The sequence below is a fragment of the Paenibacillus sp. 01T443 genome, assembly GCF_056398325.1.
The window spans coordinates 692,056-1,044,864 of record NZ_JBFTPE010000008.1; the positions used below are offsets into that span (position 1 = coordinate 692,056).

Annotated in this window: 277 protein-coding genes and 8 pseudogenes (1 of these 285 only partly in view); 50 read left to right on the forward strand and 235 right to left on the reverse strand. The window is 47.2% G+C overall.

Features of this window, described 5'->3' with window-relative positions; translation table 11 throughout:
• The 9 genes in view from AC1DLI_RS16990 to AC1DLI_RS17030 are tightly spaced (at most 49 nt apart) and all read right to left on the reverse strand, a layout consistent with a single transcriptional unit that may run on beyond the window.
• Positions 1-125 carry the 5' portion of a class I SAM-dependent methyltransferase gene (locus AC1DLI_RS16990; RefSeq protein WP_477604524.1) on the reverse strand. The gene continues 760 nt to the left of window position 1, outside the view, so the window shows 125 of its 885 coding nt (coding positions 1-125); it begins with the start codon at positions 123-125; its stop codon lies beyond the left edge, outside the window.
• A gap of 49 nt (positions 126-174) precedes the next feature.
• Complete coding sequence (locus tag AC1DLI_RS16995) at positions 175-1,152, reverse strand: methyltransferase domain-containing protein (RefSeq protein ID WP_477604526.1); 978 nt, start codon at positions 1,150-1,152, stop codon at positions 175-177.
• 21 nt (positions 1,153-1,173) lie between these two features.
• Positions 1,174-1,986 (reverse strand): ABC transporter permease, encoded by an 813-nt coding sequence (locus AC1DLI_RS17000; RefSeq protein ID WP_477604528.1) that lies wholly within the window; start codon positions 1,984-1,986, stop codon positions 1,174-1,176.
• A 3-nt stretch (positions 1,987-1,989) separates the two neighbouring features.
• Positions 1,990-2,799, reverse strand: coding sequence for an ABC transporter permease (locus tag AC1DLI_RS17005; protein ID WP_477604530.1), 810 nt, complete (start codon positions 2,797-2,799; stop codon positions 1,990-1,992).
• Positions 2,796-3,779, reverse strand: coding sequence for an ABC transporter ATP-binding protein (locus AC1DLI_RS17010; protein WP_477604533.1), 984 nt, complete (start codon positions 3,777-3,779; stop codon positions 2,796-2,798). Before AC1DLI_RS17010 ends, AC1DLI_RS17005 begins: the two co-directional genes overlap by 4 nt.
• 33 nt (positions 3,780-3,812) lie before the next feature.
• Positions 3,813-4,982: a radical SAM protein gene (locus tag AC1DLI_RS17015; RefSeq protein WP_477604535.1), complete on the reverse strand. Its 1,170-nt coding sequence runs from the start codon at positions 4,980-4,982 to the stop codon at positions 3,813-3,815.
• A complete protein-coding gene (locus AC1DLI_RS17020; RefSeq protein ID WP_477604537.1) occupies positions 4,954-6,042 on the reverse strand; it encodes a hypothetical protein in 1,089 nt (362 codons plus the stop codon). Before AC1DLI_RS17020 ends, AC1DLI_RS17015 begins: the two co-directional genes overlap by 29 nt.
• Before the next feature lie 16 nt (positions 6,043-6,058).
• Positions 6,059-7,387 carry an ATP-grasp domain-containing protein gene (locus tag AC1DLI_RS17025; RefSeq protein ID WP_477604539.1) on the reverse strand — a complete coding sequence of 443 codons (1,329 nt, stop codon included), beginning with the start codon at positions 7,385-7,387 and terminating at the stop codon, positions 6,059-6,061.
• Entirely contained in the window at positions 7,380-7,628 is a 249-nt protein-coding gene (locus tag AC1DLI_RS17030; protein ID WP_364141768.1) for an acyl carrier protein, read from the reverse strand. Before AC1DLI_RS17030 ends, AC1DLI_RS17025 begins: the two co-directional genes overlap by 8 nt.
• A gap of 89 nt (positions 7,629-7,717) precedes the next feature.
• Here AC1DLI_RS17030 and AC1DLI_RS17035 point away from each other — a divergent pair, with 89 nt between their 5' ends.
• Positions 7,718-8,557 (forward strand): PIG-L deacetylase family protein, encoded by an 840-nt coding sequence (locus tag AC1DLI_RS17035; protein ID WP_477604542.1) that lies wholly within the window; start codon positions 7,718-7,720, stop codon positions 8,555-8,557.
• On the opposite strand, the gene AC1DLI_RS17040 is transcribed toward AC1DLI_RS17035, so the two are convergent.
• The 9 genes from AC1DLI_RS17040 to AC1DLI_RS17080 all read right to left on the reverse strand — a co-directional run bounded on the left by AC1DLI_RS17040 (position 8,520) and on the right by AC1DLI_RS17080 (position 26,322).
• Complete coding sequence (locus AC1DLI_RS17040) at positions 8,520-8,825, reverse strand: acyl carrier protein (protein ID WP_477604544.1); 306 nt, start codon at positions 8,823-8,825, stop codon at positions 8,520-8,522. The two genes, AC1DLI_RS17035 and AC1DLI_RS17040, sit on opposite strands and share 38 nt — an antisense overlap.
• Positions 8,826-8,858: 33 nt before the next feature.
• Positions 8,859-9,863 (reverse strand): hypothetical protein, encoded by a 1,005-nt coding sequence (locus AC1DLI_RS17045; protein WP_477604546.1) that lies wholly within the window; start codon positions 9,861-9,863, stop codon positions 8,859-8,861.
• A gap of 102 nt (positions 9,864-9,965) precedes the next feature.
• On the reverse strand, positions 9,966-17,057 hold the full coding sequence (locus AC1DLI_RS17050; protein ID WP_477604548.1) for a GH32 C-terminal domain-containing protein: 7,092 nt from the start codon (positions 17,055-17,057) through the stop codon (positions 9,966-9,968).
• A gap of 148 nt (positions 17,058-17,205) precedes the next feature.
• Positions 17,206-21,234, reverse strand: coding sequence for a GH32 C-terminal domain-containing protein (locus AC1DLI_RS17055; protein WP_477604550.1), 4,029 nt, complete (start codon positions 21,232-21,234; stop codon positions 17,206-17,208).
• Positions 21,235-21,477: 243 nt separating this feature from the next.
• Positions 21,478-22,482 (reverse strand): LacI family DNA-binding transcriptional regulator, encoded by a 1,005-nt coding sequence (locus tag AC1DLI_RS17060; protein ID WP_477604552.1) that lies wholly within the window; start codon positions 22,480-22,482, stop codon positions 21,478-21,480.
• A 295-nt stretch (positions 22,483-22,777) separates the two neighbouring features.
• Positions 22,778-23,581 carry a phosphosulfolactate synthase gene (gene comA, locus AC1DLI_RS17065; protein WP_477605050.1) on the reverse strand — a complete coding sequence of 268 codons (804 nt, stop codon included), beginning with the start codon at positions 23,579-23,581 and terminating at the stop codon, positions 22,778-22,780.
• A 157-nt stretch (positions 23,582-23,738) separates the two neighbouring features.
• Positions 23,739-25,049, reverse strand: a complete 1,311-nt coding sequence (locus tag AC1DLI_RS17070) for an MFS transporter (RefSeq protein WP_477604554.1) — start codon at positions 25,047-25,049, stop codon at positions 23,739-23,741.
• An 88-nt stretch (positions 25,050-25,137) separates the two neighbouring features.
• On the reverse strand, positions 25,138-25,509 hold the full coding sequence (locus AC1DLI_RS17075) for a hypothetical protein (protein ID WP_477604556.1): 372 nt from the start codon (positions 25,507-25,509) through the stop codon (positions 25,138-25,140).
• 153 nt (positions 25,510-25,662) lie between these two features.
• Positions 25,663-26,322 (reverse strand): YitT family protein, encoded by a 660-nt coding sequence (locus AC1DLI_RS17080; protein ID WP_477604558.1) that lies wholly within the window; start codon positions 26,320-26,322, stop codon positions 25,663-25,665.
• Between the two features lie 178 nt (positions 26,323-26,500).
• Between AC1DLI_RS17080 and AC1DLI_RS17085 the strand changes: the two genes are divergently transcribed.
• Positions 26,501-26,665, forward strand: a complete 165-nt coding sequence (locus AC1DLI_RS17085) for a hypothetical protein (RefSeq protein WP_308998336.1) — start codon at positions 26,501-26,503, stop codon at positions 26,663-26,665.
• A gap of 77 nt (positions 26,666-26,742) precedes the next feature.
• Here the strand turns inward: AC1DLI_RS17085 and AC1DLI_RS17090 are convergent, their stop codons facing one another.
• Positions 26,743-27,465, reverse strand: coding sequence for a ThuA domain-containing protein (locus tag AC1DLI_RS17090; RefSeq protein WP_477604560.1), 723 nt, complete (start codon positions 27,463-27,465; stop codon positions 26,743-26,745).
• 197 nt (positions 27,466-27,662) lie between these two features.
• Between AC1DLI_RS17090 and AC1DLI_RS17095 the strand changes: the two genes are divergently transcribed.
• Positions 27,663-28,625 (forward strand): helix-turn-helix domain-containing protein, encoded by a 963-nt coding sequence (locus tag AC1DLI_RS17095; RefSeq protein WP_477604562.1) that lies wholly within the window; start codon positions 27,663-27,665, stop codon positions 28,623-28,625.
• 89 nt (positions 28,626-28,714) lie between these two features.
• On the opposite strand, the gene AC1DLI_RS17100 is transcribed toward AC1DLI_RS17095, so the two are convergent.
• From AC1DLI_RS17100 to AC1DLI_RS17130, 7 genes are read right to left on the reverse strand one after another with little or no spacing between them, the layout of a single operon-like run.
• The gene (locus AC1DLI_RS17100) at positions 28,715-31,603 is read right to left on the reverse strand and encodes a GAP1-N2 domain-containing protein (RefSeq protein WP_477604564.1); all 2,889 of its coding nucleotides are present in this window, start codon (positions 31,601-31,603) and stop codon (positions 28,715-28,717) included.
• A complete protein-coding gene (locus AC1DLI_RS17105; RefSeq protein ID WP_477604566.1) occupies positions 31,603-32,862 on the reverse strand; it encodes a TRAFAC clade GTPase domain-containing protein in 1,260 nt (419 codons plus the stop codon). The genes AC1DLI_RS17100 and AC1DLI_RS17105 overlap by 1 nt, the downstream gene beginning before the upstream one ends.
• A gap of 14 nt (positions 32,863-32,876) precedes the next feature.
• The gene (locus AC1DLI_RS17110; protein ID WP_477605093.1) at positions 32,877-33,512 is read right to left on the reverse strand and encodes a beta-mannanase; all 636 of its coding nucleotides are present in this window, start codon (positions 33,510-33,512) and stop codon (positions 32,877-32,879) included.
• Positions 33,513-33,534: 22 nt separating this feature from the next.
• Positions 33,535-34,821, reverse strand: a complete 1,287-nt coding sequence (locus AC1DLI_RS17115) for a vWA domain-containing protein (RefSeq protein WP_477604568.1) — start codon at positions 34,819-34,821, stop codon at positions 33,535-33,537.
• A gap of 57 nt (positions 34,822-34,878) precedes the next feature.
• Positions 34,879-37,305 carry a transcription initiation factor TFIID gene (locus tag AC1DLI_RS17120; RefSeq protein ID WP_477604570.1) on the reverse strand — a complete coding sequence of 809 codons (2,427 nt, stop codon included), beginning with the start codon at positions 37,303-37,305 and terminating at the stop codon, positions 34,879-34,881.
• A gap of 2 nt (positions 37,306-37,307) precedes the next feature.
• Positions 37,308-40,697, reverse strand: coding sequence for a tubulin-like doman-containing protein (locus tag AC1DLI_RS17125; RefSeq protein ID WP_477604572.1), 3,390 nt, complete (start codon positions 40,695-40,697; stop codon positions 37,308-37,310).
• Between the two features lie 24 nt (positions 40,698-40,721).
• Positions 40,722-42,500 carry a vWA domain-containing protein gene (locus tag AC1DLI_RS17130; protein WP_477604574.1) on the reverse strand — a complete coding sequence of 593 codons (1,779 nt, stop codon included), beginning with the start codon at positions 42,498-42,500 and terminating at the stop codon, positions 40,722-40,724.
• Positions 42,501-42,803: 303 nt separating this feature from the next.
• Between AC1DLI_RS17130 and AC1DLI_RS17135 the strand changes: the two genes are divergently transcribed.
• On the forward strand, positions 42,804-43,757 hold the full coding sequence (locus tag AC1DLI_RS17135; RefSeq protein WP_477604576.1) for a hypothetical protein: 954 nt from the start codon (positions 42,804-42,806) through the stop codon (positions 43,755-43,757).
• Positions 43,758-44,092: 335 nt separating this feature from the next.
• Positions 44,093-44,464 (forward strand): hypothetical protein, encoded by a 372-nt coding sequence (locus tag AC1DLI_RS17140; RefSeq protein WP_477604578.1) that lies wholly within the window; start codon positions 44,093-44,095, stop codon positions 44,462-44,464.
• A gap of 127 nt (positions 44,465-44,591) precedes the next feature.
• Here the strand turns inward: AC1DLI_RS17140 and nasC are convergent, their stop codons facing one another.
• The 6 genes from nasC to AC1DLI_RS17170 form a co-directional block, all read right to left on the reverse strand.
• Positions 44,592-46,703, reverse strand: coding sequence for an assimilatory nitrate reductase catalytic subunit NasC (nasC, locus tag AC1DLI_RS17145; RefSeq protein ID WP_477605052.1), 2,112 nt, complete (start codon positions 46,701-46,703; stop codon positions 44,592-44,594).
• A 34-nt stretch (positions 46,704-46,737) separates the two neighbouring features.
• Positions 46,738-49,101, reverse strand: coding sequence for a nitrite reductase large subunit NirB (gene nirB, locus AC1DLI_RS17150; protein ID WP_477604580.1), 2,364 nt, complete (start codon positions 49,099-49,101; stop codon positions 46,738-46,740).
• A gap of 103 nt (positions 49,102-49,204) precedes the next feature.
• On the reverse strand, positions 49,205-50,383 hold the full coding sequence (locus AC1DLI_RS17155; protein WP_477605054.1) for an MFS transporter: 1,179 nt from the start codon (positions 50,381-50,383) through the stop codon (positions 49,205-49,207).
• Positions 50,384-50,415: 32 nt separating this feature from the next.
• A complete protein-coding gene (gene nirD / locus AC1DLI_RS17160) occupies positions 50,416-50,751 on the reverse strand; it encodes a nitrite reductase small subunit NirD (protein ID WP_308998321.1) in 336 nt (111 codons plus the stop codon).
• 16 nt (positions 50,752-50,767) lie between these two features.
• The gene (nirB, locus tag AC1DLI_RS17165; protein ID WP_477604582.1) at positions 50,768-53,185 is read right to left on the reverse strand and encodes a nitrite reductase large subunit NirB; all 2,418 of its coding nucleotides are present in this window, start codon (positions 53,183-53,185) and stop codon (positions 50,768-50,770) included.
• 317 nt (positions 53,186-53,502) lie between these two features.
• Positions 53,503-53,640, reverse strand: a complete 138-nt coding sequence (locus tag AC1DLI_RS17170; RefSeq protein ID WP_477604584.1) for a hypothetical protein — start codon at positions 53,638-53,640, stop codon at positions 53,503-53,505.
• Positions 53,641-53,988: 348 nt separating this feature from the next.
• Between AC1DLI_RS17170 and AC1DLI_RS17175 the strand changes: the two genes are divergently transcribed.
• Both AC1DLI_RS17175 and AC1DLI_RS17180 read left to right on the forward strand, forming a co-directional pair.
• Entirely contained in the window at positions 53,989-54,147 is a 159-nt protein-coding gene (locus AC1DLI_RS17175) for a hypothetical protein (RefSeq protein WP_308998318.1), read from the forward strand.
• 200 nt (positions 54,148-54,347) lie between these two features.
• On the forward strand, positions 54,348-55,145 hold the full coding sequence (locus AC1DLI_RS17180; protein ID WP_477604586.1) for a DUF2935 domain-containing protein: 798 nt from the start codon (positions 54,348-54,350) through the stop codon (positions 55,143-55,145).
• A gap of 121 nt (positions 55,146-55,266) precedes the next feature.
• Here AC1DLI_RS17180 and AC1DLI_RS17185 read toward each other — a convergent pair whose 3' ends face one another.
• The 7 genes from AC1DLI_RS17185 to AC1DLI_RS17215 all read right to left on the reverse strand — a co-directional run bounded on the left by AC1DLI_RS17185 (position 55,267) and on the right by AC1DLI_RS17215 (position 63,291).
• The gene (locus AC1DLI_RS17185) at positions 55,267-56,262 is read right to left on the reverse strand and encodes a cell wall hydrolase (protein WP_477604588.1); all 996 of its coding nucleotides are present in this window, start codon (positions 56,260-56,262) and stop codon (positions 55,267-55,269) included.
• 105 nt (positions 56,263-56,367) lie between these two features.
• Positions 56,368-57,387: a glycoside hydrolase family 43 protein gene (locus AC1DLI_RS17190; RefSeq protein WP_477604590.1), complete on the reverse strand. Its 1,020-nt coding sequence runs from the start codon at positions 57,385-57,387 to the stop codon at positions 56,368-56,370.
• Positions 57,388-57,438: 51 nt separating this feature from the next.
• Complete coding sequence (locus tag AC1DLI_RS17195) at positions 57,439-58,320, reverse strand: carbohydrate ABC transporter permease (RefSeq protein ID WP_477604592.1); 882 nt, start codon at positions 58,318-58,320, stop codon at positions 57,439-57,441.
• Between the two features lie 13 nt (positions 58,321-58,333).
• Positions 58,334-59,215 (reverse strand): carbohydrate ABC transporter permease, encoded by an 882-nt coding sequence (locus AC1DLI_RS17200; RefSeq protein ID WP_477604594.1) that lies wholly within the window; start codon positions 59,213-59,215, stop codon positions 58,334-58,336.
• 95 nt (positions 59,216-59,310) lie between these two features.
• Positions 59,311-60,636 carry an ABC transporter substrate-binding protein gene (locus tag AC1DLI_RS17205; RefSeq protein WP_477604596.1) on the reverse strand — a complete coding sequence of 442 codons (1,326 nt, stop codon included), beginning with the start codon at positions 60,634-60,636 and terminating at the stop codon, positions 59,311-59,313.
• 110 nt (positions 60,637-60,746) lie between these two features.
• On the reverse strand, positions 60,747-61,535 hold the full coding sequence (locus AC1DLI_RS17210; protein ID WP_477604598.1) for a response regulator transcription factor: 789 nt from the start codon (positions 61,533-61,535) through the stop codon (positions 60,747-60,749).
• On the reverse strand, positions 61,510-63,291 hold the full coding sequence (locus AC1DLI_RS17215; RefSeq protein ID WP_477604600.1) for a cache domain-containing sensor histidine kinase: 1,782 nt from the start codon (positions 63,289-63,291) through the stop codon (positions 61,510-61,512). The genes AC1DLI_RS17210 and AC1DLI_RS17215 overlap by 26 nt, the downstream gene beginning before the upstream one ends.
• Before the next feature lie 227 nt (positions 63,292-63,518).
• Between AC1DLI_RS17215 and AC1DLI_RS17220 the strand changes: the two genes are divergently transcribed.
• The 5 genes from AC1DLI_RS17220 (at position 63,519) to AC1DLI_RS17240 (ending at position 67,553) form a co-directional block, all read left to right on the forward strand.
• On the forward strand, positions 63,519-65,201 hold the full coding sequence (locus tag AC1DLI_RS17220) for a ribonuclease J (protein ID WP_477605056.1): 1,683 nt from the start codon (positions 63,519-63,521) through the stop codon (positions 65,199-65,201).
• Between the two features lie 149 nt (positions 65,202-65,350).
• A complete protein-coding gene (gene ku / locus AC1DLI_RS17225) occupies positions 65,351-66,193 on the forward strand; it encodes a non-homologous end joining protein Ku (protein WP_477604602.1) in 843 nt (280 codons plus the stop codon).
• Positions 66,190-67,074: an ATP-dependent DNA ligase gene (locus tag AC1DLI_RS17230; protein ID WP_477604604.1), complete on the forward strand. Its 885-nt coding sequence runs from the start codon at positions 66,190-66,192 to the stop codon at positions 67,072-67,074. Before ku ends, AC1DLI_RS17230 begins: the two co-directional genes overlap by 4 nt.
• A gap of 3 nt (positions 67,075-67,077) precedes the next feature.
• Positions 67,078-67,239 carry a hypothetical protein gene (locus tag AC1DLI_RS17235; protein WP_477604606.1) on the forward strand — a complete coding sequence of 54 codons (162 nt, stop codon included), beginning with the start codon at positions 67,078-67,080 and terminating at the stop codon, positions 67,237-67,239.
• A 2-nt stretch (positions 67,240-67,241) separates the two neighbouring features.
• Positions 67,242-67,553 (forward strand): hypothetical protein, encoded by a 312-nt coding sequence (locus AC1DLI_RS17240; protein WP_477604608.1) that lies wholly within the window; start codon positions 67,242-67,244, stop codon positions 67,551-67,553.
• A gap of 54 nt (positions 67,554-67,607) precedes the next feature.
• Here the strand turns inward: AC1DLI_RS17240 and AC1DLI_RS17245 are convergent, their stop codons facing one another.
• Positions 67,608-68,411: an SDR family NAD(P)-dependent oxidoreductase gene (locus AC1DLI_RS17245; protein WP_477604610.1), complete on the reverse strand. Its 804-nt coding sequence runs from the start codon at positions 68,409-68,411 to the stop codon at positions 67,608-67,610.
• A gap of 283 nt (positions 68,412-68,694) precedes the next feature.
• Here AC1DLI_RS17245 and AC1DLI_RS17250 point away from each other — a divergent pair, with 283 nt between their 5' ends.
• Positions 68,695-69,357: a TetR/AcrR family transcriptional regulator gene (locus AC1DLI_RS17250; RefSeq protein ID WP_477604612.1), complete on the forward strand. Its 663-nt coding sequence runs from the start codon at positions 68,695-68,697 to the stop codon at positions 69,355-69,357.
• 181 nt (positions 69,358-69,538) lie between these two features.
• Here AC1DLI_RS17250 and AC1DLI_RS17255 read toward each other — a convergent pair whose 3' ends face one another.
• Genes AC1DLI_RS17255 through AC1DLI_RS17290 form a run of 8 tightly spaced genes read right to left on the reverse strand, consistent with a single transcriptional unit; the run spans position 69,539 to position 77,838 of the window.
• Complete coding sequence (locus AC1DLI_RS17255; RefSeq protein WP_477604614.1) at positions 69,539-70,801, reverse strand: glucuronate isomerase; 1,263 nt, start codon at positions 70,799-70,801, stop codon at positions 69,539-69,541.
• A gap of 21 nt (positions 70,802-70,822) precedes the next feature.
• On the reverse strand, positions 70,823-71,353 hold the full coding sequence (locus AC1DLI_RS17260) for a hypothetical protein (RefSeq protein ID WP_477604616.1): 531 nt from the start codon (positions 71,351-71,353) through the stop codon (positions 70,823-70,825).
• Positions 71,354-71,367: 14 nt separating this feature from the next.
• Entirely contained in the window at positions 71,368-72,777 is a 1,410-nt protein-coding gene (larC, locus tag AC1DLI_RS17265) for a nickel pincer cofactor biosynthesis protein LarC (protein ID WP_477604618.1), read from the reverse strand.
• A 1-nt stretch (position 72,778) separates the two neighbouring features.
• A complete protein-coding gene (gene larB / locus AC1DLI_RS17270; protein ID WP_477604620.1) occupies positions 72,779-73,453 on the reverse strand; it encodes a nickel pincer cofactor biosynthesis protein LarB in 675 nt (224 codons plus the stop codon).
• Positions 73,450-74,265, reverse strand: a complete 816-nt coding sequence (gene larE / locus AC1DLI_RS17275) for an ATP-dependent sacrificial sulfur transferase LarE (RefSeq protein WP_477604622.1) — start codon at positions 74,263-74,265, stop codon at positions 73,450-73,452. The genes larB and larE overlap by 4 nt, the downstream gene beginning before the upstream one ends.
• 26 nt (positions 74,266-74,291) lie before the next feature.
• The gene (locus tag AC1DLI_RS17280) at positions 74,292-75,839 is read right to left on the reverse strand and encodes a gluconokinase (protein WP_477604624.1); all 1,548 of its coding nucleotides are present in this window, start codon (positions 75,837-75,839) and stop codon (positions 74,292-74,294) included.
• Positions 75,803-77,080 carry a nickel pincer cofactor-dependent isomerase, group 22 gene (locus AC1DLI_RS17285; protein WP_477604626.1) on the reverse strand — a complete coding sequence of 426 codons (1,278 nt, stop codon included), beginning with the start codon at positions 77,078-77,080 and terminating at the stop codon, positions 75,803-75,805. Before AC1DLI_RS17285 ends, AC1DLI_RS17280 begins: the two co-directional genes overlap by 37 nt.
• On the reverse strand, positions 77,077-77,838 hold the full coding sequence (locus AC1DLI_RS17290) for an SDR family oxidoreductase (protein WP_477604628.1): 762 nt from the start codon (positions 77,836-77,838) through the stop codon (positions 77,077-77,079). The genes AC1DLI_RS17285 and AC1DLI_RS17290 overlap by 4 nt, the downstream gene beginning before the upstream one ends.
• 172 nt (positions 77,839-78,010) lie before the next feature.
• Here AC1DLI_RS17290 and AC1DLI_RS17295 point away from each other — a divergent pair, with 172 nt between their 5' ends.
• Positions 78,011-78,994, forward strand: coding sequence for a LacI family DNA-binding transcriptional regulator (locus tag AC1DLI_RS17295; protein ID WP_477604630.1), 984 nt, complete (start codon positions 78,011-78,013; stop codon positions 78,992-78,994).
• A 298-nt stretch (positions 78,995-79,292) separates the two neighbouring features.
• Here AC1DLI_RS17295 and AC1DLI_RS17300 read toward each other — a convergent pair whose 3' ends face one another.
• The 3 genes from AC1DLI_RS17300 to AC1DLI_RS17310 form a co-directional block, all read right to left on the reverse strand.
• Positions 79,293-80,171 (reverse strand): AraC family transcriptional regulator, encoded by an 879-nt coding sequence (locus AC1DLI_RS17300; protein ID WP_104150379.1) that lies wholly within the window; start codon positions 80,169-80,171, stop codon positions 79,293-79,295.
• A 460-nt stretch (positions 80,172-80,631) separates the two neighbouring features.
• Positions 80,632-81,948 (reverse strand): multi antimicrobial extrusion protein MatE, encoded by a 1,317-nt coding sequence (locus tag AC1DLI_RS17305; RefSeq protein WP_477604633.1) that lies wholly within the window; start codon positions 81,946-81,948, stop codon positions 80,632-80,634.
• 196 nt (positions 81,949-82,144) lie between these two features.
• Positions 82,145-82,981, reverse strand: coding sequence for a phytanoyl-CoA dioxygenase family protein (locus AC1DLI_RS17310; RefSeq protein WP_477604635.1), 837 nt, complete (start codon positions 82,979-82,981; stop codon positions 82,145-82,147).
• 128 nt (positions 82,982-83,109) lie between these two features.
• On the opposite strand from AC1DLI_RS17310, the gene AC1DLI_RS17315 reads away from it, so the two are divergent.
• Complete coding sequence (locus AC1DLI_RS17315; protein ID WP_477604637.1) at positions 83,110-84,042, forward strand: helix-turn-helix domain-containing protein; 933 nt, start codon at positions 83,110-83,112, stop codon at positions 84,040-84,042.
• 242 nt (positions 84,043-84,284) lie between these two features.
• Here the strand turns inward: AC1DLI_RS17315 and fsa are convergent, their stop codons facing one another.
• Entirely contained in the window at positions 84,285-84,950 is a 666-nt protein-coding gene (fsa, locus tag AC1DLI_RS17320) for a fructose-6-phosphate aldolase (RefSeq protein ID WP_308998398.1), read from the reverse strand.
• 38 nt (positions 84,951-84,988) lie between these two features.
• Positions 84,989-86,977, reverse strand: coding sequence for a transketolase (tkt, locus tag AC1DLI_RS17325; protein WP_477605058.1), 1,989 nt, complete (start codon positions 86,975-86,977; stop codon positions 84,989-84,991).
• Positions 86,978-87,101: 124 nt separating this feature from the next.
• Between tkt and AC1DLI_RS17330 the strand changes: the two genes are divergently transcribed.
• A complete protein-coding gene (locus AC1DLI_RS17330) occupies positions 87,102-87,980 on the forward strand; it encodes a LysR family transcriptional regulator (protein ID WP_477604639.1) in 879 nt (292 codons plus the stop codon).
• 121 nt (positions 87,981-88,101) lie between these two features.
• Positions 88,102-88,479, forward strand: a complete 378-nt coding sequence (locus AC1DLI_RS17335; RefSeq protein ID WP_477604641.1) for a PH domain-containing protein — start codon at positions 88,102-88,104, stop codon at positions 88,477-88,479.
• 55 nt (positions 88,480-88,534) lie between these two features.
• On the opposite strand, the gene AC1DLI_RS17340 is transcribed toward AC1DLI_RS17335, so the two are convergent.
• The 11 genes from AC1DLI_RS17340 to AC1DLI_RS17390 all read right to left on the reverse strand — a co-directional run bounded on the left by AC1DLI_RS17340 (position 88,535) and on the right by AC1DLI_RS17390 (position 109,190).
• Positions 88,535-89,350 (reverse strand): ABC transporter permease, encoded by an 816-nt coding sequence (locus tag AC1DLI_RS17340; RefSeq protein ID WP_477604643.1) that lies wholly within the window; start codon positions 89,348-89,350, stop codon positions 88,535-88,537.
• Positions 89,347-90,378, reverse strand: a complete 1,032-nt coding sequence (locus tag AC1DLI_RS17345; RefSeq protein ID WP_477604645.1) for an ATP-binding cassette domain-containing protein — start codon at positions 90,376-90,378, stop codon at positions 89,347-89,349. The genes AC1DLI_RS17340 and AC1DLI_RS17345 overlap by 4 nt, the downstream gene beginning before the upstream one ends.
• Positions 90,379-90,553: 175 nt before the next feature.
• Positions 90,554-97,843 (reverse strand): pectinesterase family protein, encoded by a 7,290-nt coding sequence (locus AC1DLI_RS17350; RefSeq protein ID WP_477605060.1) that lies wholly within the window; start codon positions 97,841-97,843, stop codon positions 90,554-90,556.
• A gap of 235 nt (positions 97,844-98,078) precedes the next feature.
• A complete protein-coding gene (locus tag AC1DLI_RS17355) occupies positions 98,079-99,608 on the reverse strand; it encodes a glycoside hydrolase family 28 protein (protein WP_477604647.1) in 1,530 nt (509 codons plus the stop codon).
• Positions 99,605-101,185, reverse strand: coding sequence for a glycoside hydrolase family 43 protein (locus AC1DLI_RS17360; RefSeq protein WP_477604649.1), 1,581 nt, complete (start codon positions 101,183-101,185; stop codon positions 99,605-99,607). Before AC1DLI_RS17360 ends, AC1DLI_RS17355 begins: the two co-directional genes overlap by 4 nt.
• Positions 101,182-102,762, reverse strand: coding sequence for a glycoside hydrolase family 43 protein (locus tag AC1DLI_RS17365; RefSeq protein ID WP_477604651.1), 1,581 nt, complete (start codon positions 102,760-102,762; stop codon positions 101,182-101,184). The genes AC1DLI_RS17360 and AC1DLI_RS17365 overlap by 4 nt, the downstream gene beginning before the upstream one ends.
• Positions 102,759-103,892 (reverse strand): glycoside hydrolase family 88/105 protein, encoded by a 1,134-nt coding sequence (locus AC1DLI_RS17370; protein ID WP_477604653.1) that lies wholly within the window; start codon positions 103,890-103,892, stop codon positions 102,759-102,761. Before AC1DLI_RS17370 ends, AC1DLI_RS17365 begins: the two co-directional genes overlap by 4 nt.
• A 39-nt stretch (positions 103,893-103,931) precedes the next feature.
• Positions 103,932-104,810 (reverse strand): carbohydrate ABC transporter permease, encoded by an 879-nt coding sequence (locus AC1DLI_RS17375; protein WP_477604655.1) that lies wholly within the window; start codon positions 104,808-104,810, stop codon positions 103,932-103,934.
• A gap of 26 nt (positions 104,811-104,836) precedes the next feature.
• A complete protein-coding gene (locus AC1DLI_RS17380; RefSeq protein ID WP_308998425.1) occupies positions 104,837-105,751 on the reverse strand; it encodes an ABC transporter permease in 915 nt (304 codons plus the stop codon).
• Positions 105,752-105,885: 134 nt separating this feature from the next.
• Complete coding sequence (locus AC1DLI_RS17385; RefSeq protein WP_477604657.1) at positions 105,886-107,424, reverse strand: extracellular solute-binding protein; 1,539 nt, start codon at positions 107,422-107,424, stop codon at positions 105,886-105,888.
• Between the two features lie 263 nt (positions 107,425-107,687).
• Complete coding sequence (locus AC1DLI_RS17390; protein WP_477605063.1) at positions 107,688-109,190, reverse strand: extracellular solute-binding protein; 1,503 nt, start codon at positions 109,188-109,190, stop codon at positions 107,688-107,690.
• A 171-nt stretch (positions 109,191-109,361) separates the two neighbouring features.
• Here AC1DLI_RS17390 and AC1DLI_RS17395 point away from each other — a divergent pair, with 171 nt between their 5' ends.
• A complete protein-coding gene (locus AC1DLI_RS17395; RefSeq protein WP_477604659.1) occupies positions 109,362-111,668 on the forward strand; it encodes a helix-turn-helix domain-containing protein in 2,307 nt (768 codons plus the stop codon).
• A 132-nt stretch (positions 111,669-111,800) separates the two neighbouring features.
• Here AC1DLI_RS17395 and AC1DLI_RS17400 read toward each other — a convergent pair whose 3' ends face one another.
• The 6 genes from AC1DLI_RS17400 to AC1DLI_RS17425 all read right to left on the reverse strand — a co-directional run bounded on the left by AC1DLI_RS17400 (position 111,801) and on the right by AC1DLI_RS17425 (position 117,238).
• On the reverse strand, positions 111,801-112,697 hold the full coding sequence (locus tag AC1DLI_RS17400; RefSeq protein ID WP_477604661.1) for a response regulator: 897 nt from the start codon (positions 112,695-112,697) through the stop codon (positions 111,801-111,803).
• A 6-nt stretch (positions 112,698-112,703) separates the two neighbouring features.
• The gene (locus AC1DLI_RS17405; protein WP_477604663.1) at positions 112,704-113,990 is read right to left on the reverse strand and encodes a sensor histidine kinase; all 1,287 of its coding nucleotides are present in this window, start codon (positions 113,988-113,990) and stop codon (positions 112,704-112,706) included.
• Between the two features lie 162 nt (positions 113,991-114,152).
• Positions 114,153-114,803 (reverse strand): amino acid ABC transporter permease, encoded by a 651-nt coding sequence (locus tag AC1DLI_RS17410; RefSeq protein ID WP_477604665.1) that lies wholly within the window; start codon positions 114,801-114,803, stop codon positions 114,153-114,155.
• A gap of 15 nt (positions 114,804-114,818) precedes the next feature.
• On the reverse strand, positions 114,819-115,472 hold the full coding sequence (locus tag AC1DLI_RS17415) for an amino acid ABC transporter permease (RefSeq protein ID WP_477604667.1): 654 nt from the start codon (positions 115,470-115,472) through the stop codon (positions 114,819-114,821).
• Between the two features lie 172 nt (positions 115,473-115,644).
• Positions 115,645-116,490, reverse strand: coding sequence for an ABC transporter substrate-binding protein (locus AC1DLI_RS17420; protein WP_477604669.1), 846 nt, complete (start codon positions 116,488-116,490; stop codon positions 115,645-115,647).
• Positions 116,491-116,509: 19 nt separating this feature from the next.
• Positions 116,510-117,238: an amino acid ABC transporter ATP-binding protein gene (locus AC1DLI_RS17425; protein WP_477604671.1), complete on the reverse strand. Its 729-nt coding sequence runs from the start codon at positions 117,236-117,238 to the stop codon at positions 116,510-116,512.
• A 291-nt stretch (positions 117,239-117,529) separates the two neighbouring features.
• On the opposite strand from AC1DLI_RS17425, the gene pdxR reads away from it, so the two are divergent.
• Positions 117,530-118,969 carry a MocR-like pyridoxine biosynthesis transcription factor PdxR gene (gene pdxR, locus AC1DLI_RS17430; protein WP_477604673.1) on the forward strand — a complete coding sequence of 480 codons (1,440 nt, stop codon included), beginning with the start codon at positions 117,530-117,532 and terminating at the stop codon, positions 118,967-118,969.
• A 58-nt stretch (positions 118,970-119,027) separates the two neighbouring features.
• Here pdxR and AC1DLI_RS17435 read toward each other — a convergent pair whose 3' ends face one another.
• Together AC1DLI_RS17435 and AC1DLI_RS17440 are read right to left on the reverse strand one after the other, a co-directional pair.
• A complete protein-coding gene (locus AC1DLI_RS17435; protein ID WP_308998417.1) occupies positions 119,028-119,162 on the reverse strand; it encodes a hypothetical protein in 135 nt (44 codons plus the stop codon).
• 42 nt (positions 119,163-119,204) lie between these two features.
• The gene (locus AC1DLI_RS17440) at positions 119,205-120,155 is read right to left on the reverse strand and encodes a carbon-nitrogen hydrolase family protein (RefSeq protein WP_477604676.1); all 951 of its coding nucleotides are present in this window, start codon (positions 120,153-120,155) and stop codon (positions 119,205-119,207) included.
• 252 nt (positions 120,156-120,407) lie between these two features.
• On the opposite strand from AC1DLI_RS17440, the gene AC1DLI_RS17445 reads away from it, so the two are divergent.
• Positions 120,408-120,548, forward strand: coding sequence for a hypothetical protein (locus AC1DLI_RS17445; protein ID WP_477604678.1), 141 nt, complete (start codon positions 120,408-120,410; stop codon positions 120,546-120,548).
• Positions 120,549-120,641: 93 nt separating this feature from the next.
• On the opposite strand, the gene AC1DLI_RS17450 is transcribed toward AC1DLI_RS17445, so the two are convergent.
• Genes AC1DLI_RS17450 through AC1DLI_RS17480 form a run of 7 tightly spaced genes read right to left on the reverse strand, consistent with a single transcriptional unit; the run spans position 120,642 to position 126,983 of the window.
• On the reverse strand, positions 120,642-122,030 hold the full coding sequence (locus AC1DLI_RS17450) for an ADP-ribosylglycohydrolase family protein (protein WP_477604680.1): 1,389 nt from the start codon (positions 122,028-122,030) through the stop codon (positions 120,642-120,644).
• 43 nt (positions 122,031-122,073) lie between these two features.
• Positions 122,074-122,886, reverse strand: coding sequence for an MBL fold metallo-hydrolase (locus AC1DLI_RS17455; RefSeq protein ID WP_477604682.1), 813 nt, complete (start codon positions 122,884-122,886; stop codon positions 122,074-122,076).
• Positions 122,887-122,907: 21 nt separating this feature from the next.
• On the reverse strand, positions 122,908-123,750 hold the full coding sequence (locus AC1DLI_RS17460) for a sugar phosphate isomerase/epimerase family protein (RefSeq protein ID WP_477604684.1): 843 nt from the start codon (positions 123,748-123,750) through the stop codon (positions 122,908-122,910).
• A complete protein-coding gene (locus AC1DLI_RS17465; RefSeq protein WP_477604686.1) occupies positions 123,740-124,492 on the reverse strand; it encodes an N-acetylmannosamine-6-phosphate 2-epimerase in 753 nt (250 codons plus the stop codon). Before AC1DLI_RS17465 ends, AC1DLI_RS17460 begins: the two co-directional genes overlap by 11 nt.
• A gap of 37 nt (positions 124,493-124,529) precedes the next feature.
• Positions 124,530-125,138, reverse strand: a complete 609-nt coding sequence (locus AC1DLI_RS17470; RefSeq protein ID WP_477605065.1) for a Gfo/Idh/MocA family protein — start codon at positions 125,136-125,138, stop codon at positions 124,530-124,532.
• Entirely contained in the window at positions 125,045-125,626 is a 582-nt protein-coding gene (locus tag AC1DLI_RS17475) for a Gfo/Idh/MocA family protein (protein ID WP_477605067.1), read from the reverse strand. The genes AC1DLI_RS17470 and AC1DLI_RS17475 overlap by 94 nt, the downstream gene beginning before the upstream one ends.
• Positions 125,619-126,983: an N-acyl-D-glucosamine 2-epimerase gene (locus AC1DLI_RS17480; protein WP_477604688.1), complete on the reverse strand. Its 1,365-nt coding sequence runs from the start codon at positions 126,981-126,983 to the stop codon at positions 125,619-125,621. Before AC1DLI_RS17480 ends, AC1DLI_RS17475 begins: the two co-directional genes overlap by 8 nt.
• Before the next feature lie 312 nt (positions 126,984-127,295).
• Between AC1DLI_RS17480 and AC1DLI_RS17485 the strand changes: the two genes are divergently transcribed.
• Positions 127,296-128,834: a DUF4127 family protein gene (locus AC1DLI_RS17485; RefSeq protein ID WP_477604690.1), complete on the forward strand. Its 1,539-nt coding sequence runs from the start codon at positions 127,296-127,298 to the stop codon at positions 128,832-128,834.
• A gap of 94 nt (positions 128,835-128,928) precedes the next feature.
• Here the strand turns inward: AC1DLI_RS17485 and AC1DLI_RS17490 are convergent, their stop codons facing one another.
• The 11 genes from AC1DLI_RS17490 to AC1DLI_RS17540 all read right to left on the reverse strand — a co-directional run bounded on the left by AC1DLI_RS17490 (position 128,929) and on the right by AC1DLI_RS17540 (position 144,616).
• On the reverse strand, positions 128,929-129,990 hold the full coding sequence (locus AC1DLI_RS17490; RefSeq protein ID WP_477604692.1) for a Gfo/Idh/MocA family protein: 1,062 nt from the start codon (positions 129,988-129,990) through the stop codon (positions 128,929-128,931).
• Between the two features lie 114 nt (positions 129,991-130,104).
• Positions 130,105-130,809 (reverse strand): N-acetylmannosamine-6-phosphate 2-epimerase, encoded by a 705-nt coding sequence (locus tag AC1DLI_RS17495; RefSeq protein ID WP_477604694.1) that lies wholly within the window; start codon positions 130,807-130,809, stop codon positions 130,105-130,107.
• Complete coding sequence (locus AC1DLI_RS17500) at positions 130,806-131,765, reverse strand: ROK family protein (protein WP_477604696.1); 960 nt, start codon at positions 131,763-131,765, stop codon at positions 130,806-130,808. The genes AC1DLI_RS17495 and AC1DLI_RS17500 overlap by 4 nt, the downstream gene beginning before the upstream one ends.
• Before the next feature lie 42 nt (positions 131,766-131,807).
• Entirely contained in the window at positions 131,808-132,803 is a 996-nt protein-coding gene (locus AC1DLI_RS17505) for a carbohydrate ABC transporter permease (protein ID WP_477604698.1), read from the reverse strand.
• Between the two features lie 14 nt (positions 132,804-132,817).
• Positions 132,818-133,720, reverse strand: a complete 903-nt coding sequence (locus tag AC1DLI_RS17510) for a carbohydrate ABC transporter permease (protein WP_477604700.1) — start codon at positions 133,718-133,720, stop codon at positions 132,818-132,820.
• A 2-nt stretch (positions 133,721-133,722) separates the two neighbouring features.
• Positions 133,723-136,293, reverse strand: coding sequence for a DUF5696 domain-containing protein (locus AC1DLI_RS17515; protein ID WP_477604702.1), 2,571 nt, complete (start codon positions 136,291-136,293; stop codon positions 133,723-133,725).
• A 4-nt stretch (positions 136,294-136,297) separates the two neighbouring features.
• The gene (locus AC1DLI_RS17520) at positions 136,298-138,361 is read right to left on the reverse strand and encodes a YIP1 family protein (RefSeq protein ID WP_477604704.1); all 2,064 of its coding nucleotides are present in this window, start codon (positions 138,359-138,361) and stop codon (positions 136,298-136,300) included.
• Positions 138,362-138,381: 20 nt separating this feature from the next.
• On the reverse strand, positions 138,382-139,254 hold the full coding sequence (locus tag AC1DLI_RS17525; protein WP_477604706.1) for a carbohydrate ABC transporter permease: 873 nt from the start codon (positions 139,252-139,254) through the stop codon (positions 138,382-138,384).
• Positions 139,255-139,256: 2 nt separating this feature from the next.
• A complete protein-coding gene (locus AC1DLI_RS17530) occupies positions 139,257-140,129 on the reverse strand; it encodes a carbohydrate ABC transporter permease (RefSeq protein WP_477605069.1) in 873 nt (290 codons plus the stop codon).
• 96 nt (positions 140,130-140,225) lie between these two features.
• The gene (locus tag AC1DLI_RS17535) at positions 140,226-143,117 is read right to left on the reverse strand and encodes an extracellular solute-binding protein (RefSeq protein WP_477604707.1); all 2,892 of its coding nucleotides are present in this window, start codon (positions 143,115-143,117) and stop codon (positions 140,226-140,228) included.
• Between the two features lie 98 nt (positions 143,118-143,215).
• The gene (locus AC1DLI_RS17540) at positions 143,216-144,616 is read right to left on the reverse strand and encodes an ABC transporter substrate-binding protein (RefSeq protein WP_477604709.1); all 1,401 of its coding nucleotides are present in this window, start codon (positions 144,614-144,616) and stop codon (positions 143,216-143,218) included.
• 555 nt (positions 144,617-145,171) lie between these two features.
• Here AC1DLI_RS17540 and tlp point away from each other — a divergent pair.
• Positions 145,172-145,387, forward strand: a complete 216-nt coding sequence (gene tlp / locus AC1DLI_RS17545; RefSeq protein ID WP_364142055.1) for a small acid-soluble spore protein Tlp — start codon at positions 145,172-145,174, stop codon at positions 145,385-145,387.
• Positions 145,388-145,649: 262 nt separating this feature from the next.
• Here the strand turns inward: tlp and AC1DLI_RS17550 are convergent, their stop codons facing one another.
• Both AC1DLI_RS17550 and AC1DLI_RS17555 read right to left on the reverse strand, forming a co-directional pair.
• Entirely contained in the window at positions 145,650-146,516 is an 867-nt protein-coding gene (locus tag AC1DLI_RS17550; RefSeq protein ID WP_477605071.1) for a MurR/RpiR family transcriptional regulator, read from the reverse strand.
• Positions 146,517-146,624: 108 nt separating this feature from the next.
• Positions 146,625-147,638 (reverse strand): phosphotransferase, encoded by a 1,014-nt coding sequence (locus AC1DLI_RS17555; protein ID WP_477604711.1) that lies wholly within the window; start codon positions 147,636-147,638, stop codon positions 146,625-146,627.
• 197 nt (positions 147,639-147,835) lie between these two features.
• On the opposite strand from AC1DLI_RS17555, the gene AC1DLI_RS17560 reads away from it, so the two are divergent.
• The 3 genes from AC1DLI_RS17560 (at position 147,836) to AC1DLI_RS17570 (ending at position 153,148) form a co-directional block, all read left to right on the forward strand.
• Entirely contained in the window at positions 147,836-149,416 is a 1,581-nt protein-coding gene (locus AC1DLI_RS17560; protein WP_477604713.1) for an FAD-dependent oxidoreductase, read from the forward strand.
• Positions 149,417-149,601: 185 nt separating this feature from the next.
• Positions 149,602-152,301 (forward strand): family 10 glycosylhydrolase, encoded by a 2,700-nt coding sequence (locus AC1DLI_RS17565; RefSeq protein WP_477604715.1) that lies wholly within the window; start codon positions 149,602-149,604, stop codon positions 152,299-152,301.
• Between the two features lie 25 nt (positions 152,302-152,326).
• Entirely contained in the window at positions 152,327-153,148 is an 822-nt protein-coding gene (locus tag AC1DLI_RS17570) for a creatininase family protein (RefSeq protein ID WP_477604717.1), read from the forward strand.
• A gap of 108 nt (positions 153,149-153,256) precedes the next feature.
• On the opposite strand, the gene AC1DLI_RS17575 is transcribed toward AC1DLI_RS17570, so the two are convergent.
• The gene (locus AC1DLI_RS17575) at positions 153,257-153,805 is read right to left on the reverse strand and encodes an SGNH/GDSL hydrolase family protein (protein WP_477604719.1); all 549 of its coding nucleotides are present in this window, start codon (positions 153,803-153,805) and stop codon (positions 153,257-153,259) included.
• A 153-nt stretch (positions 153,806-153,958) separates the two neighbouring features.
• On the opposite strand from AC1DLI_RS17575, the gene AC1DLI_RS17580 reads away from it, so the two are divergent.
• Positions 153,959-154,117: a hypothetical protein gene (locus AC1DLI_RS17580; protein WP_477605095.1), complete on the forward strand. Its 159-nt coding sequence runs from the start codon at positions 153,959-153,961 to the stop codon at positions 154,115-154,117.
• A gap of 58 nt (positions 154,118-154,175) precedes the next feature.
• Positions 154,176-154,661, forward strand: a complete 486-nt coding sequence (locus tag AC1DLI_RS17585) for a hypothetical protein (RefSeq protein ID WP_477604721.1) — start codon at positions 154,176-154,178, stop codon at positions 154,659-154,661.
• 83 nt (positions 154,662-154,744) lie between these two features.
• Here AC1DLI_RS17585 and AC1DLI_RS17590 read toward each other — a convergent pair whose 3' ends face one another.
• On the reverse strand, positions 154,745-155,332 hold the full coding sequence (locus tag AC1DLI_RS17590; protein ID WP_477604723.1) for a TetR/AcrR family transcriptional regulator: 588 nt from the start codon (positions 155,330-155,332) through the stop codon (positions 154,745-154,747).
• Between the two features lie 246 nt (positions 155,333-155,578).
• Here AC1DLI_RS17590 and AC1DLI_RS17595 point away from each other — a divergent pair, with 246 nt between their 5' ends.
• Complete coding sequence (locus tag AC1DLI_RS17595) at positions 155,579-157,063, forward strand: DHA2 family efflux MFS transporter permease subunit (protein WP_477605073.1); 1,485 nt, start codon at positions 155,579-155,581, stop codon at positions 157,061-157,063.
• Between the two features lie 139 nt (positions 157,064-157,202).
• Here the strand turns inward: AC1DLI_RS17595 and AC1DLI_RS17600 are convergent, their stop codons facing one another.
• On the reverse strand, positions 157,203-157,961 hold the full coding sequence (locus AC1DLI_RS17600) for an SDR family oxidoreductase (protein ID WP_477604725.1): 759 nt from the start codon (positions 157,959-157,961) through the stop codon (positions 157,203-157,205).
• A gap of 174 nt (positions 157,962-158,135) precedes the next feature.
• Here AC1DLI_RS17600 and AC1DLI_RS17605 point away from each other — a divergent pair, with 174 nt between their 5' ends.
• A complete protein-coding gene (locus AC1DLI_RS17605) occupies positions 158,136-158,738 on the forward strand; it encodes a TetR/AcrR family transcriptional regulator (protein ID WP_477604727.1) in 603 nt (200 codons plus the stop codon).
• Positions 158,739-158,850: 112 nt separating this feature from the next.
• On the opposite strand, the gene AC1DLI_RS17610 is transcribed toward AC1DLI_RS17605, so the two are convergent.
• The 14 genes from AC1DLI_RS17610 to AC1DLI_RS17675 all read right to left on the reverse strand — a co-directional run bounded on the left by AC1DLI_RS17610 (position 158,851) and on the right by AC1DLI_RS17675 (position 185,065).
• Positions 158,851-159,696 carry a carbohydrate ABC transporter permease gene (locus AC1DLI_RS17610; RefSeq protein ID WP_477604729.1) on the reverse strand — a complete coding sequence of 282 codons (846 nt, stop codon included), beginning with the start codon at positions 159,694-159,696 and terminating at the stop codon, positions 158,851-158,853.
• Positions 159,697-159,723: 27 nt separating this feature from the next.
• Complete coding sequence (locus AC1DLI_RS17615; protein WP_477604731.1) at positions 159,724-160,692, reverse strand: carbohydrate ABC transporter permease; 969 nt, start codon at positions 160,690-160,692, stop codon at positions 159,724-159,726.
• A 150-nt stretch (positions 160,693-160,842) separates the two neighbouring features.
• Positions 160,843-162,192 carry an ABC transporter substrate-binding protein gene (locus tag AC1DLI_RS17620; protein WP_477604732.1) on the reverse strand — a complete coding sequence of 450 codons (1,350 nt, stop codon included), beginning with the start codon at positions 162,190-162,192 and terminating at the stop codon, positions 160,843-160,845.
• Between the two features lie 100 nt (positions 162,193-162,292).
• The gene (locus AC1DLI_RS17625) at positions 162,293-163,918 is read right to left on the reverse strand and encodes a response regulator (RefSeq protein ID WP_477604734.1); all 1,626 of its coding nucleotides are present in this window, start codon (positions 163,916-163,918) and stop codon (positions 162,293-162,295) included.
• Complete coding sequence (locus AC1DLI_RS17630; RefSeq protein ID WP_477604736.1) at positions 163,915-165,636, reverse strand: cache domain-containing sensor histidine kinase; 1,722 nt, start codon at positions 165,634-165,636, stop codon at positions 163,915-163,917. The genes AC1DLI_RS17625 and AC1DLI_RS17630 overlap by 4 nt, the downstream gene beginning before the upstream one ends.
• A 182-nt stretch (positions 165,637-165,818) precedes the next feature.
• Positions 165,819-172,502: a LamG-like jellyroll fold domain-containing protein gene (locus tag AC1DLI_RS17635; RefSeq protein ID WP_477604738.1), complete on the reverse strand. Its 6,684-nt coding sequence runs from the start codon at positions 172,500-172,502 to the stop codon at positions 165,819-165,821.
• Positions 172,503-172,759: 257 nt separating this feature from the next.
• Complete coding sequence (locus AC1DLI_RS17640) at positions 172,760-173,749, reverse strand: aldo/keto reductase (RefSeq protein WP_477604740.1); 990 nt, start codon at positions 173,747-173,749, stop codon at positions 172,760-172,762.
• A gap of 219 nt (positions 173,750-173,968) precedes the next feature.
• Positions 173,969-177,238, reverse strand: coding sequence for a carbohydrate-binding protein (locus AC1DLI_RS17645; RefSeq protein ID WP_477604742.1), 3,270 nt, complete (start codon positions 177,236-177,238; stop codon positions 173,969-173,971).
• 317 nt (positions 177,239-177,555) lie between these two features.
• Entirely contained in the window at positions 177,556-178,839 is a 1,284-nt protein-coding gene (locus AC1DLI_RS17650; RefSeq protein ID WP_477604744.1) for a glycoside hydrolase family 125 protein, read from the reverse strand.
• 103 nt (positions 178,840-178,942) lie between these two features.
• Positions 178,943-179,830, reverse strand: a complete 888-nt coding sequence (locus AC1DLI_RS17655; RefSeq protein ID WP_477604746.1) for a carbohydrate ABC transporter permease — start codon at positions 179,828-179,830, stop codon at positions 178,943-178,945.
• A 9-nt stretch (positions 179,831-179,839) separates the two neighbouring features.
• On the reverse strand, positions 179,840-180,790 hold the full coding sequence (locus tag AC1DLI_RS17660; protein WP_477604748.1) for an ABC transporter permease: 951 nt from the start codon (positions 180,788-180,790) through the stop codon (positions 179,840-179,842).
• Between the two features lie 96 nt (positions 180,791-180,886).
• Positions 180,887-182,521: an extracellular solute-binding protein gene (locus AC1DLI_RS17665; RefSeq protein ID WP_477604750.1), complete on the reverse strand. Its 1,635-nt coding sequence runs from the start codon at positions 182,519-182,521 to the stop codon at positions 180,887-180,889.
• A 176-nt stretch (positions 182,522-182,697) separates the two neighbouring features.
• Entirely contained in the window at positions 182,698-184,344 is a 1,647-nt protein-coding gene (locus AC1DLI_RS17670) for a sensor histidine kinase (RefSeq protein ID WP_477604752.1), read from the reverse strand.
• On the reverse strand, positions 184,313-185,065 hold the full coding sequence (locus AC1DLI_RS17675; protein ID WP_477604754.1) for a response regulator transcription factor: 753 nt from the start codon (positions 185,063-185,065) through the stop codon (positions 184,313-184,315). The genes AC1DLI_RS17670 and AC1DLI_RS17675 overlap by 32 nt, the downstream gene beginning before the upstream one ends.
• A 121-nt stretch (positions 185,066-185,186) precedes the next feature.
• Between AC1DLI_RS17675 and AC1DLI_RS17680 the strand changes: the two genes are divergently transcribed.
• Positions 185,187-185,321, forward strand: coding sequence for a hypothetical protein (locus tag AC1DLI_RS17680; RefSeq protein ID WP_477604756.1), 135 nt, complete (start codon positions 185,187-185,189; stop codon positions 185,319-185,321).
• 94 nt (positions 185,322-185,415) lie between these two features.
• On the opposite strand, the gene AC1DLI_RS17685 is transcribed toward AC1DLI_RS17680, so the two are convergent.
• From AC1DLI_RS17685 to AC1DLI_RS17695, 3 genes are read right to left on the reverse strand one after another with little or no spacing between them, the layout of a single operon-like run.
• The gene (locus AC1DLI_RS17685) at positions 185,416-187,815 is read right to left on the reverse strand and encodes an alpha-L-arabinofuranosidase C-terminal domain-containing protein (RefSeq protein ID WP_477604758.1); all 2,400 of its coding nucleotides are present in this window, start codon (positions 187,813-187,815) and stop codon (positions 185,416-185,418) included.
• Positions 187,812-188,720 (reverse strand): family 43 glycosylhydrolase, encoded by a 909-nt coding sequence (locus AC1DLI_RS17690; RefSeq protein ID WP_477604760.1) that lies wholly within the window; start codon positions 188,718-188,720, stop codon positions 187,812-187,814. The genes AC1DLI_RS17685 and AC1DLI_RS17690 overlap by 4 nt, the downstream gene beginning before the upstream one ends.
• Positions 188,721-188,724: 4 nt before the next feature.
• A complete protein-coding gene (locus AC1DLI_RS17695) occupies positions 188,725-189,648 on the reverse strand; it encodes a glycoside hydrolase family 43 protein (RefSeq protein WP_477604762.1) in 924 nt (307 codons plus the stop codon).
• Between the two features lie 144 nt (positions 189,649-189,792).
• On the opposite strand from AC1DLI_RS17695, the gene AC1DLI_RS17700 reads away from it, so the two are divergent.
• Positions 189,793-190,587: a helix-turn-helix domain-containing protein gene (locus AC1DLI_RS17700; protein ID WP_477604764.1), complete on the forward strand. Its 795-nt coding sequence runs from the start codon at positions 189,793-189,795 to the stop codon at positions 190,585-190,587.
• A 128-nt stretch (positions 190,588-190,715) separates the two neighbouring features.
• Here the strand turns inward: AC1DLI_RS17700 and AC1DLI_RS17705 are convergent, their stop codons facing one another.
• The 15 genes from AC1DLI_RS17705 to AC1DLI_RS17775 form a co-directional block, all read right to left on the reverse strand.
• A complete protein-coding gene (locus AC1DLI_RS17705) occupies positions 190,716-191,954 on the reverse strand; it encodes an immunoglobulin-like domain-containing protein (protein WP_477604766.1) in 1,239 nt (412 codons plus the stop codon).
• Entirely contained in the window at positions 191,941-193,653 is a 1,713-nt protein-coding gene (locus AC1DLI_RS17710; RefSeq protein ID WP_477604768.1) for a glycoside hydrolase, read from the reverse strand. Before AC1DLI_RS17710 ends, AC1DLI_RS17705 begins: the two co-directional genes overlap by 14 nt.
• Before the next feature lie 9 nt (positions 193,654-193,662).
• The gene (locus AC1DLI_RS17715) at positions 193,663-194,640 is read right to left on the reverse strand and encodes a carbohydrate ABC transporter permease (RefSeq protein ID WP_374992087.1); all 978 of its coding nucleotides are present in this window, start codon (positions 194,638-194,640) and stop codon (positions 193,663-193,665) included.
• A 148-nt stretch (positions 194,641-194,788) separates the two neighbouring features.
• Positions 194,789-195,688, reverse strand: a complete 900-nt coding sequence (locus tag AC1DLI_RS17720; RefSeq protein WP_308995725.1) for a carbohydrate ABC transporter permease — start codon at positions 195,686-195,688, stop codon at positions 194,789-194,791.
• On the reverse strand, positions 195,685-198,267 hold the full coding sequence (locus AC1DLI_RS17725; RefSeq protein ID WP_477604771.1) for a DUF5696 domain-containing protein: 2,583 nt from the start codon (positions 198,265-198,267) through the stop codon (positions 195,685-195,687). The genes AC1DLI_RS17720 and AC1DLI_RS17725 overlap by 4 nt, the downstream gene beginning before the upstream one ends.
• A 16-nt stretch (positions 198,268-198,283) precedes the next feature.
• Positions 198,284-198,907 carry a Yip1 family protein gene (locus AC1DLI_RS17730; protein ID WP_477604773.1) on the reverse strand — a complete coding sequence of 208 codons (624 nt, stop codon included), beginning with the start codon at positions 198,905-198,907 and terminating at the stop codon, positions 198,284-198,286.
• Positions 198,885-200,333, reverse strand: coding sequence for a gluconolactonase (locus AC1DLI_RS17735; RefSeq protein ID WP_477604775.1), 1,449 nt, complete (start codon positions 200,331-200,333; stop codon positions 198,885-198,887). The genes AC1DLI_RS17730 and AC1DLI_RS17735 overlap by 23 nt, the downstream gene beginning before the upstream one ends.
• A gap of 20 nt (positions 200,334-200,353) precedes the next feature.
• Positions 200,354-201,217: a carbohydrate ABC transporter permease gene (locus AC1DLI_RS17740; protein ID WP_308995721.1), complete on the reverse strand. Its 864-nt coding sequence runs from the start codon at positions 201,215-201,217 to the stop codon at positions 200,354-200,356.
• A gap of 5 nt (positions 201,218-201,222) precedes the next feature.
• Complete coding sequence (locus tag AC1DLI_RS17745; RefSeq protein ID WP_477605075.1) at positions 201,223-202,158, reverse strand: carbohydrate ABC transporter permease; 936 nt, start codon at positions 202,156-202,158, stop codon at positions 201,223-201,225.
• A gap of 42 nt (positions 202,159-202,200) precedes the next feature.
• The gene (locus AC1DLI_RS17750; RefSeq protein WP_477604777.1) at positions 202,201-205,125 is read right to left on the reverse strand and encodes an extracellular solute-binding protein; all 2,925 of its coding nucleotides are present in this window, start codon (positions 205,123-205,125) and stop codon (positions 202,201-202,203) included.
• Between the two features lie 112 nt (positions 205,126-205,237).
• The gene (locus AC1DLI_RS17755; protein WP_477604778.1) at positions 205,238-206,638 is read right to left on the reverse strand and encodes an ABC transporter substrate-binding protein; all 1,401 of its coding nucleotides are present in this window, start codon (positions 206,636-206,638) and stop codon (positions 205,238-205,240) included.
• A gap of 392 nt (positions 206,639-207,030) precedes the next feature.
• Complete coding sequence (locus tag AC1DLI_RS17760; protein WP_477604780.1) at positions 207,031-208,053, reverse strand: LacI family DNA-binding transcriptional regulator; 1,023 nt, start codon at positions 208,051-208,053, stop codon at positions 207,031-207,033.
• A gap of 265 nt (positions 208,054-208,318) precedes the next feature.
• Complete coding sequence (locus AC1DLI_RS17765) at positions 208,319-209,302, reverse strand: LacI family DNA-binding transcriptional regulator (RefSeq protein WP_477604782.1); 984 nt, start codon at positions 209,300-209,302, stop codon at positions 208,319-208,321.
• A 78-nt stretch (positions 209,303-209,380) separates the two neighbouring features.
• The gene (locus tag AC1DLI_RS17770; RefSeq protein ID WP_477604784.1) at positions 209,381-212,773 is read right to left on the reverse strand and encodes a GH36-type glycosyl hydrolase domain-containing protein; all 3,393 of its coding nucleotides are present in this window, start codon (positions 212,771-212,773) and stop codon (positions 209,381-209,383) included.
• Between the two features lie 16 nt (positions 212,774-212,789).
• Entirely contained in the window at positions 212,790-214,946 is a 2,157-nt protein-coding gene (locus AC1DLI_RS17775) for a glycoside hydrolase family 3 N-terminal domain-containing protein (protein ID WP_477604786.1), read from the reverse strand.
• A gap of 522 nt (positions 214,947-215,468) precedes the next feature.
• Between AC1DLI_RS17775 and AC1DLI_RS17780 the strand changes: the two genes are divergently transcribed.
• From AC1DLI_RS17780 to AC1DLI_RS17790, 3 genes are all read left to right on the forward strand, one after another.
• The gene (locus AC1DLI_RS17780) at positions 215,469-216,713 is read left to right on the forward strand and encodes a sugar ABC transporter substrate-binding protein (RefSeq protein WP_477604788.1); all 1,245 of its coding nucleotides are present in this window, start codon (positions 215,469-215,471) and stop codon (positions 216,711-216,713) included.
• A gap of 96 nt (positions 216,714-216,809) precedes the next feature.
• Positions 216,810-217,697 carry a carbohydrate ABC transporter permease gene (locus tag AC1DLI_RS17785; protein WP_477604790.1) on the forward strand — a complete coding sequence of 296 codons (888 nt, stop codon included), beginning with the start codon at positions 216,810-216,812 and terminating at the stop codon, positions 217,695-217,697.
• Between the two features lie 19 nt (positions 217,698-217,716).
• Positions 217,717-218,565, forward strand: coding sequence for a carbohydrate ABC transporter permease (locus AC1DLI_RS17790; protein WP_477604792.1), 849 nt, complete (start codon positions 217,717-217,719; stop codon positions 218,563-218,565).
• Positions 218,566-218,662: 97 nt separating this feature from the next.
• Here the strand turns inward: AC1DLI_RS17790 and AC1DLI_RS17795 are convergent, their stop codons facing one another.
• The 9 genes from AC1DLI_RS17795 to AC1DLI_RS17835 all read right to left on the reverse strand — a co-directional run bounded on the left by AC1DLI_RS17795 (position 218,663) and on the right by AC1DLI_RS17835 (position 228,356).
• Positions 218,663-219,427 (reverse strand): sugar phosphate isomerase/epimerase family protein, encoded by a 765-nt coding sequence (locus AC1DLI_RS17795; RefSeq protein ID WP_477604794.1) that lies wholly within the window; start codon positions 219,425-219,427, stop codon positions 218,663-218,665.
• Positions 219,428-219,444: 17 nt separating this feature from the next.
• Positions 219,445-220,491: a Gfo/Idh/MocA family protein gene (locus AC1DLI_RS17800; RefSeq protein WP_477604796.1), complete on the reverse strand. Its 1,047-nt coding sequence runs from the start codon at positions 220,489-220,491 to the stop codon at positions 219,445-219,447.
• Positions 220,492-220,539: 48 nt separating this feature from the next.
• Complete coding sequence (locus AC1DLI_RS17805) at positions 220,540-221,541, reverse strand: LacI family DNA-binding transcriptional regulator (RefSeq protein ID WP_477604798.1); 1,002 nt, start codon at positions 221,539-221,541, stop codon at positions 220,540-220,542.
• A 191-nt stretch (positions 221,542-221,732) separates the two neighbouring features.
• A complete protein-coding gene (locus tag AC1DLI_RS17810) occupies positions 221,733-223,295 on the reverse strand; it encodes a DUF3502 domain-containing protein (protein ID WP_477604800.1) in 1,563 nt (520 codons plus the stop codon).
• A 70-nt stretch (positions 223,296-223,365) separates the two neighbouring features.
• Positions 223,366-224,265 carry a carbohydrate ABC transporter permease gene (locus AC1DLI_RS17815; protein WP_477604802.1) on the reverse strand — a complete coding sequence of 300 codons (900 nt, stop codon included), beginning with the start codon at positions 224,263-224,265 and terminating at the stop codon, positions 223,366-223,368.
• 17 nt (positions 224,266-224,282) lie between these two features.
• Positions 224,283-225,227 (reverse strand): ABC transporter permease, encoded by a 945-nt coding sequence (locus tag AC1DLI_RS17820; protein WP_308995706.1) that lies wholly within the window; start codon positions 225,225-225,227, stop codon positions 224,283-224,285.
• Positions 225,228-225,808: 581 nt separating this feature from the next.
• Entirely contained in the window at positions 225,809-227,041 is a 1,233-nt protein-coding gene (locus AC1DLI_RS17825; RefSeq protein WP_477604805.1) for a multidrug effflux MFS transporter, read from the reverse strand.
• A gap of 254 nt (positions 227,042-227,295) precedes the next feature.
• Complete coding sequence (locus tag AC1DLI_RS17830; protein WP_477604807.1) at positions 227,296-227,739, reverse strand: hypothetical protein; 444 nt, start codon at positions 227,737-227,739, stop codon at positions 227,296-227,298.
• 137 nt (positions 227,740-227,876) lie between these two features.
• Positions 227,877-228,356 carry an RNA polymerase sigma factor gene (locus tag AC1DLI_RS17835; protein WP_477604809.1) on the reverse strand — a complete coding sequence of 160 codons (480 nt, stop codon included), beginning with the start codon at positions 228,354-228,356 and terminating at the stop codon, positions 227,877-227,879.
• Positions 228,357-229,166: 810 nt separating this feature from the next.
• Between AC1DLI_RS17835 and AC1DLI_RS17840 the strand changes: the two genes are divergently transcribed.
• On the forward strand, positions 229,167-230,123 hold the full coding sequence (locus AC1DLI_RS17840; RefSeq protein ID WP_477604811.1) for an aminoglycoside phosphotransferase family protein: 957 nt from the start codon (positions 229,167-229,169) through the stop codon (positions 230,121-230,123).
• A 756-nt stretch (positions 230,124-230,879) separates the two neighbouring features.
• On the opposite strand, the gene AC1DLI_RS17845 is transcribed toward AC1DLI_RS17840, so the two are convergent.
• Both AC1DLI_RS17845 and AC1DLI_RS17850 read right to left on the reverse strand, forming a co-directional pair.
• On the reverse strand, positions 230,880-231,242 hold the full coding sequence (locus AC1DLI_RS17845) for a hypothetical protein (RefSeq protein WP_477604813.1): 363 nt from the start codon (positions 231,240-231,242) through the stop codon (positions 230,880-230,882).
• Positions 231,243-231,450: 208 nt separating this feature from the next.
• Positions 231,451-232,323: an AraC family transcriptional regulator gene (locus tag AC1DLI_RS17850; protein WP_477604815.1), complete on the reverse strand. Its 873-nt coding sequence runs from the start codon at positions 232,321-232,323 to the stop codon at positions 231,451-231,453.
• Between the two features lie 142 nt (positions 232,324-232,465).
• Here AC1DLI_RS17850 and AC1DLI_RS17855 point away from each other — a divergent pair, with 142 nt between their 5' ends.
• On the forward strand, positions 232,466-234,043 hold the full coding sequence (locus AC1DLI_RS17855) for a HEAT repeat domain-containing protein (RefSeq protein WP_477604817.1): 1,578 nt from the start codon (positions 232,466-232,468) through the stop codon (positions 234,041-234,043).
• Positions 234,044-234,267: 224 nt separating this feature from the next.
• On the opposite strand, the gene AC1DLI_RS17860 is transcribed toward AC1DLI_RS17855, so the two are convergent.
• The 7 genes and pseudogenes from AC1DLI_RS17860 to AC1DLI_RS17890 form a co-directional block, all read right to left on the reverse strand.
• Positions 234,268-235,497, reverse strand: a complete 1,230-nt coding sequence (locus AC1DLI_RS17860) for an RNA polymerase sigma factor (protein WP_477604819.1) — start codon at positions 235,495-235,497, stop codon at positions 234,268-234,270.
• A 289-nt stretch (positions 235,498-235,786) separates the two neighbouring features.
• A complete protein-coding gene (locus tag AC1DLI_RS17865; protein ID WP_477604821.1) occupies positions 235,787-235,981 on the reverse strand; it encodes a hypothetical protein in 195 nt (64 codons plus the stop codon).
• 259 nt (positions 235,982-236,240) lie between these two features.
• Positions 236,241-236,312: pseudogene (locus tag AC1DLI_RS17870) on the reverse strand (helix-turn-helix domain-containing protein); the annotation flags it as partial.
• A gap of 1 nt (position 236,313) precedes the next feature.
• Positions 236,314-236,793 carry a DUF2975 domain-containing protein gene (locus tag AC1DLI_RS17875; RefSeq protein ID WP_477605077.1) on the reverse strand — a complete coding sequence of 160 codons (480 nt, stop codon included), beginning with the start codon at positions 236,791-236,793 and terminating at the stop codon, positions 236,314-236,316.
• Positions 236,794-237,106: 313 nt separating this feature from the next.
• A complete protein-coding gene (locus tag AC1DLI_RS17880; RefSeq protein WP_477604823.1) occupies positions 237,107-238,243 on the reverse strand; it encodes an NADH-dependent flavin oxidoreductase in 1,137 nt (378 codons plus the stop codon).
• A 258-nt stretch (positions 238,244-238,501) separates the two neighbouring features.
• Entirely contained in the window at positions 238,502-238,987 is a 486-nt protein-coding gene (locus AC1DLI_RS17885; RefSeq protein WP_477604825.1) for a TetR/AcrR family transcriptional regulator, read from the reverse strand.
• Positions 238,988-239,240: 253 nt separating this feature from the next.
• Complete coding sequence (locus AC1DLI_RS17890) at positions 239,241-239,600, reverse strand: MmcQ/YjbR family DNA-binding protein (RefSeq protein WP_477604827.1); 360 nt, start codon at positions 239,598-239,600, stop codon at positions 239,241-239,243.
• Between the two features lie 383 nt (positions 239,601-239,983).
• On the opposite strand from AC1DLI_RS17890, the gene AC1DLI_RS17895 reads away from it, so the two are divergent.
• The gene (locus tag AC1DLI_RS17895) at positions 239,984-241,207 is read left to right on the forward strand and encodes an epoxide hydrolase family protein (RefSeq protein WP_477604829.1); all 1,224 of its coding nucleotides are present in this window, start codon (positions 239,984-239,986) and stop codon (positions 241,205-241,207) included.
• 133 nt (positions 241,208-241,340) lie between these two features.
• Here the strand turns inward: AC1DLI_RS17895 and AC1DLI_RS17900 are convergent, their stop codons facing one another.
• From AC1DLI_RS17900 to AC1DLI_RS17970, 15 genes are all read right to left on the reverse strand, one after another.
• Positions 241,341-241,925: an SET domain-containing protein gene (locus AC1DLI_RS17900; protein WP_477604831.1), complete on the reverse strand. Its 585-nt coding sequence runs from the start codon at positions 241,923-241,925 to the stop codon at positions 241,341-241,343.
• A 318-nt stretch (positions 241,926-242,243) separates the two neighbouring features.
• Positions 242,244-243,368 carry an NAD(P)/FAD-dependent oxidoreductase gene (locus AC1DLI_RS17905; protein ID WP_477605079.1) on the reverse strand — a complete coding sequence of 375 codons (1,125 nt, stop codon included), beginning with the start codon at positions 243,366-243,368 and terminating at the stop codon, positions 242,244-242,246.
• 124 nt (positions 243,369-243,492) lie between these two features.
• The gene (locus AC1DLI_RS17910; protein WP_477604833.1) at positions 243,493-246,261 is read right to left on the reverse strand and encodes an alpha-mannosidase; all 2,769 of its coding nucleotides are present in this window, start codon (positions 246,259-246,261) and stop codon (positions 243,493-243,495) included.
• 26 nt (positions 246,262-246,287) lie between these two features.
• Positions 246,288-246,674, reverse strand: a complete 387-nt coding sequence (locus tag AC1DLI_RS17915; protein WP_477604835.1) for a hypothetical protein — start codon at positions 246,672-246,674, stop codon at positions 246,288-246,290.
• The gene (locus AC1DLI_RS17920; protein WP_477604837.1) at positions 246,622-246,888 is read right to left on the reverse strand and encodes a hypothetical protein; all 267 of its coding nucleotides are present in this window, start codon (positions 246,886-246,888) and stop codon (positions 246,622-246,624) included. Before AC1DLI_RS17920 ends, AC1DLI_RS17915 begins: the two co-directional genes overlap by 53 nt.
• A 25-nt stretch (positions 246,889-246,913) precedes the next feature.
• Positions 246,914-247,867 (reverse strand): carbohydrate ABC transporter permease, encoded by a 954-nt coding sequence (locus AC1DLI_RS17925; protein WP_477604839.1) that lies wholly within the window; start codon positions 247,865-247,867, stop codon positions 246,914-246,916.
• A 15-nt stretch (positions 247,868-247,882) separates the two neighbouring features.
• The gene (locus AC1DLI_RS17930) at positions 247,883-248,785 is read right to left on the reverse strand and encodes a carbohydrate ABC transporter permease (RefSeq protein WP_477604841.1); all 903 of its coding nucleotides are present in this window, start codon (positions 248,783-248,785) and stop codon (positions 247,883-247,885) included.
• Positions 248,766-251,357 (reverse strand): DUF5696 domain-containing protein, encoded by a 2,592-nt coding sequence (locus tag AC1DLI_RS17935; RefSeq protein WP_477604843.1) that lies wholly within the window; start codon positions 251,355-251,357, stop codon positions 248,766-248,768. Before AC1DLI_RS17935 ends, AC1DLI_RS17930 begins: the two co-directional genes overlap by 20 nt.
• A gap of 23 nt (positions 251,358-251,380) precedes the next feature.
• Positions 251,381-253,438, reverse strand: coding sequence for a YIP1 family protein (locus AC1DLI_RS17940; RefSeq protein WP_477604845.1), 2,058 nt, complete (start codon positions 253,436-253,438; stop codon positions 251,381-251,383).
• A 17-nt stretch (positions 253,439-253,455) separates the two neighbouring features.
• Entirely contained in the window at positions 253,456-254,328 is an 873-nt protein-coding gene (locus AC1DLI_RS17945) for a carbohydrate ABC transporter permease (RefSeq protein WP_477604847.1), read from the reverse strand.
• Positions 254,329-254,332: 4 nt separating this feature from the next.
• On the reverse strand, positions 254,333-255,217 hold the full coding sequence (locus AC1DLI_RS17950; protein WP_477605081.1) for a carbohydrate ABC transporter permease: 885 nt from the start codon (positions 255,215-255,217) through the stop codon (positions 254,333-254,335).
• A 111-nt stretch (positions 255,218-255,328) separates the two neighbouring features.
• Positions 255,329-258,277, reverse strand: coding sequence for an extracellular solute-binding protein (locus tag AC1DLI_RS17955; RefSeq protein WP_477604849.1), 2,949 nt, complete (start codon positions 258,275-258,277; stop codon positions 255,329-255,331).
• A gap of 98 nt (positions 258,278-258,375) precedes the next feature.
• A complete protein-coding gene (locus AC1DLI_RS17960; RefSeq protein ID WP_477604851.1) occupies positions 258,376-259,779 on the reverse strand; it encodes an ABC transporter substrate-binding protein in 1,404 nt (467 codons plus the stop codon).
• 382 nt (positions 259,780-260,161) lie between these two features.
• On the reverse strand, positions 260,162-261,313 hold the full coding sequence (locus AC1DLI_RS17965) for a GntR family transcriptional regulator (protein WP_477604853.1): 1,152 nt from the start codon (positions 261,311-261,313) through the stop codon (positions 260,162-260,164).
• A 221-nt stretch (positions 261,314-261,534) separates the two neighbouring features.
• On the reverse strand, positions 261,535-262,239 hold the full coding sequence (locus AC1DLI_RS17970; protein WP_477604855.1) for a MerR family transcriptional regulator: 705 nt from the start codon (positions 262,237-262,239) through the stop codon (positions 261,535-261,537).
• Between the two features lie 164 nt (positions 262,240-262,403).
• Here AC1DLI_RS17970 and AC1DLI_RS17975 point away from each other — a divergent pair, with 164 nt between their 5' ends.
• A complete protein-coding gene (locus AC1DLI_RS17975) occupies positions 262,404-262,844 on the forward strand; it encodes a VOC family protein (RefSeq protein ID WP_477604857.1) in 441 nt (146 codons plus the stop codon).
• A gap of 188 nt (positions 262,845-263,032) precedes the next feature.
• On the opposite strand, the gene AC1DLI_RS17980 is transcribed toward AC1DLI_RS17975, so the two are convergent.
• From AC1DLI_RS17980 to AC1DLI_RS18020, 9 genes and pseudogenes are all read right to left on the reverse strand, one after another.
• A complete protein-coding gene (locus AC1DLI_RS17980; RefSeq protein WP_477604859.1) occupies positions 263,033-263,560 on the reverse strand; it encodes an HAD family hydrolase in 528 nt (175 codons plus the stop codon).
• A 23-nt stretch (positions 263,561-263,583) separates the two neighbouring features.
• Positions 263,584-264,594, reverse strand: a complete 1,011-nt coding sequence (locus AC1DLI_RS17985; RefSeq protein WP_477604861.1) for a LacI family DNA-binding transcriptional regulator — start codon at positions 264,592-264,594, stop codon at positions 263,584-263,586.
• Positions 264,595-264,704: 110 nt separating this feature from the next.
• Positions 264,705-265,520 carry a 5-deoxy-glucuronate isomerase gene (iolB, locus tag AC1DLI_RS17990; RefSeq protein ID WP_477604863.1) on the reverse strand — a complete coding sequence of 272 codons (816 nt, stop codon included), beginning with the start codon at positions 265,518-265,520 and terminating at the stop codon, positions 264,705-264,707.
• A 4-nt stretch (positions 265,521-265,524) separates the two neighbouring features.
• Positions 265,525-266,556, reverse strand: a complete 1,032-nt coding sequence (gene iolG, locus AC1DLI_RS17995) for an inositol 2-dehydrogenase (RefSeq protein ID WP_477604865.1) — start codon at positions 266,554-266,556, stop codon at positions 265,525-265,527.
• Positions 266,557-266,657: 101 nt separating this feature from the next.
• Positions 266,658-268,103, reverse strand: coding sequence for a CoA-acylating methylmalonate-semialdehyde dehydrogenase (locus tag AC1DLI_RS18000; RefSeq protein WP_477604867.1), 1,446 nt, complete (start codon positions 268,101-268,103; stop codon positions 266,658-266,660).
• A gap of 53 nt (positions 268,104-268,156) precedes the next feature.
• A complete protein-coding gene (gene iolC, locus AC1DLI_RS18005; protein WP_477605083.1) occupies positions 268,157-269,167 on the reverse strand; it encodes a 5-dehydro-2-deoxygluconokinase in 1,011 nt (336 codons plus the stop codon).
• 1 nt (position 269,168) lies between these two features.
• On the reverse strand, positions 269,169-270,080 hold the full coding sequence (gene iolE / locus AC1DLI_RS18010; RefSeq protein WP_477604869.1) for a myo-inosose-2 dehydratase: 912 nt from the start codon (positions 270,078-270,080) through the stop codon (positions 269,169-269,171).
• A 12-nt stretch (positions 270,081-270,092) separates the two neighbouring features.
• Positions 270,093-271,958, reverse strand: a complete 1,866-nt coding sequence (gene iolD, locus AC1DLI_RS18015; protein ID WP_477604871.1) for a 3D-(3,5/4)-trihydroxycyclohexane-1,2-dione acylhydrolase (decyclizing) — start codon at positions 271,956-271,958, stop codon at positions 270,093-270,095.
• Between the two features lie 289 nt (positions 271,959-272,247).
• Positions 272,248-272,371, reverse strand: a pseudogene (locus tag AC1DLI_RS18020) (sigma factor-like helix-turn-helix DNA-binding protein); the annotation flags it as partial.
• Positions 272,372-272,480: 109 nt separating this feature from the next.
• Here AC1DLI_RS18020 and AC1DLI_RS18025 point away from each other — a divergent pair.
• Positions 272,481-272,963 (forward strand): DUF2975 domain-containing protein, encoded by a 483-nt coding sequence (locus AC1DLI_RS18025; RefSeq protein ID WP_477604873.1) that lies wholly within the window; start codon positions 272,481-272,483, stop codon positions 272,961-272,963.
• 10 nt (positions 272,964-272,973) lie between these two features.
• Positions 272,974-273,195, forward strand: a complete 222-nt coding sequence (locus AC1DLI_RS18030) for a helix-turn-helix domain-containing protein (RefSeq protein ID WP_308995655.1) — start codon at positions 272,974-272,976, stop codon at positions 273,193-273,195.
• Positions 273,196-273,703: 508 nt separating this feature from the next.
• Here AC1DLI_RS18030 and AC1DLI_RS18035 read toward each other — a convergent pair.
• Together AC1DLI_RS18035 and AC1DLI_RS18040 are read right to left on the reverse strand one after the other, a co-directional pair.
• Positions 273,704-275,389 (reverse strand): alpha-L-rhamnosidase-related protein, encoded by a 1,686-nt coding sequence (locus AC1DLI_RS18035; protein ID WP_477604875.1) that lies wholly within the window; start codon positions 275,387-275,389, stop codon positions 273,704-273,706.
• 139 nt (positions 275,390-275,528) lie between these two features.
• Positions 275,529-276,565: pseudogene (locus tag AC1DLI_RS18040) on the reverse strand (glycoside hydrolase family 88/105 protein).
• A 170-nt stretch (positions 276,566-276,735) separates the two neighbouring features.
• Here AC1DLI_RS18040 and AC1DLI_RS18045 point away from each other — a divergent pair.
• Positions 276,736-277,632 (forward strand): helix-turn-helix transcriptional regulator, encoded by an 897-nt coding sequence (locus tag AC1DLI_RS18045; protein ID WP_477604877.1) that lies wholly within the window; start codon positions 276,736-276,738, stop codon positions 277,630-277,632.
• A 147-nt stretch (positions 277,633-277,779) separates the two neighbouring features.
• On the opposite strand, the gene AC1DLI_RS18050 is transcribed toward AC1DLI_RS18045, so the two are convergent.
• The 15 genes and pseudogenes from AC1DLI_RS18050 to AC1DLI_RS18120 all read right to left on the reverse strand — a co-directional run bounded on the left by AC1DLI_RS18050 (position 277,780) and on the right by AC1DLI_RS18120 (position 292,711).
• Positions 277,780-278,943, reverse strand: a complete 1,164-nt coding sequence (locus tag AC1DLI_RS18050; protein WP_477604879.1) for a glucose-1-phosphate adenylyltransferase — start codon at positions 278,941-278,943, stop codon at positions 277,780-277,782.
• A 454-nt stretch (positions 278,944-279,397) separates the two neighbouring features.
• Entirely contained in the window at positions 279,398-280,180 is a 783-nt protein-coding gene (locus AC1DLI_RS18055; RefSeq protein ID WP_477604881.1) for a class I SAM-dependent methyltransferase, read from the reverse strand.
• A 1-nt stretch (position 280,181) separates the two neighbouring features.
• Positions 280,182-280,709: a DUF1572 family protein gene (locus tag AC1DLI_RS18060; RefSeq protein ID WP_477604883.1), complete on the reverse strand. Its 528-nt coding sequence runs from the start codon at positions 280,707-280,709 to the stop codon at positions 280,182-280,184.
• A gap of 222 nt (positions 280,710-280,931) precedes the next feature.
• Positions 280,932-282,197: pseudogene (gene ltrA, locus AC1DLI_RS18065) on the reverse strand (group II intron reverse transcriptase/maturase).
• A 605-nt stretch (positions 282,198-282,802) separates the two neighbouring features.
• Positions 282,803-283,309: an N-acetyltransferase family protein gene (locus AC1DLI_RS18070; RefSeq protein ID WP_477604885.1), complete on the reverse strand. Its 507-nt coding sequence runs from the start codon at positions 283,307-283,309 to the stop codon at positions 282,803-282,805.
• A 113-nt stretch (positions 283,310-283,422) separates the two neighbouring features.
• Positions 283,423-283,857, reverse strand: a complete 435-nt coding sequence (locus AC1DLI_RS18075; RefSeq protein ID WP_308995647.1) for a VOC family protein — start codon at positions 283,855-283,857, stop codon at positions 283,423-283,425.
• A 201-nt stretch (positions 283,858-284,058) separates the two neighbouring features.
• Positions 284,059-284,811: an amino acid ABC transporter ATP-binding protein gene (locus AC1DLI_RS18080; protein ID WP_308995646.1), complete on the reverse strand. Its 753-nt coding sequence runs from the start codon at positions 284,809-284,811 to the stop codon at positions 284,059-284,061.
• A gap of 14 nt (positions 284,812-284,825) precedes the next feature.
• Complete coding sequence (locus AC1DLI_RS18085) at positions 284,826-285,494, reverse strand: amino acid ABC transporter permease (RefSeq protein ID WP_477604888.1); 669 nt, start codon at positions 285,492-285,494, stop codon at positions 284,826-284,828.
• A 52-nt stretch (positions 285,495-285,546) separates the two neighbouring features.
• Positions 285,547-286,389: an amino acid ABC transporter substrate-binding protein gene (locus tag AC1DLI_RS18090; protein WP_477604890.1), complete on the reverse strand. Its 843-nt coding sequence runs from the start codon at positions 286,387-286,389 to the stop codon at positions 285,547-285,549.
• 448 nt (positions 286,390-286,837) lie between these two features.
• Positions 286,838-288,001: a trans-sulfuration enzyme family protein gene (locus tag AC1DLI_RS18095; protein WP_477604892.1), complete on the reverse strand. Its 1,164-nt coding sequence runs from the start codon at positions 287,999-288,001 to the stop codon at positions 286,838-286,840.
• Positions 287,998-288,825: a carbohydrate ABC transporter permease gene (locus AC1DLI_RS18100; RefSeq protein WP_477604894.1), complete on the reverse strand. Its 828-nt coding sequence runs from the start codon at positions 288,823-288,825 to the stop codon at positions 287,998-288,000. Before AC1DLI_RS18100 ends, AC1DLI_RS18095 begins: the two co-directional genes overlap by 4 nt.
• Positions 288,825-289,706 carry a carbohydrate ABC transporter permease gene (locus AC1DLI_RS18105; RefSeq protein WP_477604896.1) on the reverse strand — a complete coding sequence of 294 codons (882 nt, stop codon included), beginning with the start codon at positions 289,704-289,706 and terminating at the stop codon, positions 288,825-288,827. Before AC1DLI_RS18105 ends, AC1DLI_RS18100 begins: the two co-directional genes overlap by 1 nt.
• Before the next feature lie 75 nt (positions 289,707-289,781).
• Positions 289,782-291,095, reverse strand: a complete 1,314-nt coding sequence (locus AC1DLI_RS18110) for an ABC transporter substrate-binding protein (protein WP_477604898.1) — start codon at positions 291,093-291,095, stop codon at positions 289,782-289,784.
• Positions 291,096-291,203: 108 nt separating this feature from the next.
• Positions 291,204-291,881, reverse strand: coding sequence for a FadR/GntR family transcriptional regulator (locus tag AC1DLI_RS18115; protein WP_308995639.1), 678 nt, complete (start codon positions 291,879-291,881; stop codon positions 291,204-291,206).
• A 323-nt stretch (positions 291,882-292,204) separates the two neighbouring features.
• Positions 292,205-292,711 carry a GNAT family N-acetyltransferase gene (locus tag AC1DLI_RS18120; protein WP_477604900.1) on the reverse strand — a complete coding sequence of 169 codons (507 nt, stop codon included), beginning with the start codon at positions 292,709-292,711 and terminating at the stop codon, positions 292,205-292,207.
• Positions 292,712-292,915: 204 nt separating this feature from the next.
• On the opposite strand from AC1DLI_RS18120, the gene AC1DLI_RS18125 reads away from it, so the two are divergent.
• Positions 292,916-293,128 carry an alpha/beta-type small acid-soluble spore protein gene (locus AC1DLI_RS18125; protein ID WP_309000195.1) on the forward strand — a complete coding sequence of 71 codons (213 nt, stop codon included), beginning with the start codon at positions 292,916-292,918 and terminating at the stop codon, positions 293,126-293,128.
• A gap of 285 nt (positions 293,129-293,413) precedes the next feature.
• On the opposite strand, the gene AC1DLI_RS18130 is transcribed toward AC1DLI_RS18125, so the two are convergent.
• Together AC1DLI_RS18130 and AC1DLI_RS18135 are read right to left on the reverse strand one after the other, a co-directional pair.
• The gene (locus AC1DLI_RS18130; RefSeq protein WP_477604903.1) at positions 293,414-293,701 is read right to left on the reverse strand and encodes a hypothetical protein; all 288 of its coding nucleotides are present in this window, start codon (positions 293,699-293,701) and stop codon (positions 293,414-293,416) included.
• Between the two features lie 311 nt (positions 293,702-294,012).
• Positions 294,013-294,189: a hypothetical protein gene (locus AC1DLI_RS18135; RefSeq protein ID WP_477604905.1), complete on the reverse strand. Its 177-nt coding sequence runs from the start codon at positions 294,187-294,189 to the stop codon at positions 294,013-294,015.
• Positions 294,190-294,208: 19 nt separating this feature from the next.
• Here AC1DLI_RS18135 and AC1DLI_RS18140 point away from each other — a divergent pair, with 19 nt between their 5' ends.
• Both AC1DLI_RS18140 and AC1DLI_RS18145 read left to right on the forward strand, forming a co-directional pair.
• A complete protein-coding gene (locus AC1DLI_RS18140) occupies positions 294,209-294,565 on the forward strand; it encodes a CBS domain-containing protein (protein WP_477604907.1) in 357 nt (118 codons plus the stop codon).
• Between the two features lie 252 nt (positions 294,566-294,817).
• Complete coding sequence (locus tag AC1DLI_RS18145; RefSeq protein WP_477604909.1) at positions 294,818-295,486, forward strand: MBL fold metallo-hydrolase; 669 nt, start codon at positions 294,818-294,820, stop codon at positions 295,484-295,486.
• A gap of 174 nt (positions 295,487-295,660) precedes the next feature.
• Here AC1DLI_RS18145 and AC1DLI_RS18150 read toward each other — a convergent pair whose 3' ends face one another.
• The 13 genes from AC1DLI_RS18150 to AC1DLI_RS18210 all read right to left on the reverse strand — a co-directional run bounded on the left by AC1DLI_RS18150 (position 295,661) and on the right by AC1DLI_RS18210 (position 307,655).
• Positions 295,661-296,143, reverse strand: coding sequence for an NUDIX hydrolase (locus tag AC1DLI_RS18150; protein ID WP_477604911.1), 483 nt, complete (start codon positions 296,141-296,143; stop codon positions 295,661-295,663).
• A gap of 727 nt (positions 296,144-296,870) precedes the next feature.
• Positions 296,871-298,172, reverse strand: a complete 1,302-nt coding sequence (locus AC1DLI_RS18155; RefSeq protein ID WP_477604913.1) for an MATE family efflux transporter — start codon at positions 298,170-298,172, stop codon at positions 296,871-296,873.
• Between the two features lie 25 nt (positions 298,173-298,197).
• A complete protein-coding gene (locus AC1DLI_RS18160) occupies positions 298,198-298,962 on the reverse strand; it encodes an ABC transporter ATP-binding protein (RefSeq protein WP_477604915.1) in 765 nt (254 codons plus the stop codon).
• A complete protein-coding gene (locus tag AC1DLI_RS18165; RefSeq protein ID WP_477604917.1) occupies positions 298,959-299,759 on the reverse strand; it encodes an ABC transporter ATP-binding protein in 801 nt (266 codons plus the stop codon). The genes AC1DLI_RS18160 and AC1DLI_RS18165 overlap by 4 nt, the downstream gene beginning before the upstream one ends.
• Positions 299,756-300,544: a nickel transporter permease gene (nikC, locus tag AC1DLI_RS18170; RefSeq protein ID WP_477605085.1), complete on the reverse strand. Its 789-nt coding sequence runs from the start codon at positions 300,542-300,544 to the stop codon at positions 299,756-299,758. Before nikC ends, AC1DLI_RS18165 begins: the two co-directional genes overlap by 4 nt.
• Positions 300,545-300,594: 50 nt before the next feature.
• On the reverse strand, positions 300,595-301,548 hold the full coding sequence (nikB, locus tag AC1DLI_RS18175; RefSeq protein WP_477604919.1) for a nickel ABC transporter permease: 954 nt from the start codon (positions 301,546-301,548) through the stop codon (positions 300,595-300,597).
• On the reverse strand, positions 301,549-303,078 hold the full coding sequence (gene nikA, locus AC1DLI_RS18180; RefSeq protein WP_477604921.1) for a nickel ABC transporter substrate-binding protein: 1,530 nt from the start codon (positions 303,076-303,078) through the stop codon (positions 301,549-301,551).
• A 303-nt stretch (positions 303,079-303,381) separates the two neighbouring features.
• A complete protein-coding gene (locus tag AC1DLI_RS18185) occupies positions 303,382-304,275 on the reverse strand; it encodes a nicotianamine synthase family protein (protein ID WP_477604923.1) in 894 nt (297 codons plus the stop codon).
• A gap of 186 nt (positions 304,276-304,461) precedes the next feature.
• Positions 304,462-305,142: a serine/threonine protein kinase gene (locus tag AC1DLI_RS18190; protein WP_477604925.1), complete on the reverse strand. Its 681-nt coding sequence runs from the start codon at positions 305,140-305,142 to the stop codon at positions 304,462-304,464.
• A gap of 248 nt (positions 305,143-305,390) precedes the next feature.
• Positions 305,391-305,912, reverse strand: coding sequence for a cysteine hydrolase family protein (locus AC1DLI_RS18195; RefSeq protein WP_477604927.1), 522 nt, complete (start codon positions 305,910-305,912; stop codon positions 305,391-305,393).
• A 109-nt stretch (positions 305,913-306,021) separates the two neighbouring features.
• Positions 306,022-306,540, reverse strand: coding sequence for a GNAT family N-acetyltransferase (locus tag AC1DLI_RS18200; RefSeq protein ID WP_477604929.1), 519 nt, complete (start codon positions 306,538-306,540; stop codon positions 306,022-306,024).
• Positions 306,541-306,735: 195 nt separating this feature from the next.
• Positions 306,736-307,131, reverse strand: a complete 396-nt coding sequence (locus AC1DLI_RS18205) for a VOC family protein (protein ID WP_477604931.1) — start codon at positions 307,129-307,131, stop codon at positions 306,736-306,738.
• 23 nt (positions 307,132-307,154) lie between these two features.
• Positions 307,155-307,655, reverse strand: a complete 501-nt coding sequence (locus AC1DLI_RS18210) for a DinB family protein (RefSeq protein WP_477604933.1) — start codon at positions 307,653-307,655, stop codon at positions 307,155-307,157.
• Positions 307,656-308,224: 569 nt separating this feature from the next.
• On the opposite strand from AC1DLI_RS18210, the gene AC1DLI_RS18215 reads away from it, so the two are divergent.
• Positions 308,225-309,109 carry a helix-turn-helix domain-containing protein gene (locus AC1DLI_RS18215; protein WP_477604935.1) on the forward strand — a complete coding sequence of 295 codons (885 nt, stop codon included), beginning with the start codon at positions 308,225-308,227 and terminating at the stop codon, positions 309,107-309,109.
• On the opposite strand, the pseudogene AC1DLI_RS18220 reads toward AC1DLI_RS18215, so the two are convergent.
• From AC1DLI_RS18220 to AC1DLI_RS18270, 11 genes and pseudogenes are all read right to left on the reverse strand, one after another.
• A pseudogene (locus tag AC1DLI_RS18220) lies at positions 309,102-309,377 on the reverse strand (Gfo/Idh/MocA family protein); the annotation flags it as partial. The gene AC1DLI_RS18215 and the pseudogene AC1DLI_RS18220 overlap by 8 nt on opposite strands.
• Positions 309,377-310,531, reverse strand: coding sequence for a Gfo/Idh/MocA family protein (locus tag AC1DLI_RS18225; RefSeq protein WP_477604937.1), 1,155 nt, complete (start codon positions 310,529-310,531; stop codon positions 309,377-309,379). The gene AC1DLI_RS18225 and the pseudogene AC1DLI_RS18220, both read right to left, overlap by 1 nt.
• A 268-nt stretch (positions 310,532-310,799) precedes the next feature.
• On the reverse strand, positions 310,800-311,459 hold the full coding sequence (locus tag AC1DLI_RS18230) for an SGNH/GDSL hydrolase family protein (protein WP_477604939.1): 660 nt from the start codon (positions 311,457-311,459) through the stop codon (positions 310,800-310,802).
• A gap of 47 nt (positions 311,460-311,506) precedes the next feature.
• Positions 311,507-312,532 (reverse strand): glycoside hydrolase family 88/105 protein, encoded by a 1,026-nt coding sequence (locus AC1DLI_RS18235; RefSeq protein WP_477604941.1) that lies wholly within the window; start codon positions 312,530-312,532, stop codon positions 311,507-311,509.
• Between the two features lie 12 nt (positions 312,533-312,544).
• Positions 312,545-313,837: an ABC transporter substrate-binding protein gene (locus AC1DLI_RS18240; protein ID WP_477604943.1), complete on the reverse strand. Its 1,293-nt coding sequence runs from the start codon at positions 313,835-313,837 to the stop codon at positions 312,545-312,547.
• Positions 313,834-315,588: a sensor histidine kinase gene (locus AC1DLI_RS18245; protein WP_477604945.1), complete on the reverse strand. Its 1,755-nt coding sequence runs from the start codon at positions 315,586-315,588 to the stop codon at positions 313,834-313,836. The genes AC1DLI_RS18240 and AC1DLI_RS18245 overlap by 4 nt, the downstream gene beginning before the upstream one ends.
• A 156-nt stretch (positions 315,589-315,744) precedes the next feature.
• On the reverse strand, positions 315,745-317,418 hold the full coding sequence (locus AC1DLI_RS18250; protein WP_477604947.1) for a type 2 periplasmic-binding domain-containing protein: 1,674 nt from the start codon (positions 317,416-317,418) through the stop codon (positions 315,745-315,747).
• A gap of 31 nt (positions 317,419-317,449) precedes the next feature.
• A complete protein-coding gene (locus AC1DLI_RS18255; RefSeq protein WP_308995611.1) occupies positions 317,450-318,319 on the reverse strand; it encodes a carbohydrate ABC transporter permease in 870 nt (289 codons plus the stop codon).
• 13 nt (positions 318,320-318,332) lie between these two features.
• Complete coding sequence (locus AC1DLI_RS18260) at positions 318,333-319,295, reverse strand: ABC transporter permease (RefSeq protein ID WP_308995610.1); 963 nt, start codon at positions 319,293-319,295, stop codon at positions 318,333-318,335.
• Positions 319,296-319,512: 217 nt separating this feature from the next.
• Complete coding sequence (locus AC1DLI_RS18265) at positions 319,513-321,063, reverse strand: response regulator transcription factor (RefSeq protein ID WP_477604950.1); 1,551 nt, start codon at positions 321,061-321,063, stop codon at positions 319,513-319,515.
• A gap of 454 nt (positions 321,064-321,517) precedes the next feature.
• Positions 321,518-322,096 (reverse strand): TetR/AcrR family transcriptional regulator, encoded by a 579-nt coding sequence (locus AC1DLI_RS18270; RefSeq protein WP_477604952.1) that lies wholly within the window; start codon positions 322,094-322,096, stop codon positions 321,518-321,520.
• 168 nt (positions 322,097-322,264) lie between these two features.
• Between AC1DLI_RS18270 and AC1DLI_RS18275 the strand changes: the two genes are divergently transcribed.
• Positions 322,265-323,491: an MFS transporter gene (locus tag AC1DLI_RS18275; RefSeq protein ID WP_477604954.1), complete on the forward strand. Its 1,227-nt coding sequence runs from the start codon at positions 322,265-322,267 to the stop codon at positions 323,489-323,491.
• 516 nt (positions 323,492-324,007) lie between these two features.
• Here the strand turns inward: AC1DLI_RS18275 and AC1DLI_RS18280 are convergent.
• The 21 genes and pseudogenes from AC1DLI_RS18280 to AC1DLI_RS18380 form a co-directional block, all read right to left on the reverse strand.
• Positions 324,008-324,856 (reverse strand): formylglycine-generating enzyme family protein, encoded by an 849-nt coding sequence (locus AC1DLI_RS18280; RefSeq protein ID WP_477604956.1) that lies wholly within the window; start codon positions 324,854-324,856, stop codon positions 324,008-324,010.
• Between the two features lie 386 nt (positions 324,857-325,242).
• Positions 325,243-325,881 (reverse strand): glycoside hydrolase family 11 protein, encoded by a 639-nt coding sequence (locus AC1DLI_RS18285; protein WP_477604958.1) that lies wholly within the window; start codon positions 325,879-325,881, stop codon positions 325,243-325,245.
• A 619-nt stretch (positions 325,882-326,500) separates the two neighbouring features.
• A pseudogene (locus tag AC1DLI_RS18290) lies at positions 326,501-326,599 on the reverse strand (sigma factor-like helix-turn-helix DNA-binding protein); the annotation flags it as partial.
• Positions 326,577-327,923, reverse strand: coding sequence for an amidohydrolase family protein (locus AC1DLI_RS18295; RefSeq protein ID WP_477604960.1), 1,347 nt, complete (start codon positions 327,921-327,923; stop codon positions 326,577-326,579). The pseudogene AC1DLI_RS18290 and the gene AC1DLI_RS18295, both read right to left, overlap by 23 nt.
• A gap of 11 nt (positions 327,924-327,934) precedes the next feature.
• Entirely contained in the window at positions 327,935-329,191 is a 1,257-nt protein-coding gene (locus AC1DLI_RS18300; RefSeq protein ID WP_477604962.1) for an allantoate amidohydrolase, read from the reverse strand.
• Entirely contained in the window at positions 329,188-330,462 is a 1,275-nt protein-coding gene (gene hutI / locus AC1DLI_RS18305; RefSeq protein ID WP_477604964.1) for an imidazolonepropionase, read from the reverse strand. The genes AC1DLI_RS18300 and hutI overlap by 4 nt, the downstream gene beginning before the upstream one ends.
• Positions 330,463-330,472: 10 nt before the next feature.
• Positions 330,473-332,146 carry a urocanate hydratase gene (gene hutU / locus AC1DLI_RS18310; protein ID WP_477604966.1) on the reverse strand — a complete coding sequence of 558 codons (1,674 nt, stop codon included), beginning with the start codon at positions 332,144-332,146 and terminating at the stop codon, positions 330,473-330,475.
• A gap of 21 nt (positions 332,147-332,167) precedes the next feature.
• Positions 332,168-333,709: a histidine ammonia-lyase gene (gene hutH, locus AC1DLI_RS18315; RefSeq protein WP_477604968.1), complete on the reverse strand. Its 1,542-nt coding sequence runs from the start codon at positions 333,707-333,709 to the stop codon at positions 332,168-332,170.
• Between the two features lie 229 nt (positions 333,710-333,938).
• The gene (locus AC1DLI_RS18320) at positions 333,939-336,305 is read right to left on the reverse strand and encodes a glycoside hydrolase family 95 protein (protein WP_477604970.1); all 2,367 of its coding nucleotides are present in this window, start codon (positions 336,303-336,305) and stop codon (positions 333,939-333,941) included.
• Positions 336,306-336,325: 20 nt separating this feature from the next.
• Positions 336,326-337,042, reverse strand: a complete 717-nt coding sequence (locus AC1DLI_RS18325) for a response regulator transcription factor (RefSeq protein WP_477604972.1) — start codon at positions 337,040-337,042, stop codon at positions 336,326-336,328.
• Positions 337,039-337,251: a sensor histidine kinase gene (locus AC1DLI_RS18330; RefSeq protein WP_477604974.1), complete on the reverse strand. Its 213-nt coding sequence runs from the start codon at positions 337,249-337,251 to the stop codon at positions 337,039-337,041. The genes AC1DLI_RS18325 and AC1DLI_RS18330 overlap by 4 nt, the downstream gene beginning before the upstream one ends.
• Positions 337,194-338,777, reverse strand: coding sequence for a sensor histidine kinase (locus AC1DLI_RS18335; protein ID WP_477604976.1), 1,584 nt, complete (start codon positions 338,775-338,777; stop codon positions 337,194-337,196). Before AC1DLI_RS18335 ends, AC1DLI_RS18330 begins: the two co-directional genes overlap by 58 nt.
• Before the next feature lie 102 nt (positions 338,778-338,879).
• Positions 338,880-340,490, reverse strand: a complete 1,611-nt coding sequence (locus AC1DLI_RS18340; protein ID WP_477605087.1) for an extracellular solute-binding protein — start codon at positions 340,488-340,490, stop codon at positions 338,880-338,882.
• Between the two features lie 72 nt (positions 340,491-340,562).
• Complete coding sequence (locus tag AC1DLI_RS18345) at positions 340,563-341,441, reverse strand: carbohydrate ABC transporter permease (RefSeq protein WP_477604978.1); 879 nt, start codon at positions 341,439-341,441, stop codon at positions 340,563-340,565.
• Positions 341,442-341,460: 19 nt separating this feature from the next.
• Positions 341,461-342,441 (reverse strand): ABC transporter permease, encoded by a 981-nt coding sequence (locus tag AC1DLI_RS18350; RefSeq protein ID WP_477604980.1) that lies wholly within the window; start codon positions 342,439-342,441, stop codon positions 341,461-341,463.
• 182 nt (positions 342,442-342,623) lie between these two features.
• A pseudogene (locus tag AC1DLI_RS18355) lies at positions 342,624-342,740 on the reverse strand (DNA-binding response regulator); the annotation flags it as partial.
• A 78-nt stretch (positions 342,741-342,818) separates the two neighbouring features.
• Positions 342,819-343,667 (reverse strand): helix-turn-helix domain-containing protein, encoded by an 849-nt coding sequence (locus AC1DLI_RS18360; protein ID WP_477604982.1) that lies wholly within the window; start codon positions 343,665-343,667, stop codon positions 342,819-342,821.
• A 186-nt stretch (positions 343,668-343,853) separates the two neighbouring features.
• Positions 343,854-344,126: a hypothetical protein gene (locus tag AC1DLI_RS18365; RefSeq protein ID WP_477604984.1), complete on the reverse strand. Its 273-nt coding sequence runs from the start codon at positions 344,124-344,126 to the stop codon at positions 343,854-343,856.
• Between the two features lie 132 nt (positions 344,127-344,258).
• Positions 344,259-344,996, reverse strand: a complete 738-nt coding sequence (locus AC1DLI_RS18370; protein ID WP_477604986.1) for a phytanoyl-CoA dioxygenase family protein — start codon at positions 344,994-344,996, stop codon at positions 344,259-344,261.
• 127 nt (positions 344,997-345,123) lie between these two features.
• Positions 345,124-345,693 (reverse strand): DUF1572 domain-containing protein, encoded by a 570-nt coding sequence (locus AC1DLI_RS18375; RefSeq protein WP_477604988.1) that lies wholly within the window; start codon positions 345,691-345,693, stop codon positions 345,124-345,126.
• Between the two features lie 94 nt (positions 345,694-345,787).
• Positions 345,788-347,287: a leucine-rich repeat protein gene (locus AC1DLI_RS18380; RefSeq protein WP_477604990.1), complete on the reverse strand. Its 1,500-nt coding sequence runs from the start codon at positions 347,285-347,287 to the stop codon at positions 345,788-345,790.
• 389 nt (positions 347,288-347,676) lie between these two features.
• On the opposite strand from AC1DLI_RS18380, the gene AC1DLI_RS18385 reads away from it, so the two are divergent.
• Positions 347,677-348,015, forward strand: a complete 339-nt coding sequence (locus AC1DLI_RS18385) for a YrdB family protein (RefSeq protein WP_477604992.1) — start codon at positions 347,677-347,679, stop codon at positions 348,013-348,015.
• Between the two features lie 45 nt (positions 348,016-348,060).
• Positions 348,061-348,567 carry a metallophosphoesterase family protein gene (locus tag AC1DLI_RS18390; protein ID WP_477605089.1) on the forward strand — a complete coding sequence of 169 codons (507 nt, stop codon included), beginning with the start codon at positions 348,061-348,063 and terminating at the stop codon, positions 348,565-348,567.
• Positions 348,568-348,692: 125 nt separating this feature from the next.
• On the opposite strand, the gene AC1DLI_RS18395 is transcribed toward AC1DLI_RS18390, so the two are convergent.
• On the reverse strand, positions 348,693-350,075 hold the full coding sequence (locus AC1DLI_RS18395) for an aminotransferase-like domain-containing protein (RefSeq protein ID WP_477604994.1): 1,383 nt from the start codon (positions 350,073-350,075) through the stop codon (positions 348,693-348,695).
• A gap of 147 nt (positions 350,076-350,222) precedes the next feature.
• On the opposite strand from AC1DLI_RS18395, the gene blaOXA reads away from it, so the two are divergent.
• Together blaOXA and AC1DLI_RS18405 are read left to right on the forward strand one after the other, a co-directional pair.
• On the forward strand, positions 350,223-351,026 hold the full coding sequence (gene blaOXA, locus AC1DLI_RS18400) for a class D beta-lactamase (protein WP_477604996.1): 804 nt from the start codon (positions 350,223-350,225) through the stop codon (positions 351,024-351,026).
• Between the two features lie 303 nt (positions 351,027-351,329).
• Positions 351,330-352,361, forward strand: a complete 1,032-nt coding sequence (locus AC1DLI_RS18405; RefSeq protein WP_477604998.1) for a LysM peptidoglycan-binding domain-containing protein — start codon at positions 351,330-351,332, stop codon at positions 352,359-352,361.
• 231 nt (positions 352,362-352,592) lie between these two features.
• Here the strand turns inward: AC1DLI_RS18405 and AC1DLI_RS18410 are convergent.
• Positions 352,593-352,809 (reverse strand): annotated as a pseudogene (locus AC1DLI_RS18410) (hypothetical protein); the annotation flags it as partial.

Below are 352,809 nucleotides of genomic sequence, written 5' to 3' on the forward strand. Positions count from 1 at the left end.
TCCCAGCACTCATCCGATTCCCGGCCTGCTCCGTTTGAAAGCAAACAAGGTATCCCGCCTTCGGCTAACCTGTAGCCTTGCAAGCATACCCCGCAATACAAGGAGAACTCCCTTTTTTCAAGCATCAGTTTGCACCTGGGACATGCCCACGCGTTACAAGCCGGGTGTATCATTTCACTCATCAAGGACCGCTCCCTTTTTTAACGGCAGCCCATCTATGCTGCAGCGAATTTCTTTGACCAAATGTATGATTTTGAACAATCGCCTGCCTGCTTTCATATCCTCATGCTTCTGCGTTCCAGGCGCCTCCAGCCACTCCATCGTCCCGTCATCGCTCTCGAACGAGCCTCCGAGCGCTTGGATCCGGTTGCCAAGCGACGCTTCGCCGGACTGCAGGACGTTTGCGGTAATATCACGGTTCATGGTCATTCGTAAACCCAGTCTATTCCAGATCTCCTCATAACGCGGCACATCGGCGGCATTCATGATATCGGCATAGATGAACGTTCCTCCCGGCTTCAATACCCGGTATGCCTCCTCAAAGAAACGGTCGATATGCGGATAAAGATGGGAGGATTCCACGTTCAGCACGAAGTCGCAGCATTCTGACTGAATCGGCAGCCGTTCTGCATCACCTACGCAATAATAGGCCTGCTCATAACGGCTGTTCCCATGGCAGAAAACAATATTGGACGGCGTGAGATCGATGCCGACAGCGCTGCCCGCGCCGTAGCTTTTGCAAAGCTCGTTAATATTGCCTCCCCTGCCGCAGCCGATTTCCACGATATCCTTACCCGAAACATCCGCTCCTCCGATGATTTCATGCAGCAAACGGATAAAGCTGCCGTTTACGCCCTGGAACCCCGCCTGCTCCTCTTCCAGGGAAGCGTAACCCCAGTTGATAAACGTTGAAAAACGGGATAGACCCTTCGTCTCCAGCGAGCGGTTAATCGAGTCAAATACCTCCCGCACGGCTTCCTTATGTGCTGCTCCTTGCGCCTCATCCTCCGCCAGCATAATCGCGATTCCTTCTTCCTGCTTATAACGGAAGCCGCATGGCTTGCAAACCAGATCGCTGCCCTCCGCGCACAGCGACTGCTTGCAAATGACGCATCCAAGCCTAATTCCGGTTAACGGCCACGACGGTATCAAATGATCTGCTCCCTTCTTTTTTTAGCCGCTTGCGCTGCTGTAATTTTTAATCGCTTTATTCCAAACGAGACGAACCGCAGCCAGCAGCAGTATGGGAGCAGCCGCGCCCCAAAGCATTAACCCTTTATCCAATTGTCCCATCACAGTCATCGGAGCAAAATTTGTAATGACGAGAAAGGGAAGAACATAAACGCCAATCCGCTGGATCAGACGGGAATAAATCGGCATCGGCATATTGTTCGCATCCCAAATCGCATAAAAAATGCCGGCCAGCCCTCCCGTATTGACAAACCAAAAGGACAGCAGCGCCGGGATAATCATCAAGCCGTACGTAATCATCAGCGCCGCTACGAGATACAGCGCAAATACGCATAGATTGTAAAATGTTACGGGTATGCCGAGAGCGCTCCAGCCGATGGATACCATCGTAATGCCGGCAGCGAGATTCGGAATCGGCATTCCCAGATCGATATAGCGGAGGGATACCATAAATTGCAGGGAAATCGGCTTGACCAGCAGCAGATCAAGCTCCCCCGTCCTCACATAGTCGGGAATGCGGACAAAATTCGTAAAGAACAGCCCTGCATACAGACCCGTCATGATCGTATAAGTGCCAACGAACATCAAAATACCGTCAGGTGCAATATCGCCGATGTGCAGGTCCGTCTTATAGACGACGATAACGTACAAGAGTTTAGAGAACAGGTAGGCGATTTCTACCGCAATGCCAAGCACAAAGTTCGTTCGGTATTCCATTTGTGCAATGAAGCAATTTTTAATAAAACGCAAATAAATGATGAAATAGCTTTTGAGCGTGTTAAGCCATGCCTTCAACGTTTAGCCTCCCAAGCCAAGATACTTTTTCAAACCGATTCGCCAGACTGCCTTCGACACAATCAGCATCATGACAATCCAGAAACCCTGCATAAGCAATCCGTTCATGATTTCATGAAGCGCCAGCTTGCCATTGATGACATTGGCCGGAAAATAGATCGTGTATTTGAACGGTAAATAGCTCAGAACCGCATTCATCGCAGGGCCAAACACCTCGATTGGAAATACACCCCCGCTCAGGATAATGACAAACAAACCCGTCATTTCAAAAAAATAAGAAATTTCGGAAAGCCAGAAGGCAATAGCGGCAATCGTATACGAGATAAGGAAACCGAGAATGAGAGACAAGCCTATAGCCGCTACAAAGCAAATCAAGTTCGCAAGCGGAATCCTAACATCATACAAGCCGGAAAAATACAGCAGCGCCATAAACAAAATAACGAGCATCGTGCCTAGGAAAAACATCTTTTGCCCTAGCATGGAAAACAACTTAAGTCCGAAATAGTTGGCAGGCTGCACCAGATGTTTGTTCAGCGCGCCGTCCTTAATATCGGATGCGATCACATGATCCATATTCGTCGATACGATTTTGGTCACGATGGCCGCCACGATCGTATACAAAATCATTTCCCCGTAGGTGTAGCCAAAAAACTCCCCCGTCTCCGATTGCCCATAGACTGCTGTCCAAATATAGTATTGGATCAGAATGGGAAAAAAGGCACTGACTAAGGTTAAGGCAAAATCAAGCCGGTATTCCAGCGATGCTTGCACGCCCAGCTTGAACACGCGCGTATACTTCAAATAAGTGCTCATTCGGACTGCTTCCTGTCATAGAGCGATACAATCACTTCTTCGATCGGCCGTTCTTCGATGGTAATGTCCTCCACGGGCAAAATCGTGAGAAGCTCTTTAGAGACCGGGTTAATCTTTTCCTTGGCAATTTCGAGCGTCGCCTGATAACCGTCCGTTTGCCGGACTTCGCCAAATGGTTCGAGTCTCTCCGGTTCCACGAAGGAATGGAATTTCAGCTTTACGATCTTGGTACCGTCCGCCGCGTCCTGCACCTGCTTCAAATTGCCGTCGAAAGCAAGCCTGCCGTCGTTGATGATGATCGTTCTTTTGCATAAATCCTCGATGTCCTTCATATAGTGGCTCGTCAAAATAATCGTTGTTTGGTGATGCTCATTGTAATAGGCAAGAAACTCCCTTACCCTCTTCTGCGTCACGAGATCGAGCCCGATCGTAGGCTCGTCAAGGAAAAGGAGCTCCGGCTTGTGGATAAGCGCCGCGATCAGCTCCATCTTCATCCTCTCGCCGAGCGACAGCCGCCTGACCTGCACATTAAGCACATGCTTCACGTCAAGTAGCTCGACCAGCTCGTCAAGCGTACGCCGGTAGGCCTGCTCCTCCACCTGATAAATATAACGGTTCAGCAGAATCGATTCGGCGGCTGGCAGGTCGGCCCAAAGCTGGCTTTTCTGACCCATCACGATGGCAAAGCGTTTTTTAAAGTCTTTCTTCCTCTCGTAGGGTTTGTAGCCAAGTACGGAAAGGTTGCCGCCCGTTGGATGCAAAATGCCGGAGAGCATCTTTAGCGTCGTCGTTTTTCCCGCCCCGTTCGGCCCGAGAAAAGCCACGATCTCCCCCCTGGCGATAGAGAAGGAGATGTCTTTCACCGCGTGCTTTGTCAGAGATTTGCGATGAAAGAGGTTTTTGAGGGAGTGCATGACCCCAACCTCTTTCGTGTAGTAAGTAAAGCTTTTTGCTAATTGCTCGACCTTGATAGCTTCCAAAATTCCATCTCCCCCAATCCTCAGCAGTTAGAATTACCGACCGTAATGATACAGCAGCCCGCAGCGCGAACAGACCGGCATTAAACCGCAGGATAACAGCTCTCTGTGCTTGCCGTAGTTTTCCCCGTGCCAGATCTCTTTCACCGGCGCTTCGGTGATGTTTCCAACGGCGAGCTCCGGAAAGAACTTGCATGGCGTGACATTTCCGCTCGGCAGCACGTCCATCCTCGTAGATATAGCCAGACATTCCTTCTTCTTCATGCCCGTCCTCTGGATGCCCCGGACAAAATCACTGATTTCATCCTGCTCTAGGGCAGGCATAAACCGGATTCGGCTGCTCCAGATATGCTCCGAAATGCGCCGTACCTCATCCTTCAGCGACTCGATGTTCTCCGGTGAAATATGATAGGTGAAGGAGTGCCAGCTGCAATGCTGCGGCTCGACCGGTTGAAGCCAGCTGAACTCCCTCACGTATAATTCATCCATATCTGCCGCAGATTCAGGGGAGATGTACCATGGATAAACAAAGTAGACCGAATCGACCCCCATCTCCTCGAAATGCTTCATAAAGGCGAACAGCTTCGGAATCATTGCATCGTTCATGGTCAGACTTATGGACACTTTCCCCTTAAAAATGCCTTGTTTCTGCAGCTCCAGCAGTTTCTCGACCGCTTGAACAACCTTTCTATAGGTACCTTTGCCCCGGATCGCATCATTTTCCTCTTCAAAGCCCTCCAGACTGACAAGGACAACGAGGCCTTCTCCGATCTTAAGCAGCGAATCAAGCTGCTGCTCGAGCAAAATAGCGTTCGTGCATATCGTAACCGTCCGCTGGTCCTTCTCCAGCAGCTCCGCCAGCTGCGGAAATTTGCTGTAATAGAGTGGCTCTCCGCCCCATAAGTAAAGCTTGGACTTTTTCTCCCGGGTAAACTCGAGCAGTTTTTCGATGAGCGGGATATCAATCTCTTTCTTTTGGTCTTCCTTAGCCATCGCCCAGTGAAAACCGTCCTCGTTCCATTCGTAGCAATGCTTGCAGCGAAGGTTGCAGCCGTTGTTCAGCTTTATTCCGATATCCTCGGGGATCTCCATCGCATAGCGGCTGTTGCCTTCACGCAGACGGCTGGCACGGGACATGTTCATAATCGTTCGTTTCAGGTCATTAAAAACCCGCTCATCAAAGGTTTTGGTCGTTTTGGGCTGCATCGTATTCCCCTCCATAATCGATCAATTGGTTTCTTGCCCGCAAGAGATTCTCATGCAAACGAACGAGCGTATCCATCGCATAATATTCCGCTTTCCAGTCCTCGTACCTTATCCCAAAGCCCTGCTTTATCCAGTAGCTTGCGTTGCTCGCCTCATGCTTCGCAAACGGCTCCAAAAAAACGAAAGGCGTCGCGGCAGCCATGGATTCCATCAAGGAGTAGCCTCCCGGCTTGCTTATGATCGCGGCTGAACGGCGAATCACGTCAAACAACGGCGGATAATGCTCGTGATTGACGTATTGCGTTGCTTTCCCTGTCTCAATCCTCGCAAGCGGCGGAAATTGCATGCGGCCTAATTCATCCATTACCCATGGGCTCCATGCGGGATCGTTTCGGTAATATTGAATGAGCTCATGGGGCTTCATGTCTTCGTCGTAATATGCAAGGACATTCAGCCGTTTACCCGCCTGCAGCAGCTCCTGCGCGGCCGACTGATAAGTGCCGATTCCCCAACCGCCCCCATGAACGATATACCGCTCCTCCCGTTGATGGAGCACCGCGGGCGTGTCGTCCATCATTGCGATCCTTCTTGTCATTGGCTCGTCTTCCCGGCCGTAAAACCAAGTGTGCTTGAAGGATTCATCCCACTCCCGGTATACCGAATAGGAAGGCGTCTCGGCAGCATCCAAGTGCAGAAATTCAATGTGGAGCCGCAGCTCTTTCGACCTTTGCCGATACAGTTCGATAACCGGCAGCCAAAAACCGGTCGCCGCGATGAAATGGGTTCTCCCCTCTTGTTTCCATTTCGAGAGCAGCAAATCAACTTTCACGGAATCGAGACAATCGGAAATATCACGGGCTAACTCTGCTCCCTTTCTGGCTACGGCGAAGCTGTCATGGAAAGCTTTTTTGTAAGATGGCACCTTCAGTTTAATCCGGTCCAGATACAGATCCTCGAGCACGTTGACTTCGGAGGGAATGCCTCTGCTGGTCAACTGGCGGCTTAGCTGCATGACCGGCACATACACGCCAAGTGAGTTGCCTGCCCCGAGGAGGGTCACCGTCCGATAAGCTAAATTAGCTATGCCATTTCCCCCCTCTCCTCTCGAAAATAAGCCTTAAACGATCCAAATAACGTTCTCTCTCCAAGTCGTCATCGGAGACGATACTCATATAAAGCCTGCCTTTGTAATAGCTTCCGCTCTCCGGCGCTGCTTCATAATCCGGCGCTGGCGCATTAGCGAGCATGGCGGCCGAAGACAACGGCACAATTCCGTTGCCCTTCTGATTTGGATATAAAATATCCTGCCGCTTCAGCTCGTTCAGCCATCCTTCGTAATCAACCCGCTCGCGAAAGCCTACCGAACGGAAGGTTAACAAGCCCTTTTTTCCATTTCTGCCGAGCACTTGGTCCAAATGGTGATTAATAAAACCCATCGACTGCCTTGCATTAATTTCGACGATCGGCTCCAGCGTCCCGTCCCGCAATGACATGGAATCGATGCATACGGGCCCGAAGTAACCTTCTTGGAAGAGACTCCACGCCGCCTGTTCCATAATATTGAAATACCCGTTCTTCTCCAGCGTATTCTGCTCTTCTTTCTCCATCGACTCAGAGCCTAAATACGCAAACTGCCTATTCAATATTTTTTGCAGTCCGATAAGCCGAAACGCGCCGCCTTGCATGATTTCGAATTGGCAGGAGAAATCTCTCTCCACCTCCAGGTAAGGCTCCAGGACAAATGCGGTGTTTCGGCCACTCTCTTCCTGCTTGCGGATGTAGGCTGCCGTTCGTTCCAAGGCCGTCTTCGATTGAATCAGCATATTGCCTTTTCCCGAAACGCCATAAGGATCCTTAATAAGCGTTGGTCCATGCTTTTCTAGCAGCTCCAGCCCAAAAACCGACAGTTCTTCGGCTGAATAAACAGGCTTACCCCGGGTCTCGCCAAGCAGCTTCTCCGATAATTGCGTTGAATAGATTTTTGAATTGACGCTTTTCACTGCCTCCAAAGAAGGCAGCTCGGTCTTATATCCGTATTTGGCTGCAGCCGCATGGGTATAAGGCACGATCGAGAAAGGCGACAAATACCGGTAAGCCGCGTATTTCTCATCCCGATCTTCACTGTCCGCCAGCGTTTTAAATAGATTCGGTTCGGCATCCTTCCCATTCAAGTTGAAATGCGTGAAAGAGAAGCCGATTTTGCTTAAATAAGTTTTGTGGGACTCTTCCATGGCAAATCGGGTCAATAGTGCATCTCCGCTGCCGCATAACGGAAACAAGAGCTCATCCATCGCGAGGACGATTCGCTCGCTTTCCCTATCCCGAAGGGCGGGCAAACGCGCCAAAGACTCGTCTCTCCAATACGATTCCGCGTCGAAGGTACCGGCAACCAACCTGTTAGCCAACCTTTTTCTCCATGCCCTGCAGGAAAGACATAAAGCTATCAATGGAAAGCAGGCAGCTGTAATCCAAATCCTCGTATACGATTTCAACGTTAAACCGGTCCTCGACCTCGAGAATGAAATTGATCATCTGCAGGGAATCCAGCCCGACCTCATTAATCAAATCGCTGGCGGGAGTAAGCGTGCTGCCCAGCGTATTATCCTCTTTAATTCTTACAATAATTTCTTTAATATCATTGAACATATAAACAAATCCTTTCTAATTATAATTTAATTCACATATAAAGTTATTTTAGTATATAATTAGCATTAAAAAATTAAAGGAGTACTCTTATGAACAAACATTTTTTATTTATTTCTGCACATTTAGATGATGCTGTGATTTCCTGCGGCGACTATATCCATGAGCTTATTCAAAATCATAACCTTGTTACTATTGCGACTGTCTTCACGGGAATGGGTACGGAATTATCGATGATGGCCAGAATCCTGCACAAAAAATTCGGACTCGGAACGGAAACGATGGATATTCGTAAGCAGGAGGATATTCATGCTGCGGAAGCACTTGGCGCCAGCGTCCTTCATCTTGGCGTTCTGGAATGCATTTATCGGAAAAAGCAAGACGGCAGCCCGATTTACGGTAAGCTGCAGGATCTCTTCGAGACAGACTGGAGGAATGAAGCCGAGGTGATGGAAGAGATTGTAACTGTATTTTTAAAGCAGATTCAAATCGATAACTATGACGGCGTATATGTGCCGCTTGGAATCGGCAGGCATGTCGACCACTGCCTGGTACGGGCGTCCGCCGAGCAATTTCGGCTTAGGACTGCCGATAGCTCACAAATACCTTTCTTTTACTACGAAGATCTGCCTTATCTGTCCTTTCACAAGGACTTGAGCTGGGAAAGCGAACTTGCCGAAGGGCTGTATGCCAAATGGATAACACTGCGGCGCTGCAATCTAAAAGCCAAAATATACGCCTTTACGAAGTACCGCTCCCAATTGCGCCTGCTTTGGCGGTCGAAATACCGCATGCTCAAACAAATGGCAGGACACGCAAACGCTGCGTATGCGGATCATAAGGCTGCACGGTCTAAAAGCAGGGACTACCGGTTCAAGGTGTATGCCGCTAATGCTAAAGATTCCGTTCCTCTGGGCGAGGACTTGACGTAAGAGGCGCGAATGCTGCCTTTTCAATCGTTTCGGCCAGCTTCGCCACCGTTAATCCGTTATGGTCGATGTGGCCCAGAAGCTCATCCGGCAAGGAAATGCCATAATGCGTCTCCAGCTGTACGATAAATTCAACGATCTGAACCGATTCCAGCATTAGCCACACTTCGCGCAGCGGTGTATCGACATGGATTTCAGCCGATTCCGGCAACCCTTTCGCCTTTTGCCCGATCAACTCGATAATTTCCTTCATGATGGTTAGCTTACTCATGCTTCACTCTCCTTCTATTCATCCGTTCGTGAACTAGCGTAACACCAGCTTAGATAATAAGATTTCAATTATCTCAGTTTCATTCTTTATAATTTTTCTTACATTCGTAATCATTTTGTCGATAATTGACGAATCATTCGTTAACGTATATTTGATCAACAGGTTTCTGCAAAGCAGCGCATCATTTTCTACATCCCGATAGCGTTCATACAAGCCTGTTCCGCTCTCCAAATAGCCGTTCCGCTCCAAAAATAATAGTCGGCGCAGCATGAGCGCCTTATGATCGCAGATCACATGGAACGGCCTGTAATCTGCCTCCATCTCCTTGCGATTGATTTTGACTAAATCCTCGATCAGCTTGTCATATACCTCCAGTCCAAAAACGCAGGGCCGGGTACGGTAAGTCATTTCCCGCATCTTCTCAAAGCTGTTTGTCCCCGACAAAAAGCCCTCCAGCTGTTCAATCACATTCGCTAACCGAAATTCGTAGCCTAGCGAGTCATTATAGCTAATTAAAGACAATCCGCCCTTTCCGAGATACAGCCAATCATCTCCGCCTTGTATGGCATGGTATGCCTTCTCCATCTGATTGAAAGCAACCTCTGCGAACGAATATTTACCCGTGAACGTAAAATCGGCGACATGAAACAGTTGACGCTCCAGGTCGTAGCCGTAGATGAACAAGTCATGAGGCAAACGGTCATGCCCCTGCAAAAAATAAGCCTGATCGAATACGCCGTAAATATAGTTGTTCATATTAATGCTGTCTACGAAAAAAGAACAAATGTCAGCATTAAAATAGCTTACGGTTTCCCGCTTCAAGTGCTGGTGAAACAGCCATGGGCAAAACTCGAAAGTCGGCGTACGGTAGAAATCCACATAGGAGCTGCCAAAGTTCGAGGTAAGCTGGAGCTGGATGAAATGGCTCATGATCCACGGCTCCGTTTCCGGATAATTGTCTAATACCGCGAACGCATTCGCCTGCCATTGCCATGATGTGACGAGAGGATACTGCATCGGTAAAATTTTTGAATTCATGTTCAGCCTCCTTTATTCGTCCGTTGCCTGCGAAGAAACGGCAAGCCGCCCCTTCGCAGGCATAATGGACTCTATTAATGTAAACGTAATCGACGCGGCTTGCTAGTCTATAAATTGAACGGCCTTTAATAGGCGATGCAGCAGGCTGGCGATTTCCGCCCTGGTGGCCGCTCCCTTAGGATCGAGCAAGCCATTGCTCCTCCCTTGCAGCAGTTTCTTGTCCAGAAGATCCGATACGGCCTGGACTGCCCAAGGGCTAACCTTCTGACTATCCGCGAAGCTTCCAAGCGCCTTGCTGCCCTCGGTCTCGCCGTTTATTGTTCCTGCGAACGCGATTGCTCTAGCCAGCATAACGGCTATTTCTTCGCGGTTGACGTTTTCGCGAGGCTTGAATGATCCATCCCCGTACCCTTGGATAAGTCCGAACCGGGCTGCTGCAGCGACTTCGCCTGCAAACCAATCTCCTTCCTTGATGTCCGCAAACGAAGCTGCTGCTTTCCCATCGTCCGCAAGACCAAGCGAGCGGGTAAGCAGCGCGGCAAATTCTGCCCTCGTGACGGTATCCTGCGGCGCGAAGCTAGCCTCTGACTTGCCTTTTAAAATTTGCTTGGCGGATAGCAGCTCGATAACCTGTTCCGCCCAGTGCCCGGCAATATCACCGAACGATTTCGCTGCAGACGCAATAACGTATATGCTGTTGCCGTTTCGTTTCAGCACGGCCGACGTTTTCCCTTCTACTGCCCTGAATACCGCAGGAACAAAGGCAAACTCTCCTGATACGGGATCAAACCTAAGCGCCGTTGCATCCACCGCATTCCATGCGCCGTCTATCGTTATTGAGCGGGTTACGTACTGGGAACCAAAGTCCGAAAGCTCCGTAAATGCCCCTTCCGACTCCAGCATTAGCCTGAATTCGACTGGTGCCGAGAGAAGCGTGATGCCTGTTTGCTCAGCTGATGCTTTCAATTTGTCAGCTTCGTCTTTCGTCGTTTTTCCCATTAAAATATAAAGCATTCCGGTCTGTTCATTCGCTGCTGTTTGGAGCAGAAGCTTCAGCGGCACATCGTAAGTCAGCCTGCCATATACGACTGTAACAACGGTGCCCGGCTGCGCTTTGAGCGTTTCCATTAACGGCTTCATAGGCAAGGCTGCTGCCAGCATATTCTCTGAATTCGCAGGCACTTCAATAATAAGCTGCCTGTTTACCGAGGTGGCGGCGGTTTTTAGCCCGCCCGCAAGCTGTGCCTCCGAAAGCTCGACCTTGGCTGCGCTTCTCCCCTCTGCATCCGTTTCTATCCGAATGCTTGCCGCCTCTATCGTAATTTTCCCTGCTGCTTGGTTAAACGCATCCGTATCTCCGCCGGTTGAAGGATTTTCTCCTCCAGTTGACGGATCCGGATCGGCAGCAGCTGCCGGAACATTCACGTCATCCACGTTGAGATGCCCCCAGCCGCCGGTCCTTTGGTCAACGATTTGAATATAAAGTTTTTCGCCTTTATAGTCTGCAGCGTCCCACTTAACTCTTCGATACTGCTCGCCGTCATGTCCCGTTGCTTTCATAAGCACTTCATGATTTGAGGCTCTTACAAGCGCAACATACAGCTTGTCGATATCCCTGCCTCCGCCAATCAAGAAATCAATGGCGCCATTCCCGCCAAGCGTGAATGTCTCCGTTTTGATTTTGCCTAAGGCATCATCGCCATAGTCAGGATGGAAGCCCCATAAATGATGGCGGCCTGTATCTTTGCGGTCAAAGGCTTGGTTGAAAGGTCCTCCCCAGCCCCAGTCGTTCCGGCTCGTCACATGCACATCCGTAAAAGCATTGCCCTCCTCGATGATCCACCCGGACATATCGCCGTTTTCAAAATCATGATTTGCCAGCCCGCTCACGTTTTCCGCAGCCGGCTCTGCCGCCGGCCAATAGGATTCAACCGTTTCACCATAGGCGGATTCCATTTCCCATACCTGCAGCTTTACGATACGCGCTTCGCCGTCTTTGCTCCAAAGCTCTAGCCCGAGCGCATCAGAAAGACTCGGATACACACGCGTGGTGATGCTGTTTTTCCCGTTCGCGTAAGCTTCGATCATGGAACGGTCCAAGTAAATATGAAGCGACAGCCGCCCTTCATCCAAAGCCATTTCACCGCCGTGGATTCCTTTGGCAATATCCGGATCCAAGCTGGATTTGTTGCGATCCAGTTCAAGCCAGCCGTTTTCTTTGTTATAAGAAAGGAGTGTCTCCTCACGTCCGTCGGCAGACGCGCGCAGTTTGATGCCAAACTCTTTCGCGTCCGATAAATCCGCTTCGAGAACGACTTCGAGCATATCGCCCTTTACCTGTTTAAGCTGTGCGTTAGCCTCTTCAACCCCGGAATCAGCTATTTCAACCAGCCGCTCGCCGCGAAGCGAGTTAAGCTCTTCAATCGGCTCCACGCCAAGGGTTCCGTCTTCCAGAAGCGACAGCACGACCGGCAAGCCGGCATTATGAGCCCAGCCGGCATCATAATGCTGCTGCTCCGTGCGCCGGTCCTGCGCAATGCTGAACAGGATCGAGCGTCCTTGTCCGTCTACCATGCCGCTCGGACCGGTAAAATGCTCGCCGAAATCAAACAAACTCGGTTGTTCCTGATCGGGAATAAAACGGTTCGCTTCCTTATCCCAGGTACCGATCCAGTGGAATACGTTTTTCACGTTGTGCTCGCTGTAATGGTCGAACCACGGATTAATGAAGAATGCATATTTTTGCGTGCCGTTCCCGTCTTTGCCTACCGGCAGCAGCACGGGCAGCTCCCACACCTGTCCCGTATCCGGCCTGTTCTTATAATCCCCGACGAAGAATGGATTCTCATACGTCCAGTTCACCATATCGGGAGAAGAATAAAGCAGCGCCGTTCCTCCGACATCCTTAATGCCGGAGCCGACAAGCTGGTACCACATGTCCCCGTCCTTCCAAACGTAGGGATCCCGGAACTGGCCAAACCAAACTTCCCCCTCTTGTGCCGGAAGATTATTTTCCTGCTTGGTGACAACCTGGTCCTCCATGATCCATTTTTCAAGATTGGCGTCTCCGTCCTCCGCAAAGGTACTGCGGGCAAGTCCCGTGTTCTGATTAGGAACCGCTTGATCGTCTCCTGCCGTGAAGAACAAAGCGGGATTTCCGTTGTCATCCACCACTGCATTGCCCGACCATACGCCGTCCGGCGTGACAGAACCTCCATCCGGCGCAAGAGCAACCGGCATATCCTTCCAATGAACCATATCCTCGCTTACCGCATGCCCCCAATGGATTTGATGCCAGTAAGGACCCTGCGGGTTATGCTGATAAAAGAGATGGTATTTTCCTTCAAAAAACAACGGGCCATGCGGCTCGTTCATCCAATGCCCCGGCGATATAAAATGGTACTGCGGCCGGTAACGGTCTCCGTCATAAACGCTGCGGTCAAAATCAAGCTCAGGCTCAGGCGCCCCGGCATTTCCGAATTGATCCGCCGCAGCAGCATAGCGGAGAGCAATTTCTTCCGGTGCGAGCGCGGTGTTTCCAACCTTCACTTCATCCACCAAGCCGTTAAACATGTTTACCGTGAATACGCCGTTAATAACGGCTCCCGTGTTGTTTTTGCCGATTAGAAATCTGCTATCTGACGGCGCAATAGGCGTTTTCCTGGAAACGGCCTGCTCGCCTGCAAGCTCTCCATTCAAATACAGCTTCAGCTTGCCTTCGCTTTTGCTGTATGTCGCCGTTATATATGACCATTCAAACTTGTTAAGCGGCTTATCCGCTGCCGCCCATACCTCCGACCATTCGCCGTTGATGCCTGCTTGAAAGGACCACTTGCCATGGCGCCCCATTCCAAGGATATAACCGGTCTTGCGGGCTTTGTCATGCTGATTGACGATAGCGGACAGCTGGCCCATATCGCCCCATTCATAGGATCTGGGTGCTACCCACGCTTCGATCGTGATCTCATCGTCAGGCTTCGCGATTTGGTCGGCTGGCCGCTCGAGCCAGGTGGAATAGCCGTCAAACAGCAAGCCTTTTCCGGCAACTCCGTCTCTCCAAAGCGGTTCAGTGGACGGCTTGTAGCTCGCGTTATTAAATACATAATGAACGCTGTCATCCGTACCGCGCACCGCATCTTTTGCGGTCATTCCCTGACCTTCGTCAAAGCTCCAGCTTCCAAGAAGGCCCTTTCCTCTAACCTTGATATCGTCGATATTGATATGCCCTTCCTTGCTTTCATCAACGACTTTCACGTAGAGCTCTTCGCCTAAATAAGGCAAAGCATCCCACGCGACACTCGTATACTGCTCCGAATTCGTGCCTGTCGCTTTCATAAGAACGGCATGGTCAGAAGCTCTAACGAGTGCCGCGTACAGAAGCTCCGAATCCTCGCCGCCCCCGATCAAAAATTCAATGTTACCCGTCCCGGACAGGATAAAGGAATGGGAGGTCAACGACCCCGTCCGTTCATTCGCATTTGTTCCTTCTGCTCCTCCCGACAAGCCCCAAGCATGGAATTCTCCTTCATGCCCGAATGCCGCCGCGTCTTCGCCAAAGGCTGCTTGATTAGTGATCACACCGGAGAACGCGTCTCCGTCTGCCGTCCAGCCCGTCAAGTCACCAGACTCAAAACCCGGATTCTCCAGCTCCCGCGGGATGATCGGCTGGGTGTTGTATACGGAGAAATCGTCTGCGTTGATATGCCCGAAGCCGCCGGTATGATAGTCTACGACCTTGAGATACAGCTTTTGGCCCAAGTAATCCGAGGCATCCCATTCAACCTGGCGATAGCCCTCGCCTAATGTGGATGAACCGCCTGTCGCTTTAAACAAAATTTCATCATCCGCGTCATTAACGAGCGCCACATAAAGCTTATCCAAATCCTCGCCGCCGCCGACGCGGAAGCTTACTTTCCCGGTGCCTCCCAAGCGGAAGGTTGTCGATCTCATTTCCCCGGTCCTGCGGTCCGAAAAGTCAGGGTTTTCGGCACCCGCAAAGCCCCAAGCATGGTAAACGCCATGATGATTGAACGGCGTGCTTCCCCAGAAGACGGGCACATCGGATACCGGCGCTGCAAACGCCGTGCCGACTGTCGTCCAGCCCGTTAGGTTTCCGGTTTCAAAGTCGGGGTTTTCAATGGTTTCCGGGGCGTTCAGCACCTGAAAGTCATCGACGTTAATGTGTCCCCAGCCGCCGGTGTGGCTGTCGACAACCTTCATATATACCTGCTGTCCCACAAATTCCTCTGCATTCATATGAACGCGCCTAAGCGTTCCGTCATCCTTCCATTCCGTGTTCGTAACCTTCATCAGCTCTTGATCGTCTTCCTCCCTGACTAACGCCACGTACAGCTGATTAATATCGTTGCCGCCGCCAATCAGAAAGCTAATGTCGCCGGAGCCGCCCAGCTCAAACGGCGCTGAGCTTAATGTGCCGGTTAAAGCGTCACCCGTCTTGGCGCCCCATACATGATAGGTGCCCTGCTTATTAAAGCAGCAGCCCCAGCCCCAGTCCGTATCCGTGACCACATTCGCATTCGAAAAAGCATCGCCCTCGGCTGTCCAGCCGTTTAAATTTCCGTTCTCGAAATCGGGGTTCGGAATTTCGTTTGCTGACATCGGCTTTTCTTTGGTTTTGCCGATGTTTGCTGCCTTTAGCGGATAAACCGCAAGCGATTGAAGCTGCACGGTCCCGTTTTCCGCAAAGATCTCGATTTCATTCTCACCCGTCTCTGGGAATAGCAAGTCCGTAAAGACAACGGCACCGTCATCCGCAAACAACTCCACCGAGGTTTTATCGACAAGTAGATGAAGCTTTACCTTTTCACCTGCCGTATAATCCGCTTCATGCACGGCTTGTCCGAATTCCTTATTAAAGCTTGTAATGCCCGATTGCGTCCGATCCACGAACAGCTTGCCGCGCTGCGAATCGTAGCCGGCGGATGTTTTCTGGCTCTCTCCCGCATGAACATTGAAACCGAATCGGGTGTCGGCCTCTTTGTCTACCGCAAACTCCGCGATGATCTCATACGCATCCCCTGCGCCTTCGGGTAGCTTGATGCTTCCGTCGATGACGTCAAGTGGCTCAATCTCCAGCGGTGGAAGACGGAGCTCCTGCAGCTCTTCAACCGGCATTTGCTTCATTCGAATGCCTGCGCCGGCATCGCTCGTAAGCGTCAGCTCTCTTGGCACCGTCATGGCTCCCCGCCAGCCGGCGGATGGAATGGACTGCGCATAATGCCAATTATTCATCCAGCCCAGCCAAATGCGGCGGCCCTCCACGTCGCTGAAAGTCATCCCCGCATAAAAGTCACCGCCGTAATCTGTCCAAAGCACCTGCTCCGAGGGATTCAAATTCGTAAATGCCGTACCGTCAAAATCACCGACAAAATACTGCATGCCGGAACCGAAGGCAGGCGCTCCTTCCGAAAGACTAACGGAAAGAACCCACTTCATCTCATCCGGATTCCCGTCTACAGCCAGCGGGAACATATCTGGCGTTTCCCAAAAACCGTTATGGGAGCCTTCGGATGATCCGAAATCGTTCTCATGTTTCCATGTCTTTAAATCTGGCGAGGAATAGATACGGACATGGTCCCCCGCAGTTATGACCATTGCCCATTTTTGTGTTTGCTCATGCCAAATGACCTTAGGATCACGAAATACCGTAAGCTCGGACGGCTGCGGAATGACGGGATTCCCTTCATATTTCGTCCAATTCCTCCCGTTATCATTGCTGRATGCGAGACTTTGCACTTGTTTGTTCGAATATTCCTGAGTAAACATCGCCACCATCGGAGGCTTGCCGTTAGCTCCGAAGCCTGACGTGTTATTCCAGTCCACTACGACGCTGCCTGAGAACATATGGCCCAGCTCATCCGGGTATAAAGCGACCGGCAGCTCTTCCCAATTGATCAAGTCCTTGCTGACCGCATGCCCCCAAAACATCTCCCCCCATGTATTGCCCGAGGGCTTATATTGATAAAACATATGGTATTCCCCGTCATAATACACGAGCCCGTTCGGGTCGTTCAGCCAATTCTGCTCGGGTGTATAATGGATTAAAGGCCTGAGCTGCTCGGCGGTCAACGGATTCGATTCCGCCGCCGATACCGATGGCTGAGGCGCTGCCTGATAACACAATGAAAAGATAAGAATAAAAGCCATCACCAGATTCAATGCTTTTTTTCGCATGCGCGTGCTTACCCCCAGAAATATTATTCGTTCGCGTAAACGTTTACGTAAAAGTGCTGCTTCTTTTCCATCTTCTAATTTCTTTAATAGAGTAGGGGACGGCCGTCCCTAGGACGAACGGCCACCTCTCTCCAGTTTACGCCTTGCGCTATCCGTTCACCGCAACCGGAACATGAATATCGTCCGCGTTGAGATGGCCGAAGCCTCCGGTCGCCTGATCCACCAATTTGATATAACAGGTTGTGCCTACGTAATCCTCGGCGTTCCAGCTCATTCGGGCGTAAGCTTCATTGCTGGCGCCCGTCGCTTTCATAAGCACCGCTCCATCGGAAGCTCTGACCAAAGCAATGTACAGATTACTAATGTCATTGCCTCCCCCGATCAGAAAATCAATGGCTCCCGTGCCGCCCAGTTCAAAATCCGCCGATCTCAATACGCCAACCTGAGCGTCGCTTCCAGCTTTAAAGCCCCAAAGGTGATAAATGCCATTCTGATTAAAAGGCCCGCCCCAGCCCCAGCCCGTATCGGAAGTGACATCCGCGGCACTGAAGGCATCCCCGCTTGCGACCGTCCAGCCCGTTAGATCGCCGCTTTCAAAATCATGGTTCGCCAGCTCGCTTGTTTCCACCAGCGTAGGCACATTGACATCATCCACGTTAAGATGGCCAAACCCTCCCGCAGACTGATCCACGATTTTGATATAGCATTCCGAGCCGACATGAGCCGCTGCGTTCCAATTGATGCGCGTGTAGGCTTCATTATTGCTCCCGGTCGCTTTCATCAACTCCGCTCCGTCGGAGGCTCTCACCAAAGCAACATATAGATTGCTGATATCATTGCCGCCGCCAACTAAGAAGTCGATGGCCCCTGAACCGCCTAAAACGAAGTTATCCGATTTCAACACGCCCGTCTGCGCATCCCCACCGTCCTTATGCCCCCAAAGATGATAGCTTTTATTTTGATTGAACGGTCCGCCCCAACCCCAGCCAGTGTCGTTTGTTACGTCCGCGGCGCTGAAGGCATTGCCGCTGACAACGGTCCAGCCCGTTAAATMGCCGCTCTCGAAATCGTGATTCTCCAGAATGCCTGCGGCATTCCCTGCCGGCTTAACCGGAACGATAAAATCATCGACATTGAGATGCCCCCAGTTATCTGTCCGCTCATCCACGATTTTAATGTACATAGCTGTGCCGATATACGCCGTTGCATCCCAGCTCCTTCGCGTATAGGCTTCCGTCGTGCCCTTGCTGCTTTGCCAATCCCAGTAGCTGCCCGGCCCGCTCGTTCGGTACAGCTCCTTATTATCCGATGCCCGGTAAACAGCGACATAAAGCTTATCGATATCCGAGCCTCCTCCTGCCTGAAAGCTCACCTGGCCATTGCCGCCCAGCGTAAAGACTTCCGACTTCATAACCCCTGTCGACGCGTCCCCCCCGCTCAAATGTCCCCATAGATGATAGCTACCCGTTTGGTTAAAAGGCTGAGTCCCCCAAAAAGTCGTTTGGTTCGTTATCGCGCTGTTAGAGAATGCTGTCCCGCTCTCCACGATCCAGCCGCTCAAATCTCCTTCTTCGAAGCCGCCGTTAAACAAATTGACCGACGTTGGGGCGTTTACGATCGTAACGCTTCGCGTGGCAAGCTTTGAGCCATCTCTTGTTTTTGCCGTAATGACCGCCGTTCCGGCCATTTTGCCTGTTACGATGCCGTTTACGACCGTCGCAACGGAAGGCTGGCTGGACGTCCAAATGATGTTCTTATTCGTCGCATTGGCCGGTGCAACTACCGCTTGCAGCGTCTTTTTGCCGCCGACCAATACCTCCAGCGAAGACGGAGCAAGGCTTACACCCGTTACGGGAACCGGCTCATAGGCCGATTTCATCCGCCAAACCTTCAGGCTTTTGACCGTGATGGAGCTTGTATTCGCATTTCCCCAAAGCTGAAGCCCCTGCGCATCACTGCGCGTCGAATACGTCCGAGTCGTGATCGACTTCAAACCGTTTAAATAAGACTCCACCATCGATTTATCCAGGAAAACGCGAAGCTTGACGTTTTCAGTCCCGATATCGACAGTGCCCTTCTGCACGCCCTTGTTGCTGCCGGCAACCGTTTTCGTCCGATCGACGCCGTATTCGTCATTGCTGTTCTTGTAATAAAGCAAGGTTTCTTCTTCGCTGTTTGGAGATTTCCGCACCTTGAGACCTACGCTGTCCGCCGAACCTCGGGCAATTTCCAGCTCAATTTCAAGCGTATCCCCGGTTATCGATGAGAGAGCTGTATTTGCGGCCGCAAAGCTTGTATCCGTCGTAATGTTTAAGAGCTGCTGTCCGCGTAAGCTTTGTAATTCAGAAATCGGATTTATTCCTAATTTGCCGTCCGGGCGCAATTGCAGTTCCACCGGCAAACCCGCGTTATGCGCCCAGCCAAAATCGGAATCCTCCTGAGACGTTCTTTGGCCCTGGGCAACCGTGAACATAATATTCCGTCCCGTTACCGGATCCGTAAAGGCGCTCGGTCCCGTAAAATGAAAATCGCCAAAGTCCATAAGCTGGGGAGCCGGGCTGTCAGGCGTAAATTTCGCGGTCGTGCTGTTCCAGGTGCCAATCCAGTAATAAACCTCCACATCCGCGCCTGACCCTACGGGACTAATGGCAAACAAATGCTTACCGCCGCCTAGCGGTAAAATAATTGGAAGCTCCCATACAGGCCCCAAAAAAGGATAATTCGTCATATTAGCCTGGTACAAAGGGCCGCGATAAGTCCAGTTCATTAAATTCGGATCCGTCGTCGAATAGACCGCTGCGGTTCCGCCTTGTCCTGCAATACCCGTACCGTTCAGCAAAAACCAAGTCGAGCCGTCCTTGAATACATAGGGGTCGCGGAATTCTCCAGAGATGCCTTGGCCTGACTGCTGCGAAATTGCCAGCTTGGATTCTTTAACCCACCGCTTCAAGTCGTTGTCCCCATCGGTCTGGACGGTGCTTCTCGCCACACCCACGTTTTGGTTACTGCTCATATAGGGCTTGGAATCGTTGCCAGCCGTAAAAAATAAAGTAGGATTGCCGAAATCATCGATTACGGCGCTTCCCGTCCAATCTCCGTCAGGATCGACCTGGAACAGCTCAGGGGAGATAGCCGGCGGGAGATCACGCCAATGCACCATATCATCACTGACCCAATGCCCCCATTGCATATTGTGCCAATAAGGCCCTTGCGCGTTATTTTGATAGAACAAATGGTATTGTCCGTTATAATAGACCGGCGCATGGGGCTCGTTCATCCAATGGCCCGGCGCAATGGCATGGTAGGTCGGCCGATGCTTATCCCCGTCATATACGCTCCGGTCAAAGCTTAAATTCGGCGTCGGAAGATTGCCTCCAAGCGCCGATAATCGGCTGTCATATGCGGTTTGCGCCTCGGCAGCCGTAAAGGCGCCATTGTAAAGTTTCACCTCGTCGATAAGTCCGTTAAACATATTGAGCGGGAAAACGGCAAGCGGCGTACTTTGGTTATTTTTCCCGATCAGCAGATTGTTCGAGGAATGGGAAATCGTTGTGTTTGCTGGTATCGCGCTCGAAGCTACCTGTTTCCCGTTCAAGTACAGTTTCATCGTGCCGGCGGTGCCGTCGACCGTTGCCGCGATATGCGACCACTCATTTTTGGGCAGCGCCTCATAGGACCATACTTCATGCCAGGCGCCCCCGGACCCGAACTGGAATGACCATGTGCCGTGCCGGAATACACCTAAAATAAAACCTTGATTGGCCGATTTATCCTGCTGGTTTACCACTGCGGACAGTATGCCTCCGTCACCCCATTCATAAGCGCGCGGGGCTACCCAAGCTTCAACCGTCATCGCGTTTGCAGGAGTGGAAATAGCGCTGTGCGTAATCCAGTTTGAATACCCGTCGAAAAGCAGCGTTTTGCCCGAAATGCCGTCTTCGCGCCAAACCGGATCACTCGAGGGCTTGTAAACCGCATTGTTGAATACATAATTAATCGGGTCATTCGTTCCGCTGACTTCTTCCTTCGTCAGCTTGCCGCTCCCCTCGTCCAGCTTCCATTCGGCAATTTTCGTTGCAGCCGCCTCAGCTTTTGGCGGTGCGAATATTGCGGGTACGAATAATGATATAGCCAGCGTGCAAATAACAAGCTTCGTAATGCCTTTCCCAATCCTCATCCTTACGCCTCCTAGAATCGTATCGGTACTACAGCTGCGACCATCACTTTAAATAAGAAGCCCGTTATGTAAGCGTTGACATTTTATCGTAGATCAGGCTCCTGATTCAAAGCTTTCCATGCCTTTCTGGGTGCCATGTTATGAGAAACGGTTTCGCAAAAACCTGTTATGATAAGAATGCATCACCTCCTTATATTTTAAATCGTTTACGCAAACGTTTACGTAACAGGCAAAAAAGAATAGTCAGCTCGATTGCCTGACTATCAGCTTTGCCGTTAAGCGATGCTCCTGTTTGGGGGCCGTCGCATGTTCTATCCTCTCCAGCATAACCTCCGCCGCTTTTACGCCAAGCTCGAAGGCAGGCTGCTCAATGACGGTAAGCGGCGGCGAGGTAATTTGTGTCCATTGAAATTCATCATATGCAACAACTGCGATTTGTTCCGGTATGCTTATCTTCTTTTCTTGCAGATAAGCCATAACCCCCATAGCCATAACGTTATCCGATACGAAAATAGCTGTAGGATCCTGCTTTAGCAAGGAATCCGCAAGCTTATAACCGCTGCTTAGCGAAACCTCACCCATCTGAATCAAAGCCTGCTCTACCGGAATGCCGGCTTCTGACAATGCCTCGATATAGCCCAAATGCCGCTCTTCCGTCGTCGTAAGCGTGTACGGTCCTGATAAATAGGCAATCCGTTTATGGCCCTTGTCGATCAGCATTTGCACGGCTTCCTTGGATACGGTCTTGTTATCAACCACAACGGAGTCTCTATCGCTGTTATCTGGCACCCTATCCAAATAAACGACGGGATAATCGCCGAATAAGGGCTCATAATCAAGCTCTCTGCTCGAAGGCGCCATGATCAGTCCATCGATCATCTGGGAGCTAATCATCCGAATCTCTTCCGTTTCAAAATTTTCCTCCTCATGCGAATCGCTCAGCACGAGATGGTAGTTATTTTGCTTCAGCACGCTTTGAATGCCCGCGGCAACCGACATAAAGAAATAATTCGACGTTTCCGAGGCCAGGATAGGCGCCAGAAAGGCAATGACATGGGATTTACGGCTTCTTAAGGATCGTGCGACGGAATTAATCCGAAAGTTCAAATCATTCATCGCTTGATGAACTTTCCGTTTCGTATCCTCCGATACAAATCGCGTGCCGTTAATGACATGCGATACGGTAGCGGTAGATACGTTGGCATGCTTCGCTACGTCTTTAATGCTTATATTTTTATTTTCACTCATATATTCACACCTATGCTCGTCATTCTATTTTATAATCGTCTGCGTAAATCTTAACGTAAACGTTTACATAATTAACTTTATTTGATTCGCATAGGTTTGTCAAATGTATTTTATCCTCAGTAAGCCTTGTGCCCATGGGTGCTTGAATGCGTGGATAGGTTTATGTACTAAGCAGCCTCCATTTAATCTTTTGAACGGATGAGGATGAACCGTATGCAGCTTGTTTCTGACCTAAATCCGTTTCAAGGAAACCCCTTCTGATCGGAGTTTCCTTATTCAAAGCTCGTTCACTGCTTTAAATCATATAAAAAAATTCCTTAGCTTGCTGTTCCCTTACTCCAAATTCGAATGTATCCTGACGAAGCCCGCGCCTCATCGTCTCCAGAGAAAGTATATCGCTTGCCGGAATATTTCCTAAATGCACATCTGGACCAAACTTGTGTAATAGCAGCACCTGTTGATGCTTGAGCGGTGCCTCCCACAATAGCCGCTTCGTATCCGGAACAAACCGTAATATGGCATCTAGAATATCCATTCGGCACTCGCCATTCTCATCGAATAGTCCGACACCTACACCCGACTCGCGGGCTTCAACCGTTACGAGCTCGGCACCTGCTTCCAGATCAAGCTCAAACGTTTGTGCAAGATGCTTCGCATCAATAAGCGACCCCGACAGTTTTTTACCGTACTCCGTAAAAACCTTAAGTCCGTGTTTTTTGCCTTCGTGTATCAATTCGGTACGTTTTCGGCGCGTTAGCTCAATCGTACCGTCGGATACTTCAATTGCGTTAAAACCAAGATTGCACACGGCATGGAAGAATGCCGACACAACATCCTGCTGCACGGCCGTCTCTAGAAGCGTACCGCCCGGCATAACCGTAATTCCGTGTTGTTTTGCCAAATTAATCTTGTAAATTAACAACTCCGTATTATATAGAGGGGCCGTGCCAAAGCCGAATTTCACGCAGTCCATATAATTCGAGGCTGTTTCTATTAAATCAATAAATGCATTTCTACCGAGGCCTTTATCAATGACCATCGTTAGACCGCGGTCAGCTACCTGACACGTTTCGTGATTACCGGCTTCCATTTCGGACATGTCGCGAAGCCCGCTCGGGTCAGACAGCTCTTTTGGCCAAACGGCATACAAGGAACCTTTACCTTTCAAATGAGATCTCCTCAATTCTTTGTCATTGATTGATGAGGTATCCTATGCGCTTATCCCCCGGCTCGTGCCTATTGACAACGGCGTATCGTTACACGTCCTTTTCTTCCAATAATTGGGCGGGAGGTTTAATCAGAAAGAACACTAATCCCAGCGTAATAAAAGATAATGCAGAGACCGTGATAAATATCATGCGTTCCGACTTATCCATCATCCATCCGAATAAAGGAGGCCCCGCCGCTACACCTAAAAAACGCAGGCTATTGTATAAAGAAGTGATCATACCGCGTTCGCTTTTCTGTACGGCGCCGGTGATCATCGTATTTAAGCAGGGCAGGAGAAGCCCGGTTCCAATGCTGCTGACCGTTAACAGACCAATAAATACGTAAATGTTTTTGAAAAAGAATATAGCCGAACCAAGAGAAACGGTCATGGCAACCAGCCCGATATTCATGAGCCAGCGAATCAAAACGCCATTCTTCTTAATTAAGCTCCCTGTGGTATATGAAGTAATAGCCATACCGAGCAGTGGTATGGCTATTATTAAACCTTTTTTGATGCCGTTAATGTTGTAGGGTTTTTCTTCAAGCGTGTTGGACAAGTAAAAAAGTACGCCGAACAGAATAAAAAGCCCCAGAGACCCTGCCAAAAACGAAGTGGTCAACCATCGGCCCTTTTCGCCGAATAATCGTCCGATTTTGTGTATGTACGTCTTTAAATCTTGTTTATGATCATGTTTGGGCTCTTTTATCAAAAAAATGACAGCCAGCAGAGACAATGCGCAAAACACTGGAAAAGCAAAAAAGGATGCATACCACACGATTAAAACAAGCAAAGATCCGATGATGGGACTAAGAACCTTCCCTATCCCATTTGATGCCTCTATCAAGCCCAGCGCTTTGCTTTCCGTTCCACCATTATATAAATCGCCTACAAGCGCCATCGCAATAGGTGCCGTACCAGCGGCAGCAAGACCTTGCATCGCTCTGGCAGCAATAATGACCGGATAGGAGTCCCAGATGGCGCCAAACCCAGCCAAGATCCCGCAACCGCCGTATACGATCAATGCAGGGATAATGATGACCTTCCGGCCAAAACGATCCGATAAATAGCCAATGACCGGTATGAAAATTCCTGCGGCTAAGGAAAAAATCGATATAATCAAGCTGCTTTGAAATTTGCTGATTTCAAGCTCTCTTTGCATTACAGGGAGTACTGGCACCAGCATCGAATTGCCAAATACGAGCACGATCGGGATCGTGGCTAACGCAATAAATTCCCAAATGCGGCCTTTTGAACCGCTGTCAGGCTTCGTCTCCTTTTCTTTTACCTCCTTCGATTCTCTCGGTCTCATATCGCTCCTGAACGTAATGTTCAACTTCCTGGATTTCGTCTTTTCCATAATTGCTAGCTCTCCTCTAGATGGGGTTATGATGGGGCATTCAAATGAAAAAGAGACATTCCAGTGCATGGAACGTCTCTTTTTCATTTTAAACTAAGGCGCCTTCGTTCTGTACGATCGCCATCGCTTTGTCGAAGTCTTCTTCCTCGATGACGATGGTTAGCAGGATATCGCGTCCCGTTATTTCGTTGTCTTCGCCGCCTGAGCTCATTCCGCTTGCGCTGACGCTTACGGCAGCAAGGATGCCCGCATTTGGCAAGAAATCGCCGCCAAGCGTCAAGCTTCCGAGATTGGGAAAGTCGCTCGTTACGGGATTTTCGATGTGGTTAAGGCCATCTCCAGGATATCCGTCAAATCTATCGATAGAGCTGTCCGCGAGCTTTAAAGTTTTTATTTGCTCTAATGCTTTTTCCGCTTGTTCCGGGCTTTTGAAGTAGGCAAGGATGTTCTTCTCGGCCATGCGTATCGCCTCAATTCTTTGCAGTGATGACGTTGATTATTCCGTTAACATAAATTAGGATTCACGATTAAAAATCAAACTATGCATCAAATTATACACTGCGGAAGTTCGGCCTACAGTTGGCTAATTACGCAAAAAACCAAGGTCAAGCAATCAGCTTTTTTTTCGCCAGGCTATTGTATATAGAGGTGACTTTGGGTACGACGCATTAAGCAGCCAACTTACGATTCTCGTTGATATCCATTGGCACAGGACCGCTTGCACGATGATCGCCCAGTCAATCACATAAGAAGTAATAATAATGATGCTCCCATTCATTACAAACAAAACCTTTGCAGTTTCGATATTTTTATATTTTGAAATCGCCAATGCAGCAAACCCGATCCCTCCATTTGAAACTCCCTGTTTTAGAAGAATCGAAACACCGGAGCCAAGGATTACAGAACCGACCAGGAGATCGCTCCATAAATTCGTAAAAGGAGAAGCGGCATATACCTCAAAAACATTTACCGAAACGGAAGTTATCGTAATCGTTATTATCGTGCCGACGGCACTGACTTTTCCGAGATAATGGACCGAAGAAATCAGAAATAGAAAATTGGTAATCCATAAACCAATGCTCATCGGGGTCTGAAACCAGTAGTTTAACAGCACCGCAATACCCGCGCCGCCGCCGGATGGTATGGAATGAGGGAATAGAAATACGCCCATGGCAAACCCTTGGATGACCGATCCCGCGAAAATGAAAATGCCCCTTTTGAACAATCGGCGCAAAAATAATTCGTTCAGTAGATTTTGTCTATTTTTTTTCACAAGGGATCATCCTTATTTCATTTGGTATGGCAGCCCGTCCTGCTTTTCATTAAATGTATGCTTTCCATCACGGGTGAATGCCACGGAATAAAGTTACTTTCTACGTATAAGATCGAAGCGTGTTACGAATGATAAAAGTTAGCCTTTGGGCGAAGATTTATTGTGGAGGAGAATTGAAATGACGACAAGCAGACAACATCAGGCAAGTGGACAAATCGAAGAACAAATAGAGCAGCAAATTCAAGCCGCAACGAAGATACAGGGCGAAAGCAAGCTCGACCAAGAAATTAAAAGTGCCGCCAACGAACATTCGTCTGAAATGGATGAAATCATAGAAAAATAAGCGGAGAAGCGGCGTTACAGAAAAGAACCGGCCATCTATTAGGATGTCCGGTTCTTTTCTTGCTAAATTATGAATAATTACTTTGCCGCTATTTTTTCTAACGGCTGCGCATTCCCATAGACAGGGCGATTGCGCTCTACAGGCTGAGCCCATTTCACGGCATTCACAATGACGCGTTGAATGTCTTTGTTATGATAGGTCGGATAGGTTTCATGTCCGGGTCTGAAATAAAACACTTTGCCGTTTCCGCGCGTAAAGGTGCATCCGCTGCGGAACACTTCTCCGCCTTCAAACCAGCTTGTAAAAATAAGCTCGTCCGGCGCAGGGATATCAAAGTGTTCGCCGTACATTTCTTCTTTTTCCAGCTCGATAAATTCTCCAACGCCTGCTGCGATCGGATGGCTTGGCGCGACAACCCAAAGGCGCTCTTTCTCATCCGCTTCACGCCATTTCAAATCACAGCTTGTACCCATTAGCACTTTAAAGATTTTGGAGAAATGGCCGGAGTGAAGGACAATGAGGCCCATGCCGTCCAGCACGCGCTGCTGTACTTTTTGGACAACTTCATCCTGTACTTCTCCGTGCGCGAGATGTCCCCACCAAATCAACACATCCGTATGGTTTAATACCTCATCTGTCAAACCGTGCTCCGGCTCATCGAGCGTAGCCGTCCCGGCTTCATAGCCTGCTTCCGTCAAAAAACCTGCAATCGCGCCATGAATGCCATCCGGATATATTTCACCTACAAGCGGGTTTTTTTTCTCATGACGATTCTCGTTCCATACCGTTACTTTTATCATTATCCGAACACTCTCCTTCATGATTTCACTATTCATAGTATAGAAAAGCCAAGCGGCTAAGAAAATGCTTTATCATGCCCCTTTTATATTCAAAAATGTCCTCCTTTTCTATTCGATCCAAAAATACGCGGAGCAGTGTTGATTTTAATGAACCTACATTTCCAAAAGTGATATACTCCAATTAGGAGGCAATGCTTATGACCTTAATAGAAACGACCATCGATACGCATGCTGAAGCGATCAACGAAGAGGTTATTTATCAGAATCCGCTGCTTTTTCTAAAGATTTGGGAGATCAGCTTAGAACCGCATCAATGCAGCACTCTTGAGAAACACCCCTGGCACTATCATAAAGAAGTAGAATTTCTTGCAGTCATAGAAGGGCATTTAGGCGTACAGAGCAAGCACAATTACGTTGTCCTCGGACCGGGTGACGTTATGGTTTTGGGAGCTTCCCAGCCGCACCGCTCCCATAAGCCGCTTACGGATGCCCTGCATTACGTGGTGTTCCAGATCGATCTGGGCAAACATTTTGACCAGAGCACCATGCCTTATCTTTACTGCTTTTCGGAACAGACGGAGCCTCTGGAAAAGCTGAATTATATTTTCGACATCAACGAATCGGCCAAACAGGAAGCGTATGCTTTTATTATCGAAATTTTCAAAGAATCGCAAACACGGATGAGAGGCTACGAAATTGCCATCAGCGCTACGATCAAGAGACTGATGCTGCTGCTGTTAAGATGCGATAGCCGCAACATACTGAACTATACGGAGGAAACCGAATTAAATCGGTTACGACCGGTTCTTGATTATATCAACGCCCACTTGAAGGATAAGCTCTGCGTCGAAGATGCTTGTCATTTGCTCAATTTGAGCTACCACTACTTCATCAAATATTTCAAGAAAACCATGGGCGTCTCGTTCTTGGATTACATCAACTACAAACGAATCAAGCGATCGGAACTTTTGTTGCTGACGAGTGAGCTGAGTATTATGGATGTGGGCTACGAGGTGGGGATCTCAAACATGGCCCAGTTCTATAAACTGTTCAAGCGGCATAATCAGTGCTCACCCCGGGAATTCAAAGTGCGCATGCGAAACGAGTCCAGAGCTTCGATGAGTGCCGATCAGCTAAACTCCGATACCTTGGAGCGATAGCACGGACAAAAAAGAATGAACCTCGGAATAGGAGTATTCCAAGGTTCATTCTTTTTTAAATCCTTCAATGCTGCGCCCAAAAAATTTGGTTATTTGTCGATCACCTGCAGCACCGTTAGTTTATATTCGTTATCTCCGTTTCGAATGATGCTGTTAGCCGGAAGATCGACCAATTTGCCAAGGCTTACATCGACCCGACTTGTATAGCCTTCTCGCTCAGGAGCAATTAAGTTATCTGCAAGCGGTGTTTCTGCAGGCTGAATCGTAGCCGTTGCCTTAGACTCCGTCCCTTCCGTTGCTGAGGGATCCGGCGTTTGCGAAGCACCGATAACGTCCGAACTGCAAGCAGGCGTCAGCTTCAGCTCCGTGTATTCTACAGCTTCGACGCCAGGCGGCTCTATCGTTAATGAACTTGGTGCAAACAGTGCGCACGCGGCTGCACTCTTGAATAAAAACACCAAGGAGGTAGCAGCTTCCTGCCCCTCGGACGCTTCCGTTTCCTCAGCGTATACGAGTGATTCCGGCTGAGTCACGTCCGTTTCAGCCGTAGGCGTAGGCTGCGCCTCGTGTAAGGCTGCTCCCTCGCCATTCGAAGTCCCCTTATCAGAGAATGAAAGCATGATGCCCAGGACGAGCGAAATAATGCCTATTCCCGCAATGCTCGTAATTAACGTCGCTTTCCGATTCCGGCGAAAGAACTTTGCAAGCGGCGATGATAGCTCCCGCTCCGCCTGCTTGTACAGTGCTGTAAGGGAAGGACTTGCCTTATCGAAATACTGCTTCCAGTTAGCTCGTTTTTTGAACGCATCGCGGTCATGGTTTTTAAAATAACCGACTACAGCCGCAGCGTAGGCCGGAACGAAGCCTCTGGGTCTCATAAAGTCAGGATGCTTCTCTGACCACTGGAAGAAATGATACAGCATTTCCTTATTTGGGGCGTTTCGCTGCAAATAGTCGAGCAGCCCCTCATAATCTACCGCTTCGAGGTCTGAGCTCTGCAGAAAGAACAGCATGATTCGCGGAGCATCAGCAAGCTCCGGCTGTCCTGCCAAAAGCTGGCGTCCAGCCTGCTGCACACGGTCGATTTCGTTCGGCGACAGCCGGCCGAATATGGCCGCCGTAGGCTCCGGTAGCATCAAGCACTCATATAGAGCAAGCAGCTCAAGAGCAGCCGATTTGTGGCGATGGTCCCGCAGCTGTCCGTTCCAGCGCTGCAGCCGGTCCTTATAGCTAAGGAAATCAGCCTGCCCGAGTTGCTCTTTGGTTAGGCTGTCCATATTAAGCTCGGTCAGCATCCCCCGGTAAGCAGTTAGCTCTAGTTCCTCATAAAAATCATCGTAATCATAAGATGACGGCTGCTTCCTTAATTGTGATCCTGCATCTTTTCCTAACATGTGCAGTTGCCCTAAAGCCTTGCTTACCGCCGGCAGAGACCAACGCTCCAGTTCCAGCTTTGACATCAGCTGCTGGCTTGCCAGCTCGTGAAACGGTTCATAACCGAGCAGCCTGGGATGAACGCTTTCCCAATTGGCAATTAACTCAAGCATGCTTTTTACGCCCGCTGCAGCCTTTAGCTTCTTCTCCAGAAAGGGAATTAGCAAGCTGCTTGTTAGTCTCGAATCAGCCATCAGCTTAGCGAAGAATACCTTGTTTAAAGAAGGATTGCTTTCGATAGCCGCATTAATGGAATCGATCGTTTCTTGCTTGTTCAGCTTAACCGCATGGTTGAGAGCATGGATATAATAAGTGACCAGCTTACTTTCGATGTTGGAGTTTTCAATTCGGTAATAATCCTTAAAGACGTCCACAATGAATGGCTGCGGCACGATGCCCTGCCGTACGCGATCAAATTCATAATCAAATCGGGACAGGAACAAATCATTTAAGCGGATTTTGGAAAGAAGCGCGCCGGATGGCTGCAAATATTCCAGCAAGCCGCGCAGCACTGCCGTCTTATGCTCTTCATACAGCGACTCGTTGCCTTCCTCGATTTGGTACATCACGCACAGCTCGTGGTAGCTGGCCACCGCGTTATACCGCTCCCGCTCCATGCCCGCCAGCATCAGCTCCGCAAAGTGAAAGAAGCGGTCAGTACGCTCAGGCTGCTCCAGGTTGTCCCATGCAAAATCCAAAAACGGCTGGTCTGTTCCGTCTAAATCAACATTCATCATACGGCCGTTTGCGAAATCAAACGTATAATCCTTTTCGATGCTCCGATCTCCTGGGCGCAGACTACCCTGCTCCACGAACGTAAGATGCACCGATTTGCGGCTTTGGGGCTCCTTCGCATACGTGATAAACCCAAGCTGCCTGCGGTAAGCGTAAGGCAAGCTCGCATAAAGCACCGTTAGCAGCTGCTTTGCTTTATCCGGCAGCTGTGCAATCGGAACGTCAAGGGCGACGTAAATCTTCTTCTTGCCGCTAATTGCCGACATCACGGCGTACAATAGCTGTTTAAAAGGCTGCTCCCCAATGTTCAGCAGCGCTAATATGGAATGATTAGACGGTTTCACGGCAGAGGCTGCTTGGATCGGAAGGACAGCTAATTCCGGCAGCTCCGTACCGTTTTCGATATCATAACCGTCAGCGAAGGAAGCATGAAGCCAGCTTTTATACTCATTTGAGGACTCATTGCTGTAACCAGCCGGGATGATATAGTTATGCGTAAAAAACGCGCTGCGAAGGCCCGTGAAATCCGCTGCTTGATAGACGCTTCGTCCCAGCAAAACGTCGCCATTTTCCAGTCGGAGCAAATGCATCGTCTCGGGAAATAAAGCTCCGTCCTTCTCTCCACGCGCTGCCAGCTCGGTCGGCGTATCGTAAACGCAAAACGGGTGGAGTGTTTTTTTGATAAAAGCTGGATCTAAACCGCTTGATTTGGCTATCGTGTCATAACCTTCCGTGGATCTGAAAATACCGCGTCTCTCCCGTGCGTACATCTGCTGCTGGATCATCCTGCGGGGCGTGAAATCGCGCACTATTCTCTTCTCCCCTCAATGTAGTTCAGCTTATATAGCAGCCAGATGAAAGGCTCGTCCACACGGATTGGACTAACGACGGTTTGCAGCTTCTGATCCACGGGATTGCTGCCGAGAGCGGATACTGCGTAATAAGCCGTATCCTTGAAATAGACATCCATCGTACCCTTGAACGGCCGGTCGACCTTCTCGATAAAGCGGCGGATTTCTCCATCGATATTTTCAAATTCCGTTAGGTTAAAATAATTCCGATGCACCATATTGTTGAAAATATTGCTATTTGATTTAATGTATTCGCCATCCTCGTCCTTCAGCGAATGAAGCATATCGCTCTTCGTCAGCACGACGGCAGTCGGTATATCCGTTTTGTTGTTTTCCTGATAAGCGATGAAATCGCCGAACATCGTCAGCACGACGTCGCGCGGCTCATCGTATTGGGAGACCCATTCTCCAGGCTTGTCACCCAATTTTATTCTAATTTTCTCCCGGATCGAGCGGATTTGCAGTGGATCCACCATCAGCAGGATACCTGCCGAGTTTTTAATATGCTGGCCGTGCAGGCCAAGGTAATCCTGCTCCACCATACCCTCGCCCGCCACATCAAAAAACACGAGCGTGAGCGGCGGTTTGGAATCATCTTTAAACACGAATTGGAAAATAAACGGCTCCTGCATCTTCTCCTTCTGGGTAGATTCAAGCAGGTCGCCGCGCTCGAATAGCGGCTCCTCGTAATTGGTCCGGAACTTGCGGCTGATCTCCGCGTTGRGCGGCATGCAGGCTGCATTGAAATGGTCTGCCGTCGTATTCTGAAGCGTATGGATTAATGCGGTCATATACACCGATTTGCCTACCTGCGATGCGCCGATTATGGAAATAATATTGCTCGGCACCTTGCCTGCCGTTACCGGAAGCTCGTTATGGCATTTCGGACAAAGCCTTCTGCGGGTCAGCTCGCCGTAACGGTCATTGAGTCCGATCAGCACATGGTCGGAATATACCCGGTGCTCTTCCGGCACGTCCTGCGGACGGAGCACCGCTTCCATATCATGCACGGAATCGAGGCCAAAGCGTTCGCGGTATTTGTTCAGCGCCTCGTCTTCTCCCAGCGCATAATCCTCATCATCCTCACGGGAATGGGCAGCGCGAAAAACGACTTCTTCCGGCGTGAATTTACTAAAGCAGTAGGGACAGACAATATCGTAAAACAACGGACGCTGCTTCGCTTCCGGCTTTTTTTTGAAAAGATCGAAAATGCCCATGCGATCATCCTCCTTTATACTGAAATCAATTCGTACATTTGCCCGTAGGTTCGACCGTCGGTGAAAAACAATCGTATAAAATCCTGTTTGCCGATTTCTATGGCAGGTAAAACATTTTTTCCTGCCTCAAATGGAGCAACAAACGGATATAACATGCCGTCTTCTTTATTTGCGGGGTAGCTGCCCTGCTTTTTCACATAGCAAAGCACATCCTTCGCAATCGGAACCTCGCTCGTCACCTGAATTTGAACCTTTTTGAACTTGCTAAAAAAACCGCTTTTGTTTGAAATCGAGTATTGAATTTTTGCTCTGCCCGCACTGATTTCTATACTGTTCTCGCTACTCGGCTGAATGATGAGCTGCGGACCGGCAATGCTTTCCTGACAGGCATATACCGTGTAGACAAATATGCCGACGCCTTCGATTCGGCTGTGGTAGCCGTTATTCGCTTTATACTCTGCTTTCGTGTACAGCTTTAATTGGTCACTGTTTCTATTTCCATCAGCTGCCTTATCGGCAGCTGCTCTACTAATGTAAACCGCTTCTATGTCGCTTGGCCAAATCCAGCGCAGCGTGCAGCGRTCCTCCTCGATCATTCGAGTCAAGCMGCTGATGGCTGGAGAACCGTCCTCTGCATCGGTAAACCGCATTTATATCCGCCTCCCGCATTCATTAAAATCCATGGCTGCGGCTATCCTTCGTTCGTTCGCCCATACCAGCGGAGGATCGGCCATTGATGCCGCTTTTCCTTCCGCCTCCGCGCGCCTTTGGCGCGTTATTGTCCCGAATGGGAACAATCAGCGTGAATAATCCGATGATTGCCGCAAGCACGAGCACGGCAGCTAGTCGGGAGAACGCGTCTGTAAGAACTTGGCCAGACAAGCCGAAGTCCAGGATGAGACCCGCCAGCAAGCCGCCGACGATGCCGCCCGCCCCAAAGCTTACCGCCAAAAAACGATTATCGAACAGCAAACCGAGTGACACGCCGATTGCAGCACCGATTATGCCGAGCGATAAAATACGCAGAATAGTGTAAAACGTACTATCGGCCGCCTTACCCGTACGCTCCGTAAGGAGTGTCTGCTTATCAAGCTTATCGTAGATATTTTGGAATACGAGTGAAATCCCGTTCGCTTCCGTTACGTCATAGTAGCTCCCGCCCGTCGAATCGGCTATATCCTGCAGCAAGTCTGCTCCTCTAGCATCAACAACGCTTAGACCCACTGTATTCACGGCAATTTGCTGTGCTTGGTAATCCGCAATTTGCTGCTCGAGGCTGGATTCGCTAAAGCCGTCCGACAGCAGGATAACCATCGTGCCGCGTCGTCCGTTTTCCTTGCCCATGATCGTTTTCATCGATTCCGCCAAAGCAAGACTGAAGTTCGTTCCTCCGTTTGTCGGTTCGAGCGCATCGATCGCTGCATTTACCTGATCCTTCTCAGCCTGCGTGCCTACGCTGGCAAAAGGCTGAAGCAGTTCCGCCGTATCATGAAAGACGACCACAGCCACACGATTATCGCTCTCCATATTGCTGATTAGCTGCTTCGCTGCTGCGTACCGTTCGTTATCTGGATCGGTCTCGAGCATGCTTCCCGAATTATCGATAACAAGCACGATATCCTTTACCGGCTTCGAACCGCCAAATTGAAGGCCGTATATAAGCTGTACCAGTCCGCCTACTACGAAAAGCATTGCTAGCGTTGCCGGCACGAGCAGCTTCCAGGATAAATCTGTATAGCGCTGCCGCCAAGATGCCCCGTTCAAGCGAGGCGCTATTAATTCTGCAATCAGGCAGGACAGCCCTATGCACAAAGCAATGATTCCAAAATAGAGACCGACGATGACGAAGCGCGGCCAGCCCTCTGACAGCTTGCCCAGCACAAGCTCGCCGATCGCAAATCCCAATACGCCTCCTATTAAACTGAACAATAGAAGGATCACGTTTATTTTTCGTTGCATGTGGACAGCACCCTTTCTGCTTGCTATTGGACCGCTGCAATGATCAATGTTTGCCGGTCAGCGCAGCTCCGGCAGAAAGGCTGGATCAAGCGCATGAAATTCATACCCGTTCTGTAAATAGGTTTCATAGTATACCTTGCCGTTTCTGTAATACATCAAATCCTCTAAATGAAAGCCGCCCATCAAATTCAGCTTTTCAACTCCGCTGCTGCGCCTCTCGTGCACGCAGCCCAGCTTGTAGATTCGTGTCGTTTCGTCAACGCCCAGAGCAAAGCGGATAAACTCGCTCTCACGATCTCCAAACAAATACTTCTCCTCGTAGCGATGCTCATGGGTGTAGTCGAGGAGCCGGATATTAATGGCTGCATTATCTTCCAGCGTACGGTAAAGCTGCTGAAACAACTCATCCCTGGATAAAGCTTTTCGGTTGCTGTAGGCCACAGAAACGTTCGCCCGCAGCAGCAATTCCTCCTCGAAGCTCTGGTTGAACGGATCAGCCGTTAAGATGTGCTTGCGGCAAACATCGATCAATCGCTCTAAGAGGAGATGATCCCCTTGTTCCAGCAGCTCGGTCACATTACCAACGAAACGTTCTTCGAATAATACCTCTTCGCCGCGCTTTTCTGCTATTTCTTTCATAACGCCTTCGGTAACTCGCTCGTAATATTCAAAAACGTTTTGCCCGATATAATCATCGGCTGAACGAATACTTTGCAAGGCAGCCGCCTTAAGTTCTCCCTCCAGCGCATTCATTTGCCGCACTCTCGACCGGTATCCCTCATGAAGCTGTTCCAGCAAGGAAACGAGCTTTCGGTACATTGCAAGCTCTGTCTCCAGCCGCAGCAGCTGCCATTGCTGCCGATAGACCGTATCGAAAAAAGCGCGAATAAAGGAGCGTACATTTTGCTTATCCATAAACGGAAGCCTTTGAAATTTCAGGTCTTCGACACGCGCTTCTCGGGTACGTTCAAGCTCTTCGCCTGCAATTCCGATTTCTCTGGCCAACTCGCGTATGCGGGCGCGAACCGCGTTCAGAACGCTGCCGTCCACATTTTCGTCAGTCCACTCGGACACCTGATAGAAGCAGATCCTCGGTTGTTCTTTGCTATTTCGGGCAATGAAGCGCCGCAGCTCCTCCGCTGCTTTCAGCTCACTCAGCCGCATGCCGGCTGCCTCGATGAAATGCTTGCGGAAGAACAATGCGCAGCCATCGCCAAACAAAGCCTCCTCCGCCTCACGCAGGGACATGCGGCGAAGCTGTTCAAAACGGACGCCGCTCGTTAGGAGGCCCGTCATATCAGCAAGCTTGTCCTCGCCAGGAACGATTTGAGCTACCCGTGCCTCCATCGTAGCGTCATCAAGCCCAAAAAATGCCAATTTTTCCTTATTGTCCAGCGCAGGCGCGTTTTGAAGACGCGCAATGAGCAGCTCGAATAAATGGTACAGCACAGTTAATGCAATCGCGTAAGTAGGTCGTTTCACCTGGGCTAGCCCGGCTGAAACGAAACCTTGCCTTCCGGATTCAGCCATCAGGCTGTTTCTGAACGAGGCATTGTTATAGCTTCCGTCGTTGGATTGAACGAGGGCTTCCTTCCGCTTCCTGTTCTTCAACAGCAGAATACGGCAAATCATCTCATAATTATCCTGCATGCCGTTAAGAGTTGTCATCCCCCGCTCGTTACGGTCCGATAACAGATAGACGAGATCGAATAGCGGAGATTGCTTATGCTCGACGGGAATAGCAAGTCCGTCGCCCGTAACCTGAAGCTTCGCGGAGAACGTAAATTCCGGCCGCTGCATTCCTTCCAGTTCGCGCAGGAAGCCGATTCCCGCCGCACCCGCATAACCGAATGTCTCCGACTGCTCCCGTTCATTAATCAAGGCATACAAATCCATCTGAACGGATTTGAACAACTGCAGGAAAATAGATTGCGCAAGCAGCGAGATTTCAGGGATAAGGATATTCATTGGATCATCTACCCTCGTAATGACAGCAAGGTGAAGCCGGTCGAAGGAGGCATACAATCGGCCATAATCCGCAATCGTATCACTAACCTGCCTCAACGACCTGTTGAGCTCGATCAGATGTCGGCCCTCCTCACGGAAGGCTGCCCCGATATCTTTGCGTACCGTTCTCTTCTCGCTTTGGTCCGCAGAAAGCCCAGTCAATGCTGCACGGAAAACCTTTGGAGCTGAGCGGTTTTTGCCGGCCTCGGATGATGCTGACGCAGAGCCGATCTGCTCGCTTTTCTGGGTGCCGTCCTTTCCTTCACTCGTTGATACATGCAGATAGATAACACCAGCATTGTTATCCCATTTCAACTCGTTCGAGAGTATCATCGGCTCAATCGCATGTCCCGCTTCATCACCTACGAACAGAAAGACGGTTGGATAATGGATACTGCTCTGATCATCCTCTAGACCTCTTAGCTTATGTTCGGCGGCTGAATAGTCAGCCGCGAATCGATCCAACAATTCTCTCATCTCTATTTCAACTTTCTTCTGATTTCATTTAGTTTTGAAGTCATTTCTTTATAGAACCGGTGCAGCTCCTCGCCGTTTGCCAGCTCCACTTTCTCGTATTCGAGCCGCTCGCGCGCATCTAGGAATACGCCAAACAGTTCCTCCAGCTTGTTCAGTAAAAGGGTGGTGTCCTCCGTCGCTGTCAATTCCGTTACTCTGCGCGCCGCTTTGCGCATAAGCGTGCTGCGGCTCTTCTCATCAAGCCGGCGGAAGCTCTCAAACACCTCATGCTCGACATAGCTGCTGCTCTTCATTAAATTAGCGAAGGGAGACCATGCGTCCTCCTCGGGATCACGGTCATATACGTAAAGCGCACCCTTCTTGCAGATCGTATCCGTGTACAGAGCCTCGATAAATTGTTCAAGCCATTTCTCCTCGCCCTGATGGAGAAGCAGCAGCTGCTCAAGCTCGTAAGCCTTGGCCGAAATCGACTCGTATTTCGCTAATTCCTCGCGTACAAGCCTTAGCTGCTCCGGAGAGCGGATCAGGTTTTCCTGCGCCAGCTCCTCTGTAAAGCTTCCGAATATATCTTTTGTCGATTGAAGCTCCAATCCATCGGAAAGGAGGCGTTTAAGCTCGTTTAAGGCTCTTTTAACCTCGCCTAAATTCGGCTTGGCCGCATCCAGCTGCATATTGAAAGGCTTCAATAGATCAGCGAGCTGGAATGGCTTCGTGTAGCGAACCTCATAACGGCTGCTCGTATTATGATCGATGCTCTTTTCCGTAATAATACGGAAGCTCTCCGCTTTGGCAAATTCTGCGCGAACCCTTGCGTTATAGCTTTGAACGCGCGGATTGACGTACGTATCTCCCCATGACTTTTCAGGGATCGGAGACGGCAGGTACGTCCAGTTGTTGCGATCGGTTTGCACCAAATGGCGCCCGATGCCTTCCTTATCCAAAATCGTCCTTTCATAGCTTTCCTCATATACCTTGAGCGGCGTATAGACGAACAGAGGTACACCGTTTCTTGTATTCAGCCAGAAAATCCGGTTTTTGACTTCGCTTTCCTTGATCGTGAAATGGGATTTACCGATCGAGTTATTTTGGTAGTTACGAATGCCTCGCAAAATACTAGGAGCCTGCACAGGTACCGAAACGAATCCCCATGACGGCACATGCAAATTGCCGGAGCTGTTGCTGAGATGGAATACAGGCACTGCTTCTTCGTCCAGCTTGCTCGCAATATGGCGCTCGACAAACTTCTCAATCGACTCGTCATTCCCGTACTTCATAACGAGAAACTCTTCCATCGATTTCGTAATCAGGTCTCCGAATTTATCGGTCAGAAATTCCGAGATCGAGCTGACGATATCGATTTCTTGCTCCTTCACCCATAGGTTGGAATGGTCAAGCAGCTCCTGCGTAAAGTCCCTAATCAGATCGTCGCCGTCCTTCTTATCCATTAAACGGCTGATGACATCGGAAATATCAGGCACTCCGACGATATTCCAATAATACGTTTTGTTTCCTTTATGATCAGCCTGCTCTTCGCCGTTCGTGAGCAGATCCCCGTTTTTGGCAAAGATCGAATTCAGCACGTTTAATATTTCGGTGAACACATTGTAGATCCGGTTGTTCTCGTTGTTGAGCAGCTGATGCAAATCCTCGTAAAATTCGATTAATTGCTCCATGCGCTCCACGTCGGCATGCAGCCAGTACTCATTGATTTTCGCTTCAATATAGTTGTTTTTCTTCTTGTCCTTCGATACAAACGCGCTCTTCGCGTCGCCCATGCGTTCTTCGGCTTGCTCCCTTGCCGCTTCGATTTCTCTCGGAAGCCGCAGCAATCCCTCGCGAAGCGTCTCTATGTAAGAGAGCAGCATCTTCAGCAAGCAGAAGCCTTTTTCAGTATATAAGAGACGGGATACATAGAACGGTCCCTGCTCCGGATGCAGGAACGTACGGCGAATTTGATCGGTAAATTGGCCGACGATTTCACCCGGTAACTGTTTTTTCGCTTTAATATATTCCTCTCTCGCACGGGCCAGAAAGTTTTGCTCCAGTTCGGTATCCATGTTCACCGCTTGCAGCTTCACCACGTTATTGTAGCTTAGGCGCTCGCTGTTCTCAAAGCCCGGAAGCGGCTCCGGCACGCGTGAATCGAAAGTCTTCATCATCGTTTCGAGGTCGATGCCTAGCTTGCGCGCAAACTTCTCCACATCATCCTGGGATGGCGCCTTCTCGAACATTTTGTCCATCTTGTTAAAGAGCCGGTAAGCTAAATAAGTCGTCATTTCCTCGATGGGCAGCACGGCCGAAGAAGCCCCGATAATGTTATAGTCGTAGTTAGCCGGATACATCTTGTTCATTTGGGCGATATTCGTCCGAATGTTGCTGATATAGTCATGAATGGCGAATTCCTCGCCGGATTGTTTTTCCTCGCTTGAAATAAAGTTCGTAATGTTCTCAGCCGTTACGTTCATGCAGTAATCGTAAGCATTTTCGAGCAGCTTGCCCTCCGCATTGGTCGCAGAGATGAGATGGCATAGATTAAACGGCGGAAGCGGCGAATTAACGGACAGAATGCTGCCGTACTGCTGCTTGAACCGCTCTCCCCTGCCGTCCACGTTCATCCAATAGTCCAATTCCTTCAGTGCCGCATAGCCGTTCTTCTTAATGTACTCGCGCGTATGGTCGCTCAAGCTTTTGTTCGCGAGGTTAATATCCGGCGTGAAAAGGTAACCCAGCGTGTTCACCCGGTCGATGCCTGCAGCCCCGTGGTCGCGCTCGATAATGCCTCTGACGATATATGAAATATCAAGGAAGCAGCCGCTGCCCGTTCCGCCCGATAAGCCGGTGAGCAGAAATACCATCAGCTTCTTATTCGTGCCGACGGAAAGCGTCTTGATTTTTTTGTCGATGCTTTGAACGACTTGGTTGATCTTCGTAAACAGCAGCAGCCGCCCAGCTTGGCGTACGCCTGCCGCGCCGTTCATCCCGTCGGTGATGCTCAGCTCCGGGGACAGCCAATCCGTAATGTACGGCTCCAAAATACTGCGGTTTTGCAGCAGCCCACCGACCTCTGCATTGGACAGCAGTACGAATTCATTAATCGGGTCGAGACCGATGCCTTTATACTTTTTATTGCGATCCTGTTCATTCGTTTCGAAAGCAAGAAACTCTACGTTGTCGGGCTTGTCACGCTTTCTCTTCGAGACCGGATCCTCCGGCAGCTTAAAGCGGCGGTTAATCTGGTATTTGAGGCGCAGCAAAGCATCAATGCCGGTACCTCCAAGTCCAATAATCAAAATCGGGTTATCGATGGTATCTACCCGGATTTTCTCGCTGACAATGCCTCCGCCCAGCGAAACGTCGAGCTGCTGTATATGTTCTCTAACGATTGGTTTCATTGTTTGTTCCCTCCATGGCTCTATTTAAACGAGATATTCGATAAAGATCGTTTTATCCACTTGCTTTAGCGAAACCGTAATGCGGTCTCCGCTCTTCATTTCAAACTCACGAGTTGCATCGATCGCCCGACCCGATTTCTCGATTGTGCATGAGGAAGCGTTTTGCAGCGTGATGCGGTCGTTGCTGCCGGGTTTAAAAATAACTTTCTCCGTTTCCTTCAGCTCAGGCGCCAGCTGCAGCAGCTGATGAAGCATCAGCTTGCCCTTGAAGGCGGACAGCTTCTTGTACTGCGGCGATGTTTTGTCACCCGTATTCTCATCCCGGATTTCAATGACGAGCTGGCCGACAAAGCCGCGGTTCGCTTTTTTCAGAATGCGCATGATGAAATACGCCGCTGCAAGCAATGCCGCTAATCCTAATGCACCTATTATGACTGGCACAGTAGGGAATGGCTTCTTTGCTTCGTCTGCAGGCGGGGTCGGTGCTGTCTGACCCGTTCCACCTGCCTTAGCCGTAATCGTTACCGCATCGGTTTCACGGAAGAAGCTTTCCTCCTCCGCCTTTACTTTGATCTCATAGTCGTGCTCTTCTTCAATTTTGTACGATCCTTCAAAATGATCGCCCGCATTTTCCATCGGCACTTCCTTGGTTGTACCCGTGTCCAAATCTTTAACGAGCAAAGCCGCGCTCATGTTGCTGTACTGCGCTTCATCCTTCAGCTTCTGTCCGCCGCTGACTAAGTAAGAGCTGAATTTAACGGAATCGCCCTTCGAGTAGGCGGTTTTGGTAAGCGGGTCCAATGCCAAGCTCAAATCATAGTTAAAGATTAGATTGATGTCGATTTTATCGCGATTCACGCCTTTTACCTGCAGCGTCCAATCGCCCTCGGCCGGCTTTAGCAGCTTAATCAAGGAATAGCTCTTCGACTTTGACAGCAGGATCTCATCCGATGGAATGGCAACGGCGTTGCCGGATGGGTCAACCAGCTTAGCTTCGACAGGTTGCGAAGACATGATGGAAATGTTCGCTTCCAATACATTCGAGTTGGGAACGTTAATTTTCACGTTTTGAAAACTTCCGTCCGCGGTAATCGAATCAACAGGTACCACGTTCAAGTCGAGATGGCTGGCAAAAATCTCGCTCAGGATCTGCGGCAGATCATCCGCCGAGTTGGTCGAGAACGATTTGCCCCCGGTCAGATCCGAAAGCTCGGCCAACGCTTCCTTGTTTAATTTTCCGTCCGCATTCAGCCCGATCGTGTAGATCGGTACATCGTTGTCATTCGCTTCTTTAATGGCTTTCTCCATGTCGGCGTCGGACTGGGCCTTTGTGCGGCCTGAATCTTCATTAAAGTCGTTATTGCCGTCAGCCAGCAAAATAATCATTGGCTCGTGGTTAGGATCAGCTCCGTCATCCAATATTTGCACGGCTTCCTTTACTCCAACTGATACATCGGTGTAGGCGCCGCGGTTCAATTGGTCGATGAAGCCCTTTAAATTCTCTTTATCCGCTGAAGACTGGATTTCAAGCAGCGCCTTCTCACGCTGAATCTCATCGGTATAGGCTACGATTCCGACCCGATCGCCCTGTGTCGAGAGCATGTCGATGAACATCTTCATCGCTTCATTGCCGATTTTACCCGGGTCGCTTGCGCTCATAGAATTACTGACATCGAGCACCAGCACCGCATCGATTTGAGAAGCCCCCTGGGCAGCATTCGCTGTGGAATAGCTGCCGAATGGCAGCAGCAGAACGGCGGAAGCGAATATTAGTTGACGTGAAAAACGTTTAAATCGATTCATATTTGTACTCCTTTGTAATGGGACGAACTGATCTATCCTGATAGTCCAATAGTCACTGTTAGTCACTGCTTCCAGTAAAATGGTATACTATAAATTAAGTATACCTGATAGATTTTCAGAAATCACTTTTACTGTAAGAGAGGAACAGCACATGGTTACATACGTCTGTCTCGGGCTAGTGTTTCTTTTTGTCATGATCAGCATCATCAGCTACCGCTCTCGCCGGAGAAGGGCCCCGTCTCCAGAGCAGCTGAATAAGCTTGTCTTATCTATTTTAAAAAGCAGCGGGCAGCGTGATCGCGAATGATGAACAAGCTGCCGATACTACTTACCCCTTATATTAAAACACGCTATCCTTACGATAAGCTTAAAATTTGCCGGCGCTGCAGACATTTTACTGTACTCGGCGAAACGGAATGTCCTGTATGCGGTAAAGCCGCCCTGCAAAAAGCGGAAGAATTGGCTGCCTCCACGCTGCGGCGGTCGCTGTGGGGATCACGGCTCACCGTGCTGCTCATAACGGCCGTCGGTCTAGTGATGAGCGGTTCAACGATGCAGACTATAGTGCTCGCTATAGGAGGCGCGGCGCTACTCGCTCTATTATGGACGATGCAAAGACGGTCGACCCCTGCACTTTTGCGCTTAGAACTTGAAAAATTATTTCACAGGGAGGCTTATCCCCTTGTAGCCGGCCTTGCCAATGACCGGGAAACGGCCATAAAAGTGTTTCATAGCGGCGATAAACCGCTCGCTTATGAGATGCTGCGGGAAATCGGCGCTCTCGTTCATACCGACCAGCTTCGGATCGAGCAGATATTGCTGCTTCAATCGTTCGTGCTGCGCAAGGACATGGACCTTATGCTGGAACCTCTGCTTATGGACCATTTTAATCCCGATCTTGTCGAATATATCGGCGAACTCGCAAAGATCAGGCGTGACCTGCTGAAGGAAAATACTTTCCGTTATATTTTGCTTCATGAAGGCCATATTCTGAAAATGGAGCATGGCGAAAGCATACTAGTCGGCGTTACCGGCGCCGCGGTCCGGATGAAGCGTTACCTTACGCTCTATCCTTATTTAATTATGCGATATGCGCGCAAGCTTCCCAAAGATCGTTTTCTGCGGCTTTACCGAATCATTGAGAGCAGTCCGAAATCAAGCTTCGGACCTTTATACGAAGAGGTTATGAGCATTTACAACGAGAGATATAAATGGGATGAGGACTTTCTTCCTGCCCATAAAGAACGGGGCGTATAGGCGGATTCGAGCAAAATTAGCGATAACGGAAGATTTCGATAAACCGGAAGATGAACACTTTGATCAAAGTGTCCGCCTTCCGGTTTTTTTGGTATCCGGGATTGTTTTATTACCCTATCAAATAGACTTATGACACTGGAAGATTGTTACTGTAGCAAACACACAAACAAGCTGCTAAAACGAAACATATCTTAAAATATACTCTGACGTGAGCCTGTGTTCAGAATACGTATACCCTCCTCTTGATGGTCTGAAAATAGCTGTTTTGATTTTTTACGAGCCTTCTTTAGGAGACTAGCTTATGAATCGTCAGAATACTACTGGAGAAAAGGAATGTGGTAGAAGTGAAGAAAATGAAAAGAGTCCGTACAAGTGAATTTCTTCCTGCTGAAAGTGAGCCATTAAGTGGTCCCGACCTGACGGAACCAGCAGACCTTTCCTATTCGCAATCGATAGAACGAGAAAATACGGCGTCGTCACGACTCGGCGGGTTTGATGGAATCATGTCAATAATGGGAAAGGTCCAGCAATTTTGGGGCATCTTTCAACAGATCCAGCCGGCTTTCAAGATGGTAGGTTCATTAATGGGCACGAAAGCATTTGTATCTAGCATGCCTAGCAAGAAAACAAGAATGAAAAATAAATATTCCCGCAAAAAAGCACGAGTCGCAACAATTGGACGGCTTAAGACGAAGAGCAGAGTATAGAGAATTTAGTAGAGAAATTAGCATCGGACACATAAACCTATTCATTTTTTCGCAGTGCGCAAAAAGCCCCAAAGGACTGCGTCCCTTGGGGCTTCATCTGTTTAACACTCAAAGATGGCTGACTATTTTATACGGATTCTACAAGGGGCCTTGCGTTAACCGCACAAACTTTAAACCCAGGCATTCTGCATGTCGGATCAAGCGCTTGATTCGTAATTTTGTTAACATTTTGAATATCGCCCCAATGCATGGGCACGAAAACCGTATCCTCGCGGATCTCCCTCGTCAGCTTGCTGCGGACTACGATGCCTCCCCGCTTCGATTCCAGCCGTATTAAAGAGTTATCCTCAATCCGGTACTTTTGGGCCGTCGCCGGGTGGATTTCCATAAAGGATTCAAAGCTGCGCGCCGCCAGTGTATGGCTTCTCCGGGTTTGAACACCTGTCAAATAATGCGAGAGCACCCGACCGGTTGTCAAATACAAAGGAAACTCCCCGCTAACCTGCTCGGCGGGAAAATGATTTTCTACCGCAATCAGATCCGCCTTACCGCTTGGATGCGCAAACGACGTCTCGAATAATCGTTTTTCACCTGGGTGGTCCAGGCTTGGGCAAGGCCAATAAACGCCTTCTTCCTTCCGCAGCCGGTCATAGGTGATGCCATAATAATCAGCAATTCCCCCGCGGCTCGCAACACGGAGCTCCTCGAAGATTTGTTCCGCCGCTGTGTAGGAGAAATACGATTCTTTCCCCAGCGTTTGGGCAATGCCGCACAGGATCTCCCAATCATGCTTCACTTCATCCGAAACAACACGACTAGCCTCCCGCAATAGGACACGGCCTTCCAGGTTGGTTAACGTGCCTTCATTCTCCAAATACGAGGACGTAGGCAATATCAAATCCGCCAGCCTTGCCGTTTCCGAGAGGAACATGTCCGCTACCACAAGGAACTGCAGCTTACGCAGCCCCTCTTCCACAAAGTTGGCGTTCGGATTGGATACGATCGGATTAGAGCCCATGACGAACAGCGCACGTATCTCCTCTTCATGGACTTTTTCCATCATTTCATAAGCAGAGACGCCTTTTCCAGGCAAATCATCAGGCTGCACGCCCCATACTTCTGCGATATAGGCACGATCTGCCGGATTTTCAATCAATCGGTAGCCCGGAAGCTGATCCGCCTTTTGACCGTGCTCTCTGCCCCCTTGACCGTTTCCTTGGCCGGTAATCGCACCGTAACCGCAGCCTTCTTTCCCTATTTTCCCGGTAATCAACGCCATATTCAGGAAATTACGCACAGCCATGTACCCATCTGTCTGCTGCTCTACTCCCCTTGCGGTAAACACCATTCCGGTTGCTGCTTTGCCAAATGCTTCAGCAGCCCCGCGAATTAGATCCAGCGGAACACCTGTCATCTCTGCGATATCGTTTAAGTCAACGTTCCCTAGATGCTCCTTTAGCTCGTCAAAACCATTTGTCCGTTCCTTCGCAAAGCCTTCATCCACATAACCTTCGTCTACGATCACTTTTAACATGCCGTTGACTAAAGCGGCATCCATCCCCGGCTTCACCTTTAAATGCAAATCCGCTAGTTCGGTCGTACCCGTATTTCTAGGATCAATCGCTATGATGAAAGCCCCATTCTCCTTCGCCCTCGTAAAATAAGGCATGAGCGTGGGCTGGCATTCCGCAATATTCGTCCCAGCCAAAATGATGCACCGTGCGAGAGGAATATCGGACAACTGGTTGGTCAAGCCGCGGTCAATTCCAAAAGCCTTATTGCCTGCCGACGCCGCCGCAGACATACAAAACCGCCCATTATAATCGATATATTTGGTTCGCAGCGCGACCCGCGCGAACTTCCCGAGCAAATAAGCGGATTCATTAGTAAGAGATCCGCCGCCGTATACCCCAATCGCATCGCTTCCGTACTGCTGCTCCAATTGCGTGAAATTGGAATAAATCAGCCGGTAGGCCTCCTCCCAGCTGACCCTTACGAATTCCCCATCCACTTTGGCCATCGGATAAGCAAGACGTTCACTGCTTAAGGCATGCTGGTATGCATTCATCCCTTTGATGCACAACCGCCCTTCTGAAGCGGCGTTTGGCTTCGGAAGAACGGTATAGGTATTCCGCTTCTCGCCGATATGCTCCACGATCTGCATCTTGCACTGCACGCTGCAAAAAGGGCACTGCGTATCCATAACATGATCATGTCCGGCAGCAGCTTCGAATTCCATATTGTCGGTTATCACTTTTAATGGTTTCATCTGATCACCTTGTTACTGCAGCTGTCGGCTGCTGATTTGCTTGCTCTGGCGAAGCTGAAAGCTCCTCCTCCATGCGGCTTCCTAATAATTGCAAGAGAAACGGATCGAATAACGCTTCCCTGATTTGCAGCAGGCCTATTCGTTCAATCCATTGCGGCATCCGTTCCACGTAGTGTCCGGTTTCTCTGTAATATTGAAGGAAAGCAGCCGCAAGCGTCAGCAGCTCCTCGTCCGTCGCGGCTGTGCACAGCAGTTGACCCGGCTTTACCTGCCGTTCGCCGCTGCCGCCTACATACATCTCCCAGCCGCCCGGCACCCCAACGATTCCGATATCCTTCGTTAGCGAACCCGCGCGGTTATGGGGACTGGCCGATACGCCAATCCTTATTTCATGCGGCAATTGCGCGCTCTCCAGCTTCTTCTCCAAAGCGATGCCGAGAGAGATGGAATCCTGCATCGCATCTGCCGCATAGCTGATACCGCTGCATGATCCGACTGTACTCACGCTCTTCCCGTACACGGGTCCGCTAAGCAGTATTCCCAAATCCGACTTGACGTTAGAGACATCGGCTGCCGCTATACCCAGCAGTCCAAGCTGCGGCCCTTCCAGCAGCTTCACAAGAGGAATGCCGTATTTCTCTACAATGTCCGCGATTTGTCTCAGCTGCTCCGGTGTCGTTATGCCTCCATACATTTTCGGCGTAACCGCATAAGTCCCGTCTGCTTGGATGCCTATTGGCTCACATGCGACCGTAGTTGGAGCGGCTGTTCCATGAACACCTAAATAATAATCCAGCGCGGGACGGCAAACTTCACACCCTGCATCCGTTTGCCAATCAAAAGCGGTCATGATCTCAGCCGTATCAACAAAACGACGGTTCTGAATTTCAATCATAAGCTCATCATGGCTAAACGTTGTGCAGGCGCAGACCGTTTCTTTCTCCACGGTCTGGCCGAGGCCGTGACGGTGCACATAATCCAAAATGCTGCTGACCATCGTTTTGCAGCTGCCGCAGGAGCTGGATGCTTTCGTGCATTTTTTCACTTCATCGACCGTTTGCAAGCCTTGCTCCCCAATAGCCTGCATAATAGTCCCTTTGGAAACCCCATTACAGGAGCAGATCAGTTCCTTATCGGACATGGCCGCGATTGCGGCTTCCCCGGCTTCCTGTCCGCGAGCCCCATTCATTTCCTTCTCATAGACGGAGATATCCGTCTGCTGCTTGATCATCCCTAAGAGCTTCGTACCCTCGCTGATGTCGCCAAACAGAACCGCACCGACAATTTTATTATCGCGTATGACAATTTTTTTGTAGGTGCTTCGGATACCGTCGATCCACTTCAACGACTTCACTTCGTCGCTATCCATAAATTCACCGGCCGAGAATACATCGACGCCCGAAACCTTCAGCTGGGTCGCCAGCACCGAACCGTGGTAACCTTCATTCTCCAATCCGCATAAGGTTTTTGCGAGCACCTTCCCTTGCTCATAGAGCGGTGCCACTAAACCGTATACAATGCCGCGATGCTCCGCACATTCTCCTACCGCATATACATTCGGTACACTCGTCTGCATAAAATCGTTAACGACGATAGCGCGGTTCGTTTCGATCTTTCCATCCTTAGCCAGCTGTACGTTAGGTCTGACGCCGACAGCCATGACAAGCAGGTCGGCATCCGTTTTCGTACCGTCCTTGAACTTTAGTCCAACCACGCGGCTCCGTCCGATAATCTCTTCCGATTGCTTCTCAAGCAAAAAGCGCATTCCTTGCTTTTCAAGCTCCGTCTGAAGCATTTTGGCAGCCGTTCGGTCAAGCTGTCTTTCCATGATACTGTCAAAAATATGAACGACATCCACCTGCATGCCGAGGTTTAATAGCCCCCGTGCAGCTTCAAGGCCAAGCAAACCTCCGCCGATGACGACAGCCTTTCCATAGCTTTTCGAGGTTTCAACCATCGTTTCACAATCGCGGATATCCCGAAAGGCTGTAACGCCCTGTTTATTCGCGCCTGGCAAAGGCAGCATAAAAGGCAAGGAACCTGTAGCGAAGATAAGCTCGTCGTATTTGACGCTCTTCCCGGACTCGGTAAGGATCTTCTTGCGCTCAATATCGACATTCGTTACCGTTTCGTTCGTAAAAAGCTGAATATGATTGTCTTCATACCACTGCCAATCATTGATCGTAATATCTTGTATGGTGGTGTCGCCCTGAAGCACCTTCGACAACAAAATACGGTTATAGTTAGGATGGGGCTCTTTGCCGAAGATCGTAATTTCAAAAGCATCCCGATCGATATTTAATATTTCTTCGACACAACGAACGCCCGCCATCCCGTTTCCGATAACTACTAATTTTCTTTTCGCCATCATTAAACCTCCAATTAGAATGAAACGACTGCACTGTCCTTTTTAGAAGAACAGTCCCGTTCGCATCTCCGGTTTTCCGGCACGCACTGCAGGCACCGGGCAGCTACGCAGAATACTCCATGCCTTGCTGAATTCCCGTACGTTTCGGCCGCAGTGCAGAGTAATTAAGGATTAAGCATGCCAGGGCGAATATGACCATAAAAATAAAGCCTAAATTGTATTGGCCAGTCGCGTCTTTGACGATACCGAGTACAATCGGCGGAAAAAATCCGCCGATGCCTCCTGCAGCGCCAACTATACCAGTAACCGCTCCTGTATTTCCGGTAGATACTTCCGGCACCATTTTGAACACGGCGCCGTTTCCTAATCCAAGAAGCAAAGAAATCAACAAACATAAAAAACTGAAGGCGACGAAATGATCAAGCGATATGGACAATACAAGCGCGGCAGCCAATATTCCAGAAAAGACAACCGTTAATATCTTCTTGCTGCCGAACCGGTCTGCCAAATAGCCGCCCGCCGGCCGAATCAACGTAGCCGCCAAGACGAAACCGGCAGTTCTAAGACCAGCGTCAAAAGCGCTCAGCTGAAATAGATCTTTAAGGAGGGTAGGCAAGTAAACGCTGAAGGCAACGAAACCGCCAAAAGTCAGAAAATAAAAGAAGGACAAACGCCAAGTTGCTTTATCTTTCATAACGGACAAGGATTGTTTCAAGGTTTTGGGTTCGGCCGGCTTTGGCGCATCCTTGGTAAAGGAATAGAACACCAATGCCATAACCGCTATCCCGATTGCAAGGCCAAAAAACACCCAAGAAATGCCGTACGTTGTTGAGATGGAGGGAATCAGGAAATTCGCTCCTGCTCCCCCCAAATTGCCAAGGCCGGCAATGCCTAATATAAAACCTTGGCTTTGCGGCGGGTACCATCTTGAGACAAAAGTTAAAGAAATCGCAAACGTGGTGCCCGCCATACCGATAAACAGGGCGCAGATCAACAACCAAACATATGAATCAGCGAATCCAGCCGCAACCATTGGCAGAATTAAGAACAGCATCGTCAGCGTGAACACTTTTCTGCCGCCGTGGCGGTCAGTTAGAATACCCATAGGAATCCGCATGATCGATCCGAGCAAAACGGGGGTTGCAATCAAAATGCTCTTTTCCAGCGTACTCAGGTTAAAAAGTTCCTGAATCTGCCCTGCAATAGGCGGAAATACTGACCAAATCATGAATGATACGGTCATCGCGACCGTTGAATAGATGAGTGCTTTTGTTTGATTCATTGCCATAGGTCCAATCTCCCCGAATGATTTCCTTAGGATGCTTTATAAGCCGTCTCTTCCACATACAGAAATAGATCGCCGCTTTCAGGGTCTGCTTCCACCTTGAAGGAAACGACACAGCCCTCATCCGGATCTTGGACCTGTCCGTCCTTCAAATTGATTTTCCAATCATGCAGCGGGCAAAAAACATGATGGTCGCAAACGATACCTTCGGAAAGCTTGCCGCCTTTATGAGGACATTTATTTTCAATCGCTTTTATTTCACCGTTCGAAAGCTTGAACAAAGCAATTTCCAGATCTCCGATGGAGATTACTCTTGAGCGCATACTCTCAATTTCCGAAATATGACCGATTTTAACTTGTTTCATGCTGATGACACCCTTTCTAGTTCATTGTGGGAATAGGTAGATTTTCGAATGTTGTGCGCAATTTATCAGTTTCCACAATTTCTTTCCATGGATCTTGTGTCAGGCTGAGCGCAAGTTCAATCCGCTCGACGAGTGCCAATCGGTCTTCCTTCTTCTCCAAGGCAGCTTTAATCGTATCCAGGCCGACTCTTTCAAGCCATTCCGCCGTACGTTCGTTATATTTGCCGGTTTCACGGTAATACTGCATGTATGCTCCCGTCCATTCCAGAACCTCTTCCTCCGTCTTCACCTTAACGAGCAGGTCGGTGACTCTTACTTTCGTACCGCCGTTTCCGCCGACATGAATTTCCCATCCGCCGTCGATTGCAACGACGCCAAAATCCTTGATCGTCGCTTCTGCACAGTTACGAGGGCAGCCAGATACGGCCATCTTAAATTTCGCCGGTGTGCTCAAACGTTCGAAGCGCTTCTCCATTTCGATACCCATGGCCATCGAATCCTGCGTTCCGAATCTGCAGAACGTTGAACCTACGCATGTTTTAACCGTACGAAGCGTTTTACCGTATGCGTAACCCGATGGCATGTCAAGATCCGTCCACATCGAAGGCAAGTCTTCCTTCTTAACGCCCAGAAGGTCGATCCGCTGTCCGCCTGTAATTTTTACTAGCGGCACTTCATATTTCACCGCTACTTCGGCAATTTTCTTCAGATCCTGCGGTGTCGTTACCCCGCCGTAAATTCTCGGAACAACAGAGTACGTGCCGTCCTTCTGAATATTGGCATGATTTCTTTCGTTAACGAACCTCGATGCACGCTCGTCTTCGTGCTCCTCCGGCCACACCATGCCGAGGTAGTAGTTCAAGGCCGGACGGCATTTGGAGCAGCCTTCCGGATTGTTCCAATTGAGTACGTGCATAACTTCCTTCGAAGTCGTTAATCTCATTTCACGGATACCGTCAACCACTTCATCACGGCTAAGCGTTGTACAACCGCAAATGCCTTCCTTGACCGTTTTCACGCCGTCCGCGCCAAGTACATACGTCAGCACATCTGCAATTAGCGGTTTACAACCTCCACATGATGCGGAAGCTTTCGTGCACGCTTTAATATCATTAACGCTCGTGCATCCTTTTTCATTGATCGCATTTACAACTGCGCCTTTGGAAACACCGTTACATCCGCAAACAATTTCATCATCGCTCATCGAGGCAATCAAATCAGCGTTGGAAGGAGCCGATCCGCCCGAGCCGAGTAAAATTTCTTTTTCTTTCCCCGTAACATCCTCACCGCTGCGGATCATGGCGAACAGGCGCGCGCCATCGCTTATATCGCCGAATAACACAGAGCCGACAACCTTGCCGCCCCGAATGACGACTTTCTTGTATACGCCGCCGAACTCATCCTGCACACGAACAGCGCGTGTATCAACATCATCCAAGTATTGACCCGCCGAGAACACATCCACACCCGAAACCTTCAGCTTCGTAGAAACGACGGAACCGTGATAACCGTCCGTTTCTATGCCCGCCAATTTCTTTGCAAGTACCGCGGCTTGCTCATACAGTGGCGCGACTAGTCCGTACGAAATGCCGCGGTGCTCCACGCACTCGCCAACCGAGTAAACATTCGGAATATTCGTTTCCATGAAATCGTTGACGAGAATACCGCGGTTAACTTCAATGCCGCTCTTCTTGGCCATCGCCATGTTAGGTTTAATGCCGACTGCCATAACTAGAAGATCTGCAGGCTCTTCGGAGCCGTCCGTGAATCTTAGACCCGTTACCCGCTCTTTCCCTAAAATCTTCTCTGTATGTTTGCCGAGAAGGAATTTCATACCTTGCTCCTGAAGTTCCTTCTGCAGCATGATCCCAGCCGTTTCGTCCAGCTGTCTGTTCATCAGAATTTTGTTGCTGTGAATGACGGACACTTCCATATTCAGATTCAGCAGTCCTCGCGCTGCTTCTAGTCCCAGCAAGCCGCCGCCGATAACAACCGCTTTTTTGTACTTTTTCGCCGTCTCCATCATCGTTTCGCAATCTTTAATGTCACGGAATGCGATAACGCCTTTTTTGTCCGCACCTGGCAGCGGAAGCATGAAAGGCAGCGAGCCGGTTGCAATAATGACATCATCGTAAGGTACTTTAATGCCGCTTTCGGTGCTTACGATCTTACGTTTCGTGTCAATGCTGCTTACCGTATGCCCAGCGTGGAGAATAATGTTGTTTTCTCTGTACCAGTCCCAACTATTGATAACAATATCATTCATATCCGCATCACCTGCCAGAACAGATGACAGCATGATTCGATTATAGTTCGGATGAGGTTCACTTCCGAAGATGGTAATGTCATACCGGTTCGGGACCAGCTTCAAAATCTGCTCGATACAATTCACACCCGCCATACCGTTACCTATCAAAACCAGCTTCTTCTTCATCCCATTCACACTCCTAAATAGTTAAGCATTCATAAATCTGATCATTAATTGTTAAGATAAGCTATCAAATTCACGTCATGTATACTCACATAAAATTTCTTAACACTAATTTACCGCATTTTGCCGAATATCTCAATGGTTTTTTGTGCTCATTATCATTCCCGTGCAAAAATTCGCGGACCTTTTATTTGAACAAAAAAAAGGTGTTCCCTTGTGTAGGAAACACCTTTTTCTCATTCCCGAACCTTCGGCTTTGGACTTCCATTAAATTTTTGGTTATTGACTTATAACACTAGCAGCGTTCAGAAACAAATAGATTATACGGAAGGTTTAGTGGACTTCCAGTACTGTTCGTTTCCTAGAAATGCCTCGTTTAGCTTGCTTACACAATCATCTTCTACCTTATTATAATTAGCCACAGTCAGCATTCCTGCAATAATGAATAACAATCTCATCTAAACCACTCCTCATCAAATATTGTTTAAACTATACGCTGCGTCAAAATATATGACACTTAAATCTAGTTGTTTTCTAGCGGAATTGTTTATATGTCACATAATATAACACGATAGCTTTAGAGTCAATTCTTGGGAAGCGCAAATGCTATTCGGTTTTTTTATGGAGATGTTCATTTATTCTAATAAAGACAACAACCTAACATGTCTGCGGCAGACTCCATCGGGAAGCAAGTATGCTCATTAAAGGATGACTAGGCTGCTATCATTACGGAACAAACGTCCAAACACAAAGCACTGCCTTTACATAATCTACAGGGTACTCAGAACTTTGGGAGGTGAATGGTAATGAGTGGTTTTATTGGTGGGGCTAATAACAGTGTTGGCATGATCCTTGTATTGTTCATCTTGTTGGTAATTATAGCGTGCAGCTGCGGTATTTTTGGAGGCGGTTGCGGTTATGGTGTCGGCGGCGTTGGTGCAGGCGGATACGGCAAAGGCTATTAATCCATCACATCAATATCGCAGCGTATGCTCACAGCTCGGTACACGCATTAACCATTGTTAATCATAGCAGCAGGTTGTCGAGACATTCTCGGCAGCCTCTTACATACGAATAAAGCATCTTCCTTCCCTCAAAAAAGCATATGACAAAGTCTCCAATCATAAATTAGTTGAAGTATGATTACTCAAAGGAGATGTTGCTATTGTCAGATCCGTTTGTAGCACGATCTTTAGAAGAAGTAAGATTTTGGTCGCGGATTATGAAGGAGCATTCCTTATTTTTAAAGTTGGGATTCCGTTGTGAAGATACTCAGCTGATAAATGAAGCTAACCAGTTCTATGCGATTTTTGAAGCGATAGAGAATAAAGCCAATGCTTTTACAATGGGAACCGATCCCGTCGTAATAAGAAGATTTAATGAAGAAGTCCATACCGCTGTATCCTATATTTGGGCTTTCAAGAGAAAGGTGCTTGGTTTAATACTGACATGCCAGCTTCCAGGCGCAAATAACTTTCCGTTATTAGTTGATCATGTAAGCAGGGAAGCCAATTATTTCCGGAATCGGTTATCGGAATTAAATCAAGGAAGATTGGAGCCGTTGCCTGACGCAATCATTGACGAGAACGTATTTTTCCTACGAATCATGGCCGACCATGCCAAATTTATTAGTCACCTGCTTGACCCATCGGAACGGAAGCTGGTAGAGCAGGCCAATAACTTCAGCCAAGAATTTGACCAACTGCTGTTTCAAGCAAAAGATTTGGATTCCATGCGTCCTCAGTCACAAACCTTCCCTCTCCTTGACCAATTTCTTGATCAAAATAAGGTTTCCGTTAAATCGCTTCGTGACTTCAAGAAAACCGCGCGAGACTTAATTGAAGCCTGTCGAATTAAGAGCATCATTCATCCGTTACTGGCGGATCATGTGTTTAGGGAAGCCGAACATTTCCTGGTTATCATCGATATGTTCGAAGGGAGTCTTACGGGTAAAACCGGTTGATGATCCAGCGCTAGCCGGGCAGCTAAGTAAAAAAAGGCCACGTTCTGTGACGTGGCCCATTTTGTTTATCATTCTGGTCAAAAAAAAGTCCGTTATGGCCTTATGGCCATAACGGACTTACCTATCTCGCAAAACTATGATGGCCGATTGTCGCAATGACATCTAGGCTGGACCAAAACGATCCTTTGGAAACATTGGGATTGTAGAAATAAACCGCATTCCCGACGTTGTTTTTCCCATTCAAAGCATCCTTGGCGGCGCGCAGCACGCTTGCGTTAGGTTTGCTCTTATCCAACAGACCATTATGGGCTGGAGGGAACTGTTTCCCTGAATAAATGACGTCGCGTACCGTATCCGGAAAGTTTGCATCCTTCACTCTGTTTAATATCACATTGGCTAAGGCAAGCTGCCCCTCATAGGATTCATAGCCGGCTTCAACCATCGTAATCTTGGCAAGCAGCATAAGATCCGATTCCGTGAACGGTTTTGCCGCCTTATCAAAGATCGAAGGAATAACTACCTTAAGCTTCGTTCCCGATTTAATTGTTACCTTGCCATCCAAACCATTCCGCTTCAATAACTCAGGCTTGCTGCTGCCAAATTCCATGCTGATTTCATCCAATCCGTACTCTTCCGATATTACGGCTGGCTGTACCGCTGTTAGATCGATAACATCTGAATCTTTATTCCATTGCACATTTGCGTGCAGTAATTCCGACAACTGGCGCAGAGGAACGTAAAACCTACCGCCCTTCAAGATAGGAGCCGCATCCATCAGATATCGTCCATTGTTGAAATAAACGGTGGGTACTCCATTACCCAGCACGATAGTATCGCCCAATGCCGTATGTATCGTTACTTCATCATTCACACTATCCCAGCTTGAGTTTGCCCCAAATAATGCAGCAATTCGAGCCATTGGCAAATACAATCTTCCATCCTGGATAAAAGCAGGATCGCTCAACTTAACCATTTCACCGTTAAGTTTTATCTTCGTATCACTCGCAGCCGCAGCTTCCCCCGCGGAGACAATGGACATCGGTCCGTTACAAAGCAGAAGCAAAACCAATACCGCTGCGATAATAAACCTTCTAACCGGATTGCCTTTTCTGTTCATGCGTACCTCCCAGCTCATCATGTTGGCGTAAACTACCAACAATCATCTTCTGGGCAAAATTATAACACAGCTAAATGTGTCTTTAGGATTAACATTTTCACAGAATTAATCGCGAGCCTCTTTACTCTGAACACCAGCAAGGTTGAATTTTGGCGATTTAACGATGAAAGAATCGCCGGTATCCGTCATTTCAAACAGCTTGCATCTGGACTCGGGCATACGGAAAGGAGAGTGAAGAATAAGCATCCAATCTCCTTCGAACGTTTGAAACAGCATGCCATGCCCGCTATCGTCGAAAACGAGCGGCGCGAGCTGCTCCCAAGGTCCTTCCAATTTATCGGTTACGGATCGTGCAATCGTTTGTACGTAATTCCCCTTATCGTACGTAGACCAGAGCATGATCAGACGGTCACCGCTCGTCCGGTACAATTGGCATCCATCCGTCACAAATACCTTTTCGGCTCCGGCACTCGGTTGCTCCCCATTGTCCCACGGCGCGTCGGATCCGCTAAACAAATGAATCGGTACCGAGGCGCAGCCGGTGAGGTCATCCTTCAAACGTACCGCATCCACTGTACCGTCAGCCGTTTGAACCCATTCGTGGCAGTACACCATCCAAGGATTGCCTTCATCATCGATATGCAGCGTGCCGTCGAGCGTCATCAAATGCTCGGGTACAATCGGGGCTTCCGGTTTGACTAATTCGAACGGTCCATCAAGTGAGTCCGAGACCGCAATGACGGTTCCGCGCCAATGGAGAGGGTAGCCGCCATGCCCCTCTCCTTCCAATGGTCTTTCGTTATTATGGAGCGTTACAAACAAATAGTAGCGTCCGCCGTAAGCATGTACTTCCGGCGCCCAAGCGCCGTGCTGAGGATTCGCCCATACACCGTCTGGGACGGTGAATACGACGAAGGGCCCTTCCCATTCCGCCAAGTCCCGGCTTTTGTAAGTGAGTACGCCGTAGCGGTCCATACCGTGCAGCTTCGGGCTTCCGCCGGTATACAAATAATAGGTTTGCGTGGCTCCGTCGGCAACGACGAATGGATCATGGGCCGGAATGTCGGCCAGCTTATGGCCGACTTGCGGGTTAGCAGTATCAGCAGCAGCATTATATGCGTTCATATTGACCATCCCTCCAAATCAAATTTGGTTGCATAGTACCTAAACATCATATTAGCCCTTTACCGAACCTGCGGCAATCCCTTCAACAATCCGATTACTAAGGAAGAGAAACGTAATCAAGATCGGAAGAATACTGATCATGAGCGTTGCCCCGATTGCTCCCCAGTCCGTCGTATACTGTCCAATGAAATTTTGAACGCCCACTGTCAGCGTTTTATAAGCATCTGAGCTAATGAACGTATTAACAAAAATAAATTCATTCCAGTTATAAATCATGTTTATGATCGCCGTCGTTGCAAGAACGGAGCTCGTCATCGGAAACACGATCTGTACAAACATCCGGTTAACCGAACAACCGTCTATGATCGCCGCTTCCTCAACCTCCCGGGGCAGCGCATAATAAAAACCCAGCAGTATCATAATCGTTATCGGCATATTAAACGCGACGTACGACAAAATGAGAGACAAAGGATGATCCGTCAAGCCAACTTTATTAAAAAGACTAAACAGCGGTATGAGGGTCGAATGAACCGGAATCATCATCGCCACCATAAATAGACCAAGCACGAAAGAGCTGCCCTTCCATTTCATTCTCGTAACGGCATAGGTGACAAGACTGCCTAGAATGACGGTTAGCAGCGTAGCCGTAATCGTAATCCAAACGCTGTTAAAAAAATAAATATCGATGTTCCCTGCGCTCCAAACCTTCTCGTAGTTTTCCCAGTGAGGATTTAACGGAAGCGAAAGCGGTGGCAGATTGAACACTTCTTGATTGTTTTTAAGAGAGAAGAATAAAAGCCATACGAGCGGAAACAGCTGCATTGCGGCAACCGCAATCAATACGGCATATAGCACGGCATATCCGAGCTTAGAGCCGAATCCCGATCCTGACTCCGCTATTCCATGCCGGTTCCTTGCGTTTCCAGAAATCATGAAGCGTACCTCCTTACGAGTATTGGATCGTATCTTTGGTGACGGTTAATTTGCGAATGACCCAAGTAACGGCAAGGCAGATGACCAGAAGGAAGAAGCCGATTGCGCTTCCATATCCAAAGTCGTACGCCCGAAACGCCTCGTGATACATATAGGAGGCCATTACTTCGCTGGATCCGTTTGGACCGCCATCTGTCATAACAAATATCAGATCGAAATATTTCAAAGAACCGACCACCGCCAAAACGATGGTAACTTTTATTACTTCCATTACGAGCGGAAGCTTGATTTTCCAAGCAATTTGAAACGCATTCGCCCCGTCAATCTTAGCTGCTTCCTCTAGCGATGCCGGGATGTTCTTGAGAGCCGCATAATAGATTAAAATATAAAAACCCGCGTATTGCCAAAGAATCGGTATAAACAAGGCGAATAATACGATTGAGGACTCGGCGAGCCACGCGGGAGGGTTTGCGATACCAATCGATTCCAACACACTATTCAAAACGCCGTTTGTTGGATGATAGATTTTGAGCCATAGCTGCGCAATGGCGACGGATGAAAGCAGCATTGGAATGAGATAGATTTTGCGAAACAGGTTTGCTCCTTTGATACGGGCAGCCAATACCATCGCTACGATAAGATAGAGCAGAAGGCTGATTCCGGAGAACATGGCTAACAAAAGAGAATGCCATGCGCTGTTCCAGAATGTTTCATCCTTAAATAAGGTGAGATAGTTGTCGAGTCCGACGAATTTCATTGCGCCAATACCATTCCATTCGTTCAAACCGTAGTAAGCGGTCAGGACGATTGGAATATATACGATGGCAAGAATCAGTAAGAGAGACGGCAGCACGTATAGTGCGATTATTTTTTTGTTCGAAAGCACTTTGTCCAATTGGGCCGGCTCCTTTCCACCAAAATTGATTTATTGGAAAACCTATTCCGCAGGAAATGCCGAATAGGTTTTCCGCCTTGCAAATGCTCGGGCCCTTATTTTCCTGCGGAAATAGCCTTGTCGTGTTCCTCTGAGAACTTCTCCGGTGCTGCTGCCTTCCCGAACAATGCCTGAATCATATTAAGATGCGTCTCGGCAGCACTGGCCTGCATTTGTACATCCGCAAACAAAGTGATACTGCTCGCTTGATTCATTTCATTAAACAGGTCTTTGTATAACTGCGGCAGCTCGATGCTCGAAGTATCCACTTTGGTTGCCGGGATTACGCCTGCTCCCGTGACGGATTGCTCGCCCCATTTGGTAACGAAATATTCTACGAATGCTTTCGCTTCTGCTTTGACCTCCGAATTCTCAGCAACAAATAGTCCGACGCCTGGACCGCCTACCCAGCTATTGATGTCACCTTTCCCGCCCTCAACTGTAGGGAATTTGAAGAAGCCCACGCTGTCGCGGAAATCCTGCGGAATATCTTCATTTGTGGTGAAATTCGGAAGCTCCCAAGTTCCCATCATGTACATGGCGGCTTTACCGTTCAGAAACTCAGACTTCGCTTCTTCGTTCGACAATCCGTTAAATCCTTTAACGAATGCATTGCTGTCAACAAGCGTCTGCACCTCTGTCGCTGCTTTCACCAAGCCCTCATCCATGAATGATCCGGACCCATTAATTGCGTTCGATAATGTTTCTTGCCCTGCCATACGGTCCGCCAGGTACATGTACCAGAGAGAACCGGTCCAACGATCCTTGTTGCCAAGTGCGATCGGAGCTACGCCGTTCTCGGACAATGTTTTTATAGCATTCTTTAATTGCTCGTAGGTTTGTGGAACTTCCAGCTTATACTTCTCGAAGATAGCTTTGTTGTAGTAAACCGGCGCTATATTGAATTCTAGTGGAAGCGCATACGTTTTACCGTCAATCGCATAGGCTTCCGTTGTGCCTGATACGAATTTTCCATTAAGCTCACCGCTCAACAAATCATCTACCGGGGTGAACAGATTCCCTTCCACATACGGCTGCAAAAATCCGGCAGCCCAGGTAACGCCAACATCCGGTAATTTATTGGAAGCGGAAAGCACTTTCAGCTTGTTCTTGTACTGCTCGTTATCCAAAACTTCTTGCTTAATCGTGACTTCTGGATGCTCAGATTGGTATTCGTTAATAATTTGATTTACGATTTTGTTTTGTCCTGCGGAAACGCCTTCCGGCCATAAATGCATAAAGTTTACCGTTACCTTATCTTTGCCTTCAACAGCCTCGCCACTCGCAGAGCTGTTGCCCTCATTGCTGTTTTTACCGCAGCCTGCCGCAACCAGAACGAGACAAATGATTAATGAAGCCGCAATCCATTTTTTGTTGAACACGTTTACATCCCCTTTTTTCTAATCATTAGCGCCATGAAACCGCTTTAATTAGATTGTAGCTTGTTACCGCAAACGCCGTAAGGTCACAAGCATTGGGACTAATACCACTTTTATTGGATTCTCTCTTCGGGATCCGATAAGCTTTGGCGATACTGTCCCGGACTGACATTCTCAATCGAGCGAAATACCTTTACGAAATACTTTGCTGTTTGGTATCCAACCTGCTCCGCGATTTCCGCAATCGATAATCGGGTATTCGCCAGCAGCTCCTTTGCCCTTTGTATTCTTCTCCTGCTTAAATAGTCGCTAAACGTAAGACCAGTCTGTTCTTTAAACAGGACGCTGAAATAACTGGCATTTAGATGAAGATGCTCAGCTACGGCACGCATCGACAATTGTTCGCTCAGATGTTCGTCTAAATAACGATGTGCTTCACGTACCTGCACCCCATATTGCTTCTCCTCCTGCACAGTCTCCATCAGTTTCGGATCAAACAGCTTTTCCATCCTTTCAATCCGGTTCATTGCCTCTTCCCGTTTCAATGCCATCTCTACCGCTTGTACAAGCTTGTTCTTGTCGAGCGGCTTCAACAAATAGGAGACGACTCCCAGCTGAAGCGCTTTTTGGGCATAGTCGAATTCAGGATGCCCCGAAATAACGACTACAACCGGCGGATGCGGCATCCCGCTTAGCCTTTCGACTAATTCGAGTCCGCCTACCTCAGGCATTCGAATGTCGGTTACGAGTATATTGGCATCGTTCTGCTGCAGCCAGATTAGTGCTTCTACGCCGCTGGATGCCGTTTCTATCCGATAACGGCCGGATGACCAGGCTTCCAACGTTTTACGAATGCCTTGCCTTGTTCTTGGTTCATCATCCACGATTAGTATTGTCTTCACGCCTCATATGCCCTCCGAATCTGTTCGGTATTTCAAAAATAATAGAAGTGCCCTTTCCTACTTCGCTTTGGATATCCAATCCATCGCTTTCTGATTGGTAATAAAGCCTAAGCCTGCGCTCTACATTGGATATTCCAACACCAGTGCCCTTTGATCCGCTCACATATCCTTCTTTCATGGATGCTCTCAGAGCATGAATGGTATTCGCATCCATACCTGGGCCATCGTCGGTTACAACAACCCTTGTATACCCTGGACGGCTCGAAGACTCCGCGCGTAATAAGACAATGCCCGGACCAATTCGCTGCTCTATACCATGCAGGATTGCATTCTCGACAAGCGGTTGAATGAGCAGCTTGGGAAGAGGTACGCTTCGACAATCATCATCGGCTTCAATCTGCCACGTCAGCCTGTCAACCATTCGCATCTCCATAATTTTTAAGTATCTTTCCGCATGATCAAGCTCGTCGCCTATCGTCACCCATTCATCATCGTCATTCCGGTTTATCACATAACGGAACAGTCCTGACATCGCAACGACGATTTGCGCTAGCTCCTCTTCGCCCTTCTCATCAAGCTCCCAATAAAACGCTTCCAGCGTGTTGAAGAGAAAATGTGGATTAATCTGCGATTGCAGCGCTTTGAGCTCCGTACGGCTTTGAATGATTTCCTTTTGATAAACGACTTCAATTAATTCATTCAAAGAATCAACCATCTGGTTGTACGTATTGTTTAGCTCGTTTATTTCCATCGTTGAGGATGTATTCGGGTTGGCCTTCAGAATGCCGAATCTGGCGCCGCGCATAGCTTTTATTAGGTTTAGGATAGGCCTTGTAATCATCGTCGACAAAATAAAGGTTAAAACGAGGAACAGCAAGCCGCCAACCGCACCAGAAACGATTATTGCCGTTCGTAGCACGGATATGCCAGCCGTCGCATAATTCACGGGAGTCAGTATGGCCAGCTTCCACCCCGTCTCCTTTGACTGCTGTTGAATAGCGATATAAGACTCGCCGTCTACCGTAATGGTTTCTCCCCCGTGATCGAGCATCATACCCGCATCAACATCATCCGGAAAATCCGAAAAGATATTTTGTCCCGTCCCATCAAAAAGCCCCATAGTTTCCCGTGTATCATTATCATTGTCCACCGCGGTATCTTTAAGCTCAAAATAGCTTTTTTCGATATAAACCATTAAATAACCGGCATGGATAAAGGAGCGGTCGACCAAGCGTACATGACGAATGGCAATGACGACATCCGGGTCTTGAGGATCAAAACCAAACCATACAAGACGGCCCTTCCCGTTATCTACCCGCTTAATCCATTCCTTCGGCACCCGGTCTTCCAGGCTAACATCATCAAGCGGGAACAATCTCCTGAAATCCGTGGTGTACATTTCAAGCGATCTGATTCCCGTTGCGTACGCCTCATATTTACGTGCGTCCTGCTGGAGAAATTGACGCTCTGCGAAACTGATTGGCTTGCCATCGATTTCTTGCGCCAACAAGCGCTGGATTGACGCATTCGTAGCCACTTGCGCCGTAAGCGTGTCGATTTGACCGAGCAGTACGTCCAGCTTGCCCATCGCCTGAACAGCAGTCTGTTGAATATGCTTCTCCGCGCTGTTTCGCAAAAGGACAGAAACCTGATCGTACACGAAAAAGCCAACCGATGCCAGAACGATGACCATGACAAGCATAAATCCGATGAATATCTGATTCCGCAGCGTATTCAGCTGTCCTAGCTTTTTCAATATTTACATTCCCTTCTTGAGTGGTGAGCGGCTATATCGAAACAACTATACACAATCATTCCCCTCCTCGTCATTCGTTTTGCATTTAAATTTTTAAAATATTTTCACTAAGCTTTAATTAAAAATGAATATCAATCTGATAATAATGGCAAAATAATTCGAGTTTTAAGCTCGATTTTTTCTTGTAAGGCGTAATGATGCTTGCACCGGAGGGACAAACAGTGAATATGAATAGCATAGAAACGGATACGGCTACACTTTCGATCTTCGCCCTAGGCGGCGTATACGAAATCGGCAAAAATATGTATGTTATTCAGTATGCCGACGATATTGTCGTCATTGATTGCGGTTCGAAATTTCCTGATGAAAGCCTTCTAGGCATAGATCTTATTGTCCCCGATATCTCCTATCTGTTAGACAATAAAGATAAAGTACGCGCTTTAGTGGTTACCCATGGCCATGAGGATCACATCGGCGGTATACCCTATATTTTAAAGCAGCTGAACATCCCCCTATATGGTTCTCGTCTAACACTTGGTTTAATTAAAGGAAAACTGAAAGAGCATCGTCTCAAAGAAACAACCCTGCATGAAATTAAATCTGACTCCTCGATCGAGTTAGGAATCATGAAACTTTCTTTCTTCCGAACGAACCACAGCATACCTGATTGTCTTGGTATTGTAATAGATACGCCAGAGGGTACTGTCGTTCACACCGGCGATTTCAAATTTGATCTCTCACCTTCCAATAAACAATTTCCCGATATTCACAGGATGGCGAACATTGGCGAAAAAGGGGTTCTCGCTCTATTATCCGAGAGTACGAACGCCGAACGCCCTGGATTTACTCCCTCGGAGAAATTGGTCGGAGAACGTATCGAAGAGACCTTCCAGAAGGCTCAAAACAAAATTTTCTTGTCAACGTTCGCATCCAATGTTAATCGTCTGCAGCAGGTGGTTGATGCCGCAATCATCACAAACCGCAAGCTGTTGCTGCTCGGCAGAAGCATGGTCAATGTAGTGGCTATTGCGCTTGAATTAGGGTATATCCACATACCCGATGGTATGCTGATTGAGGCAAAGGAAGCCAATGCGCTTCCGAGAGAACAAGTCGCTGTTTTGTGTACGGGAAGCCAGGGAGAGCCATTGGCAGCACTTTCCCGCCTTGCCAGCTCCACTTATCCGCATACCGAAATCTCACCCGGAGATACGGTCATTTTGGCGTCATCGCCCATCCCGGGCAATGAAAGAAACGTTGCGAGCATGCTGGATCATCTCTACCAACTTGGCGCAAACGTCATTCATGGGTCAGGTTCCGCATCAGGCATGCATGTTTCCGGTCATGGCAGCCAGGAAGAACTTAAGCTTATGCTTACCCTAATGAAACCAAAATTCTTTGTCCCCATTCATGGGGAATACCGAATGCTGTATCAGCACCGGCTGCTCGCAGAGTCCGTAGGAGTCGAATACAACAATATCTACATTTTAAATAACGGTGAAGTCCTTGATATTAAAGGCGGAAGCGTTCAGCAGTTACGCAAGGTTACGGCTGGAAATACGCTTGTCGATGGACTCGGGATCGGTGACATCGGAAACATCGTTTTACGTGATCGCAAGCATCTCGCAGAGGATGGCATTCTTGTCGTCGTGATTACGCTTAGCCGAACGGAAGGAAGTATTTTATCGGGTCCCGATATCATTAGCCGCGGTTTTGTTTATGTTAGAGAATCTGAAGCCCTTTTGAGTGAAGTCGGCCAATTAGTCGTTAAGACGATCGGAGACCTTCAGGAAAATGGAAATGACGGGAAATGGTCTATCCTTAAGCATAGAGTCAAGGAATCAATCAGTAAGTACTTATATGCCAAAACAAAGAGAAGACCAATGATCCTGCCTATTATTATTGAAGTGTAGATGCCATCGCAGTTCCCCTCCCCTCTTTCATTAGAGCCGCAGGGGAACTTTTTCTTTTATCCGCGAAGCGCACCGTGATGAATTCATTGGATTGCCGTATACTTTTCCATGGCAGGAGCACCCTAAAAGAAAAAATGGATGTGATAGACATGCATACAGTCTGGAAAGGCGCGATCAGTTTTGGATTAGTTCATGTGCCGGTAAAAATGTATACCGCCACGGAAGACAAGGACATTCATTTTCGAAGCCTGCATAAGGAATGCGGTATGCCGATTAACTACGCAAAAACTTGCCGTCACTGCGAAAAGGAAATCGGTCCAGATGAAATCGTGAAAGGTTTTGAGTATGAGAAAGACAAGTTCGTCATCGTTAAAGAAGAAGAGCTGGAAAGCATTAAAGACGAATCCGCTAAAACGATTAAAATATTAGATTTCGTTGATTTACAGGATATTGATCCGCTGTACTTTCAAAAAGCCTATTACTTATCCCCTGATATGGCAGGAGCCGGCGCCTATAATCTGCTGCTTGAGGCAATTAAACAAACGGGTAAGATCGGTATTGCCAAAATATCCATCCGGAGCAAAAGCAGCTTAGCTGCCATCCGAGTGGTTGAAAATTGTCTTTGTTTAGAAACGATGTATTTTCCGGACGAAATCCGCTCGTTATCCCAGGTGCCTAATCTACCTCCCGTTACTGTAGTAAACGAGAAAGAATTATCGATGGCCAAAGCTCTCGTTGAGCAGCTCAGCGAAAAGTTTGATCCGGAAAAATATACAGATGACTACCGATTGGCATTAACTGAATTGATTGAGCAAAAGATGGCCGAGGAAAGTATCGATATCGTATCCTCACCTGCTGCAGAAGGACGTTCTAACATCATAGATCTCTTAGCTACCTTACAAGCAAGCTTGGATGCAACAAAAATGCCTTCACCGGCATCCGCTCCGAAAAGAAAACGCACGACTAAAAAAGCCAAGGATCATGTCTCATGAGCCTGCTGCTGCCTTCTGTTCCAATGGCTCCTGTTACCTCGCCTGACATTCCGATCGGACCGGAGTGGGGGTATCAAATTAAATGGGATGGTGTGCGAACGCCTGTACGGCTTGATGGAAGAAATGGTGTCGAACTCTTTTCGAAACGAATGGAGCCTCGAAATGGAACCTTTCCAGAAATCGTCGATCTATTAAAGCCTTTAAACATCGGGGCATCCGTTCTGGATGGAGAAATCGCGTATTTCGATGGTACCAGACCCAACTTCCAACGTGTTCGGCTAGGCGTTCGAAAAAGAAAATATGACGAATCCCTCATCTACGTCATGTTCGACTTATTATATGATGACGGAGAGGATATCCGGTCTCTCCCCTTCAAGGAGCGGTATGCGAGGCTTGCTGCCAAGTTCCCGAATAAGGAGCCCCGTCTGTTTGTGAGTGATCTGTTTTATGACGGACCTGCTCTTTGGAACTGGGTTAATGATCGTGAGTGGGAAGGAATCATCTCCAAGCATTTAGACAGTCCTTATGTCGAAGGCAAAAAACATAACCATTGGTTTAAAAAGCGGAAAGAAGTACGGATCGTCGCAGATGTTGTTGGCGTCAAGCTTAAAGATAAAAGAGTTTCCAGTCTTGTGCTGTGTTATGAGGATAGATACATTGGCCATGTTTCTGGTCTGGACAACGCATCGAAACAAGTTCTTGAACAATTCATGCGAACCCATCGCGGGATTTGTCCTTTCCCTGAGTTGTCGACAGGCATGAAGAAGTCAGACGTCGTTTGGCTCAGCGTCCCCTTCCCATGCCGTGTGACTGCTTTGGAGTTTACCGATACAGGACTGCTGCGGCAGCCAAAATTGATTGGATTCGGAGGCGAAGCATGAACCATGAAAGAGGGCGATAACGTTAGGCTGCGGGGATATCCAAAAGATTCAAAAATAGGCAAAGTCCGCAGGGTTTCCAATCGAAATGTAGAGGTTTCATGGATAATGGGCAGCGGTTGGAAGCATGTTGTAGAGCATGACATTCATGATTTGGAAGGAGTTTAGGCATGCTCAAAGAAAAGACGACGTTGGTCACTTGCATTGGCTGTAACGGGCAAAGCCAGATTCCGATCGAGGATTTACTAGACCATTTATGCTTACACTGCGGCAAATCAACATTGGAAGTAAAGGATAACAAGGAATTATTAGTCAGCGATATAGATAAGGCAGCCGAAGAACTAGACTCTGTTGTCGGGCGTGTCATGCAAGGCAATATGGGGCCTAATGAAGCGGTAGATTGGCTCGAACATGATGCAAGCCAAATTGGTAATACTTTGGATAAAGCTCGTGAATATATCGAAGATAGCGAAGGGCAATGATGGTTTACCATCGTTGCCGCTCTTCCACCGCATCCAAAATTAATTCCTTCTGCTCTACTGCCCTATACTACCGGATCCGCCGCGCGGACGAAGCATGCTGCCAACCAGCCGAAGCCCTTGCTTTCGTGTGATGAATCTTGATAACTGTGCCCCAATATAATTTTGCAACCCCGGGACGACAAACAGTTTCCCTTTCTTTAATGCGCGAATCGCAACCTCAACAACTCGTTCAGGAGTGTCTTTCTTTCCGACGGAGGCTTCTTCCGTCCCTACGACGCTAAAAAAACTGGTATCCGTCGAACCGGGGCAAAGGGTAAAAAACTTGATGCCGCGGTTGCGGTTTTCCCACCACAACGCTTGCGTAAACGACAAGACGAAAGCTTTCGTCGCCCCATATACGGCCATATAGGGTAGTGGTTGAAATCCGGCGGTTGAAGCAACATTGATCACTGCACCTGAGCCTTTGCGCAGCATGTTCGGCAAAAACAAGTGGGTCATATCGACAACAGCTGCGACGTTGAGCATGATTTCTTCATGCTGACGCTCACCAGAGACTTGTTCAAACAACCCATGTGTAGCAAAACCTGCATTGTTAATCAGCAGTTCGATATCCACATTCAAACGTTGACATTGCTGATATAACTCGCTTGGCGCTCCTTCTTTCGCCAGATCGATAGCGATAACCTCGGCTTTAATGCCATACGCCTTTCTGAGCTCGGCAGCCAAGCTTTCCAGCTTGATCTTCGTCCTTGCAACGAGTACCACATGGCTTCCTTGCTTTGCCAGCTGTCTCGCGAATTGCTCTCCGATTCCAGATGACGCTCCCGTGATAAGCGCCCATTTACCTTGAATGATCATAGCTCAATCTCCTTATTAGTTACATTGTTTTTAACGAGAAACACCGTTTCCGAATGAGCAGATGAAATCCTCAATTTATGAGAAATTGAAGATTCATCATCATAGTTGGTAACACTGTTTCTGGATGGTTTCATTGTAATCTCGCTATTTTAGAAAGTCAATATGAACTTCTTTGGACATCCGATCTCACATTGACAACGGCCCGGCATCGATATAATATTTTTGGTATGGGACTTGGAAACCTTGTTTCCAAACGAAAACATGATAACCAAAGGTGATGAGTATGAGCGAACAAGAAAATCCCGCCACCAACACGAGCAAACGACCTTTGAAAACCTACCAAGAAGTTCGTATGCAAAATAATGAGAATCTTCGCAAGCTCGTTGTTGATGCTGCGGCAGCGCTTTTACAAGAAGAGGGACCGGAAGCCGTTACGGTGCGCAGAGTTTCGCAAAAAATGGATTGCTCGACAAAAATCATATACAGCTTGTTTGTTAATAAAGAGGGCTTGGCTCAGCAGCTGTATCTTGAGGGCTGCAAAATTCTTGCCAACGAATTCGAGGGAACGCCGCCGGCTGCCAATCCGGCTCAGTATTTGCTGAATATAGGTGAAACCTATTGGCAATTCGGACAGCGTTACCCCAGCTACTATAAGCTGATGTTCGGAGGAGCCTTCGCTGATTTCAAACCGGACGAGGAAAGCATGCAGGGCACCATGACCGCCATGCGTCAATTATTGAATGTGATGAACCAAGCGCAAGAAAAAGGATTGATTTCCGGCCAGTATGACACAGAATCCGTTGTACGTATTTGCTGGGCTCCGCTCCATGGCGTTATTCATCTTTATTTTGGCGGACACTTGGGAGATGTACAATCTGCCTATGCAATTTACAAGCAAACATTAGCTTTGATTGCAGGCTCGTTGCTGCAGGATCCGATTAGCTAAAGAGAACGCAGGCGGGGTACGAAGTTCAAAAACAAGGCAATATTTTTTCTATTTTGAAAAAAATTTGCGCGATAAACGTCTTTTTGGTCGGTTATGATTATGTTTAACTCTGAACAGCTTTACATATAGAAGGCGCAGCCATCGGCTGCGCCCGTTCGAATATTAGTCCATCCTTTACCTGTCATTGCTCCTTGCCAAGAAAGCGCCAAAAATTCCGATTCAGCATATCATCCAAATCTCTTTGTATTTCATCTTCCGTAACGGTCCAGCCGCTGTGATGCAGCTTCTCGTATTTGTCCGCCAGCACGTTCCCGATAATTTTTCTGGAATGCTCCCATTTATAGATCAGCTGCTCGAAGACGCGGCAGTCAGAGTGCTGCGGAATCATCGATGTCCCAAGAAGCTCTAAGCGGAACCGCGTCATTTCTTCGACCATCGACTCGATGTGAAGAAACCACCAGCACCCGAAAATCATCAGATTACGGAACTTGCGGGCAAGCACCGTCAGTTCATGTTGGTTCTCTCTTGCCAGCATTGTAATAAGAAACTTCTGCTCCGGGTATTGGCGGCATAACGCTTCCACGGCCGACACGTCGGACTGCATACTCATATCGCCTGCMAATCCCAGCGACGGATTCACTTTTCTCCGAACGCCAATCATCAGAGCAAACGGAATGTTTTGCTCATGGCATATCGGAATCATAACCTCATCAATCATTTTGCTCCGATGATCATCGGCAGGATAGGTAAAATCGCCCGGCATGGACACGGCAAGGTAGAGCGCATCCATGCGAATGATCCATTCCGATAGAAATCGGCGAGTCTCCTCTTTCGTCCGTTCCGTCCACTCCGCCTGTACATCATAACCAAGGCTTTGAAGCTCGCTCACGGCATGAGGCCAATCATTAAGCAGTGTATCCACTCGAAGCGCTGCATAAAAACGTTGATCCGTCTTACCTTTGCCTGATTGCCAGACAGGACGTTCTACGGGATCGAACGGGTCGTTAGTCATCACGATCTTCTCGATACCCGCGATTTGCATGACCGTATCGACCTGTTCATGCACCGTGCGTTTCTCAAGCGCTAGGCGGTAATCGTCAAGGTTACGAGAGGATACGTCCAGTCCAAGCCGTTTAAGAATCGTTATAAATCCGGTAGCTGCCTCGCTTACCGGTGAATGGTCAAGGAAAAGCAATTTCCATATCCAATCCGCTTGCTCCCGCTTAGTCATAGACCAGAAGTGGTCGTACTCTTCCTCCGACCACCTGAAACTCTCCGAAATCAAATAATGATAGGTTAGTAATTCATCAATGCCCCATAAAAGCAAACTCCCGAATTCAGGCGCATATAAATGCGTATGCATATCGGTGACGGGCGTGCTAAGCGCCAAGCGCTCAACCGTCTGCCGAAGATCAACCAAACTCATATCCATTTGTGTACTCATTTTTATTTCCCCTTCTCTTAGCTATTCCATTGATAGTGATAACTGCCGTCTTGAGCTTATTCTTTCAATTGCGTATATAGAGAAGGATGACAGGCATCCTATCAATAACAACGTTGTTAAAAATGGCCGTACATACTCCAGCAAATAGCTTACCCCGAGAACAAAACTGAATAAACAAGCGGCATACATCGTAATCGGAAGCAGCGGCCGAGTTTTTTTGGCAAGATCATGAAACCAAAGGCTGACAATCGCTATAAGTGCGTGTGAGAGAAGCAATCCTATGCTAAAAGTGGCTACCGCAAGCATACCCGCCTTGCCCATCCAGTGCTCGGCCCAAATCGGCACGGTCCAAGCAAATAAAAGAATACTGCAGCCAAACACGAAAACGACCGCTTCATGCCCGCCCGCGTACCAGAGAGACAGCTTCATCCTCTCTTTCTTCGAGCCCGAGCTGCCTCCTGTTATATCAGCTAAAGCTGCGACATGGTCCAAATCTATGCCATGGCGCAGACCCAGCAATATAGACAATGCTAACAAACCTATTAACTCCACTAGTATCCCTACTCCTATTCGCTGAGCTGTTTATAGACTTCGCTGTAGACAGTTTCGAGAGGAATGCCGTACGTTCTTGCGGCTTGGGCCGCATCCTCATATTCCGGCGATTGGCGAATGATTCTTTCTCCATCTAGAGCCTGCTTCACTCTCACCGATCCGAAAGGAGTTTCCACTTGAATCCAACGGCGTGCAAGCGCCTTGCGCTGCCATTCGCTCCTGCGTACTCCGAAAGTCGATGTTTCTGCAAGCATCGTCTCCTCGCAACGCGCGCTGTTTGCCGGATGGCATAGAACGGTGACAAGGACGCCGGGCCGGTTTTTTTTCATATAAACCGGAGTATGATAAACATCGAGAGCTCCGGCTTCGAACAGCCTCTCCATGGCAAAACCAAGCGTCTCCCCCGTTGAATCATCTACCTGCGCTTCGAGGACGACAATCGTCTCGTTGAAACTTTTCTCTTGCTCTTGCTGGTATAAAACAGCTCTGACAACGTTCGGATGATCGAAATTTTTTGTACCTGCGCCATACCCGATTCGATCAATCGTTCCTGCGGGCAATGGACCAAAGCTTGAGGCCAGCGCTTTGACGATCCCGGCACCGGTTGGCGTTGTCAATTCCCCTTTCGCCGTGAACTCAGACAATGGCACTCCTCGCAGCAATTCTGCCGTCGCGGGAGCAGGAATCGGATATAAGCCGTGGGCCATACGCAGCCTGCCTGTTCCCGTTGGTACGGGAGAGGCAATGATTTTGCTGGCATCCAAGCTCTCCAGTGCAAGGCAAACGCCAATGACGTCCAAAATGGAGTCCATCGCTCCCACCTCATGAAAGTGGACATCGGCTGGGTCCATGCCATGGATCTTGCCTTCCGCTTCAGCGATTAAGCGAAAGATGGACAGACTTCGCTCTTTCACCCGATCCGGCAGCGTTGAAATCTCGATCATTCTCATGATGTCAGATGCTTTTCTGTGCTCATGATGATGGTCATCTGCGTGATCATACGAATGCTCATGATGATGGTCATGTGTGTGAGCATGTGAATGCTCATGATGGTGATCGTGTTTGTGAGCATGTGAATGCTCATGAAGATGGTCATGTGTGTGAGCATGCGAATGCTCATGATGATGGTCATGTGTGTGAGCATGTGAATGCTCATGATGATGGTCATGTGTGTGAGCATGTGAATGCTCATGATGGTGATCGTCGTGTCCACCGTTATGCCGGGTGGTGTCGAAGCTTAGCTTCAGCCATTTCGCGGTTATGCCTCTTCGATCGACCTTTACGAATTCCATCGTGAAAGGATCGATCGGTAATTTCGATAAATGACTGATAATATAATCCGTATTTGCACCCAGGTCCACGAGTGCGGATAGTGCCATATCTCCTGCGATGCCAGAAATACAATCCAAGTAAACCGTCCTCATCCTAAGTGCCCTCCGCTACCAATTGTAAAATCATTGCTGCTTGAAACCCTGCCCCGAAGCCGTTATCGATATTGACGACCGTCACGCCGGCGGCGCAGGAGGTCATCATGGCAAGAAGCGTTGTAATCCCTTGAAGATTAGCGCCATAACCGATAGAAGTAGGTACCGCTATAACCGGCCTTCGCACGAGTCCTCCGACAACGCTGACTAAGGCGCCCTCCATACCAGCTACCCCAATCACAACAGACGCTTCCCGGATGCGTTCCTTTTGGCTAAGAAGCCGGTCGATTCCTGCGACTCCGACATCAAAGATACGATCAACCTCGCAGCCCATCCATTCCGCTGTCCCTGCCGCTTCCTCCGCCACCGGTATATCCGAAGTACCTCCGGTCAGAACCGCCACTTTTCCTGGGAGCTTGCGTGCCGATTGACCCAGCGAGATAAGTCGAGATCCACTATCATAACGAGCCTCAGGGTACCTTGCAATCACTCGCTCCGCCATCTCGGCCGTTGCCCGGGTGACAAGCGCCCTACCATGATTCTCCATGAGCCTTGAGAAAATGGTTTCAACCTGATCCACAGTCTTTCCCTGTCCAAAAACGACTTCCGGATGTCCCGTCCGCTCGTTGCGCCCCACATCCAGCTTACAAAATCCAAGATCCTCAAACTCATTCATATCGCCGAGCCCCCAAGTTCAAGCACTTTATTCATACTGCCGCTGCGGTAACCGGAAAGATCCATCGCAACGTAGATAAATCCAAGCTCTTTCAATCGGTCCGAAATGATGGATGCGTGGCTAATGAGCTGCTCCATTGCTCTCGGCTCTACTTCGATTCGTGCGATATCGCTATGACTCCTGACCCTTACTTGCCCAAAACCTAGTGAACGAATATAGCGTTCAGCTTCTCCAACACGTCCAAGCTTTTCGATCGTAATCGTCTCGCCGTAGGCAATCCTGGAGGATAGACAAGCGAATGACGGCTTATCCCAAGTGGGTAGTCCGTGCTCACGAGAGAGATCACGAATTTCTTCCTTATAAAGGCCTGCTTCCTGCAAAGGCCCCCGTACGCCTCGTTCTTTCGCCGCTTGAACCCCAGGCCTATGCTCATTCATGTCATCCGCAATGAGCCCGTAGACGATATGGCGGTAAGCTCCGTCCTTGATGAACGGCTCGATGTGCTCGAATAGACTCTTTTTGCAAAAATAACAGCGGTTTGCATTATTCTCTTTGTAGCCAGGAATACTTAATTCAGACGTTTCGATCACCTTATGAGTCGCGCCAATGCTCTTCGCCAGCCGTATCGCATCCTCAAGCTCTTCTGTTGGATAGGTTTCCGAGTCGGCCGTAACCGCCAAGACCCGCTCGCTTCCCAATGTTTTTATTGCGGCATCCAGAAGAAAAGTACTGTCAACGCCTCCAGAGAACGCCACCACAACCGATTCCATTTCCGTTAGAATCGTCTGCAGCCTACTGTATTTATCATGCATAGTATTGACACCGCCTTCCATTAAATTCATCCAACCGACATATGCTGCAGTTTCGATATTTCCCTCATAGGCTCTTTCAATCGATCGTATAAGCTTAAATATAGCGGAAGTATTTTTTGATAAAGCTTATGATTGGTCATATCGGGTTCATAGAAGCTGCCTTTCTGCTCCATCCACCTCAGCAGCGGGCCGCGGCAGCCATCCATAGCGTATAATCCAAGCTGAGCAGCTCCGAGTCCTGAGCTTTCTACTGACTCGGGTACCCGTACGGGCACGCCCAGCATGTCGGCCATCATTTGGCACCATAAGGCAGAACGGGCAAAACCTCCGGATGCCCTTACCTCTTTAGGCTTTTCACCTGCCTGCTTCATTAAGAAAACGATTGCCGTAATCTGAAACAGAACGCCTTCCATTGCAGCGCGAAGCATATCCGTTTCCCTATGCGCAAGCGTCAATCCGAACATGACACCTTTAGCCTGGGCATCCCAGAAAGGAGCCCGTTCTCCCGATAAGAGAGGCAGAAAAAGCAGGCCGTTGGATCCCGGAGGCACAGCAGCGGCTAAAGGAAGCACCTCATCAATCGATTTCCCAGGGTAGAGGCGATCCGAAATCCACCTGGCTACGATAGCACCGTTGTTGGAAGGCCCGCCGACAAACCAATGATCTTTCGTCAAAGCGTAGCAGAACAGTTTCCCATCCGCATCGAAGGTAGGCCGTTTTACGGTCGTCCGTACAGCTCCGCTTGTGCCAATCGTCACTGCCAGCACACCCTCCTCCACCGCGCCAATTCCAAGATTGGCTAATACTCCGTCCTGCGCCCCGAGAATGAATGGCGTGTCCGTACCAAGTCCCATCCGTAGTGCCGCTTCCCTGTTCAGCCCATCGATTCGCTCCGTCGAAGGAACAAGCTTGGGCAATTGATCCTCACGAATGCCTGCCAGAATTAATGCTTCCTGATCCCACGTCAACGTCTCGAGATTAAATAAACCGGTAGCGCTTGCTATCGAATGGTCCATCATCATAATTCCAAATAACTTATTCAAAATATATTCCTTTATTCCGACGAAATGATGCGCGGAATGAAATAGATCCGGCCGTTCCTCCCTCATCCAGACCAGCTTGACGAGCGGTGACATCGGGTGGATCGGCGTGCCCGTCCGCGAATAGACCGATAATACCGTTCCGTCATTCATCAACCGCTCGGCCTGGTCCGCGCTGCGCAGATCCGCCCAGGTAATGCTGGGCGTGAGCGGAAGTCCGTTCGCATCAAGCAGAATCAAGCTGTGGTTGGCTGAGCTAAAGGCAGCACACCGTATTTCCCCTGCTTGAAAACCGCCTTTCTTCATAACATGACCAACACTATCAATGACAGCCTCGCAGATGACATCGGGATCCTGTTCGGCATACCCTTGCCTTGGAGTGTGCAGCGGATACTCAATCGAATGGCTTCCAAGGATCTGTCCTGTCAGGTCGACGGCCAATGTCTTCGTGCTCGTCGTTCCGATATCAATGGCTATGACTATTTTGGCATCCGCACTCATTTTGGCAAAAATCCTTCCTCGTCGAACTTCCACTCGTAAGGTCCTTCCAAAATCTCGATGCGCGGATTTCTTTTTGCTTCCTCAAGCAGTGATTCGGAAATTTCAATCGTTCCAAGATGCAGCGTATCCCGAATACGAACCAGCTTGCACTGTGTGTAATCCAAAATGTTGCAGGTTTTAATCGCTGCCTTAATGGCATCGCGGTCATTCTCAAGCGTTGTCGCTTGTTTCGTCGGCGCACAGACCGTTGAGGTTAGTCCATTGGCGTAAGTAGCTGGCCAATCCGTCTTGCTAACTAGTCTGCTTGTCGTGAAATCGGCTGTGCCCACTCCGTTTGCATTGCCCTGGGACTCTGGCGTCAGGTCGAGAACGACCATCTTGTTCACCTCAGGTCCCCCATGCGCATAAGGCGTCGGATACCTGCCCGTGATATTCGGATCCGCTCCGTCACCGCTAATGTTTTTACCGATGTAATCAATAACAAGAACGTCCAGATCATTGAAAAAGATTTGCGGGAGTCGGCTCTTCGCTTCGATTAACAGCTCCTTCTCTCGTTCCTCCATCGTATCCGTTCCGAGAACCTCAATCCGGCAGATTTGGTCATACGCGTTTTCCACGACCGCTACCCCAAACCGGATCGGAAGCTTCTCGATCATCACGCGTGCCATTGCCGGAACATTCTCAGCCATATACTTGAAGCCCAGCTGATGGCAAGCCTCCGCTCCTTTTTGCTTCCCAAGTCCGATCGAGATCATTTTAAACATGCCGCTTTCAATTGCCCCTCGAAAAGCCGTATGCGGTTTGATGCGGTTAATGACGATGATGGCATCCGACTCCGTGGCAGCGATTTTGTCACAGTAAATCGGCAAGCCGTTCGGCAGGCGATCAAGCTCTACGACTTCCATCGATGAACGGACCGGACAACCCATTCGCTCCTCGTCTACGCCTAGATGGGCAAGCACCTCGGTTTGCCCTTCTGCCGTGGCTCCCCCATGACTTCCCATACATGGCACAATGAAAGGCTCGGCGCCGATTCTCTTCAATTCGTCAATAACAGTTTTTGTGAGCTCATCGATTCGGGAAATTCCCCGGCTGCCTACGGCCACCGCAACCCTCTGTCCTGCAGTAATCCCGGTCATGGAATCGGCCGTACGCAGCCGCTCAATCAATTCTCCGATAGGATCCTCAAGTATAGTGTCATCAAACGACTGACGAATCTTCACCAGCTTCGGTATAGGCGTATTTTCAACTAAACTTCGAAGTAAATTACTCATATGGTCATCGCTCCAAACCCTCCGTCAACCCGGATCATCGCTCCGGTGACAAATGATGATGCTTTTGCTGAGGCCAAGTAAACAATGGTTCCTTTAAGTTCCTCCGGATCTCCGAAGCGATTCATTGGTGTGTGCTTCATAATCGATTCCACTCTGTCCGGCGATAAGATTTTTTTGTTTTGTTCTGCCGGGAAGAAGCCAGGAATGATGGCGTTAACCCTTACCTTGCTCGGAGCAAACTCCCTGGCCAAATATTGGGTTACGCTATTTACCCCGGCTTTCGATACCGAGTAAGTAAATACCCGGGACAGCGGAGGTGAAGAGGATACGGAAGAAATATTGATTATGGAGCCGCCATCCCCCTGCTCAATCATCCTTTTACCAAAAACCTGGCTGGCCAAAACTACGCTTTTGAGGTTAACATCCATAATTCGGTCCCATTCCTCCATTTCGAGATCAAAAAACGGTGTCGCGCTATTCGTCCCCGAGGCATTAACAAGCGTATCCACACGGCCGCCCCATTCAAGCACTTTATTCAAAACCGACTGCAGTTCCTCTTTTTTTGTCGCGTCCGCCTGCAAAGGAATCGCGATTCCGCCATTCCGCTCGATCTGCTCACAAACGAGCCGAGCTTTTTCCATGTCCCTGCCGACGACCGCCACTTTTGATCCTGCTTCCGCAAGCGCAGCAGACATGGCACTGCCTAACACGCCATTGCCACCGATAACGACTGATACGGTATTTTGTAATTCTAACATTTATAAAACCACCTTTAATCGCAAATTAACAACGTTGTTATTTTTATGATATCCGAATATCCCATTGCTGTCTATACGAAAAACATGCCGCTTTCATTTGCAAAAAATGTATTCTATGATAAAGTGAACGACATAAATTAGAACTCGGACTAGTGCCTTCCGGAGGGAATCCATGGTAACCATTAAAGACATCGCAGACCGAGCCGGCGTCAGTTTCTCCACTGTCTCCAAGGCAATGAGAGACAGCCCGCTCGTACAGAACAAAACAAAACAGCATATACTTTCTATCGCAAAGGAAATGGGTTACCAACCCAATATCGCAGCCCGAAGCCTCGTCTCCCGAAGAAGCGGAGCGATTGGCGTCGTATGGCCATCCATTGAACGCGCCGCCCTTTCATCCTTGATTACAAAGATTAATGAACAACTTGAAAAAAAGGGTTACGTTACTTTGCTTTCCATAAGCCATTTGGAATCGGCGATCGAAATCTTCCGCCGATACCAAGTAGATGCCATACTCGTCTTTGGAGACAAGGATAGCATTTCCAGCTTTAACAAGTTAAATCCGCTGCAGATCCCCATTCTAACGTACGGCGCCGCAGGCTACACACCGTATTCTGCCGTTGACGTAAACCGGGGCCAAGCCGTTCGTCTTGCCGTACTTCATTTGGTTGAACTCGGTCATAAAGATATCGCCTTTATCGGCGAACCTAACTCGCAAGATCCTTTGCAGACCGTAAAAATCGAAGCATTTCGCGACGAAATGACCCGTCTTGGCTTACAAGTCAGGAACGACGCAGTGCTTCACATGAACGGCTTAGAATTTCACGACGGATATTTGGCCGCACGTACGATGCTGGGGCAAACGTCATGCCCTACCGCTGTCATCAGCGGTGGCATCGATTTGACACGAGGCATCATTCGAGCAATAGGAGAGCATGGGCTTCGCGTTCCGCAGGATATTTCCGTTGTCAGTTATGACAACCTGCCTCAAATGGAACACCTTGAAACGCCGATGACCGTTGTCGGTGTAGCCATCGATACGATATCATCCGTCATTTCAGCAACCATTCTCGAGCTTATTGATAACCCGGAATCACTTAAAACCGTATATTTGGAGCCTGAGCTCGTGATCCGTGACTCCACCTCCCCAAGGTGATTGACGATGTAGGAAAGCGGTTATTCTTTTCTCAAAATACCCTTAACAAGGGTTGACGCCAATAATAAAAACGGCAGGGCTCAGCCAAACGTTAGATTAATTAAACAAATAAGCCCGAGGCTATGCCCCGGACAATGGAAACGCAATCAATATTCTCTATTACCGATTATTATTTTTGGCTCTGTTAGCGATAAGTGTAGATTTTTCATCAAATTCAAAAAGACCAGTCAATCTCTACTAACTGGGCTAATATGGTAAATGAAGATTTAACGGAATAACACTTCTGTAAATATGATAATCATCCAAGTTTATCGCTAACTTTTTTCTTTACTGGCATCCAAATTTCGCTATATACATTTTCCGATGTACCATTGTGCTTTGTAAAAGAAATTCCAGGTATATCTGCTACTTCATAATCTGAAGAAGGCAACCATTCAGAATAAATTTTTGCGGTAGTTTCTTGAAGCGTAGCAGGAAATGGTCCTTGATTAGGGAAAATTGCCCATAAACTTTCTTCAATAGAAATTTGCTCTAAATCATCGAATGGATTTTCTTTTGTAGTTGCAAAACCAATCATATGAGTTAAGTATCCTTTTTCTTCCAAGAAACCATCATCAAAATCATAAGATACATTCAAGACTTGATGAGGATATAAATCAGCTAATTGATGCATTTCATTTCTTTGTTGTTCGGTAATTGACTGGGCTAGTTCTAAGATAGCATTATTTTCACCTTCGAATTGAATTGGCACTCTTTTCGATACACCTACTATATTAAACTTCTCTTTTTTTTCAATTTTGAATTCCATGGATATTCCTCCTCTTATATCTATAAAGAATGAAAACTTGGGAAATGATTTTTGAATTTTGTTTTTAGTTACTTCTGAAGGTAAAAAACCACTCCATCCACGAAAGGCTCTTGAAAATCCTTCTATAGATTGATAGCCATATTTATAGGCAATATCTGTCACTTTTGCTCCGTTTATTAATTCAACATTCGCAACTGATAATCTCCTATTTTTGATATACTCATTCAATGACATTCCAGCCATATACGAAAACATTCTTTTAAAATGATAATCAGATAATCCTACAATTTTTGATATATCTTTTCCAGAGATTTCTTCCGTTAAATGTGTTTCGATGTAATCCATTAAATTATTGAATTCTTGTAGCATTCATTTCCCTCCTTTACAAATACATATTATCGTAAAAATTTATTACTCACTCGATATTTTTTATACGGAATTTATCGGAACTTTCCATTATTATTATAGTCACTTAAACAATCATTTCATAACATTCTTTATTAGTCATCTATGACGTTAAATAGCTATTAAACGTACTCAACTTGTCTTAAACGAATATCATTATTGGTATCAGAGACTTTATTCATTAGCACATCTACTGCAAGCTCTATGGACAGATCCTGATCCGACTACCGTACAAGAAGCACTCGATAGAATTGCTGCAGCAATTGGTCCTATCTAAGTAGAGCAAACGGGTCGCGTTAGTTTTGGAATGCAGCAACAAAATAGAAATCCCCGACAAGCGTCGGGGATTTTCTTATTTATCCAATGATGAATCTCGAATTTCTCGGCGTTCATTTATAGGTAGAAAGCTTAGCGCAATCTAGCGCTAAGCGGGAGCCAATGGTTTAATAAACCGCAGCGCCAGCGCAACAAATATAAGCTCTGCTGCCATACCGATCGATTGGGCCAAAGCCCCTATCGTTCCGTTCCATTCAGGTGATAATGCAATACACACAAGCAGCGTAGTAAAGGTAAAGCTCAAATTGGCAATTTGGGAGCCGATAATGAGCTTCGTTTGCCCGCGCACGAGCACCAGTCCGTTCAAGACATCAAGCCAAGGCATAACGAGGGCAAACAGCACAAAGCCCTGCAGCACCCGGATGCTCTCCGCTTGCAGCCGTCCATGCACGCCTATGACATGCTCCAGCAAAAAAACACCTACAGGCGTGTAAGCGATCAATCCCATCAATAGAGCGGGCACGAAGCCAAGCATCAGAACGAATTTTCGGACTGCAACCGGGTCGATCCGGTAGAAATTAATGACAATCTGATGGAAATAACTAAAAAAACTGCTAATCAGCATGACGAGACTAGCCGCGATAGCGAACGAAGCGATGGCCAGCTGAGCATCCCAAGTCTTCCCTAGCATCGCATTAATCGCCGGTCCGATCCAGACCGAAATAAACGAAGAAAACAGCAATGGCTTGTAAAAAATAAAAACATGCCGTTTTTTTTCTATCATATGGTTCTCCAGCTTTTCCGGCATCTTTCGAACCAGTAAACGTCCCTCCAAAAAGCTGACTGCAGCTTCGATGATCATCCCGAATAGGAAAATAAACGCTCCTACGGCCCCGCTGGTAACCCCTGTACGAATAAAATAGAGTGAGAGCGCATACATACCTGCCAGCCGAATCGCCATACCGATCGTTAACCATTTCGTCCGTAAATTATATATAATAACGCCTTGGTAAAAGCAGCGAATACCGGAAAACAAACTTACGAACATCAGTACTTTATACACATGAATAACATCCTGGACGTTGTCTTCACCGACTCCGAACACGCCCCTAAAAATAAGAGTACCAAGCGGAGTATAGCTGATGATCATACCTAACACCATAATGCTGGCAAACACAAGCTGCGCAACCGTGAGCGTTGAAATAAATGATCGTTTATCCCGGACAAGCGCAGAACTGGTTTGCCTCAGCAGCACGGCCGGCCGTTCAGTAATAGCAAGCAGACTCATCGCAACCGCATAGCTGGCTATAATGCGTTCAGGGTCAGCGGCCTTGCTTAACGTACTGTTAATGATAACATGTGAAATCGTGACTAAACTTGCCGAAATACCCAGCGGCAGAAAAAAAGACCATAATTTCTTCAAGCTTACGGTTTGTTGCTTTGATTGCGATAATGGCAGGTTCATTGCTTAAGCTCCTTCAAGTCTGACGGTCGGTTGAGTAATCATCTGTCTTTGACTTCTAGTTCAATTATAGCTCTAGTTCATCATTAATTCCTACACTTCTTTATCGATTCGTTTATTCATCCGTTCGACGGTACAGGAGCGATAAGGTTACAAAGACATAAAAATGGCTGCCGAAAAACTTCCGGCAGCCTCGTTGCTATCTTTTGAACAAAATTGGAAAGTAGTCGTTTGCGAAAGCTTGGCCATGAATAGGACGTGGGCCCAGCAAACGGATGTTGTCATGTCGTTGTATCCCTGCTCGATAGCTGGTGCCACCTTTCATGACATGAGCTACGACGGACAGCCGGGGATCATTCGTACGGTTTGGTCCTGAGCCATGGAAAGTAAGTCCGTGATGAAAGCTTGCTTGACCTGCCTTCAGAATACAAGGCTCTTCCACCCAATCACGGTCTCCCGAATGCTTCTGCTTCAGCTCATCCAGGTTTTGATTGAAGAACGAGTCGCTGTCTGGAATCAGTCCCCGCTTGTGGGATCCCAAGATCGTCATCATACCGCCGTTCGACAAGTCCGTGTCCTGAAGAGCGATCCAGACCGTAATCATATCGTGCGTATCCGAGCACTGCCAATAGCCGTAGTCCTGATGCCATCCCACATTGCCGTCACCGGAAATCTTATCTCCAATACCCGGTTTGTATATGATCTGGTCATGCCATAACCGGATTTCATTTGTCTCCAGCAAATCTGCCGACAGTTCGCCGATCAACGGATCCGTTACGACTTTACGTATTTCATCATTGATCCACCAGCCATTGTCCAGCTTACGCAGCGCGTCCGGATTGTCACTTAGCCGAAAATGGTTCATCGGCAGTCCGTCGCCGTCGTATTCTCCTGACCAAATCCGATTATGCGCTTCGCGCAACCGCTCAATTTGCTCATCGTCAATTAGTTTTGGGCTAATCCAATACCCGTCACTGTTAAATAATTCCTTATCCTTCTGCGTAATTTGGTAAGAACGTTCAGCTTGCAATGTCATAGATAATGCCTCCTTATTCGTGGTTGACATCATCTTAACCTCCACAGGTACCCTTTGACGTTCATGTTATTACGAAGTAGGATAAGAAACATAGAACGCATATAGAAACATAAGGGAGATAACTCCTCATGGCGAAACCTAATACAGAATCGGATAGACAAGCTTCATTGGAAAAAGAGCAGAACGCCTTAACACGAAGCGCCCGCTGGACATACAATACAGAGATGGATCCAAGCATCCGTCTCGTACCGGAATTTGTCATGCTTGGAAGCGATGAATTGCGTAAAGCATTGCCGCTTAACGAGCATGAACATCCAGGATGCTATGAATTCGTCCTGATTGAGCGGGGAAAAGCGCGCTGGGAGCTAGAAGGCGGACTTTATGAGACGCACGCAGGCGATTTGTTCCATTCACGTCCCGGCGAGAAACACCGGGGCGGCTTCAACGTGATAGAGCCCTGCAAATTTTGGTGGTTGATCATTAGCGCTCCTCACCAGGAGGGCTGGCTTCGATTGGCTCCGGAAGAAAGCATACATATGGACCAAGCGCTTTCACGATTGCCTCGTGTTATGCAAATTGGACTGCCTCCCGTTGAGTCATTCAAGAAATTAAAAAAAGCGCTAATTATTGAAGGGCCTCACCAAAGTACCGCTGTGCGAAGCGCCCTTCTTGATATTCTGCTAGCCTTAATTCAGCCTAGCTCTGACACCTATGCAATCGCACCAGATCTGCTGCACCAATTTAACGGGCTCGTTGCGAAAATGGGCAATGAACCGGAATGGCGTCCATCCGTAAAAGAACTTGCCGCAATCGCCGGCGTCAGCACCTCCCATTTCTATCGGACCTTTCAGGAATTTTCCGGGGAGCCACCCGTTACTTACGTCGAGCGGCTTCGCGTGAAAGCAGCTTGTCGTCAGCTTGCGGAATCACAAGATTCGGTAACGGATATTTCACATCGTTTAGGCTATCAATCAAGCCAGCATTTTGCGACCGTGTTTAAGCGCTTTGTAGGCGTAACGCCTACCCAGTGGCGCAATTCCCACAGTGATTCACCAAAATAGATAAACAGCTGGTTAAGCGGCAAATGCCGGGCTATAACACCCGGTTCGGTTCGCAATGGCAATCCTTCCTCTCGCCACAAGCGTAAACGGCTGTCGCCGTCCTCTGTGGCAAAAGCAGTCGTTTCGCGGAGATATATAAGCACGTTTATATGTGAAAACATATAAATTCTTATATATAAAGAAAAACGCATTCCATTGGAATGCGTTTCTGTGTATATGTGCTTTTTGACGCTCAAAAATTATTATGAAACTGTTTTTTTCCAATCGGCAGCAAATTTCTCCATCCCTTGATCCGTTAGAGGATGTTTGGAGATTTGTTCGATAACCGAGAACGGAATCGTTGCAATATGAGCACCAGCCATTGCTACGCGAGTCACGTGATCCGGATGACGGACAGATGCAGCGATAATTTGCGCGTCCAGGTTATGCGTGCGGAACAATTCAGCGATTTTTGACACTAATAGGACGCCGTCTTCCGAAATATCATCCAAGCGGCCCAAGAATGGAGAAACATAGGTAGCGCCTGCGCGAGCGGCCAAGAGAGCTTGGTTCACCGTAAAAATCAACGTTACATTCGTTTTCACGCCTTTTTTAGTCAAGTAACGGCAAGCTTCCAAACCAGCCAACGTCATCGGGAGCTTAATGGTGATGTTTTTGTCACTATTATTGATTTTGATCAGCTCATTCGCTTGCGCGATCATTTCTTCGGCTGTAATCGCATCAGGCGTTACTTCGGCAGAAACAGATTCTACTTCTGGCACTTCCCGCAAAATCTCAGCAATTCGGTCTTCGAACTTTACGCCTTCTTTGGCAACCAAAGATGGATTCGTCGTTACGCCGGACAAAACTCCGATTTTATACGCTTTTTTGATATCTACCAGATTTGCAGTATCGATAAAAAATTTCATAGTTAACTACCTCCGTTTTTTTAAATGTTAGTTTATATTTATTTTAGCAGATCTTTTGTCAAACGAACTACGTTTTCTAAGGAGAAACCAAAGTATTCCAAAACTTCGTTACCTGGGCCCGAAGCGCCGAAAGTATCAATCGATAACACTTTTCCTCCATGCCCCGTATAACGTTCCCAGCCTAACGAAATGCCGGCTTCAATCRCTAAACGTTTCGTAACGGATGCAGGAAGAATGCGCTCTTTGTAATCATCAGGTTGACGGTCGAACAATTCTCTGCTCGGCATGGCAACTACACGTACAGAGATATTATCCCGCTCCAGCTCCGTTTTAGCATTCACGGCAAGCGATACCTCGGATCCGGTTGCGATCAGAATAACATCCGGCTGATTGTTCGTTTCCGTTAGGATATAAGCACCTTTAGCTACGTCTTCCGTATTGGCCTTGGTTGATTCATATACCGGAAGATTTTGTCTGCTCAGCACCAGTGCTACCGGACCATCATTTTGCTGCAAGGCATACGCCCATGCGCTTGACGTCTCGTTCGCATCACTTGGTCTGATAACCGTAAGTCCAGGAATCGTGCGCAATGCAGCCAGATGCTCTACAGGTTCATGCGTAGGTCCATCTTCCCCGACGGCAATCGAATCGTGGGTGAATACGTAAGTTAAAGGCAGCTTCTGCAGCGCAGCCAAACGAATTGACGGACGCAAATAATCACTGAATACAAAGAAGGTGCTTACGAAAGGTTTTACGCCGCCATGCAGCGCCATTCCGTTACCAGCTGCCCCCATCGCGTGCTCGCGAACGCCAAAGTAAATGTTGCGGCCTGAATAAGAATCTACGGCGAATGATTGCTCTCCCGTGATGTCTGTCATCGTCGAATGYGATAAGTCCGCGCTGCCGCCAAAAATGGAAGGAACGGTTTTCACGTAATGATTGATGGCTGCGCCGCTCGCTACGCGGGTCGAGATGGTTTTGGACGCGTCAAACGTAAGAATGTCAGCGGCATCCAACAACACTGAACCGTTGATAGCTTGCTCAAGCTCCTTGCCTTGCAAAGGATACTGCGCTTTATAAGAAGCGAACAAATGGTTCCATTCTTCTTCCTTAGCCTCGCCTTTTTGTTTAAGCTGCTCATAATGAGCTTTGACTTCTTCCGGCACAGTGAACTCATTCTCATATTCCCAGCCGTAAGCTTCCTTAGTTGCCTTCGCTTCTTCTTTGCCCAGCGGATTGCCATGCGCTTTGTTCGTTCCCGCTACCTTGCTGCCATAACCGATAATCGTCCGAATTTCGATAAGCGTTGGCTGCGAATCATTTTTCTTCGCGGCTTCGATCGCTTCGGAAATACGCGTTACGTCATTCCCGTCCTCAACCCGTATATATTCCCAATTAGCCGATTCCGTTCTTTTTTGGATATTTTCGCCGAAAGAAAGATTAAGCGCGCCGTCCAATGAGATGTCGTTGGAATCATACAATACGACTAATTTGCCAAGCTTCATATGTCCAGCCATGGACATCGCCTCGTAAGAGATCCCTTCCATTAAACAACCGTCTCCGACAAGCGCATAGGTGTAATGATCGATAACCGGGAAATCGTTTTGATTGAATTTCGATGCCAGATGGGCTTCAGCCATCGCCATCCCGACAGCCATGGCAACGCCTTGTCCTAATGGACCTGTTGTTGCATCAACGCCATCAGTATGCCCAAATTCGGGATGTCCAGGAGTTTTGCTGTTCAGCTTGCGAAATTGCTTTAAATCCTCGAGCGATACCTGGTATCCGGATAAATGCAAAAGGCTGTACAACAAAGCCGAACCGTGACCCGCAGATAAAACAAAACGGTCGCGGTTAAACCATTTGGCATGGCCGGGATTGTGATTTAAAATTTTGGACCAAAGGGCGTAAGCCATCGGCGCTGCTCCCATTGGCAGCCCAGGATGACCGGAGTTGGCGCTGTTTATAGCATCGATGGACAAGGTTCGGATCGTATCGATTGCTAATTGATCAATTGTTTTTGTAATAGGCATAATATTCTCCTTCTTCCTCTCTCCGTTAGATCTGGTTTCTATTTCGTCTTTCCACTATAATACGATTATCGACCATACAAGTAATTAATATATTTCACAGGAGCTATAGACCATATCTATGAACAACAATTACGAATTGTACAAAGTTTTTTATTGGGCTGCGAAAACAGGAAGCTTAACAAAGGCAGCTAAAGCCTTGTACCTCACTCAGCCCAGCGTCAGCCACGCCATCAAACAGCTAGAGGACAGCTTTGGCATCACTTTGTTTTATCGGACATCAAAAGGCGTCACGCTTACGCAAGAGGGAACCATGCTGTATTCCTATATTGAGCAGTCTCAAATCTTAATATCGCTGGCCGAAGAGAAAATGGCAGCGCTCAAAAACCTCGACAGCGGTGAGCTTCGCATAGGCGGAAGCGATTCGCTGTTCAAGCATTATTTGCTGCCGTACTTGGAAGACTTTCACCGTCATCATTCTGGCGTCAAGCTTCACTTGAATCACGGAACTACTCCGGAAATCATTACTTTCCTAAAAGAGGGAAGAATTGATTTAGGCGTCGTACGTATGCCTATTGTTGATTCACAGCTTGAAGTGACGGAGAGTATAAAGCTGCAAGATTGCTTCGTAGCCGGGGCCCGTTACGACGAGCTTAAGGACGTGATTCTATCGCTTGAAACGCTGCTCCAGTATCCCGTCATCCTATTCTCACGTAATAGCCGGGCACGAATGGCCATTACGGAATTATTTCAAAAGTACGGCTATACGCTCAAACCTGAGATCGAGGTCGGAAGCGTGGATCTTCTTATCGAGTTTGCCCGGAAAGGACTTGGAATTTCTTACGTGACCAGAGAATTTGTTTCGAATGAGCTCGAAGAGGGATCTCTTTTCGAAATTCAATTAGATGTGCAGCTGCCTCCTACTCATGTGGGTATCATGATTATGCGAAACATGCCGCTTTCCAGTGCGGCCAGCAGATTCATTGAGCTGGTTCGATAAATTTTCATAGCTGCAGATAAAATTGATGGCCATTAACATAGTGTTCTATTTTATAAAAGGAATCTATACCTATTTATAGAATTAGTCTGGTGCACTACTAAATGTTGATGGGGGAATATAAATGGGATTTCTTGACGGGCTGATGGGCAATGCCTCTGAACTGAAGATGGACGAAGTACACAAGGAATTCAAGCATTTGCTGGGAAGCACGGAAAGGTTCGAGAAAGCTTACAAATTGATTAGAGATTTGTTTATATTTACGGATAAACGGCTTATCCTCGTAGACAAGCAAGGTATTACGGGAAAAAAAGTTGAAATCCACTCCTATCCTTATAAGAGTATCACGCATTTCAGCATTGAGACGGCAGGAACGTTCGATATGGATGCGGAACTGAAAATTTGGATTTCCGGGACGGCAGCTCCTGTTGAGAAAAAATTCAATAAAAGCCTCAATATTTATGAGCTTCAGAGCGTGCTTGCCGATTATGTAATGAGATAATACGATTAGAATAGCCATCCCTAAACGGGATGGCTATTCTTTTTTTATTTTTACATTATGTCCGGCGCATATAGGCGCGTACCGTGATCGGTGCAAAAATCGCCACAATGACGGCAGCTCCGACGAGTGAGATAACTAGATCCCAACCTATGGTTCCCGTGTTGGCAAGTTCACGTACGGCAGTAACGAGATGCGAGATCGGATTGATGTTAACAAACCATTGAAGCCAGCCCGGCATTGTATTGACCGGCACGAAGGCGTTGGAAAGAAACGTAAGCGGGAACAGCACAAGCATCGATATCCCTTGTACGCTTGAAGCCGTGCGTGCAATCACGCCAAAGAAGGCAAATATCCAGCTAATCGACCAGGCGCATACAATTACAAGAATCGCAGCAATGGCGACATGATCCAGGCCTCCATCGGGACGGTAGCCCATTATATATCCCATGGTAAAGGTGAGAACAGTCGCAATGGTATATCGGACGGTGTCTGCGAGCAACGCCCCTGCGAGCGGAGCGATGCGTGCGATAGGCAGAGACTTGAATCGGTCAAACACGCCTTTATCCATGTCCTCACGCAGTTGAACGCCGGTGACGATTGAAGTCGTGATCACGGTCTGCACGAGAATGCCGGGAATGATGACCGGTAAATAGTTCACTACGTCACCGGATATTGCCCCGCCAAAGATGTAGGTAAACATCAAAGTGAAGATGATGGGCTGGAGCGTTACGTCAAACAATTGCTCGGGCGTGCGCCGGATCTTCAGCAGCCCCCGATAGGCCATCGTCAACGAGTGTCGTACCGTCTGGCCGAAGCTCGTGTAGTTTTTCAACTCGCGATCGGCACCCGGTTGAATTGAAGTTGTTCTCATACTCTTGCCACCTCTGCTTCATTCGATTCATGGGACGCCGGTATCCCTTCCTCCTTAACACCATGGCCTGTTATGGTTAGAAATACCTCGTCGAGGGTCGGCTTCTGCACACTCATCTCGGCCAAGTGAACCCCTGCTTCGCGGAGGGCATTAAGAAGATCGGTGACCCGGTCGACGTTCGTTACCGGTGCAGTAATCTTTCCAGCCTCGTACGATACGTTTGACTGAATGCCGAGCACTTGATCAACGGTCTTACGGGCGGACTCGATATCTTGTGGATTCTGGACTTTCAAATGCAACGACGAGGTGCCCACTGATGCTTTCAGTTCATCCAATGTGCCCTCTGCGACCACTCGGCCATGATCGATAACCGCAATTCGGTCTGCCAGTTGATCTGCCTCTTCAAGATACTGCGTCGTTAGCAGGACGGTTGACCCCGTATTCACCAAGCGGCGGATCGTATCCCACATCTGCGCGCGCGTACGCGGGTCCAGTCCCGTAGTCGGTTCGTCAAGAAAGAGTAGCGGCGGCTGTGCAATAAGGCTCGCCGCCAAATCCAGTCGGCGACGCATGCCGCCGGAGAAATTTTTGAGCGGCCGCTTTGCGGCCTCCGTCAAACCGAATTCCTCAAGCAGCTCCCATGCCTTTTTCCGCGCCTCTGCACGGCCGAGCCCTAGCAGCCGCGAGAAAATGATCAGGTTCTCGGTAGCGCTAAGCGACTCGTCAACCGAAGCATACTGACCCGTCACCCCGATTAACTGACGGACAATCTGTGACTCCTTCACCACATCATGCCCGAATATTCGCGCTGAGCCCGCGTCCGGCCGAAGCAAGGTCGCCAGCATTCTAATCGTAGTAGTCTTGCCCGCCCCATTCGGGCCAAGCACACCGTATATCATACCGGTGCGCACGTTCAAATCTACGCCATCCACAGCGCGATCGTTGCCGAAAGCTTTAACGAGTCCGCGCGCTTCGACAGCCCAATCGCCGTTGTTGGGTTCTGCTTTCTTCTTGAACCTAAGATCCATTGCAATTCCTCCAATATCAGATGATGTAGTCATCCTAACTCACGTTTTTAAACGGAATGTAAACAGGATAGGTTTTCACCCTTTTTATCATTAAAAAAAGAGGCCAGCCTGAGTGGCTAACCCCTTATCCTATGACGGTGCCTAGTAAAACAACGATCGAATCCCCAAATCCTTCTTAATTGATAAAGCCCAAGCTTTGCAGCATTCGCTTAATTATAACAACTGCTTGCGCTCGAGTTGTCTCGTATCCTGGAGCAAAATTCCCATCTCCCAATCCATTTACGAGTCCTGCCTGCGCTGCCCAGCCTACCGAGTCCTTCGCCCAATCGCTAATTTCGCCGTAGTCGCTGAAGGTTTGGTTTACCGGGTCAACCGTTCCATTTTCTTGACCTGCGAACGCAGCAGCCCTTGCGATCATGACTACCATTTCCTCTCGGCTTATTCGATCCTCAGGCCGGAAAGTCCCGTTTCCGGAGCCTTTCATCAAGCCGGCATGCACTGCCGCTGCAACAGAGCCGGCATACCAGGCGTCTAGCGATACGTCCTTAAATGCTTCATTCGGCTGTTTCTCACTCAAGCCAAGCGATCTAACCAGCAGGGCAGCGAATTCCGCGCGGCGGATTTCCCGTTCCGGCTCAAATATCCCCGCTGCATTGCCTTGCACGAGAAGCTTGGAGGCCAACAGGCTAATATCCTGCTCTGCATAGTGGCTGCCCGTGTCCGGGAATGACTTCGATAATTCAATAACCGCGTAAACGCCGTTTCCTTCTGAATGAGGAAGCACTGCTTGTGTAATGCCATTCTCTGTGAAAAACTTTGTTGGCACGAAACGAAGTTCTCCGGTTTTGGAATCGACAATGACGCCGGTCGCTTTATTCGGATCCATGCCAAACGGCAATTTAATCGTAAGCCGCGTATAGACAGAAGCATTGGACACCGATTGCTGCTCCCCGTTCACCTCGGCAGACAGGCTGAAACGGATCGGAGCAGCAATAAACTTTGCGCCAAGCGCATTGGCTTGTGACTCCATTAGCTGCTGCAACTGCCCGTTAATCGGACTAATCGTCAAAATGGCCGCTGTGCCAGACACAGAGTGAAGCAGTTTTGCAGGCAAATCATAAGCACCATCTTCGGATTGAACCGTCACGATAACGCCTTTGGCGCCTGCCGAGAGCGGCAGCGGTATTTCTACCTTCACTGCAGCGTTTTGAATGAATGCAGCATTCAGCACGACTTTATTGGTCTTGCTGCTCACTGCCTCATCCCATGCCTGAGCAAACTTTTTTTCATCCACAACCAACCTAAACGCTTTGGCACCGTCAACGGAGGATTCCTCGAGCACCTGAAACGCATCTTTTCCTAGACTGACAAACGGTTCTGCGATCTCGTTTCCGTTTCCATTCCCGTTCCCATTTCCATTCCCAGAATGACCATTTCCGTTTCCGTTTCCGTTATCATGCTCGGTCGTCGCGGTCACTTTCAATGCTGAGCTGCCGTTCTGCTCGCCGTCATAGGCGACGACCTGGAACTCGTACGCAGTTCCTTTGCTCAATCCGTCAACCTTATACGTATGGATGCCGCCAGCCGCCTCAGCAATAACTTTTCCGTTTATTAGAATGGCGTATTTCGCAACGCCTACATAGTCAAACGCGGCCTGCCAGTTCAAGGTTACGCTGTTTTTGGTCACCTGGCTTACCGTTAATGGTCTGCCGTCCCATACTGGCGCCTTGCGGTCCTGTACAAGAACTTCGACGCCGGTACTATAAGTGGAATAGGTAACGCTGGTAACTGTCGCTCTTGCCGTTCCCGGCTTCAAGCCTGTAATAAGGCCCGTTTCGCTGACATGAATAATAGGATCGCTGCCTGACCAGCTGACCGATTGATCCGCTTCTTTCGGTTGAACTGTCGCCAGAATCTGAGCGGAATCGCCTGCCTCCAGTGTCAAAGTCGGGATGTCGACAGTAATTCCAACGGCCCCAGGCTCCTCCTCCGATGCCAACTCATAACGAACCGTATATAGACTGACACTGCCGTCCATCGCCGTTACTCTTGCAGATGCGGTGCCTTCAACTTCTTCCGCTTGTATGATTACGATTTCTGCCGCAGAGGAGAACGGCTTTGCTGACAAGGTCGGCACATCCGTCATGCCCTCTGGCAGCACAAGCCGGTAATTTTTCGTGCGAGAACTGAAACCTTCGACCGGAATGCCGTTCACATTCAAATCAGCCAATGTAGAGTTGCTGTCCGGAAGCATGCGTTCATCTTCGGGATTCCAGCCGTCCGTCCCTCCAAGCACCTCTTCTATTGTATATTGGGCCGCTTCCTCCGGAGTCAATTGAATGGACCAGTTGACGCGCTGAGCCGCATTCGCACCCGTTCCTTGACTGCCGTACTCGTGGAACCGAGCTGTCTTCTCGTTCTCACTGTTGCCCCAATTGTTCCAGCCAGTCGGTTTGATATGATCATCCATGACGGCGTTGATAAAGACGACATTAGCATCAGGCCTCCACGGTCTTCCTAAATCAACCTTACCCGTCAAGCCCGGCTCCGCAGTCAGCCTGCTGTTCAGAAATACATACCCAGGCTTGCCAGGCGCCGTTGARGCCGCTGTTACGTAACCTGGTCCTGCGCTGTGCAAAATCGAGTTATTGAATACGGCCGGAGCATTGCCAAAAATGAAATCAACACTCCCCGCGATATAGCTGTCGGCAAAATAGGATCTGCCTTTATCGGCAAGCAGCGTATCTTGGAAACCAAGCAGCTTCACATTCCGATAAATGCCGCGATCTCCCTCGGCATATAACGCCACAGCCTGCCCGTCATTGATGCCCGCGCTGTTCTTCACTGTCAGATTCGAAAGGCTGATGTCCGTGCCGGATACCTTCACGGTATAGCTGTTGCTCGTTCCGAGCTCCTTTCCATCAGGTCCTATTGTGTGAGCTGTGTCTCCGTTAGTGATCACCGTATTTTCACGGCTTTCGCCAATGATGCTTACTTGCTTTTTTGACGCCGGCACAAATACCTTTTCATGATAGATACCGTCCTTGATCCGGATAACGGCAGGCGTTTCACCATTGTCTGGTGCGGCGTCAATCGCTGCCTGCACGGTCGCATAATCACCGCTACCATCCTTAGCTACCGTCAATACTAACGCCGGCATGGCCTTAACCAGCTCGGTGGCAAAGCTCCGTCCAGCAGCATTGCGGGAAGCAACGGTATAATAGTAGACCTCCCCATTGATCAAACCGGAATCCGTATACGAGTTATTTGCGATATCTGACGCAATAACGGTGAATGGTCCATTTTTGCTTGTGCTTCGCAGTACTTCATAAGACTCAGCATGATCCGATGCGGTCCATGTAAGATGAAGTTTAGAGTCATCGCTCTCCGCGATCAGATTGCCCGGTATTTCAGGCCCACTTCCTGCATTGGATGAACGGCCGCTCACAACGGCTGATTGGACGCCCTGCACGCCTGCTCTTACTGCCAACACCTTATAATAATATGGCGTGCCTTCGGCTGCCTCGCTGTCCTTAAAGGAAGCCGCGGCAATATCATCTGCAATAATTTCGAACGGTCCGTCAGCCTTTGCTGCACGCTTCACGATGTAGGTATCTGCACCGACATCCGTCCAGCTTAAGTCGATATATCCCGTTCCTTCATGCAATACGGCTTTAGGAGTTCCCGGAGGCGCATACGCCTTCGCGGAAATCGGCTCCGAATTCGGGCCCTCGCCGCCTACGCTTTTGGCAGAGACGACATAATAAAAAGATTCATCATTCGGAACGCTGCCAAGTCGGTAAGACGTATCCGTTATTTTGGACATGATGGTTTCGAACGGACCGGAAGCGCTGCTTGAACGCTTCAATTCATAGGACACCGCATTCGGAACGGCATTCCATTCCAGCTCCAGCTGCGCGTTCCGGGCAGTTGCCCGGAGTCCGGCTGGCGCATCCGGTTTGGCAGCTGATTCGCTGGGCTTTGCTTGCGCTTGATTGGAATAGCCGGACTCACCGGTCGGACTATTCGCCGTAATGACATAATAATAAGTTTTATCATTGTCTACGGAGGCATCTACAAACCTGCTAGCCGGGATGAGAACCGGATTTGGCTGTTCCTCCGTGGCTGGTATAAGCGTATATGGACCTCCATCGGACTCGCTTCTGAACACATTGTAGGATAATGCGCCCGGCGTCTCCGACCATTCAAGCTGAACCGCTCCGTTTCCAGGCATAGCGTTCAATCCTTTAGGTGATGCGATCGGTTCCACGTATACTTTCAGATTGTCGATATAGTAAGTACCCGTGCCGCCTCCGGCCGTCGCAGAATAGATGCGGCCAACGCCCATCTTTTTGAAATTGTCCTTGTCCTTATAATCATCGAAGGTGCCGATCTCTTTCCCGTTCAAGTAAATCGTCACATTGCCTGCCGCCACATCGAGAACCAGTTTTATATTTTGCCATTTGTCTTTATATTGGGCAAATGTCTCATCCGACAAAGCGTAAAAGCTGGATGAGCCGTTGTCGTATACGATCGTTGTCGCTGACTTGTTCGCATTCTCAGGGGCCGTCGGCTTCCGAATCCCGATCGAGAAAGCCCGTTTGCTGTCATCATAGCTTTTGATTTGAAAAAGCACGGCATTGCCGCTTTCCTCTGTCAGCATAAAGTCGGCATCGATAATCACGGTTCCTTTCTGTGATTCGAATTGCCGGAAGAACGATACGCTTTGGGCATTTTCCGTTGCATTGCCTTGGTCGGTAATATACAACGCCTTAGCGGATGTATTGCCGCTGCTGCTATTCGGTACGGGAGCCACTTCAACCTTCTCTAGCCCGCCATTCCCCGGGAAGCTTGCTTTGTAAGCTGTCGGAACGGTTGCCAGTCCATCCTCCTCGAAGTGATCGTCTACATAATAAATATTTTCAGGATCGCCTGTAGGCACTGCTGATACCTCCTGCGATTCGTAGCTTTTTAATCCGGATGAATTAACAGCTACGATGGTATAGTAGTAGGATTTGTCCGGCACGACATTCTCGTCAGTATAGGTCGTTCCGCTGGCAACGTTCGCAATTTCCTTGTACGGCCCGCCGGATATATCGCCGCGCTTCACGATATAAGATTTGGCATTAGCATCAGCGGGGCTCCAATTCAACTGCACCTGCTTGTCGCCCGATTCAATGGAGGCGGTCACTGCTGTCGGAGCCGCTGGGAAATCTGCTGCTAACGCTTTAAGCTGGACGCCCGCGAAGCTGGACGTATTATATTTCCAAACGCTGTCCTCGGCCTTAGATGCATCAACAGCCAAGCCTACATAGAGCTGCGCATTGTCAGCAAAATCGACGGAGAAGGAGCCAATTCGAGTCCAGTTCGAGATGCCATCCGGCGAGACCAGGCCTGTCAATTGATCGCCCAGACGGACAAGCCTGAGCCAGTAAGGCGTATGGATGAACGCATCACTTTCGATCCGATCCGAAGCTCCTTTGTTCGTCTCGCGGCCGATCATCGCGGCTTGCTTGCCGTTCTTCACGTACGGAATGGCAATCAGCGCCATTCTTGCGCCTGGCTCCAATGATTCCCGAATCATAAGACCCGCTTCAGCATTGTCATCCGTAGGCGTCACATGATCGATTCTCGCTATGATTTCCCCGTTGCCTTCCAGCTTCTGGTATAGAAAATGGAATGCATCCGCTGTGCCGCCGATATCGCCGCCAGACTTTACAGTGATGGATTGATCGGCTTCTACTTGCGCATGACCCTCAATGCCAACATTGCCGATGTCTACCGATTGCCATGGGCCAAGATCAGTTGTTGTATTGGCGTGAACCGCAGCGTTCGAGGATTGCGCCGCCAAACCTTGCCGATCAATCGCACGCGCAATGATGTAATGCGTGCCGTCAGCGATATTGGCCCATTGGAAACGATACGGTGCCTCCATATCTTCACCGGCCTTCATGCCGTCGATATAAAACTCTACTTTGGCAATCCCGTCTTTGTCGCTTGCCTCCGCTTCTATCGTTAAATCGGAGCCCGCTTCAATTATGCTGTTATTGCTTGGGCTCGTCAGTCTGGCTGCCGGATTGTCGACATTGTCGCCTGGCACCGAAGGCACAAGAGCGTTTAAGTAGACTTCCAGATTGGTATAGCCTTCCGGCGATAACGTCACTGTGCTGCTGTCTTCCGGATCCGCAGCCGACAAACCGTTAGCCTGCTCCCATACATCATCCATCCCGTCCTTATCCTGATCTGCTACTGTGGACAAGGTCATAGGATGCTCCGGATAGCCGCCAACTTCCTTAGGCGAATTAATATGCTGACCGGTGCGGTTGCGAACATCATTGATCACGCGGGCATCAATCGCATCCCGTTTCGGCAGCGTTGCGCCGGCATCCGCGAGCACTCGTTCATATGCCGCCTGTGAGGATACAGCCTCGTAATACCCGTACTGCTCGTCGCTGATTTCTTCATAGCTCCCTCTCACATCGATCGGAGCATCCAGCTTTGCCTCTGAATCCAGAACCTTCTGCACGCCGAGCCAGTTATTGCTGGTTACCGAAGAATTGCCGTCCATAAAGTTGCCGCCGATGTATATTCTCGTATCGTAGGCGCTGCCAACTTCGCCAAAAAGCTGGCTCCGCACGCTTTGATAGGTATTCAGGCCGTATTTGTAATAATTGTTTCTTATATTATATGAGCCTTCTCCGCCGCCGTAGGAAGAAGCGAAGCCCCAGTTGTAAATGACGTTGTTAGTCATATCCGTCAAGTCCAGCTCCCGCTTGTCCGTCGGGAAGCGCGGATTACGGCTTGTGCTGTGCGCAATCAGGTTGTTAAGATAGGACGCATTGTTCCCGCCCCATATCCCGCCGTACCCGTGACGCCCCTTCTGATGCGACGTCATCAGCATGCTTTCCGAAGAGATCGACCATTGCACGGTCGTATTGACATTGTCGTACAGGCTGACCACCTCATCCACGGACCAGCTGAAGGAGCAGTGGTCAATGATGATATTTTTGTGGTAACGAACGCCAAAGGCATCGTCCTCGCTGGCATAACGGTCCCCCAGCCGGAAGCGGATATACCGTATGATAATATTGTCCGCTTCAAGAGAGGTCGTATAATCGCTGATCGTGATACCGTCCCCAGGGGCGGTTTGCCCTGCTATGGTCAGATTGCTGCCCATCACCTTAAGCGACTCTTTCAAATGAATGGTGCCTCCTACACGGAAGACGATTGTCCGATCCCCCGCGCTTACGGCATCGCGCAGCGAGCCGGGAATCGGAGCTTCGTTTTGCGCGTAATCCGCAAGCGTTGTGACCTCATAAACATCCTTGCCCCTGCCGCCAGTAACATATTTGCCTCCCCCCTCTGCGGTCGGAAAAGCGGGAAGCGGAAGAACGGCAGCTTCCCGCTCCGCCCCAAGCTCCGTTGATAATTTCACGCTTGAATCAGCAGATGCGTACATAGGCATACAAGTTAGAAGTAAACAAATAATTAAAATATAATAGAGCCATTTTTTCAATTCGATCCCTCCCGTAATGTAAACGCATTCAAAACCAAATGCGGCATCCCGCATAGTAAGAATGATCTCTCTAGTCCCTGGGCTCGCCATCCCCCCTTTCACTGTCCCTTCGATGAAATAAATAAGGATCACCGCTATGGCTGCCGAGCCAATAGAGTGATCCACTTCACTTATGCTGCTTCATTCAACTGCTCATGCTGTTAGGGAGAGGGACCAGCTTTATGTTGGCGGAACTGCTTCCTGTAACCTGAATCGGAGATTGAACGTTCGCATCCGTCGTTTCGCCTTGCCAATCTACCATTTCTACATCTTTGCATTCATGAAAAGAAGCCAGCGGTCCTTCCGTCACATGAAGGCGGATGTTGCGAAGCTTCAGCCCTGCGGCAAACCTGCATATCACGCCTCGCTCGCTTTGGACGACCGCATTTTCAAGCAAGCAGTCGCTGAGCGGCATCTCCGCAAGCCCGTTAACGAGCAAACCGACCGACGCTCCAGAGCAGTAAATATTCCGCATCGTAATTTTGCGGAAAACAGGCGTTCCTTCATCGACCGGGTGTTCTGTGTCGTCGAATCCTTCTGAGCCTTCCACGCCTTGATAAAATAAATGAAACGATATCGCTTCCAGCCCGATATCCTTCATGCGGATGTTCTCGATGCGGATATCCTCCACGATCCCGCCGCGTCCTCTCGCGCTTTTGAAGCGGAGACCGATATCCGTCCCCATAAACTCGCAATCGGATACATGGATATGATTGACCCCGCCAGACATTTCGCTGCCGATAACGAAGCCGCCATGACCGTGATAAACCTTGCAGTTCGTCACCGTGACATATTCACAAGTCATGGCTAGCTTGCGGCCCGCTTCATTCTTGCCGGATTTCATGCAAATCGCATCATCCCCGACATCGAACGAACAGCCGTCGACCGTGACGAACCGGCAGGAATCGATGTCGAGTCCGTCTCCATTTTGCGAATACCAAGGATTGCGCACCGTCGCATGGCGTACCGTTACATGCTCGGACCCCCAAGGATGAAGGCACCATCCCGGCGAATTCTGGAACGTCGGTCCATCAAGCAGCAAGCGCCGACAGCCTCGCAGACTAACCAAAGCCGGTCGAAGATAATCTCTTGCTGCGCTATATTCCGCCGGGTCAAGACTGCCTGCCTGCCGCAATCGGCTTATTTCCGCTTCGCCATGCATGGCCTGAGCGGTTGGCCACCATACTTCTCCCTCAGTATTCTCCGCAACCACTCCGCCAGATGTGATCCGTTGTTTCCACTGCAATTCCGTCATCTTCATTCGCTTGACCGGCCGCCATGCGTCGCCGCTGCCATCGAATACACCTTGTCCAGTAATCGCGATATCCTCAAGATTTTCCCCGTCAATCGGCGCGCGGCAGCGAACGGCAGGCTGACCCTCGAATTGCGATAACATTAACGGGTACTGCTCGAAATCACGGCTAAATGTGACGAGCGCTCCTGATTCCGCGTGGAGCTCAATTCGGCTTCGGAGGACGATGGGGCCGGTGAGCCATAATCCTGCCGGTATGACGACGCGCCCCCCGCCTGCTTCATCGCATGCCGCAATCGCGCTTGCGATCGCTTCTGTATTGTCCGTCCTCCCGTCTCCAACTGCACCGAATTGCGTAATCGAAAATTCGCGTTTCGGAATTCGCGGCAGTTCAACCTCAGGAAACGACTTCATTCCGCTCATTGGCCAAGCACCTCCTCCGGCGCGCTTACGCGGAACCAATCGGCATCGATGTATCCGCCCTGTCTCTGCTCCTCTCGATGAAGAGCGAAAATCCCCGCCTTTGCGCCGACCCAGCGGCTCTCGCGTGCGGTAAATGGCTGTGAATCAATAGAGTGATACAGCTTTCCATCCTCGCTGTAAGCAAATACACAGCTTGCTTCCAGGCGGACCGAAACCCGAAGCCAGACGGTGCTGGTGTTCAGTTTATGGCTCGAAATGCACCGCTCAGCTTCTTGATCCCCTTCCGTATAATGAAGCGAAAGCCCGCCTTCTTCCTCGCGGCAAACCGAGAGGTAGGCAAATGCAAAGCCGAACATGACAAGACCCGCAGCATCGCCCTTCTTCAATTCGGAGCAGGATAGCTTCACCGTCATATCGAATTGCTCCGCCGGGAGCTTCTGAAGCAGCAGCTGTGGCACATCGAACAACGTTCGACTGCCTGCAGGAATCGGCAGCGAATGCAATCGGATATGGCTCTCAAGCGCCCCCAGCTCATACCAACGGTGATCCGGATTGGCTTGCCACTGCCATTGTTTACCTAGCAGGCTTCCGTTGAATTCATCGGAAGCAGCGGGGACTGCAATCGGCGCACTCCCCCTAACCTTCGGCTTCGGATATTGAATAACCGGTTCACCGATCCCGTCTCCATTCGTATCAATCCCCATGAACGGCCAATCGTCCTGCCAAACAACCGGTTGAAGATGTACGATTCGTCCATAAGCGCCCTTATCCTGAAAATGCATAAACCAGGACTCGCCTGATTCAAGCTCTACTAAACCTCCTTGATGCGGTCCATTAACTACGCTGTCCCCTTGATGAAGCACGATCCGATCCTCATACGGACCGTAGACCGCTTCAGAGCGCAGCACCATCTGCCAGCCCGGCTTAACGCCTCCTGCCGGAGCAAAGATATAATAATAGCCGTTTCGCTTGTACATTTTCGGGCCTTCCATCGTCGGATGCCCTTCCGTTCCGTCAAAAATAATCTGTCCTTCGTCCAAGAGCCTGCTGCCGTCCGGCGCCATTGCGCACAGACGAAGCTTATGCTTAATGCCGCAGCGGCTGTTCGCGAACGCATGCACGAGATAGGCTTTCCCATCCTCATCCCAGAACGGGCAAGTATCGATGAGCCCTTTTCCTTCCTGCAGCAGATGGAGAGGTGTCCATTCGCCGGCCGGATCGTCAGCCGTGCTCATGAAGATGCCGACATCGGGATCGCCGTAGAACACCCAATACGTTCCGGCATGATACCGCAGACTCGGCGCCCATACGCCGTTACCGTGCTGCGGCTGGTCATAGCCCGGCAGCGGCATTTCCTTGATAACATGATTGATCAAAGTCCAGTTGACCAAATCCTTAGAATGAAGAATGGGCAGCCCCGGGAGATGCCCGAAGCTTGAAGCCGTCATATAGAAATCGTCCCCTACGCGGATAACGTCCGGGTCCGAATAATCGGCATGAAGCACCGGATTGCGATAGGTTCCGTCACCTTGATCGGAGATCCATGGCTCGCGGGATTTATTTGCAGTTTCTGTCATGTCTCTGTCCCTCCGTATTCAAACCAGTCAAAATCAGCGAAATTGTCGCTAGCCAATCCGCTCGATGTGGCATACAGCCCCAAATAAGCTCCTACAAAACCGCCGGCAACATCCGAGCTGAGCAGCCTGCCGTCAACGTCTTCCGCGAGAGTCTCCCATTGCCCGGACAATGCGGCATACTGGAAACGATAGTTTTGCTGTTCAGCCTCGATTTTGATGTACAACTTGTTGCCGCTCCATTCCCGTGCCGCCAGTATTTGTTCCGCCCCGCCCTTGCGCTCGACTAACCGCAATAAGCTCGAACCGCGAACCTTCGTATACTCGTAGCGCAGCATATATTCATGGTTTTGCAGCAGCACCACGCCCGCCGCCTCGCCATCCAGCCCCGGAGCGAACTCCATCACCGTACGAGCCGCAAAGCTCATATGCTGCTGCCGCCTTCCGACGAAGCTCGGGTTAACCGGCTGGGCGATCGACTCCGGCTTCAGCCGCAGCCGGAGAAAGCCCGGCCTGTCCGTTAGGCTCCAGAAATCGCCGCGAGGCGTGCGAATGAAATTCCAGCAGTCATCCAGCTTCCCGCTGTCGAAATGGTCGCAAGCGGGCTTAGCAGGGAAACGATGCTCCGGCAAATTCGGCCTGCGGGATTGCAGCTCCACCACCCCTTTGCCCGGATTGACGACCGGCCAGCCGTCTTCCCATTCGACCGGCACAAGAAACGTCTCCCGGCCAAGATTGCGGTAGGGCCCGCCATAAGGACGCGAGGCGAGGCATACCATCCACCATTCGCCGGCCGTCGACTCGACAAGATCGGCATGACCGACGTTCGTTATCGCGTATTCCCGTCCCAAATGACGATGCGTCAATATCGGGTTTGATTTGCAGCTCTCGTACGGGCCCGTCACGGAGATGCTTCTTGCGACGGTTACGGCATGCGTAAATCCGGTGCCGCCCTCGGCAATCAGCAGATAGTAATAGCCGTCTTTCTTGTAGATATGCGGCCCTTCTTGGGCATGGGCGTTTTTTAGCGCTCCATCCCATAAGCTGTATTTTTCGCCGATCAGCCTTTTGTCCTCGATATCAAACTGCTGCAGCCATATTTCCATATGCTTCGGATACTGCTGTCCGCTCGGAGGGACGCGATTCGCCATCACGTAAGCCTTGCCGTCGTCGTCGAAGAAAAAAGAAGTATCGATGCCCGGGGCATCCGGCAGCCAGATCGGATCGGACCAGTCTCCCGCCGGGTCCTCCGCTGTCACATAGAAATTACGGCGAGCTCCTGTCTGGCTGACGACGAATGTCGTGATCATATAGAATAAACCAGCATGGTGACGGATCGTAGCCGCGTATATCCCTTTGGAGCAGGGCGTGCCATCCAGATCCAGTTGAGACGGCCGATCAAGCACATGGCCCAGCTGCTGCCAATGGACGAGATCCTTGCTGTGAAACAAAGGGACGCCCGGGTAATATTCAAAACTTGAAGTGACCATATAATAATCCTCGCCAACCCGGCAAATCGACGGATCGGGATAAAAGCCCGGCAGGATCGGATTGTTGAACGTTTCTTTCGAATGGCTCATCCCTTGGACCCCTCCCTGCTCTCATACCATGATTCCATCTCGGTGCAAGCCAGTATAAAAGCGCCTACGCCATGCAGGTCGTTCTCACTGACGGGTCTGGAAACGTAGTAGTCATATTCTCCCGCAGAGGTGCCAATGCAAATATCCGGAACGATGATGCCGAGCTCATCCTGCTTAAGGCGGGCAATCAGACCTTCATACCCTTTCCATGCCGCATTCATCTGTTCCCCGTCGATGCATCCGTGCTTTGCGGCTTTGGCGATCGTATAGACAAACAAGCTGGTACAGGACGTTTCGAGCCAATTGTCAGCCCGGTCTCCTTGATCGACCACCTGATACCATAATCCGCTTTCCGCATCCTGAAACCGAATCAGTGTCGTCGCGAACATGCCCAGCTGTTCCTTCCATTCCATTGCAGCAGGATGCGACGCGGGCAAACGATCGAGAAAATCAGCCAATGCCATTCCGTACCAGCCTAATGACCGGCCCCACAGCTCGGGTGAGCATCCGGTTGCCGGATCGGCCCAAGGGAATTGCCGGCTTTCGTCATAGGCATGAAACAACAGGCCTGTATCTTCGTCGGTCATGCGCCTCCGCATGAGCCGCTCCCATTCCGTTACCATAGCAATCAAGCTTTCATCGTCATAGCGATTAGCATATTCAAGCGCGAACACGCCGCCCATATATAAACCATCCAGCCACATCTGACGCGGATATTTGTCTTTATGCCAAAACGCTCCCTCCGAAGTACGGTTCAACGTGCCGAACAGTCCTCGAAGCTTCTCGATCGCCGTGCGATAACGCGAATCACCAAGACCGCTATCATCAAGAGGGAACAGCAGCAAGCCCGGCATAATGGCATCCAATTCATCGCGTGCAAACAGAAAATTGCCATATTCATCGATTAAATGATCCACATATTGCTTGGGATAGTCCCGGTATGCTTCATTGCCGGTTCTTAACCATACCTGCTGCATCCCATGAAGGAAAATGCCTTGATGGTAATGCCATCTATTCTCAGGAGGAAGCTGCGGCGGGGTATAGCGGGCCATTAAGGAATCGCAAGCGGCTTGCGCCCACTGCAAAGGCGTGAACGCGGCTTGCGCTGACACAAGGTTAGTATGATTCATCGAGCCAAATGCTCCTTTCGTATTGAAACAGATTGCGGTTTACCCTTTTATCGAACCAATTAGCGCGCCTTTGGCGAAATGCTTTTGCAAGAACGGATAGACGATTAGAATCGGCACCGTGGCGACGACGATAACAGCCATCTTAATGGTCTGCTGCGGCGGCATCACATAACCATTGCCCATATCCGACGTATCGCCCGCAAGTCCGCTCGCCAGTACGACGATTTGCCGAAGAATAACCTGTACCGGCCACTTGTCTGCATCGTTCAAATAGAGAATGGCAGGCAAGTACGTATTCCAATAGTTTACGGCATAGAACAAGGAGATCGTCGCAACCGCCGGCATGGAGAGCGGAAGTACAATTCTTGTAAAGATCGCCCAATAGCCCGCTCCGTCCATCTTCGCCGACTCTTCCAAACCATCCGGCAAATTTTGAAAAAAGTTTCTCATTATGATGAGATTGAATGCATTAACAGCCGTCGGAACGAACAAGGAAGCATAGGAGTCAATTAGTCCCATTTCCTTAACGACCAGGAAGCTGGGAATCAGACCGCCGCTGAAAAGCATCGTGAATACGACGATAAAGTTGATCGTTTTTCTGCCTAATAGCTGCGGCTTGGATAAACCGTACGCCATAAACGATGTAAGCAGCATGCTGAACAGGGTTCCCGCAAACGTCACGCCAATCGAGACGCCAAGCGACTTAAAGATTGTATTCGTTGAAAAAATAAAACGGTAAGCATCCAGCGACCAAATCGTCGGGATAATAACGAATTGCTTGCGGGCAAGCTCACCCACAGTCGTAAAGGAGCCTGCTACAACGTTGATAAACGGTAAAATCATAACAAGAGCTATGATGGACAGCAGCGCATAGTTAACGGTGTCAAAAATCCGTCCGCCTAATGTTTGATCCTTCATTCGCGGTGTACCCTCCTTTTCATTTATTAATAAACGCCTTCTTCGCCTGCTTTCTTGGAAAGCCAATTCGCACCCATCACGAGGATGAGTCCAACGATTGATTTGAAAAAACCTACCGCCGTACTGTAGCTGTACTCACCTTGCTTCAAGCCAGCCGTATAGACATACGTATCGAAAATTTCCGCTACCTCTCGGTTCATCGAGTTCAATAGAAGATAAATATGTTCGAATCCAAGCTCCAGCACATCCCCGATTTTCAAGATAAGCAGGACAATAATAACGCTTCTAATCGACGGAAGGGTAATATGCCAGATTTGGCGCAATCGGCCGGCTCCATCCATTCGCGCCGCTTCATACAACTGCGGATCGATGGCTGCCATTGCCGCCAAATAAATAATCGTTCCCCATCCGGCTTCACGCCAAATGATTTGCAGCACATACATTGGACGAAACCATCCGTTGCTCATTAGAAAATTGATTTTCTCCAAACCCATCATCACAAGCAGCTCATTGATCAGCCCTCTATCCATGGAGAGCATGATGAACGAGATCGATACAATAATCACCCATGACATAAAATGCGGAATATAAACGATCGTCTGTACAAATCGCTTAAAGAAGGAGTGCCTTACTTCATTCAGCATAACCGCGATAATAATCGGAACCGGAAAGAAAAATACTAGATTCAAAGCGAATAGTATTAACGTATTGCCCAAAATCATAAAGAAATCAGGCTCTTGAAATAATCGGGAAAAATGCTCAAACCCTACCCATTCACTGCCGCCGATCCCTTTATACGGCTTGTAATCCTGGAAGGCAATCGCAATCCCTCCAATAGGCACGTATTTGAAAATAATAAAGAACAACAAACCCGGAATAATCATCAGGTAGAGCGCCCGGTCTTTCCACACTTGTCCCAGTCTGCCTCTCCTTCGTTTCATCCGCGAAGCCGGAGCCGCAGCTGTCCTGACCGTTGCTTCATTCATGCATAACCCATCCTTTCTCAGCAGGACTTAAAGGAGGCTGCTCCATCAACAGCCCCGTATGCTTACTGCTTTTATGTTATTTTTAATCGCTATTCGTTCGAGTTGTATTCTTCAATCATTTGTTGTCCGCCATCTTTCAACCACTTTTCGACCGCAGCCTGGAATCCGGCTTCGTCAATGTCGCCCAGGATGTATTTATAAGTCGCGTCTTTAATAATCTCGGAGAGGCGGACGCCTTTCTCAATCCTCGTCTTAGACTCCAGTGCAACCGTTGGGTCATTGATCAGAATACTTTCATTGTCTTTAATCAGCTCTTCGGACTTCGCTTTCACCGGCAGCGGGTACGTCGGATCTAGCAATTCAGCAATCGTGCCCTGCCCGCCAATTTGGAAGCTCAGATATGGTTTTGTTTCACGATTCGTCAGTTTCGTGTCTTCGGAAGGCACCACATGGTTGTCTTGCAAAGTGTAATGCTCTCCCTCGATGCCCCATTGCACGACATTGGACAGTTCAGGCGACATCAGCTCGTTGAAAAATGATAATACTTGCTTCAGTTCTTCTTCCGATTTGATCGCCGATTTAGGGAACAGGAATACAGAGCCGTAGCCGGCTGTCGACCAGATGCCTGTGCCTTTCGGGCCTTCGATGCGGTTCTGGATATCCAGCTCGCCGGCGGCATTGATTTCCTTCACTTTCGGATCCATGCTTTGCACATCGCCCAAAGCGCCGATGTATACCCCTGCTTTGCCAGTCGCGAACAGATTTTGTTGATCGTTTTTAGCCGTTACCGGAAAGTCCTGGTTGATCAACCCTTCTTTATGCAGCTTCTTGAAGAAGTTCATCGTATCCATATATTCAGCAAACATAAACTCAGGAGCCAGCTTGCCCTCTTTCTCTCCCCATCCGTTAGGCGTTCCGAAATAGGAACTGACTGTCTTGAACGCGCCGTAAACCAAATCGCTGCGATCCGTCAAACCAATCGTATCTTGCTTGCCGTTGCCATCCGGATCCTGCTCTTTAAACGCCTTCAGCATGTTATACAACTCATCGATGGTCTTTGGAGCGGCTAACCCCAGTTTTTCTGCCCAATCTTTGCGGAAAATAATGCCTTGGCGGGAGAGTGCGGATTCACGGTAAAGCGCATATATCTTGCCGCCTACCGAAGTATTATTCAGAACATCCTTGTTCAGCTTGGTCAAATTTGGAAATTCTTCAATGAACGGACCAATCTCCCAAAACTGTCCATCCTTGATAGCGTCGCGGAACAAACCGAGCGACTCTGCGTTTTTCAATTGAACGGCTTGCGGCAGAGATCCTGTCGCGAAGGCAGCATTTAGCTTGTCGTCATAGCTGCCGTCAGGTACCCATTGAATATCCAGCTGCGTATTCGTTTTCTCTTCGAGTAATTTTTCGATCTTGTCGGAAGGAACCTCTGGCTCATGCAAGTCCAGCATGACGGATAATTTGAGCGGCTCCGCAGGTTTATCCGTACTTTGCGCAGCACCCTCATTAGGTTTCTGCGTCGCTTCAATATTGTTCGTTTCACCTGCATTGTTGTTGCCGCATCCAGCTACAAGAACCATTGATACAGCAGCGGCAGCAAGTACGATTGCACTTTTTCTCTTCATTCGGCTGACCTCCGTTTTTTGTTGTTTCCGTTGCCTCATCAATATAAGCGTACAGCCGCCATTCCGAGAATAATCTCTGGATATGTAGCTGCAACCCCTTGCTGCTGCTGCATTTCGCCGTCTACCCAAGGTCAGATCAAATGCAAGGATTATGCTGATTATTGGGAAGAGCGCAGTCCGATCATGCAAAAAAACATATAAAAGGGCCTTGGCAGAAGCGATGGCATTCGCTCTGACAAGACCCTTAGGATACGTCTATTCGATTATTGATCTTGTTGCTTGCGATACGCCTCGGAAAACTCCTCGATCACCTTCTCGCCGCCTTGTTCCTTCCACTCCGCTATCGCAGAATCGAAACCGGCTTCGTCGATCTCTCCGATTATAAAGTTATATGTTGCGTCACTTATGATCGTCTGCAGCATGACACCTTTATTGTTATACGTAACAGACTCTAACGATTCCGTTGGATCATGGATCAATTGTTGGTCATTATCCTTCACCAATTGCTCTGCCTTCACTCTTGTCGGCCATGAATAGCCGACATCCAGCAGGCCTGGAATCGTGCTGTGCCCGCCGATCTGCAGAGCAAGGTATGGTCTGACCTCTTCACTGAGACGGGCATAGTCATCGGAAGGAATGACTTTTCCCTCCTCCACCGTATAATGCTCGTTCTCCAAACCCCAATAGATCATATTGGCAATTTCCGGTTCCATCAATTGATCGAAGAAGGCAAGCACTTCCCTGAGCCTGTCTTCTGTGGGAATTGCCGATTTCGGGAAAAGCACGATCGAGCCGTAACCCGGCGTTGACCATATGCCGTAGCCTTTCGGGCCCTTTACACGGTTCTCAACCTCAAGACTCGCTTCCGGATGCTGTTCCTTCAATTTGGCATAGAGGCTGACAACATCGCCTAATGCGCCAATATATACGCCGGCCTTGCCGTCAATGAAAAGTTGCTGCTGATCCACCTTCCCCATCACGGGAAAATCGACGTTCATTAATTGCTCTTGATGGAGCTTACGGAAAAACTTCATGGTCTCCATATATTCGGGAAACATAAATTCGGGCTGCAGCCGTCCATCATTTACTCCCCATTCATTCGGCGTGCCGAAATAAGAGCTTACTGTCTTGAACGCTCCGTAGATGAGATCGTTTCGATCCGTTAATCCTATTGTATCCGCCATGCCATTTCCATCCGGATCCTCCTGAGTGAACCGCTTGATCATCGTGTACAGCTCATCGACTGTGGCAGGCGACTGCAGCCCCAGCCGTTCTGCCCAATCCTGCCGGTAGATGACGCCTTGCCGGGACAAAGGCCGCTCCTGATACAGACCATACCATTTGCCGTCAACGGCTGTATTGCTCAATACCTCGCGATTAAGGCGTTTCAAGTTCGGATATTGGTCCAGCATGGTGCCGATCTCCCAAAACTGACCATCGCGAATGGCGCTGCGAAGCATAACAAGCGAAGCGCTATTTTTCAGAAATACCGCCTGCGGCAAACTTTCAGTCGCAAGCGCGGCATTCAATTTTTCCTCATAGCTGCCGTCAGGTACCCATTGTATGTCGAGCATCGTGCCCGTCTTCTCTTCAAGCATACGTTCCATTCGGTCCGGAGGAACCGTCGAAGTATGTAAATTGGCTAATATTGAAATGGCTGCCGATTGGCTGCCTTTCTTTTCATTCTTCAATGATTTAACGTTATTGTTGTCGTCCCCTGCACGAGCACATCCACCCGCCAGCAGCAAAATAGTGATAAGCAGCATCCAGCAACGCCACCGATTCCTTCTCACTCGCGCTTACCTCCTAATTTTTAACCTTGAGGTTCCAAATCAACTCTATTATCTATGGATGCCGTTTTTTTGTACAGCATTACTTGTGCCTATTCCTTCATTTGAGTAGAATGAAAACATCTTCTGTTTGAAAGGCTGATTGGAATGAGGAAGCACAACTTATATACCAAAATGCTGCTTTTCGGTTGTTTGACCAGCATTTTGCCTCTCTCAGCGCTCGGATTTTTCTCGTATATGAAATCTTCCAATTCCATACAACAGCATGTCAATGAAAGCAGCGTTCAAATTATGAACCAATTGAACGGCAATATCGAGCAGGTGCTGCGAACCGTCGACTACACGCTAAATTATGTCATTAATACGAATCAGCTGCAGGAGGCCTTGTACCGGCCTATTACGTTCAAGGATTTCCAGCTCTATAACCAGCTGAAGGAAGAGCTTAGTTTGCTGCAATCTCCCGATACCCGCGTCACGGATGTCATTCTCGCCAATTCGGCATCGAACTGGATCATTAACAATCGCGGTCTCTACAAATTTGATGAACACGCTTCCAAGGAGGAATTGCTCAAACTAATCGAGAGGCCAGGCAAAAGCACCGATTGGCTGCTGCTGAACTCCACCGACATCGGCTCAAGCGATACGTCAAGCTACGGCTGTCCCTATACGGTCGCTTTGGTCAAAAAAATGCCGCTGCATACCACGGACAAACGAGGCGTCGCGATTGCGACCATTCCGAGTTGCAGTCTTGCGAAAATAATGGATTCGCCGAATGAAACCCGCGAAGTCATGGTGCTGGATGAGGATTACCGCATCATTGTTCATCATGATCCTTCAAAGATCGGAACGCTTCTAACGGACAACGGAACGTTGAAGGAAAACGATCTTACGAAAATTTCCGGCAAGTCCGGCCAATTCCGGAATGATCTCATCTCGGTTACCTATGTCCGTTCCGATTTTAATGGCTGGATCTACGCCAGCTTCACCGACCTTGCCGAGGTGTCGAAGGAAGCGAGGTCGATCGGATGGTTCACTTTCTATGTGTGCCTGCTCATTATATTGCTCACGCTTGTGCTTGTCTGGCAAGGCAGCAGAAAAGTCTATTCTCCGATTCGGACGCTATTCCAGAGTATTGCCAACCGGCTGCCTGAGATTTCGGAGTCGAATAAGAACGAGCTGCAATTAATCGACGAGCATATTCGCGACCTATTCCACTCCAATGAGAATTTACACTATGAGGTGAACCAGAACAGCCGGCAAGCCCGCACTTATTTTCTCATGAAATTGTTCCAGGGACAGGTAAGCGCTGCGGAGATCAACGAGAAAATTCGATTATTCGGCTATGACAAGCAAGTATCCCACTGGGATAATCTAGCAGTTCTAACACTGCAGATCGATATTTTGAACGAAACCCGCTATGAGCAGAAAGATCTCGACCTGCTGCTCTTCGCGATTACAAATATTGTTGAGGATACCGTGCCTGCCTCTGACCGTCTCCCTCCGGTCATCGTCGATCAAACGCAAGTGACGTTATTCGGGAGCGGCAATCAATCACTTGATGAGTTCAACAACCATCTTTATAAACTGACGGAAACGATTCAGCTGAGCATGAAGCAATATCTTGATCTCGATGTCAGCATCGGCATCAGTTTGCCATTCCACAGCCTGAAGCAAACGACGCGCGCTTACCAGGAAGGTCTTGAGGCGCTGAAGCATCGTCTGAAGCTTGGGAAAGGTGTGATTATCCCTTATTCCAGCTTGAATGCGGGCAAGCATACGCGCGTCTACTTCTATCCCGTACAACTTCATAATGAGCTGATTGACGCGATTAAGCTATCTGATGAGACTCGGGCGTCAGAGCTGCTCAAGGAATGGCTGGGTCAGGTATTTCTCAAAGAGAGGGAGCCTCAGGATTACCAGATTTCACTCGTTCGCTTGCTCAATGATCTGATGATCGTGATGCAGGAAATCGGTATGCAAATCGATAAACGGAATATCCGGGGATCAACGCTATACGAGGAGCTGATGCAGCTGTATGTCGCCTCAGAAATCGAAGCCTGGTTCGAGAAACGAATCATACATCCTTTGATCGCCGTCTTCCGCGACCGTCAGGAAACGCAGTACCAGAATATATCGGAGCAGATTATAGAAATCATCCATCGCGAATACGGTACGGCAATTACGCTCGAGGAATGCGCCGCAAGGATGCATTACAATGTTTTCTATCTTAGCAACGTATTTAAGAAAGAAACGGATATGACCTTCAGCGAATACTTGTCCCAGTACCGGTTGAATCTCGCGACCAAATGGCTTGTCGAGACGGACATTTCTATCAAGGAAATCGGCGAGCGGCTTACCTTTACCAATTCACAGAACTTCATCCGAGCGTTCCGCAAGCAGGAAGGGATGACGCCGGGACAATACCGCAGCAAATATATGCAGCCGGAATCTTAAACGCTTGTAAGCTCGTTCTATTGCTGATTTGCAATCCTTGCTCTATAAAACAAGAAAGCCGCAATTTTGCGGCTTTTCTTGTTTTTCCCGTGGCATACGCCTTAAAGGTATTCTATTTTTGTTTATCGGAGTTTATTTATATTGCTGGTTTCTTCGGTTGTCGAGCACTTCTAAGTAAAACACCTGCAGAAACTTTTTGATATTAACCTTTCCTTTTCCCGGCTGCAGCTTTTCATCGATCTCTTTCATTTTTAAACGGATATCTTGAAAATCAAAATAGAGCGGAGCATAATGCTCAAATTTAGGATTGCTGTAGTCCGTAAGTCCAATGCTCGCGAGGTTTGAAACAGCGCTCATTACCGCACGGCGTATCCGCTGCTCTACGGCTTTAACCTCTCTTGCGGGGTCATGATGGGTACGGGCGGTAATCTCATATAACTCTTTTAGAGGAGGAAGCGACTCTACTTGATCATGATGAATAAGGTGTTCTATGATTTCAATCATGTCTTTGCTTCCGAGTTCACCGACTATTCCCATATCCTTCAAAATAGGCTGCATGATTTCTCGAACCGACTGTTTTCTCTGGAGGCTCCCTACATTCGTATTCAAATTGCTGAGCTTTGCCATAGAGTCCTTGATTTCATTCAAATAGCGCCCAATTTTCCATTGCTCATTCACTTTAGACAATACAGCTTGGACTTCTATCCGATTAATAGGTTTATGAATATAAAATTCGATTCCCGCCTGATATGCTTTGCCAATCATTTCTTTATTTTCGATTTGTGATATCATGACATATTTTCCGCAATAGCCTTTTTGCTTTAGTTGGTTTATAGTCTCAATTCCATCCTGTTCCGGCATTAATAAATCAATCAGCAGGACGTCGGGATTCGCACCAAGAACAGCTTTTTCCCCTTCGCACCCATTTTCCGCCGTAACGACTACCTCGCCCAGCCAGCCTTTCTCGATGATGCTCTGCAGCATTCGTATACATACCGCATCATCATCCACAATACCAAATGAAAGCATTGGTCATCACACCCCCAATTTCAATGTATTGGTCGAAAAAGCCACAACAAAGGTTGTTTCTCCTGACTGACTAGAGGTATGCAAACTCAGCTTTCCTCCTGATGAATGCACGATATCGCGAACATGCGACAAGCCGATGCCGGTAGCTGCACATCCCTCGTCATTAAATTTAGTCGTAAATCCTGGTTCAAAAATAACCTCCTTATTCTGCTCCTCAATTCCTGTTCCCGTATCGGAAACGACCAATACCGTTTCATCCTCCTGTTCATAAACCCTGATACGAACCATTCCCTCTGTATCAATGGCCTCCACTGCATTTGAAACCAAATTGTTAAGCACGGTTAACAGCGGAATAAAGTGGGCTGTAGAATAATCAATGTCTATCCTTTTTTCGTAATGAACCTCCTTCTTTAACATTTTACTATAGCCGGAATTGGATTGAATAACAAAAATAACGATTTCCGCAATCGTCATGTCGGAAGCCGTTTCCCGGTTGAATACCTTAAGCAGTCCAGCTAGAATACGCTGGGAGTCCTTCTTCACCTCATGAATTTGCTGTGTAATGTCCAGCATGGCTCGGCTAATGTCTTTTTCTCCGGTGCCACTCAGCTTACAATATAATTCATGGCTTTTGGCTGTAATTTGCTCCATCGTATCCATTGATTTTTTCAAGTAAAACACTTCTCCGTACAGGCCCGAACCGACATTAAGCATTTGCTCCATCCGTTTTTGCTGTTCGTTATGAACGACCCGCATCTGACTAATGATCATACTGCTGTAAATTCCAACCACAAAGATGCTCCGAACTACTGAGGTTACTCCGATCAACAACAACTGACCCTTATAAAGATATGCTACATCAAATAGAATACTGCGAGTCAAAAGCTCTATTTCATTCGAGATAAAATCGATAATTGCGATCATGCAAACGAGAAGGAGCGGCTGGCGTTCTGGTAAATTGCCTTGAATCTGCTTCATTCCGATTGCAAAAATGAGATAGTATAGCGCCGCCGATAAGTGGGTCTGCAGACTTCCGGAGAGAGAGAACGTATCATACGAAACGAATCCGTCTAAAACAGATCGAAAAACAAGCACCGTAACCCCCGTAACCATCCCCGTATACACATAGGGCAGATGCCGCATTAACAGCAGAAAAAGCAGAAAAGCGCTGCTTCCGAGACCAATGCGGAACATTTCTCCGCTAAAGGGCGTTATCTTGAATTCGCCTGCTATCGCTGTCACCGCAGCAACCAGTATCATTTGCATCCCGGCGTTAGTCAAATATCTTCGCAAATAATCCCCTCCTGTTACAATCATTGTAAACAACGGGATATTATTTTCATAGATATTTGTAAAGAACGGGTGATCCGTAATTAGACTGACCTCTCATGAAGTCAGCCATTCGATTCATCTATACGTTTATGAAATCGCACTTCTTGTGACGATCCCTTATTATTAAACGATTTTAGTCTCCAGTCGTTTTGCAATTAAGGATAAGGCGTAGTTAACAGTAAAGTATAGGACAGCGGCTAAGAGAAGAACCGGAATGACATAATGATTATTTTGCCCGATAACAATTTTCGATTGGTTCATAAGTTCCGGCAATGAAATAACTACGGCCAATGACGTATCTTTCAGTAACGAAATAAATTGGCTTACGAGCGGAGGCACCATACGACGAAGCCCCTGCGGCAGAACAATATGCCAGAGCGTGCGCATGTAGCCGAGACCCGATGAACGAGCTGCTTCGATTTGTCCTTTATCGATGGAATTCAATCCGCTGCGGACGATTTCGGAAATCATAGCCCCTTCAAATAATGTCAAAGCAACAATCGCGGCGTACACCGGACCAAGCTGAATGCCAATATCCGGTAAAGCGAATCGCGCGAAAAAAATAATGAGCAGCAGCGGCAAATTGCGCAGCAATTCTACGAGCAGGGCAAGAATCGGTGATAGAACAGGCACTTTCATATAACGAATGATTCCGACTATAGAGCCAAGTACAAAGCTKAAAATAATAGAAAAAAACGCCACTTTGAGCGTCATGTAAAAGCCATCCAAAATAAACATTAAATTCTCGATTGAAAAAGCATTGGCGAAATCCATCTGTTCTCCTCCTCTCTAACTATGTTTAGCCAGTCTGCTTTCCAAATAATGCGCCACGTAGCTTAAAGGCAGAGTCAGCACCAAATAAAATACAGCAACAAAAATATAAGTATCAAAGGTCGCATACGTTTTGCTGGCGATTCGATCGCCGAAATACATGAGATCCAATCCCGCGATAACACTGAGCACCGATGAATTTTTAACTAAATTGATAAACTGGTTGCTAAGCGGAGGAATGACAATTTTGATCGCTTGCGGAAGAACAACATGTCTCATCGTTTGCACATATGTTAATCCTGAGGACTGTGCCGCTTCCGTCTGCCCCTTTGGTACGGCCATGATTCCCGCTCGGATGGCTTCCGCTATAAAGGCTGCCGTATATACTGTCAGCCCGATTGTCCCGCATACGAATCCGCTTAGTGTAATACCGAGCGCGGGTAAGCCCCAGAAAAAAATATATACAACCAGCAGCAGCGGTATGTTGCGAATAAACTCAACATAGACGGTCCCTCCCCATCGCAATGGCTTGATGGACGAAATACGGAATATTGCTACAACTGTCCCTAGTACGAAACTGCCGAGCAGAGCAATGATGCTGGAATAGATCGTGTTGATAAAGCCTTCCATATAGAAGTCAAAGTACTCTGTTAAGATCGAGAAATCCGGCATGGTTTATCCCCCTTGCAAATCTGACCTACAAGCGTAGACGGCTGTCGCCGTCCGTTGGCGGCAACAGCTGTTTTGTGGTAATTATTAGCCTATTTATAGAGGTAAAACTTATAAAATCTTATATTTAAAAAAAGGGCGGCCGCGGCCACCCGTTGGTGTTGTCATTGGTCTGCTACTCAGACGGCGCTTCTCCAATCCAATTCTCATAGATCTTCTTGTATTCACCGCTCGAATTCATCGCTGCCAGCTCTTTATTGACGGCATCCACCAGCGCTGTCTCCCCTTTCTTGATCGCAATACCATACGGCTCGTCGGTGAACGGCTCGCCAACCACTTCATACCCGGCATCTTGTGCCATCATTCCGTACAGGATCGCATTATCCGTCGTCAATACATCTCCTTGACCCGCTTTAAGCGCAGCGAAGGCATCCTGGTAGTTATCAAATTCAAGCACGGTTGCATCCGGCGCTTTCTCTATAATATTGTCTACGGAAGTGGAGCCCTTTACGGCCAGTACTTTTGTACCTTTCGAAATGTCTTCGATGCTTTTAATCGCACTTCCCTTTTTCACGAGCAACGACTGTCCTGCTTTAAAATACACCTCTGAGAAATCGACTTGTTCTTTCCGCTCTTCCGTAATGGTCATTGTTGCAACGATTAAATCAATTTCATTGTTATCCAGCATCGGAATGCGGGTCTTCGAAGTAACTTCCTTCAGCTCCAGTTTAGTCTCGTCTCCTAGAATCGACTTCGCCAGCGCTTTCGCTATATCCACATCGAAGCCTTCGACTTCATTGTTCGCAGGATTTTTAAGGCCAAAAAGCTTCGTATCGTATTTCACGCCGACAACCAGCTTGCCTCTGCTCTTGATCTCATCAAGCAACGAGGCATCCGCTTCTGAGTTCCCGTCCGTTGATCCTGAACTATTGTTCGCCTTCTCGTTCCCGCACCCTGCTAATACACCTACCGACATAACGATCATCATTAAGGTAACGGATAACCATTTCTTTGCCATCATTTCGAATCTCCCCTTTATCCTAATGATTTAATACACGATTTAAAAATAAGCGAGCCCGCTCCTCGCGCGGATTGGAAAAGAACTCTTCGGGCGTTGCTTCCTCGATGATATGTCCCTTATCCATAAACACGACTCGGTCGGCTACTTCCCGCGCAAAACCCATCTCATGCGTGACAACAACCATCGTCATCCCCTCATTAGCTAGGGCCTTCATAACATCCAATACCTCACCAACCATTTCAGGATCGAGGGCGGAAGTCGGCTCATCAAAAAGCATGACCTGCGGCTTCATCGCCAGTCCCCTGGCAATGGCTACACGCTGCTGCTGTCCTCCTGACAGCTGAGAAGGATATTGACCCGCTTTGTCCATAATCCCAACCTTCTCTAAATAATACATCGCGGTTTTTTCAGCCTCCTGCTTCGTCAAACCAAGCACCTTCATAGGAGCTAATGTAATGTTATCGATTACTTTCTTATGAGGATACAAATTGAAATGCTGAAACACCATTCCAATATCCCGCCTTAGCTTGTTAATATTCGTCTTCTTATCATTGACGGTATGATTGTTGATGATCAGATCACCGCTTGTGATGGTTTCCAAACGGTTAATGCACCGAAGCAGCGTACTTTTGCCGGAACCGGACGGTCCTACTACGACTACGACTTCTCCTTGCTCAATCTCGAGATTAATATCCTTGAGCACATGGAAATCACCGTAATGCTTTTCAACCTGCCGAAATAAGATCATTGGTCCCCTCCCCTCCAATCTCATCAACTAACATTTGTCAGATGTAAGTTAGATAACCTCACACTAATACTACAGGCAGACTACGAGAACTTATAAAATCCTACATTTTACTTAAATATTTTTCTGTGCCACATTGAATCTGTACATATGTTTTTGGATAGGGTACGTTAAGATTAGGACGAAATTGACGATAATACCAAATGGCGATAATGCCTAATCAGGAAGCAACGACATCATTCTGGATTTGGCTCTATCTTGATAACTATTCTGATAAAAAGGCGTTGAAAGTTAATGTGGAGACCCGATCGTTCGAATAAAAAACCTTTATATCAGCAAATTGTCGAACATATTGAACGGAGAATTTCATACGCCGAGTTACCGCCCGGCAGTATCCTGCCCTCCGAGAGAAAACTAGCGGAACAACTAGGCGTGAATCGAAGTACTGTCATTCAAGCCTATGAAGAATTGCGCGCTTCTGGTTTGGTGGAAAGTACGGTTGGCAGCGGCACTTACGTGAGCCGCACAAAGTGGGGAATTTCACCGATGCAAACCCCTAACTGGCGTCAATACACGGAAGGCGGGACATTCCTGCCTAACCTTCCTCTAATGAGACGTATTAGAGAGGTCACTCTAAGTGATCCATCGGTTGTTAATATGGCTAGCGGTGAATTATCTTCTGAACTGTTTCCGAACGAAATGGTATCTGATTTGTTACAAAATCAGCGATTCCAAGAGCATCTTGGTTATGATGATCCTCAAGGCTACGATCTCTTAAGGAAATCGCTTGTTCATTCCTTAAAGGAGTACAACGGAATCAACACAATGGAGTCCTCTATCCTCATCACATCCGGATCCCAACAGTCATTATATTTAATTACCCAATGCCTTTTATCACCCGGGGATGCTGTTGCCATAGAAGATCCTTCTTATTGTTATTCTTTACCCATGTTCCAATCAGCAGGTTTGCGCATCTTCCGTTTGCCAGTCCGCGAAGACGGTATCGACCCTGATGATCTTATTCGTTTATATCGTCAACATAGAATCCGAATGGTATTTGTAAACCCAAATTATCAAAATCCAACCGGAACCATACTTAGTGAAGATAAACGCAGACGCTTACTCCAGGTTGCCACTGAATTACGAGTGCCTATCGTGGAAGATGATCCGTTTAGTTTAACTTCCTTTAGCGGAACAATACCGGCCTCTCTTAAGTCAATGGATACAGACGGTATTGTCCTTTATATCGGATCACTATCTAAAGTGGCCGCTTCGGGGCTCAGAATTGGTTGGATGATTGCCCCCCAATCCGTAATAGGCCGTTTAACCGACGCCCGGCAGCAAATGGACTTCGGACTAAGTATCGTACCGCAATGGGTCGCGGAACGGCTGTTAACATCAGAACATTTTGATCAGCATATTATTCATTTAAGGCAAGCATTAGATCAAAGACAAAAAATGATGGTGAGATCATTACAGAACACGCTTCAAGAAAAAGTAACCTTTACACCCCCACAAGGAGGATTAAATCTATGGTGTAAAATAAACCAGCCTATAGATGATACAAGGTTATTGGAGGAGTCGATTAAGAGGGGAGTCGTATTTGTACCTGGAAGTGTTTACGGTTCAGAGCCGGGTTACGTACGGTTTAGCTTTGCTAAACCGAAACTCGAAGAGATTCAATTAGGAATTAGCGCATTTTCTGCTGCGCTTGAAATGTTCCGCGAGTCATAAATATTGTTCAAATAAAAAAATACAGCCTTCCTCTTAAATAGAGAAAGACTGTATTACTTTATTGACCATCAATCCGGTCGTCATGGTCTTCCCATCTTTTCGAATATGCTTTATTCGTAATCCAAAACGTGATGCATGACAAAATAACAACGATGATAGCCGAAAAAATCCAAACGCTTACCGGTACTTGCATACCACTTCTCCTCCTTGTGGTATCGATTGCTCTTCAGGTCAGCTAGGACTTGAAGATAACGATATCTTTTTTCATTTCATTGACAACCAATTGGAAAATATCAGGTCTGTTATAGTGCCCCACCACATCAAAATCAAAGCGACTTTTTGCAATGAGTGACATGTCTAGATCCGCATAGATAATCCCTTCTTGATCATATAACGGCTGTTCAACATATTCGCCTAATGGTCCGACGATCGCACTGCCTCCCCTGCACAATATATCGGGATCCCCTTCGATATCCCGGTAGCCGGCAAGGTCAGTCGGATAGGTTGATTTCGTTACGAACTGGTTGCTGGACAAAACATAGCAGCGGCCTTCACAGGCAATATGCTGAAGTGTCGCCTGCCAAGTAGCACGGGCATCCGCAGTAGGTGTAATTAGGATATCGATTCCTTTAGCATACATCGCAGTTCTGGCAAGGGGCATATAGTTCTCCCAGCAGATGAGTCCGCCTATGCGTCCGAATGGAGTATCAATAACGGTCAGCGTACTCCCGTCTCCTTGTCCCCAGAGCAGACGTTCCGCCCCGGTAGGCATCAGCTTACGATGCTTCCCAAGCACTTCTCCGTCCGGTCCGACATAAACAATTGAATTATATAATGTGGATCCGCTGAATTCCCGCGCTCTCTCCACGACGCCAACAACGAGATACAAATCATTTTCCTTGGCGATTGCACAAAGCCGATCAGTATCCTCGCCAAGTATTTCAATCGAGCTTTCCCAATGTCTGCGCCAATCTTCGCGTCCTTCGCTCGTTCTGCTTCCTACTCGAGTACCAAGAGTCAGCCCTCTCGGGTAACCGGATATGAACACTTCTGGGAATACGAGCAGCTTTACTCCTTGCTGCCGCGCTTCATTTGAGTATTTCTCTATTTTTTGGAAAGCGGATTCCTTGTCAAAAAGAATCGGAGCAGCCTGTACAACAGCAACCCGAACGTTCTGTTTCCCCATAATGAACCCCTTCCAATCCTAAATATTGTTTCCCATTATGTCGTTTATAATAACCAAAAAACAAATATCATGTTAATAGAATAGATCCGATTATAGGAATTGTAACCGTCCAATTCAGCAAAGAATAACCCATCCATTTTGAACAATGGATGGTGAAATGCAGCATCAAATGGATGGTTACAGACTTTTCGAAACTAGATAATATGGTGGCAGGTGGCAGGTGGCAGGGGCTATCGGGAAGGGAGGGTCAACATGAATTACTTCATCATTTTAAGTGCATTGTTCTTTGGCGGCATCACCTATATTTTAATGGCCGGAGCATCTATCATTAAAGATGACGATCTTATTCAAGAAAACATAAAAAAAAGCTTCATTAATTTTCCATCAAAATAGTTCACAAACAATGGGCCACGTTCGCAGCATTGACATGGACATGAAAAAACCTCCAATTAGGAGGTTTTTTATCTGTATCGATTAAAGATAAGCCTAATCCATCCATTCGATATAGGGGTTATTTTCAATCAGCTTCATCGTTCTTCCCGCCAGCTCAGACAGAGGCACGATTCCAAAACCGTCGACTCCTGAACGGATTTTATCATTCAGCGGCTTTACCCATTTTTCCGGCAGTGAACGCGCGCCTTTTTGCATGCCGATGATCGAGCCTGCGGTGGCTGCATTGCAATCGGTGTCAAAGCCCGAAAGGATGGCCAGACCAATCGTCGTTTCCAGTTCTCCTTCGCCGTATAGCAATGAGGCAGCCACTATCATCGCATTGGAGATGGTATGGCACCAGTGATGGGGATTGCTCTCGTCGTATTTATGATGGATTCGCTCTACAACGGTATCATAAGGGACACGCTCTTCGTACCATTGTATTATCGAACGGATATCGGCGGCAAGCCGGCAATTTGATGGGATTTGACCGAGCCCGGCTTCAATAACATCCTGCCTGATGTCCGTTACGGCTGCCGCAGCCAGCATGGCGGCGACCCACATAGCCCCGAAAATGCCATTTTTCATATGTGAAATTGACGCATCTCTCCATGCCATCTCTGCTGCCTTCTCAGGGTTTCCTGGATTGATGTAGCCATACAAGTCAGCTCGGATTTGAGCCCCGATCCATTCCCGGTAGGCATTGCGATAAGCAGCGGAAAGCGGAGGATCCAACCGGTTAACCAGGTTGCGGTAGGCAATCCGCTCAGCCGTGCAGGTGCGAAGGAGCGGCAGCACGTTTAGCCAAGTCTCCGCCACGTCATCCGGCGAAAAGTCATAGCCGTACTTTTCCACGACGGCAAGTCCGATGATCGTATAGTTCATATCATCGTCCTCGACCATATGCTTCACATTATTAATCCAGCTTACGGAATCGTTGCCGTACGATCCCCCTTCATTCTTGACGCCATACTTCTTGGCGATTTCCGGATCTATGTCAGAAGAAATATAATAATGGACAGGGAAATTTCCTGTTTCCTTTAGTAAACCCGCAATCCGATCCTTGCGCCAGCCCTCGATCGGCTGACCCAGCAGGCAGCCTGCAGAACGGCCTAACCATGCACCGTAAACTTTGTCCGCCATCTCGCCATACGGAATTGGATGACTCGCCGGCTGGCCTGTGATTGGTCGCTCCCTCCGGATTTCGGTCAGGGTCGAAGGCTCAACAAACGGAAAATCAGCCCGCAAGGGCTGCCTCCCCATTTCATCCAAATAAGCGGCGGCCATTTCTTCCCGCTGAGGATCATCCGGCTGCATAGAAGCCAGCTTCGCATAACTGGCTTCCATAGCCGCGCCGATATTTTTGCCCTCGTCAATCGACTGCTGTCTCTCGATATCAAAATGATGACTATATGACAAGTAGTATTGTTCGGAGGCTTTCATAACCTGCAATCACTCCATTCAGACCCTGTATCCAGAGCCCGTATTATAACTGCAATATCATACCGTCAAACGCAACGATGATCTGCTCTTGATCAAAAAATTGCGTCAGATCGTCATGCAGCAATCCGATATTGTGGGAGAAGTGGGTAACGACAACCTTTCCGTCTTTACCGAGAATACCTTTACTTCTTAGCCGATTCCTTATAGCAAGAACTGCCTCGCTATTAAGATGGCCTCCAGTAAACGGCAAATGACCGTTCGTGCAGTCCAGTATGGCCAAATCCAAAGTCGTCTGCTCCAGCCAGCCCCAGGTCTCTTCGGGAAGAAGCCCGGTGTCATGCCCATAAAAGATACGTTTGCCGTCCTTCTCGATCACAAAAAGCAGGCAGGTTTCATCCGGGTCATGGTTAGCCGGCAGCGGAGTTACCTTTGCCGTCCCGGTATCAACGGTTTCGAACGGTACGATTCTGCGCAGGATCAAACGCTCCTCATCCGGTCTTCCAACAGCATCTCGGCACTTACGGATAACGGCATCATGGCCGTAGACCTTTAAGGGCGCATCGAGCCCGTGCGCGTACACGGGCAGTCTCATTTCCAAATCCTCTGCGCGGAGGTGATCCAGATGTGTGTGCGTAATGAACAAATCCTTCACCAGCCCCAGATCAATGCCGTCGCGCAGGACATGATGAAGCGTATCCGGCGGAAAATCGATCTTTAACACCCCGTCAATGAGAACGGAGCTCCTTGTTCGCACGTTTTTGCCGCCAAGCTTCCTTGCCTTTAGGCAATGTATGCAGCGGCAGAACATCGCAGGAAAACCCTCCGCCGCCGCGGTGCCAAGAAAATGTACGTTCAATTATGTATCTCCTCTCTATAACTAAAGAGTAGCGACGATGCGCGTAACATGGTTAACCGCTTCCATAGAACCATGCTGCGGTTCCTCATCGCCTTCGAATTCCACGGTAAGCCACCCGTCGAAATTTGATTTTTTAAGTTCGCCAAAAATGTATTTCAGGTCGACTGCTCCTTCTCCGGCAATTTTACCTAGAAACAGCTCTCCCGTTAATGCTCGTATGACCGCTCCTGTCGTGCCTTCCGGCACCGGAACAAAATCCTTCACATGCACATGCCCGACATAACCCTTCAGCTCATTGATCGCGTCGCTTGAGCTTTGACCGACGAGCAGAAAATTGCCGGTATCGAACGTGCTTCGAAGCGCATGAGAGTTAACCTCTCGAATGATAGACATGACCTGGTCGCTGCGTCCGGCGAATAAACCGTGGTTTTCCAAGCAAAGCGTCACACCCTTCTGCTCTGCATATTGGGCTGCCGCGCTTAGTCCTTCAATAACGTACTGCATGCCCTGCTCAAATGATATAGAATCGTTCGGCAGATCCCCCGAGAACACACGGACTACCTTCGCCCCGAAATGGACGGCGGCGTCGACGGCGTCTGTAACCTCCTTCAGCTGTGCTTGCCTTTGCGAATCGTCCGCCACGACGAAATTATTGCATGCGCTGAAGCAGGCAACCTTCAAGCCATGCTTTTGCAGCGCTTCATCGATTAAAGGGATATCCTTTTCTTTATCCCGCCAAAAACAGCTGAGCAGCTCCACTCCCGTTACGCCTGCCTCAGAGGCAAAGCCAAGAAAATCGACCGTATCCCATTTTCCCTCATACCAATATTTATGCACGCTCCACATGCTTAAGCTAATGTTCACAATAATCACGCTCCTTATGGAAAATGGGATCATAGAGTCCTTTTTTGGTGACAGCTTCACTTCGAATTCGCTGTACATACCGCTTCACGATTTCTTGCGGTCTCGTAATGGCTGTACCGACGACTACTGCATGCGCTCCAATGTCAAAGCTGCTTAAGCATTGCTCAATGCTCCACAACCTGCCTTCAGCGAGCACCGGCACCTTCCCTAGCCGGGATAGCTTCCCGACTAGCTCTAAATCGGGCCCATCCTGCTGCGGGCTGTGCGGCGTGTAGCCGGACATTGTTGTCGATACAATGTCCACGCCAAGCGAAATCGCATTGACCCCTTCTTCGTAGGTCGAAACATCTGCAACGATTAGAATTTGCGGGAAAGCGCAGCGAATTTCGCGGATAAGGTCATCCAGTCTCTGGTTTCCCGGCCTAGGCAATCTCGTGCAGTCAACAGCGACAAATTCGGCGCCGGCCTCAACGATTTCACGCACCTCAAGAATCGTCGGCGTAATGTAGACTTCCGAATCCTCATATTGCTTTTTATATAAACCAATGACGGGCAGCGAGCATTTTCGTTTAATTTCACGAATATCGTCCGGCGTGTTTGCCCGAATCGCCGAAGCCCCTCCTTCCTCGGCGGCTGCAGCCATAGCCGCCATGATGTGCGAACCGTGCATGGGCTCATTCGGGAGTGCCTGACAGGACAAAATAAAACCATCCTTCAGGTCTGAGATCAGTCTCTGCGTCATATATTCACCTGCTTCATCGTTATGAGAATAAACCCGATCACACTTGGTAATTTGCTGAACGGTAGATCTCTTCTGTCAATTGAATTACCTTTCTTGCATAATCTCCCGATACCAATACTTCATGTTTGCCTCTAATGGCATCTATAAAACTCTTATCCTGATTCTTTGTTTGATTAGGCAGTTGTACCGGCAGGACACCATCCTTGTACGTCAAAACCTCGATCCTGCCATTCTCCAGATAAATCACCCCAAGCTCACCGCAGAAGGAATAGAATTCCTTGTAGCCCGGTACATTACCAACAATGTTCAGCGCGGCAATAGTGCCTTCTTCAAAGCGAATGCTTGTAAAGGAATCAATTTCTACCGGTGCGCCATGCGTGCTGAGCGTCGCCTTCACTTCACCTGGCTTCAGTCCGGTCGTCCACAGAAGAACGTCAATAATATGACTGCCGGAATCCATAAGCATACCGCCACCGGAAAGAGCCGCATTTTGTCTCCAAGTACCTGCTTGGCTGCTCTTCCAATCCTGGTACAGCGCCGCGTTAACGGAGGTTAGCTTGCAATGACTCCGTCTGCAATCGCTTGGCGAATATATATGAACTCCGGTTGAAAATGGCGTTGATAAGAAACCTGAAGCAGCATCGATCGTTCTTCTGCAGCAGTAATCAGCTGTTCGGCTTCCCGGGAGGAGCAGGTCATCGGTTTTTCGATCAGCACGTGGCAGCCAGCGTTCAATACATCCAGCGCCTGGGCAAAATGCAGCGTATGCGGAGAGCATATGATTACGGCATCCAATCCGCTTTCTTCAAGCATATCCTCATGACTTGAATACCGACGGGTATTCACCAGACCGAAGGTCGTTAGAAAATGCAAAGCCGACTGGTCGTTCGGCTCGGCTATTGCCGTGATTTCCACGTCTTCCAAGGCCAGCATTTGGCTTGCATGAAGATGTGCGATGCCGCCTGCACCAATAAAACCGATACGAATCGTTTCCATCTTTTCCTCTTCACTCCCCATAGTTAATAATTGCTGTATGCTGCTCCCAACCGCTCCCGGCATCGTCCGAATGATCTGCGTCAGAGGCGAATGAACCACCCCGGAACGAAGGCTTCCCATTTCAGCTTCATCACTCACCCGGAATGGACAGCCTCGTCCCCTTCCGAATGGCATTCGCTGGTTTATCCTTGAATAACAGCCGTTCCGGTGTATCCTGAATATCATTCAGCTCTAGAACGAACGGGCGTGAAGGCAGCTTTCCCGAACAGAGAGTAACCCGGTTGCCGTCAATTGCAATGATGTCCCACGTCAAGGACAGAAGAGCTCCACCGTCCCAAACCTTGTAACAGGAAGGGATCATCCCCGAATGTTCATCGATCCGTTTATTAAACGAAATAACAATCTCACGACTGCTTTTTCGTTCGGCATGCATCGGAAAAGGTTTCTCTTCATACATATATCCGCCTGTATGATACTCGTATGCCGTCCATGAAGCATACCCAAGCGCAAAAGCCGTATGACTGAATGCTTTCAACCATTCTCCGCTCTTCACCATGTGCCGCGCTGAACCGATATCGGCCTGAACAGCTACTGGCAGCTCGGGAAACTGCTCCCTGATTTGATCAACAAAAGGCTGGTAGCCTCTTACATAATCCGCTGGCAGGTCTCCCCGCGTCCAATCCGGCCAATGCGTCTGCAAAAAGTGGATATCCGGCCGGACCTTCTCTATCATGGTCGGAGCGTGCAGGCCTTGGTATTCCCGGAGACGCTCAACGCTGTCCTCCCCCGCAAGGATGGCGAGCGACCATGTGGCGACAGCTATATCCGGTCTGGCCTCGCGGACGCCCCCTGCTCCATTGATCATTTCATCTATAAAACCATTAACAGCTTCTACGCGAAAATCGATCCAATTGCGGTAAGCTTCAACGTCTCGAAGGTAGTAGCTTGGAGCGGCAGCGTTTGTAAAATCAGGCATATCGATACCATAACGCGCCCGAAACGCGGCTTGCGCAAGTGGTCCGACATCTCCATAAACACCTCTTTGAATGCCTCCCCATTCCGGAAAATACGGCTCGGCGATTTCGATGCCGTCAAAGGGATATTCCGCCACCAGCTTTGCCATCGCCGACTTCTTCCAATTCACATATCCTTCGCTAAAAGGAGACAACCGCCAGAATCCGTCATTCGGTTCCTTGAGCAGCCTCATCTGCCAGGAGGGCCATTCCGCTGGAAAACGCTCGGTAGAGAACGTGCCGTTGCCGATCACCATCGCCCACACCGGAATCCCTCTTTGGCGGAACGCCCACAGCAGATCTTCCTGTATGACATTCTCATTTACGACAAAATAATGAACGCTTTGATACCCCGCAAGCTTGATTTCTTGGGCTATGCTCTCTGGTGACCGCTGCTGGTAATAGGCAAATGTAGGATCAATCTGGATGCTGGGACCAAAGAGGGCTTTCTGTGCAAATGATCCCTTGGATAAAGTGGACAAAAGAATATACCTCCTTCTTCCAATTTCAATAGTAGTGTACCACCAATTTGATAATAACGGAATATTTTTTTATTTAAAATTATTAACTAGGATATTTCCTCCAAACAATTTTGTTCCTCTGCCTCTCTCTAGAGCAAAGTTGTCTACAATGAGCCTATTTCACTTCAAGCCGAGTAACATATGATATACGATTTTATGAACATATTAAAGAAAATATCCATTTTAATATATGTTAATAAAAAAATATTCCTCTCAAACGGAATGTTGTATAATAGGCTTAATTCTACATCTATCCATTATGGAGGTCATTGTATGAGTAAAGTCGTCTACCTGCCGCTCGACGAACGTCCTTGCAATGCAAAATTCCCAAAAATGATTGCTGCCATCAGCGATCTATCGCTCGCAGCACCACCGGAAGAGCTGCTCGGAAGAAAAAAAATTCCAGCCCGCTTTGAAGATATCCGCGATTGGCTGCTGCAGGAAACCTCCACTGCCGAATACTTGATTCTTTCGGTGGATATGCTCGTTTACGGCGGAATCGTGCCCTCCCGTCTGCATCAATTATCACTTCAGGAATGTATGGAGCGAATCAGCCTTCTCCAGAAATTGAAGCTGCATAACCCTTCCCTTCGCATCTATGCCTTCAATTTAATCATGAGAGCCCCTGCATACAACAGCAGTGACGAGGAGCCTGACTACTACGAGCACTACGGTCATTCTATTTTTCGATACGGTTGGTTAAAAGACAAGCAGGCCTCGGAGACGCTTACCGATGAAGAACGCCGCGAATGGCTGCAGCTCCCAACTGATGTGCCGCACCCGATACTTGAAAATTTTCTTCAGCGCAGGGAGACCAACGCTCAAGTAAATGAGCATATCATTAGCCTGGTGAAGTCCGGCCTCATTGATCATCTTGTCATTCCGCTTGACGATAATTCTAAATACGGCTTCAGCCCAATGGAGCAGCGCAAGCTGCTTATAGAGGTGGAACAATTCAATCTTATGGATAATGTGCTGATTTATCCCGGAGCCGACGAGATCGGAAGCATCTTGTTCGCAAAGGTGTTCTGTACAATCAAAAATTATCAGCCTGAAGTTTTCGTCCGCTACTCCTCCACACTCGGACCGGCCATCATACCGAAATATGAAGACCGCAGCCTTAATGAAAGCGTAAAATCTCATTTAACCTCCGGGGGCGCTTATATGGGAGATTCCTCTCAGACGGCCGATTTCGTGCTCATGGTCCACTCCCCGCCTGTGTCATCGCAAGATGTGGCTGAATCGCCAAATTTGTATCGAGAACGACACCGTTCTTATTTCTCTGAGGTACATATCGCTGAGTTCGTCACGGCGATAGAGGCGCTTTCCCGCAAGGGACATATGGTTGCGCTGGCGGATGTCGCTTCTTGCAACGGTGCAGATCACACCCTCATGCAGCTGCTATCAAAAAAGAGCTTGATTTCCAGACTCTCTGCTTTCGCCGGCTGGAATACATCGGGCAACACGCTTGGAACGGTCATATCGCATGCCATCGTTTCTTCCTACTATCGCAAAGATGCTAACCGCCTTGACCACAGCGATCATATGAGCTCTCATTTTTTACTTTACCGCCTGATTGAAGACTGGGGCTATCAAACGATCGTACGGCAGGAAGCCGCCCGTCATTTGGCTGAGCTGGGTGGCACCTACTTTGATATAGGTCCGATCCGAGAGCAGGTTACTCAGCTCGTCACACAAAAGCTGCAGCGTTTCTGCAGCGATTATTTAGGTGAGCTGGCAAGAACGAACGTTGCCGGATTAAAAGCCGACCTTCCATGGAATCGGATGTTTGAGGTGGATTTGACTCTATAATAACCCACTCGTCATAAATGAACGGTGAATCGAAAATGCTGTYCCCCGGCGTGTATATCCGGCGGAACAGCATTTTTTCATAATAGGCAATTGCTCAGCTGAAATGGATTTCCTGTCCTTTCTCCGCTGATTCGTAAATGCCGCATAACATTTTCATCACTTCGAGCCCATCCTCAACCGGACTACGCGTCTCTTTTCTTCCGAGGCAGCTGTCGATGAAATGGTTAATTTCATTTTGGAAGCCGCTCGAAAAATCGAAGCCGAGCTGGTCAACCTGCGGCGTAATGTTCAGGATAGTATCATGCTTCTCTGCAACGATGAAGAGCCCCGGCTCGATTTCTGCCCCGCCCTTGTCACCGTATATTTTGACGCTAATCTCGTCCTGCTTCGCATGCAATGTAAAGCTTACGTCAACCAGCAGCGATGCTCCGTTCTCGAATCGGATAAGCGCGTTTGCCAGATCCTCTACCGTGTTCTTGCTGGAATCATAGTCCGATGCTTTATAGAAGGACAGATTTTGAATATTCGCCCGATTGCCGAGCTGCCGATAGGTATTTCCGCTAATCGATTTCACCTTCGGCTTGCCCATCAAATACCAGCATAAATCGATGATGTGTACGCCAAGATCGATCAGCGGCCCTCCGCCCGAGCGCTTCTTGTCGGCAAACCAACCGCCCGGGTTGCCCAGCCTGCGCAAACAGGTCGCTTTCGCGTAATAGATTTCGCCAAGCTCACCCGCGTCGATGAAACGCTGCAAAATGTCCGTATTCGAGCCGTAACGTCTCACGAAGCCAACCTGCAGCACCTTCCCGCTCTTCTTAACCGCTTGCTGGATGTGCTCCGCTTCCGCGACGGTTCTGCACAGCGGCTTCTCCACCAGTACATGCTTGCCGGCCTCTACAGCGGCAATGCTGATTTCCGCATGAGAGTTATTCCAGGTACAAATGCTTACCGCATCGATCTCCGAATCGGCAAGCAGCTCGCGGTAATCGGTGAACACCTTCTGCGCTCCGTGTGCAGCAGCCTTATTTTTTGCCCGATCTTCATTCAGATCGCAGATGGCATAGAGGTTGACTTCCGGATTACGCACATAGGAATTAAGATGAATCTCCGAGATGGATCCTGCGCCGATCACGCCGATATTCACTTTTTTCATCGTTTATAACGCCCCTTTATAAATTGATAAGTATAATCTTAAATCCCAATTCTCCGGCTCGTTCCCCTTGACGCAGGAATGTTCCGTTTTGCGATTGTTCCATCTTGCTTCCTCCTAATGCTGTCCCTGCATTTTTGTTTTGATGCGGGTCACAAAACGTCTTACGACCTCTTGCGGCCTTGTGATGGCGGTTCCGATCACGACGGCATGTGCGCCCGCTTCGTAGCAGCGCAGGCATTCCTCGATCGTCCATATCCTCCCCTCCGCAAAGACAGGCACGCGCCCGAGCGCGGACAGCTTCCCGATCAGCTCAAAATCAGGGGTTTGCAGCTTCGGACTATAGGGCGTATAACCCGACATCGTCGTTGATACGACGTCTACCCCCAGCTGCATGGCCATGGCTCCTTCCTCAAAGGTCGAGACATCCGCCATAATAAACGTGTCTGGGAAACTCTTGCGAATTTCGGCAATGAGCCGGTCCAGCTTCTCGTTGCCCGGCCTCGTCATTGACGTGCTGTCGATCGCCACGATATCCGCGCCTGCCCGAATGACCTCATCTACCTCTCGCAGTGTAGGGGTAATGTATACATCGCTATCGGGATAATGTTTTTTATACAGCCCGATAACCGGCAGCTTGCATCTGTTTTTGATAGAGGAGATATCCTGCGGCGTGTTGGCGCGAATGGCCGATGCTCCGCCCGCTTCCGCTGCGGCCGCCATTGCCGCCATGATATCGGAGCCGTATAAAGGCTCGTGCTCCTGCGCCTGACAGGAAACGATAAAACCATCCTTTAGGCTGGAAATTAACGGTTTGATCATCGCGACACCTGCTTTCCGGAGCGTTCCTCGGCATAATGCCACACTTGTGCAGCTGCGCCGATTACACCTGAATCCGCACCGACATATGAGGGAACAATCCGGCAATCCTTCCACATGCTAGGAGAGGTTCTCTCTGCGACTTCCTTCTCTAATTCAGCAAAAAACGCGCCGCCCGCTTCGGCCACCCCTCCGGCAATGATGACAGCCTGGGGATTAAAGGTATGAATGATTCCGCTTATGGCCGAAGCCAAAGCGCGTATAACCACCCCCATAGCCTTAACGGCATAGGGGGTTCCAGCCTCCCAATCCGCTAGAACCTCTTTGGCGCTTGGTCCGCTTGTGTAAAGGGCATCATTATCACCAAGCGCCTCGCGCGCAATCCTTGCAATGCCCGTGCCGGAAGCGTACATCTCAATGCAGCCATAATTGCCGCAGCTGCAGCGGGGACCGTCGAAATGAATCGACGAATGGCCAAGCTCCCCGGCCCCTCCAGACGTTCCGCGAATAAGCCGGCCGTCTGCCACGACCGCCCCTCCGATTCCCGTACCTAGCGCAAGGCATACGTAATGCTCGTACTGCCTGCCCGCGCCGAAACATTTCTCCGCAATCGCGATTACATTCACATCGTTATCGACATATGCGGTTAAGCCGAAGCGCCCCTCCACGGTTTGTTTGATGGGAGTCCCCGTCCAGCCCGGGAGCGTATCTACCGCGAACGATACGGAGCCGGTCGCAAAATCAATCTGACCCGCGCTGCCAATGCCGATTCCAGCGATTTGCTCCTCGCCTTGACCGATCAATCTGTCGATGCCGCCTAACACCGATTGCATGACATGCTCAGGCCCAAACTCAGAGAGGGTAGGTACGATTTCATGACGCACGATCCTTCCGGCTTTGTCGACAAGCGCAAAGTGAATTTTCGTTCCTCCGATATCTACTCCTATGGCATAGTTCATTGCAGCACTCCCTTATCGTTTGTCCAGTTGCCCGGATAATCGTTACCCAACCAATCCAGTACGCTCCACGCTTTCAACGAAGTACCGCTGCGCAAATAAATAAAGGATAAAAATCGGTAAAATCCCGAGCAGCGTTCCCGTGTTCAAATAAAGAGACGTATGGGAAATGCCCCCGACGTATTCGGGACGAACCGCGCCCGGCAGCAAATCAAGCATTCTTGCAAGGAGCGTGTAATTCGGCGCGAACAGGTTCACAAAGTAACTGTCATTCCACTGCCAAATGAACGAGAACAGCATGACCGTTGCAATCGCAGGCACCGCATTCGGCAGCATAACCCTTAGGAAGGTGCCCGGAATGCCCGCTCCGTCTACGTAAGCGGCTTCCTCCAAATCCTTCGGCAGCGAACGGAAAAACTGCCGGAATATAAAGATATACAAGCCGTTTTTCAAGCCCATGGCAAGGCTGGAGGAGATGAAGAACGGCCAAAAGCTTTCCAGCAGGTTAACGCCGTCCTTCCCCGTAAACAGATGATACAGGCCAAAAACATCGAAGAAGCGATAATGTAAATAGGTTGGGACCATAATCGTTTGAGGCGGGATGACGATCGTGAAGATGACGATTCCAAACAGAATCGCGCTTCCGCGAAACTTAAGTCTTGCAAAGCCATAACCTGCCAAGGCGCAGGAGGTTAATTGAAGCAGCGAGGTCCCAAGGCTAAGCAGCAGCGTATTGGTTACCGATTCCGGATACTTCAGATAGCCCATGACGGTTTTAATATTTTCCAGTGTAAAATGCCTTGGCAGCCAAACGACCGTCGCGTCGAACATATCCTGCTTATCGCGTAAAGCGATAGACAGCTTTGTAATGATGGGATACACAATGATAAAGCAGATCCCTAAGATGAGCACGGTACGAATAATAACCCACAGCCAATGCTTAGCTTTCTCGAGCGGACTATGACGTTCGTACCAGCTCGTAACGGCCCGCACCGCGGCAGAGGCCGAGAAGCGTTTGCTTTCTTTCGTTTCCGCTTCCATAGCTCTTCTCCCCCTTAGTCGTAGTAGAAAACCCGTTTCGAGATCAGGTACGTTGAAATGATCAGAATAATCGATATGACAAGAAAGTAAATCCATGACATTGCCGAGCTTACGCCAAAGTCCAATCTTCCAAATGCGGCGGACTGAATCATTTGCGTCATGTTATTGTCGTAAAAGGAGTCGATGATGGTATAAACCACATTCGTTAAAATAAGCGGAGAAATCATCGGAAACGTAATTTTCCAAAAGGACTCATAGCCCGTAGCGCCTTCCATCTTCGCCGCTTCATAGAGTGAAGGAGAAATCGACTGCAGTCCGGCGAGGAAAATTAGAATCTGCACGCCGGAGGAGCTGATAATTTGGTAGATACGATCCACTGCGCCTGTCAAATATTCGACGATATCCATGCTCAGACCCGCTTGGAACAGCAGCGGCCTCAGCTCGATGCTTCGCAGTCCTGAATAGTTGCCCTCTAGGTCAGTTGAAGCGGAGCCGATCATTTGGGCTAGAAAATTCCCGTTATCCAGCTTGGCAATCACCCCGGAAGCCAAAACGACGGGAAGGAAAATGATCGCCCTTGCAAGCATCCTTCCCCTAAACTTCTGCGCCAGAATAGTCGCGGTAAATAAGCTAAAAAAAATGATAAGCGGCACGTTCAATGCCATCGTCGTTACAGCCTCGGTCAATGTACGGACGTACCATGCGTCGACAAAAAAGATATTGCGATAATTTTCAATGCCCAAGTATTGAAGGGAGTAACCATCCGCATTAAGCGTCAGCTTATGGAAGCTGAATTGAAGCGACTGGAAAAACGGGATGACCATCAGCAGCAAGAACCCAAGCAGCCAGGGGGCTACGAACAACACACCGTAAATTTCCTTTTTGCGCTCCAAGCTGAGTGTTCGTTTCTTTGACATCCTTATCCCCCCTTAACGAAGTAATCATCTGCTTCGATCGTCACGCCCTCGACGGCGGCCGCAGCGTCGCCGTAGTTGACGAAAACCGTTAAACCGTTTTCGTAAACGGTTTTGTAGACGCGTTCCGCCAGCTTTTCGTGCTTCATTATGCTCTGCCCGCGGACCTGCTTTAACACTTCGTTTACCTCGGCATAGGCTTGAACAGCTTCCTCGAACCATTGTTCGTAATGGTTCGAATAGAGATAGTTGAATCTAGTTTCCTTCAAAACGGACGGATCCTCATAAAACCAGTTGAAATAGACATTGGAGCCCGTCTCAAGCGATCGCAGTACACTCGACTGGACCTGCTGGTCATCCGCCATGTTGTAAGCTCTTCCCGCATATTCGATATAGCCGTGCAGCACCATTTGGTTAAACGGTACGGACTCGCCGGCCAGCTGGTATTCATTGCTCGTTTGCGGCATGTTGAGAATATGCGATGCGTAGGGAAGCACATAGGCATTTCCTCCGTTGACCAACATGTCAGGTGACTGCGACGAAATGGCTTTAAGCTGATCTGTGATGATCCGCTTCGCGTCTTCTCTGGTCACCTCCGCATTTCTTCGGAAATCCGAATAAAGCTCGGAGCCCAAATCCCTTAAAGAAATCGAGCCAGGATTCAGCTTCTTGTAATCCGACATGAACCCATTGACCGTGGAAGCAAGCCTTCTAGGCGTTAGCAAATAATGCGACAACAGCTCGTTATGCTTAAAATAGGCCGCACGGTCGAACTCATATATTTTCGCGTACCGGCGGGAGATGTACTGGGCTGCGTCTTTGTTCGGGCTGAATTTTCCAGAATCCTCGTAAACCTGCAGGAACGCTGCATCCGGGTAAAAACCTCCCCCGCTCTTTTGGAGCTTCTCCGCTAAGCGGTTCCATTCGTCTTTGCTTCCTATGACGCGATCCATTTCGATTTCCGAAGCAATTGTATGGTTTAAGCCTTCATTAAACCAGCCCTTGTAACGAAGCCGAACATTCTGAATTTGATTGGCGTGGAGCTGATCGACGAGCTTCTCGGCTTCCTTCAAATCCGTTAGGGATACAAGCGCTTCGTAAGGAAAGCCGAGCAGGTTTTTCTTCTTCGGGATGCTTCCGACAAGCTCCAGATAAAACGGCGTATCTCCCTCTGTTTTCAGCTTGGTCAGTCCATACGCCTTCTCCAGATAAGTGCGGTAGCTCGCGGCCATTCCGGAATAATCAGCCTGCTCCCCGCTTAACAGGGAATAACGGATTTTCAGCTTGCCTTTATATGTTTGCTTCGGCGTTTTGTGCATGATCTCGTTATTGCTGAGACGAACCTCATCCTTAGGCAAAATAAGAAATTGGGCCGCAACCGTATTAAACTCATGCAATCGTCCGCTTATGTCCGCGGACAGCTTGGCGAGTGCATCCCCCACCTCGATGATGGCGAGAAAGGCAGCATCGTTCTTCTTCATCCCGAATACCGGCAATCGGTTTGGCTCAAGCGTGTTAAACTTCTCCCTTACGTAGATCGAGCTGTCTTCGCCGTATATCGGGATTAAGATCGGCTGTGCCTGAATGTTGCCGCTGTTGAATCGAATCAGCGTGCCCGACCCGTCGGGTACAAAAATATAGCCGTCATCCTTTCGCCCTGCCGCGCCAAAATTCTCCAGCAAACTGATCGAATGGATGCGATAAGGCGGTGTATCCTCCGTAATGGATGACGTATCGATTGAAGCGATCAAGTCACGCCCGTCCAGTGTATATTGAACCGTTGCCGAAAATTTCGGATTGGCCGCCTCCTGGGCAGCTTCGCCCCCGCCCCCCTCGCCGTTATCGATGGCAAGATCCTCTTCCGTATATTCGACTTTCTCGAATAGAGCCAGCAATTTCTTCATAACGGCTTTCGGAATTTCGCGGCGCTCGTATAGGTTTAGCTCCTCATTAAATTTATACCTGACCTTCAGCTGGTCTTGATCGGCCGGATCCTCCAAACGCTTCAGCAATCTCTCTTCGAACCGTTCCTTGCTCACCCGCTGCGGAATCGAATCAAGCCCCTTTTCGGGATCGCCGAATAGGTACGTGACCGCTAACTCGGTACCGGATTGCTTGATCTCGAATTGCTTGAATTTCACGCTATTGTTATAGCTGTCATAATCCTTGTTCTGTCCGTTTTGCGTCAGGTAGACGAACGAGATTTGCGAGGCTAATTTCCCCTTCAAGTAAGGAGAAGCGAGCTTATCCTCCGCGCTGTCCGGATTCGACCGCCAAATCTGTCCGCTTTGTTTATCAAGAACTGCAATCTCCGCCGTCGTCCGGCTGATATAGAGCCGGAGAGCATCGTTCTCAAGCGCCGGATCAAGGCCCTCGATTCGAGGCTCCGCTTGGTCCGACGCGTCCAGGGCGCGGAGTGAAGCATCCGGTATTCCGTTATCCTTATCGGAGGTCCCCGTTATTGCAGCAGGAATATCGGTGCTGTCAGACGAGCCTGCCATGCAGGCTGACAGCGAAAACATGCCTGCCAGCAGGGACAATGCCATCCATTTCCGCAAATTTTTGTGTATCGTCATGGCATTATCCCTCCCCTAATCTGAACATCGCTTCTTTATAGATCGTAGCCGCGAAGGAAAGCATCTGCTGTGCCAAGCTGAAGAAAAGCAGGCCTAAGAAAATGATGATGCCCATCACGATCATCGTCAGAATCATCGTCATGATTGTTTTTCCCACCGTGTATTGATGAACGGTAAGCATTCCGACAAACAGCAAGCCGAAAAACCAAAGGAATCCGAGTGATTCCAGCAATCGATAGAAAGAACCTTCCTGTACGGTGATTATGTTGGATAATAATATAAGCGGAATTTGCATCAATACGACCGGTATGAGCGCATAAGCCGTCGCCATTACGATCTCCTTGAACTTTCCTTCGCCGTCCATCAAGGTCGTCATGGACCAGTTGGCGATGCACCATAAAAAAAACGGGAGAACAATGAACTTGATCTCGTCAATCATATTTACGCTCTCCGCATTGACGCCCGGATTAAAGATAAATCCGGTAAACTGCCTCTTCATGACGTAAAGAAGAGAGAGAACGAGCAGCAGCAAGAGCGCGAACCAAATCTTCCCTTTCTTCTCGAACTTCAGCTCCCAGAAGCCGTTAAACGGATGGAAGATCGTATACCACCCCATTCCCACGATTCCCGGCTCTGTCTCCCTTCTCTTAATCAACACCTTCGCTGCTATGAGAAGCACGACGATTGCTATCGCGCTTGCTGCGATTTTGCCGAAATGCTCCCACATGAAATCCTTCCGGTAGCGTTCGAAGGCCCGGGAATAATATTCCCGGTGCATGCCGAGCTCGAAATGCTTCATTGCTTCGTAATTATGACCCTGCCTAAGCTCCGCTTTCCCGATTCCTAAATAAGCGATTTCCAGATTGTTGTTTAGAAGCAGCGCCTCGCGCCACTTCTCGACCGATTTCTCTTCCTCTCCTGTATCGTTATAAATAACGGCGTCCCGGATTACCTTCCCGTAGCGGGTCGGCTCGAACATGACAAGCTGATTCAAGCCTTTATCGAGCACAATCATCTTGTCATCAAGCATGTCGATATCGGATGGCGTCTTAAAGGTCCCCACCTGCTCGCCAAGCAGGCCGTAAATATACATGAGCTTGCCTTCCCTGTCGTACGTAAATATTCTTCCGCGCGTGTTGTCCAAAATGCTGTAAATGCCGTTTCGGTCAAGCGAGACACTTTGGATCGCGGACGTCCCGGACCTCGTGCCTCCAATACGGAACCGGACATCCCCTTTTGGCGGTTGGTAGCCCGTTCTCTTCAGCACGTCTGTTCCGGAGGGATTAAGACGCTTGACCGGCGCATCCGAAAACTCCTCGCTTGTCGTCGCATAAATGAAGCCCTCGTTATCGATATCGACGTTGTTGAATTCAACAGGGATAAACAGCACCATCTTCGAACGCTGCTCCTTCGTCATGACACGCTTCCAGAACAAATCCGCGGCGCTGTAACGCACTTTATTGACGCCCATGAATCCGGTGAATTTCCCTCCGGAATCAAACTGCATAATGCCGTTAAATACGCCCTTGCCTACAACGTAGAGCCGGCCTGCCGAATCACCAACTAATTTAATCGGCTCATATACGAAGCTGTCTCCAAGCACATCGCTCTCCGGCGCTCCGATCACACGGACCAGCTCGCCTTCCCTTGTTAATTCGACGATACGCTTGTTCCCCGTATCCGCAATAAGCAGATGCCCGTTTGAATGAACGAAGATGCCCTGAGGTGCGGAGAAGCCATCCGCCTTATCGCCGTTCTCAAACGTATCGATCGTTTGGATCACTTTTGCCTGTTCATTCAGCACGACGATCCGGTTGTTCCCTGTGTCGGCTACGTATATTTTTTTGTCAGGCGTAATATACAAATCCTCCGGAGATTTGAACGGTCCCGAGCTTAGCTGTTCCCCTCCGATTTGCTTGACCGGCAGGTAAGGCACGGGCGCAGGCTCGGGATCTCCCCACCAAGAATAGTTGTAGCCATCGAAAGGCGCAGCGTGTACCGGCACTGAAATGCCAACCAAAATCAGCACTAGAGGGAAGAGCAGCAGATATTTACTAAATCGATTCAACGTAAGCCTCCCCTTTCCCATCAATCTTTCATGCCGGAGGTTGACATCGTTTGAATAACACTGCTCTGCGATAGCACAAAGATGAGAATCGGAACCGTAAGCAGCAGCAGCGTCGCTGCCATGGAAGGACCGGTCCGAATGATGCCTCCTGCCAGAATCTGACTTAACGCATAATCAATCGTTTTGAGCTGCTCGCTGTAGATGTACATGGAGCCTGCTGCTCCGCCTGCTCCCCACAGACCTTGGAACGAGAAAATAACGAGCGTAAGCCATGCGGGCTTAACGACTGGCATGACGACGCTCCAGAAAATGCGGAATTCACTGCTGCCGTCGATTTGCGCAGCCTCCAGCAGCGCATCCGGAATTTGCTCCATGAATTGCTTCATGAGGTAGAGCCCCAGCGATGAGCCGATTGCCGGTATGATGATTGCCCAGTGGGTATCCAGAAAGCCTAGCCACGACATTGTCATGTAATTCGTTATTTGTGTGACCGTAGCTGAAAACATAAGCGACAAGACTACGATCGAGAAGAGAATGCCCTTGCCTGGAAATTTCCGTTTGGCCAGCGGATATGCCGCGAGGGAAGCGATCAGAACGTGACCGACCGTACCGACGATTGCAATAAAAAAGGTATTGAAGATATACCGGGTAAAGGGTACCCATGAGCCAGAAAGCAAATGATATAAGTCCGTAAAGTTCGCGAGAGTCGGGTTCTTGACGAAAAAGTCCGGTGGAAACTTCAATATTTCATTGATCGGCTTGAAGGCATTGCTGATGACGAAAACAAGCGGCATGGCCATAAAATATCCGACCGCCGCTAGGAGCAGAAACAAGAAGATATCCCCTGCCCATGAACGGCTGACTCTTTTTTTCCTAAAGCTAATAGGGATCATTCTTACTCACCGACCTTCGCCAGCAGCCTTCGCACGATGAGATTGGAACCGAGCATCATCGCGAACAGCACGGTCGCGATAGCCGAAGCATAGCCCATCTCAAATCGAATGGAGCCGTAGTCCATCAAATGCGTAACGATCGTGTGTCCCGCATACTTGACGCTGGGGAAGCCTGCCAATGCGGTTGCCACCTCCGCAACGCCGAAGGACGCCGTAATTTGAATGACTGCACCGAACATAAGCATCGGCCTCATCGAAGGCAGCGTTATGAACCAAAGCTCCTGCCAGCGGTTGCGTATGCCGTCGATCGCTCCAGCCTCGAACAGCGTCTTGTCGAGACTTTGCAATCCTGCAATAAATGCAAGAAAGCTCGTTCCGAGGCTGAGCCAAAGCTGTACGATGATAATGATCGGTAGGATGTATTTCGGTGTCTTCAACCACAGGATCGGCTCCAATATCAAATGCCATTTCAGTAGAAAGGCATTGATATAACCGTAGGAATCGCTGCTGAACAAGAGCGTCCAAACGATAAAGGCGCTGCCCGACAAGGCCGGCGCGTAGAAGACCAAAGTCGCGAAGGCTCTAATTTTGGGCGGAAACTCATTTATGATCCAAGCAAGCACAAAACATGCGATATAGCTGACTGGACCCGTGACCGCGGCAAAAATCAACGTGTTCTTCAATGCAATAAGGAAAACGTCGTCCCTTACGAATAATTGGGCGTAATTTCGCCAGCCTACCCATTGCGGAAACTCCAGCATATTAAAATTGGTGAAGCTGACTAGCAGCGATAAGCAAACGGGAAGGACGGTAAAAGTAAAGAAGATGAGGAAGAATGGCGCGAGCATGGCATAAATGACCTTGTTCTTCTTCATTTCCTTCCATGTGTGGCTCAACCGCGGACGCGGCTTTCCGTTCTCCAGCCTCAGCTTGGTTTTCTTGACGAGCTGAATCATTTGGAGCCCTCCCTTCTACTTCGTTGGCAAATCGAACTCTTCGCGCTTGATCGTGATTTCCTGATTGATCGTCCGGACATAGTTTTCCAGCGTTTCCCGCGGCTCGCTGCCCTCCGTGTACACCTCATAAAAGGCATTGTAGATATGGCGATCCAGCGAATAGCCACCTGGAACAGCCGGTCTTCCGACGACCCACCCGAGCTCGTCAACGAGCTGGTTCAATTCCTTCGCCGACCATGGAAGCTGCTGCAAAGCCTCCAGATTTGCAGCTGCATAGCGGGCAGACTCGCCCAGTATGGCCTCCATTTCGCGTCCGAACGTGACCTGCGCCTCCGTATCCGTCCACCATTTCATGAATGCCCAGCCGGCCTCTTTGTTTTTGGCGTTTTTAAACATGACCGATCCTGTCGCCGTACTCATCGTGTCATGCCGTACGGTTCCATCTTTGGCCCGGGTCCCCGGCACGGCGACAAAATTCCATTGGCCTCTAATTTCCGGGGCGAATATCGTCAAAAAGTTAAACGTCGTGTAATCTGCTATACCGATCGGCATTTCGCCGGTCCGAAAACGGTTGATAAAGTCAAATTCGATCGGCAGCTTATAGTTGGTATACAGCTCCGTCCACTTTTGGAACGTTTCAATGCCGATCGCTGAATCCAGATCGGTTGCGATACCGTCTTCCTGATAATACTGTCCTCCATTTTGGTAGAGCATGGATTCGAATACGATATTTTGCGGCAGAGCCAGATCCATGTTGTGCTTCTGGAGCTCGGGAATGATCCGGTACATATCCTCCCATGTTTGCGGAACGTCCAGGTTCAGCTCCTCCAGAATATCCTTGCGATAGAACAACATCGGGAACGACTGTGTCTCCGGAAGCGCATAAACCCCGTCCTGATAATTAAAGCTGGCAAAAGCACTGTCCTGGAACCGGTTCTTCACTTGATCGAACTCCGGGAAAGCAGATAAATCCTGGAGTGCGTTCCGCATTGCAAAGTTGATGACATCCGATTGCGTCAACGCAATGTCGGGTCCCTTCCCTGCCAGCGTCGCGGGCAGAACGACCGCCGGATTAACGAGCTGCAAATTAACCGATATGCCGGTCTGCGGAGTAAAGGAATTATCGATCATAGACCGAAGCAATTGCGCCTGATCCCGGCCTGCCGCAATCCATACGGTTACCGCCTTATCATCCTGCTTTTCATTGCTGATATGACTGTAGTCCTCGGAGAACGATCTCGCAAAGGACATGACTTCATGCACGGATTTGCCGATCATTCCGGTGCTTACCTTCGGAAGAGGAACATCCGGCGATTTGAAAAATAAATAATCGATTTCTAGCGGCTGCTGATTTACAGTAAGCAGCCATGTACCAAGAGCTGTGACATTGTCCTTAAAGCTCTTGAGCCGCGAGGTTAATGTCTCGGTGCGGCTTCCCAGATCCTCCAACTGATAAGAGGTCGTTCTCAGTAACGTGGTGCTGGCGCTCGTTCCTCCAACCATCTCATCCATCCGGTCCGCTGCTGCGGAAAGAAAATCGCTTTGCTCCTTGAACACCTTCTGCAGCTCGGGGATTTTCTTCTCCAGCTCATAATCACGAAGTGGGTCCGGCATTGCTGAAGTAATCATAATGATCTTGAGATATAAAGCGTTTAATTGCTGGATGCTCGAGCGCACCATGCGGATCGTTTCCGCCAAATCGCCCATCGTAAGCTCCAGCTTGATTTGATGCTTCCCTTTCGTTAAATAAAATAAATACGGTTTTCCGTCCTCACCCGGCGTTCCGATTTGCCATGCGCCGTTATAATGGAACGGTATGGCCTCGGCCTCCTTGAAGGGAATTTTCCCGTCAATTGAAAGCTCTCTCACCACGTTTACACCTCTGACCGTATTTTGCTTATACCTGAGACCGAATTCATAGAGTCCGTCCTTCGGAATATCCGCTTCCCACGAAATCCACTGGCCGGAAATTTTCCAGTTGACGCCTCCAATCGTATTCATTCTAATTTTTGACACATGATAGGGTTCCGTTCCTGGGCTGGAGCGATCGTTAAGCGGGTACAAGGATGGATTCGATTTGAACGAGGCGTTCTCGCCCTGAAACTTGATAAACAAGCCGTTCGTCGTATCATAGCCTAGCTCTTGGTAGGTTTGTGCTATGCTCTCATAGGCGGGGATTTCTTCTTGTTGATAAAGCTTCAAATAGTCTATAATCATCGGTTCTCTAAGAGAAACGAGTGAAATTCGATGTTGGCCTTTGGATAGATAAAAGGAAAAAGGCTCTCTGTAATAACCTTCCGCATCACGCAATATTCTCTCCTGCCACTGCGGGCTTTCGACCTGTCTTGGCCTCAAATCATTCTGTTTGGCATCCTGCTCCAGCTCGTTCAGCTCATTGCGCCATACCCGTGAAAATACGAGTCTCGAAGCTTCCTCAAAGGGTACCTTCCCATCAATGAGAAGCTCTCTTTCAATGGGGGACGTGTTTCCCTCCATCGGAAAATAACGCAAACCGATATGATATAACCCGTCTTCCGGCACATCGACATCCCAGTGGACGGCTCCCGAATCTTCCGTTGTGACGACAGGTGACGCTGCACCCTCGTAATCATCCATTTTGCTAACATTCATGCCATCGAAAGCGGCAAAGGACTCTGCTTCAATCATTTGAGTGCCGGAAGGATGAGGCTTGTTAGCATATTTTGCAACATATTCCTCATACCGATTGCCAGAGGAAGCGAGAGTTGCTATCTTCTCCACTTGATCAGGCGATGCCTGAACCGTCTCCAATACGTGATCGCTGCCTGACGATCGGTTCGCAGGAACGATGGAGACGATGATCACGATCATGACCAGGGCCAGCAGGGCGCCAACCAATCGCTTAGTCTTCCTGGTTACCTTCAGCATGCGAACCCCTCTTTCCTCTTCAAATGGTCGTCCATATAAAAGGACGGGAATCCCTCATCGGGATTCCCTGCCATGCTGCATTATAAAAGGTTCTTTTATTATTGCGCTGCCGGTGCAGCCGTTCCTTGCGTATTCAGTTCTTTATCAATCGCATCTTGGGCGATCTGTTTGTTTCTCTCCAGTACGGTCTCTGGCGACTCGCCACGATTCGCAATCGAATAGGAAATATCGCCTAAAGCGCCTCCAAGAGGGAGAAATATAGGCTGCGCGTATTTGAGTGAATCGAGCATGACTTCAATGTCGCTTTCATCCGCCAGCAATTGTTTCTCTGCTTCCTCGCGGTTAATAGGCTCCACTCGATCCCACATTTGAATCTGCTCCCAGATATAAGCTTTTTCTTTCGCTCTTTTTACGATTGCCGGGATGTAGAATTGCACGTAATTTTCGATGCTGCCTTGCCATTTCGTAGCTTTCGGCCCTTTCGGGAAATAAACAAAGCCTTGTTCGTCCGTCATCGTCGTTCTAGTTGCGCCTTCCCAAACCTCGCCTGTAACCATCGCCGCTTTACCGGAGTTAAACAGCGTTTGCGAATCATTATAGTCTTCGAAGTTCTCACTTTTGTTGGGAGCGACGACTTTATGCACATTAAACAGATCGCTATAGAAACGAAGCGCTTCTAATAGGTTCGGATCGTCATAGTTGAAAACATGCTTGCCTTCTTTTTGCTTGATAAATGCGGAGTCGTTGGAATGGATGATGATCCGGGACAGATTGCCCGCGATATTGGTAACGCCCCATTGGTCGATAACGCCGTCACCGTTAGTATCTTTTGTTGCTTTTTTGGCGATATCAAGGAAAGCGTCCCAAGTCCATTTGTCTTGCGCGATTAAATCATGAGGATCTGGCAGACCTTCGCGCTCAAATAATGTTTTGTTGTAGTAGATCCCGGAGGCGTTATTGATATTGGAGGTAAAGCCGTACATTTTTCCGTTTATTGCTCCGTGCTGCTTCAAGCCTACCGGCCATTTCGGATCGTCAAAATCGAAGAAATCATCTACGGGCATAAACAATCCCTGATTGATGGCCGGCACGGCGAAATAGTAATCCAATGGCACGATATCGGCTACCGATTCGCCGGAAAGCGCAGCGTTTGTAACCATTTTGATGTTTTCGCCCCAAGGCACCTTTTCCCATACGATTTTCACGTTATATTTTTCTTCGACAGCCCGCCACTTCTCAAGCGTCGCCGCGCCTTCCGGCGTTTCCTCGGACGGACCGTCGATCCAGTGGATAATTTTCAGCGTCTCGCCGTTCATGTCAATAACAGGCTCTTCGACGACGGGCGGCGCTTCCGTTGGTGCTGCCGTTTCGGCAGCCGTATCATTCGTTGGTTTGTTGGTTGCCGTTTCATTTCCGTTATTTGCGACTTTACTGCATGCCGATACAAAAACGAGCGTAACCGCCAATAGAATCACAGACAATAATTTCATTTTCCGCATAGCTTTTACCCCTCCAATGGATGAAATGCAAGAGCTCGTTCTTACCTAACATTTGCTGCGATCAGGCTTTGTTTTGGTCATCCCTCCCCGTTTTCGGTTCAAGTTCTAACCCCTCATCGATGCATGCTTGCCCCTATTGTCTTGGAAGGTCTACGGCTAACGACTTATGTGATTGTCTGGTTGGGTTACAGATTGAGCTGCAATATATACTGGTAGGAAGTGCGTTCCTTTCCTGATCAGAAGATATCATTTTCGGAGGAAATATTCAACAGTTTTATTTATTTTGAAAAAATGATCCTTTTACGAGATGCTGTTTGTTCGGTTAGACCTTAGAAATATTCGTTTCCCATGTGGTTCTTCCTCCTTCATAGGGATACTTTTTAAACAACCGTCGCGGAAATTTGCTCCACTATTATTTTATATATTAGAGAAAAATGCCTTTATTCTTGTTGTCAGAAAATTGAATCATTAACCGAGGTTCCTTTTTGTTGGCATAACCATCTTAGATTTGGGTCATCTTAACAAAGTATTATTGCGAGGAAAGGAGGGATTACTTTGGCAAAACCAGATAACCGTGCGGATAATGCCGTACATTTGCAGCAGCATATCGACAATACCGAAGCTAATTTGCAAGAGGCAGAGGAGTACTTAAACGAATTTGCGGATGAAATATCAGCTGATGAGAAAAATACGATCGAAGCCAAAAACGAACGCCGCAAAGAAAGCATTCAATCTTTCGCTGCAGAAAAGCAGGATGAGGCTGGTCAGTAAGAGCTTTGTTTCTTAAAACCAATGCATCCAGCGTAAACCGCTGCAGCCGTACTTTCGCGGCAAAAGCTCGTTTCACGTAGACAAGCGTAAACGGCTGTCGCCGTCTTTTGGCGGCAACAGCTCGTTTCGCGGTGAAATATAAGCATATTTATAAATGTGAAACTTATAAATTCTTATATTTTAATAAAAGAAGGAACTGCCAATTGGCTGCTAAGCCATCTGGACAGTTCCTTCTTTATTATTCATTCGAAATCGCTGTATATTAATAGAGTTTGTCTACAACGGAGCGCGCCGTTTTCTCCAAGGCCTCGGCGGCATTGTTCTTCTTCTGAGACAGCAGGGTGCACAAAATATCCAGCAAATGAGCCTGCGTTATTTTCGTAGACCAAGATCCGCCTTCGGTTGGCATTTCCCGGGAAGGCACCAATAAAATCGTATTGGCATGCGCCGTGATTGGAGAACGCATGTGACTGGTTAAGCAAATAACATCCGCCCCGTTCGCTTTCGCCTGGCGAATCGGATCGACTAGATCCCTTGTGCTTCCGGAGGTCGAAATGCCGAACACCACATCCCCTTTCTTCACGAGTGAAGCAGACATCGCAATGATATGAGAGTCTCTATGCGCCTCCACGTTCATACCAATCCGCATGAGGCGATAATGAAGATCGAGCGCCGTGATTCCTGATGATCCTACCCCGAAAATATAAATTTTATCAGCGCCAAGCATCCGTTTCGCCGCTCGCTCCAAATCCGCTGGATTAATGAGATCAAGTGTGTTTTTCAGCATCATTTCGTTGCGAAGCGTAATTTTTCTGGCTTTCGTCATCGTGTCGTCTGTCTCCTCGATCTCAACGTTCGAGTAGGAAGGCACATTGACTAGATCCTGCGCGATAGACAGCTTGAATTCTTGGTACCCGCGGAAGCCAAGCTTGCGGCAAAACCGGATAACGGACGTTTCCCCTACCCCTGCCTGCTCGGATAAATCCGTCACCGTCGCCATGACGGCTTCTTCGGGATTTGATTTGACATAGTCGGCCACCTTTTTCTCCGCTTTTGTCAAGGATGTATAAATACTCGAAATCAATAGGAGCGTATTCGATTGATTAATTTTTTGACCTGCCGTCTTCATCGTATCAACTCGCTTCATAGTAGACTCACCTTACAGAATAGATTAAGAAATGATACTTTACAACAAAAAAATACATTTTTCGCGAGGGTTCGACCGTTGGCCTCATCCCTAATTCCCCTCTTTCACCCATTCGGTCCATACCTCGATGTTAGCGGTCAGCTCCTTTAAGGATAAGAAGGTCAATTGCACCTGCTCGCTGCCTAAGCGCTGCTCCGATTCTCCGAAAATATCGCTTCTCAGCGAGCGTCTCATATTGTACTCCAGCCATTCGAGCATGCCTCCTATCCTGCCGCATAGCGCCTCCTCTACGTCAGTCAGCGCTTTCCCTCCCGCTTTGCGATATGAATCTATCATTGCCATAAAAAGCTCTTTCTTAACTTGGCCCGCATCGAGCCCGCTCCAGCTTAAAGCCGCATCCAGAAGCTCCATCGTCGGATTTGTCGGGCCTGCCGCCTCCCAATCGATAATATATGGAATGCACGGCTCCTTCCAAATGACGTTTTTCGGATTTAAATCACAATGGCCGGCGGCCAGCCTCTGATTCAACACGCTGCTCGCGCTTACAAAACGCTCGTTCCATTCAAGAAGCTCCGGTAGACCGCTCTCGATCTGCTGCGCCCAACTCTTCCCTGTGTGGATTCCATCCTCGGCTAGCGATTTCCAATGCTCAGCTCCAAAGGACTTCCAGACTCGTTTTGGATGTTCCTGGAAATTCATGTGGTGAATGTTATGCAGCAGCGTTCCGATCATGCTTGCATGCTCTGTTCGGCAGTCGCCGGGAGTTAAAACGGAACCATCGATCCAATCAAACAGCATAACGGTCGTACCCAATACCTGATTAAGAGGATGATCCTTAACCCTCCTCGCTAGGACGACGGGTATACCCGCCATAGCCGCTGCTGCCGCAATCCGCTCCGAGAGCATATAGTTGGCCATAACGCCTGCTCTGGACATAATTTCAGGATTCAACAGCTTGAGCGCAAAATGTCCGGTCGTCGTCCGCAATTCCCACATACGGTGCAGCAAGCCTCCGGTGACTGGCTTAAGCTCGCCTAGCGGTTCCCCTATTTCGTAATGAGCGCAAGCGGCCTTAATCCATTGCATGTTGATTTCCTGACTCACCGTGTTTCCTCCTCTGCCCCATTGTCCCACCGTCATACGATAGGATCATGTTCCGATATCGACTCTACATCGTTTTTTTCCGTCAATGAAAAGAAAAAGATATTTTTTTTAATTTTAACATAATAAGTGGATATAATCTCTATCCCATGATACGATATAGCAAATTTTCATTTCAATTCTAGAAAGGCGGGAAATGGATGGAAAAACAATCGAGCATAGCTGACGTTATTGTAATTGGCGGAGGGTTAGGCGGCTGCATGGCAGCGCTGTCTGCAGCGAAGCTTGGCATGAACGTGATCTTAACCGAAGAAACAGATTGGATAGGCGGACAGCTGACCAGTCAGGCCGTTCCTCCGGATGAGCACCCGTGGATTGAGAGCTTTGGCTGCACAAGCACCTACCGCGAGTTTCGTGACCGCATTCGGCGCTATTACAAGGAAAACTACCCCTTAACGGATGAGGCCAAAACTAACGAGCGTTTGAATCCGGGCAACGGCTGGGTCAGCCGCCTCTGCCATGAACCGAAAGCTGCGCTTCATGTGCTTGAAGCCATGCTGGCACCCTACATAAGCAGCAGACGACTCACCATTCTGCTCGGCTGGCAAATTGAATCCGCTGAAACGAAGGATGACCGTATTGATGTCATCAACATCAAGCATACGGCGGATGGAAGGGTCAAGAAGCTGCGCGGCTCCTACTTTTTGGATGCGACGGAATGCGGCGACCTTCTCCCGCTTGCCGAAGTTGAATACGTATCAGGCGCGGAAGCCAAAAGCGAAACGGGAGAGCCTCACGCACTCGACGTTGCCGATTCCCTCGATATGCAGTCTTTTACGTATGTATTTGCACTCGATCATATTGAGAACGGAAATTTTACGATTGAAAAGCCGGAGCAGTATGACTTTTGGCGGAGCTTCATTCCAGAGCATTCGCGGTTTCCGCTGTTCGGCTGGAAAATGGGAGACATACACGACCCGAGCATCGATAAAGAGATTGTCTTCATTCCGGATGGTAAGGAGCCGATGCCTTTCTGGACTTATCGGCGCATTCTGGATCGTTCATTATTTTCAGATGGATTTCTTGAAAGCGACATCACATTAATTAACTGGGCACAAAACGATTATTATTTGGGACCTATCTATGGGGTATCGGAAGAAGAAAGACAAATCCATTTGAAAGGCGCTCGCCAGCAAAGCCTATCGCTCGTTTATTGGCTGCAAACCGAGGCGCCCCGGCCGGATGGAGGCAAAGGCTACCCTGGCCTTAGACTTCGCGGGGATGTACTGGGAACCGAAGACGGCATCGCCAAGCATCCCTATATACGGGAATCGCGCAGAATCAAAGCGGTCTACACCATTACGGAGCATGATGTAAGCCTGGATCTCCGGGGAACGCAGGGCATAAGGAGATATGAGGACAGCGTAGGGGTCGGAAGCTATCATCTGGATCTCCATACCACCACGAAATCCAACCGCGGTTTCTATATTCCTAGCCTGCCCTATGAAATTCCTCTCGGAGCACTTCTCCCGATTCGGGTAAAAAATATGCTTCCCGCTTGTAAAAATATCGGAACAACCCAAATCACGAACGGCTGTTACCGGCTGCATCCGACGGAATGGAATATCGGGGAAGCCGCAGGATATTTGGCCGCTTACTCCATTATTCATCAGGTCACCCCGCATGAGGTCCGCGAGAATAAGGAGCATCTGAATGCTTTTCTAACCCTTATTGCCAATCAGGGGATCGAGACGCATTGGCCGGATTCATTGCGGCTGTAAAACCAAAAAAGAAAGTATGATCCACTTTTTATTATAATTGTGGAAAATTAATCCGCTGACTGTTACACTACTGCTAGAGAAGCAATCCATCCTGAACAGGAACAGCCTACTTCATCCGAGAGGCGGTKACCGGTTAACGTTCTGTTTTATGCGTACAAATTCGAAGATCCGAGGTGTATGCCATGATGAGAAAACGATTATTTCGTTTCGTTCTTTGTATTCCCCTTCTTCTGATCAGCATTTCGTCTACCGCTTTTTCCGAGTCCACTCCTTCTACCCCTCCTTCCATCACGCTTGGAGACGGATCCATTCATAGGGTTGACCTGATTGACCAAGAGCGAGAAGACGGCAAGCTCTCCATCTTCACCCGAAACTATGGCAGTACGACTAAGCCCCCTCTCCCTCAAACGATGGAAGCGATCATCACTAACGATATTGTCACCGCAAAATACGCAGGCAGCACAAAAGGCACCTATATCCCTTCTAACGGATACGTATTATCCGGGACWGGAAGCACGGCTGCATTGATCGATCATTTAACAATCGGCGATTCGATTACCGCGAACTTCCCTATCCCTATTTTTCCAAGCAAATATTTCATTCTAAACGGAGAAGTGGTACCGATCACGCAGGTCAATGCCGGACGAGGGGCAGCGGATATCGTACTCTATTTGCCGGCCTATGGTCCTGACACAAAAACGAATCCATGGGGAATGGATATAACCGTCGAAGGCGGCAAAGTGACGAAGATATCGGTCATGATGCAGGATGCGAGCGGCAATTGGGTCGATAATAACTCGGTGATTCCTGAGGGCGGATACGTCCTTTCCATTCAGGCTGAAAGCCCGTTCTACAATAAATTTAACGGTTCTGTGCAGATAGGAGATGCGGTTGAATTGAATACGAGCAATGAAGTGCTGATTCAAGCCTCAAAAACAGCATACGACGCCTTAAATCCGAAATCGAGAGAAGATAATCCGGGCGGCTGGGACGACGGAAGCAATGCGCCATTCCCTGGAAACCGCGGAGCTGATCAGCTCATCATCTACGACAGCAGCTATGGAGCATCAACCGGTACGAACCCTTGGGGATATGAGGTTATTGTGAATGCGGACGGCAAGGTTGCCCATGTCGGAGGAAATAATTCCAACATTCCTCCCGGCGGTTATGTCGTGTCGGGGCATGGTATCAAAGCGAGCTGGCTGAACGAGCAGGTATACGTCGGCAGTACCTTTATACTGCTGCCGGACAAGAAACAGGCGCTTTTTCTATTCACTCCCGAATCCTACCTGGATAAAGCGCAATTAGGCATTAAAGCTGCGGAGGAAAGGCTGCTTCTCACTAAGCAGCAGTTTCTTGACGTTAACTACAGCGGAATCGAGCAGCAAATCGCATCTGCGCAAGCAGGCATCGAGGAATTGAAGACCTCTATCGCACAGGGGGATTTCACTTCCTTTACGGAACGATTTGCCAAGCTGAACGAGCAGGTTGAAAAAGCAAGCTATATGAGCTATGAATCACGGGCTGTGGACCATCGGTCCATTTGGATTCGGCCAAAAGAAACGAATCTGGAGCAGGTTCAGCAGCATATCGCGAAGCTGCATGCCCTAAATATTAACTCCATTTATTTGGAAACGTGGTGGAACGGATTCACGATTTACCCGACGAGCCATCCGCTTGCCGCTCAAAATCCGATTTACGGCGGATTCGACGTGCTGGACGCTTATATGAAAGAAGCCGATAAAGCAGGCATCGAGGTGCATGCTTGGGTCGAGAACTTCTTGGTCGGCGTCGGAAGCGCAGTCGGTCCAGTCAAAGGTTTGAAGCCTGAATGGTCAATGATCAGCAGAAAAGGCCATGATTATCAGGACGTTCCGCTCTACAATACGCAGTACTATTTTCTCAATCCGGCAAGGCCCGAAGTAAGAGATTTCATTTCAGAAATTTACAAGGAATTGCTGCAAAAATACGAAATCGACGGCTTGCATTTGGACTATATCCGATATCCCGATGCCGGTGATTATACGAACGACTTCGGCTACGATTCCTATACGCGAGATCTGTTCAAGCAGCAGTACGGCGCCGATCCGATTGACCTGCAGCCTGGCGGTGAGCTGTGGCGTGAATGGGTTGATTTAAGAACGAATACGATTAACGAGTTCGTATACCGGATCTCCAGCGAAGCGAAAAAGCTTAAACCGGATATCCGGGTATCCGCCGCCGTATGGCCGAACTACGTGGATGGACCCGAATTTATGCATCAGGAGCCGAAGGACTGGATAGCCAAAAATTATATCGATCAACTCTTCCCAATGTCCTATCATCCGGATGCCACTTCGGTAGCCGCTGATTCCCTTAACTCCGTGGCGCTGGCAAATAACAAGTCTTTGATCGTTATCGGAGTCGGAACGAATATCGGCTTAACGAAGGAAATGCTGCTTAATCAAATTAACGACTCTATCGCTGTCGGCGCTTCCGGCTCCGCCTTGTTCGAATTCGAATCCTTGTTTGAGAACGGATATGACAAAGCGCTTTTGGCAGGCCTCTACAGCAAACCAGCCATTGTGCCCGATAAAAATCCTTTATTGTCCATGAAAATGATCGTTTCTGAAATGCAGCGCAAGATCAAAACGATCTATTTACCCTTCAATGGAATGTCCGACGGCAAAAAGTATGCGAAAGAGCTGGAGAAGCTCGAGGAAGCCTGGAAGGATAAAAAAGCGGTAAACAAAGAAGGCAAGGAAAGCTTGAAAAAGATTGGCAAGTTAATCGAGCGGATTGAATCCGATCGTTCTTTAAACGAGGAAGTGAAGAAGCGGATGACAGGAGATTTAAACTATCTTCAAACGATTATTTCCGTCTTTCTATCGAAGGCACCTAAATGAGCATAACGGGGAAAGGACGAAATCAATGTTATGGGAAAACTTAACCGTCAAACAGTTTGAGGCCGCTCTTGAATCGACCGGCCGTGTATGCGTGGTGCCGATTGGCTGTCTTGAGAAGCATGGCGATCACCTCCCCCTTGGCACCGATATGATGATCGCACGAGAAATCGCAGAAAAATCAGCCAAAATTGAACCCTTCGTCCTTTTTCCGTATTATTTTTTCGGCCAGGTATCCGAAGTCCGGCATTATCCGGGCACGGTAGCTCTCAGCAGCGAGCTCCAACTGCGCCTCTTGCAGGAAGTGTGCAAGGAAATCAGACGAAACGGCTTCAATAAAATCGTTTTGGCAAACGGGCACGGCGGCAACAATAATCTGCTAAACTATTTTGTGCAAACGATGCTGGATGAAAGGAAGGATTATGTCGTATATGCGTATAACCTATGGGAATTAAACGCCGATCAGCTGGAGCATCTCGATAACAGCTATGAAACACCCGAAGGTTATGGCCATGCCGATCATATGGAAACATCCCAAATCCTTCATATTAATCCTGATCTGGTCCATCTGGATCGTTTGAATCCGGGGGAATGGGATTCCAAGGAGCGCGGACGCTCGCTCACCGAACACAAGCTGTCCGCAGGTATTCACTGGTATATGGAATTCCCGAATCAGATCGCAGGCGACCCCTCCCTTTCAACGGCTGCATACGGCAAAGAGTACATTGCGTTCTGTGCAGCTAATTTTGCCAAAACGATTCGTGCCGTCAAAGATGATCATGACTCCTTAAAGCTGCAGACGGAGTTTTTTGACAGATGCGATGACGTAAGCAAAATCAGTCCAGCGTAACCGGCTGTCGCCGTTCTCTGCGGAAAAGCTGGCGTTTCTCGGTGATCTGTAGATAAAAGAAATGGCAGTCCTTAGCCTATTTTTCAGGCTTTGGACTGCCATTCACTTTTACAAATATTTGTGTATGTGTTCGATAACCTGCTCAGCGCATCTGTGGTTTCCCGCTTCGGATAAATGCAATTTGTCTTCGCATATGTTTTTGTCTATGTCTTGTTTTACGAGTCGATTTAAATCATTTACCTCAATGCCGATGCTGTCCATCAGCTTCATGGCCGCCGCGTTGTATAAATCGATCTCAGCGTTGCTCCGTCCCGTCGCGTCTGCCGGGACCGGCGTCGTGGTGGCGAATATGATTCGCGCACCTGTTCGCTGAAGCTCGTTCGCTATTCGTTTAAGCGTTTCCAAGTATTCATCGAGAGAGGTCAGCGCTTCGACCATCGGCGCTTCATGATGCAAATCCCATAATCCATTGTTCCAATGGACAATATCCGGTTCTCCCAGGTCCCTTATCCACAAATTKACGCCCCAAAGCGTATGTTTAGCAAATCTGCCGTTCTCATCTGGCGCGACAACCTCCGCCTTTTCTTTCAACGCCTCCCGCACAAGAGGCTCATAACCCATTCGGATGGAATCACCGAGTAGAAGCACCCTCTTCATCCTCTCACCTTCCCCCTCAAAAATTATCTATAGTATAGTACGATAAAGAAATATTAACTACTACTTATTATTTAATTGAAGTGAATAAGACTATGTTTATTTCCACATATATAAGTGTATCTAAACGTATAGAAGTTTTAGGAGGTGCTTGCATTGAAGATCATGATTTCCGCTTCGGAAGCAATGGAAAAAGGGGTATGGAAAGAGATCCTTCATCTCTTCGGCAGAGACGAAGATGAGGAATTTTGGCCCCAGGAGGAATTTATTTTAACGGAGGAGCAAGCGCATAACTTGAATCTAATAAAAAAATAAGCGTGAATAGGACAATTTATATCCTTCATATCATGTGGATAGGAGGAGGAGGATGCCTATGCGTTTTACAGTCCGGTATATCCCTTTGAGCAAGATCAAGCCGGATCTCTCCACCAAAATGACCGCTCGTATCCGTAGTCTTCGAAGAATGATGTGGGACTGTATGAATCTGCTGGTGGTGCGAAAAAACCGAAAGGATGGCAGCTATACCATCCTTATTGGCAATGACCGTTACGAATTTCTTCGCAAACATACCAAAAACCTAGTCGCGCCTTGTTTGGTCGACGAAAGTAAGCCCAAAGCGCGGCTACGAGCTTGGTACGATCAGGTACAGGCCAATCTTAGCTTGAGTCATGCTCCAGATCGAAAGCCTCTACGTATGAAACCGGTCGCTTTGTTAATTATAGAGGACTTTCTAAAGGAAGATCACCGTTTCAAACAGCTTACTCTAAGCGAGAAGCTTCAAGTATTGATGCTTGCAATTCGTTATAAAGATACTGTCAAGGCAACCATGAAAACGAAAATTGATAAGCTGACTTCATAACGAAAAATTGAAAGCTTACTCCGTACCCTAGAGTAAGCCTTTTTGCGTTTGCTGAAGCCTATTTGAGACTTAGCTCTGAATTCTTATCGTGTTAATGTCCGCAGCAAAGTAAATTGATTGGCGAGAAAAAGCGGCGTATACGGCATGTCATTTCGAAGCCATGCAACGATCGTACCGATCAATGCTGAAGAAGCGTACCATATGGCAATGTCCTTTTGAATATTTGCTGCTACAAGCTGGGACTCGCTCTCCGTTCTCTCCAGCCTTTCTTTAACCAATTTAGCAAGCAGCTTTAACAGATGATCCGAAAAGATCGTCGTTCGATTTATAGCGAGAATGACTTTATAAAACTTTGCATGCTTGGAAATATGCTCAAGCAGATTCACCAGCATCGGCCAATCCTCTTCTTCTGCCGAATTCGAATGCAGCTTCGTATCCTCCAAAACCTGATGAATGTCTTCAATCATATCATTCGCCATCTTTTCCAGCATATCCGGAATGTCCCGATAATGCAGATAAAAAGTAACGCGATTGATGGTGGCACGTTCTGCCAGGCGATTTACCGATATTTTTTCGATATCCATTTCCTGGAGCAGCTCAATAAAAGCGTCTCTAAGCAATTGACGTGTCCGAATTATGCGAGGATCTGTTCGCTGCGTTGAATTATCCATATCCTACTCCTTTCTCCTTTCTATAATTTTGTAAGCTACAATTTCAGGGCTTTCGTCGAACATCTTCAAGATAAACGACATAAATACTTTTATTGTAAACTACTTTACACTTCAATCAATTTCTGTCGCTTGTAAACCCATTAATTCTGCTTATAATCTAATTTATATACTGTCAATTATATAACACAGTGTAAATTAAGTCTATATAGAGAAGAATTGAAAGGATGGAGTAGGTTGAGTAAAAGTATGGCAATAAACAGCAGTTCGGTAAAAAAGGGACCGATCTTATTCATTATGATATTGGGTGCCTTTCTGGCGACACTGAATCAAACTGTCATGAGCGTTGCTGTTCCGGAATTAATGATTGATTTTAACATTTCGGCCGCAACGGCCCAGTGGCTGACAACAGGTTATATGTTGGTTAACGGGGTTCTGATCCCGATCACCGCCTATTTGATGCAACGATTTACCACGCGTGAGCTTTTTCAAACTTCGATGTTTATTTTTCTTGTAGGAACGATCGTATCGGCGGTCGCAACGAGCTTTCCCGTCCTGCTGACAGGACGTTTGATTCAGGCAGCCGGTGCCGGTATTATTATGCCTCTGCTCATGCATGTCATTCTAACGCTATTTCCCCCAAATAAAAGAGGAGCAGCCATGGGTATGGTTGGGTTCGCCATTATTTTCGCCCCGGCGATCGGGCCAACACTTGCCGGATACATCTTGGAAAATTATCCTTGGGAAACAATGTTTTACGGCATGATTCCGTTAGTCGTCATTGTTATCATCTGCGGGTTTATTTACCTGAAGAATGTGTCAGAGCGAATCCAAGCAAAAATTGACGTTCTGAGTGTGGCCCTTTCCACCGTCGGGTTCGGCGCTATGATGTATGGCTTCAGCCGAGCTGGCAGCGAAGGGTGGTCTAACGCGGAGGTGCTCGTGTCGCTTATTGCGGGGATCCTTTCTCTCGTCCTGTTTACTTGGCGGCAGCTGGTTTCCCAAAATCCGCTCCTTGATCTCCGCGCTTTCAAATACAGCATGTTTTCTTTAACCACCATCATAAATATCGCGGTTACCATCGTGATGTATGCGGATATGATGCTGCTTCCTCTTTATCTACAAAATTCTCGAGGCTTTACTGCCTTGGAGTCCGGCTTATTGATGTTCCCTGGCTCGCTTCTGATGGGCGTTATGATGCCGATCACTGGACGGCTGTTCGATAAGTTCGGAGCAAAATGGCTTTCCATCATTGGCATGGCTATTACGATCGTAACCACCTTCGGCTTTATTAACTTGACGGATACGACCAGCTATACCTATCTGGTTCTCATGTCTACGGGTCGACGCTTCGGCATGGCCATGCTCCTGATGCCGATTACCACAGCAGGTTTAAATCAATTACCTGCCAGACTTAATGCACATGGTACGGCTATCTCCAATACCATTAAACAAGTTGCCGGCGCCGTAGGCACCTCTCTCCTTGTGACTGTGATGACGAATCGCACCACAACACATCTTAAGGATATAATGGCGTCTGGCGTGACAGAGGGCGCAACACAAAAGCAAATGATTATGGAAGCTTCCATCCAAGGTATAAATGACGCCTATCTCGTTATCGTTGGGATTGGCATAGTCGGTTTGCTGCTTTCCTTCTTTATCAAACGGGTAGAACAAACCTCCCCGGAAGAATCCAAAGCAAAGTTGAAAATAGCCATTCCGAAAGAAGCCTGATGAACAATTCTTGATTATCTTCAGCTTTCAAAGCCAAAGCTATACAAAAAACAAGACTACTCACCTTATCCTAAAAGGTGAGTAGTCTTATTTTTGAATCCTCCCCTGTCGTGATAGGAGGCTGATTTGATTTCTTGAATTAGTAGGACGACCAGCCAGCATCTGCGACAATCGTAGTGCCGTTGACAAAGCTTGACTCATCGGAGGCCAAGAACAAAGCAACTTTCGCGACCTCTTCGGGCTCACCCAAACGCGGGTTAATCCCCATTCCGCTCGACGAACGTTCCGCGCCGAAAGGATTCGGCTCCGTTATGGATGCGGCAATATTCGTTTTCACGGCTCCAGGCGCAATGGCGTTGCAGCGAATACCGAGCTTGGCATACTGAAAACCGACATTTTTCGTGAATCCGATGACAGCATGCTTCGATGCAGTATAGGCAGCACCCGCACGAGAACCGAACAGTCCTCCATTAGAGGCAATATTTACGATGACGCCTTCCTTCTTTTCCGTGAAGATTGGAAGCACCTTGCGTGTGGTCCGCATAGGACCAGTCGTATTGACGGCAAATACCTTTTCCCAAAGCTCGTCAGTAAGGTCTCCGGCAGGTACGAAATTATCCATAATACCCGCGTTGTTTACCAAGATATCCACCGTTCCGAATTCGTCCACCGCGCTGTCAATCAGTCGCTGAACATCCTCTTCTACGGCAACATTAGCAGCAACCGCGATAGCGCTGCCGCCTTTTTCTTCGATTCCCTGAACAACTTTTTTGGCATTCTCCAGATTGATATCCGAAAGGATTACTTTTGCTCCTTCTTCAGCGAAGAGCTCTGCGATCGCCTTCCCCATACCCGATGCCGCCCCTGTCACAACCGCGACTTTTCCGAAAAGCTTCATCCGTCATACCTCCGTATTTTGTGTTAGAATAAACACATGTTGACTAACGAACATCTGTTAGATTTAGTATAAAGTTCACCAAAAATGTTAGCAATCATCAAAAAACATGCAAATGATGACTAAACAACAAACAGGAATGGAATTGTAAATCAGATGTATAGGAGGATCATCGACGTGTATAAACCCGTCTCAAATACAGATCCCAGAATCATTCGCAGTAAAACAGCCTTAAGGGAAGCCTTGCTTCATCTTATGTCCCAAAAATCGTTTGCCTCCATTTCGATAACCGATATTGTCAAACATGCGAGTTATAACAGAGGCACATTCTATGCCAATTATGCGAACAAAGAGGATCTCCTAGACGATATGATTACCGAGTTGATCAAAGATTTGCTTCAATCCTTCCGCGCGCCCTATGAAAAAGCAACCGAGTTCTTCCCGTATGAGCTGCATGCCAACTCAATCATGATTTTTGAACATATTGCCCAGCACTCAAACATCTACAGCGTTCTGGCAAGAAGCGAAGCGCTCCCTATCCTTAGAGAAAAAATGTTTCTTTCCTTAAAGCAAATATTAAGGGAAGAGTTAATTTTCGAAGATACCGATGTTGATCAAGAGCTTCTTGCCATTTATTCTCTTCATGCGCTGCTTGGGCTGATCTTTCATTGGATCGATAGCGGGTTTGTCCATTCTCCTTCTTATATGCAAGAGCAGCTTGTCAAAATTCTAAACCATCGCCCGTCAAGCACCAAAATGTCACTTAAGACAAAACAATAACAAAATGATATTTAGTTCAACGGCAGACATGGGTATGATGGAGCATAGCGAAAAGACGACCACTCTACCCGATATCTGGGAACTGTGGTCGTCTATTTTTTTGCACTTACACCTAACCTTTCACGGCGCCGGCAGTCATACCTTCAATTAAGAACCGCTGCAGGAAGATGAAAATAATAACGACAGGCAATACGCTAAGTACGGAAGCAGCCATCATGCTGCCCCAATCGGTTTGATACAGTCCTTTAAACAAGCTGATACCCGGCGTTAGCGTGCGATGCGATTCATCATTAATGAATACAAAACCGAACATGAACTCATTCCATGCATTCAGGAAAGCATATAAAGAGGTTGCTACCAAGCTAGGTAGCGAAACGGGAAGCAAAATCCTGAATATGATACCCACTCTGGTGCAGCCGTCAATCTCGGCAGACTCTTCCATTTCGAGCGGAATGGAGTCAAAGAAGCCCTTCAGCATGAACGTGCAAAGCGGTACCGTAAACGTTGTATAGGCTAATATAAGGGACATATACGTATTAATCAGATTGATATTTTTCATGACCAAGTAGAGTGGAATTAATAAGAGAACCCCAGGAATCATTTGTGACAACAGCATAGCGATGCCGAATACCTTAACGCCCCGAAATCTAAAATATCGGCTTAAGGCATAGCCTGCGAAGATTGATATGAACAGGGAGGCAAACGTTGTTACCGTAGCGATGAAAACACTATTTTTGAAAAAGGTAAGGAAGGCAGAACCTGTAAGCACATTTTTAAAGTGCTCTAAGGTAGGCGCGCTAATTAGAAATGTAGGATTAAGTGTACGAATTTCAGTGCTCGGCTTCAAGGACGTGACGAGCATCCACAGAAAAGGGAACAAACAATAAAACGAGAAACCTAACAAAACCGCGTAGGTTAAGACATTCAGCAGCCTTTGCTTTCGACGGCTTATTAACATGCTCTTCACACTCCGATCCAGACTATACTAGCCCCGACTTTTTCTGTTTGTTGCAAAGTAATATAAAATAAATCCGCTAATCATAAATACCAGCATCATAGAAGCAAGCGCGGAGGCGTTTCCGAAATTGTATGATTTCATCGCATAGTTATAAATCATGATCGGCAGCGTTTCCGATGAGTGCAGCGGTCCGCCTTCCGTCATAACCCAAATGAAATCGAAATTGATCGCCGTCCAAATGACGTGAATAAAAATAATAGTAAGCGATACCGTTTTGAGCTGTGGCAAAACAATCCTGAAGAAGCGCATACGAATGCCAGCTCCATCAATAGCCGCCGCCTCAAGCATATCACGCGATATCGACTGCAGACCTGCAAGCAGGCTGATCGTGTAAAACGGAAAGCTTCTCCAAATATTGACGAAAACAACCGTTAAAAGTGCGGTATTCAGCTCTCCCAACCAATAATAAGGCTCGTCAATTATCCCAAGTTTCGTTAGCCAAAGATTAATGATGCCATAGTCAGGCGTCAACATCCAAGTCCAGGTTAACCCTGCAATGACGATGGGAACTACCCATGGAATGATAATGATGGAACGGAATACGAGCCTGCCCCGGACCTTCTGATTTAAAGCGATCGCAGATATAAGACCAAGCACAAACTCTCCAGCTACGGAAAGCACCGTCCAGACGGCCGTATTCCTAAGTGAGCTCCGGAAATATTCATTATTGATGACTTCTTTGAAGTTATTTAAACCAGCAAAACCAGATATCGCTTTGTTCATTAAATTTTTGAATTGAAAGCTGTCCCATAGGACCGTTACAAGCGGATAGGCATTCATTAGAATAAAAAACAACATGGCCGGTAAAATAAACCAATACGCAAGTCTTCGGATTCGTTTCTCTCTTAGGGATAGGGAAATGGTTCTTTTCATTTTTGATTTGATAGGGGCAGGCCCCTTTGCGGCCTTATTCAGCATTTCAGTTTGGTTTGCCATCTCTCTCACCACATTTTTTTGGAATAGAAAGAGCAAGCATAGATGGGAGCGAACATTGCGGTCCATGCCCCTGCCCCACGCTTGCCCTATCTTAAGAAGGATTTATATTTAATGTTTGTCTGGTTATCTCAATGCATAAGTTTACTTTCCTTAATTTCCGCTAAACTCTCCAGTTGCCTTCAGGCTTTCATTAATGGCCTGTGACAACCACTTCGCCACATCTTCCGGCTTGTCGTTTTTCAGCATAACTCTTGCAAGTGAGTCTTCCATCGCTTTCGTAATGCCGCCAAGCGAAACTGTCGGGAATACGATGCCTTGGGATGCTAACGCCATAAACTCTTTACCCCAACCCGCTTCGCTCACAACGTCACTGCGGGGAGCTTTCGACGGGTTAACCGCCGTTTGATAATCGCTGCCAACGAGGAAAGAAGCGAATTCCCACGACTCGTCCAGATTATCCGACTTGTACACATAGAGCGGCGCAATTTCCATGAATGTCGCAGGACTGCTTTTATAAATCGGCGCAGCGACCTTAACGTCCTTCATGCCTTCAGGATTTTCAGTGCTGCGTCCTTCAATCCAAGGACCGTTGACCACCATCGCATATTGTCCGAGCACGAAGTTTTGGTCTTCCTCTTCCCAGCCCCATGTCTTGGCATCGGAAGCCATTACTTTTTTCGAAAGCAATTCTTGATAGAACTGGAACACTTCCGTAGCTTTAGCCAATTGATCCGGATTATCTTGCCATGTATTTTTGTATTTTCCATCGGCTTGCTGTTCTGCAAGCTTCACATCATTTTGTGCCAAATACATAATCAGCTCTTGCGGAGAACGTACGCCTGCGCCGGCGATACCGAAAGCACCCTTGCCGGTTTTTGTCTTTATCGTATCTCCCATAGCAAGCAGCTCATCCCATGTTTTTGGCGGTGCGTCGTAGCCTGCATCCTTCAAAATTTGCTCATGATAGAGTAGGGCACGAATACCAAGATAGTTAGGAAGCGCTTTTACTTTGCCGTCGATTTTAAGAGCATCCCATACATTCCCATAGATTTTATCTTTGTCCTCCCACTTATCTACATAAGCAGTCAGGTCCGCCAAAGCATCGAATTTATTAAACTCGCCGAACCATTCCGCAAGCCCCCAGCTCAAATCCGGTGCATCGCCGGCATTGATTGCCGCTACTAATTTATCATGCAGGACATCGTAAGTGATCACTTGAAGATTCACGTTGATGTTTTCGTTCGCATCATCGAACTCCTTAACCTTTGCTTGAATCGCTTTCCCTTCATCCGTGCTTGGATCAAGCGCTGCCCAAAAGTCTAAGGTAACCGGTTTCCCGTTCTCTTGGGTGTTATTGGCTTCGGCTGCATTCGAAGTCGGGCTTGTATTACCTTCGGTCTTCGTATTCCCTCCGTTATTGCTGCCGCAGCCTGCTGCAAGCGCTACAAGCAGAACTAAGCTGAGAAAGAAGGCCAAGCTTTTTCTCGTTTTTGTTGTCATGCGTTGAATCCCCTCTCGGTAATTGGTACTTACATCTCTTATTTTAAGGGGGACGCGAACCCTTGAGTATGCCGCTATGTTCACTACTATGTTGAATATATTAAGTTCGGTCAGTTGTTTGCTGCCTATATTGCGTAGGCTGAACGCCGGTCGCTTTTTTAAACACCTGGCTGAAATAACGCTGATCTTTATAGCCGACCTGCTCTGCGATTTCATAAGCTTTTAACTCGCTTTCAAGCAGCAGCCGCTTTGCTTGGTCGATGCGTACTGCAGTCAGATAGTCCATAAAGCTTTCCCCCGTGACGCTTTTAAAAAGAGAACAGAAATAATTTTTATTGATAAAAAAAGTTTGCGAAATATGTTCCAAATTTACCGTACGATACTGCTCCTGCACGTATTTGCGGATCACCTCGATAAGCTGCTTTCCGCTCTTCGTCCTTGTTTCGGAGAACGAAAGATCGAGCATATAAGTGACCATGCGCTGCAGAAGCGCTTTCATCTGCTGGATCTTCAATTCGGACAGCTTACTCTTTCCTTCTCCAACCATTAATGCGATATCGCGATTTTTCGCTTTAAGTTCAATTTTGTCCAAGATCGCAGAGATCGCAAGCTTGAGCTCGAATCCGCTTATCTTGGAAAGATTATTTTCACCGAATGCTTCCTCTAGCTTAATCTTCAATTGCTCTCCGTCTCTAAGCGTTCCGTATTCCAGAAGAAGATCAAATAACAAAGTGATTTCTTTCCACACTGACATTTGAGACAGAGACGACGAAGTTGATTGCAGCGTCTTTTCCCCGCGACTGAAGGTGCCTACCGATTCTTGTTCGCTGAGCAGCATTGATTCAATGGCATGCGCACCCTCGCGATAAGCCTCCGGAAGCTTCGATATGCGGTTCTTGAACGAGCTTAAACCCAGCTTTACATTCACGCGCATAAAATGTACAAGAGATCGATGAAGCTTATTGACCAGAGACTGAAGTTTGTCATCATTGCGCATGGGGCTGTTGAATAAAATAATGAATTCATTGGATTTAGAAAGATGCCGGAAAACAACGGAAGGGGAGTAATAATCGATGGTTTCCTTTATAATGTTGCGTGCGGCAAAGTAAAAAACATTTCGATCTCCCCCGTAGCGTTCATTAACCCGTTCATCAAAATCAAACAGCTTTACGACCACCGCGTAGAAACCCGATTCAGGAAGCAGAACGGATAATTCGGCAGCTTGTACGATAAGCTCGTTTTCATCTGCTTCAGAGGCATCGGCCGTACTGGTTAAAAATTCATCCTGAAGAACGGTCAACCCATTTTGCAGCACCGCTTTTTCATTGATTTGCACCACTTTGGCATTAGAATCTTTGCGAATCTTTTCTACCGCTTTGCTCAGAATCTGCAGCAGATCCGCTTCATTAAGCGGCTTCAGCAGATAATCAAAGGCACCATGCAGAAATGCCGGACGAGAATATTCGAAATCGCCGTAGCCGCTAAGCACAATAACTTCTGCATGGATATCGGATTGTTTTAACCATTCCATAAAGCTTAGCCCATCCATCAAAGGCATTTTGATATCCGTTAAAATGAGCTGGGGACGTAAAGAGGCAGCCAGACGACAAGCTTCCTCGCCGTTTACGGCATGTCCAATAATTGTCCATCCAAGTGCTTCCCACGGAATCACATTTTTCATCTGTTCATGCACGGATGCTTCATCATCGACGATTAGCACTTTCATCCCGGTATCGCTCCCTTAAGCGGCAATTTGTAAATGACGTATGTTCCCATGTTCTTTCTGCTTCTCACCACTATTCCGTAATTTTCGCCGCAAATAAGCCCGATCCGCACATTTACGTTAGAGAGCCCGATAGAATCTCGATGAAATTGGTGAATTCGATTATTCCTATCAAGCAGGTCTCCCACATATACGGACTCCTCCTCCGTCATGCCAGCGCCATTATCCGTAACATACAAATAAATAGCATCCCGCTCCTTAGACACCCTTCCGGAAATTCTCAACAATTTTTTGGTTCCTTTGCTCGGGATCAATCCATGCTCCACGGCGTTTTCTACGATCGGTTGAAGAACAAGCTTCGGTATATATAGCTCACGAATGCTCGGATCAATCACGATCCTCGACCGGATAAGACCCGAGTAACGCTTGTTGATAATAACCAAGTAATTTCTAATATGTATAAGCTCATCCCGCACGGTAACCCATTCATTTTCGATCTTCATATTGTAGCGGTACATATGGCTAAGACTTTTGCAAATCAGCTTCAAGTCGGGCACCTTGTTCACTTCCGCAATGCCGGACATCAATTGAAGCGTATTAAATAAAAAATGAGGCGATATTTGCGCTTGCAGCGCCTTAATTTGCGACTCCTGGTTCATTAACCGCAGCTTCAAGTCATGCTCGATCAACTGCTGAATCGTCTCCGCCATTTGATTGAACTGCTTGCCCAAATATCCGATCTCATCCTGAGACTCCACATCTACCCTAGCATCGTAATCCCCGATTTGAATGCGACCCATCTTTCGATGGAGATGTACGATTGGTTTCGTCAAACTAAAGCTTAGAGCATAGGAGAACAATACAGCCAGTAAACAAACGAATCCAACCATGGAATATGCCGCCGTGCTGTAAAATTGAAGCTTTGGATCATTCTCATAGAAATATCGCAATGTCCATGTCGAATCATTCAGCGGAACGGTTAATCGAACAGCTTTGTCGTCGTACGATTCAGAATCAAAGCTGCTATCGACCGCTTCAGGAGCGGTATCATATATAATTCGTTCCGTTGAATCCGTTAGAACGATGCGCCCATGATAAAAGTCATTATACCGTTCAACCAGCGTTCGAAAGCCCTTTTCTCGCAGGTCGATGACCAATAGCCCCACAGGATTGCCCATATATCGAACAGGATATAAAAACTGCATGACCGGCTCTCCGTATTCCGTATGATAATTAAAGGTAATAAACGGCTTGTTGCCTGACCGCTCCGTCATTTCAAGCAAGCTCTGAGCATATTCCGACTTATAATGAGGATGTAACCCGGGATAAAAAGCCCCCATCTGCTCTCCATCCGAGCGGATCAAATACATCCCCATAATATCCGTTAGACGAGATTGATAATAAACGCTGAAAAAAAATTCCCTTATATCTCTTACCGTGTCGTAGGTTCTGCTATCTGTCAAAAACTCTTTGTCCAATGCGATACTTTCAATCAGGCTAGCATTCGAATAAATTTGGTAAGCGGTTTCATTAAGAGCCTCTCCATACTCTTCGATTCTGGATTTCAGATCCTCTTCCACGCGATTTTTGGCAAACATGCGATCTTCCTCGATATTTTGCGAAACCTGATATAAAATAATTCCGCAAGTAATAGCCAGCGGCAGCGCGGTTGCCACGATCATAGCTAAAAAAATCTTCATGCGGATTCGTTTAAACCTCATAAGCCTGCCCCCTTATCCAAGTCATGTAATGCAGATAGGATTGATTTCGACATCATCTGCCTAATCCCTACTTTATTGTCGCTCATTCCTATCCTATCTTGATTCACGCTCTTATTTGTTTGGACAATCTTCACGGTAATAGCAGCAGCCAAGCAAGGAAACCTTGCTTGGCTGCTTTCTCGTTATTTTCCGATTAATGCAGACTTTTCTAGCATTCTTCTAATGATAACCGCTCCTTGGGCTCTGGTTAAATTGTCGCCTGGAGCAAGCTTGCCGTCATGCCCTTGAACGATACCCTCCCGAACGGCCAATGCCGAAGCGGCCAATGCCCAATCGCTAATTAGCGCAGCGTCTTCGAATACGGCGAGTGTTTGATTGATATCGCCGTTTTCTATTTTGCTGTCACCAAGTGTTAGTTTTAATGCTCTTTCAATAATGACCATCGCTTCCGCTCTTGAAATCGTATGGTCCGGACGGAACGTACCGTCTTGGTAGCCGTCGATTAACCCATAGGAAGCAGCAATCGCTACCGTTTCCTTGTACCATGCATTTAACGGCATGTCACTGAATGACGGAACCCCTTCGCTCCGAGCTCCGCGCAATCCGAGCGCTCTCACCATAACGGCGGCAAACTCTGCCCTTGTGATGCTCTTGTCAGGCATGAATGAAGTTGCATTCACTCCTTTGATAATAAGACGCGAAGCCATATCATTGACTTCATTCCGGCTCCAATGCGTCTCGATGTCTACGAATGAAACCGGATTAGAGATAACCGTATATACGCTATTGGTCATGCTGTTAATGACCGCATAATAGATCCCGTTCTTCTGTACAATCTTTGTTGGAACATGCGATACCGTTCCATCCTCGTTCAGCACCACGCCTGTCGTAATGCGGTTCGGATCTACGCCTGCAGGTATAGTGATCATACGGGTAACATAATTGTCAAACTGCTTCACTTCAACAACATGCCCCTTGTAAACAACCTCGACCTTGAACTCTACAGGTGTCGCGATAATGTTCAATTTGCCATCGGAAGCCTCTTTAAACCGTTCTGCCTGTTCCGCTGTTAATTCGGCAATCTTGATGCGGATTTTGAGGTCTTGCAACGCGATTTGAGTGCCTAATTTCTTTGAAATATCATCAATCTTGATCTCGGAAGACGGGAGCAGATAAGAAGCATGGTCCGTCTTCAACTCCAATGCTGTACCTTTGTTCTCCATCGCTTTAAGCAGCTGCCCATTGAGTTCTCCAATGACTTCCCTTGCATCGATATGGACAGGAATGGTAAGTAACTTAAATGCAGCTTTGTTCAATTGGTCAATGAGCATGTTGTTATCTAATTGTACGAGTGCAGACTTTCCAAATTCCGTTTCTGACAAAAGAACGGTTGCCCGAATGTTTTTATTCTCGCCGTCTGTCATAATATCAATTTGGCTTTCGTTCGGATTCGTATTGCTGCCGTTGTTGCCAGAATTCTCGTTGGTTTCCTCCTCTGCCTCAAGAGTTGCTTTCGCGATTTCGAACTTATCGAAGTATGGCGCGTACTGTAGCACGTTACTGAACCTATAAGAATTATCATTATAAAACGTTATCGTGTTATCTCCCGCTTGAAGCTCTATGTCGACAACGGTATTGCGTACGGAATTCCAAGCCAGCGTATTAATAAAATACACGGTCTGAGGAGTTCCGCCGTTCACGACGATTTGGGCATACCGCTCAACGAGGTCGGTATTATAGGGATGAATATATCCGTTCGGATGTGCAGCCGTTACGATAGCCGGAGCCGGTTCGTTATTGCTGTAATCGATGGAAAGCTTGTATGCTCCTGCTTCTTTTACAGTAACGTTGACGGATACTCCATTCTCTTTACTTTCTCCTATACCTGCGACATACTCTCCGCTGGAGAAATTGTCACTCTCCACAGCCTTTGCTGTTCCAAATAAATGTCCGGTCTCCGCTTCCAAAACAATCTTTTCCTTCTCGCTTGCTTCCGCGTCATAAGTCGCTTGCAGATAATCCAGAGAAACCGGCTGTTCGCTTGCGATCTTAATCGTATTGGCGCCTGCACTCAGATATACCCGATTTCCGGATACAGAGGCAAAGGCCGTCCTGGATTGCAAAGCATAACTGCCAATAGAGCTCCAAGAAGTAGTCAATGTCGTATCCGGCGTAGCATCAGGCGCATGTTTAACGATCTTTTTATATAACGTAATCTCACCTGCAGTCTCGGATGCATAACCTAACTTCAAATCATAGTATCCGTTTTCCTTAACGACAGCTGTGAACTGAACCTCCCCGCTTCCGGCAATATATGCACCTGAGCTTGGCCCCAGTATCGTCGACGCTTTATCGAAGTCGCTGCCGTAGCCTGCTTCCTCGGCTTCCAGAAGATAGGATTCAGTGATCTTAGATCCCAAAGCGCCTGTATAGGTTAAATCCACTTTGTCTAGCGAAGCGTCTAAGCCCCCACTTTTGCTAAAATGGAGCGTATGCGTACCTGCCTTCAAATTCACATAAAGTGTCTTACTTGCAAAATAGTCGTTAAAAATCGTTGAATCATAAGTAAGTTCAGCGTGGTTGTCGCCGTCAATCTTGAGAAGCTGCTTCGCAAGATCTCCTTGCGCACGGTTTCTTCCGTTCGTAGTCAGCGCATTATTTCCATAATAAACTTCCAACTTATAGACTCCATCTTGCGGAACATCTACGGTAAATGTTACGCTGCCGCCAGACGGGATGCTGCTTACATATCGCCCGCTGGAGGCAGGGCTTGCATCTTGATTAGCAATGGATACACCGCCGAGCGCAGCATTCTCTGCTTCGTATGTCGTTGTCCAGATACGTTCATAGTCGCTGTACTCCGTTATCTGATTATTCGAAGCAGGTGTTACGATGGCAAAGAAACCGTCCTTGCCGTTTGCGTCCGGTACCGTAATATTCAGAGTTCCGTCCGTAAGGGCGACGTTGCCTTCGAACTCAACGCGCGGTGCCTCTAGCGTCCCGTAATAACCTGTGAATTTGGTTCTGTAAAGCTTAACATGAACCGAATCCGCACCTTCGAAAGCAGCGCTATCCGAAAGATCATGCATCGATGCAGTCAAAACGCCGTCTTGCCCGCCAAAAATGGTGTAAGCAGTACGTTTCTCGTTATCAATCGATGCAAGTCCGTACATGCCGTCCGGTACCGCATTATAGGTTTCCACTGCTACCGTTTCTCCGGTCATGTCCGCATACCATTTGTAAAGCCACCATGCGCCGTTCGGTTTATTGGCGTCTGCCGCAAGCTCATTAAGTGAATTCGCCAAATGCCAGTAGGCAATTGAGCCATACACCTTCTGGGTCTCAAATCGCGCCATCCATTGAATCAGACTGCCGGCAGCACCGGGATCTTCAAACCATGAGTACTCATTAATGACGATTTGTCTTTTCGGAATATTGTGTTTAGCCTCAAGGCTGCGGTAATGGTTATAGTTGTCTTCCCATCTAGCTTCAAATGAACCGCCGTCATTACCAAGTTCATGCCATGTCATCACATCCGGAATACAGTCGTTAACCACGCAGTAGTCCATAAATTTTTCCATGACGGATTTATTATAGCTGGCCAAATTGGGGCCCGCCACTCTTGCATTAGGATCTTCCGCCTTTACTGCATCGTATATTCTCTTAAATGCAGCGAAGAAGCCGGCTTCATTCATTTGCCCGTTAAACCAAATACCATCGGGCTCATTAAAAATAACGTACACGAATTTCTCGCTATTTTTATTGCTCTTAGCCTTCCTGACCGTTTCCACTGCCAATTGCTCGTATTGGTCGAGCCCATTATATTCATACGGCCATTGGTAATACATGTCCTGAATATAGATTTGGATTTGCTCTACGCCGGATTCGATCAGCGCATCAGATAGTCTGACGCCGTCGCCTGAAGGATGCTGAAGGCCGCCGGGCGCTTTTTGTACGACCACTTTTGGCTTTAACGGTGAGAGCAAGTCAATGGTCGGCACGTTAGGCTCGCTTAAACCGTACAGAAAACCGCTCGCTCCATGCATGATTTCGCCATTCGTTTGATTCATGAAAAAGCTTGCTGTCGCACCCTTTGTTGGATCAATAAATTCAAGCTTATATTCGACCGATACTTTCCCGTTCGGAGAAGTAACCGTTATAAGATACGAGAATGTTTTTAACTTTGTTATTACAGCTTTCGCATCGGGATTTGACTTTTCAAGGATGATTTCTTCTAAAGCAGGAACGTCGCTTACACGATCAATCGGGTATTGATACGTCGACTGGCCAGGCTTGACCGCGATGGTGTGGTCACCAATCGTGATACTCTTTAATACCGCATTATAGTCGCTGCCTACGATAGTCGTGATCTCATCCGCGCTTAAAGCGTTTTTGAAAAACATAACATCATCGATTTGAGCTTTTAAGTCGGGATCGGCACTAAATCTCGAACGCCCTATAGAATTTTTCGTAAAGCTTTCCACCAGATCGAATATGGCGCTGTCAGCATTTTGCGCTTTGACCGCAGCACCGTTCACATATATGATTTGTTGATTGCCTTTGACGGAATACGCCACATGCGTCCATTCGCCCTTTGCTGTTGCGTAACCACTCATGTATTCTTTGCCGGTTCCTGTGTTCACTTCGCTGCCGTTCGAAGTGGAAACGTAAAAGAATGGCGGCGTACCCGATCCGTAATCCGTCGAGCTTGCATCGAATAACCTCGACCAGCCATGTACGCTCGAATTCAGTTTCGCCCACATGGCGACCGTAAAGCCGCCCTCGGCGGTTACGCCCTCGAACAAACCGGCTGGCAAGCTTAGGGAGCCCCCGGATCCGTTTGACCCGCCTGGAAGATTCAACACTTGTCCCCGTTCGGCATCGGTTTTGATCTGTGCGCCTACTTTCAGCGAAGCGTCATGCGTACCGCCCTCTGCATCGTTCAAAACATTGCCATTCGCATCCGCTGCAGAATCGAAGGAATAGTAGTAATCCGGATGAATGCCTAAAGGCAGTTCTTCTTTCAGACTATTTATTGCCCCTTGAAGACGATTAAGCGCTTCGTTAATTACCCCTTGCGGATGACTTCCTTCCGCGAGCAGAGCGGTTGTTTCTGCGATAACATTTTGCATAAATTGATAGGACTGGGTCGTATAATTGCCTTGTTCGATGAGTTTAGCCTCTTCGAGTAGATCATGAAGCGCCGCCGGATCGCCGACACCGCTGATGCTGGCTGCATCCTCCACCGTTAAATACCTGGTATAGAAAGTAAAATCATCAATTTTCCCCGTAAAGTTATTATCGGACGTATATAAAGAACGCCCTAGAGCGCTATGGACAAGCGACGTCAAATAATCGGGATCGAAAAACGAAGGTAGCGCCTCAGATAGGTTAGCAGCCGCAAATCTTTTAATAATGCCGTTATCGATATCAGCGATTTTTCGCCCGTCGAGATAAACGTCAAAAGCATCATTTTTCCCCGTTACAATGAAGTTTTGCCATGTATCGGCTTCAAAACCGCGGTCGAATGTAATATCTACGCCGTCCTCGGCCGCTGAGTTCGCGGCAACACCGTTAAACAGGCGCGCATTATAATCCCCTCCGCCGCGGACGACTGCAAACTCGGGATCTGTCCACCAATTGTTGCCGGCATTCGTTTGGCCGAGTGGATAAGGACTGGCAGAGAACAGACGGGAGTAGCTAGCTCCATCAGCCGGCACATTAAGCCACAATGACATCGCGAATCCATCATCGCCGTTCACACCGCTAAATAAATCCTGAGGCAACGTTAACCAGCTTCCAGCTGCCGCGCCTCCGCCTGGCAAACTCAATACCGCTCCGCCTCTTTCGACATCCGGGACAACGGCAGCCGCAGCGCCAATTTCCGCATTTGACCCGCCTTCGACTCCATTTTGTACGACCTTGCCCTCAACCTGATCAAATGAATAATAATAGCTTATGTCATTATCCATTTCCGGCAAGAAGTAACGATCGTACACCGCTTTAACTTCATCCGAGGAAAGAGCGACGTTATAAAGCTGGATATCGTCAAATTTCCCCTTAACGTCAGCATCAGACGTATACAATGATCGTCCGAAGTCGTTGAATTGGAGAGCGTCTAAATGGCTTCGATCAAAAAAAGCCTGCATGACGGACGACACCGTTGCTCCAGCCGTGCTGTTGCCGGCGTAGAGCGTGCTGTCTCCTGAAGGAACTCCGTCAAGGAATACGTTATATGCTCCTGCTTTTGTCATCGAAACGACAACATGCTGCCATTTTCCTTTTGAAATAGCGGTATTCCAGCTCATATCACCTTTGTAATTCGCCACCGCAGCAGGATTTGTTCCCGTAAAAATACGATGTTCGTAAGTATCGCCTCCCGTTACGAATGAAAACTCGGGATCGTTCCATGAGTTTATTCCGCTGAAGGAAAGACTCTTCTCCTTGATTGTAGATGAAAACAAACGATGGTACGCGCCTGCGTCAGATGCTACGTTTACCCACATTGCCACTGTCAATTCATCCGTGACCTGACTGTAAAGATCATCCGGGAGCGATAACCAGCCTCCGCTGCCTGCCTGTCCGCCAGGAAGTGAAAGAACACGTCCCCGTTCTTCATCCAAAGCGACAGAAGCGCCCGCATGCAGTTCAGCGTTGCCCTCGCTATTATGAGGATAGACGCTGTTCGCAACGGTTGAACCTTCAACCTCATTGTTCTCGAAACCCCAACTGTAAACCGGTACTGCGGTGGTTCCGACACCAGCGTCCGGTGCTATACTCGCAGCATGTATGCCAACAGGTGCATATGTCATTACGATCACACCTGTCAGTAGCATCGCCGTCCAGCGTTTCATTTTGCCCTTCATTCCTCTCACTCCTTTGAATTCATGAATGCGTTTTCATTATAGTCCAGCTGAGCTCTAACTTAAATGAGAGAATGTTAAGGTTAATGTAGAGTAAATTCAGTAGTACTCGATAAATGCAAGCGACTACTCCGATAGCCCATGAATCGCATGGAAAAGAGGTAGAAATAAGAATAAACCAAGTCATTTGAAGCCCCGGCTTCTTTGACTTGGCTTACTTATTCAAGCTAATAATGTCAAAATCCATTAGATTTAAACGATCATCGCATCATAATAGCCCCAACGACCGGATGAGGAACATATGTCTCTTCCAGCGACGCGATTTCTTCTGGTGTTAACGTTATTGAAAGAGCCGCTGCCGCATCTTCGAGATGGGACATTTTCGTAGCGCCAAAAATCGGAGCTGTTACTGGTTCTTTCTGCAACAACCACGCAAGTGCTATTTGAGCGCGGGGAACGCCGCGTTTTTCCGCGATTGCTGCAACCCGCTCTACAATCAATCGGTCAGTATGTGCAGTCGCATCGTATTTAGATTTTTGAGCTTGGTCGGTTTCGGAACGATGCGTTGTTTCCGACCAATCACGCGCCAATCTTCCTGATGCGAGCGGGCTATAAGGAATCACGCCGATTTTTTCTTCCTTACAAAGCAGCATCATCTCTCTCTCTTCTTCACGGTAGATGAGGTTTAAATGATTCTGCATGGATACAAATCGGGTCCATCCATTTTTTTCGGCTACATGCAATGCCTTTAGGAACTGCCATGCGTACATGGCTGAAGCACCAATATATCTTGCCTTCCCAGCCTTCACAACATCATGCAATGCTTCCATCGTTTCTTCAATGGGCGTATTATAATCCCAGCGATGGATTTGATAAAGGTCTACATAATCAGTTCCCAGTCTCTTAAGGCTCTTATCCATTTCACTCATGATTGCCTTTCGGGAAAGTCCAGCACCGTTCGGACCTTGATGCATGCGAAAGTGAACCTTTGTCGCGAGGACAATTTCATCTCGATTGGCATACTCTTTTAATGCCCGACCAACAATTTCTTCGCTTGTTCCGTCTGAATAGATATTCGCCGTATCAAAAAAATTGATACCAAGCTCCAGTGCTTTTTTTATAATTGGGCGGCTGCTCTCTTCATCAAGTACCCAAGGATGAGTCCAACGCTCCGCTACACCAAAGCTCATACAGCCAAGACAAAGCCGAGATACATCCAAGCCTGTATTTCCGAGTTTCACATATTCCATTTCATTGTTCCTCACTTTCAAATAGATATTGTTTCCTTCAGATTTAGTTTACTTCTTGGAGTTAACTCCAAGTCAAGCGATTCTTGCCCACCAGGAAACACCCAACCGCCATGTCGTGTCTTCACTAAAAGGACATTTCCTTGAATGGTACGGATCTTGAAATATATAAAACAACCTCACAGTTTTAGTAAACTGCGAGGTTGCTTCATATAAATTGATCTATTCTGAACTGCTATTTTGCCAAATACCTATTAGTGATTGAGCATCCGAATTCAGAATCGCTTTGGCACCGTCTTTAACGTTATGACTTAAGGCTTTATTATTTAAGTGCTTAATAAAATCCTTCATATGTTTAATCGCATTATTCCGTTTCCCACTATCAAGTTGATGTTGAACCTGAGCAAGAGCATTGGTAAGCTGTGGTATCATCGCTCCACTTATTTCTCCTGAAGCCTTGAAACGAGTTATTAATTGTTTCATGGAATTTACACTAGTTGCAACATTAAATTTAAATGTATGCTGAAGTATGTTGCCTGAGTAATCCTCTATTGCAACAGTAGCCGTCTTATCGCCTAAATTCCCGGCCATATCGATAGCTATACTGTCCTTTTTCTGAGGATCAATCGTATATTGCTTTCCGTCAATTGTGATTTTCGCAAATTTTATAGCTGCTAAGCTGTCTCTTATTTTGAAGTTTAAAGCCATATAATCTTCAAAAGCTTCGCCCTCTTTTAACACCTTTTCGTTTGCAGAAAGTGAAAATGAAGGTAAGTCCTTATCATCAATCATTATCCCCTGTGAAACATTTCCTGACTTATCTACAGTCTTTATTAAGATTGTGTAGCTTGTATTCTTTTCAATTCCTGATATAACAGCTGTTTGTATGCCTCTATTAACTTCTATTACGTCTCCAACCTGTTGTCCATTGTTTAATAAAGAGATTTGCACCTTTTGACCATCGATAGCATATGGACCATCCCAATACAATTTCATATTGTCATCGCCACGAACAATCTGAACATTTTCTACCTCTCCTGGAGCAACATGGTCCTCTTCAGGTACAGGAGGGGGAGTAGGTTTTGTAAATACGGCAGGATCACCGAAAGTGAATTTATCAAAGTTATATAACCAGTCTCCTCCTTTAAATAGTAGGAAAACAATATGCTTACCCGTTACAGGAGTTGTAACATCTGCCGAGACAACCTTGAAGTTCTGCCAACCGCCTGTTCCTGAAACCGTACTTGTAGCTATAACAGGGCCATTCATGCTGTCAATTCTTACTTCAATCGTACCTCCACCTGTGTCTGTTGCTGCATTAACGGTAAATTTAGATGGGCTTGTGCTTCCAAAATCAATATAATTATACATGGCATATGGTTTATTAGGACCATATATTCCCGCCAGGTAGGTTTGGCCTCCGCCATTTTCTGTACCGAAACCTACACCGCTCGTATAATTTTCAGCCTCAAGCTTGCCATAAGCGTCCTTTGCTTGCCCTTTCACTGTTGAAAAAGTGAACCAATCCAAATTAATAGGGAAGTCGCTTTCATTTGTTCCATGGAAAACGAGATATAGATCATGAATACCTACTGCTTTGGTATCATCTATATTAGACATGATGTCAACCCAATTATCCCAATCTCCTAAAGCCGGAATCCCTATTACGCCTACAGTTGGTCCGTCCAGACTGTCCAGCTTAACTTCAATCGTGCCGCCTTGATTACCGCTTGTTACATGAACGGTAACACCTGCGGCGCCTGTTCCAAAGTCAATTCCTTTATAAGAGGCATAAGCGTTGTTATGAATGCCTTCTAAAAATCCGCCGTCCGCATTTTTACTTAAGCCTGAACTGCTGTCGAAATTTCCAGCCTTAAGTCTTGCGTATGCATCTGTTTTCGTTGGATCGGTTGTGGTGAATTTAAACCAGTTTAAGTTAAATAAATATTGATCATTTGTTTTTGTGAAGGACAGATATACATCATGTCTTCCTGTTACAACACTTGGGTTTCCTTGATCATCCTTAAGAACCGTAACGGCATCCGTATAATTATTCCATCCGCCTGTTCCTTGTACGTTCAAGGTGCCGACTTTAGGGCCATCCAGGGAATCTAGCCTTACTTCGATATTCCCCCCGCCTGTTCCACTTGCAGCTCTAGCAATAAATCCAACTGCACCGGTAGATCCAAAATCGACATTTTTATAAGCCGCATACATTCCGGGCTGAATGCCTCCCAATTGCTTGGATCCCTCCGTGCTGTCCTCCATAACGAATCCAGTACCGATATTATACTTTTCCGCTTCTATTTTTTTGTAAGGATCTTTAACCGCATATTGGATAGCCACATCTTGTGATTCTAGAACAGTCAGCGCTTCAACAGCACTGGATGCTGACCAAGAATCATAGGTTCCGGCATGCAGCTGCCCTGCCCAGTTTCCATCTATGATATTGTCAGCATTTCTGTTGTTCCATGCCATTTGCGCATTGAAGGCAAGCCAGTAGTTTAATTGTTCACTAACCTGTTTGTATGCACTTTCGCCTCTCTCATTTAAAGCATCTTGAAGATAAGCCATATTACGGATTAGTATCGTTTTACCGCCCTTTAAATCCCCGTTCGGCCCTTCATAGTTCAACAACTGGTTTGCGTCAACTAAATGATTTTTGGTGAAATTAGCGGCTTTCACTGCATCATCAAGATAAACCGTACTTCCTGTTATTTGATACAATCCTACTGCTGCACCAATGAAAGTACCCTGGTTGTAATGCGTGGCATCAGGGACAGCACCTCTTTCAAGCTCTATACGGTCAAATACTTTGCCATTGCCATCCGTAAGCATCGTCTTGCCCCATTTATAGATACGGATAGCAGCATCTAGATAATGGTCATCCCCAGTAATGTTATACATAAAAACAGCTGCTTGTGCTGCCGGGAAATTAATGCAGGAATTTTTTGTGTTATGCTCACTATTCATCCACCAGATGCCGCCGTTTGCAAAGTTGTCATCCCATTGCGTATCGTATACAAAATCAAAATAATATTTAGCTTTATCCAAATATTTTTGATCTTTCGTTATTTCATAAGCTCTCGCGGACGCCATTGCCCACCACATGATGTCATCATTAAAATGATTGTTTGTCCAGTCATCTCCATACTTAGCTACTGTACCATCGAATATATCGTCAATCTGAGTTCTAAGCTTTGCTTTCAAGGTAGGATTTGAAGTATGAACATACGCATCCATTACCATCTCCCAAAGCTCTGCTTCCACCCAGAAGCCTTGATAGCTGTCACCGTGGTTGGAATTTGTCCAAAAATACTTTGACTCGCTATCCCAAAACTTTGCGTTAAACGCCTCCATAGCAGTGTCCGCATCCGATGAAGTAAATGCATATGCTTTTGTACTTCCAATGGAAGACATTGAAGCGAAAATTAAGGAAAATGCCAAAGATAACACTAATAACGCAGATAGTTTCGTTTTTTTCAGTGCCATAATCGTAATATTACCTCCATTTCAATATGAGTTTTATCAGGTCGGTTCGATATACACTGCCCAACGCGTCAAGAAATGTACTTGTTGAATATGAATATGGAATGCCGGGTGATCGTCCTACTGAGAACCTTCGTGCATCATCCCCGTTCCAGCTCCGTTTTGTATCAAATCACACGGAGTTTACAAGCCAAGTCTCTCCGTATGACCGCAGCGAGCATATTCGCTATAAAGCGCTTTCATTAACACTATAATATTCATACTAATCTAATGTCAATATACAATTTTGCAATCAAATAATATATTAATATATCATTTGATTAGGACTTTCTGATTTCCAGCCCGCATACACTTAATATAAATTCAACGAACATGGCATTGGACCAAGAAAACCATTCTCTTGTAAATTCGCCCGGATTATCTTTATGAAATCCTTCATGAACCAAACCCGTGCCCGCGTCTGTACGTTCAAACATATCCAGTATTTCGTTCTGCTCTGATTCATCGATAGCGGTCATTCCTTGGATGGATAGAGCGATATGCCAAATGTAATGTTCCGGTGTGTGCGGGCTTCCGATCCCCTTGGCATATTTGCCTTCATAATAATAAGGGTTTCTTTGGCTGAGAATCATCTTTCTTGTATTTAGATAAATCGAATCATCTTTTTTGCAGTAATCAAGATATGGGAGTGAAAGCAAACTTGGTACATTCGCATCGTCCATTATGTTGACCTGTCCTAATCCATCGACCTCGTAGGCATAAACCGGGCCGAATTCTTCATCGTTAACGACAGCAAATTGTTCAATGCCTTGCTCGATATCTTTTCGAATGGACATGATCTCTTGCCCCAGGCTCTGATCATGAATGAACAAATCATTAATTTCCTCCAAGTACTTCAACACCACCACGGCGAACATATTCGAAGGCACCAAATAACCATACTTGCAGGCATCATCGCTTGGCCGGAATCCCGACCAAGTCATCCCTGTATAAGCCACCTCACTGCCTTTTCCATTTCCACCCAAAGTATCTGTGATAGGACAATTCTCTCGTTCAAAGGTGTAGGTTGAATGTTCCATATGATATTGCTCGGTCCGCCAGACTTTCAAAACTAACCGAACCGCTGTTTCAAAATCGGGAGTAAAGTGTCCCGTTTCGCCTGTGTTTTTCCAATATAAATAAGCTAACTGAATAGGATAACACAATGAATCTATTTCATATTTTCTTTCCCAGATCCATCCTGACATTTCAGTCTTATCATTTTGATGCCCTTTAGCATTATCATACTCATTAAACGCATTGGCATATGGATCTCTTAAAATCGATTGATATTGGGTTTTCAATACCCCTTCGATTATTTTCTTCAGGTCGGTATCCTGTGCCGCCAGCATTAAATAAGGCCTGAGCTGATTCACAGAATCTCTCAGCCACATGGCCGGAATATCTCCGGTCAGCATGAATACTGTTCCATCCTCATCATGCCGGTGAATGGTCGTTTCCAGCGTATTCTGATAGCAGCTTTTGAACATCTGAATGATTTTAGGCCGGTCGGACATTCTTTCGCTAACGTATTGAATAATCTTTTCTTCCGTATTGTTTTGCATGATCATTCTCCTAAATATGATTGATGGTTTGCTTATTCAAAAGATCTCGGATATATATACCATTCCTACTTGAAAGATTCCTATCAAATCCCCAGTCTATGAACTATTCCTTTACCGATCCTAAGACGATTCCGTGAATAAGATACCGCTGAAGGAATGGATAGATTAATAAAATAGGAATCATAGAAACCAGAATTTTTGCCGAGTTTAAGGTGACGTTAGATACCTTATTAAACTCCTTAAGCTGCTCGACCGTAAGATTCTGTATTTGGTCCCGCGTCAGGCTGAGCTGCTGAAGATAGGTCTGCAGAGGAATTTTCTCACTATCGTTTATTAAAATAATTCCGTCAAAGAAATTATTCCAATGGCCTACAATGGAAAATAAGGCAATGGTAGCTAAGCTTGGCAATGAAACTGGAAGATAAATATGAGTTAATATTTTGAGCGGGCCCGCTCCGTCCATAAATGCGGCCTCTTCCAGCTCCTTTGGAATTCCTTTAAAAAAATTCATCAGCAATATGACATTAAATACAGGGACGGCTCCGGGTAATACTAATGCCCAGATGGAATTAATCAACCCCAGGTTACTAATGACCATAAACCAAGGAACAATACCGCCGCTAAATAACATCGTAAATATGATAACCCACATGTATACATTTCTAGATTTGAAATGCTTTGTACTTCTGGATAGCGGATATGCCATTAATATGGTCAGAATCATATTCAGGCTGACTCCAAGAACCACCCGCTCCACCGAGACGACAAATGCCTTCCAAAATTTCGTATCATTTAATATCTTTTCGTAGGAGGAGAAATTAATATCTACGGGGAGAAAATAAACCTCTCCTGCATTCACGGCTGTACTGCTGCTGATCGAAATCACGATCGTATTAACCAACGGAACGACTGAAAGAAAAGTGATCATTAACAATGCTGTTATGATCAGTATATTTACAAACCTGGACCCCAGGGCTTTGGATTGTACCATGTTTACCTCCTAAAAAATCTTATACCCGGCGTATTTTGCAGCTAACTTATAGGAGAGAATAATTAAAACAAAACTGATGACAGATTTCATTAATCCAATGGCTGTGGCAAACGAATACTGCATGTTGATCAGACCCATACGGTATACAAAGGTATCGATGATATCCCCTGTTTCATATACCAACGGATTATATAGATTGAATACCTGGTCAAACCCTGCATTCAATACATTTCCCAGACTCAAGGTGCCTAGTAAAACGATTGTTGGAAAGATGCCTGGCAGCGTTATGCTTCTTATCTGTTTCCAGCGATTAGCGCCGTCAAGCGCCGCCGATTCATATAATGCCGGATTAATTGCCGTCAAGGCAGCCAAATAAATAATAGTCCCGTAACCAAACTCCTTCCACGTATCCGTTAAAATAAGCAGGGGCCTAAACCATGTATTGCTTGCCATAAACATAACTCGTTCCAGACCTAAAAAATCAAGTAAGCCGTTTACCATGCCATCGTATGAAAAAATCATGGACAACATGGTGCCTAAGACAACCCATGACATAAAATGCGGTAAATATACAATAGTTTGAACCGTACTCTTGAAGACTTTAAGCCTTACTTCATTCAATAACAGGGCAAAAACAATAGGTACCAGTAAGCCTAGTAAAATTTTTCCTATCGCAATTACAATCGTATTAATGAAAATTTGCTTACTGTCAGGCAGTTGAAACATATAGGTGAAATTGGCTAAGCCCACCCAATCGGAACCCCATATCCCTTTCGCAGGAATGAATCTTTGAAAGGCCATCACAGCTCCAAACATAGGAACAATCGAAAAAATAAACAGCATGACCATTCCGGGCAACAGCATGAAATGATAAACGATACCGTTAGACCAGTTCCGTTTTTTATGTGTGTTTTTGAGGGTCTTTCCCTCTCTGGTTACACTCATATCCACTTGCGCCATTTTCGCATCACATCCTTATATCTAAAATAGAGAACTCGCTCGCTTCAGCTAAACGAAAATGTTCAGGTGGAGGATGACTCCACCTGATGCTGCTTCCTATTGATTTATCTCTTTGGCAATTTCATCTCCGCCTGTGCGATGCCACGTCTCAACAAACTTATCAAACTCTTCTATCTTCGCTTCACCCATAATAATTTTTAGAATCACTTCTTCTTCCATTTTTTGAAGATTAGCCCACTTCATTTTCATCGTTTCGGTTGTTCCATAAAAACCGCCAGGAATTACTTCAAGGTTCTCATTATTTGCTTCTCGCTGGCCCTCAATACGGGATAGATATTCTCCGTAAGTATTTACATCAATACTATTTCCCTTTTCTTTAAACTCCTGATAAGCACGATAGGACACAATTCGATCTTCCTGGATCGCGGTTTCATCTCCAGATTTATCTGTTTCCATAATGTCTTCATAGTAACGCTTTAATACATCGTCATAATCGACTTGCATTGGAATTTGAGTAGGATCGTTATTCCATCTGCTTTTATCTGTTAACAATTCATCCGAATGCTCTTTTTTGTATTGCACGGCATCATCGGTCATGGAATATAAGAAGTCTGTTGTTAAATTAATAGATTTCATAATCGCTTCCGGATGCTTAAATCCTTTTTTCACGACGACGATCCCTCCGCCAATTGGGTCTTGGCGAATCGTCTTAAATTTCCCATTGGCATCTACTGGAGCAGAAACCGCTACCCACTCGGCATTCGGATCTTTTTTAATGGAATCCTTATAGTTTGTATATCCGATCCACCAAGGATTAAATAACATGCCTACTTGACCGTTAATCACCAGAGCTTCTTTTTCTTCGTTCGATCTTACTGCAAATTGTTTATCTATAATTCCCTCTTTGTAATGCTCACTCAAATCTGCTAACGCTGCTTTCATTTCCGGCTGAACTGACCCGTATACGACTTGTCCATCTTTACCCGTAATCCATTGCGCAGGAAATGCTTGATGTGCTGCAAAAACAGGCGTGAAATTCATGGCATTCTGATCCATGACAAACCCTACCGTTTTCCCCGTTCCTGAAGCGTCTTTTTCTACAAAGGTTTTTGCCAAATTCCAGACATCATCCAAGCTTTTCGGTATTTCGGCTCCAACTTTATCAACCCAATCTTTTCTCACCCACAATAGTTGATGCTGATTCCCAATATTCGTCATTGGAAGTCCCATGATTTTGCCGTCTACCTTCACTTGATCCAATAATAAACTGCTATAAGAATCATAAATTTTCTTAATTCCATCGGATGCTGTTTTTTCATAGACCTCAGTCAAATCGGCAATCAGATCATTATCTACCAATTGATTGAAAATTTCCCGGTTGACCAGCATAACATCAGGCAAATCGCCGGTAGTCATCGAAAGGGATAATTTCTGACCCATATCATCTGTCTCCCAGGCTACCTTCGCTTTTACATTCACCCTGCTTTCCACATATCGTGTAGCTAGGTTATCATCGATGGTATCGCCCTCCGGCAAATTATTTACATGATTTGTATGTCGGCCAATCGTAAATTCGACAGGCGTTTCATATTTCCCGTAAGGATTATAATCATTTTCATTGACCGGATTTGCTGTTTCATTGCCCCCATTCTTTGCACTATTACAACCACTGGCCACTAGCAAACTTACACAAGTTATCAATATCATTGCGAATTTCTTGCTTTTCCCCATGTTCATTAGCTCCTTTGCTTATTTATATTTAAATTGTATGCGCTATCACGAATAGCGTATATGCAACATTTTTCTTTTCTGTAGCACTTTCTAGTGTTCCATCTTCCTTTATCGACAATACAAAAAAACCGCTGTACGCGAAGTACCTCGGTTTTCGGGATGAGCAATCTCCTGCATCAAGAAAGCGGAATCGTTAGCGTGACTGTTGTTCCCCTATTGGGCTCACTTTCAATTTCCATCCCGTATTCGTTGCCATAATACAGCTTGATACGGTCATTAACATTCCTTACGCCGCAGCCGCCGTTATCCGCTGTTAATTGCTGCTTTTGTTGCTGCAGGGACATGCCCACGCCATTATCGCTTACAATCATTTTGATCTCCTCATTCTCGGGATACACTGAAATGATAATTTGATTACCCTGAGCATTCGGTTCGGCGAATCCGTGTATAATGGCATTTTCCACGATAGGCTGCAATATGAAATGAATGATCGATAGATTTAGAATAGATTCGTCTATTCTGTAATCCACTTCAAATGTTCCATCATTCATGATGTACTGCAAATCTAGATATGCTTGAATATGCTTAATCTCATTTTCAATCGTAACCATATTTCTGCCTTTATTTAAGGTTGATCGATAGAACTTCGCCAACGTGGTGACCATATAACTCGTTTCTATATCTTTCTTTTTTAACGCCCGCCAATGAATAAAAGAGAGGGTGTTATATAAAAAGTGAGGGTTGATCTGGCTTATGAGCTTGTTATAATCACTTTCCTTTTTGGCGATTTCGGCCTGATACACTTGAAAAATAAGGCTGTTAATCCGCTCCAGCATTTTTCCGATTCCATTCGTGAGTCCACCAAATTCATCCTTGGACGCACTTTGAATAATTACATCTAGATTGTTTTGTTCAACTTTATCTACTTTATTTTTCAAATGGATAATCCGTCTCGTGAAATTGTTTGAAAAGATGTAGATGAGAAAGAAGGTGATAATTAGACTGAGCAAAATAACAAATACGGTAATTTTAAAAATGGCAAATGCATTAATATATGCGTTAGCGTTAGAGAGATAATAATGGATCGTCCATTCGATATTTTTCAAATTACCACTTATTTTCAAGGGATAATCAGATAAAGCGACCGGAGCTGAAAGTTCCTCTGGTAATTTTTCACTAAAAACAATTTGCTCTTTATCGTTCTCGATATTTACAAAAATATATTCCGACAGCTTATCCAGATCTGAAAAAATACTATCATAATTAATTGAAATCACCATAAAATTGCTGTCTTTGAAATTACTGATCAGCTCTTGGACCAAATATACACTTCCGTCATATACGACCCATTGTCTTCCTCTAAACCCGTCATACCAGGGCTTATTTTTCAACTCGCTTAGCGGCAAAATATTTTCACGGATGCCAAGTAAATCTCCTGACGTATAAAAAGTGATTCCCTCGATATCATCATCCATTAATTTGATATGCGAAATCATGGGATCCACTTTGTCCCTAAAATCGAGGTACATAGCAAAATAATTTTCTTCGTAATTATTAATAAATACATTCGAAAACTCTCGATTGAGCACCATGAACTCGCATAGCGTATTATATCGGTTAATTTTATAATCAAGGATGTTGGAAATCTGGTTTAAGCTTGAAGCCGCTTCACTTTTTAATTCTTTGATCTGCGTTCTATACGATTGGATAAAGGAAATTAGCCCCAATAAAATAATTGGAATCAACGCGATAATGAGGTGTGAAAGCAATAACTTGTTGCGGAATCTGATATCATTGAACTTTTTCTTTATCAGATTGATCATAAGCGATACCGTTCTCTCTATATTGTAATGGGCTGACATTATATTTAGATTTAAATAATCTGCAGAAATAAGAAGTATTTTCAATGCCTACAAATACCGCTATATCATTTATTTTCATATTTGAATGGATTAGCATATAGTTTGCCTTGCGCAGCCGATAATCCGTTAAATACTTCGAGAAATTCACACCCGTTTCTTTTTTAAACAAAATGCTCAAATAACCCGGAGAAAGGTATACTTCCTTAGATACATCTGATAATGAGAGATCTCTCTGGAAATTATCCTTCACTATTTCCTTCACTTGCTTGATAACCTTCGATTCCTGCGTTTCATGCTCAGGATTATCCTTGCATGGACTGAACTGTGTAATATCTTCCATCGCCTCCAGGAATTCATCAACTGCCAAAGGCTTTAACAAATAGTTCACTACCCCTAATTTGATCGCACTTTTAGCATACTCAAACTCATCATAACCGCTGCATATCACGATTTTCAGATTTTCCTGCGTTTTCTTGGCAATCTTGCTTAATTCCAAGCCATTCATCATTGGCATCTTTACATCCGTAATCAGGATATCTATGGATTTCCTATTTAGAATGCCTTCGGCAACTAGACCATTCTCAGCTTCCAGCACATTGAAAGGAAATTTGTACTGAGCGATCAAATTTTTTATGCCTTCCCGTTCTATTTGTTCATCGTCAACGATAAGAACATTAAACATGATGTCATCTCCTCTATAGAAATGATTTATAAATTGCAGTTCATTATATCACAATTTTGGAAAGTGCTTTCAATGATAAAATGCTAGATGCAACTAGCCGTTCTAGAAAGAGATAGAGAGAATGAAGTCATTGGTGCTTCGCCATGCGGGTCTAAACCTGGCTGAGGCAGCCTTCGGAAAATGGCGTGGCAAAATGATGCCAGCAAGCGCGGGCACCTCGTCTGAGACGTATCATATTTATCATAAGAATGAGTGATTTCCGGAATTTCCATTTCCACAAAAAAAGTAACCGGCCTACTTCGCGTGGCCGGTTACTTCTGCTCAATAGTCGTTATATCAGTTCAGACAGCTTATACCACTGGCATTTTGACTCTGAATACGGTAACGGAGTGTGCTGGAAACTCATGTAAAAAGCTGCTGCCTTCGAACGAGAAGTCGCGCTGAACCGGCACAATCTTCTGCGGCTGCTCGAAACTGTTCTCATCCTTAAGCGAATGACCCGACAATTCGTAACTTTCAACGAGGCGTCCGCCTGCCTCCGGCAAATCTTCAAATGCGATGTCCGCATATACGGTAACGTCCTGCATATTGACGACTTTAACGATTGTGTCGCCAAAAGTGTCATCTACGCTTGAGGAACAGTAGACCGGCTGGATTAGGGGCAGCTTATCCTCCGTATCATGAATGAGCTCATCATTAATGTAGCTGCGAATCTGTCTTCCCGATACTTCGAGCGCGAGCTCATAGGTGACGTCATTCTCGACGGTGAACAAGCTCTGGGTTAAGCAGGAATTGCGACCGTTGACTCGGGAGCTAATCATGGAATCTTGATTTTGCCAGCCGCTAATTTCCCAGAACAACCGGTTATCATCGTCCGCACGGCCGAACGATATTACGAATCCTCTTGGTCCGTCGGTTCTCTTAGCCGTCATGGATAACGTATAATTGGTCCAATCTGTTACGCAGAGATGTTCCGACTGCTTGGCTGTGCCTTCAAGGCGAGCTTTCTCCGTATCCGACAATTCGGCCGTCCAGCCCGCGAAAGTGCGCTCCTCACCTGAATCGTTATTCACGATCCTGACATTCGAATATATAACGCTGCTGGCGTCCGTGCCCAGCTCGATAGCGCCATTTATCGGCATCGCCTCGATGCCTTGCGGCTTCTCGAAGCCGCTMGCTTCGATACGAAGCAAACGGTCGCCTTGATGATGCATGAATAACTTCTGTACGTAATAGTTCGCCGTTCCGAACACCTCATGGTTGTTGAACCAGATAAGGTCAGGCTTCCAGTTCACATAATCGACGTTGCAGAGCATAGGCGCATAGCAAGCTAGTCCAACCGCATGGGCATTACGCTCCAAGCCGATCATGAATGCCGCTTCAGCGAGTGCATTATAATAGGTGTTGCCCCACGAGGCGTATTCTCCCAGAAACACCTTTGGTTCATCAGCCTTGAACCCGTCATACCGATCGAAGTTGGCAAGAAACCACTCCGGAGATTGATAGTAATGCTCGTCCACTAGATCGGAGCCATTCTCTTTCGCCGACTGCCAGCCTCGCTCATATTCCCCCCCGGCCGCGAACGGACCGCTGGAATTAATGATTTTCATCGTCGGGTACTTGGCCTTGATCGCTTGGTGGAAATAACTGTACCGCTCGAAGAACGGTTCACCGACCTCCTCGTTGCCAATACCGATATATTCGAGTCCGAACGGTTCTGGATGACCGAGCTCGGCACGGATAGCTCCCCATTCCGTTGAGAGATCGCCAATCGCAAATTCGATTAGATCAAGCGCATCGTCGATCCACGGACCTAGTTCGTCAATCGGAACGATCCGTTTATGATGCGGGTCATACCCGCCTGGCAAGATAGGAATCGGCTTCGCGCCGATGTCTTCGCAGAATTGGAAGTATTCGTAATAACCTAATCCAAGCGTCTGATTATACCGCCAATTGTTCCGTCTAGAAGGACGCTGTTCAACTGGACCGATTGTGTTCTTCCAACGGTACATCGAGTTGCGATCATCTGGGTTAAGCGAGCCGTCATGAACGAGGCATCCACCTGGAAAGCGCATGAACTTCGGCTTCAGCTCTGCCAGCAAGGTTGCAATATCTTCCCGCAGCCCGTTCGTACGTCCTAGGAACGTCCTAAGCGGGAATAACGAGACCATGTCTACATACAGGCTGCCCGAGCCGCCTGTCGTAATCGTCAGCCTGCTGCTGTAATTGGTTTCATCCACAGATATAAGAGCCTCGTATTTTCTCCATTTGGACGAGTCCACCACAACAGTCGCTTCCCCGTGAACAACTCCTGCCTTACTTTCAATCGCAATGCGCACCGGCTCACTGAAGCTCTCATCACGCCTCGCGTAGAAGGAGAATCGATAGTCTTCCCCTACCCTAACCGGAATCCCCGAATTAAAGCCTGAATTTGCGATTCCCACTCCATCGCCTGCCATATGAATAGTAATAACGGCGTAATGCCTGTTACGTTCATTCATCGGCTGTGAGTCCTCAATCCTGAGTTCAGCCTGTCCGCCGCCTAGCTCGACCTTCTCCCAATTGGTCAGCGCATGGAAGTCCGGGTGATCGATCGGATCAAATTCGAACGAACGGTTGCGAACTAGCTCCGCATAGAGCCCGCCGTCTGCCGCATGGTTCAAATCCTCGAAGAAAATGCCGAACAAATCGCCGAGTTCAGCACCCCGTTGCTTCGTATGTATCGTAAGCTTTCCTTGTGCCTCACTCATTTGAAATTTCCTCCATCAACCGATATCCAGTGGTCTACATCAACGCTTGGCTTGCCATCGTTGAAATCGATTTTACTAATGCAAGTTTCGCGCAATACAGTACTCGAAGGGTCGATAAGCCGGTGATAGCATAAATACCAGTCGCCTTCATACTTCGCCATGGATGCGTGGCCCGTTCCGGTGTAAAGGTCGGAGTGCCGCGTTACGCGGTTATCCTCAGGCGAATCATAAGGCCCGTAAATGTGGTCACTCGTAGCGTAACAGATTTGGTATCTCGGATCGCGGGTATCGTAGTTGCTCCAGGTCAGCATATATTTCCCGTCTACCTTCTGCATATGCGGCCCTTCGTTATATATGCCGTTATCGAACACGGCCGGATCTTTGCCGCGAAGCTCATACAGCTGATTGGACAACAAGACTGGCTTAGTTTTAAACGAAATCATGTCGTCCTCAAGCGGAACGATCCAGCACTTTCCTTGACCCCATAACAAGTAAGGCTGATTCTCTTCGTCAACGAACAGGTCGGCGTCGATGCTCTGACAATCGTATTCGTTCTTCTCGATTAATGGCCTGCCAAGCAAATCCTTGAACGGCCCAAGCGGCGAATCGGATACGGCAACGCCGATCTGCGCCTCCGCAGAGAAGTACATATAATACTTGCCTTTATACTTGTTAATGCCGGGAGCCCATGCTCTTGTCTTTGCCCAGCTGACCTCGGTCAAGTCCAGCGCCAAGTACGGCCCTTCCCAGTGAATCAAGTCCTTGCTGTGGAAAACATGGAACTTCTCGTATAGCCATCCATCGCTGTCCTTCGTCGGATACAAATAATAGTTTTCTCCGTCTTGAAACAGGAACGGATCAGCCCATTCGCCGATCAAGGTAGGCTGTTGCAACTTCTTCTCCATAAAATTATYCTCCATATCGTTCTAGCAATCTATCGTATTCCAGCTTGGTAACGGGTATGACCGAGCCATGGCGCGGCGAAGCTGGCAAGGAGTAGTCCTCGGGCAACGACCATATGCCGGAGCTCAAATCCGTCGTTTCGAGTGGAATGTAGCCACGATCCACGTATTCATCGATAAATGCGTACCACTTGTCTTCTGTGTTTGACTTGAAAATTATCGGCCCTTCACCTTGGCGTAAATAGGGCTGTTCAACGCTGCCATTTATAAGCTTAAAGCTCGGATCGTAGAAAGAGCTGCCTGATTCCAACATGATGTTTTGCCCTTTGCTAATCCGATACACGCTGCCCTGGGCTTCAATCATCGTCGTGTCGATGACCGAATACCCGTAATCCATGTATACTTTCGGCTTGCTGAACGTTACAAAATCCTTTGTCTCGGCTGCCATCATACGATGGTATCGATCGGTATCCGGAAGACTGCCGTCCAGCATAGAAGCCCAAAACAAGTAATATACGTCCGAGCCGCTATCGCGGAATACTTCCGGTGCCCACGTGCAGCCTGCCCCCTCCGGCGCTAGCTCCACCATCGATTGATTTGACCAATCAACGAGATTCGAAGAGTTCCATATCATAATCGAACGGCTTCCTGCCGTGACTGCCCGATTCCAATCGCCGTTGCTGTGTATCCGCAGGTCGGTCGCAACCAAATAGAACGAATCGCCTTGCGGCGACCGGACGATATAAGGGTCCCGTACGCCTTTCTCCCCCATCGTAGAAACAAGAACAGGCCGTCCTCCGTTCAGCTCTCTCCAAGAGAGCGCGTTATTGCCTTCACTAAGCGCAAAATATACTTGCTCCCCATCCTCATATCGCTCGCCCTTGAAATAAGCGAACAAATACCCCGTATACTGCTCCAAGTTAGCAACCATTGGTTCCACTCATCCTCATAGCTGAAATATAATCCATAATAAAAGTATTATCCCACCCTATTTTCCAACTTTATTGCACAATCGTAAATGATGTATGATAGGTATTAACTGATTTATTGTCCAGAAAATAGCGGAGGGATAACAATGATTCAAATCAAGAGATGCGGCTACAATGTCACGCATGAAGAAGGGTTCATCGTCGACCGGCCGGAAGGTTCCGGCGACTACTTATTTCTGCTGTTCCGCAGCAAAATGGAAGTTGAATCGCAAGGGAAATTAATCGTCACGGAGCAAAACAGCTATATACTGTATGGCAAAAGCAGTAAGCAATATTATAGAGCCATCGAGCAGCCTATGATGCATGATTGGTTTCATTTCGATTCCGATGAAATAGACCTGCTTTGTCAGCAGCTTCAACTGCCGCTAGATACGGTCATGACGGCTTATGACCCTTTTTATGTTTCTAGAAAAGTAAGCGAGCTCCAAAGCGAGCATGTCCATAACGGCCCCTATAAGCGCGAGATTATGGACGCTACCGTACGTTGTCTGCTCATGAAATTAAGCGAAATGCGCAGCCGCATCGATTCCAACCATCACATTAGCAAGCATTATGATCAATTTATTAATCTTCGTAACGTGATCTACAATACGCCTTCGATTTCGTACTCGATCGATGAGCTGGCGGCAAGCATGAATATGAGCCGTTCGCATTTTCAACAGCTGTACAAGGAAATATTCGGCGTGTCCGTCATTAATGACGTCATTCACAATCGGCTCGAATATGCTCTGCATCAACTAGAAAATTCCGATCACGATGTTAAGACGATCGCAGAGCTTTGCGGATATGACAACGAGGTTCACTTTATGAGACAGTTCAAGAAGAGCGTACACTTGACGCCGACCCAGTATCGCCGCAAATATCGATCTCCCGCAACGTGATGCTTTTAACCGAAAAGTTTAGCCTTTTACCGATCCTAGAGCACATATCGGTAAAATGAAAAAGCCGCAAATATGCGGCTTACTAAGTGTATAATTTTTTTCATGCAAGACCCGTTTTCCTTGAACGGTCAAAGGTGGCTAAAGTATTTGGCGTAAATGGCATCGTACTCGGTTTTCGTTATCGGTATAACCGTTCCATGACGGGGGCTGCTGGGCAAATCGTAATCGGTAGAAAGCGTCCATACGCCTGAGTCCAGATCAGTCGTTTCGAGCGGCAAATAACCTCTGGAACCGAATTCGTCGACGAACAAATACCATTTTTCTTCCGTATTGGATTTAAAAACGGTTGGACCTTCGACGCCTTTAATACTCCCGACGCCTTCTTTAATCATTTGGCAGCCGGGATCGAATACGGAGCCCAATACATCCTGAAATACCATTTTTCCGTAAGGAGATAACGGCTGGTTGTCTCTTTCGTCTTTCGTAAACCTGTAGATCTTCCCCTTATGGGAGATCATAGTCGTATCGATAATGGAATACCCGAAATCCAAGTACACCTGCGGTTCGGTAAAGACATAGAAATCCCGGGTTTTGCTGTACATTATTTTTTGATAGGCATTGCCGGTATGACTTTCATCAGCGAACAGCTTGGAGGCCCAGAACACGATATACTCGCCCGTTGCTTCATCACAAAAAACTTCGGGAGCCCACGTGTTGCCTGCCTCTGGTGGCGAAACCTCGACCATTCTTGGTTCGGTCCAATTCAGAAGATCGCTCGATTCCCATACCATGATGGATCGGCTCCCCTGTCTTTGAGCCCGGTCCCAGTTCCAGTCTCCGTTGATTTTCAGATCAGTAGCAATCATATAGAACTTATCGCCTTCGGGTGATCGGATGAGAAAGGGATCCCTCACCCCTTTCTCGCCCATAGTGGACGTAAGTACCGGCCTCCCGCCATTCAGCTCTTTCCAGTGAAGCGGGTCGTTCCCTTCACTAAGCGCGAAATAGACTTGCTCTCCGTCCAGCGTCCCTTCTCCCGTAAAGTAAGAGAAGAGGTAACCCGCATAATCTTCCTTTGTAGGAGCCGCTTTGACGGTTGCCTCAAACACCTTCTCTGCAGTTACACCATTTCGGGTGATGGTTGCCGTTAGCTTCACCGATTGATTTCCACTGCCGAACTGGGGACGGGCCACTTCTCCGGACGCCGCAATGATTTCAGGGCTTCCGGATTGCCAAGTTATCGTCGTTCCGTTCTCCCCTTTGACAGGCAAAGTCAAGTGGCCCAGCACATTTTCGATATTGTATACCGTCAGCGCTTCTTGGTCTAGTTGAACCGCTTCTTCATCACTTCTGCTATTTCCTTGCATCGTTTGCCCCACTCCCCGTCAAGGTGACGACAGATTTCGCGGGAATGACCGCTTCAAAAGCTTGATCGTCCCGAACCGTAACGTCTTCACCCCGAGCAAGATCGCGGCCAGCTGACGTAATGTACGATTCCATAACCGTAATGGAACGGCTCTTGTCTATGCCTTTCAACGAAAGCTGAATACGCTTATCCTCTTCGCTGTCGTTAACAAACACAGCCGTAACCGTCTGTTCTCCTTCATGTACGTAAGCCGAGCCCAGCAGCTCGCTCTCAGCTCCCTCGTCCAGCCCCGTAAGCGCAATGCGCTCCGCGCCGGGACGTATAAATTTGCTGTAGTTGCCAAGAGCCCATAATATTTTGGATGTCAAAATATTTTGCTCGTCCCCCGCTTCGTTAAAGTCGGTATAAATCAGACCGTCCTTGTAATTGACCTTGGACACCGCCGTCCACCACTGCCAAGCGGCCGCATTCGCCTTCGTCAAATCAAAATGAATCGTTCTGGCCACATACAAAGCGGGATCAATGCCGAGGTCGCGGCCGGGACCGTAATCGCCAAGAATACAATATTCCGACATCCAATATTTAGCCTCAGCGTCGTATTTCTTCATATTGGCATCCAGCAATTCTCTCAGCTTGCCGAGCCGGTCGTCTCCCGGTTTGCTGTAATCGGACCAATAGGAATGCGAAGCAATTTTATTGCCGATCGCTTCCTTGAGTTCGGGGTCGCCAAGAAAATCCTTAATATACTCCCGGTATTTTCCTGCTCCCAGGCTATTGGCCCCGCTTGTATATTGCCCGCCGCCCGCAAACATTTGATAATATTCGTCATCCAGCAGCGAAGTAATTTCCACGCCGTCTACAGCGCTGATTTGCGCATCGAGGCTGCTTTTCTTTAACTGACGGTGCAATTCGAGAATGACGCGCTTCAGGTCTTCATTGTTATAACGGTTCCCTTCCTGCTGCGCACGGTTCCAATCCCAGGTCGGCTCGTTAATGGGACTGATATATTCAAACGTCAGACCTTCTTGTCTAAAGTGCTCCAATACATCGATTAAGTATGCCGCAAATTCATCCTCATAGCCCTCTTTCAAGTTGGTGGAGCCGACATCCGGGTCCGGTTGGGCGTGTCCGTTCTTCGTCATCCAGACTGGAGGGCTGTTCACGAATGCGATCAAAGAATCTACGCCGCGATCCTTGGCTGCCTGTAGAAACCACTGCTGACCCGACTGCTTGTTCCAATCGTAATCGCCGGTCTCCGACATCTTGAATGCTTCCGCCCGCCGCCATGGATCGGGAATAATCGTCTGGTCCGTTTCACTCGAGCCTGCACCGATATTGAAACGCCATGCCGACAGCCCGATCCCTTTCTCCCTCGAAAAAAGCAGGTCTGCAACTCGATTTTTATTTTCTTCCGTCCATTGCTTGCCTAGAGGATCCATAGACCATGCATCAGACGCACCAAAGTTATCAATCGTTTGATAGCGGACCGATTCATCTATCGTTACAAAAGCGTCCAAAGGTGCCGGCTGCTGCACGGGTTCCACTGTCTCTTTCACACTATTGGAGTTATTGGAGCTGTTGGGGCCGTTAGCGCTGTTGGAGCTGCTAGGGCTGTCGGAGCCTCCCGATGTGAATCCGAAATACAAGCCGAGAACTGAAGTAAAAGCAACAACTGTGATGACTATCAATTTTCTTTTCATCCGCCTCTCCTAACCTACTAATCCTGAGCGTTCAACGCTTTCTACAAAATGTCTTTGCACGAACAAATATAAAATAATAAGCGGAAGTATGGCCATCAGGACACTGGTATTCATCATCATGGACATAAAGAACGGATCCTGAACATAGGATGCTGTTGCCGCCTGTTCCCCTCCGCTAAGGAAAGTCGCGATTGCATACCCGGAAGAAGCCATCATCGAAGACATGACCTTCGGTTCATTCAAATACATGTTCGTAAAGAAGGAATCGTTCCATTGCCATACGAACGAGAACAGCATGACCGTCACCATCGAAGGGATTGCATTGGGCAAAATAACTCTTCTGAATGTTGAAAAATAGCCGGCGCCATCAACGTAAGCGGCTTCTTCAATTTCTCTTGGAATCCCTTTAAAAAACTGGCGAAAAATATAAACGTACAACCCGGTCTTCACGCCCATGCCGAGTACCGCAGAAATAATAAACGGCCAGTAGGTGTTGATCAGATTGGCTGGCTCGCCCTTAATTAGCTCAATCAATCCRAACAGATCAAAATTTTTAAAATGTAAATAGAGCGGAATCATAATCGTATTGGACGGCACTAAAATCGTAAAAATAACTGCCGCGAACAAAAGGCCGCTTCCCTTAAATCTCACTCTCGCAAAACCGTATCCGGCCAGCACGCAGGTTATCGTTTGGAGCAGCATAACCGCGGAAGAGAGAAATAACGTATTGAGCAGCACGCGCGGATAGTTCATCGCTTGGAACACGAGCTTGAAGTTATCGAGTGTTAACGCCCTCGGCACCCAAATGACCGCAGAATCGTATAAATCATCCATACTTTTGAACGCAATCGATAACTTCAACAAAATCGGGTAGACGATGACAAATGATATGCCGAAAATAAGCACGAATCGGACGATGACCCATAACCATTTTTTTGCAAACTCAACCCAATAGGCAGCGGATGCCATACGATGCATGCGATGCATCCGCTCTTCTTTCGTTGACCGTTGTTGTACTGCGGTTTCCGTCTTCATGTAATCTCCCCTTAAATGTTTGCAGAGCAATCATACATCGTAAGCATTCGCCTTCAATGTTTGCAGAGCAAACATACTTCGTAAGCATTAGCCTAAACCGCTAATCTTGGTAAAAGACCTTGCGCGACACAATCGACGTCGTGATCCACAGCACAAGCGCAATGACGGCGAAGTACATCCAGGCCATCGCGGCGCTGAGACCAAAATCGAAGCTTTTGAATGCCGTATCTACCACTAGCCGGCTTGTTTCATCGCTGATGAAGCTATCGATTATCGTGTAGACCAGATTTGTCAGTATCAACGGGCTGATCATTGGAAACGTAATTTTCCAAAAAGACTCATAGCCGGTCGAACCTTCGATCTTGGCAGCCTCGTATAAGGAGGGAGAAATCGACTGAAGCCCTGCAAGGAAAATTAAAATTTGGACGCCGGATTGACTGACGATCTCATAGATTCGGCTGACAGCCCCCGTCAAGTACTCGACAAAAGTAATATTTATCCCTGATTCGACGAGGATGACGGTGAGCTCCAAATTTTTCATAACGGACAAACCGCCGCCAGTTGTATCGTTCGCGCTTTGGACGACGGACTGCATCAAATCTCCGTTCTCGATACTAGCGATAATTCCCGATGCCAGAATAACCGGAAGGAAGAAGATAGCCCGGGCGAGCACTCGTCCTCTAAACTTCTGATTGAGAAGAACCGCAAAAAATAAACTGAAAATAATAATGAGCGGCGTGTTAACCCCAATATTCATCACGGATTCCGTCAATATCCTGACATACGACTCGTGCGACAGCAGCGCCTCCCGATAGTTCGACAATCCGATAAACTCCAGGCTGAAGCCATCATCCGTAACTTGCAGATTGCTTAAACTGTACCGGAACGAGGACAAGAGCGGAATCATAAACAGGAACAAGAAGCCTACAAACCAGGGAAGTATGAAATAAAGTCCGTAATATCTGTTTTTTTGTTCAAGCGAAAGCTTCTTGAACCTCATCGCTGCATTTCACCTCCAACCCAATAATCCTTTGCCCCCACTATAATTCCGTCCAAATTCGATTCTGTATCGTTATAATTGACGATAATCGTTTTGCCTTTTTCGAACGTCGTTTGATACACGCCGTCGGCCAGCATTCGATGATCGACAATTGTTTGGGACTGCACATCATGAAGTACATCGTTTAGCTCGCGATATCTTTGTGAAGCTTCCTCGATCCATAGCCGGTAATCGGCAGAATACAAGTGATCGAACTCTGTCATCTTGATCGCCGACGAATCAGCATTAAACCATGTATAATGCATAGCGGATCCCGTTTCGAGCGCCTTCAGGAAGTTGTACGTAGAATCCTGATCATCCGCCATGTTCCAGGCCGTTCCGGCGTAATTAATGTAACCGTGAAACACCGACTGAAAAAAAGGAACGGTTTCATCGGTAATGATAAAGTCACTGCTTGTCATTGGCGCATCTACGATATGCCGCGCATAGGCAGCCGCATAAGCGTTTCCGCCTTCCACCAATATTTCCTTGACGGAGCCGCTTATTTGTTGTAGCTGTCCACTCACGATCTCCTTCGCTTCTTCGCGATCGATGACATTGGAACGGTTAAAGTCGGAATTCAGCATGCTGCCAAGATCGCGCAGCGACACACCGCTCAGCTGCAGCTTCTCGTAATCGTCAATAAATCCGTTTACAATTTTGGGCAGCGAATTCGGACTAAGCACATAACCGGGCTCCTGTTCGTCTTCTTCTCTGAAGTCGGCAGCGCTGTACGGATAAATATGTGCCAGCTTGCCATTAATAAACCGGGAAGCCTGCGATTTTTTGAAACCGTCCGCATTCGGTGCTGCTTCAAGAAAGGTTGCGTCAGGGAACAGCGAGATGTGGTTGGCATCAGCATAAGCTTTCAGCTCGTTCAATCCTTTGCTTCCGCCAAGCTTCTTGTCAACGGAAATGGAATTCGCGAGGTCATGGATTATGCCGCCGTTGAACCAACCCGTATAACGCAGCTTGATATTACCGATTCCCAGATCCAGCATTTGACCCAATACGGATTCAGCCTGATCGAAGGTCGTAAGCGGCTCATAAGCGTTATAAGGAATGCCCAGGAAAAATTTCTTTTTCGGTATGCCGCCTATAAGCTCGGCATAGAACGGAACGCCTTCTTCATCCGTCAGCCTAGTTAGACCCGCTTGCTTGATCAAGTAATTGCGATATTCCGTGGCCATGCCGGAGTAGCTGGCATCCTCGGCGCCGAGAAATCCATATCGAACGCTAATATCGCCCTGAAAAGGCGCTGCTTGAAATTTCTTAACCGTGCTGGAGCGCCACCCGTTCGTCAGCGTAACCTCCTCCAAGTTACGGAGCTTAAAGCTAGGGGACACCGTGTTATAGACGTTAAGCCTGCCGCTTATGTCTGCCTCAACTGCTGCGACCGCATCTCCTTCTTCAATGATTCCGACGAATGCCCGGTCCTCGTATTTCATTCCGAATACAGGCAATCGCGCAGCTTCATCATTCTGAATTCGGATTTGCTGCCGAATGGCCGAATCAGTCCCGTATAATTCTTTACGGAACGGCGTGGCGTACGTTTTTTCATTGTTGAAGCGGATCAGTGAACCCGAACCGTCCGGAACGAGCGTATAGCCTTCATCCTCGAGTCCGCTCGCACCAAAAAATGGAAGCAGGGATAGCGTTTGAATTTTCATCGATTCCGGGTATACGACCCCGCCCGAATCAACCGTAACCTTCAACTGCTCTCCGTCAAGCCGATAATGGAGAGGGATCTTGACATTAAGATCGCCGGCAGCCGCTTCGCCAGACGCAGCGTTATCGATCGCTTTCTGCTCCTCGTCATATCCGATCTGTTCGAAAACTTCGGTTACCTTCTTTAATCCGACTCCCTTTAAAGAGGAGTCCCTTCTTTCATAACGCTTCTCTTGCTCGTTATGCTTAAAACGCTTCTCAACTTCTCTTTTGTCTCCCGAATCTTCGATCTTGTCCAGGATGAGAGTTTGAAATCTTTCCTCGCTTATATATTTAGGGATCGTGTCGATATCGCTTTTAACTTCCCCTAGCGTATAAACGATGTTCAAGCCGTCGCTTACCTTCTCAATGACATATTGGCCGCTCTGAACGCTGTGCGTATAATTGTCATACTTTACCGAATTTCCCGCAGTGTCCAAATAAGATATCTCGACCTGCACGTTCAGCTTTGCTTTGTTATAGCCTGTGGCGATCGGGTCTTGTTCACGATCTTGCGGATTGGAATACCAGATCGCCCCACTTCGCTTGTCCTGAACCGCGATTTCCGTCGTTGTATTGTTAACGTACAAAATCAAAAATTCATTCTCGGCCGCCTTATCCATACCTTCGGCTATACTCGCCGCCTTGCCGGAATCGCCGCTCGCAACCGTAGACTCGGCAGTCTGCTCGTCGACCGGCGCGGACGCGGACGCTGCCCCAGCCTCTGGACCTGCCACCGCCCCGGATGCAGGTTCCGCGAAATTGGTGCCTTGGGATATAAGCAAGCAGCCGATAATAACTGCTGTCATGATGATCGCAAGCCTCCGCTTCACCGCTTGGCCCCCTTTCTTATGCTCGCAATGAAAGTTCCTGATAGATCGTGTAAACAAAAGCAACGATTTGTTGAATCAGGCTGAAGAACAGCAGACCCAAAAAGATGATAACACCCATGACCACGACGGTTAACAGCATCGTCATGATCGTCTTCATAACCGTATATTGATGAACCGTCATCGTTCCAATAAACAGCAGCCAAACAAACCATAGCGCAGCCGCGGATTCCAGCAAATGATAGAATGAAGCCTCGCGCAGCGTAATGACATTGCTGAGCAATATATTGGGCAGATAGATTAGAATTAAAGGGAGCATCGCGTAGCCTGTGGCGATGACAATTTCTTTAAATTTCCCTTCCCCGTCCATCAGTGTAGTCAACGACCAGTTCGCGACGCACCAGAGCAGGAAAGGGAGGACAATGTATTTCAACTCGTCAATGCTGTTTAAATCCAGCGGGTAATTAAAGTTGACTACATAGCCGGCATACTGGCGTTTCAGTATCATCATTACCGTCACGCCAAACAAGATGGTAAGCGCGATTCTAAGCTTTCCTTTGTTCTCGTATTTCAGATCCCAAAAACCGTCAAAGGGATGAAATGCGACATGCAGTGTGTACTTAGCGTCCTTGAGAAACTGCATCCTGTTTCATGCCCTCCTTTCTTAGCCTCATGCCACGGCGCACGGCCATTATGACCACTATCAGCGCGATCACAATCGTCATGTAGGTCCCGAAATACTCGCGCATATATTCCCTACGGAATTTCGTTAACGCTTTGGAATAATATTCCCTGTCGTTGCCCAGCTTCAGATAAGTCATAGCTTGCTTATATTCGCCTCGACGCAGCATCGACTTGCCGATTCCGACATAGGCCATTTCGTAATTCGCATCCAGCTTGAGCACTTGTTCCCACAGCTTTGCCGCATCATCGTGCTTCCCTATGCTGTACAAACCGTTCGCTTCGTTAACCAGGCTCCCGAATTTAGTCGCGGCAAACTCGGTAATCATTCCAAGATCACTATCCAGAACAAAAATTCGATTGCCGAAGCTTTCAATCGCGATCGGAGTTTTGAACGTGCCGAGTTGATTGCCGTGCTGACCGATTACGTACAATAAATTGCCGTCCTCGTTATAAGTGAAAATCCGCCCCCGAGTCGAATCAAGCGTCCGGTACACGCCATTGCCGCTGACATCGATGTCGATGAAAGCCGATCGCTCTCTACTGAAATCGCCTATCGGACCCCATGCCCCGTTTACGCGAAGCACATCGATGCCGGACGGGTTCAGCCTTTTGACGGGAACTGAAGTTTGCTTGTCAGCCGTAGTCGTAAAGATAAATCCGTCTGCATCTACGTCCACATTGTTAAATTCAATTGGGACAAATCGGATCATTTTTTCCCGCTGTTCTTTTGTCGATACCGTTTTCCAGAACAAATCAACCGGATCGAATTGCACAGGATTCGTACCTATAAAACCGGTAAAGTCGCCCTCGCTGTCGAATTCGATAATGCCGTCAAAGACGCCTCTGGCGACAACATAGATTCGGCCGGCTTTATCGACAATGACCTTGCGCGGGAAATATTCGAAATTGTCGCTAAGCACCTCCGACTTCGGAGCGCCGATTTCTCTGATGAACGCTCCGCTCCCGTCCAGTACGACGACGCGCCTATTTTCGGTATCCGCCACATAAATATGACCTGCCCCGCTGACGTAGATGCCTTCCGGTTTATTGAAGCTATCCTGCTTGCCGTTATTGTCGAAGCCTTGAATTTGGCGGATCGCCTTCCACTCGCTGTTAAGCACCACAATCCGCCCGTTACCGGAATCCAGAACGTACAGATTGCCGTCAGACGCCGCGAACATATCGCTCGGCGTCACCATTGGTCCAATGCCTATTTCCTGACCCGTTATCGTCCTGGAAGGGAGATAAGCGATCGGCGATTGAACGGCATTTCCCCAATATGAATAGGTATATCCCTCGTACGGCGATGCGTGAGCCGGCTTAGGACTTAGGCTGGCGATAATCATCACAGCCGCCAGGATCAGAATCGATCGCTTTATTATCAAACCTATACGCCTCCATCGCTTTAGTCCTTCATGCCGGACGAAGCCATCGTTTGAATCACATTGCTTTGAGACAAAACAAAAGTTACGATCGGCACCGTCATCATAATAACCGCAACTGCGGCTCCCACCCCTGCGCGGGCTATACCGCCCTGAACGATTTGCCCCATGGCGTAATGCATCGTCTTAAGCTGCTCGCTGTAGATAAAGCTTCCTCCATCCGTTCCCCACAGCATTTGCATCATCAGGATGAGCAGCGTCAACCAGGCAGGCTTGACGAGCGGCATGACGACCTGCCAGAAAATGCGGTATTCGCTAGCGCCGTCAATCTTCGCGGCTTCCAGCAGCGCGTCCGGTATTTGCTCCATGAATTGCTTCATCAAATACAGGCCGAGCGGAAAAGCGAACGCCGGAACGATTACAGCCTGATACGAATCAATCCATCCCAAGACAGACATGATCATATAGTTCGGTATAGCCGTCACATGCGGAGAAAACATTAGCGAAAGGACAATGACCGTGAACAATACTTTATGACCGCGAAATTTGTGCTTGGCCAGCGGGTAAGCCGCCGCCGAAGCTAATAGAATATGACCTGCGGTTCCTGCCGCCGTAATAAAAAACGTATTGAAAATATATCTAGAAAATGGCACCCAGGAGTTTTTCATAACTTGAAACAAATCCGCGAAGTTTTCGAACGTCGCATTCCTCACGAACAGCGTAGGCGGGAATATGAACAGCTCATCCAGCGGTTTAAACGCATTATTAATGACATAAATCAACGGTACTGCCATAAAGGCACCGAACACGCCCAGCAAAAGAAGCAGCATGATATCCACCTGCCAAGAGCGGTTCACTTTTTTATTGAGACGTATGGCCAGCTTCATCTCGCCTATTCCCCCACCCTCTTCAGCAACTTTTGAACGACCAGATTCGTGCCCAGCATCAGAATAAACAGCACGGTTGCAATGGCCGACGCATAACCCATTTCGAACCGAATCGTGCCGTAATCCACTAAGTGCGTAACGACCGTATGAGCTCCGTACTGCACGCTCGGAAAGCCCGCTAGAGCCATTGCGACGTCCGCTACCGCAAGGGAGGACGTGATCTGGATGACGGCGCCGAACATTAGTTGAGGCCGCATCGAAGGAAGGGTTATAAACCAAAGCTCCTGCCAGCGGTTTTTGACTCCGTCCACCGCTCCCGCCTCGTACAGCGTGCGGTCAACCGTCTGCAAGCCGGCAATGAAAGCTAGAAAGCTGGTGCCCAGACTCAGCCACAATTGAACGACAATGATGATCGTGAGCATGTATTTCGGATTTTGCAGCCATAGGATCGGCTCGTAAATGATCCCGATCTTCATCAGGAATCCGTTCATGATACCGTACGAATCACCGGAAAAAATAAATTGCCATATAAAGAAAACGTTGCCCGATATCGACGGCGCGAAAAACACGAGCGTCATGAATGCCCTGACCTTCGGATTAAGCTCATTGATGAGCCACGCAAAGACGAAACAGGCGATATAGCTGACTGGTCCGGTAATAACGGCAAAGATCATCGTATTTTTAAGCCCGATCAGGAATACGTCATCGTTCCACAACAGCTTGGAATAGTTCTCCCAGCCAATCCAGCGCGGAGCCTCCAACATATTGAAATGCGTAAAACTGAAGAAAATGGATATGACGACCGGGAGTACGGTAAATAACAGGAACAACAACACATATGGAGCCAGCAGGACGTATAAATGCCGATCCCGCTTCACGTCCTTGACGAACAACTCCCATTTCCCTTGCAAGCCGGCAGAGCGGCCCTTCGGCTGTATCATAATCTCGGCCGCGATTTTCGTTTTTTGCAAAAGAGTCCCTCCCTAGTCCTTTCCGTCCAAATTGAACTCGTTACGTTTTTCCGCTATCTCATAGTCGATCTCCTGTACATAGTCATACAAGGCGTCGGCCGTGTTCGTGCCGTTGTTGATAACTTCGCGAAGCGCGTTGTCGAGATGCCTTCCCGTGAAATAACCGCCCGGCACCTCTGGCACACCCTGAACCCATTGCCATTGCTCTTCGAGATTGAGATAATCGCGCGCCGGCCAAGGCAGCTCTTTGAGCGCTTCGATATTGGCCGTCGGATAACGCGCCGCGGCGCCCATCAGCCCTTCCATCTCTCTGCCGAAGCGTACCTGCGCGTCCTTGCTTACCCACCATTTCATGAACTCCCAGGCCGCATCCTTGTCCTTGGCCTGCTTGAGCATGATGGCGGCTGTTCCGCTGCTGGCTACGTCCCGGCGAATTGTGCCGTCCGGCTGCTCCATTCCCGGAACCGGAACGAACTCCCATAAGCCTTTGATTTCCGGCGCTGAAACGGTCAAATAGTTGTAGAAGGTATAATCCTGAATGCCCACCGGCATTTCGCCCGTCCGGAACCGCATCGGAAAATCAAAAATCAACGGGAGCTTGTAGCTGGTATAGAAATCGGTCCATTTCTTGAATGCGCCTAGACCAGTATCGGTATCCAGACCGCTCTTGGCCCCGTTTTTCAAGTAGAACGATCCATCCATCTGGTATAGCAGCATCGCATAAGCACGGTTCGCTTCCAGCACGGGGACACCCGTCGCCTGGGCAATCGGAAGAGCGAAATCCATGTGGTTCTTCTGCAGAACCGGAATCATCGCATATACATCCTCCCACGTTTGCGGCGGGTCCAAATTCAGCTCCTCCAGAATGTCCTTCCGGTAAAAGAGCATATTGAAGATTTGCTGCTCAGGCAGACCAAATACTTGATTCTCAAACTTGTAAGGAACAGTCGCGCTATCTCTAAATTGCTTCACGACCGCCTCGTAGTCCGGGAATTTCGTCAAATCCTCTGCTGCATTCCGCATACCGAAATTGACCGGCACATCGTTTCCGACCTGCATGGCCACATCGGGGCCTTCACCCGCGAGCGACGCGCGAAGCAGCACATCCTGATTGACAAGCTTAAGATTTACGCCAATTCCGGTAAGCGGCGTAAACGTATCGTCAATCATCGCTTTCAGCACTTGCGCCTGATCGCGCCCCGTTCCTACCCATACCGTTATGGACTGCTTATCGTCAGCCGTGTTTCCGATCGTATCGTAATCTTCAATGAAGGAATGGAAGAAGGATGATACCTCGTGAACGGTTTTTTTGCCAAAGGAAGCATTCGCTTTAGGCAGCTTTACATCAGACGATGCAAGGACTAAGTAATCGATTTCGAGCGGCTGCTCTCTGACCTGGAGAATCCAGGCGCCTACGCTGCCTACATTGATTTTGAATTGAGCCAATCGCTTCTGAACCGATTCCGGTTTTTTTGCCAAATCTGCCAGCTGATAGGCCGTTTTGTTCAACACGGCGGTTTTGTCGCTTTTTTCGCCCGTCAGGCGCACTAGCTCTTCCGACACGGCATACAAAATGTCGCTTTGTTTCTGGAACACTTCTACCATGTCGGGAATTTGTTTATCTAATTGATAATCACGGTATGGATCTGGAACGTTACCGGTAATCATCAAGATTTTTCGATACATGGCATTAATTTCGAGCAGACTTGCTTCTACTTGGCGTATCAGAGGTGCGATCGCGCCCAGACTGATCTCAAGCTTCAGCTCATGCTTCCCTTTAGTCAAATAGAATAAATAAGGCTCTTCCTCGCTGCCGAGCACATTCATCTGCCAATCCGAGTCGTAATAAAACGGAATTTGCGTCATTTCCTGAAACGGGATTTTCCCGTCAATCCATAGCGAGCGTGTAGAATAAATGCCCCTTAGCAATTCTTGCCTGTTCTTAATGGCAATGCGGTATAATCCGTCCTCCGGTGCTTCAATTTCCCATCCGATCCATTGGCCCGGCACCCGCCAGTTGTTGCCACCGATTGTGTTCATTCTGATCTTCGATACGTCATAAGGCTCTGTAGACGGACTCGAACGGTCGGGAATGGGATATAAAGTCGGCGATGACTTGTAAGCGGCGTTCTCACCCTGCACTTTGATCAGGTGCCCGCTGGTCTCGTTATAACCCTTTGATGCGTAATCTGCCTTCACCTCTTCGTAAGCATCAGGCCCATCGTAGCGATACAATTTGATATAGTCGATTGCCATCGGCTCTCTGGAAGACACCAGTGTCAACGTGTGCTTGCCAGCTGTGAAATAGAAGAGATACGGTTCTTCGAAATATCCCTCTGTATCTCTAAGCAGCGTCTCCTGCCACATAGGCGATTCGACCTGGCGCGGCCGCAGCTCGTTGCCCCGATTATCTTGCATGATTTGATCGCTTTCATTTTTCCATACCCGGTTAAAAATCAGGTTTCTGGCACTGGTGAATGGAAGCTCTCCGTCGATCAACAGCTCCCTTTCGATTGCAGAGCTTTTGCCTTCGATCGGAAAATAGTTAATGGCGATATGATATAAACCGGGTGTCGGTACCTCAAGTTCCCACCCGATCGAACCGCTCTCCGCCGTCTTGACGAAGTCGCCCGATATTCCACCCAGCTCGCCTACGATTTCGGGGTTCATTTCATTAGCGCTTGTAAAGTCCGCCCCTCGAATCACGATCTCCTCATTTGGCCGTTCTTCATCTTCGTACTGCTGCAAATAATGCTCGTAGCTGTTCTCTGATACGTTCGTCAAGGAGTTCTGGCTGCTCTTTGAATCGGCTTCTGTATTTGTCGCGGCTTTAGTACCGGATGCGTCGGACTGATATGCAGGGAAAACCAATATCGAGATCAGCATAGCGATGACAATCAGCCAAGCGACGGTCATTCTGGAAAAGGCGATTTTCACCTCATTCCCCCCTTTAGCAAACTAGCGGAATCTTGTTTTGTCAGCAACCGCCCAGTCTTCCATAGTCGGAAAACCGGGCAGTCTGCTTGTTCACATATAATTTTTTCTGATTCTACTCTTTCTTCTCTTCAATCTCACCGCTAAGCACTTTTTCAGCAGCAGCTTGTGCTGGTCCGATAACTTGAGCGACGCCCGTCGAAGGAGTAATTTCGCCTTTAATAAACTTACCTGTCACAGAGTCAAGCTGATCCTTAACGCCGAGACCTCCAAATCGTCCGCCGATTACCCGCTGTACCTTGCCAGCTTCATTCATAGCATTAGCGATGGAAGTTTCATCCGGCAGCACATTTTCAAGCCACAGCTTGCGGTTTGCTTCCCAGTTGTCGAAATCTTGCAATTCTTCCCAGATCTTCACAATGGCTTCCGCGTCCTTGACACCCTTTGGAATGACATAAGCAGCGGTTTGTCCGAGCGGATCTGTATAGGATGACGCATTAGGTGCTTTAGGGAAGTAAACGTATCCCCATTCATCCTTCATCTTGTCTTGAAGGCGTCCCTCGATTTCCCATAGTCCGCCCGGATACATAGCGATGTTGCCTTCCGCGAAATATTTCGCCGGATCCTCCCAGTCGTTTCCTTCGTTCGCCTTCACGACCTTATGTGTGTTATACAGCTCGTACAAGAAATTAAGTCCATCCATTGCGGCAGGAGAATCAAAGCTTGCTTTTTTGCTCGCTTCATCGTAGATAAGGCCGCCGTTGCTGGTAATCAGCTGCTCCGAGAAAATATAATGCGCGCCGGCAAGACCGTATTGGTCAACTTTTCCGTCACCGTTATTGTCAACGGTCAGTTTCTTCGCAGCATCAAGCATTGTCGTCCAATTCCAGTTGTCCTCGTCCATCAGCTGTTGCGGATCTTTCAAGCCAGCTTCCTTGAAAATCCGTTTATTGTAATACATACCGGAGTCGTTCGCGTTGAACCAGCTTTCTAATCCGAATACATTCTCGCCGCCAAAACGCATCGCTTCGACTACGTCCGGCGCAATGCGCGTATTATTGAGGGCATCATCCAATGGCGTTAGGAATCCTCCGTGCATAAGTCCCCAAATGAATCCGTCGGGTATGCGGACGATTTCTGCGAAAGGATCGTTAGCCATGACAGAGGAAGAAAGCTTCTCCGAGGTCGACCAGTATTCCGTATTCAGATACTTAATTTTGACATTGTATTTTTCTTCCACCTTTTTGATTCTTTCGCGGGCCAGTTCGTCCGCTTCCGAATCTCCGACAGGGGTTGCATCCCACCAATGCGAAATGCGAATTTCTCTGCCTCCCAAATCAGCGACAGGCGGTTCAGGTTCCTCGGTCGGAGCTTCCGTTGCAGCTGGTGCCTCGGTGGCCGGTGCCTCGGTAGCCGGTGTATTTCCTCCGTTGTTGCCACTGCATGCAGATATAATCGTCAACACAGCTATTAATAAAATAATCAACATTGGTTTCATCTTTTTCAACGGTTTCATTGTTTAGCACACTCCCCTTTAATGAATGATTAAACAAATAGAAGCAAGACAGACAGGTTAGTTAAATAATAATCGACTCTCCCCTCCCTAAATAAAATTGTATATAGTGGCGGTTGCCATTATATAAGAATTCAGGAAAAATTTGATTGCGGGAAACAGACTTTTCTGATACCTCTAATTTTTATGCAATGGGTTTCATGAAAGCCCTTTCAGTATATCCCGGTTCCAATCTTTGGTCAATAATAAAGTTTTATTTTTCCAACAATGCCTTGCGAATGTTAATTACAACAACCTTGGCTTTAGCAAACCCATAAATAAAAAGAGCAGCAAATCAGATAAATCTGATTGCTGCTCTTGAAGGAAGCTCTTTATTTTTTATCGCCGTAGAGGCATTATTTTCTCCGTGAACTTTGTCGAATGATAAGCTGAGGCTCGAGCGAGGTAAGCTTTTTGACTTTTTCTTTGTTCATCATCGCTTTAAGAACTTTAACGGCCGTCTTCCCAAGCTCGTGCGCCTGCTGGGAAACCGTAGTCAGCTCGGGGATAAAATGATGCGCCAGCGGAATATCGTCAAATCCGACGACGGACATATCATCCGGAATGGTCAGTCCGGCCTCCGTCGCAGCCTTAATCGCTCCGATCGCCGTATAATCGTTGACGCAGAACACGGCAGTTGGCCTCTCCTTCATGGCAAGCAGCTTAAGCATTTGATTTTTGCCCGAATCGATAGAGAAGCTGTCCGGGAGCAGCCATTCATCCCGTATCTTCAGTCCCATATCTTTCAGAGTCTTTCGAAATACACGCAGCTTGTTGGAAGTCGTCGTCATATGGATTTCTCCGCCAATAAAGCCGATTTCCGTATGCCCCAGATCGATTAAATGCTGGACCGCTAGAGCGGTGCCCGCCGACTCGTCCGTAGCAACCCTAATCAAGTCGGTGTTGCGCAACCCTCCGTTTACCAGCACGGTCGGAATGATGCTAGCGCACTGTACCAGCTCCTGTGCCAGATGTTCCTCGCAGTGCTTTAAATTGATCCTGCCTCCCATAAATATAATACCGTCTACACGTTTCTCCCGCATGATACTGAGATATTCCGATTCCTTAGCATAATCGCCGATCGTGTTGCTAAGCAGGAAGGTATGTCCCGACTGCATTGCCTCATGCTCGACTCCGGCGAGCACTTCCGGGAAAAAGGGATTGGTCAGATCGGGTACGATTACGCCAATAATTCCGGTTTCATTTTTAAGAAGGCCTCTGGCCATTGCATTAGGCTGAAAATTGTATTTTTGAATAAGTTCTTCAATCTTGGCACGGGTTGATCCTTTTACCGGAGCGGTATCGTTCAATACCCGGGAAACAGTCGAAATCGATACATTTGCCTCTTTGGCAATGTCATATATGGTGACCTGTCTCAAGCTAAACGCTTCCTTCCTACTTTCATGTCTCGGATTATTATAGCAAAATCAGACATGTTATGTAATGCATTGCACCCATCCTCCATTTATGAAATGGGTTTCATAAATGGAACTTAAAGTATAGAACTACTTTGTAAACATTGTCAACGGTTACCATCTTCGAGATTCATAAGCACGGATAACAACGGATAGAAAAGCGAACAAAAATAGAGATTCCCTATCTTAAGGATAGAGAGTCTCTTCGTTCATTTACTGCTATTTTGTTTTACTTAGCCGCTTTGACTGAATTCCCTTTGATTAGCGTAACATATATCCGTTCATTCTCCACCGCATCGCCGTTTATAAGCTTGATCAGCTGCTCGGCAGCAAGCGCGCCCCATTTGCGCTTCGAATAATCAATCGTAGATAGGCGCGGCTGCGTATACGAAGCCAGCTCCATGTTATCGAAGCCAACGATATGAATTTGTTCCCCGATCCGAATGTTCGGATGGTTCCCCGCCAAATAATTAAACATGCCGATCGCCATCTCATCATTAAAGCAAAACACTGCTGTGGAGACTGAACTGCCGCTGCTTTCCGCCATTATTCTCGCGGCTGCCCGCTCCCCCGCCGACTTATTGAAGTCGCCTTCGATGATGGTAAGCTTAACGCCAGCTGTCCGCTCTACCGCTTGCATGACTGCTTGCAGCCGCTGCTTCGAATCATACGAGCCGCTAGGTCCCGTTACAACGTAAAGCGTTCGGTGCCCTTGCTCGATAAGATATTCCGCTGCCAGCATAGCTCCCGCTTTGTTGTCGAGCAGAACCTGATTGATATTCGGATGCGAAAGCTCTCGATCCAGCACAACGAGCTTATGCCCGCGATTTGCATAGCTCATCAGCTCTTCGCTGCCGAATGTCTCGTCCAATATTATGGCTCCGTCGATCATGCGCTCGGGCAACATCCGATGGGACTGCTTGCCGCTGCATACAATAAGGTCGTAGCCCTTTTGCGTCAAAATCTCCTTTGTTCCTTGCAAGAGATCGCCATAGAAAGCGCCGCTGAAGTCGGTAAGAAAGACACCGATAATTTTCGTTTCCCTCGTCTTGAGCGATCTTGCAGCAGCGTTCGGGACATAATTCAATTCCTTGGCGATAGCAAGTATTCTTGCCGTCGTCTCGTCTGTCACCTTGGGGCTGCCGTTAAGCGCATAAGATACGGTCGAGATCGAGACCCTCGCTTGTTTAGCGATATCTTTAATACTAACCACAGCACTCGCTCCTATCTATCATTGTTCAATCATTATATCACAAAGACTGGCGGTTCTTGGATACCGCCAGTCTGCTTCTTACATAAATATTTCTATCCGGTTCGATGCCGCAGCTAGGCTTTCTTTCAATTGCTCGCCTGGAATTTGAATACCGCCTGTACGATAGCGGTTAGCTGACGGTATTAGCGGCATCTCCCTGCCGTTAATCGTTATTTTTGTTATCTGCTTCGCATCGCTGAGGCGATAGACGAAGGTAATTGGCAAGCCGTTCCACATGAATTCGAATTGCATACCATCAAGCTTGGCAGGCAGAATCGGATCGATGACCATCTCGCCCTCTGATTGACGAATGCCGAGTGCATTCGAAATCAATTGGTTCATATAAATGCCGGGGCCGCTTGAGTAAATCCGCCAGCCGCCCTTAACCGGCACTGTACCTTCACGCAGCTCGCCGAAGCACTCTTGCGCCTCATAACGGTTATTGAATTTACCATCCGAGCTGCTGAAATACGAGTTGCTTTGGCGCAGCTCTGCATTTGGCACGACATCGCGCAGGCCGACTGGATTAATCATTAGCAGGCTTTGCCACACTTCATCGGTCTTGCCCAGCTTCGCCATTGCCTCTACATAACGTATATGAGCATGCACGTATTGCAAACCAACCTCTCGGCCGAAGTTCGCTGCCTGCTCCGCTCGCTTGAAGTTCGTGCTTACGCCGCCCGCATACTGCGCAGGGCGATCCATGAGCCGCACGCCATCCGGACAATATAACTGCTCTTTAATAATGCGGTAATGCTCCGCCGCTTGCTCCTCTGTCAGCAGCTCGCTGATCATGCTGCGCGTCATTGGGAGCAGTCGGTATTGAATGCCTGTAGTCGTATCCGTAGGGTGAAGCATCAGCTTCGCATCGCCCGGCTTCTCCATATAAACAAAGCCTGGAATAACATCTTGCTGAAGCATATACCGGTTGAAATCTTCTTTGATCGCGGATGCCAGCTCCGTAAGCTCAGCTGCCTGCACCTCATCTACGGACTCCATCACTCGTCCAAACTGCGCAATAACCTGATACGTCAGTGCTACTGTCCAGCTGCTGACCATATATTGCTTCAACTGCGCATTTGCTGGTTGAAGTGTGTCATCCCAATCGCCGTCGCCATACGAAGACAAATGTGTGTCATGCAGGAAGTGATCCTTCATATAAGCAATTTCCTTCAGCGCATGCTCAAGCAGCGTTGCCGATTCCGTCGTAAATTCACCCTTGTGGCGTACCGTATAAGGAACGCGTTCCTGCAAAATGCTGTAATCCTTCGTCGCAGCGAGGTAATCACCCAGCACCTTAAGCGGCCAGACAATAATATCGCCATGACTCTCTTCCTGCTGAATGCGGAAGTACCGGTCGAACATGAACCATTGCGGCCAATTGCCGTCATCCTCATATTGATGCGAATAAACGGTCTTAAGAATTTCCGCAACCTGTTCGAATTTGCGCATCGCCATGAAATATTCCGTCGGCCCCTGGCAGACGTCACGCGTTCCCCACGCTGCGCCGCCGTATTGTTCCAATCCGTGCGGAACGGAATAATGGACGAGCATATTGTGCGTGTACCACCATGCCAACGCGTTCACTTTGTCAAGCTCAGCCGCAGCTACAGCAGTTCCTTCCCCTGATAAGCGGAAGCCGTTCATCACATTCCGGAAAAATTCACGGTAGCGCTCGATTTCCAGCTCCGATTTCCGTTCTGTGAACGGCAGATCCTCACCATGCAAGAGTCCTTGCATGGTAATCGTCCATTCTGCGCTCGCGCCGAGCAAAAGAACCATTAATGAAGCTGCCCGAGGCTTAACGCCGCTGATAAGCAAGCTTTCATCGCCTGTTGTCATATCCGCACCGTCAACAGTCATCCGGTATTGCAGATCAGGGAAGACGGATGAACTGATCGATTCATGGTTTGCCTTAAACGTAAGCACGCCATCTGCTTGCTCCATATGAAATGGAAGCTCATATTCATTGTTGTTCATCGACACTTGGTTCGTAACGAGGCAGCGATAAGATTTCCCGTTAACCGAACGCAAATGGAGACGTACCTCAGGCGTGTCGACTGTAGTAAAATTCGTAATCATAAGCGTATCATCTGCCATTTTGTAATACCAACGGGCATAGTTGAACCCGATCTCGAACATCGAAGGCATCGTGAGCAGGCGGTACGTTCCTTCCAGCTCTACATAGATGCGCTGACCCGATGTCTTGAGCGTATTCAGAGCGCTGCGGGCATTGGTAAGCATCTTATGGAAGTTCGTATTTCCTGTTAACAGCTGCGAGTTAAAAATACCATACATATATGAAGTTGTAGTCATTACGTTCTCAGTCAACTTGTCGTTGCCGCCGGACATCAGAATATGACCATGCGGTCGCTCCACTAGCAGCTCCTTCTCCTTCAGCACAACATGCTCATGGCTGTCGGTGAAGAAGGAAAGCAGCTTGCCATCCTGCCATTCCTCTTGATGACGGAGAGGGAAATAGGCGTCAATCTCCGCTGTAGCCATCGATGCCGTACGTAACGGTGAACCGATGGATGCTGCGAACTCAACTTTAACTGCAGGCTCAGAAGCAACTGCAAGATCAGCTTCTTTGGTGCGTTCAACCTCTTCCCAAGCGCTCCGAACTTCCGAGCCGAATGCCAACGAATCGACAGCAGAAGGGTGATTCGCCTTGAACAAGCCGTAAAATACGAAGCGCGCCTCCCCCTCAAGCTGGGTAAGTTCCGATTGCAGCGCCGCATATCCGAATTCGTATTGGTATACTTCATTCGCTAGCTCAGGCTTGCCAAGAGCTTCAGGAACATCCGTTTCCTTATAGCTGATGCCGAAGAATTGGAATCCATCCGTCGAATAGCCATCCGCACCCGTAAGCGTGCCATGCTGCATATAAGGGAATGCGCCGCCTTGCATCGGCTGATTCTGACGGAAGCACAGCACATAGCCTTGTTCCTCATCTTTAAACGCCTTATGATCGACATACTGCGACATATAGGCCTCGTTTGTCCGTACCGCGCCGATATCTGCGAGTCCAATATCCTGACCATAAATGATATCGATCTTCGCTTCTCTTCCATGCGAATTAACCGTTACATCCCAGAACCAGATGCCATGCTTTGTCGCGGTGAATACAACGCGGTAGGAGATGCCGCCAAACGCTGTCCCCTCAAATAGCAGGCGTCCGCCCGCAGTCGACATCCGGCTCGATGAACGAATGCCAAGCAACGGCTCGTAAGAAATGCCTTCTGCGCTATGCACGCGTAAATATATGTTGTTAAGCGATCCGTCAACAGAATTCGACACCACTTGATTAAGCATCGTTCCTTGATGAACGGCTCTCGAGAGATCCCCGCTGCTTAGAAAATCAAACGTCAGCTCTCCCGCTTTTATCTGTACCAAATCCATCGCCTTATGAGTATCGATTAGAGCTTTCATGCTTCTCACTGCCTTTCTATTTGCTTAGTTTGAATTTAAGCGCCGTTACATCCCGGCTATTAGGACCGATATAAAGTTCAAAGTCGCCAGGGTCGCTGGCAAAGGTAAGATCAGCATGATAATAGCGCAGCTGCTTCTCCTCCAGCTTGAAGGAAATTTCTTTGCTCTCGCCCGGCTGCAGCATAACCTTGCGGAATGCTTTCAGCTCCTGCAGCGGACGAACGACATCGCCCGCCATGTCCCGTACGTACAGCTGCACCGTATCCTCGCCAGCGCGATCCCCCGTATTCGTTACGGTTATGTTTACATGCAACGGTTCCGAAGCACTCATCGTATCCACAGCCATCACCGCTTCGCTGTATTCAAAGGTCGTATACCCTAGCCCGTAGCCAAACGGCAGCAGCGGCTCATTCGGAATGTCCAAATATTGCGATACGTATCTTACCTGCGCATCCGGAGCGCCCTGCGGGCGGCCGGTATTGAATCGATTATAATAGACCGGCACTTGGCCGACGGAATAAGGAAATGACATCGTTAGCCTTCCGGTTGGCTCGGATTCACCGAACAGCAGCTCCGCAATAGCTGCACCCCCTTCTGTTCCTGGGAACCAAGCTTCCAGCACCGCGTCTGCTTGATCGATAACACCATGCAGATCAAGTGGACGCCCGTTGAATAAAACAGCGACCATCGGCTTGCCGAGCTGCTTCAGCTTAGCAACCAGCTCAAGCTGAACCTGCGGCAGCTGGATATTGGACCTGCTTCCCGCTTCCCCGCTCATATCGGAATGCTCGCCCAGTGCCAGCACAAGGACATCCGCATTGCCTGCCGCTGCAATCGCCGCTTGCCACTGTTCATCTGTCGCCGTTTCGATGCTGCAGCCCTCTGCTACAGACAGCAGCGACGCATCTATCTTGCTCCCGATACCTGCTGCAAGCTGAATAGCCTCGTCTTTGGAGCCAAGCCAAGACCAAGGACCAAGAATATCGCCGTTAGCCGCAAACGGGCCGATTAATGCGATTTTCTGTTCACGTTCAAGCGGGAGTACGGCATCATTTTTCAAGAGCACACATGATTTAAGCGCCAGCTCTCGCGAAGCCTTCAGGTGGGCTGCCGAGCCAACGATTTCCTGCTCAAGCTCCGCATTCGCGCCGCGGAATGGCTGTTCGAACAAACCAAGTTTTTGTTTAAGCTCGAGAATACGCAGCACAGCTTCATCGATCAGCGCTTCGTCAATCTCGTTCGACTCAACAAGATGCTTTAGATGATCGGCGTAACAGGTTGTCATCATCTCGATATCTACGCCCGCTCTGAGTGCTTTCATCGCCGCTTCAGCCTCATCCGCCGCAACGCCATGCGGGATAAGCTCTTTTACCGCGCCCCAATCGGAGATCATGACGCCGTCAAACGCCCATTCGCCGCGAAGCAGATCACGCATGAGCCATTTGTTACCTGTAGCCGGTATGCCGTCCACTGTATTGAATGCCGTCATGACCATCTCACAGCCTTCATCCAGCGCTGCTTTATAGGAAGGCAAATAAAACTCGCGAAGCTGACGCTCGGAAAGATCGACCGTGTTATAGTCGCGTCCACCCTCCGCAGCTCCATATGCAGCAAAGTGCTTCACGCAGGCAGCGACGCGGCTGACATCATTTGCAAGATCCTTCCCTTGGAAGCCTCTTACGAATGCTCTCGCAAACTCGCTGTTCAAATAAGGGTCCTCACCGGTCGATTCCATCACTCTGCCCCATCTTGGGTCGCGCACGAGATCGACCATTGGAGCGAACGTGACATGTACGCCAGCCGCCGCAGCTTCCTTGGCAGCAATCTCCGCGCTTTGCTCGGCCAGCTCCAAATCCCATGAGCAGCCGATCGCCAGCGGAACAGGGAAGATCGTTTTATAGCCGTGAACGATATCTGCCATTACGAGCAGAGGTATACCCAGGCGATTGGTCGCCAAATGCTGTTTCTGGACGTTAATGACATCATCAGCCCCAGTTAAGCCGAGCACCGAGCCCGTATTACGTACCGTATCCTCCGTTATACCCATCTCTGCCATCGGCCCGGTTATTTGTCCATCCGCACCTTGAAAGAAAGGAGCCGCCAGCTGCAGCAGCTGTCCAACCTTCTCCTCCAGCGTCATGAGCTTTAGAAGCTCCGCAGGTTGCTTCACCATATCCGTGTTCCCCCCTCGTTGTATCCGATCATATCTATCATTCTTATCTTTAATGTTTGCAGGTCCTTCTGTCTTTACAACAAAAAACGTGAAATAACCAATCTTCAATGCAATCGAAACGTTTCTATTGAAACCTAATCTGGATTATAAACAATTAAAAAAGAGTCGTCAATGACTGTTTCATATCGTTTTTTACCATTAAATGACTATTTTCGTTCAATAAAAAGGGGTTGAATACGATTACAGTTTGATCTATAATGATGTCGAAACGTTTCGAAACTCAATTATCGACTGGATTGAAAGCTATTCATGGGGAATTATTTTGTTCATTGAAACGTTTCACCACATCGAAAAGAAATTCGAAATACATGTGGCGAACGTTTTTGCTTTAGGAGGTGCTTAAGCAGTATCCTGCTTGTCCTATTCAGCAATATGGCTGAAACGACAACCTACTTCGTGCATAACTTGCACATATTCACTGCATAGTACTTATTAGAATCATTTACTCGGGAGGAATATTTTATGTTTAAAAAATCGGTAGCAACCGTATTAGCCAGCTCTATGCTGCTTATCGGAGCACTCACTGCGTGCGGAGGCAACGGCAACGACAAAGCCGCTGACAGCAAAGTAACGATCAACGTATGGGGCATGGGTGAAGAAGCAAAAGCTTTGCCGAAAATTGCTGAGCAATTCGAAAGCGAGAATCCTAACATTAAAGTCAATGTACAGGCACTTCCTTGGGATACGGCGCATGATAAGCTGTTGACGGCGGTCGCTTCCAAGAAAGGACCGGATGTGCTTCAAATGGGTACGACTTGGATACCTGAATTCGGCTCTGCCAAGGCGCTTATGGACCTGACTCCATACGTCGAGCAATATCCAGAGCTGGCTGAAGAGAATTTCTTTCCCGGATCGATTTCAACGACCAAATATGAAAATACTACTGTCGGCGTGCCTTGGTATATCGACACTCGCGTACTTTACTACCGTACAGACCTGCTGAAGGAAGCTGGCTATGATCAAGCGCCGCAAACGTGGGACGAGCTTAAGGATRCAGCAACCAAGCTTAAAGCTCGCGGCAAAAACAAGTACGGCATCAGCCTTGATGTGAACGAGCAGTCGCTTCTATTCATGTTTGCGCGTCAAAACGGCTCGAAGCTTATCGAGAACAATAAGCCGTTATTCAACCAACCGGAGTTTGTTGAAGCGGTCAACTATTTGAACAGTTTCTTCAAAGACGGCTCTGCGCCGATTGATCTTGGCATGGACATCATCCCTGCTTTCAAGGGCGATGGCATACTGCCAATGTTCATCAGCGGCCCATGGATGATTAAACTGATCAACGACCAAGCTCCTGAGCTTAAAGGCAAATGGGCTACTGCTGTGCTTCCTAAGAAAGAGAACAACTTATCTTCCCTAGGCGGCTCTAACTTGTCCGTATTCCAATATACAGAGCACAAAGAAGAAGCTTTGAAATTTCTAGCTTACATGAGCAAGCCTGAGACGCAATTGAAATGGCTGGAGCTGTCGAACTCCCTTCCTTCCACGAAGAAAGCTTGGGAAGACGAAGCTTTGACGACTGACCCTAACTTGAAAGTCATTGGAGAGCAAATGAATAACTCGGAGCCAATGCCGGTTATTAAGGCGTGGGAAGAAATCGCACAAAACGTTCTGTCCACGTTCGAGAAAATCTATCGCGGCAAGGCAGAAGTACAAGAGGAACTGGACAGCTTCAACGCTAAATCTGACCAAATATTGAATAAATAATGATCGCTAGTGTCGGCAGCGCTCCTGAAACGGAGCCGCTGCCGGTTCCATTAGGAATGGATGAAGCTTGCGCTCATAGCAAAGGAAGGGTCGTATATGAAAGGGATCTCCCAGAGCAAGGCACCGTATTTCTTTATCGCTCCAACGCTTATTTTACTTACCTTATTCTCGTTATTGCCGATCCTCGTGGCTTTGATAATAAGCTTTACGAATATGGACTTGGCGGGCCTCGCTGATTGGTCCAATATTTCATTCGTCGGATTCAAGAACTATGTAGACGTGCTGGCTGATCCTGTTTTTGTAAAAGCCATATTGAATACGTTGTTTTACGTTATTATCGGGGTTCCCCTCGTCATCATATGCTCGCTCGCTATTGCGATCATGATTAATTTCGGCGCGAACCGTGTGTTCAAAGCTTTCCGCGTTATATATTACATGCCTTCGGTTACGAACGTTGTTGCAGTTGCGGTCGTATGGGGTTTTCTCTACAACCCTGCATTTGGTCTACTCAACTATGTACTCGATTCGATCAACCTGCCTGCCGTCCCTTGGCTTCAAGATCCGATTATGGCCAAGGTATCGCTTATTCTGATGGCGGTATGGAGAGGGATCGGTCTAAATATGATCATCTTTATCGCTGCTCTGCAAGGCATTCCGAAATCTTACTACGAGGCAGCTCAGCTCGATGGCGCAAGCACATGGAAGCAGCTTATCCATATTACAATTCCGATGCTTCGCTTCGCGATCTTCTTCGTATCGATCACAACGATGATCGGCTGGCTGCAATTTTTCGAGGAGCCATTCATAATGACAAATGGCGGCCCGCTCGACAGTACGACATCCGTAGCGTTGTTCATTTACCGCAACGGATTCCAGCTTAGCAACTTCGGCTACGCGGCAGCGGGATCGTTTGTCCTGTTTATCGCAATCATTATTATTACGCTTGTTCAATTCAGATTCCAAAGCAAAGAAACGGATCTATAATCAAACGGAGGTGTAATGGATGAGTTCGCAAACAAAAGCGTCAAGCGTCTCAAGCGGCGAAAAAGCGCTCAAGTGGATACTGGGCATTTGCCTCGCGGTCGGCGGGGTATTGGTCATCCTTCCTTTCGTATGGATGATCCTATCTGCCTTTAAGCCGGAGGGCGAGATTCAGAATATACCGCCCACCCTGCTGCCTGAGCGGTTCACGACAGAAAACTTCAAAAACTTGTTCGAGAATATGAATTTTGGCGTCTATTTGAAAAATACGCTTATTATCGTCATCTTCTCCTTTATCGGCTTATTCATGAATGCGATGGCTGGATTCGGTTTTGCGAAATATAAATTCAAGGGCAGCAATAACATGTTCTATATCGTGCTCGCTACGATGATGATTCCTGGTCAGGTTACAATGATTCCGGTCTACCTGATCCTGAATGAGATGCATCTAACGAATACGATGATCGGCGTCGTGCTGCCTGGTCTTGTCGGAGCGTTCGGCATATTCTTGTTCCGTCAGTTTATGTCCACCATTCCGGATGAGCTGCTTGAAGCGACCCGTCTTGACGGTGCAAGCGAATTCCGCACCTTCCTGCAGATCGTGCTTCCGATCTCGAAGCCCATTCTAGCGGTACAAGGCATTCTCGCCTTCATTGGCGGATGGAACAGTTTCCTATGGCCGCTCATTATCGCGAATGATGAGAAGCTGTACACCCTCTCCGTCGGCTTATCGTTACTAAAAGGGCAATACGGCGGAAACTATGCGCTTCAAATGGCCGGCTCTACATTTATGGTTGTGCCGATTATCATTATATTCATCTTCTTCCAGAAGCATATTATCGAGAACTACGCCATTTCAGGCATTAAGTAGTAACAGCAGGGGCTGTCCTACAAGGTCTTTATTGACCTTTGAGGACAGCCACTGCATCGTTTCAGAAGTATATTAGGATGCAGATGTGAGCGACAAATTAAAGCAAGCCCTTCTCTTTCAAGTTCAGATAGCTGACTGTCGCAGTTTCGATCCCAGTAAGATTGCGGAGCTGGTCCTGCTCGACAGTCATCCATTCAACTCCGATTTCCGTTGCAGCATCAATGGATTCATTAATTTTCACGATACCCGTACCGACAGCAGTCCACTTTCCGATCTCGTCGATGCCGTAGATGTCCTTCAAATGAATGGCCGGTACGCGGCCCGCCATCTTGTGAAGGATGTGTGCCGGATCGGCGCCGCCAATCGTAATCCACGCGACATCCAGACGAAAAAAGAGATTTCGAGGATCCGTATGCTCTGCTAAAATATCCAATGAGTAAACGCCGTTGAATGTTCTTTGGAACTCATGGGCATGATTATGGTAGCAAAATCTCAGCCCCTCCGCTGTAAAACGAGCGCCTGCTGCATTGTACAATTCAGCATCGCGAAGCAGCTGCTCCCGTGTATCTACAACGTCCCACCAGAAGGTGACATCCTTCGTTTGTAACGAGTGGGCCTCTCTAATTACTTTATCGAGCTCCTTCTCGTCGCGCAGCTGTTCCTTGTTGACACTGTGCGTAGCAACTTGGAGTCCCAATCCATGGAACCGCGCTACATTAGCGTTTACATCTCCTTTGAGCAGCTCAGCTCCACCTTCGATCCCCTCATATCCGATCTCAGCTACACGCTGCATGGTACCCCAGAAATCCTGCTTCGCTTCTTCGTTAACGATTCCGATTAAACCAAGTTTAGGTCTCGACATTGTAAGGTTCGCGCTCCTTATTTAGTAAATTGGCCGTTCTCTAACATCGTGATAAATGGACTGTCAGTTACGCCGGAAAGCGGCAGCTCCACGCGTGCATTTCGGCGTACCGATTCATAAACAGCAAAAATAATTTCCGAGGCGCGAAGTGCCTTTCGATACGAAACCTCAGGTTCTTCGCCTGTCTCTAAACAGTCGATCGCGTGGCGGACATAACCCTTCATCTGATCGGACATCGAAGATAATTCCATCTCAGGCTTCCAAGTCGGATCCTCATAGTTGATACCTCTGACAATTTGCCCGTCCCACATTACTTCGATAAAGCCCTCAGCGCCGATCACCCGAACACCGGCCCAAATCTTCGTCATATCCTGACTCGGCTCCCATGTATCGATGGAGCCGGAATAGAGATTGGCTTGGACACCGTTAGCGAATACGATCTGCCCTGACGCCCCGCATTCTGAAGCTACGTTGAACCAGTTAAATACTTCTGTGGTATCGACCGCTCCAAGCACCCATTTCGCTGAGGTTTCATCAAGATAGCTTATTGCCTGGTCAAACGTGTGGATGCCGCAATCCAGCAAATTTGGCGGGGAATATAGATCCATTCGGAGCACTTGTCCGATTTTCCCTTCCTTTATTAGGCGCCTTACGGTTTGATTTCCCTTTGCAAAACGTCGTTGAAGAGAGAAGGTCAGCTGACAGCCCGTCTCTTCAGCGATCATCCCCATCTCTTGGCATTCTCCCCAGGTCGCCGACATCGGTTTCTCACACAGTACGGCTTTGACGCCGGCTTCCGCACAATCACGAAATACCGATAAATGCAGTGGAGTCCATAGACAGATTAGAACTACGTCAGGCTTCTCCTTCGCCAGCATTTCCTTGTGGTCAGTGTAGATCTTTGCTTGAAAACCAAATTCGGCATTCAGCATTTCAGCCGATGCAGTTGAGATATCGCACAAAGCGACAACCTCACACCTGTTGTCGTCTTGTACGCCGATCGCGTGTTCATGCGCACGTTTGCCACAGCCGATAAAAGCTACCCGTTTGGTTTGTGTGTTCACCCTAAATCCTCTCCTTCAATCTATATACTTTTGAGACAGCTGCTTCTATTATTCTTTTTCCTGTCTTTTCTGGACGGAATCGCGTATCACCAATTGTGTTGGGAATTTATAAAGCTGATCAACCTCTTTACCTTCAAGAATCTGAAATAACACATGGGCGGCCAATGCACCGCGTTCGTATTTAGGCTGCATAACTGTCGTGAGAGAAGGCCGAACATACTGCGCCAATTCAATATCGTCAAAGCCAATGACCGAGACATCGGACGGCACTTTTATGCCATGCTCCTTGAACGCTTTCATTCCGCCGATTGCCATTTCGTCGTTGGCATACATAATGCTCGTTGGCAATTTCCCTTGCGCGATAAGCATTTTGGTCATACTATAGCCGTTATCCCGTGTAAAAACCCCAAATTGATGCAGTTTACCATCCGAATCCAATCCATGCTTGCGCAATGCGCTTTCATATCCGTTAACCCGCATCGTATGAAGACGGTCTAACGCGTTACCGCCTATATAAGCAATATCCCGGTGTCCTTGTTCAATAAAATATTCCGCTGCCATATAGCAGCCTTCTTCGTTATCGACTTCGATGCTGACAACAAATTCGTTATCTACTCTCCGATCAAGCAGAATGATAGGAAACTCTTTTCTAGCTGATTGCATAATAATGTCTTCGCTAATATTGTAGGCCAATACGATGGCTCCATCGACCCGCTTCTMTGTCAAAAATTTGACTGCGGTGGACGATTCCTCTCCCATCGAGCTGCAAGCCAGCAAGTCATAGCCTTTGGACAATGTAACTTCCTGAATGCCTTTCACCAATTCCGAATAATGCGGGCCAGCCAAATCCGTCACGATAAGCGCGATCGTACGCGTGCTGTTTCTTTTTAAATCGGAAGCGATTCCGTTTTTCTGATAATTCAATTCACGAGCGGCTTCTAAAATTTTTTGTTTCGTATGCTTGCTTACTTTAGAGTTATTATTCAAGGCGTACGAGACCGTCGATATCGATACACCTGCCATTTTAGCGACATCTTTAATCGTAGCCATTCTGTCTTGTCTCCCCACACATCCGAATCAGGGAAATCCCTCGTCCGAAACCAATGTTTTACTTTGTTAAACGTAAACGGCTCTTACCGTATTCAGGTGAAATAAGCTATAGTTTTTGTGAAATATATATTCTTAGAATTTATGGATAAGGGAGCTATGAACATAGCTCCCTTACGACTTCTCAATATACGTCAGTTGCCAGATTCAAAATCGGCAAGCTGTGCTTGGACTTCTGCAATGACCTTGTCAACACCCGCTGCTTGCAGCTGTTTTCTGTACTCAGCCACCGCTTCTTTCGGATCTTTGCTTGTTTTGCCAAGCATAAGCTGCATGCCCAGTTGTGAATTTACGTTAGAAATAGCTGCAATCTCCGTCGTCACTTTCGATGGATCGAAGCTGAATCCCATGTACGGATCGTTGATGGCGAAAGTATCCCATTCTGCGTACAACGTGTTACGAACCGGGTTTTCCGTATCCATGCGCAAATTATATTTATCATTCCGTAAGGACCATGTCGCGAAACCACCGCCGTCGACTTTATCATCAAAACCTGCCGGCGTTTTCTTAACGCCGTCTTCAATAATGTACTGACGGCCTTCGATACCATATTGTATCAAATTGTAATATTCCGGATCGGTCATAAACTTTTCAATTGCCATCAGTGCACGTTCCGGATTTGCAGAATTCGAGCTGATAACAGTGGAGTTCTCCACGCCCATTTTCCGTTTAATCTTCTTCCCTGCTTCAGCGAACGTATAGAAATAAGGATCCGATTCCGGCTGTGCTTTCATGTCCGATCCATACTTGCCAATCCAATCCTGAGCATGAGTAAGGTAACCCGCTGAGTTAGCCGCTCTAAAGTTAGTCCCGGCATCGACTTGCGAGGACAGGATGTCCTTTGGCCAGTATCCTTTATCCGACCACTCGCGCATTTTCACAGCCCAATCTTCAAACTCTTGGGTGAAGGCAGGGTGGAATACGTTTTTATAATCTTTCGGACTCTTCGTAACAAGATTAAGCTCCGTTAGAGATATACCAGGCGCGTTCTGCCACTCACCCGTCGTATCGACCAGCATTCTAAACATGTTAAAAGCATCGTTTGCATTGCCGTTGATTGGCGGATAGGACTCGTTCGCCAATACATTGTCCATGTATTTCTCCATGTCTTCAATGGTGCTGATTTTCTCCATGTCATACTTCTTCAGCAGATCGGAGCGGTAGCCAAAACCAGCAGGCGTGTACTCACTGTACAAAGAAGGCACACCGTAGATTTTGCCGTCGAACTTAGAACCTGCCCAGGTTTCTTCAGGTATAGCTGCCTTCAGGGTTGGGGCAACCTTATCCAGCATGTCCGTGATATCTACGAGCGCATCCTGTCCGGCCAGCGAATAATAGGACACCGCGGCACCTGGTGACGCATGAGCCATATCGAACTTCTCGCCAGAGGCGAACAGCAACGGATACTTAGTAGCAATATCCGGCCAGTCAATATACTTGACCTCCAGCGTCGCATTGATATCGCGTTTAAGCAATTTGTTGATCTCAGCCAGAATGTCCTTATTGGCAACGCCTTCAGAACCCCATAAATAATAAACCAGCTTAACCTCTTTAGAAATGTCTACACCGCTCGAGTTAGTAGACGCTGCCGGCTCTGTGGATGGCGTGTTCTCTTCCTTTGATGATGTACAGCCAGCCAATAGGCTGGTCAGCATAATAACAGCCAGTATCAAAATCGAAAATGTTTTACCTTTCATGATATTGCCTCCCTTTTTTAATTACAAATCTTACTTCTATAATAGATACACCCTTAGTAAGGGGTATTTATTAACCTTTAACCGCACCAATGGTAAGACCCGATACAAAATAGCGCTGTGCAAACGGATATAACAGGATAATCGGACCCGTTGCCAATACGGCAGTAGCCATCTTAATGGATTGTGTCGGTAACTCCGCCGTATCGATGACCACGCCCTGATTAATAAGCGCTTGGATATTGGTCTGGTTGATCATACGCTGCAAAAAGTATTGCAAAGGAAATTTGTCAGGAGACTGGATGTAAAGCATGCCATTATACCATTCGTTCCAAAAACCGAGTGCCGCAAAAAGGCCAACGGTAGCGAGTGACGGAATCGCCAGAGGAATAAATATTTGCCAATAGATGCGGAAATCGCCCGCGCCGTCAATCGTAGCTGACTCGTACAAGGAATCAGGAATCGCTTTCATGAAATTCCGCATAAGGAAAATCGACCATGCGCCGACAACGCCGGGCAAAATCATAGCGAACAAGCTATCCTTCAGATGCAAATATTTGACCATCAGGATATAACTTGGAATTAAACCGCCGGCAAAAAGCGTCGTAAAGTAGATCATGAAGGAGAAAAAATTACGATACTTAAAATCCTTCCGGTTAAGAACAAATCCTGCCATCGACATCATAAACAATCCTAAAGCGGTGCCGACAACCGTAATAAATATCGTTACGCCATAAGCTTTGGATAACGCTGTCGAGTTACTGATCAGCACTTCGTAAGCCTTGATGGAAAAATCGCTCGGAATCAGCTTGTACCCTTCGCGAATGATTTCCTGCTCATTCATCAATGAAGAGGAGATCATCAGGACAAAAGGAAACAGGCAAACCAAGGCGAAGCAGGTGATGCACAAATAGCTGATTAGTTTTATGAATATACTGCTGTAATCTTCTTTTTCTTTATTTTTATTTCCCATATTATCCACCTCCCATTTTAAAACAAGGCGCTGTCCGGTTCGATTTTACGAACGATCAGATTAACCGTTAACACTAGGATTAAACCGAATAAGGATTGATAGAAGCCCACTGCTGCGCCCATGGAGAAGTTGAACTGCCCCACCAGACTGCGGAAGACATACGTATCAATGATGTCTGTTTGCGGATAGAGCACCGAGTTTGTACCAATCAGATTATAGAACAGGTCAAACGAGCCCTTAAGAATTCCGCCAAGACCAAACAGCAGCAGCAAGATAAACGTTGGTTTAAGCATAGGCAAGGTCATGTGGCGAATTCTTTGCCATCTGCTGGCCCCATCCATATAAGCTGCTTCATAAAGATCATTGCTAATGCCTGTAATTGTCGCTAGGTAGACGATCATGCCATAGCCGGTTGCGCTCCATATTTTAAAAGCCACGATGATGTACTTCCAAATATCTGGATCAGAATAAAACTCGTAGCGCTCTAGGCCAAATGAGGTAATCATCGTATTAATAAAGCCGGAATTAAAATTGAACATATTGTAGGCAAACACACCGACAATAACCATTGAAATGAAATGCGGCAGCAAAAGCACGGATTGAGAAATCTTTTTAAACCACTTGCCGGAAATTTCGGACAGCATAATGGCAAATACAATTTGAATGATGTTCCCCACTGCTAGAAAAGCAAAATTGTAAAGCAATGTATTTTTGGTGATATTCCAAAGATCGCCAGTCTTAACTAAAAACTCAAAATTTTCTAAACCTAGAAATTTACTTCCGAAAATTCCTTTGCTGATATTGAAATCAACAAACGCTACGTATGCCCCTGGCATGACTAAATAGTGAAAGATTATAAAGTATAGGATGACGGGTGAAAGCATAAAAAACAGAACCTTGTTCTTCAAAATCTCCCGCAGCATATTTCCACCATGAACCTTAAGTCTTGTTATGACATACATTTAGCCCAACTCCTGTTATGGTTCTTCTTATTAAAACCGTTGTAATGAATGCGCTTTCATTTGACTTGAAACATAATCTCCCCCTCATTGATGAGATATACGCTGCATTTTTTTGAAACGTTTCGATTTAGAAGCAAAATAATGATTGATTTTCGCGGATTACGGCGGATATGCACGTCATACGTCATATAAAACTCATGTTAGCACTTTCAATTCCATAATTGTATATCGAAACGTTTCTCTCAAAGCAAATATTACAACATGGCTGCAGCGAAATCAATCATTTTTTTTCGAAATGTATCCGCTTACAGATCACCCTATTCGACCGTATGGTCAATAAGTCGCATCTAATCAATATGCGTGAGCCTATTTTAGTGATTTTTTCTACTCTATATCTGTAATGGCGGGAGAAATCTCGAAACGTTTCGAGGTTATCGTCGCCCTATCGTCAACCACTAACTGTTCATTCTTGAGATCGCCTCACTTGAAGAAATATGTAGTCGGCTAATCCGGATAAAAAACAGCAAGAAATAAGAAAAAAGCCACCGACAAGGGTGGCTTAATCTTACTATTCTATTTCCCTATTGAGAAACCTTTGATGCAATAGGGTTATTGGCAAGCTTAATTTGCGGCTTCTGTGCAAGTCCAAAGAAGGCTATAAGAGCAAGGAGGCTAGTGGACAAAATGATGATCCCCATCGGAACCGCGGAATTCTCTCCGGCAACGCCGACTAGTGGTGAAGTACATGCCCCAATCACGAAAGGCAACAAGCCAAGCAGTGCGGATGCACTTCCTGCCCGTTGACTTTGCGAACCCATCGCCAGAACAAAAGAAGCAGTTGCAGTCATACCAATTGACGCCACAAAGAAGAACAACGGAATAACCAATGCCAGTAAAGGACCGTGCAATAAAATTACGAGCAAGGCTGCAAAACTGGCCGTACAAGACAACAGTAAACCAAGAATAACGAAATTGCGTTCCGAGAACGCTTTGCTGAACCGTCCAACGACCTGTGAGCCAATAATTAAGCTTATGCCATTGGATGCGAATAAGAGCGCGAACAGTTGTGGAGAAGCTCCGTAAATATTTTGATAAACAAATGGAGTCCCCGATACATAGGCAAAAACGCCACCAATCATAATGCCTTGTGCAAGCGCATAGCCGATAAACTGTCGATCTTTAATCAGAGCTTGGATTCCGGCTAACAGCTCTCCGAAGTTACCCGATACCCGATTCTGGGCGGGCAAGGTCTCTTTTAAGTTCATCGTTGCCAAAATAACGAGTAGTAAACCAACAATGCTCAGYACGAAAAACACACCTACCCACGTTGTAAAGGAGATCACACCGCTGCCAGCCATAGGCGCAATCATAGGAAACAGATTATTTACAAGCATGAGCATTGAGAAAAACTTCGTTAATTCTGTTCCGCTGTATAGATCGCGTACGATTGCTCTGGAGATAACAATTCCCGCAGAGGCAGCGAAACCCTGAACAAAGCGTGCAGCTATAAACCAATAAATATTTGGGGAAATCGCACAGACAAACGAAGCAACTAGATAGAAAATAAGTGAAATAATAATCGGCTTGCGTCTCCCATGAACGTCACTTAATGGTCCCATAATAATTTGACCCAAACCTAAGCCAATGAGGCATGCTGTCAAACTAAGCTGAACAAGTGAAGCCTGGGTTCCAAAATCAGCAGTAATTTGCGGGAATGACGGCAAATACATGTCAATCGTAAGTGGGCCAAGAGCTGAAAAAGCGCCTAATAGCAATACTAATCTTAGGCGGTCATAATTTTTTGTTGCAGACATCGTTTGATCTTCTCCTAAACTATTTCAAAGTGATGAATCATGGTGATCGAGTAAACTTGTTTCATTATAGACCAAGATAGAGATAAACCCAATAGCTTTATCTCTTCTCTTTCGTATAACAAAAAATCAGCGTCACCAGGCATTTATGCCGGCCGCTGATTTTCTTTGATTTATGATCTTTTATTCAAATCTGCCCGCGGCCAGCAAAAAAACCGCATCCATATGAGAATGCGGTTAGTCTGTTAGCAGCTCTCTTAAAAATTGTTGTAAATAACTTCAGCCGTTACCTTCCCGCTCGTAACGTCTTCCGAGGTAAAGCCGGATACCGTGTTGCCGACTTTGAACTCCTTGCTTACCAGTTGCTCGGAAGGATCAGGAGCCGTCGGGCCCGTTATTCCGTAAGTCGTTTTTTCCGTTACCGTCACCCACAACTCTCCGATTCGGAAGCTTTGGCCGTCGGCGCTTACCTCATCAATGACACCGTCAATGTTGACCCGATGCTTTGCTGAAGTGGCCGGTCCCGGACCGTTATTTTCAACGACGCCGCCGCTTGGGTTATTCGTGACCGGATTAGGGGATGTACCGCTTCCGTTCTGGTTAACCGCATAGATGCCCAAAGTCAATACAGCGCAAGCCGCAATGCTTGCTGCCCAGATAACCACTTTGTTTTTCTTTACTGCCGGATTAGTTGTTCTCATAGGAATCTCTCCATTTCGTTTATCGTTATCGATTTGTTTGTGTCTTTCCTGAATTAAGCGTTCAAGCGTACGTTCTTGAAAGTTTTCGCTTGTTTTCAATTTGGACATGGCCRATTTATAACTCGATTTCTTCATCTTCACAAATCACCACCTATAACTTCTTTAAGCTTATTACGCCCGCGAGCAAGCCAAGTCCCTACAGTCGCAGGTTTAGCATGAAGAATGTCAGCTATTTCTTCCAATGAGTAACCCTCGTAATAATGTAGATGGATCGGGACCCGATATTTTTTATCCAATGATAATACAGCCTGCATGACCATGTATTCATCCTTTGGAAGGTAAGACAGTTTGTCCGGTAAGGGGTTACGACTTTTAAACCAGCCCGTCTTGAGCAGGTTCTTACATTTATTGATCGTTGTTCGGATTAACCAGGCTTTCTCATGATCAACGCTGTCGAAGACGGGGGATTTCTGGAGATAGGCAAGGAATACTTCCTGCGCGACTTCCTCCGCGTCAGCAACGTTTTTGAGATAGGCAAACGCTATCTTGACCAGACTGTCGGAATAGTTGACAACAGCTTTGCGGACGGATTCATTGAGCTCATATGAATCGTTCACCTGATGCCCCCCTTTCATTAGTAATACAATTGAGGAGACCGTTTTTTTTCACGCTGTAAAAAATAAATTTAAGACAATTTCTTTTAAAGGGGATCACTGCGATTCCTATCAGTATGTCCATCTGCCAAAAACGGCAACAGTCCGCGGGACAGAAGCAAACAACAAGCCCCTTGGGCTAATGGGGCCAAGGGGCTTGTTTAGTTCGAGAATGAGTTGCCATGCAGCCCATTCGGGTTATATGAACGTTTCCGACGTCATTATTTTCGCAACCGACGATGACTTTACTTAACCTATGTATGAACAACTCGTTTTCCACGACATCTGGAATGCCTTGCGTTAATCTGCCCGTTTCCACATCAGTATCCCGGTAATAAGATAGCAAAGAGAAGTAACTATAAACAACTTAAAGATACTGGGCGTCATCGCTAAGTAAAGGCTTAGAGGGAGTGACCAGAAAAATGCAATGAACAGAACGATACGCTTCTTAATAATTGTTCCAATTATTGCTGCACATGCGGGGGCTAAAAGGAATATGCCAGTTCTTACTAAAACGTCATTACTTGCTGGTTCAGAATTGTATGGGTTGTTGAAGTTAAGAACCAGCCATAGCGCTACAGTACCTAGTGATGAGAAAATGCCAAAATATATCCAAGGTTTCACCTTAACACCCCTTATCAGCACTACCTTATTGCGCAACCATATAATACCATATGTTGGTAATGTTTAATTATAAAAAAACTTTTTAGTGATTAGTTAGATAAACCTCATATATAATTTACTTATGAATTTAAATTAGAGAGGACTAAGCTATTGATAAAAAAAGATGCTCCTAATATTGATTTAGTAACACAAATAGTAAGTGATCACCTTAATTCAAGAGACTTTAAATTAGAAAGAGTATTAAGTGGCGTATCTACTTATGTATATCGTGTTCAATTAGGTGAGAATACCTTTTATCTTCGGGTTCTTCCAGAACAAGATATGAGTTTTGCTGTGGAAGTACATGTACATTCATTACTAAGACAAAAAAAAGTTCAAGTTCCAGAAGTTATATACTTTGAACATCATAATGAAGCATTAGGGATGTCAATGATGCTTGTTAAAGAAATCCTTGGTTCCAATATTGAAGCTTATCCTCCAATAGACGAATACGAGAACATACTTTTTGATGCTGGAAAACAAATTGCGGTTATAAATCAAGTACGAGTGGATGGATTTGGCTGGATTAAAAGAGGTAACGAAGAATGTGGAAATATTCTACAAGGTGAAAAAGATTCATTACAGGATAACATTTATGAATATTTAGATGAAGATTTATTTTTATTATCAGAGAATGTTTTTCATAAGGATGTTACCTCCCAAATCAGAAGCACATTAAATACTGGAACAGCGTTAATGTTAAGACATCCATCTTGTTTAATCCATGGGGATTTTGATGATTCACATATTTTCGCTCATAATGGAAACTTTACGGGCATTATTGACTTTGGGGAGATTCAAGGAAATAGCCCACTGTATGATTTAGGGCATTTTAAATTGCATGATGGACAGCATCGACAGCGTTATTTGGGCTATACTTCCTTAGCAAAAGGATATAACGAAGTAAGAGACCTCTCATATGATGACCAAATAGAAATTGACCTCTGGGCATTATGGATTGGGGTCAGGAGGTTGGGAATTATCTGCAAGAGAACTTGGGGTAGTTATCATGATCATTTGATTAAAACTGTAAAGCTTCAAATGGATATATTAAACAAGAAATTATAACTTTTTAAAATGGAATTTTAAATAAGAAAAGTCCCGTCAAAAAGCCGCTCCTAGTAATGGAGTGGCTATTTAACTCTCACTATAAGAAACGAGACAGGGAATTCGTAATTCTCGGTCGTAATTAAGACGACTTTCCAAATTCTGTTTTTACTTCTCTTGTAACTTGAAAAGTCATCATTCCACATAATAATCAGCTTATCGGATAACTGATTCTGTAATTCAATTATCTTGACCTCTACATCTGGAATATCCTTATATAATTCGTATAATGAAATCCATGTTCCTGAAGGTTTATTGAATAGAAATGCCCATAAGTCCGTATTTTCTCCAACATCATACAAATACTGAGTGAATACCTCCATTTTGTTCAATAGAAGCTGATTCTCCTGAAATGATTCCAAAGGTGTAGTTATATCCTCAAGATAAAAAGTTGAATCGTCATTATAAAATTCCTTAAAGCACTTAATGTGACAAAAAAAGTTTGTTCTTTTTGTTCCATTTCATTCCCATTAAAATTTGTAGTTAACGTCAACGCACACGGGTTATGGCTATTCATCATTTTATCTTCTGCTGTTATTTTTTGTTTACATATGCAACACTTATATTCCAAGTACTTGCTCCCTTCACCGTATTATTTTAGCATTTATCTAAACTTCCAGTTAGTTGAGTTAAGGCTGCCACGCGATTGCTTGCCTTGTTTTGATCTTTATTTGCGCTAACGTTCCTCGTTTGGTCAACCAGTTGCCATATTCGCAGCTAAATAATGTTACCCTCCCAATCAACAAGTATTAGCTGATCCTTTCTAATAAAACACCATTCGATTATTGTCTTAACAAGACTTGGTGTAATAATCCTATCATCCCAAATAGGGGTTTGTACTCTTACCCAGCCTTGGCGAGCATAACTTTCTAATCCTCCAAACTCAAATCCTTTAACAACAATATGTGGTGTCTGCGTATAATTAGATTGACCTACTTGATATGAAATAATTAACTTCTTATCTTCTGAAACAATATTAAGATTGATTCGTCCAAAATCCTCAGCATCTGATTGGACATACCAGTAATACAACCTGCCGCTATGCTCCAACTTCCTTTTACCCTTTGATCTGACCCCCATCTGCTTGCTCCCTCACTATACAAAGTAGATTTTTTCTACGCCACATATTCAAGACAGTAATCAAACTATCCTGCCTAATAGCTTAATGAAACAAGGGAGCAGATATATAGTTATATTTTTGCAATTCTTCGCCGTAATGCATTCTGCTGAAAGTATAATACATTAACCACCCTCTACTACCCGTTAGTCCAACGAGGCTGCCGTATCTTCACAGACCTACTCTGTTCCCTTCCCTGAATTCCCGTGGTGATAGGCCGTTTAACTTTCGGAATATCTTTGAAAAATAATGCAAAGATGAAAATCCATGCTTGTCTGCGATCTCGGTAATGTTCAGATTCGTAAAGAGAAGGTCGTCTTTCGCCCGATTGATCCTGAATTGGATAACATACTGTGTAGGCGGCAATCCGGTTGCATGTTTGAATAAATCAAAAAAATAACCGCGGCTTATACATAACTCTCTGTAATAGATTTCGAAAGGCTTAAGATTGCCTTGTACTAGATCCTGATCTAGTCGCTCTAGCAGCTTGGACATGCGGGGATTGGGCATATGATCCTCTTTCAGGGCAAATGTTAGAAAAAACTCGATAAACTGCTGAAAGCTGCTCTGAATCTTTAAGCTGCGAACATAACTCCGCTCATTTGTATAGTGATTTTCTGTGTAAAACCTCTCAAAAAAATCCATCCATACCCGAAGCTTCTCCACTTTCACATGCTCCGGTAAATAATAAGGAAATGCTGGCCCGATCAGAGCAGGAACCAGAGTGGCTGCATCAAAACAGATCTTGCTCGGGTGGGCGAACTCAGCCCGACGATCTATGTATGACCAATCAAAATAACAGCAAACGTGGACCATCGGGTCTTGGCTGTCGGCAACCCAATGGTGGAGCTGGCCTGCTGGTATGTACACTAGAGAACCGACTGACGTTTCATGGGTGCGGCCACATGTGTGAACTACACCTTTTCCTTCACTGATCAAATATAGTGAGGAGGCATAACTGATCCGATTGCTGCTAGTCTGTCCTTTGGAGAATGGATACCGGGTTGCATAGTACACGTAAGGATGTAATTTAGCAAAATCCATCCTCGAACACCACCTTATACTGAAAACTAAATAGCAATTGATATGACGATTGTACAAATAACTGACGATTTTGCAAATACAAAATAAATTAAATATTATAAAATTTCTATGTGAAGACGAAGATTTCTTAGGAGGAGTTCACATGTTAGAAAGCAACTACTTGTTGACAGATGAACAAATGATACAATTTATTACCAAAGGCTATCTTGTACTTAAGAACGACATGCCTCATCAACTTCATCAGAACATCATGAATCAGATCAATCACGTTATGCATAATGAAGGAAATCCTGGAAACAACATTTTGCCCCGTGTTCCAGACATTCAGCAGTTGTTCGATACGCCAGTCGTCAAGGGAGCCTTGAGCAGTGTACTTGGTTCGGATTATTACATGCATCCACATCGCCACTGTCATTACAATCAACCCGGAAATTCTACGCCGGGTGGCGGAAAATGGCACAAAGACGGCTATTGGTCTTCCATGCGCAGCCATCGTCCGTGGTGGGCGATGATTTTCTATTACACCCACGATATTACCGAAGATTTAGGGCCTACTGCGATTATGCCAGGCACCCAATACTACGAAAAATTCCTCGGCGACCGAGGTGAGCCGCTGCTTCCCACAGGCAAGGCAGGTACTATGGTGCTAGTGCATTTCGACTTGTGGCATAAAGCCTCGCTTAATGTGTCAGAACTAGATCGTTATATGCTTAAGTTTCAGTTTCTCAGATTGAGCGCACCGGAGTTTCCGAGCTGGAATCATCGAAGCAAAGATATGATTGTGCCTGAAGGAACGCCCGCTATCCATATGAATTTATGGCTGGACGTATGGGATTGGCTCCGCGGAGAACATACGGCAAAGCAGGCTTACACGACAACGATCGAGGAGCGATTGTTGGCATTACGGCAAGAGCTTGGGGCAGAGAGTGCAACAGACCGCGGGCGGGCAGCCGACGAATTGGGACGGATCGGAGCAGCGGCAGCTTCATGCGCTCCCTCGTTAGGGCTTCTATTAAACGATCAGGTGGAAACGACCGCTTTGAATGCAGCTTATGCGCTTGGGCAGCTTGGAACAGAAGGAATTGAAACGCTGATTAGTCACATTACGGAGGGGTCGAGCCTGACAGCGGAAAGGGCAGCCTATGGATTGCAAGGAGCTGGCATTGAGGCAATTCCTAAACTTCTCCGTGTTATGAAGCATAAGGATGAGAAGCGAAGAGCGTTGGCTATTTTCGTACTTGGTATGATAGGATCTTCAGAAGGTGAAGTGGTACCCTCGCTTATCTCAAGCTTGCAGGATCAGAGTGAATGGGTTCGCCGAAATGCAGTTGAATCATTAGGTATGATTAAGAATGCTGGAGAACAAATTGTTTCGGCTTTAGCGAAAGTATTAAAAGATTCTCTTCTATGCGAAACTGACAATACTTCAGAATCGATTAATACGGAAGCCATAAAGTCGTATGCAAGCCATCAGCCATACATTATCAATAAAATCGGATATACTGCGGCACTTTCACTGCTGCGTATCGGTAATGCTGGCGATATGAAGGAAGCTATCCTCTCATTGGAGCGAGCGCTTTACAGCAAGGACCGTTACGTCAGAGCTTATGCTTCGGAAGCACTCACCCATTTGAGATCGGAGGAAGCGGTCGATATCTTGATCCGTTTTTACCGCTCTTCCCGCTGGTGTCCGGATACAAGTAATGTTAGTACTTTCTAGGTTGCCCCATTACTAACTCAACTTGAATGCGTAACACTAACAGCATTATGCTGTTGGTTTTATCCTTCCCTTCGTATTATGAGGTCGTAGATAATTCTTATCAGGTTAACCTTCTATCCTAAGATTTAAGGAAATGTTGCTTCCTTTCCTTCTTAATCGGGAGGATCATAGAATAAAAACTAAAAGCCCGGTATATAACCGGGCTTTTAGGGCTAGAAAAATCACTATTTGTTTTTTACATACTCAACCCATTGCTCATGCAGCTCTGACTCAGAACATTGAAAAATTTCATTAAAACCATTGGGATTTCTAATCACCTTATTTAATGCATCTAATCCATATTTATCGACAATGAACTCCACAATTAAATAAGAAAATTGAAATCCTTTCATCGTTTCAAACTCCCAAGTATCATTATTTAACTCTTGAAACGACGGGATAACAAGATTATGAATGTTATCTAAAGTACTATTCTTGATGAATTCTTCGCTCATTCCTTTTGACTCATATCCTCCAATACCCTGACGCGCCCATTTTGGAGCAAGCGGATTAATGTCAGAGATTAACCACATTGTGAACAAGTGTACGGTGGATTTAAGAATGGATTGATACGTATGCTCTGGTCCAGGATTCAAAGGAGAAACAATTTTTAAATAATTATCCTCAAAGGTACCCATGAACCAATTGGGAGCATTCTCTTCTCCCACAGCTTGATGGAAGGTCGGAAGATCTGGATAAATTTCAATGATAACTTTTCTGGATGGCTGGTGTTTATATTTCAATGAAATTCTTTCAACATTATCCTTAAGCTCATTAAATAAGTCTTGATGAACCTTCTTCTTCAGACTATCCGTCATGTCATTTGTTTCACTTTTATTTACTATTGATATCATATCTTGAATAGACATTATGGCAATGTCACCCCATTCTTTTAATTCTCTTCTTAATTTCTCTAATGATCGGTACAACCTGTTCTTTACCGCACTCTCACGCATTCCAACGATTTTGGAAATTTCCGTCAAGGTGCAGTCAACAAAAAAACGCAATGAAATAATCTCTTGATCCAGCTCATTTAGTTTTTTTAAAGCTGAACTAATATCAATACGGATCTCAACATACTTAGCAAAATCAAGAGAGATAGCCTGTGATTCGTAGCCTGTAAAATCATATGGTATTTCTTTTTTTCGCGATAAACTTCGAAATTCATTTTTCGCTATATTCTGAGCAATTTTGAAAATCCAAGTGAATAAACTGGAATTTTCTTTAAAAGTATGAATGTTTTCTATTGCCTTTAAGAAAACTTGTTGTGTTAAGTCATCCGCAACCCCAGGATTTACTTTCAACGAGAGATATTTGCAGATTCTTTTGCGATATTGATCATAGGTGATTTCAAAATTTTTGATGTTTCCCTGTTCATCCGGATAAACAGGGCTTTTGTCATGAGCTCCAGACATTGTAAGAACCTCCTCTTGACCTTACATTCAATTAGACACCGCAGGGAGGTAAAAAGACACATACAAGCAGAAAAAAATTGGGGCATTGTTTTTAATGATGCTAGTGAAGTATTGATGAGGAGTCCTAGCGGATATTGGGGAATGGTACAGTGAAAGGAGGAAAAGAGGCTGTCCATTAGGTCTTTTCAAACCTAATGGACAGCCTCTTCTTCCTAATACGATAAGGTCGACTTATTTCTTGCGATTATCGACTTCAAGGAGTGTTTTCAAACGTACCCTTGCTTCATTTTCATTTTGCAATTTCATTATCTTTATTTTGCATAACCTGTTTTACCAAATTTTCTGACGCTTTTTCGTTAATGGAGTTCTCCGCCGGTACATGCTCTATCGCATTCTGCGCATAGCTTGTTCCCGAGTGATTTAAATTGGTAAAGGCAACCGGCTGCTTCTTGTTATTGGAGTTGCTTAGCTGATCTTGTTTCATAAGGATCTGACCTCCATTCTATTTTTAAATTCAAATTATTTTGGATGTATTCGTTAAATAATATGCATTTTTAGGGTGATTTCATTGGAAAAAGTTTCTTTTCATGTCCGGTGTGCGGAATTCGAACTTTTTAAAGTGTAAAAACTTGCGGATACCTTGCCGGCTGTAATCATCATTACGTTATGAAAAGGCTGCCACGCGGCAGCCCTTTCGTAATTGAACTATCGTTCTTCTAATATATCTCCAGGCTGACATTCTAAAGCTCTGTGACACTCATTTTCCTTCTAGCCAGCACCACATCAATATTGATGATAATGGCCATGTTATTCACTTCAGACCGTTAAGTCATTTTCTGATTTTATATCTATGGCATCTTGTAAAATCTTTTGAAGAACAACTGCAAACGTTGCAATTACGCTTGAAGCAAAAGTGCACATTAATCCCAGTGATATAATACCTGCTACGTCATCATCAATAAATATAACTACGAATAGTATTCCTAATACAATTAAGATACTGATTGTGATTGCACTGTACTTTATATAACTCAAAGCTCTAACAGATAATTCCGAGAAAGCCTTGTTCCTATCTATGTAGCTTAAAAGTTTAAATGCTTGATACAAAGCAACAAAAAATGGAATAGAAAATACATACGCACATGCTAAAAAGGGATATTGCAAGTAAGCAGTCTCTGGATGTGCTGCTGCATCATTACTGGCTATCCCAGGCAACCAAAAGGTACACAAAGCAAGTGCCGTAATTCCAATAAGAACAACAACTCCTCTTAAGAAAACCGTTGATCTTCGTTTTATAAATAACACCTCACATAGTTATTGTCAATTTGACTTTAACACATGATTTATTGTTATACAATATGATTTAGTCTTAATACAATATATTATTATTGTTTTATATAATGCATTTAAATTTTATACAAAGATAAAAAGCATTTCTCATTAAAGAGAAATGCTCTATAAATAAACTATTCGATTTATGACTTGTTCAACTATCCACCCTCTATTACAAAAGTATTTTTAAGAGCTCTTGTATTGTTGGACGAATAATCATCTCATTAATCGCTACATCAGATGGCTGTTCAATTGCAAAGGCACTGTTATTACGATATTATTCTTCGATCTTAAACCATGGGCCTGAAGCTTGAATTACACCCCAAAGTTTCTCCGGAAGCTCAAGCTGACTAACCTTTGACGCCTTTATCGCTGTTTGGATTTCAGACTCTTGTCCATTTTGAACCTTTTCAACCCAGTCTGGATTCATGACTAACGCATGGCCAATCGCAGCTAGGGATAGACCCTTATCTAATGCTGTTTCAACATCATCCGGAGTTACCATAGAACCAGCTGCCATTACAGGTACTCTGCCGTTTACATGTTCAACAATTAATTCAACATATGTTTTTTCTTCATCTTGACTATCCACTGGCTTTGACGAAATAGTATTTACCAATGAAGTATGCACATAATCAACACCCTCTTCAATCAGGTGATCAATCAATGCATAGGTATCCTTCATTCTTAGACCGCCTTCTTCTGATTCGTCAGGAGAAATCCTGTAGCCGAAAATAAACGGTTTTGCAGCATGTTTTTTAATCATATTGTTCATTTCCTGAACGACTGCCAAAGGGAAGCGCAAGCGATTTTCTAGAGAGCCTCCCCATTGATCCTCACGTCTGTTGAAGAAAGGAGAAAAGAAGTTTTGAAGTAAAAATCCATGCGCGCCATGAATTTCAACGCCATCAAACCCTGCTTCAATGGCTCGTCTTGTTGTTTCTCCAAACGCATGAATCACGTCCAATATTTCATCATGTGAAAGTTCTCTAGGCAAAACTGAAGGAGCAAAGGCAGTGGCTTCAGTCTCTATAGCGCTGGAACTAACCACATCACCATTTGGAGTTAAAACCGGTAATGCTTTGTTACCTGCGTGGAAAATTTGAAGTACGGCAGGAGCTCCCCCACTTTTCACCGCATCCGCCAATTTCCGTAAACTTGGAATAAAGTTATCGTCAAAAGCTGCGAATTCATGCGTAAAACCTATACCGTTTGGTTGGACATGAGTACATCCCGTTATAACTAGACCCACGCCATTCACTCTTTTTTTGTAATATTTCACTTCATCATCTGAAATCGTATAATCGTCATTACTGGACCAAGTGGTCATAGGTGCCATAACGACCCGATTTCTAAGGGTGATTCCATTTTTGAGTGTGAAGGATTCAAATAAGTTGTTATATTTTGAGTTCATTTTCTAACCTCTTTCTAAATGTTAATTTATAAGCTGTAGTAATTATTGTCGTATTAAAATTTAAACATTACTCAAATTCAAAACTCTTTTTTGAATTGTATCAAAATCGAACGTTCGTTTATTTATATAAAAAATTAACCATTACTTCTTTATTACCCGTTTGATTCTTTCTATAATAAACGATCATTCGATTAAAAACAAGCGTTTTAAATCAGAGGGATTGTTTTCCTAGAATTTTCTCCCTCTGATAGTCTCATACTAAGCTTTTAAAGCATCCCAGCTCATTTGAATTAATTCGTTCAAGCTTTCCTGTTTCAACTCTGTTTGACTGCCAAAATACTGCTTAGCATATTCCATAGCTGGGCTAAACATGAACATATGGAGCAGGTTCGTATCCACTTGTTTGAAAACATTTTGACTCTTGCCTTTTTCAAATAAGTTAAAGAGCGGCTCAAACAATTCTGTTCCTTCTTTTAGAGATAACTTATGAAGGAGAGGTGAGTTTGAAAATTGCACAATAAATAAAAATTCATCTTTATTGGACAAAATAAAGGTTAAAAACTTTCTCAACGCATGTTCAAAAGCTGATTGTAACGAGAAAGAGTCATCGTACTCATAAAACACTTCTAGACTCATCTTCTTTTTTATACTCAAATACAACTTGTTCAGCATATCCTCCTTGTTTTCAAAATAGACGTAAATCGTTGAAGCAGATACACCGGCTTTTTTCGCGATCTTGGACATCGAAGTTTCCGCTAAACCATGTTCATTTATTAGCTGGATCGCTGCATTAAAAATGCTTTCGTTTTTATTTTCATCTTTATGTCTCATGCAAGTATAATAAACGATCATTCGATTAAAATCAAGTTGATCTTAAATGCTCGAGCTCCCGCACTAGTGTCGCTGTCCATTATAGATAAACGCCAAGCCATGAATCATTATCGGCTTGGCGTTTATTTTCCTTAAAATCTTGTCGTCCTGATCGGTTGTTATTCCGTTAGTTCATTTCCAATATAGATTCTCGGAGGATCTTAGGAAGGTTATTGACAACCATATCGTAAGAGTGGTCAATCATTACAAAAACTTCCGACTCTGGTAAGGAGCCATCCATGGTAATCGTATTCCAGTGTTTTTTGTTCATATGATAGCCTGGTCGAACGTTCTCATGTTGCTCTCTCAAATTCTCAGCGATCACCGGGTCACATTTTAAGTTTAAATAAGAATAATCCCCTTTGTTCTCAAAAATAAGCGCAAACATTTTGCCTGCAATTTTGATCACCAATGGATCAGGTCCAAAAGGGTAATCCTTAACCGCTCCTTTCTTCTTTAAACAGTATTCAATAATATTATTCTTCAAATCAGTACCTCGCCTTCTCCTATAACAACAAATTCCTTATGACGTGTATTTCAGTATTATAATTGAATATACCCCGACTATTCCTGCCTATTAGTGAGGGAATAAAAACGGATTCCGCAGCAACTGCCAATATCCATTAGCTTACCCGAGAACGTGTCCATAATCCTCCGAAATGCCACAGGCGAACCGAGGTACAAATGGCCCAAAGTGTGAATATGGTGTTATATACTGTTCTCGACATTCTGCACCACTTCCACATAGCTGTCCAACATTTTTTTATTCCAACATGACGCGCATAGTCTGGGGCTGATCTCACAAGCTCTTTGTCAGCCCCCTGGAGGGCACGCACAAACTCAAAAATTCATAATCAAAAGGAGATAAAAATGGCACAAACAAGTACCAAACAACAAAATAATGAGCAACTTACAGAAAAGAACGCCATTCGGGGTCCGTTTCATGTGAAATTTCCGGAAGAGGAACTTACGAAATTGCGCAGTCGCATAAATGCGACAATATGGCCTGAGCAGGAAACGGTCGCGGATGCATCGCAAGGCGTGCGGCTTGCAACGATTCAGGAACTTGCACGCTATTGGGCGACAGATTACGATTGGCGAAAGTGCGAGGCGAAGCTGAACGCCCTGCCGCAGTTCATAACCAAAATCGATGGTCTAGACATTCACTTCATTCACATTCGTTCGAAGCATGAAGATGCTTTGCCGCTCATCATCACGCACGGATGGCCCGGCTCGATCATCGAGCTGATGAAGCTTGTCGAACCACTTACCAATCCCACGGCACATGGCGCGAAGGCATCGGACGCTTTCCATCTGGTGATTCCGTCGCTGCCCGGCTACGGGTTTTCAGGCAAGCCGACTACGACAGGTTGGGGCCCCGTCCGCATCGCAAATGCCTGGATAGAGCTTATGAAGCGCATTGGATATACGAAATATGTGGCGCAGGGCGGCGACTGGGGTGCAGTTATTACGGATTTGATGGCTGTACAGGCGCCGCCGGGACTGGTCGGCATTCACTCCAACATGCCTGGCGTGGTTCCACCCTACATTGATAAGGCGCTCCAATCCGGCAATCCGCTGCCCTCTGGACTCTCAGAAGACGAATGGCGCGCGTGCAAGCAGTTGTACTTCTTTTACATGCACAGCGCATACGCCCAAATAATGGGGACGCGCCCGCAGACGCTGACCGGACTGGTAGATTCGCCCATCGGTTTGGCAGCTTTTATGCTTGACCATGACGCGTGTAGCCTGGAACTGATCTCACAGGCTTTTGCAGGACACCCGGGAGGTCTTACACGAGACGATGTCCTCGACAATATCACGCTCTACTGGTTGACAAAAACGGCGATTTCTTCGGCTCGTCTCTATTGGGAAAACAAGTTCTCCTTCTTCGCCGCCAAGGGCGTCACCATCCCGGTTGCCGTGAGCGTCTTTCCTTACGAGCTCTATCAAGCCCCGAAGAGTTGGGCTGAGCAAGCGTACCCCAATCTTATCTACTACAACAAGCTCGACAAAGGTGGGCATTTTGCGGCCTGGGAACAGCCAGAGCTTTTCTCTGCAGAACTCCGCGCAGGATTCAAGTTGCTACGCTGATCGGAGTCAGGTGGAATACGTTAAGGATTAGTTTAAAGACCCGATCATGCGAAAATGATTCGGGTCTTTCTTTTGCCGGGCAGCGATATTCTTCCCGATATCAAGATGATTAAGGTTTCCTATATCGGTACAACTAAGTTTCAAAAGTAATGAGAATCGAATCTAATGGTTCACGTCCACAAGCAACCGCATTAACTTTGTCAACAAATTCCTTTTTAATTAAATATTTTAGCGGTTGTTCAACATCATTGAAATACTTAAACGCCTCCTTAGCCATATCATCCCATTCCTGATAATAGTTTAAATAATCATCTGCTTTGACTCTTGTTCGAGACGTCCCTTCTTCAGGCACACATTCAAAATCTTCATCCTCACCGAGTATCCCATAATCACATGTTAATTGTTCACCAAGATTAATGTCTTTCGCAGCTAATTGAAATTCATAAACTGTATCAATACAATTGGGTTGAAAACTGTGGTTCATGTACCTTGAGTGGTCCCAATGAAGTATATAATCGCCATTATTTTCTTGATAAGAGTATTTAATCACCATTTCTCTTCTAATTTCATCAAGAGAATCTACATAATCCTCCTTAAGCATCATATCTAAATCATCTGAAATCCAGACAATCGTTCCCTTTGGGATGAATTTCTTAGCAAATACACCGATACCTACCTCTTCACTTACAAATCGAAGTTCTGTTTCTGGATGGATCATGTTTTAGTTCATCCTTCCTCTTATCAGTATCATAATACGATATGTATCAGTTTTTCAGATTGTCACTAGCCGTTTCCTATTATCTTTAGTACCCCGGCGTTTGTAAATTGAGTGTATTATTAGATTTATCTGCCCGTTAGTTCAATGAGCTGCTGTTGAATTTAATTTGTATTGGCTCCACGAAAACAAGCTATGTTCTTGCCATGACCTTTGGACAAGATGTTATTTACAAAAAAAAAAAATCCGCTTTAAAAAAGCGGATTTCAATGTATGTATGTTTTTGTCCCCTTACAGCTTTATTCGTGATAAACCAAAAGGTCAGCTAATGGCTTTTCGAATGTCATAATCGGTTAGATTGATATCTAATTCCATTCCTAGTGCTAACTTAGCCAACTGGACTCCGATATAAGGGCCCATCGTCAATCCGGAGGCCCCGAGACCGTTTACGGCAAGAAGTCCTTCCCAATCTGGAATGGCGCCTATAACCGGAAGAAAATCAGCTGTAAAAGGGCGAAAGCCCACCCTTACTTCCTGGAACGTGCTTTCTGCCAGATCAGGTGCGAATGTAAGACATTTGTTTAAAATCTCATGCATTCCGCCAGGCGTGATCCTCGTATCATAGCCTTCAATATTATTTTCATGAGTTGCCCCTATCACGATTTTCTGCTGTTCAAAGGCGAGCAGGTATTGATCGGAAGGCGGCATAACGACCGGCCAGTTTCCAATATTTTGCATTGCGTCTGGAACCTGCAAATGCATGATTTGAGCTTTCTGATAACTTACATTAAAATCAATGCCTAGAGGTTGCAGCAATGGTCGCGCCCAAGCCCCGGCACAAACGATAACGATGTCAGCCAGGTAGCGATTGGCCCCAACTGTTACGCCCGTTACTCGGTTGGATTGAAACTCCAGTTTAGCATCCCCATATATAAGCTCAGCCCCGTTCCTTTGTGCAGATCGAAGCAAAGCATCACGCAGCGACCGGCCATCGACACGGGCGGCCCCGCTAATATGAATGGAGGAATATCCTTCCGCGAGCAGCGGGAAGAGCTTACGGGTCCGATGTTCATCAAGCCGAGTTATCTCACCGATTTCTGTCGCGTCTTCCATACGCTTGTAAGCTCTCTCTTCCATTTTGTCGATCTTCTCCGGATCCATATGTATGCTGAGGGCCCCGACCCTGGCATAGCCGGTTTCGGTTTCCCCTTCGCTTTCAAGCTCTTCAATTAGCACAGGGTAATAACTCGCTCCGGCTTTCGCAAGCCTATACCAAGTCTTATTGCGCCGCTGCGAAAGCCAGGGACAAATAATGCCGGCAGCTGCATCCGTAGCCTGTCCTTCATCTTTCCGATCAATGATGAGGACTTCTGCACCCTGCTTAGCCAATTGGTACGCGGTTGATGCTCCAGCAATTCCCGCTCCAATGACAATTACCTTCACGATGATTCCACTCCTTTCTGTAATCGCTCTTCTCATTATAACGAGATCCCTATCAAATAGAAAAAAGCCACGTAACAAAGACGTGGCCGCCATCTCTGAGCCTATGTGTCACGCAGCATTTACAATATCAAATTTCTTTCTCAGACAAGCATAAGCTTAATGTGATTATTTCAGAACGGCTAACGGCAATACCCGCTAGGTCCACCTTCTCCATGCGCTCCTCCAGTATATTGCTGCGGCTTGATTGCCCAGCGTGAAAAGAGGGAGATACTGATAAAAGCTGTGGTTCCTGTGAAAGATTATACCAACGGGCGATTATATCTCCCGTCTCCTCCGATACCTTCAAAGTAGAGAAAGCCAGGCTTTCTCCTTTCCATTGTAAAAACGAATGCAACGCGGGCAATTCCCCCGTATGAATGCCAGTTTGCTTTACCACCCAAGGCACTTGGAATTGATAGGCTTCCTTCATGGAGGCAGCGGTTCCGCCGCAGATCGACGGACTCTCTTCGGAACGAGATTCCACCGGAAAAGGTATGATCTCGAATTTTAAAACATGATTGCCAAGGCACTGCGCCTCAGGGGTAGGAAAATATCCCCAATCACCCAATTCGCCAATCGCCCGGAGCATCGTAACCGCGATCGTTCCGTTTCCATCCTGAACGATTTCATATTCGTTTAATCCGAGGTTAGCAATCGTTAAGCCTTGCCTATCACCTAGTAACGTGACGAATGCCTGCTGGTGCTGACAATTGCTTGGATTTTTCCATTCCGGCGAAGGGCTGTTATCTCTTTGAGCGACTTCAAAAATAGAGTCCGCCAAATGGCTTCGCACGTTTATTCCCGTTGGAAACAGTACCCTTAAGCGATGATCCCGAGCCTCGTTTCGGAAAGTCGTCTCGACATGCACGCCGCTGCCATTTCGAGCCAGAGACACTTTTGTCGTTATTATTAGCGGAATGAAAGAATTAGATCTTCCTGCTTTGCGTCCAGTGAACCACACAAGCTCCTGTCTCTCCTGCTCCAATAAGGAATCGGCCGACTCAGGGATCATGATCGTATGCTCGATTTCGAATGCCGCTCTGTAAGGGCTGTCCTCCAGCACGCGGATGCTTGCTTGAACCCCTTTCGTATATATAGGCTCATCGTTATCGGGCTGCCGGTACATATATTCGTTGCCGATATCCCCTGTATCCTCATAGATGCATAAGCCCTTCAGCATTTGATCGGTCCGTTTATCCGCAATCGTCAATGAACCATCGTCCTCTATGGTTACAGCCAATTGCGCATTTTCCATCATGCGGCTTCCAGTAATGAGCGATTCCGCATTTTCATTACTCCCTAAAGTGCGGCAATCCCTGACCAATGCATATGTTTTATAGCCTAGCGCCGGTACTTTGTCTGCTTCGAAGGTCACCTTAATCTTCCTGACAAAATAAGGCTGGCGGAATTGATCCTCAGGCAGATCGTAGCCGAACTTTACGCCAAGGTCCTCGATGCTGCAGGATATATCGTTTCCATCTGGATCGACAAGCCTCATGCACTCTAGAGAAATGGCCTTCAACGTCCGCTTCATTTCATCAAAGCCGATTTCACCATTGAAATAAAGCCGCTTCAAATCAACCTCTGCTTGAATAATGCCGGTGCGTGTCCATCCCGTCGTATTGGTCACGAGCAAAGGAAACGCCTCTTCCCCGAAAGCGGCAAAGCGGCTCGTATCCAGCTTGGCCGCGAGCACGGACAAGCTCTCTTCCATAATCGATTCGGCAACATGCCTGCTCTTGGCGAATCGGGTCACCATCTCAGAGTGGACTTCATCCACGCTGCAGCCGCAAATACTGTCATGAGGGTGATTTTGCATCAACGTTTTCCAAGCGTAAGCAAACAGATGGTGCGGATAGGATTCCCCCGTCGAATAAGCGAAAGCCGCAAGCGGCTCAGCTGCCTTCTCCAGCAGCGACTGCCCTTGCTGATTCAATTGCTTCAAATAGATACGTGACGAAGAGGTATTGACCAGCGTTGACCACCCGTCCGTATGCTGGCTTCGGAGCTCCCCCTTCACGACAGATAATTGCTCGGGAAGCGTGCCTTTTACCGCTTGAATGTAGTCATCGAAGTTGGAGTGAACAAAGCGGTACTCCGGCATCAGCCTCTGCGCCGTCCTAATGGCCTCTGCAACATCGCTCTGAACCGGTTGATGATCGCAGCCATTCATCATCAGCCAGTGCGGAGTCGAAGCATACGCAGCAACATCCTTCAGCTTTCGGCTCCAATACGCCTTTGCAGCATCCTGCTCGATAGGGATCTCATTGCCGTTGCTATACCAATTCGCGAACAAAATGCCAAGCACCCGAGAGCCGTCCGGCGCTTCCCAGATCATTTCCGAATAGGGCGATTCATAAGCTTGCGAATCTGAGACCTCGTTATTAAATCCGGTGGGCTTCACGCCTCGTCCAAACACAGCATTATTGATTCCGGCCTGCAGCAGCAGCTGCGGGGCTTGACCCATATTGCCGAACGAATCGGGAAAATAGCCTACCTTGGAAATCGCTCCATATTCCCCGGCATCCTTGTGTCCGTATAATAGATTTCGAACGTTCGATTCGCTGCTTGTCAAAAACTCGTCCTGCAAAATGTACCAAGGGCCGATATGAATGCGCCCTTCGCGGATAAGCCTTTCAAGTGCTGCCTTTTTCTCAGGACGGATTTGCAAATAATCCTCCAGCATAATGGTCTGGCCATCGAGATGGAAGCTTTTAAATTCAGGATCGGTTTGTAGTGTCTCCAGTAAATCGTCCATCAGCTTGACCAGTCTTACGTGGTGCTTCTCATACGGTAAGTACCATTCCCGATCCCAATGCGTATGTGAAATGATGTGTACGGTGTTCATCTGAGTCAATGAATCCCTCTCCCGTCTAGATCGTATTAGCGCAGCTTCTCCATTACCGTCTGAAGCGTGGTTGCTATCCCTTTTATATCGCCTTTGTCCTCTCCCAAGCCCCCATCTCCGAGAAGAGCCGTAGCCAGAACTGCTCCGTTTGCGTTCCAGCCGGTTACAAGCATGCCCGGCATACGATCTAGCGCGTCCCGTTCCTCCGCCTGACGGACCGATTGCTCGAAGAAATCGACTGCCGCATCTGGCGTTTTCCAGCAGGAGGGCCAAACGGTAAAGCCTTTATCCAATAAATGTCCGACTGAGGGATAGGCATCCAGCTTGTCGTAATGCCAATCACATAACACAACATCCTTTGGAATCCTATCAACTGCCGGCCATATGCCATAAATATCGCCGTCCCACTCTGTATAGCCCATCCCTTCGGCATAATTCCCGCGCATCCTGCCGAGTGAGCGTTCCGCCAGATACCTCCGGGTGAGAGGAGAATTGAAAGCTGGTGTTGCATTCCAGAACGAGCACATTCACGCCCATTGGCACAAACGCTTCCGAAATCACTCTTTTCAAATAACCAACATCCTCATGCGATCCGAATCTCATATGAAAGCCGCGCAGGCCCCATTCCTTGTTCATACGCCTCTCCTCCAACTAACGAATGTTATCCGACAATGCCCGTACGCTCGACGCTTTCCACAAAATAACGCTGCACGAACAAATAAAGAATAATCAACGGCGCCATAAGTAAAAGCACACCGGTATTAAGCAGCATCGATTGGTAGATCAGATCGGGTTCACTGCCCAGCACGGAGCCCATGTCCGCAAGCTGCGTCGAAAGCACCTTCACCTTACTTAAAAACAGCGATACGTAGTAACTGTCGTTCCACTGCCATACAAAGGAAAACAGTACGACGGTCACGATAGCAGGTACGGCATTCGGAAGCATAATCCGGTAAAAGGTTTTAAAGACGCTTGCGCCGTCCACTAATGCGGCTTCCTCAATCTCTCTTGGGATTCCTCTGAAAAACTGCCTGAAAATATAAATATACAGCCCATTTTTAAGGCCCATTCCCGTTGCCGAGGAAATGAGAAACGGCCAGAACGTATCGATAAGATTCAAGCTGTCTTGACGTGTGAACAAGCCCACCAAGCCGAATAAATCGAAATACCGGTAGGTCAAATAGAGCGGGATCATAATCGTTTGCGGCGGAACGACGATTGTGAAGATGACCAAGCCGAATAGCAGTCCGCTGCCTTTAAATTTCAGCTTCGCAAAAGCATAAGCCGCAAGCGCGCAAGAGACAAGCTGAATGATCGTCGTTCCGGCAGAAATTAGGAACGTATTCAACAAGGTAGCGAAATAATGTGTCGCTTCCATCGCGATTTTAATATTGTCTAAAGTAAAGTTTTTTGGAATCCACAACACGGTCGGATCGTAGATGTCGATTTTGCTGCGAAAGGCGACCGAGAAACGGAGAAACAAAGGAAAAAGAATAATAAAGCAAAAGCCGGTTACGAGTACGGCCCTTAAACCAATCCACAGCCATCTCTTCGATTTCTCGACCGGATTATATTTGCGATTGAACATTTCCGCGTGAGCAGCCGGCAATTTCACAGCATCTCCCCCTCATCAGTCGTAGTAAAAGACTTTTCTTGAAATGAGTCCGACCGACACAGCCAACATGATTGCGACGACGAGAAAATATACCCAGGACATGGCCGCGCTTTGGCCAAATTCGAACGTCTTGAACGCTGTTTCCGAAATAAGCGAATTGATTGTATTGCGGCTAAAAGAATCAATAATGGAATAAACCAAATTCGTTAAGATGAGCGGAGTCATCATAGGAAAGGTAATCTTCCAAAATATTTCGTATCCTGTCGCCCCTTCAATTCTCGATGATTCGTACAAGGAAGGAGGAATGGACTGCAGTCCGGCCAAAAAAATCAATATTTGAACGCCGGACGAACTAATAATTTCATAGATCCGGTCGACTGCGCCGGTGATGTAATTAACGAATACAGGAGCCAGACCGGATTCCATCAGCGTTTTTTTTAGCTCAAAGCTCTGCATCAGGCTGCCTCCCCCATCTCCTCCGCCGGAAGGGGACGAGCTGCCGACGAAGCTGCTGATATCCATGTTCGCAATCGCCGCAGATGCGAGAATGACAGGCAGGAAGAAAATCGCTCTGGCAATCGCCCGCCCTCTGAACTTCTGGTTGAGCAGGACGGCGGCGAACAAGCTGAAAATAATGATGATAGGCACGTTAACGACCATATTGATCACAGATTCGGTCAGTCTTCTAGGAAAATCCGCATTGGTCATGAAAAGATTGCTGTAGTTCGACAAACCTTCGTAATGAACGGCGAAGCCGCCCTCCACCAGCTTGATTGAGCTCAAGCTAAAACGGAGGGATTGGATCAGAGGTAAAATAAATAGCATGATAAGCCCGAGCATTAACGGGGTGACGAACAGTACCCCGAGCCAAGCTTTCTTCTGTGCCAAGGTCAAAGGCTTATTGAACAAATGACTCACCGCCCACCTGGTAACTTTGAGCCTCGAGCTGCAGGCCGTATAGCGCTACCGCCGTATGATTGTAGTTGATCGTAATGACGACTCCATTTTGAAAAACGGTTTGAACGACTCCATCTGCGAGCGCGCGATGCTCCACGATAACCTGATTGCGCACCTTTGCCAGCACGTCATTCGCCTCTTTGTACAATTGAACCGCTTCTTCGAGCCAGTCCTCGTAATTTAAGGCATACAAATGATCAAAGTCCGTGTCCTTCACTTTTTTGGAATCGCTGTAATACCATTGGTAGAATACGTTCGAGCCCGTCTCAAGCGCCTTCAATAGAGAGAGCCGCGGATTTTGCATATCCTCCATATTGAAGGGAGACCCTGCCAGATCATAGTAGCCGTGCAGGACGATTTGATAGAACGGGATGTCTTCGTCCGTCAAATTCATACGGCTGCTTCTAGTCGGAGCATTCACGATGATGTCGGCATACGGCAAGCTGTAAGCGTTGCCTCCGTTCACCATAATAGAGCCGGTCTGCTCCTTTAGTTTCTTCGTCTCATTCATGATGATCCGCTGCGCGTCCTGCCTGCCTACGGGCCGGCCGGGATCAAAGTCGGAATTGACTTCATCGCCCAAATCCCTAAGGGACAATCCCCCTATATCCAATCTGGCGTAGTCGCCAAGGAAGCCATTCACTTGTCCTGGCAGCACAGACGGAGATAGGATATAATGCGAGAATTTCGACTTATCCTGCGCATTCATGACAGGATCATACTGATAGATTTTGGCTTTTCCTTGATCCAGCAGCGTTGCTGCGCCTGCCGAGCCTTTATATTTATTCAAAAAAGCCACGTCTGGATAGAAACCGATTTGATTCTCCTCCGCATAAGCCGCCAAATCGCGAAGGGCATTCCTCCCGCCTAATTTTCCAACAACTTTAATTTCCGAAGGTGAGGAATGACGAATTCCGTTATTGAACCAGCCTACATAACGCAAATCGATATGATGAATATTCTCATCCTTCAGCCTCTTCAGCAGGGTTTGGGCCTGAGCAAAGCTGGTCAACGATTCCGTCGCTTGATATGGAAGGCCAAGGTATGACTTGGTCCGGCGGAATGCTCCCTCCAGCTCGAGGATAAACGGCGCATCCGCTGTTTCGGCCAGCGGCTTTAATTGATGCTTATCAACCAAATAAGCTCTATAGCGCGCAGCCATTCCTACGTAATCGGATTCTTCGCCCGACAGGAAGGCATATCTTAGCTGAAGTCCGCCCTCGTATAATTTGTTTTGAAACATCGGTACGGAACTTGTTTTGGTGCCTGAGGTTAATGTATAGAAGTCCATGGATGTGATTTGGAACTTGCTGCTGATCACATTATAAGTGTCGTTCCGTCCGCTCACGTCCGCCGTAATACTTGCCATAGCGTCGCCGTCCTCGATAATGCCTAACAGCGCATGATCGTTCTGCTTAAGCCCGAATACCGGAAGTCTAGTTGTTTCGTTGGATTGCATTTTCTCCTTCACATCATAGGAGCCGTCATTTCCGTATACGGGCAAGCTGTATGGCTCCGCGGTCTGCTGCTTGCCGCTATTCATCCGAATGAGCGCACCAGACCCGTCGGGAACGAATAGGTATCCTTCTTTGGACTCATCGGCAGCGCCGAAATGCTTAAGAATCTGCAGTGAAGCAAGCGGATAGCTCTTGTTAAATGCAAGCTCTGAGACCGGTACCGTTACGACAAGCTGCTCACCGTCAAGCGTATAGACCAACGGAACAGTAAATTCCGCATTTCCAGCGGCCGCCGTCTCACCCGTTCCATTCTCTTCATTATCCTGTGCGGCGTCCTCAGCCGTATATCCGGCCGCTTCTAATACGGCCGACAGCTCCTCCGCTACATAATCCTGAAGCTTACGGACCACATAAATTTGCTTCTCTTCATCTAGCCGAAACTTGTACCCGACATTCACTCGCGTATCCTCATCTGCAATTTGATCGAGAATACGCTCTTGAAACCGCTCCTTGCTAATTACTTTAGGAATATTCGCATAGCCCTTCGCAATGTTGCCGAAGCGGTATACCACCTTCATTCCGTTTTCCGTTGCCGTCATTTCAAATTGCTGCTTGGCTACACTGTCCGTATAGCTGTTAAAGGAGTTGACCTGCCCTTTATCATTGTAATAAGTTAGCAAAATTTGCGAGGACAGCTCCGCTTGATACAAAGGCGATGCTTTGGCGTCTTGACTTCTCGCAGGCGGATTGGAAAACCATACATAGCCGCTGCGCTTTACCTTTACTGCGATTTCCGCCGTTTCCCTCTTCACATACAGCTCCAGCTCCGCATTTTCCGCTGACTTCTCCATCTCTTTCAAGGCTTGAAGCTCTTCGCTTGTGTTGAAGGATACCTCTCCCTTTTCCTTCACTTCCGAAGCTTGCAGAACAGTCACCTTCTCAGCAACTTCATCGCCTTGCCTCTCCTGCGCCTCCGCTTCAGACTGCTCAACATATCCGACCGTATGAAGCAAGGCGATGCCGCTTATGAGGAGCGCTGTGAATAGCATGCGGACCCGCCTTTTTTTACCTGTCACGTCCATCCCTCCTCACCTGAATGCTAAATTCTGAACGAAATCTCCTTATAAACGGAAGTCACGAAATTGATCATTTGCTGAACCATGCTAAAAAATAGTACGCCAAGGAAAACGATAATCCCGATCATGACTAATGTAAGGAGCATCGTAACGACCGTTTTTCCAGCGGAATACTGATGGACCGTCATCGTCCCCGTAAATAAAAGCCATACAAACCAAATAATCGCAATGACATCAAGCAAATAATAAAATGAGCTCTCGTCAGCTGTAATGATGTTGCTGTATAACGTTTGCGGGAGGTATATGATGACGAGCGGCAGTAAAGCATAGGCCGTTGCCATGACGATTTCCTTGAACTTCCCTTCCCCGTCCATCAGCGTCGTCAAGGACCAATTGGCTACGCACCAGAGCAAGAACGGCAGCACGATAAACTTCAGCTCATTAAAGCTGTTCAATTGATCGGGATTATTAAAATTCACGACAAAGCCGCTATACTGCCTCTTTACAATCGTAATTATCACGAGAAGCAGGACAATGCCAAGCGCGAGCTTCAGCCTTCCTTTACGTTCGAATTTCATTTCCCAAAAACCGTTAAAAGGATGCACCAGCGTATAAAATGGATTATTAATAATGCCGAATTCCTGATAATACAGCCCTTTGGTCTTCCTGCGGCTTAGCTTAACCACGGCAAACAAAGCCGAAGCGATCAGTGCGATTACGAGCACAATAGAGCCGAAATGGTTGAGTATGACATCCCTCCGGTGACGCTTAAAGGCCTCGGAGTAATACTCCCTGTTATTACCTAGCTTAAAGTAGTCCATCGCTTCCCGGTTCTCGCCTTTTTTCAGTAAAGACTTTCCGATGCCGATGTAGGCCACTTCGAAGTTCCCGTTCAGCTGGAGCACCTTTTCCCAAGCCGCTGTGGCTTGATCCGCTTTACCCTCATAAAGCGAAACAACTGCTTCCCGAATCAAGCTTCCATAGTTTGTCGGCTCAAAAATAGATAAACGGTTGTTGTCACTGTCCAGTACAAGCATACGATCGCCCATAAACCCGATCGCGGACGGCGTACGGAAATTACTTTGCTGGCTTCCGAGTCCTCCAAATACAAATAGTAGATTGCCGTCTTTATCATAGGTGAAAATACGGCCGCGCTTGGAGTCGAGCGCGCTGAACATTCCGCCGTCGCCTGCCGCGACGTCCACGAAAATCGAACTCCCTGGCAGGCTGCCCGTTGGCAGCGTTCCGATATCTCCTTTGGGCGGAAAATAGCCCTTGCTGCGCAAAATATCGACACCCGAAGGATTCAAACGCTTAATCGGCCGATCCGAATTTTCTTCCGAGGTTGTCGTGTATATGAACCCGTCTGCGTCAACGTCTACATTATTGAATTCCAGCGGAATGAACTGCTGCATTTGTTCGCGCTGAGCCTTTGTCGAGATCCGCTTCCAGAACAGGTCCGCAGGACTAAACTTGACGAGATTAGTTCCGATGAAACCGATGAAAATTCCGTCGGCATCGAACTCCATCATGCCTTCATAGGAGCCGCGGCTCACAACGTAAATTCGCTTCGCCTTATCCACGGCTACTTTGATTGGAGCATACTGAAAGCCTTCACGAAGCAGCGTCGAATTGGGCTCCTTCACGATCCGAACGAGGCTTCCTTCGCTGTCGAACATGACTAATCGCCGATTTTGCGTATCCGCTGCATAAATATTACCCTCACTGTCGCGGAACACGCCCTCCGGACGGTTAAGAGAATCCTGCTTTCCATTGTTGTCGAATTCTTTGATGACCTGAACAGCCTGCAGCTGCTTATTAAGAATGACGATTCGGCTATTTCCCGTATCCGCCACGTATACCCGCTCATCCGTACCCACGTATAGATCCTGCGGCAAAGATAGAGGACCTACGCTCCAATCGTCTCCGTAAACGACTTTGCCAAGCATATAGGGCATTGGCGAGGGTACGGGATCTCCCCAATACGAATATTGATAACTATCGTTTGCTGAGGACGTCACAGGAGCGGATATACCGTACAAGAGCGTAACGATAAATAGTGCGGCGATGATTCTTTTCATCTGAAGCGGCCCCCCTGTTATTCCTTCAAGCCCGACGTCGACATCGTCTGGATAATATTGCTTTGCGTAACGATGAACACAGTTATCGGCACGAGCATCATTAATAGTGTAACTGCGGCTACCGGCCCCGTTCTGGCCAAGCCTCCGCTTGCGATCTGGCCGAACACATAATCCACCGTCTTCAGCTGCTCGCTGTAAATGTATTTGTGGCTCGTAACCGATCCGTTTGTCCATAAATTTTGCAAAGAGAATATAATGAGCGTCAACCAAGCCGGCTTCACGATCGGCATAATGATTTGCCAATAAATGCGGTATTCGCTCGCTCCGTCAATCTTGGCGGCTTCAAGCAGCGAGTCCGGAATCTGCTCCATAAACTGCTTCATAAGATAAAGCCCGAGCGTCATGCCAAAGGCCGGCAGCAGGATTGCCCAGTACGTATTGATCAGGCCGAGCCATGAAATAATCATGTAGTTCGGCACTTGGGTGACATAGGCGGTGAACATTAGCGAGAGGACAACGAGTCCAAAAAATAACCGCTTGCCCGGAAATTTAAGCTTAGCGAGCGGATAGGCCGCAGCCGAGGCGATAATAACATGTCCTACCGTCCCGACAATCGCGATAAAAAACGTATTGAACACATATCTCGTAAATGGAACCCACGAATCGCTGAAAATGCCGATTAAATCCCGAAAGTTTTTAAAGGTCAGATTCCGTACGAACAGCTTTGGAGGAAACGCGAAAATTTCATCGATCGGCTTAAACGCATTGCTGACCGTGAACACGAGCGGAAGCGCCATGAAGCAGGCGACTCCCCCCAGCAGCAGGAACAGTGCAATATCAACCGGCCATGACCGGTTCAGCCTTCTCGGCATTTTAAGCGCTAGTTTCATCTCTCTATTCACCCACTTTTTCCAGCAGCTTCTGCGTTAATAGATTCGATAAGAGCATGATCGTGAAAAGCACGGTTGCGATCGCGGAGGCATAGCCCATTTCATATCGGATGGAGCCATAATCCACTAGATGGGTAACGATCGTATGGGCCGCGTAATCCACGCTGGGAAAGCCAATCATATAGATGGAAATTTCCGCAATCGAGAAGGCCAAGGTTATTTGAATGACCGCTCCGAACATCAGCTGCGGCCTCATCGATGGAAGTGTAATAAACCACAGCTCCTGCCAGCGGTTGCGGATTCCGTCAATGCTTCCCGCTTCGTACAAGGTACGGTCTACATTTTGCAGGCCGGCTATAAAGGCGAGAAACGATGTGCCTAAGCTAAGCCACAGCTGGACCATGATGAGAATGCCAAGTACATAACGCGGATCCTGCAGCCATTGAATCGGCTCCATAATGAACCCCCATTGCATAAGGAAGGCATTCGCATATCCGTAGGAATCGCTTGCGAACAGCAGCTGCCAAATCAAATAAGTGTTTCCTGCGATGGAAGGCGCGTACAGGACGAGAGTCAGCAGCGCCCTCAGCTTCGCGGGCAGCTCATTTATAAGCCAAGCGAACAAAAAGCAGGCCATATAGCTGATAGGCCCGGTAATGGCCGCAAAAAGAAACGTATTTTTAACGGCTAATAAGAACACTTCGTCCTGCGCAAACAGCTTGGCATAGTTTTGCCATCCAATCCACTTAGGCATTTCAAGCAGGTTGAAATTCGTAAAGCTGAGCAGCAAGGACAAGAGCACCGGAAGAACTGTAAAAGTGCAGAAAATAATAAAATACGGCGCCATTAATACGTAGGCATGCTTGTTTTTTCTCATTTCAACAAACATGCGAAGTAATTTCACTTTCGAAAATTGGCCGAAAGGCCGTTTATTAGGAACGCCCTCTTCCTTTAGCGAGGGGTGAGCTGCCATCTGCTCGTTCATTTCGGTCCCTCTTTTCTATTCGGGAAGATTAAATTCTTTTCGCTTCGAGGTGATCTCCTCGTTCATCGTCCTCACGTAATTTTCCAGCGTCTCGCGCGGATCATCCCCCTGGACGACGACCCTGCGGAAAGCATTGTCGATGTTTCTTCCTGTCAAATAGCCGCCTGGAACCTCGGGGATTCCTCTCACCCATTGCATTTGCTCCGACAGCTTTTGGAAATCATTCGTAGGCCAAGGGAGCGCTGACAATGCCTCCATATTAGCCGTTGGATATCTTGCAGCTGCTCCCATCCGAATCTCCATTTGGCGCCCAAACGCGATTTGCGCTTCTTTCCCTGTCCACCATTTCAGAAAGGTCCAGGCCCCTTCTTTGTTTTCCGCATTCTTGAACATGACGGAGGCGGAGCCACCGCTGCCCACCTCACGGCGCAGGGATCCGTCTTCAGCAACGGTTCCAGGAACGGGTGCAAATGCCCAAAGCCCTTTGATCTCGGGAGCAAATACGCTCAGCTTGTTATACATCGTGAAGTCTATGATGCCGATCGGCATTTCACCCGTTCTGAAGCGGTTCGCGAAATCCGCGGCGATCGGAATTTTATAATTAACGTAAAAGTCTGTCCACTGCTTGAATTGGCGAATGGCCGTCTCTGAATCCAAGCCGCTTGCCTTACCGCCTTCCTTATATAACTCTCCATCATTTTGAAACAAGAACATGACGAGTGCCGGATTAGGAGGCAGGGTCATAATATTCGTGGTCGCCAAATCGTTACCTAGCGTATCGAGCGGTTTTTGCGGCAGCCCAAACTGCAGGTTATGCTTTTGTAACGTAGGCAGCATGTCGTATACGTCCTGCCAGGTTTGCGGAACCTTTAGCCCAAGCTCGTTCTCCAAAATATCCTTTCGATAAAATAACATCGGGAACGTTTGCTGCTCCGGCAGCGCGTAATAATTGCCGGTATATTCGTAAGGCACCATCGCGCTTGGGTTAAATTGCTTACTCACTGCATCAAAGTCAGGAAACTCGGATAAATTTTGAAGCGCATTCCGGCTTGCGTAATTCATCGGCAGGTCGTTTCCAACCTGCAGCGCAATATCGGGTCCCTTGCCCGCCACCGTTGATGGAAGAAGCACGTCGCTGCTTACCAGCTTTAAATTCACGTGAATGCCGGTGTTCGCGGTAAAGTTATCATCCACAAGCCGTTTGATGACCTGCGCTTGATCCCTCGCAGAGGTAACCCATACCGAGATGCTGTCCCCACCCGTCTCCTCTCCGGAAAAATCGTCATAATTCTCATAGAAGGAAGCCGTGAACGATTTGGCGCCGGCAATCAGTTTCGTCCAACCGCTCGCTTCCGGATTTGGAAGCTTTGCCTTCGGTGAGCTCACGATCAAATAGTCTAAAGAAAGCGGCTGCTCATTGATCGTCAGCATCCATGAGCCGAGCGCTCCGACATTCGTTTTGAACGCATCGATCCGGGAAGGAACCGTTTCAGGCTTTTCGGCCAAATCTTTCAATTGATATGCCGCCCGATTAATAATCGCGGTGCGTTCATTACTGCTTTCGGAAGGACCTTCAAGGGTTGCCGCAATGCTGTAGAGAAGCTCGCTTTGTTTCAGAAAGACATCCGACATTTCTGGAATTCGCTGCTCCAAATTATAATCGCGAAAAATATCCGGAACGGTGCCTGTATAGCTGATTATTTTGCGGTACATGGAATTCAATTCCAGAATACATGCTTCCACCGCCCTAAGCACCGGCGCCAATTCCCCCAGCGTCACTTCCATGCGGATACGATGCTTGCCTTTGGACAACTGGAACAGATATGGTTCATCCTTGCTTTGACCAAGGACTGTCATTTGCCAATTATGATGATAAGGAAACTGCACGTGCTTCAGCTCGCTGAACGGTATTTCTCCGTCAATATAGACAGTTCGCAGCGCCGACATGCCCCGCAAATAGTTTTGCCGGCTTTTTAGTGCAATTTGATACAGACCGTCCTCTGGCACCTCAATTTCCCACTCGATCCATTGGCCTGGCATCCGCCAAGCCCAGCCCCCCATTGCATTGTTGCGGAGCTTTGAGACATGGTAAGGCTCTATAGCGGGGCTCGAACGATCATTGTAGGGAAGGAGATTAGGAGTTGATTTATAAAGGGCTTGCTCGGCCTGAAGCTTAACGAATACCTCACTCGCAGGCTTGTTATCTTCATTTGTATAAGTGCTCGCCACTTCATTGTAAGACGGCGTTATTTCCGGTACGGATAGCTTAAGTTGGTCGATAACAAGCGGCTCTTTAACCGAAGTCAGCGACAAGGAATGCCTGCCTTGAGATAAATAAAACAAAAAAGGGTCTTCATAAAAGCCTGTGCCATCCTTTACGGAGGTTTCCTGCCACATCGGCTCCTCCATTTGATTAGGCACCAGATCATTGCCCCTGCTATCACGGTCAAAGGTTTGCTTCTCATTCATCCAAATACGTTTGAACGATACGCTTCTCGCTTCGTTAAAAGGAATCTCTCCATCTATTCGCAGCTCGCGCTCAATGTCTGATTCCTTTCCCGGTTCGCTGTAAATCATCAGGCTCAGGTTATACAAGCCTTCTTGGCGGACATCAAATTCCCAGGATATCGTTCCGGCGTCCTCGGTAGCAACGGCCTTACCTGTTCTCCCTTTATAATTTTCGACAATGGCAGTCTGCATGCCCTGAATGTCGCTGTAGTTCTCACCCTCAATTAAAAGGTCTTGTTCTGAAGCTGCATTGATATTGCCGTATGTAGACAAATATTGTTCATATCCGCCTGCCTTGAATGAACCCGCACTTCTTTTGAATGCCGAACTCTCCACCACTTGTCCCTGCGCTGTGGCCGATCCACTGGAACCTGCATCCAGAAAGGAAACGGAGATATACACAGCCATTGACAATATAAGCAGCAAAGAGGTCGCTTTTACGAATGGTCGCCGCATCGGTTACCCCCTCTTCTTAAGCAGTACCTCTAATCCGCAGGCTCACTTAAACCGAATTCAGATTAGAGGTACCTTTTAAGAGCTACTGTACTGATTGATTACTTAATTTCTTGGAGCAGCTTGTTAATATTTGCTTCGAATTGCGGTTTGATCTTATCTACCGCTGTAGCCGGGGATACCTTGCCTTCTGTTATCTCTTTTACGACGCTTTCGAACATTTTTTCGCCGTCAGGGACAGCATAATAGGAAATATAATCGATGCTCTCAGCCATTTGCTTGCGCGTATCAAGTGACTCCTTGCTAGGATAAGCAGTCTCCCAAGCTTGAGTAGCAAGTTCTCTTCCCGCGTCATGAAGACTGATTTCATCCAATATTTTCACGGCGACTTCCGCATTTTTGGAATATTTCGAAACCATGAACATATTGCCGAATGGCGTGTAAGAAACGTAGTTGTCGGCCTTCGGACCTTTCGGGAAGAACACATAGCCGAGCTGCTGGTCCTTCATGCTTTCGATTAACGTGCCGAGCTCCCAGCTGAATCCGGCGTACACTACGCCTTTGCCAGCGATAAATTCCTTGGCCGCATCGTCAGGAATCGGCTGCATAATCGATTTGTCCGTATTATACAAATCGGATACGAACTGCAGCGCCTCAATCGCATTTTCGCTGTTCATCGAGAACTTCATTTCACCATTTGCATCTTTATCCAAGGAACCATTATTGGTGTATACAAGCTGCTCCGTTAAGGCCTTTACCTTGCCGTATGCGCCTGCTATGCCAAATACGTCGACTTTACCGTCGCCATCGGTATCCTTAGTGGCGCTTTTTGCAAATTCGCGGAACTTATCCCATGTCCATTCCCCTTTTTGCTGCAGCTCGTAAGGATCTTCCACGCCTAATTTTTCAACCAGCGTTTTGTTATAGAACATGCCGTAAGGCGAAGGCGAAGAATCCGTCATCCCGTATTGTTTTCCTCCATAGCTGCCTCCGGACTTCATCCACTGGATGTATTTCGGATCGCTTAGATCCAAGTAGTCGTCGACAGGCTGGATGAACTCCTTATTAACGAGCTGAGGAAACGCCCAGAACAGCTCAATCCGGACAATATCCGCGAACGGCTCACCAGAAAGGGAGGTTGTCGTGAAATTCTCGATATATTTCTCGTAGTCTCCGAATTTCACGAATTCGATTTTACCGTTGTACTTCTGCTCGGTGGCCTCGATCAATTTAATTTGCGCTTCCTCGGCCGGGCCTTTCTCTTCCACTAATCTGGGGTCTGCCCCGTCGTACCATACTCCGATTTTGATGGTTTGGCCTTTAAGATCATACGGATTCTCTACTGGAGCTTCCGTTGCTTCCGGTGCAGGCTCTGCTGTTGCATTGTTCGCTGTTTCTTGATTCCCTTTATTGCCGTTCTTTGTCCCATTGCTGGAGCAGCCAACTACCGTAATAACTAGTAACAGAGACGCGAGCGCTAAAGCTAACAAATTAAGCTTCTTCATTTAAAATCCCCCATTATCCGAATTGGATTGAAATTTTAAAAGACTGGTTTGCATCAAACGGAACAACAACCAATAAAACCTTACTCCCTCCTTAATTCCGTATAAACAACAGAAAAGTAAGCGTTTACAATTCATATAAGTAAAAATAGTCGATATATCTGGTCTATAGAGGCATTCCTAATCCTGCTGTATGTAATCCGCCTCTAACATGTCTCGTCTATCTTCCGATTAGATATACCCCATTTATTACTTACAAAAGTTATTATAATCGGATACCTAATTTTTGTAAACAATGAATATACTTAATAATATTAATCAATAATTAGTTATAACAAAAGAATGCTGACCGCATCGGTCAGCATTCTAGTTGTTTTAAACGGCACTAAACCGACTGCCCATACCTTTCCTGCTCAGATGCGGGGCTCATCGGTATTCCGGTGGAAAGTCTTTCTACTAGACGGACGGGAACCTTTATTTTTTGCTGCTTGGTTTCCGATCTTTCTACTTGCTTAACGATCGATTCAGCCGCTTTGCGGCCTATTTCATAAAAATCCTGCGCTACCGTCGTCAGCGGCACTTCGACATGCTGGGTAATAATATGGTCGTCGAAACCCGTAATGGATAACTGACCCGGCACTTGAATGCCCATTTCGAGCGCGTTTTTCAGCAGCTCCACTGCTAAATGGTCGTGCTCGACCTGAAATGCCGTCACACCGGCCTGGAGCAGCGTCGATATCATCTTTTTATAGAAGGCTTTGCTGTTCTCCTCATCGACCTGCCGGTAAAAATCCGTCACGACTATATCCATATTAATCGGAATTTTATGGTCCTTTAGTGCATTGCAGTAGCCTTGATACCTATCCCGAACGGAGCTGCGGTATTCAATGCTGATGCTCGAAATGAACGCGATCCGTTCATGTCCGAGATCGATGAGCTGCTTTGCAGCTGCGTAACCTCCAGCAAAGTTATCCGACACGATGCTAGTTACCTGCAAACCTTCGTAGTATTGGTCGATCGTGACGATCGGGTAGTCGTTCCAGTATATCGCGTTAATCAGCTCCACATTGCTGACGGTGCTCAGCGGGTAAAGAATGATGCCGCTCGAACCGTTCTTAGGCACCCTGATCAGCAGCTCCTTTTCTTTCTCCTTGCTCCAGTTACTATTATGAATACCTAAATAATAACCTCTTGAGTCCAGGTAATCCGATGCCCCTTTAATATATTCCAGCTCGCTTGATGCCATATAAGGCAATACCATCGAAATGATGCGGTTAGCATTCACGGGGCCTTTATCGGGACCAGGCTGTGTTTCTTGCTTATTGACATAGCTCCCGCTTCCCCGTTTACGATAGATGAGCCCTTCCCGTTCAAGCTCGATCAAGGCCCGTTTTGAAGTAATTCGGCTTACACCCGACTGTGCCGCTAATTCCACTTCTGTCGGCAGCTGATAATCAGGCGGATACTCCCCTGTAATAATTTTTTCTCTGAGCTCTTCGAAAATAATCATATACAGCGGTTTGTTGTCAGCTTGCATAACTACTCACTTCCAGTCCGTTCCTATATTCATATTCTATGTTGATTATATCAAATTGAAAGATTATAATGCAAATTAAATATACTTAATTCCTATATGAATGAAACGTGCTGTTGCGGCTCGAATAGAGCCTGACCGGTTTTGGAAATCATTCGCCGTATGTAAAGGAGATTAGTTAGAGTAGTCTATGAACGTGGACTACCTATCTACTCTTAATTTACTTATTGACCTTCTTTGTTTGACACAACGTCAAGAAGATTGTGCAAATACGCGATACCTTTTACTTGCTCAACCAATGCATGATCAATGTATTGAAGAGACTTAAGAGCAATTTCCTTAGCCTGAGAAACGTTGTGTTTATCAAGCTCCGACAATACTTCACGAACAATATCCAAGGAGTAAGCTACTCTTTGAACGGTTCGAATGATCAGCACCTTGCGAATATCAGATGGACTATATATACGGAATCCACTCTCTTTTTGGCGCTCGGGTTTTATTAACCCTTCCTTTTCCCAATGCCGAATTGCGGAAGCAGATACATTCGCTTCTTTAGCTACCTCTCCAATCGTAAACGAATTTCTATTGTGGTACTTCGGAAAATCAGTTAACTCTTTTAAATCAAGCATTTCAACTGTTCTTTGCACGGTTTCCTTTTCTGCATGCAGGTCAACTTGTGCCTTGTTAATTAGCCATAAGGCATCAAGCTTTTCTCCATTTATAATGCGCGGCATAACCTCTCGAATCAATTCCATCCCAAAACCGGAATACATTTGACGTATACACTGAAAATAAGCCTCATGTTCCTTTGTATAGATGCGGTATCCATTTGCCGACCTCTCAACTTTAGGAATAAGCCCCCAAGATTCATAATGCCTCAATGCACTCGTGCTTATAGCCAATTTCTTTGCAATCTCAATACCTTTCATCTCAATCCCCTTCGTTGAACCTACAACATATAGTTAAAGCACATGACGGGTTTTTAAATAAAAACACATTATTAAAAGGATAAAAAGATACAAACATTATCATTTGCACTAATATTGTATTATAACAGGGTAAGCTAATTTCACCAAGAAAAGGTGGTTAAACCATGCAATTAACTAACGGGCATCAGCAAGTCGTACCTTACATTATGGTTAATGATGGAGAAGTCTTCATCAAGTTTTTACAGGAAACATTTAACGCACAAGTAGGACTGATCATCAAAAGCACAAATGGGACAAAAATTACACACGGTGAATTAAAGATCGGGGAGAGTGTTATCTTCTTTGCTGATGGTACAGAGGAAGATGTAAATTGCGACAATGATTGTGATACTAATGAACATTCAATTCTGCAAAAAAATAAAGAAAAGGAACCATCTAATATTCACATGTTCGTATATGTTAAGGGCGCGGCAGAAGTCGTGGAAAGAGCAGAAAAAGCAGGCGCCACTTCCGTAATGCCTCTTATGGATGATGAAAGTGGTCAAATGGGTGGCTTTGTAGATCCATTTAAAAATTTATGGTGGGTTAAGTCTCTAAATCAATAAATCAATAATAAAAATAAGGGTTCTCTTGCGAATAATAGAAAGCCTTTTTCTTCTGTTAACTTTTTTATTCGATGCTCCTGATGAACGAATCCGGATCGCCTGCGGCAAACAGAGGAATAGCCCTTCAGGCAGCCTGAAGGGCTATTCTTCACTTTATATGGATAAGACCGATAGCTTCGTTGCGTTTATTAGGAAAGCTCGGCGTTCAGCCGCTCTATCAGCTCCACCAGCTCCAGCGGTTCGCGCACCGTATGAGTTGGAAGCTCCGACTCGTCTGCAGGCGTGTGCGGGTAGCGAGTCGTCCAGCTTTGGAATATGCTCGTAATGCCCAGCGCATTGGCGCCCTTCATGTCGCGGCTCAGATTGTTGCCGATCATGACAATTCGCGGGAAATCCGCCTCGGACAGATCCAAAGCGCCTACGGCAGCTTTGAACATACGGGGACTTGGTTTGCTTGCTTTCACGGTTTCGGAATAAATCATGGTCGTAAAATAATCGTAAAGCCCGTGCTGCTTAAACACGTTCTTGAACGATTGCGCGTCGCCGTCAGCGACCAACGCAAGTGTATATCCTTTGTCGAACAACGTTTTCACCATGACGTCTGCGCCCGGAATCAGCTCTGCGCGCAGGACGATTCCCTCATCGTCCCTTACTTCCGTTGATTCATCGATAATAGTGTCGCCGCTGTCCAGAAATACAATCAATCTCTTCTCCATATGTTAATCAACCTTTACTCCGATTAGTTTGCCGGCGTGCTTGTCGATTCCCTGACAATCAGCTTCGGCTGCATAACGATCCTTTGCTTGATTTCATCCGTATTCTCCACGCTGCGGATCAGTAAATCGAATGCCAGCTTAACCATTTGGTCCATCGGCTGGGCGATCGTCGTAAGCTCCGGATTCGTCACGGTAGAGAGAATCGTATCATCAAAGCCGATAATCGACAGCTGCTCGGGTACTCGTACCCCTGCTTCCTTGGCGGCTTGCAATGCACCGATCGCTAGCAAATCGTTACAGCAAAATATCGCCGATGGACGGTTTTCCCCTTGAATTAGTGCCGCGGCCGCCCGTTTTCCATCTCTAATGCTGGAATCGCACGAAATAATGCCCGCTTCGTCTAGGGCAATTCCCGCCTCGAACAACGCGAATCGAAAACCGCGGATCCGCTCGAAGCTGCTGGTTACCTTGAAATTTTCAGACAACACCGCTATCTGGCGGTGGCCTCTGCCAAGCAAATGCTCTGCGGCAAGTGTCCCGCCCTTGAAGTCGTCCGTCAGCACGCTGTGAACCGGCATCGCGACGGCTTCCCTTGCGATCATGACGATAGACAGCGATTTTTCCGCTAGCTGACTCAAAATTTCTGTATTTTCCACGCCGGTCCCTATCAAAATGCCGTCTACGCTTTTTTGCTCCAAAAGCCGAATATATTTCTCTACCCTGTCATCTTTGTTGTCCGTACTGCAGACGATGACGCTATACCCTTCGGAATGAGCCAAATCCTCTACAGAACGGGCAATCTCTGAGAAAAAGGGGTTGGATACATCGGGAATGAGCAGCCCGATTGTGTACGTCTTCTTGCCCATCAAGGCCGAAGCGATCACGCTCGGTTGGTACTGCAGACGTTCCATTACCTTAAATATTTCATCGCGCTTTTTTTTGCTTACTTTTCCCTTGCCGTTTATGGTGTTGGAGACGGTCGCGATGGAAACGCCCGCCTCCTTGGCAATATCATATATCGTGGTCGATTTCATACCCAACCTCATTATCGTCGGATGTTAAGGACAGGCAAAAAGCCCCCCTTACCCGGATATTATCCGATTTATCCGTTCGAATTGCAAACAATTTGCAAACAAAAAGAAGATTACGGCTGCTGCCTTGTCGCAATCCATGCATGATCCGGATCGTTATGGAACTTCCAGTTACGGTTCGGCCCCGCCATAACGTTGAGATAGTAGACCTGATAGCCCGGAGGCGCCGAAACGGGATGATACCCTTGCGGAACAAGCACTGCTTCGCCGTCTGCGACCGCCAAAGTCTCATTCAGCGAGCGATCATCCGTATAGACGCGTTGGATGGCGAAGCCCTGCTCAGGCTTCACATGGTAATAATAAGTTTCCTCCAGCAGCGACTCCTCGGGAAGCGCGTCGCGATCATGCTTGTGGGGCGGATAGCTGGACCAATGTCCTTCCGGCGTAAACACTTCCACGACAAGCAGGGTGTCAGCAGGCTCTTGCTCGGGCAAAATATTGTGAATAAACCGCTGCGTTGTTCCCGCTCCCCTTTCTTCGACGCCGACGTCTCCCGGCGCGATCAGGCGCGCAGGATGATTGCCTTTGCCAGGTGCTTCACATACAGCCAGCTCCACTTTCGTAAGCGCCTCAACCTCGTACTTGTCGTCATTCGGAACGTAGACAGAATAAGGCGGCGTCTGCTCGAAGACGTTCATTCTTTGACCGATATTCATCCATGAGGATTTATCCGTCGTCACGTTAGCCAATCCGCTGAGCAGCACCAAGCATACTTCGTTGTCCGCGGTTACTCGGCTTAACTTTTCCCCCGGATTCAATTGGTAAACTTCGAAACCGACATAACTCCAGCCTGCCGATTCCGGAGTAATCGAAATTATAGGAGTAAGTCCCGAAGGTTGACACTCCGGTCTCACAATCAGTTTGCTCATTCGATCACACCTCCGCTTTCAATTCCTTAAGCTCCGACAGCTTCACGCTGCGGTTGTCGCGCAGCGACAGCTTTGCAGCCAACGCGATTCTCTCTGCCTGGCAGGCATCTGCTCCGCTGACCGAAACATCCCCGCCTTGAAGCAAAACATTGATAAACTGCTCGGTCTCTTCGATATAAGCCGAATTGTAGCGCTCCAGGAAGAAATGAAGCGGCTTTTCACTGATGACACCTTCTTCCGTGCTGAGCACGGCCGTATTAGGATGATCGTTCGTTGCTGCTACGGAGCCCTTCGACCCAAATACTTCAGCCCGTTGGTCATAACCATAAACCGCTTTGCGGCTGCAATCAATAACGCCAAGCGCGCCGTTTGCGAAACGGAGCGTTACAATCGCGGTATCGACGTCGCCGTGTTTGCCGAATACCGGATCAATAAGCACGCTGCCTTGTGCGTATACTTCTTCTACCTCGCTACCCGAGAGGAAGCGAGCCATGTCGAAATCATGGATCATCATATCCATGAAGATGCCGCCCGACACTTTAATGTAAGCTTCCTGCGGAGGTTCGGGATCTCGGGAAGTAATCTTGATCAGATGCGTTTCGCCGATAGCTCCAGCTTGTACATGCTCGCGGATCCGCTTGAAATTATGATCGAAACGGCGGTTGAAGCCTACTTGGAGCTGGACTCCTGCCTTGCGAACCTCTTCCAGCGCTTCCTCCGTCTGCCTGATGTCCATGCTAACCGGTTTTTCGCAAAAAATATGCTTGCCATGCTGCGCCGCACGCTTAATGAGCGGAACATGCGTATCCGTTGAAGAGCAAATGAAAACGGCGTCTATATCCGGATTCGCCAGCAGCTCGTCGCTGTCGTTCGTAACGATGGGAATACCTCTTTCCAGCGCCCACTTTGCCAGCTCTGGACCGCCAAACAGATCGCTGATCGCAACGATTTCCGCTTGCGGGTGTCTTCTTAAATTGTCGGCATGGATTTTGCCGATTCGACCTGCTCCGATAATACCGATTTTGATTTTCTTCATACTCGTCCGCCTTTCTATTGTTCCGAGCTGCTGAATAGCCGCATTTTGTCGCGGACAGCAGCCTCGATCGCTTCGCGTGCCGGATGCAAATAATGCTGCGATTACCAGCGAGCGGTTACCATTTTTTTGCGGGTATAGAACTCTACGCCGTCCGTGCCGTTGGCATGAAGGTCGCCGTAGAACGATTTTTTCCAGCCCGAGAACGGGAAAAATGCCATTGGAGCAGGTACGCCCAGGTTAACGCCAAGCATGCCTGCATCAATCGTCTCGCGGAACTGCCGTACGCTGCTGCCATTGCTTGTGAACAGGCAAGCGCCGTTTGCGAATTCCGAACGGTTTGCGATAGCAATCGCCTCTTCCAGCGTTTCTGCTCTCATGACGGAGAGGACGGGAGCGAAGATCTCATCTTTCCAAATTTTCATCTCGCAGCTAACTTGATCGAAAATAGTCGGTCCTACAAAATAACCGGTATTTTCAACGGCAGCGTCTTTGCGGCCATCACGCACGAGCAAGCCGCCTTCGGTCTCGCCAGACTCGATATAGCCGATCGTTCTTTCCTTATGCGGCTTGCGAATAACAGGACCCAGGAACGTTCCTTCTTCCAGTCCGTTGCCGATCGTAATGTTGTCCGCTGCTTCGGACAATCTTCGTACCAGCTCATCGCCAACTTCGCCGACTGCAATGACCACGGCGCAGGCCATGCAGCGCTCACCCGCCGAACCAAATGCCGCGCTGACGATTTCTTTAACCGTGAGCTTAAGATCCGCGTCTGGCATTACGATAGAATGGTTTTTGGCGCCGGCTAGCGCTTGAACGCGTTTGCCGTAAGAAGTGCCCGTTTTGTATACATATTCGGCAACCGGTTGTGAGCCGACGAAAGAAATAGCCTGAACGTTCGGATGCTTCAAAATACCGTTAACCACATCATGCGCCCCGTGGACGACATTGAGCACGCCAGCAGGCAATCCCGCATCGTGGAATAGCTCGGCAAGGCGGTTAGCCAGCAGCGGCGTACGCTCCGAAGGCTTCAAGACGAAGGTGTTGCCGCAAGCAATCGCGAGCGGAAACATCCAGCAAGGAACCATCATCGGAAAGTTGAATGGCGAGATGCCTCCAACGACGCCGATCGGATAGCGGAACATCCCGGATTCCAAATTTGTTGCGATATCTGGCAGCTGCTTGCCCATCATAAGCGCCGGTGCGCCTGCTGCGAATTCGACGCATTCGATGCCGCGAAGCACTTCACCGTGCGCTTCGGCATAGCTTTTACCATTCTCTGTCGTAATGAGGCGCGCAAGCTCTTCCCAATGGTCAACAAGCAGCTGTTGGTATTTAAACAATACGCGGGCACGTTTTGGAACCGGCGTCCTGCTCCAGGTATCGAATGCATTTCTTGCCGTTTGAACGGCCGCGTCCACGTCTGCTTCGGAAGAGAGCGGAACTTGCGCTAAAATTTCCTCAGTTGCAGGATTATATACATTGTCGTACTGTTCGGCAGAGGCCTCGACCCATTGTCCGCCAATCCAGTTTTTAAGAGTAGTCGTCATGTTAATCCCTCGTTTCTTCAAGTTGTAAGTTTGTAAGGTATGAATCCGGAAACCTAACTTGCAGTAATTTCACCACGATTGCAGCGTTCGATGTAATCCTTGACTTGTTCTACCGTTGGCATCGCATCCGAGCAGCTATGACTGGAGATGACGATACATGCCGCTGCACTTCCGAACTCCATGCTCTTCTCAAGCGTCAATCCCGACATGACTCCGTAAATGAAGCCAGCCGCGTAGGAATCTCCTGCCCCGAAGGTTTTGACGACTTTGGCCGGGTACGATTTCGCTCGATGCTCCAAACCGTCCGTCGTATAGGCGATCGAACCTTCTTTGCCGTGCTTGATAATGACGATTTTAGCGAAATGGTTGAACCATTTGGAAGCGGTGAACCGGTCGCTGTGTTCCACGTTTTGCTCGAACCGCTCCATGCTGTCAAACTCTTCACGCGTTCCAACGATAATGTCGCTTTTTTCCGCCGCCAAGTTGTAATATACGGCTGTTTCTTCGGGAGACACCCAGGAATAAGGGCGGAAATCGATATCGAAAATGACGGTGGTGCCGTGCTTGCGGGCATAATCCAGTGCCAGAAGCACTGCCTCTCGTGAAGGACTTGCCGCCAGCGCCGTACCGGAAACGAGCAGCGCTTTGCTGTCCGCGATGAGCGACTCACTCACTTCCAGCGGATTCAGCAGCAAATCGGCAGCGTTATCCCGGTACATGAGGATGCTGCATTCCGACGGGCTTTTGATCTCGGTAAAAGCAAGGCCCGTAACGGCCCCTGTCTTGTCAGTCACGACACTGCTTGTGTCGATACCCTCATTGTCGAGATAATTTCGGATAAATCTGCCCATCTGATCGTCCGCGATTTTGCCGATGAACGCCGTTTTGTTGCCCAGCCGGCTCATCCCGATTGCGATATTCGCCGGTGAACCGCCTACGTATTTCGTAAACGTCATTGTCTGCTCCATCGGTCGGTTAATCTCGTTGGCATTGAGATCGATGCATAGACGGCCAATTGCCGTAAAATCAAACTTCCTATCGGAAGGGAAAGAAATGGTAGACAACTTACTCACTCTCCTTCTCACCTTTTAAGGAGCCAAGGTACTCGATAGCTCTAGCCGCATACTCGCGTGCTGGATGCTCGCCCGGATCCTGCTCTCCCTCTAGCAAAGCCCAGCCGTCGTATTTCCGATCAAGAAGCTCATTCAAGATCGGACGGAAATCTATATTCCCGTCTCCTGGAACGGTAAACACGCCGTTGCGGATGCATGTGACAAAATCGACACCCAACGCTTTCGCTTCCTTAAGCCGATTTACGCGCACATCCTTCAGATGAATATAAGCGACTCGGTCATAATGCTTGCGCAGCAGCTCTGCTGGCTCCGCACCGCCGTACAACGCATGGCCTGAATCAAACAGCAGGAACACGGCTTCTGGATCGGTCAATGCCATCAGCTTGTCGATTTCCTCCGGACTTTCGACCGCTGTTCCGCCATGATGGTGGTACGCCAGCTTCAACCCGTATTCCAGCGCGATTTTACCAGCGGCATTTAAGCCTTCGGCCAAGCTCTCCCAGCCGGCTTCGTCCAGACGGATCACTTCGGTCTCGTTCGGTGTACGACGGGGATCAAAATGCAGCGATCCTCCAACTTCGCAGGTACTGATGACCTTACTTCCCATCTGCTGCAAAAACTCGGCATGCTTGCGGAAAGCTTCCAGCTCCGATTCACGGTAAGCGGGATCGGAGAACAGCACCGATTTCCATTGAGAGACGAGCTGAATGTTTCGTTTCGAAAGCTCCTGCTTAAGCAATTCGATATTGGTCGGAAACTTTCTGCCCATCTCCGTACCGGTCAAGCCGAGTGCTTGAATGTCGTCCATAATTTGTTCGTAAGTCGTATGCTCGCCATGCTCCTTTACGTCTTCGCCGACCCAATTGATCGGATGAATTCCTAATTGAAAAGGAAACAACGCCATCTTTTTCGCCTCCTAGTAGGCTTTTGCCTGTGCCAGTTTTTTGTTCATTTCGTCATGCGCAGCAACGACCTTCGTACTCTCCGATACGGCCGGGACACCAACGTTCCACCACGATTCATAGCCGTCCGTATTTGTTCCGGCTAGAACGGGAATTTCGATTAGCGTCGTGCGCGTTTCCGCCTTCGCTCGCTTCAGCGCTTGGCGTAGTTCCTCCGCATTAGACGCTTTGTACGAAGCAAGACCCAGACTGCGGGCATGAGCCGCAAAGTCGATTGGCAGTGGTTGGCCGGTATAACGGCCAGTATCAGACTCGCGATAGCGAAATTCATTGCCAAAGCCGTCGCTGCCATGGCCGCGCTGCAGATTATGGATGCATTGATAGCCGTGATTATCGAACAACAATACCGTCAGTTTTCTTCCTTCCTGCAAGCTCGTCACCAGCTCTGAGTGAAGCATCAAATAGCTTCCATCTCCTACGAGGGCATAAACTTCCCGTTCGGGCTCAGCCAGCGCAGCGCCAAACGCGCCGCTCACCTCATATCCCATACAGGAGAATCCGTACTCCATGTGATAGCCACCCGGCGAGCCAACCCGCCACAACCGTTGAAGATCGCCCGGCAGGCTGCCTGCTGCGCAGACGATTACGGCATCTTCATCAATCGTTTCATTGATGACGCCGAGTGCCTGTGTTTGGGCAAAGCCATCTTCCCGCTCCAACGTATACAGCCGGTCAATTTCAGCATTCCACTCCATATTGACATCAGCAATCTCGCCGTCTTTATAGCCGGATGCATATCCCGCTTCCGCAAGCCCTTCCGCCAACATACGGATAGCTTCCTTCGCATCCCCTGCCAATGCCGTGCCTTCCAGCTTTGCCGCATCCATGCGGTTGATGTTAATATTCAGAAATTGGACATCCTGATGTGGGAAGGCTGACTTGGAGGACGTCGTAAAATCGGAGTACCGCGTCCCTACGCCAATGATCAGATCTGCTTCTTTGGCCAGCTTGTTTGCAGCCAATCCGCCGGTTACGCCAATGCCCCCGACGTTCAACGGATGATTCCAAGGCAAAGAGCCTTTGCCCGCTTGCGTCTCGGCGACTGGAATGCCGAATTTTTCGGCGAATGCAGCTAGTGCCTCCGTCGCGAAGGAATATTGAACGCCTCCACCTGCTACGATAAGCGGTTTGCGCTTCGTGGCAACGAGCTCGACCGCTCGTTTTACCGCATCAGTCGAAGGCTGCTGGCGATCCACGACATGTACCCGCTTCTCAAAGAAGGATACCGGGTAATCATAAGCTTCCGCCTGCACATCCTGTGGTAAGGCAAGCGTCACCGTTCCGGTATCTGCCGGATCCGTCAACACCCGCATCGCTTGAAGCGCAGCGCTCATTAATTGCTCAGGACGCACGATGCGATCCCAATACTTGCTTACCGGCTTGAAGCAGTCAGTCGCCGAAATCGTATAATCATGTCCGGCTTCCAATTGCTGAAGCACTGGATCAGGCTGTCTGGATGCAAAATTGTCTCCCGGAAGAAGCAGCAGCGGGATACGGTTAACCGTCGCCGTTCCGGCTGCGGTTACCATATTCAAAGCCCCGGGACCAATCGATGTCGTACAAGCGTAGATACTTGTGCGGTTCAATTGCTTGGCATACGCGGTCGCCGCGTGCGCCATTCCTTGTTCATTTTTGCCTTGCACGAAAACTAGGTTGCCCGGGCTTCTTTCCAAAGCTTCGCCGATTCCCGTCACGTTTCCGTGGCCGAAAATGCCCATTACCCCTGCTACGAACTTCGTCTTTACACCATCAATGGAAATGTACTGTTGATCGAGAAATTTCAATAAGGCCTGTGCCATTGTTAACCGGATTGTACTCATAGTATCCTCCTCGATTACTAGGTTAAGCGCTTTTTATGTCACCGCTTACTTAACAAGAATAACTTATAATAAAACAATAGGTAAAGCGCTTAATCTAAATAATACATATATACGCTGCGCAAATCAATCATAATTTTAAGGATAAAATTTCATACATGGATATTTCCGGTCTTCGACCTCCACTAAAAATAAAAAACCACTTCCTAAGAAGTGGTTTGCAGGCTGATGTAATGTCTCGACAGCCTGAAGCTTAGATCTATCTATGTTCAATTCTCTTTTTTTCTTCACCTTAAAAACTCATGATAAGCTTCATCAGCGCTCTTTTCTCAACCCGCGACACATAACTCCGCGAAATCCCTAGCTCCTTCGCAATCTCCTAGCCTAAAGCGGCCGATCACGACTTCCTTCTCCCTGTTGCATGTACAAGACAATAATAATGCATTGCATAACAATCAAAAAATATTGTAAAACGATAAATTTTGTGTTAAAGTCAATTCAACAATAACAAGTGAGGTGCTTTTTATGAAACGTGGAACGACACTCTTTTTAAAGATATCTGTTATTCTTATTGGAATCCCAGTTCTTGCTTTGTGCATATTTGTGGTGCCTGAGATAGGGAACTTTGCAGCAGAATTGTATCCAGATAGTGCTTATTTGAAATATCTCTTTTTTATTGATTTCTATGCAGCGGCGATCCCTTTTTACTTTGCTCTGTATCAAGCTTTTAAACTTTTGAGCTATATTGACAAGAACGAAGCTTTCTCAGAATTATCTGTACGAGCTTTAAAGAATATAAAACACTATGCAATCACAATCAGCAGCTTATTTGTGTTAGGCATGCCGCTCTTCTATCTCATAGCGGAGAAAGACGATGCCCCAGGTTTCATAGTGATCGGACTGGTCTTGATTTTTGCCTCCGTGGTGATTGCCGTTTTTGCTGCCGTTCTCCAAAGGCTTTTAAAAGAGGCTATTGATATAAAATCAGAAAATGACTTAATAGTCTGAGGTGAATAACATGGCGATAATAATCAATATTGATGTGATGTTGGCTAAAAGAAAAATGAGCGTAACAGAGCTTTCGGACAGGGTTGGAATCACGATGGCTAATCTTTCTATATTGAAAAACGGAAAGGCAAAAGCGATTCGATTATCCACTTTAGAGGCGATTTGTAAGGCTTTAGATTGTCAGCCTGGAGATATTTTAGAATACAAAAGTGACGAGACAATCAAGGAATAAATGAACAATCGACCGTATTGAACTAAACGGGAGACGTTAGTTTAATAAACCAGCGGCAGTCTAGGACTTGATATGCTCCCATTTACAGTAGACAGGTGAAATAATAAAACCTGCTACTGTGAGAGGAGCTTTTTTCATGTCTAGAGGAAAATATAATGCTTAGGAGAAACTCATTATTCTCGAAGAAGTATCAAGCGGGAAAATTGGTTTTCTGGCCGCAGCGAAGAAATATAGGATTAATAAAACGACTCTGATGAAATGGCAGCGTCAAGTGCCTATCATATTATCATTAATACAGGTTAGAAATGTTTAGTTTCACTTGTTAAAAAATTCGGAGCAGTCTACGTTGTCAAGTCTAGCAACGGATCGAAGGCATAACCTTCATTATAATAGATCGGCTTCGTTTGGTAACCGCAAATTTATTGCTCGATTACGCAAAAAAAATGAAACTCCATAAAGGAAGTTCCATTTTTTGAAAAGAAAAGTTATATTTGAATCCATTAAGCTTTTAATCGATTACCTGAACCCCTGACGGTACCTGATATTCCGTTCGTACGCTTCCGTCTTTCTCCCGCTCGTGCCTGACATGAATGATGCCGTGCGGCGTCGGGTACTTACCCTCAACCCAATTCAAATCATGTAAATTCGGCTTGATCCTCACCTTGCGAAAGCCCGGCTCCACCGGAGTAATGCCGAGCACGTACTCCGACAGCCAAGCGGTAGGGCCGGATGCCCAACCGTGGCATAAACTATGGCGATATCCCTTGTAGCAATAACCGCCATATGTACCGTGCACATCGATTTTCCCAGGTGGCGTCAGTTCATCGATTCGTGATGCATTGTCCATCCAAGCGATGTCGAAGTCTTCCCAGAACGTCGTCGCACCGAGCTCCAACATGCCTCCCCAATAAGCTCGGATACTGTCTAAGCAACCGGCGATGTCGCCGGCTTCCGCCCGGGCACGGAGCATATAGTAGCCATAAAATGTCGAATAGCCTTTCGGGGCGTTCGGTGCAATGACCTCGCGGTTCGATTCAGAAAGATCCAACAGTCCGGCAAGCCCTTGCAGCGCTGCTGCTTGCTTGCTGAAAGCATGATGAGGCGCAATTTCGCGCAGCCGACGTTCGAGAGACTCGCAGAGCTTGACAATCTCATCCTCGCCGAGCAGCCGGCAGAGCCGCGCGCCTGCCTGCATCGCAAGCACAAAAAGCGCATGAACACCGGCCGTAACGCCGGCCGGATTGGATGATGCCGGCCAATCCAAGAACGGTCGATACACATCGATCGTTCCATCCGGCATTACTTTTACCGCCAACTCACGAAGCAGCCCCGTCAAGTATGTGCGTTGTTCCTGCAAATACCCCTCGTTACCGTGCTGCATGTACCAATCATGTTGAACGAGCAGCCACCAAATCGAGTAGGTCGGCATGTCCATAAACATGGGCAACGGGGAACGATCTCTCTTGAAATCCAGACTGGACGGCACAATCTCGTGTTCGCCAAAAACGGCGCTGATTGTGGCGACTTCGGGATGCATGTCGCCAGTCCATACCATCCGGTCACGCTTGATCCCGTCCCACAGGTAATCCTGCATATTCAGATGAACCGTATAGGCGCCCGTCTCCCATATCTGATTCAGCAGCGAATCGCTGCTTCTAAAACTACCCTTGTACTCGATATCCCGGTACAGGAACACGGCTTGTACGCTCTGCAGCTCAAGCGTGCCTTCATCTAATAGATCGATCCGCGCAAAACGAAATCCCGTCGTACCGAACTCGGTTGTCCCGAGGAGTCCGACGTCCACGATACTGTCGCGTGCCACATGGTCATTGGTCGCATTGCTCAGACCTCCCAGATCACTCATCGCTTCCATGGCGGATTCGCCTAATCGGACACGTACCCTAACGTTCCTCGACGGGAAGCGTCCTTCAACAACCGATATTCTAATACCTCCATGCAGCTCCATTCCGAAGTCCAGCAGTATGCCCGGCGCTTCCCCTTTATGGCTAAGAATGCATGCGTTTGGCGCTTCTTTCGTCACCTGGCCGCCGTTCGAGCAAAGCAGTCCTTCCGGATTGATCACCTCAGAGTCTGCTCCAGAATTTGTGGTCCACAGAAGACGCGTAGGCTCGAGATAAGCTCTGGTTCGCGGATCGATAACGAGACCTCTATCCTTCAGCGTTTTCATACTCATACCGATATCCCCTTTCAATCGTTCTTCAATTTGAAGCGCATGAAATGCAGGTTGAAAAATGGAGGCATCGATTGATGCCTCCATCCGTTGTTGATTATTTTTTGGCCGCTTGCTTGTAGCAACAGCCGTAGTCGCCTACTTATATTTTACTGACAACTTCCTTATTTTGAAGAAGAGCTACCAGAAAAGCCAAAGTCAATCCTTGACCCCATCCTTGTACTCTCTTCTTGGAAATCACCTTGTAGTCATCTGCAGAATACATCACCGCCGTACCTGCGGATACATTCCGGCTGAACCGTCTTCATCGTTGTTAGCTAAGATGCCTTCATAAGCTTTGGCCATATAATTCTGATGCAGCGGATGTGCATAAGATACCAGTGAAGCAGCAATACCGGCGGAAGCTGAGGTTTCTTCATAGGAAGTTTCATCATTCAAGACCGTACGCCACAGTCCGTTCGGTGATTGCAGCCTGACCAGAGCGCTTAATTGATCACCGAGAGCCCCTCCAATCTGCATCCACATAGGCATAAAGGGATTCAGCATTTTATAGGCCTGCGCCATCGTATACGCGGCCCATGCATTGGCTCTGCCCCAGTAAATAGCGGACAAATGATCTTGCTTGACATTATCCCATGCGTGATAGAACAAATTCGTCTTCGTGTCCTGTAGGTATTCTTCATGCCAGTAAAATTGATTGAGTGCATCGTCGATGTATTCCTTTTTGTCAAGCTTAAATCCAAGCCGCAGCAGGAAATAGGCGGCCATAAACAACGTATCCGCCCAAGCTTGCTCAGGAAAGTCATTTTCAGAGGATACCGTATGCTGGAACACGCCTTCTCCGAATCGGATGGCGTCTTTTCGCAAATATTCGGCTTTCAAAAGCGCCAAATCAAGGTACTTGGAGTCGCCTGTGGCTTCATGCAGGGTCAGCATCGTATGCCCCATGGCACAAGCGTTGACCATCATAGGCGGCAGCCCAAGCTCCAGGTACTCGTCCACCCATTTGACCAGAAAATCGATGTACTCTTGATTTCCCGTCACTTCCCACGCTTTGCAAATCCCGTAATAAGCCACTCCGCAGGACCAGTTCCAAGTGAAATCCATATTCATTGTTTTGCGGACTACCCGGTCTATAAGCTCTTTCACTTCGCTTTCGTCGTATTCAAATTTTCGCATATTTATTCCTCCGTATACTCTGCACGATGAAACTTATAGTTTCATTATTCTGTGACAAAAATGATTCTCTTGCTCCAAGATTATCATGAAAATAGGAATGATTTCTCCGCATTTATGCACAAATATACCTTAAACACCGTATATATTGATATAATAGGTGTTCGAAGTTTATGAGAAAGGAGCCCTCCATGACCGTTCAATCACTCCCTGGCAAGCTTAGCTTAGGCTCAATAAGCGATCCGTTGTGGATCGAATTCGACCGGAGAATCGGCCATTATTCAATGAATCAAACCCACTACCATATGGCGTATGAAATTTATTATCTGTTTCGCGGGGAAAGGAACTACTTTATCACAGACTCCTTCTATCATGTCCACGCGGGTGATATGGTGCTCATCGACTCTAACGCCGTTCACAAAACGTCCGAGCGGAGCGAACCCAATCATGAACGGATCGTTTTACATTTTGCTCAATCATTCTTTAAGGAATATTCGCAGGAGGATAGGGATCTACTGCTTGCCCCATTCGCCGAAGCCCAACCGCTCGTCAGGCTGAACCTTAAAGAACGGATGCATGTGGAAGAGCTCCTTGGCTCTCTGCTAGGCGAACTAAGTGAACGCCCTCCAGGGTATCAACTGCACATCCGGAACATGGCTATTGAATTGCTGCTGTTCACAGCTCGCCATATTCTGAAACGCAAGGCTCTGCCGGATGTTGAGCTTACTCCGATCCAGCGGAAGGTAACGGATATTATCCGACACATAAATCTGCATTACAAGGAGCCTCTTCATCTGGACATGCTTGCCAAGCAGTTTTTTATTAGCAAGGGCCACCTGTGCCGCGTCTTCAAGGAAGTCACCGGCTTCGGTTTTACCCAGTACATCAACATCACCCGGGTAAAAGAGGCCGAACTCCTCCTGCGAGAAACGGACTGGAGTGTAACTCAGGTGTCAGAACACTGCGGATTTGAGAACTTTTCACACTTTGGAAAAGTATTTAAAATGCTGTCAGGCCTCTCACCGCGCGCCTATCGGAAACTAGAGCATTCCAAAAATGAGTTCATTTAGTCGTTGTTAAGCATTGAATCATGAACATTGCCAGGCGTAACAATGGACGAAAAAATGGCTGTCGAGGTTCCTCGACAGCCTGAGTTAGAACATGATTCTCTCATGTTCAAGCTTTTATAGACGGATAAACTTTTTTCACCAACCCATTTAAGCAATAATAATGTCAAGAACAGCAGAAGAGTCGGCTGATATGAATTCGTCCTTTCCGATCACGGTAATTTCTCCGTTTGGATTACCTATAACTGCCCCGTCTTCTATCACACTTCCTTCGCCAAGAATAGCTTTATAGATTTGGACATTGCGTCCGATTTTGACGTCCGGCATAATGATGCTTTCCCGGATTTCGCATCCTGGCCCGATATGTACACCGCTAAATACGACCGATCTTACTAACTCTCCTTCAATTATACTATCAGGATTAATCAACGACTTATGAGATTCTGCAGCCTTGTAGAGATTTGTTGACGATGGTTGAAGACGCTTATTTGTGTACATCGGCCATTTTCCGTCATCAAGAACGATCTCACCGCCGAGCACCTCCATATGTGCCTCCCAAAGGCTCTCCACCGTGCCCACATCACGCCAGTATCCCTGGAAAGGATAAGCATACACATTCGACCCTGCCGACAGCATCTGAGGGATGAGGTCCTTTCCGAAGTCATGAGAAGAAAGCTCATTCTCAGCATCCTGGAGCAAATAACGCTTTAGGAACGACCATCGGAATATGTAAATGCCCATTGAAGCAAGATTGCTTTCAGGCTGGGATGGCTTTTCGATAAAGTTAGTTACTTTATACGAATCGTCTACATTCATAATGCCGAATTGATGTGCGTCTTTCCACGGAACCTGCTTTACCGAGATCGTAGCTTCTGCTCCGCTTTCCTCATGGAACTGAATCATAGCGTTATAATCCATCTTATAAATATGATCCCCAGAGAGCAATAGTACGTGCTCCGGATTATTCCGCTGTATGTAATCCAAATTTTTGTAGATAGCATCAGCCGTTCCCGTATAGAGGCCATTAGCCTGACGACTGGCATCAAGAAGCGTAATTTCGGTTTCTTTGTCATTCAAACAAAATCCACCGTCTTTAATATGCGTATGCAAGGTCTCCGCCTTGTACTGGGTCAATACCCCAATCGTGTCGATTCCTGAATTCAAACAATTGCTGAGCGGAAAATCAATAATACGATATTGGCCACCGAATGGCACCGCCGGCTTAGCGAGCTTCTGGGTTAGCGGAGCAAGCCGCTTTCCTTCCCCACCTGCAAGTAACATAGCAATACATTTCTTCTGTGTTATACGGATCATCTCCTCTATTGGTGTTGTATACTCTCCTAAGCCAAAAAGAGTAACTCAAAAAATAGTACCAGATGATCGTTACGAAGCATGTCATAAGCTGGTGTAACAAAAAAATACTTATCGACAAAATCAAAGGAGGAAAAAAAATCGGAAATAACCCCTATTATAACTCCATTATTCGGAACATTTGCTACGGAATTGCGACATATCCGCGATTTCAGTTGTAGTTGTCACTCGGCCTCGTGTCATTTTCAAATATCTTGTTTATTATCTTCGACATACTTATTTCGACAGTATCTTCAGGACTTTTGTGGTAGCCCCTGTGTCAGAATAGTTGTCGTACCCTAATGCAACGAATTATACCGCCCAACAATGAGTCCGTAAGTCAGATCGCAAGGGATAACTGACTATCTGATACGACGCTGTATAAGTGGAAATAGGCAGCTAGAGCGAAAAAAATCGCTTACTTTAGATTTTTTTTGGCATGAAACAGTACAACAGCTTGAGGTTTAATAAGATTTCCACCATGTTCTTCAATCGCTTCTTTAATTTCCCCAAACAATTCAAATCGCACATGTTCGGAAATTAGTCTATGTCTGGAATTAGTGTTTAATAAAGAGATATATTCATTAGCTGTATAGATGTGATTACAAATGTATTGCTTTACTTTTAATTCCTTAAATAACCCATCCTTTAGTGTTAAAACTGACCTTTCATCAATAATTTGTTCAATGGTTGGATTTTTTGAATCATCTAGTTGAGGTGCATATCTCTTATAACTTTCCCGAATTCGATTAGAGACATCATCAAAAGACGGGATATGGACGGTCCAAAAGAATGCTATAGAGCCTTCCTCGCCGAGCAGGTCGAAGACCTTGCGATAGCCAACTTCTTGTGGCTGAATAAAATGAAAAGCTGTACCGGATATAGCCAGGTCAAAGTTACTCTTTTCACTCTGCCACGTTTCAAATGGGGAATTGATTATGTTAACATTGGGTCTGTTTTTAAATTTTTCACGAGTAAGTTCCGCTAAATTTTGACCTAATTCAATACAAGTCACATTATCAAACCCTAAATCTACGAAACCTATCGTTGCCAGACCTGTGCCACTGCCGATTTCAAGTATGGAATCGCCTTCCTTGATAGCCGTGAACTCCAAGATGTCAGTAAACAACTGTTCCGGATAACTAGGTCTGTACTTATCGTATTCCCTTGCAATTTCATTAAAAGTGTTTTTTCTTTCCATCTCAAAAACCTCCCATATTTACTTCGTATTGCCACACAAGCTGACCCTTTCTGATTTTTGCTGCATAGATAATCTGCCCTGTATGATAATGGACTTCTCTCACCATCGCTATCATAAGATTAAGAGCTGTCGTCTCGTTATTTACTTGGCTATATGTAAGAGGCGGTAAATTAAGAAAGGGTTGTGACATCAATAACTCCGGGCTTGATTTGAGACGTTCAAGATATTTAATAATAATATCAAAAGCATCCCTGGTCATTATTATGGCTTGTTCCTTTGACATTTCTAGACCTTTTTCAAATTCCTTCTCTCTATCTCTTGTGTCGGGAATATCTAAGAGGATTGTTTCAATTCGAGAGTGTACCGCACCTCTAATGTGTGCAACTAAATTTGCAATACTGTTACTTTCCACTGTTGGGGATGAAGTAATGTCTTCTTCGGACAATTGTTCAAGTGCTTGAAGAGTCCATTTTTTTTCCGACCTAAACTTAACCAACATACTTTCAATTAACTCAAAGGCGATATCCATTGGCAGCCCCCCAACAACTCAGTTTGTGTATAATTTTACCAAACATACGTTCTCAGTACAATGGAAATTAACAATCACTATCACTGCGTTATCCTTCCCGTTAGCCCAACGCCCAGCAGTACATTTGTACAATAACCTATATTTTGTGAAGTATCGAGTAGGAGGAGGCGGCTAGCCCCCGTCCTCTCACACCACCGTACGTACCGTTCGGTATACGGCGGTTCATGAAATATTCCGTATCGAGTTATATCTGTCCGCTAAGCTTTTCAATCCATGGGATTCCCAATAGCGATTATTGAGTGCCCTGCTCAATATCGGACTTCCTGCAACTCGCCAGTACCCTTTTCGGGTATTTCCCCATTCAAAGGCTTTATCATTAGGCATGCCTAATGATATAAGCCGTTTGACTTTGGTTTTCGGTTTCTTCCATTGCTTCCAAAGACACATTCTTAGCCTTCTTCGAATCCATTTGTCCATATTCAGAAAGACACTTGGCGTGTCTGCCAGCGAGAAGTATCCGCACCAACCAATTAGGTATTGGTTCAGCTCTTTGATTCGCTCTTCCATCTTCATCGCCCTTCATCGAGAGGTTATCTCCCGAATCCTGGCTTCTGCTTTCTGTAAGGGTTGTTTTGCAATCCTTATCTTAAGCAGCCCTTTCCTCATACTGAAACTAAATCCTAGAAACTTTCGCTTCCATGGTTGATCTACCGCGCTCTTCGCTTGGTTTACCTTTAGCTTTAGTCTTCTCTCGATGAATTGGGAAACGGATGCTTTAACTCGTTCGCCTGCTCTTTGGGTCTTTACGTAGATGTTGCAATCGTCCGCATAGCGGACGAAGCGATGTCCACGTTTCTCCAATTCTTTGTCCAACTCATCTAGGACGATATTGGATAATAACGGACTGAGAGGTCCGCCTTGTGGCGCCCCTTCATTCGTCGGTTTAACCAAACCGTCCTCCATCACGCCCGATTGCAGGTACTTGCGGATAAGCAGGAGGACTTTCTTATCCTTCACTCTCTCCGAAATCTTTAACATAAGGCGATCATGGTTAACACGGTCAAAGAATTTCTCCAAATCCAGATCGACAACGACTCCATATCCTTCTTTAATGAATTCTCTTGCTTTCCTCACGGCATCATGTCCGCGCCTTTTAGGCCGAAACCCATAGCTATGTTCGGAAAATTGTGGATCAAACAATGGTGTTAACACCTGTGCGATTGCTTGCTGGAGCATTCGGTCTGTGACGGTAGGTATACCTAACATTCTGACGCCTCCGCCATTTGGTTTCGGGATTTCGACCCGACGTACGGGGCTAGGCTGGTAGGTTCCTTCTTCTATCTCTTTGCGTATCATCATCCAGTTTTGTACGATGTGTCCGCGTAATGATTTTACCGACATTCCATCTACGCCGTGGCTTCCTTTATTTGCTTCCACACGTTTTAATGCTTCTAAAAGGTTCCCCCGCGACAGTAACTGCTCCAGCATTTCTACAACTCCTTACGTGATTCGTACCTTCCTCTTGTACCAGAAATGAATTCTGCCCTGTCGAAGCTCTCGCGCGGAATTCACCGCTTCCTTCCTCGGTCAGGTCCTTTCGGATTTTCTGCTTTCATCACTCATCCTGAACGCCTTGATGTACAAATACCTATTTCATGTTCAGCCCTTCCGGGAGCTGTTGCAACAGCTTCCGTACTATGACCTCTGCTGACTTCTGTACGTTCAGCCTACTTTCACAAGCAGGATTACGAAGTTACTTCGCGTTCCGTACAGATCTCCCCAGGTAAGAACGCTATCTTCCTCTCCATCTATCTGCTTCATTTACTCTCGTACGCCTTCGGCAGTAAGGACTTTGGTTTGTACAGCAACCTCATCCAACGTACATTAGCCTAATATGAAGTTCGTGTTCCTCAGACCGGAGATTTGCCGCCGGCTTCCTTCAGATTCCACCTCACGGTGGACACCCTTGCCTTGAGCTATGGCTACTACTGCCTTCACCATTCGGGACTTGAACCCTAGAGATAGCGCCCACGCTGGGCGCACTGTAAAAAGGAGCTGCCTCGGCAGCTCCTTCATCGTTTGTCTAGAGTTCTTCATTGAATTTTTAGAACCATATAATCCTCATCAAAATACTGCCCTTTATACTTTAAGGCGTTTTGTTCCACACCGTATACCTTAAACCCTATGGAGGTGTAAAGTTTTTTTGCAGCGTGGTTTTCAGAAATGACTGCTAAGTTTATTTGCTCTAGTCCATCACATACTTTTGCCTTCCTACCTAGTTCAAGCATTAGGGATTTCCCTACCCCTTGCCCTCTTCCTTCAGGTGCTACATACATCCCAAAAACATTACCTTTATGAGAAGTTTTTAGACCATTCTCCCGAACAAATCCAACGATTCCAACGAGCGAACTATTATCATCAAAAGCCCCAAGAACAAACTTGTCTTTGGTAGGTTTTATTCGCTCTATTACAGTCTCCAGTGAAAATTTTTCTTCTCTCTCATACGTTGAGCCAAAAGCCTCAGGATTGTTTTTCAGGGCATTTAATCGCAGATCCTGATACAATCTAGCATCTTGCTCAACCAAAACTCGAATAATCATTAAGTTTCCCTCTTTTTCTTTATTAACCAACAATAATCTTCAGTATTTTGATTATCATTTAGCCATTTTCGCAATTCTTGTTGAGTGTAAACTTGTACTATTTAATCTATTACTCACCCTTGAATTCTGGAATTCAGTATCTCTAAATAGTGGGAATTGTACATAATACCCAGCACGTTACCAAATGGATCAGTGACGGAAGCCGTGATGAATCCCTCCCCACGATGTACGAGCGGTTCGTACTCTTCCGCTCCCATGGCCTTCAAATTGCTAAGTGCAGCTTCTATATCATCAACATGCCAATACATGATGGCACCACCGGGGCCAGCCGTTCCACGCGGAGGAGCAAAACGGCGATCGATCAGACCCAGTTCGTGCTGGTAGTCACCAAGGCGAAACTCGGCATAGACTAGTTGACCATCTGGTCCTGAGCGTTCAAAGTAAGGGGCACTGCCAAGCAGCTCTGAATACCACGCCTTTGCCGCCTCCATATCATCCGCCCAATAACTGATAGTCGCAAATCCTCGTAATGTTTGTAATTTGCTCATATTCAATTTCCTCCTAAGATCATTTTAGTACTGGTTTCTATTACGATTATAAGCAACCGTTACTGACAAGGGTATGTCAGTGTTTCTGTTTTTTTTTAAGATCATTCCGATTCAGATTGAGGAAACCATCTTTACAATATCAACCGTTAAAAAGGGGATGCTGCCAGCTCGGCAGCATCCCCTCCATCGTATGTTCTTCTACTAGATTTCATAACTCGCTAATCGATTTAAAAATTGAATGGCACGTGCGCTCTGAGGATTTTCCAAAACTTTCTCCGGCGGCCCTTCTTCAATAATAACTCCGTCAACCATAAGAATGACGCGATCTGCTACATCCGCTGCGAACTTCATCTCGTGAGTGACGATTATCATCGTCATCCCGTCCGCAGCAAGCTGCTTAATAACCTTGAGCACCTCGCCAACCAATTCAGGATCCAGCGCCGATGTCGGCTCATCGAACAGCAGCACCTCGGGATCAGTAGCCATTGCTCTGGCAATGCCAATCCGCTGTTGTTGTCCGCCTGACAATTGATGCGGGTAAAACTCCGCCTTATCGGCCAAGCCAACCTTAGCCAGCAGCTCTGCGGCGCGTTGCCGAGAGTCTGACTTGCTCTTCTTCTGCACAGTCACTTGCGCTTCCATAATATTCTCAATAGCTGTTTTATGCGGAAAAAGGTTAAACGACTGGAACACCATACCCGTTTGCTTGCGTAGGGCTACGGCTTCCTTCTCCCGAACTTTCTTCCCCGCCTCAAAATCCAACGTTTGCTTACCGACCGTTAATATGCCTCGATCAGGCACTTCTAGAAGATTGAAGCATCGAAGCAGCGTCGTCTTGCCGGAACCTGAGGGGCCTATTATCGCGAGCACTTTGCCCCTCTCCAACGTCATATCAATTCCCTTCAGAACTTCCAATGATCCGAAGGATTTATGCAAATTGCGAATTTCGATCATCTATACTCTCTCCCTTAGCTTGCGGAATACCGCGCCAATCGTTTCTCGGTAACATTCTGCAGCCACGACAGTACAGAGCAGAACAAAAGATAGATGGCCCCAGCGGCGCAATAAATCAGAAGAGGCTCGTACTTAGCTGCGTTAATTTGTTGCGCTACACGGAACATCTCCACATAAGTAATAGTAGCTGCCAGAGACGTATCCTTTACTAGACTAATGAACGAGCTGCCCAGAGGCGGAATCGACACGCGAGCCGCCTGCGGTAAAATGACTCGCCGAAGCGCCTGCCACCTCGTCATACCTAGTGAATATGCTGCCTCCCATTGGCCTTTCTGGATCGACTGAATCGCTGCACGTACGATCTCGGAGCCGTAGGCGCCTACGCTAAGCGTGAAGCCGATGACAGATGCAGTAAACGGATCTAATATAATTCCCACGTAAGGAAGACCATAGAAGATAATAAACAATTGGACAAGCAGCGGTGTTCCGCGAATGATCCATACATAGAAGCGTGCAACAAGCCGTAGTACTCTTATGGTGGATAGTCTTGCAAGAGCAGTAGCAACAGCTAAAATGAGACCAAGAGTAAATGAAACTAAAGCTAGCGGAATCGTAAAAAGTACCCCTGCTTTAAGCAGGGGCAGCAGTGAATCTATAAGAATCTCTATTTGACGATCAGTCATATTATAAGCATCCTTTACGCCTGTGGGCTGTTAGTCAGCATGGCAGCATTCATTATTTGGAGACGTCTGCTCCAAAATATTTCTCGGAGATTTTTAAGTAAGTACCATCGCTCTTCATCTCAGCAAGCGCGCCGTTTACCGCCTCAATCAAAGCTTCATTTCCTTTTCTGAAAAGAGCGGCGTTCTTGGCTGCATCCGGTGCTTCAGCAACAATTTTAAGCGGCAGGTCAGGCTTTTGTTTCTTTAAATCCAAGAAAGAAATTCCGTCATTTACGGTAGCATCGATACGCCCCGAAGCAAGCAGATCGATCGCTTGGTTGAAACCATCCGTCGTTACAATCTCTGCCCCATTCTCGCGAGCAATATCAGCGAGGTTGCTTGTTAACGATTGTCCTGCTTTTTTGCCTTTCAGGTCCGCGAACGTTTTAATATCCGTGTTATCTTCAGCAACGATCAATACTGCTTTGGAAACGATATAATCATCAGAGAAATCATATTTCTCTTTCCGTTCATCCGTAATGCCCACTTGGTTGAAAATAGTATCAAAGCGCTCAGCATCAAGGCCAGCGATAATGGAATCCCACGAAGTTTCAATGAATTCAGCCTTCAAGCCAAGCCGCTTAGTAATCTCTTCTGCGATCTCGACATCGAAGCCGGTGAGCTTGCCTGACTCATCATGAAATGTAAATGGCGCGTATGTGCCCTCCGTACCGATACGGAGCTTGCCGCTCGCTTTAATCGCATCCCAAGCCGCTTGCCCCGGTGCTGCCTCCGCAGTTGGGCTTACCGCTGGCTCCTGAGTGCCCCCATTGCTATTGTCTTTTTTGGCGCCGCAAGCTGCCAGAAGCAATACGGTAAGAACTATCAATAGTGTTAGTGTGCTTAATCTCTTCATGTTATTACCCCTCGCTATTCTTGTCTGTAATGTATGGACATGTTGACTACATGAATATTATAACGCAGGTGGTTCTGTGTCAACCCTTTTATCCTAGTATTCTTATAAGATTTATATATTTAAAAGATTTATAATGATAAAATCATTATAACCATGTACAAAAAGGCATAACCTTATTTTTAAAAAAGCGTTGTCCTATAAGCCTTTTAGGGTTTAATTTCGCCGTTAAAATGCACTACGCCTCCAAATCTCTCATAAGCCCCTTTCAATCAGACGTATATTAACATAGATTTGTTCCATTGTGCACGCAAAAAACATTTACACACCTCTGCCCGTTTGCTTAATAAAATGAGCAGGCCACCGCAGTGCCTGCTCATCCCATTATGATATTCAACTATAGCTACCTCAAAAAAGCCGCTGTTGATGCTAGAGTGAGCCTATACTGTTTCTATCCTTTCACTTGCTCCCAAGCCTGTTCGATATCCGCAACGAGCTCCCGCGGATCTTCTATGCCGACATACAATCTGACGATCGCGACCGGCGCATCTCCGGCTTCCTCGTCACTCATATGGCGATTAACCGTTACCAGGCTTTCAAATCCGCCCCAGCTTACACCGATTTTGAAATACTTCAGCCGGTTTGCCCATTCCTTCATTCGTTCGGCAGGCTCATTCGACAGAAAGGAGAACAAGCTCCCGGACCCCGACATCTGGCGCTGCCCCAGCTCATACTGCGGGTGGGAGGGCAAGCCCGGATGGTTGACGCGGGAGACAAAGCTTAGCTTTGCGATATGCTCAGCCACATAAAGTCCGCTCTCTTCATGCCGCTGCATGCGCAGCGGCAGCGTCCGAAGGCCTTTCGCTACGAGCGCCGCCGTTTGCGGAGTCATAATGCCGCCAAGCAGCATATACTCATTATTCGCAATCCGATCTACAAGCTCCTTCGAGCCCAGCACGACGCCGCCGATACAATCGCTGTGCCCTCCGATATATTTAGTGATGGAATGCACCACCAGATCAATTCCCATGGTTGTCGGGTTTTGAAAGCATGGTGTCGCCCAAGTATTGTCGATGATCGTAACGGCGCCTATGCTATGGGCCAGCTCCGCGCATTGCTTTAGGTCCTGCAGCTCAAAATACATCGTCGTAGGACTTTCCAAATAGAACAGCTTCGTATTGGGACGCACGGCACTGCGCCACTCTTCATTCGATCTACCGTCGATAAACGAGGTTTCCACACCGAACCGGCTCATATAAGAGCGTAGAAACTCCTTTGTCGGGCCGTACGCCTGATTAACGCAGACGACATGATCGCCTTGTGAGACGACGGACATAATCGCCGAGGAAATGGCAGCCATTCCCGAAGCAAAACATTTGGCGGACTCGGCTTCTTCCAAATCCGCCAGTTTCATCTCCAAATATTGAACCGTCGGATTGTTCCCGCGCGAGTAGATGTGATGGCTTTGCTGCGCTTTCATCGCTTCGTCGAACTGTTCGTAGCTCGGAAAGGCAAACAGGCTGTTCTGATAAATCGGTACATGTATAGCGCCATGATGTCTGGCATCCAGCGGATCATAAGCTGCTTTGGTGAACTTATTCTCTAGTTTGCTCATCCTTTTTCCGCTCCTTGCGTCAAACCTTCCACAATGAATCGTTGTGCGAAAGCAAATAATAAAATTGTTGGAATGATCGATAATACCGCTCCAGCCGACATCGCGCCCCAATCCACGTCAAATTTCAGGATAAATGAGTTCATCGCTACCGGCAGTGTCTTAAGCGCGTCGTTATCGATGAACATGACCGCCAGAAACAGCTCATTCCAGTTTTGAACGAAAGCGAATATAAATGTCGAAGCGATCCCCGGCAGCATGACCGGAATTATGATTCTCACCAATGCCGTCCACCTCGAGCATCCGTCTATCATCGCTGCTTCTTCCAGACTCGACGGGATCCGTTCGAAGAAACCGCGCAGCATGATGGTCGAGAAAGGGATGAGGCCAACGGTGTACATAAGAACGAGCGAAATCCGGTTATTGATTAACCCCATATTGCTCATCATCAAATACAGCGGTGCCAGGGCAACAAAGCCGGGAAGCATTTGCGTTGCAAAGAATGCGAGCATGATTTGCCTATGTCCCCGAAACTTAAAGCGGGCGAGCACATATGCGCTTAATGTAGCGATAACGAGTACGATTACCGCCGAAGTAATGGCTACTAGCAAGCTGTTGCCGATGTAAATGTGGAACTTTGATATTTTGAAAATATGAATGTAATTGTCCAGCGTAAATCGTTCAGGCCAATATTTCAGCGGAAATGAGAATATATCCTTCTGCGGCTTGAGCGATGTGATGACGATCCAATACAGCGGGAAAACCATGACCAGCAAATAGATGGCCAGATAAATGACCTTGGACACTCCAAATAGTCGCAGCTTCATTAGAAATCCCCCGCTTTCTCCGCCTTGGTGACTGATAGGAAGAAGATCGTGTAGAGCAGCAAAATAACGATCATAATGATACCGATGGCAGAGGCCGCTCCGTAATCTCCTGCATAAATGATCTTATCGAGCATCAGAGAAGAGAGAATATGTGTACTGCCTGCAGGTCCCCCGTTCGTCAATCCGTATATAATCGTCGGATCATTAAAAATCCAAATCGCCCTTAGCAGCGTGGTCGCGATGATCGTCGGCATTATATAAGGCAGCGTAACATTCCACAGCTTGCGGAAGCTGCTTGCCCCATCCATAACCGCCGCTTCATAAAGCTCGGAAGGCACGGATTGCAAAGCTGCCAAAAGCATGATGGCGAAGAACGCTACGCCATACCATACGTTGGCGATAATGACGGATGTCATCGCCCAATTCGGGTCCGACAGAAAGCCGATTCGCTCATGGATGATGCCTAGTTGGAGCAAAATGTCGTTAATGACGCCGATCTGAGAGTTGAACATCCACTTCCAAATCATCCCGATCAGGAAACCGGACAACGCCCAAGAATAAAACACGAAGCCTTGATAAATCCCCCGCCCCTTGAACGGCTTCTTGAGCAAAAGCGCAAGCGTAAACCCGAATAAAAATTGAAAAATAAGCGAGAAGAACACCCAGTAGGCGCTGTTCTGCATAGCCATTAAAAATTTAGGATCGTTAAAGGCATTTTTAAAGTTGTCCAGCCCGATGAAGTGGACATTTCTCAAATCAAATAGCTTATAATCCTGGAAAGCCATAACGATCCCTTTGAGGAAGGGGTAATAGGTGAACGCCAGCACAAGCAGTAAGGCGGGAATCAACCCAGATAGAATAAACACCCTTTGTTTTTTCATTTCCGCACCGCCTTTCGTGGATAAAGGATGATGGGCAGCAACTATTTCGCCACCCATCATAATTACACACCCTTATTATTTTAATTTCGCTTTCTGATCAACCCAGTATTCGTCCCATTTCTTAAGCGTATCGTCAAGGCTTGAACTGCCGAGCAGCAGCGATTGTCCAGACTCCATCGCAACTTGGCCCCATTGTGCGTTACCCGGATATTGGAATGCCGGCTTGAAGTTCACGAACACATCCGGATTGTTGGACATATCAATAAGCGTTTTGTACGGGCCGGTTTTGAAAAAATCGTCTTCCGTAGCATTGGAATGGATCGGAATCAATCCGTAATCCTTGGAGAACGCCGTGTTTGCGTCAGGGCTTGAGAGGAATTCAATCAGCTTCCATGCCTCTTCCTTATGCTTGGATTGAGATGCGATTCCCCAACCGGCTCCGCCAGCTGCGAACAGCGCTTTACCAGTCGGCCCGGTTACGAGTGGAGCCGTTGCCCAAGTGCCTTCGGTCATCTTCTCCTGCAAGGATTGGATAACGTCCGGATCCTGCAGCAGAATGCCGGTTACGCCTGAAGTGAATGCCTGTACTTGCTCTTGGAAGCCCCAGTTGATTGAATCCGGAGGCGAAGCGTCCTTGTAGAGCTTCAGGTAAAGCTCCATGCCTGCTTTCGCTTCAGGCGTGGAATAAACCGTTGCGCCGTCTTTCGTAAACATGGAATCGTCCAGGTTCACTTTGTCTCCGTTGTATGCGAGAATGATAGCGTCCGTAGTACCTGTGGAGCCAGCGCCACCACGGAACGAGAAACCGAAACGGTTTTTGGCAGGATCCGTTAATTTCTTCGAAACCTCATACAGTTCCTCCCAAGTTGTCGGAGGATTTAGACCCGCTTCTTTCAGCCAGTCCGTACGGTAGAACATTTGTCTTTCATAGAGGCCGTTAGGCACAAAATACAGTTTGTCGCCTATCGAGCCAACCGACTTGGATACGGCGCTCACCGTAGTGAAATCGCTCCATTTGTCAGTGTAAGTGTTAAGCGGTTCGAGATACTCGTTGTTCACGTACTCGGCAACGTTCAAATCACGTGCTTCTAGAACGTCAATCTGTTCGTTGGATGCAAGCATCGTTCTGATTTTGTTGTCCGCCTGATCAAATGGCGGCGAGATGAATTCTACTTTAATGTTCGGATTGGCCTCCTCGAATTTGGTGACCATTGCTTGAATCAATTCGGTTCTCTTGGGACTTGTCAAACTTTCAATCATGCGAAGCGTGATCTTCTCGCCGCCAGCGTTTCCGCCTTCATCTTCGTTTTTACTGCCGCATCCCGCCAACAGACCGATCGTCAATACGGCACATAACAGCGAAGCCAACACTTTATTTCGCGTTCTCATCGATTAAAATCCCCCTTTAAATCACATGTATCATACAGTCATCCTGTCTGATAGGTTGATTATATTGAAAGCGCTTTACCTTGTCAACACATAATAAAGCGCTCCTCGTTAAAAGCTTTTGATCTTTTCTTCGATGCAATCCATCATTTTGTTAAACTCCTCAAGCGCCCTTTCCGTATCATGGGCGGCAACAGCATCGAACATCGTGCGATGATATGGGTACGTCTCGTCGAAAAGCTGTTTTTCGCCTAGCGGCTCATTGAAAAACTTCTCGTATAATCCAGAGATGGAATCCATCACGGTCTCGAGAATCGGGTTGTGGGCGGCTTTGATAATGTAACGGTGGAAAGCCAGATCAATCTGGGACGTATCCTTGCTGCTCTCCTTCAAAGCCTGGTACCGCTCAAGGCATAGCTCCAATTCCTTGATTTGGGCCACCGTAATGTTCTTAGATGCCAGCTCCACCGCCTTGCCTTCCAGCGCTCTGCGGATGTCAAGCGTGTTCAGCAAGTATTGGCGCTCCCGCTCGATTTTAACTTTCCCCGTAAAGCGGAACGTATCGACATCCCGGACAAAAATGCCCTTGCCGTTTTCCACCCGAACGATATCAATTGCCTCCAAGTATCGCAAAGCTTCCCGCAGCGAGGAACGGCCGACGCCGAACATTTGCGTCATTTCCTCAACGGACGGAAGCTTGTCCCCTTCTTGAAGATCCTTCTCTTGAATATAATTTTGAATTTCCTGGGATACCAATTCATGCACAAGTATTTTTTGAATTTTTGCCATAGCCCGCTTCCCACTCCTCACCTTACTACCTATCCGATAGGTTAACCTTAAAGTAAATCTTAAGTTACCGTTCTAGTAATGTCAATTGAGGACAGCAATCAAGCGGCTGAGAAAAGCTTCAAAATGCTATAGAAAATATTTTTCTAAATGCTAAGCCTACAATTTTCTAATAGAAGGAGCTGTATATTTTCATAAGGAATACTGCTCATCCTTCTTGTAAGGCGTTATATGCCGGGCAGGGGTAGGATCCTTTCGGATCGTTCAACAAAAAAACGCCCTGTCTCCAGAGCGTTTCCTCGTATTCGCGTGTAAACCTCTTTTACTTATAAAACCGGAATTTCTTTTTCCATGATAAAATCATCCATGACGAATCCATTCCCGATATCCGCAATTTGTTCTCGTACGGTCTTGAACCCTTTTTTCTCATAAACCGCAATAGTGGATTCGTTATAACGATTAACCGTCAGCCAAATATGGCTTAGATTTCGGTCTTTGCACAGCTGCTCAAGGAATGCCGACGCTTGGCTGGCGTAGCCGCGACCCCGGTGCTCCTTGCTTATATAAAACTTGCTCAGGAAAAGCTTTCCCTCTTCTTGTCTGACCGACATATATCCGACCGCAGATCCATCGTGATGGATGAAGTAATATTCGTATCCCTGATGATGGATCTGATCCTTAATCGCTGGAATCGATTGGAATTTGTCAATCATGTATTCAATCTGATCTATTGTAATAATGGATACATAATATTCGCGCCATATCTCTGCCGCCAACCGAGCAACCTCAGCGATTTCTTCCGCTGTATTCACGTGTGGAAATATAAGCTTCATGACATTTGTCCGCCTTTCCTTGATCTCTCACTTCATGCTTTCAATAGAATATCATAAATTTCAGCAGAAGGTTTAGTCGCAATTAGCGAAGCAAAAGGCAGCTTAAAGTACATTGCATTTATTTCACTTTAAATCCAAAAATGATGTATAAAAAGAAAAACAATCCACAAAATAACTTTACATCCAATTAAGGAGTGAACATACATGAGCAGAAAAAGTTTAGTCGTTCCACAAGCACAAGCAGCACTTGACCACTTGAAATATGAAGTAGCACAACAGTTTGGAATTCAATGGTCTCCAGATGGTTACAATGGGAATATGACTACTCGTGATGCAGGTACTATTGGTGGAAACATCACAAGAGCATTAATTCAAATTGCTGAACAATCCCTTAGCTCAGGAGCCAGAAGATTCTAAAAAATAGCCCTCCTCAATCTCATAAAGAGACTAGGAGGGCTATTTTAATTTTATTGTTTTCAAGAAAATCAAAATCACTGACTGTTAAATTCGTTGTAAAGCGTAACAAAACGAACCGGCGTTGCCCCAGCAGGGCTAAACCTCCTTTTCAAAATCACAACAACAGCTTCGTTTGAAGCGATCCAAGCGTTCTGTTAACGTCGTTAATAGATGCCGCCGCTAGCCTTCTTGGGCAGCGGCGGTTTCTTGCATTGCTTCCCGTTTGGCTGCCATTCTTGTGTCCTTTCAGAAATAGGCGGATATCGCCCAAGCGCAAACCCCCGCGCCCGCGACGCATGCCCAAAAAATGCCGTAAGCCCTCCGAAACGAATGATTCGCGAACGCAATTCGTAGCAACTTCTCGTTCACGATGATAAGGATGAGTCCGATAAGCGGATATCCTCCCCAAATTACAAGCAGCGTATTAGCTGGCTCGCCGGTATCGTTGAATAGAAAAGCGAGGGCGAGCAACAGCAGCGCGCCGAGCGTTGCGAGCGCTAATAACGCGCGAGTAAAGTATGCTAGCAGCTTCATGTTTACCTCCACAGACAGCAAGTTTTTTAATGATACATCTAGTCTTTTGAGCTATCTTACCCGCCTGTTAATTCAAAGAATATCAACACTTTTGCATTTGCTGATTGTTCTCTCATTTATTTCACTTAGTTAGCCTACTGCATTAGCTGCAGTCACAATTGTAATAACATTTCCTGTATCGGGATCCAAGTATACATGGCAGGTTCCGATTTCTTCATATAGGGAAGTATCAATTGGCTGTACATCAATCAACCATAAACCGTTTTTTGCATTCTTGTCAGGAGCGATATTTGTACCCCCTCATGGTAAGTTCACAGAGAGCCAGTCCGATCCTGTTCCGCCATCTTTGCTTGATCGCGAATGATCTGCTCGGATTCGATAATGTTAGGCATGCCCCAGTCACTTCCACATGCGCCCCGCGACGAAATATGTTTTAATATACCAAAGGAGCGTGATTCAATGGACATCAACTCATTTCTATATCCCAAGAACGAGGTCTCTTACCTCATGACATCCTCTAATATGAAAGAAGCCATGGATAAATTGGAGGCGAGCCATTATACGGCCATTCCGATCTTGGACGACAATGGCGTATATTTTGGAACGCTATCCGAGGGAGATTTGTTATGGAAACTGAAAGTGACACCCGGCCTCTGCTTCGATACGATGCATGAAATTCCTGTCGTCTCCATCAAAAAACGGATGAAAGTCGAATGTGTCGCGATCAGCGCCGATTTGGACGATATGCTGGCACTGGCGGCCGATCAGAATTTCGTTCCGGTCGTAGACGCCGATGGSGTCTTCCTCGGTATTATTCGTCGCAAAGATATAATTGAATACTATACCCGAAATATTGCTGATTAGTTGGAAATACCTGATCTTGCGGATCATGAAGGCTGCCGTTCGCCGGCAGCCTTCTATTGGTTCTTAATGTTTATTGAGCTATCGTTACCAGTCAGCGCAACGATAGTTAAGAATTAGGTTAGAAACCTGATTCTGAAGGTTCGATGCTTTTTAAAAATATTCATAAAATCAACATTCCATGATGCTCATGTAATCGTATCCATAATGCAGTAAAATAAACATACTACATAATAAATAAGGAGGCTTCTACATTTGACAGTAAAAGCTGGTATTAAAGCTATTGTTCTCGAAATGAATGCAGGCGGACGCCCGTTTGTCGTTCATGCTGCGTTGCTGTGGGACGATCATGATGTCATCTTGGTGGACACTGGGATCCCCGGACAGACTGAGCTTATCCGCGCTGCACTCGCCAAAGAAGGCTTCGCCTTTGATAAACTGACGAAAATCATAATTACGCATCAGGATCTGGATCACATCGGAAGTTTACCGGAGCTAATTGAGGCTTCGGGGGGGCGTATTAAGGTACTCGCGCACGAATTAACGAAGCCATATATTTTAGGGGAAGTGCCCTTGATAAAAAGAGGCATTGTCGTTCCTCCGGTCAAGGTCGATACGACCCTGCAGGATGGTGACGTTCTTCCCTATTGCGGCGGCATACGAGTCATCTTCACACCTGGACACACGCCAGATCATATTTGTCTGTTCCATGAACCGAGTCAAACCTTGATTTCCGGGGACGCCCTCATTTCTATCGATGGAAAGCTGATGCCGCCCGACTCCAGCTTTACAGCCGATATGGAAACGGCGCTGAAATCGGTCGCCAAGCTGCTGGACATAGACATCGAAACGGTCATCACCTACCACGGCGGCGTATGCGCCGGATCTATCCGGGAACGGCTCACCGAGATTGCAGGTAAATAAGGCAATGATCAGGCTGGAGTCCTTGAGATCGAGCTAGGGAGAAGTTATAACCACAATAGTCCGCAATCACCTGCCAGTTTGTTTGAAGAATCGGCAGCCAAGTATATCGGCTGCCCTCTCTTTGTGCTTATTGAGCTATCGTTCCCCGTTAGTTCAATGAGTTGTTAGAAATAGTTAAACTATCTGTTTCAGTTTTATTTCAAAACTAGGTTTGGTTACGTATTCCATATAGCACGAGCTTCCGCTGAAGTCCAAATAAGCTTGGTAGCGAGTGCGTATTGCTGGAGATATGACTACATTGAGCACCTTATCCTTTTCAAACCATAGAACTTCTGATGTTTCCTCAGAAGTACATAATTCTCCACCCACGGGCTTGCACATAAAGTCTAACATAACTTTGGTGGGGACATCCGTTACACCGTCATGCCATTTATAAATTCCTGTATTTGAATAAACCCCTATCAAGTTAGAAACAATTACGTCTATTCCACTTTCCTCTTTTATTTCTCTAATTAAAGCATCCATTAGGTTTTCCCCTACTTCAACTTGCCCACCTGGAAAAACCCATCCGTTATGCTCTGTCTTCACTAAAAGTATCTGTCCTTGTTCGTTCTCTACTATGCCGCCTACGGCGACAATATGGGTTGGCATTGCCATATTATCATTACCTCCGAATTAATAAAGCTTTCAATACCCTGTATAAATTATTCGAGAAGTGATTTAACTATCCTGCCCTTTAGCTTAATGAAAACAAGGAGCAGCTGCCGTCGGCAAACTGCTCCTTGTTTCGTTCAACATTTCTAACCTAACCATAAATAGCACCCGCGACAACCAATACTTTTGTCCCTACTGGCGCTATCGTAACACTCCCTTTCACAACTGTTGCCGTTGGTGATGTACTAAGCGATATTACTACTGGGTTATCAATTGCTGTAACAGAACAAGATCGTCTATTAATGGTATATTCGTTAGCAGCTACTGGCCTCGACGCCGGATTAGCAACTGCAGTAGTTGGTTTCGCCGGCGCAGGCATATCCATCCTTTAATTATTCCTCCTCTGTCAATCAACAAACAATGTATGTAAAAAGGAGCTGCAACTGCAGCTCCTTCATCGTTTATATAGAGTCCTTCATTGAACAAACGTTACGCATGTGACTCACTATAGCAGCAAGAATGACAAGAAATGATACTGTCCATGATATGAGAGATGAAATACTCTATATTAACAATCTTTGGAAACGATTATTTGCTAACGGAAGAGCAATGTATATCGCTCTTACGAATAATTCAACCATTAAACTGACAAACTTACAATTTTTCATATTCAGGAGTTTGCATTAACCACTCAAAAAAATCGTTGTTTGCATCCTGGTAACTATCCATGTCAAGTGAACAGCTTCCGGTTCAATTTAGGAATAAAAATTGCTAAGAACGCCGACCGCCCTATACTAAATACAATGAACGATAGCCATAAGCCATGGTTATTAAAGTTGGGCACCAATGTGAAAAATGCAATCAGATAAACCATCAATGCCAAAATCATCGAGTTCCGAATGGATGAAGCTTCTGTCGCCCCAGTAAATACACCATAGAGAATAATTCCGAAGCTTGCCGTAAGCGGAAACAGGACAATCCACATGCCGTAGGCGTTAGCCAAATCGATGACATGAGGTATGCGTGTAAATAAATGAATGATGTCATCACTAAACAGATAGTAAGTACCTGCGATAAAAAGAGACGAGAGGACAGCCCATTGGCACGATAGCATAAGTGTCTTCTTATAAAGCCGCTGATCCCCCGATCCTATGGCTTTTCCAACTAGTATACTTGAAGCATTGGCAAATCCATCAAAGAAGTATGCCATAACGTAATGAATTTGGATGAGAACCGCATTCGCTGCCAAGACTTCCGTTCCAAAAGAAGCCCCCTGCGCCGTGAAGAGATTAAATACGGCTAATAAACAAAGGGTTCTGATAAACAGGTCCCGGTTGACGGACATCATTTTTCCTAATGAGGCGGAATCAATGATCTCTTTTAAAGGAGGCAGCTTAAATTCGAAAGGAGAAACCTTCCGTATAAAAAACATTCCAATGACAAAGGCTGTTACTTCTGATATTAGGGTTGCTATTGCGACGCCGGATACCCCCCAAGCAAACTCGCTCACAAACAACAAGGCAAGAACGATATTCATAAGGTTCATAACAATTTGTATGATCAAAGAAACTTTTATTTTGGACATCCCCATTAACCATCCAAGGATCACATAATTCAACAAAGTAAACGGGGCGCCCCATATGCGAATGCTGAAATAATCAGACGCAACTTTTCGAACATCAGCTTCCGGACTCATCAAAGCTAAAAACAAATGCTCCATCGGTCCCTGAAGTAGAATAAAGCTTATTCCGACCACTACAGCAATGATAAACGGCCTTGTAAGAGCCAAAACCCCTTGAATTTCATTATTAGCTCCATGTGCCTGGGCAGTAAACCCCGAAGTACTGACYCGTAAAAACCCAAATAACCAATACATCGTATTAAAAATAATGTTCCCTACAGCTACTCCACCTATATAAGCAGGGTCAGGCAGATGACCGACGACTGCTGTATCTACAGCACCAAGTAATGGGGTCGTTAAGGTTGAGATAATGAGTGGAATAGCTAGTGCAAGATAAGATCGATGATTCAAAGATACCTCTCCCTACGCATGTTCATTAATCAAACATGGCTACAAGCTCTTGAGTATATGGATGACGCACCTTAGAAAATAGCCCCTCCTTCTCAAAACTGTCCACAATAACGCCATCGCGCATGACCATTATTGTTTTACTCATTGTATACACTGCTGAGAGATCGTGTGAAATGAATAGATAAGAGGTGCCTAACTGCACCCGCAAATCATCCAGCAAACGTAGAACGGCAGCTTGAGATATAACGTCAAGACTCGAAGTGGGTTCATCCAAAATAATAATATCAGGTTCAATGCTAATTGCGCGAGCAATAGTTACCCGCTGCTTCTGCCCACCGCTTAGTTCATGAGGATAACGATCGGCTAGACTTGCTGGTAGCTCTACAGCGTCTAACAGTTGTGCAACAAAGTCTTTATGATTCATATAATGAAAATGTTTCATCGCTGCCTGGCTGCCAAATTGCATATAGGGATCCATTAGGGAATCTTTTATCCTAAGCTTCGGATTCAACGCTGCAGAAGGATTTTGTAGAACCGTTTGGATATGTTTTCGATAGGGTTTTAAACGACGTTCGTCTTTGTTATGGAGAGGTATACCCTCGAACAAAATACTTCCCTCATCTATTGGCTCAATGCGTAAAAGGCAGCGCGCAAGTGTGCTTTTACCGCAGCCGCTTTCTCCTACAAGACCTAAACATTGCCCCTTCTCTATTGTAAAACTCACATCCTGGAGCACAGCCTCGCCATTATCGTATTTCTTATAAACATTCTTCACTTCTAATAAGCTCAACGTATCACTCCTTCAATCGATAGTGAGTGCATGGTCTTAAGTGATGGCGATGATTTGATAAGCAGCTCTGTATAAGGATTTTTTGGATAATTGAGTATCTGGTCTTTGTTACCCGTTTCAATAATTACTCCGTCTTTCATTACAGCTATGCGATCAGCATATTTTCTTACGTGACGTAAATCATGAGTAATAAACAAAATCGCACAACCGGTTTCCACCTGCATCTGAGATAATAGTTCCAATACTTTAAAAGAAGTGACGCTGTCTAATGCCGCAGTTGGCTCGTCCGCTATCAATAGATCTGGCTTAAGGAGCAGAGCAATCGCAATGGATACCCGCTGCAGCTGGCCACCGCTTAATTGTACTGGGAATCTAGTATAAATATCTTCAGACAGACCCACGGAAACAAGTGCTTGCTTGGCTTGTTGTTTTCTTGCGGCTTTGGATAAATCTAAATGTCGCTGTTGATATTCCTCAAAATGACGCCCGATGGTAAGAAAAGGTGTAAACGAGCCTTGGTAATCTTGAAAAATATAAGAAAGATGTTTACCGCGAATTTTACGCATTTCTGAAGGGGTAAGCTCTAATAAATTGCTGCCTGCATATTTTATTTCGCCTGTTGCATGAAGGTTCGGAGATAATAATTGTCCGATTGCCGAAGCAGTCATGCTCTTTCCGCTGCCGCTTTGCCCAACTAGGGCAAACCATTCCCCTCCCTGAATTTTAAAAGAAATATCATTAACGAGCCTATTTTGTTTACCCGTCACAGACAGATGGTTAACGGTTATAACGTTCAATTTCCAACCTCCTTTTTGACGTCAAATTTATCTCGCAAGTAATCACCGAATAAGTTTGACAGGAGAACGATAAATACAATCGCGAGTCCCGGATAAATCATGAGCTGCGGATTGGATTGAAAATGTGGACGAGCGTCATTGAGCATTGCCCCCCATTCCGGTGCTGGAGGCTGCGCACCGAGTCCTATATAGGAAAGAGCAGAAATGAGCAGAATGATTTTCCCTAAATCGAGGCTGGCAAGCACGAGTACGTTTCCAATAACATGCGGCAATATATGTTTGATCATAATACGCCCCGAACTAAGACCATTAATTTTAGCTATAATGACATAGTCTTTTTGCCGTTCAGTTAATACCGTACTTCGAACAAGCCGGGAATAACTAACCCATTTCACCAGAACAATGGCCAAAAGCAGATTTTCAATGCCGGCACCTAGTAAACCACTCAACACTATCGCCACTATCGTATCCGGAAATGACAAAAAAACGTCTGCTATACGCATGAAAATCCGATCAACTACACGACCTTTAAAGCCAGCCAACAAACCGAACGGCACACCAATGATAACTGCAATTAACAGTGCTATGAGGCCATAACCAACTGTCAGCTGTGAGCCCAGCAGCAAACGTGTTAAAACGTCACGCCCCAGATGATCTGTTCCAAGCGGGTGTTTTAGGCTCATTGGCAACAATCGTTCGGTAAGCTTAACTAATGACGGGTCATGATTCAGCACAAGGAAGGTGTAAGCAATCATTACTGGTAACAAAGTTACCATAGAGAGCATTAGGGCAACTTTCCAGCGCTTATGAATATTCTTGCGTTTTCTTGTAACCACTAACTCCATGAGCTGTTCTTCCTTTCCTTGATCCGCAGTTCTGGGTTTAAATATCGATAAGATAAATCAACAGCGCTGTTCACGAAAAATACGATAATCGCCATGACAAAAATATATCCTTGGATAACGGCGTAATCCCGTGATCGAATCGAGTCAACGACCATCTTGCCGATACCGGGATAGGCGAAAATAACTTCAATAACGACAACTCCACCGATCAAGCTGCCTAAGCTAATACCGAACACGGTAATAACAGGCGGCAGACTATAACGAAAGGCATGGCCGAAAAAAATACGCATTTCCGATAATCCTCTGGATCGTGCCGCCCAAATAAATTCATTGCTTAGTGAGTCAAGCAAACTTGAACGCAATAAGCGAACGTAAACGCTTGTTATGGCAAGTCCTAAAGTAATGGATGGAAGGACGGCTGAAATAATGCCTTCCCTTCCCATCGGAGGGAGAATGCCCCACCGCACCGCAAATAAATCAATGAAAATAAGTGCCAGCCAAAAACTCGGGATGGCAGCGCCGATTAACGATACTCCCCGGCTTAATTGGTCAATCCAGCTTCCCCGATATATAGCAGCGAGTGAGCCAAGAGGAATAGCCACGCTTAGCATGACAATGAGTGCACCGAAAGACAATTCGAGTGTTGCAGGTAATCCGCGTAAAATCATTTCCATCACAGGTTGATTCGTTATATAAGAGTTACCAAAATCTAATCTTACAAAGTCAGCCAACCAGCGACCATACTGCACGAGTAAAGGATCATTAAATCCTAATTGTTCACGAAGTACTTCCACTTGCTCATTTGTAACCGATACATCATCGACTCTAAGCATGGAAAGCACCGGATCACCCGGAGCGAGACGCACGAATAGAAAGCTTATGAACGTAATGACCAGAAGAAAGATTACAACCTCGATTAATCGCCTGCTTAGAATCTGAAACATTTACTTCACATCCAATTCATTCGTTAACATGTAATATTCACTTCGGGATGTTACCCAGTTCAGAACTTTATCAGACTTATATGCAACGAGTGTGTTCGGATGCAGAATAAAAGAATTATAGACTTGCTCATCGACATACAAGGCAACTTGTTCAGCTTTAACCGAACGCTTGTCTTGACCAACGCTTACGTTTAATTCATCAATAAGAGCGGTTAAATGATTATCATCCGCTCCGCTGAAATTCAAAGCGCCTTTTGGATGATACGTTGCATTCAAATAGTAACCAGCATCCCCTCGAGGTGCAGTTAAATTGCTGTATGTAGTCAGGTCCCAATCGCGATTGGCTGCCATGTACTCTTCTGGAATTTCGATCTGCTGGATTTGAACGTCTATTCCGAGCTGGCCTGCATCCGACTGAAACACTTGTGCAATCAAGGGCAAGTCAGCACGCGCACTGTAAGTTAGGAGCTTAAATGTGAGCGGTTCGCCGTTTTTTTGCATAACCCCATTCACTTCTGTATATCCGGCATCTTGAAGATAGGCTCTAGCAGCGTCCATACCCGTCTTTTTCTCAGGATAGTCCGGTGCAAACGAAAAGGTGGATGGGAAAGGTCCAGTCGCAACTTCAGCATGTCCTCTTAAAATGGTGTCCACGATAGCTTGCCGATTAATTAATGCGTCAACAGCCTTACGAACAAGGATGTCTTGCAGCGGCTTCCGTTCTAGGTTCATCGTCATTTGATGCACTCGGAACGTGGATGTAGACTCCACTTTTACTCCTGGTAAAGCTTCTAAATTAGTGAGTGTTTCTACTTCAGGACGGAAGACAATATCGGCGGTTCCTGATTGAAGCGCAAGAGACCGGGCATTGGCGTCTTCATTAAATGAGAATTTTGCTGACTTCAGCTTTGCAGTCCCGTTCCAGTAACCCTCATAACGCACAAGATCCACAGCCGTACCCGGTGTAAAAGAAGATACAGCAAATGGTCCTGTTCCTATTGGTTTGTTAACAAAGTCTGCTTCCGTTACGTCAATAATTGAAGTGTTTGGATGTACCAGTTCAGATGGAAATTCGGGAAATGGAACTTCTGTTTTAATCGTCAACGTATTGGCCTTGGCTTCTATTGTCGCAATACGCAAGGCATTCTTTATCGCGAGGCTATCTTTCATTGCCCGTTCGAGAGAGGCTTTAACAGCTGCCCCATCCATAGGTTTACCGTTCTGAAAGGTCACATCTTTTCTTAGCTCAATCGTCCATAATTGACCGTCTTGACTATCCCAGCTTTCTGCTAGCCAAGGCGTGATGGTCAAGTCCGTATCATTGAGATGTACCAAAGTTTCCGTTATTCCTGCACGAACGGAGACATAACTTGTATCCACATTAGGATCRAGCGAGCTAGTCGCAAAATTAAAGAGCAGATTTACCTTTTTACTTCCCTCAGCTTGTTTTTCAGCAGGCACAGAAGAACAAGCTGCCAAAATAAAAACGGATAAAATGAAAATTAATAATAACTTGTATCCCTTAAACATCTTTTTACCTCCATTTTTTCGTATGTATTTCGTATGCATTACGATTAAGATTAGCACATCTGTTTGTGGTCGTAAATAGTTATTATTACGATTAAAGAAACTGCTGCATTATAATTAAACTATATATGAGCAGTTTGCATACCATCATACGTCTGCAAATCCCAGACTCCATACCCTGTAGAAAGCACCAACTAAAAAACCACTTCCAGAGGAAGTGGTTTTTTAGTTGCATATGATGGGGCAATCACTGACCTCTTCGTTGTCAATGATGAAGCTTGATTTCAACGCATCGCACGACCCTAGTCAATTCGATAAGGTAGGAGTAGTAAAGCGATCTAGGAACAAAGTCGAATTGATGACCAGATTTTCTTCAGGACAGGTTCGTCCCAGAATCCGCCACCCCTGCTTATTCAACTGCGATTCATCAATCGCTTCGTACATGATTTGCCTCATCCCCTCAGCTGTGCGAATAGCTATTAGAGGATCTGGAGAAGTACGACTAATTTGTTCAAGCACCGCTCGCTTATTTCTCACGAGACTAGCCACAAAGATTCGGTTATAAGAGCTATAATCGAAATCTGATCCATTCTCCATTACGACAGTCACTTTAGTCCCTAAGCCCATGTGCTCGAGTAAAGAGCTTGATGCATCATAGGCTACAGAATCCATTTCCAGACAGATTACCTCCACATCGCCGAATAGATGCAAAATAATAGGACTTAGCGGCATCGGCCCACTACCAACAAAGACAATCGGCGACTTCTCTGTTTGACTATCCTGTCGAATGAACCGACGAAGAGTGGACAGTTCCTGACTAACTAAGGCCATGTAAATGTTCCAGGTAGGCAGCCTTGTAACGATATCCAAGACGGAATCCTCAGATTTGCAAATGTGGCGAGAATCACTTAATTCTACAAGGAATTCGGCTTCTGACAACTTATCCTGCAACATTCGCTGGTTCATTACAATATATTCATTGCTTAGAACGGCCTTGACTTCCTCGGACGAGTAGTAGGAGCGCAATTGCTTTAAAAGGCGCCCAATCATGTTCGTCGCCCGTTGATTGGCAGGAGAAAGATCTTCTTCTTTTTGAAGAAGTTCATTTACTTCACGGATAAAATCGATAAATTCATCAACCTTTTGCATGCTTGGCGTTCTGCCTGTATGTATGTTAGTAGCGGTAGAAAAACTCTCCATTTGCACCATTCCTCCTTCATTCTACATCCGCCTTCTTACGAATATATTCGAATGGTCAAAAATGTAGACGAATGTTGACGGGTTATCCAGTGAATCATCTTCAGCAAGCTATTTGGCAGCTCGGTCTCTATCGATGAAAGGATGCGTATCAGATCACCGCGTCTGAGACGGTAATCTTGTCCCCGTTCATTTGCGTTCCCCAAAGAAAAGCCGACTCACTCGTTTAGAGAAGTCTTCTATTCCAAAACCTGCCGTATCGATCCGGTTATACCAGTTCGTTACGGTTTCCAATATCCATATTGGTACCTGTACCTCGCATATCAGAGGATAAACATGTTTGTATGCCCATACCAAGTGTTCCCATCGACTATCGTTTCCTTCCTTGATATATTCCGATACATCAAGAACCTTTCCTCTTCCTTCTTGCAAAAGAACATTTTTCAGATGAATATCCCTCGGGTTCAGCCCCTGACTTCGGACAAACTCGCGGGCTTCCTCAACGTCTTGGATCACTTGCTCTGGAACACGGACACCTTGTAGAAGACAATCATATAAGGTAACTCCTTGTTCAAAACTTAAAACCAAATAGTTAGGTCCGGATCCATAACATATGGGGAAATACTGCGATCCTTTTAAGCGTTTGTATATCCCTTCTTCCACTTCCTTTTTATCTAATGCCTGAGCCGAATACACTTTATATGCGTAATTAGGGGTGTCCGGGTAATAAAAGACCGCGGCATCCGTTCCGATGCCGATGCAACGCAAAGCTTCCGCAAAACCGATGACTGAAACAGGCTTATTGTTTTCATGACCAACGACCTCAATATCCCTCAATGCTTCCTCAGCTTGTTTCCAATCTGAAATCATAACCATCTTCTCCTTGTTCTTTTGGCATTATATTCGCCGACGGATCCCTAGTCCTATTTTATTCCATACTGAGACAACAATGCACAGATCAGCACGACCCAATCAGTTTTGTTTCCAAAGCGCTTGCTGCAGATGTCACATGGGATCAGAATCTGATGTTGTCTACACAAATAACGGTGTCGCTACCCGCCACCATTTGAGAAATATAAAAGCCCTCATTGAGAGGGCTTTTATCCATTCTTTTTCACCTAGCTGAATTCAATATTCGACGATTCTAGATTTTCCGCGAAAGATCGAAATTGATCGTTGTAGTGCTCTATAATTTGTGCTGCGCTTTGATTACCTTGACTCCAAGTACTATGACAGTCTTTGACCACAGTCACTTGATAGCCAAGTTCGTTGGCTCGACGGCATGTTRCATCGATACACATATCTGTTTGAAGCCCCACCAAAACAACTTTTCTAATCCCGAGCGTCACCAATTCCGAATGGAGATTAGTATCATGGAACGAGTCGGGCATATGCTTTTGAATGATGATTTCTCCGCCAACAGGAGCTATCGTGGGGTGTATGTTCCAATCTGGACTATTGGTTACCAAACCTTCATCTTCATTATGTTGGACATATATAACGGGAGTATCATATGCTCTAGCTTTTTTTATAAGTCCGCTTATGCGTTCTAGTAAACCATCACCGTCGTATACTGGGTATTCTTCCTGAAACATACCGTTTTGAACATCAATTACTAACAAAGCCCTATCACTTTTCATGATCTTGATCTCACCCCAGGTTTTGATAGTGTATTGTTCATTATATAAAACTATGTTTTTTTGTAATGGTTAATCAACTTCTGGTGTTTAAGCTCTCCTGCCCGTTAGCTTAATTTAATGGTCTACTTTTGGTAAAATACAGATTTAAATCGTCGTCAACACAAACTATGGTTCCAGGGTTGACTGATTGTGCTTGATACATCACTCCCCTGCCATCTGGAATGTATCCCCTTTTAGCGTATAATCGCTGTGCATTACCATAGCTTTGATAGAGTCCAACACCAATTCCTACTATACAGTATTTCTCAAATGCGATTTTCTCAACGGCTCCCATTAATGCATTGCCAATTCCTAACTTTCGAACTGGAGGAATGACATTAAAATCATTAATTTCAGGTATGCCATTTTCAACAAAGTAAGGATAATGAGATGTAGCAAGTAGATGTAAGCTTCCCGCAAACTGTCCTTGGTAAAAGGCTAGTAAAGTTATTCTTTCTCCTACTTCGTTCTGTTCCCAACAACTCAAGATGTAATCCCTAGGTTTTCCAATACCATGTTCAGTGAAAACCCTATAAACAAGTTCTACGTCTGACTCAGTCATTTGACGAATTTCAATCCAATTATTCATAATCTCACCCCACTGTTCAATTGCATTTACACCTATTTTACCAGTTGGCCAAATGTTGATTAACGTCATTTATAGCTATAACTAAATATTACTGCCCGTTTGCTTAATAAAATGAGCAGTCCACCACAGTGTCTGCTCATCCAATAGTAGTTTTCAACTATCGTTTCTCGTTAGTTCAATGCACAAACTTTATATCTATGCCAATTGCTGCGCAAGCTCCCAGACATGTCCTGCCGGATCTGCGAAGGTAGCAGTGCGTACTCCMCACGGACGGTCCACTGGACCATTAAGTAGAGCAACGCCTCGTGCATTCAATTCATTACATACTGCACCCACATCATCCACACGAATGGTGAATTGGAAACGAGATCCGGATTCTCGGCTTGCGACTGTTCCAGGATGGATCAGACCGTATGCCTCGGAAATATTCAGGAGGTTAATACTCATATTTCCGAAGTTGAATACCGCAGACACATCGTCTTCATATACGGCAAAAACACCAAATACTTCTTGATAGAACGCCCTCACCTTTTGCAAATCCTCCACAAACAACGTAATAACATCAACATTCATGGACCCTAAAGTCTTCATACGAACACCTCTTCACATTCAAATTAAGTCACAAGCTTTTGTTCCAGTTCGACCTTTTGGCGCAGGTGATGGCGAAAATGCATACCTACCAAAACATGCCACTCTCGCGCGTTGAGCCACCCAAAGCCGTCATGTCTGACTTTATAATTTGGGTTTATCGTATTTAGTTTCTCTTCCCATTTAGACATTCTCTTTAGTACTAAGTCGAGTCCACTCAATAGGTCCTCTTTACTTTCCGAATTACTGGGATTATTTCCGGGGAAATCAGGCAATTTGATTTTGATCGGAGGGAATGCGCCGATATTAAACAATTGCACGCCGCCCTCCGTTTTCCCTTGAGATTGCTCCTCATTTAAAGATGCACATATTTTCACATTGTCAAGGTAATCGAGCGCAGCAAGTATCAAGTGATCATACATTTGGCCTAAAGACCAAACCCCTGGCTCGAATACATACCTTAATTGATCCAAGGAATAACGCTGCAAATCGCTTTTATATGACTCAATTAGCTCGGTATAATTCAATTAGCCACACCACCTTATCCGAATATATACTCCATATTACCATACAGCAATTAATGTAATTTCTTTTCTATTGCTATATTAAGGAAGTCTAAGACTTTATTTTCTTCTGACAGTGAATTCGATCATGATTTTTGATCATATTGCAGAGTAATCCATCTTCTCTTAGTCATTAGCCACCTTTCCATCTTGCAAATAAAAGATAAGAGAACTAAACAAAGTGAGATATAATGCGTGAACCTGTCGATTTATAATGAAATCAACAAATGAAGCCATTATTTGTAAGCGCTTTATAAATGAAGTGGTTTCGTTTGATGATTTTAACGAGGAGGGGTCAAAGGTATTGTTGTTAAATGAAAACCCAATAAACATCAAATGAGCTCTTCAAAAAAAAGTCCGGCTTGTCGCCCCGTGAGTTCCGGCATCGCAACCTATAAATAAGTTGATCAAGATATATTTCTCTGTTTCCGGCATAGATAATGTTTATACCAAGCAAAGAAATCTTGCTTTTCGGGATAATATAATTAAACTATGGATAGATGCTAAAAAAGTGGTACAAGGGAGATATCCGAGTGACCCGAATTCCAATCGATCTTCGTAAAGTGCCTCTGTACTTTGCATATAAACGTAAAAGCAACTACGATGAACAATACCAAGGCGTATTTCATGCCCATCTAGGCGTTGAAATCCTGATGGTCCATGAAGGCCAGGGCTCGCTGATCGTCAATCAGCGGAACTACGAGATCAAGCCAGGCATGATCTGCGTGTTCCAGCCCTTCCAATTGCATCATGTTCAAACCGTAATCGGAGAGCAAACGCCGTTCGTGCGCTCCGTCATTCATTACGAACCCTCACTATATGAGGCTTTCTTTGAGAATTGGCCTGCTCTTCATGCTTTCTTCAAGCAATTTCACAAAGGAAAGGCCCCGTCTCCCCAATACTACGAACCTAAGGAGATGGAGCGGCTCTCGAATATCCTACTAAGCCTGCAAGAATCGATAGAGAGTTTGTCCAAGGATCAATATCTCGAGGAATTCTCGCTATTCCTGATCGCTTTTTTCCGTTCTTTCAGGCCTCTTTACGAAAGTCGGCGCTCGAATTCATCAATGGAGCAGCAATCACGTCAATTGCACCAAGCCGAGAAGATCATGGAGTGGCTTGAGAGCCATTACAAGCAACCTTTGCGCCTGGAGAAGTTGAGCAAGGATTTGCATCTTTCCCCTTATCACTTGTCTCACTTATTTAAGGATTGCACGGGCAGCACGATATCGGAGTATCTATACGCCAAGCGAATGCAGCAAGCCGTCATTCTTCTTCAATCGAGCGATTATGCCATTTCCCGAATTGCTGAGGAAGTGGGCATTACGAACAGTTCTCACTTTTGCATGTTATTCAAAAAACATTTCGGATCGACGCCTTACCAATACCGAAGGCAATGGCAGGAGCATGTCAAATAACTCGACTCGCATCTCGTTGTGCGATCAAGCTGAGCTCAGCCGCCTTGAATGCATGCTCTTGGGTCATTGCGTTCTCCGTTCGGTTTAAGCAGTCTAAGATCAGTTGTCCAAAATACGGGAATCCTACTTTGCCTCGAATTTGAATATGCTGCTCACCTGCCGTATTTACGAGGTACACATGATCTTCCGTCGATTCTCTGCCAATATCCACGTACTTGCGCAATTCAATGTAGCCATCCGTACCTAATATGGTGTTTCTATTCTCTCCTATGCTTTGTAGTCGCTACCGGTCGTAATCGAAATCGCTTGAAAGTTTTCAATAGATTTACTTTTTTCAAAGAAATGAGTTGCATTAGCCTGCATGCCTTCTCTTGTATAAAAGGCATCCTCTGGTTGTAACGGCAGTTGAACAAGTTGACCTGTGCTTGCCGATTTATAAATAGCTGTTATCATCTCTAAAGTCTGTCTACCACTAATTCCATCAATCAACGGAGCTGTTTGCTTTTCAATAGCTGTAAGAACATCGTCAATTTGTCCGGCATGCCCTTCGTGCACAACTTCAGGCAAACTCTCATAATAGTCATGGAGCTGCTTCTCCAAATCAGTATCGGTCTCGGGGAATCCATTCGAGCGCGACGTCGATGCTGTTACTTTCCAGGGGACAGAAACTCTAGCTTTGGCCCCTTGGAATATTAACTGCTGTTCTTCACCATGGTGGACGACGGAACTCGTAATTTGCCCCAATGCCCCGTTATCGAACTTTAGCATGCTGATAGACAGATCCTCCACTTCCGCATTGTCATGAGATACGTTACTCATGAAAGCCTGTACTTGATTTGGTCTGCCTGTCATCCACAGCATCGCGTCGATATGATGCACCGCATGATTTAGTGTCGGCCCTCCGCCTTCTTTTTCCCACGTGCCTCTCCACCACAAATCATAATAGCAATGACCCCGCCACCAGAAGGAGTCTACTTGAACATGTACGATTTCTCCCATCAGCTTGCTGTCGAGAACTGATTTTAATTTCATCATAGGTGTTCTGAAACGGTTCTGCGCAATGACAGACAACAGTTTCCCGGTTCTGCGGGCAGCATCATTCATTAAATCGCATTCCTCCAAGGAGGAAGCCATCGGTTTTTCTACGAGTACATGCTTATTCGCTTCCAAAAATTCAACTGTCAGAGAAGCATGTGTATAAGGAGGTGTGCAGATTGAAACGAGATCAATATCTTCCGCCAATAAATCTTGATAATCCTTATAAGCTTTAGCCTCAAGTCCGAACTTCTCGATTTGAGCCCATGCTTTTTCTTCATAACTGTCGCTAATTGCCACGATCTTACAACGGCCTGGAAACTTTAAGTACGACTCGATATGCGCGGTAGAAATTGCCCCTGCGCCGATAATAGCAACCTTCAGCATCTCTTAACCTCCAATAGAATTGATGCTTATATCGTAACAAAAACAATCTTGGAGTTGTGTCTTAAAATTGCGTAAAAATACCGCTACTTTGCGGAAGAAATACAGATTCAGACATGAATGGACAATTTAATTCCCATTCCCACCAACAATTCGTCAACAACATCCTTACAGTTCTTAAATGAGTCAAATGGTAGAAAATTCAAGCACAAAAAAACCCTTGCGCCGCAAGGGTTTTCTAATTTGTTTTTTCCAAAAATAATAAAGCGTATTACAAACCACGGTTATAGTCGTAACCGATCGCTTGCAGAAAAGCTCGAGCGATTACCGCATGTCCGCCCATGTTCGGGTGTACGCGGTCCCAGGCAAGTGTGCCCGGATAAATATGGGCTAGAACCTGATTAAATGCTGCCTGGGTATCGACAAACCGAGCATCATACTTGAACGCCAACTTCTTTACGACCTCGCCGTACTGATCCATCGTCCTGCGCATTGGATCTGCCTCATTCGGCTCGATATAGAACGGTGTCATTAACACAAGCCCTTGCAGCTGCGGCCTCGTACGCTTTACAAGCGCCTCCAGCGTTTCTTCATATTCGTCGATATAGACATGTTGCTCGGTCTGGGCCGGCAGATCATATTGCCGCCAGACATCGTTAATGCCGATCATGATCGACAGCCAGTCCGGCTTCAGATCCAGCAGGTCCGTCTGCCAGCGCTCCTTCAGATCACGAACCGTATTGCCGCTTGTTCCCATGTTCACAACCCGAATTCCGCACTCCGGATATGCTGCCGTCAGCAGCGCATCTACAAGCGAAACATAACCTTTGCCGATAGCCCCAAAGAGCCCTTCCCCGTAAGGTCTAGCCCGATCGCAATCCGTAATGGAGTCGCCGATCATGACCAATTTCGATTTTGGTTCCAACAACATGGTTTAGCCCCCCTTAAATGTGGTACCTCGTTTCAATTCACTTTGTTTCATTTCTCATTCTCTATGACAGAAGCCAAGAACGCGAGCGCCAACCCCTGCCCCCAACCTTGGGCCCATTTCCTATCGATGCCGAGGTAGCCGGCGATGTCGTTCATGACCGCGGTACCGCCCGATACATTCAGCACGCGGCCGTTGTCCGCGATGTTCGTCAGTAAGCCGTCAAGCGCCTTCTTCACATACTTCGCGTGCAGAGGATTGCCTTGGGTAACCATTGCCGCCGCGATGCCCGCCGTGGCCGACACTTCGCCGTAAGCTTCCGGGTAATCGAGCACGGTGCCCCAAAGACCGTCTTCCTTCTGTAATTTCTTGATAGCGGCCAATTGATCGCGCAATGAACTCCAAATATGCATCATTGGAGGATACAAGTAACCTTCCGGTAATATCCTTGCCGCGCGGGACATCGTATAGGCAGCCCAAGCATTGGCACGCGCCCAATACATGCCGGACATATGGTCCTTCTTGATATGGTTGTAGCCGTGATACCATAGCGCGTCGTTCTCGTCCTGCAAATAGTTGATATGCCAGAAAAATTGATGCAGGGCATCTTCCACGAGATGTTTTTTGTCAAACATGATGCCTGCACGCAGCATGAAATACGCCGCCATGAACAGCGTATCCGCCCAGCATTGTTCCGGAAAGTCGTTTTTGGCCGACACCGTATGCTGAAGCACCCGGTCGCCGAAACGCAGTGCTTTATTCTCCAGGTAGTCGATCTTGCTGAATATAAGCTCAGCATACCTCTCGTCCTTCGTATGCTCGTATAAAGTGAGCAGCATATGCCCCATCGCGCATGTGTTAACCGTCCATCCCGGAAGTCCCGCTTCGATATATTCATCCACCCAGGCTACCATCCGGTCCAAATAAGCTTGCTCACCCGTTACCTCAAACGCCCGGCTGACGCCATAGTAGGCAACTCCGCCAGGCCAATCCCATGTCAGGTCCATGCCGAATGTATACTCCGCCACGCGTCCCACGACTTGCTTCAAATCGCTTGCTTTTGCGTTAATGTTCATTTTATTATCCCCTTATTTCATATTTCGCGCTAAAATCGCGTTCGCTTTCAATCTAAATTCCACGGCCGCTGATTGCGGCGTTATTTTGTCGAACAGCAGCAAATCATACAGATTGCGAAGCACCGCCGTCACTTCCCCGGTTCCGACCGGATCCGGCGGATCGATCGTGCTGCTGTGCTGCTCCACCCATTCCACATATTCGAATACTTGCTGTTGCTCCGGTTCCAGGAAAGGCTTCAGATCGTCTTTCACCTTCGCTGACACAGGCACTCCTCTTTCCGCCTTCATTACTTTATTCGCTTCCAGATCGTTGACGAAGAAGCTGATGAACTTAGCCGCCTCTTCCTTATACTTCGAGTTTTTCGCTACGGAAAAAAACATGCCCGGCTTCAGAAACATGCCTTGGTTTCTGTTTGGACCGGGAATCGGCGCTAACTGCAGCGGTTTGCCGTATTTCTCAACCGTCGTAATAAAATGATTGGAATACCCCCAGCCAAGCAGTGCTCCTCCCGTATAAAACGGATCCGAATCCGATAACCGAACATCGGAATACCATATATCCGGCGAGAAAATGAGGCGATCCTTCGCCATTCTTTGCATCCGGCCAAAATAGTCCACAAACAGCTCATCATCCTCATACCCGAGCTTCGTGCCGTCAGCGGCAAACAGCGTGCGGCCGTACTGTCTGAGGTAGTAGGCAAAATACTGCTCAGGCGTAAGGTCTGTTCCGACATAAACGCCTTTGCCTTTCAACTGCTCGCCCATCGCTTCAAAATCGGACCATGTCCAATCCTCGGTCGGCGGCGCAATGTCATGCAGCTTGAATACTTCCGGATCATAGACGCTGTACAGCGCGTTGACGCCCAAGTTTAAGCCGTATAAACGATTGCCAAGCTTGCCTCCCGATAAATTGTTGTCGCTAATATGACTTGCATCGATAAATCCCTTCTGAATATAAGGCGTTAAGTCCTCGAGTAAATCCAAGGTTCCGTATTGCGCCAAATAGGAAACATCCATCTGCATGATGTCAGGCAGCGCGTTGCCTGCGGCATATGGAGCAAGCTTCTTCCAATATTCGTTAAAGCCGGTATATTCGAACTCAATGTTCACATTCGGATTTTGCTTTTCGTACATTTCGATCGCTTGAATCGTCGCGTTATTTCTAAAGTCTCCGCCCCACCAGAACACCCGAAGCGTAATTTTCTCTTCAGCGGAGCGAACTGGATCATGAGACTCCACCTTGCCACAGCCGAACAATATCGCAACCATTCCCAGCAGCATCCATACCCGTATCGTCACTCTCATCCTGCTTGTACCTCCTGAGTCAGCGGCAGCATAACCATTACTTTTGTGCCGCTCCCCACCGTGCTTTCTAGCAGCATGCCGTAGCTTTCTCCGAATGCGAGCCTCATCCGATCTTGAATATTTTTAAGACCGATACCCGAACCTCTTGTTTCAACTTCGCCGCTAAGCACTTTGCGCAAATACGGTTCATCCATGCCCGGACCCTGATCCTCGACGATAATGGCAAGCCGGTCTCCGCTTTCCTGCGCGTATATGCGAATGGTGCAAGGCTCGATCTGCGGCTCGAGTCCGTATTGAATCGCGTTTTCCAATAGAGGCTGAAGCGTTAGCTTCGGGATCAGCACGTTCATATAGCGCTCTTCTACGTCCATGTGAAAATCGAGTCGATGCTGGAAACGATACTTTTGGATCGTGATGTAATGCTGTACGATTTCGAGCTCTTCCGCGATCGTAATCACGTTACGTTTCAGGCTGATCGACGAACGAAGCAAATAGCCAAGCGACACGACCATGCTTGATATTTGTCCTTGATCGTTTTTCTTCGCCAGCCAATGGATCGAATCAAGCGAATTGTACAGAAAATGCGGATTGATCTGAGCTTGCAGCGCCTTGAACTCGGTTTCCTTGATAATGAGCTGATTCGCGTAATTTTCTTTGATTAAAGTATTAATCCGGGCAATCATTAACCGGAATGTTCGCTGAAGCAGTCCAACCTCGTCCATTTGCTGAATAACTGCGCCGTGTAAGCTGACACCCATATTTTCCAGGTCCCCGTATTGCACTTCCTTCATCTGGGTGATAAGCAAACGAATCGGCTTCGTTAAGCTTCGGGCGAATAGCATTCCGATTATGATTACTATGACAACCGTTGCCGTAAACACAATAATCAACGTATTTTTAAGCCAAACGATTTTTTCGAAAATATGATTGTAAGGAACAACATTGTAATACGTCCAGCCCGTATACGATGATTTTTTCTGGGACAAAAATACCGCTTCCCCGTTCAAATCCTTAATCTCATAACCGTCAGCTTGATTTAAGGGCTGCGCGGTTTGAGCAATTTCAGGCGAAAGATTGCGGAATGGATAGACGACACTTTGTCCGGACTTCACTATCACATCACTGTTCTCTGAAGCAATGCCCGCGTAATCCTCAACGATCCGTTCAATATTAATACGCAATATGAGGAAACCGATCGGCTCAAGCGTCAGCGGCTCGTAAGTTCGCACTTGCCTTACGAGAATCAGCATCGGATCGGAACTATCCGGATACAACCAGCTAACGGATCCTTTTCCGGCCGCCGCCATTTCACTTATACGCTTATACTTCTCGCCCACTAGCTCTACAGAACCGCCGTATTTGCTTACCCTTTCCTTCGTATCGACCAGATGAACCGACTGCACATATCTCTCGGACGTGCTGATATGCGCCCATAGACGATCGGTTATTCTTTTGCGGATGATATAACCGGAATATTCCGAGTCATCAACGAGCAGTTCCTTTAAGCTTTGTTGAATGACCGTGTCCGAAATGATGCTTAATGACATCGATTCTAGTTTCTTAAGCTCCATATCAATCGAAGATGACGATAAATTCAATAGTCTGTACGATTTATCATACAGCTGCTTATCGTAAATCGAATAAGCGTAATAGAGCGAGCTGAACGCAAGCGTTATAATTAACACCATAATTAACGCGATGATAAAAAATATTTTCAGCTTTATACTCAAATTCCGATAGGCTTTGATCAAGAGAGAGTGCCTCCTTAGCAACGTTCATATACTAGATATAACATATTCAGGAGCTATCTGCGCACTCTAAATTCAAATTCGCGTGATCGAAGCTGGAAGAAGAGACTGCTTGCCAAGGCTTTTAGCCGCCCCGGTAAACAGTCTCTATACGACCTATTATTTGCTCATATAACGTTCGTAAGCCGCTTGATGAAGCTTAACCGCTTCTTCAATACCCATGCCTTTGATCGTTTCTACCATTTTGTCATACTCCGAAACCGGCTTCGAGCCGTTAATGATTGCAGACATCGTTTCGTTCAAGTACGTATTAACTTGACTCATAATGGAAGTCACTTGGCTAGCTTCGTCGATCGTCAAGCGAAGCGGAGGAAGCGTCAGATCTGAGGACTGCTTCATCCATTCCGTGTTCGCGTCTTTTTGACCTTGGTCAAACAGCAGCGCGTCCAAATATTTGCTGTCTTGGTTGATCGGACCGTCCATAATCGAAAGCGCGTAGGATGCAAGCGCTTGGTCGTACGTCAGGCCGTTTTTGTTTTTCGTAATCGTGTCGGTAAATTTGTACGTTTCGCCTGCTTTCGTGTAGCTCTCACCTTCGATACCGAAGTTGAACAAATCGCTGCCTTCCGGGCTGTAGTTGTAGTCCATCCATTGAACAATATATTTCAGCTTATCTTTGTCCGCGCTGGCTGTAATCGCTTCGCCGTAAGTCAATACTTTATTGTTCAGGTTAAACGCTGCGTAAGATTTACCGTCCGACGCAAGCGGAGATGCTACGCCCGTCAGGTTGAAGTTCGGATCGGTGTCTCTCATCAGGTTAAAAAATTTGCCCATGCCGCTGAATACGCCGCCTTGGTAAGATCCAGCTAAGTTATTCGTCACTTTATAGTCGAACGCTTTGCCGTCGTTCGTCATAATTTCAGGATCAACCAGTCCTTCTTGGTACCATTTCGCCATTTCGGCAAGGAAATCTTTGTACCCCGGCAGGATCGGACCATATGCTACTTTTCCGTCTTGCATTTGGAAGCCGCCGATGACGCCGAATGCCGGTGAGAAGTCATGCAGCTTCGTCAGGTTGCCCGGACCCCAGTTGCCGGTAAACGGGAGCTCATCCGCTTTGCCGTTGCCGTTCGGATCCTTCTCTTTGAAGGCTTTCAACACCGTGTACCACTCGCCAATCGTTGTCGGCGATTTCAAGCTCAGCTTATCGAGCCAGTCTTTCCGCATAACGAGACCGGAAGTCGCGTTCAGCTTCACCGCGTCAAGCTTAAGCAGCGGGAACATGTAGATTGTGCCGTCGTCAAGCGCAATTTGCTTCTTCACGTCCGGATCGGATTCGATAATTTTTTTGAGGTTAGGCGCATATTGATCGATCAGTTCGTTCAGGCGGATAATGCGGCCGTCTTCGATCATTTTCTCGGGTCCGCCGACAGCATCTGCCCAGTTATAGTAAATAACGTCCGGCAAATCTTTCGTGGCAATCAGCAGGTTGAACTGATCCTTTTGCTGTCCAAGCGGCGGATGCGTAAAGTTCGCTTTGATACCGGTCAGCTCTTCTTTCTTTTTATAGCTGGCCATTTCACCGAAATTTTGCAAAGAAGCCGTTAACTTGCCGTCGTTAGCACGCCAGTAATCGATCGTGAACGATTCGTTCGTAATCGGAAGCGGAATAACAGAAATCGCTTCTTCACCTTTCGGCGCTTCTGTTCCCGCCGGCGTATTGCCGGTGTTGCCGGTATTGCCTGTGTTTGACCCGTTGTTCTCCGAGCAAGCCGACAAGATGCTAATCAGCAGCATGGAACTCACAAGAATTAACCCCGCTTTTTTCTTCACAGTGAATCGCCTCCAAGATAGGTTTAATTATTTATTGTTTCACGGCACCGATTAAAGCGCCTTGAACAAAAAATCGTTGGATGAAAGGGTAAACGATCATAATCGGCAGCGTCGAAATAATGATCGTCGCGTACTTGATGTTTTCCCCGATCGCAAAGCCAGTGTCCGCTCCCGCTCCCATTGCTTCCGTGCTGCTGCTAATTAGAATATCGCGCATCACGATCTGAATCGGGTATAGCTCTTGACTGCGCAGATAAAGCATCGGGCCAACATAGTCGTTCCAATGATCAACCGCGTAATAAAGCATCATAACAGCAAGAATCGATTTGGACAGCGGAAGCACGATACGGAACAAAATAAGGAAATCGTTGGCGCCGTCTAGCTTGGCCGATTCAATCAGGCTGATCGGAATCGACTCAAAGCTCGTCTTCATAATAAGGAAGTAGAAGGTGCTGATTGCGCCTGGAATAAGAATCGCCCATCTCGTGTCGACAAGGCCGAGATTTTGCACAAGCAGAAATGTCGGGATCATGCCTCCGCCGAAAAACATCGTGAACGTAATCATCTTCATGAGCGTCTTTCTGCCCATCAAATCCATACGGGAAAGCCCATAAGCAGCGAGCGAGGTCATGAGCAGGTTGATCGCCGTTCCCGCCACAACGTAAATGAGCGTATTGAGATATCCCGTGTAGATCTTCGGATAATTGAACACAAATTTGTAAGCTTCAAGCTGGAAGCCTTCCGGCAGCAGCATAAGCGAACGTGAACGAAGCATTTGATCCGGATCGCTGACCGATGAGTTAAGCACGTACAGCATTGGGTAGAAGCACACCGCTATGACGAGACATAGCAGCAGCAAGTTGACGGTATCGAAAATATATTCGCCTGTTGAGCGTTTCATAGGCTCCTCCTATTTACCAGAGACTTGTGGAATTCACCTTGCGGCTAATGTGGTTCGCGAGCAAAAGCAGCGAGAAGTTAATGACACCGTTAATGAGTCCGATAGCCGTCGAGTAGGTGTAATTGCCTTCCAGGATGCCTGACCGATAGACGAAGGTGGATATCACGTCGGATGTCTCATAGGTGGGTGCTGTTTGCATAAGCAATATTTTTTGGAAATCGGAATTCATAACCGCACCAAGACGTAGAATCAGCATGACGACAATGGTCGGCAATATTCCCGGAAGCGTAATGTGCATCAATTGCTTCCAGCGCCCCGCTCCGTCCATCTTCGCCGCTTCGTACAGCTGCGGATCGATGCCGCTCAGCGCCGCCAGGAAGATGATCGACGCCCAGCCCGCTCCCTGCCAGATGTTTGATAAGATGTACATTGGCCTGAACATATCCGCCTCTGCCAGAAACATGATCGGCTGAAGATCGAAGAAGCTGCGAATGACGTTGAACAAGCCGCCGTCAAGAGCTGAGAACGTTTTCAACATACCGACTACGACAACGACCGATATGAAGTGCGGCATATAGCTGACCGTCTGCACCGTGCTCTTGAACCATTTCAATCTAACCTCGTTAAGCAGCAGCGCTAGTACGATGGGGGCCGGGAAGCCGAACACAATACTATAAAAGCTGAGGATGAGCGTATTTTTAATAATCCGCCAAAAGTAATAGCTTTCGAAAAACATCGTAAAGTTGTCGAAGCCGATCCATTTGCCTTCCATGATGCCTTTAATCGGACTGTAAGACTTTTGAAACGCCATCAGGAGGCCGTACATCGGTGCATAGCTGAAAATCAAATAGTAGGCGACAACCGGAATCAACATGAGGTACACATATTTATTCCGAATAAGTTCCTTTTTGATGAAGGATAATGTGCTTGACTTCGCCTTTGCGCTCTTGGCAGCCAGCTCTTGTTCCAGTTCCATCGGGTAAACCTCCATCCTTCGTGTTAATTAATTAATGATTACGCTTACTAATATACCTTCTCCGCCTGACGATGCCCATGTTCATTTCCGATGCCTTTTTGTTCAAAACCGTTGCTAAAAATCCGATGAAAAAAATCCGACATGGGTTCGTACGCCAAACAAAAAACACCCCGCATTCCGTCTAAATACGGATGCAGGGTGTGTCTATTCGAATCATTTATAAAGGCGATTTCCGGTATTCGGAAGGAGAAAAGCCGGTATATTTTTTGAATATTTTGCTGAAATACGAATAGTTATCGCCGAAGCCGGACGCTTCCGCCAGCGACCCGAACGTAAAGTCGCCGCCGCGCTCGATATGCTCCAGCGCCTTCTCGATCCGAATGTTCATGACGTAATTCGTAAACTTTTCGCCGGTTTCCTTTTTGAACATTTTGCCTATGTAATCGGGATTCATGTAAATTTCGGCGGCGATCGTTTGCAGCGTCAATGTTTCGTCTCTGTATCGTTCCTGCACGATCTGCATCACGCTTTGCACCATTTGCGACTGCTTGCGGCGGTTGCGCTCATAACGGTCCAGCGTAATTTCGCGGGCGATCGTCATGACAAACTGCTGGAACGACTGCAGTGTGCTGCCCGCGATCAGACCCGGCAGCTTATCCATATATCCTTTCATCTGTGCGGGTGAGCATATACGAATAATTTCCATAAAAATTTGAATAAGATACGATTTCGTTTCCTCGATCTCATATCTAAGCTCGGACAGCTCTTGGAACATTCGTTTCAGCTCAAGCTCCGTGTCCGCCCAGTGGCCCGCCTTGATCGGCATTGCCAGCCGCTCCGGGTCGTATTCGAAGTCCCGCTTCTCTGCTTCCTCCGGAACGGAAATATCGCGCTCCGTAATTAAGCTGCCCTCCCCAAGATAGAACCGGTGATTCAAGCAAGCGATCGTATGCGTGTACAGCCGCCTCACATGCGCGAGCTCACCGGGCTCGCTCAGCGCGGCCGTCAGATCCAAACGGTAATACTTCATAAACGTGGAGCGGATCGCGTCGATTTTTTCGAACAATTGCTCCTCGCTGAGCTCGTCCTCCATCAATAGCAGCACATGGCTTCCCACCGTCGAGCTTAGGATCGGATTTTGAAATACATCTTCGGCAATGTTTTTGACCGCAAACAAATGCTCGTACTCGTGTTCACCCTCAATTTCCGCAAGCAGCAGCCGGACGCGCTGGGTTTGGAACTGAAGCCCGAACAACCGGCCAAAATATTGCCATTCCATGACGCCGTACGTTTTGTTTGTGACGAGCTCTTTCAGAAATTGCTCCTTCGCATGCGGCAGCACGCGTTCGAGGCCATACTTGATCGATTGCACGAAATGGTCGTTATCGTCCTTCTCTCGCCTTCGCTGCACGACTTCCGACAGCGCTTCCATAAGCGCCTCTTCGCTGCACGGCTTCAGCAAATAATGATTGACTCCGTGATGCATTGCGGTCTTCGCATAATCGAATTCGGAARAACCTGTAAGTAATATAAACGATATATCCGGATAAAGCTCCCGTACCGCTGCAACGAGCTGCAGTCCGTCCATCCCCGGCATGCGTATGTCGCTAATAATAATATCGGGCGGATCGTGCTTCACTTTTTCGAATGCTTCCACGCCGTTTTGCGCCGTTCCGATCAATTGTGTGCCGCACGCTTCCCAGTCTACGACCGAGGCAATACCGTCTAGTATAATAAATTCGTCATCCACCAAGAGCACCTTATACATGGCTTCACTCCAGTTTTCCTGTCATACATCATTTATACTAGATATGAGTGCTATTTTTCAAGTTTCTAAGTGTGAATACAGATAAATATCCAATCAGGTTGTATTTACTCCGAAATATTGGCGCGAATAACATCACAAAATGCACCTGATTTTCTCCGCCAATTCCGATGCTTACTATTTAAATATCATTGCCGGTCCGGATCGAACCTGAGAATTTCAGAACGACCCGGACCGTTTCATATTTTATTTCGATTTTTTCTGTGCTGCGGATCTTCCCTGTTTACTCGGATCGCTTGATTTTGGTGCGGCATGTTGACTGTTAGGTTTGTTTTGATCGCTCATAATGGATTCTCCTTTACATTGGATTCTAATTAGTTATGTGCTTATTGCAATGAAACTATAACCGCAAATTACCTTCCCTTATGGACCGGCGTAAGTCGTTCGAAATGCGGTTTTAAGTCGAGCGGATTCCTTCAAAAACCTGGGTAACCAACTGCCTAACATAGTTATCGTCAAGCATATCCCCCGTAACTAATAAACGATAGAAAATCGGCCCGTAAATGAGATCTGTGCATAATGCGGTATCGAGATTCTTCTTCAGCTCTCCGCGCCGAACCCCCTGACCCAAAATACCATGAACCTCCAACCGGCGAGGCTGTATATAACGGGTCCTATAGGCTTCCGCCAAGGCAGTATCAACCTGCCCTTCACCTATGATCTCAAGAAAAATTGAGCCCTCACGGCTAATCATAAACCGGGCCATATTCGTGGCATGCTCCAGAATATCTTGGAATACCGAACCTGTATCCGGCACAGGCAGTCTTGCAGACGCAGCGGATAGAAATCCGTCCATCACCACTGCAGCCTTGTTAGGCCACCATTTATAGATCGTAGCTTTGCTGACCTTGGCACGATCAGCGATTTTTTCTACCGTAACCGCTCCAAAGCCAATTTCCAACAATAAATCATAGGAAGCGGAAAGGATCGAGTTTTGCGTTCCAATATTGCGCGGACGTCCTCTTTTCCCCTGCATAAGAATCCCCCTTGTTATATATTCCATATCCATCAATTAATAATCTATACGTTCAGTATACAAAAAATAAAATCCTAAACAAAGCCTATTTACAAAACGATACGTTCAGTATATTATTTTTAAATACAATTATAAAACTAAACGTTCAGTATTTAAAGGAGGATAATGATGCAAAAAGAACAAGCTAATCAAGACAGCCGTATATCAAGTTGGATGATGGTTCTGTTGGCAGCCGCGTGCGGGCTTATCGCCGCCAATCTTTATTACGCTCAAACTCTGGTAGGGCCTATCCGCGATGCCATTGGTCTTCCTTCTACAGCAGCAGGATTAATTGTTACAGTTACTCAAATCGGTTATGTTATCGGGTTGCTGCTCATCGTACCGCTAAGCGACGTCATTGAAAATCGGCGTCTCACGGTTTTCATGCTTATCGTTGCAATTGTCGCACTGCTAACTGCCGCATTCGCGCCTAATGCGCCGTTGTTTTTGATCGCATCTCTATTTATTGGAATTGGTTCTGTAGTAGCTCAAATTCTGGTGCCCTTCGCCGCCTATTTAGCGTCTGAAGACCAGCGCGGCCGCGTGATCGGTAATGTAATGAGCGGCCTCTTACTGGGAATTATGTTTGCCCGGCCATTGGCAAGCTTTATTACCAGTCTATGGGGTTGGAGAGCCATATTTATTTTATCTGCAATTGTTATCTCTCTATTGGCTGCTCTGCTATCGTATGTTCTTCCGGAGCGCAAGCCAGCTCCAATGGTACGCTACGGAAAACTAATTCTCTCTTTAGGCGCTATATTACGACAAACACCTGCATTACGACGTCGCGCACTATATCAAGCTTGTTTATTTGGAGCCTTCAGCCTATTTTGGACTGTCGTTCCTTTACATTTGGCTGATACTTTTGAAATGTCCCAGGGAGGCATTGCATGGTTTGCGCTAGTTGGTGTAGGTGGTGCAATTGCTGCGCCGATTGCCGGAAGATTAGCGGATAAAGGCTGGGACAAATGGTTAACGGGGCTAGCTATGATTGTAGCCGCCTTTTCTTTTTTGCTCATCTATCTGTTCCAAAGCTATTCAACCCTTGCTCTGATTCTTCTCTTTGTAGCCGCATTTACACTCGACATGGCCGTGTCGGGTAATCTTGTAATTAGTCAACGTACGATTTATTCGTTGGGTAGTGAAGCGAAAGGACGCCTAAACGGACTATTCATGTCTATATTTTTTGCAGGCGGAGCCATCGGATCATCCTTGGGCGGTTGGTCTTATACCCATGGTGGCTGGAAGCTCACATCTCTCATTGGAACCATCCTGCCGCTCTTAGCATTGGTTTATTTTTTCACCGAGAAAAGAACAAACAAGACAGTTACTGATTCGAAAACGCGAGCGCATTAAGTTCTTTTCCGCTTCGTTTCGTTCGTGCGAGATAAGCTCGTTTATCCATCTTGGGATGTCCCAATTTTTGATTGGATAACTAAAAAGCTTACTCAACGAGGACTTTTACCGGTAGATTCAGACGCCTTTCCTACGCATTCGTTCCGTCCGCATGGAGTCCGGTGGCTGTCGCCCCTACGGGGATCGACCTCGGTCCTCATCGCTGTGAGTGAGAGATGGGATTTTGTGTGTTAAGGAAATAGCGAAAAAAAGAGGGTGCCCCAAAAGCCATAGGCTTTTGGGGCACCCCTACTACATTTGTTTGTTCTCGCCTTCAAGCGCTCGAAAAAAAATCCCCTCCATTGATTCTTCATCTAGCTTGCTACGTTAAGTAATCTAGACTCAAATCTAATTTCGGGGCTTACAAGATTGGAGCAGATAGGAGTAACAGACAGTTTTCCTTATCTAAGTTTCTGATTCCCCACCCTTTCCTATCAGTAGATTTTTTCGATTATGCTTGATATTTCTTGTTACCGTTCACTCGTCGCGACACACACGAAAACCTTGATCGGGGCCCATGCCATTCGCCTCGAAATTGCTCAGATATGATAACTCGCCGACGTCGCCCATCCAACCGCCGCCCTTCACAATCCGGGTAGAGCTGCTATTACTATCCAAGTCTCCGTACCCGTTCCAGCACCATTCCCTTACATTACCTGACATATCGTAAAGTCCTAGCTCGTTGGGTTTCTTGACACCGATAGATTTTGTTTTATTATGGTTGTTTTCTACCATAGGCCAGTTCCATTCCCCTGATAAGTTTTTATCTCCAGCATTTTTCCAATACCATGCTACTTCATCTGCATTATTGCTTCCGCTATAGGTGTAACTCTTGCTCATCTGACCTCCACCTGCAGCATATTGCCACTCCGCTTCTGTCGGCAATCGGTAACCATTAGCTCCCGCATTGATCGTTACTGTCCATTTTATATTATCGTTTTCACTCTTATTTTTCGGGTCTTTTTTATTCTTGTCTATAGTGTAATACGGTGTTAAGCCCTCTTTTATACTCCTATTATTACAGTACTCCACAACGTCATACCAGCTTACCATTTCTACCGGCAAATTATCGCCTTTGAATTCTGAGGGATTACTTCCCATTACCTCAATCCACTCTTTTTGAGTTACCTCATATTTACCGATATAAAAGTTCGATAATGTTACATTTTCCCCATAGTAGCTGGACTTTGTGTTCAAAAAAGCCCCGCCTTTGACTAATACAAAGTTATCAGGCATTTTAACAGGATTTTTATCAGGCTTTTCTTGCAAACAAGCGCTGACAACAAACATTATTGCTATTAAAAGGAAAATTAATAACTTTCTCATTGATATATCTCCTTTAAACTGATAGGAAAAATTATAGGCTGTGACGGCCTACAATTTGCCTCCGGCAGCATTGAAGACCGTTCGTCTTGCGGGAAACGGCCCTCAACGCATCCGACTGACAGATCAAACTAGAGGGGAACGACCATCGGCCTGTCTCCAACTCCTAAAAATCGGTTAACTCTTTACCCGCGAAGGCGGTCCCCGCCGCCCTTCACTCTTCTAAAAGATATTATTCAAGTAGCATGTAGGTTGTAGCATTTTTCGAAATATATAAGGCCGCCGGCTGTGAGACCGGCCAGCCTTAACAATATCAAGTGATTAAATCACTATCTCAATACTCTGGAGACATTCGGGTGCCCGTCAGTTGCCTGCTTGCAGGTGGCCTGTTACCAAACCGTTACATTAGAGCTACCACTGCTTTGATATCCCTCTGTCGCTAACACCTGGTAGGACCAACTGCTCCCCAGATTCATTCCTTTACTCTGCCATGCGTTAACGTGGTTGCTAAAAGTGATAGCGACGTTGCTGCCGGTCGCTCTCTTCGACTGACGGACACTCCAGAACTGGGTGAAAGTTTTTGTGCCGTCAATGGAAGGTGCGTTGACTCGCTCAGTCGTATAGATGTCATATGTGCCACCATCACTGGACACAGTGCCTTTATGTGTTCCTGTAGGTCTATAAGTGCCCCAGCTATCAACGACGTAATATTCTATGAGTGAGTTTCTCGTCCACCCATAGAGAGTCAAATACCCATTGCCGGACGGCGCCCAGACGCCGGCATTGTAGTTTACTACCCTAGATGGTGATCCGGTATTCCAGCCTTTACCGACAACAAAATTCCCGGTATTTGACCAGTTAACACTGTAATTTCCTCCAGATCCATTGGTAGCATTTACTGTCCCACCACCATCGGTCCAATTTTGCCAGTAGTCTGTCGCTRCATTTGCGGTTGCTGCAAACAAGGTGGTAATACTCATTGAAGCTGCAATAACTAACGTCAAGACTTTCTTATTAAACTTAAACATATTTTACCTCCCGAAATTTTCTATTTATCACTAATTGCCTACATACTACTTGAATATTATCTTTTACAATCATTCCCTTTCATTTTTTGTCGGTTGATTCTCTTTGCAGTACATAACTTGTCCTGTGTCATATTTCGTGAACTACTGACTGTCCCTCCTACCTGAGAAAAAATTTTCTTTCAAGTATAATTGCAAGACAATTTACGTCTTACATAACTAAATTATAAAAAGTAAGCGCATACATTACAACTTAACAAACTATAGATTTACCCCCATATTTTAACTAATCTTTAGAAACCGTCGTGGAACCGAGGTTACCGTAACGTTGGAAGAAGCTCTCGATAAGCTGCTAGAAACTACCTTGATGGCAATCCCTTTACCTTACTCACGAAGCGTACTCGACGATGACGATACTAGCGATAGATTTCCATGACATGCTCCGACCCATCGAAGAGGCACAACGAGGAATTGAAAAATATTTCCGTATTTACAATGAATGGAGCAGCGAAAATAAACAAGCTGGCGCCAGTTGAATACCGACATCAGCTTGTTATTTAGTGCTTTTAATGTTAAGACCGACCAATAAGCCAATTCCTAACAAGACTTCATTCACAACTTTTCAACGCTTCGACTTATAAAACTCATGATAAAGCTTCATGAGCGCCCTCTTCTCTACCCGTGAAACATAACTGCGGCTAATGCCCACTTCCTTCGCAATATGCGCCGCCCCACTTCTCGAATAACCGATTCACCCGCGAACTAATTTCTTGCTCGGCTACGGTTAATAATCCGCCTTTGCTGAAGACGAGTTTGCCGTCGATGACGACATGGGCAATCGCGGTCGGCTGCATGGCGTATACAACATTTGCGAACAATTCGCGTTCTGGCGCCAACGACAAATCGTGAATGTCCACCGCCGTGAAGTCCGCCGCTTTGCCGGCTTCGATCGTACCGGTCTGCAGTCTTAACATTTCGGCGCCGCTCGCTGTTCCCATCCGGAACACGTCATTCGCGGTGATGCAGGTCCCATCCAACCGGGAAACCTTTTGCAGCAAAGCGCACATCCGCATTTCTTCAAATACGCTAATCCGGTTGTTGCTGCAGCCCCCGTCCGTTCCCAAGGAAACTTTTACGCCTGATTTCAAAAGGTCAGGGATTCGGGTGACGCCGTCTGCGAGAAACATATTGCTGGAGGGACAATAAGCCAGCGAGCCGCCACGGCTGCCAATCAGCTCGACTTCAGAATCGTCCAACCATACCAAGTGAATGGCGATCATCCGTTCATCCAATACGCCTAATGAGTCCAAATAATGAACCGGCCTAAGGCCGTAATTCCTTAAGGTCTCCTCGACCTCAAACATTTCTTCCGCGACATGAATATGGAAAGGGGTATCCAGCTCGATCGCAAGCCGATGTCCGGCCTTAATCATTTCCGGCGAAGCCGCGTGCGGGCTGTGTGGCGCCGGATGGACCGTAACCATCGGGTCCCCCTGGTATTTGACGGCAAGAGAACGAGTCCTTTCCACGGCTTCTCCCACCGTCTCCCTGTACGCCGTGGGAGCACCGCTCCAATCGTACATCGTCCGGGCAAAAACAAGCCGGATGCCTACGTCCTTCGCAGCTCGAATGACCGCCTCGTCATAGGCCGTACCGCCGTTATGAACATAGAAAAAGTCGCTGACGGTCGTGACGCCGTACCTGATCATTTCCCCGAAAGCCAGCAGCGCTCCCACATAGACCGCTTCTTCATCAAGCAGCGGAGTGTACCGGTACAACGCTTGATCCCTCCATTCCATAAACGATTTATCGATGGCGATGCCGCGCAGCAGACTTTGAAAAGAATGATTATGCGCATTGACCGTGCCCGGCACGATCGCTTTCCCTTCCCAGCGGACAAGCTCGGCATCAGGAAACGCAGCGGATACCTTTTGCGAAGGTCCAACCTCCGCGATGACGCCGTTCTCCACCACGATTGCAAAATCTTTCTGAAACGCTCCGTTTGCATAGACATATTCCGCTGCATACTGCTTCCGTTTGCTCACGCTAACCCTCCTTAAACATCCAGTTTCTCATCCAGCGCCAAAATGGCATGAAGAAGGACGTTGCCCGCCTTCTCGATATCTTCGATCCGGCTCTCCTCCTCCGGACAATGGCTTTTTCCGTCCAGGCTGGGGACGAAGAGCATCCCCGAACGGGTGAGCGACGCCATATGCGCCGCGTCATGTCCGGCCATACTGCCAAGTGATGCATGCGAATATCCGAGCTTCTCCGCCTGCAAAGCGCAAGTCCCGGCAACGAGCGGATCCATAGTAACCGGATGCTGGTCTAGCAGCAGACGACGCTCGATTCGAACCCCTCTTCTGGAGCAAATAAGAGCCGCATGCACTTCCCATTTTTCGATCGCTTCCTGGATGTCGGCTCTCGTTTTCCCGCGGATCTCCATGTGAAAATGCACCTTGCCGGGAATAATATTGGCCGCATTCGGTTCGTTCGAGATCTTCCCGACCGTCCCTACAGTTTCATCGGATGGATGCGTAAGGCATACCCGCTCCAGCGCGAGCATCGCTTCGGCCGCCCCCAGTAACGCGTCGGTCCGATCCTGCATAAGTGTCGTTCCCGCATGATTCGGCACGCCAATTACCGTCACTTCCTCACGATAAATTCCCGTGATCGCCGTTACAATGCCGACCGGAATGCCTCGATTCAGCAGTCTCTTCCCCTGTTCGATGTGCACCTCTAGAAAAGCAGCGAGCTCCTCCGGCTTCCGTCGCGCCTGCTCGTAACGCTCCGGATCCCCGCCTGCTTGACGCAATGCATCATTCAGCAGCCTTCCGGCGTCGTCCCGGATGCCTTCCAAGTTCTTCCCTGTCAGCTTGCCGGCAACCGACCGGCTGCCGAATGTCGATAAACCGAACGGATTCGGTTCTTCCGCGCTAAAGGAAACGAGTTCGAGTGGATGCCGGGTCCGAATGCCCTGCTCCTTCAGCACAAGCATAACCTCCAAAGCTAACAAGACACCGAGCGCTCCGTCGTACTTGCCTCCGTTCGGCACTGTATCGACGTGGGAACCGAATACTATAGCCGGAAGCGCGTTGTGCGTGCCGCGCCGGGCAGCCCAAATATTGGCCGCTTCATCGACGCGAACGTCCAAGCCAAGGTCCACCGCTTTCGCTTTTACCCAGTCCCGGGCTGCTAACTCCGCAGGCGTAAACGTCGTCCGGTTCAAGCCGCCCTGCTCATTCACGCCGATTCGGCCGAGTTCATGAATGGCTTTCTCCAATCTAGCCGCATTGATTGTCAACTGCATCATGCATAATTCCTTTGACCATGTACAATGACAGGAATGCCATTCTTGATAACCGTCTCCGTTAAATTAACGGCATAATGGTACTGCATATACTCGATATTCGGGGCATCGAAAATAACCAAATCCGCCTGCTTCCCGGCCTCGATGCTGCCGATCCGACCCGCGCGTCCGATTGCATGAGCCGCATTGATCGTGCAGGCGGTCAGCGCTTCGGCAGGCGTCATCCGCATCGTTAAGCAAGCCAGGTTCATCATAAAAAGAAGCGACTCCGTCGGACTGGAGCCCGGATTCCGGTCGGTCGACAAGGCGACCGGCACGCCCGCCTCGATCATTTTCCGCGCATCGGCCGGCTTCGTCATGAGGAAGAAGGCCGTGCCGGGCAGAAGCACCGCAATGACGCCTTTCTCTGCCATTGCCCGGATGCCGGCGTCCGACGCCTGCAGCAGATGCTCGGCCGATACGGCTCCGATCTCGGCAGCCAGCTCAGCTCCCCCGTAAGGGACGATTTCGTCAGCATGAATTTTCGGCTTCAGCCCCCATTTCAGGCCGGCTTCCAGAATTGTCCTCGATTGCTTGGGAGTGAACACGCCCTCTTCGCAGAAGACGTCACAGTACTCAGCCAGCCCTTCTTTGGCGACAGCAGGTATCATTTCCTCCGTCAAAATTGTGACGAAGGCATCCGGATCCGACTTGTACTCGGGAGGAACCGCATGGGCTCCCATAAAGGTCGAGACGAGATCGACGGGATGCTCGCCATGAAGAAAACGGGCCGCCCGCAGCTGTTTCAATTCATCCGCAAGCCGCAGCCCGTAGCCGCTCTTCGCCTCGATCGTCGTGACGCCGTGGGCAAGGAAACGGTCAAGCCGCTTCCGAGTCTCCGCGATTAACTGCGCTTCCGATGCAGCGCGGGTTTTGTTCGTAGAATTCAGAATACCGCCGCCTGCTTGCAGGATTTCCATATAGGTGGCGCCGCGGAGGCGAAGTGTCAGCTCATACTCCCGCGACCCGGCGAACACCACATGTGTATGCGGGTCGATCAGACCGGGGGTGACGGTCTTTCCTTCCGCCAAAATAACGTTGACTTCTTCGCCTCCATGGCGCGAAACATACTCCGCAGCCTCTTGGTCGGCTCCAACGAAGACGATGCGTTCACCATCCACAACGACACCGCCGTTCTCGATGATGTTCAGCCTCTCCATCTCTATTCCTATCTTCGGCGCATGGCTGCCCCCGCTTATGGTGGCGACTTGTGCCGCGTTCTTGATATACAGCATACGGGTAGTGTCACTCCTTTCCGGTCACCTGTCTGTCCGCCATCGGCATCCGAATTCCCATCTTCTTAACGGTATCGATTGCCAGATCATAGCCGGCATCCGCATGACGGACTATGCCCATGCCCGGATCGGTCGTCAAAACGCGTTCCAATCGCGCCTCTGCCTCCTTCGAGCCGTCCGCAACGACAACCATGCCGGCGTGAATGGAATAACCCATACCTACGCCGCCGCCTTGATGCAGCGATACCCAGCTTGCGCCGGCCGCCGTATTGAGGAGCGCGTTCAGAATCGGCCAATCCGCGACCGCATCGCTGCCGTCACGCATCGCCTCCGTCTCGCGATTTGGCGATGCCACGGAGCCTGCGTCAAGATGGTCGCGCCCAATCACGATCGGAGCCGACAGCTCCCCGGAGGCGACCATATCGTTAATGATTTGGCCGAACAACGCCCGCTCACCGTAGCCAAGCCAGCAGATCCGGGACGGCAGGCCTTGGAAGGCGATTTTGGCCTGCGCCATTCGGATCCATTTACATAAATGTTCATTGTGGGCGAACGTCTTCAGGATCACTTCATCGGTCTTGTATATATCCTCTGGATCGCCAGATAACGCCGCCCAGCGGAACGGCCCCCGCCCTTCGCAAAACTGCGGACGGATGTATTCGGGGACAAAACCCGGAAAAGAAAAGGCGTCTTCCACGCCTTCATCGTAAGCAACCTGGCGAATATTGTTTCCGTAGTCGAAGGCGATGGCACCGAGCCGCTTCATCTCGAGCATCGCGTTCACATGCACAGCCATGCTCGCTTTTGCCTTCTTGACATAAGTCACCGGATCTTCCGCGCGCTCTTTGCTGCCCTCATCCAATGATAAGCCCGCCGGCAAATAACCATTCAGCGGATCGTGAGCGGATGTTTGATCCGTTATAATATCCGGGATGAAGCCGCGGCGCAGCATTTCCGGGAGTACCTCAGCCGCATTGCCGACCAGACCGATGGATAACGCCCGCCCCTCTTTCCGGGCCTCGACCGCAAGCGAGATCGCGTCATCCAGGCTTTCCAGTACGCAATCACAATAACTCGAATGAATTCGCTTCTCGATTCGTGTCTTGTCAACGTCGATCCCGATCAGCACGCCTTCGTTCATGGTGACGGCTAACGGCTGCGCTCCTCCCATTCCGCCGAGGCCGGCCGTTACGGTAATCGTCCCTTTCAAAGTGCCGCCGAAGTGCTGCCTGGCGCATTCAGCGAACGTCTCATAAGTGCCCTGAACGATACCTTGACTGCCTATATAAATCCAGCTGCCTGCCGTCATCTGGCCGTACATCATAAGCCCCTTCCGGTCCAGCTCGTGAAAAGTATCCCAATTCGCCCATGCCGGCACCAGGTTCGAGTTGGCGAGCAGCACGCGCGGCGCGTCCCGGTGGGTCCGGAAGACAGCGACCGGCTTACCGGATTGCACCAGCATCGTCTCGTTGTCCTCCAGCTGCTTCAGCGTATCGATGATAGCATCGAAGCTCTCCCAATTTCGCGCGGCTTTACCAATTCCTCCGTAGACGACGAGCTTGCCCGGATATTCGGCCACCTCCGGATCCAAATTGTTCATCAGCATGCGCAGCGCTGCTTCTTGGACCCAGCCCTTCGTATTCAGCACAGCGCCGCGCGGCGCACGAACGACTCGTTCCTTCATAGCGTCAAACCTCCAATCCAATTATTCAATCCGGACGACGGACGCGATGGCTTCCCGCACATTGGTCTTTCTCATCCATTCCGCCATGACGCGAATATCGCCTGACAACACGCGGTCTTCATCCATGAAGCTCACATGCTCGCGGCACCGGTCATAAATCCATTTCGTTCCCTTACCCAGATTCTCCTGACCGCGAAAATCGGCGGCTTGAGCTGCGCACAGCAGCTCGATAGCTAGCACCGAATAGGCGTTTAATACAATCTGATTCGCCTTGCGGGCCGCGATCGTCCCCATGCTGACGTGATCCTCCTGGTTCCCCGACGAGGGGATCGAGTCTACGCTGGCCGGATGCGCAAGCGACTTATTCTCGGACACGACCGCGGCAGCCGTATATTGGGCGATCATAAAGCCAGACTGGACGCCCCCGTCCTTCGCCAGAAAAGGAGGAAGCTTCTCGTTCAAAGACGGATTGACGAGTCTTTCGGTACGGCGTTCCGAGATGCTGGCGAGCTCGGAGGCACTGATGGCAAGATGATCCATCGCTAAGGCGATCGGCTGACCGTGGAAATTACCTCCGGAAATGACACGATTCTCTGCAGCGAAAATAAGCGGATTGTCCGTTGCCGCATTCATTTCGATTTCCAGCTTTACTTGTATATATCGCAGCGCGTCCCGGCTGGCGCCATGAACCTGCGGCGCGCAACGGATCGAATAAGCGTCCTGCACGCGCAGCTCTCCCTGCCCTGTCATCAACCGGCTGCCCTGCGTCAAACGCTGAATATTCGCGGCGGATTGTCCCTGTCCGGGATGCGGGCGAAGCGCGTGGGTAAACGGTTCGAATGCGTCGCGAATGCCGCGAAGCGCCTCAGCCGTTAACGCCGCCGCACAATCCGCCCAACCAGCTAAATTGACGGCGTCATAACAAGCGAGCGCCCCGATCCCCGTCATCACCTGCGTCCCGTTAATCAAGGCGAGACCTTCCTTGGCCTCCAGCGCGATAGGCTTTAAGCCGGCTTTGGCCATCGCCTCGTTACCAGGCAGCCGATCACCGAGAAAGCAGGCTTCTCCTTCGCCGACCAGCACGAGCGCCAGATGCGACAATGGCGCTAAATCCCCGCTTGCCCCAAGCGAGCCTTGCTCCGGGATGACCGGCGTCACTCCGGCATTCAGCATATCAACCAGCAGTTGAACAACCCCCGGCCGGATGCCGGAATAGCCCAGCGATAAAGCATTTACGCGCAGCAGCATAGTCGCTCTTACTGCTTCCTCCGTCAGCGGCGGTCCAATCCCGCAGGCATGGCTTCGAATGAGATTCAGCTGCATCCGCTTCGTGTCTTGCGCCGAAATATAAGTATCACTGAATTTGCCAAAACCGGTCGTAAGCCCATATACCACCCGCTTCTCGCGAAGCAACTTCTCGACGTACGCCCGGCTTATCGCCATTTGATCAAGACAGCTTTGACTGATTTTCACCCGCTCCTTATAGCGGGCTACCCGGATTACTTGTTCAAGCGACATCGTACCGCCGTCAACGGACAGCGCATTTTCGTCCATTGGCAACATGTTGGCACCTGCCTTTCTCTGAGTAATTAAAAAAGCCAATACCCTGGGTAAGGTATCGGCTTCTAATCACTGGACACGGAATGGCTGTCGGCTTCAGGCTCGACCGTTGCTTTTATTACGCTTTATGCTCTTATAGAATGATATGCCCTCGGTTTCTTCTTCATGCTCCTTCTGATTTATGAACAGATATCATCTTCATTCCCTCTTCTTCATACTTAGAGAATTTCTATCATACTTGCTTAATCGTATAGGTCATTCCAGGCAACGTATCAAAAATAATGACGCCATTCCCGGCATCTTTAAATGATGCTGACGAGTTGTCGGTTTCCACTTCAATAGGTACTGCTGCCTTAACGCGGCAAACACCTCCGTTTAACGACGTAATGATGGCTTTAATAAGCACACCGTTGCTCCAAATCATATCTACCTCGAAACCGCCTCTTGCACGCAAGCCTTTTACTGATCCGGACTCCCAAGTATCTGGCAGCGCGGGAAGCAGATGAATGGAACCCGTATGCGATTGCATCAGCATTTCAGCAACACCTGCGGTAAATCCGAAATTACCATCGATTTGGAATGGCGGATGTGCACCGAACAAGTTCGGATAAACCCCTCCTCCGGTAACGCCTGCCTTATCTTCCCGCACCAAATTCAACACGTTGTCAATTAATCCGTGTGCGCGGTTCCCGTCCCCGAAACGAGCCCACAGGCTCAGCTTCCATGCAAGGCTCCATCCTGTACCGATATCACTTCGTCTCTCTAGTGAGCGTTGTGCTGCTTTGAACATTTCAAGCTCCGAATCGGGAGTCAACTGACAACCGGGATAGACGCCATACAAGTGTGAAACATGACGATGATAAATATCCTGATCATCGAAATCATGGAGCCACTCCTGAAGCTGACCATGCTTCCCGATCTTGTACGGGGTTATCCTTGCTCTTGCATTGGCAAGCTCTTTCTGCAGAGCATCATCCGTTTCCAGTACACCTGCAGCTTCGATGCAGTTCGTAAATAATTCATAGATTAAGGCATGATCCATCGATGCGCCTTTGCTCACAGCGGCCATTGAACCATCTTCCATAATAAATTTATGTTCAGGTGATGTCGAAGGTGAGGTTGCCAATCTTCCATCAGGCTCCTCCTGCAGCCAGTCGAGGCAGAAGAACGCTGCTTCTTTCATAACCGGATAAGCCTTTTCCCGCAGATAAGTAATATCTCTGCCAAACGAATAATGCTCCCATAGATGCTGGCATAACCAAGGTGCGGCCATAAACCAGCTTGCCCAAGAGGGATCCCCTTCTCCGAAATCACCAACCGGCGTCGATTGACACCAGATATCGCTGTTATGATGGGCAACCCATCCTCGCGCTCCGTAATTTATACGTGCCGTATCCTCTCCCGTCTGTGACAGGTTTCTCGTAAATGTGAGCAGTGGTTCGTGACACTCGGATAAGTTACAAGTCTCGGCATGCCAGTAATTCATTTCCGCATTGATATTTAACGTATAGTTGCTGCTCCATGGCGGCCTTACATCCTTGTTCCATATTCCTTGTAAATTAGCGGCCTGTGTTCCACTTCTAGAGCTGGAAATCAACAAATAACGACCAAATTGAAATAATAGTTCTACCAGCTTCTTATCATTTGATCCATACTGCGATATTCGAATGTCCGTCGGCTTGTCCGCATCAGTATTGGACTCTCCCAAATCTAGTGATACGCGTTGATATAAATGAAGATAATCTTTAAGATGCGAGTCGTATAAATAGGAATAGCTTTTCTCAAGCGCAGCAGTTAAAAATTTCTCTGCGATGGCTTCAGGGTCCACCCCGTCTGTAACGGGATTACGGTCGAAACCATTAAAGCTGGTCGCAGCGCTGAATACGAGCGTCACGTTTGTTGCGGATTTCACATGCATGCCATCGTGATCTGTAGATAAGCTTCCATCCTCGAGTTTAATGCCAAGCCTTCCATCAAAATGAATACCTACATCTTCTCCATAAACGATCGGAGTGCTTGTGCGGTAATAATTCGGGTCAACATGTATCGGTGCATTTCCTTTCATCAGAATACGATCGGCCTTCCAGCCCGTATGATGCTGGAGAGGACTCCATAATTTCGCCGTGAAATTCAACATGCCTGGCGTGCTCGACTCCAAGCGGATAATTAATGTCTGGTCAGGATTAGATATAAAACTAGTACGCTTATAAATAACATCGCCGATCCTATATCGAACTATTGTAGCTGCCGTCTCCAGATCCAATTCGCGGGTGTAATCATCTGCTAGATTGCCGTGATAGAAATGAAGGCTCAAATCCCCCAAAGGCATATAAGACTGCGTATACGGCCCCATCGCTTCTTTGCTGAGCTCATCTGCTTCAACATACAATCCTTCATTAATTAAACGTCTAATTTCCGGAATTACCTTTAGCGCACCTGGATTGGTCCCGTCTTTCGGCTCACCGGACCAGAGAGAATCCTCGTTTAATTGAAACTGCTCCGTCTCGATTCCCCCGAAAACCATGGCTCCAAGCCGTCCGTTACCAAGCGGCAGTGCTTCCGTCCATCTGGCCGCCGGCGTTTGATAAAATAACTTCAACGTTAATCACTCCTGCTCCGTTAATTGTTAGATCTGTCCTCACGATATTTGCCCGGCGTAACTCCTGTATACTTCTTAAACACTTTATTGAAGTAATGCCGATTTTCATAGCCTACCTTGCTGCCGATCATATTGACCGGAATCTGGTGGATCTCGACCAAAAGTTTTTTCGCTTCGTTGATACGCAAGGTATTCAAATAATGGATAAACGTCGCCCCGGTTTCTTTCTTAAATAGGCTGCAGATATAGTTCGGGTGCAGATTCATATATTCGGCGAGCATATCCAGCGAAAGTTCCTGCGAGTAATTCCTGTCGATGTAAGTGAGAATTTTCGCTGCATGGTGTCGATAATCGGAATCGGCTTCAATGGGAAGCTCTTTGAATATCTGATGCAGCAATGCGGCAATCTCATCCTTGTTGATTGGTTTGAGCAAGTAGTCTACGACGCCTGCGCGTATCGCCTTGCGCGCATATTCGAATTCATCATAACCGGTCAAAATAATAAACCGTTGACATAGATCATGCTGCTTAGCTTCGTGGATCAATTCGAATCCGTCTATCTCAGGCATATTGAGATCAGTTAAGGTAACATCAGGCTTATTATTCTTCATTAACTCCAGCGCTTCGTATGCGTTGTTGCCAGCAATGACCTCCGTTTGGTCGGGGGCGGCCTCTTTGACGATTTTGACGAGTCCCTGCAGGATTAACGGTTCGTCATCCACAATCAATATTTTCATGTATCAGATACCGCCTTTTTCAATAGAAATAACGTCAATGTCGTACCTTTCCCCCGCTCACTCTCAATCTCCAGACGAGACTCCGCGCCATAGAATGCCTTGATTCGTTCACTCACGTTGTACAGCCCTAAGCCTCCCTCATCAGTTTGAATCACTTTTGCATCGAGTCCGCGCGCCAAGAGCGTTTGTATACCTTGGAGCTTATCCATTGGAATGCCTGCTCCGTTGTCAGCAATGACGTGCGGACATACCCGTCGATCTCCTCGACGAGCAGCTTGATCTGGACCGGCCGAAGGACCGATAATCCATGGATGACGCTATTCTCGACAAGAGGCTGCAGCATAAACCGGGGGCATTGTATCGTGTCGGCCTGCGCAGCAATCTCGAACTGATAGTCGAGCCGGTCCCGGACCCGCATCTTGTGAATGTTCAAATAAAACATGACCGTTTCGATCTCGCACCTGAGAACAGTATCGTCTTTCTGAGAAGATAAACTATACCGCATAAGTCGCCCGAACCAATACGAAATGTCAGCGACTTCTTTATCATTGTTGGCTTCCGCCAGCATACGGATCGTTTCGAGCGTATTATATAGAAAATGCGGCTTGATCTGCGCCTGAAGCACCTTATACGCCGCTTCCTTGTTTAGGATTTCGGCACGGTGGACATTGTTAATGAGTTCATCCATGCGCTTAATCATCGCATTATAGGTTGAAGTAAGAAACCCAATCTCATCTTGGTTGTCCTGACGGTTGATCATTACTTTTAGGTTATCGTCGCGAATCGTCCTCATATGCCGTGCCAATCGCAGGATACGTTTGGCAATCGTCGAAGCGAGGAAATAATATATAACCGATAGAACGATGAGAAGAACGACAATCGCTGCGATTAGGAACATTTCCTTCCGTCTCACCGTTTGAAATACGTCCTCGACCTGACCGGTAACCACGACTCGAACGCCCAAATCCTCGATGTACAATTGATTGACAATCGACTTGCGGGTAATGAAATAGCCGTCGGCATCCCGGTCTGCGATCAATTCCATCAACGCACGGTTATCGGCAGTCGAATGCCGCCCTGTAGAGAATAACAAATCGCCTTCCTCCGAGAACAACAAGGCGCTCCAATTGTTTCCGGCACCTGCCGCCTCATAAAACTTCCGAATCATTTCGTGGCTGATCCTGATTTCGAGCAAGCCTATTTTCTCAGTGATATAGTTATTATAGATATCCTGATAGTATATAAATGAAGGCTCGGATTGTCCGTCCGCTTGCCGAATCCATATCCCGCTTCCCGGCTTCAAATGATCGACGGCCGGCCGCAATGCTGGATCAATGTCATCTTTATCCAGAAATTGCTTTGCAATCGGAAAGACCTCATCCTTTCGTTTATAGATCATGATGGATTCGATTTCGCTGTTGACGAACATCGATTGGGTAAACAATGGACTTATGTATCTAAGATAGGCGTATACGCTTTCAGATTCGCTTTCATACATCCCGTCCAAATAATCGGTTACGTAAGGATTGTACTGAAGCAGCCTGTGTACCGATTCAATTCGGACCATATCCGCCCGCAAGTTGGAATAGGCCTGTTCGAGAATCTTTTGCCGCCCGTCAACGAGCTGATGTGTTAAGTTTCCGTAGATTTGGTTGTAGTAATAGATCCCGAATACAATCACGGGGATGAAAATGATGACGACATATCCTAGAATGATCTTCCTGACAATGCTCATGACCGCTACCCCCTGCATCAATCCTCATCTGTTCCTTTTTAGCGTATCATGAGCCTGCAAAATCCGGTAGAGGCTTAGAAGGCCCCTACCGGATTTTCCGCGTTATTTAAACATAGATTGTTTCTCCTCGAACGTTTTGTTGGCCCAAGCGTCAAGCTTTTGCAGCCCGATCTTCTCGGCGTTTTTCATCATCGTTTCATAGCTCTGAACGGCCTCTTCTTCGGATTTCGCGAGATAGATTTTCACTTTCTCGTTGGTAACCATCTCGTCGATCTTTGTTTTGATCGTTTTTTCTTCAGAATCGGCCTTGACCTGAATCATTCCGACTTCCGGTTTGTACGTGGTTATCGCCTTCGTCTCCAGCAAAGCCTGGGTTGTTTGCGTACCCGGTACATACCCCCAAAGTCCCTCTACAATTGCATCCGAATAAAGGAACCACCATTTAATGCCGTTACTGTTGACGAAATCGGAGTCAGCCGTATTGTATTTGAGATTCGGATACCCTTCTTCGTTCCATGTCCAATGTTCGCCTTCGATGCCGAACATGGTAAGTTTCTTTCCTTCGTCACTGGCGAGGAACTGCAGCAGTTTGATTGATTTCTCAGGATTTTTATTGTTTTTCGTAATGAAAGTTCCGGACCAGCCTACCCCCGTACTCACGCGCACGGCTTCTTCCGATAGCGAGCTCGGGATCATCTTAAACGTATAAGCCGCACCATTCTGCTTGGTGGAGATGTTGTCGCGTTCCGCAACGCTGACCGTATGGCTATGCGCGAAGGCTTTTCCGCTGACCGCGTATTCATCATCAATTTGATCGTTGGCGTGCGCGAAATTTTCCGCCAAAATATATCCGTTGCGGTATAGGCTGTTCATAAACTTAAAGAATTCAAGCATTTTGGGATGTTTAAGGTAATACTCTGCTTTCCCTTCATTTTCATACCAGGATCCAAAGCCGGCTTCGATGCCAAACTGTGTCATGAAATAAGACTCGATCCAGTTTTTATCCATGACGAGGGGAACCAACTCAGGATGTTTCTCCTTCACCATGCCCAGAAGCTTTACAAAGTCGTCCAGTGTCTTCAACTCCGGGTTGCCAAGTTCGTTCATAATGTCCTCGCGCACGGCTATACCCGGAGTGCCGTCATTGCCAAGCGCATACTTGTTCGTCTCCCATTCCTGCTTAGTTGCGAATGCATTACGAATCGTATAGAAATTGCCGTCTTCCATCGTATTGATCGCGATCCGCGTGGGATCGATTTCAAAATTCGGCGCATACTTCTCGACCAGCTCATTCCACGGATACGAAATGTTTGAATTAGAGAGCCTGTCAATATCGGAGGCTGTGAAAATCAGATCGGGCAAATCGCCGGATGCGATCATAAGCGGCAGCTGTTTATCATCCGTAGCTACGGTAACCTTGAGCTTAACGCCGGTTTTCTCCGTGATTTTATCGGCCACCGATCCTTTCCATTCTTTTATAGGGTACCAACTGTGGTTAATGAATAACGTCAATTCTTCGACATCCTGATTGCCGTCAGCCGTTTCGGTGCCCGAATTGTCAGCGCCTGGATCCTCGGCCGAAACATTAGGGCTCGTATTGCTGCCCTTATTGCTGCCTTCGCCCGAGTTACCTCCGCTGCATGCGGACAAAATAGTCAGCAGCATGATAATGGACATTGACAGTACCAACAGTTTTGTTCGTTGACTTCGCATCAAGAAAACCCCTCCATGTTTTGTTGTTTATATTATCAAAGCGTGTGCTTTAATAACGATATTGACGATCGACTAACCTTTCACCGACCCCAGCATGATGCCTTTGACGAAATACTTTTGCAAAAAAGGATAAACGCAAACGATTGGGGCGATCGAAACCACCATGGATGTAACCTGCAGCGAATAATTAGTGACGCCGGACGCGCTGGCCGCGGCACCTACAGACTCAATCGGGATGTTGCTCTTGTTGATGATTTCCATCATCCTGAAGGTCAGCGTCCTCAGAGAGTCCGATTGCACGAAATAGGCCGAATCCAGCCACGAGTTCCATTGTCCCACCCCGAGAAATAGCGACATGGTCGCAAGAAGGGGAGTTGAAACCGGAAGAATAATTTTAAAGAAGATTACGAATTCGTTTGCCCCGTCTATATATGCGGATTCCTTTAGCTCAAGGGGTATTTCCCGGAAAAAGGATATTGCGATCAGCAAAAAGAAGGTACTAAGCATCGATGGAATAACATAAACACCGAAAGTATTCAGAAGTCCGACCGATCGCAGTACGACGTAATAAGGGATCAGTCCGCCCGAAAAGTACATGGCAAAAATGATAACGGCAAAGTAACCTTTGCTAAACAGAAGGTCCTTATGCGACAATCCGTAAGCGACTAGAGAGGTGAACAACACGCCGAGCAGCGTTCCTACTCCGGTACGGGCAACGGTAACGAACAGTGCATTATACCAATTGGAATCCGTAAGGAACGTGGCGTAGTTCTCCAATGTAAAGCTTCTGGGCCACAGATAGATGCCGCCGAGCAAGGAGTCCTTGCCTTGGTTGAACGAAATGACCAGTACGTAATAAAACGGATATAAAGTCGCGATCATGATGCAGAACAATAAAACGTAAATGACGCTGTCCAGCAGCATATCCTTCTGTTTCTGAGATGTCAGCAAATGACTGCCCTCCTTGTCTTCAAAATAGGCTCGAGCCCGAAACTCTCTTCGCAATGTAATTGCTGGAGAAGATCAGCAGAACGGAAATAATCGACTGAATCAGATCGATTGCGGCAGCGTAGGAAAATCTGCCATCCGCCAACCCGACCTTGAATGCATAGGTTTGTACGATTTCTGACGTCGGGTTATTGACATCGTTGCCGAGCAAGTAGGCCTGTTCGAAGTTGGATCCTACCAGTCCGCCCCCAAGAATACTGCCAATTGTCAGAATTAGCACCACAACAATCGTTCCTTTGATGCCAGGAAACGTAACATGTCGAATTCGGGACAGTCTTCCCGCGCCATCGATTTGAGCCGCCTCATAAAGCGCAGGATTGATGCCTGCTATCGCCGCCAGGAAAATAATCGTCCACCAGCCCATTTCCTTCCACACCGCGCTGCCGACAGCTAGTCCCCAGAAATAGTTCGCGTTTGTCAGGATATCCAGCGGCATGTCAATGAGACCGATTTTGACCAGTAACTTGTTTATGATCCCGATATCGGCTGATAGAAAAGAGAACGCGATGCCTACCACAACGACCCACGAAATGAAATGCGGAAGATAGCTTACGGTTTGCACAAACCGTTTGAACGCCATATGTCTCACTTCATTCAGTAGAATCGCGAACAAGATAGGCGCCGGAAACGCGAAGATCACTTTGAGGAAGCTTAAGACGAGCGTATTTCTAACAATTTGACCAAATCGATAATCATTGACGAATTCGTCAAAATATTTAAGACCCACCCAATCGCTCGTAAAAATCCCCTTGATGCCGGTGACGATCGAGTAGTCCTTGAAAGCCATCACGACCCCGAACATCGGCGTGAAGGAAAATATCAGCAGGAATACCATGCCCATTCCCACAAATAATTGAAGCACAATTTGTTTTTTGAAGCGCTTCCAAAGCTGCTGATGGCGTTTTGCTTTAAACGGTGTTGCCAATTTCGTCTCAAAGTTCATGTGCTATCCTCCTTTGTGTTAATCTTACTCTCCTGCTCTAGCGTTTAAAAGACAACATTCTTAAGAAAGCGTTGTCATTTTTTAAGGCCATTCACACTGAATTCGTGAATTTCGAACCTAAATCAAAGCTAAATTAAACTCTTTTTTTGAGTGTCCCGTTAGCTTAATGAATTTTTATCTCACAATGTTCGGATGCGGACAATCACTTCGCGCATATCAAATGGCTTCGTAATATAGTCGTCGGCACCTAGCTCCATCCCGATCACATTGTCCGAAATATCCGACTTAGCTGTTAACAAGTCGCGGATAAGTTGCTGGAATTACTTAACATGCGCAAAAAAACCTTCCCTACACTTTGAAAAGTGAATGGAAGGTTTTCATTTATTGCTTTTCCGATAATCGCGCGGCGCTAGTCCAAACATTCGCTTAAAAAACCTCTCGAAGTTCGGCATCGTATTAAAGCCTGAGGCGTAGCAGATTTCCGTTATTGGCAGCGTTGTGCTGCCTAGCAGAGCTCTGGCGAACTGCAGCCTTTTCTCTTGAAGATGCTCTTGGAATGAAGTTCCGGTTTGCTTCCGGAAGCATTCGCTGAAATAATTTGCCGAGAGCCCGACATGCTCTGCCACTTTATGGAGAGTAATCGGCTCACGGAAATGATGCTGAATGTAGATAACTGATTTCCTTATAGAAGGATGGACGGCGCGAACAGTAACGTTTTCCGCTGCCGTATTTTTTTGACTCGTTTGTCTGAATAGCTCAATCAGTATCCGCTCAAAGCTGCCTTGAACAATCATGTCGCTGCCTAACTGCCAGAGCAGCGATTCGTCCCAAATACGATCAAACTCAGCTTCAATCATGCCAGCTTGTGCGCTTTCAAAAGTATAAGCGTAATGAGATGCCTCTTCAAAAAGCATTTCGGTTAAAGCAGGACGAATGAATGAATCCTCAAATATAAAATCGTACAGACGTATCGTTTCGCCTTCATCTGGTATAATTTCATGGAAATCGGCGGTTGTAAGCAGAAAAGCCATCCCTCTTTCCAAAGGAGATGACTCGCCGTTAAGAATATGAGTACCGCGGCCTGATACGATAAAGCCCATCTCGAAAAACTCATGCCAATGCGTATCAATTTTGTGATCGATCACATGCTTATAAATACGGAAGGGGGACGACAAGGATAAAAAGTTTTTGCTAAGCAGTCTCTCTGGTGCTTTATTGTTAYCCATCCCTATTCCCCCTTCATGCTCATTTGTTCTTAACGTTAAACCACTCCGCAAATTTGGCGGAAATGTAGTCCGTCATCCATTGATTGACTTCCCATAAATCAGTGACCGGCTTATTGGTAAACGGCTCTGTCGGCATATAGCCAGGAGGTCCAAATTCAGCCGTGAAGGTAACTTCCGCTTTCCCTTTCATCGCTTGGTCAATGAATATTTGCTGCCACCATTTGTGAACATCGCAAGCTCTGCTTTATATTCCGGAGCAGCAGGATGCGGAACCTGCGGTCCTTGCGGGAACCCAACCCGGCCATGAATGTGAATGGTCCTCTTCATCGCAAGCGCAAGCTCATTCTCGTGATTATCCAGATGCGATTCGCATACGTTTACCCAGTGGTTAAAATCTGCCGTAATCGACAAATCAGGAAATTGCTTCAGCAATCTTGCCGTTGTCCAAGGCGTAAACATCGCGCGGCTTCGATGCCAGCATATCCGGCTTCCGCCGCGCGTGCTAACTGCTCATCGTAAGTGCCAGCCATTCCTCATAACGCCTTTATCGGCCTCAATTCCATGAAGTTCAGCTCCTTCTAGCTTCGATCATTATACATTTATGAATGGATTGTCTGCCAGATCCTTGCCTCTTGCAAGCCAAATTTTATGATTTTGGTTTTTCTCCTCATATACCTTGGCATCTGTCGAGAAATAACGCATCGTATAGCCGCATCGGCGAAACTCGCTCGTATTGGCAGCTGCCCCATGAACGATGCGGGAATCGTGCACCGAGCTTTCGCCCGGCTCTAATTCGAAATAAACGGCTTTTTCATTATCTACTTTTTTTATTTCGGTACTAAAAATGTTTTGGCTTCCATCAACCTCTTCATATTCGGAAAATCCGTCAGTATGTGTACCGGGAATAACGCGCATGCAGCCGTTTTCCTTTGTACTGCGGTCGATTGCCAGCCACACGGTTACGATTTTGTCAAAACTGCTAAGACGGCCGTTCCAATAAGCGGAATCCTCATGCCATGGCGTTTGCTTGCCAATCAGCGGCTCCTTGCATATGAAATGACTCGACCACAATCCAATATTTGGCCCGATTAGCGGCTCAACCAAATCTAGCACTTCATCGCTTAACAGAAATTTCAGCAGCCGCTCGTCACGGAAATGTGGAGTATCCAGCTCGCTGTTCAGCTTTCTGCCAACCAGCTCCCATTGCTCTTCGAATATGCCGGACAGCTCTGCCATTTTCTCTTGACTGAATAGCTGTTTCTTATGGAGAGCATATCCATTTTGCTTATAAAATTGAACCTCTTGCTCAGAAAGTGTCGCGTTTGCCATTATTATTCCCTCCAAAATGATGTAATCTTGCGTTGTTTCCATCATAACGGAGGGGACATTTATTTACTTCTCATTCTATCCGAAAAAGTATGCATATCTTCGGCACTATCCAATCGAATCTGTATTTTTAAACAGGATTATCCTCTTCTTTGATTGTTTGCTCTCGGTGATGATTATCAAGCATTTGTTTTAAATATTCTTCAGATTTCCCCTTTGGGATACTGAGACTTTCCCATATCTCATTTTTCACTTGTTTACCAATATAAACAATTTGTCCCACATGATAAGAATAATGTGCCATTTGCCTCTCAATAGCCTCTAATACCAAATGAGCTTCTCCACGAATATATATATTTTTCAATAAATCTTGCTCTCTTAAATCGGTTAATGTATCAATTAGGGTTTGCCAACCCTTTTCCCAAACAACTGTGAGTTCTGATTTTGAAGATATAACATCTAAAAATTCTTCATCACGATTTCTATATTCCTTCTCTCCGTCTGAAGTTAAAAAGTCAGTCCACCTTGAAACCATATTTCCACTCAAATGCTTTACTATTATTGCAACACTATTAGACTCGTCATTATAAGTCCAATATATTTCCTTTTCAGATAATTGGTTTATCGTTTTATCTCCAAGACTTTTTACACTTTTAAATCTTTCAATTACAATTTTTAAATATTCGGTTCCAATATTCATTATTCCGCCTCCTCAAATTAAACTGTAACGGCAAGTTTTAGGGCCACCCTTAGCGGATGGCCCTTTACTCTGTTTATTTCTTAAGACTCAAAACTTATTCTGCTTTATTCTCGAAAATAATGACCATTTTTTTGCTGCCTAAGTATTCAACAGAAGCATTAAACTGTTCTGAAACAAAGCGTATAGGAACAAAAGTAGTGTTATTTCTCGAGAGTAAAGGTGAGTCAAACAGCACGGTGTGTTGGTTCACCCGTACTTGCCTGTTCCCCAAAGCCCAACGTATCGTTTTATCGTTTTTTTGAATCGTTACCTCTTTAGTGCTTTGGTTCCAGCCTACGTTTGCCCCAAACTTCTCAGAGATGAAACGAACCGGCACATAAGTACGACCCATGTGTATAAATGGTGCTGCCGTATTACGGTAAGCTCTGTCGCCCACATATGCTGTAGTGCTTCCAATTACCAGGCGCTGCGTCTTCCTCTGAGACTTTTTAACTCTTTCAAGATCACTAATATTGTTCACTTTTATGAATATTTTGGATGTTTCGGTGCCTTGGCTCAAGTCCAAGTTGTTGTTATACAGCTCTACTCCATGGAAGTACTCGATAGAACTATCAAATTCAATATTTTGAATTGGCTCTAAATCCCAAACCCGATTGTTGCTCAAGTAGAGGGCAACTAGACCTTTCATATTCCTTAATGGTTCCAAATCATAAATATAGTTCGATGATAAGTTCAGCTGTGACAAGCCGACTAATCTCGATAAAGGAGCAAGATCTTTAATGTTATTATTGCTCGCATTGAGGTCACCAAGTTTAACTAATCCCGCTAACGGCTTAAGATCAGTAATCTTGTTACCTCCAATTGATAGCGTCGTTAAGTTGACCAATTCCGCTAGCCGTGTGAAATCAGCAAACTTGTTATTGTCAACTGTCAGTGTTTTTAGATTGGTGGATAGCAGCCGAAGTGGTGAAATATCATGAATCTGGTTATTACCAACGTATAAATTAGTCAGCTTGGTTAATTTGCCGAGAGGCTCTATATCCTCGAATTTATTACTGCTCAAATCCAAAAAAGTCATTTCTACGGCATCTGATAGACCATGAATATTCGAAATTTGATTGTTATTAGCAAAAAGCACGCGCAGACGGGGGAGTTGTTTCAACACCTCCAAGGATGAGATTTGATTCCAAGAAATATAAAGAGATTCCAGTTCTTTCATAGCTGACAAATCTTCAATCGAAGAGATTTGGTTTTCCCTAAGGTTGAGACTTTGGATCTTAGAAAGCCCCATTAGAGATGAAATATCAGCAATTTCATTATGGGATAAGTTTAATTGCGTAACATTTGCAGCATACTCCAATCCTTGCAAATTCTTAATTTTTTTGTTTGATAAATCAACGTCGGTAAGGGTCTCTAAATCTGATTTGGCAACTGATTCTTCGCTGGTTTTATTCAATAATGATTTAATAGCTGTTTCGAGATTGGGGTCAGCAAAGACCACTTCTTGGCTGAGAGCCGCCTCCGCATAGGCTTGACTTGAAAAGCTCGTACATAGCACGAAAATAAGTAAATAAAGGGTAAAATGTTTCATCATTCTGATTTCCTCTCCTATGACTGCACTAGACGAATCGAAAATCCGTTATACTATTATAGCATATGACATTTTATTAATTGACAGGCAAATAATCTGATCCTTGTTTGTTCAACACGCTTCTCTTACCTTCAATAGTTCAGTCCCTCATCCCCCGGAATGAATAATTCACCCATATGTTAGCATACGAAGTCACTGAAGAATACTACCAGTTAGCTTAACAAAGATAAGGAGCAAGAACGTTCCGTTTACGCCATAATACGGGAATCATCATAATAATAGGTTTTCTATGATGTTGAAATGGCCACAATATTTTCATATCCCTTGTCAAAACTAATATCATTAGTTAAACTAAAACTAATGACATTAGTTTTATGTGAGGGGGAACAAAGTTGATCCTATTTCAATCTATCGTGCTATTAATCTTATTTTTAATTGAGTTAGCCGCTCTCTTTTCATTAGGATATTGGGGTTTCCATTTTAATCGAGGTTGGATCGTCAGATTCGCGCTGGGATTTGGAGCACCACTTGTCATTGCGGTGTTCTGGGGACTCTTCATAGCACCCAAAGCAACCTACCCCGTTACCATTCCTGTTCGTCACCTGCTTCAGATTGCAGTTTTCTCGTTGGCTAGTTTAGCACTTTACGCATCTGGACAGAAAACAATAGCAGTCGGTTTTTTCGTTGTTGCATTGATCGTTGTTTTATTGGTCTATTCGATGAAAATATGAAATACGAATGAAGAATATGAAGACAAGGAATCGAGGTCGGTGAGGATGAAAATCGTCGTCGTATCTGATACGCATATGCCCAGAATGAACAAGAAACTGCCGGATCGATTGCTTCGCGAGCTAAAAACGGCAAAAGCTATCATTCATGCAGGTGATTGGACGAACCTTTCCGTGTACGAGGCTTTGGTAGCATTCGCCCCGGTCTACGGTGTCGCAGGTAACAATGATAGTGCAGACATTATCCGCAAGTTTGGATTGCAGAGGCAATTAGAGTTCGAGGGTGTAAGAATGGGTATCGTTCACGGACATGGTGATGGGAAAAGAATAAATACGGAAGCGCGTGCGTTAGACGCCTTCAAGAATGTTCATTTGAATGTGCTGATCTATGGCCATTCCCATATTCCAGTACTTAAGCGCTCAGGTGGCCTGCTGGTATTTAATCCCGGGTCACCTACTGATAAGAGGAGGCAGCCCCTGTATTCGTTCGGCATATTTCAACTTGCTGGTGGAACAGTATCTGCCAAGCATATATTTTACAATGACAAATCGTAGGATGATAGTCCGTTCTGGCTTGAAGATCGGAAAGCCCTTTGATCTTCCTTCCGTTTTTGCCGACAACTACCGAGAAGTGTTTTTAATTCGCCGATATGATTTTCGTAAAGGAAATAACCTTCCCCCTACCCCCGCTTCACAAACCTCACTCCCGTGCGCTGCCTGAGCAGCTCCCGGATTCCGTCACCGATGGCTCGTATGCCGGGCTCGATAAGTCCTTCCTCCACCTGTGAGACGCTCAGCCGGAGAACATCGTCCTGCCGGAACTCCGGCAGGTACATGCGCTGGACCGGATCGACCCGCACGCCGCGCTGCAGCAGGTGGTCGGCCGCTGCCTGCGCCCGGAGCGGGGCCGGCAGCCCAATCGTGGTATAGAAGCCGGAGTACGACCTTGTGTAAGCGGTTCCCTGCGGAAGATGCTTACGATATGCTTCCTGCAGCAGCACCGCTTTGCGGCGATATATCTCCCGCATCCGACCGATGTGGGCGGCGAACATGCCGCTCTCTAGGTACACCTCGAGCGCCCCTTGCGTCAACAAGGGCGAATGTACGTCTGCCGCAGCCTTCGCCCGCAGGAACCCTTCCCGCAGCCCGTCCGGCAACACGGCCAGCCCGAGGCGCAGGCCGGGAAGCATGACTTTGGAGAAGCTTTTTACATAGATGACCCACCCGGACGGATCGTATGCGAACATGGGGTCATTCCTCGGATCGCCATCCAGGTCGCCCATGTAATCATCCTCGACGATGTACACGTCATAGCGCTTCGCCAGCTCCACCATGCGCTTGCGGGCTTCGTTCGTGTGGCTGTACCCGGTTGGGTTGTGGAACCGCGAGACGGTGTAGAAGAACTTGACGTCCCCGTCCCGGAATAGCGCCTCCAGCCGCTCCAAATCCATGCCGCCTTCCTCGTACGAGATGCCGTACACTTCGCCCCGATATCCCCGCAGCGATTCGATCATGCCGGCATGCACCGGCTGTTCCACGACGATGTTCCCCTTACCGTTCGGAAAAGGCAGCCCCACCAGCAAATGCAGCGCCTGCTGAGAGCCAGTCACCACATAGATGCGCTCCGGGGCCGTGAACACCTGCAAATCCCGCAGATGCCGGGCCAGCTGGAGCCGCAGCGAGGCGAGGCCCTGCCCCTCCGAATACGTAAACATGTCCTCGCGGTACCGCTCAATGGCCTCGTTCATGCAGTGCTGGAAGTCCCGGTATGGCATGGCGCTTCGGTCCGGGCCTGCCCACTGGAAATCGATGACGTCAGGCACCTCCGCCGCGCCTCTCGCATCCTCCCCGCCTTGGCTGCGGTGCGCGATATAATAGCCGCTCTGGGGCACAGCATAGATCCGGTGCCTCTTCTCAAGCTCCCCGTATGCCCGAATCACCGTATTTCTGCTGCAACCGAATGCTTTCGCCGCTTCCCGGATCGACGGCAGCTTGTCCCCCGGCCTCATCTTCCCGTCCTTCATCTCCCGCAGGAGCTGTTCCACAATCGCTTCATACAGCATCTTCCCTTGCACTCCTTCCTGCCAACTGTACGGGTACAGTCACCACAAACGGCGGTACAGCCCAGCCGCACATTCCTATATACTCAGTGTTGTCGACACGAGCCTTTCTGTTTTGCCATTATGAAGAAGACCGAGGAGGAATGCAACTTGATTACCTGGAAAAAGAAAAACCGAGTCGTCCTAGCGCTCGCCGCCCTGCTATTCGCCGGTACAACGGGTAGTGCCACACTTCCCGTAAATGCCGCCCCGAAAGAGACTAAGCTCCCCTGCAAGGAGCTGTTCCATGACGTGCAGGGTACCTTGATCGTTAAAAACCTGAAGACGGACCGCGTCTACGTCTGCAATCCCGAACGGAGCCAGCAGCGGTTCACGCCTGAATCGTCGTTCAAGGTGCCGAACGCGCTCATCGGTCTTGAGGTGGAAGCGGTGCGGGACAAATATGATGTGAAGCGGTGGGACGGCGTCGTCCGGCCGTTCGAGGAGTGGAATCGGGACCATACGCTGGGTTCGGCAATGCGGGCATCCGCAATCTGGTATTACCAGGCGATGGCACGGGATATCGGGATCGATCGGATGAAGAGCTACGTGGATCGTATTCGTTACGGCAATATAGATATTAGCGGGGGCATCGATACCTTTTGGCTGGACAGCTCGCTGAAGATCTCGGCGGAGGAGCAGGCCGGCTTCATGGAAGACCTCGTGGAGGAGACGCTGCCCTTCCAGGAGCAGACGATGAAGACCGTCAAGCGCATCATGATTGATAACGACCAGGACAACTACACCGTGCATGGCAAGACGGGCACGAGGCTGTCCGACATGGGCCTCGGCTGGTATGTGGGCTATGTGGAGCACGGGAAGACCGACTGGGTGTTCGCCGCTAACGTGGACAGCAGCGGGACGACCGCCAAGACGGTCACGCTGGAAGCCTTGAAGCACCTCGGCATTTTGTGAGCACCATCCACGTTGGGCCGCACCCGTCTTTCGACGCGGGGCGGCTCTTTGGCATCGTACGGGCATAGCGTTACGATAAATAAAGGAAAATGAACAGTGATGTGAACCCAAGAAAGGTAGTTAGGACGTGTTTTCATTAAACCATCCTGCTTGTTAGCTTAATAAAAAGTACAGGCCACTACAGCGCCATTACATACAGAGCATTTTGGGTACTAATTAATTGGCTGTTTAGGCCCATTCCATAGAGTTCAATAAGTCCGATAGAATAGGATTAAGTTGAGGAACAAAGGAGAAGATTACGTTTTGAATAAGAGAAGCACACGCAGAAGCAACCGTTCCAAAGGAAGTCTGGCATCTTTAAAGCAAACAAATCTTATCATCTATCTAGCGATTGTCATCATTTTTGTTGGTATTTGCGGAGCATTTTACGGTAAATATATGAATAAAGTTGATTCTAAGCTTCCGCTTGCTGCTTCGGATTCCCTTAATAATGGGAATAGCGGAAACGCGCCTTTGGCAGATGACCCCATCTCAGACATTGACAGTGGAGAGGAACAAGAGTCTACAGAGGAATACAAAGATGTGACGGAAGAGCCTGCTCCTACTGCATCCAACACAACGGTCAAAGAAGGTGACAAGCCGACGGAAACTCCTAAGCCTGCACAGACAGAACAACCAACGCAACAAAAAAAGGATTATGGCAATAAATCAACGGAAGCCCCTTCTAAAACAGTTAAGCTTCCAACCACCTATGTTGTCCAAAAAGGCGATACGCTAAGATTGATATCCGAGAAGTTCTATCAAACTAAGGAGCATTATGCGCTGGTTGCAGAGTATAACCATATCGTGTTTATTAATGATATGAAAGCCGGAGATACGCTTAAGATCCCAGTATTGTCATCATCAGCCGGCTCGATAGATGGCAGCCAGCAGGGAACCAAAGACTATTCGAAAATTAATTTGCCAGCTACCTATCTAATCCAAGTAGGTGATACTCTGTCTGGGGTTTCCAGAATGTTTTACAAATCGGCGAAATATGTGGATTATATTGCGAAAGAAAACAAGCTTGATAAAAATGTAGGCTTGAAAGCAGGCACCAACCTCCGTATTCCGTCCCTGAAAAATTATAAGCTGGATGAAGAAAATGGTGCAGCAGAAACTTTACCCGATTACGAGACTTCTGTACATACCGTAAAGAGTGGCGAGACGCTCTACAGCATCTCCAAAATCTATTTCGGCTCCGACAAATATGTGAAGTTCATTGCGGGTTACAATCATATTGTAAAAATTGATGATGTAAAAGCCGGCACGGTGCTGAAAATTCCAAAAGCTTAGGTCAACGAAGTCTGACAAAAAAGGCTCCGCCATAGCGGAGCCTAGATTATTGAGATGTATTATGAAAATATGCAGGTGTGTGTCTGAGATCTGTCCGTTATCTTAACACCTAGCAATACATCTGTACAAAATACCTCATTGTTGTAGAATAGCGAAAAAGGGATCTTCGCAAGGGTTACCATGATGTCACATACCTGCCTTTCAAAACGATCCTCCCCGTACCGGGTTTACTTATMYAAAGKAAGGAATGATAAACGCAATCACTCCAAGAATGATCGACCACCACGCCAGTCCTTTTTTAGGGGTAGCCAAGCCAATGAGTCCGAAGATAACGGCAATGCTGCCCATCCATACGGGGGCGTAGAAAAAACCGATAATTGCTAACACGATGCCGATCCAACCCAGCCATTTTCCTGTCATTTCATTCATATTCAACATCTCCATCCAT

What these genes read in the sequence shown, in the direction of transcription:
- AC1DLI_RS17005 (WP_477604530.1), bottom strand. Translation starts at nt 2,799, where the DNA reads ATGAGCACTTATTTGAAGTATACGCGCGTGTTCAAGCTGGGCGTGCAA.
- AC1DLI_RS17015 (WP_477604535.1), bottom strand. Translation starts at nt 4,982, where the DNA reads ATGCAGCCCAAAACGACCAAAACCTTTGATGAGCGGGTTTTTAATGAC.
- AC1DLI_RS17030 (WP_364141768.1), bottom strand. Translation starts at nt 7,628, where the DNA reads ATGTTCAATGATATTAAAGAAATTATTGTAAGAATTAAAGAGGATAAT.
- AC1DLI_RS17035 (WP_477604542.1), top strand. Translation starts at nt 7,718, where the DNA reads ATGAACAAACATTTTTTATTTATTTCTGCACATTTAGATGATGCTGTG.
- AC1DLI_RS17040 (WP_477604544.1), bottom strand. Translation starts at nt 8,825, where the DNA reads ATGAGTAAGCTAACCATCATGAAGGAAATTATCGAGTTGATCGGGCAA.
- AC1DLI_RS17045 (WP_477604546.1), bottom strand. Translation starts at nt 9,863, where the DNA reads ATGAATTCAAAAATTTTACCGATGCAGTATCCTCTCGTCACATCATGG.
- AC1DLI_RS17060 (WP_477604552.1), bottom strand. Translation starts at nt 22,482, where the DNA reads ATGAGTGAAAATAAAAATATAAGCATTAAAGACGTAGCGAAGCATGCC.
- comA (WP_477605050.1), bottom strand. Translation starts at nt 23,581, where the DNA reads ATGTCCGAAATGGAAGCCGGTAATCACGAAACGTGTCAGGTAGCTGAC.
- AC1DLI_RS17070 (WP_477604554.1), bottom strand. Translation starts at nt 25,049, where the DNA reads ATGGAAAAGACGAAATCCAGGAAGTTGAACATTACGTTCAGGAGCGAT.
- AC1DLI_RS17075 (WP_477604556.1), bottom strand. Translation starts at nt 25,509, where the DNA reads ATGGCCGAGAAGAACATCCTTGCCTACTTCAAAAGCCCGGAACAAGCG.
- AC1DLI_RS17085 (WP_308998336.1), top strand. Translation starts at nt 26,501, where the DNA reads ATGACGACAAGCAGACAACATCAGGCAAGTGGACAAATCGAAGAACAA.
- AC1DLI_RS17090 (WP_477604560.1), bottom strand. Translation starts at nt 27,465, where the DNA reads ATGATAAAAGTAACGGTATGGAACGAGAATCGTCATGAGAAAAAAAAC.
- AC1DLI_RS17095 (WP_477604562.1), top strand. Translation starts at nt 27,663, where the DNA reads ATGACCTTAATAGAAACGACCATCGATACGCATGCTGAAGCGATCAAC.
- AC1DLI_RS17115 (WP_477604568.1), bottom strand. Translation starts at nt 34,821, where the DNA reads ATGCAACGAAAAATAAACGTGATCCTTCTATTGTTCAGTTTAATAGGA.
- AC1DLI_RS17120 (WP_477604570.1), bottom strand. Translation starts at nt 37,305, where the DNA reads ATGAGAGAATTGTTGGATCGATTCGCGGCTGACTATTCAGCCGCCGAA.
- AC1DLI_RS17125 (WP_477604572.1), bottom strand. Translation starts at nt 40,697, where the DNA reads ATGAAACCAATCGTTAGAGAACATATACAGCAGCTCGACGTTTCGCTG.
- AC1DLI_RS17130 (WP_477604574.1), bottom strand. Translation starts at nt 42,500, where the DNA reads ATGAATCGATTTAAACGTTTTTCACGTCAACTAATATTCGCTTCCGCC.
- AC1DLI_RS17135 (WP_477604576.1), top strand. Translation starts at nt 42,804, where the DNA reads ATGATGAACAAGCTGCCGATACTACTTACCCCTTATATTAAAACACGC.
- nasC (WP_477605052.1), bottom strand. Translation starts at nt 46,703, where the DNA reads ATGGAATTCGAAGCTGCTGCCGGACATGATCATGTTATGGATACGCAG.
- nirB (WP_477604580.1), bottom strand. Translation starts at nt 49,101, where the DNA reads ATGGCGAAAAGAAAATTAGTAGTTATCGGAAACGGGATGGCGGGCGTT.
- AC1DLI_RS17155 (WP_477605054.1), bottom strand. Translation starts at nt 50,383, where the DNA reads ATGAATCAAACAAAAGCACTCATCTATTCAACGGTCGCGATGACCGTA.
- nirD (WP_308998321.1), bottom strand. Translation starts at nt 50,751, where the DNA reads ATGAAACAAGTTAAAATCGGTCATATTTCGGAAATTGAGAGTATGCGC.
- nirB (WP_477604582.1), bottom strand. Translation starts at nt 53,185, where the DNA reads ATGAAGAAGAAGCTGGTTTTGATAGGTAACGGTATGGCGGGTGTGAAT.
- AC1DLI_RS17170 (WP_477604584.1), bottom strand. Translation starts at nt 53,640, where the DNA reads ATGAGATTGTTATTCATTATTGCAGGAATGCTGACTGTGGCTAATTAT.
- AC1DLI_RS17175 (WP_308998318.1), top strand. Translation starts at nt 53,989, where the DNA reads ATGAGTGGTTTTATTGGTGGGGCTAATAACAGTGTTGGCATGATCCTT.
- AC1DLI_RS17185 (WP_477604588.1), bottom strand. Translation starts at nt 56,262, where the DNA reads ATGAACAGAAAAGGCAATCCGGTTAGAAGGTTTATTATCGCAGCGGTA.
- AC1DLI_RS17190 (WP_477604590.1), bottom strand. Translation starts at nt 57,387, where the DNA reads ATGAACGCATATAATGCTGCTGCTGATACTGCTAACCCGCAAGTCGGC.
- AC1DLI_RS17195 (WP_477604592.1), bottom strand. Translation starts at nt 58,320, where the DNA reads ATGATTTCTGGAAACGCAAGGAACCGGCATGGAATAGCGGAGTCAGGA.
- AC1DLI_RS17220 (WP_477605056.1), top strand. Translation starts at nt 63,519, where the DNA reads ATGAATAGCATAGAAACGGATACGGCTACACTTTCGATCTTCGCCCTA.
- ku (WP_477604602.1), top strand. Translation starts at nt 65,351, where the DNA reads ATGCATACAGTCTGGAAAGGCGCGATCAGTTTTGGATTAGTTCATGTG.
- AC1DLI_RS17230 (WP_477604604.1), top strand. Translation starts at nt 66,190, where the DNA reads ATGAGCCTGCTGCTGCCTTCTGTTCCAATGGCTCCTGTTACCTCGCCT.
- AC1DLI_RS17235 (WP_477604606.1), top strand. Translation starts at nt 67,078, where the DNA reads ATGAAAGAGGGCGATAACGTTAGGCTGCGGGGATATCCAAAAGATTCA.
- AC1DLI_RS17240 (WP_477604608.1), top strand. Translation starts at nt 67,242, where the DNA reads ATGCTCAAAGAAAAGACGACGTTGGTCACTTGCATTGGCTGTAACGGG.
- AC1DLI_RS17245 (WP_477604610.1), bottom strand. Translation starts at nt 68,411, where the DNA reads ATGATCATTCAAGGTAAATGGGCGCTTATCACGGGAGCGTCATCTGGA.
- AC1DLI_RS17250 (WP_477604612.1), top strand. Translation starts at nt 68,695, where the DNA reads ATGAGCGAACAAGAAAATCCCGCCACCAACACGAGCAAACGACCTTTG.
- larC (WP_477604618.1), bottom strand. Translation starts at nt 72,777, where the DNA reads ATGAGGACGGTTTACTTGGATTGTATTTCTGGCATCGCAGGAGATATG.
- larB (WP_477604620.1), bottom strand. Translation starts at nt 73,453, where the DNA reads ATGAATGAGTTTGAGGATCTTGGATTTTGTAAGCTGGATGTGGGGCGC.
- larE (WP_477604622.1), bottom strand. Translation starts at nt 74,265, where the DNA reads ATGCATGATAAATACAGTAGGCTGCAGACGATTCTAACGGAAATGGAA.
- AC1DLI_RS17285 (WP_477604626.1), bottom strand. Translation starts at nt 77,080, where the DNA reads ATGAGTAATTTACTTCGAAGTTTAGTTGAAAATACGCCTATACCGAAG.
- AC1DLI_RS17290 (WP_477604628.1), bottom strand. Translation starts at nt 77,838, where the DNA reads ATGTTAGAATTACAAAATACCGTATCAGTCGTTATCGGTGGCAATGGC.
- AC1DLI_RS17295 (WP_477604630.1), top strand. Translation starts at nt 78,011, where the DNA reads ATGGTAACCATTAAAGACATCGCAGACCGAGCCGGCGTCAGTTTCTCC.
- AC1DLI_RS17300 (WP_104150379.1), bottom strand. Translation starts at nt 80,171, where the DNA reads ATGCTACAAGAATTCAATAATTTAATGGATTACATCGAAACACATTTA.
- AC1DLI_RS17305 (WP_477604633.1), bottom strand. Translation starts at nt 81,948, where the DNA reads ATGAACCTGCCATTATCGCAATCAAAGCAACAAACCGTAAGCTTGAAG.
- AC1DLI_RS17310 (WP_477604635.1), bottom strand. Translation starts at nt 82,981, where the DNA reads ATGACATTGCAAGCTGAACGTTCTTACCAAATTACGCAGAAGGATAAG.
- AC1DLI_RS17315 (WP_477604637.1), top strand. Translation starts at nt 83,110, where the DNA reads ATGGCGAAACCTAATACAGAATCGGATAGACAAGCTTCATTGGAAAAA.
- fsa (WP_308998398.1), bottom strand. Translation starts at nt 84,950, where the DNA reads ATGAAATTTTTTATCGATACTGCAAATCTGGTAGATATCAAAAAAGCG.
- AC1DLI_RS17330 (WP_477604639.1), top strand. Translation starts at nt 87,102, where the DNA reads ATGAACAACAATTACGAATTGTACAAAGTTTTTTATTGGGCTGCGAAA.
- AC1DLI_RS17335 (WP_477604641.1), top strand. Translation starts at nt 88,102, where the DNA reads ATGGGATTTCTTGACGGGCTGATGGGCAATGCCTCTGAACTGAAGATG.
- AC1DLI_RS17340 (WP_477604643.1), bottom strand. Translation starts at nt 89,350, where the DNA reads ATGAGAACAACTTCAATTCAACCGGGTGCCGATCGCGAGTTGAAAAAC.
- AC1DLI_RS17345 (WP_477604645.1), bottom strand. Translation starts at nt 90,378, where the DNA reads ATGGATCTTAGGTTCAAGAAGAAAGCAGAACCCAACAACGGCGATTGG.
- AC1DLI_RS17355 (WP_477604647.1), bottom strand. Translation starts at nt 99,608, where the DNA reads ATGAGCGGAATGAAGTCGTTTCCTGAGGTTGAACTGCCGCGAATTCCG.
- AC1DLI_RS17360 (WP_477604649.1), bottom strand. Translation starts at nt 101,185, where the DNA reads ATGACAGAAACTGCAAATAAATCCCGCGAGCCATGGATCTCCGATCAA.
- AC1DLI_RS17365 (WP_477604651.1), bottom strand. Translation starts at nt 102,762, where the DNA reads ATGAGCCATTCGAAAGAAACGTTCAACAATCCGATCCTGCCGGGCTTT.
- AC1DLI_RS17370 (WP_477604653.1), bottom strand. Translation starts at nt 103,892, where the DNA reads ATGAATCATACTAACCTTGTGTCAGCGCAAGCCGCGTTCACGCCTTTG.
- AC1DLI_RS17375 (WP_477604655.1), bottom strand. Translation starts at nt 104,810, where the DNA reads ATGAAGGATCAAACATTAGGCGGACGGATTTTTGACACCGTTAACTAT.
- AC1DLI_RS17380 (WP_308998425.1), bottom strand. Translation starts at nt 105,751, where the DNA reads ATGAAACGAAGGAGAGGCAGACTGGGACAAGTGTGGAAAGACCGGGCG.
- AC1DLI_RS17385 (WP_477604657.1), bottom strand. Translation starts at nt 107,424, where the DNA reads ATGAAGAGAAAAAGTGCAATCGTACTTGCTGCCGCTGCTGTATCAATG.
- AC1DLI_RS17390 (WP_477605063.1), bottom strand. Translation starts at nt 109,190, where the DNA reads ATGCTGCTTATCACTATTTTGCTGCTGGCGGGTGGATGTGCTCGTGCA.
- AC1DLI_RS17395 (WP_477604659.1), top strand. Translation starts at nt 109,362, where the DNA reads ATGAGGAAGCACAACTTATATACCAAAATGCTGCTTTTCGGTTGTTTG.
- AC1DLI_RS17400 (WP_477604661.1), bottom strand. Translation starts at nt 112,697, where the DNA reads ATGCTTTCATTTGGTATTGTGGATGATGATGCGGTATGTATACGAATG.
- AC1DLI_RS17415 (WP_477604667.1), bottom strand. Translation starts at nt 115,472, where the DNA reads ATGCCGGATTTCTCGATCTTAACAGAGTACTTTGACTTCTATATGGAA.
- AC1DLI_RS17420 (WP_477604669.1), bottom strand. Translation starts at nt 116,490, where the DNA reads ATGATGGCAAAGAAATGGTTATCCGTTACCTTAATGATGATCGTTATG.
- AC1DLI_RS17425 (WP_477604671.1), bottom strand. Translation starts at nt 117,238, where the DNA reads ATGATCTTATTTCGGCAGGTTGAAAAGCATTACGGTGATTTCCATGTG.
- pdxR (WP_477604673.1), top strand. Translation starts at nt 117,530, where the DNA reads ATGTGGAGACCCGATCGTTCGAATAAAAAACCTTTATATCAGCAAATT.
- AC1DLI_RS17435 (WP_308998417.1), bottom strand. Translation starts at nt 119,162, where the DNA reads ATGCAAGTACCGGTAAGCGTTTGGATTTTTTCGGCTATCATCGTTGTT.
- AC1DLI_RS17440 (WP_477604676.1), bottom strand. Translation starts at nt 120,155, where the DNA reads ATGGGGAAACAGAACGTTCGGGTTGCTGTTGTACAGGCTGCTCCGATT.
- AC1DLI_RS17445 (WP_477604678.1), top strand. Translation starts at nt 120,408, where the DNA reads ATGAATTACTTCATCATTTTAAGTGCATTGTTCTTTGGCGGCATCACC.
- AC1DLI_RS17450 (WP_477604680.1), bottom strand. Translation starts at nt 122,030, where the DNA reads ATGAAAGCCTCCGAACAATACTACTTGTCATATAGTCATCATTTTGAT.
- AC1DLI_RS17465 (WP_477604686.1), bottom strand. Translation starts at nt 124,492, where the DNA reads ATGACGCAGAGACTGATCTCAGACCTGAAGGATGGTTTTATTTTGTCC.
- AC1DLI_RS17485 (WP_477604690.1), top strand. Translation starts at nt 127,296, where the DNA reads ATGAGTAAAGTCGTCTACCTGCCGCTCGACGAACGTCCTTGCAATGCA.
- AC1DLI_RS17490 (WP_477604692.1), bottom strand. Translation starts at nt 129,990, where the DNA reads ATGAAAAAAGTGAATATCGGCGTGATCGGCGCAGGATCCATCTCGGAG.
- AC1DLI_RS17495 (WP_477604694.1), bottom strand. Translation starts at nt 130,809, where the DNA reads ATGATCAAACCGTTAATTTCCAGCCTAAAGGATGGTTTTATCGTTTCC.
- AC1DLI_RS17500 (WP_477604696.1), bottom strand. Translation starts at nt 131,765, where the DNA reads ATGAACTATGCCATAGGAGTAGATATCGGAGGAACGAAAATTCACTTT.
- AC1DLI_RS17505 (WP_477604698.1), bottom strand. Translation starts at nt 132,803, where the DNA reads ATGGAAGCGGAAACGAAAGAAAGCAAACGCTTCTCGGCCTCTGCCGCG.
- AC1DLI_RS17510 (WP_477604700.1), bottom strand. Translation starts at nt 133,720, where the DNA reads ATGTCAAAGAAACGAACACTCAGCTTGGAGCGCAAAAAGGAAATTTAC.
- AC1DLI_RS17515 (WP_477604702.1), bottom strand. Translation starts at nt 136,293, where the DNA reads ATGACGATACACAAAAATTTGCGGAAATGGATGGCATTGTCCCTGCTG.
- AC1DLI_RS17525 (WP_477604706.1), bottom strand. Translation starts at nt 139,254, where the DNA reads ATGATCCCTATTAGCTTTAGGAAAAAAAGAGTCAGCCGTTCATGGGCA.
- AC1DLI_RS17530 (WP_477605069.1), bottom strand. Translation starts at nt 140,129, where the DNA reads ATGAAGAAGAACAAGGTCATTTATGCCATGCTCGCGCCATTCTTCCTC.
- AC1DLI_RS17535 (WP_477604707.1), bottom strand. Translation starts at nt 143,117, where the DNA reads ATGCTGAAGGTAACCAGGAAGACTAAGCGATTGGTTGGCGCCCTGCTG.
- AC1DLI_RS17540 (WP_477604709.1), bottom strand. Translation starts at nt 144,616, where the DNA reads ATGCGGAAAATGAAATTATTGTCTGTGATTCTATTGGCGGTTACGCTC.
- AC1DLI_RS17550 (WP_477605071.1), bottom strand. Translation starts at nt 146,516, where the DNA reads ATGAAGACGGCAGGTCAAAAAATTAATCAATCGAATACGCTCCTATTG.
- AC1DLI_RS17560 (WP_477604713.1), top strand. Translation starts at nt 147,836, where the DNA reads ATGGAAAAACAATCGAGCATAGCTGACGTTATTGTAATTGGCGGAGGG.
- AC1DLI_RS17570 (WP_477604717.1), top strand. Translation starts at nt 152,327, where the DNA reads ATGTTATGGGAAAACTTAACCGTCAAACAGTTTGAGGCCGCTCTTGAA.
- AC1DLI_RS17585 (WP_477604721.1), top strand. Translation starts at nt 154,176, where the DNA reads ATGCGTTTTACAGTCCGGTATATCCCTTTGAGCAAGATCAAGCCGGAT.
- AC1DLI_RS17590 (WP_477604723.1), bottom strand. Translation starts at nt 155,332, where the DNA reads ATGGATAATTCAACGCAGCGAACAGATCCTCGCATAATTCGGACACGT.
- AC1DLI_RS17595 (WP_477605073.1), top strand. Translation starts at nt 155,579, where the DNA reads ATGGCAATAAACAGCAGTTCGGTAAAAAAGGGACCGATCTTATTCATT.
- AC1DLI_RS17600 (WP_477604725.1), bottom strand. Translation starts at nt 157,961, where the DNA reads ATGAAGCTTTTCGGAAAAGTCGCGGTTGTGACAGGGGCGGCATCGGGT.
- AC1DLI_RS17610 (WP_477604729.1), bottom strand. Translation starts at nt 159,696, where the DNA reads ATGTTAATAAGCCGTCGAAAGCAAAGGCTGCTGAATGTCTTAACCTAC.
- AC1DLI_RS17615 (WP_477604731.1), bottom strand. Translation starts at nt 160,692, where the DNA reads ATGGCAAACCAAACTGAAATGCTGAATAAGGCCGCAAAGGGGCCTGCC.
- AC1DLI_RS17620 (WP_477604732.1), bottom strand. Translation starts at nt 162,192, where the DNA reads ATGACAACAAAAACGAGAAAAAGCTTGGCCTTCTTTCTCAGCTTAGTT.
- AC1DLI_RS17625 (WP_477604734.1), bottom strand. Translation starts at nt 163,918, where the DNA reads ATGAAAGTGCTAATCGTCGATGATGAAGCATCCGTGCATGAACAGATG.
- AC1DLI_RS17630 (WP_477604736.1), bottom strand. Translation starts at nt 165,636, where the DNA reads ATGAGGTTTAAACGAATCCGCATGAAGATTTTTTTAGCTATGATCGTG.
- AC1DLI_RS17635 (WP_477604738.1), bottom strand. Translation starts at nt 172,502, where the DNA reads ATGAAGGGCAAAATGAAACGCTGGACGGCGATGCTACTGACAGGTGTG.
- AC1DLI_RS17640 (WP_477604740.1), bottom strand. Translation starts at nt 173,749, where the DNA reads ATGGAATATGTGAAACTCGGAAATACAGGCTTGGATGTATCTCGGCTT.
- AC1DLI_RS17645 (WP_477604742.1), bottom strand. Translation starts at nt 177,238, where the DNA reads ATGGCACTGAAAAAAACGAAACTATCTGCGTTATTAGTGTTATCTTTG.
- AC1DLI_RS17650 (WP_477604744.1), bottom strand. Translation starts at nt 178,839, where the DNA reads ATGCAAAACAATACGGAAGAAAAGATTATTCAATACGTTAGCGAAAGA.
- AC1DLI_RS17655 (WP_477604746.1), bottom strand. Translation starts at nt 179,830, where the DNA reads ATGGTACAATCCAAAGCCCTGGGGTCCAGGTTTGTAAATATACTGATC.
- AC1DLI_RS17660 (WP_477604748.1), bottom strand. Translation starts at nt 180,790, where the DNA reads ATGGCGCAAGTGGATATGAGTGTAACCAGAGAGGGAAAGACCCTCAAA.
- AC1DLI_RS17665 (WP_477604750.1), bottom strand. Translation starts at nt 182,521, where the DNA reads ATGGGGAAAAGCAAGAAATTCGCAATGATATTGATAACTTGTGTAAGT.
- AC1DLI_RS17670 (WP_477604752.1), bottom strand. Translation starts at nt 184,344, where the DNA reads ATGATCAATCTGATAAAGAAAAAGTTCAATGATATCAGATTCCGCAAC.
- AC1DLI_RS17675 (WP_477604754.1), bottom strand. Translation starts at nt 185,065, where the DNA reads ATGTTTAATGTTCTTATCGTTGACGATGAACAAATAGAACGGGAAGGC.
- AC1DLI_RS17680 (WP_477604756.1), top strand. Translation starts at nt 185,187, where the DNA reads ATGAAGTCATTGGTGCTTCGCCATGCGGGTCTAAACCTGGCTGAGGCA.
- AC1DLI_RS17690 (WP_477604760.1), bottom strand. Translation starts at nt 188,720, where the DNA reads ATGGAGAAGAAGTTGCAACAGCCTACCTTGATCGGCGAATGGGCTGAT.
- AC1DLI_RS17700 (WP_477604764.1), top strand. Translation starts at nt 189,793, where the DNA reads ATGATTCAAATCAAGAGATGCGGCTACAATGTCACGCATGAAGAAGGG.
- AC1DLI_RS17705 (WP_477604766.1), bottom strand. Translation starts at nt 191,954, where the DNA reads ATGCAAGGAAATAGCAGAAGTGATGAAGAAGCGGTTCAACTAGACCAA.
- AC1DLI_RS17710 (WP_477604768.1), bottom strand. Translation starts at nt 193,653, where the DNA reads ATGAAAAGAAAATTGATAGTCATCACAGTTGTTGCTTTTACTTCAGTT.
- AC1DLI_RS17720 (WP_308995725.1), bottom strand. Translation starts at nt 195,688, where the DNA reads ATGAGGTTCAAGAAGCTTTCGCTTGAACAAAAAAACAGATATTACGGA.
- AC1DLI_RS17730 (WP_477604773.1), bottom strand. Translation starts at nt 198,907, where the DNA reads ATGCAGTTTCTCAAGGACGCTAAGTACACACTGCATGTCGCATTTCAT.
- AC1DLI_RS17740 (WP_308995721.1), bottom strand. Translation starts at nt 201,217, where the DNA reads ATGAAGCTGGCCATACGTCTCAATAAAAAAGTGAACCGCTCTTGGCAG.
- AC1DLI_RS17745 (WP_477605075.1), bottom strand. Translation starts at nt 202,158, where the DNA reads ATGATACAGCCGAAGGGCCGCTCTGCCGGCTTGCAAGGGAAATGGGAG.
- AC1DLI_RS17755 (WP_477604778.1), bottom strand. Translation starts at nt 206,638, where the DNA reads ATGAAACCGTTGAAAAAGATGAAACCAATGTTGATTATTTTATTAATA.
- AC1DLI_RS17770 (WP_477604784.1), bottom strand. Translation starts at nt 212,773, where the DNA reads ATGAAAGCTCTAATCGATACTCATAAGGCGATGGATTTGGTACAGATA.
- AC1DLI_RS17775 (WP_477604786.1), bottom strand. Translation starts at nt 214,946, where the DNA reads ATGGTGAAGCAACCTGCGGAGCTTCTAAAGCTCATGACGCTGGAGGAG.
- AC1DLI_RS17785 (WP_477604790.1), top strand. Translation starts at nt 216,810, where the DNA reads ATGAAAGGGATCTCCCAGAGCAAGGCACCGTATTTCTTTATCGCTCCA.
- AC1DLI_RS17790 (WP_477604792.1), top strand. Translation starts at nt 217,717, where the DNA reads ATGAGTTCGCAAACAAAAGCGTCAAGCGTCTCAAGCGGCGAAAAAGCG.
- AC1DLI_RS17795 (WP_477604794.1), bottom strand. Translation starts at nt 219,427, where the DNA reads ATGTCGAGACCTAAACTTGGTTTAATCGGAATCGTTAACGAAGAAGCG.
- AC1DLI_RS17810 (WP_477604800.1), bottom strand. Translation starts at nt 223,295, where the DNA reads ATGAAAGGTAAAACATTTTCGATTTTGATACTGGCTGTTATTATGCTG.
- AC1DLI_RS17815 (WP_477604802.1), bottom strand. Translation starts at nt 224,265, where the DNA reads ATGGGAAATAAAAATAAAGAAAAAGAAGATTACAGCAGTATATTCATA.
- AC1DLI_RS17820 (WP_308995706.1), bottom strand. Translation starts at nt 225,227, where the DNA reads ATGTATGTCATAACAAGACTTAAGGTTCATGGTGGAAATATGCTGCGG.
- AC1DLI_RS17830 (WP_477604807.1), bottom strand. Translation starts at nt 227,739, where the DNA reads ATGAGAACAACTAATCCGGCAGTAAAGAAAAACAAAGTGGTTATCTGG.
- AC1DLI_RS17845 (WP_477604813.1), bottom strand. Translation starts at nt 231,242, where the DNA reads ATGGGGGTCAGATCAAAGGGTAAAAGGAAGTTGGAGCATAGCGGCAGG.
- AC1DLI_RS17850 (WP_477604815.1), bottom strand. Translation starts at nt 232,323, where the DNA reads ATGGATTTTGCTAAATTACATCCTTACGTGTACTATGCAACCCGGTAT.
- AC1DLI_RS17855 (WP_477604817.1), top strand. Translation starts at nt 232,466, where the DNA reads ATGTTAGAAAGCAACTACTTGTTGACAGATGAACAAATGATACAATTT.
- AC1DLI_RS17860 (WP_477604819.1), bottom strand. Translation starts at nt 235,497, where the DNA reads ATGTCTGGAGCTCATGACAAAAGCCCTGTTTATCCGGATGAACAGGGA.
- AC1DLI_RS17865 (WP_477604821.1), bottom strand. Translation starts at nt 235,981, where the DNA reads ATGAAACAAGATCAGCTAAGCAACTCCAATAACAAGAAGCAGCCGGTT.
- AC1DLI_RS17880 (WP_477604823.1), bottom strand. Translation starts at nt 238,243, where the DNA reads ATGAACTCAAAATATAACAACTTATTTGAATCCTTCACACTCAAAAAT.
- AC1DLI_RS17885 (WP_477604825.1), bottom strand. Translation starts at nt 238,987, where the DNA reads ATGTCCAAGATCGCGAAAAAAGCCGGTGTATCTGCTTCAACGATTTAC.
- AC1DLI_RS17895 (WP_477604829.1), top strand. Translation starts at nt 239,984, where the DNA reads ATGGCACAAACAAGTACCAAACAACAAAATAATGAGCAACTTACAGAA.
- AC1DLI_RS17900 (WP_477604831.1), bottom strand. Translation starts at nt 241,925, where the DNA reads ATGATCCATCCAGAAACAGAACTTCGATTTGTAAGTGAAGAGGTAGGT.
- AC1DLI_RS17915 (WP_477604835.1), bottom strand. Translation starts at nt 246,674, where the DNA reads ATGGGCTATACAGAGTGGGACGGCGATATTTATGGCATATGGCCGGCA.
- AC1DLI_RS17920 (WP_477604837.1), bottom strand. Translation starts at nt 246,888, where the DNA reads ATGAACAAGGAATGGGGCCTGCGCGGCTTTCATATGAGATTCGGATCG.
- AC1DLI_RS17940 (WP_477604845.1), bottom strand. Translation starts at nt 253,438, where the DNA reads ATGAAAAGAATCATCGCCGCACTATTTATCGTTACGCTCTTGTACGGT.
- AC1DLI_RS17945 (WP_477604847.1), bottom strand. Translation starts at nt 254,328, where the DNA reads ATGAAACTAGCGCTTAAAATGCCGAGAAGGCTGAACCGGTCATGGCCG.
- AC1DLI_RS17950 (WP_477605081.1), bottom strand. Translation starts at nt 255,217, where the DNA reads ATGTTTGTTGAAATGAGAAAAAACAAGCATGCCTACGTATTAATGGCG.
- AC1DLI_RS17955 (WP_477604849.1), bottom strand. Translation starts at nt 258,277, where the DNA reads ATGCGGCGACCATTCGTAAAAGCGACCTCTTTGCTGCTTATATTGTCA.
- AC1DLI_RS17960 (WP_477604851.1), bottom strand. Translation starts at nt 259,779, where the DNA reads ATGAAGAAGCTTAATTTGTTAGCTTTAGCGCTCGCGTCTCTGTTACTA.
- AC1DLI_RS17965 (WP_477604853.1), bottom strand. Translation starts at nt 261,313, where the DNA reads ATGCAAGCTGACAACAAACCGCTGTATATGATTATTTTCGAAGAGCTC.
- AC1DLI_RS17970 (WP_477604855.1), bottom strand. Translation starts at nt 262,239, where the DNA reads ATGAAAGGTATTGAGATTGCAAAGAAATTGGCTATAAGCACGAGTGCA.
- AC1DLI_RS17975 (WP_477604857.1), top strand. Translation starts at nt 262,404, where the DNA reads ATGCAATTAACTAACGGGCATCAGCAAGTCGTACCTTACATTATGGTT.
- AC1DLI_RS17980 (WP_477604859.1), bottom strand. Translation starts at nt 263,560, where the DNA reads ATGGAGAAGAGATTGATTGTATTTCTGGACAGCGGCGACACTATTATC.
- AC1DLI_RS17985 (WP_477604861.1), bottom strand. Translation starts at nt 264,594, where the DNA reads ATGAAATCGACCACGATATATGATATTGCCAAGGAGGCGGGCGTTTCC.
- iolB (WP_477604863.1), bottom strand. Translation starts at nt 265,520, where the DNA reads ATGAGCAAACTGATTGTGAGACCGGAGTGTCAACCTTCGGGACTTACT.
- iolG (WP_477604865.1), bottom strand. Translation starts at nt 266,556, where the DNA reads ATGAAGAAAATCAAAATCGGTATTATCGGAGCAGGTCGAATCGGCAAA.
- AC1DLI_RS18000 (WP_477604867.1), bottom strand. Translation starts at nt 268,103, where the DNA reads ATGACGACTACTCTTAAAAACTGGATTGGCGGACAATGGGTCGAGGCC.
- iolE (WP_477604869.1), bottom strand. Translation starts at nt 270,080, where the DNA reads ATGGCGTTGTTTCCTTTTCAATTAGGAATTCATCCGATCAATTGGGTC.
- iolD (WP_477604871.1), bottom strand. Translation starts at nt 271,958, where the DNA reads ATGAGTACAATCCGGTTAACAATGGCACAGGCCTTATTGAAATTTCTC.
- AC1DLI_RS18025 (WP_477604873.1), top strand. Translation starts at nt 272,481, where the DNA reads ATGAAACGTGGAACGACACTCTTTTTAAAGATATCTGTTATTCTTATT.
- AC1DLI_RS18030 (WP_308995655.1), top strand. Translation starts at nt 272,974, where the DNA reads ATGGCGATAATAATCAATATTGATGTGATGTTGGCTAAAAGAAAAATG.
- AC1DLI_RS18035 (WP_477604875.1), bottom strand. Translation starts at nt 275,389, where the DNA reads ATGAGTATGAAAACGCTGAAGGATAGAGGTCTCGTTATCGATCCGCGA.
- AC1DLI_RS18045 (WP_477604877.1), top strand. Translation starts at nt 276,736, where the DNA reads ATGAGAAAGGAGCCCTCCATGACCGTTCAATCACTCCCTGGCAAGCTT.
- AC1DLI_RS18050 (WP_477604879.1), bottom strand. Translation starts at nt 278,943, where the DNA reads ATGATCCGTATAACACAGAAGAAATGTATTGCTATGTTACTTGCAGGT.
- AC1DLI_RS18055 (WP_477604881.1), bottom strand. Translation starts at nt 280,180, where the DNA reads ATGGAAAGAAAAAACACTTTTAATGAAATTGCAAGGGAATACGATAAG.
- AC1DLI_RS18060 (WP_477604883.1), bottom strand. Translation starts at nt 280,709, where the DNA reads ATGGATATCGCCTTTGAGTTAATTGAAAGTATGTTGGTTAAGTTTAGG.
- AC1DLI_RS18070 (WP_477604885.1), bottom strand. Translation starts at nt 283,309, where the DNA reads ATGATTATTCGAGTTTTGGTTGAGCAAGATGCTAGATTGTATCAGGAT.
- AC1DLI_RS18075 (WP_308995647.1), bottom strand. Translation starts at nt 283,857, where the DNA reads ATGAGCAAATTACAAACATTACGAGGATTTGCGACTATCAGTTATTGG.
- AC1DLI_RS18080 (WP_308995646.1), bottom strand. Translation starts at nt 284,811, where the DNA reads ATGATCGAAATTCGCAATTTGCATAAATCCTTCGGATCATTGGAAGTT.
- AC1DLI_RS18085 (WP_477604888.1), bottom strand. Translation starts at nt 285,494, where the DNA reads ATGACTGATCGTCAAATAGAGATTCTTATAGATTCACTGCTGCCCCTG.
- AC1DLI_RS18090 (WP_477604890.1), bottom strand. Translation starts at nt 286,389, where the DNA reads ATGAAGAGATTAAGCACACTAACACTATTGATAGTTCTTACCGTATTG.
- AC1DLI_RS18095 (WP_477604892.1), bottom strand. Translation starts at nt 288,001, where the DNA reads ATGAGCAAACTAGAGAATAAGTTCACCAAAGCAGCTTATGATCCGCTG.
- AC1DLI_RS18100 (WP_477604894.1), bottom strand. Translation starts at nt 288,825, where the DNA reads ATGAAGCTGCGACTATTTGGAGTGTCCAAGGTCATTTATCTGGCCATC.
- AC1DLI_RS18105 (WP_477604896.1), bottom strand. Translation starts at nt 289,706, where the DNA reads ATGAAAAAACAAAGGGTGTTTATTCTATCTGGGTTGATTCCCGCCTTA.
- AC1DLI_RS18110 (WP_477604898.1), bottom strand. Translation starts at nt 291,095, where the DNA reads ATGAGAACGCGAAATAAAGTGTTGGCTTCGCTGTTATGTGCCGTATTG.
- AC1DLI_RS18115 (WP_308995639.1), bottom strand. Translation starts at nt 291,881, where the DNA reads ATGGCAAAAATTCAAAAAATACTTGTGCATGAATTGGTATCCCAGGAA.
- AC1DLI_RS18120 (WP_477604900.1), bottom strand. Translation starts at nt 292,711, where the DNA reads ATGAAGCTTATATTTCCACACGTGAATACAGCGGAAGAAATCGCTGAG.
- AC1DLI_RS18125 (WP_309000195.1), top strand. Translation starts at nt 292,916, where the DNA reads ATGAGCAGAAAAAGTTTAGTCGTTCCACAAGCACAAGCAGCACTTGAC.
- AC1DLI_RS18130 (WP_477604903.1), bottom strand. Translation starts at nt 293,701, where the DNA reads ATGAAGCTGCTAGCATACTTTACTCGCGCGTTATTAGCGCTCGCAACG.
- AC1DLI_RS18150 (WP_477604911.1), bottom strand. Translation starts at nt 296,143, where the DNA reads ATGGCAATGCCAACCCATATTGTCGCCGTAGGCGGCATAGTAGAGAAC.
- nikC (WP_477605085.1), bottom strand. Translation starts at nt 300,544, where the DNA reads ATGCTCTCTATGGTAACTTTGTTACCAGTAATGATTGCTTACACCTTC.
- nikB (WP_477604919.1), bottom strand. Translation starts at nt 301,548, where the DNA reads ATGTTTCAGATTCTAAGCAGGCGATTAATCGAGGTTGTAATCTTTCTT.
- AC1DLI_RS18185 (WP_477604923.1), bottom strand. Translation starts at nt 304,275, where the DNA reads ATGGAGAGTTTTTCTACCGCTACTAACATACATACAGGCAGAACGCCA.
- AC1DLI_RS18190 (WP_477604925.1), bottom strand. Translation starts at nt 305,142, where the DNA reads ATGATTTCAGATTGGAAACAAGCTGAGGAAGCATTGAGGGATATTGAG.
- AC1DLI_RS18200 (WP_477604929.1), bottom strand. Translation starts at nt 306,540, where the DNA reads ATGAATAATTGGATTGAAATTCGTCAAATGACTGAGTCAGACGTAGAA.
- AC1DLI_RS18225 (WP_477604937.1), bottom strand. Translation starts at nt 310,531, where the DNA reads ATGCTGAAGGTTGCTATTATCGGCGCAGGGGCAATTTCTACCGCGCAT.
- AC1DLI_RS18230 (WP_477604939.1), bottom strand. Translation starts at nt 311,459, where the DNA reads ATGTTGTTGGAACCAAAATCGAAATTGGTCATGATCGGCGACTCCATT.
- AC1DLI_RS18235 (WP_477604941.1), bottom strand. Translation starts at nt 312,532, where the DNA reads ATGAACATTAACGCAAAAGCAAGCGATTTGAAGCAAGTCGTGGGACGC.
- AC1DLI_RS18240 (WP_477604943.1), bottom strand. Translation starts at nt 313,837, where the DNA reads ATGAGAGTGACGATACGGGTATGGATGCTGCTGGGAATGGTTGCGATA.
- AC1DLI_RS18255 (WP_308995611.1), bottom strand. Translation starts at nt 318,319, where the DNA reads ATGAAACGCTCAACAGGCGAATATATTTTCGATACCGTCAACTTGCTG.
- AC1DLI_RS18260 (WP_308995610.1), bottom strand. Translation starts at nt 319,295, where the DNA reads ATGGAACTGGAACAAGAGCTGGCTGCCAAGAGCGCAAAGGCGAAGTCA.
- AC1DLI_RS18270 (WP_477604952.1), bottom strand. Translation starts at nt 322,096, where the DNA reads ATGCAGGGGAAAAGAGGACGTCCGCGCAATATTGGAACGCAAAACTCG.
- AC1DLI_RS18275 (WP_477604954.1), top strand. Translation starts at nt 322,265, where the DNA reads ATGCAAAAAGAACAAGCTAATCAAGACAGCCGTATATCAAGTTGGATG.
- AC1DLI_RS18280 (WP_477604956.1), bottom strand. Translation starts at nt 324,856, where the DNA reads ATGAGAAAGTTATTAATTTTCCTTTTAATAGCAATAATGTTTGTTGTC.
- AC1DLI_RS18300 (WP_477604962.1), bottom strand. Translation starts at nt 329,191, where the DNA reads ATGATGCAGTTGACAATCAATGCGGCTAGATTGGAGAAAGCCATTCAT.
- hutI (WP_477604964.1), bottom strand. Translation starts at nt 330,462, where the DNA reads ATGCTGTATATCAAGAACGCGGCACAAGTCGCCACCATAAGCGGGGGC.
- hutU (WP_477604966.1), bottom strand. Translation starts at nt 332,146, where the DNA reads ATGAAGGAACGAGTCGTTCGTGCGCCGCGCGGCGCTGTGCTGAATACG.
- hutH (WP_477604968.1), bottom strand. Translation starts at nt 333,709, where the DNA reads ATGTTGCCAATGGACGAAAATGCGCTGTCCGTTGACGGCGGTACGATG.
- AC1DLI_RS18325 (WP_477604972.1), bottom strand. Translation starts at nt 337,042, where the DNA reads ATGAAAATATTGATTGTGGATGACGAACCGTTAATCCTGCAGGGACTC.
- AC1DLI_RS18330 (WP_477604974.1), bottom strand. Translation starts at nt 337,251, where the DNA reads ATGGATAAGCTCCAAGGTATACAAACGCTCTTGGCGCGCGGACTCGAT.
- AC1DLI_RS18335 (WP_477604976.1), bottom strand. Translation starts at nt 338,777, where the DNA reads ATGAGCATTGTCAGGAAGATCATTCTAGGATATGTCGTCATCATTTTC.
- AC1DLI_RS18340 (WP_477605087.1), bottom strand. Translation starts at nt 340,490, where the DNA reads ATGCGAAGTCAACGAACAAAACTGTTGGTACTGTCAATGTCCATTATC.
- AC1DLI_RS18350 (WP_477604980.1), bottom strand. Translation starts at nt 342,441, where the DNA reads ATGAACTTTGAGACGAAATTGGCAACACCGTTTAAAGCAAAACGCCAT.
- AC1DLI_RS18365 (WP_477604984.1), bottom strand. Translation starts at nt 344,126, where the DNA reads ATGTTTACGCCTTGGACAACGGCAAGATTGCTGAAGCAATTTCCTGAT.
- AC1DLI_RS18370 (WP_477604986.1), bottom strand. Translation starts at nt 344,996, where the DNA reads ATGGCAAACGCGACACTTTCTGAGCAAGAGGTTCAATTTTATAAGCAA.
- AC1DLI_RS18375 (WP_477604988.1), bottom strand. Translation starts at nt 345,693, where the DNA reads ATGAATATTGGAACCGAATATTTAAAAATTGTAATTGAAAGATTTAAA.
- AC1DLI_RS18380 (WP_477604990.1), bottom strand. Translation starts at nt 347,287, where the DNA reads ATGATGAAACATTTTACCCTTTATTTACTTATTTTCGTGCTATGTACG.
- AC1DLI_RS18390 (WP_477605089.1), top strand. Translation starts at nt 348,061, where the DNA reads ATGAAAATCGTCGTCGTATCTGATACGCATATGCCCAGAATGAACAAG.
- AC1DLI_RS18395 (WP_477604994.1), bottom strand. Translation starts at nt 350,075, where the DNA reads ATGCTGTATGAAGCGATTGTGGAACAGCTCCTGCGGGAGATGAAGGAC.